We start from the raw sequence: 455155 nt of genomic DNA, 5'->3' as shown, positions 1-455155 counted from the left end.
CCGGCTTCGAGTCGTTGACCGAGATGTAGCCGTCGGTGCCGTGGCGCATCGCGGCGATCGCCTCGAGCGCCTTCTGCTTCGCGTCAGCTTCGGGCAACGCGTTCTGTTGCGACAGCTTGTAGTAGTGGTCGGTCACGCTCGTGGCCTGCGCGACGAGCGACGCCAGCTGGTCGCGGCGGTCCGTGATCATCGACGCGCGCGTCTGCCATGCGCCGACGCCGGCGATCACGAGCAGGCCGAGCCACAGGATGACGATCATCGAGGCGAGTTTCTGGTTCAGGGAAAGGGTGCGCATGAGTAGTGAGGTCGGTCGGTCGAACAAGCGCGCCGGAACGGCGTGACGGGATAAGTCTTTGACGGCACGCCACGCGCATGACCGTAGGCGGGAAATCCCTTAGAAACGGCAGCCGCTCGATACCAGCGAGCGCGGTGCGGTCATCTATGCATATACATATTTTCCGTCGCTATACTGTCGGGCGATGACGGTTGCGTGTCATGCCCGGATAGTCGGGCGGGGCGGCGGCGTCGAACGAACCTGAAAGGAGGCAACGATGCGAATTCTGGTGGTGGGGGCCGGCGCGGTCGGCGGATACTTCGGCGGCCGGCTCGCGGCGGCGGGGCGCGACGTGACGTTCCTGGTGCGCGACGGCCGCGCGGCCGCGCTCGCGCGCGACGGGCTCCTGATCCGCAGCCCGCGCGGCGACCTGACGCTCGCGAACGTGCAGACGGTGCGCGCGGGCGATGCGGCCGCGCCGTTCGACCTGGTGCTGCTGAGCTGCAAGGCCTACAGCCTCGACGATGCGATCGCGTCGTTCGCGCCGTTCGTCGGGCCGTCGACGCTGATCCTGCCGATGCTCAACGGGATGCGCCATCTCGACGTGCTGCGCGACCGGTTCGGCGCCGCGCAGGTGCTGGGCGGCCTGTGCGTGATCGCGGCGACGCTCGATCGCGAGCAGCGGATCGTGCATCTGAACGATACGCACGGGCTGTCGTTCGGCGAACTCGCCGGCGGCGAATCGGCGCGTGTGCGCGCGGTGGCCGACGTGCTCGGCGGCGCGGGCTTCGATGCGACGCTCAGCGACGACATCGCCGCACGGATGTGGGACAAGTGGGTGTTCCTCGCGACGCTCGCGGCGAGCACGTCGCTGTTTCGCGGCTCGGTCGGCGACATTCTCGCCGCGCCGGACGGCCGCCGTCTGCTCGAGACGATGCTCGACGAATGCAGCGCGATCGCCGCGCACAACGGTTACCGGCCCGATCCGGCCGCGATCGAGCGGATGCAGCGGATGGTGCTCACGCCATCGCCGCTGACCGCGTCGATGCTGCGCGATGTCGAGAACCACGCGCGGGTCGAAGCCGATCACGTGATCGGCGACCTGCTCGCGCGCCGCGACCCGCAGGTGGCGGATGCGTTGTCGCTGCTGCGCATCGCCTACAACCACCTGAAGACCTACGAGGTGCGCGTCGCACGGGAAAGCGCGGCTGCGTCGTCGCGGTAGCCGTCAGCGTCGAGCCGCGTTGCCGGATACGCACGGCGGCCGTTCGTTGCCGCCGCCGGCCGGCGCGCATTCCGCGCTGCACAATTTTGCTATCCGGCGTCGTTTCCACCCGCAAACCGCAAAAAAGTATCGAAAATCAGGCGTAAAGTTGGTGGAGCCGCGCGCGCGATCGACCTACATTGCTTTCCATGCGACCGGTCGCCACGCAGAACGGCCCGGCCAGCGACACATGGGAATGGAGACGCCAGGATGATGCACCCCGATCTGGAAGTGGTCGAAGTGCGACGCGACGAGTCGTTCAAGGTCTGGTCGCACGGCTATCCGTATCGCACGATCCGCTGGCATTTTCATCCCGAATTCGAACTGCACCTGATCGTCGCGACGCGCGGCAAGTATTTCGTCGGCGACCATATCGGCTCGTTCGGCCCGGGCCATCTCGTGCTGCTCGGCCCGAACCTGCCGCACAACTGGGTCAGCGACATGGCGGAAGGCGAAACCGTCGAGCGCCGCAACCTGGTGATCCAGTTCGATCCGTCGTTCGTGCGCCGCTGCATGGACGCGTTTCCCGAATGCCGCGAGGCGCAGGCGCTGCTCGACGACGCGCGGCGCGGCGTCGGCTTCGATGACGACACGAGCGCGGCGATCGCGCCGCTGTTCGACGAGCTGCTGGGTGCGCGCGGCATGCGCCGCATCGCGCTGTTCATGACGATCCTCGAGCGGCTGTGCGGCGCGGCGGAACGCACGCTGCTCGCGAGCCCCGCCTACGACCAGGCGCACGTGACGCCCACGCGGCTCAGCCATGCGCTGTCGTACATCGGCAAGAACCTCGCGTCGGAGCTGCGCGAATCGGAGCTCGCGCAGCTGACCGGGCAGAGCGTCAGCGCGTTCTCGCGCGCGTTCCACCGTCATACGGGTTTGCCGTTCGTCCAGTACGTGAACCGCCTGCGCATCGAATCCGCATGCCAGATGCTGCTCGCCGACGACGCGAACATCACCGACATCTGCTTCCAGGCCGGCTTCAACAACGTGTCCAACTTCAACCGCCAGTTCCGCGCGGTGAAGGGGATGGCGCCGTCCGAGTTTCGCGCACTCCAGCGCCTGAACGCGCGCAGCCGGGAACTCGCGCTGCACGCGGCGCCCACCGGCAACCCGATGCCGCCGCGCGTGGTCACGCCCGGCGCGCCCGGGCTCGTACCGCAGCCCGGATGATCGCAGGGCGCTCGCCCGACCTTTCCTTGCCGTTTTACCCAGCCGATCGCGCCGTTCGCGTCGCGAGGGGCTCGCTTACCCACGAAAAAGCCGCACACACAACCGGAGACACCGTCATGACGCACGCATCGCCCATCGCATCGCCCGCTTCCTCCCCGCGCCGCGGCGCCCGCCTCGCGGCCGTTGCCACGCTTGCCGTCGCGGCCATGCTGCCGGCCGTCGCGCACGCCGCGCCGCTGCGCATCGGCATGACGTTCCAGGAGCTGAACAACCCGTATTTCGTGACGATGCAGAAGGCGCTGAACGATGCGGCCGCGTCGATCGGCGCGCAGGTCGTCGTCACCGACGCGCATCACGACGTCAGCAAGCAGGTCAGCGACGTCGAGGACATGCTGCAGAAGAAGATCGACATCCTGCTCGTGAACCCGACCGACTCGACCGGCATCCAGTCCGCGATCACGCAGGCGAAGAAGGCCGGCGCGGTGGTCGTGGCCGTCGATGCGAACGCGAACGGCCCGGTCGATTCGTTCGTCGGCTCGAAGAACTACGACGCCGGCGTGATGTCGTGCGAATACCTCGCGAAGGCGATCGGCGGCAGCGGCGAGGTGGCGATCCTCGACGGCATTCCGGTCGTGCCGATTCTCGAACGCGTGCGCGGCTGCAAGGCCGGGCTCGCCAAATTCCCGAACGTGAAGCTGGTCGACACGCAGAACGGCAAGCAGGAGCGGGCGACCGCGCTGTCGGTGACCGAAAACATGATCTCCGCGCATCCGAACCTGAAGGGCATCTTCAGCGTGAACGACGGCGGCTCGATGGGCGCGCTGGCCGCGATCGAGGGTTCCGGCAAGGACATCAAGCTGACGAGCGTCGACGGCGCGCCCGAGGCGATCGCGGCGATCCAGAAGCCGAACTCGAAGTTCATCGAGACGACCGCGCAGTTTCCGGCCGACCAGGTGCGCATCGCGCTCGGCATCGCGATCGCGCGCAAGTGGGGCGCGACGGTGCCGAAGGCGATTCCGGTCGACGTGAAGGTCGTCGATCGCGGCAACGCGAAGGGGTTCAGCTGGTGAGCGACGTGCGACGTGACGCGAAGGGTGGCGGCGCGGCCGGCGCCTTTCGTACGGAGAAGCCGATGGACACGATACTGAAGCTTGGCCACATCACGAAAAGCTTTCCGGGCGTGAAGGCGCTGTCGGATATTCACCTCGAGATCGCGCGCGGCGAGATTCACGCGCTGCTCGGCGAGAACGGCGCCGGCAAGTCGACGCTGATGAAGATCCTCTGCGGGATCCATCAACCGGACGCGGGCACGATCGAGATCGACGGCACCGCGCGGCATTTCGCGAATTATCACGACGCGGTCGCGGCCGGTGTCGGCATCGTGTTCCAGGAATTCAGCCTGATTCCGCACCTCGATGCCGTCGACAACCTGTTCCTCGGCCGTGAGCTGCGCACTCGCTGGGGCGTGCGCGACCGCGCGCGGATGCGCCGCGCGGCGGCCGGCATCTTCGCGCGGCTCGGCGTGTCGATCGATCTCGATGCACCGCTGCGCACGCTGTCGGTCGCGCAGCAGCAATTCGTCGAGATCGGCAAGGCGCTGTCGCTCGATGCGCGCATCCTGATCCTCGACGAGCCGACCGCCACGCTCACGCCGGCCGAGGCCGAACACCTGTTCGCGATCATGCGCGAGCTGAAGCGGCAGGGTGTCGCGATGATCTTCATCTCGCATCATCTCGACGAAATCTTCGCCGTGTGCGATCGCATCACGGTGTTGCGCGATGGCCAGTATGTCGCGACGACCGACGTCGCGCGCACGGACGTCGAGCAGTTGGTGCGGATGATGGTCGGGCGGCGCATCGAGAGCAGCTTTCCGCCGAAGCCGATGCGGCCTGCCGATGCGCCGGCCGTGCTCGAAGTCGACGCGCTGCAGATCGAACGCGACGGCCCGGTGAACCGCTTCGCGCTGCATGCGGGCGAGATCCTCGGTTTCGCCGGCCTCGTCGGCTCGGGCCGCACCGAGACCGCGCTCGCGGTGATCGGTGCGACGCGCGCGCATCGCAAGACGGTGCGCGTGCGCGGCACGCCGGCGAAGCTTGCCGATCCGGCCGACGCGCTGCGTGCGGGCATCGGCCTCCTGCCGGAAAGCCGCAAGACGGAAGGGCTCGTCACGTCGTTTTCGATCCGCGACAACATCTCGTTGAACAACCTCGGCAAGTACCGGTCGATGCGCTGGCTGATCGACCGCCGCGGCGAGGCCCGCACGACGCGCGACGTGATGCGGCGCGTCGGCGTGAAGGCGCCGTCGATCCATACCGAGGTGGCCACGCTGTCCGGCGGCAACCAGCAGAAGGTCGTGATCGCGCGCTGGCTGAACCATCACGCGAGCGTGCTGATCTTCGACGAGCCGACGCGCGGCATCGACGTCGGCGCCAAAGCGGAAATCTACGGGCTGATGCGCGAACTCACCGCGCGCGGCTACGCCATCATCATGATCTCGTCCGAACTGCCGGAGATCGTCGGCATGTGCGATCGCGTCGCCGTGTTCCGGCAGGGCCGCATCGAGGCGACGCTCGCAGGCGACGAGATCGATCCCGACACGGTCATGACCCATGCCACGGCCGGCACGCGAGGAGCGACCCATGAACCTGCCTGAATCTTCTTCCACGCCTTCCACGACGCTTGCGGCGGCTGCCGGAAACGGCGAGGCGCCGCCGCCGCGCGCGATGTGGACGCAGTTGCGGCGCTCGACGCTGTTTTATCCGCTCGTCGGCCTCGTCGTCGTGTGCATCGCGATGATGATCGCGAGCCCGAGCTTCCTGTCCGCCGCGAACCTCGAGAACGTGCTGCGCCAGGTCTCGATCAACGCGATCATCGCGGTCGGCATGACCTGCGTGATCCTCACCGGCGGGATCGACCTGTCGGTCGGCTCGGTGATGGCGTTGTCCGGGACGCTCGCGGCCGGGCTGATGGTGGCGGGCATGAATGCGGTCGCCGCGCTCGCGATCGGTATCGCGGTGGGCTTCGGGTTCGGCTTCCTGAACGGCGTGTTCGTCGCGTTCGCGGGGATGCCGCCGATCATCGTCACGCTCGCGACGATGGGCATCGCGCGCGGCCTCGCGCTCATCTATACGGGCGGCTATCCGATCGACGGGCTGCCCGACTGGGTCGCATTCTTCGGCAGCGGCAAGGTGCTCGGTATCCAGGCGCCCGTGCTGATCATGCTGATCGTCTATGCGATCGCGTGGCTGCTGCTCGATCGCATGCCATTCGGCCGCTATGTGTATGCGATCGGCGGCAACGAGCAGGCGACGCGGCTGACCGGCGTGCGCGTCGCGCGCGTAAAGCTGATCGTCTATACGCTGGCCGGGCTCACGTCGGCGCTCGCCGCGATCGTGCTGACCGGACGCCTGATGAGCGGACAGCCGAACGCCGGCGTGGGCTTCGAGCTCGATGCGATCGCGGCCGTCGTGATGGGCGGCACGTCGATCTCCGGCGGGCGCGGCGCGATTCTCGGCACGCTGGTCGGCGCGCTGCTGCTCGGCGTGCTCAACAACGGACTGAACATGATCGGCGTGAACCCGTATGTGCAGAACGTGATCAAGGGCGGAATCATCCTGCTCGCGATCTACATCAGCCGCGAACGATCGCGGTAACCGGCTATTCATCAGAAATCCGAATCATTAACGGAAGAGACAACTCATGACGACACCCGAAGCCCAGCCGCGCATGACCGCGGTGGTTTGCCACGGCCCCGAGGATTACCGCGTCGAACAGGTCGCGAAGCCGCGCGCGGGCACGAACGAACTCGTGATCCGGATCGCCGCGTGCGGGATCTGCGCGAGCGACTGCAAGTGCTATACCGGCGCGAAGATGTTCTGGGGCGGCCCGAATCCGTGGGTGAAGGCGCCCGTGATTCCCGGTCATGAATTCTTCGGCTACGTGGAAGCGCTCGGCGACGGCGCGGCCGCGCATTTCGGCGTCGCGCCGGGCGACCGCGTGATCGCCGAGCAGATCGTGCCGTGCGGCAAGTGCCGCTACTGCAAGTCGGGCCAGTACTGGATGTGCGAGGTGCACAACATCTTCGGTTTCCAGCGCGAAGTTGCCGACGGCGGGATGGCCGAGTACATGCGCATTCCACCGACCGCGATCGTCCACAAGATTCCACTCGGCGTGTCGCTTGAAGATGCCGCGATCATCGAGCCGCTGTCGTGCGCGATCCATACCGTGAACCGCGGCGACCTCCAGCTCGACGATGTCGTCGTGATTGCCGGCGCAGGCCCGCTCGGGCTGATGATGACGCAGGTCGCGCACCTGAAGACGCCGAAGAAGCTCGTCGTAATCGACCTGCTCGACGAGCGGCTCGACCTCGCGCGGCAATACGGCGCCGACGTAACGATCAACCCGACGCGCGACGATGCGCGCGAGATCGTCCGCGCGCTGACCGATGGCTACGGCTGCGACGTGTACATCGAGACGACCGGTGCGCCGGTCGGCGTGAACCAGGGGCTGGAGTTGATCCGCAAGCTCGGCCGCTTCGTCGAATTCAGCGTGTTCGGCGAGGACACGACCGTCGACTGGTCGATCATCGGCGATCGCAAGGAGCTCGACGTGCGCGGCGCACACCTGGGGCCATACTGTTATCCGATCGCGATCGACCTGCTCGCGCGCGGGCTCGTCACGTCGAAGGGCATCGTCACGCACGGCTTCGCGCTGGAGGACTGGGACGACGCGATCCGCGTCGCGAAATCGCCCGACTCGATCAAGGTGCTGCTGAAGCCGGCCCGTTGAAGGCCGGCGCGCGCCTCACCGGAGACATCATGGAATACGTCATAGGCGTCGACATCGGCACGCAAAGCACCAAGGCGCTGCTCGTCGACCGGCACGGCACGATCGTCGCGCGGCGCTCGGCCGGCTACCAGCCCGATACGCCGCGCCCGCTGTGGGCCGAGCAGTGGCCGCAGGTGTGGTTCGACGCAGTGCTCGACTGCATCGCGGGCTGCGTGAGCGACGCGCGTGCGCACGGCGTGCCGGCCGATGCGATCCGCGCGGTGTGCGTGAGCAGCCTGTACGGCGGCTCCGGCATTCCGGTCGACAGCGACATGCGGCCGCTCCATCCGTGCCTGATCTGGATGGACCGGCGCGCGACCGCGGAAGTCGACTGGGTGAACGCCAACGTGAACGTCGAGCGGCTGCGCGTGATCACGGGCAACGGCATCGACAGCTACTACGGGTTCACCAAGATGCTGTGGCTGCGCGAACAGCGCCCGGACGTGTGGGCGAACGTGCGCTACTTCCTGCCGCCGAATGCCTACGTGATCTACCTGCTGACCGGCGAGGTCGCGGTCGATCACAGTTCGGCCGGCAACATCGGCGGCGTGTATGACGTCGCGCGCCGCGAGTGGTCCGACGACGCGCTCGACATGCTCGGCATCCCGGCGACGATGATGCCCGAGCGGCTTGTCCAGTCGACTGATATCGTCGGCGGGCTGCTGTCGCAATGGACGGAGCAGCTCGGCTTGCCGGCCGGCACGCCGGTCGTCGCGGGCGGTGTCGACGCGGCCGTCGCGACCTTCGCGGCCGGCGCGACGCGCGGCGGGCAGCATGTCGCGATGATCGGTACGAGCATGTGCTGGGGCTACGTGAACCAGCACGTCGATGCGCGGCACGGGCTCGTCAGCATGCCGCACGTGTTCAACGGGCAGCGCGACCTCTACGTGTTCGGTGGCGCGATCACGGCCGGCGCGTCGGTCGCGTGGTTTCGCGACCAGTTCTGTCATGCGGAGATCGATGCGGCGAGGTTGCTGCCGCACGGCGATCCGCACGTGCTGCTGGAGGAAGCGGCCGAGCGCGTGCCGCCCGGCGCGGACGGCGTGCTGTTCCTGCCGTACCTGATGGGCGAACGCAGCCCCGTTTGGGATGCGCAGGCGAGCGGCGCGTTCGTCGGGCTGAGTCTCGCGCATACGCGTGCGCACCTGTATCGCGCCGTGCTCGAAGGTGTCGCGTTCGCCCTGCGGCACAACATCGAGGCCGGCCGGCGCGGCACGGTGGCGCTGGACGACCGGTTGATCGTCGTCGGCGGGGCCGCACATTCGGCGCTGTGGATGCAGATCATCGCGGACGTGACGGGTTTTCCGGTATGGACGATCGAGCAGGACGTCGAAGCCGCGATGGGTGCCGCGCTGCTTGCGGCCGTCGGTGCGGGGCTCGTGACGCACGACGACGCGCAGGGCGGCTGGGTCACGCTCGTCGAACGCGCGCGGCCCGATGCCGGGCGCGCGAATGCGTATGCGGCGCGCTTCGCGCTCTATACGGCGCTGTATCCGGCACTCAAACCGATCATGCACGAACTGCGCACGTCATCATGAAGACGCGATTCGATTTCAGCGGTTCAAGGGTGCTCGTCACCGGTGCGTCGAGCGGGATCGGGCGCGCATGCGCGGTTGCGCTGGCGCATGCCGGCGCACGGGTCGTCGCGGCGGGGCGCGATGCGGCCGCGCTCGACGTGCTGGCCGGCGAAATTGCCTGCGATACCTTGCGCGTCGATATCGGCGGCGATGAACAGGTGATCGATGCGGCGCTTGCCGCGCACGACGCGTTCGATGCGCTCGTCAATTGCGCTGGCATTGCGTCGCTCGAGCCGGCGCTCGAGGTCAGCGCCGAGCACTTCGATCGCGTGATGGCCGTCAATGCGCGTGGCGCTGCGCTCGTCGCACGGGCCGTCGCGCGGAAGATGATCGCGCGTGACGGGCGTGGCGCCGTGTGTGCCCGGGGCAGCATCGTCAACGTATCGAGCCAGGCCGCGCTGGTCGGCTTGCCCGCGCATCTGAGCTATTGCGCGTCGAAGGCGGCGCTCGACGCGATCACCCGCGTGCTGTGCATCGAACTTGGCGCGCACGGGATTCGTGTGAACAGCGTGAACCCCACCGTCACGCTCACGCCGATGGCGCAATTCGCATGGAGCGAACCGGAAAAGCGCGCGCCGATGCTCGCGGCGATTCCGCTCGGGCGCTTCGCGGAGCCGGACGAGGTGGTCGAGCCGATCCTGTTCCTGCTGAGCGACGCGGCGTCGATGATCAGCGGGGTCTCACTGGCGATCGATGGTGGGTATACGGCGCGGTAGCAGGCGCTTGGGCGACGATGGGCGACAGAGGGTTGCCGTTCGGCGTCGCGCGTCTTCGCACGTCGTCACGCATGCCGGCGCAGGCCGGATGATGCGACCGGATGCGCTGCTCGGGTCGATGCCGGTTACCGGTTAAACGGGATCCTTGCTTGGCGGCCCGTCGGGCTGCTGCGGGTTGTCGTGCGGATGTCCCGGCGGAGGTGGCGACAGCGGGTCGTCTTCCGGATCGCGGTTCGGATCGGCCGGGGGCTCGGGCATCGGGGTCGTGTGGTCCATGGAGCGCTCGTGCAATGCGTGACGACGGTGGCGCGGCGGGTGCGCCTCGTCTCCGTTATAGGCAATCGGGCGAGCGTTTGCAGCGGGATTCTCGCGACAGCATCTGGATTGCCGGCGATAGTCGAGTGTCTGCAGGTATCGCGCCGGATCTCGCGGCGGCACGCATAATGCGCTGCGCGGCCGGCGCGCGCCGGTCTCAGCGCAGATCCGCCGGCGTATCGACGTCGCGCAGGATGCCGGGATCGTCGACGTCGAGCAGGTTCACCGGCGCGCTGGCGAACAGCGCGCGGGCGCCCGTATCGCCGTCGAGCGCGGCGAGTGCATCGTAATGGTGCGCGGCGAAACCGACCGGATGGCCGCGCACGCCACGATGCACGGGGGCGACGATCGACGCGTCGTCGGCGTCGAGCGCGCGCGTGAGCATTTCGTAGGTGGGCGCCGCGATCCACGGCATATCGCCGAGCGCGACCAGCCAGCCGGTCGCTTCGGGCGTCGTGCGGACACCGACCGCGAGGCTCGCGCCCATGCCGCGCATCGCGTCGGGCGCGTAGACGACCTGGCAGCCGGCTTCGTTCAGCAGAATCGCGAGTTTTTCGGCGCCAGGACGCACGACGGCGATCACGTCGGCCGTGGCTGCGGCGAGACGGCGGGCGGCCGCGACCGCAACCGGCGTGCCATCGGGAAGCAGCGCGAGCAGCTTGCTGTGCAGACCGCTTGGGTCGAAGCGTTGACCGAGACCGCCGGCGAGCAGGACGCCGGTGGCGAGTGACGCATAGGACATCGGCGCGGGGGGGAGGAAGGCAGGTGGGCCGATTGTGCGGGAGTGGGCGGGGATCGGCAAGTGCGGATGTTACCGACGCGTGCGTATTGCCGCCGGAAAGAATGTCAGCACGTGGTTTCGTCGAGCAGGGTTTTCTCGACAGGGCTGGATAGGGCGAGCGATTCGCTTTGTATCACGGACCAATCGCGGTCGCAGGACTGCCAATGCCACCATTCGCACGGGTAATGCGTGGAACCGGTATGGGGCAGCGTGTTGATCGGTCGTTGACGGTTTCGCGCGACCGTCGCGCTCGGTTCGGTCAGACGAATTGCCTGTCGACCGGAGTTCGGCTTCGTCGGTGTCGTGATTTGGCCGACGGGTAGATGACAGTCACCAAAGCGTCTTCACGTGCGGATACGCACGAATCTTTTCGTCACGCGTGACGAGCGACGCGCCGAGCCGCCGCGCGGTGGCGACAATCATGCGATCGGCCGGATCCTTATGGAACGTGCCGGGCAGGGCGGTGGACTTCGCGGCGATGTCGGCGTCGACGGGAACGAAGCGCATGCCGTCGATTTGCGCGACCGTCGCGAGCCACGCATCGACGTCCATCGTCAGCGCGAGGCGTTCGTTGCGCACCAGCATGGCGATTTCCCATGCGGAGATCGCAGAGGCTGCAAGTGTGCCTTCGCCGCGCGCGCGATCGATCGCGCTTCGCGCCTTCTTGCTGAGCGATGGATCGCCCGCCACCCACCACACCAATGCATGCGTATCCAGCACGATCACCGCGACGCCTCCCAATCATCTTCCGCAATCGGATCGAGAGGATTGTCGTAGCGCATGACCGAGCCGCGCAATATGTCCAACGGCTGGGCTTCGCGCGCGTGGTATGGCCGGATTTCGAGCGTCGGCTTGCCGTGGTCGGTGACGATGAGGCTTTCGCCCGACGCCTCGACGAGCCGGAAGTATTCGAGTGCGCGAGCCTTGAATTCGGATTTCGATACGGGAGCGTGCGGCATCATGATATGAGCATGGTCATTTGACGATGGTCATTTTAGATCGGCGTGGCGACCTGATGCAAGCGACGAGCGGGACGGTCTCGGCCGACGTTTTCCGTGGTGGCACGGCTTTGCCGGAGATCGCCGACCGGCGATGCCGCAAGCGGTCGGTCGCACGACCGGCGAGCCGATGCATGATTGTCCAGGTTACATGCGCACGGGCTTTCGGAGGCTCGGGGAGATGCGGCGCGATCGGGACGCGATCGACAGGGCAAGCAGAGCCCCGCCAGAACAAGGCGCTGCCCGACCTGGATACGGTGAGTCATGGCGAACGCAGGAATTCTGATGCCGCTATCGCGGTGCTCATCCGAACCCGACGTGCCATACGGGAAATGGCGTGACTTCGCGCGATTGCGCAGGCAAGTTGGAACGAATTATTGGATGGATCGCATTGGGTGGCGCTCCCTCGCCGCGGTGAAGAACGAGCGCCACGGAATGAACTGTGGTCCGTCAACTAGTTGTGATTGATATATTGCACTGGTAGTAACCGGTCTGTCGGCCTTCGCGCCCAACTATTACGAAGCGAATTCCGCATGTGACTTGTCCCTTGCGGGCTGCGGTAGATTTCCAGTGCCACAGTTTTATATTGTTATTCACGGTTGGCTCACTCGGGTTTCCCGGGTTTGGAGTGAGAGTTGTTCCATTAAACGACTCTAATTGTGGCAGAGTGATTACTTCGTCAGTGCCGACGAAATCATAAATTTCGCATGGGTCGCCAAGCCCAAGCGCAGAGGCCCGCCAATAGACCGGATCGAGCAAATTGAAGGATAGGTTGTTATCCTTGGCACTCTGGCCGCTTCCGGCAATGGAAACATGCGAGGGGTCCACGGTAGAAGGATTGGAAGCGCTATTGTTGAATCCAACCGATTTTGCGATCGACTCCGTGTCGATTGCTACCAAAACGTCGATCACATCCGTATCCATAATTGTCTCCTTAAAAAGGGATGCGCCAAAATCGCCAGGCGGGATTTCGGTATCATGCAATTTCCACGACTGGTGCTAATTCTTAATGTTTAATAGTCATACCATAAGAACATAGCTCAAATTCGGAGTGCATGCTATCTCGATTTTGTAACGCAAGATATGAAATCGATTACGCTGTCAACGCTCGGTCGCTACTCGCGGGCATGTGCATTAATTTCTACCGAAAAGCCACCCTACGCATCCGCCCATTTCCGCAACAGGTTGTGATAAATCCCCGTCAATGAAATGACCATCGGATCCTTCGCACCTTTTTCCGCCGATAGCGCCTGAATCTGCGTATCGAGCTGGAATAGCAGCGTGCGATCGCTGTCGTCGCGCACCATGCTTTGAATCCAGAAGAACGAAGCAACGCGCTCGCCACGGGTAACGGGCGTCACGTGATGCAGGCTCGACGCCGGATACAGCACGAGGTCGCCTGCCGGCAGCTTCGCGCGATGCACACCATACGTATCTTCCACGCACAGCTCGCCGCCGTCGTACGCATCGGGCTCCTCGAGAAACAGCGTCGCCGACAGATCGCTGCGCACACGAAAATCCGTGCCGCGCAGTAGCCGGATCGCGTTGTCCACGTGCGTGCCGAACGTCTCGCCGCCTTCATAGCGATTGAACAGCGGCGGAAACACCTTCAATGGCAGCGCCGCCGAAAAGAACAGCGCATGCCGCGCCAGCGCATCCTGGATCGCATCGCCGACCGCCCGTGCGACCGGCGATCCTTCCGGCAACTGCCGGTTGCGCTTCGCGAGCGCCGACTGCGCGCCGGACGTCGCATTGCCGTCGACCCAGTCGGCAGTGTCGAGCAGGTCGCGGCATTGCGCGACCTGCTCCTTGGTCAGCACGCCGGGGATATGAAGCATCATGATTCGAATTCCATGCCGTGAGACGGCAGCTGCAGCGCCGCCGCGCGCAATGCAGCGAGCGGCGACGACGCAAGATACGCACGCATCTTCGCGACGAACGCCGGCGTAGCGGTGGCCGGCACGCGCGCGAGCCAGGCAAGCGCTTCGTCGATGCGCCCGCGCTCGGCGAGCAGCCGCGCATAGTTGAACTGGCCGCGGAAGTCGCCGGCCTCGGCGGCGCGGCGATAGTGATCGAACGCGGTGTCGACATCGGCAGTCACGACCCAGCCGTCCTCGTAGAAACCGCCGATCAGGTTGATCGACTTCGCATGGCCGAGCGCGGCCGCGCGGCGAAACCAGTCGAGCGCGTCGGCACGGTTCTCGTCGATGCCGTTGCCGAGTGCGAGCGCCGTCGCGTAGTTGTACATGCCCCAGTCGAGCCCTGCCTGCGCGGCGAGCCGGTACCAATACACGGCCACCGGCGCGCACGCGGCCGTGCCCCAGCCGAATTCATAGCAACGCCCGAGCATGTTCATCGCCATCGGGTGGCCGGCCCGCGCCGCATGCCCGAACCAGCCGAACGCGGCGGCCGGATCGCGCGCGACGCCGTGTCCGTCGAGCAGATACTGTCCGTAGACGGCCTGCGCGTCGACGATCCCGTGATCGGCCGCCGCCGCGACCCACGCGGCGGCGCGCTCGGGCGGCCCGGCCAGGATGTCGGCGAACGCGTGCGGCGACACCGACGCGAGCGCCTTCAGCGAGACGGCTTCCATCGATCAGTAGCGCGCATTCAGCGTGATGAACGCCGAGCGGCCCGGCGCGATCGACGCGTAGTGCGCCGGATACGCCTGATCGAAGTACGTGCGGTTGAACAGGTTGTTCACATTCAACTGCAGGTCGAGCTTCTTGTTGATCCGGTACTGCGCCATCGCGTCGAAGCGCCAGTACGACGGCACCGCGCGCAGGTTCGCCGGATCGCCGAACACTTCCGACATGTAGAACGCGCCGCCGCCGACGGTGAACTTCGGCGTCACGTCGTAGTTCGACCACATCGTCAGGCTGTGCTTCGGCGTGTTCGGGAAGCGGTGGCCGTCGTTCGCGGCGTCCTTGCCGTTGTCGCGCAGCTCGCTCTTCATGTACGTGTAGCCGCCGAACACCTGCCATTGCTTCGTGATCTGGCCGGCGACGCCGAGCTCGAGACCCTGCACGCGCTTGTTGCCGACCATCGCGTACTGGTTGTTCGGCAGCGTCACGCGCGCATTCGTCGTATCGATCTGGAACAGCGCGGCGGTGAGCGCGAGCTGGTCGTTCAGCACGTTCCACTTCGTGCCGAGCTCGATGCTGCGGTTCTTTTCCGGCGCCATCTGGTCGGCGTTCGGCCCGACGCCGCCGCGGCCCGGCGTGAGCGACTGCGTTTCGCTGCCTTCGCCGAGCAGCATGCCGGCCGGCGTCGACGACGTCGCATACGACGCGTAGATGCTGCCGTTTTGCGCGGGCTTGAACACGAGGCCGGCCTGCCAGTTGACGAGCGTGTCGTCGCGCGTGGTGGTCTTGCCGCCGTTGGCCTTGGTGTCGGTGAAGCGGGTCGAGTAGTCGTCGACGCGCACGCCGCCGTTCACCTGCCAGCGCGGCGTGATCTCGATCGTGTCGAAGCCGTAGATCGACTTCGTCGTGGTGCGCGCATGCGCGTAATCGTTGTTGCGCGTGACCGAGCCGGCCCACGGATCGTTCGGGTTCGGCGACCAGAGGCTCGTGCAGTTGTAGCCCGATGCGGCGCCGATGCCCTTCTGGCAGATCTTGCCGGTGTCGGTCGCCACCGTGTACGAATCGCGCTTGCCCCATTCGCGCGACAGTTCGATGCCGGTCGTGAAACTGTGCTTGAACGGGCCGGTACGGAATTCGCCGAACAATTCGGTCAGGTTCGCGAGGCTGTTGATCGAGCTGTCGCGGTTGTTGTTGCGGCGCCAGACCTTGCCGTTCACCACGTTGCCCTGGCTGTCGTCGGGCTGTGTCCAGATGTAGTCCTGCGTCGATTCCGTATAGCGCGTGGTGTTGCGCACCGTCAGCCCCGACGTGATGTCGTGCTCGATCCGGATCGTGCTGATGTCGGACGTGGTCTTGCGGAAGTCGCGGTCGATCAGGCCGTAGAAGTTGTGGCGGTCGACGGGCGCCGGATAGATCGTGTCGACGTTCGCGGGCTTGTTCGACGTCGTGTAGAAGTACGGAATGCCACCGTCGGGCATGTCGTCGGTCGACAGGTGGTAGTAGCTCGCGGTCACGCGCGTCGGCGTGCCGAGACCGAATGCGATCGACGGCGCGACGCCCCAGCGCTCGTTGTTGACGACGTCGCGGCCGGCGACGTCGTTGTTGTGGCTCATCAGGTTCAGGCGGAACGCGGCGTGATCGGCGAATTGCCAGTTGCCGTCGGCCGTGAAGCGGCGATAGCGGTCGGTGCCGAGTCCTGCGCTCGCGGCGGCCGTCGTGCCGAGGTGCGGGGCCTTGGTGATCAGGTTGATGCTGCCGCCCGCGCCGCCGCGGCCGCCGTACGCGCCGTCGGAACCCTTGGTGATCTCGATGCGCTCGGTGTTGAAGATTTCGCGGGTGGTCGCGCCCGTGTCGCGCATCCCGTCGACGAACATGCTGCCTTGCGTGTCGTAGCCGCGGATGAACGGACGATCGCCGAGCGGGTTGCCGCCTTCGCCCGCACCGAACGTGATGCCGGGCACCGTGCGCAGCGCTTCGGTCAGCGTCGTCGCACCGCTGTTCTGGATCAGCTCCTGCGGGATGACGGTCACCGACTTCGGCGTGTCGACGAGCGGCGCGGTGAATTTCGCGGATGCGGAAAAGTCGGCCTTGTAGCTGTGCTCGGTCTTGCCCTGGATCTCGATCGGTGCGAGATGGCCTTCGGTGCTGACCGGGGCGGGCGACGGCGTGCCGTCGGCGAACGCGGGGCTCGCGGCGAGCACGCTGCACAGGGTGGTGAATTTGCCGAGCTTCAGCTCGTCAGGACGGGACTTCATGGTGCGCTTCGACCTCGCGGTGTGGCCCGGGAACGGCGCGTTACGCAAACGTGCATGCCGCCCGGAATTATTACGATTTGTTTTCAGCGGGCATTCTATGTAATTTTCTTTTGAATGAGAAGCATTCTTGTTTGCATTTGTGAGAAAACGTTGACGAATGTGACGGAGGCCTTCAGGGCTTGCGGGGCGGGGGAGATGGCCGAATGGCCGAATGTGAAGGGCGTTTCGAACGAGCTACAGTGGTTGCGTTTTCATTCGTCTCCCGTGACAGCAAGGTGATAATATGAATGCATTGAAAGCAATTGTGGCGGGGTGCATCATGCCGGTTATTACCGTTCGAAATTTGCCCGACGAGGTGCATCGCGCGCTTCGCGTCCGTGCGGCGCAACATGGTCGCAGTACCGAAGCGGAGGTGCGCGCCATCCTCGAGGAGGCCGTTCGGCCCGGCGGGCGGGCGAAGCTTGGGACGCTGCTGGCCGAAATCGGGCGCGAGGCGGGTGGTGTCGATTTCGAGATTCCGCGCGAGAGCGCGCCAATCGATCCGATGAGCTTCGAATGATCCTCGTCGATACCAACGTCATTTCCGAGCCGCTGCGGCGCGAGCCGAGTGCGGCCGTGATCGAATGGCTCGATGCGCAGAATGTCGAGACGCTGTTTCTTGCCGCGATCAGCCTCGCGGAAATGCGCTTCGGCGTGGCCGCGTTGCAGGAAGGGCGAAGGCGGGACTGGCTGCACCAAAGCATCGAGCATCGCGTCGTGCCGCTGTTTCGCGGCCGGATCCTGCCGTTCGACGATGCGGCCAGTAAAGCGTATGCGAGCCTTCGCGCGAAGGCTCGTGTTACGGGCAACGCGATGGCGTCTGCCGATGGATTGATCGCTGCAACGGCCGCGGCGAACGGCTTGATCGTGGCGACGCGTGACGTCGTGCCGTTCGAAGCGGCGGGCTTGCGCGTGATCGACCCGTGGGCCCGATAACGCCGTGCCGGCCGCTTGCGCGTCACCCGCGCCGAAAATGAAAACGCGCCGTGCAAGGCGGCGCGTTGTGCGTCATGTCGGCGTGCGCGGCCCCTGAACTGAAGCGATCAGGGGCGGCCGCGCGGCACCGGATGCGGGTCAATCGATCCCGTGAAACACCGCATCCTCCGGCCCGAGGTACGCCGGCGGGCGCCATGTCGCGTCGCGCATCGAGTGCTGGACGAGATTCTCGACGCCGAGCAGCACCGCGAAGATCGCCATCCGCACCGGAATGCCGTTGTCGGTCTGCCGGAAAATCGCGAGACGCGGATCGCGGTTCAGGTCGACCGACAGGTCGTTCGCGCCGGGCCGGCTGTCGCGCGGCAGCGGGTGCATGATCAGCGTGTCGGGTTTGCAGACGGAATCGACGAGTGCCTGGTTGATCTGGAAATCCGGCGTATAGCCTTCGAACGACTCGTCGGTGAAGCGCTCCTTCTGGATCCGCGTCGCATAGACGACATCCGCGCCGCGCAGCCCCGCGGCGAGGTCGTTGGTCTGCTCGATCACGTGGCCGTTCGTCGCGATCTGCTCGATGATGTACGCGGGCATTTCGAGCGTCGGCGGCGATACGAGCGTGAACTTCAGCCCGCGATACAGCGCGAGCAGCTTGACGAGCGAATGCACGGTGCGGCCGTATTTCAGGTCGCCGACGAGCGCGATGTGCGCGCCGTCGACGATCTTGCCGAGTCGCGAGAATTCGCGCTGGATCGTATAGAGGTCGAGCAGCGCCTGGCTCGGGTGTTCGCCCGGGCCGTCGCCGCCGTTGATCACCGGCAGGTTGGTCGCGCGGGCGAATTCGGCAACCGAGCCTTTCTCAGGGTGACGGATCACGAGCGCGTCGACATAGCCGGCCATCACGCGGCTCGTGTCGTAGATCGATTCGCCCTTGGCCATCGACGAGAACGTGAAGCCGGTCGTGTCGCATACCGAGCCGCCGAGCCGGCAGAAGGCCGCGCCGAACGACACGCGGGTGCGCGTGCTGGCTTCGAAGAACAGGTTGCCGAGCACGGCGCCTTCGAGCACGCGCGAAATCTTGTGGCGGCGCGCGATCGGCTGCATCACGTCGGCCACGCGGAACAGTGCTTCGACCGAATCCCGCGAGAACTGGTCCACCGAGATCAGCTGCGGCTTGCCTTCGAACAGGAATTGCTTCGAGAGCCCTTGTTTGTCTACGCTTTGCGTATAGTCGCCGCCGTCCGGGGCCGAGCGTTCGACGATTTCCGACACGAAGCGCTCGACGATCTCGGGCATTCCGCGCGATTCCTGCGAGTCGTCGGGCAATAGCCACGTATCGAGCGCGCGACGACTTACGCCGATGCGGTTCGCGAACGCTTCGCGGGTCATGTTGAGGCGGCGCATCGCGTCGCGCAGGAAGGCTTGCTGGGGAACGGTCATCGGCAGCACCTGATGGAAAATGTACGCGGTGCGTATATTAGTTTGCAAGCCGGCGAAGTCAAGGAAAATCTGCGTGCCACGGCTGTGTGGCCCGCGTGACACCGGCTCGGCCACTACTGGCGTGCGGCGGCCGTCTCCGTATAATCAGGTCAGGCCCCGTGTCCTGCGCGTTGCAGGGCGCCACGCCGCATACGATTCGCCCGGTCGGGCTTGTTGATTCGAAGGAGAATGAGAATGACGCGTACGATTGCTGCAGTGCTGCTGGTGGTGACTGCCGCGCTCGCCGGTTGCAATACCGTTGCGGGCGTGGGGCAGGACATTTCGAAGGGTGGCCAGGCGATCAGCGACTCGGCTGAAAAGGCGAAGTAAGCCGCCGGGTTCCGGAATGCAGAAGGCGCCGGGCCGTCCCGCGATTGCGGGGCGGCCCGGCGCCTTTTTTCATGGTTCGCGATGAAGGCGGAGGCGGCGTCAGGCGCTTTCCACGAATGCGTAACGGCCGTCGACCTTGCGGGGCGTGAACCAGCCGAAGTCGGGGAACATCCGGTTGCGGACGAACCAGACGTAGCCCAGCAGGATGACCGTCACCCCGAGGCTCGGCAGCGCCGACGACGGATCGTGTGCGAGATCGGCGATGGTCTTCGGCAGTTGCAGCAGCGACAGAATGATGAACGCGTGATACGCGCCGACGCGATGGGTCGCGAAGCCCCAGATGAACAGCAGGGACAGCGGCACGGTCAGCACGAGGAACAGCCCCGCAAGGCCTTTGCCGAGCATGCCGGTGCTGCCGGATTCGCTGGCGGCGGCCGCGATGAGATAGCCGAGTGCGAGGCTGATCAGCAACTGCGCGATGCCGAGCCCGATCAGGATCCAGGTGTGCACCTTGTTCTTTCTGCACAGCTCGGGGTCGGGGCGCGACGCGATCAGGCGTGCGAGCACGTGATCCTTGAGGCCCTGTCCGGCCAGCTCGGCCAGCACGTCGGCCTTCCTTGCGCCCGCGGACAGCAGCACCGCGATTCTCGTTCTGGCTTCCTTCTTGTTCATGGCGATGCGAATTATTGTTCGATGGTTGTCAAATGGCCCGGCCCCGCGAATATTGCATCTTGCGCGACGGTGCGCAACGGTTTTGCCGCGCGCGGACACATTCCTACAGTCGCCGCTCGCGCGGATCAATCGCTGGCGGTCGACGTGGATGCCGCCGGCCCTGTCGGCAACCTCGACCGTGCATCCGTTTCGCGTGGCGGCGGTTCACGTCGCCGCGTCGCGCCTACCAGCATCCCCGTGACGACGAGCGCGATGCCAAGCAGCCGCGTGCCGCCGAGCGTCTCGCCGAACAGCGCGACGGCGAACAGCACGGCCGAGACCGGCGCGACCGCCGTGAACAGCGCGGCCTCGGTGCCGCTGGTGCGTGCCGAACCCGCATACCAGCAGAGGTAGCCGAGCACGGTCGGTACCAGCGCGTAGTACGCGATCGCCGATATCGCGCTGATGGTCCAGCCGGTCGCCAGCGCGTGCCATTCGAACGCGGCTGGCGCCAGCGCGAGCATGAAGCCGAGGCCCGACATCGCCGTCGACAGCGCGAGCGGCGGCAACGGTGTCGACAGCCGCCGGTTGAGCAGGATGAACACGGCTTCGCATGCGACGGCGGCCAGCACCAGCGCGTCGCCGGCGAGCGTCCGCAGCGACGGCATGGCCTGGCCGGGCGCGAACGTGACGAACAGCACGCCGGCGGTGGCGAGCGCGGCCGCGCCCCAGTCGCGCGGCGTCTGCCGCTCGCGCAGCACGAGCGCCGCGATCAGCGTCGACATCGCCGGCAACGTGCCGAGCATCACGCCGGCATCGATCGGCGACGACAGCTTCGTGCCGCTGATCAGCAGCACGGTATAGCCCACCCCGCCCGCCGCCGCCTGGACGACCAGCAGTACGGCGTCGCGTGCGGAGATACGTGGCCATCGCATTCGCTGCGCCCGCATCAGCCCGTACAGCAACGGGGTTGCGATCAGGAAGCGCAGCGCGGTGGCCGCGAACGGCGGCAGGCCGTCGGCCGCGAGGCGGCTCGCGATGACGGTGCTGCCGACGCCCGCCATCGCGGCGGCGAGATAGAGATAGCCGATCAGTCGTGTCTTCATGCGCCGCATCGTGCCGTGCGGCGGCGCGGGCGTCTTGAACGAAATTGCAGCGAGGCGGGCGAGCGGGAGGGCGCGGGGTGGGGCGCTGCGTCCACGGTCTCGGGGTGGGCGGTCACGCGGGCATCGAGCGCTGCTGTTGCGGACGGCTGCGGAATGGGAGCGATCCGTGCCGCATCGCGTCGTGCAGTGCCATGCCATGCCGTGCCGTGCCGTGCCGCGTCGCGTCGCGTCGCGTCGCGTCGCGTCGCGTCGTGCCGCGCGGTGCCGCGGCGAGCATCGCCCCTTCACTGTTTCCTCGGGACAACCAAGCCCGTCAGCCGGCCTGCGTGAATCGCCCAGGCGTGATGCCGAACTGGCGCGCGAATGCGCGCGTCAGGTGGCTCTGGTCGGCAAACCCGGCTTCGGCCGCGGCATCCGCGATCGGCCGGCCGCTTGCAAGCAGCGCACGAGCCAGTCGCGTGCGCGATTGCAGCAGATACGCGTGCGGCGTGATGCCGAGCTCGCGCGCGAACCCGCGCAGCAGCTGGAAGCGGCTCACACCGCTCAGGCCGGCCAGTTCGGCAAGCGAAACGGGTGCCGCGGGTGCCGCATCGAGCCGCTCGCGGGCCATGCGGATCGCCGGCGCGACGCCGGCGGCCGGCAGCGCCCGGTTCGAATGCCGCGCGAGCAGCCCGGCGACCAGCATCACGAGGGCCTCGTCGCGGGCGAGCGGCAGTGTTTCCCCTGCGACGATCCGTGCATGCAACCGGCCGAAGGCGGCGGCGAGCCGTGCGTCGCGCACGGCCGGGTGTGTGAGCTCGACGCCCTCGAGGCCTTCTTCCGTCGCGACGCCGGCCACCAGCGCGGGCGCGAGGTACAGCATCCGCCAGCGCCGGCCCGTGCCCGCATCGATCGGCATCCCGTCGTGCATTTCGCCCGGATTGACCATGATCGCGTCGCCGGCCAGCGCGTCGACCTGCCCGCGGCCGCTCCACGACCGATGCGCGCCGCTGACGATCACGCCGACCCCGAATTCGTCATGCGCGTGCCGCGGAAACGCGCGATCGGACTCGAGGCTGATCGCCTCGATTCCTTCGTCGGTCCGTCGGTAATGGGTGATGCGATGCATGTGCGCTCCTTGCGCCGGCAGCGGCGCGGATCACGTGCACTCTAGCGCGTTCCGGCGCCGCGCGCCCTTCATCCTTTTGGCCGATACCGCGCGGCGCGCGCAGCCCGCACCATGTGCACATCAGCAGCGTACATGGCCCGCCGGGCCTGAAGCTGCGCGGGAGACGGCAGGTGGAACGACAGGATCCGGTATTCATTCAGGTTGGCGCGCTCGCGGACGGATTCGCGCCGGACGCGCACATCCTCGCGCCCGTGAACGCACTCGTCGGGCAATCGCTGACCCTCGTCGACGCAGCCGGTGCATGGCGCGTCTATACGTTCGAGGCGGGCGCGTTGCAATGGCGCGACGCGGCGACCGATACGGGCGGCCGCGCACCGTGCCGCGTGACGCGGTTGCGCGACGCGCTGTACTTCGTCGATTACATCGATCCGGCAGCACGCGCGACGTCGGTCAGCCTCGTGATCGACGTCGGCAACGGCGTGTGGACGTCGGTGGTCGGCACGCTGCCGACCGAGGCCGACACGCATATCGATGCGTTCACGCGCGTCGCGCGCGGGCTGCCGCTGACCGGCGTTGACGCGGCGTTCCGGCACGGCACGCTCGGCGGCCACGCGCAGCCGGGCCCGCTGCACGGCCCCACGCGCGAACTGATCGGCAAGCGGACGATGTATCGCTACAGCCCGACCGAATGCTACGAGCACATCTACCTGAACGAGAACTTCTACGCATGGCAATGCCTGCAGGGCGTCGAAGGCGGGCTCGCCGACGTGGACCGCTGCCATTACTTCAGGATCGCCGATGAGCTGTATCTGTTCGTGTGGCGCGAGAAGGTGGTGCCGACGCTAGGCGTCGTGCTGATCGACCTCGCGCAACGCAAGACCGACGGCAAGATCTTCGGCTATCAGGGAGGCGATTTCGGCACGCTGTCGAACTTCCCGGTCGGCGCGCATGCGCAGGTTCTGAACGAAACCGTGCATCCGCTCGGCGACGGGGCGCAGCGATGAACGCCGTGCCGGGCAGCGGCCGCTTGCGCGCTGATTTCAGCGGACGCGTCGTGCTGGTCACGGGTGCCGCGCAGGGGATCGGCGCCGCGATTGCGCGTCGTTTGGCGCAATCCGATGCGTTCGTCGCGCTCGCCGATCTCAACGCCGATGCGGCTGCCGCGCAGGCGGACGCGCTCGTCGGCGCGGGCGGCGCGGCGCGCGCGTATCGCGTCGACGCCGCGAGTCGCGACGAACTCGGCGCGCTCGTCGCGGCGGTCGAACGCGATGGCGGCCGGCTCGACGTCGTCATCCACAACGCCGCGTATTTTCCGCTGACGCCGTTTGCGCAGATCGACGAGCCGACGCTCGCGCGGACGCTGTCGGTCAACCTGTCGGCGCTGTTCTGGCTCGCGCAGGCCGCGCTGCCGGCATTCGAGCGGGCGGGGGCGGGGCGGCTGCTCGTCACGTCGTCGGTGACCGGGCCGCGCGTCGTCTATCCGGGGCTCGCGCACTACGCGGCGTCGAAGGCCGGCGTGAACGGCTTCATCCGCGCGGCGGCGCTTGAACTCGCGCGCCGCAACGTGACGGTCAACGGCGTCGAGCCGGGAATGATCCGCACGCCGGCGGCCGGTAATCTCGGCGATGCGTCGGTCGCCGCGCAGATCGCGCGCGACATTCCGCTTGCGCGGATAGGTGAGCCGGAGGACATCGCGAATGCGATGCTGTTTCTCGCATCGGCCGACGCGGCGTACATCACCGGGCAGACCATCGTCGTCGATGGCGGCGCGACGTTGCCCGAGAGCGGGGCCGTGCTGGGCGACGCGTAACGCGAGCGTCGACGATGGCGCGATTGCGGCCGTCGCGTGTGCCGGCAGGCGCGTCGGCGGCCGGCCCGCGCGTCGTCGCGCGTGCTGCGCCTACAGCCAGCCGTTGTGAATGAACTCGACGATCGAATACCGGCGCGGTTCGAGCGCGTGCTGCCGGACGGCCTCGACGATCCGCGACACGCCGTCCGCGTAAGGCGACGCGCCGTACACACGGGATTCGAACTGCAGGCTGCACGCGTCGTCCTCGATGCGGATCCGGTGGAATGCATGGCGGCCGAGCTGATCGTCGGGAATCTGCAATGCGTCGCGCTGCTCGTTCGGGTCGCGTACGGAGCGGATCTCCTGCGCTGGAATACCGAGCGACTGGCCGATGCCGACCGCGGTGCCGGGCACGGATGTCTTGCTGGCCTGATGCGACTCCGTCACGCTGATGCGGCAGTCGCGAAACAGATGGCCGCTGGTTTCCAGCATGCTCATGAACTTGAGCATCAGGATGTTCGTATTCGGACAGAGCACGATGGGGAAGTCGTGCGATCCGGTTTCGAGGTCGGAGCCGGTGGACAGCTCGACGAGCGGCGAACCGGTTGCCTGGCAGAATGCGATCGCGGCGGGCAGTTCGCGGCCGGACCCGGCGTGCACGACGATCGATCGGGCGTCGCTACGTCGGGCGTCGTCGCTACGTTGCAGCTCGGTGCGTGCATGCTCGGACCAGGCCATCACGTGACAGGTTGACGGGTCGAGCCGGTGCGAGCCGAGCAGTTCGGTTGCCAGCTTGCCGGTGCCAACGACGATTACTTGCATGGGATAGACGGGTTGAGGTTCGGGTTTCGATACGAAAATGGCGCAGGCCGTTCAAGGGCCCGGCGCGATCATGATCCACCGCGCGGCGCACCGTGATCGCGCATTATGCCCGCCCGAGCGCGGCGCACCCATGCAGCACCGGCGTGTCGGCTTGCCGACGTGGCCGGCATCCACGCATGCGTCGTAGTGCCCACGCAAGCGTGAACGGCGCTACGCTGTCGAAACGCCGGCCGGGCGCGTCCGTGTCGCGGCCGGCATTGCCCCCTAACTACGCATCATCAAACACCCCTGGACCCAAGGAGAGCACATCGATGGAACACGACCTGAAAGGCAAGGCAGTCGCGATCACCGGCGGATTCGGTCATCTCGGCGTCGCCACGGCCGCGTGGCTCGGCCAGCGCGGCGCCCGCGTCGCGCTGATCGGCCGCGGCGCGGCGCCGGACGCGCAGGCGTTGCCCGGCGTGCCGGCCGATGCGCTGCGCGTCGGCGGCATCGACCTCGTCGATCCGCAGGCGGCCGCGCGCGCGCTCGACACCGTGAATCGCGAATTCGGCCGGGTCGACGCGCTGCTGAACATCGCGGGCGCGTTCGTATGGCAGACGATCGCCGACGGCGATGCAGCCACGTGGGACCGCATGTACGAACTGAACGTGAAGACGGCACTGAATGCGTCGAAGGCCGCGCTGCCGTATCTGGTGGCGAGTCCGGCCGGCCGTATCGTCAACATCGGGGCAGGCGCGGCGTTCAAGGCCGGCGCGGGAATGGGCGCGTATGCGGCGGCGAAGGCGGGCGTCGCGCGGCTCACCGAGGCGCTGGCGGCGGAGCTGCTCGATCGCGGCGTGACCGTGAACGCGCTGCTGCCGAGCATCATCGACACGCCGCCGAATCGTGCGGACATGCCGGACGCGGACTTCTCACGCTGGGTCCGGCCCGAACAGCTCGCGGCGACGATCGGGTTCCTGCTGTCGACCGATGCGCAGGCGATCACCGGCGCATCGATTCCGGTGAGCGGGCGCGTGGCATAGCGGGTGGCGGGCTATCGCGCTCGGGCACGACGTCAACGCATGCGGAATCGCGCACGCGGAATTTCCGCGATCGCCGCGATTTCAATCAGCAGATCGGGGCGGTAGAGACGTTCGACCTGGACGGTTGTCGTCACGGGATAGGGTTCGGCGAAGAACGTCTCGCGGATGTCGCCGGCCTGCATGAACGCGTCGATGTCGGTCGCGTAGTGAACCAGCGAGATCACATCCTGCATCTGCCCGCCCATCGCGGCGAGCACGTCGCGAATGTTGCCGAGCGTTTGCCGGACCTGCGCGCGCATGTCGGCGGCACCCACGACGCGTCCGTCCCTGTCGAGTGCGACCTGTCCCTTCAGATGAACGATCCGGCCGGCGCCCTGGACCACGGCCATCGAGAACGCGCCGAACGGCGCCCAGAGTTCCGGCGGATTCACTGCTTCGGCCATGACGCGGCTCCTGTTGGTCGGTCGTCGACGCGCGAACGCAGGGTCCCGTGCGGGCGGGGCGCCTGCATGTCGCAGTCCATCACCGTATACTGTTCGTTCAGCATCATGTGACCGAATGAAGACGTGACCAAGCCTGCCTCTGCGGATACGCCGGACGACGATCCGCGTCCCACCCCGCCCGAACAACCTGAACTGGAAGACTGCTGCAACAGCGGCTGCTCGCCGTGCGTTTTCGACCTGTACGACGAAGCGCTGGCGCGCTATCGCGTCGAACTGGCCGAATGGGAAGCGCGCCACGCGCCGCTCAAGCATCACCCGTGAGCCCGATGCCGGCGAGCGGTCGCGCCTGCACCGTTTCCGTGTCGCCGCCGGCAATGTGCCGCGAGCCCGCCACCGTCACACGCCGGCCCGCGCCCGTCGATGCATCGGCCCCAACGCGGCCGACAGCGCGACGCACACGAGCAGCACGACCGTCAGCGCCCACATCGCCGTCCTGAATCCCTGCACGTAGTCGAGCGCCCCCGGCTGCGCGCCGAGCCGCGCGAAGAACAACCCGCCGAGCGTCGCCGCACCGACGGCCGCGCCGATCTGCAGCATCGCGGTGACCATGCCGGAGGCGACCCCGGCGCGCGCCGCGTCGACTTCCGCGAGCACGATCCGCACGACCGATGGCAGCACGAGCCCTTGGCCGACGCCGATCGCCGCGATGCCCGCATAGAAGCCCGCGCCGGGCGCATGGTCGCCGGCCAGCGCGGCGGCGGTCGCGACGCCGGCCGTGAGCATCGCGAAGCCGAGCGTGAGCACGCGATAGCCGCCGAACCGGTCGACGAGGCGCGGCATCAGCAACGGGCTGGCGAGGAAGCCGATGCCGAGCGGCAGGATCGCGAGCCCCGACGCGAGCGGCGACCAGTTCAGGCAGCCCTGCAGATAGATCCCGTAGCTCAGGAAGAATGCGCTCAGCATGTAGAACAGGAATGCGAGCGTGAGCCCGAGCGCGACGACCGGGTTGCGCAGCAGGCGCACGTCGAGCAGCGCGTCGCGGCCGCCGGCGAGCCGGCGCGCTTCGACCGCCAGCAGCGCGCCGAACATCGGCAGCGCGCCGACGATGCACGCGACCATCCACAGCGGCCAGCCCGCCTCGCGCCCGTGCGTGAGCGGATAGACGAGCATCAGCAGGAACAGCGACAGCAGTACCGTGCCGGGCACGTCGATGCGCTGGCCGCGCGGCGGCCGGCTCTCCGGGATGAAGCGCCAGCTGCCGAGCAGCGCGAGGATGCCGATCGGCACATTGACCAGGAAGATCGCGCGCCAGCCGAGCCCGAACGGATGCAGGCTGATCAGCGCACCGCCGCCGAGCTGGCCGATCACGGCCGCGAGGCCGAACACGAAACCGTAGAAGCCCATCACGCGCACCTGCTCCTGCGGGCTGAACACGCTGCGGATCGTCGCGAGCACCTGCGGCGCGAGGATCGCGGCGAACAGGCCCTGCAGCACGCGGCCGCCGACCAGCACGGCGCCGCTGCCGGCGAGCCCGCACAACGCCGATGCGACGACGAAGCCGGCCATCCCGACCATGAACATCCGCTTGCGGCCGTACAGGTCGCCCAGCCGCCCGCCGGTGATCTGCACGACCGCGTTCGCACATGCGTAGGCCGACACGACGAGCTGCAGCTCGGCCGGGCGCGCACCGATGCCGTCGCGGATGGCCGGCAGCGCGAGATTCACGATGAAGTAGTCGAGCGGCGGCAGAATGGCGCCGACCAGCAGGACCACGAGCGCCCAGCCGTGATGGCTGCGCGGCGGTGCCGCGGCGGCTGCGCCGGCCGGTGCGCAAGGGGCGAGGGTGTTGTCGGTCATGAACGCAAGTCCGAGAGAATGAGGGCCGCATGCTGAATCCAGTCGAAACGGGTGTTCAGACGCGCCGGTGAACCGATATTCTGGGGACCGTCGATGATTCGGAAAAGCGGGAATTGGTGGTAGCATCCATCGGGTTATCCGATGGGTGGAGAGGGCGATGCGCGGTTTCGACCTGGATCAGTTACGCACATTCGCGGTGGTGGCGGACGCCGGCAGCCTGACGGCCGCCGCGCCGCTGCTGCACCTGTCGCAGTCGACGGTCAGCGAGCAGGTGCGCAAGCTCGAATCGCGCGCCGGCGTGCCGCTGTTCGTGCGCAGCAAGCGCGGCGTCGAGCCGACGCCGGCCGGCGCGCGCCTGTTGCAGCATGCACGGCGCATCGTCGCGCTGAACGAGGCCGCGTTCGACGAGCTGCGCGGACAGGCGATCAAGGGCGAGTTGCGCGTCGCGATCACCGACTACTACCGCACGCATGAAGTCGCGGGCCTGCTCGCGCGGCTGCGGGAGTGCTACCCGCAACTGAGCCTGCACGTGAGCGCGATGAAGAGCGCGGAGATCGAGGCCGCCCATGCGCGCGGGCAGATCGACCTCGGGGTCGTGATGAACCTGTCGAGCGGTCCGTTCAGGCCCGCGTCGGCCGATACGCGCTGGGTGCTGCGGCGCGAGCCGCTGTCGTGGGTCGCGTCGCCGGCGCTCGCCGAGCAGTTGCCCGAGCCGTTGCCGCTCGTGCTGCTGCCGGACGACTGCATGATGCATCAGATCGCGGTGCGCTCGCTCGACGAGCAGCACGCGCCGTACGTGCTCGTGCACAGCGCGTCGGGCGTCGCGGGGCTGCAGTCGATGCTCGCGGCGGGGCTCGGCGTCGGCTGTTTGTGCGCGTCGGCGATCGGTGAGGGCCTGGTGCGGCTCGGCGCGAAATACCGGCTGCCGGCGCTGCCCGACGCGGTGTTCTCGCTGACGCCGCCGATGCCCGGCGAGCGCGAGACGGTCACGCAGGCGCGCGAGGTGCTGTCGCGGCAGTTGCTGATGTGAAGCATGAAGCGGGCGGGCGCGGCGGGGCTGAACGGCCTAGTCGGCCGTCCCGTCGGCATACGCGCGCAGCCCGTTCGCCAGCGCATCGAACACGGCCCGGCAACGCGGGCTCGTGCGCAGATCCTCGTGCATGACCACCCAGGTTTCCAGTTTCATCGCGGGCCCGTCCGGCAGCACGCGCACGAGTCGCGCATCGCGTTTCGCGAGCCCGTTCTGGCAGAAGCCGATTCCGTAGCCCGCGCGAATCATCGCGAGTTGCGCGAGATTGCTGTCGGTGCGCAGCGCGAACGCATCGCGCTTCCACAACGGCATCCCGCGCCCGGCCGAGCGGATGAAAGGCGTGACCGTATCGAAACCGATCAGCGCGTGATGGGCGAGTTCGCCGGTGGTCGATGGTGTGCCGTTGCGCGCCAGGTAGTCGTCGCGCGCAAACAGCCCGACGTCGATCTCGCCGACGCGCCGCGCGACGAGCGCGTCCTGCGCGGGCGGCGCCATCCGCACCGCGATGTCGGCCTCGCGGTTCAGTACGTCCTGGATGCGGTCGGTCGGCACCAGTTCGATCACGAGCCCCGGATGGTCGCGCCGCAACTGCGCGAGCATCGGCGGCAGCACCTCGACCGCGATCACGTCGCTGGCCGAGATCCGCACGGTGCCGCGCACGCCCGCGCCGTGGCTCGCGGCCGCTCGCTCGAACGCGGCCGCCGCGCTGCGCAGCGCCTCGGCATGGCCGCGCAGCGCGAGGGCCGCCTCGGTCGGCAGCAGCCCCGACGGCGAGCGCGTGAACAGCGTCTGGCCGAATGCGGCCTCGAGCGCCGCGACGTGGCGGCCGGCCGTCGGCTGCGTGATGCCGAGCGCGCGCGCCGCGCCCGACAGCGAGCCTTCAGTCAGCACGGCAAGGAAGGTGCGGTAGCGTTCCCAGTTCAGATCGATGGTCATGCATAAATGTATAGCTGATCCATCAGGTTCGACAATTCCTTATTAGGCGGCCGGGCGCCAGAATGCGTGCTGTCAACGGTTCATACACGGAGAACGGCAATGACGGCGAACGCAGGCGGGACGCAACGACAGGCACTCGTGCTCGGCGCGAGCGGAGGTATCGGCGGCGAGGTCGCGCGTCAGTTGCGCGATGCCGGCTGGCAGGTGCGCGCGCTCAAGCGCGGGCTCGACGCCGGGACGGTGGAGCGCGACGGGATTGCATGGATACGCGGCGACGCGCTCGACCGCGAGACGGTGGTCCGCGCGGCGCGCGGCTGCAGCGTGATCGTGCATGCGGTGAACCCGCCCGGCTACCGGAACTGGAGCGGGCAGGTGCTGCCGATGATCGACAACACGATCGCGGCGGCGACGGTGGCGCAGGCGACTGTCGTGCTGCCGGGGACTATCTACAACTACGGTCCCGACGCGTTTCCGGTATTGCGCGAAGAGGCCCCGCAGCATCCGACGACGCGCAAGGGCGCGATCCGCGTCGAGCTGGAGCAGCGGTTGCAGGCGGCGACCGCGCAGGGCGTCCGCACGATCATCGTGCGGGCCGGCGATTTCTTCGGGGCGCACGCGGGCAACAACTGGTTCGGGCAGGGGCTCGTCAAGGCAGGGCGGCCGGTTGCGGCCATCAGCGTGCCGGGCCGGCCGGGCGTCGGCCATCAATGGGCGTACCTGCCGGACGTCGCGCGCACGATGGTCGAGCTGATCGAGCGGCGCGACACGCTGGAGCCGTTCGCACGCTTTCATCTCGGCGGCCACTGGGACGCGGACGGCACGCAGATGGCGCAGGCCGTGCGCCGCGTCGCGCAGCGGCATGGGATGCGGCCGACGGTGCGGCGTTTCCCGTGGTGGCTCGTGTGGGTCGCCGCGCCGTTCGTCACGACGATGCGCGAGATGATCGAGATGCGTTATCTGTGGCGCGAGCCGCTCCGGATGGACAACGCGCGGGTGACGGCGGTACTCGGCCGCGAGCCGGTGACGCCGCTCGATACGGCGGTGGAGGCGGCGCTGGCGGGGCTCGGGTGCTTGCGATGACGGTGGGCGGCGAAGGCGGGCGGCGGGCCGGCATGCGGTTGATGCCCATCGTTGCCTGCGTACCCGCCACGCTTCGTCACGCCACGACCGGCAATACCTCGATTGCATACCGGTGCCGCAGGCTGCGTCCGAGCACCGGATCGTGCAGTTCCATCTCGAACGCATCACCGTCGCCCATCGCCGCGATCGCGCCGTGCACGGCGACGGTACCGCCGAACATCGCGCAGCGTGCGGGCATCGTGCGCCGGTCGTCGAAGCGCTGCCACAGCACCTCCGGCGCGAGCAGTCCGTTGAGCGCACCGTGCTGATACGCGACGCGTTCGCCGCCGGGCCTGACGAGCCACGAACGCATCTCGATCGCGTCCCAGTGATCGGCGATGTCCGCATGGCGCCAGGCATCGCGGCCGAGCGGTTTCGCGCACACCTGTTTCGACACCGCGACGCCGTAGGCCTCGACTTCCCGATCCGTATGATCGGAACCGACCGTCACCAGCGTGCCGGCCGGGCTGTCGATCAGCACGCACTCGATCTCGCCGCCCGAGCGCGCACCAAGCACGCCGATCGACGGCGCCTGCGTGAGCAGCGCGGACGCTACGCGATAGAAACACGGCGTGGTCGACGGCGGCGCGACGCCGAGCGCCGCGAGTTCGTCGATGTGCGCGCGGATCGCTTCCGGATCGCGGCCTGCCCAGCCGGCGATCACGACGCGTTCGATCTCGACGTCCACCTGTGCCGGTGCGCGTTGCAGGGACATCACGTTGAACGACAGGGCTTGCATGCGGGTATCCGTTTGAAGTGCGAATGAATGAGGTGGGCGAGCGGGACGCTCAGTCCGCGAGCGGACGGTGCGCGGTCTCGCGCGCGGCGAGCAGCGCGATCGAGGTCACGACGAGCGCTGCGGTAACGTACAGCGACACGGCCGTCGTCGTCCCCGTCTGGCGGAACAGCGTTGCGATCACGAGCGGCGCGAAGCCGCCGCCGACGATGCCGGCGAGCGTGTACGCCAGTGACGAGCCCGCATAACGGACGCGTGTCGGGAACTGCTCGGTGACGAACGCGCCTTGCGGGCCGTACATCACCGCATGGATCACGAGGCCGATCGCGACGGCCGCGACGATCGCGCCCGGCCGCGCCGTGTCGAGCATCGTGAAGAACACGAACGCCCACACGATGCCGGCGATCGCGCCGGCGAGGTACACCGGACGGCGCCCGAAGCGGTCCGACAGCGCGCCGAAGAACGGCACCGCGAGCGCGTTGCAGGCCGTGCCGACCATCACCGCCGTCAGCGCGACGGGGCGCGACAGGTGCAGCACGGTCGTCACGTAGGTCAGCGTGAACACGACGATCAGCGCATACAGCACGTCGGAGCCGATGCGCGAGCCGCCGGCGATCAGCAGGCGCCGCCAGTGGCATTTCAGCACTTCGGCGACGGGCACTTCGGCGGTCGCGTGCGACTCGGCGAGCTGCTCGAACTGCGGCGTTTCGTCGACGCCGCGGCGCAGCCAGAAGCCGAACACGACGAGCAGCGCGCTGGCCGCGAACGGCACGCGCCAGCCCCACGACAGGAAGGTGTCGGACGTGGTGGACAGCGTCACCAGCGCGATGCAGCCGGTGCCGAGCAGCGTGCCGAACGACGGGCCCATCTGCGTCCACGACGCGGACAGCCCGCGCCGCTTCTGGTCGCCGTGCTCGACCGACAGCAGCACCGCGCCGGCCCATTCGCCGCCGAGCGCGACGCCCTGCACGAAGCGCAGCGCGACGAGCAGGATCGGGCTCAGGATGCCTGCCTGCGCATAGGTCGGCAGCGCCCCCATCAGCGCGGTCGTGATTCCCATCAGCACGAGCGTGAGCATCAGCACCGCGCGGCGGCCGATGCGGTCGCCGAGGTTGCCGAACACGAAGCCGCCGAGCGGACGCGACACGTAGCCCACCGCATAGGTCGAGAACGCGAGGATCGTGCCGGCCAGCGGGTCGACCGACGGAAAGAACAGATGGTTGAAGACGAGCGCGGCGAGCGTGTTGTAGATCGTGAAGTCGTACCACTCGAGCGACGTGCCGATCATGCTCGCGGACGCGAGTCGGCTGTTGCGGACACGGCGGGGCGCGTGGGCGGCGGGCTGGGCGAGAGTGCTCATGGTGTCGGGCATGTCGTGAAGGATGACGGGGGGACGCGCGGGGCCGATGCGCCGGCCGCGTGCGGATGACGGACGCCGCGGCCGGTGGCGAAGCCGGCGTTCAGGCCGGCAGGGCGGCGGCCGGCTGCGTTTCGGCGCCTGCCACCGGCAGCGGCGCGGCGGCGCGCCACATCAGGTCGAAGGTGCGCACGTCGTCGTGACCGGCGATGGCGGCTGCGACCCGGCGCGTGGCCGCGGCGTCGCTGCCTTCGATCAGGACGAGCGCGTCGGCGGCCGGACGTGCGGCCGCATCGGCGCCGATCGGCGCGGACAGGTCCGGCGCGGTGCGGAACAGGCGTGCCGCATGGATGCCAGGTTCACGCAGCGCCGCGTCGAAGCGCTCGCGCAGGCGCGGCACGTCGATGCGTTCGGGCGGCAGCACGAACAGCGCGAGATGCACGCCTTCGCCATCGCCGGCCTCGATCGTCAGGTCGCCGACCCGCCGCTGCGTGCCCGTCATGCGCTCGAAGTTCGCGAGCGACCATGCGGTCTGCTGCGTGAACGCGCGCCGGTAGGCGTCGCCGCGGAACACGTCGAGCGTGTCCGTCACGTACAGCGCGAGATACTTGCGCGGGCCGCCGTCGGTCGCGCGAAACCGCCGCGCATGCGTGAAACCGGGAATCGCGACACGCTCCTGCATGTGCTCGCGGTCGTACCACGCGTTGAAATCGGCTTCGTGCGCGGCGTCGATATCCGTCCAGACGCAGAGTTGGCCGTGCGGAAGGGAAAGGCGGGTCATTGCGGGTTCCTTGTGACGGGGGTGTCAGGAACCCGCAGTGTCCCGAAGACGGGCCGCGCCCGTCCAACAAGAAAACAAATTCGCGGTGAACAGGTTTTCTTATGAGCGGCGCGGACGGCGTTTCGCCGCAGCGGCGGCGGGCGGCGCGGATTTCGGCGTGCGTTTCGCCGCCGCGGTTCCGGTTTTTGTCGCCGGCCGGGCAGCGGCCTTGCCAACGGAATCGGCCTTGGCCTTTGCCGATGCGGCCGGCTTCGCATGACTCGCGGCGGCCGGCATCGCGCGCGCGACTTCGCTCGCCAGCTCCGCGATGCGCGCGGCGACCGGCAGGCCCTGCGTGCGATACGACGCGACGAGCGGCAGCGCGGGGAATTCGGGTTCCACGTCGAGCAGTTCGAGTGCGCCTTCCTGCAGTTCGCGCCCGATGATCGCGGGCGGCAGCGCGGCCACGCCGAAACCGTCGGCGACGAGCCGGATCATCGCGGCGACCGACGTGATGCAGTTGATGCTGGCCGGCCGCTCGACGGCGGCGAACAGCCGCTCGATCGTCGCGTGCGGCCCCGAATGGCGCGAGAAGCTGATGATCGGGTACGCGGCAAGCCGCGCGACGTCGAGCCGTTCGCCGCCGAGCCCGAGACGCGGGCTCGCCGCCCAGTGCACCGGGAATTCGCACAGCGGCAGGTTCGTGAAGTCGGGGCCGGGCACCGGGTCGGTCTGCAGGATCAGGTCGACGCCGTCGGTGCTGAGCAGGCGGATCAGGTGCAGCGTCGTGTCGCTCGTGATCTCGACGTCGAGGCGCGGATAGCGCTCGCGCAATTGCGCCATCAGCGCCGGAAACCAGCTGTGCACGATCGACTCGATCACGCCGATCCGGATCAGGCCCGCGTCGCTCGCCGCGTCGATGTCGCGCCGCATCTCGCCGTCGAGCCGCACGATCCGCTCCGCGTACGCGAGCATGCGCCGGCCCGCGGGCGTGAGCGTGGCCGAACGCGTGTTGCGGTCGAACAGCCGCACGTCGAACGCCTCTTCAAGTGACGCGATGCGGCTCGACACGGCCGCCTGCGTCGTGTGCAGTTTCTCGGCCGTGAGCCGGAAGTTCTCCAGCTTCGCGAGCCAGACGAAGGTTTCAAGAAACCGGATGTTCATCGAATTCCGAACGGTGAGGCGGTGCCGCACGAAGGCGGCGGGATCGGTCGATGTTAGCGGATTTCGGGGCCGGGAAACGAGCGGGGCGCGTGCAGCGCGTACGCAGGGCCGGGCGCGGCCGACGCAGTGCCGGACGACGTGTGCGGCACGTCGCGCGTTCGCACTCGTGCACGCATCGTGCGGACGCTTTGTTCCCGGCGTCAAAGCTTGTCGAACGCGAGCGTCGGCACATCGACGACCATCGCGCCGCCGTCGGCGACGAGCGTCGCGCCCGTCACGAACGACGCGTCGGGCGATGCGAGGAATGCGCACACGGCCGCGATTTCGTCCGGATCGGCCGCGCGCCGCAGCGGCACGTCGGCGCTCACGCGCGCATACGCGCCGTCGAGCGTGTCGCCATGCGCGGACATCAGCGGCGTCATTTCCGCATCGGCCATCGGCGTGCGAACCCAGCCCGGGCACACCGCATTCGCACGCACGCCGTGCGGCCCGTAGTCGCGTGCGAGCGACCGCGCGAGCCCGAGCAGCGCATGCTTGCCGACCGTATAGCCGCACACGCCCGGCCCGGCCGCGAGCGCGGCGATCGACGCAACCAGCACGATGCTGCCGCGCTGCGCGATCAGGTCCGGCAGGCACGCGCGTGCGCTGACGAACGCGGTGTCGAGATTCGCGTGCATCGCGTGGCGCCATTGCGCGTCGTTGGTTTCGTCCGCGCGGCCGAGGCCGTGGCCGCCCGCGCACGCGACGAGCGCGTCGACGGGGCCGAACCGTTCGGCGATCTCCGGCAGGAAGCGGGCCCACTCGGCCGTGCTCGCGGCGTCGCCGGCGAGTGCGAGGCCGCCCGTCTCGGCGGCGAGCGCGTCGAGCGGCGCCCGGCGTCGCCCGATCAAGACGACGCGCTCGCCGCGGGCGGCGAAGCGGCGCGCGCACGCGGCGCCGATGCCGGTGCCTGCGCCGGTGATCGCGATCGTACGGGGTTGCGGGTGCGTCATGTCATTCTCCGGAAGGGTGTCGTTTCCGGTCACTTTAGGCGGCGTCGACGCACGTCGGTATCCGCCGAAAGGATGAACATGTACCGGCCGGACGGCCGAGGGTTGCGCGCGGCACCGGGCCGGCTGGATCTCGGCTATTTTGCAAAGGCTGACGATCCTCGGCGCCGAATCGCTCTATCCTCCGTATTTTTGCGACAAGCCGCAAAAGCCCGGCAAAATAGCACGGGCGTAGCGCGGGCGAGCCCGCGCACCGGCGCGGCGCGCCGGCCGATTCCGTCGCGCACGCGGAACGGCAGGCGGCGATATCGGCGTGAGCGTGCGCCGGATACGGATCCATCGCGTCCGCCGATCGCGCCTGTCGCGGCGGCGGATCGCCCGGTTGCGCATCGCGCGGCCGGACCATCGACAAGAGCAGGGAGGGGCCGGCAATGAGGCTGGACGACGAAACAGAAAGCGTGAACGTCGAGGATCGACGCGGCGGCGGCGGGTTCGGCGGCGGGCGCGCGACGATCGGCATCGGCACGATCGTGGTGGCGCTGGCCGCATCGTATTTCTTCGGGATCGACCCCCGCGTCGTGCTCGAAGGCGCATCGGCGCTGCAGGGCCGGCAGCAGCAGGCGCAGTCCGCGCCCACGCAGCACCAGGGCGCGCCGGCGAACGATCCCGGCGCGGTGTTCACGCGCAAGGTGCTCGGCAATATCGAGCGCACGTGGACCGGCGTCTTCAACACCCAGTTGCATGCGCAGTACGAGGCACCGAAGCTCGTGATGTTCACGAACTCGACGCCGACCGCGTGCGGCACCGGCCAGACCGCGATGGGGCCGTTCTACTGTCCGGGCGACCACAAGGTGTATATCGATCTCGGTTTCTATGACGAATTGCGCAAGCGGTTCGGCGCGGGCGGCGACTTCGCGCAGGCCTATGTGATCGCGCACGAAGTCGGCCATCACGTGCAGAACCTGCTCGGCATTTCCGACAAGGTCGATGCCGCGCGCCGCCGTTCGAGCCAGGCGCGCTCGAACGCGCTGTCGGTGCGGATGGAATTGCAGGCCGACTGCTTCGCCGGCGTATGGGCGAACAACGCGGAGCGCGCGAACCAGCGGCTGATGGAACCCGGCGATTTCGAGCAGGGGCTGAAGGCGGCGGCCGCGATCGGCGACGATCGGCTGCAGCAGCAAGGCCAGGGCTACGTCGCGCCGGAAAGCTTCACGCACGGCACGAGCGAGCAGCGCGTGTACTGGCTGCGGCGCGGGATGGAAGCGGGTGAAGTGAGCGCCTGCGACACGTTCGCCGCGAACGCGCACTGACGGGGCGGGCGCGCCACCCGCCGCCCGCTGACGAATTGCCGATTTGGGCTCACCGGCCCATTTCGGCGCCGGTAGGCTGGCCCGAACTTCGACGCGTCGGCCGCCGGCCGCTCCCATCATGCCGACCCCATCCGTTCCCGCCGACCACGAAGCCGCCGACTGGCAGCGCGCGCTGCATGCGTGCGTCGCTGCGTTCGATGCATTCGCGAGCCCGTCCGCGATCGTGTTCTACCGGCTCGACCTGAGCGGCGAGCCGGCCGATTTCGAGCTGTTCGGGATGCCGGAGTCGATGCATCGCACTTACCTCGCACGCTACCGGATGCTCGATCCGCTGCATCCGTCGCGCTGCGCGGCGGGCGTTCGCGCGGTCGTGACGCTCGCTTCCCAATTGCCTGACGAAAGACGTGCCGCGTCCGCGTACTGGACCCGTTTCCTGCGGCGGCACGATGTCGCCGACGTCGTCGAGATCTGGCTGCGCGACGACGCTGGTCGCACCGTCGGCGCGTTTTCGCTGCTGCGCTTCGGAAAAGGCGACGCGCACGGCAACAGCACGGCGGGCCGGTTCGCGCCGGGCGAGGTCGACGCGCTGGCGCGGCTGCAGCCGGTCGCCGAAGCGGCGCTGGCCCCGCTGCTGCGTGCGCGGCGCGGGATTCACCGGATCGGCTGCGAGGAGCGGCTGACCTACCGCGAGGAACAGATCGCACGCCTCGTGCGCGACGGCCGCTCGAACAAGGAGATCGCACGCGATCTCGCGCTCGGGCAGCCGACCATCAAGACGCACCTGATGCGCATGTACCGGAAACTCGGCGTGTCGAATCGCACGGAGCTGGTCGGCGCGTTGTTCCTGTAATTTTTCCGCCTCCGCCTCCGCCTCCGCCTCCGCCTCCGCCTCCGCCTCCGCCTCCGCCTTCACGCCGCGCCATTCATCCGACGATAGCGTGGCGTTCGCACGCCGCCCGTCCACGTTCCCGAGTCACCCGCGTGTCGATCCGCCACGCGCTGCCAATTTGCGCTCACCGGGCGCGATCCCCCATCGATACAGTGGTTCGACGCCCGCATGCCCGCACGCACGCGGCCCAGCCACGACAATCATCGAGACGCCCATGAGCACCACGAACTTCGTCGCCGTCAGCGACACCGTGCGCACCTTCGTCGCACGCGACTTCGGCCTTTTCATCGACGGCGCGATGCAGCCCGCGCACTCGGCCGCACGGCTCGACGTGTACGACCCGGCGACGGGCGAGCGGCTCGCGACGGTCGCGGATGCCGACGCGCACGACGTCGATCGCGCGGTCGCGAGCGCGAAACATGCGTTCGACACCCGCGTGTGGAGCGGGCTGCGCCCGGCCGAGCGCGAGCGCATCCTGCTGAAGCTCGCCGAGCTGATCGAAGCCGACGCCGAGACGCTCGCGCAGCTCGAAACGCTGAACCAGGGCAAGTCGATCCACGTGTCGCGCGCGATCGAGGTCGGCGCGAGCGTCGAATACGTGCGCTACATGGCCGGCTGGGCGACCAAGATCACCGGCCAGACGCTCGACGTATCGATCCCGTTCCCGCCCGGCGCGCGCTATACGGCCTATACGCGCAAGGAGCCCGTCGGCGTGGTCGCCGCGATCGTGCCGTGGAATTTCCCGCTGATGATCGCGGTGTGGAAGCTGATTCCGGCGCTCGCGGCCGGCTGCACGATCGTGCTCAAGCCGTCGCCGGAAACGCCGCTCACCGCGCTGCGCCTCGCCGAACTCGCCCGCGAGGCCGGCGTGCCGCCCGGCGCGTTCAACGTCGTCACCGGCGGCCGCACGTGCGGTGCCGCGCTGTCGAGCCACCCGTCGATCGCGAAGATCTCGTTCACCGGCTCGACCGCGACCGGCAAGCTGGTCGGCGCGGCGGCCGTGCAGAACATGACGCGCTTCTCGCTCGAACTCGGCGGCAAGAATCCGATCGTGATGCTCGACGACGTCGACGTCGCGCAGGCGCTCGACGGCGTCGCCGCCGGCGCGTTCTTCAACCAGGGGCAGGTGTGCGCGGCCGCGTCGCGCATCTACGTGCACCGCAGCAAGTTCGCGCAGCTCGCGGACGGCCTCGCGGGCGTCGCGCAGTCGATGAAGCTCGGCGCGGGCCTCGACACGACCGCGCAGATCAACCCGCTGGTTTCCGCGCACCATCGCGACAAGGTCGTCCAGCACATCGAAGGCGCGCGCCGCGCGGGCCTCACGTTCCTCGCGGGCGGCACGCCGGCCGACGATCTGCCCGGCTACTACGTGAAGCCCGCCGTGATCGCCGATCCGCATCCGGACAGCGCGATCGTGCGCGACGAGGTGTTCGGCCCGGTGATCGTCGTCGTGCCGTTCGACGATGCGGCCGACGCGGTGCGGCTCGCGAACGCGTCGCCGTACGGCCTCGCCGCGAGCATCTGGAGCAACGACCTGAAGCGCGTGATGAACCTCGTGCCGCAGATCGAGGCCGGCACCGTGTGGGTGAACTGTCACATTCCGCTCGATCCGTCGATGCCGTTCGGCGGCTACAAGCAGTCGGGCATCGGCCGCGAGTTCGGGCAATACGCGATCGAAGGCTTTACCGAAACCAAATCCGTCTGCATCGCGCACTGACGCGCGGCGCCAACGCCGACCACCTCGAACCCGAGCGATCGAGGTTCAACCGATCCGACAGTGGAGACTGCAATGAGCTACAACGAAGCGAAGTTCTGGCACCCGATGCTGCACCCGAACGAAATGAAACAGCGCAAGCCGATCCGCATCGTGCGCGGCGACGGCTGCTACGTGTTCGACGAAACCGGGCGGCAACTCGTCGACGGCGTCGCGGGCCTGTGGAACGTGAACGTCGGGCACAACCGCCAGGAAGTGAAGGACGCGATCGTGCGTCAGCTCGACGAACTCGAATACTTCCAGCTGTTCGACGGCATCTCGCATCCGCGCGCGGAGGAGCTGTCGAAGAAGCTGATCGACATGCTCGAGCCGGAAGGGATGCGCCGCGTGCTGTACAGCTCGGGCGGCTCCGACTCGATCGAGACCGCGCTGAAGATCGCGCGCCAGTACTGGAAGGTGCGTGGCCAGGCCGACCGCACGAAGTTCATCTCGCTGAAGCAGGGCTATCACGGCACGCACTTCGGCGGCGCGTCGGTGAACGGCAATACGGTGTTCCGCCGCAACTACGAGCCGAACCTGCCCGGCTGCTTCCACGTCGAGACGCCGTGGCTGTACCGCAACCCGTTCACGCAGGATCCGGAGGAACTCGGCCGGATCTGCGCGGAAATGCTGGAGCGCGAGATCCAGTTCCAGAGCCCCGACACGGTTGCCGCCTTTATCGCCGAACCGGTGCAGGGCGCGGGCGGCGTGATCGTGCCGCCGGCCAACTACTGGCCGCTCGTGCGCGAGGTGTGCGACCGCTACGGCGTGCTGCTGATCGCCGACGAAGTCGTGACGGGGTTCGGCCGCAGCGGCAGCATGTTCGGCAGCCGCGGGTGGGGCGTGCGCCCAGACATCATGTGTCTCGCGAAGGGGATCTCGTCCGGTTACGTGCCGCTCGGCGCGACGGCCGTGAACGCGCGGATCGAGGACGCATTCGCCGCGAACGCGGACTTCGGCGGCGCGATCATGCACGGCTACACGTACGCCGGGCACCCGGTTGCGTGCGCGGCCGCGATCGCGAGCCTCGACATCGTCGTGAAGGAAGACCTGCCGGCGAACGCGGCGAAGCAGGGTGCGTATCTGCTCGAAGCGCTGCGGTCGTTTCCGGAACGCTTCGCGGCGGTCGGCGAGGTGCGCGGCAAGGGGCTGATGCTCGCGCTCGATCTCGTCGCGAACAAGCAGACCCGCGAGCCGATCGACCCGCTGTCCGGCTATGCGAACGCGGTCGCGGAAGTGGCGCGCGAGCACGGCGTGCTGGTGCGTCCGGTCGGCACGAAGATCATCCTGTCGCCGCCGCTCGTGATCCAGCGCGAGCCGCTCGACCGGATCGTCGACGCGCTCGCGGCGGGCTTCGAGACCGTGCCGTTCGCGTGAGGGTGTAAGGGCCGTAAGGGCGTGCTGTCGTGACTGCGTGAGCGCGTGACGACGAACCGGCGGTGGAGGGCGGGATAACCCGCTCCCCACCGCCGTTTTGCCGATTTGCGCTATGACCGAATTATTTTGCCTGCGTATTTTTTCGACATCGGATCAAGTTTGATCGACAGGGGCCCGGGGGTCGCAGCGCTGACGCGCCGCCCAGGGCCGACCGCGAAGCACGGAACGGAACGGGCGCCGCAGCGGCGGCGCCGGCCGAAACAGGAAGGAGACGACGATGTCGGGATGGTCTGGAGTGACCGGCGCCGCGGGCGAAACGCCCGCCGGTGCGTCGGCTGAAGCGGGCGGCGGCACGGTGCTGACGGCGGGCGCGGTCGGGTTTCCGACCGCGCTGGCGAGTGCCGTCGGCCTCATCATGGCGAGCCCGGTGATCCTCACCGCGACCTCGGGCTTCGGGATGGGCGGCTGGGCGTTCGCGGTCGCGATGATCATCGCGTTCGTGATGATGCAGGCGCAGGCGACGACGTTCTCCGAAGCCGCCGCGATGCTGCCGACGGCCGGCTCGGTTTACGATTACCTGTCGTGCGGGCTCGGCCGCTTCTGGGCGATCACCGGCACGATTTCCGCGTATTTCCTCGTACACGTGTTCGCCGGCACGGCGGAGACGATCCTGAGCGGCATCATGGCGCTCGTGAACTTCGAGTCGCTGAACGCCGCATTCGAGAAGCACAACAGCTCCTGGCTCGTCGGCGTCGGCCTCGTCGTCACGTTCGCGATCAGCAACATCATCGGCATCAAGGTGTTCAGCAAGCTCGAGATCGTGCTGACGGCCGGCATGTGGCTGTCGCTGATGATCTTCGGGATCCTCGGCCTCGCCGCGGCGCCCGCCGTGCATCTCGATGGCTGGTTCGGTGGCTCGGAAGTCGGCACGTCGGTGCCGGCCGTGCTGTCGCTGGTCGGGATGGCGATGTTCATGTTCGTCGGCTGCGAGTTCGTCACGCCGCTCGCGCCGGAAATGAAGGCGCCGGGCCGCACGATTCCGCGCGCGATGGCGCTCGGCCTCGTCGGCGTCGCGATCTGCATGTTCCTGTACGGCGCGGCGATCCGCCGTCAGGTCGCGAACGTGCCGGTCAGCCCCGACGGTCTGACGCACCTGCTCGACACGCCGGGCGCGATTCCCGCGTTCGCGCTGCAGGTGCTGGGGCCCTTCGGCCGTGTGTGGTTCGGCATCGCGTTCCTGTGCGCGGGCGCCGCGACGATCAACACGCTGATGGCCGGGCTGCCGCGCATCCTGTACGGGATGGCGATCGACGGCGCGCTGCCGCGCTGCTTCGCGTATCTGCATCCACGCTTCAAGACGCCGGTGGTCGGCATCGTCGCGGCGGCGATCGTGCCGATCGCCCACGCATGGCTGATCCACGGCAACCTCGACAGCATCCTGCACCTCGTGCTCGCCGCGACCTGCGCATGGGGCACCGCGTACCTGCTCGTCACCGCGTCGGTCGTGATGCTGCGCATCCGCCGTCCCGACCTGCCGCGCCCGTACCGTTCGCCGCTGTTCCCGCTGCCGCAGATCGTGTCGAGCGTCGGCATCGTGCTCGCGATCTGGTACATCACGCCGCCCGGCATGAACGCGCGCGACATCTACGTGCCGTTCGGCGCGATGCTCGGGCTCACCGCGCTGTATGCGCTGTTCTGGACGGTCGTCGTGCAGCGCCGGCATCCGTTCAAGCCGGTGCCGGTCGAGGAAGTGCTGCGCCGCGAGCACGTCGCGTCGTGAAGCTCGCCTTCACCCGGTGGCGCATGGCGCCCGACACACCGCCGCCCGGCCACCGGCCCGGCGCGATCGCCGCGCGCGTGCTGGCCGACCTCGGTGCGGTGCGCGACGCGAACGGCGCCGCGGCCGACACCATGGCCCGGCTGCCGAACGGTGTGCACGTGCGCGTCGACGAACGCGTCGAGCGTCAGTTCCTGATGCATACGGTCAGCGTGCAGGTGACGGTCACCGCGCACGGTCCCCCCGCACAGGGCCGCGCACGCGTGCTGCAGACCGGCTGGCTGCGGCGCACCGGCGTCGCGGCCGAACCCGAGCCAGGATGCGACCCCGGATTCGCGCGCGCGGCGGCCGCACTCGTCGCGCAGCCGTCGCTCGCCGATGCGTTGCGCCCGCTGCACCTGACCGACTGCACGATCGCCGCGCACGACGGGCGCTGGACGCTTGCCGTCGTGCCGTTCGGCGGCAGCGAGGTGGTGAACCGGATGCCGTCGTTTCGCCGCTATGTCCGCCTGACCGGCGAGCAGGCCGCCGCGCTGTCGGCGGCCTGTCTTGCATTCGAAACCGCACTGCGCGGAATTTTGCGGAGGTAAGCTGTGCCGCTGCGAGCCGTGCGGCCGCAACGTGGATTCAGGGTTTTACCGGAGACGCCGATGCTGTTCCAGTCACGCTCACACGAAGACGTGCATGACCACGGGCTCGCGATCGCCGGTTGGCATCAGGTCTACCGCCAGATGACGCCGGGCCGGTTCAGGGGCACCGTCACGCAGGTGCTGTACGACGACTTCCATTTCTTCCGCGAGACGACCAACCGGCGTGTCGCGCAAACCGGCCTCGCGCCGGCCAGGCGCACGTCGCTCGCGGTGCCGTTGTCGGTGCCGCTCGCCGGCACGTTCCAGGGCCAGCCGATCGACGGCTATGCGCTGCTCGCGCTGCGCGCCGGCGAGGATTTCGAATTCCATACGCCGGAAGGGATGGGGCTGGTCGGGATCAGCGCCGCATCGGACATGGTCGACGAGCTGTGCGAAGCCGAGTTCGGCGCGGCAGGCGCGCGCAAGCTGCGGCACGTCACGCGGCTGTCGGACGAGCAGGGCGTCGCGCTCGGCGCGCGGCTGTCGTCGCTGATCGACGACGCGCAGCGCAATCCCGGCTGCCTCGAATATGCGGCCACCCGCAAGATGTTCCGCGACGCGATGCTCGGCATGTTCCTCGATGCGCTCGACCAGGGCATCGGCGTCGAGCGCCGCGACATCACGCACGCCACCTACAGCGATATCGTCAGCCGTTGCGAGAAGCATCTGCGCGACCGGCCCGAGGAACCCGTTACCGTGCTCGAACTGTGCCGCGCGCTGCGCTGCAGCCGCCGTACGCTGCAGACGAGCTTCCAGCGCGTCGCCGACGTCACGCCCGTCGGCTATCTGCGCACGATCCGGCTGAACGCGGTGCGGCGCCTGCTGCGCACCACTGGCGCGCACCAGCTCGGCGTCGGCGAGGCCGCCGCGAGCTGGGGCTTCACGCATCTGGGCTATTTCGCGCGCGAGTATCGCGACCTGTTCGGCGAGCTGCCGTCGCAGACCTTGCGTCCCGAATGACGTCTTCGCGCCGCGACGCTGACGCCGCGCGCCATCGTGTGTTACCCGATCGCTTCACCATTTGCTGATTTGGGATAGAGGTCCCGAATTTTCGCTGGATAGAGTCCTGTCACCCATATCGACAACTCCATCGATCTGCACTGCGAATCGATGACAACAGAGGGGCGGGACATGAAGATCGGACGACGACTGGCCGCGGCCGCGGCCACGCTGGGTTGCATGCACGCACACGCGCAGACCTCCGGCAGCGTGACGCTGTACGGCACCGTGGACACCGGCATCATCTATTCGACGAACCAGCAGTTCACGCGCGCCGACGGCAGCACGGGCGGCGGCCATGCGTGGCAGATGGGCGGCGGCAACCTCGTGCCGTCCCGCTTCGGCTTCCAGGGCGCCGAACCGCTCGGCGGCGGGCTCGACGCGGTGTTTTCGCTCGAGCAGCAATTCCTGTCCGCGAACGGGCAGGCGCTGCAGGGCGGCACCGCGTTCAGCCGGCAGGCATGGGTCGGGCTGCGCCAGGATGGAATCGGCACGCTCGGCCTCGGCCGGCAATACGACTCGTATACGGACATGCTCGGCGCGTATGTCTCCAGCAACAACTGGGCGACGCCGTACGGCTCGCATCTCGGTGACGTCGACAACCTGAATGCCGCGTTCAACTTCAACAACGCGGTGAAGTTCACCAGCGCGGACTTCCACGGCCTGACGGTCGGCGGCACGTTCAGCTTCGGCGGGCAGGCTGGCGACTTTTCCGCGAAGCGCGGCTACGCGGTCGCGGCGACCTATACCCGCGCGCCGATCGCGTTCTCGGTCGGCTATCTCGACCTGCACCAGCCGCTCGACGCGGCGCTCGGCGGCGCGAGCGGCTATATCGGCGACTTCGCGTGCAGCAACCCGGGCGCGATGTACTGCCTGCTGCAGGACGCCGGCTCGATGCGCGCGTTCGGCGCGGGCGGCTCGGTGACGCTCGGCGCGGCGACGCTCGCGCTGACCTACACGCACACGCGCTTGGGCGACAGCCGCTATTTCTCGACCGACGCGCAGCCGCGCACGCAGGCGTTCACGTTCGACATCGGCGAGCTGAACGTCACGTACATGTTTACGCCGGCGCTGCAGGGCGGCGTCGCGTATATCTTCAACGCCGCGCACACCGACGGGCGCGGCACGACGCGCTTCCACCAGGTGAACGTCGGCACCAACTACAGCCTGTCGAAGCGCACCGCGCTGTACGCGGTCGCGATCGGCCAGATCGCGAGCGGCGCGGGGCTCGGCACCGACGCGAACGGCAACGCGGCGAACTACGCGCAGATCCCGGTGCTCGCGAACAGCAATTCGAGCCGCCAGCTCGCGGTGATGGCCGGGATCCGCGTGAACTTCTGACGGCGCGCGCGCCGGCCCGGGCGGGGGCGGCCGGCGGCGCCGGCGGCCGATCCCGCCGCGTGCCACAAATTCTTAACGATCGACGTGAACAATGGCGTTCGCTTCAGGCCGCCCGAAGCGTCGCCCGCGTTGCACACGTGTGCAACGCGGGGCCGACCCGCCACCACGCCGATCGAGAGAGACCTCATGACCCTGTTGAGCCGCCTGCGCGCGCTGTCCGCCGCCGTTGCGCTGTCCTTTGCCGCCTCGCACGCCTTCGCGGCGGATCTCGTCATCGCGGGCCGCGACGACATCTACGGCAAGGGGCTGGCCGACGCCGTCGCCGGCTTCACCAAACTGCATCCGGGCACCGACATCGAGCTGCTCAAGCTGCCGAACGCGAACCTGTACCAGAAGCTGAAGCTGTCGATGCGCGAAGGCACCGGCACGTACGACCTCGTGATGATGGACGACACGTGGGCCCCGGAATTCATCGGCAACGGCTGGCTGAAGCCGCTGCCGGCGTCGCTCGCCGATGCCGATCTGGTGCCGTCCGCGGTCGCGCTCGGCCGCAACGCGGCGGGCGCGCTGTACGCGCTGCCGATCGTCGGCAACGTCGAGATGTTCGCTTACCGGAAGGATCTGCTCGCGAAGTACAAGCTGCAGCCGCCGCGCAACTGGGACGACGTGCTGAAGATCGCGCAGACCGTCGGCGGTGCGGACAAGAGCGTGTCGGGCGTCGTGTTCCGCGGCACGAAGGGCAACCCGGTCGTGACGGGTTTCCTGCCGATCCTGTGGGCCTACGGCGGCGACGTGTTCGACCGTGCCGGCAACGTGACGATCGATTCGCGCGAGTCGCAGGCCGCGCTGAAGACCTTCCTCGCGCTGAAGGCGTCCGCGCCGAAGGACGTCGACGTGTACGGCGCCGCCGAAGTGCGCGACGCGCTGCAGCGCGGCACCGCCGCGCAGTCGATCGAAGTGTGGCCGGCGTGGATTCCGGCGCTCGACGATCCGAAGCAGTCGCGCGTGGTCGGGCAGATCGCGCTGCAGCCGCCGCCCGGGCAGACGGCGGGCCCCGCACCGATGCTCGGCATCTGGCAGATGGGCATTCCGAAGGATGCGCCGCACGCGAAGCTCGCGCAGGATTTCCTGAGCTACCTGAGCTCGCGCGACACGCAGGCCCGCCTCGCCGGGATCGGCATTCCGCCGACGCGCCGCAGCGTGTTCGCCGATCCTGCGCTGGTGCGCCAGTACCGCTGGTATCCCGATCAGCTGAAAGCGCTCGAGGCCGGCCGGGCGCGGCCGCGCGTGAAGGACTGGCAGCAGGTCGAGAGCATTCTCGGCGACCAGCTGCAGCTCGCGCTGACCGGGCAGGCCGCACCCGACGCCGCGCTGCGTCAGGCGCAGCAGAAGATCGCGCAGGCGATGGCCGCGGCCGGCAAGTGACGGCCCGCCGTCACGCATCGCCCGGAGTCCGCGCATGAAAGCCCTCGGCCGCAGCCTGCCGTTCGTCGCGCTGCTCGGCCCCGCGCTGCTGGTGCTGGCCGCGCTCGCGCTGTACCCGGTCGTGCAGGTGCTGGTCGACTCGTTCTGCCAGGTCGACTATGCGGCCGGCCGGCGCACGTTCGCCGGGCTCGCGAACTATCGCGCGGTGCTCGGCGACGATGCGTTCGCGGCCGGCTTCGGCAACACGCTGCGGTTCACGATCGTGGCCTCGCTCGCCGAAGTCGCGCTCGGCTTCGGTCTCGCGTTGCTGTTCGTGCGCGCGTTTCCGGGGCGGCGCATCGCGCTGCCGCTCGCGATCCTGCCGATGATGCTGTCCACGCTCGTGTGCTCGGCGATCTGGCGCAACTGGCTCAACTTCGACGGCTTCCTGAACGCGCTGCTCGCCGCGTTCGGCGTCGAGGGCGTGCGCTGGCTGTCCGATCCGCATCTTGCGTTGTGGTCGCTCGCGCTCGTCGACGTATGGCAGTGGACGCCGATGGCGTTCCTGATCGTGCTGGCCGGGCTGCAATCGATCCCGCAGGAACTGTACGAAGCCGCGCGCACCGACGGCGCGAGCGAATGGCAGTGCCTGCGGGACATCACGCTGCCGCTTGCAGTGCCGCAGATCGGCCTCGCGCTGCTGCTGCGCTCGATCGACACGTTCAAGCTGTTCGACAAGGTCTATGCGCTGACGGGCGGCGGCCCCGGCAACGCGACGCAGACGCTGTCGACCTACATTTACGACACGGGCTTTCGCTTCTTCAACGTCGGGCCGGCGAGTGCCGCGTCGGTGCTGATGCTCGCGGCGTCCGCGCTGCTGGTTTCGGGGTACGTATGGCAGACGGTTCGCAAGCGGCGCGCATGACGGCGCGCCCCGCAGGCATCGCGCACGCACGAGCGGGCGCCGCATTCGGTCGCGCGGCGCCATGGGGCCTCCGCATCGTCGCGCTCGCGCTGTTGCTGCTGCCGTGCCTGTGGATGGCCGGCGCGGCGTTCATGCCGACGCTCGAACGCCTCGATCATCCGCTGCGGATCTGGCCGGCCGCGCCGACGCTCGAGCATTTCGTGTCGGTGTGGTCGAACGGCATCGGCGCGCCGCTCGCCAATTCGCTGCTGGTCGGGTTCGGCACGACGCTGCTCGCGCTGACGCTCGCGTTTCCGGCCGCGTATGCACTCGTGCGGCTGCGGTTTCCGGCGCGGCTCGACCTGCTGTTCCTGATGCTCGTGCTGGCGCTGAAGCTGATGCCGCCGATCACGATCGCCGTGCCGCTGTTCGCGCTCGCGAAGCGGCTGCATCTGCTCGACTCGACGCCCGGGCTGATGCTCGCTTACCAGATCTACGCGCTGCCGATGGCGATCTGGATGCTGCTCGCGTTCGTGCGCGACGTGCCGGTCGAATACGAGGAAGCCGCATGCATCGACGGCGCGGGGCTCGCGCGGCGGCTCGTGCAGATCGTGCTGCCGCTGTGCGCGCCGGGGCTCATCGCGACCGCGATCTTCGTGTTCATCGCCGCGTGGAACGAGTTCCTGATCGCGCTGCTGTTCGTGTCGACGCCGAGCCGCTTCACGCTGCCGCTCGCGATTGCCGGCTACGTGACGGAGAACGGCATCGACTGGGGCGACCTGATGAGCGCGGGGTTGCTGGCGTCGCTGCCGACGCTCGCCGTGGCCGGCTACGTGCAGCGCTATCTGCTGCGCGGCTTCGCCGGCGGGCTGAAGTGACCCGACGCGTTACGCGCAGCTATGCCGGACCACGTGCGTAACCGGGACGATGCGCGTGCGCGACGCACCGTCGAACGTCTGGATCCGGTCGGCGAGCAGGTCGACGGCCGCGTGCGCGAGGCCTTGCGTATCCTGGCGCAATGTCGTGAGCCGATAGGCGTCGTATGCGGCGGCGGGGATGTCGTCGAAGCCGATCACGCGCAGGTCGTCGGGCACGCGCAGGCCGAATGCGTCCCGTGCGGCGTCGATCACGCCGAGCGCGAGCAGGTCGGACGAGCAGAACACGCCGTCCGGGCGCTCGCTGGATGCGAACAGTTGCCGCGCGGCATCGATGCCGCACGCATGCGTGTCGGAGCGCGTATCGATCACGCGGACGAGCGCCGCATCGAATGCGTCACCGCGTTGCAGCCCCTGCGCGAACGCATCCGCGCGCGAGCGCGCGCTGTAGCTCGCGGTACGCGGGCCGACGAACGCGAGCCGGCGCGCACCGGCCCGCACGAACCGTTGCGCGGCGTGGGCGGCCCCCGCCGCGTTGTCGCTGACGACGACATCCGCGCCCGGCAGGTTCGCTTCGCGATTGATCATCACGACGGGAATCCGGTGGTCGAGATACTGCCGCGCGACCGACAGCGGCGGCGACGCGGACGTCATCACGAGGCCCGCGATCCGGTAGCTGAGCAAACGTTCGAGCGATTGCCGGACCTGATGCGGGTCGTCGGCGTTGGTCACGAGCGGTGTGAACGCGCGCTGGCCGAGCGCGGCCATCAGGTCGGACAGCAGCCGCGCACGGAACGGATTCTCGAACCCGGCCGTCACGACGCCGATCATGCTGCTGCGCTGCGTGATCATGTCGCGCGCGATCAGGTTGACCTGGTAGCCGAGCGCGCGCGCGGCCACCATCACGCGTTCGCGCGTTTCGGGCGCGATGCTTGCCGTCGGCGAGAACGCGCGCGACACCGCGGAGCGCGACACGCCGGCCCGCACGGCGACATCCGACGCCGTCACCCACGTTTTTCTTTCCTTGTCAGTCATCGATTCATGATCCCTTCGCGACTCGAAGCCCCCACGCCGCTGGCCGACTGGATGTCGGCGCTCGACGACGCGCGGCCGCTGCCTACGCTGACCCTACCGGGCAGCCATGACACCTGTGCGTATACGGTCGACGATCCGCTCGTGCGCACCCAGCGCGCGCCGCTCGACGCGCAGCTCGCGCACGGCGTGCGCCTGCTCGACATCCGGTGCCGGCATCGCTGCGATACGTTCGACATTCATCACGGCGGGATCGCGCTCGGCATGTCGTTCGACGACGTGCTCGCGGACTGCACGCGCTTTCTCGATGCGCATCCGCGCGAATGCATCGTGATGTCGGTGAAGGACGAGTGGCCGGCGCACGCATGCACGCGCGGTTTCGACGCGACGTTCGATGCGCATTGCGCGCGGCATCCGCGGCTGCGGTGGCATGCGGGCGGCGCGCTGCCGGCGCTCGGCGACGTGCGCGGCGCGGTGGTGTTGTTGCGGCGGTTTCGCAGCCGCCGACCGACCGGCATCGACCTGACCGCGTGGCCCGACAACGCGACCTTCACGATCGATCATCCCGATTCGGCGTTCGTGATCCAGGATGAATACCGTGTACCCGTCGTCGGGTCGATCCACTACAAGTGGCGCGTGATCGACGCGCTGCTGACCGGCATGCCGTCGCCGGAGAGCGGCCGCTGGGCGATCAATTTCTGCAGCGGTACGGGGATGGGCGCGAATCCTTCGGTGGTCGCGCGCGGCGATGGCAGGGTGCAGGGGATTCAGGCGCGGCTCGCCGAGCGGTTGCGCGAGCTGCGTGGTCCGTGTGGCGCGGTGCTGCTCGATTTCTGCGACGACGATGATTGGGCGTTGGTGCGGGCGCTGGTCGAATGCAACGAGCATGTGCGTGAGTTGCGTCTGCGGCGCGGGCCGATCACGTGTTGACGCAGGTTCGTGTTGAGCGCGAGTGATCGTGCGTCGATCGGGCGTGTGTCGGGTTCGATCGTCACACTTTTTGACGAATCACCGGGCCGCATGTAGACACGCATCGGAGCGATGCACGGTCGTGGTCTCGAGGTTGCCGAGTCGTTTGAACAAGATTCGACCCGGACCGGATGCATTCGGCGGTGCCGCTCGCGCATTGCTTCATTGCTAGAATCTCCGCTCTTTCATGGGGATTCCACATGACGCAGTGCAAGACCTTCTACGGCGCATTCAAGCAAAACATGGATGCCCTCGGTTTGCCGGCGCCAACCAGTCTGTTTGCTGCACAGCAGACAGCAATCGGCACGCTTACGACCATTCTTGGGACGCTCAGGACACTCGGGCCAACTGCCACGATCGGCGAACTGATCGGAGCCACAACCGGGCTGGAACTGCTGGCAGCCGCATCTGCACTCGGGGCGAGCTTTTACGTTGGTGCGGTGATCGGCAGTCTGATTGTTGCTGCAGATGCGTCACTGGTGTGCGATCAGCGCGGCGTGGTTGCCGTGGATGGAATTCGCAGCTGGGCGACCCGTCGCGGCCTTGCGGTTCCGCAAGACGTTTATCGCGTGATCGCGCTGCATCCGGAGGTGTTCCGTCCGACGCCGGGAAGTGCGACGTTTGCCATCCGTGCACGATCAATCGGGAGGGCGATCGCGTGAGCAAAGTTTCAGACAGGATCGGCCTGATCGCCGCGGCAGTGGTGGTCGCCGCCGCCTCGTGGACATTGCTGCACTACTCCGGGAACTGGTTCTTCCCTGTTGCGACGCTGATCGCGCTGGCTGCGCTGCTTGCAGACAATCGGCGGTTGAAGAAACGCCTGCGCGACCTGGGGGAAGACTCACGCTCCCGCAAGTAACCACCTGATGGACCAGCGAGATGGACATTCACCCGATTAGAAGTGAGGCTGATCACGAAGCCGCCCTGAAGGCGGTGTCCGCGCTTGTCGATCTGGACCCTGCACAGGGCACGCCGGAGGGCGACGCGTTGGAATCCATGGCGATCCTGATCGAGTGCCATGAGGTCGAGCATTTCCCGTTGGCTTCGCCGAACCCGATCGACGCGATTGAATGTCGGATGGAGCAAGCCGGCGTGTGACAAACGGCGGCGTCGTAAGCGTCCACGCCCGTGCCGGCTCAACGCGTCGCGATCGCCACCGCCGCACCCGCCATCGCGGTCGCGCTCGTGCGGTTCGCGAACCGCTTCGCGCGTGCCGAAGTGAGAAACGCGCGCGCACGTGAAGCGAGCAGCGACCAGAAGCAGTCGGCGAGGATCAGGATCGCGAGCATCGTGCCGACGAGCTCGGCCCACGCGACGATCCCGACATGCGTCAGGTCGACGATCGTCGGCAGCAGCGCGAGATAGAACAGCATGATCTTCGGGTTGCCGAGCGTGACCAGCGTGCCCGCGACGAACATGCGCCACGGCGACTGGCCGCGCGGCAGGTCGTCGGCGTGCGTGTCGGTCGGCGCGGTCCACATCTTCCACGCGAGGAACAGCAGGTACGCGACGCCGAGCAGCTTCAGCACGAGCAGGCCCGTCGCGAACGTGCGCGCGAACGCGGACAGCCCGGCGACGGCCAGCGTGAGCCACAGCGCCTCGCCGATCCACATCGCGGCAAGGAATGGCAGCACGTCGCGCACGCCGTTCGTCAGCACGCGCGCGACGAGCGCGGCGACGCTCGGGCCGGGCGTGCCGGCGGTGACGAGCAGGGCGATGGCGAACACGGCAAGCGCGGACAGCGTCATGACGAACCTCGTGGGCAGGGCGTTCGAAAGGTATGAAGTTTCGATTATAGTGACGGCCGTTCCCGCCCGCTTATCTCGTCGTAATGACAGTATCGATCCGGATTCGTCCCGCCACGCGGGAAGACGCGGCCGCCATGGCCGCCGTGGAAGTGGTCGCCGCCCAGCGCTTTCGTGCCATCGGCATGGTCGACATCGCCGAAGGCGAACCGACCGAGTCGGCCGACCTGCTCGTGCGCATCGACGACGGTCGCGCGTATGTCGCGACGGACGATGAGGGGACGTGCGTGGGCTTCGCGTTCTACCGACTGCTCGATGCGCGGCGGCTGTATCTGGAGGAACTGGATGTCGCGCCGTCGCATGCGGGGCAGCGGATCGGCGCGCGCCTGATCGAACGGATCATGACGCGCGCCGCGCAAGACGGCATTGCCGAGGTCGTGCTGTCGACGTTCCGCGATGCACCGTGGAATGCGCCGTACTACGCGCGCCTCGGTTTCCACATCGTCGACGACGCATCGCTCGACCACACACTGCACGCGATCCGCGCGCATCACGTCGCACGCGGCCTCGACGAGACGCAGCGCGTGTTCATGCGCGCTGACGTGCGCGCATGAACGTGTCGCCGGCCGTCAGGCCGCGTCGCTGAGCGCCGGGTAGTCGGTGTAACCCGTTTCGCCTTCGGCGTAGAAGGTCTCCGGCACCGGCTTGTTCAGCGGTGCGCCGATTTCGAGGCGGCGCGGCAGGTCCGGGTTCGCGATGAACAGCTTGCCCCACGCGATCGCATCGGCGTTGCCGCTCGCGAGCGTGTCCTGCGCGGATTCGAGCGTGAACTGCTCGTTCGCGATCAGCGGGCCGCCGAACGCTTCCTTCAGGCGCGGGCTCAGGTGGTCGCCCGAATACGACTCACGCGTGAAGATGAACGCGATCTTGCGGCGGCCGAGTTCGCGCGCGACATAGCCGAACGTCGCGGCCGGATCGGAGTCGCCCATCGTGTGCGCATCGCCGCGCGGTGCGAGGTGCACGCCGACACGGCCCGCGCCCCACACGTCGATCGCCGCATCGACCACTTCGAGCAGCAGGCGCGCGCGGTTCTCGACCGGGCCGCCGTACGCGTCGGTGCGGTGATTGGTGCTGTCCTGCAGGAACTGGTCGAGCAGGTAGCCGTTCGCGCCGTGGATCTCGACGCCGTCGAAACCGGCCTTCTTCGCGTTCTCCGCGCCCTTGCGGTACGCGGCGACGATGCCCGGGATTTCATCGAGTTCGAGCGCGCGCGGCGTCACGTACGGACGCTGCGGGCGCACGAGGCTGACGTGGCCGCCCGCAGCGATCGGGCTCGGCGCGACCGGCAGGTCGCCGTCCAGGAACACCGGATCGGAGATCCGGCCGACGTGCCACAGCTGCAGCACCATGCGGCCGCCGGCCGCGTGCACGGCCTGCGTCACGCGCTTCCAGCCTTCGACCTGCTCGTCGGACCAGATGCCGGGGGTATCCGCATAGCCGACGCCCTGCGGCGTGACCGAGGTCGCTTCGCTGATGATCAGGCCGGCCGATGCGCGCTCGGCGTAGTAACGGGCCATCAGGTCGTTCGGCACGCGCGTCGCGCCCGCGCGGGAGCGGGTGAGCGGTGCCATCACGATGCGGTTCGGCAGGGTCAGGTCGCCGAGGGTAACGGGGTCGAACAGGGTGGGCATGGCAGATAACCTCTTCACGAAAGGCGGGATGGCCGTCGCGTCGTGCGCGGCGGGTGGCCCGCATGGCCTGGGTCAGAGTTCGCGGCGCAGAGCGTCGAGAAATGCGTCGATGACGGCCTCGTTGCGCCGGAAGAACGCCCACTGGCCGATCCGCGTCGACGTCACGAGCCCTGCGCGTTGCAGCGTTGCGAGGTGCGCGGAGACGGTCGACTGCGACAGCCCGCAGCGCGCGTCGATCTGCCCGGCGCAGACGCCATGGTCGTACGGCAGCGTCTGCTCGGGGAAATGTGCGCCCGGCGTTTTCAGCCAGACGAGGATTTCCCGGCGCACGGGGTTCGAAAGCGCTTTCAGGATCGCGTCGATGTCGAGTTCGGTCGGCATGGAAGGGGCGGGGTGTTCCGGCGTTCGGTCGGAACACCGGCGCAAACAGGTATCGTCGATGGGCGAATCATATATCGGAAAAAGACGATATTAACGAAGACACTGACGGGAGTGGGGTTGCTTCATGTGGCCTTGCGACGCACCACGGCGACGCTTTCCGTTGACCTATCGCCCGCCCTGTCACGCCGCTCATCGGTGCACGTTTCTTCATAGAAGCTGTCGACGCGAACATCATGGGGGCGTCGCTGCCGGTGAATTTGCACAATTTACGCGGTCTCTCAAGCACTGCAATCCCACGCCCGCGACCTGGAGATGTTCAGCGAAGCGAATGCCGAGCAAGGGCATTGACGCGCACGTACCCATCGCGTCACTTACTCTTTCAGCAGATCAATCAGCGCCCGGCTAACCGGATTGGGGCTTCGCTCATAGGTTACCAAACGTATTGTCGGCAGCATGGGCCACGCTGCATGGCTTTGCGGCAGGGGAACCAATCCAGCGGCCAATGCGGATTCGCATAGCACTGACACTCCGAGGCCCTCGCTGACACAGGACTGAACGCCGACGATGCTGCTCAACGTTAGCGCTTCACGCCATTGGATTCCGCTCGAATTGAGCGCAGAGATTGCCGCAGTCCGGAACGTGCAGGGCGCGATCAGCAAGCATAGGTTGACGACAGGCGATGGCTCACCAAGGTGTTGGTCAGCGACCCACAGCATCTTTTCCTCGCGAAACAGCCGGGGGAGCCGCGCCCCTCCTGTTCCTTCACTACTACTACATCAAGTTCGCCCGCATCGAACGCCTGGAGCAACGCCTCGCTGAGCGCCACCCGGACACTGAGTTCGACACGCGGCATCAGGCGGCGGATCCGAGCCAGCAACTCCGGTAGGCGGTGAGGAACCAGATACTCGACAATGCCGAGCCGCAATTGACCTTCGAGGCTGCTGCGGCCAAGCATGCCCATGGCCTCATCGTTCAGGCGCAGCAATCCCATGGCGTAGTTGAGGAACTGCTCTCCTGCCGCAGTAAGCGCCACCTGACGGCTGCTGCGCGTGAAAAGCTCGACGCCGAGCAGTTCCTCGAGCCGCTGAACCCGCGTGCTTATCGCAGACTGGGATCTGCAAAGACGTTTTGATGCGCCGGTGAAGCTCCGCATGTCCGATACGGCGACAAAGCAGCGGACAAGGTCAATATCCAGATCTCGCATATCAATCGATTGGTCAGATAACTGCGATCCGTATTATGCGCTTTCCCGATTGACGGGGTGTGCCTAGAATTTCCCCTCGTCACTCAGCAACTTTGGAGGTTAATGATGCAGGCTGTTTGGTATGAGCGGGTCGGGGCCGCACGCGACGTCCTGGTGACCGGGGATCGCCCGACGCCGTCTCCTGGTCCGGGTGAGGTCCTTGTGCAACTGTATGCGTCGGGTGTCAACCCGTCGGACGTCAAGGCAAGAGCAGGGGTTCGTGCCGGGAAGAGCGAGCTTCCTTTCCCCTTCGTGATTCCGCACAGCGATGGTGCCGGGATCGTTGTCGAATCCGGCCCCGGAAGCAACCGGTTCCCCCCGCGAAGCCGTGTTTGGGTGAGCAATGGACAGTGGCGACGCGCGATGGGCACGGCCGCTCAATACATCGCGATCGACGAACAGCTGGTCTTTCCGCTGCCGGAGAACACGTCGTATCTGACTGGAGCAGCGCTCGGCATTCCGGCGCTTACCGCGTGCCACGCTACGCTTGCTTTTGGCGATCTGACCGGGCGTCCTGTCCTGATCAGTGGCGGGGCCGGCACGGTCGGAAGGCTTGCCGTGCAGTTCGCGAAGCAGGCAGGCGCATTTGTTGTCGCGTCCGGACATGGTCCGATCGAGCAGCAACGTATCGAAAGCGCCGGTGCCGACGCATTCATCGATTACACGAGCCCCACCTTCGTCGCAGACGTGCTCGCCGCGACGAACGGACGAAGAATCGATCACGCCGTTGAAGTCGAGTTCGGTGCCAACGCGGAGTATCTGGGCGATCTGCTCTCGGAGCGCGCGACGGTTGTCACTTATGGTTCGGCAAGGGTGATGCGGCCCGCGATGCCCTTTTACAAATTCCTTTTCAAGGGCATCCAGCTTCAATTCGTGCTGGTCTATTTGCTGACGCCCAAGGAGCGGGCCGACGCGGCCGCACACATCAATCGTCTTCTCGAGCAGGGCAAGCTTGATGTGCCGATCCATTCGGCGCTGCCGCTTCGGGAATGCGCACGCGCGCACGAGATCGTCGAAAATGAACAGCGCCTGGGTGCCGTTCTTCTGAGCATGCAGGATCCCGCATGACTCGTTCGGGCTGCCGCATGAAGACCGCACTCATCACCGGCTCGACCAGCGGGATCGGCCTGGCAATCGCCGACGCACTATCAGCAGCTGGGTGGCGGATTGCGCTTCACGGCCTGGGCACGGCCGATGAAATCGCGAAGGCCGTCGACCAGGTTGCCGCAAGCGCGACGCACGCCGGCTTGTGGTCGCAAGTTTCGATCGGCATGATTTTCGACCGGTGATGTAGTTGGCATTGCTTGGCATATGCATGTTTGCGTGCACCGCACGTCGTCGAATGCATGCGTTGTCGCGCAAGCGAAAGTTGCCTTGAAATCGGCTGTTTTTGCCGGGAAAGAGCGGGCTCCGGCGCCCCTTGCAAGGTCGACGAATCCGGTGGCCGTAGCCGGCGGCCTCCATCCGGATTAGCGGTGATCAACGGCGGTTGCTGGAACCGCTCCTCGCACGCGACGCCGATTGCTCGAAATTGCTTCCCGGTGGGCGGAGAAGCTGATCATTAATGCCCTCGGCGTCTATCCAGCTCCGTTTCGGCCCATGTGCCAACGATCCGTGACATCGGGTGGCGACCAAGGAACGGCTGTCCACCGTATTGACCGGCAATTGCGATGCGGCCGCGATTTCAGCCGATCACGCTTTCCCATACTGCGCAAACAGCCAGCGACGCATGGCCTGGAGCGCTTCCGAATGCGCATTGGCCTGCGGGAAGACGACGTAAAACCCGAGCGACATCGGAAACGAAAAATCGAACACGCGGCGCAGCCTGCCTTCCGCGATGTCGCGCTCGACGAGCGGTTCGCTGGTCAGCGCGATGCCTTGACCCGCGACTGCGGCGTCGATCGCGAGCAGCGACTGGCTGAATCTCGGCCCTTTCGTCGGATCGGCCCGACCCTTTCCACCGAGCTTCTCGATGAACTCGGGCCACAGATCGTGCGCGTCGTGCAACAACGCATGCGTCGACAAGTCCGCGGGCGTGCGGATCGGCGGGCCGCCGTCGAGCAGTGTCGGGCTGGCGACGGCGAAGATGTCGAGCGGAGCCAGCAACTCCGCGGTGAGGCCGGCCGGGAATGGCGGCTTGCTCAGTCGAATCGCGATGTCGACGCCGTCAGCCCGAAACGACGCGAGCCTTTCGTCGGCGATGACGCGAACCTCGATGTCGGGGTGCAGCCGACCGAAGTCCGACAGGCGCGGAATCAGCCACTTCGACGCGAACGACGGCGTCGTGCTGACCGCCAGCACCGTGGGGCGCTGGCCGAGGGCGTCCGTGGCGTCGGAGATGATCTGCAGCGCGCGCTGGACCGACGAAAAATACTCGAGCCCTTCACGCGTCAGCGCAAGCCCCCTGGGCAAGCGCCGAAACAGCTGAACCTCCACGACGTCCTCCAGATGCCTGACCTGCTGCGCCACCGCACCCTGGGTCACGCCGAGTTCGTCGGCGGCCAGCCGGAAATTGAGGTGTCGAGCGGCGGCCTCGAACGCGCGAAGCGCATTGAGCGGCGGGAACCGGCGGGTACGCAACAGAGCGGTCATGCAGTAGAAATTCTACAGGGTGGATGGAGAAATCATCGTTCGACAATTCGATTATAGGGTCCTAGAGTGGCGCTTTGGAACGATGATCTCGGCGCTGAGCCGACCTATCCGGGAGAGCGGCATGACTGTAGGGAAAGTGGCTTTGGTGACGGCGGCGGGCAAGGGCATGGGCGCTGCAATCGCACGAGACCTCGCGAACAACGGTTATCGCGTCGCGCTGATGTCGCCGTCCGGCAGCGCAGTCGAGCTGGCCAGGGAACTCGGTGGTTTCGGCATTGCGGGGTCCGTCACCGACGACGCCGACATCGAGCGTTTCGTCAACGAGACGCTCGCGAAGTACGGCCGTATCGACGCGGTCGTCAATAACACCGGACATCCGCCGAAGGGCGACTTGCTCGCCATCGAGGACGACAAGTGGCACGAAGGGCTCGACCTGATCGTGCTCAACGTCGTTCGCGTGCTGCGCCGGGTGACGCCCGTCTTCCTGAAGCAGGGCGGCGGCGCGGTGGTCAATATTTCGAGCTTCGCGGCCGACGCGCCCGAGCAGGCGATGCCGGTGTCGTCCGCGCTGCGCGCGGCGCTGAGCTCGGTCACGCGCCTGTACGCCGATCGGTATGCGAAGGACAACATTCGCATCAATTCGGTGCTGCCGGGTTTCATCGACAGCTGGCCGGAGACGCCCGAGATCGTTGCCCGCATTCCGGTCGGCCGTTTCGGCAAGACGCAGGAAATCGCGCAGACCGTGAGGTTCCTGCTGTCGGACGGCGCCGGCTACATCACCGGGCAGAACATTCGGGTCGACGGCGGCATCGTGCGCGCGCTGTAAGCCGGATCCAGGGCAGGACGATGCGCACGCAGACGGGCGCCAGCGGCCTCAGTTATGCCGCTCGCCGATCCTGTTCTCTTCCGGACTCCAGACGCTGAGCCCTTCCGTCGGGTCCAGCGGCAGATCCCACGGGCGCGCGGCGATCGCCTGCATCGTCGCGTCGAACCCGGCCTGGCGGCGTGCCGCGATGCCGTCCGGCGTGAAATCGATGTCCTTCCACTGATCGTCGCCGTCGAGGCGCGGCGCCGCGAGCTTGATCACGTGCATCGTGGTCTGGCAGCCCCACGCGGCGAGCGCCTGCACGTCGGGCGACTTGCGTTCGGCCTCCGGCAGCCGCATGACCAGTTCCTTGATCACGTGGCGCAGCCCGTGAATCTGCTGTTGCCGCGCGATGTTGCTGTCCGTGCGGCTCGCATACTGGATGTCCTTCTGTCGCTCCGACACCTGCCAGATGCTTTGCGGCTCGGGCCCGACCGGATTCCACATCTGCACCGAGAAGATGATCGAGCTGCGGCGCGGCGCGTCGTCCAGCACGACCTCCACCGGCGTATTCGAATAGATGCCGCCGTCCCAGTAGGGCGCGCCGTCGATCCGCACGGCCGGGAACGCGGGCGGCAGCGCGCCCGAGCTCATCACGTGGTCGAGGTCAAGCGGCCGGTCGCGTGAATCGAAATAGCGCATCGTGCCGGTGCACGCGTTGACCGCGCCGACGGTCAGCCGTGGCCGGCACGCGTTCAGCAGGTCGAGATCGATCAGCGACGCAAGCGTGTCGCGCAGCGGCTCGACCACGTAGTAGGACGCGTGCTCGACGCCGACGCGCGCGAGCGGCCCGAGCCATGCGGCGGGATTCGGCCGGAAGAATCCCGGGATGCCGGCGCCGATGACCGCGAGCTCGGCGCCGATCTTGTCCCAGCTGGTCGGGAAGCCCGGCACATTCAGGGCGGCCCGTTCGGTCACGTGGCGCCAGAATTCGGCCATCCGCTGCGCGCGGTGTCCGGGCGGGTTGCCGGCGATCAGCGCCGCGTTGATCGCGCCGATCGACGTGCCGATGACCCAGTCGGGCTGGATGCCCGCCGCGTCCAGCGCCTCGAATACGCCGAGCTGGTATGCGCCCAGCGCGCCGCCGCCCTGAAGCACGAGCACGACCTGGCCCGGCAGTTTCGGATGTGCGGGTTGACTTGCCGTCATCGCTTTCCTCGCAGTCGGTGACGGCCGGCGGGTTCCGGCCGAATGGAACCAGTGTAGGCGATCGACGCGCACCGTCCGTCATGCCGGATCGTTGCGCGTTTCGCGGGGGGCCGTGTCATTCCACGGTGATGGTCTCCTTCATGTACGGATGAATCCCGCAGAACACCTTGTAGACACCCGGCTTGTCGAAGCGGAACGAGTAGGTCTCGTCCTGGTCGAGTGCTTTCGAACGGAAGATGCCCGCGTCGTTGACGACGGTGTGCGGTTCCGCGTCGAGGTTCTTCCACGTGATCGTCGTGCCGGCCTTGATCGTGGTCGACATCGGCGAAAACATGAAATTGTGGATCGTCACGAGCGGGCCGGCCGGGGTTTGCGCGAACGCGGCGAGCGGCGTGCCGGCGGCGGCCGCGCACAGGATCAGCGCGGCCGGCAGCATCGAGGGCTTGAAGAAGGTCATGTCGGTCTCCTTGCGTATCCGGATCAGGCGAGCGTCGTGTCGCGCAGTGTCGCTGCCGTGGGATGGCCGGTGAAATCGACGGTCGTCACGCCGAGCATCGCGGGCAGCCGGTCGCGCGGCACCGTGAGCGGCACGGGGCCCGGGCCGTTGCCGGCAGTCGGCTGCGGGAACGCGGTGGAGCGCGCGGTATGGAACGTCACGTTGCCCTCGACCTTCGACACGATCTGGTGGATGTGTCCGTTCAGCACGGTGACCGAGCCGAAGCGGCGCAGCAGTGCCATCGTCTGCGGCGCGTCGCCGGTGCCCCAGCCCCAGGGCTCGTAGATCGTCCACATCGGCATGTGCGAGAACACGACGATCGGCGTGCTCGACGACTGCCCCTTCAGGTCCTGCGCGAGCCATGCGAGCTGTTCGTCGCCGAAGCTGCCGAGCCCGTTCGGCTTGAAGTGCATCACGTTGACGAGCGCGACGAAGTGCACGCCGGCGTGATCGAAGCTGTAGTAGCCGCGGTTGTTCGACGCCTTGCCGAACCGGCTGAAGTATTCGGCGCCCGAACCGTCGGTCACGTCGTGTTCGCCGGGCACCGTGTGCAGTTCCGGCACGCGCAGCGCGGACAGCAGCTGCGACGCGTGGTCGAATTCCTCCGGTTTGGACAAGTGCGTGATGTCGCCGGTATGGATCGCGAGCGCGGGCGCGGCGGACATCCCGTTGACCAGGTCGATGGTTTGCCGCAGCGTGGCCGCGACGTCGGGATTCGCGTCCTTGTTGAAGCCGATGTGCGTGTCGCTGATCTGTACGAACAGCGGCCGGCCCGCATTCGCGGGGACGGCGGCGCCGCTTTGCGCGAGCGCGAGATCGAACGGCGTCAGGATGCCGCCCGACAGCGTAAACAGCGTGCCGAGGCCGCCGAACGCCATGCATTGCAGGGCCTTGCGGCGCGACGGGCGGGTAGGGAGCGATGAAGACATGTGAGCCTCGCAATCGTATGACGTAACCGGACGGCCGGATCGTCCTGGAATAGCCGGCGCATTCGCATGCCATACCGGCGTTGCGACGGATTTATTCCCACCTGTTACGAGGTTGGGCACCGCTGCTCGCGGCTTGCGGCGCGATGACGGAGCGCCGGCGCATGACGTGTCAATGTCCTGTAAGTGACACGTCACATTTGCGTCATCCGCGCCCGATAGCCTGCGACACCGAATCACCTTCTCCGGAGCCCCTCATGCCGAATCTCGCGGCAACGGAAACCAGCAGTGCGGCCAGTCAGCGCACGCGCATCATCGGCCTCGCGCCGTTTTTGCTGATTATTGCCTGCGGGGTTGTCTATGTCGGCATTCATCTTGGCGCCGACCTCGGTCCCGTCAAGGAAAGCTCGGCTTTCCCGTTCCCGCTGCTGATCGTCGCGTTGCTGATCGCGCTCGGCTTCGAATTCGTGAACGGCTTTCACGACACCGCGAATGCGGTCGCGACCGTCATATACGCCGGCTGATGCCGCACCCGGCCGCGCGGCACGCGGCCGGTCCCATCGATTTTCAATTCGACCAAGACGCTACCGATGGATATCCGTTTCTTCGACCCGAATCGCACCGCCAACGCATCCGCGTGGCGCGTGCTCCCCAATCGCTGGGACGCGGTCGCATTTCCGTTGATCATCGGCATACTCGCGATGGCGATCGTCGGCTTCCATCAGACGCTGGCGCCGATCGCGACCCTTCAGACCCAGAAGATCTCGCTCGATCCGTCGAACCTGCCCGAATACGCGTTGCGCACGACGCTGCGGATGCTCGCCGCGATGGTCGCGTCACTCGTGTTCACGCTCGTGTACGGCACGCTCGCCGCGAAAAGCCGCCGTGTCGGCATGGTGTTGATCCCGATCCTCGACATCCTGCAGTCGGTGCCGGTGCTCGGCTACATCTCGTTTACGGTCACGTTCTTCCTCGCGCTATTCCCGGGCCGCGTGCTCGGCGCCGAGTTGGCCGCGATCTTCGCGATCTTCACGAGCCAGGCGTGGAACATGACGTTCAGCTTCTACCAGTCGCTGCGCACGGTGCCGCGCGACCTGAGCGAAGTGTCGCGCGGCTTTCACCTGACGCCGTGGCAGCGCTTCTGGAAGCTCGAAGTGCCGTTCTCGATGCCGGGGCTGATCTGGAACATGATGATGTCGATGTCGGGCGGCTGGTTCTTCGTCGTCGCGTCGGAGGCGATCACCGTCGGCAACCAGACGATCACGCTGCCGGGAGTCGGCGGATATCTCGCGCAGGCGATCTCGGACAAGAACCTCGGCGCGGTGGGCTGGGTGATCGTCGCGATGTCGGTCGTGATCCTCGCGTATGACCAGTTCCTGTTCCGTCCGCTCGTTGCGTGGGCCGACAAGTTCCGGATGGAGAACACCGCGTCGGGCGATGCGCCGCAATCCTGGCTGCTCGACATGATGCGTCGTACGCACCTGATCCATCAGTTGTTGGTGCCCGCCGGCTGGCTGCTGTCGCAGGCCGCGCGGATTCCGTTGCGCGCACCGTCGCTCGCGGGCGCTCGCTCGCGCGCTGCGTCGGTGCGCGGTTCGTCGCGCATCGGCGATATCGTGTGGGGCACGTTCGTGATCCTGATCACCGTGTACGTCGCATGGCGCGTCGTCAGCTTCGTCGCGACCGGCGTGACGATGGGCGAAGTCGGCCACGTACTGGTGCTCGGGCTCATCACGCTGCTGCGCGTGCTGGTGCTGATCGCCATCGCATCGGTGGTCTGGGTGCCGCTCGGCGTGCTGATCGGGCTGCGCCCCGCGCTCGCCGAGAAGATCCAGCCGCTCGCGCAGTTCCTCGCCGCGTTCCCGGCCAACCTGCTGTTCCCGGTGTTCGTGATCGTGATCGTCCACTTTCACCTGAACGCGGACATCTGGCTGTCGCCGCTGATCGTGCTCGGCACGCAGTGGTACATCCTGTTCAACGTGATCGCCGGCGCGATGTCCTATCCGAACGACTACAAGGAAGCGACGAAGAATTTCCGCATCCGCGGCTGGCAGTGGTGGCGCCAGGCGATCCTGCCCGGCATCTTCCCGTACTACGTGACCGGCGCGATCACCGCGTCGGGCGGCGCGTGGAACGCGAGCATCGTATCCGAGTTCGTGCAGTGGGGCGACACGAAGGTCGTCGCGCACGGCCTCGGCTCGTACATCGCGCAGACCACCGCCGCTGGCGACTTCCCGAAGATCATCCTGGGCATCGCCGTGATGTCCCTGTTCGTTACCCTGTTCAACCGTCTGCTGTGGCGTCCGATGTACGCCTATGCGGAATCCCGGCTCCGTCTCGATTGAGAGTAAGCGCGATGCAAAATTCGACCGTTATCAACGCCCCCGTCAAGACGTCCCAGCCGCTGCAGCCGCCGCGGCTCGGCGAGGAAATCCTGCGTGTCGATCACGTCTGCCGCGGCTTCAACAAGACGCAGGGCGAATTGCTGGTGCTCGACGATGCGAACCTGTCGCTGCGCGAAGGCGAGATCGTCGGATTGCTCGGCCGTTCCGGGTCGGGCAAGTCGACGCTGCTGCGGATCATCGCCGGGCTGATCGAGCCGACCGGCGGTGAAGTGACCTATCTCGGCAAGCCGCTGCGCGGCCCGGCCGAAGGCGTCGCGATGGTGTTCCAGACCTTCGCGCTGTTCCCGTGGCTGACCGTGCTGCAGAACGTGGAAGCCGGGCTGGAAGCGCTTGGCGTCGGCGCGCGCGAGCGGCGCGAACGCGCGCTCGCCGCGATCGACCTGATCGGTCTCGACGGCTTCGAGAACGCGTATCCGCGCGAGCTGTCGGGCGGCATGCGCCAGCGCGTGGGCTTCGCGCGCGCGCTCGTCGTCGATCCGACGATCCTGCTGATGGACGAGCCGTTTTCCGCGCTCGACGTACTGACGGCCGAAACGCTGCGTACCGATCTGCTGGACCTGTGGACGCAAGGCCGGATGCCGATCAAGTCGGTGTTGATCGTCACGCACAACATCGAGGAAGCGGTGTTCATGTGCGACCGGATCCTCGTGCTGTCGTCGAACCCGGGCCGCGTGATCGCCGAGATCAAGGTGCCGTTCAAGCATCCGCGCAACCGGCTCGACCCGGCCTTCCGCAAGCTGGTCGACGATATCTACGCGAAGATGACCGCGCGCCAGACCGGCGAGGCGACGAAGAAGGGCCTGGAGCTTGGCAGCTGGCTGCCGCAGGTGTCGACCAACCTGATGGCCGGCCTGATCGAGACGCTCGCGATGGCGCCGTACCACGGCCGCGCGGACATGCCGGAAATCGCGCGCACGCTGCATCTGGAAGTGGACGACCTGTTCCCGATCGCCGAAGTGCTGCAGTACCTCGGTTTCGCGGACGTGCGGGAAGGGGACGTGTTCCTGACGCCGCCGGGGCGCGTGTTCGCGGAATTCGGCACGCAGGAGCGCAAGCTGATGTTCGCGGATCACCTGCTCAAGCACGTGCCGCTCGCCGCGCGGATCAAGAAGGTGCTGAACGAGCGCCCGGGCCATCGTGCGCCGCGCGTGCGCTTCGAGCAGGAGCTGGAGGATTTTCTGTCGGACGGCGCGGCCGAGGAAACGCTCGACGCGGTGATCGACTGGGGCCGTTACGGAGAAGTCTTTTCGTATAACGACAAGACGGAGGTGTTCAGTCTTGAGGATGTGGAGTCGTAAAGTCTGAAGGTAGACACGTACGGGTCGACATTTATCTGCCATAGATGTCGCACCTACGTCGGAGCCTGCCGCACTGCCGGCAGCGCTGCCGACGCGTCCGGCCGTCACGGTGCCGGCTAGCCCACTGAAGCGCTATCCGATCAGATCGGCAACGAACCCGCACGTCATCCCGGCATCGGCGCAACACCATGCCATGCTGCTGTCCGAGCGTACTGCCGGTCTAACGGCCCCGGTTAGTCATCTCAAGAACAGCGAAATTGAATCGCCACTATCGCGTGACAATTTTATACATTGTTCGGTTAAGTTATTTCCTGCTCTATTGGATCAATACTGTACGGAAGTGCGTGAGTTTCGATGATGCTTTGTTGAGTGTTTTTCGAGTGCTCACGAACGCTAATTTCCGGGTGTGATTTTCCACGATGGGAAAGGGCACAGGAGCGTGGCTGGCGTGCACCTATGGGGCAAGGGCTTGCGGGCCCGTCACCCCCTCCGGGATTCGGCTTTATCGGAGTCTTGAGAGGAGCGGTGTTGAGGTAGTCCAGGGGAGAAAAATAAAAATAGCTTTAATCAAATTCGCCACCTGTGGAGTCGGGTATATCTTAAAAATAAACGGCTTATCAGGCGTGGGGCTGTGTGTTCATTCTCGTGATCATATGTTTCACTGGCGAGAGCGTAGTGGCACTGCGTCCCCGAATGCATGAATGGACGAACGTGCCGGTATATAACCTCTCGTTCAACAGCAGCCATGCTAACCATTCAGGATGTGCTGAAACACCCCGGTTCGGTCGTTACCCAACCTCTGCATCTGGAGATCGCGACGCTGGATGCACCGATCTCCGTTTTGTCGTTCGTCCTGACCGAGCAAATGAATACGCCGTTCCTCGCGGACATCACAGTGACCTCAGTGGACAAACGGATCGATGGTGCGGCGATTGTCGGTCGGCCGGCGATTTTCACGATCGAGGAACACGCAACCGTGCCGTCGATGGCCGGCATGATCGATCCGGTTCGGCATGCGGCGCGTACCGTGCATGGCGTCGTAACGCAATGGACTCGAGTCAAAACGTCTCGCGACGAAGCGACCTATCGACTACACCTGAAGCCGCGTCTCTCGCTGCTCGACGAGGTGCACGATTCGGCCGTATTTCTGGACAGGTCGCTGCGTGAGCTGCTGACTGACGCGATCGTCGATCGAAACCTGTTCCAGTCCTTCGATGTCGAGTTTGAGCTGGAAGGGCTCGACGGGAAGTTCGAACAAACCGTGATGTACGAAGAAACGGTCGCGAACTTTATCGATCGGCATTGCCGACGCGCGGGCGTCTATTACTACTTCAAGCAGGCCAGGAAAGAGGACGGCCCGCAACGCGACACATTGGTGTTCGGCAACACGCCGCGCGGCTATATGCGAGCGCTCGAGGTGCCATTGCTGCCGCATTCCGGTCTGGTGAACTGGCACGAGGCGATTCTGACGCTGGAAGCCACGCGCGCGCTGGTACCGCAGAAGGTGCGTGAATGGGATCACGACTATCGCGTACCCGACGACCCACTGCAGGTCGAAGCGGTCGTGGCCGACGATGACCGCTCGGTGTATGGGAGCGTGAATCGCAGCATCGAGCATTTTCATTCGGTCGAAGAAGGGCAGGCGCTGGCTGACGCACGGTGCGATGAACTGCTCACACGGCAAATGCGGCTCACGGGTACGAGCAACGTCATTGGCATGACGCCCGGGATGGTGGTACGGATTGTCAATGACGTGGTGCCGGAGGCGCCACACGGGATGGTGATCACGAAGCTCGTCACGACCGGCGACCGCAGCCGGTCAGTCATCAACACCTTCGAAGCGATCCCCGCGCATCAGACTTACCGGCCGGAATATGTTCCTGAAAAGCATTGGCGGTGGGTCGCCGGCATGCTGATCGGTGTGGTCGAGTCAGGCGATGACGAGCCCTACGCGTGGATGGATGAATACGGCCGTTATCGCGTCAGGCTCCTGTTCAGCCGGCACAGCGGCAAGCGCGGAACGAACAGCATGCCGTTGCGCCTGCTGCGTACGTCCGCCTCGTATCAGGGCGGCCTGCACATCCCGCTGCTGCCGCGGTCGGAAGTACGCGTCGTCGCGACGCAAGGAAATTGCGATCGCTTGCTGATCGCGGGGGCGCTGCATGACCATGCGCGTCGGGACCTCGTGCACGGCAAGGAGGGCTGGTATAGCCGCGCCGTGTTCCGCTCTCCGTTGCTCGGCAACAAGCTGCGCTTCGAAGATCTGAAAGACCACGAAGGCATCCGGCTGGCGACGGTCTTCGGGCAGTCGTCGCTCAACATGGGCAATCTGGTCGACCGCGCGAAGAACAAGCGCGGCGAGGGTTTCGAACTGACCACGCAGCACTGGGGTTCGGTACGTGCACCGAAGGGGTTGTTCGTCTCGGCGGATGCAGGTGGCGGGTCCGAGATTCCGCACCTCGATATGCCTGCCGCTGTCGCGCAGCTCAAGGCAGCATTGGAGCGCGTAACGGAACTTGCGGCCACGACATCGCAGATGAAGGCCGCGCCTGCGGATCGCGCGACGCAGGCGGCGCTGCTCGACGGCCTGAATCAGCTTCGCGACGCGGGGTTGCTTGCCAGTGCCCCCGGCGGCATGGCGTTCGTGACACCGAAATCGGCGCAGCACTCGGCTGGCGAGAACGTGATCGTCACCGCGGGCCGGGATATGGACGTGAGCGTCGTCAGGCGCCTGCGCATGGTGGCGGGTGAACTGATCTCGCTGTGCGCGCACAAGCTCGGCATCAAGATTTTCTCGAAAGGGAGAATCGAGTTGCAGGCACAAGGCGCTGCAATGGCTCTCTTTTCCGACGAGCAATTGCACGTGTCGAGCGCCAACGCGAATGTGCTCGTGAATGCCAAGACAAGGGCGATGGTGACCAGCGGCGGCGCGTCAATGACCATCGAGAACGGCAATGTCGTCTTCGACTGTCCGGGTGAATTCCGTATCAGGGCGGCCTCGTTCAAGTTCGAAGGGCCGGGCAATACGTCCATCAGCTTGCCGCAACTGCCGGTGAGCGAATACCAGCCCAGTGCCAAGTACAGCCACACACAGTAACGACCATGATTATCAGCCCCCCGTTTCTGCCCGAAGCCGGTCTCGCAGCCCCGACCGGGACGAACCCCGATCCGATGATGGATGCGGTCGACAGGTTCGAATGTGATCACGGCGTCTATCCGATTGCCTTTGATCGGCGCTGGCATTGCGGTGTGCATCTTCAGCCCGATACGAAGGGCAAGGTGCACGCGATTGCCGACGGCGAGGTCGTTGCCTATCGCGTCTGTCAGCATGGAGTTGACGGCGGCGTGAGCCACACGGGTTTTGTGTTGCTCAAGCATACGACCGAGACCGGAGAAGGCCGCTCGCTGACCTTCTATTCGCTGTACATGCATCTGCTGCCGCTAGCCGAATACCAGCAGCACCGGGCGAATGCCAAGGAAATGCCTGAGTTCCTGCGCCTGCCTACTGGTTCGGTGAACAAGGGGCAGGTGACGCCGGCGGTCTCGGGGGAGGGCAAGAAGGTCCGGCGCAAGGACGTGTTGGGGTGGCGTGGCGAATATGAGGGCATGCCGCATTTGCACTTCGAAATCTTCATGTTGCCGGCGGATTTCGACGCTTATTTCGGGTGTACGCAATTGGATAAGGGCACGCCCACCCCGCCTGCTGGAACGGACTGGTGGGGGCATGCGTATTTCGTCATTCCGGCAGGCAGCACGTTTCGTCGTCTGCCTGAGAAGGCCGATGCCCGCAACAAGTTGCACGGAATCGAATTCAAGCCAGGTCAAGAGGGCTCGAACACGCTGCCGTTGCTCGTTGAGAGCTACTTCAGCGTCGGCTCGAAATACACCAACGTCTGGAGCCTGACGCAAGACGGCACTCGCACGCTGCTCACGCCGCAACCCGTCGAGGAAAAGGACTACGAATACGATCTGTACAAGCGTGCGACGGCGCTTTATTCGTCATGCCCAAGCGACGGCTACGAGCTGCTGCGCTTTGGTCGCATCCTGTCGCCGTCCCAGACGCTGGCGGCCAATGCGCGCGCCACGTGGATGAAGGTCAATTGGGCGGCAGACAAGGTTGGTTACATCGATATCAATGACTCCGGCATCCACAAGTTCTCTGATGCGGACTTCCTGTCTTGTATGGGCTGGCAGAAAGTCAGTGAGGGAAATACGCCGTTCAGCAGCGACGAACTGTGCGATGTTGAGGCGCTGAGGAAAATCCTGAACGATGCTGCTCCGCACGACGTACCAGCGGTGGCAGGGGAGACGGCGGAAGCTCACAAGACGCGAGTACTGTCGGCGTATGTAAAAGGTAATGCCCAGATACGGCGGCAGTTGCGCGGCCTTGTCTGTCACGCGCCGAGTGAGTGGGATAGTACAAACAACGAGGGACGCTATGCGCGACTGCTCGATGAGGGCGGCTTCTACCACGGTAATGAGAAGGGTTATAAGGATTTCCTCAAGTATCTGAAGGAGGTTCAGTTTTGGGACAAAACGGGGCTTCCGGCAGGGGAGAAGCTGTGGTTTTTTCATCCGCTGGAATTTATTCGGCACTTCAGGAAGTGCGGATGGCTAACCAAAGACGAAATAGCTGCTACGTTCCCTCGCTTTCCGTTCTATACGGAACGAGGTAGTCCTCGGAGGGCGATTGAAATCGATAACGATATTTATAGGGTGACGCTGGAAATTGCGCGTCAACGTGTCCAAAGCCATGTGACGGCGCTAAACAATTGCCTTAGGAAGTATATAGGGAGTGACTCGAAGAGGGTTGCCTTGTTTTTGGCGCAAGTGTTGTTGGAGACGGCCCAGTGGCGCGATCTTGGTGGTATAAGGCGCGTTATGCATGAATGGGGCTTTGGCAAATATTCGACGGCAAACCCGGCGACGAAATACTATGGCCCATTTTATGGTCGCGGGATTATGCAACTTACCTGGGCGGGTAACTTTGAGGCGTATGGAAAGTATCGAGTTATCCCTGATAACACTACCAGCTCTTACGTTGAGCGATTGCCTGGCTCGCATCACCGAATCACGGCGACCTCACAGCACTACACGGCGAACCCGAGCGACGGTGGACACTTGATGCTTTGGTCGCCGCGTTACGACCCGGATATCGTAGCGGAGAGTGCTGACCATGCGTGTGACTCCGGCGGCTTCTATTGGGTATCGAAATATTTTCGTCGAGAATTGAATATCAATAGAGTTGTTGATACGGATTTTTCGGCTTCTAGCGTAGATTTTGTGAATCGACTCGTTAACGGTGGTGGGAATGGGTATTACGAAAGGCTGGCTTACTCGGTATTTATAATGCGTGCCGTGGGAGATGGGGGTGAAGTCGATGGAGTGGTGTTGGTTACTCCGCCTCATCCTAAAAAGGCGGTTTTGGCGAATATGCTTCGGCCGGAGTGATCTATGAGGGGTGTCAGAGTGTTGGTGGCGGTGGCCGCGTTCGCTGTATCGTTTATTGCGTGCGCTGCTGATATTTCAAAAACTTTCGGCCCATCTCCAGGGGTTGTGGCTGAAGTGAAGATTCGGGGTTCGGATTTATTTTGGGGGTTATCCGGAGAAAGAGGCGTTAGGGAGGGGAGAGTCAATATTGATACGGGGAAGTCATTGAATATAAAAATTGGTAGTTATGATTTTAGTGGTAGGTTTGGCTTTTCAGTATCTCATGTGGACGATGGGATGGGGGTGTATGAGATTAATAGGGTTTTCACATTTTCTCCATCATCAAATGAATTTGTGGAGAGATTTCCGGCGTGCGGGGATGGATTCGTCAATCTTAAGATTGACGAAAGAGGGCGTTATCTGGTTAGTACTTATTGGGAGCGGAATATTCCTAAGAAATGTGTTACCAGATTGAAAATTGAAAGATGATTGGCTTCATATTTGAGTGCTCGAGTAAATTATATATAAAATTGGGGTGGCAATATTAATCCCAAGGCGTACTTTTTTGGTGGATGGGATTGTTGCATTTCTGATCTTGCAGAGTCTTTTGATATATTTGATTTGTTATTGATTGTGTGAATAATTCACGATGGAAAGTGCGTGCGGAAGCCAAGAAAAATCGCCGCTTGCACTGTGGTTACTATCTTCAACCCCGAAGCCAGATTTCCTTTGTGAGGGTGATAATGAGCATGGTGCCGGAAGCGAAGGTCATGGTATCTTCGTCTGAATGTAATGGGGGAAAGTGGTTTCAATGTCGCCTCCCACGTGTGATGGCCTTGGTTGTTGAGATCTTCTTGTTCGGGATGTGCATTACAGCGGCTGGCGAATCGTTCGCCGGATCGGATAATGATATGGCCTATAACGACTGTAGTGCATTCGTTTTTGATAACGAAGATGATGACGTGTTGTCGTCTTATAATAACTCGTTTAGTAGGTCATCCGAAACACGCTGGAGTAAAGGTAATTGCGTTGCGCTCCTGTCTGCTGGTAATCGAACCCCGTTTTTAGGTGCAACAGACTCATGGGGAAATTGGCTTAACAGCAGGATCGCAATCACAATACGTCGAAACGATGATTTTACTCTTCCAAGTGTCCATTTTTGTAGCGGCAACGCTGAGTATAACGCTTGTATGGAAAAGGCCTTGCTTACCTACTACGGTTTTCGCCTTGACGATCGGAAGCGTTGGCGGCTTCGCCCATATCAGTCGAAAAGCAGCTTCGGATTTAGTCTTGAGCAGTCAATATCGAACACATTGGATGGAGCCATTGAGCGGCCGGATGGCATCACGGTATTCGGTGTGCGGCGGTATCTGGATACCTTTTCTGATGGGCCGAAAAAATGGTGGGTCGCATTATATGTAATCCGTCATACGTCATTTGGCTATGTAATTCTTTCAAGCAATCCAAACGGTGATCCACCACTTTCAATTCCACAGGATTCAACGCCTGAGTCCTACGCGCAGGCGATCCCATTGATCAACAGGCTCGTGCAAATCGTACAAAGTGTGCGTATAAAGTAAACTTGAAAATCAGAGTCAACGGCTAGTAATATGTGTTCTCTATTTGTCTGTAATCTGTAAATCGTTCATCGAAAAGTGTGGGGGCGGAATGCGAATTGGATGAGATGCAGCAAGCCTAAATAATTCATGCTTCCGTTAATAGTCAATATATGAAATCTCCCATCCGCCAAGGCGACAAACTCGAACACGGTGGCGAAGTCACCAGTGGCTCACCATGGACGATATTCATGGGCAGGCTGCTTGCCCGGAAGGGCGACGAGGCGACTTGCAATCTGCATGGCCCGACCGTCATCGACGACGGTGCCAACAAGTTTCCCGATCGCGACAACAAGCCATTCGCGCTGGATGGCCATCGCTGCGCATGTGGCTGTCGGTTGATCTCGTCACTACCGAACGTCCACTTCGAATAATGCCCGTCGACCTCTCTCAAGCGGGATGCCCGAGCGCCTATCCGAGCCGTCCACGCTTCTGGCCGTGGTGGTTCTGCATCTGGCTGGCCTGGGCGGTGTTCGGCGCGGCGATTGTGCTGCTGACGTGGCCGAAGGGTGAGCGGGCCGGCAGCCCATGGTTCTGGTTTTGTGTCGTCGGTATTCCGAACGGGCTTTTCGGCTTTCTCTTCGCAATCGAGCGCGCTCGCTACGAGGCCATGTGGTACCGCGCATACCACCGCAACCTCCATCGCGACCGATGGCTGGCGGAGCGCATCCGTGTGGCACAGCAGCCGCTTCGGATCCTTGGTGTCGGCTATTGCTTGCCCTTGAACGATCAGACGCTTGCACAGACGATTCATGCGGGTGTGCGTTTGCCGCGACAGCAGCAGCCACGTTCTGGCGCGGGTGTCATCGAGCATTGCCGCTTCGATGATCCGTTGGAAGTATCCGACGAAGCCTACGAAGCCGACATGGCCGATCCGACTGAAGAGAGCGGTGCCGTAGCAGAGGCGCCGCCAAAGCGTCCCGTTACCGAGCTCGCACGCAAAATTGCCGAAGCGCTTGAACCGCTCGCCGGGAGCCTGCACGCGCTCACGCACTATGAAGCCGCCCACTGGCCGAAAGTGCGCGTACTGGCGGAGCCCGGCGAAGAAGCCGTGCGCGAGCAAGAGGTGCACGACGCGCTGCAATTGGCTGGTCTGCCGCCCCTTACTGTACTGCCCACACCGGCTTCACACGGACTGCTGGTGGCGGACGCGTGGCTCGATGCCCGCGAGGCATGCCCGCTGCTCATGATCGCAACGGTCTGGCATGAAAAGCAGCCTCCGACCGGCAGCACGGAGGGATGTGTCGCGATGCTGCTCGATGCCGGCTTCTACCGTCTACCGGAAGGTGTGCCAGTAATGGCGAGTCTGCATCGACCCGTCGAAGGCAAGGCCGACGAGATCGAGCACGGTTTCGCGAATGCCGTGATTTGGGGCAGGGCGGATTTCGAAGCGGTGACGCGTGCCTGGGTCACGCGTGCCGTCAGGCGTTGCAATCAGGGGTTGCGCATCGCGAACCTGGAGGCGCTTGCGACCAGCGACGCCCAATGTGATCTCGCCTACATCGTCGGCGATTTCGGCAATGCGAGCGGTTGGCTGTCCGTCGCAGCCGCTGTCGAATGTGGTGCCGGGGACGCGCCGCAATTGATCATCGATGGCGTGCAGTCCGCCGTCATTCACGTGCTTCCCGGTCCACACGGGAAGGAATCTTCGTTGCCTGGACACGCTCAGCATGACCGATCCGAAACTGACCTTGAGACCGCTTGACTCGGCGCCCGCGGTGGAGTCTGCGCCCTCCGGACGCCTCGCGCTCTGGGGCGTGGTGGTGGCGGCGCTGATCGCCGCGGCGTTCGCGATTGGCCTCGTATGGCGCCGCGGCGACCTGTTCGATCTCGCGCCCGGTGTGGCGCGTATGCAAGTCGTGATCGCCATCGTCATCGCCCTGATCGTCTTCGTCGCCATACATCTCTGCTTGTTTTTTATCGGTGCATACGCCATTGCAGGACAGTTGTATCGCAGGGATATCGGTGAAACGATGAACCCGCAGAAGCCGTTGAAACACGACGCCCGGCTGCAGCGCATGGTCGAGGAACTACGTGCGTCGCAGGGTTGGCGCTGGCGATACCGGTCACCGTGGCTGATGGTGTGCGGTGCGGACACGTTGATCGACCAAGTCGCACCGAGCTTGAAGCGTGCGGGTGCGATGTCCGTGGACAACGCGATCCTCGTGCATGCGGCACCTGACGGTATCGACGCGGGCGCGTGGCGCCGACAAATCCGTGAGCTCCGGCACGGGCGGCCGGTCGACAGCGTTGTGCATGTCACGCACGTGGACGAGCACGATACTGAACTGCCCCGCGTACTCGCCGCGATTGCCGCCGACCTCGGCTGGGCCGCGCCGGTCACGCTCCTGCACGCAGTGCCCACACAGAGCGATCGACTCGAAACATTCGAGGCGATCGGCGCATTTCCGGGGCCGGTGTACAAGACCGGGCAGACTGCGCTCGCGTTGGCCGATCAGCTTGCCGCGCTCGAGCGTGATACGGCGGAGGCGGGCGTTCGCCTTTGTACCGAGCCCACGCGCATCACCTATCCGGCCGAAATCTCGCAATACATCGGAAAGCAGTACGAACACATCGTCACCGGGTGGCAAGCGCTTCTTGCTTCGCGCTGGCTGCGCGCACCGCTGGCGGGCGTGATGTTCGCACCCGTATTTGCGACAGCCGTGCCGATACCGACGCCGGCGCCGATCGACGCGGACGGGAGCGCGACTGTTCCGAACGTGCCGATCGAGTTCACGCCGCAACCCGCCGCACTGCTGCCCACATGGCGCGCAATCGCCAGCCGGCAATGCATTGGACGGCGCGTGGGATTTTACTGGCGCAACACGCTGGCGATGTGCTTGATCGTTGCGACGATGGCGTGGTGCGCATGGATGACCGTGTCGTTCATCGGCAACCAGCGACTCATGCGCGCAGCGCAGGTGGCGGCGAGCGCTGCGGTCGACGCGCGGCCGCAGACGGCCGCCGCCTGGCGCGCGCAACTGGCGCTTCAACAGTTGATGGAAAAGCTCGAATACCGGCAGCAGCATGGCGTACCGTGGTACCTGCGGGCCGGCCTGTCGCGCAATGACGATATCCTCGGCGGCCTCTGGCAATCTTACCGAATCGCAGCGACCCGCAACTTGCAGACGCCCGTCGTGCAAACGATCGGCAAGCTGCTGCAGGTCGCGGATCAGGCACGTGCCGACAGCCTTCAATCGCAGGACGCGCGGGGCAGTACCTACAATGCGCTCAAGACCTACCTGATGCTCGGCGATCCGTCGCGCGCCGATCCAGCGTTTCTGAAGCGCTTGCTCGCCGCGCTGTGGTCGCGCCCCGTGGAGATGCCGCTGGGTGAGCGTGACGATACCGGTCGACGGCTCGCAGGGTTTTACGCCGATCACCTGAAAGCACATCCCGAATGGCGAATTGCGACGGACGACCGCGTCGTGACAGCGACTCGCAACATGCTGATCACGCAAATGGGGCTCGCGTCGGCTGACGACACCGTGTATCAACGCATCCTCGACGACGTCAAAAACAAATACGCAGACGCGTCGCTCGAAACGCTCCTGAATGGCGCCGATGCGCGCGGGATGTTCATCGCGTCGCAGACTGTGCCGGGGATTTATACGCGCGCGGCGTGGGACGGCATGATCGCCGCGGCGATCGACAAGGCTTCCGGCGAGCGCCAACTCAGCGGCGATTGGGTGCTGACGGGCACGCAGTCGCAGCAGACAATCGGCAACACGCTCGCGCAGGGCACTATCCAAACGAAGGCGATCGTAGACGAGAAACATGCAGCCGAGGAACTGAAGCAGCGACTGAAGGCACGGTATTTTGACGAGTACGCGGCTGCATGGCAGCGCATGCTCAACAGCATGCAGTGGCAACCGGCGTCCAATCTCAATGGCGCGGTCGAGCAGCTTTCTCGGCTGGCGGATGCACAGACTTCACCGCTGATCGCGCTGATGAAATCGGTGCAATATCAGGCGCAGGCGGGGCGGCCGTCGCAGGCGCTGGCTGACACGCTGGTGAGAACGGCGCAAAACTTGATCGGGACGGACGAGCAGGCGGTGGCGGCCGTTGTCCACCCGCTCGACAAGTCGTTCGGTCCACTGCTGGTGCTGATGGGCGACACAAGCGCTTCACCTGCCGCTGCAAACGGGAAGCACAACACGCCGGCCGACATCGCGCTGAGCGGAGTAAGCCTGTCGCGTTACCTGACGGCGGTCACGATGATGCGGCTGAAGCTGCAACAGATCGCGAGCAGTCGTGACGCGCAGGCAATGGCGCGCTCGCTTGCGCAGGCAGTGTTTCAAGGCAAGCTGTCGGAATTGTCTCAAGCTCGCGATGACGCGGCGCTCACGGCGGCAAGCCTGGTTACGGCGTGGGCGGGGTTCGGCAATGCGGTGTTTGCGCAGCCGCTCGAGGCGGCATGGCAGACGATTCTGCAACCGGTCGCAGCCAGCCTGAATGAGGCATGGCGAGCCAGTGTTGCCGCGCCGTTCAACGCGGCGATGAGCGGCCGCTATCCGTTCTTCGATACGCAGGCCGATGCGTCCTTCGCGGAACTTGGACGCTATGTGCGACCCGATACAGGTTTGATTTCGCGTTTCGTCACGACCCAGCTGGCCGGCGTGATGAAACCCGAGGGCGACCATTGGACGCCAAACGAGCTAGCACCGCAGGCGTTGCAGTTCGACCCGAAATTCCTGAGCGCCATCCGGCAGCTGTCGACGGTTGGCGCGCAGCTCTACGTGCAGGGCGACGCGCGGGAGAAGTTCGAAATGATGGCACTGCCGACGCCGAAAGTGACGCGCTCTGAACTGTCGATCGACGGCACGCAAATCGTCTATTTCAATCAGCAGGAGCGCTGGATGCCCCTGGCGTGGCCCGGCAATGGCCTGAACGGGCACGCGGGGCTGACATGGCAAACGCTCGATGCGGGCCTGCGGCAGGCGTTCGATTCAACTGGAGATTGGGCGTTCCTCCGTCTGCTGAGCAAGGCGGACATCAAGCAACTTGACAGCACGCGCTATCGGCTCACGTGGAATGCCGGGAACGACGAACCGCTGTCGTACGTGTTGCGTGCACAGGTGGGTGCCGGGCCGATCGATCTGTTGAAGCTACGCGGGTTCCGCATGCCTGATCGCATATTCGTCGTCGGCAAGGCGGGCGTCGCGTCGACGATGTCGCTCCTGCCGCCGCTGCCGCCGGATATCCAACCATGAGTGAAGACAAAAACGAACCGACGAGGCCTGAGGGGCTCGGTTTCGGTGCTGAAGACGACCCGTACCTGCGCTACTTCGATGCGGAGATGCGTTACCTGCGCGACGCGGGGAGGGAATTTGCGAAGGCCCAGCCGCAAGGTGCGCGCCGTGTGGGAATGACGTTGCCCGGCGTGCGCCACGACAGTGTCGAGCAGACCTACGAGGGTTTCGCGTTCCTCGCGAGCCGGCTGCGAATGAAGCTCGACGACGCGCTGCCGGAAATCACCGATCCATTGCTCGATCACCTGTGGCCACATGCAGGTCGCACGATTCCGTCGCTGGCAATCCTCGAGTGCGTGCCCCGCACCGGCGAGGCACGGATTCTCGACATCCTGCCGTCCGGGTTGCAGGTCCATTCGACACCGGTGGGACCGGACGGGACGATATGTGTTTATCGGACCACTCAGGCGGTACGTCTGTTGCCGCTCCACGTGCGCGAGGCGGGTGCGTGCATGCGCGAGGACGGTCGTACGGTGATCCGGCTGGCGTTTGACCTGCTGCACCGCGAGCAGCGGTTGCTGGACGACCTGTCGCGTATCCGGCTATACCTGCATGGCGACCGGCCGACTGCATCGGCGCTCTACGCGGTTTTCACGCGCCAGGTCGAGTCGATCGGCGTGCGCATGCCGCGCATACTCGACGGCCAGCTACAACCGCGGCCGGCTATGACTGTCGAGGCGGCAGGCTTTGGCGCGCAGGCGCGACTGTGGCCGATCGATCTCGATGCGCGCGACGCCGGTCTCGAGCGCGAGCAGACGATGCTCGAATATTTCGCGTTTCCTGAGAAGTTCCACTTCGTCGACTTGTGCGGTTTCGACGCGGCAAGTGTGCCACCGGGCGAAACGCGTCTTGAATTCGATATCGTGATCCGAGACCGGATACCCGGTGACGCCACGTTCGGCGCAGACAACATCCGGCTGTTCTGCACGCCGATGATCAATCTGTTCGAACTGGACGCGCAGGCAATCCGACCCAACGTACACGACCGCGACTATCCGGTGCGCGCCCCGGCGTCGGCCGGCGCGCACGTCGAACCCTACGACGTACTGTCGGTCGTGGCGACCGATCCGCGCACCGCCAGGCAATACACCTATCAGTCGATCAAGGAATTCCGGCACCGAGGCGGGATGATCCGACACGAGTCGCCGGATCGGCACTACCACGCATCGATTCGGCAGGGCGTGACGGGCCAGCGCGAGATGATCGTGACGTTAGGCGGGCAGGTGTGGGATGAACCCGGCAGCTTGCCGGACGGGCACGTAACGGTTCGGGTGTTGGCAAACAATGGGCGCTTGCCGCGTATGGCGCTGCGGGAATCGATGATTGCCACGCCTGTTTCGACTTTTAACGGTGTCGAACGCGTGTGCAATCTGACGGCCCCGACGATGCCGCTGTACCCTCCGCGCGGTGGGGACTATGGCTGGCGGGTGATCTCTCACTTCAATGGGGCCGGCACAACGGAACTGAACATGATGGACGCGAATGTGCTGCGCGGCGCACTGTCGTTGTACGACTGGACGCGACAGGACGAAAACCGGCGACGTGTCGAGGCGATTCATTACGTTTGGCTCGACGAGGAAACGGAACTGGGCGGTGCGCGTGTCGACCGCATTGTGAATGTGAACGTGGGTATCGAGCCGGCGGGTTTTGCCGGACCGGGTGACGTCGCCCTGTTCGGCGACGTACTCAGCCGCTTCATAGGCCGCTACGCGTGCTTCCGTTTTGCGGTACGGCTCGTTCTGTATGAAGGCGTGGCCGGTCCGATCCGGCGCTATCCATGCACGATCAAAACGGGAGACTGGTTGTGACACTGCGAATAAATCGGATGATGCGAAGCATTCGATTGGCGAGCGTCGCCGCGCTGACAGCAGCATTGTTGTCTGGCTGTGGCATGTGGCAATCGGTGAAGACGACGACCGCCGACATGACGCGCGCGATTTTCGTCGCGAAGGTCAAGCAGATGAATCTCGTGATCGAAAGCCGTTCCGCACTCAACCCGAACGAGCTAGGGCAATCGTTACCGGTTGTGATGCGCGTCTACCAGTTGAAGGATGCGAAGGTCTTCGAGAAGGCAGCTTACAGCCAACTGCTCGATGATGACAGAGCGTTCCTGAGTGCCGATCTGCTCGGCAGTCTGGAGACCACGCTTGCGCCTGACGCCACGGTGAAACTGTCCGCGCCAATGGCGGACGACGTGCAAGCAGTGGGTGTCGCGGGGTTCTTTCGTGATCAGGGGGGTGCCGAGTGGCAACTGGTGATTCCGAAGTCGCAGTGGAAGAAGACGGATCCCATCAAGCTGGTCGTAACGGGCAACCGAATGGAACTGATGCCATGAACAGGGTACCGCGAGGATGGAATGAGCCGCACATTGAACGTCCGGATTTTGTTTTTCGATTCAAGTCGCAAGCCCGACGACCTCGATAGCTGAAAGCTCATGCCCGAATGACGATCGACCGTCACTCCGGCAAATCCCATTGATTCGCATCCCGCTCGATCCCACCCGTACTCAGCCGCTCGATTTTCTCCATCCGCTGCCGCGCCAGTTCGGGAAGCCGGTTCGTCACGCCGATCACCAGCGCTTCGGCGAGCGCGAGCGCGGGCACGTTCGTCTGCAGCATCGCGAACGGGCGTCCCTGGATCCGCAGCACGATCTCGGCGAACGCACTGATCGGCGAGCGCCATTCGTCGGTAATCAGCAGCACCCGCACGCCGAGCCGGTGCGCAGCCTGCGCGAACCGGATGCTGTCCTTCTGATAGCGGCGAAAATCGAAAATGACCAGCACGTCGGCGGGCCCCATGTCCGTCAGCGTGACCGACGCGAGATTCACGTTCGGCTCGACGTACTGCACATGCGGGCGCGCATACGCGAGCGTGAAGGAAAACAGCGACGCGAGCGGCGCGGTGTAACGCCCGCCGCCGCAGAACACGCGGAGATCCGGATCGGCCAGCAGCGTCACCGCTTCGTCGAACGCCGCTGCGTCGAGTTCCTCGATCGTCGTGGCGAGCGCTTGCGAGAGCCGCTGGAAGATCGCCGAATTACTGTCGCGCATTCCCGATTCCGAGTGGAACGCGTCCATCCGCGCGAGCGGCGAATTCATCGCGGTGTCGATCTCGTCGTGCAACGCCTGCTGGAACGACGAGTAGTTCGGAAAGCCGATCCGCACGACGAAGCGAAACACGGTCGGGTCGCTGACTTCGGCTTGCTTCGCGAAGCTCGCGATCGGCCCGAGACCGAGGCTCGGATAGCGATCCAGCAGCGCATGCGCGACCTTCTGTTCCGACGGCGTGAAGCTATCCATCTGGGATAGCAGCAACGCCCTGATGCTTGTCCCCATCGGGCACTCCGGCTTGCTCGTATCTGAATGACAAACGGCAGACCTGTGTCTGCCGGCGACTCCATGCATGTTAGCCCATCGACGGCCCGCGGGCCGTATGCGACTCCACATTAGAGGGCCGCATCGCCTCCGCTCTGATCATTCACATGTGTAATAAAACAAACATCCGAAGCGACTGCGAACGCGTCAGATATAACGGAATAGTTCAGTGATAACCCTAGTTTTTTGAATAAAAACCCCGGTGATATGATCGCGGCCTCGCCGGAATGTATTGTTCATTACATGCCGGATCAGTAGCGTTGGTCAGCCCTCGCGGCCGGTCGCGCATCCCGGCATGGCCCGGTTATTCGTCTGGAGGATTCCGTCATGAGGCGGCTCGTAGTACTCACCCTGTTGTCGGCCATGAGCGCGTGCGCGCTCGCCGCTTCGGAACCCGCTGTGGAAGCGAAGAACGGCATGGTCGTGTCGTCGCAGCATTTCGCGTCGCAGATCGGCGTCGACATCCTGAAGAAAGGCGGCAACGCGGTGGACGCCGCCGTGGCGGTCGGCTACGCGCAGGCCGTGACCAATCCGTGCTGCGGCAACATCGGCGGCGGCGGCTTCATGACCGTGCACCTGGCCGACGGCCGCGACCGGTTCATCAACTTCCGCGAGACGGCGCCGGCCGCGGCATCGGCGAACATGTATCTCGATGCGCAGGGCAACGTCATTCCGGACGACAGCCTGTACGGCTATCGCGCGGTCGGCGTGCCGGGCACGGTCGCGGGTCTCGACCTCGCGCAGCGCAAGTACGGCAAGCTGACGCGCAAGCAGGTGATGGAGCCGGCGATCCGGCTCGCGCGCGACGGCTTCGTGCTGACGCGCGGCGACACGGACATCCTCGACACGACGATCGAGCGCTTCAAGAAGGATCCGGAAGCCGCGCGCATCTTCCTGCGCCCGGACGGCACGCCGCTGCAGCCGGGCGACCGCCTGGTGCAGAAGGACCTGGCGCGCACGCTCGAGCACATCGCGGAGCAGGGCCCCGAGGCGTTCTATCACGGCGAGATCCCGAAGATCGTCGAAGCGGCCGCGAAGCGCGGCGGCGGCCTCATCACGGCAGCCGATTTCGCGTCGTATCGCGCGCAGGACATCGCGCCGCTGACCTGTACGTATCGCGGCTACGAGTTCGTGTCGGCGCCGCCGCCGAGCTCGGGCGGCGTGACGATGTGCGAGACGCTGAACGTCCTCGAAGGCTATGACCTGCGCAAGATGGGCTACCAGTCGGCTTCGGTGGTCCACTACATGACCGAGGCGATGCGCCATGCATACGAGGATCGCAACACGCTGCTGGGCGACCCGAACTTCATCGACAATCCCGTCGCGAAGCTGACGAGCAAGCAGTATGCGGCCGAGATCCGCAAGCAGATCAGCGGCGAGACGGCGACGGCGTCGGTCGACGTGCAGCCGGGCGTCGGCGTGCACGAGAAGCCGGAGACGACCCACTATTCGATCGTCGACCACGACGGCAACGCGGTGTCGACGACGTACACCGTCAACGGCCGCTTCGGCGCCGTGGTGATCGCACCGGGCACGGGTTTCTTCCTGAACGACGAGATGGACGACTTCACCGTGAAGGTCGGCGCGCAGAACCTGTTCGGCCTCGTGCAGGGCACGCGTAACTCGATCGCACCGGGCAAGCGCCCGCTGTCGTCGATGGCGCCGACGATCGTGAAGAAGGACGGCAAGGTGTTCATGGTGGTCGGTTCGCCGGGCGGCTCGCGCATCATCACGATCACGCTGCAGACCGTACTGAACGTGATCGACTACGGGATGACGCCGCAGGATGCGGTCGGTGCGCCGCGCGTCCATCATCAATGGCTGCCGGACGAGGTCTATTACGAGACCCGCGGCCTGTCGCCCGACACGCTCGCGATCCTGCACAAGATGGGCTACAAGATGGTCGAGCAGACGCCGTGGGGCGCCGCCGAGCTGATCATGGTCGGCCTGCCCGGCACCGAAGCGGCGAGCCGCCAGAGTTCCGGTAACGACTCGTCGGTATCCGGCAATGTACGCGTCGGCTACATCTACGGCGTCAACGATCCGCGCCGCCCGGCCGGATCGGCGATCGGGTACTGATCGGGTACTGACCCGATTCGGTTTGATCGCATCACGCTGAACGGTTGCAACCGGCGTTCGCCATCGCGCGAGCGCCGGGGCAGCGACAGGGCGCATGACCGGCCCGCAACGCACGCCGTGGCACGGCACCGGCGCGGCGTTTTTTTCCTCCATTCCTGCACCGTGCGTCGAGTACCGTTATGAACAAACGAATGTCTGCGGCAGTCTGGATCCTGCTCGCAATGGCGGCCGGCATCTTCATCGGCTACATGATCTACACGCAGTTTCCGGACAAGCAGTCCGCGACGGAAATCGCCGGCTACATCTCGCTCGTGTCCGACGTGTTCCTGCGGCTGATCAAGATGGTGATCGGCCCGCTGGTGTTCTCGACGCTCGTCGTCGGCATCGCGCACATGGGCGACGCATCAGCGGTGGGGCGCGTGTTCGTGAAGGCGTTCGGCTGGTTCGTCACCGCATCGTTGATTTCGCTGCTGCTCGGGCTGCTGATGGCGAACCTGCTGCACCCCGGGGAAAACCTCGGCCTGCCGCTGCCTGACGTCGGCGCATCCGCGCATCTCGCGACGTCCAAGTTCACGCTGAAGGATTTCGTCAGTCACATGGTGCCGAAGTCGATCGCCGAGGCGATGGCGAACAACGAGATCCTGCAGATCGTCGTGTTCTCGATGTTCTTCGGCGTCGCGCTGTCGGCGCTCGGCGAGCGCGGCAAGATCCTCGTCGCCGCGATCGATCAGCTGGCGCACGTGATGCTGAAGATCACCGGCTACGTGATGAAGCTCGCGCCGCTCGCGGTGCTGGCCGCGATGGCGTCGACCGTCGCGATCAACGGGCTGTCGATCCTGCTGAAGTTCGCGGTGTTCATGGGCGACTTCTACGTGAGCCTGTTCCTGCTGTGGAGCACGCTCGTGGTCGCCGGCCTGCTGTTCCTCGGCCGTCGTGTGTTCAAGCTGCTGGCGCTGATCAAGGAAGCGTTCATGCTGTCGTTCGCGACCGCCAGTTCCGAAGCCGCGTACCCGAAGATCCTCGACGCGCTCGACCGGTTCGGCGTGCGGCGCAAGATCTCCAGCTTCGTGATGCCGATGGGCTATTCGTTCAACCTCGACGGCTCGATGATGTACTGCACGTTCGCGTCGCTCTTCATCGCGCAGGCATACAACATTCATCTGTCGCTCGGCACGCAGATCACGATGCTGCTGGTGCTGATGCTGACGTCGAAGGGGATGGCCGGCGTGCCGCGCGCATCGCTCGTCGTGATCGCGGCGACGCTGCACCAGTTCGACATTCCGGAAGCGGGGCTGCTGCTGATTCTCGGCGTCGACACGTTCCTCGACATGGGGCGCTCGGCCACCAATGCGGTGGGCAACTCGATCGCCAGCGCGGTGGTCGCGAAGTGGGAAGGCGAGCTGATGTCGGAGTCCGAAGCGAAGGCGCATGCCGCACATCTCGATGCGGAACTGGAACGGCAGAACGGCGATCCGGCCTATGGCGCCGGTCGGGCGACGTCCGCTTAAGCGGCGCACGCCTCGTCGAGGGACGCCGCCAGCACCATCGCGGCGGCGTTGCCCGGCGTCGAGCCGAGCAGTTGCGGCGCATAGACGCTGTCGCCGGGCGCGATCGGCCGCCCCGACAGCGCGCAGACGCCGCGCTTGCGCGTCGTGAACAGCCGCCACTTCTGGTAACCGTAGTGGCCGGTGCATGCGTCGCGCCACGAAATCATCACGGTGTCGGCGGTGGGTCGCTCGAGCACGCTGATCGTTGGCTGGCTCGTCGCGTCCCACGACGGCAAGCGGTCGCGCGTGACGCTGCGCCGGCGCGGCGCGGCCCATGAGACGGACGGCATGTCGAAGCTGCCGATCGCGGCGACGGTCCTGAGCCAGGCGGCTGCACTGTTGCTCATGTCTGCTTTCCTCGAAACGTTACGCAATGTATCAAGACAGGCGGATGCGCGGCTGCACGCAGCCGTTGATCCGTTCGGCGATCCACAGCAGCGTCGCCTTGGGGAACCCGTGCAGCGCCTGCTGGTGTCGCCGGTACAGCATCAGATGGCTGAACTGGGCGAAACGCCCCTGGATGAAGCCGCCGCGGAAGAACCCGAATTGCCCGAGCGTGCCGAATGCGTCGTAGTCGCTGATCGACACGAGCGCGCCGAAATCGTGGAACGCGAACGGCGGCAACGGCTTGCCGTCGAGCCACGCGGGCAGGTGTTTCGCGAGATGCTCGGCCTGCTGGGTCGCGACCTGCGCGGTCGGCGGCAGCGGCCGCTCCTGGCCGTCGGGTTGCAGGCTCGCGCAATCGCCGATCGCGAACACGTGTTCGTCGGCCGTGGCCTGCAACGTGGGCCCGACCATGATCTGGTTCGCGCGGTTCGTATCGAGCCCGCCCAGCGCCTGCATGAAATCGGACGCCTTCACGCCGGCCGCCCACACCATCAAATCCGCTTCGGCAAACGAACCGTCGCCATAGTGGAAGCCGTTCGCATCGGCCGACGTGACGCGCGTCGACGTCAGCACGTGAATGCCGATCTGTTCGAGCCGGCGCTGCGCGGACGCGGAAATCCTCGGCGGAAACGCGGCGAGGATGCGCGGGCCGCTTTCGAGCAGCGTCAGCTGCAGCCGCTCGCGCACCGTCGCATCGCCATACGCCTGCGCGACTTCCAGCAGCCGGCTCAGCTCCGCCGCCAGCTCCACGCCCGTCGCGCCCGCACCGACGATCGCGACGCGAAACGGCTCGTCGCGCGCGATGCTGCGGAACACGCGCATCCGCAGCGCTTCGTTGAAGGTTTCGGCCTGCTGCTGGCTGTCGATGAAGTAGCAGTGCTCGCGCACGCCCGGCACGCCGAAATCGTTGGCCTGGCTGCCGAGCGCGAGGATCAGCACGTCGTATTCGAGCTCGCGCGCGTCGAGTAGGAGTTCGCCGTCCGGCGAGCGGATCTCGCCGAGCTGCACGCGGCGGCGCGCGCGATCGAGCCCTTTCAGTTCGCCGGGCTGGTACGTGTAGCCGTGGTCGCGCGCGTGGGCGAGGAAGATCACCTGCTGTTGCTGCACGTCGCGCGTGCCGGCCGCGATCGTGTGCAGCATCGGCTTCCACACGTGGGTCGGGCTGCGGTCGACGACCGTGACCTGCGCGCGGCCGCTACGGCCGAGGCGTTCGCCAAGGCGGGTCGCGAGCTGCAAGCCGGCGATTCCGCCGCCGATGATGACGATGCGGGCAGGGGAAGTAAGGGTTGTCATGGATAAATCATCACGTGATGAATAAGGTATGATCCTAGCGCTTCCCGGCTTCGCGTGTCAACGGAGCGCGGCGGCGGCGGCCCGGCTCCGGCGACGCGAAACCGGGGCACGAACACGGGCATTCGAATCAATCAACAGGAGCAGGAATACGTGGCTGAAGTCACTGAGTGCGCGCCATCGAAGCGGCGTACGCGCGGGCGGCCGCTGGCGGACGCGTCCGTCGGTCCGGACGTGATATTGCGGGCGGCGCGCCGCACGTTCGCGAAGCGCGGCTACGATGCGACGAGCGTGCGCGAAGTCGCGCGCGAGCTGGGCGTCGACGCGGCGCTGATCGCCCATCATTTCGGTACGAAGGAAACGCTGTGGTTGGCGGTCGTCGAGCAGATCGCCGAGCTGGCCGAGCCGATGTTCGATGCGTTGCGCGCGCTGCGCACGTCGTCATTGCCGCATCGCGAGCGCGTGCGGCGCGCGATCGAGCTGTGCGTCGATCACGAATTCGACGAGCCGGACATCGGCATGTTCTTCTCGACCGCGGCGACCGAGGAGGGCGCGCGGCTCGACCGGCTGCGGGAGCGGATCGTGCGGCCGTATCACGACGCGATGTTTCCGCTGCTGGCGGAGGCCGTCGACGCCGGCGCGATCCGCCCGGTCGATCCGGATGTGCTGTTCTTCATGATCGCGAGCGCGGTCGGCACGACGGTGTCGTATAGCCACCTGATTCTCGAGTTCACGTCGTTGCCCACGCGGCAGGATGCGTTCCGGCAGGCCGTGCTCGACGTCGCGCTCAACTTCCTGCTCGACTGAGCGCCGTGCGCGCGACGCGCGCGATCACGTCGCAGCCGCCAGCCCCAGCGTGCCAACCGCGTGCCGCGCGGTGTCGCGCAGCGCGTCGACGAGCGGCGACGGCGTCCGGTACGCGATCGCCAGTTCGTACGCGAGCGGGCTGCCCGCACCCGTCAGTTCGCAGAACGTAATGCCTTGCGGCTGCATTGGCACGAACAGGCGCGGCATCAGCGCGACACCGATGCCGCCCGCGACGAGTCCGGCCGTCGTCTGCATCTGGCGCGGCTGCTGGACCACCCGCGGCGCGAAGCCGGCCTGCGCGCACGCCGTCACGATCCGCGCATGCATGCCGGGCCCGTGATGCGCGGCAAACAGCACCCACGGTTCGTCCGCCAGCTCGGCCAGCGTGATGCGGCGGCGCGCGAGCCGGTGGCCGTCGGGCAGCGCGGCGACCATCCGGTCGCGCAGCAGCGGCTCGACGTGCACGTCGCCGGCATCGGCCACCGGCAGCACGACGAGGCCGACATCCGTACGGTCCTGACGCAGCGCGAGCACCTGCTCGGCGGTCGTGCCTTCTTCCAGCTGGAAATCGACGTCCGGATGCCGTTCCTGGAACGCGCGGAGGATCAGCGGCAGCAGTGCGTTGACCGTGCTGTCGACGAACCGCAGCCGCAGCGTGCCGCCCAGGCCGGCGCCGGCGCGTCGCGCCACGGCCACCGCGCGCTCGGCCTGCTCGAGCGCGCGGCGCGCTTCGAGCAGGAATGCATCGCCGGCCGGCGTGAGCGTCGCGCCGCGGTTGTCGCGTTTGAACAGCGCGACGCCCAGCTCTTCCTCGAGCTTGCGGATGGCCGCGCTGAGCGGCGGCTGCGCCATGTGCAGGCGCTCGGCGGCGCGCCGGAAGCTGAGCGTTTCGGCGACGGCAATGAATTGCCGGAACTGGCGCAAATCGATCATTGCGATACCTTTCGCGTATCGGATGGTCATCGAATTCGTATTTTACCTATCGCCGTGCATTGTCCAGACTGCCAATGTCATCAATCGTCAACACCGAGGCAAGGAGGGCAGGTCATGACAGGCAGCGAACGGCAACGTACGGCAATCGTCACGGGCGGGTCGAGCGGAATCGGCTTCGCGATCGCGCGCCGGCTGGTGGAGGATGGGTATCGCGTCGCGATCGTCGGGCGCGACGCGGGACGGCTGGAGGCAGCCGTCGCCCGGCTCGGCAACGCGGCGATCGGGCAGGCGGCCGACCTGAGCGTGCGGCGCGACGCGGCGTCGGCGGTCGCCGCGATCGTCGCGCGGTGGTCGCGCATCGACGTGCTGGTCAACAACGCGGGGCTGACGGGGCGGGTCGGCGCGGACACCGAAGCGGGCGACGCCGAAACCGTATGGGATGCCGTCCTCGCTGCGAACCTCAAAAGCACGTTCATCACGACGCTGGCCGTGCTGCCGCACCTGGCCGAGCGCGCCGCGCGGATCGTGAACATCGGATCGATCGCGGCGCGCGCCGGCAGCCTCCTGCCGGGCGGCCTCGCATATGCGGCGGCGAAGGCGGGGGTCGAAGGGTTCACCGTCGCGCTGGCGCGCGAGCTCGGGCCGCGCGGCGTCACGGTCAATACGGTCGCGCCCGGCTATATCGCCGAGACGCGCTTGTTCGGCGATGCCGGCGTCGCACCGGCCATCGCGGCGACGATCCGCGAGCAGACGCCCGTGGGACGCGCCGGCCATCCGGACGACATCGCGGACGCGGTCGCATGGCTCGCCGGGCCGCGCGCGGCATTCGTCACCGGCGCGACGATCGCGGTGAACGGCGGCTGGCGGGTCGGGTGACGCGCAAAGGCGGCGCGGCGCCGCGCGTCGCGCCGGCCGCGTGCGTCAGTCGAGATCGGGCGGCGTATCGCCGAGCCAGCGCCGCGCGCCGGGGCCGTTGCGCCCCGCGCGATCCTCGGGATTGGTCAACTTGCAGCGCTTCAGTGACAGGCAGCCGCAGCCGATGCATTCGTCGAGGTTGATGTAGAGCCGCTGCAGCTCCTCGATCCGGTTCGCGACGCGCTGCTTCCAGCCGCGCGACAGCCGCTGCCAGTCCTTGTTGGTCGGCGCGGTGTCTTCCGGCAGGCTCACGAGCTGCTCGGCGATCTCGTCGAGCGAGTAGCCGATCTTCTGCGCGAACACGATGAACGCGATCAGCCGCAGCACCGCGCGCGAATAGTGGCGATGGCTCGAGCCGTTGCGGTGCGACTTGATCAGCCCGCGCATCTCGTAGAAGCGCAGCGTCGACGCCGGCACGCCGCTGCGCGCGGCCACTTCGCGGATCGACATCAGCGGCCATTGCGGGGTTTCGTCCATACCCATGACGCCCTCTGGAAAAGCTTGACTTGAAGTTAACTTCAACTTTTATGCTACGCGGCAGTTTAACCCGTCGCGAGGCATCATGCTCCCCTTATCCCTACGCAGGACGTCGCCTTTGGGCGCGGCCTGCGCACTGCTGCTGGCGTTGTCGGGCTGTCACGACGGCAAAGGCGAATCGTCGGCTCATCCCCTTCCCGAAGTTGGCGTGACGACCGTCGCGCCGCGCACGATCCGCCTCGCGGACGAATTCAACGGACGCGTCGAAGCGGTCGACGCGGTCGAGCTGCGGCCGCGCGTGAGCGGCTATCTGCAACGCGTCGCGTACAAGGAGGGCGACCTCGTCGCGCAGGGCGCCGTGCTGTTCGAGATCGATCCGCGTCCGTACCGGATCGCGCTGGACCGCGCGAATGCGCAGCAGCAGCGGGCGCGCGCGGCCGCGAGCCTCGCGAACGTGCAGCTCAAGCGCGTGCAGACGCTGATCGATGCGCATGCGACTTCCCAGGAGGAGCTCGACAACGCGCGTGCGAGCGCCGAGCAGGCGCGCGCCGATCTGCAGGCGGCCGACGCGGCCGTCGCTGACGCGAAGCTCAATCTCGGCTTCACCGAAGTGCGTGCACCGATCGCGGGCCGCGTCGGCCGCGCGATCGCGACCGCCGGCAACCTCGCGCGCGCGGACGACACGCTGCTGACGACCGTCGTGTCGCAGGATCCCGTCTACGTGTATTTCGACTGCGACGAGCAGAGCTACCTGCGCTACAACGCGCGGCGCGCCGATCCGAAGCATCGTGCGATCGGCGCCGATCCGGTGCGCGTGGGCCTCGCGAACGAGACGGGCTTTCCGCACGCGGGCACCGTCGATTTCCTCGACAACCGGCTCGATCCGCAAACCGGCACGATCCGTGCGCGGGTGCGGCTGTCGAACGCGGACCATACGTTCACGCCGGGCCTCTATGCACGCGTGCAGCTCGTCAGCGGCCGCGCGCAGGATGCGCTGCTCGTCGACGACAAGGCCGTGCTCACCGACCAGGATCGCAAGTACGTCTACGTGATCGGCGCCGGCGACAAGGCGCTGCGTCGCGACGTGACGATCGGCCGCGAGCTGGACGGCGAGCGGATCGTCGAGAAGGGGCTGCAGTCGGGCGATCGCGTGGTCGTCGACGGCGTGCAGCGGATCTACTATCCGGGCGCGCAGGTGAAACCAAAGGGGCTGCCCGCGCGCGCGGATGCGGGCACCGGCACCGGCCCGGACAGCGGCACGCAGGCCGTGGCCGATGCCGGCGCGCCCGCTGCGCGGTAACGGGAGAATTGCGATGGATTTCTCCCGATTCTTCATCGACCGGCCGATCTTCGCGGTCGTGCTGTCGATCGTCATCTTCGCGATCGGCCTGATCTCGATTCCGATGCTGCCGGCCGGCGAATATCCGGAAGTCGTGCCGCCGAGCGTCGTCGTGCGTGCGACGTACCCGGGCGCGAACCCGAAGGAAATCGCCGAATCGGTCGCCGAGCCGCTCGAAGAGGCGATCAACGGCGTCGAAGGCATCATGTACATGAAGTCGGTCGCGGGCTCGGACGGCAGCCTGCAGGTCGTCGTCACGTTCCTGCAGGGCGTCGATCCCGACACGGCCGCCGTGCGCGTGCAGAACCGCGTGAGCCAGGCGCTGTCGCGCCTGCCCGACGAGGTGCGCCAGTATGGCGTGACCACGCAGAAGCAGTCGCCGACGCCGCTGATGTACGTGAGCCTCTATTCACCGGACAACAGCCGCGATTCGCTGTACCTGCGCAACTACCTGACGCTGCACGTGAAGGATGAGCTGTCGCGCCTGACCGGCATCGGCGACGTCGGCGTGTACGGCTCCGGCGACTATGCGATGCGGCTCTGGCTCGACCCGAACCGGCTGGCATCGCGCGGGCTGGCCGCGAGCGACGTGATCGCCGCGGTGCGCGAGCAGAACGTGCAGGTGTCGGCCGGCCAGCTCGGCGCGGAGCCGTCGCCGAACAAGAACGACTTCCTCGTGTCGATCAACGTGCGCGGCCGGCTGCGCACGGTGCAGGAATTCGGCGACATCGTGCTGCGCAACGGCGACGACGGCCAGGTCGTGAAGCTGTCCGACGTCGCGCGCATCGAGCTCGGCGCGGGCGACTACACGCTGCGCTCGTATTTCAACGACAAGCATTCGGCCGTGGTCGGCATCTTCCTGTCGCCGGGCGCGAACGCGCTCGAGGTCGCGAAGGCCGTGTATGCGAAGCTCGACGAACTGTCGAAGCGCTTCCCGCCCGGTATCGCGTATCGACCGGTATGGGATCCGACCGTGTTCGTGCGCGAATCGATCCGCGCGGTGCAGCACACGCTGATCGAGGCCGTCGTGCTGGTCGTGCTCGTCGTGATCCTGTTCCTGCAGACCTGGCGCGCGTCGATCATTCCGCTCGTCGCGGTGCCCGTGTCGGTGGTCGGCACGTTCGCGTGGCTGTACCTGCTCGGCTATTCGATCAACACGCTGACGCTGTTCGGGCTCGTGCTCGCGATCGGGATCGTCGTCGACGATGCGATCGTGGTGGTCGAGAACGTGGAGCGCAACATCGCACGAGGGCTGAGCCCGCGCGATGCCGCGCACCAGGCGATGCGCGAGGTGTCGGGCCCGATCGTCGCGATCGCGCTCGTGCTGTGCGCGGTGTTCGTGCCGATGGCGTTCATGTCGGGCGTCACGGGCCAGTTCTACAAGCAGTTCGCGGTGACGATCGCGATCTCGACGGTGATCTCCGCGATCAACTCGCTGACGCTGTCGCCCGCGCTCGCCGCCAAGCTGCTGCGTCCGCACGGCGCGCCGAAGGATGCGCTCACGCGTGCACTCGATCGCGCATTCGGCTGGCTGTTCCATCCGTTCAACCGCTTCTTCGAGCGCAGCTCCGATCGCTATCACGGGGTCGTCGGGCGCACGCTGAAGCGGCGCGGCATGGTGTTCGCGGTTTATGCGGCTCTGCTCGCGGCGACCGCGCTGCTGTTCAACGCGGTGCCGGGCGGCTTCATCCCCGTGCAGGACAAGCTGTACCTGTTCGCCGGCGCGAAGCTGCCGGAAGGCGCGTCGCTGGCGCGCACCAGCGCGGTGACCGAGCAGATGACGAAGATCGCGCTCGGCACCGACGGCGTCGAGATGGTGCCGGCGTTCGCGGGGCTGAACGCGCTGCAGGGCGTGAACACGCCGAACATCACGAACTCGTACGTGATCCTGAAGCCGTTCGACCAGCGGCACCGCAGCGCCGCGCAGATCAACGCGGACCTGAACGCGCGCTTCGCGGCGATCGGCGGCGGCATCACCTATGCATTGATGCCGCCGCCGATCCAGGGCCTCGGCAACGGTTCGGGCTACTCGCTGTACCTCGAGGATCGCGGCGGGCTCGGCTACGGCGCGTTGCAGAACGCACTGAGCGCGTTCCAGGCGGCGGTCGCGAAGACGCCCGGGATGAGCTATCCCGTCAGCGCGTACCAGGCGAACATCCCGCAGCTCGAGGTGAAGGTCGACCGGCTGAAGGCGAAGGCGCAGGGCGTCGCGCTGACCGACCTCTTCAACACGCTTCAGGTGTATCTCGGCTCGATGTACGTGAACGACTTCAACGCATTCGGCCGCGTGTACCGCGTGATGGCGCAGGCCGACGCTGGGCACCGGCAGACGGCCGCCGACATCGCGAACCTGCGCACGCGCAACGCGAAGGGCGAGATGGTGCCGATCGGCTCGATGGTGACGGTCGCGCCGGCGTACGGGCCGGACCCGGTCGTGCGCTACAACGGCTATCCGGCTGCGGACCTGATCGGCGATGCCGATCCGAAGGTCATGTCGTCGTCGCAGGCGATCGCGAAGCTGCAGCAGATCGCGAAGGACGTGCTGCCGCCGGGCATCACGCTCGAATGGACCGACCTCAGCTACCAGCAGGTCACGCAGAGCAACGCGGCGATCGTCGTGTTCCCGCTCGCGGTGATGCTCGTATTCCTGGTGCTCGCGTCGCTGTACGAGAGCTGGACGCTGCCGCTCGCGGTGATCCTGATCGTGCCGGTCTGCATGTGCGCGGCGCTGTTCGGCGTATGGCTGTCGGGCGGCGACAACAACGTGTTCGTGCAGGTCGGGCTCGTCGTGCTGATGGGGCTCGCGTGCAAGAACGCGATCCTGATCGTCGAATTCGCGCGCGAGCTTGAAATCCAGGGCAAGGGCGTGATCGAAGCGGCGCTCGAAGCATGCAAGCTGCGGCTGCGCCCGATCGTGATGACGTCGGTCGCGTTCATCGCGGGCTCGGTGCCGCTGCTAATCGGCAGCGGCGCGGGCAGCGAGGTGCGCGCGGCCACCGGCGTCACCGTGTTCGCGGGGATGCTCGGCGTCACGTTGTTCGGCCTGTTCCTCACGCCCGTGTTCTATGTGGCGATCCGCAAGCTCGCGGGCGGCACGCCTGCCGTCTGGAGCGAACAGCACGCCACCCTCGAAGGAGAAAACCGATGAGCGCCGCTTTCCGTCTTTCCGCGCTCGCGATGTCGGTGACGCTCGCCGCGTGTGCGGTCGGCCCCGATTTCAAGCGGCCCGACACGGCGAGTGCCGCGCGGTTCGCGCGCGACGCGCGTCCGGCCACGCAGGATGCGGCGGCGCCCGATGCGTCGGTCGATGCCGACGCCGTGTTCTGGCGCGGCTTCGGCGATCCGGCGCTCACGCAACTGATCGATGCGGCGCTCGCGGCGAACCAGGACCTGCAGGTTGCCGTTTCGCGCTACGACGCATCGAACGCGTTGTTGTCGCAAGCGACGTTCGACCGTTACCCGACGCTGACCGCGAGCGGCCAGATCGGCCATCAGCTGATGAGCAAGGATCAGGCGTTCGGCGCGCCGCGCAGCCAGCGCGATACGCCGATTTCCAGCGTCGGGATCAACGCGGCCTGGGAGCTAGACCTGTTCGGCCGCGTGCGCCGCTCGATCGAGTCGCAGCGTGCGGAAACGGCTGCCAGCGCGGCGGACGTACGCGCGGTGCGCGTCGCGATCGCCGGCGAGGTGGCGAGTACGTACGTCGATCTGCGCGGCTCGCAGGAGCGGCTGCGGATCGCCCGCGAGAACGCCGAGAACCAGAAGCAGACGCTCGCGCTGATCAAGGCGCGCGTCGGCGCGGGGCGTGGCTCCGAACTCGACGCGGCGCGTGCGCGCGCGCAGTACGAATCGACGACGTCGCGGATCGCCGTGTACGAAGCCGCGATCGGCGTCGACGAGCATCGGCTCGCGGTGCTGACGGGGCAGACGCCGGACGCGCTGATCGGTCGTTTCGATACGCCGGAGGGCGCGCCGGCGCCGCTGCCGGCGCTTGCCGCGGACATCGATCCGGGCACCCCGGGCGACCTGCTGCTGCGGCGCCCGGACGTCGCCGCCGCGCAAGCGCGGCTGCACGCGGCGACCGCGCGCGTCGGCGTCGCAACGGCCGACCTGTTCCCGCGCTTCACGCTGGCGGGGCTGCTCGGCAGCGCGACCAGCAGCTACGGGTTCTTCCGCGCGGGCAGCGACACGAACCTGATCGCGCTCGGCATCGACTGGTCGTTCCTCGACGTCGGCCGTGTGCGCGCGCGGATCGCAGCGAGCGACGCGGAAGCCGCGGGCCAGCTCGCGCAGTATCGGCAGACCGTGCTCGGCGCGCTGGAGGAAACGGAGAACGCGCTGCTGCGCGTCGCGCGCACGCGCGACGAGACCGCCCATCTGGTGCGTGCCGCGGACGATAGCGCGCGCGCCGCGCAGCTCGCGCAGACGCGTTTCTCGGCCGGTGCGATCGACTACTACGAAGTGCTCGACGCGCAGCGAACGCTGCTGCAGGCGCAGGACGCGGCGGCCGACGGGCAGATGCGCAGCGCGACGTCGACGGTCGCGCTGTACAAGGCGCTGGCGGGTGGCTGGCCGTCGGGACCGGCGCAGGCAGCGTCGGGTCCGCTGGCGGGCCCGGGCCGGTCGTGCGTGCGGCTTCGGGGCGGGCGGGGTATTGCGTCCGCCCCGAAGCCGCGCGGCTGACTCCGCATCGCGGGCTCGGCGCTCACGCACCCCGTTGCCGGCCCCAGGGCGCCGCATGGATTGATTGCAGTCGATGCGGCGCCGATCGCACTGATCGGCACGATCGCGATCGCGTTCATCTTCGTCGGCCGTTTCTGGTTCAACCTCGTCGAAAGCGTCGCGACGTTCTCGACGTTGATCGACACGTTCAGCTGCCCGTGGATGGCGATCATGGTGATCGGCTACGTGACGCGCCGCGGCTTCTATCTCGCGGACGACCTGCAAGTGTTCAACCGCGGGCTGCGCGGCGGCCATTACTGGTTCACGCACGGCGGGAACCTGCGCGCGATGGGTGCGTGGTTGCCGGCGGCGTTCGTCGGGCTGTCGTTCGTGAACCTGCCGGGCCAGTTCGTCGGGCCGCTCGGCAACCTCGCGGGCGGTCTCGATCTCAGCGTGCCGGTGTCGCTGGCGGTCGGCGGGTTGCTCTATTTCGTGTTGCTGATGGTGTATCCGGAAGCGGAGGGCGTGTACGGTCCGCGCGGCCGCTGCTTCGTGCGCGGTGGCAAGCAGGCCACGCGCGGTGTCGGCGCCCCGGTGATCCAGCCGAAGGGGTACTGAGTGCCGCGTCGCGTGTCGGCTGCGGTGCGGATCAGTGGAACGTGCTGCCCGCGAGCATCCCGCCGTCGACGATGAATTCCGAGCCCGTGCAGTACGCGGATTCGTCGGACGCGAGGAACAGCACGAGGCTCGCGACTTCGTCGGGTTTGCCGATCCGTGCGATCGGCAGCCCGCTATAGATCGACGACGGGTCGAAATCCGCGTATTCCGGCGGGCGCGCCATCACGGTATCGATGCCGCCCGGGTGGACCGAATTCACGCGGATTCCGTAGTGACCGAACTCGAGCGCGGCGGCCTTCGTCATCCCGCGCACCGCGAACTTGCTCGACACATACGCGCTGCCGCCGGCCACGCCTTCCATCCCGGCCGTCGACGACACGTTGACGATCGAGCCGCCGCCCGCGTCCTTCAGCGCGGCCAGCGCCGATTTCATCCCGAGCCAGCAGCCGACCTGGTTCACGTCGATCACCTTGCGATAGTCGTCGAGCGAACAGGATTCGATCGGCACGAGCTTCAGGATCGCCGCGTTGTTCACGAGGATGTCCAGCCGCCCGAAATGCGCGAGCGTTGCATGCACGGCGGTGTGCCAGTCGTCTTCGTTCGTCACGTCGAGATGCTGGTAGCGCGCGGCGTCGCCGAGTTCGGCCGCGACGCGGCGGCCCGCGTCGTCCAGCACGTCGGCGATCACCACACGTGCGCCTTCGGCGACGAACCGGCGTGCCTCCGCTTCGCCCTGGCCGCGGGCGCCGCCCGTGATCAATGCCACTTTGCCTTCGAGTCGTTTCATCGTGTTTGCTCCTTTGAGTGAAGGGGGACGCGCTCGGGCCCGCTCATGCGGCGGCCGACGCGTCGATGATGCGGACCGGATCGGCGCCGTCCCATGTGCGCGCTTCGGCGATGCCGTGCGCGATCATGGCGCGCATGCCGGCGCCTTCGATCACTTCGACGCGCACGCCGGGATCGTCGGCGTCGTCGAGATAGGCGACGCGCGTGGCCGGGTTGCGCGCTTCGAATACGACGCGCAGGCCGCGTTCGGTGAGCCGCGTCACGGCGGCATCGAGATCGTCGACCACCCATGCGACGTGATGCAGTCCCGCGAGTGGTTGGCCGTGCGCGTCGCGGTACGGCGACGGCGCGTCGTTCGTCACGTGGATCAGTTCGATCTGCAGATCGCCGCGATACGCGAGCGCGACGTTCATCGTGACCGTCACCGCTTCACCGAGATAGCGGCCGTCGAGGCGGACGTGGCGGAACACGGTCCACGGGCCCACGTCGTGACGGGCCTGCCAGCGCGCGATGCTGCGGTCGAGATCGGCGACCACATAGCCGATCTGGTCGATGGGGCCGAGGACGGGGTCGTTCATGGTGTCTCCGTGGCGGGGCGCGCGAATGCGCGGCGCCGTTCGGTGCGGGATGCGGCGTGCGATGAATGACGGCCATGATGGCAACAAAGCCGGCGCTGCGTGCCACCCAAACGGATTAGCTGCGGGGTCCGGATTGCGCCGGATGTCGTACGGCGCAGCGACGATGCGGGCGCGCGAGGTGATGAAGAAGGGAGGGGCGATCCGCGCGGTATCCCGTGCTCGGCCCCGGCTGTATGCATTTGCCGGGGCGGCATTGGATGATTGGGTTATCCGAACGTTTCGAGGGTGCTGCTCGCGCGCGCGTGGTTGCGAAGGGGGCAACGTATGCGTGGCGATCGCGGCTTGAGGCGCGCGATCCATCGTGATTGGGGCGCGTGCGATCGGCTGCCGTCTGGAGCCGGTTCGGGCGCCGATTAGCCGCCTCGCACGCCGGCGCGCCGGCGCGCCGTCCTGCCGTCGAACGGCGCCGGGTTGTCCGCCGTACGGTGTTGCGCCGACCGAAAGCCGGCGCGGGCGACCGCCTAACGCCAGGTGCCGTCGACGTAGACCCACACCGGCCCTTGGCGCCGCCAGTAGCCGGGCACCCACCGACGCCCCGGGCGCCGCGCGACCCAGCGGCCGGACACCCATATATAGTGGCCGCGCTGCCAGCGCCAGTAGCCGTCGGTCCAGACATAGCCGTGCGGCCGCGGCGGCGGCGGCCGGCGATCGTGCCGCGGTGCCGGCGGCGCGAAGCCCGGGCGATCGGGATAAGGCGGCCTGCCGGGCCCGTGGTTCGGTCCGGGCGGCCGGTATCCCGGCGGTGCGGGCTGAGCCGAGGCGGTACGCAGCCAGCCGCCGGTGGCCGCGACGGCGGCGGTTAGTCCGATGGCGCGCAACAACGAGCGTCGATTCATGGCGGGTCCTCTTATATGTAGTCGGGTCCGCCGTACATTAGCCTCCCGGTCTCGTGGCCGGGTTACGCAGGCCGTTAAGGCTGTTACTGCATGTCACGAGGACCCCAGTGGTCATCCGCTGGGGCCGGGCCAATCTCCGTTGCAGCCGCCGGCGACGGCGCATGGGGCCGGCCACGGCCGCGCGGATGAGTGTTTACCGTTTGATCGCCGGCTTTTAGGCGGTGCGGCCCGGTATTTGAGATTAATTTGGGTAAAAGTTACCGATTTCGGGCGCTTCAGCGATTCCGCTTGTTGTTTCTATGCAACCGTCAAGACGCTGACACGAAGGAATGGTGGGATAGAAGCGTCCAAAAAACAGTCGTCAAGAAGTCAAAAAAAGACGTTAAAACAAATACTTATAACTCGTCCCCACTTTCATTATTTCTAGTTCTGGAAAAGCTTATTTCTTTATTTGCAGATCGCGCCCCTAGGGTACACCCCTAAACTCACGGTTCCCAAACGGGCAACTATCCGGGCGCGGCCAGCAGGACCGATGGCGCTCCCGGACGGTTGCAGACCGTTTATGAACAAGGTCGCGAGACCTGCCTCTTTTTAGAAGGGAGCTCCACGAATGAACAAGACTCTGATCGTTGCAGCAGCTGCAGCATCGTTCGCTACCGTCGCTCACGCGCAAAGCAGCGTCACGCTGTACGGCGTGCTGGACGCAGGCATCACCTACACGAGCAACGTCCAGCCGGCACTCGGCCAAGCTGGCAAGTCGCGTTGGGCGATGGGTTCGGGCATTGACCAGAGCCGTTTCGGCCTGCGTGGCTCGGAAGACCTGGGTGGCGGCCTGAAGGCAATCTTCACGTTGGAAAGCGGCTTCGGCATCGGTAACGGCAAGCTGGGCAACAACGGCGGCATGTTCAACCGTCAAGCATTTGTCGGTCTGTCGAGCCAGTACGGCACGGTCACGCTGGGTAAGCAGTATGACGCAACGCAAGACTACCTGGCGCCGCTGACGGCAACGGGCTCGTGGGGCGGCACGTACTTCGCGCACCCGCTGAACCTCGACCGTCTGAGCACGACCGGCGACGTCGCAGCGAACAACACCATCAAGTTCACGAGCGCGAACTACGCTGGCCTGCAATTCGGCGGCACGTACTCGTTCTCGAACAACACGAACTTCGGTAACAACCGTGCGTACAGCGCAGGCGTTGCATACCAGTTCCAAGGCCTGAAGCTGGCGGGTGCATACTCGCAAGCGAACCTGGGTGACGGTACGAACGCAAACGGCGCGACGTCGTCGGCAATCGGTGGCGTTGCTAGCCAAGGCCGCGTCCGCACGTACGGTGCTGCTGCTGGTTACGCATTCGGCCCGGCACAAGTCGGCGCTGCATGGACGCAAGCACGTCTCGACAACAACGCAGTTGGTCTGGGCACGCTGCGCACCGACAACTACGAAGTCAACGCAAAGTACAACCTGACGCCGGCTCTCGGCCTGGGTGCTGCTTACACGTACACGAACGCGAAGATCAACAACGGCAGCACGCACTGGAACCAGTTCGGCCTGCAAGCTGACTACTCGCTGTCGAAGCGCACGGACGTCTACGCACAAGCTGTGTACCAGCGTGCAGCGAAGAACGGCATTGGCGCATCGATCTACAACGGCGACAGCTTCAACAACAACCTGCCGAGCTCGTCGATCAACCAAACCGCAGCAACGGTTGGTCTGCGTCACCGCTTCTAAGCGTGACAAGCGGGGTAACCCGCTTCGCAGTATCGAAAAAGGCGCCTTCGGGCGCCTTTTTTTCGCCTGTCGGATACGGCGACGACGGTGCGTATCGCCCGGACGCAAAAAAACGAGGCTCAGGGCCTCGCTTTTTGTTTGGTATGGCCGAGGTACGCTGCCGGCCCGCAGCGGCGTCAGCGCGTGTATTCGCCGTTGGCTTCCGGCTGGAACACGATCGCCGCGACCTTCATCAGCTTTTCGACGCCGCTCGGCTGCAGCACCTTCACCAGTTGCCCGCGTTGCGTGCCCAGCAGCGCCATGCCGACCGGCGAGAACACGTTCAGGCGTCCGAGTTCGAGATTGGCGGCGTCCGGATAAACAATCGTCCAGGTGGCCTGTTCCTGGGACGCTTCGTCGAGCAGCGTGATCTGCGAGTTCATCGTGACGACGTTCGCCTTGATGGCGTCGGGCTGGACGATGTCCGCGCGCTCGAGCAGCGTGTCGAGCATCGCCTGGAAGCGCGGGTTGTGTTCAGCGTGCTTCTCGAGGCGAGCGACGTCGACTTCGCTCAGCTGGTAAAGGCGTTGTTTCATGGCAGTTCTCCAAATGATCGGCAGGGGGCAGGCGTGGCGTGCCTATGGGGATCGCCCGGAGCCTGTCTGACCTGGCTCCGGGAGGAGACCGTGCCGTCAGATCAGGCGCCGGGCAGGGGCGAGCGGCGCCTGGGCCGTGCGTCGAACGCAGGGGGGCGCCGGATGACCGGCGCGCATGCACACGCCGGCGGGGCCGGACGGCGAAACCGAAAGAGGCGTGGGCGCGTGCATGGTGGATAGGGTACCGACGGGTGAATAAAGCCTTACGATTCTACAACACAACCTTCCGGATCGGCGATTCGGGCGTCGGCCTTCCGTCAGGCATTGTTGTGGAAATGCTTTAAGTGATGGCGATCCAGTGAGGCGGCGGCGGTGGATATTTTCCAAAAACGCAACGCTGTATGTTCAAACCAAGGGTTTCCCCTTGGTGTCGCGAGCACTACACTTGATTCCATCGCTTCAGACAGTCCTGCCGGGAGCGACGCCAAAACAGAACACATTTCGGAGGTCCATCATGAAGTCGATCATCTACGCAGCGATCGCTGCATCCGTCCTTGCCGCCCCGATCGCATCGTTCGCACAGTCCGAGCAGGGGTTGACCCGTGAACAGGTCCGGGCCGACCTCGTGCAACTCGAACAGCACGGCTACAAGCCGGTCGCGAGCGATTCGCAATATCCGCAGGACATCCAGGCCGCGGAACAACGGATTCAGCCGAACCAGCCGATGCTTGCCCAAGCCGATACGAGCGGCTACGGTGCGGTGGCGACGAGCGCAGGCCAGTCGGGCCGCCGCGTCACGCGTGAAGCCCCGAATCCCGTGAACTCCGTCTACTTCGGCAACTGAACATCCCGGGTCTGCCCGAGCACAGCATGTGACCGACGGGACGCGCGGCGCTAGCGCGCGTCTGCGTCAGCAGAGCAGAACCTCCGTCGCCGCATTCCGGCGGCTTTTCCGCCCAGACGCTCGCGCGTTTGGGCCTTTTTCGCTGGAGTGGATCAGACGGACGTGACCGCCGGGGTGCCGTGGATATAGTGTTCCAACTGGCTGATCGTGAATTGCTGGTCGGCAATCACGCTCTTCACGAGGTCGCCGATCGAGATCAGGCCGATCAGCTTGCCGCCGTCGAGGACGGGCAGGTGGCGCATCCGATGCTCGGTCATCAGCGCCATGCACTCGTCGGTGGATTGCGACGGTTCGACGTAGCGCACCTTGGCCGTCATGATTTCCTCGACGCGGGTGGCTTTCGACGAACGGTCCTGCAGCACGACCTTGCGCGCGTAGTCGCGCTCGGTAACGATGCCGGCGATGTCGTCACCGTCGACGACCAGCAGTGCGCCGATTCCCTTTTCGGCCATCAGCTTGATGGCGTCGTAGACGAAATCGGTTTTCGTGACGGTATAGATCGTGCGGCCGGAATCCGGCTTGGCCTTGAGAATTTGCGCGACAGTCGTGCTCATTTGCTTTCTCCGTGTGCGGGACGATGCAGGGAAGGCAGGGCGTGATGCGCGGCACCCGATGGGCCCAGTATAGCCGGGCCGACTGAGGCAGTCGCGTGACGTTTCCAGATTAGCGGTAAACTCCGGTCACGCACTATCCACACAACTCCTACATTCCTGATCGTTTCGACTCAATTCATGATGTCTTCGCGTCCCCAATCGCCCACGCCGGGCAATGGCCAGGCCGACGAGTGCGTGACGCTCGTCGCCACCGCGTCGCTGCCCACGCGCTACGGTACGTTTACGTCGTACGCTTTCCGCGTATCGGGCAGCGATGCCGAACATCTCGCGCTCGTGATGGGTGACGTCACCGGCGAGCAGTCCGTGCTGGCGCGGCTGCATTCCGAGTGCCTGACCGGCGACGTGTTCGGCTCCTACCGCTGCGATTGCGGCGAGCAGCTCGATCTCGCGCTGCGCTACATCGCGGCGGAAGACCGCGGCGTGCTGCTGTATCTGCGCGGCCACGAAGGGCGGGGCATCGGCCTGAGCAACAAGATCCGCGCCTACGCGCTGCAGGAGCAGGGGCGCGATACCGTCGAAGCCAATCTCGACCTTGGCCTGCCCGACGACGCCCGCGAATACGACTCGGCCGCCGCGATCCTGCGGATCCTCGGCGTGACGTCGGTGCGCCTGATGAGCAACAACCCGAAGAAGTTCGACACGCTCGTGAAGCACGGCATTCCCGTCTGCGAACGCGTGGCGCTCGCGGTGCCCATGCGCGAGGAAAACGAGCGTTATATCCGGACCAAGCAGGTGAAGTTCGGGCATTACTTCGAAGAAAACGAGTAACGAAAACAAGGGGCTCTGCGGAGCCCCTTTCTCCATCTGGCTCTCACGCCTCACAGCCTTTCTGGTAAAGGGTTTGAGCCGAAAGTTGCGTTTGTCAGGTGGCTTGTCTGCACTTGACGAAATAGGCGAAAACTTGGCACTCTGGCGTGACATTTTTCTATGCCAGACCGAAAAGCTACGCTGCGGTCTTGGCCTCCAACAAAAACCTACGCCGACCGCTGATGAGATTCGACGCACGAACCGCGAGCAAGCTGCCTGCGGGCCAGCACATGACCTTTGACGGATTCCCGGGGCTCCGCTTCCAGGCCAGCGAGAGCCGTCGTTCCTGGATCTACCGATACAAATCCCCCATTGACGACCGGATGCGTCAGGTGAAGCTCGGCGAGTGGCCGGCCATGGGGTTTCCCGCGGCGATTTCTGAATGGGAGCAAAAGCGAGCGGAGCGCGATGCCGGGGCCGATCCTGCTGCTGCAAAGCGCGAGAAGCGCGCTGCGGTTGCCAGTTCGCGCGCCGTCGACGCATACACCGTCAAGCAAGTGTGTTTCGACTACATGGGCGGCTATCTGGAGCCGAACCGGAAGGACAAGGGCGTGATCGAGGTTAGGCGGATGTTCAAGGCGATGCTCGGCCCGATTGAGAGCGTTCCGGCTGCGTCGATAACTCGTGCGCAGGCGTTCGAATTCTTGAATTCCTATCGTGCCACGCCGGCGCTCGCTGCGCGCCTCCGCATGGAGCTAGGCGGAGCATGGGACTATGCGATGGACGCTGGGAGGTTGTCCGACGGCACGCCGAACTGGTGGCGAATGATCCTGCGCGGCAAGCTTCGCAGCAAGGGGCGCACGATCGACGGCGTCGCCATGGGCACGAAAAAGCGGGTATTGAGCGAGGATGAGATCGGCACGCTGCTCCGCTGGCTGCCGAATATGAGCCTAACGGTTTCCGACGCGATCACGTTGTATCTGTGGACGGGCGCCCGCGGCGGCGAAATCATTTCGATGGAGTCGCGCGAAATCGCCGACGAGGCGGACGGCCTATGGTGGACCGTGCCGAAGGAAAAAACCAAGAACTCGTGGCGCGCGAAAGCAGGGGATTTGCGGGTGCCGCTCGTTGGTCGAGCCGAGGCCGTTGTCCGTCGACGCAAGGACCAGGCCGTGAATGGCTTTCTGTTCCCGACGTCGACCGGCGAGATGATGAAGCAGACCGTCATTTCGCACGGCATTTACTATCATCAGCCGTACTGTAAGCAGGCGCCGAATCATAATCGGCCGCGGCTACCTGTCACGCACTGGTCGGCTCACGATTTGCGGAGGACCGCCCGAACTATGCTTGCCGCACTTGGGTGCCCGCATGATGTCGCGGAGGCGGTACTTGGTCATATTCAACCCGGTGTCGCCGGCGTGTATAACCGGCACCACTACGATCGGGAGCGCCGAGAGTGGCTCACGCACCTGTCGCAGTTCCTTGAAGAACTGGCGCTCCGGTATCCGACGAAGTAATTGGGTCTAAGGCTCGACTAGACCGAACAGACAGCGTCAGATCGTCGGACTCAGTTCGGCCAATTCCCGTCATATACCTGGTCGCCGCCTTGGACATTCAAACGACGGATTTCCGCCCGTTAGCGCTCCTTCGCCTCGCGGGAGTTCTCGGATTGCCAGCCATGATCGCACTCTCTGCATGCCCGATCAGAACGCAGAGCGGATCGTGCCACCATCGACGCGGATCGTGGCGCCGCTCACGTAGTCGGCATATGGGCTTGCGAGATAAGCAACCGCCGCCGCGATCTCTTCAGGACGGCCAAGGCGGCCGACGTCGTTGGGCACCATGTCGCGAACGCAGCCGCGCTCAATCTCCTCCCACGTCTGACCCCATCCGCGCTGCGGAGCGATGTTCTCGAGCAGTTCCCTGACGGCTGGCACGAGAATCACGCCAGGTGCCACAACATTCGAGGTCACGCCGGAGTCCTTGAGGTCGCGCGCCAGTGAAACAGCTAGGTTGTGCCTAGCGGCAAGCGAGGCGTTGTAGTCAGGCTGCATCGAGACCGGCTGACCGGCAAGTCCGCCGCCGATCTGAATCACGCGGCCCCACCCGCGCTCGCGCATGGCTGGCACCAGCCGCTGGATCATGCGCACGGCGGACAGGACGTTGACCTCATAGGTCTCCATCCACTTGTCGGGTAAGGCAGTGCTCCAGTTCAGATGGTGATAATAGCCAGCGTTATTGACCAGTATGTCGATGGTTCCACCTTCGGTCGCCTTGGCAACCACGGCATTGGCGCCCGCATCGGTTGCCAGATCGCCCAGCGCGACTTCGGCATGGCCGCCTGCCACTGTGATCGCCGCCGCGACCGCCTCTGCACGATCACTGCTGCGGCCATGCACAACCACTGTTGCACCCTCCGCAGCCAGCAACTTGGCAATCGCCTCACCTAGTCCGGCCGTCGATCCCGTCACCAGCACGCGCTTTCCGCTCAGATTCAGATCCATGAGTGTTTCCCTCGATCACATTAAATTTATACAATCGTATACTTCTACACCCAAAAAATCTACAGGTGTTTGATTAATGAAGACGCTCGGCAAAAAAGGCGCGGCTACCCGCGAGGCGATCCTCGCATCCGCGCGACAGGCATTTACGCAATCGGGCTACGATGTCGGCGTACGCGAAATCGCTGAGAACGCGGGAGTCACCGCGATGCTCGTGAATCGTTATTTCGGGTCCAAGGAACAGCTGTTCGAGGAGGTAGTTGACCTGGTTCTTTCGGCTCCGGGCATCCTCACGCGGGAAGTGATGACGAACGCGCCTGACGTATCGACGCTATGCCACGATGTTGCTGCCGCGCTTGTTGCGAAGACTGCACCGGACATCACATCGATGGACGGGTTTCTCATCATGCTGCGATCGACCAACAATGGGCAGGCCACAGCCATTCTGCGCAGGAAGTTTGAAACGCACTTTGCCCGACCGTTATCTGAGCTGCTGCCCGGCGAAGAAACCTCGCAGCGGGCCGCAATGTTTCTAGCCGTCATTGCCGGCTTCCAAGTCATGCGACAGGTCGTCGAGATGGCCGCATTGGCGCAAGCCAAACCGGATCAGTTGGAGCGACAACTAGAGGCGCTCTTCGGGTTGCTAATTATTGGAACTCCGATCAAGCACTTGACTGGCTGAAGTGTTGCGATACATCGAGCGGGCTAACACCAAAGCGGCGGTAGCGTTGGTGGGAAGAGCGGGAAAGGGCAGTGCAAATATTGCCTAATGGCGGATATGGCACATGTTTGAGCCGTCCGCGCATAAAAGCCTGACTGACCGCGAAGGGTCGATGACGGCCGTTGATGAGGTGACGGCGATGTGACCTCAGACGTGATCTGATGCTGACTGAGAGGTCAGGCCTTGGCTTGCGCAAGTGATCTTGCGGCGCCGGTTGCTATGGCCGGTATTGGGGGGAGGCGCGAGATCCGATTCAGGGCACGCCTCTGCCCAGGCTTCAATCTCGCGCGTCAGCCATGCTACCCGGCGGTCGGAAAGCAGGCGCGGCTTCGGAAATTTTCTCTCCCGTACCAGTTTCTGGACGGTCGCTTCCGATAGCGAAAGCGCGATTGCCACTGCAGGCAAGTCGAGGTAGAGCGGCTTTATGGTGGTCGATGCGGGCATGCTACGATCCCTCTGTCTCAAAATGGTGTTGAATCAATGCAGAAGAAATTTGTGATGCGCGGGTACGAGATGAACTGCGAACCGCGCGTGACGGAGGACGGCAAGTACGCCGCCCAGGTCGAGGTAACGAAGTTGGGATTCAGCCGTGAGGCCGCGTTCCGCGCGCTCGGCACGTTCGATACCGAGGCCGAGGCTGTCGCCTACGCGAAGGAGTTTTCGGAAGAGTGGTTGAGCCGGTACGCGTGACGATCGATAGCCCATGCAGTGCCTGCATTGCAATGCATGGTGAATCTGCCGATATTGAGCCGCGACATCTCGAGCTGGTTGGAGTGGTTACGCGGAATGGGAGTCCGTTCGAAGAGCACTATCAGTGCCCGATATGTGGCGCCTCGTCTTCACGTTCCGTAGCGGCAGTGCCGGAGGCGCGCATCTGGTTCTTGGTCGATGGCGCGCGGCATTGATACGTATTAGCTCTGATTTGCCCGGTCTCTCACACCATCATGCCGAGTGCGTGGCCCAGGGCCGGCGTAAGGGTGGTGGGGTAGGGGCGCGCTGTCATGGGGTCATCTGTATAAGCCTGGACTAGACGAGACAGCGTATGTTCGTCTGACTCAGTTCGGCCAGGAGGCGACGCTCGACGTGTGGAACCGAACGTCCGCAGGCTTGTGTGGAAGCGTCGTTCGCAACGCACGAACGCCGACAGGCACCAGAACGAAACGCGGTGCTCGAAACCCGCCCGAGCGCGTGGAAAGGGGTACTATGAGAAAGCCATCGAACGCTAGGCTCATCCGTGCATGAGCGTGTAACGTCTTCCTAGCTAGGGGTCCTGCCATGATCCTGTATCACACCGCCCCCGATTCGTCGGTCATCGAAATATCCGTCGAAGGCAAAATCACCGACAGCGAACTGCGCGAAGCCATCGAGCGCATGCGTGGTGATCTTGAACTGAACGGTAAGACCCGTGTGCTCGAACGCATTGAGCATTTCACCGGCATCGAGCCGAAGGCGCTGTGGACCGACATGACGCTCGGCGTCTCCGTCGCCCGCAAGGTCACGCGCGCCGCGGTGGTGGCCGATGCGCGCTGGATTCACGCCTCGCTGCACTTGGTGCGGTTCTTTATAAAGGCTGATATCAAGGCGTTCCACGTCAACGAGCTGGAACAGGCGCGAGCCTGGATCAATGCCTGAACGTCGTCTCCAGCCGACCGCATCGGGCGGAGGCCCGCCTGCAACGGACGGCCGACTTCACTTCTTGTTCAATCTTTTCAAGAAGCCGAGGTCCGTCGTGGCTCCGGGCTTCTCACCCGGGTTGAAACTGCTGGCACTCCGTTGCGAACCAATCGTCGACCAAGCGCTGCGCCGCCTGTAGATCGTCCGGGTAGTAGGGGTCGTCGTACCATGGTGAGGGGTCGTAGCCCGCTTTCCTCAGTGCCGCAAGCTCGCTTTGGTGTTGCGCCATCGTCGGAGGCGCGTTGTTTCTAAGCGCGGCCAGGTCACGGCACTCCGTTGGGGTCAGATGGGGCCCGTTTTGCGGCACGCCGCCGGCGACACATCCGGTCAGCAGGAGCGCCAAGACAGTAAGCGTCGAGCGGTTTCTCGGGAGGTTTTCCATTAGCATCTCCTCCACGCGTCTGATTGGCGCAACGCAAATGGCGCGATGCCGCCGGTCGCGCGTGACTTCCGCGTTTATTTTGCCTTAGGCCAGTCACCGGCACCGGAAGAGGCACACTGTACAAAAAGAAGAAAATCAGGAGCCAGTGGCACTAATGGCTGTCGCACGTCGACAAGAGAAGGTGCCCCACCGGTTGTCGAGCGCCCCAGAAGGGTCGGCTGTGGCCTTCCCGGGGACGGCAGTAGGCCTGCACCGCCGTTTGCGAGTCCGACGGGCTGCCAGACCACTCAATCCCGCTCCAGGAAGCGTACTGAACTGGTGATACAGGGCCGCACGCCAACGTCTCTTATCGGCGGGACAACGGACTGGCGCCCATGCTGCATGATGGGCTCGAACGGGTCGATCACGGCCCTTGATGAAGTGACGGCCAAGCAATCTCAAACCTGATCTGCCGCTGACTGAGAGGTCAAGTCTTGACTTGCGTAAGTGACCTTGCGGCGCCGGTTGCCGTGGCCAGTGTTGGGAGGAGGTGCGAGGTCCGATTCCGGGCATGCTTCTGCCCAGGCTTCTACCTCGCGCGTCAGCCAGGCAACTCGCCGATCGGAGAGCAGCCGAGGCTTCGGAAATTTGCTCTCTCTTACCAGTTTCTGGACGGTCGCCTCCGACAGCGAAAGAGCGGTCGCCACAGCGGGTAGATCGAGGTAGAGCGGTTTCATTTTGGTCGATGCGGACATGCTACAGATCCCTCTGTCTCAAAATGGTGTTGAATCAATGCAGAAGAAATTTGTGATGCGCGGGTACGAGATGAACTGCGAACCGCACGTGGCGGAGGATGGCAAGTACGCCGCCTAGGTCTAAGTAATGAAGTTGGGATTCAGCCGGGAAGCTGCGTTTCGGAATCTTGGCGGGTTTGGCACTGAAGCCGAGGCTGTTGCCTGCGCGAAGAATTTTTCTGAAGAATGGCCGAGCCGGTACGCGTGACGGAGCAGGAGCAACACCTATCTCTGCTACGACGTCGAGATTGAGGCGACCAAGCGAGATCCGGATACAGCGGTGGCGTCGTAAATTTCGCGTCACGCCTGCCAAAGTGCGCCGTCAACCTCAAACAGTGTGCCGCTTCCCGAAATCTCAGTCGCCGCCGCGTGCTACGATGATCGATCGGCGAGCGGGGGGGAGCAATGGACCTGGACGAATTCAAGCCATATCGTGGCTATTTCTACCGAGTCTCTGCAAATTTCGGCGACGATGGCCAGTGGCGCGGCACGATAGATGTTCTTCGGCGCCATTGGAACGGCACCACCGAAACCGTGATTTCGCAGATGAGCGTGCCTGGCACTTTCATTTCGGAGGGCCTGGCAGTCGACGCCTCCGACGCCTACTGTCACTTGCTCATCGATGAGGGGAGTTTCGGGGAGGAGTAGTTTCAAGACACCTCCGGTCCGGAATTCGAAAACCCACACCCAAGAGTTCGCATCCCAGCCATGCCCGTGCGCAGTGTTCAGACTGTTCTAGAGATCGTGGAATGCGCGAACGCTCGGCGGCCGATAGGCGTCGGCGTAATACCCGCGCACGTGGTGGTCCTCAATCGTCACACCGTCGGCGCGCGCATCTGACCCGCTGATGTCCAGCCGGCGCTCGGCGCGCACCGCGGTGATTTCGAGCGGCAGCGCATCAGCGCGGCTCTTATTGGTGGTCGTGGTCATGGCGCCCATCACGCGTGCGTTGCATATACGGCGTACGGGCCGTCGTCGTTGTCGCCGATCTCGATCAGCCACCAGCCTGGCTCCGGATCGGGATTCCAGAGCGAGACACCTTCGCCGCGTTCCCAATACGCCACGACGGCCGGATGATCTGCCGGCTCGGATTCGAGGTAGTAGATCGACGTCTTGATGCCGGCCTGCGCCTCGAGCGCGACACACTGTTCCTTCGTGCAGTGCTCGGCGCCGTCCATCGTGACCGTCCAGAAGTGGAGCAAATCAGGGTGGATGAAATAGCCGTCTTGGTCACGCACGACGGGGATTTTTTGCAGCATCGGTGTGGTGATCATGTGTGGTCCTCAGGACGTCGGAAGGTTGTATTGCATTCTTGCTAGGCTCGGACTCACATTGCGGAGGTCGTCATGCAGCGAACTATCCAGTACCGCGGCTTTGAAATTGATGTCCAACTGACCTCATCTGCTCCGGACATGTACGACGTCACGTTCCAGATAAAGGGTCACGACAATCTCGGTATCCTTGGTACGCGTGGACATCGGATAAAGCTTAGAAACGGCCCATTTACCCGACGCTGGGCATATCTCGTGGCCGAGATCGCAGGGCAGGCGGCGATTGACGTTTTGCTTGGTCCCGACGAGTGATCTGCGTCCTCGTGCCTCGATTGCTGTTCCGTTTTCTTGCCCGCTCGCGTTCCGCGTGAGCGGGCATTTTTCGTTTTGGGTCGTCATGGTGTGGTCCTCGGTGGTCAGACCGCTGCTTTGATTGCATTGAGCACGTCGCGAGCAACGACAGGCGCTACCGCGTTGCCGAGCATGTGCATGGCGAGCCGGTGCTGCTGCGGCAGAATGTAGTTGCGCGGGAATGACATTGCGTCGCGGGCCTCCTCCTTCGAGAGCATCCGCATGCGATCACCATCAATCACGGCCCAGCGATCGCGGGTCGTGATTGTGCCGAGTGGTCGAGCGAGACTGCGCCCGGTTTCACCGGAGCCGCTTCCATAGTACGGCGCGACGAAACGATCGCCGTGCGCGCGGCGACCATTTGAGACTCGTCGCAAAGTCGCGGGCGAGCGGCCGGGCCTTTCGATCGGCGACCAGTTGCCCGATTCGAAGTCGATGATTTGAGCTGCCGCCACGTGGCCGCGCTTTGGCATTTGCAGCATGAGCGGCCGAGCGCTTCGACTCAGCACGAGGAACAGGCGCTCGCGGTGTTGCGGCACGCCATGGTCTGCCGCGTCGATGACGTGCGGCGCGACCTGATAGCCGAGCGCCTCAACGGCGAGGCGCCATGCCGGGTAGAGCTGCCAGCCTACAAATTCACGCACGTTCTCGACGACGCCGAACTGGGGTCGATGGAATTCGAGAGCCGACACAACTGCCCAGGCCGTCGACCTGCTGGCGTCGTGCTGCGGATTGTTCGCGGCTTTCCCGCGTGCCGGGCTATCCCCTTGACAGCAGTGCGACGCGAGCAGGATGTCGTGGGCTGGCACCTTCGACCAGTCGGCCTGGTGGAGATCTTGGCTGACGTGCATCGTTTCCGGGTGGTTTGCTGCGTGGATCTCGACGGCCGCCGGCCAATGGTTTGCCGCCCACACTACGTCGAGGCCGGCCATCGTGGCGCCGGTTGAAAATCCACCTGCGCCTGCGAACAGGTCGATTACTTTCATCGCATCCTCAAATCAGAAAAGAAGCGGGCGCCACGAAGGACGCCCGCAAAGTGCTACTGCCAAGAAGAGGGAAATCGAAAAGAGCAGGCGCTATACAAGCCGCCCACAAGAAAAAGCCACGCATCCGAGGCACCGGAATTTGCGCGGCTGGGGGAGGGGCTGATCGTGCTACGATTCGCACGAAAAAAGATGTGGGGGTGTGATTGAAAAACTCGAAGGTGGCAGTGGGTCTACTGGCGTGTTTTGTGGCGATATTTCTGGTCTCATACGGTGCGGCAACAATCGGCGGTGATGGAAAATACGATCGGTCGATCATGGCGAGTTGGATGCAAGCGATCGGCTCAGTCGCAGCAATTGCCGGTGCGTTGTGGCTCGGCTTTCGCGGGGATAGGCTGAAGAAGTCGGCGGACCTTGAGGCTGCATGCATTACAGCGATTGGAATGATTCAGCGGCTTCGCGTGAATGAGCGCGAACTTTCGGACATTACGACCAGGCTATGGGAGATATCTCAGGTCGATGGCAATCCGTTCGATCTTTTCGACCTGGCTCCTCAACTCACCGATCTGCGGAAGTGGTCCTACAAGGAAGAGCTTGCGGTGATTCCACTGGGAGACAGGTGCGCCGCCAACCTAGCGATGTCTCGAGATCGTATATATCTCGCCGCTGCGAAGGTTCGGCAGTATGCCGACCGCGGGCAGCATCACACGCCTCAAGGGCGCAAAGATTTCGCGCGAGGTTTGAAGGCTGATCTTGATGACGTTCTTCAGTTGTTGACGAAGGCTGCAAACACCTGCGAGCACGCGGCAAATAGGCTTTGAACGACGCTAGAGCGCAACTCCACAGGTGCCTGCGTCGAGAAGTACTCCGGCGCAGTCAGCAACGCAAAGGAACTAGATGCGACCAATAGCTGCTCACTAAGCATGCTACGATTCGCGCAACAAGCGGGGGCGCGATGAAAAGTTGGCGGTTAGTGGTAAGTGTGCTCTTTGGTCTCGGAGGGGTGATCGTGATCGCCTTGTTTGGTGCAACCACGGCGGGGACTAAGGCATATGATCCGACGCTCATGGCGTCTTGGGTTCAGGCGGTTGGCTCCATTGCGGCCATTGTCGGCGCATACTGGTTCGTGCAAATTTCAGCGAGAGATCAGCGGCAACTGGCTACAAAGGTTCGCGACAGAGAATTGGCTGAGCGGCGTTCGTCTATTCAAGCTGTGCTTGATGAAGTCTACATAAAATTCATGGAGCTTCGCCGATGGTATGAGCTTGAGAACGGCATCTTTCCTCTTGAACTATCATTCCTATCAGTCGATGAACTTGCGAGCGCAGCGAGCATATTGGACGACGTACCTTTATTTGACTTCGATTCTGGCGAGCTGGTGAAAGCGATACTTGAGTTGAGGCGGGCATGTCGAACAACAATTGGAATGTTAGAACGTCAGGCGCGAAACTTTCGCGATCCGGATGAGGATGAAAGATATCCCGGGCACGTATACATCGCAGATCAAGTAAATGACGAGGTCGATTACATCGAGACTGTTTATTTCGCCGCGCTCAAGGTGACCGGGGCAGCAGCCGTCGATCGACCCGCACTGATTCGCGCATTTATGTGGCAGCCTCCCCCAAGCGAAAGCTGATTTCCGTTGGTCCAATGCGCGGTCATGTGCAGTAGCTGCTAGCGCAGTTCGCCGTCTCATCCCATTGCTGAGTGGTGGCAAGAACCAGGACGGCTACGATAAGCACGCCAAGGCTCTTGAGCCACAGGATCAGAAGGGCTTTCACGACCACGCCCCCATCAGTGCTTCGATCGGGGGCGCAACGGCGCCAGCAAGGATGTAGAGCGCACCCAAGACGGCGAGCGGCATCCATTTCGGCGTTGACCAGGTAGCAAGCAATCGCTTGTTACGGTGAAGTACAGGCTGCAGGCTGTTCATTCGTCCCTCGAAATTGTTGTGTTGGTCTCGTCAGTGCGCGCCTCACGCGCAGAGAGCCAGGCGGCTAGGCTGCCTGGCCGCCTGTCCTTTCGACCTGTTAGGCGAGGGCGCTTTCGCTCCACCAGCATTCCATCGCGCGACCATCCGCGGACCGGTAGCGAATGAGGTAGCTGTTTTCGCTGGATGCGTATTCAGCGCGCCCGACGACTTCTCCGTTTTCGCCGCTGGCAGCGATCGTTACGTCACTGCCGATTGCATATTTGAAACTGGCCATGTTTTTCTCCAGGAGGTTGCCTTCAGTTACAGAATGGCGGTCATCGTCGTGCTGCCGTCGCCGTGTTCGGTGCGAAGCATCAACGGCGCTCCACCGAAAAGCTCAGGGCGAAGTTCGCGCAGCGCGTTGCTGAAGTTCTTCGGTGCTTCGAAGCCGTTGCCGAGCAGTGCGGTCGTAACTGCGAGTTCAGGATCGTTGTCGCCGGGTGCGAAGAACGACGCGACGATCGGAATCTTGTGTACCTTGCAGATCGAGATGATTTGCGTCATGAGCAGCGAGATTTGCTCGTCGTAGATCTTTTCCTTGGTGGCGGCGGTCATACTTTTCTCCAATATAATTAGGAATGCGAATACATGACAGCGCTCAACGAACGGCACTGACGTTCAATGTCGTCCGATCAACGCTGTCGAAACTCTCAAGGGCGCGCACTCGGCAGGGTGCTGCTGCGCTGGGTTGGTGGGTGCGGAGGATCCGCGACCGAATGCGCGCTCTTGAGAGAGCAGCTTTCATGGTATGGGGCCAATGCTGGTCTTCGGCTTTGCTTTCCCTTCCGGTCCGTTCCCCGACTATCTCGCGAGCCACCACATGTGTCGCAACCGATTCCGGCGTCCTCTGGCTCCCTCGCCGCGGCCAGACCACGTCCGATTCAGCAGGGCCCCATCTCATGAAAGCTGATTGGTGTCGGGCGCTACCCCGTTTCTCGGCTACACCATCAAGCCGGCCGGTTGCTCCCAGTACTGCGGTCCCGGCGCACTAGCACTCTTAAAGATCGACCGCCTGGAGCGGTGGCGCAGCGTTTGGTGCAGCGTTGAGATGAATATTAGAAAACACTAAACTCACAGTCAAGTAAATTCTTTACTTTCGTTGCGAGCCACATCTCGCGTCATGGCCGACGCATGGTACGCATTAAGTGTTTGCCGAATTTTCAGTTGAAAGGTTTGCGCGAACTTGGCTAAACTACTGTACATACATACAGTAATTTGAGATGGATACGGCGAGGATACGCGTGCGAGACGAGAAAGATAGGACGGGGTTGCGCTGCAAACCGGGCGATCTGGCGATCGTCACGAAATGCAGCGTGAAAGAAAGGATCGGGTTACTCGTTCGAGTGGTCGAGCGACATGGTGGCGCTGGTTTTGACTGGCTGACCGAGTTGCTTGGGCCTGGTGTTGTCGCCCGGGACGTAGGCAGCGGGAGGGTGTGCCGATGCACCTCGGCGCTAATGCATGACTGGAATCTAACGCCTATCAGCGGCTTGGATCTTCCACGTCAAATGTGCCGCCCCGAGGACGTGTCAGCGCACCAAAGACCCTGAGCGTTTCCTTTAACGCATTGAAGGCGTCTGGCGATAACCCAATCTTGTCAGCGGCGGCAATTGCGTCGATGAGGGATCGGGCCTCTGGGCTGACATCGAGCGGGGGCGGTGACGCTGCATTCCGCTCTTCAATCTCGGTGCTCGGTAGATCCAAGTAGCCGTCGCCCATGCCGTACTCGGCCTCGAGGCGTCTAGCAGCTCGTTCGCCAAAGGACGTGCCTCCGAGCAACTGAGAGAAGTAGCTCTTCTCTTTGCTAGGAACACCATGCTGCTCGGTCCAGCGGCGCAAATTTGCCCGGCGAATGTCTTGGATCGTCATGCCCAAAGTTTAGACTCTTCTAAATTAGCATTCACTTGACTGTCGGTTTAGAGGTAACTAAACTGCCGGCCATGAACCTCAAAGAATTCATCTCGACGAGCGAGCGCGGAACAGCTTCGAAGCTGGCTGCGTTCCTTGGTGTTTCCTCATCGTATCTGTCTCAGATGGCGTCCGGACTAAGCGCAATCTCTGAAAAGAGATGCGTTCAGATCGAGAAATTCAGCGGGGGGCGGCTTTCGCGCCGCGACCTTCGTCCTGACGACTGGCATCTGATTTGGCCCGAGCTTGCTCAACAGAAGGAGATCGCATGAGCGCGCCGACTGTCCGTCTGGTCGTTGACGCCTGCGCGCTGAGCAATGCCCTTGATGAACTATCGAAGTTTCCCGAGCGACTTCTTGAGATCCTCGATCTGCTTGTTGAGGGCCCGCTCGGTTTCGCGGAACTGGCTCGCGTCGATACGAATGTCGGATTTGCAGGACGGACAGGTGAGTGTCGGATCGCGCTTCAGCCGTCCGAGTGTCTCCGAGACCTTCTTGTTGCACTTCGGGCATGAAACGTCGACCCGATGAGAATCGAAATTGATGGTCATGCGAACCCCGTTGTGTGGTGGTTGAGGAGGTAAGGAGCTTCGATTTTCGCATAGCGGTGGTTCGCATCCGATTGTGTCAGTGATTGCAGGTTACGCAAGGCCACCTGCAATCGCATTCAAGCAGTTTTGATTTCTATGGAGTTGGTATGAGCACGATTGAATTTGTCCGAAAGCCGAGCATCGAGCGAGCTTTCCGTGAAGCACTGACGGATCCGCGCAGCCGCGGGCCGATCGCCGAAGCGCTCGCCTGGGACGAATCGCAGGTCAGCCGCTTCCTGTCCGGCCAGCTTGGCATTCCCATCGGGAAGATCGACGCGGGGCTGAACGCGCTGGAACTGCGTGTCGTCTCGCGGGAATACCTGGACGGGCTGTCGACGATGAGCAAGGTGGGCGTGAACTGCCACTGCGCGCGGGAAGGGTTCGGGGAGTGTGGCGGTCGGTGGTGATGTAAGCGACGGGCCTAGGCAAAAGCGTTTTCGACGGAGAGTGCTTCTGTCTTGGTTTAGTAATCCTAAAAAATTTGAATTTATGAACACCAATCCGATTTTCCAGCAGGACGAAGTCCGACAGCGGAATCCGGTCCTGTCCGACGAGGTGAAGCGCATCGTGCGCGACACCAATCAACATCCGATGTACCCGCGCAAGTGTCTGTCTTGCGGGGCGTACGAATCTCTCGACGGCTCGCTACCGTCAAGCGGCAGTTGATTGCGGCCGTCGAAGTGGATGCGTTCATTCCCGATATGTGGCGGGCAAACATCCCGCAGATTGACGCTCGATGGGTGGCGCCTGGCGTGTTCCGAACAAGGGCATACGTCCTTGAAAACAGGAAGTCTCGTGTACTCGCCCAGTTCCTTGAGAGCGGTGCGCAGGTAATGGATTTGGGGGATAGGTGATGAGTGCGGCAGCATGCATTTTGTACAGCGACGTTCCCGAACGGCTGTTGACGTCCGCGATCCGTCATCTTGACGGCGTAACCCAAGCGGATCTCATCGCCTTCGACGAATGTCCGTTCAGCGGTGAGATCACCGAGACTGAACATGGCACGCAGATAGCGTTTCCATGGCCCCGCAACCGGACGATGCGCCATGCGATCGGCGATTGGCTCACGCACTACGGCATCAACTTCACGGTCGTCATGTAACGACTAACGACCGGTGTCTCAAGCAAATCGAAAATAGGATGAACATGACGATCGACGAAAGCAACCAGATCGAAGCGCTGTTTGACGAATGGTACGCCTGGCAGGCGGGGTATGTGCCGAGCCTCGGCTATGGCCGTGTCGATCCGTCGTGCCGTGGCTTCTCCGAATCCGAGCGTGCGCTTACGGCCGACGAGCGGGCGGAAGAGGCGGATCGGAAGGCGGCCAAGCGACGCGCCGAGCAAGTTGACCTGTGTATCGACGCATTGTCTTGGCAAGAGCGTGCGGCGATTCAGCGTCATATGAAGGCTAAGACGGTCGCTGCGATGAACCGAGCTTGCGCTGCGTCCGTTTGGCATGATGCGAGGGCGTATGGACAGCCGGACATACATGAGTTGTATCAGCAGGCCAAGCGCTCCATCTGCATGACTCTTCGGCGGCGAGGAATGCTGTCAGGTGCCGAGAAAAGCGAAAGATATCGTGTCGAGGAGCATGGTAAGCAGATTTAGCGTTCGTGGTAAACAACGAAAATCCATGATCTAGGGCGCCTTTCCTCAGAATCCAGCCGAGCCGACTCCGTCGTCCGAAGTGGCTAGAAGGAAAGATGCTCTGCGACTTTGCGATCGACCGCGTGCCGCAGCCGCGGTGGCCAAGCGCGGCTGCGTGATACCAGCACAAGCGTCTTGATGCATTCACTGGTAAAACGAGGGTGTTCAGCATTGCCATCGCGGCCCCTTCTTGGTCACGGTAGTCAGGAAGTGGATCCTGAAGACCCGCGCACAACACGTAGAACTTTGTCGTCTTCTTCACCTGTGGACGTCATGCTCATACTGAGGGATTGCTAAGACAACGAAAATTTGGCGAGGCTGTGACAAGTCTTCGAGGGCCCGGCGGACGTCGATATCGTTTATCCCCGAAGCTTTCTAATAGATTACGGACTATACGTAAAACGCGCAACAATTCCTTGTTTCGTATCTAGATAAAGCATCAACCATTGTTAGAAACCGAGTCTCAGAGGCCGTTTCATCCATTTTTGGATAGAATCGCGCGAGCGACTGTTCGTCGCATTGGCTGACCGTCGCCGGCGTTGCGTCTTTGGCGGTCGAACCTGAGAGACAAGGAACAAAAAATGGTTCTTCCACCCGTCGGTCCCGCCGGATCGCAGGCAACCACGCTCTACGAGTCGATACATCGGGGCTTGATGCAGCATGAACGACTGCTCATGTTCCGTTCCCAATTGGGGGCGCAGACCCTCATCCCCGTGCGAGCGAAGGGGTGGTCTAGAGTCGGGCGAGGCTATCGGTGGGTGGTCGACGTCGTATCGCTGCGCGATGATATCGACAATCTGGAGCTCGAGCACCAGCCAGTCACGCTGTTTGTCCAGCAGACCTCAACGCCTTTTGCAGAATCAACTTATCGGCCGATTCATGGCTTCGTACATAAATTCCATACGCTCGGGCAAGACGGAAATCTGACCGTTTACCAAGTTGAATTCGAGTCGGCGCTATTCTTTCTTGGCAAGGCGAGCAAGAACGACCAATGGTTCAACAAAAGCGCGCAGGACATTCTCTATGAATTACTGAGTGCTTACCCGCAACTTGCCGGGCGAGTCCGCTTCGCTCTGGCGGATGAGCCACGCGTGCGGTCGTACACCCGCCAGAGTGAATCGGATCTGAACTTCTTCCATCGGATCCTCGAGGACGAAGGATGGTACTTTTATTTCGAGCATGCGCCCGTCCAATATGAAGAGGATCCGCGCGTGTCGACACTCGTTGTCGTCGACCGGCTTTCCGCCTTACCCGAAGCGAAACCGATCGAATTTTGCAATGCTGCAATCGGCGGAGAGATAGATGGTTTTACGCAATGGGCAGTGACGCAGACGGCCCAAAGCCTCGCGTATGCGACGACGTCCTTCAATTACAAGAATCCTCAACAGAATTACTCTGTGCGCAGCGATCTTGGCGACAGCGCAATCACGTACATGACGGAAGAGCGACGTCAGCAAGTGAAGCGCGAAATCCCGTATGCGCCGATGATCGTACGCGAAGCCCTTTCGTATGGCTATCCGACCTCGAACGAAGGGCAACGACGCGCCTCCAACCGCACTGAGGCTTGGACTTCTGCAGCTCGCCGATATATCGGCCTCGGGGGTGTGCGGTGGCTGGATGCTGGTTCCCGCTTCACCCTCGAACATCATACGCGGCACATGACGGTCGATCCGAACCTTCGAGAGTTCATGGTCGTCGAGGTTGAGTGGTTCATTGAAAACAATGTGCCGCTATCCAATCACGCCGCGACGTATCCACTGAGTTTACAGAGCACTTTGTCGGACTTGCGCCGGGAGCACGGTAGTCAGTTCGGCTCACGGGCCAATCCTGTCGACGGCCAGGCCGGTGTCTACCTAGTGAAAGTGGAATCGCAGCGCACCAACGTAGAGTATCGTAGTCCGTTCGAGCACAAGAAGCCGCTGATGCATGCCGAGCACGCACTCGTGACGGGTCCCGATAACGAAGAAGCATGGGCAGACGAGCGCAATCGCATCTTCGTGGTTTATCCGTGGGACCAGCGTAGCGGAACGGACGTTACGCAAACATCGCCTCCGCTGCTGGTGATGCAAGCCGATACTGGATACGGATACGGTGGCGTACATGTGCCACGCAAGAATGAGTGGGTCCTAGTCGACTATTTTCAAGGTGATTGCGATCGGCCATATGTACTGGGTCGTCTGCCGTCCCAGACAACGCCGCCCCAGTGGCATAGCAACGTCCTGCTGTCGGGTCTCATGTCGAGTGGCTTCGGCAGGAGCGGCGCATACAATGCTTTCGTGCACGACGATTCCACGAATCAGGGTGCTACGCGACTCACCACCTACACGGGTAAGGTTGGAAACAGCTACAGCCTGTATCATCAAGGAATCCTGATCGACCACGCAGGCAATAACAATGCGCGGGGCCGATACCTCGGTAAAGGAGCATTGCTGCATACCGATGATTATCTCGGTGTGCGGGCTAATCGCGGTGTATATATCGGAACGCATCCGAAGGCGCACAACGATGATCAGCTCGACGTCAATGAAGCACAGCGCCAATTGATCGGCGCCGAGAGCATTGTTGAGACCCTGTCGAACGTTGGCGTCCAGCACCACGCAGACAGCCTCAAGGACAGCCACGATTCGCTCAAACTGTTCACTGATGCCACCCAGCAGTCTGAGGCGCCGGAAGCCGGGGGCGGGCGCACGGCTGGTGGCGGGACAGGCAGCGCGAATGCGTTCAAGAAGGCGATTTTGCTGCTCGCCAGTCCGTTCGGCGTCGGCACGTCTACGCAAGACTCGCTGCACATGACAGCCGATCGCCATATCAATTTGGTCAGCGGCCTGAACACGCACATCGGATCTGCTGGAGCATTCATCGTAAATGCCGCCAAGGCAATCGGGATGTTCTCGCAGACGGCGATTAGGTTATTTACCAAGGGGCCCGTGCAGATCCAGTCCCATGACGCGAATGTCGAGGTGATTGCCAAAGAAGTTCTCAAACTATTGGCGCAAGGCGATGTCGAGATCGCCGCGGGCGGGAAGCTGGTGCTCACGGCAGGTGGTGCTTCGATCACGCTTGAAGGTGGCAATATCCGCGGGCACGCTCCGGGGACCGTCGAGTTCAAGGGCGCGCAACATTCGTTCAGTGGGCCGGCCAGCATGCGCTATTCCATGCCGCCGCTTCCGGTGAGTACTTTGCCGCAGAACCTTACCCACGAATATACGCAGAGTTTCGACATATCATCGGTTGTCGCAAATCTCGGTGTCGGGGAAGCACTACACGCGCAGACTTATCGCATTTATCTACCTGACGGAACGCTTCAACAGCAGGGCGGGCTACTCGACGGTGAAACAGCGATCGTCCGCACGCCGACGTCAACAAAGGTGAAGTGCGAGATCGGTGGCGGCGACTGGCACGCGATTGAAGATGCTTACGATCATGATGAACTGGACGACGACGAGATAGAAGACTCGGACGGCGGGCAACAGGAATCTTAACTGATTCAACATTCGACCTTAGTGAAATCGATAAGGAGAAGTAGTGTCGAACGCAAAACCAGCAGATGCGCCTGCTCCGAAGGCCAAGCCTGAACCGGCGGCCTCCGTCAAAGTGACCGTGCTTTTCCGCGACGTGCTGCAAAAGCCCATCGAAGGTCTTTTCGTGCAGTTGAAAGCCGCCAAGAACACACCGCCGGCGCCTCCATGGCAAACCGGCGTCGACTCTGCGACGGTTCACGATGCAGCTCCCGCGACGAACGACGCGGCGGGAGCGGCACCCGCGCAAACACCATCGGATGGCAAAGCCGAACCGACATCTACACCGTCACCGCCAATTACCGACAACAAGACGGAAGCGACCACCGACAAGGATGGGTTCGCAGTGACGATCACAAATGCGGCTCGCAACCAGCCGATCGATGTTTTTGTGAAAAACCGTCGAGGGGAATATGCATGGAAAGCTCAGATTGTACCCAAGAAAGATATTAGTGCTTTTACCATTGTCAGTCCCGAATATCATCTCGATGCCACCACTAAACTGACGCCGAAAGACGAATTTGAACAGAATCTCGATCTTCCTGTTGTTAAAGAAGGGGAGGTCATGACGATCGAGCGATTGATTAAGGAATTCGGTCAGTACATCGCATGGACGCAAAAGGTCACCGAGCAAGGCAAGGTGAGCAAGGACTTTCCTAAGAAAAATAAAGAAGTCACTATTGATCCAAAGTCTCACAAGAAAAAGACTAAGATTACGATTGAGCATCACTATAAAGTGGTGGATACCGGCAAGCCGCGTACCGTAGCATTCAGTGTTTTTGGTTCGAGGTTGAGTTACCCCAAACCAGAGTTCTTTTCTGATTCCCAGTATCAGCGTATGGCAAGCGAGCTTAATGTAGAAGTCGCCGCCATTAAAGCGTTGGTTCAACAAGAATCTCAAGGACATCCATTTTTGGAAAATGGACTCCCGCCTATACTTTATGAGCGAAGACACTTCTTCGACCTCTCCGTAAAGAAGCGCGACAAGGAGGCGGAGGAAAAAGAACGGGAGGCGGAAAAGAAGGCGGCGGACTCGAAGGGCGAGAAGGCAAACGGTGCGCCAAAAAAGAAGACGCATCCGCCCAAGAAAAAGGGGCCTCCCGAGAACCCCTATCCAAAATTTCCTGACCTTTGCTTCCCGCACGGAGATCAATACGGCGGAGGCAACCTTAACCAATATGAGAAGCTGGTTCGCGCAGCAGCTCTAGATTTTGATGTCGCCATACAATCGTGCTCTTGGGGTGGATTTCAGATTCTTGGTGAGTATTATTCATCCTGTGGATGTGCAACGCCAGCCGAGTTCGCCGATAAATTTATGTCTGGAACGGACGGGCAAATGGAGATATTTATAGCGTTCATGAAGAAAGAGAAGGGCGCTGGTGTTGAAGGATTGAAGAATCACGATTGGGAGCAGGTGGCAACGTCATATAATGGCGGAGGCTGGCGCACGAAGAACCCTGATTATGCTAACAATCTCAAAAAATTCTATGAACAATTCAAGTAAATCAATTGCGCTATTATTTGTCGCATCGTTGTCGGCGCCATTGTGTTTTGCTGGCGAGGCCATAATATTTGATCAACCTGGTCTGATCGGATTTCGTGATGGTAGCTCAATCTCCGGCCTCTATGATTCAAGGAATGCGAAGTTTTCTTGTAGCTTCTTGTTCGCGGAAGATCGGGGTAAATTGGATGCCAAAAACGTCGACGACTATATCGCTACGCCATTGCTGACTTTTGTCTTGGGTGAAAAATCACCGAATTTTGCGAACCGAAACAAAGCGTTCGACATCAAAGCGAACTTATATCGGCGCGACGATGAATGGGTGATACAAACTGAAGCCGGTCAAGCTGGGTGCGAAAATGCGACGGGAACTTTCACCTTTGGCCCTAAAGACTATCGGTCAGTCAGCTATCGAGTAACACAACAAGTGCCGGCGATCGGGATTCGGATTGCGAAGGGAAAAACGATTTTTTATGATAATCGTGATGGAAAATTTATTGCGAGAAAGTCTTATCTTGTCTATGGAGATGGGGTGGTTGCACTAAAGACGCAAGGTGATTTTTCATACATTCGGTATGTTGGTGCCGGGCCGAGGAGTGAGGGGCGCATTACGTTTGGATGGGTACGGACGGCCGATTTGGTTGATCCGTTTCCTAAAGGCGCCGAATGAAAGCGAAGCTGGCGACGGCTACTCGGACGTCTCACTGGTTGCGGGGAGAGCCAAGCGGATTATCTTATGGCCTCCGCGATTCCCGGTGCGATTCACAGAGTTCATGAGCGCGACAAGGAAGAATGCAAAAGATGAAGGCTGTTCAAAGCAGAGAGCATCGACGGGCATATTCAGGTATTTGTAATGCCGATCACACTCTCTGAAACTAAGTGGTGGTTGTGTGCAGTGGCACTTTCGATTGCCGCAAGCGCGTTCGCAGAGACCGCAGCACCTAATTCGATCCGGCTATCGAATGGCCATGAGATGCAACAAGACGGTAAGCACTTGGTCGAAGTCGATGTTGGACACCATCGCTCGGCAACGGTGCAATTGCCGCCGGCACTTCGTCGGGCCGTAGCTTCCGCATCGAGTATCGGGTTCCCATCGGCGAGCTCGAAAGTCGTCGACGGGAAGGAATTCGTATTAGTTGTTGTGAACCAGTCGTCCAGCAACAATCCGATGGGCTTCTGCGGCTCGGGAGAGGAGGGTACCCTCTACGTCCTGCAAATGAAGGGAAATGTCGCCGCCTCGAAGTATGCGATGCCCGTGCAAAGCTGTTTGAATAGCGTGTCGCTCGACACCGACGTGAACAATCGCTCCCCGTACCTCGCGATCGAATGGCTAGACGGCTCCCCCGGGTTCAAGATTGCATGGACCAATATCGATGATGCTGGACCCGCCACCCGTGAGTATCGCTACAACGGCAGTACATTCGTCGAAAGCAAGAAGTAGTTTTTGTCTAGACCGGCTTGCAAAACGTCTGCGACTCGTCGGCAGTGAGTCGAGTAGCTCGGTCTGGTCGACGAGCTCACTTGCGGTCAGGTGCCGCACCTCTGAAAGTTGCGCGGCTTCCTGCGGGTAACCGAGGTTTCCATTGGAACCCGCACTTGCAGGATATCGATGTGCTCCTTCGCATAAATCAAAACGTCTATCATATGCACAACACAACAATTGGAGGAATGCATGGCGACCTACAAAGAACTGAAAGCCCAAGCGGAGGCATTGGCCGAGAAAGCAGAGGCTGCGCGCCGGGCCGAGATGCAATCCACTATCGATGACATTCGTGCTAAGGTCGCGGAGTACGGCATCACCGAGAAGGACATTTTCGGTGCGCGTCGTGGCAAGTTAGCAAAGCAAAAGACGGTGCCTGTGGAGGCGAAGTACCGTGATCCGAAGACTGGCGTGACTTGGTCAGGCCGCGGCCGCGCGCCGGCTTGGATCAAGGATGCCAAGAACCGGAACCGATTCCTGATCGAGGGGTAAATCTTTTTAGTAGTTGGGGGTTGTAAACCCGCCCTCGTTTCGCTATATTGACGACGTCGGGCGCGAGGTGCGCCCAAATGAAGCCCGCCCGGTTCGCCGCGCGGGCTTTGTTCGTTTACGCGCAAAAAATTGCCACAAGGTACGTCTATGCCGACACGCCCGATGAAACCCTGTAAGCACCGGGGATGCGGTGCGCTCGTCGCAGACGGCAAGACGCACTGCGACATGGCGACGAATTTCCCGCGCGTAGAGCAGGGGCTCAAGTTCGCGCGAGAAGTCGTTCGCGGCAAGCGCGTCGCTTGCCGGTATGTGCAACTTGCTTGCAAGCGCCACCTTGACGACCTTGCGGCGAGCCGAAAGAAGGATTTCCGCTGGAAGTTCGATCCGGAAGCCGCGGAGCGAAAGCTCAAGCTCATTGAACTGCTGCCGCACACGAAAGGCGAGTGGGCGTTCAAGGGGCAACTGGTAACGCTCGAGCCTTGGCAGAAGTTCGGCCTGATGGCGACCTTCGGATGGGCCAACAAGCGCACCGGCAAGCGCCGGTTTCGCGAGAGCTACTGGGAGGTGCCGAGAAAGAACGGCAAATCCGTGATCGCGGCTGGCGTCGGTATCGGGATGTTCGTGCTTGATGATGAGTTTGGCGCGGAGGTCTATTCCGGCGCGACGTCTGAAAAGCAGGCGTGGGAAGTTTTTCGGCCGGCGCAGTTGATGGTCAAGCGCTCGCCGATGCTCATCGAATCGGCTGGAATCGAGGTTAATGCCTCGAACATGAATAAGCCGGCCGACGGAAGTCGATTCGAACCAATCATCGGCAACCCCGGCGATGGTGCATCGCCTTCGTGCGCGATCGTGGACGAGTACCACGAGCATGACAGCGCCGCACTGTACGAAACGATGCTGACTGGCATGGGCGCCCGTCGACAGCCGCTGATGTTCATCATCACGACGGCCGGCGCGAACATCGAAGGCCCGTGCTACGACAAGCGTCGGCAGGTGATCGAAATGCTCGAGGGGACGGTTCCCGACGACGAGCTTTTCGGGTGGATCTGGACGATTGACGAAGGTGACGATTGGACCGATCCGCGTGTGCTGGAGAAAGCCAATCCGAATATCGGAATTTCGATCTATCAGGAGTATCTGGAAAGCCAGCAGCAGCGCGCGATCAAATCAGCGCGCTTCACGAACACGTTCAAGACGAAGCATCTGAATGTCTGGACGTCGGCCAAGGCCGGTTTCTTCAATCTCGAAGACTGGAAAGCTTGCGAAGACCGCGCGCTGACTCTCGAACAGTTCGAGGGGCAAGACAGCGTGCTGGCGCTCGACATGGCGCGCAAGCTCGACTTGAACAGCATGGCCCGGCTTTTCTGGCGCGACATCGACGGGAGGCGGCACTACTTCTGCGTTGCACCGAGATTTTGGGTGCCCGAGGACACGGTGCGCAATACCGAGAACCGTCGTATGGCGGAGAGGTATCAGGCGTGGGTCAATCAAGGCTTTCTGCTCGAAACGGACGGCGCGGAGATCGACTACCGTGACATTCTCGAAGAGGCAAAGGACGCGAACCGGATATGCCCGGTGCAATGCACGCCGCTGGACCCGCACGGCGCGACGAACCTCTCGCATCAACTCGAAGACGAAGGGCTGACGCCGGTCACGATCGTGCAGAACTACACGAACATGTCGGACCCGATGAAGGAGCTGGAGGCGGCGATTACGTCCGGCCGGTTCCATCACGACGGTAACCCGATCATGACCTGGTGCGTCAGCAACGTTATCGGCAAGAACCTGCCGGGAAATGACGATGTGGTGCGCCCAATCAAGCAGGGCAACGACAACAAAATCGACGGCGCGGTTGCGCTAATCATGGCGATAGGTCGAGCCATGCTGGCCGATCGAGTCAATTCTGAGTCGATCTACGATCAAGGAGTGGGTGTTTGAATTCAATTGGTATTGCGGCCTGGGTGGCCGGCCTGCTCGGGTTCGCGCTGCTAGTGACGGGCGTGGTGCTGATCAGCCTACCCATCGGGCTCATCGTTGCGGGCGTCTTGCTGCTGTTGTGGGCGTTCCTTGCGGATCTTGCGGCGGCTCGTGCTGCGCGCGTTGTTCTGTCGGGGGAGTAGCGCTATGTTCTTCAGTAGGCAATTGCTGTCCAACCTCGGTCAGACGCAGGTGGGTTCCGGAGGGTGGGTGTCGGCGCTACTTGGTAGCTCTCGCTCGGATGCAGGACAGGTTGTGACTCCGGCAAGTGCGCTGTCGCTTACGGTCCTGCAAAACTGCGTCACGCTGCTTTCGGAGAGCATCGCGCAGTTGCCGATCGAGCTGTATGAGCGCTCGGGGGACGACAGGAAGCCGGCGATCGATCACCCCCTGTATTCGATCCTGAAATACGCGCCGAACCCGTGGCAGACGCCGTTTGAGTATCAGGAGCAATCGCAGGTCGCAGTAGGTTTGCGCGGCAACAGCTACAGCTTCATCGACCGCGATCAGGACGGCGTCATTCAGGGGTTGTATCCGCTCGACAACGAGTCCGTGACGGTTATGAAGGGCTCGGACCTGATGCCCGTCTATCGAGTCCACGGCTCCGATCCGATGCCGCGGCGGCTGGTGCATCACGTGCGTTGGATGTCGATCAACGGCTACACCGGACTGTCGCCGGTTCTGCTTCACGCAAACGCAATCGGGCATGCGCAGGCAATTCAACAGTACGCCGGCAAGTCGTTCATGAACGGCACCACGCTATCGGGTGTGATCGAGAGGCCGAAGGAAAGTCCGGCGCTGAAGGATCAGGCCAGTGTGGATCGAATCACGGACGGCTGGAATGCGAAGTTCGGCGGATCCGGGAACGCGAAGAAAGTCGCACTTCTGCAGGAGGGGATGACGTTCAGGCCGCTGTCGATGACGAACGTCGACGCAGCGCTGATCGACGCGCTGCGACTGTCGGCGCTCGACATCGCGCGGATATACAAGATTCCGGCGCATATGGTGAATGAGCTGGAGCGAGCGACGTTCAGCAACATCGAGCATCAGGAAATCCAGTTCGTCATTTACACGCTGTTGCCGTGGGTCAAACGACATGAGCAGGCGAAGACTCGCGATCTGCTGCTGCCGTCGGAGCGTAAGCAGTACTTCATCGAATACAACCTCGCGGGGCTGCTGCGTGGCGATCAATCGTCGCGGTACGCCGCGTATGCAGTCGGGCGCCAGTGGGGCTGGCTGTCGATTAACGACATTCGGCGGCTTGAGAACATGCCGCCGGTCAAGGGCGGCGACATCTACCTGAGTCCGATGAACATGGTCGATGCGTCGAAGCCGCAGCAATTCCCCGCCGGGAAGACCGAGCCGACGAAAGCGCAGATCGACGAAATTGGGAGGATCCTATCTTGAAACCGCACCTCAGGCTCGCAAGTCTGATTTTCAATCAGCCGCAGCTCGTCACGGACCCGATGATGTCTCTCGCGGTGCAGTGGGCGAACCAGGCACTCAACCTGAACATCGTCAACCTGACCGTGAACGGCGTGCAGCCGAAGATCATGGAGGATGACGAGTTCGACAGTGGGGCGCAGATGGCTGCGGCGTCGGAGCGTCGCCGTGCTTTGGTGGCCGATACCGGGATGGACATCATTCCGGTATCGGGAATTCTGGTATCGCGCTCGGCGCATATGAATCCATGCGAGCCGATGACCAGCTACGAGGGTTTGCGTACTGCCGTGAATCAGGCAGTTGCGGATCCGGCCGTCAAACATATCGTTCTCGATATCGACAGCAACGGTGGCAGCGCGACTGGTGCGTTCGAGCTGGCTGACGACATTCGAGCTGCATCGCTGGTCAAGCCGATCACGGCCATCGTCAACTTCTCGGCCTTCTCAGGTGGTTATCTCATCGCTGCCGCGGCTTCGAAGGTGATCGTCAGCCGCACGTCGGGCGTTGGGTCCATTGGCGTGATCGCCAACCATCTCGATGTCTCGAAGCGTGACGAACAGCAGGTGTTCATTCGCCAGGCGCTCATCGGCGCGGGCTGGATCACGAACGCGATGATCGGCAGCTACATCCAGTCCGACAACTACATCGCAGGTCGGCAGGGTTGGCGGCTCGATAAGAGCGGCTGGTTCGAGATCAACGCATCTGACGGGAGCGGGAATCGGCTGGTGATGGACGGTAGCAGCGTCCGTGTTTATGACGGTAACGGCGTGTTGCGTGTGCGCATGGGGATGTGGTGATGACGGCCGGACTTCAGATTTTTGACGGCGCCGGCCGTCTGGTTCTCGACGCGAAGTCGCGTGCAGGGCGAGTGATCGGCGTCGTGCATACGGGAGGAGATGACGGCGGTGTGGGGGCGGATATGTCCGGTGGGGAACCGTTTTGGGCTTTTATGCCCGATCAGATTTTTTATCGTGTGTCCGGTGCGGAGCCGTCGCCCGTTGTTTCGATCGATAGGTTCGGCGTCAGTTGGCGTTACAGCGCGAACGCTAGCGGTTCGAACGCATATGTGAAGGTTCCGGGCTGGATCGTTTTCGGGGTGTATTGATGAGTGCAGGTTTTCAAGCGTTCACCGATACGGGTGTGTATCAGATAGACGGCTCGACCCCGAACTATCAAATGGTACAGGCGATGTCGGCAAACTCGGCGGATGGGGTGCTTCAGTTGGCGCTCAATGATGCCGGAAAGGCGTTCTACACGACGTTGCCGAATGTTTCATTCACCTTCAATTCAACGGCAGGACCAATGTACGGCGTGTATGCGTCTGACGGGGTTGGGGTCACGGTATGGCGCACAGCGCGAAGCGGTAGCACGTACACGCTGACGTTTATCACTGAGCGTGCCTGCACGGTCTCCTTCTTCCTGTTTGATCGTGTGCCGCCGGTGGCCGGAAAGTTCGGGCTGCAGGTTTTCAACGAGCGCGGGGAGTTGATAGCCGATTCCTCGAAGCCGTTTCTGCGCGTGCTTGATGTGATCTACAACGAGTATCTGCCGGGAACGGGATGGGCGACGCTGGGCGCACCTGGTGCTACGTGGGAATCGCGGACTTACGGTGTCCCGGTCATCGTGTCGGGGATTTACCCGGTCCGTCAGGCGTGGAGCTACGACCCGGCAGGGGGCGAACTGAGCTCGATTCGCGTGAGCGGAAATACGGTTTCGTGGGGCACAACAATGTACGGAGGCGGGAGAAAGCCGAACTGGTCGGGATTTAGAGAGCAATGGCATTCGCGCTTCATGGTGCTGGATGCGACGGGGATTGTGTGATGGGCCGCCAAATTGGCGGCCTTTCTTTTTACGGGGCAGGAAACGGGGAGCGGTAATGCAAGAGCACGAAAAGACGATCTTGGAGTTGATTCTCATGGGTGGACTGATTGGCATTGCGAAGGTTTTGGTGGGTAGCGAGCATTTGACGTTCCGGCTTGTAGCGGGGCGCGCAGTGCTTGGTTCGGCAACCTCGATGGTTGCGGGTTTGGCTTTGCTGCAGATCCCGGATCTGCCACCGATCGCGCTGCTCGGTCTCGGCAGTGCGCTCGGCATCATCGGGTCGCAGTACCTCGAGGTACTGCTGCGTCGGAACGCGAAGCGACTGTTCGGGGAGAAGTGACGATGGCGCGTATCACTGTTACCGGTGCCGGCGGTCGGAATCGCGTCGCCTTTCTCGACATGATTGCCGTGAGCGAGATCGGCTCCGATCTACTGGCGAAGTCGGACGATGGCTACGACGTGCTCGTCGGCTCGACGCCGTCGCGCCCGCTGCTGTTTTCCGGCTATGCGACGCATCCGAACGTGCTCAATCGGCAGATCCCGGTACCGTCGACGGCCGCCGGCCGCTATCAGATCCTCGCGCGCTGGTGGCGGATCTATCAGGCGCAGATGAAGCTTCCCGACTTCGGGCCGGTCTCGCAGGACCGGTACGCGCTGCAGCAGATGCGCGAGCACGGCGCATTGCCCTTGATCGACGCCGGCCGGTTCCGCGAGGCGGTGGCGAAGATCTCGAATGTATGGGCCAGTCTGCCGGGGGCTGGGTACGGCCAGCACGAAAACAAGATCGAACATTTGCTGGCCGCGTACCGCGCGGCCGGCGGGGAGGCGGTCGTATGACATGGATCGATCCGCGTATCTGGCTGCTCGTCGTCGCCGGCGTCATCACCGGTTCGGCGGGCGGGTACTTCAAGGGGCACCGGGATGCGGACCAGTCCGCCAAGGTCGCCGATCAGGCGAAGCAGATCGATGATCTGCGGGCCGAACGTGACGAATTTGGCCGCCGGCTGGCGGCTCAACAGGAGATCGCAACCAATGCTGCGAAAGAACGTGATCAGGCACGCGCCGACGCTGCTATTGCCGATGGTGCTGCTGACGGCCTGCGTAAGCAGATCGCCGCACTCGTTGGCAACGCGCGACTTGCCGGTGCTGCGGCCGGAAGCTCGGCAACCGGCGACGCCCTCGATTTGCTTGCCAACCTGTTCGGCCGGGTTGACGAGCGCGCGGGAGAGCTGGCGAAGATCGCTGACGAGCGAGGCATCGCCGGCCAGCAGTGCGAGCAAAGCTACGATGCGTTGACCGTCGTTGTGCACCCCGATGCATCGCGATAGGAGCGCTATCGTGATTCGGAGGCGACCTTGACGCTAACGTTTAGGAGTTTCCGAAGTGTGATCGCCTCCAGCACAATCCGGCGTCCATCTGGCGCGGTGAGCTCGGGCAGGTGACGGGCTCCGCCGTCACGCGCTCGCGGACAAAAGTGCACTGCCTTGGTCCTGTAGCTATGCTTCGCGAGGGGCTCTATTTTAACTTGTCGTAAATGTAATTTGCGACTATTGCAAGTGCTACGGTTACTATCGCGGAACCGAGTGTCAAGAGCAGATTGCGATTCAGCTTTTTTTCCACATCGGACTTGTTCTTCTCGCTCGCTCGGGATAGGAGAATGAATGATGGTGTTGGTGCGGCAAGAGTTGATCCGATTATTACTACAAATGTGCCAACGCCGATTGAAGCAATAAGGGGTGGGATGAATCCGAATCGTTGGTTGTCAATTTGGAATTTTGCAAAAGAAAGTAGTGCATCAAGTTTTTTGTTTAAAATATCTGGACTTGATTGAGAAATCTTTGACAAATTGTCAATTTGATCGGCAATGTTGGTGTTCGTTTTTGAGCGAAATGTGCTGATCGCCATGCCGACAAGAATGAATATTGGAAACAGGGCGCCGGTGATTGGGACGTAAATTTTTCTCAGGAATTTCTTTATTTTATTTTCGTGGGTTTGAACTAGTTCAAATTCCTTTGAGATGAGGTTTAGCATATCATCCGCCCAGGTGCGCTCCGTGTGGCGAATTTCGAGATTCATTTGACCGGTTATTATGTTTTTAGAGAAAAGATTATCGATTATTGATTTCTCTCTCTCATTTGTTTTGAGGGTTACTGTGATTTGTTGCTTTTCTGCATGATTTTTCCCGGGGAATTGAACCAGGAGCGATATATCGAGTTTTACGCCAACGCATACGACGTTCTGCGTTTCGGAAAAGTGCTCAAAGGCGGGGAATGTCGAAACCTTTCGCGTGAGCCCCCCACGGTAGTCTATCGTGGCTTCGAACGTAAGTGGCTCCGCCAAGTTTTGTTGTGCGACGCGCTGCGTGATGAGGGAAACTATGTGAATCAGCCAGGCGTGATCGACGGTGAATGCAACTTCATCCGTTTTTACTAATGTCTGAGGTTGGCCCAGTAGGCCGGAAATGAAATCTCCAAGCGTCTTTTTTGTAACGGGTAGGTTGACATCTTGATTTTCGACGGTGATTTTTAGGATTTCGGTCATGTCAATTATTTGTCTGTTTTTGATATTGAGCGGTCTTTGAGATTTTTTGGTCGCTACGCGAATTTAAATCGCGTTCGATGGCGGGCCAGATACGTACGGTTTCCAGTGGTAATTTTTCTTAGGGATGTGTACCTATCGAGTGCGAACAACTCTTGATCATGAGAAGATAGGGTCGGCCCAATTAAGAGGAGCCCTTCGTGATCAAAGGAGATCAGCCCTTTGTCGAAGAGTCGATCAATGTGCGGGGCGAGCAGTAGCCCGTTATCAGGGTCGATCCGCTCGTTGTTTGTGCTCAAGCTCCAAGCGTGAATGTGCGATGCGACGAGCAGGTCAGTGTTTGACAGACCCGTAAGTGAACATTGATTGTTCCATCTCTTGAGCAAATCTGCTCGAAATTTTCCCTGGCCAATGCGGGCTTTCACGATTGCATCGCGAGTCGTCTTTGACATCTTCTGCCCGTTTCCGCTGTTCGATAATAGGGCGTCTTCGAAACGATCTATCATCCCGGATGCTTCGAGCAAGTAGGTGCCGGCGTCTTGCGGCAAATGTGCCATGTATATTTGCTTGAGAGTACCCATACTCGTGAACAGAGAGGGTGAAGTGCGCTCGTCAAACCGTAACATGTACTCGCCGGAGACCTCGTCGCGAAGCAGCGGGGTCTTTAGTTCTAACAATTCGACGTCCACTCGATGCCCGTCTGGATTCCATTCGGCGAAGGAGCGACTCGGAGGCTTCGGAGCCGAATACGAGGGCGCAACGGCCTTCGCAATGTGAGAGATGCGTTGGCTATGGCAGCAGAAGATCAAGTCACCGGTCCTCACTGCCGCAACATTGTCCCAGTGCTCCAAGTGATGCACCTTTCCGGATTGCGTGACGGTATGGTCTGGCGCCCAGAGGAAGTTGCCGCTGAGAACCTCATTGATCGTCTGTCCGACGTTTACCCAGTAGAACTCCATTGCCCCGTAGCCCGCCGAGATTGTTGTGTTCGTGAGACGTTACCTCGCTTTCCTCATGGGTGGAAGGGGCAGATCACGCCGAGCAGGTGCGAATGGAGGCGTATGCACCAAGATTGGTTCGGGTCGGAGTCGCAATTGTCGGAAGGTTCGTCGAGGTGACAACTGTGTTTTTATACAGTACCATCGAATTGAAGCAATGATGCTACGTGTCGCTGTCACGACTAATGTGGTCTCGATGAGCTACAATCCGCCGCGGGAATACTCAGAGCAACGGACGCTCAACGAGCGCACGGCTAGGCCTCCGATGCGCCCGAAAAATAAAGACCACGACCGGGGTGATAGTTCTGTGATACCAGAATTCAACGCGTCTATGGTATTGCCACCGTTTGTAGGTGACACACCGACAAAGCGCGCCGCATGTTCTCCATATGTTGCTACGTTTTCGGAATATGTTCTGCGTTTCGGTCACTCAGACGAACGCCGCGAGATACTCCGTGGTCTGAGAACATATCGAGCTGAGCTTCGTGCGAACGGATTCGTTGCTGGCTACCAATGGCTCAATGGCAGCTTTTCCGAGAACGTCGAGGCGACGCGTGGGCGTCCCCCGGGCGACATCGATGTGGTCACATATGCGTACCGTCCGACGCACTTGCTTGACGCCCAACTGTTCGGCCAATGGTGCACGCAAAATCGAGGACTATTCGATACACGGGCCCTGAAGCAGAGGCTGCACTGCGAAGCCTTTTTCATCGATCTTCACAAGCCGCCACATCTGTTGGTGGACGATGTGCGATATTGGAGCGGGCTGTTTTCTCACCAGCGAGAGACCTTTCTCTGGAAGGGAATGGTCAACGTGCCACTCGACTCTGACGACAACGATGCCGTTGTCGCCGGGGTATTGGGGTAGGAGGGAGAGGGCATGCTTAAGAAGCTGAAACGTGATGCGTTAGTCGCCGATCTGACGTCGGTGCAGGGACTGCTCGGAGCCCGCTCAATGGATGAGGATCCGACGGGATTCTTGCAGTACGAGTCACGGCGCCAAGACATTGAGGAAGAACTCGCCCGCCTAGCAGATGTACCCGATACGCAAGCGTCGCTTGCGGTGTTTTTTGGCGGAGGTCCGGTACATGGTTCGTATGGTATCGATGCTGATTTCGCCGGAGGCGCCCTTGAAGATGTTCAAGAGTTGATCAAGAAGTGTCTTGCTACCCGTGAACTTGGCCAGCTGCCGGATCGCGGTCGAATTCCACTGCGCGGAAACGCGCAAATGCTGGTTACTGATGTAGCGCGCGGTTCATTCGGCTTTGTTCTCGAAGAAGCGGGCGGCGAAACTGCACTTATCGACACGGTACTCAAGGACGTAGTGGATGAGGTGGCGGAACTGCTGGGGCAAATTGGGTCGGTCGACGAGCGTGATTTTGAGACGGCAAGCGAATCGTTGGACAGTCGAATTCTTGTTTCGCTTCGGAAGTTTTTCCGTCGATTAGATGACGGGGAGGCGACCGTTCGTATCGTCGAATCTGAACGTGATTTTCTGCTGGATCGTGCGTCGATTAGTCGTGCGCGCTCGCGTACCGACGCGATGGAAATCGAGGAGTCCGGGCAACAATTCGAGGGGGACTTGTTCCTACTGCCGGACTCCAGACGGTTTGATATGCACACGTCGATTGACGGGCTTGCTGCTGTAGTTAGCGGCCCGGTATCTAGAGATGTTATGCGCCAACTGGAAGGGCAGCCGGAACTGGGCATGTCGCCGATCGATCCTCGCGAGATCCCGCGTCAGCCGTGGCGAGTGCTTCTTAAAGTGCGGACGATTCGCGAGCGTGGCCGCGCGCCGAGAACTGCATATTCGCTAGCTCGGTTGGTCCAGGCGATAGAACCAAAGCCAGGTGGCGACCAATCGCCTTAGAGGTCGGCGTAACGTTTGGCGTAGGTATGATATTTTGCCCCCGACTGATAAGCCACGAACATTACTTCGAAGAGAACGAGTAAGCGCGTTCGACGCGCGGGCGCCCGAACGGGCGCCGCGCGCGCATTCGGCGAACGCCGGGCGGGGCGATGCGTCCCGCTGCATTCATTTCTCGTCGTCGGTGCTTGTGACCGTCGACGTTCCTTGCCGGTGCGGGCGTCGATCGCGATTGCCTCACTCCTTCGCTTTGCATTCGGGCTCGTTACTGCGCTATCGAAATCGCGTGCGTGCGGTCTGACGCCTCCCGTGCTCCCTGTACATCCCGATCACCGTTGACCGCGCCATTGAAGATCGAAACCGAACGCTTGACGTTGCGTCGCCGGCGCCCGGCGCGCTGGTGGCGATGCGTTCAGATCCCGACGTGACCGCATGGCTCGCGCGCGGCCCGATGTCGGTTGCCGATGCACGGGCAACTATCGCACGCTTCGAAGTACATTCCGACGCACGCGATCTCGGTGATCATCCCGCGTTGCAGCAAGGGCATGTGTTGCGACGGCATATGCTGTTTGTCGCGCACGTGCTGACTGTTCGCCCCGCCGCCGATCTCAGCGCGTAACGATTCGGGCATGCCTGCCCGTCAACGCCATTCCGCGTTCTGCAGGACGATCCGGTAGCCGTCGGTGTCCTCGAACGTCTGTCCGGATGCATCCCAATACGGATTGAACGACGCCACGCGCATGAAGCCGTGCGCGGCTGCGCGTGCGCATGCGGCTTCCCAGGCACCGTGGTCGGGCAGATAGGAGGCGATCAGGTCTTCAGGCGTGGGCGATGGTGCGACCGGATGCGCCAGGCAGTGTGTGAATTCGAAGTGGTAGCCGAGCCCTTCGCGTCCGAGCATGATGCCGGAGAAGCCGTCGTGATCGTCGAAGCGCGCGAGTACCGACAATTCGAACGCGTCGCGGTACATACGCTCTGTGCGGGCGAGGTCGGCGACGGGGCGGGCAATGCGCAGGTGAGTGTGCATGACGACGTCGGCTGTGCGTGACGGTTCGCCGATGATAAGCCGCTGGGGCGCGGTGAATGTGCCGGATGGCAGGGGGTTTTGATATGTCCCCGATAAATCACGCAGGCAAGAAAAAGCCCGCTACTGGAGCGGGCTGAATCCATGTTTGGAGACATGGAGGAGACAGATGCAACTTTAAGGGAAAACCCGAGGAATGGCAAGCCCTAGTTGTAATTGTGCAACGCAGCGCTGACGGCCTTTCCTGGCAAGGGCAGGGCACCGCGTGTCGCGGCCCTTCCCGAGATCCGACATGTCCTGTCACGGAGCAATGGTTCTTCGATCCACCGGCCGCCGCGTATCCGCGCGGCCGCCGTCACTCTCACATGCTCACTTGCCGCCTGCCCGCGCGTGCGCGGCGAATGCGCCGAACCGCTCCTGCGCAACCGGCACCGCGTACTTGTCGCGCATTTCCATCTCGATCCACGCGCAGGCCTCGCGCGCGCAGTCGGTCAGCGCATGCCGCGTCGCGTGTCCGTCGATGTCGTAGAGGAAGCGCACGCCCACGCCGTCGTCGGCGACCTGTCGCTGCAGCTGGTTGAGCTGCAGTTGCGGCCCGTGCTGCTGCGACAGCGCGCGCAGCTCGTCGAAGTGATATTCGAGCCAGTCGGCGAAGAACAGCGCATCGCTGTGGCTGCGCAGACGGAATGCCGCGCTGCGCGACGGACGCTGGGTGGTGTCGCCGACGGCCTGCGGCTCGCCGTTCGGTGCGATGGCCGCGTCGACGGGCGCGAGCGGCTGCCGGATCTGCCGGTACGGTTCGCGCTCGCGTAGCGCGTGCCACAGCAGTTCGTCGCCGGCGGCACCGGACGGCTGCATCGTGAGGTCGTGCCGGCCATCGTCGGCAGCGGCGATGTCGCGGATCACGAGGCGCAGCGAGCAGAGCGGCTCGTCGGCGACCAGCAGCGTCGCCGCGCGCGGCAGCCCGCAAACGAGCGGCGCTGCGCCGGCCGCCCGGAACACGAGGCCGCGGCGATCGAGCCGCACGAGCGGCAGCGGCCGCGGAAACGACGGGTAGGCGACTGCGATGCGGGCGCCGCCGGCACCCGTCAAGCCGGGCATCATCGCGCGAAAGACCTGAGACTGGTCCAAGGTGGTTCTCCTTCGTTACGATGCCGCGGCCGGACTACGCGCGTTCCGGCTCAGGCGGCGATGGCTTGCCGGGCGGCCCGTCCCGGCTCGATTCCAAGTGCAGCAAACGTTTGCGGATCGATGTCGATCCAGCACGCGACAACCAGACGACCGTCCACCTGCTTCGGCGGGCCTGCCCGGTGCGCGTGCACGCCGATCCGGCGGAACAGCCGCTCCATGCTCGCGAACGTCACGCCGATCAGCTGCCGCGCGCCCAACTGCGCCGCGCATTCGACGACCGCGGCGAGCATCGGGCGGACGGCCCACTCGGCATTGCCCGGACCGCCTTCGTCGCCGGTTGCCGCGAACCGCGACAGCTCCCAGACGGCAGCCGATTGCGGCAGCGCGACGTCTTCGGCGATCAGGTCGGCGAACAGCGACTTCAATAGATACGGGCGGGTGGTCGGCAACAGGCGCGCACATCCGCACACGTCGCCCACGGCGTTTCTCGCGAACACGTAGACGGTATCGTCGCGATCGAACTGATCGCGCTCGAAACTCTCGTTCGCCGACGGAAGCGCCCAACCGAGCTGTTCGACGAATACGCGGCGCCGATAGCGCCCGAGATCCGCTGCTAGTTCGTGTGGCAACCGCCCTTCCTCGTGAACGAAGGTTCGCATGGTGTCCTCGGATTGGTCTTTGGTATGCACGCATTACAGCGCGCGTCCCGAGGAGGCGGTAACTGGTAACTCTTACAGGTAGACGCGCGCCGACGCGATTTGACCGGTGGTAACGGTTTCTTGATCGGCGGGATTGAAATACGGGCGGCTTTTGCTTATAAAGAGCGCCAGTCTTGCGGAAATGTCAGAGGAAAGCGTGGCCGATTGTCACTGGAGCGTGGGGCCGGCATGATAGGTGTCGTTGCGACCGAGCAGCGCCGATGCGACGGCGGCCGGCCAGTCGATGCCTGCCAGCCGCGCGGCGAGCGCGGCGGCGGTGCGGAACATGCCGAGGTCGGCGCCGTTGGTGTCCACAGCCATGATGTTGCTGCGGACGTCGCCGCCCGCGATCACGAACGTGCCCGTTGCACGGTCGAGATACCAGTCCCAGCCGACCGTCAGATATGCGACGCCGGCACTGGCCGGGCGGTGCCATTCGGTGTAGCCGGCCAGGCGTGCGTCGATGGCGCTGTCGCGCAGTTCCGCGAGCAGCGATGCGTCGAGGTCGCTGGCGACATGGTCGAGCGCGAGCGCGGCCAGTGCGTTTTCGGACAGCCGTACGTAGCCGTCCGGAGACGGGCCGCGGACCGGGTGCAACAAAGGTGAAGTCATGCGCGGAATGTATCAGCCCCGAACCGGCGCTGGCACCTGACAGGTATGACAGCGTGACGTTGTCGGAGAAATAATGGAATTACGCTGGCAGGATGCCTACCAACAATTCAGTGCCGCGGAAGACGAGCAGCAGCTCTTCCAGCGGATCGCTGCCTATTCTAAACGCCTCGGCTTCGAATATTGCTGTTATGGCATTCGCGTGCCGCTGCCCGTATCGAAGCCGGCCGTCGCGATCTTCAATACCTATCCGGACGGCTGGATGGCGCGCTACCAGGCGCAGAACTACATCGAGATCGATTCGACGGTTCGCGACGGCGCGCTGAGCACCAACATGATCGTGTGGCCGGACGTCGACCGGATCGATCCGTGCCCGTTGTGGCAGGACGCGCGCGACTACGGGCTGTCGGTGGGCGTTGCGCAGTCGAGCTGGGCGGCGCGCGGCGCGTTCGGACTGTTGAGCATCGCACGCCATGCGGACCGGCTCACGCCGGCCGAGATCAACATGCTGACGCTGCAGACGAACTGGCTCGCGAACCTGTCGCATTCGCTGATGAGCCGCTTCATGGTGCCGAAGCTGTCGCCCGAGTCGAGCGTCACGCTGACCGCGCGGGAGCGCGAGGTGCTGTGCTGGACGGCCGAAGGCAAGACCGCGTGCGAGATCGGCCAGATCCTCAGCATCTCGGAGCGCACGGTCAACTTCCACGTGAACAACATCCTCGAGAAGCTCGGCGCGACGAACAAGGTCCAGGCGGTCGTCAAGGCGATCGCGGCCGGACTCATCGACACGCCCTGACGCGGCACCGGCGGCGGGGCGATCCTGCCGCAGGATCGCACGAGCGGCCGCTGCCGCTCACTCCATCAGCGGCTCCGCTTCCTTCGCGGTCCAGCTCACGCTGGAAATGCTCTTCTCCATGCTCATCCGGCTCGCGATCTGCTCGAGCTTCTGCTGATCCTTCGGATGCAGCTTCAGCGTCGCGGTCACCTTCAGCCGGTCCGGCTGCTCGGGCACGTCCTCGCTGGTCAGGCTCTGGAACGACAGCGGTTTCGCATACATCGAATTCGACAGCAGCGTGCGGATGTGCACTTCGTCCGAGGTGAGGCAGATCACGGTGATCTGGTATTCGCGCACGAGATCGGCATTCGACACGGGGGTCGCGTTGATCGCCTGGCTGACGCCGCGCAGTACCGTGTTGGTGAGCAGCACGACGCCCGTGCCGGCCAGCGCCGGCACGTAGTGGCCGGAGCCGGCCAGCACGCCGACGGCGGCCGAGCACCACAGCGTCGCGGCCGTGTTGATGCCCTGGATCGACCCCTTGTCGCGCATGATCACGCCGCCGCCGAGAAAGCCGACGCCCGACACGACGTAGGCGGCGATCTGCGTGACGCCGGCCACGCCGTTGCCGGTCAGCACGCCGAGCGTGACGAACAGGCATGCGCCGCTCGCGACGAGCGTGATCGTGCGCAGGCCCGCCGTGCGTTGGCGCATCTGGCGTTCGAGGCCGATCGCGACGCCGCAGGCGAACGCGGTGAAAAGACGGAGTGCGAAATCGAGAGTCATGAGTGTCCTGCCGTGCAATGAGCGCATGCCGGCCCGCGTCGCGTCGGCGCGATGCCGAACGCGGCACCATGGCCGTCATCGCGCGGCAATGTACCGCGCGAATGCGTCATTCAGTGTGAAACGGGAGGCGTGCGGGCTCGCGGAACGCGAGCCGCGGCAGGAGAACTGCGTCGGACAGGCGTTCAGGCGGCAAGCGGCGCACGCAACGGAGTGCTGCAACTGTCCACGATGGTTCCTGAAGGAAGAATGGGCGGCATTCTAGTAGGCCGCCCGCGCACACGTCAACCGGTTTGGCGGCCGGCCGCGCACGGCCGGCGCCTCACTGCGACGGTTACTGCGACGACCCGATCGTCCCCGTCGCGAGCGCGAGCGCGGCGGCGGCCGACAGCGCGCCGGCGTAGCTGTCGACTTCCGCGTTGCGGGCCGCGAGCAGCTGGCTTTGCGCGATCGTCGCATCGGTGACCGAGCCCACGCCGTTCCGGTACGCGGTCAGCGCCGCGTCGTAGCTCGTCTGCGCGGCGTCGACGAGCGCCTTTGCCGCGTCGTGCGATGCGAGGCTCGTCTGCACCGCATTCTGCGCGGCGACGACCTGGCGGACGGCTTCCTCCTTGGTCCGCGTGAGGCGCGCGGACGCGCTCTGCGCATCGTTGCGTGCCTGCATCAGCACCGCCGAGCGCAGGCCGCCATCGTATAGCGGGATCGTCACGCCGAGGAACACGCCGCCGCCGTAGCGGCTGCCGTTCAGGTTGACGGTCGGCGCCTGGTCGCCGATCGCGGGCAGCGCGGAGATCGCCGTGCCGCCGCTGGCATAGGACGTCGACGCGGACAGGAAGATCTTCGGCATGAACGCGGCTTCCGCGGCCTTGATCTTCGCGCGGTTGGCCTGCTCGAGCGCATACGCGCCCTGCAGGTCGGGACGGCGTGCGATCGCATCCGACACGATCGCGTCGACCGACGAAGCGAGCGCGGGCGGCAGCGGCCGCTTCGGCAGCGCGGCGATCGACGGCTTCGACAGCGGCGAGATGCCGAGCGCGGAAACCAGTGCGAGGTAGCTGTCGGTTTGCGCGCCGTTTGCCTGCACCAGCGCGAGATTCGCCTGCGCGCGGTTCTGCGTCGCCTGGGCGAGTTCGACGACGGTGCCGACGCCTTGCTTCATCCGTGCGCGGGACGCCGCGAGGATCGCGTCGGCGTTCGCCAGGCCCTGCTGCGCGCTGGCCGCGCGCGAGCGGGCGGCTTCGTAGCGGTAGTACGCGACCGTCACGTCGTGGATCACCTGCTGATGCACGGCCGTGAACGCGACGTTCGACGCGACCGACGCCTGTTCGGCCGCCTCGACGCGCGCCGCGCGGCCGCCGAAATCGAACAGCAGCCATTGCAGCGACAGCGCCGAAATCGTGCCGTGCACGGTCGTGTTGCTCGACGCGTCGCCGAGGATCGTGGATGTCGAGCCGTGGCTCGTCTGGTACGCGCCCATCGCGGTCGCGGACAGGTTCGGCAGGTACGCGGCCTTCGCGATGCCGACCGCGAGCGCCGCGTTGCGCGCGTCGTTCCACGCGATGCGGGTCAGCGGGTTCGTCGATTCGGCGAGGTCGATCAGCTCGGGCAGCGTGTAGGGATGCGCGGCATCGAGCGCGGCGGGCGGCGACACCGATGCGAGCGCGGGCGAGGCCGGCAGCGTGTAGTCGTGCGGTGCGCGTTGCGCGGACGCGAGCGGCGGGGCCGGCACGATGTCGCCCGCGGCCGACGTTTGCGGCTGCCACGGGCGATCGGGTGCGTCCGGCGCCAGATCGATCGACGACGTTGCGCAACCGGCCAGCGCGACGGCAGTCGCGAGCGCGGCGGCGGCGATCGACGCGGCCGGCGGTTCAGGGACGCGCATGAGGGGCAGGCTCCTTCGGGGTGGCTTGACGCGCGGCGTCGGCGATGTGCGCGAGCCGCGTGTCGATCAGGTTCAGCAGCGCGTCGCGTGCAGGGTCGGTGGGCTCGGTGGCCGGCGGCGGGGCCGGCATGGTTGCCGCGCTTGCTGTCGACGGCGGCGCCGGCGCAGCGGTGTCGGCAGCCGGGTCGCCGTCACGCAGCGCGACCACGCGCGCGAGCCGCGCGCCGATCGCCGCGTCGCCCGGCGCGCGCTCGGCGAGCAGGAACAGCGGGCCTTCGAGCGCACCGAGTTCCGCGAGTGCGCGGCGCCGGGTGGCGAGCCACGTGGCGGCGGGGCGTACCCACGACGGTTCGTAGTGGACGAGGCCGAGCTCCTGCGCGATCGCGCCGTGGCGCGCGAAGGCTTCGGCGGCGAGCGTGCGGCGTTCGGCCGGCTGCGCGACCTGCACGACGCGGCGCCACTGCTCGAGCAGCGCGGCGAGCGCGACGTCGATCTGCTTGCCGATGCTGACGGGCCAGATGCGCGTGAATACGAGATACACGACGACGTTGCCGAGCAGGATGCCGATCGTGCGATCGCGCGCGATCGTCAGGTCGAAGCCGGGGCCGGCGCCCTGGATCACGCACAGGAAAAACGCGAACGCGATCTGGAAGCCCGCGTACCCGATGCGCGGCGAGCCGAACGCGACCCACGCGGACAGCCACGCGCCGGCGAACACCAGCGCCATCAGCTGACCGATCGACGAGAGCGCAGGCACGACGAACACGAGCGCCGCGGTGCCGAGCAGCGCACCGACGATGCAGCCGACGATCCGCAGCGTGAGCTTCTCGACCGTCTCGGCGGTCGAGCCGAGCGACACGATGTAGCAGGTGACGACGCACGTATGGATGCCCGACCAGTCGAGCTGCGAATACAGCAGATAGCAGAAGACGGCCGCGGCGGTCGTCTTCAGCGCATAGCGGATGTGATCGGGATTGCTGCGCGCATCCGGCAGGAAGAAGCCGCCGCGCGGCGCCGGCGCCGGCGAGGCGACGGGCTCGGGGCGGGCGGCAGCGGACGCGCTGACGGGGGCGGCTGGCACGGGTGCAGTCGTATCGGCCGCCGCGCCTGGTTCCGCGAAGCGCGTGATCGCCGCATGGAGATCGGTCGCGGCGACGCGCGCGAGCGGCAGCAGTGCATCGAGCGGCGGCAGCGCGAGCGTCACGTCGACCGGATAGCCGCCGCGCTCGAGAATGGCCGCCATCTCGTCGAGCGTGGCCGCGATCGGTGCGGCGAACGCGGCGGGCAGCCGCGCGTCGGGTTCGCGATCGGTCAGCGCGACGCCGACCATCAGCGCCGTGCTCGACGCAATCGCCTGTCGCAGTGCAGCAACGTCGGCGGCGCTCGACGAGCCTTCGAGTTTCGACAGCTTGAGCCACGTCAGCAACTGCTTGTCGCCTTCGCGCAGGCTGGCGTCGAACGCCGCGCACGCGTCGTCGTCGCCGCGCAGCCGCCGCGCGGCGAGCCGCAGTCGCTTCGCGATCTGCGCGAGCGCGAGCCGGCGCGGCGACGGCGCGATCAGCAGGTTGACGACGATCGCAACGCCGACCGGAATCGCGATCGTCAGCCAGATATAGAGCAGCGCGCGGGTCGCGGCTTCGCCAAACGGCGCGAGGCCGAGCTGGTCGAGCCCGAAGCCGACGATCATCGCGAGGATCGCGCCCACGGGGCGCAGCTTGCTGGCCGACGTCAGGTACAGCAGCCCGACCGACAGCACGGCCATGCACGCGACCCGCAGGATCGAATAGTCGATGCTGAAGATCGCGACGCCGAGCACGAGCCCGATCACGATCGTGACGATCAGCAGCAGCGCCGCCGCGAGCACGATACTCGTCACGCGGTCGGCGCGGATCATGAAGAACACGACGTAGGCGGACAGCGCGGCTTCGGGCGTACCGTACGCGCTCGTCACGAGCACGGTCAGCGCGCAGATCAGTGCGACCCGCACGGCGATCGACGTGCGCCCCGGAAACGGCGCGAGCAATCGCAGGACTTCGCGCGGGCCCGGCGCGCGGACGTCAGCGGCAGGCTGAGCCATGCCGGACCTCGACGATCGCGCTCGCGCCGACACGCACGAGCTTGCCGTCGGGTTCGTCGAGCTTCACGCGCACGGGGAAGCGCTGCGCGACATGCACCCAGTTTACCGAACGCTGCACGATCGGCAGCGCGCGCGGCAGGTTGATGCGATCGCTGTCCGCGATGCCCGCGCCGATGCCGACCACCTTGCCCGTCAGCGCACGGCTGCGGTCGATCATCGAATAGACGGTCGCGCAATCGCCGACCGCGATGCGATTCAGCGACGTCTCGCGGAAATTGCCGACCGCGAACCATTCGCTTGCGTCGATCAGCGTGAAGATCGACTGGTTCGGCGCGAGGGTTTCGCCGGCAAGCACGGTCAGGCCTGTCACGAGCCCGTCGTGCGGTGCGCGCACGACCGTATCGTCGAGCGCGTGCTGCGCGCGGGCGAGTGCGGCTTCGCGCGCATGGAGCGTCGCGATCGCGTCGGCATCGTCGCCGATCGTCTGCGCGGACGATCGCCGCTGTTCCTGCGCCTGCGCGAGCGACACGGCCGCGTCGCGCTGCCGGACCTTCGCCTGGTCGAACTGCTGCGCGCTGACGTAGCCCTGCGCGGCGAGCGGCGCGAGCCGGTTCACGTCGCGCGTCGCGAGATCGTAATTCTGCGTCGCGCGCTTGACCTGCTCGGCGGCGACCGCCGCGTTCGAATGCTCGCCGATCAGCGACCGGCGGCGCGTGTCGAGCGATGCGCGCGCGAGCTCGACATCGGCCTGCGCCTGCGCGACCGTCAGCCGGTACGGCACCGGATCGATTTCATACAGCAGGTCGCCTTTCGCGACGCGCTGGTTCTCGTGCACGGCGAGCCGCACGATGCGGCCGCCGACGGGCGACGCGACGTGGACGAGGTCCGCGTCGATCGACGCGTCGTCGGTGGACGGGTAGGCCGACGTGCGGTGGTACGCGTACGCGAGCGCGGCGATGCCGAGCGCGACGATCGCCAGCGCGATCACGCGGCCTTTCGTGGAGGGGCGGGCGATTCCGGCGGCCTTCATGCAAACGGCCCCGTGCCGGTGAGCCATACGATCACGGCGACCACGAGCCCGATCGCGGTGCAGACGGCGAGCTGGTAGGGCACCGTGGCGGCCCAGCCGGTCGCGACGAACACGCGGTGCGCGACGATCGCGCCGACGATGCCGACGATCGCGCTGACGAGCCAGAGCGGGAAATACGCGCCGAACAGGACGTACGACGGTGCACCGCGCGACGTGCAGCCCGCGAGCGGCAGGGCTGGCACCAGGACGGCGGCGGCGCGCAGGGGTACGCGCGGCGTTGTTTTTCTCATGGTGTGACGAGCTCGACGTTGGGGGGGATGCCGGGCGCGGCGCAATGCGGTTCGTTGCCGCGACGACGATTCCGCGATACGGAGCCGATAATAAAGCAGCGGGATGCGGACCGCCAGCGATGCGGCGCGCGCCGGGGCGCCCGGCGGGCGTTCGGGTACGGTCGTGGCGCGGTCCGCGATTCTGCCAGCGGATGCGCTCGCAGGGTGGCCGACGGACTGTAAAGGATCGTCAGACGAAACCGCGCCGGCGACGTTTGTTCGCCAATGAGCGGGAATCGCGGCGGCGCTTGCCGGATTGCTGCGCGAGCGGTTGCGAATCCGCGTCCGGTCGAGCCGGCCGGTATCTGTGTACCATCGTGCGAAGGACGCGGCGCGTCGCGCGGGGCATGACGAGACTTGACGTCACGATCCCGGCCGACGCGCCGCGCGACGGTGGTATCGCAACGAGGATGAGTGTTCCATGCGAAGTTTCTTTGTCCGGTTCATCGCAATCGGCGTGCTGTTCCATTTGTATGTCGGGCTGCGGATCATTCCCGGCGCATTCGCGTCGCCGCTCGCGCGCACGATCGCGGCGCTGGTACTGGCGAGCTTCGTCGTGCTGATCCCGGTCGGCATGTTCTCGCGCCGCTTCGACGAAGGCTGGGCCGCGACGCTTGTCGGCTGGGCCGGCTCGCTCGCGATGGGCTTCTTCTCGTCGCTGCTGGTGCTGACGTTCCTGCGCGAGCTGGTGCTGCTCGGCGTCGTCGTGTGGCGGAATCTCGGGCATGACGGTGCATGGAGCGGCGTGACCTCCGACACGGCGCTCGGCGTGCTGGTGGCCGCGGTGCTGGTCACTGCGATCGGATTCGTCGGCGCGCGCCGCACGGCGGCGGTCAAGCGCGTGTCGATTCCGGTCGACGGGCTGCCGGCCGCGCTCGACGGGCTGACGATCGTGCAACTGTCGGACATTCACGTCGGGCCGACGATCAAGCGGCCTTATATCGAGCGGATCGTGCGGGCGGTCAATGCGCTCGAGGCGGATCTCGTCGTCGTGACGGGCGACGTGGTCGACGGCTCGGTCAAGCGGCTACGCGAACACACGGCGCCGCTCGGCCGCATGCAGTCGCGGCACGGCAGCTTCCTCGTGACGGGCAACCACGAGTACTACGCCGGCGCGCACGCGTGGATCGACGAATTCCGGCGAATCGGGTTGACGGTGCTGCTCAACGAGCACGTGCTGATCGAGCACGACGGTGCGCGCGCGGTGCTCGCGGGCGTCACCGACTTCACGGCGGGCGGGTTCGATCCCGCGCACCGCAGCGACCCCGAGCAGGCGCTGGCGGGCGCGCCGCGCGACGTCGCGACGAAGATCCTGCTCGCGCACCAGCCGCGCAGCGCGGAAGCGGCGAGCCGCGCCGGCTTCACCGTGCAGCTGTCCGGCCATACGCACGGCGGCCAGTTCCTGCCGTGGCCGCCGTTCGTGCGTCTGCAGCAGCCGGTGATCGGCGGGCTGAACCGCTTCGGCGCGATGTGGCTCTATACGAGCCGCGGCACCGGCTACTGGGGGCCGCCGAACCGCTTCGGCGTGCCGTCCGAAATCACGCTGATCCGGTTGACGCGCGCGACAGGTTGACGGGCGCGCGATAGCGTCGAAATCGACGCGCGCCGCGATGATGGCGTGACATGCCGCAAATGCATCGGCTTCGCGGTTCGCCGTTCGCGCGGGCGGCCGCGTCACGCGCCGGAATGACAGCGCATGGCGGCGTGTGTTGCCGTTGTCTACCATGCAGACATCGTCCGTCTGTACCGTTCATTTTCTGCCTGATCCCGACATGTCGACGCCCGATCTTTTCGCCGATGCGCCCGCGCCCGACGTGGACTGGTACCCGGACTGGCTCGCACCGTCCGACGCCGATCGCGTGCTGGCCGCGCTGATCGATGAAGTCGCATGGCGGCAGGATACGATCCGCACGCCGCGCGGCCGCATTCCGCTGCCGCGGCTCACCGCGTGGCAGGGCGAGCCGGATGCCGTCTACGTGTATTCGGGGATCCGCAACGTGCCCGCGCCGTGGACGGCGGCCGTGCTCGACCTGAAGCGTGCGGTCGAGGCCACGTGCGGCGCGCATTTCAACAGCGTGCTGCTCAATCGTTACCGCAATGGACAGGACAGCCTCGGCTGGCATGCGGACAACGAGCCGGAGCTCGGCGACGCACCGGTGATCGCGTCGGTGAGCCTCGGCGCGATGCGCGTGTTCGACCTGCGTCACCGTGCGACCGGCGTCGTGCATGCGTACCGGCTGACGCACGGCAGCCTGCTCGTGATGCGCGGCCGCACGCAGGCCGAATGGCAGCACCGCGTGCCGAAGGCGCCGGCCGTGCAGGGCGAGCGCATCAATCTGACGTTCCGGCGGGTGGTGGCGGCGGCGGGGCGTTAGTCGCTGGCCATGCCGCCCGGGCGGGGCGCTCGCGTTCGATCGTGACCCGTTTTCCGACCGATACGATCCGTCGGTCGTCCATGCGGCACGTTGCCGCACGAGTGCCGTATCGGGCGGCGAAAATATGCCCGCGAGGCCCGTGCCGCAAGGGTTTCAGGCGGATTCGATCGACCACCTGGTTCCGATAGGCAGGTGTAAGCCCTGATGGTGCGTCGCAACATTCCTTGACTAGACTGTCGAATAGCTGAAACGCGCCGCGAACCGGCGCATTTTTTCGACATGCCCGAGGTGTCGCCAATAGGACACGCAGGGCAGGAGCATAACCCGTGACCGTACTGGACTCATCCCTCGAATCCTCGCTGCACGTCTTCGAACAAGACGGCGGTTGGCAATGGGCGCTGACAGTAAAGCGGGCGTCCGGCGTCGGTGTGAAAGTCGTCGCATTCAGCACGGACGGCTTTCGCGGCGAAGCCGACGCCTATGCCGCTGGTCAGCTCGCGCGCGCCGAGTATGACGACACCGTGACGGCCTGACGCCGTCGCGCCGACCCCAATCCCGATCCTGGATCGGCGCGGTCGTTCATTGCCCTCGTTTTTCCTCTTTCGTTTTCCTCTTCGTTTCCCTTTTCCCCCGTTTCGCTGTCGCTCGTCACGCATCGCGTGACACACCGGCGTGCCCGCGCGCGTCACGTCGACTTCGCCAAATGGTCCGTACCTTTCGACACGCACCTGCCATACGCGCGACTTAACGTGCATGCGCGGCGTCCGCCGTGCCGGCGATGCGCGATGTGTCGCGCGCTCGGCGCGGGATGCCCGGCGACGACTCATCGACAAGAACGCAGGTCATGTGCGACGACAGAACCTACACCTACCGCGCTGCACGGGCGCGGCTACGGGGCTTCACGCTGATCGAGGTGCTGATCGCGCTGGCGATCGTCGCGGTGGCGCTCGGCGCCGTGATGCGCGCGATCGGCGCGCTCGCGTCGGACACCGACACGGCGCGCATGCGACTGCTCGCGCTGTGGAGCGCCGACAACGCGCTCGGCGAGATCCGCATCGCGTCGACCTGGCCGCCGGTCGGCACGCAGACGTTCACTTGCCCGCAGGGCCGTTACCGGTTCGTGTGCCGGCAGTCCGTGGCCGCGTTGCCGAGCCCGCTCGTGCGGCGCGTGACGGTCAGCGTATTTTCGTCGGCGTCGAGCCGCAACGTGCTCGCCGAAGTCGTGACGGTCGTCCAGGATGAAGCGCGCCACTGAACCGCGCGCGGCGGCGCGCGCGCGGGGCTTCACGCTGATCGAGATGCTGGTCGCGATCGCGCTGCTCGCCGTGATCGCGCTGCTGTCGTGGCGCGGCCTCGACGCGACGATCCGGGGCCGCGACGATATCGCGTCGAATCTGGCGCAAACGCGTCTGCTCGGCCGCTATTTCTCCCAGTTGCAGTTCGACCTGATGAACCTCGTGACGGCCGACGAGGTGTTCGGGCCGCCGTTGCGGATCCGGCCGAACGACCTCGTGATGGTGCGTCACCTCGGCGTCGGCGGCGGGCCGGCGCACGTCCAGGTCGTGCGCTACCGGCTGAACGGGCGCGAGCTCGTGCGCAGTGCGTCGCAGCCGCTCGCGTCGCTGGCCGAGGTCGAGACGGCGCTCCAGCACATGGACGATTTCACGCGCGTGGTCGTCAGCAGCGATGCGCGGTCGATGCAGCTGGCGGTGTGGATTCCGCCCGGCGGCTGGACGACCAGCCAGACCGCGATCGAGCAGACCTACGCGCAGTTTCTCGCGCAGCACGGCGTCAGCAGCGTCACGTCGCTCGGGATGCCGTTGCCGCGCGGCGTGCGCTTCTCGGTCACGATCGGGGCGCCCGCGGTCGAATACGTGCGCACGATTCCGATCGGCCAATAGGCGTAGTGCCGCCCCCGCGCCGGCGATCCCGTCCCCCGACAAAAAGGTCCGTAACTTTCGTCATACGTCTGTTATTGGGTGTCCGTTAGTCTCGTCCCGAGCATGACCCCGCGACCGGCCGCCTCGGCCCGTTCAGCGGCGGCATCGGCAAACGGGAAGGGGGCGAACGTGACGGTCGAGCACCGGCATGATGCACATGCGGGCGCGTCGGGGAACGACGCATCCGGACCACGGCAATCCGCGGCGCTCCTGAGCCGCGCACAAAACTGGCACAGCGCCGGGCGGTTCGACGACGCGGCGCGCGAATATCTCGCCGTGCTCGCGAAGGAGCCGGACAATCCTCAGGCGCTGCACTTGTACGGCGTGCTGCAGTTCCAGCGCGGCGCGGCCGACGACGCCGAAGCGCTGCTGCGCCAGTCGATCGCGATCGCGCCCGGCACGCGCGCGCTGTCGGATCTCGGCGCGATCTCCGGCGAGCGCGGCCGCATCGACGAGGCGCTCGAGCATTTCGCGGCCGCACTGCGCACGGCGCCCGACGACGTGCAGACGCTCGTGCGTCGCGGCAATACGCTGATCGGGCTGCGCCGCTACGACGACGCGCTGGCGTCGTTCGACCGTGCGCTCGCCGTGTCGCCGCTCGTGCTCGACGCGCTCTGCAATCGCGGCAGCGCGCTGCGTGCGCTCGGCCGTTTCGACGAAGCACTGGATACCTACGATCGCGCGCTGATGGTCGACCCGCGCTCGTTCGAATCGTGGTTCAACCGCGGTCTCGTGCTGCGCGAACTGCAGCGGCCGGCCGATGCGCTGCAGTGCTTCGACCGCGCGAGCGCGATCCGGCCCGACGTGGCCGCGATCATGGCCGAGCGCGGCCGCACGCTGATCGACCTCGACCGGCCGAGCGAGGCGCTTGCTGCGTTCAACGAAGCGATCGCGGCCGATCCCGCGCGGATCGACGCGCTCTACAACAGCGCGGTCGCGCTCGAGCGGCTCGGCCGCGCCGACGAGGCGCTCGAGCGCTGCGAGCGCGTGCTGGCGCTCGATCCGGCGCACGTGCGCGCGCATGCGAGCCGCGGCAACGCGTTGCTGCAGCTCAAGCGCTACGACGACGCGCTCGCCGGCTATGCGCGCGCGCTTGCGATCGATCCGCATTCGGCGGAAACGCTGTGCAATCGCGGCACCGCGCTGCGTTACCTGAAGCGTTACGACGAAGCGCTGGCGAGCTACGACGCCGCGCTGGCGCGCGACGCGCGGTTCGCCGAAGCGTGGACCAACCGCGGCAGCGTGTTGCAGGATCTGCACCGCTACGACGAAGCGATGGCGTCGCTCGACCGCGCAGTCGCGCTGCGTCCGGAACACGCGACGAACTGGCTCAACCGCGGCAACCTGCATTTCGAAACGGCTCGCACGGATGATGCGCTCGCCGCGTACGACCGCGCGATCGCGCTGCATCCCGACTACGCCGAAGCGCATTTCGCGCGCGCGTCGCTGTACCTGATCGAAGGCGATTTCGCGCGCGGCTGGCCCGAGTACGAATGGCGGTTGCGCGACGCGCAGCTGGCGCGGCACGACCGGCCGTTCACGCAACCTGCGTGGCGCGGCGACACGCCGCTCGACGGCAGGACCGTGCTGATCCATGCGGAGCAAGGTTTCGGCGACACGTTGCAATTCTGCCGCTACGTGCCGCTCATGGCCGAGCGTGGTGCGCGCGTGGTGTTCGAGGTGCAGCCGCCGCTGCGTGCGCTGATGGCGTCGCTGCATGGTGCGACCCACGTGATCGCACGCGGTGAGCCGTTGCCGGCGTTCGACTGCCAGGCGCCGCTGCTGAGCCTGCCGCACGCGTTTCGCACCGACGAGGCCACCATTCCGCGCGGCGGCGCCTATCTCCATGCGGACTCGCAGCGCACGCGCGAGTGGGACGCATTGCTCGGCGAGCGGCGCCGGCCGCGCATCGGCCTCGCGTGGGCCGGCAATCCGGAACACCGCAACGATCACAACCGCTCGATCGATTTCGCGCGCTTCGAGCCGCTGTTCGATCTCGACGTCGACTGGATCAGCCTGCAAAAGCCCGTGCGCGAATCGGACCGTGCGTTGCTCGCGAATGCACCGGTGCGCCGTGTCGACGACGAACTCGGCGATTTCGCCGATACGGCCGCGCTGATCGGCGCGCTCGATCTCGTGATCGCGGTCGATTCCGCGGTCGCGCATCTCGCCGGTGCGCTCGGCGCGCCGGTCTGGGTGTTGCTGCCCGATCCGGCGGAATGGCGCTGGATGCGGGAGCGCGGCGACAGTCCGTGGTATCCGTCCGCGCGGCTGTTCCGCCAGCCGGCGCCGGGCAACTGGGCCGACGTGATCGACGCGGTGCGTGTCGCGATCGGCGGCATCGATGCAAGCGTGCGATAGCGACACCGAACCAGAACAGAACGATCAGCCAGGGGCCACACGATGACATCGAACGGGGAAGGGACGACACTCGCGAGCGCGCCGGCCGCGCCACGATCGCCGGATCGCCGTCCGCCCGACGCCGCGCAGCTCGAACGGCTGCTCGCGCGTGCACGCAACGCGCATCGCGACGGCGCACTGGAGCATGCGGAGCGTGCGTATGGGGAACTGCTCGCGCTCGAACCCGACCATCCGGAGGCGCTGCACCTGCTCGGCGCGGTGCGCTTCCAGCAGGGACGCCTCGACGACGCCGAGCCGCTGATGCGGCGTTCGGTCGAGCGTCAGCCGGTGCCGCTCGCGCTCGCGAACTATTCGGCGGTGCTGGCGGGGCTCGGGCGCGAGCACGATGCGCTCGCGCGCCTCGACGAAGCGCTTGCGATCAATCCCGCGCATCAGCGCGCGCTGTTTCAGCGGGCGGGCTTGCTCGCGCAGCTCGCGCGATGCGACGAAGCGCGCGCGGCCTATGACCGGCTGCTCGAACTCGCGCCCGGTTTCGCCGACGGCTACGTGAAGCGCAGCGACATGCTGCGCGCGCTCGGCCGCCACGACGATGCGCTGGCCGATTGCGACCGCGCGATCGCCATCGCCGGGCGCACGTTCGACGCGATGCGCGGGCGCGGTCTCGCGCTGCGCGAACTCGGCCGTTTCCGCGATGCGGTCGACAGCTATGGCCATGCGCTCGCGCAGACGCCCGGCAGCGCCGAAGTGCTGTTCCTGCGCGGTGTCGCGTATCTGGATCTGCACGATCCGGAACGCGCGCTCGCGGATTTCAATGCGGCGATCGCGGCGAGCCCCACCTTCGTCGATGCGGTCTTCAACAGCTCGGTCGCGCTCGAACAACTCGGGCGGCACGATGAGGCGCTGGTGCGCTGCGACCGCGTGCTCGCAATCGATCCGCGCCATGCGCGGGCGCTCGCGAACCGCGGCAACGCGGCCAGCCACCTGGAGCGCTATCGCGACGCGGTCGACAGCTATGCGTGCGCGCTCGACGCGGAACCGGGCAGTGCCGGCGTGCTGTGCAACTACGCGAGCGCGCTGATGCGCATCGAACGTCACGACGAAGCGCGCGACATGTGCGACCGCGCGCTCGCGCTCGATGCGGGCTATGCGCCCGCGTGGTTCACGCGCGGCCGCGTGCAGCTCGAAACGCATCGCTACGACGCCGCGCTCGACGATTTCGCGCGCGTGATCGCCGCGACGCCGCGCGACAAGCTCGCGCACTTCCACAGGGGCAATGCGCTGCGTGCGCTGCGGCGTCACGACGACGCGCGGCAGGCGTATGCGGACGCGATCGACATCGATCCCGACTACGTGCTCGCGCACTGCATGCGGGCGTTTCTGTGTCTGTCGATCGGCGATTTCGAAGCGGGCTGGGCCGAATACGAATGGCGCTGGCGCGATACGCAGCTCGACGCGAGCCGGCGCACGTTCGCGCAGCCGCGCTGGACCCACGGGATGCCGCTCGACGGCAAGACGATCCTGCTGTACCCGGAACAGGGGCTCGGCGACACGCTGCAGTTCTGCCGCTACGTGCCGCTCGTGAAAGCGCTCGGCGCGCGCGTCGTGCTTGAAGCGCCGGTCGAGTTGAAGACGCTGTTCGCGACGCTCGACGGCGTCGACACGCTCGTCGCGCGCGGCGAGCCGCTGCCACCGTTCGATCTTCATTGCCCGCTGCTGAGCCTGCCGCTCGAATTTCGCACCGATCTGACGTCGATTCCGGCGAGCGTGCCGTATCTTGCCGCCGATCCCGCCCGCGTCGCGGGCTGGCACGACCGGCTCGGCGCATCGCCGCGGCCGCGCATCGGCCTCGTGTGGTCCGGCAACCCGCTGCACCTGAACGACCGCAATCGCTCGATGACGCTCGCGGATCTGCTGCCGCTGTTCGACGACCGCTACGAGTGGATCAGCCTGCAGAAGGTGGTCCGCGACGAGGACCGGCCGTTGCTCGACGCGAGCGCCGTGCGGTTCGTCGGCGACGAGCTGGCGGACTTCGCGGACACGGCGGCGCTCACTGCGCTGATGGACGGCGTCGTCAGCGTCGATACGTCCGTCGCGCACCTCGCCGGCGCGCTCGGCCGGCCGCTCGCGCTGATGATTCCGCATACGCCCGATTTCCGCTGGCTGCTCGAACGGGACGACAGCCCGTGGTATCCGTCCGCGCGATTGTTCCGCCAGCCCGACGGCGGGCAGTGGGCGCCCGTCGTCGAGCGGATCGCGGCCGAATTGCCGGCGCTCGTCGGCGAAGGCGCGCGATGAATGCGCGCCGCGAGCCTGCGCCGATGGCGGGCGCCGTTCTCGGCGCCGCCGCCGTGCCGCTGCGCGTCGTGCTCGACGATGCGCTGCGCAATGCGCGCGTGCGGCTCGAGCAGCGCGACTTCGCGGGCGCCGGGCGGCTCTACGAAGGCGTGCTGACGATGGCGCCCGACCACGTCGAGGCGCTGCATCTGCTCGGCGTCGTGTATCTGAAACTCGGCGACCCGGCGCGCGCGGAGCCGCTGCTCGCGCGATCGATGACGTTCGGGCTGAACCAGCCGTGGAATCTTGCGAACCATGCGGCGGCGCTGACCGGCATCGGCCGCCATCGCGACGCGATCGCCGTCGCCGAACGCGCGCTCGCGGCCGATCCGGAACATGCGCCGTCGCATGCGGCGCGCGGCGACGCGTTGCTCGCGCTCGGCCAATACGACGCGGCGCTCGCGGCGTACGATCGCGCGCTCGTGCGCGAACCGGCCCACGCGGCGGCGTGGTGCCGGCGTGGCGAGACACTGCGATGGCTCGGGCGGCCGGCCGATGCGCTGATCAGCATCGAGCGCGCGCTGCGGATCGACGCGAACGATCCGGCCGCGCATACCGAGCGTGGCCATGCGCTGCGTGCGCTCGGCCATCGCGAGCAGGCGCTTCACAGTTATCAGCTCGCGATGGTCGTGCGCGGCAAGACGCCCGAGCTCGTCTACGCGTGCGGCGTCGTGATGACCGAACTCGGCCGGCCCGCCGACGCGCTCGCGTGTCTCGACGAAGGGCTCGCGCGGATGCCGGACGACGAGCAACTGCTTTACGCGAGCTGCGTCGCGCTCGATCTGCTGCATGCCCGCGACGAATTGCTGAAACGCTGCGACCGGCTGCTCGCGCTGAATCGCGGCAACGTCGCCGCGTGGGTCGGACGCGGCAATGCGCTGCTCGGTCTCGAACGTCACGAGCAGGCCGCGCACGCGTACCGGGAAGCTTTGGCGCGCAAGCCCGACGACATCGACGCGCGGAGAAACAGCGCGGCCGCGTTGCGCGCGCTCGGCCGCTACGACGAAGCGCTCGCGGATTACGACGCGGCGCTCGCGCTGACGGGACCGCATGCGGAGCTGCATTACAACCGGGCGCTGGCACTGCAGCAACTCGGTCGCTACGACGAAGCGCTCGCGAGTCACGCAGCGGCGGCCGCCGCGCCCGCGAACGTCGCGCAGGCGCTCTTCACGCGGGCGGTCGCGCGCCAGCATCTCGGCGACTACGACGCGGCGCTGGCGGACTACGCCGATGCTTGCGGACGCGATCCGCACCACGGCGCCGCGCGCCGTTCGGAGGCGTTCTGCCGGCTGCTGATGGGCGATTTCGACGCGGGGTGGCGGCAGCACGAGGCGCGCTGGGACGCGGCCGACGTGATGCTGCACCGGCGTCATGCGGACCGGCCGCTGTGGACCGGCGACGAGCCGCTCGCGGGCCGCACGCTGTTGCTGCATGCGGAACAGGGCTACGGCGACACGCTGCAGTTCTGCCGCTACGCGGGCCTCGCGCACGACCGGGGCGCGACCGTGATCGTCGAGGCGCCGGCCGCGCTCGGTGAACTGCTCGGCACGCTGCGCGGGGTGAGCCGGATCGTCACCGAGGGCCAGCCGGCGCCGGCGTTCGACCTGCAATGTCCGCTGATGAGCCTGCCGTATGCGTTCCGCACGACGCTCGATACGGTGCCAGCCGACGTGCCGTATCTGCGCGCCGATGCGCGGCGGCGCGCAGCGTGGGTGCAGCGCCTCGACGCGATCTCGCCGCGCGGCCGGCTGCGGGTCGGGCTCGCATGGTCCGGCAATCCGCGTCACGCGAACGACGAGAACCGCTCGATGCCGTTCGCCGCGCTGGCGCCGCTCGTCGGGTTCGGGGCGCTCGATGCGACGTTCGTGAGCCTGCAGCCGCAGGTGCGTGCGCGCGACGCGGATGAATTCGCCGCGAGCGGCGTGCCGTCGTTCGCCGATGCGTTGACGGATTTCGCCGAAACGGCCGCGCTGGTCGACGCGCTGGATCTCGTGATCAGCGTCGACACGTCGGTCGCGCACCTGGCCGGTGCGCTCGCGCGACCTCTGTGGGTGCTGCTGCCGCGCGTGCCGGACTGGCGCTGGCTGCTCGAACGCGACGACTGCCCGTGGTATCCGTCCGCGACGCTGTTCCGGCAGACGCGACCCGGCGATTGGCCCGCGGTGGTCGCGCGGCTGGCCGACGCGCTCGCTGCGCTGCCGCGCGCGCATTCCGTACGGGCGTGAGCGGTGCTCCATGACAAAAGCTACGGACCATTTCACGGCGGCCGGAATGGTCCGTAACAGTCGCCATGTCGCTGCCATGCGCGCTTCGTATGGTCTTCGGATTCCAGCGGCCTGCTTCAGGCGCAACGACACGCGTGGTGCCCGACCGGCGCCGCGCGCAATTTCCTAGCATCGGGGTGGCAAGAATGGCAGCACGCGCACGTACGGATCGGCAACTTCACGCAGCGGCCTCGCGGTCGGTCCTGAAATCGGAGCTGAAGCCGCTCTACCGGGCGGTCGTGCTGATGCTCGCGGCGGGTGTGTCCGCGCATGCGCACGGGGCGGGCATCATGAACCTCGGTCACGTGGCCGCGAGCCCGTCGGGCGGTGGCGCGGGCGGCGCCGGCGGCGTGCCGGGCATACCGAATCTGGGCGTGTCGCCGCAGCAGGCGCTGCAGGCGAGCCAGCCGTCGATCCGCAACCTCGGTTATGCGGCGCATGCGATCGCCGCGCAGATTGCGGCGCAGCAGAATGCGGCCGCCGCGGCGGCGAAGCTGCCGTCGACCGTGGCGAACGGGCTGGCGCCGGGCGGGCTGCAGGTGGCGGCGGGCGCAACGGGCGATACGAACAATCCGGTGCTGTGGTTCAACGCGAACGCGCCTACGCAAAATACCGACACGAACGGGCACGTGAACGTCGACGTCAAGCAGACCGGGCAGAACGCGGTGCTGACGTGGGAGACCATGAACGTCGGGCGGCAAACGACGCTCAATTTCGACCAGTCGGGCGGCACGCAGACGAACGGCGCGAACAACTGGGCGGTGTTGAACCGGGTCAATGATCCGAGTGGCAGGCCGAGTCAGATTCTGGGGAACATCACCGCGCAAGGCGCGGTGTACGTGATCAACCGGAATGGGGTGTTGTTCGGGGCGGGGTCGCAGGTGAACGTGCATTCGCTCGTGGCGTCGTCGCTGAATCTGCTGGACATGAAGAACCAGATCGTACCGACGCCCGACGGCATCGTTGCGAGCAACCAGCAGTTCCTCAGCTTGCCTGCCGGCACGACCGGCGGACTCGCGTATCCGGAGTCCGGGAGTTCCACCGGTGTGGTCGGATCGTCGAATCGCCCGAACGAGATACTCGGGCTCGGCAACGTCGCGAAAACGAACGGGACTTATCAGGCGCCGGGCGACATCACGATCGAACAGGGCGCGTCGATTGCGACGCATACGAACGGCACGGTCAGCGACGGCGGGTTCGTGCTCGTCGCGGCGCCGAACGTGAAGAATGGCGGCAGCATCACCGCGACCGACGGCCAGGTCGTGCTGGCCGCGGGTGTCGGCGTGAGCCTGCGGCCGAACGGTAGCCCGAAAAACAATCCGCAACTGCTGTTGCCCGAGCTGAGCGGCCAGATCGTCACGACGCAGAATGGTACGACGGTCGACCTCACGCCGGTGGGCACGCTGACGAACACGGGCATCGTGCAAGCGTCGCGTGGCAGCGTGAACCTGCTCGGCGGCCGCGTCGCGCAGGATGGTGTGGTAGGCGTGACGACGAGCGTCAATACGCCGGGCCGGATCACGATTTCGACGGTCGACGAATACATGTCGAACGATCCACTCGGCAACGCGTATCCGGGGACGACGCTTGCAACGGGCGGACCGAGCGGAGGCGATGCCGACACCGCCAAACGGTCGGGCCTGCTCACGTTCGGTCCGGGCTCGGTGACGACCGTGCTGCCGGACAACAGCGGGCAGACGGCGACGTCGACGCCTGGCACGACGTTCACGCCCGGCGGCATCGCGATGACGGCCGGTGCGGTGTGGTTCCAGGGTGGTTCGTTGATCGAGGCGCCGGGTTCGAACGTGTCGGTGACGGCGATTTCGCCGTCGGTGACGGCCTATACGCCCGACGTCAAGCAGAGCGCGGCGCCGGGTCGAATTTATCAGGATGCCGGATCGACGATCGATGTGTCCGGGCTGGCGAACGTCGACATCCCGATCGCGCAGACGCTCGTGACGGTCGATCGAATCGGCCAGAACGAACTGGCCGATTCCCCGCTGCTGCGTGACAGCTTCCTCGCGGGGCTGAAGAACGTGGTCGTGGACAGCACGCTGACCGGTACGCGCAGCGATGGCGTGTCATGGGTCGGCAGCCCGATCCTGAATCTGTCGGGCTATGTGAACCTGATTCCCCGCACGGTCGATCAGTTGTTGACCAACGGTGGAACGATCACGCTGTCGGGCAACGAGGTGATGACCGCACGTGGTTCGTCACTGAACCTGAACGGCGGGTACGTGCATGTCGACGGCGGGATCGTCAATACGACGCGGCTCGTGGATGCGAATGGCGCGATCGTGCCGATCGGGCAGGCGAGCCCGTACCAGACCTACGTCGGAATTGCCGGCCAGTTCATCGAAAGCCATCCGCGCTGGGGCGTGACGAAGACGTGGTACAACCCGCTTCTGATGGGCGGCACGTATCAGGGCGACTATATCGTTGGTGGCAACGCAGGCACGCTCGACCTGTTCGCGACCTCGGCGCTCGTGCTCGATGGCGATATCAGCGCGCAATCGTTCGGCGGCGCGAAGCAGATGCAGGGCAACAGCCTGCCTTCGGGCGGGACGTTCAATCTTGGTGCGGATGCGAAGCGCACCAGCGGCACGCTCGCCGATCTGACGTGGAACAGTTCGATTGAGGCGCCGACCGGCGTCACGGGATTGACGATTCTGCAGGGCCAGGCGCCGCAGCTCGACGATCTCGCGCCAGGCTTCTCGAGCAATACGCCGATCGACAAGACGTCGCTGCAGAATGTCGCCGCTACTGATCCGCGCAACGTGCTGACCACGATGGTGGTGCCGGTCGACGCATTGAACGCCGGCGGCTTCTCGAACGTGAACGTGACGCAGGATACGCACGGCGGGAAGGGGATCGTCGTCGCCCAGGACACGCATCTTGGCGTGCGGCCGGGGGGATCCATTGCGCTCAACAGTGCGGCTAGCGGTTCGGACGTCAACGTGGCCGGCAGTTTGACTGCGCCGGGCGGCTCGATTTCCATCGCGAGCGGCGGCAATATCGTCGTCGGTCCGCAAGCCGTGCTCAGCGCGGCGGGCCAATGGGTCAACAATGACGCTCAGGCGGCACCGGGGACGACCCTGGGCAATACCCAGTTCATCGACGGCGGCAACATTTCGCTGGCGACCACTGAGCAATCCGTCGGACACGTGAGCGACGTCTTCGCGGACGCCACGGGATCGATTCTGCTGCGTCCCGGTAGCGTGCTGGACGTATCGAGTGGCGGCGAACTGCAGTCGAATGGACAACTGTTCATGCAGAACGGCACGCCAGTGGGGCGCGGCGGCAACGTGTCGTTGAAGACTTATGTCGCGCTTGAAACCAAGCAGTTCGGTCACATAGGCGATTCCGGCCCCAACTTGCCGAGCACGCAACCCGCAAACGGTACGATCGCGCTCGGCGGCACGATCCTCAGTGAGGGTCTTTCAGGAGGCGGCACGCTGACGTTGCAGGCGCTCGGATTCCAGATTGGCGGAGATCCGCAGACCGCCGCGCCGTGGGATGTCTATCTGCCGGAGCGCTTCTTCGCGCAGCAAGGCTTCGGCAAGGTTGTGCTGAATGCGTACTACGACGCGACCGTGGCGCCTGGCGCGACGGTTGCGCTTACGCAGCGCAATCTGATTCCGGACGTACTGGCGCTACAACAGGCGCCCACGGGCGCCAATCTGTCGACTTCGGGCCTGACGACATCGGGTCGTCTCGACGACTATCACCGGCAGCCGACCAGCCTCGTGTTGACGGGCGGCAACTATGTGTCATGGTTGGCAGCGGGGAGTATGGCGCCGTCGTATCCGGGCGTGACAGGGGCGGTCACGCTGTCGTCCGGCGCGTCGATTCATACCGATGCCGGTGCGAGCGTCGGCTTTGGTTCGCCGACGCAGGTGACGGTGCTCGGCTCGATCGTCGCGCCTGGCGGATCGATCACGCTCAGTGCGGATTCGGGCGGTACGTTCGGGCAGACGGGCCAGTACGGCATATTCACGCCGAGCGACAGCCGATCGGTGTGGCTCGGCGCGGGCGCGACGCTCGATGTGTCGGGCACCGCGCTTGCCAATCCGCTCGCCACGCCGGTCAAGATTGGGGCGACGACTGTCGTGCCGAACACCGGCAAGGTCCTGCCGGGCGGTTCGGTCACGCTCTCGAGCGATGCCGGTTATGTGGTTGCACAGCCGGGCTCGCGGATCGATGTGTCCGGTGCGTCGGCGAACTTCGATCAGTTGCAGGCGAACGGCACGTACGCGTCGCAGCCCGTCTGGAGCGATGCCGGCTCGATCACGCTGTCCGCCGCGTACGGACTCTTTGCCGATGCGACGCTCGCTGCGCACGCGGGCGCTCCGCAGGGGCGCGGCGGCACGCTGACGATCCTGCCGCATCAGAACAATGGCGCAGCCGGCGCGACCGCGCTGGTCGTCCGGCAAAGTGGGGAACTGACGCCGGCGGGTCTCGAGTCCGGTCAAAGTTTCGCAACCGCCATCGACACGACGACTGGCTTGCCGATCGGCCGGCCGACCGGTGTGATTCAGTTCTCGGCCGATCGCCTTGACGGATCGGGCGTCGCGAATCTCGTGCTCGGCGATGCCACGCCGCCGACGGCAGCCATGGAAGTGCCGCCGATTGCGTTCGCAGGCGACGTCAAACTGGCGCTGCCCGAATCGGTTACGTTGAATACCGGGCGCGTCGCGGCGCTGGGCATGGATCAATTCGTGACTTTGCTGTCGACGCCTGCAACGCAATCGAACGGCAGCACGAATCCGGCCTCGGTTCTCCAGACCTTGCTAACCCAGCCGCCGCAGCGGCCGTCCGGCACCACGATCGAGATCGATGCGCCATACGTCGCACTGGTCGGGCCGACGCTGACGGCGCAGTCGCTGGCATTTGCGCCGGTCGCGACCCGGTCCGACGCGACGCTGAACGTGAACGCGTCGTTCATCGATCTGCGCAATCAGTTTCAACTGAACAACATCGGACAGGCCAACTTCGTCAGTTCAGGCGACATTCGCATGAGTTCGACCAATGCGAATTCGACGGGAACGGCTCAGGCTCCCGGCATTCTCCATACACCCGGAAACGTGTCGTTCAAGGCTGCGGACCTGTATCCGGCCACCGGCAGCACGTTCATTGTCGATGCCGTCGGACCGATCGATCCGGCGACAGGCAAGCCGGCGCCGACGACTGTCGCATTCGCGTCGAACGGAGCATCGGGCACGCCGCTATCGGCGGGCGGCGCACTGCTCGTCGATGCCACCGACATCGTGCAGGCTGGCACGGTGCGCGCGCCGTCCGGCACGATCCTGTTCGGCGTCGGCGATCCGTCGAACGCTTCGACCCAGGCGCAGTTCGCCAGTCTGCCGCTGGTCGCGACCGATTCGGTTACGTTCGCGAACGGCAGTACGACTTCGGTATCGAACGGCGGCCTCGTGATCCCGTATGGCACGACGGTCGATGGCGTCGAGTGGCAGTTCAAGCCGAGCACGGTCTCGACGGTGCCGGATGTGACCGCTCCGCCGGCGAAGTACATCGGCGTCAACGGCAACCGCGTCGCGCTGGCCCCGGGCGCAAAGATCGATCTGTCCGGCGGCGGCGACCTGCAGGCGGTCGAATGGGTACCGGGAACGGGCGGCACGCGCGACGTGCTGTCGCAATACAACATCAGCTATGCGAACAATCCCGCCGGGGCGACGGTGCCGGTGAATCCGGGGGCGGCGAACGTTTATGCGATCGTGCCGGGGGCACAGTCGCCGGTGGCGGCCTACGATCCGGTGTTCGCGCAGTCCGTGCAGCCGTCGGTCGACGGTACGACGGTCGGCACGACGATGACGTTCGGTGTCGGTCAAGCAGGCCTGAAGGACACGGTCGGCAAGGCCGTCTACCTTTCCGGGGTGCCGGGGCTGGCGGCTGGCTATTACACGCTGCTTCCAGGCAAGTACGCGACGCTGCCAGGCGCGTATCGCGTGACGCTCGCGAGCGCGGCGGGTGGCGTCGTGCCCGGGGCGAGCCAGGTGTTGCCGGATGGCACCGTGATGACGGCAGGGTATTTCGCCGATGCACTGACCGGTGGTCGCAGCGCGACGCCGACGCTGTTCAGCGTGCAGTCGGCTCCGGTGTGGCGGCAATACTCGCAGTACACGGTGACGGGAGCGAACGCGTTCTTTGCCGCGCAGGCCGCGAAGAAAGGCAACGTAACGCCGCCGTTGCCGGTGGACGGCGGTCAGCTCGTGCTGGCTGCGAACAAGGCATTGACGCTCGGTGCAACGCTGAATACGGCCGCTGGCACGGGGGGCGCTCCCGCCGAAGTCGACATTGCGTCCCAGGACATCCAGATCACCGGCAACGGCGGTGCCGCGCTGCCGGGCTATCTGCAGATCGGCAGTGATGCGCTCGATTCGCTGAATGCGGGCAGCCTGCTGATCGGCGGCACGCGCGCGGCAACGACGAAGGGTGTGACGATCACGCCGATCGCGAACAGCGTGATCGTATCGAACGATGGCAACACGGCGCTCAAAGGCCCGGAGATCCTGCTCGTCACGAAGACCGACACGAGCGGCACGGATCCGAATGCCGCGAACGGTCTGCGCATTGACGCAGGGGCGTCGATCGCGGCAGCCGGCGACTACCCGGCGGCGAAGGATCAACCGATTGCAATCGCTGGCGATGGCGCGCTCCTGCGCGTGTCGAACGGCACGATGGCACCGCTCACGCGCACGGGCTCGACCGGCAGCGGTCTGCTGACCGTCGGCGCAGGCGCGACGCTTGCGGGCGGGCAGGCGCTCACGCTGGATTCGTCCGGAAACCTGAAGGTCGATCCCAGTGCCGTGCTGTCGGCGACGGCGATCACGGCGGACGGATCGGCGATTACGTTTACCGGTACGAACGGTGCGGCCGCCGCGGCACTGCCCGGCTTCGTGATCGATCCGGCCGGGCTCGCGCAATTCGGCAACGCGCAACAGGTGACGCTGCGCAGTTATGGTGCGATCGGCTTCGTCGGCGACGTGAACGCGACGTTCGGCAACAGCGTGGACCTGAGCGCCGGGACGTTCAAGAGCGACGGCGGTCATGTGACGCTGAATGCGCAGCAGATTGCGTTCACGAACGAAACTGGCGCGCCGAACGGGACGGTTGCGCCGGGCAGCGGCACGCTGACGGTCAATGCCAAGGAGATCGATTTCGGCTCGGGCACGAAGCTGGCGAGCGGTTTCGGCTCCGCGAGCATGACCGCGACGGGCGGTATTGTCGGGCAGGGAACCGGCACGTTCGACTTCGGCGCACTGCCGGTTACGCTGAATGCGCCCGTCTATCTCGCCGATACGAGTTCGGCATCGACCGTGAAGACGACCGGGGCACTGACGTTGAACGGCGCGTCGGGCACCGCGTTGGCGAGGACACCGGTAGGCGGCGCATGGCATTTCGTTGGCGGGACGATCGCCGACAACGGCGCGACGATCGCCGCCCCCGCGGGCAACGTGAGTCTCGAGGCGACGAGCGGCAATCTGACGCTTGGCAGCGGGTCGACGGTGAGCGCGGCCGGCGTGTCGAAGCAGTTCTTCGACATCGTGCGGTACGCGCCGGCCGGCGCGATCACGTTGACGGCCGACGCCGGGACGGTCGACGTGCAGGCCGGCTCGACGCTCGATTTCTCGGGTGCGAATGGCGGGGGCGCGGCGGGCAGCCTGACGCTGTCGGCGCCAGAGCAGGTCGTGACCCTGAACGGTACGATCAAGGGCGGCGCGGCAAGTGGTTATGCGGGTGGTTCGTTGTCGCTCGATACGGGCGGCGCTGCCGATCTCGACGCGCTCGCGACAACGCTCGCATCGAGCGGCGTGAACCAGGCCATCGCGATCCATACCCGGTCGGGCAATCTCACGCTGTCGGCAGGTAACACGCTCACCGCACACGCGGTGTCGCTGACGGCGGACGGCGGTGCGGGCAACGCATCGGACCCGGCGAACGGCAATGTCAATGTGTCGGGCACGATCGACGCGTCGGGCAAGGCGGGCGGCGCGATCGCGCTGTACGGGCACAGCGGTGTCGATGTCGAGGGCTCGCTGCTGGCACGCGGCTCGGCTTCGAACCAGCGCGGCGGCAGGGTCGATATCGGGACGCGTGGCGTGTTCGATCCGGGCGTGGCCGATCCGTACAATGCAACGTATGGCTACGAGAACATCGATCCGTCGCGCGCCGGGCTGATCCGGGTCGGCGCGAACGCATTGATCGACGTTTCGGGCGGAACGGCTGGCGGACTGTCGGGCGGTACGGTGAATTTCCGCGCGCCGCTGTTGTCGGACGGTACCGTGAACGTGTCGTTACCGTCGTCGGGATTCGCGGCGGGCAAGGGCATCGCGGGTTCGCGCGCGACGACGCTCGAGGCCTATGCGACGTGGAGCACCACGGATGCGACCACGGGCGCGAAGCATTTCGACGGCATCGTCGACCCGGCCGGCTGGTACGACGCCCGCGGTCACTTGCTGGCTGGCACCTTTACCGCGCAGAGCATGTCCAGTACGCCGACGACCTTTACGTTCACGCCGGATGGAACCGGCGGTGGCACCGTAACGAACAATGGGACAGGCGCAACGGCGGCGGTGACGCAGGCGCAATTGCAGAGTGGCAACGGCGCGATCGGCTTCGGCGGGCTGCAGAGCATGTTCTTTGCGCCGGTGTCGGGGGGTTCGAACACGGATCACCAGACGTTCTACGGGTATCAGGACGGCAACGCGACGACGGCTGCGCCCGGCACGCTGATGGGTTTCGTGCAGCACGGGCTGGACGTATTGAAGAATCCGTTCGATGGCACGGGAATCGCGAATGCGCGCATCGTGCCGGGTATCGAGCTGGACAATCCGAGCCCGGCGATCAACGGCGGCAACATCGAGGTGCTGACGAACTGGAACCTCGGAGCGGGGACGTCGGCAACGAATCAGGCGTTCCGGTTCAATGGGCAGGCGCCGATCGTGACGCTGCGGGCGGAGAATGACGTTGATGTCAGGGCAAGTTTGTCGGATGGATTTTTCCAGATCGACAACCCGATCGGGAGCAGTATTGTTGCACCGAAGCCGACGCCGTCGACGTACAGTGCAGCAAACTACACATGGTCGACGATGCCGTTTGGACCGTTTGGCTACATTCTGTCGAACTATAGCTATCTGGGGCTGATCGGTCCGTACAACTGGACGGGCGGGAATGCCGACGAGGTCGCGCAGTATTACGGCATGTACAAGGAATATGCGCAGTACCTGACATCACAACTGTCAAACGGTGCGTGGGGGTTCTACTTCGCAGACCCGACGCATCAGAACGCACCGATTGCCACAGGGCAGCCGGTCGTGGCGCTTCAGGCGCCGACGGCGGCTCAGGAACTGGCTGACCCGACCTGGTATCCGCGCTATCTTGCGCAATACCAGTCGTACGTCAAGGACTTGATCACGTGGCAAGCTGCCAACCCGGGTGTCACGCCGCATATCGACCAGGTGAAGGCGCCTCCGTCCGTGCTGGTGCCGGTCATTGCCGGAGACATCACGATACAGCCGCCCCAGACGGACAATACGCCGGCACCGGTCGCGGTGGTGGCAAACGCGTTGCCGCTGCTTTCCGCCAGTCTGAATCAAGGGAGCAGCTCGTCATACCGGCTTGTCGCCGGCGCCGATCTATCGAGTACCAATCCGCTCGCATTGAGGCCCGCCGACGGATTCTCGTCGGGCGCGATCGGTAACGTGATCCTTGACGGGCATTTCGAATACAACAACGCGACCAACCCGAACATTGCCAATCCGAACAACCGCGTTGTGGTGGCGCCGACGATGGTTCGAACCGGTACGGGCTCGATCGATGTCGCTGCAGCGAACGATGTTTCGCTGTTCGACCCGATTGTTGCTCGACAGCCTGACGCAACGGTCATTCCCGGCGTGATCTATACGGCTGGCGCACCGTCGCCCCGGGCGCCCGATGCGCCTGCAGGCTCGACTACGGTTGTGCAAGGCGCCGGGACGCCAGCGAGCAATATTCTCGTCACGTCCGCGGTGAATCCCGAAGCAGCCGGCGACATATCGATTCACGCGCAAGGAAATATCGCAGGCATCGAGAATGTCATTGATACGGCGGGCACGATCTCCGGGCAAGCCGGCGCGCCGATTGCGCAATTTTGGTGGCAATGGATGCAGGTAACGGGGAAGCCGACGATTGTCTCCGGCAGTAGCAGCTACGGGCGGCTCGATCGCACTTCAATCGACTTCGGTGCATTCAATCAAGGCGTTATGAGCGTAGGCGGCAACGTCGCGATCAGTGCAGGGGGCAATATTGTCGATCTCGGCGTGTCGTTGCCGACAACCTGGTACAACGACGCCACAGGAAAACCGGTTACGGTTGGTGGCGGCGATCTGACGGTGCGTGCGGGGGGCGACATCCTGAGCGGCGACTATTTCGTTGCGAAGGGAACGGGGGCGCTTACGGCTGGAGGGCGCATCGGCTCAGACGTTGTCGTGCAGCCCTGGTTGGCCGCGGGGCAAGTCCCGGTGTCAGTATCGACCTTGCTGGCCACTCAGGACGGCATCATCGACGTCGTTGCGCGCCAAGGCGCGGAGATCGGGGGCGTATTCAATCCTTCCTATCTTCAGATCGGCAGCAGTATTCTTCAAACTCAGTACGCGCGGTATGCCGACGCACAAGCTTATTCACCCGATTCGGCCGTCAATGTCCTGACCACAACGGGCGATGTGGTGCTGAACTCGTTGGCGTCGAAACAAGTGCTCAGGGGGAATTTTCTAGGCGACGGGGTGATCGATCCATCGTCCGTATTACCCGCGACCGTGAATGCGACGGCCTTTTCCGGAGGCATCGACGTCGCATCAGGCGGGGCGCTTTTCCCGTCGACGTCAGGCAATCTGAGTCTCATTGCCGATCGCTCCATCAATCTTGCGAATGTGGCCGGGGCCGGGGCGACGGGCTCGGTATTCGGTATGTCGGATAGCGATCCATCGTCGATGCCGTCCGCCACGAATCCGTTTGCAACGATAGCCGTGCTCACCGATCCGACGACGGCGGCCCACGCCGCCAATGCGTTGCATGCGGACGATCCGGTACCGGCACGCATCTACAGCCTGAACGGCGATATCGTCAACGGTGCACTACAGTCGACTGGAGGAGGCGCAGGATTCTACGACAAGCTCATGCAGGTCGTGATCGACAAGCCGGCGATGATCCAGGCCGGGCAGGACATCGTGAACTTGTCGTTCCAGGGGCAGAATCTGCGCAAATCGGATGTCACCCGCATCGTGGCAGGACGCGACATTCACGATACGCCGTTGGTTCGCAATGCAGCCGTAGTGCCTGCGCTGACGCTGGGCGGACCGGGGTACTTCGATATCGAGGCCGGCCGAAATATCGGTCCGCTGACGAGCCAGTCCGAGGCCTACGCCGCGTTGAGCAGCGCGTATCCCAAGACCGGGTTGTTGACGGGCATTAACGCGACCGGAAATGCATCGAACCCGAACCTGCCACACGACAGCGCGAACGTAAACATCCTGTTCGGCGTCAGTCCGGGAATTGATACCGGCACGTTTATCTCGAAGTACATTGATCCGGCCGGGTCGATCGCGGGCGTGCCGAGCACGGCGTCCGATCTTATTGCCTTCGTACAACAGTACGAAGCAGGCAACGTGGTAGATACGGGGCTAGTCAAGGACCAACGTGCGAGCGAACCGCTGGATGCGATGCAGGCGTGGTCCAAATTCAAGGACCTGCCTTCGTACGTTCAGCAGATCTTCGCGGAACAGGTGTTGTTCAACGTGCTGACTCGGGTCGGTGAAGATTACAACAATGCCGCGAGTCCCTATTTCCAGAAGTACGCACGCGGCTACGACGCGATCAATACATTGTTCCCTGCGTCGTTCGGCTATACGGCGAACAATCTCGGGGGCGGTGGCAACGGTACGAACAAGTCGATCGATACCGGTGATCTCGATATCCGGAACACGACGATCCAGACGCAACAGGGCGGCAATATCTCGATCCTGGGCCCGGGCGGACAGGCTCTGGTCGGCAGTGCCTCGGCGCCGCCGCAGATTACGGACAGCAGCGGCAATGTGGTCGTCGGCCCGGGGGCAATGGGCATCCTGACGCTCGAGAAGGGCAACGTGAATATTTTCACGGACCGCAGCGTGTTGCTCGCACAAAGCCGGATATTCACCGAGCAGGGTGGCGACATGACGATCTGGAGCTCGAACGGCGACATCAACGCCGGCAAGGGCGCGAAATCGTCGGCCGATACGCCGGCACCGCAATATGTGTGTGACCCGAATCACTACTGCACGGTAGATGCACGCGGGCAGGTGACCGGTGCAGGGATTGCCACGCTGCAGAGCGTGCCCGGTATCCCGTTGGGCACGATCAACCTGATCGCGCCTCGCGGCACCGTTGATGCCGGCGATGCCGGTATCCGTGCGGGTAACCTCAACGTCGCTGCGCTGCACGTGGTGAACGCGGACAACATACAGGTGACGGGCAATGCGACAGGCATTCCGTTGGTGCAGGCGGTGAACACCGGGGCATTGACCGCTGCGAGCGCGGCTGCATCCGCTGCGACTCAGGTCGCGCAGGATATCGCGAAGAACAATGCATCCGGCGGGACGGTACGACGCTGGACGATCTCGGTGCAGGTCGAGGGGTTCGGTGATGCAGGTGGTGACGGATCCAAGAAACACCGGCAACAGGTCGGCTATGACCCGTCGAACTCTGTGTCGATTATCGGCTTTGGAAAAGCCGGGGCTGCACAACGTGCGGCATTGACGGAGGGGGAGCGTACGAAGCTTGGCAAGATCTGATTCACGTGAGTCGCTGCGTGAGGCAGGGCGGCAGTGTTCCAGACGGTGTTTCTTGTGCAGGCTTGCCGTGAATCGTGCGCTGAAGACGGGATCGCGAATGGTAGCGATGGCGTAACGAACATGCCGGAGTAACGGCTCACGATAACTGTGCCCCTGGCAACCCAGGGGCACAGTCGCTTGAATTTCGAAAATCAGTTTGCAGCGGCTCGAATATTTCCAGGCGACGCGAATCGTGCGACCCGTATGCGTAAATAAAAACTGCGCCCTTGGACTCCCAAGGGCGCAGTCGCTTGAACGGTCAGTCGAGCAGTGTGCCGACCGCTTAGCGGCCGACCACCGTACCCGTGCAGACGCTCGCGTTGCCGATATCGAGGTTCCACGTGCTCGCGTTGCTCAGGAAGTCGTTCGAGATGGCCGTCTGGTACGACGACGGAACCGTGTCGAAGCCGTTGCCATGAACGACCGACGCGTAGCTGGCGTTCGTGAAGTGGTTGTTCAGGAAGTCGTGAACGTTCGTCTTGACGGCCGAGTTCGCGTAGCACTGGCTCAGGATGATCTGGCTCGTGCCCGAAACCGGATAGCCGGCCGCCGGGTTGCCTGCGTTCGGCACCCAGTTGGCCGGGTTCGACGCGGCGACCTTGGTCGCCGGCGGAGCAACCGTGCCGAGGGCCGTCGAAGCATTTGCGTACGTCGGTGCGTAGTACTTGCTGTCGACCTTGTTCACGAGGCTCGCGATCGGCAGCTGGAATGCGCCGGCCGACGTCACGACCGTGCTTTGCGGAGCCAGGAACGTGTTCGTGTAATCCGGGCTCAGGTAGGCGACAGCGGCCGTACCGGCCGACTGGTAGCTCACCAGTTGCGTACGCACGCCACCGCTACCCGAGGCCGCCGTGAAGTTCGCCGGCACGCCGCTCGGGAACGAAGCCGTGAACGTCAGCGAGTCGACGAACGTCACGCCCGCAGCCGTATTTCCGGTCGAGCAGACAGCGGCCAGGTGGCGGGTCAGCAGTTCGGTCGTGCCGCTGCCGTCCGAGCGATAGACGACCTTGATCGGCGCATTCAGCGCGTAGGCCGAACCCGTTTCCGGATTCGTGACCTGGTTCCAGTTCGTCAGCTTGCCCGAGAACACGCCGCACAGATCGTCGTCGTTCAACGCGATGCTATGCGCTTGACCCGGCGTCGTTTGCGGGGTCGTCGTGCTCGTCACGGCCGGGCCATTGACGACCGGCACGGTGATCGGCGTGACGATGTACGGGATCTGGATCAGCGGGCCGTTGGTCGTGCCGAGGCCGGCCTTGTACGACGTGAGCTGGGTGGCCGACAGTGCCGCGTCGCTGTTCGCGAAGTGGACCGTGCCCGTGACACCCGCGCCGAAGAACGTCGGCTGGTTGTTCAGGAACGCGTTCTGGCCGGCGCCCGAGCCGACCGAGTAGTACGTGAACGTGGCGTTGGCGGTGCCGTACAGGCCGATTTCGCCGGAAGCCGGCGAATTGGCGCCGATGGTCGGGGCGACGAGCGACGAGCCGCCACCTTGAATCACGGGACCTGCGGCCATCGCGAGCGATGCGCCCATGCCCGAAACGACGAGAGCGAGGACTTGACAGATCTTGCGCTTGCTGGATTTCATGAGAAATTTCCTTGAACGAAGATAAACGGGAACCCCTGCTACTGCGGTTGGAATGCTTATGGACCGCCGGGTAAATGTAGGGGGAAATCCGAATGACGCGTGTGAATTTTTCATAACGAATGGTGCGTAACATTTTCGTTGAATAAATCATTGCGTTATTCGGGTTGATAAAGTGGCGATTCAACCGTTATTCGGCGCGGGCTGGGCATCCAGATATCGGGTTCAGCCGGCAGACCGAGCGGCGCTATCGTGGTTTCAAGGCGGTTTTGTGGCGGATGTTACGGAACATTCAGGGTGTCGATGAATATCCGCTCATTCGATGTATTTCCTCAATCTATCCGAAAATGACGTAAATGAATGAGCGAAGCGTGCTTCATGTCATTAATGCGGATTGAGCCATCATCTCGACAAGGATGAAATCGTTCTTAAGATATAAAGAAGACGCCGCCCAGTAATAAACCCCGCCAAAAAGGTGGCCCAACATCCGTCACAAATTTGCGCCGGTTCGCTCCGTAGTCTTCCCCGGCGACTCTGTCCGGCATGCTGCGCGACGTCATGGAAAGCAGTCGCACCCGTGACAGGAGAACTCCGGCATGTCGGCATTCCGCTACGAAGCGATCGATCCCACCGGCCGCACGCTGAAGGGCGTGCTCGAAGCCGACAGCGCGCGCTCCGGTCGCAGCCAGTTACGTACGCAGGGCCTCACGCCGCTCGTCGTCGAGCTGGCCGCGCAACGCCTGCACGGCGAGCGCCACCAGCGGCTGTCGCTCGGCCGCAAGCTGTCGCAGCGCGAGCAGGCGATCATCACGCGCCAGCTCGCGAGCCTGCTGGTCGCCGGGCTGCCGCTCGACGAATCGCTGTCGGTGCTGAGCGAGCAGGCCGAGCGCGAATACGTGCGCGAACTGATGGCGTCGATCCGCGCGGAAATCGTCGGCGGCCATTCGTTCGCGAATGCGCTGGCAGCGCATCCGCGCGATTTTCCGGAGATCTATCGCGCGCTCGTCGCGGCGGGCGAGCACACGGGCAAGCTCGGCGTCGTGCTGTCGCGTCTTGCGGATTACATCGAACAGAGCAACGCGCTGAAGCAGAAGATCCTGCTCGCGTTCACGTACCCGGGCATCGTCACGCTGATCGCGTTCGGCATCGTCACGTTCCTGCTGAGCTACGTGGTGCCGCAGGTCGCGAACGTGTTCACCAGCACGAAGCAGCAATTGCCGACGCTCACGGTCGTGATGATGGCGCTGTCCGATTTCGTCCGTCACTGGTGGTGGGCGTCGCTGCTGGCGACGGTCGCGATCGTCTTCGCGATCCGCAAGGTGCTGTCGCAGGACGGGCCGCGGCTCAGGTTCGATCACTGGCTGCTGACCGCGCCGCTCGCGGGCAAGCTCGTGCGCGGCTACAACACGGTGCGGTTCGCAAGCACGCTCGGCATTCTCACGGCGGCCGGCGTGCCGATCCTGCGCGCATTGCAGGCGGCCGGCGAGACGCTGTCGAACCGTGCGATGCGCGCGAACGTCGACGATGCGATCGTCCGCGTGCGCGAAGGCTCCGCGCTGTCGCGCGCGCTGGCGCATACGAAGACGTTCCCGCCGGTGCTCGTGCACCTGATCCGCTCGGGCGAGGCGACCGGCGACGTGACGACGATGCTCGATCGCGCATCCGAAGGCGAGTCGCGCGAGCTGGAGCGCCGCACGATGTTTCTGACGAGCCTGCTGGAACCGCTGCTGATCCTCGCGATGGGCGGCGTGGTGCTCGTGATCGTGCTGGCCGTGATGATGCCGATCATCGAGCTGAACAACATGGTGCAGTGACGCGCGGCTCAGCGCACGAACGCGTTGGCTTTCTCGGTGGCGGGCAGCGCGATCTCGCGCTGCAGCCCGTTGCGGTCGACGACGACCGAGCGCGCGCGTACCTCGGCGAGTTTCGCGGCTTCGCCGATCGCGGCGCCGAGCGACACGACGCGCGATGCATCGCCACCGACGCTGACGATCGCGGCGGCACGGCGCGCGTCGAATGCGAGCACGCCGAGCAGCTGGATCGCGTCGCGCTCGTCGTCGGGTTTCGCGCCGAAGAGTCGTGCACCGGCCGTGACGTCGATCGGCGCGGGCGGCGCGGGCGCCGTCACCGGCGCATCGGCCGCGCTCAGCACGTGCACGGCCCAGAGCGACACGGCGACGAGCGCGGCCGCGGCGGCGAGCGTCGCGGCCAGCGGCGCGAGATCGAGGCGGGACGGAACGATGCGGAGCGGGGCGAGTGGTTTCATGACGATCGGTTCGAATAACGGATGATGGAAAACAGAACGGAAGACGCGTTCCATTCTTTGACGCAAGGGTGAATGCATGATGACGAGGCGCGACGAAGCGCACACCTCGCACGCGGGCCGACCGCACGCAAGCACGCATCGCCGCCTGCAGCGCGGCTTCACGCTGCTCGAGATGCTGGTCGTGCTCGTGATCGTCGGACTGCTGGTCGCGGTCGTCACGCTCGCGCCGTCGCGCAATCGCCGCACTGATCTCGCGGAGGAAGCGCAGCGGCTCGCGAACCTGCTCGAATCGGCCGGGGACGAGGCGCAGGTGCGCTCGATGCCGATCGCATGGCAGCCGGTCGGCGGCGGCTACCGGTTCGTGCAGCGCACCGAAAACGGCGCGTGGGCGCCGATGAACGACGACCTCTATCGCGCGCGCCGCTGGGGCACCGAGGTGACGGCCGTGTCGGTGCGCTACACCGGCGGCGGCGACGCACCGTCGCGCGTCGTGCTCGGCAGCGAAGGCATCGACGTGCCGGTGACGATCACGCTGTGGTCGGGCGACGTGCGGATGGCGGTTGTCGGTACGGGCATCGGCAACTTCGTCGTGCGTCGGCCGTGAGCGCGCGGCGCGCGAACGTGGCACGCCGCATTGATTCGATCCGCGGCACGCTTCACCTGACTGTCACAGTGCCCGCTCACAATCTGACGTTCGCTTGCGACGGAACCGCCCGCGGGGGGGCGCATTCCGGCCCGCGGCGTGCAACTCCACTTCCGACCAGGGATTCATGACTCGTTCACGGGCGCCGACCGGTGTCCTGGCGCTCGTCGCGTGGCTCGCGTTCGTCGTGCTGTGCATGCGCGGCGCGCACGCGCAGGAGACCGGTTCCACGGGCCGCCCGCCGGGCAGCGTCGCGCATTTCGAGCTGCCCGCGCAGCCGCTCGCGAAGGCCTTGCAGGACTTCGCGCGGCTCACCGAGCTGATCGTGCTGGCACCCGCGCCGTTGCTCGACGGGCGCACGAGCGCACCGGTGCAGGGCGACTACGTGCCGCGCGACGCGCTCGAGCGGTTGCTGGCCGGAACGGGGTTGCGTGCGGAATTCTCGCGTCCGGACGAAGCGATCATCGTCGCGCGGCCGGCCGCCGAGGCGGTGCCCGCCACGGTCGACGCGCCGGCGGACGCCGCGCTGCCGATCGACGGGATCGGTGATTCCAGCGAGCGGCGCGCGTTCGCGGGCACGCTGCAGTCGCATCTGATCGATGCGCTGTGCGCGCAGCCGGCGGCGGTGCCGGGCAGCTATCGACTCGTCGCGCAGGTGCGCATCGACAACAGGGGGGCGGTGGTGGCGGTCAACATGGTGGCATCGAGCGGTTCGGCCGCCCGCGACGCGGCGGTGATGCGCGCGCTGCGCGCGCTGAAGCTGGACGATGCGCCGCCGGCGGACCTGCCGCAGCCGGTCACGATCCTGTTGCGGCCGGCCGGCAACGGCGTGCACTTCCGCTGTCCGACGACAGCCGTCCGGAACTAGCACGCCATGTCCGATACCACTCGCACCGGGCTCAGGAAGCTGCTGGCGACGCGCTACGCGTACCTGGTCAGGCGTCTCGAACGCGTGACGGGCTCGAAGGACGGCGCGGCCGACGCGCTGCACGAGACCTGGCTGCGCCTCGAAAATGCGAACGTGTCCTCGCAGGTGACGAACGCGGACGCCTATATACTCGGGATGGCGAACAATGTCGCGATCGACCAGCATCGCCGCGAGCGCCGCCATCTGCACGACGACGATGTCGAGACGCTGCTCGAGACACCCGACGAACTGGCCGATCCCGAGCGTATCGTCGCGGCGCGCCGCAAGGTCGATACGCTGAAGGACGTGCTGCGCGGCCTGCCGCCGCGGCGCCGCGCGATCCTGCTGGCCGCTCGTGTCGACGGCCTGCTGAACCGCGAGATCGCCGAGCAGTTCGGCATTTCGCTGCGGCTCGTCGAAAGCGAGCTGAGCGCGGCGATGAAGTACTGCCTGCAGCGCATGCAGGAAGACGGCGATTCGTACACGGGCTCGCGAGGCGGGCCGCGTAAATTTTGAGTACCCGGACGATGACGAAAGCCCAGGCCGAACCCGCCCACGACGCACTCGACGAAGCGAGCGCGTGGCTGCTGCGTCTGCGCTCGGGCGACGCGAGCCAGGCCGAGGCCGACGCGTTCGAGCGCTGGTGCGCCGATCGTCCGCAGGCGGCCGCGCTGCTGCGCGACACCTGGGGCTCGCTGCGCACCGCGGCGGCCGAGCTCGCGGGTGAAGAGCGCACGGCCGCGGCCTGGGCAAACGTTGCCAAGCGCGAGCGCACGATGCGCACGGGCCGCCGCGCGTTCATCGGCTTCGCAGTGGCGGCCGGCGCGTCGTGGCTCGCGGTGCGGCCGCCGCTGCAGTTGTGGCCGTCGCTCGGCGACCTGGCCGCCGATTACCACACCGGCACCGGCGAGCAGCGCAGCGTCGCGCTGTCGTCGCGCGTGACGGTGGCGATGAACACGCAGACACGCGTCGACGTGCTGCCCGCGAGCGATGCCGCGCACGGTGTCGAAGTCGTCGCCGGCGAGGCGGAGATCGACGCGGCCACGCCGCCGGCCGGCCGCGCGACGCCGATCCAGCCCGTTACCGTGGTGGCGGGCGACGGCCGAATGCAGGCGACGGTCGCGCGCTTCAACGTGCGGCGTACGGGGTCGCAGGTGTGCGTGACCTGCCTGTCGGGCACGGTCGCGCTCGCGCATCCGCGCGGCGCCCGCACGCTGAAGGCCGACGATCAGGTCGTCTACGACGATCGCGACGTGCAGCCCGTGTCGCGGGCCGATCCGGGCGCGGTCAGCGCATGGCGGCGCGGGATGCTGGTGTTCAACGGCGTGACGCTGTCCGACGTCATCGACGAAATCAACCGCTATCGTCCGGGCTGGGTCGTCCTGCGGCGTGCCGCGCTCGGCGCGAACCGGATGCAGGCGCAGTTTCCGATCACGCGGCTCGACGACGTGATCGACATGGTCGGGCGCCTGTACGGCGCGCACATCACGCGCCTGCCCGGCAATATCGTGCTGCTGAGCTGACCGGCTCCCGCGAGCTTCCCCACCTTTCTTCCTCCCCCTGCAAGCGGCCCGTTCGTGCGGCCGCGGGCTGCCTGCGCGCTGCGGGTTACGGTCCGCCGATACGACCTGATCAATGAGGGCCGGCAAACGCCGGGCTGCCGTCCGCGGCGGCCCGGTGGAGCGTCGTCGGACCCGAGGCGTGGGTGGCAAGCGCCCCGGCCGCGCAGCGATGCGCGGTGCGGGGGATGGGTGTCGAGGGAGCTTCGGGCGGTGGCGTGATCATGAACGAATCGCAACGGGATGCGGATTCCGGCGACGCGAACACGCGCGCCGATGCGATCCGCGAAGGCGCGGTGCGCTGGCTGCTGTGGCTGCGCACCGGCGATACGACGGAATGCGAACTCGACGCGTTCCGGCGCTGGCGTGCGCAGAGCGACGAGCATGCGCGCACCGTGCGCGAACTGATCTGGATGTGGGCCGTGCTGGAGGCGGTCGGTCGCCAGGAGCCGGGCGGGCCGCCGCGCATGCATTGAGCGCGCCGAAGGCGTGGTCGTTCCGGTGTGCGGCGGAATCGTTTTCATCGGCACGCGTGCGGGTATCGCAAGAAATTCTGCGGGTTACGCGCACTTGCTTCGACCTTGTATACGAGAGAGCGAGGGGACCGTGTAGCGGAACCGGGGGCCGAAGCCGGCCTCCGGATTGCCGCCCGTGTGGGGCGGGGCGCGGTGTGCGGCGAGGGCCGGCGATCAGGACGTCGCGCCGCCGTCGATGCCGGCGCGCGCGCCGCGCCACGCGGCGTCGAGCGGGTCGTCGGCGTCGCGCAGCGGTTCACGCAGAAACGGAAAGCGTTCGAAGAACGGGGCGGATTCTTGCAGGGCCACGATATGGTCGACCATCCATTGCAGCAGTTCGCCGCCGTGCCGGACCTGATCCGGGCGCCAGTCCGGCATCGTCGCGAAGAGGGCCGAGAAGCCGCTCCAGCGCGACGGGCGATCGTTGTCGCCGGGCCGGAAATAGGTGTTCATCGCGACGTCGTTCGCGTCGGTGAGCGTGCCGACGAACAGCCCGTACGGCGTCGGCACGCCGACCTGCCGCCAGTGTTCCGCGATCGCGAGCGAGCGCATCACGCGTGCCGCGACGAACGCGATATTCGTCTCGTGCTCGATATCCGCGAGCGTCATCACGCCGTTGCGCTGCATGCAGCGCGCGACCGCGTGCGGCCGGATCGCATTCGACGCGAAGCTGCGCAGCACGAGGTCGGGCACCGTCAATTGCAGCTGGAATTCGCGCAGCCCGTGCTCGGCGCTCATCGTCGAGAAGTTGACGAACAGGCCTTCGATCCTGCCGAGCACGCCGACATACGGATCGAGGCCGAGGCGCGCGAGCTTCGGCGCGATCTGGCGGCCGAGCAGCCGCATCAGGTTGCGGCGGTTGCGCACGCCGCGGAAATCGTCGAGGCCGCGCGTGACGAGGTCGCTGATCTCCCAGCGGCGCTCGTCGGCGAGCAGGCGCGGGGAACGGCTCAGGTCGAACCGGGCGCGGCCGTGCGCCACGCGGGGATCTACGTACATGCCGGTGCCTCGTGCGTCGATGGCGGAGGGAGCATCGCGACGGCGTGCGGTCGTGCGCTTGCGGTTGTCCACGATGCTGCGGCGTCGACTGCGGCCCGTCAAGTGCGATCGTGCGGTGGCGACCGGTTGCATGTGCGGCATTGCGAACGGTACGGAGTGTCCCGATGATGCGCGCGGTGGTGGAACGTTTCGTCGAACAGAGTCCGATGGCGATCATGACGCGGCTCGTGCTGCAATGCGCGCTGCACGACGACTGGCTCGACGCGACCGCCGACACCGATGGCGAACCCGACGACGAGCCGATTCGCGAGGCGCTGTTCGCGCTCGCGGTCGATGCGATCGCGGCGATCGCCGCGCACATGCGCATGCCGTCGGATGCGGCCGGTGTCGCGCCGATCGGTGGCGGGGCCGCCGTCGCCGAGCTGCACGACGGGATGAGCCGCTTGCGCGCCGGTTGGGGGCGCGCGCTCGTGAAGGACAGCGCGGAACTGCTGCTGCCGATCGCGGCGGCGCGTGTGGACGAGAGCGGGCTCGGCGGGATGCGGCTGCGCGTGCTCGACGGGGCGGCCGACGCGTGTGCGCCCGGGCAGGCTGCCTGCGATTGCGGGCGGGCCTGCGACGATCCCGCGTACGACGCTGCCTTCGGTGCCGGCACACGCGTGCTGCCGGTCTACGATCCCGATCTCGGGTTGATCGTCGACCTGCTGCCGGTCGAGCGCGGCCGGCAGCCCGCACGCGCCTTCGTCGCCGCGCTGCTCGAAACGGTGCGGCCCGGCGAGCTGTGGATCGTCGACGGGCGCTTCGATACAGATGCGATTCTGTCGGGATGGCCGCGCCGCGGCGGTGCGTTGATCCTGCGCGAGTACGGTCCCGCGAGCACGGTCCGGCCGCTCGATGAATGGCATGACGCGGGGGTGTGCGACGACGGCATCGTGCGCGAACAGCCGGTAGGAATGACCGGCGACGGCGGCGCAACCGATACGTTGCGGCGGATCGAATGGCGCCGCGCGGCGGCGGGCGGCGAACCCGGAGAAGCGGTGGTGCTGCTGACGGATTTGCCGGCCGAGCGGTTCGACGCGGCACGGATCGTGCAGCTATCGCGCCGACGCTGGCGCGACGTGTTGCCGTTGCCGCTCGAACCGGTGCTGGCAGGCGCGCCGTTCGGCGACACGCCGGCGCGTGCGTCGCTGCTCGCCTGCGGGATCGCGGCGCTCGCGTATAACGCGTTCAGCGTGATGACGCAGGTGGTCGGTGCGGCGCTCGATCTCGACGCGCGCGACGCCGAGCGTCTTCCGTCGCATATCGCCGATGGCGTCGCGGCGATCTACGCCGGAATGATGATCGCGCTGCCGCCCGACTGGTGGCGCCGCTACGACCAGTTGCCCGCAACCACCCTCGGCCAGATCGTGCGGGTGCTGGCCGTGCACGTCGACCCGCGCAGCGCGCGTCGCAAGCGCCGCGACAACCGGCTGTCGGCGAAATCGCAGGCGCTGCTGCGTGCGGCGACGCTCGAGCGGCTGCTGCACGACGACGGCGACGATGCCGTCACGAACGTGTTCAGCCTGCGCACGATCGCGATGGCGACGCGCGACTTCAGCAGCAATCCGTCGAAGGCGCTGCGGCATGCGGGCGAGGCGTTGGTGATGGTCACGAAATACAACCGGCCGATCGCGCTGCTCGTGTCGATCGACGACTGGAACCGCCTGCTCGGCGAAGTCCGCGAGACGAGCCTCACGCGGCTGACGTTCGATTGCGCGGTGAAGCCGCAGGGCGCGCGTGGGCTCGGTTTGAGCGAGTCGTCGTTGATCTAGATCGGCGCTGCGGCTCACGCGCGATTCGATGGATCGCGCGTCGTCGATCCGCAAGCACGTGCGCAAATCGTGCGGTCGGCATTCAACTCGTGAGCCGCCGCACCCAGATCACCGACGTCCACGTGAAATTGCCGCTGCCGTAACGCGCGATCAGCGTTTCGATGCGGGCGTTGATCCGCGTCGAATGGACGCGGCAGTGCACGATGAAATAGCCGCTGCTGACGCCCACGGCCGAGCCGTCCGGCAGCGTCGGGCTGCCGCCCTGCGCGGGCAGCAGATACTCGGCGATATCGCCGGTGCTGACGAAATACGCGGTGCCGCGCCGCTCGACGAGCCGTTTCGCCTGGCTTTTTGACAGCGTCGGAATCGCGGCGACGAGCACGGGCTCGGCCGCCGTGTTCGCGTTCACGACGGTGAGGTCGGGCAGCACCGTCACGAACGGCGCGAGCGCGTCGATCACATGCGCGTCGTAGCCGGGAATTCGTGCGAGATCGTCGACCGACACGAGCTGCAGCGGCCAGCCGCCGGGGCCGTTCGTGTCGCGCAGCGAGCGCAGCATGTAGTCGGCCGTCGGTTGCGCGAGCGCGGGATCGAGCGCGAGTTCGCCGAGCAGCCGCCGATACGCGAGCACGCCTGCGGCATTCGCCTGCCACGGTTTGCCCGGCGCGATGCGCGACACGAGGTTCATCAGGTTGAAGCGGGCCTGCGCATCCTCGACGTTTCCGGAGATCGATGCGCGCGCAAGTTCCGCGTTGACCGAGACCGCATCCGGCGGCAGCAGGTCGGACAGCGGCACGTCGGAGAATGGGGCCGACCACGGCTGGCCGGCGAAGGTCACGTTCGACGTCGCGTTCTGCGCGCGCAGCGTCGCCCGCGCCCATTCGACCGCGGCGCGCTCGACCCACATCGTCTGCGTCGCGAGCCGCTGGTTCTCGACGTCGCGCGTCGCGACCTGCTGACGCCACAGCACGCTGGCCGCGAGCGTGGCCGCCAGCGCGACGACGAGCAGCACCGTCACGATCGCGATGCCGCGTGTGCGCGGCGCGCATGTCGCGCCGGATCTCCCGTATCGATGCATTCGCATGCCCCCGTTGGATGGGCGCAGCCGCATTCACGCCTCGAACGCGAGCCACGCATGCGCGATGCTCGCATGCGCGGATGACGTGACACCGAACATCGCGGCGAGCCCCGCGACCCAGAACGCGAGCATCGCGGGATGCGTGCCGTCGCCGTCGAGCGCGAGCGGGCCGACCAGCGCGGCGATCGAATGCGAGCGCCACAGCAGCAGCACGAACAGCGTGCAGCCGATGGCCATCGCAACGAAGAACGTGAACAGCGCGACCGTCGAGCGCCGCGTGAACGGCACGCGGTGATGGCGCTGGTTGGTCGCGACGATCGCGACGCCGTTCGCGACGGGCACGATCGCCATCGCGAGCGTCCAGAACAGCGGCTGGTCGCTCGACGCATTGATCAGCAGCAGCGTGCCTATCGTCCAGACCGGCGGAGCCAGCAGCGTCAGCACGCACCATGACAGCGACTGCCACGCGAGCCACGGCGTGCGCCAGCGTAACGGGCGGCGCAGCGCGGCACGACCGGCGGCGGCCGCGCGCAGCGGGTCAGGCGGCGCGGCCGCGCCGGACAGCCTCCCAGCGAGCCAGCGGACGAGCATCGTGGCGAATGACATGGATCGGACCCCGTCGTCGATGTGTTTTTCTCATTAGTTAGGACGGATCGGGCAGCGCGAAACCGCAGTTTTTTTCGTGACGTTCGGGCGTTTGCCGCGCTGCGATAGCGCCGGCCGGTCGCGCGTAAACGATATCGGGCGCCCCGTCGCACACGGTCTCGTGAATATCTTCAGCGCAATGTCACAAAAACTTCCCGATAGCACCCGACGATTGTCGGGCCGCACGCGGGTGCGACGCGTTTTCGCGATTTTCCCGTGTAGCGGCAACACGTTTGCCGGCGACTCGCGCACGCGCGACGCCGAAGATCCGACACGGGCCAGGCAGGCGACATGCACACCAAACGGGGGCCACGCATATTCCTGCACGGCGTTCCGCGCGTTTTCGCGCGCGGGTTGCGCCGTGCGCGCATTGCAGGCCGCACGCGGTCGGCGACGCCGTTGGATCGGCGCCGCCGACAGCGCGTACACGCGCACTCGGCGGCGCAGCGGCCGGTCCACGCAAAAAAGTTTGCGGCAATGCGCATTTCGTTCCGTCTAGGTAGGTGAGTGTCGCGACCCGGCACGCGCGATCCGGCTCGTGGCCGGCGCGCGCATGCCGTGCGTGCGGACGGGCGAGTGCGGACTTCACCTTTATTCATCACGCGGCGCGAAGCCGACAGGTGCATCACAGTGGAACAGTTCGAGGAAGGCCGGCAGGGCGGCGACCCGCTCGCCGCAGCGGAACGGGCAGCGGAAGCGATGTCGCCGGTGATCAACCTGCGCGACACGGGGCGCTTTCTGCAGGTGCTCGAGGCGCTCGGCTGTTCGCTGGCCGTCAGCCGCCGCCCGTCGGGCGTCGCGGTGATCGGCGTCGACGCGGGCGTGCCGACGCTGTCCGCGTGCCTGCTGCCGCGCTCGATGGGGATGGCCGTATCCGGCAACCGGCTCGCGGTCGCGACGATGCACGAACTGATGGTGTTCGCGAACGTGTCGACGCTCGCGCCGCTCTATCCCGGCCGCCCCGATCACTACGACGCGATGTTCGTGCCGCGCATGGCGTACTACACCGGAGACCTGGATCTGCACGACATGGCGTTCGACAAGCACGTCGTGCTCGCGGTCAACACGCGCTATTCGTGCATCAGCGTGATCGACGGCTACTTCAACTTCACGTCGATCTGGCAGCCGCCGTTCGTGACCGCGATGAAGCCCGACGACCGCTGCCACCTGAACGGGATGGCGTTCAGCGATGGCAAGGTGCGTTTCGCGACGGCGCTCGGGGTGACCGACGAGCCGTTCGGCTGGCGGCGCGGGATGGCCGACGGCGGCGTCGTGATGGAGGTGCCGTCGGGTCGCATCGTCGCGTCGGGCCTGTCGATGCCGCATTCGCCGCGCGTGATCGGCGGACGCCTGCACGTGCTCGAAGGCGGTCGCGGCCAGGTGCTGCAGATCGATCCGCAGTCGGGCGCGCGACGCGTGCTCGCGACACTGCCGGGTTTCACGCACGGTCTCGCGGAATACGGCGGCGTGCTGTTCGTCGGACTGTCGAAGCTGCGCGACAAGCGCGGGCCGCAGGGGCTGCCGATCGAAAGCGAGGCCGATGCGATCGTCGCGGGCGTCGCCGCGCTCGACGCGAACAGCGGCGCGGTGCTCGGCATCCTGCAGTTCTTCAACGGTGTCGACGAGATCTTCGACGTGCAGGTGCTGCCGAACGTGCGGCGCGCCGAGATCCTGAGCGCGCCTCAATGGGCGGAGACACCGTCGATCGTCACGATGCAGGGCGGATTCTGGGAAACGCGACCGCGCGAGGACGACGAGCCCGCGAACGTCGGCGGGCAAGCGCGATGAACATCGATCGTTGCGGGTTTTCCGCGGTCGTTTCGTCCTTATCGGTAGACGCGGCCAACGCGTCGCGCGGCGCGGCGCCGCAACTTGCGGGCGGCGTGCTGTGGCTGACGGGGCTGTCGGGCGCGGGCAAGACGACGCTGGCCGATGCGCTGGCGCAGCGCCTGCGCGAGCGGCGGACGCATGCGATGGTGCTCGACGGCGACCGGATGCGGGCCGGACTGAATCGGGACCTCGGCTTTACCGAGCAGGACCGTTTCGAGAACGTGAGGCGCATCGCCGAGGTTGCGGCGGTGGCGAGCGGATCTGGCGCTGTCGCGATCGTCGCGGTGATCTCGCCGCTCGCGGCGATGCGCGATGCGGCGAGGTCGATCGTCGGCGCGGCGTTTCGCGAGGTGTACGTGAGCACGTCGCTCGCCCGCTGCGAAGCGCGCGACCCGAAAGGGCTGTACGCGAAGGCGCGGCGTGGCCTGCTGCCGGGATTCACGGGCGTGTCGTCGCCGTACGAGCCGCCGGTCGATGCGGATCTCGTGCTCGACACCGACCGGGAATCGCTCGCGGTGTGCGTCGATACGCTGATGCGGTATGCGTGCGTGCAGTTCGGTTGTCCGGCTGGTGGAATGCCGGAGCAGGCGCGCCGCGACTGAAGCAGAAGCGGCAAGCAGCAGGAAGCATCGAGTACATCGTGATAAGGATGACGAACAAATCGTCATCGAAGTGAAACACGTATTTGATAGCGGTGCGGGCGGCTAGTGCAGCGAGCGCTCCGCGATCCGGAACAACAAAGGGGAAGGGCGCATGCCGCCGAGAGTAGACCGCAAGTCACGCGAACGATGGCGGCTGAAATGCCGATGCCTGGCCGGCGCCGTGCTGGCCGGAGGGCTGTGCGTCGCCTCGGGCGTGCGTGCGCAGGAAGCCGCCGCGGTACCGGCCGCGAACGCGGCAGCGTCGGGATCGCCGGCGCCGCAGACGTTCGACGTGAACGCGTTCGTCGTGCGCGGCAACACGACGCTGCCGACGCTCGAGATCGAGAGGGCCGTCTATCCGTTCGAAGGGCCGGGCCGCACGCTCGGCGACGTGAACGCGGCGCGCGATGCGCTGCAGAAGGTCTATCAGGAGCGTGGCTACCAGTCGGTGGTTGTCGAGCTGCCGCAGCAGCAGGTGAAGAACGGCGTGATCCTGCTGCAGGTGGTCGAGGCGAAGGTGGGCCGGCTGCGCGTCGACGGCGCGCAGTACAACTCGCCGCGCAACATCCGCGACGCGGTGCCCGCGCTCGCCGAAGGCAAGGTGCCCGACTTCAACCAGGCGCAGCAGCAGCTCACCGACCTGAACCGCTCGGCGGACCGGCAGGTGATTCCGGTGCTCAAGCCCGGCGCGATGCCGCAGACGGTCGACGTCGATCTCAAGGTGGACGATCACAGCCCGCTGCACGGCACACTGGAGCTGAACAACGACAACAGCCCCGGCACGTCGACGCTGCGCACCAGCGCGAGCCTCAGCTATTCGAACCTGTGGCAGCTCGGCCACGTGATTTCCGGCACCTACGTGATCGCGCCGCAGCATCCGAACGATGCGCGCGTCTATGCGTTCTCGTATCTCGCGCCGATCAAGGATACGCGCTGGAGCTTCCTCGCCACCGTCGTGCACTCGGACAGCAACGTCGCGTCGGTCGGCGGCACCAACGTGCTCGGCAAGGGCACGACCTACGGCTTCACCGCGATCTACGCGCTGCCCGCGTCGGAAACCTACGCGCACTCGGTCAGCATCGAGATCGACCGCAAGCATTACGACGAGAACGTGAGCCTGGTGGGCCAGACATCCACCGCGCCGCTGACCTACGTGCCGGTGACGTTCTCGTACAACGGCCAGCTGAGCCTGAAGAACTCGCAGACGTCGTTCTCCGCGTCGCTCACCACCAACATCCGAGGCCTCGGCAGCGACTGGGGCGCGTGGGACAACAAGCGCTACAAGGCAACGCCCGACTTCGTGTACGGCAAGTTCGACGTCAATCACACACAGCGCTTCGCCAACGACATACAGGCCAACGGCCACGTGAGCGCGCAGATCTCGAACTCGCCGCTCGTATCGAGCGAGCAGTTCGCCGCCGGCGGGATGAACAGCGTGCGCGGCTACATGCAGGCGGAAGACACGGCCGACAGCGGCGTGATCGCGTCGCTCGAACTGCGCAGCCCGTCGCTGTCGAAGTGGCTCGGTGGCGCGGTCGGCAGCCGCGTGAACGAGTGGCGCTTCCATGCGTTCTTCGATGCGGCGCACCTGTGGCTGCTGAGCCCGCTGCCGGAGCAGACGTCGCGCTTCAACCTGATGAGCGTCGGCGTCGGCACGCGATTGCAGATCATGAAGTACGCCAGCGCGGATTTCGAGGCCGGCTGGCCGCTGAAGGCGGGCGTCTATACGCGGCAGTACAGCCCGCGTTTCGATTTCTACGTGCGGCTGGGGTTCTGACGGATTTTTTTTGACCGTGCCGGGGCGACGCGACGAGCGAAGCGCCCGCACATTCGGGGAGTGGATCGTGAAGCGAGTCTTGTTTTTCCTGTTGGCGGTGATGCTCGGCGTGCTGCCCGGCATCGCGAACGCATGGTGGCAGAACGACTGGTCGTACCGGAAGGCGATCACGATCGACGCGAGCCCGAAGGGCGCGAACCTCGCGGATTCGGCGGGCCGCGTGCCGCTGCTGATGCGCCTGCATTCGGGCAACTTCCAGTTCGACGGGCTGGCCGACAACGGCGCGGATATCCGCTTCGTCGCGTCCGACGACAAGACGCCGCTGAACTACCACGTCGAACAATACGACCCGGTGCTCGGCGTCGCGCTGATCTGGGTCGACGTGCCGAAGATGCCGGCGGGCGCCGCGGAATCGATCTGGATGTACTACGGCAACAAGAAGGCGCCGGACGGCGGCAAGCCGGCCGAGACGTTCGATCCCGACTACACGCTCGTGTACCACTTCAACGGCGCGTCGGGCACGCCGCCGAAGGACGCGACGGCGTATGCGAGCAACGCGCAGAACGCGACGTTCCGCGCGGTTGAAGACGGCATCGTCGGCAAGGGCGCGCGCTTCGACGGCAATGCGTCGCTGACGCTGCCCGCGAGCCCGGCGCTGAACGTGCCGGCCGGCGGCAGCTTCACGTTCAGCGCGTGGGTCAAGCCCGCGGCGCTCGCGCCGAACACGCTCGTCTACAGCCGCCGCGACGGCGCGAACGCGCTGCTGATCGGCCTCGACAACGGCGTGCCGTTCGCGGAAGTCGACGGCGCGGCCGGCAGCGCGGCCCCGGTGCGCACGCCGGCCGCGGCGCCGGTGGCCGCGAACCAGTGGACCTATCTCGCGGTGACGGCAGACGGCAAGAACCTGACCGTCTACGTCAACGGCAAGCAGGCCGCGCAGGTCGCGGCGGCGTTGCCCGCGCTGAACGGCGTCGCGACGGTCGGCGCGGATGCGGCCGGCGCACCGGCGGGCTTCGCCGCCTACACGGGCGCGCTCGACGAACTGCGGCTGTCGAAGATCGCGCGTTCGCCGGCGGCGATCGCGGTCGACGCGCTGGCCCAGGGCTCGGAATCGAAGCTGGTCGCGTACGGCGCGGACGAGAAGCAGTCGGGCTTCGGCTTCGGCTACTTCGGCGTGATCGTGCAGTCGGTGACCGTCGACGCGTGGGTCGTGATCACGATCCTGCTGGGCATGGCGTTCGTGTCGTGGATCGTGATGTGGACCAAGGCGCGCTACGTCGGCACCGTCGACAAGGCGAACCAGTACTTCGTGCAGCGCTTTCGCGAAGTGGCCGGACGTCACCTGGTGGGCCTCGCGCACGTCGACGAAGGCAGCGCGGAAGGGCGACGCCTCTACCAGTCGTCGCTGTACCGGCTCTACAAGTCCGGCGTGCATGAAATCCACAGCCGGATGGACGACAACGGCCGCACGGTGATCACGAGCGAGTCGATCGAGGCGATTCGCGCATCGATGGACGCGACGCTCGTGCGGGAAAACCAGCGGCTGTCGAAATCGATGGTGCTGCTGACGATCGCGATCTCGGGCGGCCCGTTCCTCGGCCTGCTCGGCACGGTGGTCGGCGTGATGATCACGTTCGCGGCGATCGCCGCGGCCGGCGACGTGAACGTGAACGCGATCGCGCCGGGTATCGCGGCCGCGCTGCTCGCGACCGTCACGGGCCTGTTCGTCGCGATCCCGGCGCTGTTCGGCTACAACTATCTGCTGATCCGCAACAAGAACGTGACCGCGAACATGCAGGTGTTCGTCGACGAATTCGTCACGCGCCTCGCCGAAGCGCACCGCACGCCGGATCACGCGGTGCTGGCCGACTGAACGCACGCAGGAGACCACCATGCAGGTTCAGGACGACGACAAGCCGTACGACGACATCAACATCACGCCGATGCTCGACCTCGCGTACGTGCTGCTGATCATCTTCATCATCATGACGACAGCGTCGGTGCAGGGCATCAAGGTCGATCTGCCGAAGGCGAGCTCGTCCGCGAGCCTCGCGAAGCCGAAGACGAAGGCGATCACGGTGGCCGATTCGGGGCAGGTGTTCCTCGATGCGTACCCGGTGACGATGGACGAGCTCGAAAGCCGGCTGCGCACCGAGAAGGCGACCAATCCGGAATTCCCGATCGTGTTGAAGGGCGACGCGGGCGTGCAGTACCAGAAGGTGATGGACGTGCTCGACCTGCTGCGCCGCCTCGACCTGTCGCAGGTCGGCCTGGTGACCGGCAAGGCGAAGCAGGGCGGCTGACGCGATGGAAATGACCTACAACGGCGGCCCGCCGGACAAGGGCCCTGGCCGCTACGTGAAGCCGGTCGCGATCGCGCTGGTGCTCGCGGCGTTCGCCGCGCTGATCTGGCATTTCGCGGGCGACACGGCCGGCGTGAAGCGCGCCAGCGCGCCGCAGGTGACGACGGTGATTCCGCTGCCGCCGCCCCCACCGCCGCCGAAGCAGAAACCGCCGCCCGAGAAGGTGAAGGAAGAGGTGAAGACGCCGGTCGAGCGGCCGACGATCGCGCCGAAGCCGTCCGAGGCGCCGAAGCCGTCGGACAACCAGCCGAAGCAGATGACGATGAACGCGCCTGCGCAGGCCGGCACCGACAGCTTCAACATCGGCGCGGGCGACGGCTCGGGCATGGTCGGCAGCGGCGGGGGCGGCAAGTTCGGCAACGCGAGCTACGCGCAATACATGGTGTACGTGCTGCAGCGCGCGATCGAGCAGGACAAGGGCGTGCAGGAGGCCGGCGGCGCGCGCTTCACGGGCAGCCTGAACCTGTGGATGGACGCGTCCGGGCACATCACGAAGGTGACGGTCGCACAGTCGACCGGCGACACGAAGCTCGACGCGGCGGTCGTCACGGCGGTGGAATCGCTCGGCCGGGTCGACGAGGCGCCGCCGCCCGCGACCGCGTATCCGGTGCTCGTCAGGTTGCAGGGGCGCAAGCCGGCATGACGGGCGGGCGTGCAGGGCGAATCAATCATGGGGCGGCATCCGTTGCACGGATGTTGCCGGAAAAGAAACGGAAATTGTTCGGAGTGCCTAGATGATTCACAAGATGAACGAATTGGGTGCGGCGCCCCGCGGCGGCGCGCTGCCCGCGCGCCGGTCGCGCGTCGGCGCGGCGGTGCTGACGCTGGGGCTGACGTGCGCGTCGGCTGCTCACGGGCAATCGCTCGAGGCGCAGGCAGCGACGGGCAAGGCCGCGCCGACGGAAAGCGTGGTGATCAACTTGATCAACCTGCTGGTGAAGCGCGGCGTGCTCACGCAGCAGAACGCGAACGAACTGATCAGCGAGGCGCGCACCGAGGCCACGCAGGCCCGCACTGCACGCGCATCGGGCGCACCGGTCGTGGCGGGCGGCATGGTCAATCCGCCGACGCAGCCGGGCGACGTCGCGGTGCCGTACGTGCCGCAACTGGTGCGCGACCAGATCCGCGACCAGGTCAAGCAGGAGGTGATCGCGCAGGCGAAGGCGGAGAACTGGGCGCAGCCGAACACGTTCCCCGATTGGGTGTCGCGCATCAAGATCGACGGCGACATGCGCGTGCGTGACGAATATCACTTCTACGGCAGCGGCAACACCAACGGCGTGACGAACTTCGCGGCGATCAACCAGGGCGGCGGGTTCGACGTCAACCCGAACACCAACAACACGCAGATCCCCACGCAGAACACCACGCAGAACCGCAACAACCTGCTGCGCTATCGCGCGCGGCTCGGCGTGACGGCGACGCTGTCCGACGAGATGATCGCCGGCCTCCAGCTCGCGAGCGGCAACGACAACGGCCCGGTTTCCACCACGGGGACGGCCGGCGGCGGCTGGGGCAAGAAGAACATCTGGCTGAACAAGGCGTTCTTCGCCTACCGGCCGACGTCGTGGCTGAACCTGACGGCCGGCCGCTTCGACAACCCGTTCTTCAAGTCGGACCTGGTGTTCGCCGACGACCTGATGATGGACGGCCTCGCGGCGAACCTGCGCCATGCGCTGCCGTGGAATCCGGACGTCACGCTGTTCGGTACGCTCGGCGTGTTCCCGATCCAGTACACGAGCGAGAACTTCCCGTCCAACAGCACCGACAAGGCCGGCAGCGACACGAAGTGGATGTTCGGCGCGCAGTTCGGCGCGGACTGGAAGATCGACGCGAAGAACCGGCTGCGCGGCGCGGTTGCGTACTACGACTTCCAGAACATGCGCGGCTCGCTGTCGTCGCCGTGCGCGCTGTATGCCGGCGCGACGAGCTGCAACACCGACAACGAGGCGCCGGCGTTCATGCAGGGCGGCAACTCGCTGATCGCGCTGCGCAACATCGTGCAGAACCCGAACCTCGCGCCGGGCATGACGCCGCAGCCGCAGCTGTTCGGGCTCGCCTACAACTACCGGCTGCTCGACCTGAAGGCGCAGTGGGACACGGTCGTCGCCGACCGCTTCAAGGTGCGCCTGGACGGCGAATTCGTGCGCAACCTCGCGTACAACGACAACAAGGCGTTCGCTGCGGCATCGCTGCCGGTCAACAACTACGAATCGACGTCGGTGAACGCGACGCGCGCCGACTACCGCAGCGGCCCGAACGGCTTCCTCGCGAAGGCGACGATCGGCGAGCCGGAGCCGCGCGAGAAGGGGCAGTGGAACTTCTCGGTCGCGTACAAGTACCTGCAGCCGGACGCCGTGCTCGACGCGTTCAACGACCCGGACTTCCATGTCGGCGGCACCAACGCACGCGGCTACGTGATCGGCGCCGCGTATGCGGTCGCGCGCGACACGTGGGTGTCGGCCCGCTACCTGAGCTCGAAGGAAGTGTACGGGCCGCCGGTATCGATCGACGTGCTGCAGCTCGAGCTCAATGCTCGCTTCTGACCGGAGCCGCGGATGAACACGACCTATCGCACGATGCTCGCGGGCGTGCTGCTGCTGGCGGCCGGCGGCGCGCACGCGCAGAGCATCGAGGACAAGCTGCGCACCCAGTTGCGCTCGACCGTGCAGGAGCTGGGTCAGCTGCAGGACAACCAGGCGCAGTTGCAGGCCGACAAGGCCGCTGCGGAGAAGCAGCGCGATGACGCTCTGGCGCAACTGAAGACGGCGCAAGCGCAACTCGCGTCGGCGCGCGGCGACTCGGGTGCCGAAGCGGCCGCGAAGCGCGCGCTCGCGGCGGAGCGGGCGGGGCGCGAGCAGGATGCGCGGTCGCTCGCGAAGTACAAGGCGTCCTACGAGGATCTGCTCGCGGTGTCGCGCGCCCGCGATGCGCAACATGCGCAGGCGCAGAAGGACGTCGCTGCGCGTGACACGCAACTGAAAACCTGCCAGGCACACAATGCGGAGCTGTATCGCGTGGGCCACGAGATCCTCGACGCGTACGAGCATGTCGGGATCGGCACGTTTTTCGCGTCACGGCAGCCGTTCGCGCAGTCGGCGCGCGTGCAGTACGACGATCTCGCGCAACGCTACGGCGATGCGCTGTATGCGGGCAAGTACGACCCGGCCGCACGCGTGCCGGCCGCGACGCCGGCATCCGCGTCCGCTGCATCGGCCGCATCCGCGGGCGCGCAATGACCTGGGGCCGCAGCCGGCCTTGAACCGATCGATTCATTGAACACCGGGAATACCGACATGCAAGACAAGCAACCGAACAGCGCCGACGAACGCGCGGCGCACGACGCACCGATCGAAGCCATCAGCGCGGAACGCCTCGCCGACATCCTGCGCCGCGCGGGCTACCGCGTGACGATCGCCGAACAGAACGGCGTGATGCAACTGATGAGCGCGAGCCAGGGCGTCGGCTTCGCGGTGCGCTTCGGCAATCCGGCCGCCGGGCTCGTGCCGCAAGGCGTGGATGCCGCGGCGATCCCGTACATCGACTACACGCTGTCGTGCGTGCTGCAGGTGCAGGGCGACCTGCCGGCCGAGCTCGTCGCGAACTGGAACCGCACCAAGCGCTTCGCGCGTCTCGCGAGCCACGGCGCGTTTCTCGCGCTGGAGATGGACGTGGTGGTCGCGGGCGGCGTGTCGGAGCGCCACCTGCGCTCGACGGTCGAGCTGTGGGATCGGCTGATCCAGGAATTCCTGCTGCATCTGCGCAACCGTCCGGCGATGGCCGAGCAGGAAGCGGCGGCCGGCGGCGACACGGGCGCACCGGCTGCCGTCGTGGCTTCGTCCGAGGCCGCGGCCCAGTCATGATCGCCGCGAGCCGGCGTGCCGGCCGCCGGATCGGCGCCGCGCTGCGCGCGCTGCTGCCGTCGCGAGCGCGGCCCGCCGCACGCGCGCTGGCCGCCGACGAGGCGCCCGCCGCCTGGCTCGCGTATGCGGACGGCGTCGCGCGGCGGCTGCAGGCGGCGATCGACGGCGACGACGCGGCCGCGTGCCGGCTGCGCGCGGACGTCGGGCGCTGGGCCGACCGGCTGGCGGACACCGGCGACGATCGGCTGATGCTGCCGGTGCGCGCATGGCTCGACCGGCGTGGGCACGTGACGCGCGTGGACAGCGCGCCGGCCAGCGATCCGGCGGTCGATGCCGCGCTGCGCGATGCGCTAGTCGGTCGCGCGGTCGGCGCCGCACCGCCACACGGGATGACCCAGCCGATCGTGCTGCGCATGACGCTGTCGGGCCTGCGCTAAGCGCGATGCGGCGACGAACGTGACGACGCACAGGCCGCGCGAGCGGCGGCGTGCGCGATTCAACAGCAATCGAGAGGGCAGTCGAACCATGATGAGAAAGATGAAGACCCTGGCCATGATGGCCACCGGCCTGATGCTGGCCGCGCCGCTCGTCGCGCACGCGCAGGACGACGTGATCGCGAACGCCGCGCAGGCGTCGGTCACGCAGGCCGATATCGCGAGCCTGCTGAAGGCGGTGAGCCCCGAAGGGCGCGAGCGGCTCGCGGCCGATCCGGCGGTGCTGGACCAGGTCGTGCGCTCGACGCTCGCGCAGAAGGCGGTGCTCGCCGAGGCGAAATCGAAGGGCTGGGACCAGGAGCCGCAGGTGCAGACGGCGATCGAGCAGGCGCGGCGCGAGATCGTCGTGCGCAGCTATCTCGCGTCGGTGAGTGCGCCGCCGGCCGACTATCCGTCGGACGCCGAGATCCAGTCTGCCTACGAGCGCAATCGTGCGGCATTCACCGTGCCGCGCGCGCTGCACGTCGCGCAGATCTACATCGCGGTACCGCCGAATGCGGACACGGCGACGCTCGACGCCGCGCGCAAGCAGGCGGCCGATCTTGCGAACCGCGCGCGCAGCGGCGATTTCGCGGCGCTCGCGAAGGCGAATTCGCAGGACAAGGCGAGCGCGGCAAACGGCGGCGATCTCGGCTTCGTGCCGGATTCGTTGATGCTGCCGGCCGTGCGGCAGGCCGCCGATGCGCTGAAGCCGGGCCAGGTGTCCGGGCCGGTCCGCACGCCGTCGGGTTTCCATGTCGTGAAGCTGCTCGAGGTGCGCGCGGCCGCACCGCGCCCGCTTGCCGACGTGAAGGAGCAGGTGCGCACGATGCTGCGCACGCAGCGTACGCAGCAGAACGCGCAAGCGTATCTCGCGAAGCTGGCCGCGAACGCGCCGATCAACGAAGACGCGCTGAAGAAAGCGCTCGCGGCTGCGCGGTAGGCGCTCATGGCACCTGTCCGTTCGACGCCGCGTGTCGTGGCACCCGATGCGCGCCTGCCGGGGCGGCGGCGCGCGGCCGCCGCGCCCGATCGTCCGCGCCTGCCGAAGGCGAATCCGTGGCCGGGGCCGCCCGGCGCATGGCCGTCCCATTGCCCGCTCTGTTTCGGCGCGCTCGAGCCGCTGCCCGGCGCGGGCGGCCATGCGCGACACCGCAGCGCGCGCTGCTCCGCGCAGTGCGTGCTGACGACGCGGCAGTACCAGCCGGACGAGCTCACGATCCGCGGCTCGCACGACGTGCAGGTCGCGGCGCGCCATCGCGAGCGGTTCGTGGCGCACTGGGCGCGTCACTACGCGTCGATGCGGCGCGCGTGGCCCGCGCTGACGATCGAGCGCTTCATCGCGGTGATCGCATGCCTGGACGTCGCGGATCTCTGGTCGTACCGGACGCTGCGCGACGACGATCTGGCGGCCGTCCTGCTCGTGCTGGCCGGTTTCCTGCGCGTGCCGGATGCACCGGCCGCCGATGGGCCGGTCGCCACGTTCACCGGGGTTGCCGCGCTCGCGCCGACGGTGCGCTGGGTGCGGTTCTGGTTCGATGCGAGCGTGCGCGACGTCGGCGACCTGTGGACGGCCGGCAGCGTCGCGCCGCGGCTCTTTCGCGTCGACTATCGGGAGCCGGTCGTCACGCCGTATCCGACCGGCGCGCACGTGCATGCGTGGCAGCCGGTCGAAGGGATGCGCGATGCATGGGCGCAGGGCGCCGACACGCGCGACCCCGCCGTCGAAGCGGCCGAACGCACCGCGTTCGAGCGTTTTCTGGCGCGGCCGCGGGCGCACGGCGCGGGTGCATGAGCGAACGCGTGCACGAAGGACAGTTGGCCATGATCGAACGGAGGCCGGATGAAGAGGCGACTTGAGGTTGCGGTGACGATCGCCTGCGTGCTGCAGGTGGCCGGCGCGCATGCACAGGGCGGTCGCGCGGCCACGGCCGAGCCCGGTTCGGCCGCGAAGCCGGTATGCGTCGACGCGGAAGTCGACGGCAAGCGCGCGCTGTCGTATGACTGCTTGAGCCAGCAACTGAAGCCGACGGCCGAAGCGCAACCCGGCGGCGCATCGCAGACGGATTCGGAGCGGCTGTCGAAGCAGCCGTCGAACCGCCTCGGCACGTTCAACCTGTCGACCGAGCAGAACCGTTTCGGCGCGAACTGGGGCCGCTCGGTGACGCCGCAGCGGCCGAATGCGCCGGTCGCGGTGCCGCCGAAGCCATGATGGCGCGCGGCATCGGAACCCGACGGGGAGCGGCGACATGAGCGCGCGCATCAACATGGGCCTGGCAGGGTTGCGGCGAATCATGTTCGGCAGGCTCGCCTTCGCATGCATCTGCATGGCGATGACGGCGACGGCGGCAACGGCGACAGCGGTCGCCGAGCGCGCCGCACCGGCCGCGGACCGTCCCGCCTCCGCCACCGTCGCACTACCGAATTTCGCGGCGCTCGTGCGGCGCGTGGGCCCGGCCGTCGTCAACATCAGCGTCACGCGCGAAGTCACGCAAATGGGCATCCAGCTGCCGCCCGGCATTGCGCCCGATCATCCGCTCGCGCCGTTTCTCGCGCGGCGCGTGATCGGCAACCGCGAGGAGGTGAGCCTCGGCTCGGGCTTCATCGTCAGCGCGGACGGCGTGATCCTGACGAACCGGCACGTGGTCGGCGACGCGGCCGCCGTCGACGTGAAGCTGACCGACAAGCGCCAGTTCAAGGGCCGCGTGATCGGCAGCGATCCGGTGTCCGACGTCGCGGTGATCCGCATCGAGGCGCGCAACCTGCCGGTCGTCGCGACAGGCGACCCCGCACGCGCCGAGGTTGGCGACTGGGTGATGGCGATCGGTTCGCCGTACGGGTTCGCGAACACGGTCACGCAAGGCATCGTCAGCGCGAAGTCGCGCTCGTTGCCCGGCGAGCGCGCGATCCCGTTCATCCAGACCGACGTGCCGATCAATCCCGGTAATTCGGGTGGCCCGCTGTTCGATCTCGACGGCCGCGTGATCGCCATCAACTCGATGATCTTCTCGAAGACGGGCGGTTATCAGGGGCTCGCGTTCGCGATTCCGATCGACATCGCGCTCGACGTGAAGGACCAGTTGCTGCGCACCGGCAAGGTCACGCGCGGCCGGCTCGGCGTGGCCGTGCAGGAGGTGAGCCAGGCGCTCGCGCGCTCGTTCGGCCTCGCGAATCCCGACGGCGCGCTGATCACGATGGTCGAGCCCGATGGTCCGGCCGCGCACGCGGGGCTGCAGGCGGGCGACGTCGTGCTCGCGGTAGACGGCAAGCCGGTCGCTGAATCGGTGGACCTGCTCGGCACGATCGCGGGCATGCGCGCGGGGCGGCAGGTTGACCTGCTGGTGTGGCGCGCGGGGCGGGCGATGCATGTCGGCGCGACGGTCGGCGCATTCGACAGCGGTTCGGCCGCGACCGGCGGCGTGGCGGGGCCTGCGCGGTTCGGGCTCGCGCTGCGCGCGGCGAACGAGCAGGAACGGCAGCGGCTGGGCGTGAACCAGGCGCTCGTCGTCGAACAGGCGAGCGGCCAGGCGGCGCGCGCGGGACTGCAGCCCGGCGACATCGTGCTGTCGGTCAACGGCACGCCGGTCGCGAACCTCGGCGCGCTGATGGCCGAGATCGACGCCGCGCACGGCAACGTCGCGCTGCTCGTGCAACGCGGCGGCACGCGGCTGTATGTGCCGATCGAGATCGGATGAGCGGGCCGGGGCGAAGCAAAGCGATACGGCAGGAGCGTGCCGTTCTGGCACGCGAGCAAAACACGGGAAACGGGAGGCGCGATGACGCGAAGGTGGGAAGGGACGATATCCGGATGGCTGCGCGCATGTCTTTACGCATGCGTGCTGGCCGCGTGCGTGCCGGTCGCCGCACAGACGACCGACGTGCCGCAGCCGTGGATCAGCTACGCCCAGCTCGTCGGTCGTCAGTTCCAGGCGTGGCTCGAAGCGGACGGCGACGCGGCCGACCGGCTGCATCGGTATCTGGAAGCGCGCGTGCTGAACGCGAGCGCCGATGCGCCGCCGCCGGCGATCGTCGTGCGCGCGTGGATCGGGGCGAACGGCGCGGTGACGCGGATCGAGTTCGCGTCGCTCGGCTCGGCCGACGCGGATGCGACGCTGCGGCAGTTGCTGACCGCGAGTCCGCTCGCCGAAGCGCCGCCGCCGGACATGCTGCAGCCGCTGCGGGTGCGCTTGCGGCTGACGCCGAATCCGGAAGCGGCGGCCGGTGCGCCGGCGCCGGCGTCGGTGACGCACGCGCCGTGACGGTGCGGAGGCGGCGGTTCAACGTGTCGACGAATGGCGATAGTGCGGCAGGTGTCGCGCGGACGTAACGTGACATGGGCGGGCGTCGCCGTTTGGGCGCGGCAGGTCGGCATGCCGGGCGTCGTGCGCATGGCGGTAGCGCTCGCGTTGGCTGCCGGATCGCCGTTGCCGCCGGCCGCCGGGGCTGAACCGGCCGCGCTGCTCGCGGCATCCACACCCACGTCCTTATCCGCACCGGCACCGGCATTACCGCCCGCGCCCGTGCCGATACCGGCACCGATACCGGCACCGATACCAGCACCGATACCAGCACCAGCACCTGCACCAGCACCAGCACCAGCACCAGCACCAGCACCAGCACCAGCACCAGCACCAGCACCAGCACCAGCACCAGCACCAGCACCAGCACCAGCACCAGCACCAGCACCAGCACCAGCACCAGCACCAGCACCAGCACCAGCACCAGCACCAGCACCAGCACCAGCACCCGTGCCAGCACCCGTGCCAGTGCCGACAACGGCGCCCACACACCTCGACGCCACCACCCTCGACGTGAACGCTACCGGCATCTTCATCAACGACGCCGGCGATGTACTGACCGCAAGGCACGTCGTCGCCGAATGTCGGAGCCTGTTCGTGATCAAGGACGCGCGCGTCGCACGAGCGCGGATCAAGGTGCTCGGCACCGACCACGATCTCGCGGTCGTCGGCAGCGCGCTGCGGCCGTTGCTTGCCGCCGCGTTCGCGCATACGCCGCCGGGCGGCGGCGCGCAACTCGTCTTCGCGGCCGGCTATGACGCGCTGCGCCGGATGCCCGACCGCGCGACGGCGGTTTTCAACGGAATGACGCGGCCCGGTGCGGCGCGCGCCGACGATCTCACGCTGCTGTTGCCGGCGACGCACGGCGCAAGCGGCGCGGCCGTGCTCGATCAAGCGGGCCGCGTGATCGGCATCGTTACGGACCGCGCCGACGTATCGGCCGGCGACCCGCGCGCGATCGCGACGCGCGCCGATGCCGCGCGTTACGTGATCGCGGTGCCGGTCGACGCCGTCAAGACCTTCCTGCACGCAAACGGCATTCCGTATGAAGAAACCGACGCGCCGCAACTCGAACCGCTGCAGCCGCATGCGACACGCGCCGCGACGCTGCAGGTCGGGATCCTGTGCGGCGGGTGACGAGCGCCTGCCCATCCCGCGCGTCATCGAGCTGATCGCCTGTCGCCGCCGCACCCGACGACGTTCCGGTGGGCAGTCCTGTCTATCACTGTTATTCTTTCGATCGCATCAGGCTATATGACAGTCCGGCTGTCCGGTCGGGCGCACCGAGCCGTCGGCCGCCTGCGCCGGATCGTGTTGATCCGGTCCGGTCGAAAATCCATAATCAAGCATTGCGGGTCTTTCGTGAACGCTTCCATTCCGTCCATGTGCACAGGGTCAATCCAACGATGAGCGGTGCACCGAAATCGCCGGCGAAGCCGGCAAGCGCGCCGCGCGCGACAGCCAGCGACGACGTCGACCACGACGCGTCGAAGCCGGGCGCGGGCGACGACGAAGCGTCCGGCGGCGCGTCGTCGTATCTGGTTCCAGGCCTCGAACGCGGGCTGCGGATCCTCGCCGAATTCTCCGCGCGCGAGCCGGTGCTTGGCGCGCCCGAGCTGTCCAAGCGCATCGGCATCCCGCGCACGACCACCTTCCGTCTGCTGCAGACGCTCGAAGCGCTCGGCTTTCTCGAGCGCGTGAACGGCGACCGCTATTTCCGGCTCGGTGTCGGCGTGATGCGGCTCGGCTTCGAATACCTGAATTCGCTGGAACTGACCGACCTCGGCGCGCCCGTGCTCGAACGGCTGCGCGACGCGACGGGCCTGTCGACGCACCTGCTGATCCGCGACCAGCGGGATGTCGTGTTCGTCGCGAAGGCCCAGAGCAACACGTCGATGTTCGGTTCGGTGAAGGTGCACGTCGGCACGCGGCTGCCCGCGCATGCGACCGTGCACGGCCACGTGCTGATGGGCGACCTCACGCGCGACGCGTTGCGTCAGCTGTATCCGGAAAAGCGGCTCGAGCAGTTCACCGAGCGCACGCCGGGCTCCGTCGACGAATTGTATGAGCGCGTGCGTCATTACGCGCGGCTCGGTTACGCGGTCAGCGAGGCCGCGTTCGAGAGCGGCATCTCGGCGGTGACCGCGCCCGTGCGCGACCATTCGGGCGCGATCGTCTCGGCCATCACGGCGACGGTGCCGCGCTCGGAAATCGGCGAGGCCGGCGAGAAGGAGCGGCTCGTCGAAGCGGTATGCGGCGCGGCGGTCGACCTGTCGCAGCGCCTGAACTACCGGCCGCTCGAAAGCGACCCGACGTTCGCGCACGCGCGCCACCGGGTCGCGATGTTCTGACCCGTCGAGCAGGCCGCGTCACGCGGCTTTGCCAGCAAAAAAAGAGCAGCCCAAGGGCTGCTCTTTTCGTTTTCGTCATCGGGCGCGTGCGCCCGTCGCCGCTCAGAACGAGTGATGAATGCCGGTCAGCACGACCACCTGGTTCGCGGTGCTCGACGTGCCGGCCGTGAAGAACGCGGCCTTCGCACCGCCCGAGCCGTGCTCGAACAGCACGTTTGCATAGAGCTGCGTGCGCTTGGACAGCGAATAGATATCGCCGAGCTCGACCTGCGTCCAGCGGCGGCCGGCCAGCGTCGTCGTCGCCGCACCGCCGGCAATCGTGTTGAACGCGCTGCTGCGATAGTTCACGCCCGCGTCGTAGCTCTGGAACGTGTCGGAAAACCCGTTCGACTGCATCTTCACGCGCGTGTAGAGGCCGTGCACGAGGAAGTCGCCGATCTGGTACGACGCGCCCGCGCCGATGTTCTCGACCTTGTTCGCCAGGTAGCCGTTCGCGGTGTTTTGTCCCTGGAACGACGTGATCCCCGTCTGGCTGATCAGGATCGAGCGGTCGTGCTCGTTCGAGTACACGGCTGACGCCTTGAACGGCCCGTTCGCATAGTTCAGCGCGACGCCGACCGACTTGCCGGTCGAGAAGTTCGTCGTGTTGCCGAGCGCCATCGTCGCTGCGGCCGAGAAGCCGCCGAAGCTCGGCGAACGGTACTTGACCGCGTTGTTGTACGGCACGTTGCCGGTCGCGGCGAGCCCGTCGATGTTGCCGGGATGGAACGCATACCAGCTCATCGCGAGGTACGCGGTGCTGAGCGGATCGAGATAGTCGAACGTCAGCGGCGTCTGGCGGCCGAGCGTCAGCGTGCCGAAGCGCTCCGAGCTGAGCCCGACGAACGCCGCGCGGTTCCAGATCGTGTTCGCGGTCGCGAACTGACCGTTGTTCGTATAGAAGCCGTTTTCCAGCTGGAAGATCGCCGACAGGCCGCCGCCGAGGTCTTCCTTGCCTTTCAGGCCCCACCGGTCGGGCTGCGTGTTGCCCTGGATCATTGCCCACTTCGCATGGCCGCCGACGTTGTTCACGTACGCGACGCCGGCATCCATGCTGCCGTACAGCACCACGCTGCTCTGCGCCCACGCGCCGGACACGGCGCTCATTCCGATGACTGCTGCTGCTACCGCTTGCTTGACCATTTGATCTCCTGACTCTCCAAACCTGACGGAAAACATGCCGTGGCGGCGGGCGCGGGGACGGCCGGCCGTCGCGCGTTTCTGCCACCGGGGCGGGCATTCTTTATGTTCCATATAAGGAACAACGTGCCTCTGATGGAATGGAGTATAGAGGTGTCGTGCGCCATATCAAAAATAAATTTATCGGGCCGGATGGAGATGAGGGTGATCCGCAACACGGGTTCGAGAATCCAGAAAAACGGACTTAAATACCCGCCAACAAACACAAAATTACATTTGACGCACGTTGCGGCGGAGATCGCCGACTCAACGGTCAGTGTTTTCCCTAGGACATGCAGCTTTTTGTTTTGCTCGCGGAAAGTCGCTCCTATAATCACCATCCATAAACTGCTGTTCCGGATATGGAACAATTCCGGAGCGAACCGAGAGTCGATCAGAAGGAAGGTTTGAGATGTCTGAACAATGGATTTGCGCCGGGCACGCCGGCGCGCTGTCGGAAGACGCGCCGATCGAGTTCAAGCGGACCGACGGCGTCGAAATCGGGATCTACCGCGTCGGTGACGAGGTGTATGCGCTCGAGAACGTGTGCCCGCATGCCTATGCGTTGCTGACGCAGGGCTTCGTCGACGAGGGCACGGTCGAATGCCCGCTGCACGAGGCCGTGTTCGACATCAAGACGGGCGAATGCCTGAAGGGCCCGGGCGGGCGCGCGCTGAAGCAGTACGCGGTGCGCCTGGCCGGCGAGGAAATCCAGATCAAGGTGGAATGACATGAAAGAAGCGACCGTCAACTTCAATCCCTTCCTGAAGCCGTGGGTGGCGCCGCAGCCGAACAACGTCGCCGGCAAGGGGCAGATCGAGATCCCCGGCCAGGTCGAGAACCAGGTCTGGCAGAACCGCAAGGCCGCGCCGACCCAGTACGAGAACGATCTCGGCGATGCGCTCGAACGCGTGTTCGAGAGCGGCGCGACCGAGCTGGACGATGTCGTCGCGGGCCTGAACCGCATCGGCTTCCGTGCGCCGGACGGCACGGCATGGACACCTGAGCGCTTCCGCGCCGAAATGGCCTCGCTGGCGGAATGAGCGCGCGAGCCGCGTGACCGCCGACCCGACGACAACCGCATCCGGAGCACACTGATGACGTCCCCCGCACAACACGAAGTCCAACACGACCCGGTCCGCGCCTACCTCGACCGCGGCATCAAGAACTACTGGTATCCCGTCGCCCCGAGCTGGCAGGTGTCGAACGCGCCCGTCGGCCTCACGCGCCTGTCCGAGCAGATCGTGCTGTGGCGTGATCACGAGGGCAAGGTCCACGCGCTGGAGGATCGCTGCCCGCACCGCGGCGCGCGCCTGTCGCTCGGCTGGAACCTCGGCGGCAACATTGCCTGCTGGTATCACGGCGTCGAAATCGACGGCGGCGGCACGGTCAACCGCGTGCCGGCCGTGTCGAACTGTCCGCTCGAAGGGATGAAGTGCGTGAAGTCGTATCCGGTCGAGGAGAAGGCCGGCGCGATCTTCCTGTGGTTCGGCGACGAAGCGCACGGCGAGCCGGCGCCGCTGAATCTGCCGGAAGAACTGGTCGACGCCGAGTACGGCCACTTCCTGTGCGTGTCGAACTGGAAGTGCAATTACCAGTACGCGATCGACAACGTGATGGACCCGATGCACGGCGCGTACCTGCACGCGACGTCGCACTCGATGGCTGAAGGCGACAAGCAGGCCGACATGCGCGTGCGCAAGACGGAAACGGGCCTGATGTTCGAGAAGGTCGGCCAGCGCGACGTGAACTTCGACTGGGTCGAGCTCGGCGAAACCGGCTGCCTGTGGATGCGCCTCGCGATTCCGTACAAGCAGAAGTTCGGCCCGGGCGGCAACTTCGGGATCATCGGCTTCGCGACGCCGGTCGACGGCGACAACTGCCAGGTCTACTTCTGGCGCACCCGCAAGGTCAGCGGCTGGCAGCGCGACGTGTGGCGCTTCATGTACCGCAACCGCCTCGAGGGCCTGCACTGGGACGTGCTCGAGCAGGACCGCTACGTCCTCGAAAGCCTCGCGCCGCATGCACGCGATCACGAATACCTGTACCAGCACGACGTCGGCATCACGCGCGTGCGCCGGATGCTGCGCCAGCGCGCGCAGGAACACCTGTCCGCGCTCGACGCGCACCGTGCGGCACACGCCGCGGCGGAGCCCGCGAATGGCTGAGTTCGCTCCGGTCGTGTCGCTGCCGGGGCGCCGCGTGCTCGTCACCGGCGGCGCCCGCGGTCTCGGCGCGGCGTTCGTGAAGGCGCTGGTCGCAGCGGGCGCGCAGGTCGCGTTCGGCGACGTGCTCGCCGAAGAGGGCCGCGCGCTGGCCGCGCAGCTCACACAAGCCGGCCACACCGCGCATTTCTTCGCGCTCGACCTGGCCGATCCGGCGAGCGTCGACGCATTCGTCGCGCAGGGCGCGGCGGCGCTCGGCGGCATCGACGCGCTGATCAACAACGCGGCGATCACGAACTCGGGCGGCAGGCTGTCGACGGAACTCGACGTGCCGACCTGGGATGCCGTGATGAACGTGAACGTGCGCGGCGTGTGGCTCGTCAGCAATGCGGCGCTGCCGCACCTCGCGCGCTCGGGCCGCGGCGCGATCGTGAACCTCGCGTCGGACACCGCGCTGTGGGGCGCGCCGAAGCTGCTCGCGTACGTCGCCAGCAAGGGCGCCGTGATCGCGATGACGCATGCGCAGGCACGCGAGTTCGGCGCGCACGGCGTGACGGTCAACGCGATCGCGCCGGGGCTCACCGAAGTCGAGGCGACGGCCTACGTGCCGGCCGAACGGCATGCGTTCTACATGCAGGGCCGCGCGCTGACGCGCGCGCAGATGCCCGACGACGTGACGGGCCCCGTGCTGTTCCTGCTGTCGGACGGCGCGCGCTTCGTGACGGGTCAGCTGCTGCCGGTGAACGGCGGCTTCGTAATGAATTGATTTGAATTGAATTGAAGTTTTCACTCTGAATGAAGGAGAGGACGATGGCGGATGCAGATCTCGAACGCAAGTCGTGGGACCAGCCGGATGACGCAAGCTTCGGCGACTGGATGGAAGGGCGCGTCGCGCGCTACGCGACGCGGCGCTACGACTGGGACGCGCTGAAGTTCCAGGCCGACTACGACCCGAAGTACCGCCGTGCGCAGATGCGCTACGTCGGCACGGGCGGCACGGGCGTCGCGAAGGACGTCAACACGGTGCCGGCCGGCAACTTCACGTTTTCGACGATGGTCATCCCGGCCGGCAACATCGGCCCGAGCCACATCCACACCGACGTCGAGGAAATCTTCTTCGTGCTGCGCGGCAAGATGAAGGTGATCTGCGAGCGCGACGGCGAGACCTGGGAAGCGATCCTCGGCGAGCGCGACCTGATCTCGGTGCCGCCGGGCGTGTACCGCACGGAAATCAACATCGGCGAGGAAGACGCGCTGATGTGCGTGATGCTCGGTTCGGCGAAGCCCATCACGCCGACCTATCCGCCGGATTCGCCGCTCGCGAAGATCAAGCGCTGAGACGGGGCGGAGCCAAGCAATGAGTGTCATCGACAAACGTGAACGCGACCGCACCGCGGCGTTCGCCGCGCTGCTCGGGCAATTTCCCGAACAGCGCTGCGCGGCCGGCGCGGCGGGCACGATCGGTTATCGCGAGGCCGGCGCGCAGCATGCGGGCCACGCGCTGCCCGTCGTGCTGCTGCACGGGATCGGCTCGGGCGCCGCATCGTGGGTGTGCCAGCTCGACACGCTCGGCGCGTCGCGACGCGTGCTTGCGTGGGATGCGCCCGGCTACGGCGTGTCGACCCCGGTGCACGGCGCGTCGCCGACCGCCGCCGATTACGCGGCGTCGCTGAACGCGTGGCTCGAGGCACTCGGCATCGAACGCTGCGTGCTGGTCGGGCATTCGCTCGGCGCGATCATCGCGGGCGGCTTGTCCCGCCTGATGCCCGCGCGGATCGCTGGCCTGCTGCTGATCTCGCCCGCGGGCGGCTACGGCCGCGCGCCCGCCGAAACGCGCGACACGCGCCGCGACGCGCGCCTCGCGATGCTCGAGGCACTCGGTCCGGCCGGGCTCGCCGAGCAGCGCAGCGGCAACATGCTGTCGGGTTTTGCGAGCGAGGATGCGCGTGCGTGGGTGCGCTGGAACATGGCGCGCATCGTGCCGGCCGGCTATGCACAGGCCACGCATCTGCTCGCGAACGCCGATCTCGCGACCGATCTCGCCGGCTTTCGCGGCCGCACGGCCGTGGCCGTCGGCGCGAACGACGCGATCACGCCGCCCGCCGCGTGCGAGCGGATCGCCGCGGCCGCGCAGGTCGAGCTGCAGGTGATTCCGCAGGCCGGCCATGCCGGCTACGTGGAAGCGCCGGCCGTCTATTCGTCGCTCATCGACGCGTTCTGCCGTCAGTGCGACACGCAGCGAGGTATGGCATGAGCGAACCGCTGCAACAACCAGAATCCGAGAGCACCAAGGCCGACGCCGGCTACGTGGTGCCGGGCCTCGAACGCGGCCTGCGGATCCTCGCCGAATTCTCGCCGCGCGAGCCGGTGCTCGGCGCGCCGGAGCTGTCCAAGCGCCTCGGCATTCCGCGCACGACGGTGTTCCGTCTGCTGCAGACGCTCGAATCGCTCGGCTTTCTCGAGCGGGCGGACAAGGACCGCAACTACAAGCTCGGCATCGCCGTGCTGCGGCTCGGCTTCGAATACCTGAGCTCGCTGGAGTTGACCGATCTCGGTCTGCCGGTGATCGAGAGCCTGCGCGACGCGACCGGCTTCACGACGCACATCGTGATCCGCGACGGCCGCGACGTGGTGTTCGTCGCGAAGGCGCAGTGCCAGTCGCCGGGGTTCAGCGCGATTCGCGTGAACGTCGGCACGCGGCTGCCCGCGCATGCGACGACCCACGGCCACGTGCTGATGGGCGACCTGTCGCTGAAGGAGCTGCGGGCGCTGTATCCGGAAGGCACGCTGAGCCGGATGACGAGCGCGACGCCGGAAACGGTCGACGCGCTGTACGAAGTGATCCGCGAGGATGCGCTGCGCGGCTACGGCATCAGCAATTCGTCGTTCGAGCGCGGTATCTCGGTGGTCACGGCGCCGGTGCGCAACGACACGCAGAAGATCGTCGCGTGCATCACGGTGACGGTGCCGCGGCCGGAAATCGACGCGGCGCTGATCGCCGACGGCCTGTTCGACAAGGTGCAGCGCGCGGCGGCGGAACTGTCGCGGCGGCTCAATTACCGCTCGGATGACGAGCACACGTTTCTGAAGGCTTTAGGACTCCGATGATTGCGATCGATCTGACCGGGCAGGTGGCGGTGGTGACGGGCGGTTCGTCCGGCATCGGCCTCGCGACTGCCGAACGGTTCCTGCAGGCCGGCGCGTCGGTCGCGATTTGCGGCCGCGACGGCGAACGCCTCGCGCGCGCCGAAGCGGCGCTCGGCGAGAAATACCCGGGCGCGCAACTGCTCGCCGTGCGTTGCAACGTGCTCGACGAAGCCGACGTGGCCGCGTTCGCGCAGGCCGTGTCCGACCGCTTCGGCCGCGCCGACATGCTGGTCAACAACGCGGGCCAGGGCCGCGTGTCGACCTTCGCCGACACGACCGACGACGCATGGCGCGAAGAGCTCGAACTGAAGTACTTCAGCATCATCCGCCCGACGCGCGCGTTCCTGCCGCTGCTGCGCGACGCGCAGGCACCGACGATCACCTGCGTGAACTCGCTGCTCGCGCTGCAGCCGGAGCCGCACATGGTCGCGACGTCGTCGGCGCGTGCGGGCGTGCTGAGCCTCGTGAAGTCGCTCGCGACCGAACTGGCGCCGCAGCGCATCCGCGTGAACTCGATCCTGATCGGCATCGTCGAGTCGGGTCAGTGGCGCCGCCGCTACGACACGCAGGCGCAGGCCGGCGAAAGCTGGGAAGACTGGACGGGCGCGCTCGCCCGTAAGAAGAACATTCCGCTGAACCGCTTCGGCAAGCCCGACGAGGCAGCCTGGGCACTTTTTTATCTCGCAACGCATCTGTCGTCCTACACGACGGGCAGCCATATCGACGTTTCTGGAGGCTTTGCACGCCATGTCTAAAAAAACCACGGTTGGCGAGCTGATTGCCGCCTTTCTCGAGCAGTGCGACGTCAAAACCGCATTCGGTGTCATCTCGATCCACAACATGCCGATCCTCGACGCGATCAACTCGCGCGGCAACATCCGGTATGTCGGCGCGCGCGGTGAAGCGGGCGCGGTGAACATGGCCGACGGCCTGGCCCGCGTGTCGGGCGGCCTCGGCGTCGCGTTCACGAGCACCGGCACGGCGGCGGGCAACGCGGCCGGCGCGATGGTCGAGGCGCTGACGGCAGGCACCGCGCTGCTGCACATCACGGGGCAGATCGAGACGCCGTACCTCGACCAGGATCTGGCCTACATCCACGAAGCGCCGGACCAGCTCACGATGCTCGACGCGATCTCGAAGGCCGCGTTCCGCGTGCGCACCGTCGAAACCGTGCTGCCGACGATCCGCGAAGCGGTGCGTATCGCGCAGACCGCGCCGACCGGCCCCGTGTCGGTCGAGATTCCGATCGACATCCAGGCCGCCGAAATCGAATGGCCGGAAGACCTCGCGCCGGCGCACGTCGCGGTGCGCGAGCACGACGACGCACGCGTCGCGAAGCTCGCCGACGCGTTGGCGGCCAAGCGCCGTCCGCTGCTGTGGCTCGGCGGCGGTGCGCGCCATGCGCGGGCGGAAGTCGAACGCCTGGTGAAGCTCGGCTTTGGCGTCGTGACGAGCGTGCAGGGCCGCGGCGTGCTGCCGGAAGATCACCCGGCGACGCTCGGTGCGTTCAACGTGCATGCGTCCGTCGAGGCGTTCTACAAGACCTGCGACGCGCTCGTCGTGGTCGGCTCGCGCCTGCGCGGCAACGAGACGCTGAAGTACAAGCTCGCGCTGCCGCAGCCGCTGTTCCGCGTCGACGCCGATGCGCTCGCCGACAACCGCGGCTATCGCAACGAGCTGTTCGTGCATGGCGACTCGAAGCGCGTGCTGGCCGAGTTGGCCGATCGCCTCGAAGGCCGCCTGTCTGTCGATCCGCAATTCGCGCTTGATCTCGCGGCGGCGCGCGAGCAGGCCGTCGCCAGCGTGGCGGAAGGCCTTGGGCCCTACAAGAAGCTCGTCGACACGCTGCAAGGGGCGGTCGGCCGCGACTACAACTGGGTGCGCGACGTGACGATCTCGAACAGCACGTGGGGCAACCGCCTGCTGAAGATCTTCGAACCGCGCGCGGGCGTGCATGCGCTCGGCGGCGGCATCGGCCAGGGCATCCAGATGGGCATCGGCGCGGCGCTGGCCGGCTCGGCCGCGAAGACGGTCTGCCTGGTCGGCGACGGCGGCCTGATGGTCAACGTCGGCGAGCTCGTGACGGCCGTGCAGGAAAACGCGAACGTGATGATCGTGCTGATGAACGACCAGTGCTACGGCGTGATCCGCAACATCCAGGACGCGCAGTACGGCGGCCGCCGCTGCTTCGTGCAGCTGCACCAACCCGATTTCGCGCAGTTCTGCGCGAGCTTCGGCCTCACGCACTACCGGATCACGTCGCTCGACCAGGCCGAAGCGATCGTGCGCGAAGGGATCGCGAAGGAAGGCCCGGTGATGGTCGAGGTCGACATGCTGTCGGTCGGCGCGTTCGCATCGAACTTCGCGGGCCCGCCGGTGAAGAAGGAAGAGCCGTCGGAGCGGCAATATGCGTAACGGACACGCACACGGGCATGCGCCCGTCGACGTCGCGATGATCGGCTTCGGCGCGATCGGTGCGGCCGTGTATCACGCGGTCGAGCACGATGCATCGTTGCGCGTCGCGCACGTGATCGTGCCGGAGCACCAGCGCGACGCGGTGCAGCGTGAGCTCGGCGGTGCGGTTGAGGTCGTGTCGTCGGTCCACGCGCTGGCCCGCCGTCCCGAGTTCGCGCTCGAATGCGCGGGTCACAGCGCGCTCGTCGATCACGTCGTGCCGCTGCTGAAGGCCGGCACCGACTGCGCGGTCGCGTCGATCGGCGCGTTGTCCGATCTCGCGCTGCTCGACGTGCTGTCGCAGGCCGCCGACGAAGGCGACGCGACGCTGACGCTGTTGTCCGGCGCGATCGGCGGGATCGACGCGCTGGCGTCGGCGAAGCAGGGCGGCCTCGACGAGGTGCTGTACGTCGGCCGCAAGCCGCCGCTCGGCTGGCTCGGCACACCCGCCGAGGAATTGTGCGACCTGCGTGCGATGACCGAGGAGAAGGTGATCTTCGAAGGCACCGCACGCGACGCCGCGCGGCTGTATCCGAAGAACGCGAACGTCGCGGCAACCGTCGCGCTCGCGGGCCTCGGCCTCGACGCGACGCGCGTGCGCCTGATCGCCGATCCGGCCGTCACGCGCAACGTGCACCGCATCACCGCACGCGGCGCATTCGGCGAGATGTCGCTCGAAATGAGCGGCAAGCCGTTACCCGACAACCCGAAGACGTCCGCGTTGACCGCGTACTGCGCGATCCGCGCGCTGCGCAACCGCGCGGCCCGCTGCGTGATCTGAGCGGACGACGCGGCCATTCCGGTCATTCGGGCCATTCGGGCCATAGAACGGCCGCCTGCGCCACGGCGCGGGCGGCTGGCAGAGACAGATTTGTGGGACTTGTGACATGACTCCATTCGATACGAGCCTCGTACCCAACGGCGACATCCTGATCGGCGGCGAGTGGCGGCGCGGCCGCGGCACGCCTTACACGAGCATCTATCCGGCCGACCAGTCGCTGAACCTGGAAGTATCGACGGCGAACGCGCAAGACGCTGCCGACGCCGTCGTGGCCGCGGACGCCGCATGGCGTCGCGCCGACTGGGCCGGACTCAAGCCGCACCAGCGCGCGCTGGTGCTGTACCGGATCGCCGACCTGATCATGCAGCGTCACGAGGCACTCGCGAACCTGCAGCGCCGCGACAACGGCAAGCCGATCGGCGAGACGCGCGTGCTGGTCGCGAGCGCGGCCAACACGTTCCGCTATTTCGCGGCATGCCTCGAGACGCTCGACGAGGAACTGACGCCGTCACGCGGCGACTACCTGACGATGAGCGTGCACGAGCCGATCGGCGTGATCGCGGCGATCACGCCGTGGAACTCGCCGATCGCGTCCGACGCGCAGAAGCTGGCCCCGGCGCTCGCCGGCGGCAACGCGGTGGTGCTCAAGCCGGCCGAAGTCACGCCGCTCGTGTCGCTCGCGCTGGCTCGCATCTGCGAGGAGGCCGGCGTGCCGAAGGGCGTGCTGAGCGTGCTGCCGGGCAAGGGCTCGGTGATCGGCGACGTGCTGGTCCGTCATCCGCTCGTGAAGAAGGTGTCGTTTACCGGCGGCACCGAAGTGGGCCGCGGCATCGCGCGCATCGCGGCGGAAAAGCTGATGCCCGTGTCGCTGGAACTCGGCGGCAAGTCGCCGACGATCGTGTGCGACGACGCGGATCTCGATCACGCGGTGAACGGCGTGCTGTACGGCATCTTCAGCTCGTCGGGCGAGGCCTGCATCGCGGGTTCGCGGCTGTTCGTGCAGCGCGCGGTGTACGACGAATTCATGCAGCGGCTGGTCGCCGGCGCACGCAAGCTGCGCGTGGGCGACCCGACGCGGCCCGACACGCAGATGGGCCCGCTGATCAGCGCGAAGCATCGCGAATCGGTGGAGCGCTACGTCGCGCTCGGGCTGGAAGAAGGCGGGCGCCTGCTGTGCGGCGGCGAGCGGCCGTCCGGCGACGGGCGGGAGGACGGCTTCTTCTACCAGCCGACGATTCTCGAAGGCTTGCCGAACGGCGCCCGCATCTGCCAGGAAGAAATCTTCGGGCCGGTGCTCGTCGCGATGCCGTTCGACGACGAAGCGTCGCTGATCGCGCAGGCGAACGACAGCGTGTTCGGCCTCGCCGCCGGCATCTGGACGCGCGACTACAAGCGCGCCTGGCGCATCGCGCGCGCGCTCGAGACGGGCACCGTGTGGATCAACACATACAAGCTGTTCTCGATCTCCACGCCGTTCTCGGGCTGGAAGGAGAGCGGGATGGGCCGCGAGAAGGGACGTCTCGGGATCCGCGAGTACATGCAGCAGAAGAGCCTCTACTGGGGCTTGAACGACGCGCCGCTGCCGTGGGCGAACTGAGCGAAGGGGAATGACGCAATGAGCATCTTGGGTATCGAGCAGATCACGTACGGTGTCGACGACCTCGCGACGTGCCGGCGCTTTTTCGCCGACTGGGGGCTGAAGGAAGTCGCGCACGACGACACGCGCGCACGTTTCGAGACGATGAACGGCTGCACCGTGCTGGTCGTGAAGGCCGACGATCCGTCGCTGCCGCCCGCGTTCGAAGTGGGGCCGACGCTGCGTGAAGTCACGTGGGGCGTCGCGACGCGGCAGGAACTCGACGCGCTGCGCACGAAGCTGGCCGGCCAGCCCGGCTATTACGCACAGGACGATGCGGTGGGCTGCATCGATCCGAACGGGATGGCGATCCGCATCGAGGTGACGCGCAAGCGCGCGCTCGACATCACCGGCTCGCCGTCGAACGTGTGGGGCCAGACGGCGCGCGTCGACCAGCCGAGCCCGATCTATGCGCGCGCCGAGCCGGTCGAGGTCGGGCACGTCGTGTTCTTCACGAACTGCCTCGACGCGCAGGAAAAGTTCTATCACGAGCTGCTCGGCTTCGAGACGTCGGACCGCTATCCGGGCCGCGGCGCGTTCATGCGCTGCGCGCCGCACGGCGGTCACCACGACCTGTTCCTGCTCGCGCTGCCGAATGGCAAGCGCGGCCTGAACCACGTCGCGTTCACCGTGCGCGACATCCATGAAGTGTTCGGCGGCGGCATGCACATCGATCGCTGCGGCTGGGAAACGCAGCTCGGCCCGGGGCGTCACCCGGTGTCGTCCGCGTACTTCTGGTACTTCCAGAATCCGGCCGGCGCGCTGATCGAGTATTACGCGGATGAAGACGTGCTGACACCGGAATGGCAGCCGCGCGAATTCGAACCGGGCCCGACCGTGTTCGCCGAATGGGCCGTTGACGGCGGCCTCGACGGCAACACGCGCCGGCAGAAGAACGCGAAGGCGCCGGAAGGCAAGTTCATGACGGAGCGCAAATCATGACCGAAGCGAACACACAGGAGCAGCCCGCGCCCGGTACGGTCGTCGTGATCGGCGGCGGCCAGGCCGCCGGCTGGGTGCTGAAGACGCTGCGCGCGGAAGGGTTCGCGGGCCGCCTCGTGATGATCGCCGACGAGCCGCACCTGCCGTACGAGCGTCCGCCGCTGTCGAAGGCCGTGCTGGCCGGCGAAGCCGATATCGAGACCGTGCGCGTCGTGCGCCCGGACGAATTCGACACGCTGAACGTCGAGGCATGGCAGCCGGAACGCGCGGCGTCGATCGACCGTGCGCGCCGCGTGGTGAAAACCGAAAGCGGTCGCGAGATCGAGTACGACCGCCTCGTGATCGCGACCGGCGGCACGTCGCGCCGCTTGCCCGATGCGATCGTCAAGACGTCGAACCTGCACTACCTGCGCACGCTTGACGAAGCGGCCGCGCTCGGCGAGAAGCTGCGTGCGAGCCGGCGCGTGCTCGTGATCGGCGGCGGCTGGATCGGCCTCGAGGTCGCGGCGACCGCGCGCAAGCTCGGTGTCGAGGCCGTCGTCGTCGAAGGCGCGCCGCGTCTGTGCGGGCGCTCGGTGCCGCAGATCGTGTCGGACTTCCTGCTCGACCTGCATCGCGCGAACGGTGTCGACGTGCGTCTCGGCGCGGCGCTCGCATCGCTCGACGCGCAGCCGGACGACGCATCGAAGGTGCGCGCGACGCTGGCCGACGGCACGACGATCGACGCCGATTTCGCGGTGGCCGGCATCGGCCTCGCGCTGAACGCGTCGCTCGCGAGCGACGCGGGGCTGGCGCTCGACGACGGCATCGTCGTCGACGAATTCGGCGCGACCAGCGACCCGGCGATCTTCGCGTGCGGCGACGTCGCGAACCATCACAACGGCTGGCTGAAGCGGCGCGTGCGGCTCGAATCGTGGGCGAACGCGCAGAACCAGGCGATCGCGGCCGCGAAGGCCGTGCTCGGCGTGCGTGCGCCGTATGCGGAAATTCCGTGGTTCTGGTCCGATCAGTACGACGTGAACCTGCAGATCCTCGGCGATCTGCCGGCCGATGCGCAGCTCGTCGTGCGCGGCGATCTCGCCGCGCGCCGCGCGACGCTGTTTTTCTTGGGCGATGGACATGTGAGAGGTGTCATCGCCATCAACAACGCACGCGAGCTGAAGCTCGCACGCAAGTGGATGAACCAGGGCCGGGCAGTGGATACGGAAGCCCTGGCGGACACGACCAAAGCGCTTGCCTGACCGGCGAAACGATCCAGGAGACTCCCCGCATGAGCACTTTCGACAACGTCGTGGCCGGCAGGGCCACGATGGAAGCTGCCGCCTCCACGCCCGGCGCGATCATCGCGCGGCTCGAGCGGCTTCCGGCCAACGCGATGCAGATTCGCGCGCGCGTGCTGATCGGCACCGCGACGTTCTTCGACGGCTTCGACGTGATCACGATCGCGGCGACGCTGCCTTTGCTGATTCACAAGTGGGGGCTGTCGCCGACGCAGATCGGCATGCTGATCGCGTCCGGCGCGATCGGCCAGCTGATCGGCGCGTTCCTGTTTCCCGCGCTCGCGGAGAAGCATGGCCGCGTGAAGGCGATCGCGTGGAGTTCCGCCGTGATCGGCGTCACCAGCATCGCGTGCGGCTTCGCGCCGACGTTCGAGATCTTCGTGCTGCTGCGGATCCTGCAGGGGCTCGGGCTGGGCGGCGAGCTGCCGGTCGCCGCGACCTACATCAACGAGATCACGCGTGCGCACGGCCGCGGCCGTTTCGTGCTGCTGTACGAGATCGTGTTCCCGATCGGCCTGCTGGTGTCGATGGCGCTCGGCGCGTGGCTCGTGCCGCGGTTCGGCTGGGAAATCATGTACTTCGTCGGCGGGCTGCCGCTGATCCTCGCGCTGGTGCTCACGCGCCTCGTGCCGGAATCGCCGCGCTGGCTCGCGTCGCGCGGGCGGCTCGCGGAAGCGGGGCGTGCGGTCGGCGTGTTCGAAGCGTCGGTGCGCGGCGAGCTGCCGCCGGCCACCCAGGCGGCCGCGTTCGACGAGATGGTGCGCCAGCATCCGAAGCGCCGGATGAGCGACCTGTTCAGCGCCGCGTATCGCAAGCGCACGCTCGCGGTGGCGACGCTGTGGGCGACCTGCGGGTTCATCCAGTATGGTCTGTCCACGTGGCTGCCGACGATCTACAAGAACTTCTATCATGCGCCGCTGCAGCTCGCGCTGAATCTCGCGGTGATCGGCTCGGTGATGGGCGTGCTCGGTTCGCTCGCGTCGGCGCTGCTCGTCGACAAGCTCGGCCGCAAGCCGGTGATCGTCTGGTCGTTCGTGCTGTGCGCGCTGTCGCTGGCGCTTGCGGGCGTCTATCACGCATCGTCGGTGTATGTCGTCGCGATCTTCTGCTCGCTGTCGCTGGGGCTGATGGCATCGGGCTTCATCACGGCGTACGTCTATACGCCGGAGCAGTATCCGACGAGCATCCGCGCGTCCGGCTGCGGGCTCGGCAGCGCATGGCTGAAGATCGCATCGTTCGCCGCGCCGATGATCGTGCCGCACGCGATCATCGGCGGCAACCTCGCGCCGGCGTTCTACCTGATCGGCATTGTGCCGCTGATCGCGGCGCTGACCGTCCACTTCGTCGGGATCGAGACGAAGGGCAAGGTGCTGGAGGCGCTGGAAGCATAAGCGCGGCCGGCTGCAACGGCTGCCACGGCTGATACCGAAGGCCCGGACGATGTCCGGGCCTTGTTCGTTTTCGCGCGAGGCGGCTTGCCGGATTGCCTGGTCGAACGTACGCTTTGTCGAAACCCACGCCTCCACCAGCAGGTGATCGACCATGCAAGCCCATCCTCTGCGTCTTTCCCCCGGCGACGATCTGCGCGCCGCCATCGAGCACGCGTTGCGCGGGCTGGGCGCACACGCCGCATTCGTGATCCAGGGCATCGGCAGCCTGAACGTCGCGCAGTTGCGCTTTGCCGGCGTCGACTCGCCGACCGAACTGCGCGGCGACCTCGAAATCCTGACGCTGGCCGGTTCGGTCTCGCCGGACGGGGCGCACCTGCACATGTCGGTTTCCGACGCGCAAGGCCGCGTATCGGGCGGGCACGTCGCGAGCGGCTGCGTGGTGCGTACGACCGCCGAGATACTGCTCGTGCTGTTGCCCGCGTATCGTTTCTCGCGTGAACCCGATGCGGGCACCGGATTCAACGAGCTGGTGATTCGCCCGCAGAGCGGCTGATCGCGCGGATCGTTCGCGGCGCACGACCGGTGCGTCGATTCAGCGGACGGCCTTGCCGAGCACATGGCGCCGGCAATGCTCGAGATACGCTTGTTCATGCGCGGCCATCAGTTCGATGATGCTTTGCCACAGCCATGAAGGCGCGTCGAGGGTCTTCGGACGCTGGCGACGCAACTCGGCGCGCCACGCGCGTTGCGTCGTGTTGTCCATCTGTGCGGCATGCGCGCGGCCGACCACCAGCGCAAGGTATCGTGCGACTTTCACCGCGTCAGCCTCCGACAGCCGTTCCGCGTCCAGTTTCAGATCCTGCGGCATCAATTCGCGCATGACGACGGAGCGCCCGTCGAGGCGCGCCGCGCACATCCGGCTTCCCAGCATCGGCGACACGTGCCGCGCGCCTTCGAGCACCCGTTGTGCGGCATCGCGCGGCATGCGCACCCCCGGTTGTTTCGGCGCCTTGGCGGCCGTGGCTTCCTTGATGTCGATCAGGTAGGGCGGATGGCCATCGGAACACGCATCGTCGATATCGAGCATCACCGCGAAGCGGCGCCGGCCCAGCGAGCTGCAGCCCTTCACCCAAAAGGCGGCGTCGAGCACCTTCATGCTGGCGTCGCTGCGTGCCGCGCGGCTGAGCGCGGCGCTGATCGTCGAAACCGGTGCGGATTCGAACAGGGTGTGGATGGCGCGCCGCTCCCGTTCCGACAGCGGCCAGAAGCGTTTGCCCAACGGGATGTGCGGCGTGGTGTTCCTGATCGTCTGCCGGTCGAGTTTCCGCCACGAGCGATGCAGCGCCGCCTTCATCGCGATCTTCACCTCGGTCGGGCGTTGCATGTGGCTGAGTTCGTCGCGGCGCCGGCTGTCGAACGCCTGCTCGTATCCGTCGATGAGCGCCTCGATCATCCGCCACGTGATGATGCCGGGCAGATCGGAGCTGCGTGCCGCGGTGGCGAGCGAGAACCCCAGGCGCAGCACATCGTGGACCGGATTGCCGATCACGCTCTGGTCGAGATCGCGAATCTGCACGGCGACTTCACCCGTCTTCGACGCGACGGGCCCCAGATTGCCGAGATGGCAATCGCCGCCGATCCATATCGCGGGACCGTCGGGCAAGGTGCCGGATCGATGGTCCGCCAGCCATGCGTAGAAGCGCTCGGCGCTGCCGCGCGTATAGGTGTGTATCGAGCGCGCCATCTTGCGGCTGCGCAGGTTGGCGAGAATGTGCGCGCGCTGGTCGCAGGTCGGCAGCCGTGCCGATCCGGCGGTTTTCTTCGTCACGATGCGTCCTCCTTCCATCCGGCGGCATGCGTTTGCGGTGCACATGCACCGCGCGATGCCGGTTGATCCGGCGATGCGAAGCGCCGGCAGGGCGGTGCGGCGGTGTGATTCAGCCCGGCACGAACACGCCCATCGCCGCGATCACCATCGCGAGCGTCGCGAGCCAGCCGCCCCATGCCAGCACGCCCCTGACGGCGAATTCGCCCATGATGCGCCTGCTGCCGGCCATCAGCATCATCACGAACATGATCGGCACGGCCGTCACGCCGTTGATGACCGCACTCCAGTAGAGCGCCCGGATCGGGTCGAAATGCATGAACGTGATCGCGACGCCGCCGATGATCGCCAATGCGATCACGGCGTAGAACTCGGGCGCGACACCCAGCCGCAACGCGAGACTGTTGCGCCAGCGAAAGGTGCCCGCGGCCGCATAGGCGGCGGATCCCGCGAGAACCGGCAGCGCCAGCAGGCCGGTGCCGATGATCCCGAGCGCGAACAACACGTACGCGAAGTGCCCGGCGACGGGCTCGAGTGCCCGTGCGGCATCCGCCGACGTCTTCACGTCGATGTGATGCATGTGCAGCGTCGCCGCCGCCGTCAGCGTGATGAAGAACGCGATGATGTTCGACACGCCCATGCCGACCCAGGTATCGACGCTGATCCGCCGCAACTGCGCGGGCGCCTGGTGCGGCATGCTTCGCAGCGGTTGCTGGTTCGGCGCCGCGCGCAATTCCTCGACTTCCTGCGAGGCCTGCCAGAAAAACAGATAAGGGCTGATCGTGGTGCCGAGCACGGCGATGATCGTCGTCAGGTAGGCGGCGTTCAACTGGATATGCGGCAGCACGATCGCACGGCCGACCTCGCGCCACGGGACGGGCACGATCAGCGCGACGGCGACATAGGCGAGCAGGGTCAGCGCGGTCCATTTGAGGAGGCGGGCATAGCGGTCGTATGGCACGAAAATCTGCAGCACGACCGACACGCCGCCCAGGCAGACGACATAAAGCTCTTGCGGGCCGTGCAGCAGCAACTTGACCGCCGCGCCCATCGCCGACAGGTCGGCCGCGATGTTGATCACGTTCGCAATGGTCAGCAGCGCGACGGTGCCATAGAGCAGCCACGGCGGATAGTGCGTGCGCATGTTCGACGCAAGGCCCTTGCCCGTCACGCGGCCGATGCGCGCGCTGACCAGCTGGATGGCCGTCATCAGCGGATAGGTCAGCAGCAGCGACCAGAGCAGTTCGAAGCCGAACTGTGCGCCCGCCTGCGAATAGGTACCGATGCCGGAAGGATCGTCGTCGGCGGCGCCGGTGACGAGGCCCGGTCCGAGGCGCCGGAGCCACGTCGTCGCGGACGGACGAGGTTGTGCGGAATCGATGGACTCTTGGTCGTTCATGTTGGCGGCGGCCCCGTGAGGAAGGACAGGGAAGCCGCAATCGGCGTGCCCGGGCGGAATGGGTTTCGGTCGCGCAGCCCAGCGCAGCGGAAAGCCGCTACCGGCGGCGCGCGGGCAGCGAGGATAGGGGAAGTTGGGTGGACGGCGCGTGCGTGAACGGGCGCATCCGAATTGGGATATCGATGGGCGTTGGCAGTCGATTTTGCCCCGGCCGCTAAGGGATGGACTTGCTTGAAGTGTCGCGCGGGCCGCTCATCGATTCGTCGAGCGCGGCATTGACGGCGTATTGCCGGCTACCGGCAGGTCAGGGCCGGTCGCGCGGAGCACCAAGGACGGAAAGCGCCGGTCGCGACCGCTCCCGGCCACGCGGCGCGACACGGGCGCAGCCGACACGGCGGCGCCTGTTCGATCTCAACGCGCCGCGATCGCGGCATCCTGATTGCCGCGCCCGCTCACGAGGCAGCCGGACATGAATGCCTCGCTCTGGCTGCTGGCTGCCGCGTTGCCGAAGCCGCGGCTGAGCGCGTCGTATTTCACCTGCTCGGCGCCTTGCGAGCACGCCATCGGACTGGCGTCGCGGCCTTGCGCATGCAGCAGCGCCCGATCGCCGATCAGGTAGGCCAGCAGCGCGAAAAAAGCGATATGTACCACTCGTCTCATGATTCGTCTCCTCGTCGCTCAAGCGTAACGCGGACACGATGTGCGAAGCATTGGGGCTTCCCCGGGTAATCGTCTGCTGAAATGTCCGCTGGCCGACGTGATCGCGTCCTGTCTTTGCCCATCGCGGCGGGGAAAGGGGCGGTGTTTGGCCGGACCGGCGCGCAATCGATGCGAGTTTGACGAATGTCAGGGTGCGGGCAGGGCGAGACGGTCGCGCTACGGGGCGAAGCGATAGCATGAATGCATGTTCTGGCGGAACGCGATGCGCGGCAAGCGATGGGCGCAGCGGTTCCGAACGCAGCGGTACATGTTGAACATCGCTATCGAAATAGTGAGGAATCCCAATGCTTAACGTCTCTTCGGTCCTGATCAGCATGGCGCCGTTGTGGGTCATCCTGCTGGGCGCGTCTTCAGTGGCGGCCTATCTCGTGTTCTGGCGCAAGGCCATCCAGTAAGCAGGTCGGTGCTATGCGACGGCGCACGTGTGCGCGTCGCAGTATCGGTACACGGCACACGACGGCTTTGCACCGTGCTGGACGCATCGTCGCGTCGACTCCAATGAAACGACCCGCCTGAGCGGGTCCATGACGACCACGTCGCGCCGGTGCGCATCGAGGTCGACGGCACGGTGCCGCACAACACGACGGCGACGCGGCCGCGATCAGCCGCTTATCGCACCGCCGTCACCGGCACATTCGAAATCCGCACGAGCCGGCTCATCACGCTGCGGCGGAACATCGACAGCATCGTATGAACCGGATCGTGCCGCGGCGCGACGACGACGATTTCGTCGCAGCCCGTCTCGGCCGCGACGGCCGCGATCGTGTCGGCCACCGGCCCGACCTTCTTCACGACGCTGTACCGGACTCCGGCTTCCCGCAGCACCCGCTCGGCCATCGCCAGATCGTCGCACGCGAACTTGTCCTCGATCGAGCGCAGCCGCGACAGCGGGTGAAACGCCTCGAGCCGCGTCGCTTCGAGCGGCGGCTGTACGTTGATCAGCACGATCTCCGACGCGCAGCGTTCGCGATACAGGAAGGTCGCGTGACGGACCGCCTGCAGCGAGCGGGGCGAATGACCGACAGGAACCAGCAGCTTGAGCATGGACGATGCTCCGGAATCGAGATGTTTCCAGCGTAGCGCGCCGCCGGATCGCTCGATCTAAAGAGATCGGGCGGCCGCGTAAAAATGCCGTCAACGCCGGCCGTCGCGTTGTGTCGCGCCTATTAGAAATATAAGAAATTTAAGTTTATGCGCATAAACGTTTTCATCAGCCGGTCGGCCACTCCGGTCCTCCCGGGCGGCGCGCCGATTTAGTCGGATCTTCAATGAATCGCGGCGGAAAATATCGAAGGTCGGCCATCGGGCGTCGCGTAGAGTAGAGCATCGGTCGCGGCGCGGCCCCTCCCGCCCATTCCAGGCCCATTGCCGGCCGCTCGGGACGGAGTGCGGCCACCCGCGGCCCGCCATTCTGTTCCGATTCCAGGAGACCTCGCATGCCGCACGGCACCCCGCAGCTTCTCGCCCCCGCTTCCATCACCGTCGACCCGATCGTGCGCCTGTCGGCCGGCGAGCTCGCATCGGCGATCCGCAGCAAGGCGGTCTCCTGCGTCGAGACGATGCGTGCGTATCTCGATCACATCGAGCGCGTGAACGGTGCGGTGAACGCGCTGGTCTCGCTGCGCGATCGCGCCACGCTGCTCGCCGAAGCCGCGGAAAAGGACGCGGCGCTCGCCCGCGGCGAATATCACGGCTGGCTGCACGGGATGCCGCAGGCGCCGAAGGATCTCGCGATGACGAAAGGGTTGCGGACGACCTACGGCTCGCCGATCTTCCGCGATCACGTGCCGCAGGCCGACTCGGTCGGTGTCGGGCGGATGCGCGCGGCGGGTGCGATCTTCATCGGCAAGACCAACACGCCGGAGTTCGGTCTCGGCTCGCACACGTTCAACGAGGTCCACGGCGCGACGCGCAATCCGTACGACCTGACGAAGAGCGCGGGCGGCAGCAGCGGCGGCACCGCGGCGGCGCTCGCCGCGCGCATGCTGCCGATCGCGGACGGCAGCGACTTCGGCGGCTCGCTGCGCAATCCGGCCGCGTTCTGCAACATCTACGGCTTGCGTCCGTCGCAGGGCCGCGTGCCGCGCTGGCCGGCCGTCGACGTGTTCATGCAGCAGCTCGGCATCGAAGGGCCGATGGGCCGCACGGTCGGCGACGTCGCGCACCTGCTGTCGATCCAGGCCGGCTACGACCCGAACGATCCGCTGTCGCTCGCGGAAGACCCCGTCGTGTTCACGAAGTCGCTCGACAAGGACCTGCGCGGTGAGCGCATCGCGTGGGTCGGCGACTGGAACGGTTATCTCGCGACCGAGCCGGGCGTGCTCGCGCAGTGCGAAAAGGGGCTCGCGACGCTGCGCGAGATCGGCTGCGACGTCGATGCGGCGCTGCCGGCGTTCGCGCCCGACCGGATCTGGCGTCTGTGGCTCGCGCATCGGCATCTGCCGTCCGGCGGCGGGCTGCTCGCGCACTATCGCGACCCGGCACGCCGTGCGCTGCTCAAGCCCGAGGCAATCTACGAGGTCGAAGGGCTGCTCGCGATGCAGGCTGCCGAGGTGTTCGACGCGAGCATCGAGCGCACCGCGTGGCATCAGGCCGTGCTGAGTTTCTTCGATCGCTACGACTTCATCGCGGCGCCGACCGCGCAGGTGTTCCCGTTCGACGTCGAGCAGCGCTGGCCGAAGGAAATCGCGGGCCGCGCGATGGATACCTACCACCGCTGGATGGAAACGGTCGTGCCGTGGACGCTGGCCGGCTGCCCGGTGATCAGCGTGCCGGTCGGCTTCAACGACGCGGGGCTGCCGATGGGGATGCAGCTGATCGGCCGGCCGCGCGCGGATCTCGCGGTGCTGCAGCTCGCGCGCGGCTACGAGCAGGCGGCCGACTGGGTCGGCCGACGGCTGCCGGCCTGGATGGCTGCCTGACGCACGCGGCGGCCGCGATCCCGGGCGGCCCGCAACCAGCGATATTGATGCGGGCAAGGAACGAATCCTGATGCGCGCTCGAGATCGCGCGGCAAATGCGGACGAATGCGCGCGGCGAGCCCGGACGGCGGCGGAATTGCAAGCGGCCGCGGTGCGCGATTTCGTTTCGATGTGTTTCAGTCGTTGCGGCGGCGCGCGACGCGCTTCGACAATATCTGCCTCAATAATTCGGGCACGAGGGAAACAGATGAAGCACATTCGCGCGACGGGCAAGCACCTGGCATCGGCAGGCATCGCATTCGGCATCCTGCTGGGCCTCAACGGCAGCGCGCATGCGCAACTCGACCTGCAATCGATCGGATCGTCGCTGCTCGGCGGCGGGCAGCAGCAGGCCGCACCGTCGCAGGGCGGCGTCGCGCAGTTGCTGCAGGCGTACGTCGGCGCGAACCAGCAGGTGCTGGCCGGCCAGTCGTCGCTCGCGTCGGCGATGGGGCTCACCGGCGCGGCCGGGCAGGCGCAGCAGGCCGCCGGCCTGCTCGGCGGCGGCAACGCATTGACGCCGGCCGCGCTGTCGCAGATGGGCGGCGCGCAGCAGTCGGTGTCGCAGGCGCTCGGCCAGGCGTTCGCGAGCGGCGGTGCGACGCATGGCCAGGTCGACAAGCAGGCGTTCAGCAACGGCCTTGCATCGCTCGGCCAGGGCCTCACGCAGTACTCGCAGCTGCAGTCGGGGCTCGGCAGTCTCGGTTCGACCAGCGCCGCATCGCTGCTGCAGGCGGGCCTGAATCCGCAGAACATGCAGGCAGCGTCGTATATCGCGCAAAGCGCGCCGGGCCAGTTGCAGTCGCTCACGTCGACGCTCAGCCAGGCCGTGCAGTTCGCGACGAGCCAGGGCATCTCGGTGCCGGCGGTTGCGTCGTCCGCGCTGAAGCTGCTGCCGTAACGTTATCGGCGCCGCGCGCTGCGGTGCAGGCAGCCGCGCGCGGCGCGCCGGGAAGGCCCCGCGCAACATGGGGATTACGCTCGATGCTATCGTGGCGTGTTCCCCGTTCCCGGTGCCGGTTCATGACTGACTCGTTCGACCTCCCGCGCTATTTCGCCCGCATCGGCTACGACGGCCCGGCCGAGCCGACGCTTGACGTGCTGCGCCGGCTGCATCTGCTGCACCCGCAGGCGATCCCCTTCGAAAACCTCAATCCGCTGACCGGCGCGCGTGTCGCGCTCGACCTGCCGGCGATCGTCGACAAGGTGATCGGGCACCGCCGCGGCGGCTACTGCTTCGAACTCAACAAGTTGTTCTACACCGCGCTCACGCACATCGGTTTCCGCGTGACGCCGTTGATCGCGCGCGTGCGCTGGATGCGGCCGCCCGAGGTCGTCACCGCGCAGACGCACATGCTGCTGCGCATCGATCTCGACGGCGCGACGTGGCTCGCGGACATCGGCTTCGGCAGCGCGACGCTGACTGCGCCGCTGCGCTTCGTGCCGGACGCGCGGCAACTGACGCCGCACGGCGCGTTTCGCGTGGTCGGCGCGCCGGTCGACGGCGAATTCGACATGCAGTTCGAGATTCCCGACGGCTGGCAGACGACCTATCGCTTCTCGCTGAAGCGGGCCGAGTGGATCGATTACGACGCCGCGAACTGGTTCACGTCGACGTATCCCGAATCGATCTTCGTGAACGACCTGATCGCGTGCCGCGTACTGCCTGACGGCCGCGCGGCGCTGTTCAACACCGTGTTGACGCTGCGCGACGCGGCGGGCGCGGGGCGCACCGTCACGTTCGACGACGCGGCGGCGTGGGGCGCGTGCCTGCGCGACACGATCGGCATCGACACGACCGGCTTCGATCTCGACGCGATGTTCGCGCGGGTGGCGGCGCGGGCCAACATGATGTGAGCGCGTGGCGAGCGGCGGCATGGCCGGCGTCGGCGTCCGCCGCACGCCACGCCGCCGATTCCATTCCGTGTTTGACTTTTGCTATTTTGCTAGCATACTAGTAATCATGAGCGACGAAGAAGTGAAGCAGTTCAACGTGTACCTGCCGCTGAGCCTGATCCGGCAGGTCAAGCATCGCGCCATCGAAACGGAGCAGTCGCTGTCCGCGCTGGTGGCCGACGCATTGCGCGCGTATCTGGCCGCTCCGCCACCGGGAGCCGGGCCGTCCACCAAGGAGGAGTGACATGTCATCCGGGCGAATCGAAGCCGTGTACCTGACGACGCACAACTGGGGCAAGTCGGCGAAGTTCTTCCAGGCGCTGGGCTTCACGCTGGAATTCGAAACCGATCATGCGTCGGGCCAGCTGAGGCGCGGCGACGGCCCGTATCTGTTCATCGCCGAAGTGCCGACGAGCGAGACGCCGGACATGCAGGTCGTGCTGACGGTGCCCGACGAACAGTCGGTCCGGCCGCAGCCGATCGTCGACGTGGTCACGCCGTTCGAGGATACGCACTGGGGCACGCGGGACATGACCGTGCGAGACCCCGACGGCCGCGTGTGGCGCCTGCAGGCGCCGGGCACGCCGGGCGGGTCGGGTGAGTGAGGCCGCGGCGATGAGCGACCTCCATCAGGACCATCAGAACCATCAGGACGCCCCCGACAGCACCGCCGCCCGCGTCGCGCTGTGGCGCGCGCTGCACGTCGAACTCGATGCGCCGCCGCACGTGCTCGCCGATGAAGTCGGCCTGCGCCTGCTTGCACCGGCGCCCGGCTGGCAGCAGCGCGGCGACATGGATCCGCAGTTCACGCGGCCGTTTCGCGCATCGATCGTCGCGCGCGCGCGCTTCATCGAGGATCTCGTCGTCGCGCAGGCCGCGCTGGGTGTGAGCCAGTACGTGATCCTCGGCGCGGGACTCGACAGCTTCGTGCAGCGCCGGCCCGAGATGGCGTCGCGCTTGACCGTCTTCGAAGTCGATCCGCCCGCGCCGCAGGCGTGGAAGCGCCGCCGCCTGGCCGAGCTCGGCTTCGGCGTGCCGGACTGGCTGCGGTTCGTGCCGGTCGATTTCGAGGCGAAGCAGTCGTGGCGCGACGCGCTCGTTGGCGCGGGCTTCGATGCGGGCAAACCGGCGGTGGTGGTATCCACCGGCGTCAGCATGTACCTGACGCGCGACGCGAACGCGGCGGCGCTACGCGAAGTCGCGTCGCTCGCGCCGGGTTCGACGTTCGCGATGACTTTCCTCTTGCCGCTCGAGCATGCGGATCCGGACGTGCGCCCCGGGCTCGAAATGGCCGCGAAGGGCGCGCGCGAGAGCGGCACGCCGTTCATCAGCTTCTTCATGCCGGCGGAAATCCGCGCGCTCGCGACGCAGGCCGGCTTTGCGCGGGCCGAGCATGTGTCGGCCGCGGCGCTCACGCGCCGCTACTTCGCCGATCGTACCGACGGCCTGCGTCCGCCGAACAACGCGGAAGAGTTGCTGGTCGCGACGGTGTAACGCCGCGGTCAGCCGTCACGCGCGTTCCAGCACGGCCATCTCGCGCACGATCACGAGCAGCACCGCGAGGCTCGCGCCACCCGACGCGCGCAGGTCGGCGAGCAGATGTTCGTAGCGCTCCAGCGCGGCTTCGCGGCGTTCGCGCCACGCGTGGACGATCGTCTCCGGCGCCGTCGAGTCGGCCGATTCCGCCAGCGCGCTGGTGGCAAGCGTGCGCTTGAGCCGCGCGATTTCCGCGAGCGCGGCCGCGCGCGCCAGCATGTCCCAGTGCGTCGGAGCCGGCAGCGTGGCCGCGCGTTCGCCGATCCACCGGTAGTTCAGCAGCGTGCCGAGCGAGAAGTACACGCCCGCGACCAGCTCGAGGCTGCGATCGCAGGTCGCGGCCACTTCGGCGATGTCGAGCAGCGCGGCCGAGATGTCGCCGTTCGCGACGCGGCCGGCGAGTGCGCTGTCGACGCCGGCGTCCACCAGTACGCGCTGCCGCTCCGACAATGCTTCGAGATCGCTCGTCGGCAGCAGCGCCGGCAATTGCGGCGCGAGGCGCTGCACCGCGTCGCGGCAGCGCGCGATCAAGCTGGCGACGCCGCCGTCGGCGACCGCGCCCGACTGCAGGTGTCGCAGGAACCACAGCGCCGCGCGCTCCAGCAGCCGGGCGACGTCGACGAACATGCGCGCCTGCACGTCGTCGGCGACGCGGTTGTCGAGCGCGTCGATATCGCGCCACACCGCATCGAGATCGAACACGTCGCGCGCCATGATGCAGGCGCGCACGATGTCGCCCGGCTTCGCGTCGGTTTCCTCCATCAGCCGGTGCACGAACGCGCAACCGACGCGGTTGACGAGCGCGTTGGTCAGGTGCGTCGCGAGAATCTCTCGCCGCAGCGGGTGGCGCTGCATCGGTTCGCTGAAGCGCTGTTGCAGCGGCGTCGGGAAATAGTCGACGAGCATCGCGGCGACGAGCGGATCCTCCGGTACGTCGGATTCGAGCAGCGCGTCGTACAACCACATCTTGCTGTAGGCGAGCAGCACCGCGCGCTCCGGCGACGTCAGCCCCTGTTTCGCGGTTTGCCGTTCGGCGATCTCGTCGTCGGTCGGCAGGAACTCGATCACGCGGTTCAGGCGGCCCGCGCGTTCGAGCCAGCGCATCAGGCGCGCCTCGGCGTCGAGCAGCTCGACGCTGTAGCGGCCCGCGATCGACAGCGCCTGGGTCTGGTAGTAGTTGTCGCGCAGCACCAGCAGCCCGACTTCGTCGGTCATTTCCGCGAGCAGCGTGTTGCGCTGCTTCTCGGTCATCTCGCCGTCGGTGACGACGAGGCCGAGCAGGATCTTGATGTTGACTTCGTGATCCGAACAATCGACGCCCGCCGAGTTGTCGATCGCGTCGGTGTTGATGCGCCCGCCGCGCTGCGCGAACTCGATGCGGCCGAACTGCGTGCAGCCGAGGTTGCCGCCTTCGCCGACGACCTTGCAGCGCAGGTCCGCGCCGTTCACGCGCACCGCGTCGTTCGCACGATCGCCGACCTGCTGGTGGGTTTCGTGCGCGGCCTTCACGTAGGTGCCGATGCCGCCGTTGTACAGCAGGTCGACCGGCGCCTGCAGGATCGCGCGGATCAGCTCGGTCGGCGGCAGCGCCTGCGCGTCGATGCCGAGCGCGGCCTGCACGGCCGGCGACAGCGGGATCGTCTTCGCGGTGCGCGCGTACACGCCGCCGCCCTGCGAGATCACGGAGGTGTCGTAGTCGGCCCAGCTCGAGCGTTCGAGCGCGAACATCCGCTCGCGCTCCGCGAAGCTCGTCGCCGGGTCGGGGTTCGGATCGAGGAACACGTGCCGGTGATCGAAGGCCGCGACGAGCCGGATATGCGGCGACAGCAGCATCCCGTTGCCGAACACGTCGCCCGACATGTCGCCGACGCCGACCACGGTGAAGTCGGTCGTCTGCGTATCGACGCCCATCTCGCGGAAATGCCGCTTCACCGATTCCCACGCGCCGCGCGCGGTGATCGCCATCTTCTTGTGGTCGTAGCCGACCGAGCCGCCGGACGCGAACGCATCGTCGAGCCAGAAGCCGTATTCGTGCGAGATCGCGTTCGCGTAGTCGGAGAAGGTGGCCGTGCCCTTGTCGGCGGCGACGACGAGATACGGATCGTCGGGATCGTGCCGCACCACGTCGGGCGGCGGCACGATCGTGTTGCCGGCGAGATTGTCGGTCAGGTCGAGCAGGCCGCGCAGGAACGTCTGATAGCACGCGATGCCTTCGCGCATCCACGCTTCGCGATCGCTCGGCGGCGGCGGGTTCTTCACGACGAAGCCGCCTTTCGAGCCGACCGGCACGATCACGACGTTCTTCACCATCTGCGCCTTCATCAGCCCGAGCACCTCGGTGCGGAAATCCTCGCGGCGGTCGGACCAGCGCAGCCCGCCGCGCGCGACGCGCCCGCCGCGCAGGTGCACGCCCTCGACGCGCGGCGAATACACCCAGATCTCGAACATCGGCTTCGGCTCGGGCAGGCCGGGCACCTTCGCCGGATTGAACTTGAACGACAGGTACGGCTTCGATTCGCCGCTCGTGTCGAGCAGGAAATAGTTGGTGCGCTCGGTCGCGTTGATCACGCCGAGGAACTGGCGCAGGATCCGGTCCTCGTCGAGGTTCGGCACCTGGTCGAGCGCCGTCTCGATGGCCTTCAGCAGGTGTTCGGCCTGCACGTCGCGCGTGCCGCCGGTGGCCGGGTCGAAGCGCAGCACGAACAGCTCGACGAGCTGCCGTGCGATCGCCGGGTTGCCGGTCAGCGCGCGCTCGATGTACGCGTCGCTGAACGTCGAGCCGACCTGCCGCAGGTATTTCGCATACGCACGCAGGATCGTGACCTCGCGGGCGCTCAGGTGGGCGCGCAACACCAGGCGATTGAAGTCGTCGTTCTCGATCCGGCCGCTCCAGATCCGGTCGAACGCATCTTCGAACAGGCCCTTCACGCGCTCGATGTCGAACTCGGTGTCATCGACGAGTTCAAGGCCGAAATCGTGCACCCACGCAGGTGCGGCATCCTGCGTCTGGATCCGGTACGGCCGCTCCTCGTCGACGCGCACGCCCAGATGTTCCAGCATCGGCAGGCTGCGCGACAGCGCGATCGGGTCGCCCGCGCGATACACCTTGAAGCGGAACGCGCGCGGGCCGGCCTCGATCGGGCGGTACAGGTTCATCGCGAGCTGGCCCGACTCCTTCACGCGCTCGATCAGCTCGATGTCGCGCACGGCCGTGCGCGCCGGGTAGTCGTCGCGATAGCCGGCCGGGAACGATTCCGCATAGTGCTGCAGCAGCCGGTTGCCTTGCTCTTCGCCGAACGCGTCGAGCAGCGCGTCCGCGAGATCGTCCTGCCAGCGGCGCGCGACCTGCACGAGCCGCGCTTCGAGCTCGCGCGTGTCGACGTCGGGCATCGTGCCCGGTTCGGCATGGACGACGAAATGAATCCGCGCGATCGCCGATTCCGACAGCAGCGGCGTGAATTCGACGTTCACGCCGTTGTATGCGTCGACGAGCAGCTTCGCGATGCGGCGGCGCAGGTCGGTGTTGTACTTGTCGCGCGGCACGAACGCGAGGCACGACACGAAGCGGTCGAAGCGGTCGCGCCGCACGAACAGGCGCGTGCGCTGGTGTTCCTGCAGCCGCAGGATGCCGAGCGCGATGTCGTAGAGCTGGTCTTCGTCGGCCTGGAATAGTTCGTCGCGCGGATAGGTTTCGAGCACCGTCACCAGCGACTTGCCGAGATGCCCTTTCGGCAGGAAGCCCGCGCGCCGCACGATGTTCGCGCACTTGCGGCGCACGATCGGGATCTCGGCGCTCGACACCATGTACGCGGTCGACGTGTAGAGCCCGATGAAGCGGCGCTCGCCGATCACCTTGCCGTCGGCGCCGACCAGTTTCACGCCGACGTAGTCGAGGTAGCCGGGCCGGTGCACGGTCGCGCGCGAGTTCGCCTTGGTCAGGAAGATCGGCCAGGGGCCGGTGATGATCTCGGCGGCGGCCGGCGGCAGCGGCGTCACGTCCGGCGCGCCGGACGGCCGCAGCGATTCGCGCAGCAGGCCGAAGCCGGAGCCCTCGACGCCGCGCAGCCCGAAGCCCGACGCGTCCGATACCAGCGAGTAGTCGCGCTGGCCGAGGAACGTGAAGTGGTCGGCGGCCATCCATTCGAGGAAGGCGCGCGCCTCGATGTCTTCCGCGGTGGATTCGCGGGCTTTCATGTCCTTGATCGTCGCGCGCGCGATGTCGACGATCTTCGGCCAGTCCTCGACCGAGGCGCGCACGTCGCCGAGCACGCGCGCGATGTCGTCGCGCAGCGTGTCGAGCAACGCGGCGTCGCCGCAGCGGTCGATTTCGAAATGGATGAACGAGGCGAGCTGCGACTGGCCGTCGGCGGCCGTCGCGCCGCCGGCGTCGACACGCTCGATCCCGCCGTTGCTGCCGCGCCAGATGCGGAACACCGGGTGCAGCGCGGAGTGCAGCGCGAGCCCGAGGCGGTTCACCGCCATCGTCACCGAGTCGACGAGGAACGGCATGTCGTCATTGACGATCTCGATCACCGTGTGGTCCGAGTGCCAGCCGTGCTGCTCGAGGATCGGGTTGTACACGCGCAGCCGCTCGCTGCCGGGCACGAATTTCTGGGCGGTCTGCCAGTGCGCCATCGCGGCGCCGTACAGGTCGGCGATGCTGCGATCCTGCAGATCGTCGGCGTCGACGAAGTCGTAGTAATGACGCAGGAACGGTTCGACGATCCGGAACGTGGCTTCGGGCAGGCGCCCGCGCGCGAATTCGACGACATCCGAGAGCAGGTGTGCGACGACTTCTTCGTTCTTCGCTTCCATGGCGGTCTCCTGATGGGCTGGCCATTGGCTGCTGCGTGTGTGTTCGGCATTATGCGCCGATTGCGTGACGGGGCGATGTGCGGGCGCACAACGAGGAGCAGGGAAGGAAGGGCCGCACGCAGCGCGCGTGTGCGGCGCTGCGCGGGAGGGTCACGCGAGGTCGGGCGGCTTCAGCTCGGGGTGCCGCGCGTAGAGCGGGTTCATGAAGTCGAGCAGCATCGTGGTCAGTACTTGCGACACGAATTCGCGATAGGCGACGAATTCATGGGGCGGACAGGTCTCGTTGACCTGCCGCAGCGATTGATCCAGTTGCGCGCCCATCGACAGGATCATGTCGTTCAGTGCGGTGGCGATACGTTTGTCGTCGATCATGCGGTCTCCTTCTCGCGCCGTGGCGTGTGGCGCGTTCGTGCGGGTGTCACCCGCGGTTCGAGCGCGTATCGCCCGGGAGGTTCCGGCGACGCTGAACGGGCCGGTATCAGAGCTCGTCGCTCCACAGCTTCCCGGCCGTCGCCCAGTTCTCCTTCTTCACGTCGGCGAGGATGATGTCGACCGAGCCCGGGTCGCAGCCGAGCGTCTCGCACGTGGCGCGCGTGATCGCTTCGACGAATGCGCGTTTCTGCTCGACCGTGCGGCCTTCGAACAACTGGATATTGAAAGTCGGCATGATTGAATGCTCCGATGGGTTGGGGGGAATCGGTTCGTGTTCGTCGGGACGCCGGCGGCGTCAGTCGCGATATGACGGATCGATCCGGTCGAGGCGGCGCAGCAGCGCCGGCCATTCCAGTTTGCCCTCGATCGCGCCGCCGTCGCGCAGTTGCTCGGCGGTGCGGGCGGCGACGGCCGGCTCGGGCAGCACGAGCGGCCCGCCGCCTGCCTGCGCGCGCACCTGGATGTCGCACGCCTTGATCAGCGTATCCATCAGCACATACGCTTCGGCGACGGTCCGGCCGACCGTCAGCGTGCCGTGGTTGCGCAGCAGCATCGCGGATTTCGCGCCGAGACTGGCGGTCAGCCGCGCGCCTTCGGCCGGCGAGAAGGCGAGCGCCTCGTAGTCGTGATACGCGAGGTCGCCGTGAAACCGCAGCGCGTGCTGCGATGCCGGCAGCAGCCCGTCGCGCTGGATCGACACGGCGATGCCGGCCGTATTGTGCAGATGCATCACGCACACGGCGTCCGGCCGCGCGGCATGGACGGCCGCATGAAGTGCGAAGCCCGTCACGTTGACCGCGTGCTCGCTGTCGCCGATCCGATTGCCGGCCAGGTCGATCTTCACAAGATTCGATGCACGGACTTCGTCGAACGTGAGGCCGAACGGATTGATCAGGAAATGGCCGGGCTCGCCCGGCACCGTCGCGGACAGATGCGTATAGATCAGGTCGTCCCAGCCGTTCAGCGCGACGAGGCGATACGCGGCGGCGAGATCGACGCGCAGCCGGCGCTCGGCGTCCGAGATCGGGCCGCCGGGCTTCACGGCGTCAGGACGGTGTGCGAATGACGACATCGGGTTCTCCGAGGGTAAAGCGGCGCGCGACGGCCACCGTGAGCCACGACGCGAGCGCGAACGGAGCCGTGAGCGCCGGGACGCCCGCGTGCATCGCGAGCCACTGGATCAGCGCGGCCAGTGCGGCCGCCGCGAGCGCCGCGCGCGTGCCGCGCGACATCAGCGCAAGCGCGGCGAGCGCGCCGTTGAAGCCGAGCAGGCCGTCGGTGAATCCGGTATCGCCTGCGCCGAGTGCGACCAGCAGCACGGTCGACACGATCGCGCCGCCGAGTGCGAACGCGGCCGCGCGGCGGGATGCGACCGCGATGCCTGCAACGATCAGCATACCGGCCCACGCGCCTTGTGCGAAGGCGGTTTGCGCGACGCCTGACAGCAGCGCGGCGGCGACCGAGGAAAGCGTCGGCGCCGCATCCGTCGCGCCACCGCTCGCATGCTGCACCGCGACAAACGGCAGCCACAGCGCGGTGGCCGCCAGGCACGGACTCGAATACGAGCATTGGCGCCATTTCGCGAGCGGGGTGCGCATTGCGCGCTGCACGAGCGCGGCGCCGATCGCGGCGAGCGGTGTGAGCACGAGCGCCAGCGGGGCGGGCGCAAAGAGGACTGCCACCAGCGCGGCGAGCGCGCCGTTGAAGCCGTGCAGACCCTGTTCGACGGCGCGGCGTTCCGCGCCGGTCAGCACCGCGGTCACGTTCGCGGCGGCCGCGCCGACCAGCGCCGCGCACGCGAGCCGCAGGTCGGTCAGCGCGAGTGCGGCGACCAGCATCGCGCCGGTGAATGCATTCGCCTGCAGCACGATCTGTCCGATGCTGCGCAGCAGAATGCGCAGGTCGATCGACGGCGAGGCAGGGCGGGCGGTAGGCATGGCGGCGGTGGAGCAGGACGAGCCGCGAGCATAGGACACTATCGCGTGCACCGGAATAGGGAATTCTGGATACTCGGGATTTGAGGCGGGTGCCCCGAATTGGGGCGGAGAGCGTACGGATTCGGAACGCCTGTTAGCGTTTTCGCGAGATTTGTTCGCTCTGGTAGTAAATTTGGATCCTCGTTACCGTTTTCGGAGGAACGATGCGAGAAGTGCGCTGGGCGTCGCTCGAGGGCGACGGCATCGAACACCTGACGTTCGACCGTGTTGAAACCGGCATCGTCGTCGAAAGCGCCGTGGTCGGCCAGCGGTACGGCCGCGCGTACGGGCTTGCGTACCGGGTCGAGTGCGATCCGCGGTGGCGGGTCAGGTATGCGGTGCTGCGGGTGATGGGCGGCGGCACGCTCGAATTGCATGGCGACGGCGCCGGGCATTGGCGCGACGGTTCGGGCCGCGCGCTGCCGGAACTGGATGGCTGCGTCGACATCGACATCGCGGCGACGCCGTTCACGAATTCGCTGCCGATCGGCCGCCTCCGTCTCGCGCGCGGCGAGCGGCGGCCGATCGACGTCGCGTACATCTCGACGCCGGATCTGACCGTCGCGCCGGTCAAGCAGGCCTACGCCTGCATCGAGCCCGGCCGGCGCTACCGCTACGAAGGGATCTTCCGGAATTTCACGGCGGAGATGGACATCGATGCCGACGGGCTCGTGATCGACTACGAAACGCTGTTCAAGCGCCTGCCGGCGTTGCGCTGAAGCGCTGCGCTCGCCGTCGCGGGTGCCGCCGCTGGCGCCCGTCTTTCATGTGCCGCGGCAAACCGGTCGATCCGCACCGCGATCAGCTCCGGGTCGCGCACCACGATCCAGTGCGCGCCGTCGATTTCCTCGCGCACATGCTCGCCGAGCCAGCGCTCGAGATCGACCGACATCTCGGGCGTCACGTAGCGGTCGCGCACCGGCACGAGAATCTGGACCGGCGCCTGCGCATACCGCTCGCGCGGCCGTCTCGCCCGTGCGAGAAAATTCGCGCGGTAAAGCTGCAATCCGTTCAGCGCGTTCTTCAACTGCGCGGGATCGCGCTCGGGCCGCACACGCTCGGTCAACTGCAACCAGCGCGGCCACAGTGCGGCGCCGCCGAGCCGCCACACCAGCGACGGTACGACCGGCAGGTGGAAGAACGCGATGTACCACGACTTCAGGCTCTGCTTGAGCCGCAACTTCGCGCGGAACACGTGGTCGAGGCACGGCCCGGAGATCGACGTGTACGACGCGATCCGGCCGCGGAACGCGGGATCGGTCACGGCCTCCCAGCACTGGATCGACCCCCAGTCGTGACCGACGAGATGAAACGGCCGGTTGCCGCAGGTCGCGTCGGCGACGGCCTTCAGGTCCTCCGCGAGCCGCGCGAGCGCGTAATCGGTGCGGCGGCGCGGCGCATCGGACGCACCGGCGCCGCGCACGTCGTAGGCGATCACGCGGTAGCGCTTCGCGAGCCGCGCGCGCACCGGTGCCCACACGGCCGCCGAATCGGGATAGCCGTGCACGAGGATCAGCGGCGGCGCGCGCCGCGGGCCGCTGACATACACGGCGAGTTTCACGTCGCCGGAGTGGACGGTCAGCATCTCGTGCGCGCGCGCCATGACGTCATGCCTGCGCAACCGGGTGCAGCGGCACGCGGCGCGGGGCGGCCTGCGCCGCGTAGCGCGCGTTGGTCGCGTCGATGTTCGCGAGCAGCGTGTCGAGGCCCTGCAGGTACTGATGGTTGTCGTGGTCCCACGGATGGAAGCCCGGGCGGAAATAGTCGAGCCATTCGCCGGCGATGCTCGGGAACACGCCGTGCTTCGGGCTGTACAGGTACTTCACGAGGCGCCACATGCCGCCGAACTTGCCGTGTTCGCGACGATGCGCGCGCATCAGGCGCACGTGGAAATCGAACACGATCGTCCAGAAGAACACGGTCGTCGTCAGCATCGTGCCCGTGCGCAGCAGGTAGCTGCCGAGGCCCGGCTTCATCACGGTGGTCCATACGTCGTACGACACGGCCTTGTGCTCGGTTTCCTCCATCGCGTGCCACATCCACATCTGCTGGTAGCCTTCGACCGAGCCGTCGATGCGGTGCTCGTGGCCCGACAGCAGCTGGTTCGCGAGGATCGCCGTGTAGTGCTCGAGCGCGATCGTGATCGCGAGCTGCATCGAATGCGGCAGCACCTTCTTGAACCAGCCGAGGATCGTCCACAGGCGCTTGTCGAGCTTGTGCGCGGGCAGGCCCGACGCTTGCAGCAGGTCGTTGTATTCGATGTGCTCGCGCGTGTGCATCGCTTCCTGGCCGATGAAGCCGAGCACCTGCTTCTTCAGCTCGGGATCCTCGATCCGGTCGCGGTAGTTGCGCACCGAATCCATGAAGAAGCGTTCGCCGGCCGGGAACAGCAGCGACAGCGCGTTCATGAAGTGCGTGACCGGCACGCCCTGCACGTGCCAGTCCTTCGCGCGTTCGGGCGGCAAAGCGAAACGGATGTCGCGCCGCACCGGCATCATGTTCGGGGTCGTCATGATTGTTCACCTCCCTGATTGCCTGCGTTGTTGTAGGTGGCGTGCAGCGGTGCGGGCGCGGGCGTGCCGCGTGCCGCATGGCGGCGGGCCTTCGCGGCCTCGCGGCGCGTCGCGAGCACGACGAGCGCCTGGTAGGCGGCCGGCAGGATGCGCGCCATCCAGTCGGCGCCCTTCGCATCGCGGCCGATCAGCACGCGGCGCTTGTTCTTGCGCACGCCGGCGAGGATCGTGCGCGCGGCGTCGTCGGCGCTCGTGATGAAGAACTTCTCGAAGCTGTCCTTGCCTTGCTGCTCGCTCTCGACGATGAAGCCGACCATGTTTTTCGCGACGCGGCTCGACTGCGCGATGTTCGTGCGGATGCCACCCGGATGCACGCAGGTGGCCGACACGCCGCACTTCATCATGTCGAGTTCCTGGCGCAGCGATTCGGTGAAGCCGCGCACCGCGAACTTGGTCGCGTTGTAGCCGCTCATGCCCGGCTGCGCGAAGATCCCGAAGATGCTCGACGTGTTGATCACGTGGCCGTCGCCCGATGCCTTCAGGTGCGGCAGGAACGCCTTCGTGCCGTGCACGACGCCCCAGAAGTTGATGTTCACGATCCACTCGAGATCGCTGTATTCCATCCCTTCGATCGTGCTCGACAGCGCGACGCCCGCATTGTTGAAGATCAGGTTGACCTTGCCGTGCTCCTTCGCGGTGTCGTCGGCCCACGCGAACATCGCGTCGCGATCGCTGACGTCCAGCATGCGCGTCGACACGCGCACGTTCGGTGCGATCGCGCGGACGATCCGTTCGGTTTCGGCGAGGCCGACGCCGTTCTTGTCGGCGAGCGACACGTGGCAGCCGGCCCGCGCGAGCTGGACCGCGAGCGCGCGGCCCATGCCCGAGCCGGCACCCGTGATCGCGGCGACCTTGTTGGCGAAATCTCTCATGTCGGTGGTTCCTTGTCTGGCTCAGGCCGCTTCGGCGGAAGTTGAAGTGGAAGCGGCGGGCGCGGCGACGGGCCGCGCGGTCGTGTCGTGCCGCGGCGCGCCATACGCGTGGTAATCGGCGATCGAGAAGCGCGCGGTCGCCTGGCGGAAGCGCCACGTGAAGCCGGGCCACAGCGTCGTGTTCTTGCCGGTGCGCGGATCGAGGTACCAGCTCTTGCAGCCGCCCGTCGACCAGATCGCCTTCTTGAGCTTGCCCTGCAGGTCGTTGTTGAACTGCGCCTCGACGAGCGGGCGCACCTCGACCGCATCCGCGCGCTCGCGCTGCATCGCCTGCAGCGCGCCGAGGATGTATTCGATCTGCGACTCGATCATGAACACCATCGAGTTGTGGCCGAGGCCCGTGTTCGGGCCGACGATCATGAAGAAGTTCGGGTAGCCGGGCAGCGCCGTGCCGAGGTAGGCGTGCGCGCCGTCGCGCCACGCGTCGACGATGTCGAGGCCGCCGCGGCCGACGATCGCCCCGCGCGGATACGGATCGGCGACCTGGAAGCCGGTGCCGTAGATCAGGCAGTCGACTTCATGACGCTTGCCGTCGGTCGTCACGACCGCGTCGGCTTCGATGTGGTCGATGCCGGTCGTGATCACGTCGACGTTCTTGCGCGACAGCGCCGGGTAGTAGTCGTTCGAGATCAGCACGCGCTTGCAGCCGAGCGTGTAGTTCGGCGTGACGGCCTTGCGCAGCGCCGGATCGGGGATCTGCTTGCGGATGTGACGCAGCGCGAGCTTCTGCACGTTCTTCATCAGCGACGGATGGATCGCAAAGCCGAGCACGCGCGATTCGAGCATCCAGTAGATGCCGCTGCGCACGGCCTTCTGCGTGAACGGCAGCGTGCGGAACAGCCATTTCTCGAAGCCGGTCAGGTTGCGGTCGGGCTTCGGCATGATCCATGGCGGCGTGCGCTGGAACAGCGCGAGTGCCTTCACGCGCGGCGCGATCTGCGGCACGAACTGGATCGCGCTCGCGCCGGTGCCGATCACCGCGACGCGCTTGCCTTCGAGCGGGTAGTCGTGATCCCACTGCTGCGAATGGAAGGCGCGGCCCTGGAAGTTTTCGACGCCGGGGATCGCCGGCAGCGCGGCGCGCGACAGCCCGCCCATGCCCGACACCAGCACGCGCGCCGACAGCCGCTTGCCGTTCGCGAACGTGAGGCGCCAGCGCTGCGCGGTTTCGTCGTACTCGGCGCGCTGCAGTTCGTGGTTCAGGCGCAGGTGCGGGCCGACGCCGAAGCGCTGCACGCAGTCCTCCAGATACGCGCGGATCTCCGGCTGCGGCGCGAACATGCGCGTCCAGCGCGGGTTCGGCGCGAACGAGAACGAATAGACGTGCGATTGCACGTCGCATGCACACCCGGGGTAATGATTGTCGCGCCACGTGCCGCCGACCGATGCGGCCTTCTCGAGGACGACGAAGTCGGTCACCCCTGTTTGCCGCAGGCGGATCGCCATCCCCAGCCCGGCAAAGCCGGTGCCGATGATGGCAATGTCGATGGTTTCGTCCGGGCCATCGTGGCCGGGCGGGCCGAAAGGCAAGGTGCGAGCATTCATCCGGGTGTCTCCGATTTGGCTCATTTTTTAATGTTACATTGGTTGATGTAACGATAGTGGGTGAGCCCGGAAACCGCAAGCGGCTAGAAGCGACGCTCTAACGGCAGGAAGCCTGACGGGAAAAGGCTGAGCGGGGTTTGGAACGGGCTGCTTTCCGCATTGCGGGAGGCGCGGAAAGGGCCGTCGGCAGGGCGGGACCGGCGATGAACGACACTGCCGGTACGCCGCGGTCTGTTTGAAACAGTATCAGGGACGGATCGAGCGGGCGGCCGTCTCATGGAAAACCCCGGCCACGATCAGGACCTGCGCGAGCGCGTAGAGGCCCCAGATCAGGTAGTCGATGGCGGGAAAGCCACCGAGGAACCGGCCGACGCCGATCAGCGTATCGGAGCCGACGAAGATCAGGCTGCCGATGGCGACCAGCGCGCTGCGCGTGCGGGCGGCGAGCGCGTAGCTCGCCATTACGCACAGCACGAGCATGTAGACGGCGACCGGCGCCAGCAACTCGCCGAGGTGCGGGAAGAACGCGACGTAGAACGCCGGCGCGGCGATCCACAGCGCGACGAGCGCGACGATGCGCCAGCCGTGCGGCCGCGCGCGCCACCGGAAGAAGATCGCGCAATAGCACATGTGCGTGAGCAGGAACGCGCCGAGGCCGAACACGAACGACAGCGGCCAGTCGGGCCGTGCAAGCAGCACGTCGCCGAGCACGGCAGTCGCGAGCGCCGCGCACAGCCACGCGCGTTCGCGCGGCGCGCCGCAGGTGCTGCCGGCCGCGAGCAGCAGGATGCCCATCGCGGCTTTTGCGGCGGCCTGCCCCGGATAGGGCGCGGCGGCGAGCGACAGCCCGTACAGCAGCGCGGCGGCGATGGCGAGCGGCCAGAGCCGGCGATAGGCGGCGGGAAGCGTGGCGATCAAGGCGAGGGTCTCCGGTTTGTGGTTGTTTGTGGGCGGACGGCGCGCCGTCGCGGGCGCGGCTGCCGGCCATTATCCGGAAGAACGGGTGCGCAAGAACCGGCGAATCCTTCTAGGAAACGTAGGCGATGGATGGCGACGGGCGGCGAGGCCGCCGCTGGATTTTTCCGCGCGTTGCCCCGGCTGAACCGGGGCAACGCCTTCAATTCGGCTTGCTATGATCGCCGCGGTATTGCCGTTGTCGATGTCGTTGTCCCGTCCGGCCGCGCGACAGGATGCACAGCCGTTGCGTGCCCGATGAATCCATGCCGTGTCCGGCCCGCGCGCCAATACCAGGCGATACGGGCGGCCCGGCCGCCACGACTACAGGTCCGACCATGACCGAACTTCTCCACGGCGACGGTGCGATCCGTCGCACGACGCCGTACGGCTCCTCGATCGAAAATACTTATGCGGGCGTGCTGTCGTTCATGCGCCGCAACTATTCGCGTGCGCTCGACGGTGTCGACGTCGCGATTTCCGGCGTGCCGCTCGATCTCGCGACGACCTATCGTGCCGGCGCAAGGCTCGGGCCGGCCGCGATCCGCGCGGCGAGCGTGCAACTCGCGGAGCTCAATCCGTATCCGTGGGGCTTCGATCCATTCGACGATCTCGCGGCCGTCGACTATGGCGACTGCTGGTTCGACGCGCACAATCCGCTGTCGATCAAGCCGTCGATCGTCGAGCATGCGCGCACGGTCCTGCGCTCGGGCGCGAAGATGCTGACGCTCGGCGGCGACCACTACATCACGTATCCGTTGCTGGTCGCGCACGCGGAGCGCTACGGCAAGCCGCTGTCGCTGATTCATTTCGACGCGCACTGCGATACGTGGGCCGACGACGAACCGGACAGCCTCAATCACGGCACGATGTTCTACAAGGCCGTGAAGGAAGGGCTGATCGATCCCGCGACGTCCGTGCAGGTCGGTATCCGTACGTGGAACGACGACTTTCTCGGGATCGAGCGGCTCGATGCCGCGTGGGTGCACGACCACGGCGCGCGCGCGGCGGTCGAGCGGATCGTCGATATCGTCGGCGCGCGGCCCGCATACCTGACGTTCGACATCGATTGCCTCGATCCGGCGTTCGCGCCCGGTACGGGCACGCCGGTCGCGGGCGGGTTGTCGTCAGCGCAGGCGCTCGCGATCGTGCGCGGGCTCGGTGCGGTGAACCTGATCGGGGCGGATGTCGTCGAGGTGGCGCCCGCCTACGATCACGCGGACATCACCGCGATCGCGGCCGCGCATATCGCGTGCGATCTGCTGTGTCTGTGGCGACAGAAGAAGGTGGCGGGTGCGTTGAAGTAAAGCGGGCCGGCGCAGGCCGCCGGCGCGTCGCTGGAACGATGGCCGGGCGTTGGCTTTAGCCGCGCGTGTCGATCCAGTTGCGTGCCCAGCGGCTCGAATGCTGCAGCGCTTGCTCTTCGCTCACGAAGTAATCGAGCGAATAGAACTGGTAGCGGCCTTCGGCGCGTTCGAGCAGCAGGTTGGATGAAAAACTACCGTCGGGCAAACGATGTGCCGAGGGTTGAACGGCATAGCCGTTGTACTGTTGAATTCGTTGGTTTTGCATTTGCGTTTTAATTTTAATAATGTTCGAGTGCGCGCGTGCCGTGCGAAATGTGCACGGATGCGCCGATTCAAAGCCATTGCGAGCTGAATCTGAAGCAGTCGAAAAGCGGAAAAGGGGCCTTGCAGCCAGAGGGGAGAATGAAGTGCAACGAGGCGTGTGGCGCTCGGCAAGCTGCTGATCAATCAGATGCAGCTAAGAGCAATCGCGCCAACTTTGGGAGTCGAAGCTCCGCGAGGATGTCGCTGCAACCCGGCGTCCGTTACGGGAGGCCGGGTCCTTCAAACCTTACAGCGGCTTGATGTTGGCCGCTTGCAGACCCTTCGGGCCTTGCTTCGTTTCGAAGCTCACCTTCTGGTTTTCAGCCAGCGTCTTGAAGCCGTCGGCGCGAATTTCCGAGAAATGCGCGAACAGGTCGTCGCCGCCGTTGTCCGGGGTGATGAAGCCAAAGCCTTTGCTGTCGTTGAACCACTTGACGATACCGGTATCCATGAAGAATCCTTGATGAAAAAAATAGAAAGATTTTGCTCTATGAGAGAGCGTTTGAAGCGTCAAGGAGGGAGAGGACCACGAATATCGCTGGGTAGCGACAATTGATGAACAGCAATCGAACTTCTTGAACTTCTGGCGACACACTACGCGCCGCCAGTGCGGCCGTCAATCGTTATGTTGTAACTGTTTCATTGGACGGTCCGGTTGGCGGACGAAACGATGCGGCCCCGAATGGCTGCGCGCCCGATCCCGCGTGGCGCGCAGGTACCGTCATCATACCGCGGCACAGCTCGAAGGCATGCAGGCCGGCTTGCCCCGCACCCCCGGATTTCAGCCGATTCGAGCGCGTCCTGCCCGAAACTGTCCGGCGATCGTTGCGACGCGTGCGCCATACCGGCGTGCCGTCTCGAGATCCCCGGGCGACATCTCGTCGGGCGACGCGTCGGCCGGCGTCTGCGCCATCGGCGCGATATAGGAGCCCATGCGATTCAGGTCGTCACGCATCGAGGCTTTCACGTTTGCCGGCTTGATGTCCATGCTCGCCCAGATCCCGCCGTGCTGGCCGGCGAGCAGGACGAAGTATTCGAGCGTATTGAGCTTGTCGCCGTTGATGCTTGCGCTGTTGGTAAAGCCGCCAAAGATCTTGTCGCGCCATCCGGCGTCGAACCAGACCTTCGACGATGCATCGGCGAACTTCTTGAACTGCCAACTCGGGCCGCCCATGTAGGTCGGCGAGCCGAACAGGATCGCATCGGCGCTGGCGAGCATGTCCCACGCGTGCGCTGCAATATTTCCGTCCGCGTCGATTGCGACGAGTTCGGCGCCGGCACCCTCGGCGACCGCCGTTGCCATACGTTCGGTATGCCCGTAGCCGGAGTGGTAGACGACGACCGCTTTAACCGAAGAAGTGTGTTGCGTCATGGTTGTTCCCTTTCGTTCAGGTTGTCGTCGGGCGACGACATGGGAAAGCACTCTACTGAGTCGCAACCGGGTTATAAATGATGACCGATTGAACGTGCTGTTACTTCCAGGGTGAACAATGCAAAACCTCGACGCGCTGTTGATCTTTGCCCGTGTCGCCGAAATGACGAGCTTCACGCGGGCGGCCGAAAGCCTCGGCATCCAGAAAGGACGTGTGTCGATGGTGATCCGCAAGCTCGAGCGCGACGTGGGGGTGGCGCTCCTGCATCGGACCACGAGGAGCGTGCAACTCACCGAAGACGGCCGCGCCTTCTATTCCCGCGCACGGGACCTGCTGGCCGAAGTACAGGAATTGCAATCGATGTTCTCGGGTAACGGCACACGCCTGCGCGGAAGGTTGCGCGTCGACATGCCGACCGAACTGGCACGCAGCGTCGTGGTTCCCGCGTTACCGCAACTGATGGCCGCGCATCCCGAGCTCGAACTGGAACTGTCGAGCACCGATCGGCGCGTCGATCTCGTCCAGGAAGGGTTCGATTGCGTGATCCGGCTGGGTCCGATCGCCGACGACACGCTGATTGCCCGACCGCTGGGCAAGCTGCGCATGACGAATGCGGCGAGCCCGGGCTATCTGGCACGGTACGGCATCCCGCACACGCTCGACGATCTGCGCAGCCAGGGGCACCGGATGGTCCATTACACGCTGACGCTCGGCGCCCGGCATCCCGGATGGGAATATCCGCATGGCGACGGCTATGCGTCGCTGCCGTTGCCCAGCGCGATGCAGGTCAACAGTGTGCAGACCTATCACGCAGCCGGGCTTGCCGGCATCGGGTTGATCCAGGCGGGATATTCGGCGCTCGCGCATCACATTGAAAGCGGCGCGCTGGTCGAGGTTCTGCCCGACCTGCGTCCCGAGCCGCTCGCGGCGTCGCTCGTGGTGGCCCATCGGCGCAATCTGTCGCCGCGCGTGCGGGCCTTCATGGACTGGATCGAGGGCGTGTTGGCGCCCTATCTGGATTAGCCGCGAGGGTAGCGGCGGCAGCGGTCGGGGCAGGGAACCCGTTGGCAGGTCGTCCCGCGTTTCCCGCAAATTCGAGAAGAAAAAAAAGCCGACGGGCAGGGTGTCCGTCGGCCTCGTTCGAGTGCGTTGGCGTTACTTCGCGGCGAGCGCACTCGCCACGTTCGTGTCGATCCACGCATTCTCCGCGACGCTCAGCTTTTGCGGAATCAACTTTGCCGTATGGAACGCATCGGCAACCCGCTGCTGCGCCGCGACGATCCGGTCGTCGAGCGGCACCGCGCCGAATGGTACGCGCTTGATCCACGTCTCGACGAGCGGTTGCGGCAGGCCGACCTTCGGCGCGAGCAGTGCGGCCGTGTCGGCCGGATGCCCGTTGACCCACTGGCCCGTTTCGCGCGCCTGTTTCAGGATCGCGCCGACCACGTCCGGATGCTGTTGCGCGAAGTCGCGCGTCGCTTCATAGAAGTTGTTGGTCGCCGCGAGCCCCGTATAGTCGGACAGCGTGCGCACCTTCAGCGCATTCTGCGCGGCCGCATAGTACGGGTCCCATACGACCCACGCGTCGACGTTGCCGCTCTCGAACGCTGCGCGCGCGTCGGCCGGCGCGAGATACACGGGGTGAATTTCGTCGTAGCGCACGCCAGCCTTCTTCAGCGCTTCGAGCAGCAGGTAGTTCGCGCTCGAGCCTTTCTGCAGCGCGACCTTCTTGCCGCGCAGCTCGGCGACCGAACGGATCGGCGAATCGGCCTTCACGAACACGGCTTCGTTGTGCGGGGCCGGCGGCTCCGCGCCGACATAGACGAACCGCACGCCGGCCGCCTGCGCGAACACCGGCGGCGGCGCGCCCGTATAGCCGAAGTCGATGCTGTTCGCGTTCAACGCTTCGAGCAGTTGCGGGCCGGCGGGGAATTCGAACCACTGCACGCCATAGCCGAGCGGCTTGAGCCGTGCTTCGAGCGAGCCTTGTGCCTTGATGATCGATAGCAGGCCGGCCTTCTGGTAGCCGATGCGCACGACCTTGTCGGCGCCGCCCTGCGCAAAGGTCGACGTGGCGGAGAGCGCCACGAGCGCGACGGCGGCAGTGCGGGTGATCCAGCGGGTGAAACGAATCATCGAACGAGCTCCATGCGAAACGTCTTCTGGCGAGCGGCCGGTGCCGCCCGGTTGGAAGAATCGTCGCATGGGCGATCGCGCCCGCAAACGAAGCATTGCCGATATGAATATGACGGCGACGGCCCTATGCTTTGTCGCCGTCGCCTTGCGGATCGGACGTATCGGTCGTGCCGGATTGCCGCGCCGCCTCGTCGCTGAGCTTCTTGTCGAGGATCGTCGCGACGCGCCCGCCGAGATAGGCGCTTGCCGCGTTCTCGAGCGCACGGTTCGTCTCGCCTTCGACGAACACGGCCGCGAGCGGGCGCAGGCGCCAGATTGCATCGACGAGCGCGGGCACGTCGGTCACCGGCGGCAGCGTGCCTTCGTCGTAGCGGTCGAGCCGCTTCACGACGAGATCGACGAGTAGCCGCGCGATCGCGTCGAAGTGCGGCCGCGCGAGGCTGATCACGTCGAGCAGTTCGCGCGGCGGGATGCCTTCCTTCGTCATCGCGGCCGCTGCCTCGAGCAGCGCGGGGCTTTTCGCGACGAACGACAGGCCGTGCCGTTCGAGCAGCCCGAGTTCGGTCACGCGCGACAGTTGCGACGCCGTCTGCGGGCCGAACATCTGCGCGAGGGCGGCGAGCGAATAGGTTTTCGGCAGTTCGTGCGACCAGCGACCGCCGATCGCGTTTTCCAGGCCGAGGATCGAGCGCAGGTCGTGACCTTCGTCGATCGCCTTGATCAGGTCCTGGATGTTCGACAGCGTGTAGCCGCGTGCGAGCAAGTGGTTGATCAGCTTCAGGCGGGCGACGTGCGTGTCGTCGTAGATGCCGACGCGCCCGCGCTTCTCGGGCGGCGCGAGCAGCCCGCGATCCTGGTACGCACGAACGTTGCGCACGGTCGTGTCGGACACGCGCGCGAGTTCGTCGACCGTGTACTCGTTGCGGGAATTCGCGGCGGCCTCGTCCGGCATGGTGGGAGTCTGTTTTGACATGCGGCCATTCTAGCGCGACGCGACAGGCTCGGGCGAGGCGGGGAGCGTGCGTGCGCCGTCGCCGAGCGCGCGCTGCATCAGCGCGGTATCGATCCAGCGGCCGTGCTTGAAACCGACCGCCTTCAGCATGCCCGCCGGCTCGAAACCGAATGCGCGGTGCAGCGACGTGGAGCCGCCGGTGCCCCCGTCGGCGATCACCGCGATCATCTGTCGCCACGGGCCGGTCTCGCACCGCGCGATCAGCGCCGCGAGCAGCGCGCGGCCGATGCCGCGGCCGCGCTGTGCGTCGTCGATGTAGATCGAGTCCTCGATCGTGTGGCGGTATGCGCTGCGCGTGCGATACGGCGTCGCATACGCGTAGCCGGCGATGCAGCCGTCGCATTCCGCGACGAGATAGGGCAGCCCGTGACGCAGCACCGCGTCGCGGCGCGCGCGCAGTTCGTCGACGTCGGGCGACGTCTCCTCGAACGACGCGACGCTGTGGTGCACGTGGTGCGCATAGATCGCGTGAATGGCGGCGAGATCGGACTCGGTCGCGTCGCGGACGACGCAGGCGGTAGCAGCGGGCATGGTGGCGGAGCGGGCGGACGAAACCGCTACTATGCCGGCCGCCGGGCGGTGCGGTAAAGGCATCGGCAGCGTCGTGCACCTGGCATGCCGGGCGTACCGGTCTACAGGTGGCCGTCCGCGGCGCGCACCGCGTCGGCGATCGCGTCCGCGACGCGCTGCACGCGCGGCGAGCGTCGCACGTCCGGGTGGACGACGAGCCAGATCTCGCGCTCGACATCGCAACGAGGCGCCGACGTCAGTTCGACGAGCGCCGCGGTGGCCGGCAGCGACGGATCGGCCGAGGCCGGCGTGCCCGCGCCCGCGTCCATCACCGGTGCATCGACCAGAAAGCGCGGCAGCAACGCGATCCCCGCGCCGGCCACGCACGCACGATGCAGCGCGGCCAGATCGTTGGCGACGAACGCGAAGCGGCGGCCGGCCGCGAAGCGTTCGAGCCACTGCTGTTGCGGCACCTGCGCGAGTGCGTCGTCGTAGCCGAGGAATGCCCAGGTGTCGGACGGCTCGGCGGCCCGCTCGGGCGACGCGCACAGCGCGAAGCGCATCGTGCCGAGCCGGCGCGCGGCCAGCCCCGGCTCGCTCGGTCGCGACAGGCGCACCGCGAGGTCGGCTTCGCGTGCGTACAGGTTGGCCGCGTGCATTTCGCCCATCAGGTCGATCCGCAGCGCGGGCCATGCGCGTTGCGCGCGGGCGAGCCGCGGCGCGAGGAAGTGGCTCGCAAATACCGGCGACGCCGACACGCGCACGACGCCGTCGAGCGCCGCCGCCCCCTGCGCGGCGCGCGCGAACGCATGCACGTCGGCTTCGACGCGGGCCGCGTGCTCGGCGAGATGCAGCCCTTCGTCGGTCGGCGGCCAGCCGCGCGGCAGCCGGTCGAACAGCCGGATGCCGAGCGCGGATTCCAGCGCGTCGATGCGCCGAGCGACCGTCGAATGCTGGACCTGCAGGACCCGCGCGGCGGCCGACAGGCTGCCGCCGCGCATCACCGCGAGGAAATAGCGGAGGTCGTCCCAGCTCATCGGCAGCGGAGATACCGGCGTCAGATCGGTCGAATTTTGCACGGTAGATGGGCGCGTAACGGGAATTCCGATCGATTATGCACGGTGGGATGATCGTGTCACTTCATTCGATTGCGAGGAACGTCATGACCCAGGTTGTCACCGCCACCCGGATCGGGATCGACCGCTACGGCGACGCCGGCGTGCTGCGCCGCGTCGATGCGCCCGTCGGGCCGCCCGGCGCCGGCGAGGTGCGGATTCGCCAGACCGCCGTCGGCGTGAATTTCGTCGACATCTATTTCAGGACCGGCGCGCATCCGTTGCCGGCGCTGCCGGACGCGCTCGGCGTCGAGGCGGCCGGCGTGATCGACGCGGTCGGCCCCGGCGTGACGGCGCTCGTCCCGGGCCAGCGCGTCGCGTATGCGGGGATGCCGACCGGCAGCTACGCGAGCCTGCGCACGCTGCCCGCCGAGCGCGTGGTGCCCGTGCCCGACGGCGTGAGCGACGACGCGGCGGGGGCCGGGCTGCTGAAAGGGATCACCGTCTACATGCTGCTGCACCGCGTCCGACAGGTCGGCGCGGGCGACACCGTGCTCGTGCATGCGGCGGCCGGCGGCGTCGGGCTGCTGGCGACGCAGTGGGCGCGCGCGCTCGGCGCGCGGGTGATCGGTACGGTCGGCTCGGCCGCGAAGGCCGCATTGGTGCGCGCGCATGGGGCGGAAGCGGTGGTCGACTATCGCGAGGAGGACTTTGTCGCGGCGGCCCGCGCGTTCGGCGGCGGCGCGGGCGTCGACTATGCGATCGACGGGATCGGCGGCGACGTGCTGACGCGTACGCTCGGCGCGGTCCGGCCGTTCGGGATGGTCGCGAGCATCGGACAGGTTGCCGCGATCGGCGCGCGGCAGACGATCGATCTCGACGAACTGGGCCCGGCCCGCTCGATCGCGCTGGCGCGGCCGAGCGTGCTCGGCTTCATTGCGCGAGACGTCGCGGGGTATCGGGAAGCGGCGCGCGCGACGCTCGAGCGGCTCGCGGACGGGATGCACGTGGAGATCGGCGCGCGGCTGCCGCTCGAACGGGCGGCCGACGCGCATCGTTTGCTGGAGTCGCGTCAGACGACGGGCGGGGTGGTGCTGGTGCCGTGACGGCCGAGCGCGCGGCGACCGAAGGGCGTGACGAGGATCACCTCGTGGTGTTGATCGGCGGCCAGGCGGCGGCGCCATGCCGCCGCTGCTTGCCGATCAGTGATGCGTGCGCAACGGCGCACCCTCGACGAACCACGCGAGCACGAAGGCGATCGCGATCACGCCCGCCGCCGACAGATACACCACATGCAGCGACCCGGCGAACGCGTGCAGATACGCATCGCGCACCGCCTCCGGCAACTGGTGCACGGCCGCCGGGCCGAGCGCGGTCGGCAGCTCCGTGCCGGCCGGCAGCGCCTGCGTGATGCGCGACTGCAGCCCGTGCGAGAACAGCGCGCCGAACGCGGCGACGCCGAGCGAGCCGCCGATCGAGCGGAACAGCGTCGCGCCCGACGTCGCGACACCCATGTGCCGGAATTCGACCGTGTTCTGCACGGCGAGCGTCAGCACCGGCATCACCATGCCGAGCCCGATCCCGAGCAGCGCCATATACGCGTACATGGTGTGCAGCGGCGTGTCGAGCGACAGCGTCGACAGCAGCGCCATCGCGATGCCGCCGATCAGCGTCCCCGCGATTGGAAACGGGCGATACGTGCCGAACCGCGAGATCAGCCGGCCGCTCGCGACCGACATCGCGAGCATCCCGCCCATCATCGGCAGCAGCTGCATCCCGGCCTGCGACGGCGTCGATCCCTTCACGACCTGCAGATAGAGCGGAATGAACGTGACCGAGCCGAACAGCGCGATGCCGACGACGAAGCCGATCAGGCTCATCAGCACGAAGGTGCGCTGGCGGAACAGTTCGAGCGGCATGATCGGCTCGGCCGCGAGCCGCTCCTCGTAGACGAAGCCGCCAAGCGCGACCAGCCCGAGCACGAGCGTCATCCACAGCTGCGGCGACGACCACGGCAGCAGCGAACCGCCTTCACTGGTGAACAGGATCACGCAGGTGAGGGCCGTCGCGAGGAACGCGGCGCCCATGTAGTCGATCCGGTGCTTCACGTGCGCGGTGTGCGGCCGGAACACGATGCCGATCACCGCGAGCGCGAGCGCGCCGAGCGGCAGGTTGATCGTGAAGATCCAGCGCCACGACAGGTGTTCGACCAGGAAGCCGCCGAGCAGCGGCCCGACGATCGTCGCGAGGCCATACACGCCGCCGAACATCCCCTGGTAGCGCGCACGGCGGTCGGGCGGCACCAGGTCGCCGATCGCGGCCATCGTCACGACCATCAGCCCGCCGCCGCCGAACCCTTGCAGCGCACGCAGCACGATCAGCTGCGTCATGTCCTGTGCGATGCCGCACAGCGCGGAGCCGGCGAGAAACAGCACGATCGCGGCCTGCAGCACGATCTTGCGGCCGTACAGGTCGCCGAGCTTGCCGTACAGCGGCAGCACGACCGTCGACGACAGCAGGTACGCGGTGACGACCCACGACAGCTGGTCGAGGCCGCCGAGCTCGCCGACGATCGTCGGCAGCGCGGTCGACACGATCGTCTGGTCGAGCGCGGACAGCAGCATGACGAGCAGCAGCGCGCCGATGACCAGCCCGGTCGGCGTGTCGCGGCGGGCCGCTTCGGCGGCCGGCGGAGCAAGGAGGGTATCGGTTCTCATCGAGATATCTGCCATGGCAGGGAATTGACCGAAATATAGAGTCAATTAATTGACCAGTCAATTTCTGCCGAGCCTCGATTTGTTGCACCGGTAACAGAAGATTGCCGGCCGGAAATTTGACCGCGATCAGCCCGAAAGAGGGCCGGACTCAAGTTTTTTGCAGGCAAACCGTAATCCAGAGTGCCGCGCGCCGAATGCCGCGGCACCTTTCATCGCTCACGTGCCGTCATGAACCTGAACGCCCTGTTTTCCCGTTTCTCGATCCGTACGCGGATTTTTTCCACGCTCGGTCTCGTCGCCGTGCTGCTCGTCGTGTCGGGCCTGATCGGCCTCATCGGCATGCAGAGCTCGAACCGTGCGCTCGACGAGGCCTATACGCGCCAACTGGCCGCGAAGACCGCGCTGTCCGCCGCGAGCCTGAACCTGACGATCGTGCGTACCACGCTCGACCGCGCGCTGCTGCATCCGGAGGCGCCGGACGTGCCGGATCTCCTCAAGAAGGCCGACAACTATCTCGCGAAGGCCGACGCCGCGTGGCGCACCTACGCGGGCATGCCGCACGACGGCGACGAAGGTCCGCTCGCGACCCGGCTCGACGCCGCGCGCCAGGCGCTGATCGGACAGGCGTTGAAGCCGCTGAGCGACGCGATCCGCGCGGGACGTCGCGACGACGCCGACCGGCTGCTGATGACGGTCGCGCCGCCGCTGTCGGTCGCGCTCACGCAGGCGACCGATGCGCTCGATGCGTACCAGGTCGCACGCGGCAAGGATGTCTACGACACCGCCCAGACCTATTACGGCTGGATGCGCGCGGGCGCGATCGCCGGCATCGCGTTCGGGCTCGCCGCGTGTTTCGGCTGCGCGGTCGGCCTGCATTTCGCGATCACGCAACCGGTGAACCGGCTGCTGTCGCATTTCCGCCGCCTGTCGGAAGGCGACCTGACGTCGGAAGTGCGCTGGTCGTCGCGCGACGAGATGGCCGAACTGGTCAAGGGCGTGACGGGCATGCAGCGCAGCCTCGCCGATACGGTGCGCCAGGTCAGCCAGGGCTCCGAAGCGATCTCGAGCGCGACGCACCAGATCGCGGCCGGCAACACCGACCTGTCGCAGCGCACCGAGGAGCAGGCATCCGCGCTGCAGCAGACGGCCGCGAGCATGGAACAGCTGACGGCGACCGTGAAGCAGAACGCCGATCACGCGGTCGAGGCGCAGGCCTGCGCGGACACCGCGAGCGAGATCGCGACGCGCGGCGCGACGGTCGTCGGCGAAGTGATCGGCACGATGAACGAGATCGACCAGAGCTCACAGAAGGTGGCCGACATCATCGGCACGATCGAGGGCATCGCGTTCCAGACCAACATCCTCGCGCTGAATGCGGCGGTCGAAGCCGCGCGCGCGGGCGAGCAGGGCCGTGGCTTCGCGGTGGTCGCGGGCGAAGTGCGCACGCTCGCGCAGCGCTCGGCCTCCGCCGCGAAGGAAATCCGCACGCTGATCGGCGAGTCGGTCGAGCGTGTCGCGACGGGGTCGCGGCTGGTCGGCGTGGCTGGCGCGACGATGCAGGACATTCAGCAGGCGATCGGCCGCGTGACGGGCATCATGACCGAGATCGCGGCCGCGTCGAACGAGCAGCGTGACGGGATCGAGCAGGTGAACCTCGCGGTGTCGCAGATGGACCAGGTGTCGCAGCAGAACGCGGCGCTGGTCGAGCAGGCGGCGGCCGCGGCTGCGTCGCTCGAGGAGCAGGCCGACGGGTTGCGGCGGGCGGTGGGGGCGTTTCGGGTGGCTTGAGTGATCGTGGGGTGGGCGGCGCAAGGGGCAGCAACGCGGCTGCGCCGTGCGCCGCCAACGACATACTTCACAGGCTCGGTCCATGGCGTGTATTGAGAATGTAGCCATGATCGAGAGGTTTTATTTCGTGGGGCTCAAAACAGCGGCAACCTGGCACGAAGCCAGTCCCACTTGGTTGGCGGAATCTTCAGGTATTTTTCAGGGCTGGACTCATCGGTCAAGTCGATATAACGCACCAGATTGCCCTTGTAATTCAACGGTCGATGAAAAAGTGCGCCGTGATACCAATTGACCGAGAAATATCGTCTTGCAAGAAGTTCTCCTTTATCGCTGAAAACTTCCAACACTATTTCGTCATTCGTCGCGTCTTGATCGTTCCCGCCGGTACCGCACATTTTGAATCGATATTGAACGCCATTCATATTTTTCGTGCCGCCATCCAATGTGTCTGGCCTGTCATAGAAATCGCATCGGCCATAGATGGGGCGACTGAGATGGGTGATAAAACCTGTGGCAATGAAAATAATAATGGCTAAGCCAATGTATTTGATGGCTCTAGTCTGCATATCTCGCCAAGCTCAAAGTTAATGGGTTTATTTAACTTCAAATAGATTGGTTTGGAATATATCATGAAGTCCATGCCGTGGCGGTGTCTTTCTCTCCAACGATTGTAGTCTGCATTGTAGATCGGAAAGTAGACATCCGATTCTTTGAATTTGCCAAACAGACTTCTACGCGTATCTACTGGCTTGTTGAGGCTCTTTGCCAAAATGTCGATGTCGGAATCGCGCTTTGGTGAACTTGATTCCGTGAGTAACGCTCCGGAGCAATAATGACCCCGCGTTTATTACAGTGTCCTAAATATTGTTTTCCGTTGAATGAGTAACTATCTTTCACGTAAAGGTAAATGTGCGTGATTTTTCCTGTGACGTTGAGACAGTACAAATTTCCAGATTTTTCATATTTGAAATATTTCTCTCTTGAGGAAATTTCTACGTTTCCTATGGCGACGTAGATGTTGAAGTTGGCCAATGCCCCCGTGAGGTCCGTTGGGGTAAGATTATTGAGGGTATCCCAATTTCTTATTGGTAATAGCTGAAATTGCCAATCGTTGTGAAGTTTTCGCAAATCGCCGGTAAGTCTCGACGTATTGATGTTGAGCGTTGAATGTCGTTCGAGAAAAAGCTTTTTGACGAAGGGCTTGATGATATTTGTGGCTGCGCGGATGGATCGCTCGCTATAAATATCTCCATCGATAAGTTTTTTATATTTTTTCTTGACGCTTCCGAATTTCAGTACCCAGTCAAGGGTGACGTCAACTTCGTTCGATGGTTGGGTTGAGGTCGGGGCGTCATTGTACGTATGCGCAGGCCCCGCAAACCATATCCGAGCAAGCCTGGCTGAAACCTTCCAACCCAAATTGTCCATCGCAATTGGCACGTCCTGAAGATCGAAAGGCGGTGGATTTTCGCAAACTTCCGATTCCGCTTGTTTCGGCGGCGTTTTAGGCGTTGCCTGATCAGCCTTCGGCTGTAATTGAGGCGCAGCCGGCTGCTTCGGCGTCTGCGGGGCTTGAGTGATCGCATCGAGATGAGCGGGGGGTGGCGGCTTTTCCCCCGGGGCATGTCTGTCGATCGACACGCTCTTTTGAGTCTCAAGAGGAACGCATCCCTGGCGCCCCTTGTACTCCTTCAGTTCTGGTCCCCACCATCCCTTTTGCGGCTTGTAGTACGGCGCTTTTTTTACGTCGGCCATCGAATATTCCGCTTGCAACGAATGACCTGACATCGTAGTGACAGGCCGCAAGCGGATAAATCATCGGGTATGGCCGGAACAGGACGAAACGCGAGCGCACAAGGGGGGCGGGCAGAACGAAATGTTCCCAACTGTTGCAACAGGCATCGCGACCGAGATCGCCGTCATGCCGGACGCCCCGTGCCGTCGCGTCAATCGCCCGTGAGCTGCGCGGCCGAGCGCGCCGACGCGACGAGCAGCAGCTTCATCGTCGCACGCGTCGCGCCGACGAACAGCTTGCGGGCTGCACGCGCATCGAGCGTGTCGAAGTCGATTTCGGTGAGGATCACGCACGGTGCGGATTGCCCCTTGAAGCGGTAGATCGAATCGAGCAGCACGTCGCCTTCGCGATATTCAGGGTTGCCGAACAGATCGTACTTGCCGGTGAAGCGCTTGACGCGGTGCGGGCCGAGCTGGTCGAGCGGCGCGAGCACCGAGCTTTCGCGGCCGCGATACGACAACACCGCGATGTCCTGCTTGCGAAAGCCGAGCGACAGCGCGTGCGTGATCGCGCGCTTGGTCGCGTCGATGCAGGCTTCGACGAGCGCGTCGCCCGATGCGCCGTCTTCACCGTATGACGACACCGACGGATCGGAACCGTCGAAGGGGCTGCCCGAGCGTAGTTCCACCGCGAGCGGCTCGACGCGGCCGACGATGTCGCGCACGAATTCGAGCAGGTCGCGCGGACTGCGGTAGTTCGTCAGCGCCTTCAGCGTGACCCAGCCGGGCAGCGCGACGGGCTCGCGCAGATAGAGGTTCTGCAGCGGGTCTTCCAGCCACCACCAGGCCCCGTCCGGCGAGAGCAGGCGCTCGAGCGCCGTCGCCCACGGCGCATGGAAATCCTGGCCTTCGTCGACGATCAGCACGTCGAAGCGCCAGCGTTCCGGAATCGGCGCTTCCGCAAAGCGCGCCTCGAGCCGTTCGAACGCACCCGGCACGTCGAAGTCGGGCGTATAGCCGCCGTCGCGGGCCACCCAGTCGCACAGCTGATGGTAGTTCGCGATTTTCGCGCCGGGCGGCGCGATGCGTGCGATGTAGTCGGCGAGCGGCCGGTTGAAACAGACGTAGAGCACGCGCTTGCCGGCCGCGACCGCGTCGCGCATCGCCTGCACCGCGAGCTGCGTCTTGCCCGAACCCGCGGTGCCCGTCACGCGCAAGCGGAACGGCGTGAACTCGAGCTGCCGCGCCCATGCGGCGAGCCCGCCCGACAGCCGCGTGACGAGCGTGCCGGCCTGCCCGACGAGCGCACTCGTGTCAGGCGTGAGCGCCAGCTCGTCCGCGAGGAAATGATGCAGCTTCGCCGCGTTCGGCAACGTTTCGTCGTGCTCGGGCAGGATCTGCAGGATCACCTGCGCGAGCTGCGTCTTGCGCGACGCGTCGACGATGCGATCGGCCGCGACGCCGGCAATCGCCGTTTCCCGGATCGAGTAGTCGGGGCAGTACAGCAGCGCCTCGACGCCGTAGACGCCCGCGCCGAGCGCGGCGGTCAGCCGCCGGTGCAGCGTCTCCTGCGTGCGCGCGAGCTGGATCGGGACGTTGCGCTCCTTCTGCAGGTAGACCTTCACGAGCCCCTTCGGCGTTTCGCGCAGGAAGCCGGCCTTCTGCTCGATCAGCAGTACGCGGCCGGCCGGGCTCACGACGACGAACGCCGCTTCGCCGAACACCGAGAAGCCTTGTTCGGCGCGCGTCCAGTGCACGCCGTGATAGACGGTGTAGGTGTCAGGCAGCGCGTGTTCGAGGGCGGCAAGCGTCTCGCGCTCGCGTTCGGCCGCGCCGGTGGCGGCGAGGCTTTTCCAGTCGTCGGGAATGAGGCGGGCCATGAAGGGGCGGCGGATGCCGGTCGTGAACAGGGTCCGGCTATTGTACTGAGGAACCTGTTCGCGACCGCTGCGCCGCGCGGGCGCCGGCCATGCGAAGGCGGGCGGCGCGGTGGGCGGGCGTTACCCGCGTGCGAGCCGTTTTGCGAGATCGGCGCTGAGGATCGCCATGCGCGCGGGTTTTTCGTAGCAGACGACGTCGAACGTGCGGATCACTTCGCTGATGTCCGCCTCGCTCGCGCGGCCGGTGAGCAGGTCGCCCGTCAGTACGAAGATCGGCGCGCCCGGATTGTCGGACGTGCGCACCGCCTTGATCGCGGTGGCGGCCGTGCTGCCGTCGAACAGCCATTCGGTGACGACCGCGTCGAACGCCTGGCCCTGCAGCGCATCGACGAACGGCGCGAGGCCGTCGAACGCGGCCGTCGCGAAACCCTGCCGTTCGAGATAGCGGCACAGCTCGGTCGCGCTGACGCGATCGGGATCGATCACCGCGACGACGAGCTTGTCGCTCTCCGCGCGGCGCGGATAGATCTCGATCTTGTGCACGTCGTATGCGTTCTGGTACAGCACGCCCGTGTGGCGCAGCACGCGCCAGCGGCCGTTCTGTTCATAGGCGACGAACTCGGGGCGCGCGCCGGCTTCGAGCGGCGCACCGATCCATGCGGTGCACGGAATTTCGGCGACGCCGGCGTACAGTACGGCCTCCTGCGAATAGGCGCCGACCATGCCGGGGTCGAGCGTTTGCGCGCCGAACAGTTGTGCGGCGGGCTCGCCGTAGGCTTCGGCGACTTTCTTGATTTGCGCGAGCGTCCAGGGGCTGCTGCCGCGCAATTTGCGGTGACCCTGCGAAAAGCTCAGGTCGAGGATGCGGCACAGCTCGGTGGTCTGCTGGCGCTTGCCGATGCCGTTGCGGGTCATCAGTTCGCGCACGCGCTCGGCAACCGCGAGGGAATCCGTGGTGATTGCTTCAGTGGTCATGCTACGGGAACGGATCTTGACGTTCAGAACGACGCCTTGCGGCAGTCTCGGCGGACAGTCTTGACGACGTCCAGTGGCGAGCCGACCGGCCACGCGCGGAAAAGATAACTTTACCGCAAAACGCCGGCCATTCCATGTCGCGAAAGGTGCGTTTCTGTGAAAGGTGTGTCACGACGTTACGGCGGCCCGGCGGCGTGCATCGCGCGCCACTGGCCCGTTCGCAACCCTCGGGCGCGGATCGCGCGGTGGCGGGACACGATTCCTCGCAAGGCGGCACCTAATTGCACCGCTTGGCCGACGGGATGCACCAGGGCAGGGCGCATTCGCGGTCCGGAGCGCGGCATCGTGCCGTTTTCCGGCGACAAATATTTACATCACTTCGTGCGTCCCGGTCGGGCGGAACCGCATCTTATACGCGGATCGTTTGATGGTTTAGTCTAATGAACCCACTGCGGCTACCTTCGCGAGCGGGCATGAACGCGGCGGGGCGCCATGCTACGATTCCGCCGTCTCAAAAAAGCGTTGATGCGATGCAGAAGAAATTTGTGATGCGCGGGTACGAGATGAACTGCGAACCGCGCGTGACGGAGGACGGCAAGTACGCCGCCCAGGTCGAGGTCACGAAGCTGGGTTTCAGCCGCGAGGCGGCATTCCGCAAGCTGGGTGAATTCGATACCGAAGCCGAAGCCGTCGCCTATGCGAAAAAGTTCTCCGAAGAGTGGCTGACCCGCTACGCGTAGCGCGACGTTCGCTCGTGCAAGACGGGCGCCGGCCTGAGCGGCGCGTGCCCGCACCTCGAGTCCAAGGGCTCCGAGACGGGCGGCCCCATCCACAGCGAAAACACGACGGACGCCCCCGAATGCGCGGCGTGGATGGCGCGCGCCATTCGCGGATGGCGGCGCGTGACCGGCTTTAATTCATCTCTGATGGTTGTCAATATTCGGGGAAGTTTGGAGATTCATTCCCCACACTGTGAGGTATCGTTTGACGATCGATTGACGGCAACGCAATGGGAGACTGCGAATGAGCACCTTGTGCATGCAGACCGTCGTTCACGGTAAAACTGTGCGGGTCATGTTGTCGCTGGAGCGTCGTACCGCCAGGATCGACATCGTCGACGGCGAAGCGGGCAGCCATCCGCCTCGCACGATGAGCATCGAACAGTACGTCAAAGCCGGTATGGCGGACGACGAAATCGCCCGGCATGTGCTGGAAGTCGTGGCGATGTCGCTCGAGCAGCTTGCTCGGCTGCAGCCGTTCGACCGCGCGACACGCGCACGAATGCGCTATTCACACTGATCACACCGATGCCGCTGGTGCCGGGGCCACCCCGACGCGAGCCGCGCATTCCGACCTTTCGTATCGATCTCGGGTTGCGATTCGCAACGGGCTGCGCGCGAGCGCGATCGTGCCGACCTGGCCTCGCGCTTAGCGCGCCTTCGGCATTTCGTCCGCGAGCCGATAGGTGGTGACCGCACGCCTGGATTCGTAGTCGGCGATCGTCGACACGCTGCGGCCGGCGTCTCGTGACAGCAATGACGTAAGGTCCTCGATCACATGGCGAGCAGGAGATCTTTTATGTTGTGAAGTACTAATGAGATGCGCGTTGCGCTCCATCGTGACCATCGATCCATTGCGGCCGAATGCGATCGACTCATGCCGGCATATACATGAACGGCTCGCCGTCCTCCCGCTCCACGGAAAGCAGCCGCTGGAGTTGATCGAGCGCGAACAACTGCTTTCCTTCCCCCGCCGCTTCGGCTATCGCGGCATCGACCAGTTTCCTCGCCCGCGCGAGAATCACGGATCGCTGACGTGCGATCTCGAGCACCATGCGTTGCTCGATGTTCTGACGGCTCGATTGCTTGTCGCTCAGGTGACGCCAGCGATCGCGAAGCTCGGCCCAGGTAATGCGCTGAAATTCCGGAATCGTGCGCGGGAGCGTGCCCGCTTCCGCGGGCTCGGGCTGGGCGCGCAATGCACAGCGCAGTGCTTCGCGGGCGCGCCACTCGTCTGAAAACGGCGCATACATGTCACGCGAGCGACCGATCGGATTCGCGCGCGCGATTTCCTTTTCGAGCAGGTAAGTCAGTCGCCGCAGCGCGGAGCCATGCGCGAGCATGCCCGGATCGAGCACGCGGATCCGGCGCGATGCGTCCGCGACGTGAGCCTTCAATTCCCACAGCGTCAGGCGGAGGTGCTGCACTTCGAGTATCAGGCGCTGTACGTCTGCATAGGTGCACTTCGTCCACCATCCGGTGAGATCGTTCAGCTTCGGGGGATCGAATGGGGGGAGGATCATTGCTGCTGCAGCGACACTGTATGGATATACAGTTTATCGCGCGGTAACATAGCGCCGTCAAGGCGAAAAAATGGGGACGGCCGATCGGCGACCATGACCGGCGGCCGGGCCGCGGCCGGCGGCCCGAACCGCTCATCGGCCTTCCCGCGCATTCGCCGGCCATATCCGGAACCCGACAGCCTGATCCGGTGCCCGCCATCGCGAACGTCGATGGATGCGCCGGATGGATCGACGCCAACAGAGAACAATGACGACAACTTATCCGCTGCACGATGCATTGACGCACGCCGACACGGCGTTTCCGGCCGAAGCCGACATCGTGATCGCCGGCGCCGGCATCATGGGCTGCGCGGCCGCGTACTACCTCGGCCTGCGCGGCCTGAAGGCCGTGGTGCTCGACAAGTCGCGCATCGCCGGCCAGCAATCGACTCGCGCGTGGGGCTTCGTGCGGCAGCAGGGCCGCGAGTCGGCCGAAGTGCCGCTGATGATGGCCGGCATGCGGATCTGGGAAGGGCTCGAGCAGGCGCTCGGCTTCGACCTCGAGTGGCGGCAGGGCGGTTGCCTCTATATGGCGGACAACGACGACGACTGGGCGTCGTTCCAGGCATGGCTCGCCGTCGCGCGCGAACACGGGCTCGACACGCGCACGCTCACGCGCGCGGAAATCGACGAGCGCGTGCGCGGCCTGTCGACGCAAGCGCGCACGCTCGGCGGGCTGTATACCGCGACCGACGGGCAGGCCGAGCCGCGCCGCGTGGCCGCCGCGTTCGCGGCGCGCGCAACCGAAGCCGGCGCGCGCTTCTTCGAAGGCTGCGGCGTGACGGCGATCGAGACGGCCGGCGGCGCGGTCGTCGGCGTCGTGACCGAGCGCGGCACGATCCGCACCCGGCGCGTGATCTGCGCGGCCGGTGCGACCAGCTTCCGGCTGCTCGACGGCGTCGGCATCCGGCTGCCGCAGCAGGCCGTGCGCGGCACCTGCATGCGTACCAACGTGTTGCCCGACGTGTCCGCGTCGACGATCTGGGGGCACGGCCTCGGCATTCGGCAACGCAGGAACGGCACGATCAATCTCGCCGACGACATGCAGGTCGACGTCGACCTGACGCTCGGCCATCTGCGCGGCTTGAGTCTGTTCTGGCCGCAGTTCTGGTCGCAGCGCGAGAAATTCCGGCTGCGTCTGAATGCGGCGGCGTTGCGCGATGTCTGCGCGCGCATCGGCGGCGCGGCCGGGCCGATCGAGCCGCGCGATCCGCAGCCGCAGCCGAATCGCGCGCATGCGCCGCGCGCGCTCGCGAAGCTCAAGGCGATCTTTCCCGCGCTGAAGGACGCGCAGATCGTCGAGGCATGGGGCGGCCTGATCGACGTGCTGCCCGACGGGATTCCGGTGATCGACGCGCCCGGCACGCCGTCCGGGCTCGCGATCGCCACCGGGTTCTGCGGGCACGGCTTCGCGATGGGGCCGATCGTCGGGCGGCTGCTGGCCGAATGGGTCGATACGGGCGAGCCGTCGCTCGATCTGTCGGCGTTCCGTGCCCGGCGTTTCGTCGACGGAACGATGGTCCGGCCGCGCAGCATGCTGTAGCGGCCGGCCGGGAGCGGAGGGCCGGTTGCGGAGGGCCGGTTGCGGACGCGCCCGCGCGTTCCCGTCGTAGAATCGAGCCCGCATCCTTCAGGAGAATCCCCCGTTGGCAACGCCTTCCGCCAAACGTCGCTCGTTGCGCTCACGCCTGCGTCGTACCCGTGATCCGTGGCGGGCGCCGCGTGCACGCACGCTGTTCACGCGCCCCGCGACGTCACCGCACCACACGCTGCTGTTCCGTCTCGGCGCGGTCGTGGCGCTGTGCATGCTCGCGTTTCTCGTGCTGTATCTCGATCGCGACGGCCTGCGCGATTCGACCAAGAGCACGCCGATGAACGTCGCCGATCTCGTGTACTTCACGATGGTCACGGTCGCGACGGTCGGCTATGGCGACATCGTGCCGGTCACGGCGCGCGCGCGTCTGATCGATGCGTTCTTCATCGTGCCGATCCGCATCGGCATCTGGTTCATCTTCCTGGGCACGGCGTATCAGTTCGTGATCCAGCGCGTCATCGAGGAATTCCGCATGAAACGCCTGCAGAAGCAGCTGTCCGATCACATCGTCGTGTGCGGCTACGGCCTGTCGGGGTCGATCGCCGTGCGCGAGCTGCTCGAAAGCGGCGTCGACCCGTCGACGATCATCGTGATCGATGCCCAGCAGCAGGCGCTCGAGGCCGCGACGGCACTCGGCGTGACGGGGCTGCTCGGCGATCCCGCGCATGAAGACCTGCTCCAGCAGGCGCAGGTGCGGGCGGCGAAGGCCGTGATCATCTCGGTGACCGACGATCCGACCGCGATCCTGCTGACGCTGTCGGTGCGCAGCATCGCGCCCGAGACGAAGATCGTCGTGCGGATCCAGGAGAACCTGTATCAGCGGCAGTTGCGCCAGGCGGGCGCGGACGTGATCGTGTCGTCGACGAAGATCGGCGCGCTGCTGCTCGCGGATGCGGTGCATAGCCGTTACATCGTGCCGTTCGTGAACGACATGCTGTCGACGCGCGGGCGGGCGACGCTGGTGGAGCGCGAGGCGTTGCCGCACGAGATCGGCTGCATGACGAACGTCGTGCCGGGCGCGATCGTCGTCGGGCTCGATCGCTGCGGGAAGATTCAGTCGTTCTACGAGGATCCGCCGTGCCGGATCGAGACGGGCGATACGCTGGTCGTGATTCAGTCGGCCCGGATTCCGGATCCGGATGCGTGAGGGTCGGGTTCCCCCGCTTGCCATGCCGCTGCGCCTTTTTTAGTATGAAGTAATCATGTGGTGCGCCCCGCGCACACGCTTGATCATCGAGGAGACACATGCAATCCAGGTCGGCGGCTCCCTATACCATCGTCGTGGTCGGTATCGTGATCGCCTGCGCGCTAATGGGTCTGTGCGTGCTGCAGCTGTTCCAGAGCCGCAACGACGCGCGCGAGCGGGCGAGCGAAACTTCCCGCAATCTCGGCCTCATCGCCGAGCGCGACATCGAACGCAACTTCGAACTCTACGACCTTTCGCTGCAGGCGGTCATCGAAGGCCTCAAACGTCCCGACGTGATGAACGCGCCCGCGAGCCTGCGGCGCGCCGTGCTGTTCGACAATGCGATGACGGCGGAATTTCTCGGCTCGATGCTGATACTTGATGCCGCCGGCAACATCGTCCTGGATTCGGCCAACGACGTGCCGCGCCGCGGCAATTTCGCCGACCGCAAATACTTCACCGTCCATCGTGACAATCCGGATGCCGGACTCTTTGTCAGCGACCCGTTCACGTCGCGCCTGCGTGGCGGGTCGCCCAGCATCGGGCTCACGCGGCGACTCTCGAACCCGGACGGCTCGTTTGCCGGCGTCGTGCTCATTGCGGTCAACCTCGAGTATTTCCACAATCTGTTTGCCGGCCTGTCACTGGGGCAGCACGGTTCGATCTCGCTGATCGGCAGCGACGGCGTCATGGTGATGCGTCAGCCGTACGACGCCCACACGATCGGCCGCGACATCAGCCAGGCCGCGACCTTCAAGCAGTTTCAGACCGCGCCGGAAGGCGTGTTCTCGGAAACCTCGTCGCTCGATGGGGTGCGCCGTCTCTACTACTTCAGGCACTTGCCGAAGCTGCCGCTGGTCATCATGGTCGCCGAAGCGGAACAGGATATTTATGCGGCGTGGCGGCACCGGGCCGCGACGATCGGTGGGTTGGTGGGGGCGTTCGGCGCCGCCTTCATCGCGGTGTCCATCATGCTCGGCACGCAACTCCGGCGGCGGATGCGCGCCGAGTCGGAACTCGTGTTGCTCGCCCGCACCGACGGTCTCACCGGGCTGAACAACCGCCGCAGCTTCGGGGAAGTGCTGGATCGCGAATGGCGTCGCGCACGGCGGGCGCGATCGGTTTTCTCGTTGTTGTTCGTCGATGTCGACCGCTTCAAGGCCTATAACGACACCTACGGCCACCAGGCGGGAGACGACGCACTGGCCGCGGTTGCGCGCTGCATCGGCGAGAACATCCGCCGGCCCGCCGATACCGCGGCCCGCTACGGCGGGGAGGAATTCGTCGTGCTGCTCCCCGATACGCCCGAGACGGGCGCCGCCCAGATCGCCGAGCGAATTCGCGCGGCGATCGACGAACTGGCGCTCGAGCACGCCGGCAGCGAACATGGGCACGTCACCGCCAGTATCGGCCTCGCGAGCTGGACGCCCGAGGAGGACGAGGAGGCCGGCAGCGTGATCAAGGCTGCCGACGAAGCGCTGTACTACGCGAAGGCGACGGGCCGCAACAAGGTCGCCGCGTTTCAGCCGCCGGCGTGACGCGTCGCAGCATTGCAGCGTTGCTGCAGCTGGCGCGCACCCATCATCCGATGGTGCGTGATGAACCGGCGGCGCGCGATATCGATGACGAGGCGGCCGCCCGAGTGTCGGTCTTGCCGCGGCCCGCAAACGAGTTCGCCGCAACGACGGCCGCCGCGCTACAGTGGACGTCAACCGCCGTCGAACGACGCGCGACGCGAGGGTCCAACCATGCAACTTCAAACCGGCAACTTGTTCAGCACCGAAGCGGCGCGCGGCGACGACGAACGAATCGACATACTCGTCGCGGGGCCGCGCCTGAACGTCGAGCGCATCGTGTCGATGGGGCACGCGAGTCCCGACGGGTTCTGGTATGACGATCCGCGTGCCGAATGGGTCGTGCTGCTGTCAGGCGCGGCCGTGCTCGAATTCGAAGCGGACGCGACGCTGCACGACATGCGCCCCGGCGACCACGTGCTGATCGAACCGCATTGCCGGCATCGCGTCGCGTGGACGCATCCGGAAGAACCGTCGGTGTGGCTCGCGATCTATCACGATCGATGAATCGTGCGGCGACTTATCGACTTATCGACTTAGCGACTTGGCCGGCACCGGCTGAAGCGCTGCTCGATGACGTGGGTTCCCCATTGCGCACCCTCCGATTCGCTGGTCAGCGTAAAGCCGAACGATTCGTATAAGTGACGTGCCGAATCCAGGCCCTTGAACGTCCACAGATAGGTCTCGTCGAACTGCTGCTCGTCGACGAAATGCATGGCGCGCGTCATCAGTTGCCGCCCGATACCGGCGCCGCGCAAGGCGTCGTCGACGATGAACCAGCGCAAGTGTGCGATTCCCGTGGCCTTGTTCCCGTCGATTGCGACAGAGGCGAGCGCGCGGCCGTTTTCGGCATGGAGCCACAGAGCCTTGCCTTCTGCTGGCAGCGTGCCGGCAAATTCCGCGAGTTCGGTTGCCACTTTTTTCTCGAAGAAAGCGCCAAATCCCCAGTGTTCCGAATAGAACCGCGCGTGAAGGCTTGCTATGTCGCCGATACAGCCGGGTTGGTAGCCGTCGACAATTTGCCCGGCGTCCGGATTCGGTGCGGGTGGTGCCTCGGCGCTGTTGTCTTGCGCGAGCGCATCGCTATACAGCGCGAGGGCGCGGACGAGGGTTTGCTGGTCGGCCGGTACCATCCGGCGTAACGCATTCGACACCTGACGAGTCGCAAACTGGTCGATCTTCTTGCGCAGTTTTTGCCCGTCGGCAGTCAGGTACAACTCGGTCGCACGCGCATCGTCGGGTGAGATGCGGCGCGTCACGAAGCCGGCCGTTTCGAGCCGCGAGAGCTGCCTGCTCGTATTCGATTTGTCCAGACGCAGAATGCTGCCCAGATCTTTCGCGCTGATACCGGGCGCCATTCCTATTTCGAGAACGGCGTGAACCGCGGATGGCGCCAGATCGCTATCGGCCAATGTCGCGCGCATGAAACCCAGTTCGCGAACCAGCTTGCGGGAAAAATCACGCAGCTCGAGGATCGTCGCGTCGCGAGGCTTTGCTGGAATATCGATGAGGTCCATGATCAGTCCGCAAAAAGTTGCGAGTCGCAAGCAATATTAGTTGCGCCTCGCAACTTGTCAAGGACGATTTCGCCGGCGCGCCGGTCAGCGTGACCGGCAGCGCGGGCCGGCGTGCCGCAACAGGCGCGGCGACCCGCCTTATCCGCGCCCCACGAACGGCATCGTGGTCGCCATGATCGTCATGTTCAGGATGTTCGTATCCAGCGGAAGGCTTGCCATCTGAACGACCGCGTTCGCGACATGCGTGACGTCCATGCGCGCCTCGGACGCCATGCGTCCGTCGGCCTGCAGCACGCCGTCCGTCATCCGGTCGGTGAGCGACGTCGCCGCGTTGCCGATGTCGATCTGACTGCACGCGATGTTGTACGCACGGCCGTCGAGCGCGAGTGACTTGGTGATGCCCGCCACCGCATGTTTGGTGGCCGTGTACGCAATCGTGTTCGGGCGCGGCGTATAGGCGGAGATCGAGCCGTTGTTGATGATCCGGCCACCCTGCGGCGTTTGCGCCTTCATCAGGCGCCACGCTGCCCGTGCGCACAGGAAGACGCCCGTCAGGTTCGTCGCGACGACGTCGTTCCACACGCCGAATTCGTACTCGTCGAGCGGAACGGCCGGCGCGTTGCGGCCGGCGTTGTTGAAGAGGACATCCAGCCGGCCGAACTCGCGCGCGATCCGCGAGAACGCATGTTCGACCGACGCTTCGTCGGTGACGTCGGCCGCAAACGCATGTGCGTCGCCATGGCCGGCGGCGATCGCCTCTTTCGTTTCGCGCAACGAGGCTTCCTTGCGTCCGATCAGCGCGACGGTAAATCCGGCGTTCGCGAGTGCGATGGCCGCGGCACGACCGATGCCGGATCCCGCGCCCGTGACGGCGGCGAACTTCTTCGAGGCAGACATGGCTTGATTCCCTGCGGGTTGGGGTGAGGAAAAGAGGCGACATCGTGCGCCGGGTGAAGCGCCATCGTACCGCGCACCGCGGGTTGCGCCGCTCGCGCCGCTATTTTCTGCGGGCCGGCGCGGCCTTTCGCGCGCGTGTCCCGGTTTCGGCGAACAGGCTGACCACGACCTCCCGTAGCCACCGGTTGCCTTCGTCCTGATTCACGCGCGCATGCCACAGCATGTGAATCGGCGCGCCCGGCAACGTGACCGGCAACGCCCGCCAGCCGAGCGAAAACGGTGCGGCCAACTGCAGCGCAAGATGTTCCGGCACGGTCGCGATCAGGTCGGTGCGCTGCAGGATATAGCCGACGCTCATGAAATGCGGCACCGTCAGCCGCACGCGGCGCTTCACGCGGCGCCGCTTCAGCCAGTCGTCCACCTGGCCGTGACCGGTGCCGGCCGACACCACGACCAGATGCTCGGCATCCCGCCACGCGTCGACCGTCAGCGGCGCGTCTTCGAGCGGATGCCCGCGCCGGAACAGGCACACGTACCGCTGATCGAACAGCCGGCGCTGATAGAACCCGCCCTGCAGTTGCGGCAGCAGCCCGATCGCGAGGTCGACGCGGCCGTCGGCCATCTCGTCGCTGAGGTTGACGCTCGTGTTGCGCACCGTGTTGAGCGCGATGCCCGGCGCCGCGCGCGCCAGATGTTCGAGCAGCGCGGGCAGGAACACGACTTCGCCGATATCGGTCATGCCGATCGTCATCGTGCGCGACGCGCGCAGCGGATCGAAACCGGTCTCCGGATTGAGCGCGGCATGCAGCGTCGACAGCGCCTGCGCAACCGGTTCGGCCAGGCGCAACGCGAAGGGTGTCGGGACCACGCCGCCCGGTCCGCGCACGAACAGCGGATCGCCGAGCCGGCGGCGCAGCTTCGCGAGCGCGTTGCTGACGCCCGGCTGGCTCATGTTCATCTGCTCGGCGACGGTCGACACGCGCCGCTCCTGCATCAACCGCTGAAACAGCAACAGCAGGTTGAGGTCGATCTCGCTCAGTTCCATGGTTCGGCGTTGGCTCCCATCATTGCGTTCAGTGATGAAGCAGATTCGCGGCATTTTATTGTGGGATAAGGGTGCGCTGCTGACAATACCGATACGGCGCCTGCATTCGACCGGCGCGCCCGGGCAGGTCGCGCGCGCCGCGGCCTCGACCACTCATCATCTGAATATCGGAGACACGTTCATCATGCAGACGAATCTGAGGATCGCGATCGTCGGTGCCGGCATCGGCGGCCTGACACTGGCGCTCGCGTTGCGCGAGCAGGGCATCGACGCGCAGCTGTACGAGCAGACCGACGTGCTGCGCGAGGTGGGGGCGGCCGTCGCGCTGTCGGCCAATGCGACGCGCTTCTACGAACGCATGGGATTGCGTCCGGCTTTCGATGCGGTGTGCGCGGAGATTCCGGGTCTCGTTTATCGCGACGGGCGCAGCGGCGCGGTGATCGGCCATCATCGCGGCGAGCCCGACTATCGCCGGCAGTTCGGCGGCTCGTACTGGGGCGTGCACCGCGCGGACCTGCAGGCGATCCTGTCGAAGGCGGTCGGGGTCGAGCAGATTCATCTCGGCCATCGGTTGGTCGAACTCGCGCAGCATCCGGATCGCGTTACGCTGACCTTCGAGAACGGCGAGCGCGTCGACGCCGATCTCGTGATCGGCGCGGACGGCGCGCGTTCGCTCACGCGGCGCTGGATGCTCGGCTATGACGACGTGCTGTATTCGGGTTGCTCGGGTTTTCGCGGCGTGGTGCCGGCCGAGCGGATGGACCTGCTGCCCGATCCCGAGACCATTCAGTTCTGGGTCGGGCCGCACGGGCATCTGCTGCACTATCCGATCGGCGACAACGGCGACCAGAACTTCCTGCTGGTCGAGCGGCATCCGTCGCCGTGGCCGTCACGCGACTGGGTCATGCCGGCGCAAGAGGGCGAGCAACTGCGCCTGTTCAGGGAGTGGCATCCGGCGGTGGTGCAGATGATCACGGCGGTGCCGATCAGCCAGCGCTGGGGGCTGTTCCACCGGCCGCCGCTCGGCCGCTGGAGCCGCGGACGCGTGACGCTGATCGGTGATGCCGCGCATGCGCTGGTGCCGCATCACGGGCAGGGTGCGAATCAGTCGATCGAGGATGCGGTGGTGCTGGCCGCGCAACTGGCGAAGGCCGGGCCCGGCAACTGGCGCGAGGCGCAGGAAGCGTACGAGCGGCTGCGGCGCGGCCGCACGCGCAAGGTGCAATACGCGTCGATCTCCGCGGCCGACGTGCTGCATCTGCCCGACGGGCCGGCCGCGCAGGCGCGCAATACGCGTCTCGGCGAGCGCGACAGCGTGCTGCATCACCTGGACTGGATTCACGATTTCGACGCGCTCGCCGATGAACCGAACGAGCGGCAGGGCGGTACGTGGCTTTGAGCTGAAAGACGCCGTGCGATCAGCGCTCGTGTCGGGGGACCGACCGGTGCGGCAGTCGCGCGGTCATTCGTCGGGAATGCCGGCCTCCCGTGCGGGCCGGCCAGCCCGTATCGCGCTCGCGCGTGGTCGGCCATTCGTTCGGCATCGCGCTTGACCTGTTCGATGTCGCGACACCGCGTGGCTGGATGCGTGCACGCATACGCTGCACGATCCGGTGCGGTGGAAGCATCCGGCTCCGTTACTTCACGCACTCCAGCGCATACTTCAACCCCTGCCCGAGCAGCCCGCGCCACACTTCCCACGTATGCCCGCCGTCGACGATGCGCAGCTCGGCCGGGTTCTGCGCGCGGCGCAGGTGCGTGTACAGCACGCTCGACTCGGCCTGGATCGTCAGGTCGTCGTCGCCGACCGCGATGAACATCGGCACGCGCCAGTTGCGCGCGAAATAGCCGCGCATCAGCGCCGGGTAGTTGAGCTCGTGCCACACGCGCGGATCGAACTGCCGGTCGCCGAACACACCGACATAGCGCGCGGCGGAATTGAGCGGCGGCTCGTTCGCGTAGATCGCGGGGCTCAGCAGCATCGCGCCGCAGAACAGGCCGGGTTCGAGCAGCGAGAAACGCAGCGCGCCGAAACCGCCCATCGATACGCCGCCGATCGCGCGGCCCGCGCGCTGGTTCGACACCGCGAAGTGCGCTTCGACTTCCGGCAACAGGTCGTTCAGGAACGCGCTCTGCATCTTCTCCTTGCGGTCGACGTACCAGTCGGTGCCGCCTTGCGGCATCACGATCACGACGGGCGGGATCTCGTGACGCTCGATCAGCGTGTCGGCCGTGGCCTGCAGCCGGCCCTGCGTGATCCAGTCGTTCGCGTTGCCGGCATTGCCGTGCAGCAGGTACAGCACCGGATAGCGCGCACCTTCCGGGTTGTAGCCGGGCGGCAGGTAGACCGTGTACGACCAGTCCCGCTTGAGCGACGCCGAGCGGAACGCGCGCAGCACGACGCTGCTGCCGGGGTTGACCGGCGGCTCCTGGGCGGCCGGCGCGATGGTTGCGGGCGAGACGATCGCGGCCGCGGGCGCGGACGACGCCGGCGAAACCGCGGGCCCGCCCGGCGTGGCGTGGGCGGTGGCGAGGAAGCCGGCGAGCAGGGCGACGGCGAACGGAAGGGCGAGTCGGCGCATGGCGAAACGTTTCAGGAAAGGCGCCCGCTATCGTAGCAGCGGCGCATGACGGCCGGGCGCGTCATTGCCGCGAACGGAACGGGGACGGCAGCCGCGACACCAGCGGCCCGTAGAGTTTTGCGACGAGATACAGCAGCCCCGTCGCGACGACGTCGGCGGCCAGGCCGAGCGGCACGTTCAGATAGCCTTCGGTCGCCTGGTAAAGCAGCGAGTCGACCGCGAGCGAGATGCAGGTGCCGGCGACGAAGCACAGCAGCCCCTGGCGGCCGATCGTGCCGATCCACGGCATCGCATGCGCGACCTTCTTCATCCACCCGAGGTGCACGAGCTTGGCCGCGAGCCACGCGATCGCGAGGAAATTCACGAGCCGCAGCGCGCCGAGGTTCTGCTTGATCGACGGATCGGTCGGGAACGGTTCGATGCGCAGCCGGTAGTACGCGCCGGCCGCGACGATCGCGAGCGACGCGGCCGTCAGCAGCCAGCCCTGCGGCTTCGGCGCGAGCGTCTGGTAGACGGGCTGGCAGCGCGCGATCACGCCGAGCACGAACAGGAACTGCCAGGCGAACGGATTGAAGTCCCACGGTGCACCTTCGACGGTCGGCAGGAAACGCGCGACGTGCGGCGCCGCGTACCAGAGCGAGCCGCTGAACGCGAGCATCAGCCACGGCTGCGTGCGCGCGAGCGGCAGTGCGAGCGGGACGAGCAGCGCGAAGAACGCATACATCGGCAGCACCGACGCGAGATACGGCTGGCGGCGGAACAGCAGGATGTCGCGCAGCGCGGCGAGCGGCTTGTGGAGCAGACCGTCGAGATCGTTGGTCGGCATGTTCGGACCGTCGATCGAGAACGCGTTGAGCACGGCGGTGATCAGCAGCATCAGGCCGGCCGTCACGAGGAAGGCACGGTAGATCTCGAAGGCACGGCGGATGAAACGCTGGCGCGCGGCGGCCTCGTCGTGCCGCTCGGCGAGCGAGTTGTACGCGATGGCAGTCGCGAAGCCGCCGAGGAACACGAACACCTCGGCTGCATCGCACAGCGCGTACGCATGCAGCGTCACGCGCGACAGGATGCTGCCGCCGATGTGGTCGACGACGATCACGAGCAGCACGAGGCCGCGGAAGAAATCGAGCTCGGCGTAGCGGCCGGCCCGGGCGGCGGCGGTCATCGGGCCGCCTGCCGGCGCGCGCCGCGCGCGCGCCCGGCACCCGCTGCGCATGAATCGGGGTGAAGCATGACTTCGTGAAGAAATGACGAATGGATGCGCATTGTGCCACCGATGCGACGCCGTCCGGGTTTACGCGGATGGCGGGCCGATCTGCCGTTGCCGACAAGCCTGATCAGGGAGTCCGCGGAACGGGGCAGTTGGACGAGCGCAACGCTTTGTGCGCCGCGCCCACGCCCCGATGGACGGGTGGTTTGCGACGTGACACCATTTTGTCCTCGCGGCCGCACACCGCGTAGTCCGCCCTGCGGGCCACCTATATAAAACAGACGAAACTAGCGCCGGGCGCAAGGCCTGCCCGGCAACGGCTCCGGAGAATCCGTCATGAAGAACCACGTCATTTTTGCCGCCGCGCTGGCAGCGTTCGCCGCGCCGGCCTTCGCGCAGGACAGCGTGACGCTGTACGGCCTGATCGACGAAGGCTTCAACTACACGAACAACGTGAACGTGAATGGGGTCGGAAAAGCGGATTACCAGCTCGCGAGCGGCTATGCGCAGGGCAGCCGCTGGGGCCTGAAGGGCAGCGAGGAACTGGGCGGCGGGCTGAAGGCGATCTTCACGCTGGAAAACGGCTTCGACGTGAACAACGGCCGGCTCAACCAGGGCGGCCGGATGTTTGGCCGCCAGGCGTTCGTCGGGCTGAGCGCGTCGCGTTTCGGCACGCTGACCTTCGGCCGCCAGTACGATTCCGTCGTCGACTATCTCGCACCGCTGACCGCGAACGGCAACTGGGGCGGCACGCTGTTCTCGCACCCGTTCGACAACGACAACACGGACAACTCGTTCCGTGTCAACAACACGGTCAAGTACGCGAGCCCCGACTGGAACGGGCTGTCGTTCGGCGGCACCTACAGCTTCAGCAACAGCACGGGCTTCTCGACCAACCGCCAGTACAGCATCGGGGCGCAGTATTCGCTCGCCGGATTGCAGGTCGCGGCCGCGTACCTGCAGGCGAACAGCCCGGGCGTCGGCAACGCGGGCGCGATCGCGGCCGACGACGCGAATTTCGTCGCCGACCGCCTGCGTATCTTCGGCGGCGGCATCAACTATACGTTCGGCTCGGCGACGGTCGGCTTCGTCTATACGAAGACCGACGTGAAGAACCCGGTGTCGACCGTCTACCTGCCGGCGTCGACGTTCTCGGGCCTCGGGCTGACCGCGACCAAGTTCCAGAACTTCGAGATCAACGGCAAGTACCAGCTCACGTCCGATTTCTATCTCGGCGCGCAGTACGTGTACACGGACGGCAAGTTCGACGCCTCGGCCGGTTCGTTCAAGCCGAAATACCACACCGTCGGGCTGATGGCCGACTACAGCCTGTCCAAGCGCACCGACGTCTATCTGCAGGGCGCGTGGCAGAAAGTCGCCGGCGACAAGACGGGCACCGCGGCCGACGGCGGCTATGTGGTCGGGACGGACGGCCCGTCGTCGTCGTCGAACCAGTTCGCGGTGCGCGCCGCGATTCGCCACAAGTTCTGAGTGCGCGACACCGGGCCGGCGGCTGATCGCCCCGGCGCCGGCTGCCGTCATTGCGCCCGGTCCATGTCGCCGAGCGTCTCCGCAAGCCAGTCGACGAAGATCCGCACCCGCGGCGCCAGATGCCGGCCGTTCGGGAACACGACCGATACCGGCAGCGGCTCGGCATGCCATTCCGGCAGCACCTCGACCAGCGAGCCGTCCTCGAGCAGCGGTGCGAGCCCCTCGCGCGGCGCCTGGATCATCCCGAGGCCCGCGAGACAGCACGCGAGATACGCCTGCGAGCTGTTCACCGCGACGACGCTGCGCATCTTCACGGTCTGCAGCGCACCCGAATCCATGTCCGCATATTCCCAGTCCAGCTCGCGGCCCGTGCGGCTCGAGAAATAGCCGACCGCGACGTGGTCGGGCAGATCGTCCGGCGAGCGCGGCGTGCCGTGCCGCGCGAGATACGCGGGCGACGCGCAGTTGATCTGCGCCAGCTCGCCGATGCGCCGTGCGACCAGCGACGTGTCGGACAGCACGCCGACCCGCACCGCGCAGTCGATGCCGTCGGCGACGAGGTCGACGAAGCGGTCGGTCGTGCTGAGCAGCACGCGCAGGTCGGGATAGCGTGCGTGGAAATCCTGCAGCGCCGGAATCACCTTGTTCAGTGCGAAGCGCTCGGGCAGGTCGACGCGGATCACGCCGCGCGGCGCCGCACCGGCGTCGTCGAAAAGCGTCTCGGCATCGTCGAGATCGGCCAGCAGCCGCGTACAGCGCTCGTAGTACGTGGTGCCCTCGGCGGTCAGCGCGACGCGCCGGGTGGTCCGTTGCAGCAGCCGCACGCCCAGGTGTTTCTCCAGATACTGGACGGCATTGCTGACCGTCGGGCGCGGCAATTGCAGCTGCTCGGCCGCTTTCGTGAAGCTGCCGAGGTGGGCGACGCGCGCAAAGATGCGCATTGCATGCAGATGGTCCATGCGGGGTGGGTACGGAGGGGGACAGCCTCCATTGTTAATCAGCGTCGAATGATTTGGTTGGGCGTTTCGCGTTTATCGCGCGCCGCAATGCGCCGAGAATCCGGTTCATTCACTCACCACCGCAAGGAAACGGACATGGACAAGCGTCAACTGGGCCGCACGGGCCCGCGGGTTTCGGCGATCGCACTCGGCTGCATGGGGATGTCGGATTTCTACGGGCCGGCCGATCGCGACGAAAGCATCGCGACGCTGCACGCGGCGCTCGACCACGGCATCACGTTGCTCGATACCGGCGACTTCTACGGGATGGGTGACAACGAGATGCTGATCCGCGACGCGCTGCGCGGCCGGACGCGCGACCAGGTGCTGATCAGCGTGAAGTTCGGCGCGCTGCGCGATCCGGCCGGCGGGTTCGCCGGCTACGACGCGCGGCCGGAAGCGATCCGGAACTTCGTCGCGTATTCGCTGAAGCGGCTCGGCACCGACCATATCGACATCTACCGGCCGGCGCGCGTCGATCCGGCGGTGCCGATCGAGGAGACGGTCGGCGCGATCGCCGATCTCGTGAAGGCCGGCTATGTGCGCCATATCGGCCTGTCGGAGCTCGGCGCCGACACGATCCGCCGCGCGGCGGCCGTCGCGCCGATCGCCGACCTGCAGATCGAGTACTCGCTGCTGTCGCGCGGAATCGAGGCGGACATCCTGCCCGTGTGCCGCGAACTCGGGATCGGCGTGACGGCGTACGGCGTGCTGTCGCGCGGGCTGCTCGGCGGCGGCTGGAGCGCGGCACGGCAGGGCGAGCGCGATTTCCGCGCGGCCAGCCCGCGTTTCCAGGGCGAGAACCTCACGCACAATCTCGCGCTGGTCGACGCACTGCGCGCGATCGCGAACGAGAAGGGCAGCAATCCGGCGCAGGTCGCCATCGCATGGGTTTTGTCGCGCGGCGACGACATCGTGCCGCTGGTCGGCGCACGCAAGCGCACCCAGCTTCAGGATGCCGCGCGCGCCTCCGAACTGCAACTAACGGTCGATGATCTCGCCCGCATCGAAGCGGCGGTTCCCGCCGGGGCGGCTGCCGGCGAGCGTTATTCGGCCTCCCAGATGGCGCACCTCGACAGCGAGCAGGGACGGGGGCCGGCACACGGCGCGTGAGCGCCCGGGCGGCGCGCATGGCGGGGTCCCGGCCGGACGGGCCCGAGCCAGCCTCAGGCAAAACCAGATGGCGGGCGGCGGGACGGTGGTTCACCATCGGCGCCGTATTCGACCCGACGGAACGCCTTCCATGCAAATTCATACGCTGACGATCATCGTGCTGGTCTTTCTGCTGGCCGGCGCGGTCAAGGGCATGATCGGCCTCGGGCTGCCGACGATCGCGATGGGGCTGCTGACGCTCGCGATGCCGCCATCGGCCGCCGCGAGCCTGCTGCTCGTGCCGTCGTTCATCACCAATGTGTGGCAGTTGTGGCTCGGCCCGTCGTTCGGGCCGTTGCTGCGACGTCTGTGGCCGCTGCTCGCCGGCCTGACGATCGGCACGCTGACAGGCGGGCTGCCCGCGCTCGCGGCCGGCAGCACGTGGACGCACGCGGCGCTCGGCATCGTGCTGGTCGCATACGGCTGCTGGGGGCTTGCCGCCGCGCGGCTGCCCGCGCCGGGGCGTCACGAGAAGTGGCTGTCGGCCGTGATCGGCTACCTGACGGGCGTCGTGACGGCCGCCACCGGCGTGTTCGTCGTGCCGGCCGTGCCGTACCTGCAGGCGCTGCGCCTGTCGAAGGACGACCTGATCCAGGCGCTCGGGCTGTCGTTTACCGCGTCGACGATCGCGCTCGGCCTGCAGTTGCGCGTGACGGGCGCGCTGCAGACCGTCGATCTCGGCGTATCGGCGCTGGCGCTCGTGCCGGCGCTCGCGGGGATGGTCGGCGGGCAATACGCGCGGCGCGTGATGAGCGAGCAGGCGTTCAAGCGCTGCTTCTTCGTCGGGATGATCGCGCTCGGTGCTTACATGGCCGTGACCGGATTGCGGTAAAGATCGAGACGGCCCGCATCGTCACAGCTGCGCTTCGATCGCGGCCTTGTCGATCACGGACCAGACCTGGCGGATCCTGCCGTCGTGAAATTCGTAGAACACGTTCTCGGCGAACGTGACGCGCGTGCCGTCCACGGCGAGCCCCATGAACGTCCCTTTCGGCGCACAGGCGAAGCGAAGCCGGCAGGCGACGCGCGGCGGTTCGCACACGAGTAGCCGGATTTCGAAATGGAGATCCGGAATGTCGTGGAAATCCTGCTCCAGCATCGCACGGTAGCCGGTCAGGCCGAGCGGCCGGTCGTTGTGGATCACGTTGTCGGCGACGTACTGGCCGAGTGCCGGCCAGTCCTGCCGGTTCAGGCAGTCGATGTATGCGCGGTAGCGCATGGCGAGGTCAGTTGCGGTCATGGCTGCGGTGCCTCCTCGTGTATCGCGCGGTTGGTCCGGATGACGCGCGTCGTTCAGCGCGGCGGGGTCTCGCCCGACAGATACGACACGAACGCCTGCGTGTATTTCGGCAGCGCATCGAACGATCGCGCGCAGAGCGTCAGCTTGCGGTGGCTCCACGCGTCGGACAGCTCGACGAGCCGCACGTCCATCGTCTGCATCGCGCGCTCGGCCGCATGGCGCGACACGATGCCGATTCCCACGCCGCTTTCGATCACGCGGCAGATCGCATCGAAACTCTTCAACTGCACACGGTAGCGAATCCGCTTGCCGAGCGCACGCGCCTGGTCCGCGAGATGGACCTGCAGCGCGCTGCCGTCGGTCAGTCCGATGAAATCCGCGTCGGCGATCTCGTCGAACGCGACCTTGTCGCGCGCGGCGAGCGGATGCCCGGCCGGCACGACCGCGATCAGCCAGTCCTCGCGGAACGGCTTCTGCTCGAGCCCGCCGAGCCCGACCGAATCCGCGACGATGCCGACCTCGGCCGTCTTGTTGCGGATCGCATGGACGATCTCCTGGCTCGAGCGCTCCTCGACGCTGATCGACAGTTTCGGATGATGCGGCAGATACGCGGCGAGCGCGTCGGGCAGGTATTCGCTCAGCGACGCCGTGTTGCACAGCAGCCGGATATGCCCGCGCAGCCCCTGGCCGTATTGCTGCAGTTCGCCGCGCATGTGGTCGATCTGCTGCAGCACCGTGCGCGCGTGGTGCTCGAGCGCGCGGCCGGCGTCGGTCACCTGGGTGCCCGACTTGGCCCGGTGCAGCAGCGGCACGCCGAGCTCGTCCTCCATCCCGCGGATGCGCTCGCTCGCGGCCTGCAGCGTGATGTGGGTGCGCTCGGCGCCGCCCGTGATCGTGCCGGCCTCGCAGATGTTCAGGAAGAGCCGCAGGTCGGTCAGGTCGAAGCGCATGGTGGGAGCAGGGGGCGCATAACGATTGGAATGGCCGATACGTTAGCAGGAACCGCCGCGCTGGTCTCAGGCTGGGCTTGAGGCCCTGTTCGCCGGTTCCGCATTTTCGGGGCGGGATCGATGCCGGATCATGGCCGCATATCACCGGGGGAGACTGTCATGCGGATCGATTCGTCGTGGGGCGTGTCGTTCAAGATCGCGTTGCACGTGCTGTTCCTGTGCATCGGTGTCGCGTGGGCGTGCGCGGAGCTGGTCGACTGGCTGCGCTGAGCGGCCGGCCGGCGCAGGCCGGCTCGCCTGTCCGCCGCAGCCATGCGCGAATTGAAAGCTGTTCGAAATAATGGCCCGACGCGAAATTTTTGCCGCATCGTGCGCCTAAAACTGTCAAGTTTTTCCGAATTCGACCGTATTACCGGTAACAAGCGTCTGCCGACGCCCGGCTCGTGATCGTTTGTCATCATTGTTTGCATCCGGTTACACGTCGGCCGTTCCGTTTTTGAGATGCTTGAAAGATTGTCAAACCGGAGTCGATCGTCCATGAAACTGCACGAGATTTGCCGCAAGTCGGCGTGGCTGTCTGGCCTGGCCGCCGTGCTCGTCATGGCCGGTTGTGCCAGTTCGCCGTCCGTCCCACCGAGCGACACGCTGGCGGGCGCGCCGTCGGGCCAGCGTGCCGCCGCGGGTGCGGCCACGCCCGCGACGCCGCCGCCTGCGCCGATTCTCGTCGCACAGAAGTACGTGGTGAAACGTGGCGACTCGCTGACGGGCATCGCGTCCGCGAACGACTGCAGCGTCGCCGACCTGCGCACCTGGAACAAGCTCGATGGGCGCGGCAAGCTGCGCATGGGGCAGGTGTTGCGCATCGTCCGGCCGCAGCCGTTGCCGGCGCCGGCGGCGAACGTCGGCACGCAGGTCGCCGCGAACAGTTCGACGGGCGCGGGCCAGGCGAGCGCGTCGACGGCGAGCGACCGGCAGGTCGTGAAGGAAACCAAGCGGCATGCGGGCGGGGTGGCGCTCAGATGGCCCGCGCAGGGCAAGATCGTCGACGCGTTCCGGCCAGGGCAGAACCGCGGCATCCAGATCGCCGGCCGCCCGGGCGACCCGGTCCGCGCGGCGGCCGACGGCCGCGTGATGTATGCGGGCACCGGCCTGAACGATTACGGCAGCCTGATCATCGTCCAGCACAACGCGGATTTCCTGACCGCCTATGCGCACAACCGCAAGCTGCTCGTGAAGACCGGCGACATCGTGCGCCAGGGCGACGCGATTGCCGAGATGGGCGACCTCGACAACTCGCGTGTCGCGCTGCTGTTCGAGGTGCGGCGCGACGGCAAGCCCGTCAATCCGATGCCGTACCTGCCGTCGTCGCAAGGCTGAAGCGGCCGCGCCGCTGGAACGTGGCCGCGCTCGCTGTTACGCTAGGGCCTCATGCGAGTCCCGCGTCCGCGGGGCCGACGGGCGTCTTTGGGGATGCGCGGCAGATGCCGTCGCGAGCCGGCCGTCGGCGTGAACGCGTGCGTATCGACGATGCGTGCGTTGCTCCGTGCCACCGTTTCCGACAGAACACCACTCATCCATGGAATATTCTCCGACACGCCGCTCGCTGTTGCTCGCCGCCGTCGCCGCGCCCTTCGTCGCCGCGTGCTCGTCGGCGCCCGTCGCCGACCAGGCGCGCGCCCACGCCGCCCAGGCTGAACTCGCCGCGCTTGAAAAGGCATCGAACGGCCGGCTTGGTATCGCAGTACTCGATACGTCGAACGGCACGCGCATCGCGCATCACGCGCGCGAGCGCTTCCCGGTGTGCGGCACCTATGCGGTCGTTGCCGCCGCCGCGATCCTCGCGCGCGGTTCGCTCGACGCATCGTTGCTGCCGCGCCGCATCCTGTATCGCCGCTATGAAGTCGTGGCCGGCTCGCCGGTGACGGAAAGTCATGTCGACACGGGGATGACGATCGCGCAGCTGTGCGCGGCGATGCTGCAGTCGGGCGACAAGGGCGCCGGGAATCTGCTGATGGGCGTGCTCGGCGGCCCGCAGGCCGTCACGTCGTTCGCGCATGAAAGCGGCGACACCGTGTTCCGGCTCGACCGCTGGGAACCCGAACTGAACCAGGCCGCGCCCGGCGACGAGCGCGATACGTCGACACCGGTCGCGATGGTCGACCTGCTGCAGTTGCTGCTGCTCGGCGATACGCTGCGCGAGCCGCAGCGGGCGCAGCTCACCGAATGGATGACCGGCGGCACGCGCGGCGCGACCGGGATCGCGGCCGGCGTGCCGCCCGGCTGGCGTATCGCGGACAAGGCCGGCACCGGCGGCTACGGCACGACGACCGACATCGCGGTGCTGTGGCCGCCGTCGCGCGCGCCGATCGTGCTGGCCGTGTCGTTCACGCAGCCGAGTGCCGACGTGGCGGCCCGCGCGGATGTCGTCGCGTCGGCGGCGCGCATCGCGACGGGCGCGCTCACCGCAACGGCCTGAGCGTCCGACGCACCTCGCGTAAAGCCGGCGTTTGGCTTATCGTGTCGATCAGCGCGCGCCGGTGCCGGCGCGCGGCCTTGCCGCGCCGTGCTTCGGCGCGGATGTTTCGTCTACCTGCCTCGTCATGCGCCGACTTCCGCCCCTGCACGCGCTGCAGATCTTCTCGACCGTGGCCCGCCACCGCAGCTTCACGCGTGCGGCCGAGCAGCTGTGCCTCACGCAAGGCGCGGTCAGCCGTCAGATCCAGACGCTCGAGGCGCATTACGGTTTCCCGTTGTTCAAGCGGCACGCGAAGGGCCTCACGCTGACGGCGGAGGGCGAGCAATTGCTGCCGGTGGTCGACGAGAGCTTCGCGCGGATCGAGGACATCTCGATGAAGCTCACGCGGCAACGCACCGATCTCGCGCTGAAGGTGCCGACCTGCGTGATGCGCTGGATGTTGCCGCGCATCATGCGCTTCCAGGGCGAGCATCCCGATCTCCATGTGCAGATCACGACCGCGTGGCAGCACGTCGTCGATTTCTCGACCGAGCCGTTCGATGCGGCGGTCGTCTATGGCACGTCGCCGGGCACCGGCGTGTGCGCGCTGCCGCTGTTCGACGAGCGGTTGACGCCGGTGTGCGCACCCGAGTTGCGGCAGACCGCACCGCTCGATGCGGTCGGCGATCTCGCGCGCCATACGCTGCTGCATCCGACGCGCGACCATCGCGACTGGCGCGCGTGGCTCGATCACGCGGGCGAGCGCGCCGTCGACGCGGAGCGCGGGCCGACCTTCGATACGCTCGACCTCGCGACCAACGCGGCGATGCAGGGCTTCGGCGTCGCGATCGGCGACGTGACGCTCGTCGACGACGACGTCAGTGCGCGCCGGCTCGAACGGCCATTCGACATCGTGCTCGAGACCGGCGCCCGCTACTTTTTCGTCTATCCGGAGAACATCGGCAGCCAGCAGAAGATCCGCGCGTTCAGCGACTGGATCGCCCGCCATCGCGACTGACACGACCGCTCCGGCAGCACGCGTTACTGGTAGGTGACGACCGCGATCATCGGCGCATGCGCGTTGCCCGGACGGTCAGGTAAAACGATTGCGCGCGAGGCCTGCGTAAAGTTCGTGGTCTTGATCGTGCGCAGGCTGGCCGCGTCGACGAATGCGACCTGGCCCGTGGCCGGGCGCGGGCAGTTGGGGCGCACGTGCGCACGCGCGGCGTCGGCCGTGTCGAGTGCGAACGAGCACGGCGGTTCGACGATCATGCCGGTGAAGTGGATGATGCCGCCCGTGCCGGCGGCAAATGATGAGGACGACGCCAGAAGCGAGACAGCCAGGGCAACCGAGGCGGCAAACGGGCAATGCTTCATGACAGGCTCCAGAGGGCAAGCGCGTCGCAGCCGGGCCGCTCGAATGGCAGTCCGTCAACGCTGCGATGCTGTATGCGTAAACGGCAAATCCATCGGACCTCTTGAATGAAAAATCGGAAATAACGGACATAGGCAAACGACGCCGTATTCCTCCAATCAATTTATCTCAAATTTGTGGGGGCGCAAGGCAGGGTATTGCCGGGGGCGTAGGCTGGCGGGAAGAGCGGAGATGGTTGCGGAGGCTGCTCGATCGTTGAGGACTCAACGAGCCGCCGATCCGGTGATTCGCGATGCCAAAAGAAAACGGCCGCTCATGACGAGCGGCCGTATCGCATCGCAGCGAGATGTGGCGATCAGCCGGCGCGCTTGCGCACCGCGCCGACGACCACCAGCAGCACGATCGCGCCGATGATCGACGCGATCCAGCCTGCGCCCTGGCCCGGCGCATACCAGCCGGCGGCGCGGCCGACGTAGCCTGCGACGAGCGAGCCGACGACGCCGAGCACGACGGTCATCAGGATGCCCATCTTGTCGTCGCCGGGCTTGAGCGCGCGGGCGAGGAGGCCGACGATGAGCCCGACTACCAGGGTTTCGATGAATTGCAGCATGAACGCCTCCCTAATGCTGTTGAGTTGTTGACGAAAGGAGATGGACTCGCCTGGCGCACCGGGGTTCCCCGTGGAGTCGAACCGGTGCGGGCGTGCCGAGTATCGCATGCCGCCCGCGTCGCGCGGATGTCAGGGCCGCCGCCGCGGCGCGTCGTTCATTGGTAGTCGAGCAGAACCTGCGCCGCCGCATGAACCGAACCGCCGCCGACCTTCGCGTCGGTCTGCAGGTAGGACGCACGCAGCCGAATCGTCGGCGATCCGCCCGTGGCCGGGTTGTAGTTCGTCACCGTGTGCGACTTCCCCAGCGTCAGCGGCTGGCCGGTCGTGGCGTCGGCGACCTGGATGCCGATGCCGCTGGTCGTGGCATCCGGGCGCAACTGCATCCCGCCCGGCGTGCCGGCGACCACGTCGTCCAGCGGAGCGATTTGATAGCCGATCCGGTTGTAACCGGCCGGGCAGTTGTTCAACTGCACCTGAAAATCCGTCGCGCCGGCGGTCGAGCCGATGCCGTTGAACACGTTGTGCTGCACGGACGGCAGCGTCACGGTCTGGTCGGGAATCGAGCACGTGCCGTTGATGAAGCTGACCTTCGCGGCGAGAAAGACCGGGGACGAGGCGCCGAAGATGCCGGACTTGTAATTGATCGTGTAATAGGCGCCGAGCAGGCCGGAATTGAGCGACCCGTCCTGCGGTAGCCGGCTGTCGCGAAACAGCATGATTTCGAGCGTGTTGCGCAGTGTCGTCTTCGTCGACGAGACGGCGACGTTACCGTCGACGATCATGCGCGTCGACAGGCCGGACACGTTGGTTTCCAGATCGGGGCCGTCGGACACCCACACGCCGCCTTTGGCGTACATCGAGATGCTCGTGATCTGGCAGGTGCTCGCGCCGCACACGTCCTGCGGCGTGAAGTAATGACGCGCGACGACCGTGCCCGGCGTGGCGTTGCCGGGGCTGGAAACGCTCGCCTGCCCGAACGCATAGAGGGAGGCGGCGCTTGCGTCGGCCGCGAATGCGACGCATGCGAGCAGAACCGTCGCGGCAACCGCACTCATGCGGGCGCAGCGTCGGGCCATGCCGCTGCATGCGTCGCGCGTGTACGCGATGCGTGCCGGGCTCGTCACTCGGGTCGATACGAACGATGGACGGACATTGAACATGGGGATTCCTTATTGAATGCCGGCGGCCGTGGCGTCGGGCTGGCAGATGCTCTTGACGGTCTGAATGCCCGACGATGGCCGGCGATGTTCCGCGACGGGCAGCTCGTATGCGATCCGACAGATCGAGTGGCGGTCGGCGCCCCATTGGACCGTCAGAGAACCGCTGTCGGCGAGCCCGCGCGCGAAGATCCTGCTCGCCTGGCCGACGAGGCCGACTTCCTTCCCGGCCTCGTCGTGCACCGCGGCGCCGAACGGCAACGGCGCGCCGTCGGCCTGGCGCGCCTGAACGAGCGCCGCGCGGCCGGTGTCGGTCGCAAACCGGATGAGCGGCACCGCGCCGGCGCGCGGCGCGATCTGCCGGCTGGTTTCCTTCAACTCGACATCCATCGGGATGCCCTTCGGATCGAGTGCGACCGTATTGAGGCTGTATGGCGTCAGGTACGGCACGACGGCGTAGCCGTTGCCGTCGACCTTGACGCCCGCCGCGTTCGTGACGCGCGCGCCGGCCGCGCCGGGCGCCTCGACGATCGCGAACGTCTCGGATACCGGCTGCGAGAACGTGATGCCGCCGCGGTGTGCGACCAGCGCGCCGCGCACGGCGAGCGAGCCCTGCTGGAAGTCCGTGCTCGCGCCGGCGCTGGCGTTGATTTCGGCGACGCGCGTGCGGTACGTGACGTTGGCGCTGCCGTCCGTGCCCGAGTTCGGGCCGGACGCGTGGTTCGCGCTGACGCTGTACGACAGCGCGTGGTCCTCGCCGAGCGATCCGGACAGCGTCGATTGCAACCGGGTGCGGCCGAGCGTGTCGCGCGACACGTTGCCCGACACGGTCATCGGGCGCTCCCGGCCGAACGGGATCGTGACGCTGGCGTAATAGAGCGTGCCCATGTCGCCGCCGGCATTGCGCTGCCGCGTGGCCGTCAGGCTGTAGGAAATGTTGCGGAACCGGTTCGTGTAACCCACCGAGTAATTGACGTCCGAGCCGGGGCGGTTCCAGTAGTTGACGGCCGATGCCGTCGCATTGATGCGGCCGCCGGTCGTGCCCAGGCGCTGCGTGAGCGCCAGCGACGCGCGATTGCGCTGGCGCCAGACCGACTGCGCCGAGCGGCCGTCGCGCGCGGCATCGCGTGCCTGCATCGCATCGTTGAGGCCGAAATAGCCGTCCGTCGAATAGCGATACGCGGCGAGTGCGATATCGGTGCCGGTCGCATCGACCGACTTCGCATAGCTGACGCGCACGCTCGAACCGCTGTAGCGCTTCGCGCCGGGGATCGAGGTCAGCGCATGCGTGACGTCCGCGCCGAACGCGCCGAACGACGTGTTGAACGCGCCGCCCAGCATCGCCGACGCGTAACCGCCCGCGAGCGTGACGCCGCCGTAGGCCGTCAGCAGGTTGGTCAGGCCGCGCTGGTACGTGGCCTGCGTGAACAGCGGCTGGCTCGATCCGTGGGGATTGCGCAGCGTGCCCGCGACGAAGCTGTAGCGGCCGATGCCCGGCCGCAGCGACATCGGCACGGCGGCGTAGGGTACCGAGAACGAGTGCACGGAGCCGTCGGCTTCGGCAATCGATACCTGCAGGTCGCCGCCGTACCCGGTCGGATAGAGGTCGTCGATTTCGAAATTGCCGGGTGCGACCGTCGTCTCGTAGATCGTCACGTCGTTCTGGCGGATCGTCACCTTCGCGTTGCTGTTCGCGATGCCGCGCACCACGGGCGCATAGCCGCGCAGCGAGTCGGGCAGCATCCGATCATCGGTCGACAGGCGCACGCCGCGGAACTGCGTCGAGTCGAACAGTTCGCCCGACGTGTAGCTTTCGCCGACGACGAGCTGCGACGACAGCGACGGCAAGTCGCGCTGGAGATAGGTCGCGATGTCCTGATACCGGCTCTCGCCGCGCGACGACCATGAATAGGAGCCTTCGTGGCGCAAGCGCCAGTTGCCGAGGTTCACGCCGCCGTTCAGGCCGAGATAGCCTTGCGTCTGCGTGGTGTGGCCGCTGGCCTTCGACGTGTAAAGATTGAAGTTGTAGCCGAGCAGGCCGACGGTTTCGCCGGAGGTCCATTGATCGGGGCTCACGTAGCCGCGCGCCTTGCGCACGAGCGACGCCTGCGGGATCGACAGCCGCAGGGTCTGTCGCGGGAAGTCGAATGCCGCGCTGGCGCCCGGCACGACTTGGTCGAGTTGCAGGCAGGCGCCGTCGCCGTCCAGTCGCGCGACGATCTCCGGCGCGAGCTTGCCGAAATCGACGCCAACGCGCTCGAGCTGCGTGCGGTCGAAGCACGGCCGCGCGTCGCCCGAGTCGGGCGCGGCCACGAAGCGCACGTCGTAACGGCCGATCCAGTCGGGACCGACATGGATGTCGGTGGTGTACACGCCGGGGGCCGTCACGTTGCGCTGGGCGAAGCGCGACACGTCGACACGCTTGCCCAGGCGACTCTGCAGGAACGCGCCGTCGAACTCGACTTGAGCAAGCGTGCTTTCGGCGGTGGCCTGCGTCGTCGCGCGGCCATGGGCGGACCACGCGGCGACGCAGGCCGCCACCAGCAGATGGATCGGCTTGACGTGCGGCATGTCGGCCGCGCCGCGGCGAGGCAGTCGGGTCGGGGTCATGCGCAATACTCCACAAAGGTTCGGGGCGAGCGGGTGCGTTTCGCCGGCGCAGGCGCGACGGCGCCGCACCGCGCGGCGGCGAATGGCAAATCAGGGGATTTCGTGGCGGTCGGTCGGAACGGTCGAAGCGACGGCGGACGAAAGGCGGGAGAGCGCTCGGCGCGCGCCGTTGCCAAGCGCTGCCGGCCTCGGTCGCGTTACGGTTCGACGCTGACCGGACGCTCGATGTCGGTTGCCCGGCCCCAGTCGTTGATGCTGCCGAACTCGACGGTTGATCCTGCGGCGGGTGCGCCGGCGAGATCCTTGATCGGGAACCGCTGCGTGCTTCGGGGCAGCACGTAGCCCATGCCGGCGTCGTGCTTGCGGCCGCCGGACTTCAACTGCACGTTGCCGAAATTGACGACGTACGGTGTCGGATTGCTCGCCTCGAGTGCATAGCCGCCGTCGCCGCGAACCACGCGCCAGTCGACTTGCATGGGGGCATCGTCCGCGCTGCCGGCCAACTCGGCGGGGCGATACATGAGCTTGATGCGTGAGCGGAACGCCAGCTGGATGCGGTTGTGGTTCTCGGTCGCGGCGGCCTTCGGCGGCACTTCGAGCACGTTCAGCCAGAACAGCGACTCCCGATCGGCAGGCAGCGGTTCGCCGGTATGCACGAGGCGCAGCGTCTGCCCATTGCCGGCTTCCATCCGGAACATCGACGGCGTGAGCGTGAACGGCACGTCGATGTTCTCCGGCAACGCGCGGCTGTCGCCTTCGTCGAGCCATGCCTGCACCAGTGCCGGACGCTTGCTGTCGTTCGTGAGCTGGATCGTGACTTCGCGCTCCGTGGACGGGAAGATCACGCGTGTGCCGGCGATCACGACGCTCGCGTCGGCCTGCGACGCGAACGCTGTGACCGCGAGGGTCAACGTACGGAAGAGCTTCAACAGTTTCATGGGCGTGAGAATCGGATCGTTGGGGGCAGGGAGCGGGCGGAAACGGCGGTTTCCGCGTCGCGCGGCGTGACGGGCGGAGATCGCCGGAGCGGCGATCTCCACGCGCGGGCCCTTACTGATAGATGAGCGAGTACTCGACACGCGACGTGACGTCGCCGGCCTTCACGGCGCCTGCGGCGTAGTACTCGGCGAAGTAATTCACCTTCGCCTTGCCGTCGGCATCGATCGCGACCATCTCGGTGTTCGCGCCGGTTTGCGCGCCAACCGGGATGTGGTTCTGCTGCGAATCCAGCACGTTGATCTGGACGCCTTCGGCGGCCTTGGCCCCCGAGTCGATCGTCAGTCGACCGGTCGACTGATCGACGTTCGTGCCGTTCTCGAACACGACGCCGACCTTCACCGGGTTGTCGTCACCGACCGTGCAGCCCGTCAGCGCCAGCGAGAACGCGCTGCGACCGGCGACGGAGCCGACATCGGCGAGCGCGGTAGTGCTGACCGGCGGCAGCGGGACGGTGAGATCCGATCCGCCATCGACGCTGCACGTCGACGCGATGATGTTGCCGCGGAAGGTGACGGTGCCGTCCGCCGCGTGGGCGGCCGACGAAAAGGCCGCGCCGGCGGCGACGAGCAGGAACGGGATTGCGCTGCGCTTGATGATTCGCATAGTTAAATCTCCAAATAAACTTCGGTTTTTGAAGGCGCCGATTGAATTTAAATCTATGTATGGCGCATTTCGGATCAAATTATGCGATTGATGTAAGGCGTTTGTAATTTGACTGGTACGAATAGATATCGATTTTTTCTAGTACTCGTACTAATTTATTTTGTGCCGGAGTCGGCAGGCGGAGCGGGCCGGCTGGAAGCGCTCGCGTGGGCGGGCATGCGATGCCGGAAACCGGTCGCGGGGCCGATTTCGGCGGGGCGCTATTCGAAGCGAAGCGGGATTGGAATAACCGGCCGACGGCGCATGACGGTGGCCGGCATGGCGCGTCGCGCCCGGGTCATGCGATGCGCCGCGCGCGGCGGTGCCCGCCGCGTCGCACTATCGTCGAGCAGTCGAGCAGTCGAGCAGTCGAGCGCCGCTCGTCAGGCCGCCGGTGCGTCGATCGCCGGATCCAGGCGGCGATAGCCTTCGGTCGCGCGCAGCAGCGTGCGCGTGTAGTCGCGTGCGACCTGGCCGGCGCGCACGTCCTCGATCCGTAGCTGTTCGACGATCTCGCCGTGCTGCATCACCGCGACGCGTTGGCACAGGAAGCCGATCACAGCGAGGTTGTGGCTCACGAGGATCATCGTCAGGTTGCGTTCGCGATGCAGGCGGCGCAGCAGGTTCAAAATTTCGGCCTGCACCGACACGTCGAGCGCGGAGGTCGGCTCGTCGAGCAGCAGCACGCGCGGCTCGACGATCAGGGCGCGCGCGATCGCGACACGTTGGCGCTGGCCGCCCGACAACTGATGCGGATAGCGGAAGCGGAATGCCGGGCCGAGCCCGACCTCCGACAGCGCGCGAGCGATGCGCGCGTCGGCGTCGTCGATCCGGGGGCGGCCCATGCCGTGGATCGACAGCGGCTCGCGCAGCGTCTGGTCGACCGTGAAGCGCGGATGCAGCGACGCGTACGGATCCTGGAACACCATCTGCACCTGGCGGCGGAATGCGCGCTCGGGCGTGCCGCCAACCGGCCGGCCGTCGATCGACAGGCTGCCGCCCGCGAGCGGCACGAGGCCGGTCAGCGCGCGCAGCAGCGTCGACTTGCCGGAGCCCGATTCGCCGACGAGCCCGAACACCTCGCCGTCGCGTACCGCGAAGCTCGCGTCGCGCACGGCGTCGACATGACCCGTGCGGGTCGGAAAACGGATCGAGGCGTGGTCGACGTCGATCATCGTGCGGCCTCCCGGGATTCATTCGAAGATGGCGTGGACGAAGCCGCGTTCAGCCACGCCGGATCGCGACGCAGCACCGGCAGTTCGTCGGGCGGGTTCGCGAGCGGCGGATTCGCCGCGAGCAGCCCGCGCGTGTACGGATGCGTCGCATCGCGCAGGTCGCGCGCGGCGCAGGTTTCGACGACGCGGCCCGCATACATCACCGCGACGCGATCGCAGAACGACATCACGAGCGGCAGGTCGTGGCTGATGAACATCAGGCCCGTGCCGTGCCGCGCGATCATCGCGTCGAGCACCGCGAGCACCTGCATCGACACCGCGACGTCGAGCGCGGAGGTCGGTTCGTCGGCGATCAGCAGGCGCGGGCCGGTCGACACCATCATCGCGATCATCACGCGCTGGCCCATGCCGCCCGACAGCTCGTGCGGATACGCATCGGCCACGCGCGCCGGATCGCGAATCTGCACGGCCGCGAGCGCATCGACGATCCGCTCGCGCAGCGCGCGGCCGCGCAACTTCGGCTCGTGCCGCCGGAACGCCTCGCCCATCTGCTGCGCGACGGTCATCACCGGGTTCAGCGAATACTTCGGATCCTGCAGGATCATCCCCATCTGGCTGCCGCACAGGCGCCGCCGCTGGCTGGCCGACATCGCGAGCAGGTCGTGGCCCGCGAAGCGCATCGTGCGGGCCGACCAGCGTGCGGCGTCGGGCAGCAGGCCGAGCAGCGCGCGGCCCGTCAGCGATTTGCCGGAGCCCGACTCGCCGACGATGCCGAGCCGTTCGCCCGGCGCGAGCGTCAGCGACAGGTCGCGTACCGCGTCGGACACGACGCCGTCGTGCCCGCGAAACCCGATCTTCAGGCCGTCGATCTCGCAGAGTGGCGCGGCGGCGTCAGTGGAATTCAGTGGCATGTCACGCTCCATGACGCGGATCGAAGACGTCGCGCAGCCCGTCGCCGAGCAGGTTGAACGCGAGGCTGACGAGCAGGATCGCCGCGCCGGGCAGCGTCGCGACCCACCACGCGTCGAGCAGCACGTTGCGGCCCGACGCGACCATGAAACCCCATTCGGGGCTCGGCGGCTGCGCGCCGAGGCCGAGGAAGCCGAGGCCGGCGACGGTCAGGATGATGCCGGCCATGTCGAGCGTCGCGCGCACGATCACCGACGACATGCACAGCGGCACGATGTAGCGCAGCAGGATCCGCGGGCCCGATGCGCCTTGCAGCCGCGCCGCGTGGATATAGTCGGCCTGCGCGATGCGGATCGTTTCCGCGCGCGCGAGCCGCGCATACGCGGGCCACGCGGTGATCGAGATCGCGACGACCGCGTTGATCACGCCCGGCCCGAGCGCGGCCGCGAACGCGAGCGCGAGCACGATCTTCGGGAAGGCGAGCGCGATGTCGGTGATGCGCATCAGCACGCTGTCGGTGAAGCCGCCGCAATAGCCGGCCGTCGTGCCGATCATCAGGCCGATCGGCACGACGATCACGACGACGAGCAGCGCGATGCCGAGCGTGAGGCGCGAGCCGCCGATCAGCCGCGAGAGTATGTCGCGGCCGAGCTGGTCGGTGCCGAGCCAGTGCGATGCCGAGCCGGGCGGCAGCAGGCGGTCGGACAGCACCTGGCGCAGCGGATCGTGCGGCATGATCAGCGGGCCGACGATCGCGACGACAATCAGCGCGACGAGGATCGCGAGTCCGAACAGGTTGAGCGGATTGACCGCGAAGCGGCGCCAGCGGCGGTACGCGAGGCCAAACGCGGCCTGCGAGCGCGACGCGGGCGCATCGGAGAGAAGCCACGCGCGCAGCGTGAGACGCTCGGCATTCATGATCGGACGACCTTCGGCATGGACGGGGAAAGAAGCAGGGTGGAAGCGGTCATGTCGAAGCAGCCCTCAGCGCGCACGCGGATCGAACACGCGATACAGCGCGTCGGTCAGCAGGTTGACGGTGATGAACATCACGCCGATCACGAGCGTCGCGCCGAGCACCGCGTTCATGTCGGCGTTCAGCAGCGCGCCCGTCAGGTACGAGCCGAGCCCCGGCCACGCGAACACGATCTCGGTCAGCACCGAGCCTTCGAGCAGGTTGCTGTACGTGAGCGCGATCACGGTGAGCAGCGGCACCGCGATGTTGCCGAACGCATGCCGCCAGATCACGCGGCGCTCGGACAGGCCCTTCGCGCGCGCGGTGACGATGTATTCCTGGCTCAGCTGGTCGAGCATGAACGAGCGCGTCATCCGGCTCAGGTACGCGACCGAGTAGTAGCCGAGGATCGTGGCCGGCAGCGCGATATGCGACACCGCGTTGCGGAACACGTCCCACTCGCCCGCGAGCGCCGAGTCGATCAGCAGGCTGCCGGTGCGCGGGTCGACCATGCCGTCGTACACGGGATCGAGCCGGCCGGGGCCGCCGACCCAGTGCAGCCGCGCATAGAACAGAAGCAGCCCCATCAGCCCGAGCCAGAACACCGGCACCGAATTGCCGATCAGGCCGACGAAGCGCGCGATATGATCGATCGGCCGGTTGTGCCTCACCGCGGCCACGACGCCGAGCGGCACGCCGAGCGCGATGCCGATCGAGGTGGCGATCGTCGCGAGCTCGAGCGTGGCGGGGAAGACGCGCTTGATGTCGTCGAGCACCGGGTTCGACGTCAGCAGCGACATGCCGAGATTGCCGTGCAGCACGTCGCGCGCGTAGATCAGGAATTGCGTGACGAGCGGCTTGTCGAGACCGAGCGCGATGCGCTCGGCCGCGTACGCCTCGGCCGACGCGCGATCGCCGAGGATCGCGAGCACGGGATCGATCGGCACCTTGCGGCCGATCACGAACGTCAGCGCGAGCAGGCCCGCGAACGTGACGGCGAGCGTGAGCGCCCAGCGCAGCACGCGCAGTGCCCAGCGCACGGCCGGGCGCCGCGCGGGCAGCGTGCGCAGTGCTTCGAGGGAGGAGGCGGGAGTCGACATGCGGCGAATCTTAAGGCTTCTTCAGGTTACGGTACGACACGAGATCGTTGATCGGTCCGACTTCGAGCCCGCTCACGCCGGGCCGCGTCGCGACCTGCGCGACTTTCTCGAACATGATCACGAACGGCGAGCGCGCGAGCATCTCCTTCTGCATCGCCTGATACCGTTGCGCGCGTTGTGCGGCGGTCGGCTCGGCGAGGGCGGCGTCGGTCTCCTTCGTGAATTGCGGAATGTCCCAGCTGTTGCGCCAGGCGAGCATTTTATAGCTCGACTTGTCGGAGTTGTCGGGGTTCCATGCAAAACCCTGCGCGTTGCTGTGCGGGTCGATGTAGTCGGCCGACCATTCGCCGATGTAGATGTCGTGCTGCCGCGCGCGGTATTTCGCGAGCGTCTGCTTGTTGTCGCCGGGGATCAGCTGCACCTTGACGCCCGCCTCCGCGAAGTTCGCCTGCACGGCCTGCGCGATCTCCGTGTACGGATAGTCGTTGCGCACGTCCATCGTCACCGAGAAGCCGTTCGGCACGCCGGCCTTCGCGAGCAGGGCCTTCGCCTTCGCGACGTCGAGCTTGTACGGGTTCGCCTTCAGCGTGCCGAGGAAGCCTTCGGGCAGGAAGGTCTGGTGCACCTTGTAGGTCGTCTTCACGACGTTGGCCTGGATACCGGAATAGTCGACCAGCCACTTCAGCGCTTCCTGCACGTCGGGCTTCGCGAGCGTCGGGTTCTTCGTGTTCAGGCCGAGATACAGCAGCGTCGCCTGCGGCGATGCCGCGACCTTCGCCTTGCCGGATTTCACGACCGCCGCGAGATCGTCGGGGCTCAAGTCGCGTGCCGCGTCGACGTCGCCGTTTTCCAACAGCAGGCGCTGGCTCGCCGCTTCAGGCACATGGCGCAGCACGATGCGCTTCATCGCGAGCGGCAGCCGGTAGCCGTCGAAGCGCTGCAGCACGATGCTGTCGCCGGCGCTCCACTTGACCAGCTTGTAGGCGCCGGAGCCGGCCTCGTTGGTCTTCAGCCATGCGTTGCCGAAGTCGTTGCCCTGCTGGTGCGACAGCAGCAGCTTCCTGTCGACCACCGACGCGGGCCACGAGCCGAGCACGTTCAGCACGAAGGTCGGCGCGTATTTGTGGTCGGTCGTGATCGATACCGTCTGGTCGTCGAGCTTCTTCACGTTTGCCGTGACGTTCGCCTTCGTGAGGCCGATGCCCGTCAGCACGGCGGCCGGGCCCTTGTCGAGCAGCACCGCGCGCTGGATCGACCACGCGACGTCGTCGGCCGTCAGCGGGTTGCCCGAATGGAACTTGAGCCCCGAGCGCAGCTTGAACGTATAGGTCAGCCCGTCGGGGCTCACCGTCCACGACTGCGCGACATCGCCGTTGAATTTCGACGGATCGCGCAGGTCGACGCGCACGAGCCGGTCGTAGGTGTTCGCGACGTATTCCTCCGGCACCAGCTCGTAGATCTCGCCGGGATCGAGCGTCGTGAATTCGTCGAGCAGCGTGGCCATCACAAACATGTCCTTCGGCGTTTCCGCGTGCGCGGCGCGAAGCGGAACGGTGGCGAGAACGGACGCGGCGGCCAGCGCCGCGACGAGCCGGGAGGTCGGGAGTTTCATGTGCGCTTCTCCGTCTGTCGTTGAAATCGTTGAGGTTGTTGAGGTTGTTGAGGTTGTTGAGGTTGTTGAAGTTGTTGAACTTGTTGAACTTGTCGAGCGTGAATGGTGAGGGGAACGTGCATCGTCGTCACATCAGCCGCCACGGGCCGCTCGCCGCGTTGTCGATCGGCGGTAGCGCGCGAGAGCCGGGCAGTTCGTAGTGCCACCACTCACTATCGATATGCGCGAAGCCGGCCGCATGCATCACGCCGAGCAACAGCAGCCGGTTGCGCTGCACTTGCTCGGGCAACCCTGCGTGGAAATGACCCGATGCGGTCACCATCTCGTCGAAGCCGGTGCCCATGTCGAGCGGCTCGCCGTGCACGCCGACGAGCGTCAGGTCGAGCGCGGTGCCGCGGCTGTGATTCGAGCCGCGGCCGAGATCGGCGACGAAGTTCGGGTCGGGCAGGAAATCCCACAGCACCTGCTGCGCCTGCGGCGGCCGGTACGCGTCGTAGATGCGCAGCGTGAAGCCGGCCTGCGCGGCGACGTCGACCGCGCGGCGCAGCGCGGCCTCGGCCGGTTCGAGCAGCAGGCAGTGCGCGCGGCGATAGATTGGCTTGCCGGTCAGGTTGCGCTCGGTCGCGTAGACGAGATCGATCTCGACGCGATGCGTGGCGGGCGTGATTTCGACGAGGCGGGGCGGGTTCATCGGCAGTCGGGTGCGCTCAGGATTCGAATTGGTCGAACGTGTGCTGCAGTTCGCGGTTGCGCGCGACGCGCCGGTCTATCGCGGGACCGAGGCGGTCGACCACGGCGGTAATCAGCAGGTTGAACAGGCAGGTGAGTGGCGCGAGCGAATCCCAGAACTGGCCGACGTCGGTCTTTACCTGCAGCAGATCGGCCGGCCATTCGCGCGCCCACGGGCAATAGAGATCGGTGACCAGCGCGAACGGCTGGCCGCGTTCGGCGGCCGCCTGGCAATAGCGACGCGCGCTGCGCGAATAGGCGCGCATGTCGGTGACGATGCAATACGGCCGCTCGAACTCGGAATTCAGCGAGTCGACGTACGAGCCCGATTGGCCGTCCGAATAGAACACGCGCGGGCGCAGGTATTCGAGATAGCTGCTGAACGCATTGCTGATGCCGCGAGTCGACTGGATGCCGAGGATGAACACGGCGTCGGCATGCGCGATCCGGTCCGCGACCTGCGCGAACACCGGTTCCTCGGCGAGCCGGTACACGTGGCGGATCGCGTCGAGTTCGCGATCGAGCGACGCAGCAAGCGCGGCGTCGCCGCCGTTGCTGCCGGCTGCCTGGGTGCCGTTGGCGCGGCGGTATTCGTCGAGGCGGTCGGTGATCATCCACGGCCGGTCGCTGCCGCCGCGCAGCTCGCGTTTCAGGTCGTCGAGGTTGCGGTAGCCGACGCTGCGCAGGAAGCGCCCGACCGAGATGCCGCTGGTGCCGGCCTGCTGCGCGATCTGGTCGGCGGTCTCGAGCCCCAGCCGGTCGAGGTTCGCGAGCATGTAGCTCGCGATGCGCTTGGCCGTCGGTGTCAGCTCGGCAAAGCGGGATTCGACGGTACGGGCGAAGGCGCAGGTCATCGGCTGTTAGATCTTTGTCGTCTGCTGAATGAATGTCATCTATCTGACAGAGCCAAAAAAAGCGGCGCCAGATAAAAAAAGCTATTCGATCGCGGCTGCGCATAGCCTGTCCACGGCCGTGCACCGTGTGCCGCCGTAGCCATTTCCCGGTTGGTGCGGCGCTCCCAGGTGTGGGTGCGGGGGCATTCCGGACGTTCGATGAGGCCGAATATTTGAAATGACGAGCCGTTTTGTTGATTTATTTGGCGAGATTATTTTGCTTGTCTTCGGGAAAACGGCGCTTAGCTTACGGATCTGAATGCGTTGGACAGTTACCGCGATTTTATCGCGCCGCAGTATTGCGACCGGGGCGGCGGCGACGGCATGTGGGTCGAAGGAATCCGCTATCTCACTCAGAACGACGGCGCGAGGAAAGACGAATTTCTCTACCTGACCGAACGCATCGTGTCAGACACGTTGCGCGCGCAACTTCCCGAGCGGATTGAGGAACGCATCCGGGGCGGCGGCCCGACATTCGCCGTACGGCGGCTCCACGACATGCCACGCAGGTGAACAGCAAGCCGGCGCCTGCCGAGGCGATTGAAATGCTTGCGCATCGGTTTGCGTATATCCCGTCTCGCTTGATTGATCAGTGATGCGAACAGATAGCAGTGCTATCGAAGGCGCTATCGCCGCGAGTCGCGATCGGACCGCGCCGCGTCCGGGCAGTCGTGTGCGCATCGAGCAGGATGGCTCATCGGCACCGGCATCGCAGCGCGGATCGTTGCATCGCAACAATTACAAAACGCCGACTCGATCAGCTTAACTCATTAATTCAGGTTAATAATTCATTTAATTTTTAAGTCGACTTGTATTTAACTTGCGTCACGGCATGCCGATTTTCGAAAAACGAAAAAGCGGCGAGCGTCCGTAGTGAATATTCGATTAATTGAAATGATGAAGAGGGAAACATGACGAATCTTTCTCGACGCAGGATGTTGACGAGTACGGCCGGCGCCATTGCTGCCGCGGGCATTGCGGTAACGGCCAAGGCGGCTTCGTTCGGCAATCCGGACAGCCCGCCGGAAGGGGCGATAAACGCGCGCAACAAGCAGGGATTGACCGACCCGGGGCCGAAGAATCCCGCATTGGCGAATCAATTTCCGTCTTTCGAGGATCCGCCGGCCACCGATATCAACGGCATGCCGTTATTCTGGGCGTCATTCAATAATGCGCATAAACGCATTCAAAACGGCGGATGGGCACGCGAAGTCACGCAGGACGATTTCGCGATTTCGGAAACCATTTCCGGCGTGAACATGCGGTTGACGCGCGGCGGTATTCGCGAGATGCACTGGCACCAGCAGGCCGAATGGGCAATCATGCTCGACGGCCGCTGCCGGATCACCGTGCTCGACGAACTGGGACGCCCGTCGGTGCAGGACGTGAAAACCGGCGACCTCTGGTATTTCCCGCCCGGTCTGCCGCATTCACTGCAGGGAATCGGCACCGACGGCGCCGAATTCATGCTCGCATTCGACAACGGCCGCGCGTCCGAATTCAACACGCTGCTGCTGACCGACTGGGTCGCGCATACGCCGCCGGACGTGCTGGCGCTCAACTTCGGCGTGCCGGCCGACGCGTTCAAGAACATTCCGCTCGACAACCTGTGGATCTTTCAAGGCGACGAGCCGGGGCCGCTCGCGGACGCCCAGCGTGCGTCCGCGTCTTCGGCCGGTGCGCCGCCGCACCCGTTCATCTTCTCGCTCGGCGCGATGAAGCCGTTCAAGAAGACGCGCGGCGGCGAGGTGCGGATCGCCGACAGCACGAACTTCAACGTATCGCAAACGATTGCGGCGGCGCTCGTCACCGTGCATCCGGGCGGCATGCGCGAGCTGCACTGGCATCCGAATGCCGACGAATGGCAGTACTACCTGCAGGGCGAAGCGCGGATGACCGTGTTCGACACCGGGCCGAAGGCGCAGACGGCAGACTTCCGCGCGGGTGACGTCGGTTACGTGAAAAAGAGCCTCGGACACTACGTGCAGAACACCGGCAACACCGATCTCGTGTTCCTCGAAATCTTCAAGACCGACCGCTATGCGGAGGTGTCGCTGTCCGACTGGCTCGCGCACACGCCGCCGAAGCTCGTCGAGGCACACCTGAATATCGCGCCTGACGTGCTCGCGCGGTTTCCGCGCAATCGTCCGGACGTCGTGCCGCTGTAACGCCGTAGCGGCCGGCAAGCGGCAGGCCGGCCGCCGGGCCCGCTCCAGGGCCAGCCTTCCTCATTCGAACGGAACCCGACCATGATTCCCGTCACGAGCAAATCCAGCAGCGGCTTCGCGCTGCCCGATCTGTCCACCGATCGCGCCGAGCCCGCCGAGGGCGCAGCACGCGCCGCGCTGGAAGGGCGTCGCACCGGCATCGCCGCGCTGTTGCCGTTCGTCGGCCCGGCCGTGATCGCATCGATCGGCTATATGGACCCCGGCAACTTCGCGACCAACATCCAGGCCGGCGCCGCCTACGGCTACCGGCTGCTGTGGGTCGTGCTCGCCGCGAACGCGATCGCGATGCTGTTCCAGGCGATGTCGGCGAAGCTCGGCATCGTGACCGGTCGCAACCTCGCGGAGCTGTGCCGCGACCATTTCCCCGCGCCGATCGTGTGGGGCATGTGGATCGCGTCGGAGATCGCCGCGATGGCGACCGATCTGGCCGAATTCCTCGGCGGCGCGCTCGCGTTCGCGCTGCTGTGCCACCTGCCGCTGTTCGCGGGGATGATCGCGACGGCGCTCGCGACTTGCGCGATCCTCGCGCTCGAGAAGCGCGGCTTCCGGCCGCTGGAAGCCGCGATTGCGGCGCTGGTCGGCGTGATCGGCGCATGCTATCTCGGCGAGCTGATGATCGCGCCGCAGGACTGGCAGGCGGCCGCGTTTCATCTGGTCGTCCCGCAGATTCCCGATCGTGCGGCGCTGACGATCGCGGTCGGGATCATCGGCGCGACGATCATGCCGCATACGCTGTATCTGCATTCGGGCCTCACGCAGGATCGCGTCGCGCCGCGCGACGACACGGAGCGGCGCCGGCTCATGCGGTTCTCGAACCGCGAGGTCGTCGTCGCGCTCGGCCTCGCCGGGTTCGTGAATCTCGCGATGGTGATGATGGCGTCGTCGGCGTTCCACGCCAGCGCGCCGGGGATGGCCGATATCGGCGACGCTTATCACACGCTGATCCCCGTGCTCGGGCCGGCGGCCGGCATGCTGTTTCTCGTCGCGCTGCTGACGTCGGGGGTGTCGAGCTCGGTGGTCGGCACGATGGCCGGGCAGGTCGTGATGCAGGGCTTCATGCGGCGCCGCCTGTCGGTCTGGACGCGGCGCGCGGTGACGATCGCGCCCGCGTTCGCTGTGGTCGCATTCGGCTGCGACGTCACGCGCGCGATGGTCGCGAGTCAGGTGGTGCTGAGCTTCGTGCTGCCGATGCCGATGATCGCGCTGCTGATTCTGTCGGCGCGCAACGACGTGATGGGGCGCTACGCGATGCGGATGCCGTTGCGGATCGTCGCGGGCACGGCCACGGTCGTGATCGTCGGGCTGAACGCGTATCTGGTGTGGGCGGCGTTCAACTGAACGCCGCGCGCGGGGCAGGCGGGGCGACGGCGCCCGCGCGGCGGCCCCGAGCGGCCGCGCGGGCAGCGCCGTGAAGCTATTTTTTCAACGTCCGGTAGGAAACCAGATCGTTGATCGGCCCGATCTCCGGCCCGGTCGTGCCGGGGCGCGTGGCGACCTGCACGACCTTCTCGAACATGATGATGAACGGCGAGTTCGCGAGCACGGACTTCTGCAGTGCCTCGTAGCGCTGCGCGCGCTTCGCGGGCGACGGCTCGACGAGCGCGGCCTCGGTATCCTTCGTCAGCTGCGGGATGTCCCAACTGTTGCGCCACGCGAGCATCTTCGTCTTCGACTGGTCGGAATTGTCAGGATTCCATGCGAACCCGCGCGCGTTGCTGTTCGGGTCCATGTAGTCGGGCGACCATTCGCCGATGAAGATGTCGTGCTGGCGCGCGCGGTACTTGCCGATTGCCTGCTTCGCATCGCCCGGGATCAGCTTCACGCGGATGCCGGCCTGCGCGAAGTTCGCCTGCAGCGCTTGCGCGATTTCGATGTACGGGTAATCGTTCGGCATGTCCATCGTCACGTCGAAGCCGTTCGCCAAGCCGGCCTTCGCGAGCAGCGCCTTCGCCTTCGCGACGTTGAGCGTGTACGGGTTCGCATTCAGCGTGCCGAGGAAGCCTTCGGGCAGGAAGGTCTCGTGCACCTTGTAGGTTGTGCTGACGATGTTGCGCTGGATGCCGTCGTAGTCGACGAGCCACTTCATCGCCTGCTGCACGTCCGGTTTCGCGAGATTCGGGTTCTTCGTGTTCAGGCTCAGGTACAGCAGTGCGGACACGGGCCACGACGCGACCTTGATCTTGCCGGCCTTGGTCAGCGCGGCGAGGCTGTCGGGGCTCAGGTTGCGCGCGGCGTCGACGTCGCCGTTTTCGAGCAGCAGCCGCTGCGCGGACGCCTCGGGCACGTGGCGCAGCACGATGCGTTTCATCGGGTACGGCGCGCGGTACTTGTCGAAACGCTGCAGCACGATGCTCTCGTTCGGCGACCACTTGACGAGTTGGTACGGGCCCGAGCCCGCGTCGTTGGTCTTCAGCCAGCCGCTGCCGAAATCGTTGCCCTGCTGGTGCGACATCAGCAGCTTCTTGTCGAGCACCGACGCCGGGCACGCGCTCAGCACGTTGAGCACGAAGCTCGGCGCGTACTTGCGGTCGGTTTCGAGCACGAAGGTCTGCGGATCGACCGCGCGCACCTTCTGCATCACGTTCGCCTTCGTGAGACCGAGATCGGCGAGCACGCCGGCCGGGCCCTTGTCGAGCTGGATGGTACGCTGCAGCGACCACGCGACGTCGTCGGCGGTGACCGGGTTGCCGGAATGGAACGCGAGGCCGGGGCGCAGCTTGAACGTGTAGGTGACGCCGTCGGCGCCGACCGTCCACGATTGTGCGATCTGCCCGTCGAAGCGCGTCGGGTCCTTCAGGTCGACCCGCACGAGCCGTTCGTAGGTGTTCGCGACGTACTCGGACGGCACGAGCTCGTAGATTTCGCTCGGGTCGAGGGTCGTGAATTCGCCGAGCTGGGTGGCGACGACGAAGATGCCGGGCGGCGTCGCGGCCTGCGCCGGCAGCGCCGGAACAAGCGCGACGAGCGCGGTGCTGACGAACAGCCGGGACAGCAGATGCTTCATGCGGGCTCCGTGGAAAGGGAATCGTGGTGCGATTCTCTCATCGACGGCGGCCCGGATGAAAATATTCGACGGGCGCGCATGACGGCGCCCGCGGTACGGCTTGCGGGCCGGGCGGGGCGCCCGGCGCCGGCGGCGCTCAGATCACGCAGCGCGCGATCGCGAAGCGCATCGCTTCCTCGGCCGGCTCGCTGCCCGAGCCGCGCACGACCTTGACGACCGAGCCGTTGCCCGACGGCGTGAGCGTGACGAAGTACGAGCGCGAGCCGACGGTGATGTCGGTCACGCCGTTGTGCTGCGACTGCTCGGTGCCGGACAGGCGGCTGTCGAGGCAGTTGGCGATCGCGTGTGCGGGGCGCGCCGACGATACGTAGATCATCGGCGCCGAGCCGGACGCGGCCGAGTCGGACGAGGGCGCGGAACCGCAGGCGGCGAGCAGGGCGGCGGGAAGGAGCAGCAGGAATCGTTTCATGGTCGGAATCGTCGTGGGTCTCGTGTCGAGGCTGGGGCGCGGGGTACGCGAAACGCGGAGCTTCGCGACGAAACCGCCGGAATCGTGCCGTTTTTGACGGTCGATACGGGCGGCGGCTGACGTCGGAGTATACCCGCGGCACTTGACGCATACGGCCTGCTGAAACGATTCGATACATAAGCGCCCGCTGTCGCGCGGCGGCAGCGGGCGTTTCAAAGGATGGCGAATCGACGTTGGCCGGCGTTACGGGCCGATCTTGTGGCTGACCGCGTTTTCCTCCCGGTTCAGCACGTGCTTTTCGCTCTGCGTAATGTGGCCGCGATCCTGCGCGGCCATGTCCCGCTCTTCCTGGCGGATCCTGCGGTCGTCACGGTGCAGGCGCGCGGCCCGGGCGTGCGACATCTCGCCTTCCTTCACTTCGTGGCGGATCCGGCGATTCTGGTTGGCGAGGCGCTGGTTGACCTCTTCGCGGCGCGGATGCGCTTGCTGCCACGGCGTTTCGGCGAACGCGGTGCCGGTCAGCACCGACATCAGGGTGGCGGCGATCGCGAGGTGGCGGGTGAGGGCTCGCATGACGTTTTTCTCCTGTCGTTGCGCACGAATCGTCGGCGCTTGTCGAAACAACGCTGTGCGGGCCCCGGCTGTTGACGTTTCCGCCTGTATCGATTGCAAGTCTTTATTACGTCCTCGAACAGCGATCAAGCCAACGATAACGGCGCGCGATCAATGCGCGCCCGCCGCCGCCGCGTCCGCATCGCCGCCGCCCGAGCGCGACGGCCTGGTGATCCAGATCAGCGGAATGATCGCGATGAAGATGATCGCCGACACGTAGAAGATGTCGTTCAGCCCCATCACGGCCGCCTGCGAATCGACCGAGGTGTTGAAGAACGCGAGCGCCGAATCGGGGCTCAGGTGCAGCAGCGAACGCGCGGCGTCGAGCTGCTGCGCGAAGATCGGGTTGCCGACGCTCGCCTGTTCGGTGAGCCGGACGTGATGCAGGATCGTCCGATCGTTCCACGCATTGCTGATCAGCGACGTGCCGACCGCGCCGCAGAACGTGCGGCCGAAATTCGACAGGCCGGCGGCCGCGGGAATCTTCTCCGGCGGCAGCCCCGACAGGATGATCGCCGTGAGCGGCACGAAGAACATCGCCATCGGAATGCCCTGCAGCAGCGTCGGCAGCACGAGATCCCAGTGCGACACGTCGGAATAGAACGTCGTGCGCATCATGAACACGACCGCGAAGCCGACGAATGCGAGCGTCGCGAGATAGCGCGGATCGGTGCGCGGCAGGATGCGTCCCATCACCGGCGTCAGCAGGATCGCGAAGATCCCGAGCGGTGCGGTGGCGAGCCCGGAGTCGATCGCGCGATAGCCGAGATAGCCCTGCATCCACTGCGGCAGCAGCACCAGCGTGCCGAAAAACATCCCGTACGCGACCGAGATCGCGATCGTGCCACCCGCGAAATTGCGCTGCGTGAAGAGCCGCAGGTCGACGATCGGATTGGCCGCGGTCAGCTCCCACACGAGAAAGAACGCGAAGCCGACCAGCGCGACGATGCCGAGCGCGACGACGACGGGCGAATTGAACCAGTCGAGATCCTTGCCCTTGTCGAGCATGATCTGCAGCGACGCGACCCACAGCACGAGCAGCAGGAGGCCGACCATGTCGATCGGCAGGCGGCGCACGGGCGATTCGCGATCCCGGAACACGATCCACGTGACCGCCGCCGCGAAGAAACCGACCGGAATGTTGATGTAGAAGATCCACGACCAGTTGTAGTCGTAGGTGATCCAGCCGCCGAGCGACGGCCCCACGATCGGGCCGACGAGCGCGGTCATCGACCACAGCGCGAGCGCCGTCGCCGATTTCTGCCGCGGCCATGCGCCGAGCAGCAGCGCCTGCGACAGCGGCGCGAGCGGCCCGGCGACCGCACCCTGCAGGATTCGTGCGGCGAGCAGCGTCGGCAGGTTCGGCGCGATCCCGCACAGCCACGATGCGAACACGAACAGCAGGATCGACGTGACGAACAGGCGCACCTGGCCGAAGCGCTGCGTGAGCCAGCCCGTCAATGGAATCGACACGGCGTTCGCGGCCGCGAAGATCGTGATCACCCACGTGCCTTCGTCGACCGACACGCCGAGGTCGCCCGAGATCGTCGGGATCGCGACGTTCGCGATCGACGAGTCGAGCACGTTCATGAACATCGCGAGCGATACCGCGATCGTGCCGATCGCGAGCTGGCCGCCCGTCAGCGGGCCTGGAGTGGACGAAGAGGACATGGCGTTCCTGCGTGAGGGAGGGTGGTCCGCGCGGCGCGCGCTGCGCGTCGCACACGCGTACGCGCGCGACGCCTGCGCGGGAGAACCACGAAGCGGACGGACACACGCTGCCCGCGCGCGGCCGGCCAAGCGGCGGCGCGTTGCAGCGTGCGGTTCAGGCGTTGAATCGGAGGCGCGAAGCCGTGACGGGCTCCGGCAGGCGGGCGAGTACCGGTCAGGAAGGCGCGACGCGCGTGACGCGTCGGCGCGCAGCCGGCCCATGGCTGCCATAGCGTGTGGTGTCGTTTCGCATCGCAACAGGCTAACGATGCGACGAGCGGCGATCAACGCTCGCCCGCTCATTAATTCCTTTCGTGTGCCGCAATAATCCGGACGGTACGCGCCGATTGCCGGTCGTGCGATGCCGGTTACGACGCGTTCCGCCAACCGGTGAAGACTTCCGTCAGGAACTCGACGAAGATGCGCACCTTGCTGTCGAGCGTCGCGCGGCGCGGATAGAGCGCGTGCAGTTCGACGTCGTCGGTGCGGTGCCAGTCGGGCAGGACGATCTCGAGTTCGTTCTTCTCGAGCCGCCGCGCGATGTAATGCGTGGAGATCAGCGCGATGCCGCCGCCGCTCGCGGCCTGGCGCAGCACGGTGATCGATTCGTTCGAGATCAGCACGGGGCGGATCGGCACATCGGCCACGTCGCCGGCCGCGTTGGTGAGCCGCAGCGTCAGGCCGGGCGCGTCGCGCCCCACGTACAGGAAGTCGTGCTGCGCGAGCTCGTGCGGTGTCTGCGGGCGCCCGGCGCGCTCGAGGTAGGCGGGGCTGGCGGCGAGCTTCGCGTGCGACCAGCCGAGCGAGCGCGCGACGTAGCCGGAATCGGTCAGCATGCCCGCGCGCAGCGCGACGTCGAAGCCGTGCTCGACGAGGTCGAGCGGGCTGTTGTCGTAGATCAGCACGAGCTGCACCCGCGGGTAGCGCCGGTGAAACTCCGCGAGTGCCGGCTCCAGCTCGAACAGTCCGATCGAGTAGGGCACCAGCACGCGCAGCGTGCCTTCGGGATCGGTGCGCAGCGCGCGGGCCTGGCGGTCCGCGTCGAGCAGGATTTCCTCCGCGCGCAGGCAGCGCTCGTAATAGTCGCGCCCGCCTTCGGTGACGGACACGCGGCGCGTGGTCCGGTACAGCAGTTGCACGCCGAGATCGTCCTCGAGCTGCTTGACCTTGCGGCTCACGCGGCTGAGCGGCATGTCGAGTTGCACAGACGCGGCGGTGAAGCTGCCGCGTTCCACCACGCGCAAGAATATCCGGATGCTATCGAAGTCCATACAGGTTGTTTTCAGTGCTTGGCCTGCGCGCATCTTACCGTCGCCAGCGGAATGGCTGCGTGTCGGTCAGGCCGATTATCCCGCCCGCTGCAATAACGCATCCCGTGGGGCCGGTAGTGGCGGCCGTGGCGCGATCGTATGCTCGCCGCATGAAATTCGCTTTCCCCAGCCTGCCGCCGTTCGCGGTCGTGCGCACCGCGCTGCGCGACGCATGGCCCACCTTGCCGCCCGGCGCGCTCGGGTTCGCGTTGCGCAACACGGCCGCCTCGCTGCTTGCGCTTTACATCGCATTCCGGATGAATCTCGACGACCCGAAATGGGCCGCGTCGACCGTGTGGATCGTCGCGCAGGGCACGCGCGGAATGGGGCTGTCGAAGAGCCAGTACCGGATCCTCGGCACCGCGATCGGCGCGGCCGTCGCGCTCGCGCTGACCGGCGCATTCGCGCAGACGCCGGAGCTGTTCCTGACCGCGCTCGCCGCCTGGATCGGCCTGTGCGCGGGCGTCGCGACGTTCCTGCGGAATTTTCGGGCGTACGCGGCGGTGCTCGCGGGCTATACGGCCGCGATCGTCTCGATGGATGCGGCGTCCGCGCCGCTGCACGCGTTCGATATCGCGACCGCGCGGTTCCTGTATGTGATGTTGGGCATCATGTGCGGCGCGGCGTTCGAAACGGTGTTCGCGCCGGGCTCGCCGCTGCGCGACGTCCGCACGCGCCTCGCGCGCTATCTCGGACGCGCGGTGGCCGTCGGCGCGGCCGCGCTGCGTCGCGAGCCGAACGGCGCGGCGGTACACCGGCTGTTCGCGGAGGCGCTCGATCTCGATACCGCGGCCGAGTATGCGGCCGCCGGCGCGCCGCCGGTGCGCAACGCGATCGGCCATCTGCGCGCGGCGGCGCTGGGCGTGCTGTCCGCGCATGCGGCCGCGCAGGCGATCGAAGCGCATGCGGCGCGCAGCGGCGACGCGCCCGATCCGCTGGTCGCCGATGCCGCGCGGGTGCTCGACGGCGTCACTGTATCAGGCGAGGCGGGACCCGAGATGGCGGCGCTGCGTGCACGGGTGGACCAGGCGTTGCACGTCGAGGCCACCGAGCCGACGGGCTCGGATGACTCACGCCTGCTCACGCTCGACCGGCTGAGCACACTGCTCGCCGGATTCGACGACGCGTTTGCAAGCAAGGCGCGGGTCGACCTGCCGGTTCCGCCGCCGTCGCGGGTCCGCTATGCATTTCATCGCGACGTGGTGCTCGCGTGTCACAACGGCATTCGCGCGTTCATCGCGGTGCTGGTCGCGTCGGCGATCTGGATCGTCACCGCATGGCCGTCGGGCGCCGGTTTTGTCGCGATCACGGCCGTGGTCGGCGCGCTGTTCTCCACCCGGCCGAATTCGGCCCGGGCCGCGATTGGGTTCCTCAAGGGCACGGCCTGCGCGGCGGTGGCGGGGATCGTCTGCAACTTCATCCTGCTGCCGGCGGTGTCGGGCTTCGAGATGCTCGCGTACATCATCGGCGTGTTCATGATTGGCACCGGCCTCGCGATGCGCCATCCGCGCACCGCCGCGCTCGGCAGCGCATTCTCGATCTTCTTCTGGAATTTCACGTCGCCGGACAACACCGCCCGCATCGGCGATGCGGCGTTCCTGAACAGCGCACTGTCGACGCTGCTCGGCATCGCGTTCGGCGTGCTGGTGTTCGCGCTCGTGTTTCCGGGCGATCCGGGCACGAGCCGGCGGCGGCTGCATCGCGCGGTGCGCCGCGACCTCGCGGATATCGCCCGCCACCCGCGCGGCTGGTCGGCAAGCGCGTGGCTCAGTCGCACGGCCGACCGGCTCGGGCGCGAGCTCGGGTTCGCGGGCACGCTGCCGCAAACGCTGATCGAGCGCGACATGCGCGACCTGCTGGCGATCTGGGGTATCGGCGACAGCCTGCTGTCGCTTGCGGAACTGGCGGCCCGGGAGCCGGCCGCGCGTCGCGCGGTGGCCGTGGTGCGCGGCCGCGCCGCGCTCGCGGATTTCGCCCGGATCGAGCGCAGTTGCGATATGGCTGCGCGGTTGCTGCGGCGGCGCGTGGCCGATATCGACAGCGACGCGGCACGCGCGCTGCTGCGCGGCATCGTGTTGCTGAGGCGGATCGCGGACGCGGTGGCCGGGCACGACCACTTCCTGCGCGGCCGCCGCGACTGAACGAGCAGCGGCCGACGGGGCGTCGAAGGCGCCCGGCCCGTCAGGTGAGCCGATACGCCGGACCGGGCGTCACTTCCGCCGGCAGCGGCTCGTGGTTCAGTTCGAGCAGCGTGCGCTCGATCATCCGCGTCATCGCATCGAGCGCGAGGTGGTTTGGCCCGTCGCCGAACGGCTCGGCGATCGCATGGGCGATCGCGTCGAGCGCGATCAGCGTATACGCGACGAACACTGTGACGAACGGCGTCGCCGCGCCGATCGAGTCGACCAGGCCGAACGGCAGCAGCACGCAGTATGCGTAGATGGTCCGGTGCAGCAGCACGTCGTACGAGAACGGGATCGGCGTCGATGCGATGCGCTCGCAGCCGCTCACCATCGACACGAGATCGTCGAGGCGCGCGTCGAGCATCCAGAGCCGCGTATCGGCGAGATGCCCGGCGTCGGCGCGCGCGGCGAATGCTTCGCGCAGTTCATGAACGATCGCGATTGGCGCATACCGGGCGGCGACGATGCGCGCATGGGTCCCGTCGTCGAGCAGCGTGCGCAGGTCCGCCGCCGGATCGGTGCCGCGCAGCTGATGCTTCAGCGCATGGACGAACGCGATGACCTTGCGCACGAACGCCTGCCGCGCGGCGTCATCGTCGTCGATCGCGCCGTAGCAGAGTGCTTGCGACACCAGCGTGCGCGTGGCGGTCAGCACGCCGCCCCACAGCTGCCGGCCCTCGCGGTAGCGCTCGTAGCTCGCGTTGTTGCGAAACCCCGCGAAGATCGCGAGCGTGAGGCCGATCAGCGTGAACGGCGTCGGGTTCAGCGGCACCTTCTCGCCGAACACGCGGCCGCCGCCCCACACCGCGACGAGGCTGATCGCGAGCGTCAGCACGAGCTGCGGCAGGATGGTCGGCAGCACCGATCCGTTCCAGACGAGCAGCATCCGCAGCCAGTGCTCGCGCGGCCGAACGATCATCGCGGCGTTCCGTCAGGCGGCAGCCGACGCCGGCGCGGCCGCGCGATGCAGCAGGACCGGCACCGACTTCGACGTCGGCGTGTTGCACACGTCGCCCACGCTGTCGAGCGGCACCAGCGGGTTTGTTTCCGGGTAGTACGCGCCGATGCAGCCGCGCGGGATGTCGTATTCGACGAGCAGGAAGCCGTTGGCGCGCCGCTCGATGCCGTCGTGCCACACGGTTTCCATGTCGACCCATTCGCCGGCCTTCAGGCCGAGCATCGCGAGGTCGTCGTGGTTGACGAACACCACGCGGCGCTGGCCGAACACGCCGCGATACCGGTCGTCGAGCCCGTAGACGGTCGTGTTGTACTGGTCGTGCGAGCGTGTCGTCATCAGCGTCATCAGGCGCTCGCCGTGCAGCGCGCGGGCGCGCTGGATCGGCGTGTCGGTCGGCAGCGCGTGCGCGATGAAGTTCGCCTTGCCCGTCGGCGTCAGCCATTCGCGATCGCGCGACGCGACGCGCAGGTGGAAGCCGCCGGGCCGCGCGATGCGCGCGTTGTAGTCGTAGAAGCCGTCGAGGGTCGCTTCGATCGCGTCGCGGATCTTCGCGTAGTCGTCCTTGTATGCGAGCCAGTCGATCGTGCCGCTGCCGAACAGCGCGTGACCCATGTGCGCGACGATCGCCGGCTCCGACATCAGGTTCGCGGAAGCCGGCTTGTTCATCCCGTACGACACGTGGACCATGCTCATCGAGTCCTCGACCGTCACGCCTTGCGGCACGTTGTCCTGCAGGTCGATCTCGGTGCGGCCGAGCGTCGGCAGGATCAGCGCGTCGCGGCCGTGGATCAGGTGGCTGCGGTTCAGCTTGGTCGTGATGTGGACGGAGAGCGCGCAGCGGCGCAGGCCTTCCCACGTGCGCGGCGTGTCGGGCGTCGCCATCGCGAAGTTGCCGCCGAGGCCGATCAGCACCTTCACGCGGCCTTCGAGCATGCCTTCGATCGTCTCGACGACGTCGTAACCGTGATGGCGCGGCGGCTCGAAGTCGAACACGTGGCCGAGCCGGTCGAGGAACGCCTGCGACGGCTTTTCCTCGATGCCGACCGTGCGGTTGCCCTGCACGTTCGAGTGGCCGCGGACCGGACACAGGCCGGCGCCGGGGCGGCCGATGTTGCCGCGCATCAGCATCAGGTTCGTCAGCATGTGCACGGTCGCGACCGAATGCTTGTGCTGCGTGATGCCCATCCCCCACGTCGCGATCACGCGCTCGCTGCGTGCATAGCGCTGCGCGAGGGCGTCGATCTTGTCGTACGACACACCGCTTTCGGCCGTCAGCGCCGGCCAGCTTTCGCGGCGCAGATCGTCGGCGAACGCGTCGAAGCCGGCCGTGTGTTCGTCGATGAACGCGGTGTCGAGCACGCGCGGCGCGCCGGCGGCGCGCGCGGCGTCGTCGAGTTCGAGCACGCGCTTGGCCATCCCCTTGATCAGCGCGAAATCGCCGCCGATCGTCGGCTGGATGAACGTCGACGCGATCGCGGTGCCGGACATCGTCAGCATCTCGAGCGGGCTCTGCGGATCGGCGAAGCGCTCGAGCCCGCGTTCCTTCAGCGGGTTGATCGACACGATCGTCGCGCCGCGCTTCGCGCATTCGCGCAGCTCGCCCATCATCCGCGGATGGTTGGTCGCCGGGTTCTGGCCGAAGATCAGCAGCATGTCTGCGTGCTCGAAATCGTCGAGCGTGACGGTACCCTTGCCGACGCCGACCGAAGCCGGCAGCCCGCGGCTCGTCGCCTCGTGGCACATGTTCGAGCAGTCGGGGAAGTTGTTCGTGCCGTACCGCCGCACCAGCAGTTGATACAGGAACGCCGCCTCGTTGCTCGCGCGGCCCGACGTGTAGAACGCGGCCTGGTTCGGGTCCGGCAGCGCACGCAGGTGGCGCGCGATCAGCTCGAACGCGTCGTCCCACGCGATCGGCACGTAGCGATCGGTGCGGGCGTCGTACACCATCGGGTCGGTCAGGCGGCCGTGCTGTTCGAGCTCGAAATCCGTCTGTTCCAGCAGCTCGGTGACCGTGTGCGCGGCGAAGAATTCGGGCGTCACGCGCTTGCTCGTCGCTTCGGCGGCAACGGCCTTCACGCCGTTTTCGCAGAATTCGAACGTCGACGCATGCTGGCGGTCGGGCCACGCGCAGCCCGGGCAGTCGAAGCCGTCCGGCTGGTTCTGGCGCAGCAGCGTGCGGTAGTTGCCGCCGGTGACCTTTTCCTTGATCAGGTTGATCGCGACGGCTTTCAGCGCGCCCCAGCCGGCGGCCGGGTGGTGATACGGTTCGATGCGCGGAGCGGCGGATTTTTTTTTCATGATGCGGGTGTTCAGGGTCGATGCAGTGAGAGTACGCGCGGCGCCCGGGTTGCTGTGTGTACACCTTTCGACTTCAAAAAAGAGTACAGTTTCGGCCATTCAGGCAGTGCGGGCCGCAACTGTGTTTTTGAAGGGAAGTTGAAAGGGAGGCGCGTGAAGCGTTACGAACAACTGGCCGACGATCTGCAGGCGCAGATCGAGCGCGGCGTCTACCGGTCGGGCGAGCGGATTCCGTCGGTGCGGCAGGCGAGCCGGCAGCAGCAGCTCAGCGTGACGACCGTGCTGCGCGCGTATCTCGTGCTGGAGAGCCGCGGCCTGATCGAGAGCCGGCCGCAGTCGGGTTATTTCGTGCGGGCGCGGGTCACGGAGCCGGCCGAGGCCGAGCTGCACACGTCGGCGCCGGCGGCCGAGCCGTCGGCGGTGGACGTGAGCCGGCTCGTGCTGTCGACGCTGCGCTCGATCGCGCGTGACGACGCGGTGCCGCTCGGTTCGCCGTATCCCGACGCGTCGCAGTTCCCGGTGCAGCGTCTTGCGCGCTACGCGCAGGCGATCGGACGGCGCCGCACGCGCTGGGGCGTGATCGACGACCTGCCGCCCGGCAATCAGGAACTGATCCGCCAGATCGCGCGGCGCTACGCGGAGCGCGGGATCGCGGTCGAGCCCGGCGAGATCGTGATGACGATCGGCGCGACCGAGGCGATCAACCTGTGCCTGCAGGCTGTCGCGCGGCCGGGTGACACGATCGCCGTCGAGTCGCCGACGTTCTACGCGATGCTGCACGCGATCGAGCGGATGGGCATGCGCGCGCTGGAGGTGGCGACGCATCCGGGCGACGGCATCGATCTCGACGCGCTCGAACGGATCCTCGAGCGCGAGCGCATCGCCGCGTGCATGGTGATGCCGAATTTCCAGAATCCGCTCGGCTTTCAGATGCCCGATGCGCGCAAGCGCGCGCTCGTCGAGCTGCTCGCGAAGCACGGCGTGCCCGCGATCGAGAGCGACGTCTACCACGAGCTGCATTTCGGCGATACGACACCGAGCGCGCTGAAGTCGTACGACCGCGACGGGCTCGTGCTGCACTGTGCGTCGTTCACGAAGAGCCTGTCGCCGCGCTACCGGATCGGCTGGGCGATGCCGGGCCGCTACCGCGACCAGGTCGAGAAGCTGAAATTCCTGAACACGCTTGCCACGCCCGCGATCGAGCAGCTCGCGATCGCCGAATACCTGAAGCACGACGGCTACGATTTCCACCTGCGGCGGATGCGCAAGCAGTATGCGCAGCAGGCGAGCCTGATGAGCGCGATGGTGCGGCGTTTCTTCCCGGCGGGCACGCGGCTGTCGCAGCCGCAGGGTGGGTACGTGCTGTGGGTCGAGTTGCCGCCGCAGGTCGACGCGATGAAGCTGTATGCGCTCGCGCTCGCGCAGGGCATCACGGTCGGGCCCGGCCATATGTTCTCGGCGAGCGCCGATTACCGGAATTTCATCCGGCTCAACTACAGCTATCCGTGGTCGCGGCAGATCGAGGACGCGCTGAAAGTGCTGGGGCGGCTCGCGTCGGAGTGCGCGGGGCTGTGAGCGGCGCGCGGTGAGGCGCGCTGCGGGATCGCGAGCGGCGGCCCGTTGCGGGCCGCCGCGGCAAGCGTTACCGCGCGTGCGGCGCCTGCAGTTCGCCTTGCGCCGCGCCGGCCATCCGGCGCATGTCGAAGCCCGACGGGTGCTGGTACACGCGCAGCCCGAATTCCGGCAGCACCGCGATCAGGTGATCGAACAGGTCGGCCTGGATCGTCTCGTAGTCGACCCAGCTCGTCGTGTCGGTGAAGCAGTACAGTTCGAGCGGAATGCCTTCGGCGGTCAGCGGCAGCTGGCGCGCCATGCACGTCATGTCGCGGCGGATTCGCGGATGGCCCTTCAGGTAGTTCGCGACGTACGCGCGGAACGTGCCGAGATTCGTCAGCTGGCGGCGGTTCGCCGGGCATTCGCCTGCCGTGCCGAGCGTGCCGTTCCATTGCGCGATCGCGTCGACCTTGTCTTCCAGGTAGTCCTTCAGCAGCGTCAGGCGTTCGAGCCGCTCGATCTCGTCGTTATCGAGAAAGCGTACGCTCGTTGCGTCGATGAACAGCGCACGCTTGATGCGGCGTCCGCCGGCTTCGGTCATCCCGCGCCAGTTCTGGTAGCTCTCGGTGATCAGCTTCCACGTCGGCACCGTGATGATCGTGTGATCGAAGTTCGCGACTTTCACCGTGTTCAGCGTGATGTCGATGACGGTGCCGTCCGCACCGGCCGACGGCATCGTGATCCAGTCGCCGATCCGCAGCATGTCGTTCGACGACAGCTGCACGCCGGCGACGAGGCCGAGCAGCGTGTCCTTGAAGATCAGCATCAGCACCGCCGACATCGCGCCGATGCCCGACAGCAGCAGGCCGATCTGCTTGCCGGTCGCGTCGCCGATCACGACGAGCGCGGCCGTGATGAACATCACGAGCTTGACGAGCTGCATCGCGCCTTTCAGCGACAGGCGCGGCTGGTCGCGATGGCTCGTGCGGTGCGTGTGTTCGAGCGCGGACAGTGTCGCGCTGATCGTCATCGACACCAGCAACACGATCAGCGCGAATAGCACCTTGTCGGCGGCCTGCGCGGCCACGGCCGGAATCCCGGGCACTGCCACGAGCCCCAGCTTGATCACGACGAACGGCACGATGCGGTTCAGCCACTTGAATGCGCCGAACTCGAACAGCGCGTCGTCGATGCGCGTGGCCGACAGCCGCGCGATGCGCGCAACCACGCGGAACAGCAGGAAATGGACGGCGGCCGTGATCGCGCCGGCGGCGGCGAGCAGGATGAGGAGGCCGACGAGCGGCGCAAACCAGGATTCGTTCAGGGTCATAAGGGCAGGCAGGGTCCTTCTCGTGCGTTGAATCTGCGCCGCCATGCGGCGCGCGCCCGATGAAGGGCACATGAAAGGGACCGTGATTGTGCCATCGGGTTCCGGCCGGATGGCGCGAATGCATGCTGTGGGGCGCCCGGACATCCTCACCGTTGTGTGGTTTTCGCAGGGGTTCACGCCGCGCAACACACTGTGCACTTGCCACGCGATGCCCGCGCGGGGCACGATGCGCGAACGACTTCGCGCCTCCCGTTTCCACGTCGATCAGGTCATCCACGCATTTCACGCATGCAAGATTCCAACGAAAGCCAGCCGTCACGCGCGCGGCTGCCGAAGGTCATTCTGCCGATTCGCCGCGCGTCGGCCATCCGCGACGTGTTCGCGGGCATCTCGCAGGCCAAGCAATGAGAGCAATCATTGCCATCCTCAAAGTGACTTTGGCCGTGGTTGCCGTATGCCTGGTTGTCGCAATCGCCTCGATGTTCTTGCCGGCCAACGTGAGGAGCGAGATCACGCTTTTCTCATTCAAGAATGCGAAGCCCACGATCTTCGCGATCACGTCGATCGCCTTGGTCCTCCCCATCTACCGGCTTGCTAGAAATTCGGGCCATTTGAGTCGGGCGAAGCGCATAGGCCTGGCGATCGTCATGCTCGGATTTTTGGGATTCTTCTACCTCGTCAGCGTTCGCGGGATCACGACTGACGACACCGATTGTCAGCGCTACGACTACAACACCAAACTGAATGGCGGTATTAAACAGGTCGGCGGCACAACCTACATCGTGAGCATCTGCGGAAGCGGCGGCCACGGCAACGGCCTTTTCGCCGATCAAAATGAGCAAGTCAAAATCGTCGTGGCCGATGCACACGGATCGACGCTGGCAACCCGGCTGTTTTTCGTGTTCTGGGGCGGGCGACCGGGCTACGAGCCTATCGAGATTCACAATGGAAAATTGTTCTACTTCGATGCGTCGGATCAGTACGACGGCATGCGATCGATTTCGATGCCACCCACTACGGTCGACTGGATAGCAGCGAGAATTCCAATTTGGCTTCGCTGAGCTCGTCAACGCGCTGCACGCGCGCCGGATCGGCGTGCTGTTCGGGCGCGTGAACCGTTACCTGCATGCGGACACGGAGCGCCACCGGATCACGGAGATCGTCGGCGCGTCGTGCATCTTCCCGACGCTGCATCAGGCGCTGGCAGCAGCGGGCATGACGCCGGCGCAGCAGGAACCGGCTGTCGTGTAGCAGGAGACCCCGTCATTCAGCGCGAACCGGCTCGCGCGCCCCCGTCGGCCGTGCGCCCGCGCCGCTCGACCATCGCGGCAGCCGCAGCGTCGTCACGAAGCTCGCCGCGTGCAGCGCGCAAAGCAGGCCGAACGCCCACGCGTAGGCGACCCCATGCGCGCCGCCCGTCGACACGGATTCGGCCTGCAGTCGCCACGCGAGAAACAGCGTGCAGATCGTCGTGAACGTCGGGCCGCCCAGGCGCTGGACGATATTGAGCGACGTCGTCGCCATCGGCAGGTTGCGCCGTTCGACCGACGCATACGCGGCAGACATCGACGGGATGCCGATCGCGCTCTGGCCCATCCCGCGCAGGAACAGCGCGGGCACCAGCACGTAGGGATCGTAGCCGGCCAGCGCGAGATACACGATCGGCAGCGTCGCGACGAGTGCGAGCATCGCGCCGGCGGCGGCCAGCCGGCGCACGCCGAACCGGGTCGTCAGCGCGCCCATCAACGGATATGTGACGAGCATGCCGAGCCCGAGCGGGGCCAGCAGCCAGCCCATCTCGCCGGGCGAGCGGCCGCACGCCTGGATCAGGAACACCGGAATCAGCATCTGGCCCGCGTAGATCGCGCCGTTCGACAGGAACTGCGTGGCGGCGGCCGCGCCGAACACGCGCGCGCGAAACAGCGCGACATCGATCAGCGCACGCTCGCCTTTGCGTCGCTCGACGCGCAGGAATGCCGCGAGCAGCAGCACCGAACCCGCGATTGCGGCGATACCCGGCACGGCGTCGATCCGCTCCGCGCCATACAGGAACAGCACGAGCGCTGGCGACAGCAGCGCGAGACCGACCCAGTCGAGCTCGCGCCGCTGCGTTTCGTCGCTGTCGCCGGGCAGGAACCACACGGCCAGCGCAAGCGCGAGCGCGCCGACCGGCAGGTTCACGAGAAAGAGCCAGCGCCACGACGCGTGCTGCAGGATCGCACCGGCGACGACCGGGCCGAGGATCGGTGCGATCAGCACGGGCACCGCCGCATAACCGATCACGCGTGCCATCTGCTGGCCGGCCACGCGCGCGATCATCATCTGCGCCATCGGCGCGAGCAGCCCGCCGCTGACGCCTTGCAGCACGCGGAACGCGATCAGCGACGGCGCGGACCACGCGAGCCCGCACAGCGCCGACGTCAGCGTGAACGCGGAGAAACACCACAGGTACAGCGCTTTCGCACCGATGCGGTCGACCAGCCAGCCGTTCAGCGGCAACACCAGCGTGAGCGCGAGCAGGTAGCCGCTCGTCACCCACTGGATCGTCGACAGGCTCGCGTGCAGGTCGGTCGCGAGGCTCGACAGCGATACGTTGACGATCGTCGCGTCGAGCTGCGACAGCAGCCCGCCGAGCGTCGCGACCGCGCTGACTTTCCAGATCGACGGATCGAGCCGGGCGGTCGCATGACCCGGCGCCGGCCGAGCGCGCGTGTCGTTCATGCGCCGCGCCGGTCGAGCAGCGCGAGGATCTCTTGCGTCGAACCGGTCTCGCCGAGACGCGGGAACACCCGTTCGACGCTGTTCGTGTGCGCGTCCGCGTTGAGGTCTGTCATCGCGTCGATCGCCAGCGTCACGTTGTAGCCGAGTTCGTGCGCCTGGCGTGCCGTCGATTCGACGCCGATGCTGGTCGCGACGCCGGTCAGCACGATCTGCGTGACGCCGGCTGCTTTCAGGTACGCGTCGAGATCGGTGGCGGTGAACGCGCCCCAGGTCTTCTTCGTCACGACGTGGTCGGCCGGCTGGCGGTTCAGTTCGGGTACGAGGTCGGCCCAGTCGGCAGGAACGGCATCCAGACGCGCCTGCTGCTGCGTGCGGCCCGGCGCGCCGCCGGCGACGTTGACGAGTACCACCGGCAGCCCGCGCTCGCGGAATGCGTCGAGCAGTTCGCGCGTGCGCTCGATCACCGGGGCGACCGGGTGGGACGTGGGCAGCGCGACGATGCCTTTTTGCAGGTCGATGACGACGAGCGCCGTGTTCGTGTCGAGACGGGTTGTGCTCATGGTGCTGATGCTCCGTGAATTGGGCAAAGGGAAGCGTGCGCGCGGATGCCGCGCCGCACGCAGGCGGCGGTCATTGCTCGCCGATGCGCCGGATCAGCGGAATCGCGGCGGCGAGCGTGCGGATCTCTTCAGGGTCGAGCTTCTCGATCGCGGCGCCGAGCCACTTGTGCTTCGCGGTGTCGCGCTTGCGCCGTGCTTCGCGGCCGGCCGCGGTCAGCAGGAACAGGATCTGGCGGCCGTCGGTCGGGTGCGGCTCGCGTTCGACGAGCCCGTCTTCCTCGAGGCTCGCGAGAATCGCCTTCATCGACTGCGGCTTCATCGCCTCCGCGCGGGCGAGGTCGGCGGTCGTCATCGGGCCCTGTCGTTCGAGCCGCGCGAGCGCGCTCGTCTGCGACATGCCGAGCCCTTCGGAGTCGATCTCCGAGCGCAGCCGGCGGATCAACTGGCCGACCGCGAGGGTCAGGTCGGTGGCGACGGTGTCGGCGGAAACGCCGGGTGTACGTGGTGGTGTCATGCGATGGAGCATAGAACACGACAGTTAAACTTGCAAGTTTGGCTGTCGAATTGAGTGGGGGTTCGGAATGCGCGGTGCGTGGGCGCGATCGGGCGGGGGGACGGCGGGCGCTGGCGCGGCAGCGGCCGGTTGGTGGAATGAGCAGGTGAGCGGGTGAGCGGCGCGGCCTGGTACTACGCGCGGCGCGGCGATGGAACCGGAACTGGCACGACGTCGTGGTACTTCGGCGACGCATTCTCGTGCAGCAGATCGCCGAGATATTGCGCGAGTTCGTCCGCGGCGAGCGCGGACGGAATCTGCAGATTGGCCGGCCGCCGCTTGCCTTCGGCGCCGAGATCGAACACGGTCCAGCGGCCATTCGAGCGCACGACGGCGAGCAGGCGCCCGAATGCATTGAAACGGTATTCGTCCTGCATGGCACCGCTCCTTCGTGAGGGGACGCGCCGGCCGCGCGCGTCGTGCTTACTGGATCGAGCAGCTCAGCCAGCGATGGATCTTCAGCGCATCGCTCGACACGCCGGCGCGCGTCGGTGCGCCGAGCAGCACGATCGTTTCGCGGCGGCCCTTCACACGCATGCGCATCACGACGCCGTGCCCCGATTCGTTGATGAAGCCGGTTTTCTGCAGCCGGATCGGCAGGCTGCCGTTGCGGACGAGCGGATCGGAGTTCACGTACAGCAGTTCGCCGTCGCCGGCCTGCACGGTGGTCGACGTGTCCGTCGAGAAGTAGCGTATCAGCGGATCCTGCGCGGCCGCGCCGACGAGCCGCGCGAGATCCTCGGCGGTGGACACGTTGTGCGGAGACAACCCGGTCGGTTCGCGGAAATGCGTATGGCGCATCCCGAGCCGGCGCGCCTCGTGGTTCATCGCCTTCACGAACGCGGCACGGCCGCCCGGATAGTCGCGGCTCAGCGCGGCAGCCGCACGATTTTCCGACGACATCAGCGCGATATGGAACATCTGGCGGCGCGACAGTTCGGCGCCGATCGGCAGCCGCGAACCGGTGAACTTGATCGTGTCGCGGTCGCGTGAGGTGACGCGCAGCACGCCGTTCAGCGGCCGGTCCACGTCGCGCGCGACCACGGCGGTCATCAGCTTCGAGATCGACGCGATCGGCCGCACGGTGCCTGCGTTGCGGGCCAGCAGCGGCGTGCCGGAATCGACGTCGAGCACGTAGGCCGCGCGTGAGTGCAGCGAGCGCACCGCGCGCGGGCTGTAGCCGCAGCTCGCGAGCAGACGCGGCTTCGCGGCGGGACGCGGGCGAACCGCATTCGTGCGTTTCGCGCGCCGGTGCTGCGGCGCGGGTGCGGCGTGACGCTTGACCGAGTGATGCTTGACGCGCGGGCGGCGGTGCTTGACGGCCTTGTTCTTGCGGTGGGCGGGGGTCTTCTTGACGACTTTCGCCTGCGCATGCGCCGCCGCGGTGCGATGCGGCTGCGCGCGCTGCGCGGACGCGTTCGTTGCGAACGCGAGTGTCAGGAACGAGAGGGCGAGGATCAGGGTGGTCCGGGCGCGAGGCAGGCGCGCGATGAGGCCGGTCAAGCGAAAGTCTCCTTTTCACGCGCGTTGCGGCGGCGCGAAATGCATGGGCGGTGAGCGGGTGCGGGAAATTATAAGGTCGATCGCGTGGCGATGACGATCGATGTGTACGCAATGGTGCGTGATGCGGGCGGATTCCTGCTGTTTTTTTGCGGAGGATCGAAGGTGCGCGTCCGGCGGAATGCGCGCGAGGAGCCGGTTCAGCGCGGCCAGTTCCGCCGCGACACGACCGCGAAGCTGATCGCGATCGAACCCGCGACGGCGCGCGGAGGCGCGTCGTCCAGCGCATCGCCGAAGCGAAAGCGGCGGCTGCGTCCGTCGACACGTGCGGCACGACGCTCGGGCGCCGGCGCATCGGGCTCGACACGGCTTTCGTCGGCGACCACCGTGTCGCACGAGATATCGGTCAGGCACTCGGCCGCATGATCAACGGACATGACAGTGAATTCCAGGAGGGGCATGCCCGTATTGAACGTCACCCCGTTCGATCAGTAAAATGAATGCTTCGATCGATACGATTCCTTTAAAGAATGGAATTGAAACTGCTGCGCACCTTCCTGACGGTCACCGAACTCAGCCATTTCAGCCGCGCGGCCGACGCGCTGCACATGAGCCAGCCGGCGTTGAGCAAGCAGATCGGCGCGCTCGAGGCGAGCCTCGGCGGCAAGCTGTTCGAGCGCGGACGGCACGGTGCGGAACTGACGCCGTTCGGCGAACGCTTCCTGCCCGATGCGCAGGCGCTCGTGCGCGATGCCGACGAGATCCTCGCGCGTGCGCGGGAGGCGACCAGCGGACAGCGCGGGCATCTGCGGCTCGGCATCTGCCTGTCCGTGCTGACGCTCGTGCCGAAACTCGTCGCGGAATTCCGTCGCCGCAATCCGGGTATCGCGGTCACGCTGAGCGATCTGTCGTCGTCCGAGCAAACACGCCGGCTGCGCGCCGGCAAGCTCGACGCCGGCTTCCTGCGTCTGCCGTCCGATGAAGGGCTGTCGTCGTTCAAGGTGATCGACGAGGCGCTCGCGCTCGCGGTGCCGCCGCATCTCGGTTTCAAGCGCGTGCCGGCCGATCTCGACGTGCTGAACGAGATCGGTTTCATCGCGCTGCAGCGCGCGCGCGGCCCGGGGCTCGCCGCGCAGATCGACCGATGGTGCGTCGAGCGGCGCTTCGTGCCGCAGGTCACGCAGCAGGCGGAGGACGTGCAATCGGTGCTCACGTCGGTTGCGGCCGGGGTGGGCGTCGCATTCATTCCGTCGGGCGCGCAGTACCTGCTGCGCGACGCGACCGTCCTGCCGCTCGACGGCCGGGACGCGAAATGGCGCGTCGGGCTCGCATGGCTGTCCGACCGCGACGATCCAGTGACCACGCGTTTCGTGTCGTTCATGCGCGCGGCGATCAAGAGCGCGTAACGGCGGCGTATAGTGTTCGCGATGGCATCCTTCCTGAATGCCGGCCCGGCGCCGGCTCACGAATCCGACTCGATGACTTCAGAATCCGACGACGCTCCACTCGATCCCGCACTCGTCGCGACGCTCGCGACGCTGCACGAAGCCGCGACCGATCCGTCCGGCAAGACCTGGTCGCTGCCGAAGATCGCGAAGCGCACGCAATTGCCGATGAGCACGCTGCGTCGCGTGCTGACGCAACTCGACGCCGCCGGCCTGAGCGCGACGACGCTGAGCGACGACGGCACCGGCAGTGCCGCATTGACCGAAGAGGGGCGCGCCGTGTGCGCGCAACTGTTCGGCGCGAACGACGCCGGATGAAAAAACGGACCGCCCAAAGGCGGTCCGTCGCACGAAGGTTCGACATGCGGCATCGGCCGCATCACCGCGGCATCACCACCGCACCGTCAATCCGCCCATCACGGAGTGACGGTAGGTCTGGTCGTTCAGTCCGTGTCGGTAGCCGACGTCGAGATCGAGCCAGGGCTTGGGCGAATAGATCGCACCCGCGATCACGAACGCAGGATTCGCGCCGGCGCCGCTTTCCGCGTTGCGCGACGTGCCGACGTCCGCCACGATCTGCAGCGTGTCGGTCGCCTTGTAGATCGCCGCGCCCGAGACGGCCCAGATCGCCGTCAGGTCGCCCTGACGATTCGGCTGGTACGTCATTCCCGCATTCGCGAGAAACGAGAACTGCGAAACGTCGATTTGCGCGAGCAGCGTCGCGCCGGTTCCCACGCGGCCGGTGCCGAGCCCGCGCCGGTCGTTGCCTGTGGGCATCGTCGCCATCGGCTTCAGCGCGAGCGACAGCGGCCCGCGTTCGACAAACCGCCACTTCATGCCGATCTCGACATCGCCGAACCCGGCGCCATTCTCGTCGGTACGCGTTTGCAGATGCGTGTAGGGCGCGTTGACGTAGAGGTCGACGCGTTCGCCGAAGCCGCGCGTGAGCGTCGCATTCCACATCTGGTGGCGGCCGTTTTCGTCCTGTTTCGAGGTTTCCTCGGCATTGAGCTCGAACTGCCAGTTCGCGTTGCCCTGGGTGCCCGGGTCGTCGCTGACGAGCGGGTGGGCGGCAAAGGCGTCGAGTGGCGCGAGCAGGGCGCTCGCGGCCGCGAGCGGAAGCATTCTTTTCATCACGTTACCCTTGGTGCGTCGGCGGCGGCCGGCCCCGAGCGGGCCGGCACGCCGTCGTCCGGAGGAAATCAGAACCACTGCTTGTAGCGACGCACATAGATCGTCTTGACGATCTGCGCGAGCAGGATGTAGCCGACCATCGTCGCCGCGAGCCACAGCCAGTAGCTACCCGGCAGGTGCATGAAGCCGAGCGAATCTGCGAAGGGCGAGAACGGCAGCCAGCAGCCGATGGCGATCGCGGTGAACGTCGACAGCAGCACCGGCAGTGCGGCCGTGCTCTGCAGGAACGGGATCTTCTGCGTGCGCAGCAGATGCACGACGAGCGTCTGCGACACGAGGCTCTCGATGAACCAGCCCGAGTTCATCACGACCTGGCCGCCCGTGCCGCCGTGCAGGTGATACATCGCGCCCGCGCCGAACACGGTCCACATCAGGATGTACGTCGTGATGTCGAACACCGACGACGTCGGGCCGACCCACAGCATGAAACGGCTGATGTTGCCGGCTTCCCACTTGCGCGGCTTCTTCAGGAACTCCGGATCCATCCGGTCCCACGGCAGCAGCATCTGCGACGTGTCGTAGATCAGGTTCAGCACCAGCAGCTGGGTCGCGAGCATCGGCTCCCACGGCAGGAACGCGCTGGCGACGAGCACCGAGAACACGTTGCCGAAGTTCGAGCTGGCGGTCATGTTCAGGTACTTCAGGATGTTGCCGAACGTCTCGCGACCCTTGATCACGCCTTCCTCGAGCACCATCAGGCTCTTTTCGAGCAGGATGATGTCGGCGGTTTCCTTCGCGATGTCGGCGCCGCTGTCGACCGAAATGCCGACGTCGGCGTCGCGCAGCGCGGGCGCGTCGTTGATGCCGTCGCCGAGGAAGCCGACCGTGTGGCCGTTCGCCTGCAGTGCCTTCACGATGCGCGCCTTCTGCAGCGGCGTGAGCTTCGCGAACACCGTCGTGCGTTCGACGACCTGCGCGAGCGTCGCGTCGTCGAGCGCCTCGATTTCGGCGCCGAGCACCGGTTTGCCCGGCTGGAGGCCGACCTGGCGGCAGACCTTCATCGTGACGGTCGGGTTGTCGCCCGTCAGCACCTTCACCGACACACCGTTCTCGCGCAGCGCGGCGAGCGCCGGCGCGGCCGATTCCTTCGGCGGATCGAGGAAGGTCAGGAAGCCGCGCACGACGAGGTCGCGCTCGTCGGCGGTGCGGTACTGCTCGCGTTCGTCGCCGCGCGGGATCGTGCGCGTCGCGAGCACCAGCACGCGGAAGCCGTCCTCGTTGTACGCGTTCGCCTGTTCGAGCAGCCGCTTGCGCGCGACGAAGTCGAGCGGGCGCACGCCGTCCTCGTCCTGCACATGGGTCGACACCGAGAGCATTTCCTCGACCGCGCCCTTGCAGATCAGCAGGTGCGTGCCGTGCGTGTCCTCGACGACGACCGACAGGCGGCGGCGCACGAAATCGAACGGCAGCTCGTCGATCTTCTTGTAGCCTTGCGGCTTCACGCGCTCGCCGATCTCGTCGGCGCGCGCGACCACGGCGATGTCGATCAGGTTCTTCTGGCCGCTCTGATGGAAGCTGTTCAGCCAGCCGAGCCGCAGGATGTCCTCGTTCTTGTGGCCGGACAGGTCGAGATGGTGTTCGAGGATGATCTTGTCCTGCGTGAGCGTGCCGGTCTTGTCGGTGCACAGCACGTCCATCGCGCCGAAGTTCTGCACGGAGTTCAGCCGCTTCACGACGACCTTGCGGCGCGCCATCGCGATCGCGCCGCGCGCGAGGTTCGCGCTGACGATCATCGGCAGCATCTCGGGCGTGAGGCCGACGGCCACCGCAAGCGCGAACGTGAGCGCGCTCAGCCAGTCGCCCTTGGTCAGGCCGTTGATCATGAACACGATCGGCACCATCACGAACATGAACTTGATCAGCAGCCAGCTCACGCTCGCGACGCCGCGATCGAAGCTCGTCTCGATGCGCTTGTGGCTCACGACGTTGCGCGCGAGCGAACCGAAGTAGGTGTCCTCGCCGGTCGCGACGACGACGGCCGTCGCGGTGCCGCTTACCACGTTGGTGCCCATGAAGCACACATTTTCGAGATCGAGCAGCGACGTCGACGCGTCGTTCGCCGTGCCCGGCGTGCCGGCCATGCCCGTGTTCGCCGACTTGCTGGCGACCGCGCCGAGCGTGTCGTACTTCTCGACCGGCAGCGCTTCGCCGGTCAGCACGGCCTGGCTGATGAACAGGTCGCGCGACGCGAGCAGGCGCACGTCGGCGGGAATCATGTCGCCGGCCGACAGATGCACGATGTCGCCGACCACCACTTCGCGCATCGGCACCTCGCGGCGCGCCGGCTCGGACGTGTCGGTCACCGAGCGCTGCACGGTCGCCGTCGTGCGGACCATCGCCTTGAGCTTTTCGGCCGCCCGCAGCGAACGGAATTCCTGCACGAAGCGCAGCAGCGCGCTGATCGTGACCATCGTCAGCAGGATCGTCATGCCGACGTACTCTCGCTCGCCGGGCGCCGCGAAGTAGACGTCGGTGCAGAAGCTGATCGCGGCCAGCACCAGCAGCACATAGACGAACGGATTGTGGAACGCGTGCAGCAGCTGGCGGGTCCAGTGCGGCGGCTTGTCGTGCGCGATTTCGTTCGGACCGTGGTGCTGAAGACGATCGGCGGCCTGGTCGTAGGTCAGGCCGCGCGTGCTGGTGCGCAGCGACTTGAAGGTTTCTTCGAGCGGGCGGGCCGCTTCCTGCGCGGCGCGCATGATGCGCGGTTCGTTCTGCTGACCGGTGCCGGCGTTGATGAAGCCGCGCTGTTTCTTTTGCGTGGGTTTGCGTTGTGTCATGAGTCGCTCCTTGCGCACGAGGCGGCGGGCGGGGAGCGACCGTGACGTTATCGACGCACGAGCGCTCCCCGCCGCGTCGCGTCAGGCGCGATCGGGTGTGGATCGGTAAAGGGGGGAACGCTCGCCGGCGCGCGGAGTGTTGCGGTCGGCGGATCGATGCGCAGCGGCGCACCGGCGAGCGATAATCGACTACTGTCGTCCGAGTTCATCTGCACTCCTGTCGGTTGCGGGTAGCGGGCACGGGCGATCGGCAGCCGCGCACGCACGAAGGCGCGCGGCGCAATGGCACGCGAACGGAACATGCGCGCAGCTCGCGCGGCGCGCAGCACGAATACACGCGCGGCAGCGTACGGTTACGCGGCGCGGGCATTCGGCGATATCGAAAAAATTTGGCGGGGGATTCTGGCCGGTAATCAGGCCGGAAGGGCGCCGCATCCTGCTTCCCGGGATGCGGCAGAAGACGAGGCTCTGCGCGGTTTCCTCAGGCAGCAGTCAAGTTGGTCGAGGACCAACTACAACTCGCATCGGTGTTCACAGAACACTCCATGTAATCAGACGGGGCGATGGTAATGGGTCGTCGTGCGAAGCGTCAACCTTTTTTCCGCCCTTTATTTTCAGGCAATTCTTGCAGAACGTTAGCGCGGCGACGTCGGCTCCGCACATGAAAAAAACCGCGCGCATGGCAACGCATGCGCGCGGTTGCGTTGACGCAGCGTGCGGCTTACTGCATGGCCGCCGTGACGGCGGCGCCTGCATCGGCGATGCCGGCGCCGGCCGGCAGCGCGGTGCACGACGTGCTGGCCGGCAGCATCGCCGCACGCGCGCCGCCTTGCAGCTTCTGCTGGATCTGCGCGGGTGTGAGGTTGCCGTTCACCGACAACATCAGCCCGACGATGCCCGATACCTGCGGCGTCGCGAGACTCGTGCCGCTCGCGGAGCCGTACGTGTCGGCGCCCGGCGTCGTGGTGCCGCTGTTGGCGGTCGACAGGATGCTGACGCCCGGTGCGCTCAGCGCGACGTCGGAACCGAAGTTGCTGAACGATGCGCGGCGGCCGGTCGCGTCCGTCGCGCCGACGCTGATCACGCCGCGGCAGTTCGCGGGCTGGTCGAACGCGGTCGACAGGCCGTCGTTGCCGGCGGCGACGACGACGGTCACGCCCTTCGCGTTCACGTCGTCGATTGCCTGCTGGAACGTCGCGCTGCACGCGCCGACCCCGCCCAGGCTCAGGTTGATGATCTTCGCGGGATTCGGGTTGGTTGCCACGCCGGCGACCGGAATGCCGGCCGCCCAGCGCATCGCGTCGGCGATGTCGCTGGTCTTGCCGCCGCACTTGCCGAGCACGCGCACCGGCAGGATCCGGCCGAGCCACGACACGCCGGCGACGCCGATACCGTTGTTGGCGTTCGCGCCGATCACGCCCATCACGCGTGTACCGTGCCAGCTGCTGGTGCTCGGTTCGCTTGCGCAGTGATAGTACGGGCCGCTGGCATCGTCGAGTTCCTGCTGCGTGACCCAGTCGCCCGGATCGGTCGCATCGGTGCCGCGCGTCTGGCCGTTGTTGCTCGTGTTGACGTTCGAGATGAAGTTGTAGCCGGGCAGCAGGTTGCCGACGAGGTCGGGGTGCGGCCGGTAGCCGGTGTCGAGCACGGCCGTGACGACCGTCGGCGTACCCTTGGTCCGCGTCCAGGCGGGCGGCGTGTTGATGCCGACGCTCGCATCGGACAGATACCACTGCTGGCTGTATGCGGGGTCGCTCGGCGTGTCGCGGATCCGCATCGGGTGATCCGGTTCCGCGTAGTCGACGTCGCCGTCGGCCGCGAAGGCCTGCGCGAGCGCCGCCGCGTCGCCGGACGCGATACGCTGGCCGATCGACAGCACGGCCGCGCCATCCGACAGCGTCCGCTCGACCTGCACGTTCAGCGATGCCTGCGACGCCGTCGCGGCGGCATACGCACGTGCGGCGCTGGTCGCAGTCGGTGCCGACCAGCGCGTGATCGAGCGCTGGATCACCGCGTCGAGCCGCGTGCCGGTGTCGAGCGCCGCCATCGCGCGCGTGGCCGTCAGCGTCTTCAGCTTGACGATCAGGTGATCGACCGGCGGCTCGGCCGGCGCGGTGGTCTGGGCGGCCATCTGCGCGGCGGCCTGCTGCGTCGTGCACGCGTTGTTGCCGCTGGTCGCGGGCGGGGTCGTCGGGGCCGGGGTCGGGGCGGGCGACGGCGCGGGGGCAGGAGCCGCGTTGGAGGAAGACGGGTTGCTGCCGTCGCCGCCACCGCCGCCGCAGCCGGCGAGCGGAAGCAGGGCGGCGGCGGACAGCATGCCGGCGAGCATGCGCGCATGAGCGGAGCGGGCCAGCGCGAAATTGAAACGTGTGGCTCTCATGGTGAAGCGATCCTCGTAGATAACCGTCGTGCTGGCGGTCGTGCCGGGTCCGGAGGAACACCGGACCTTGTCGTTTTTGTCTGACGTATGCCGCGAGGTTGCTGCGACGCGCCATGCACTGGGTAACGGCTGCCGCGCGCGCTTCTTGAGTCGTTTTAGGAGAAAAAATCCGATTACCGCAAACGATTGCGTTGCTGCGTCGCAGCATGATTGCGGGTCGGATGCCCACGACACGGCAGGCAGGACGCGACCGAATGCGTCCGGTCGGGCGCGACGTGGGATCCACGCGCGTTTGCGCGCCACGGCAAATTCGGCGCCCGCGCGCGGCCGCGCCGGCAGGCTCCTTACGCTTTCCCTGATGCGACGCGAATTTTGTCGGGCGTACGATCGCGATTCGATCAACGTTTCGTCAGGAGAAAAGCATGGATCGCCGCTTCCGTTGGCTGGCCGTCGCGCTGACCTGTGCACTGGCAGGCACTGCGCACGCGCAGGCGCTCACCGGCACGCTGAAGAAGATCAAGGACACGGGCATCGTGTCGCTCGGTATCCGTGAATCGTCGGTGCCGTTCTCGTATTCGGACAACCAGCAGAAGAACATCGGCTACTCGCGCGACATCGCGGCGCGCATCATCGACGCGCTCAAGGCGGAGCTGAAGGCGCCGAACCTGACGGTGAAGGAAATCCCGATCACGTCGCAGAACCGGATTCCGCTGCTGCAGAACGGCACGATCGACTTCGAGTGCGGGTCGACGACCAACACGCTGGAGCGGCAGAAGCAGGCCGCGTTCTCGAACAGCATCTTCTTGTACGGGATCCGTTTCAGCACGCGCAAGGATTCGGGCGTGAAGGACTTCACGGACCTGGCCGGCAAGACGGTCGCGACGACGGCCGGCACGTCGGACGAGCGGCTGCTGCGCAAGCTCAACGAGGAGAAGGGGATGAACATGACGATCATCAGCGCGAAGGACCACGCCGAAGCGTTCATGAACGTCACGACGGGGCGCGCGGTGGCGTTCGTGATGGACGAGCCGCTGCTGTACGGCGAGATCGCGAAGGACCGCAACCCGGGCGCGTACACGGTGGCCGGCACGCCGCTCGTCCATGAAAACTACGCCTGTATGATGCGCAAGGACGATCCTGCGTTCAAGCACGTGGTCGACGGCGTGATCGCGAAGCTGCAGACTTCCGGCGCGGCCGAGAAGCTCTACGACCAGTGGTTCATGCAGCCGATTCCGCCGAAGGGCGTGAGCCTCAACTATCCACTGTCGCCGGAGATGAAGCAGCTGTTCAGGAATCCGACGGATCAGGCACAGTACTGAGCGGCGCGTCGTGGTGGAATTGCATCGCAAATGAAAAACCGCCGGCCTATGCCGGCGGTTTCGGTTTCCGGCCCGGTCGCTTGCGCGACGGAACCGGGCGTTAGGCCTTGATTTCCGGCCCGCGCGCGGCCGGCCTGGCCGGTGCCGACGGGGCCGGCGCCAGCGCACGCGTGGACGGTTGCGCCGGCACGATCACGACGACCGGTTCCGGCATTGCCCACGGCGGCATCGCGAACCCGACCGGCTGCGGCATCGGCATCGCGAACGCGTTGGCGAGCGCGACGTGCTGCAGCGCCATCATCTGCTGCATGGCAACCATCTGCGCCTGGGCCGCCTGCATCTGATACTGCGCGACCTGCATCTGCCGCAACGCGGCCGCGGGCGGCATGCTGCCCGCCGACGACGTCTGCATCTCGAAGCTCGCGCCGCCATGCGGGCTGTGCCAGCTCCACGTGCGGACCTGCATCGGGCCGACGGCGGTCTGAACGACGCGCGTATCGGCTTTCACGGGCACGGCCTGCCCATTCACATTGACGAACATCGGTTGTGCGGCCGGAGCGGCGTCGGCTTGCCCGGCCATGGCGAGCACGGGCATCAGCGCCAGCGTGCCCGCCGCCCAATACGAACGGAATCGCATGTTCGGATCTCCATCAAACGAGACTGATCGAATCAACAATGAACGAATCGTGCGGCTCACGGACGGAGCCACGAGCGACTATGCGAGCGCCGGCTTAAATCTGGCTTAAAACCGGGGCGGGACCGCGGGACGAGGCTGGGTGGGGTGCCCGGGGCGACTCGCCAACGCCCATGAACGGCCCGTTTTACGCGTGTCGGAATATGCCGCAATCGGCATTTCAACCTCGCCCGCGCCAATGGTATTCCCGTCGCGTCGCGTAACAACAGGCACAATGTGCGCTTCGCTTCGCCGCGCACCGTTGTTCGACATTCGAACACGCGGGCGCGTGTCGCCGCCGTCCGAATCCTTCCCGGTTGTCATGAACGCCTCGCTCAATCCCGCGCGCGAATCAAACTCGCCGCGCTTCCTGTTGTTCCTGATTTGCCTGTTCGCCTCCGCGGGCCAGCTCGCGATCGACATCTACGTGCCCGCGCTACCCGACATGGCGCGTTCGTTCGCGACCACGCCGCAGGCGATCCAGTCGAGCGTGTCCGGCTACATGGCCGCCTATGCGCTCGGCCAGCTGATCTTCGGCCCGGTGGCCGATGCGTACGGACGCAAGCGCGTGCTCGCGTTCGGGCTCGTCATCTATACGATCGGCTGCCTGCTGTCGCTCGGCGCGCCGAACCTGGAGACGTTCGTGCTGGCGCGCTGCCTGCAGGGCTTCGGGATCGCGACCACGAACCTGCTCGCGAAGGCGATCATTACCGATTCGTTCTCGGGTCAGGCGTTGATGCATGCGTTCACCTACATGTCGATCGCGTGGGGGCTCGCCCCGATCATCGCGCCGGTGATCGGCGCGCATCTGCAGGAATGGTTCGGCTGGCGCGCGTGCCTCGTGTTCCTGCTGGTGTATTCGCTGGTGATGTGGGCGCTGTGGTGGCACTACCGGGAAACCTTGCCGAAACCGGTCCATCTCGAGCCGCGCACGCTGATCGCGAACGCGGGCAAGGTGCTCGCGAGCCCGGTGTTCCAGAGCTGCTTCCTCGCACAGGGGCTGTGCTACAGCATCCTGCTGGTGTTCAACATCGTCGGGCCGTTCATGGTGCAGACCACGCTGCACAAGCCGCCGACCTTCTTCGGCTATCTCGCGCTCGGAATCGGGCTGATGTATTTCCTCGGCGGGCTGTCGAACCGGATTCACGGGCGTGGGCTGCCGAGCGCCGAGCGGCGGTTGCGCATCGGTGCGCGCGTGATGGCGGTCGCGGCGGTCGTGATGCTCGTGCTGGCGCTGACCGTCGGCCTGCGCGTGTGGACGCTCGCGACGCCGGTGCTCGTGATGGGCCTCTGCGCGGGTGCGATGTATCCGACGCTGATGGCCAAGGGCAATTCGCTGTTTCCGCATATCGCGGGGCTGACGAGCGCGATCCTCGGGTGCGCGCTGCTGCTCGTGTCGTCCGCGATGATGGGGCTGGCCGGCTTCGTGTCGGTGCAGGTGCTGACGCCGCTCGCGGTGTTCTTCGTCGCGCTGTCGTTCATCGTCGTATGGATGGTGACGAAGCTGCTGCGCTACCTGACGCAGCAGCAGGCCGCGAGCGTCGCTTGCGGGAGCGGGGAGGCGGCGTAAGCCGCATCAACCGTTACCGCGCGGGAGCTTTGCGTTTATAGCGGATGCGCGGCGCCGGCCTGCGTCAACAGCGAAACGGCAACCGGATCCGGCATCCCGTTCGAATCGATCGCGCCGGCCTTGGCCAGCATCCCAAGATCGGCGTCTACGCCCGGTTGCCCGACCACGAACTGCGTGGTCAGAAACGCCGGCGTCGCGAGCGTGACCGAGTAGCGCTGCTGGAGATTCGTCACGACGGCCGACTGCGCGGCCTGCACGGTGCCCGGATCGCCCATCACCTGCTGGAAGTGCCGATTCCCCTGGAAATTGCCGATCAGTCCGGCCGTGTTCGTGCCGAGCTGCGCGGCGAAATAGACGAGCATCAGCTCGGTTTCGGGCGTCGTGTTGAAGGTGCCGCCCGCGTAGGCGAGCGAATGCAGGCTCGTGCCGCCCGACGCGACGCTGATCACGCACGGCAGCACGGCGTTGACGGTCACGCGGTAGTTGCCGCCGCCATCGGTCAGCGTCGTCGCCGAGCCCTGCGCGCAACTCACCGTCACCGATGCGCTCGCGAGCGCGGTGCCCGTGGCGGCCGTGCCGGACAGCGCGACGGTCTGCGTGTTGTTGTCGTTGAAGCAGGCATCGACGCCGAAGCAGGCCTCACCGTTGCAGCCCGCCAGTGTCGCGAGCGCGGCGACGCAAAGTGCGCCCAGCGCGGGGCGGGTGAAGTGGGGCGGGCGAATGTTCATGGTCGCGGGCGATCGGGGGAAGAAGACAACCGGTGAGCACAGGGCAGACGGCCCTGCTCACATTCTAGGTGCCGAATCGGGGTGTTGCTTGCCCGTTTGAAGCAGGGGAGCGAATTTTCCGAGCGCACCGGCAATCGATTTCCCGCCCAGCCGCCGAAGGCGAACGCGGCCGGCTCACCCGCTCAGGGCTTGCGCGCGGCCGGCTTCGCGAACGCGCCGCGCACCTCGAAGCCGATCGCATCCGCGACGTTGCCGCGCGCGTCGACGAGTTCCAGCCGGTGCCGGCCCGGCCACGGCATCCACGCGATGCGGTCGGCGTGCCCGATCACCTTGTCGTCGAGCCGCCATGCGAAGCGCGCGGCATGCCCGGACGACCGCTCGAACCAGATCCGCTGGTTCTTCGGTGGAATGTCCGGATCGATCGCGAAGATCGTGCCATCGGTCGGTGCGCCGATCGCCAGCGGTGCGCGCGCGCCGTCCTTGCCCGGCGTGACGGGCGCCGCGAGCCGGATCGTGTCGAGCGCCGTGCCCGCGATGAACCACTCGTTGCGCGACGGCTCGACGTCGCGCTCGAACGCGATGCGGCGCGTTTCGACGCCGGCCGGCGCTTTCGGTGCACGGCTCGGCAGGTCGCGATGCAGGTAGCCGACGACGGCCGACCACACCGGCGACGCGCCCGTCACCCCCGATACGTCCCACATCGGTGAACCGTCCGCATTGCCGACCCACACGCCGACCGTATAGCGCGACGTGAAGCCGACGGTCCAGTTGTCGCGCATGTCCTTGCTCGTGCCGGTCTTGACCGCCGAAAAGAAGCGCGTCGCGAGCGGGTTGTCGAAGCCGAACGTGCGCACCCGCGCGTTGTTGTCGGAGAGGATGTCGGTGACGACGAAGCTGGCCGCTTCGCTGAATACGCGCGTGCCGTTGTCTGCATGGCCCGGTGTCGATGCGCCGGAAGCGGCCGACGGCGCCGGCAGGTCGACGACCTTGCGCACGACGCCGCCGTTCGCGAGCGCGCGATACGCATTGGTCAGCGACAGCAGCGTGACGTCCGCGCTGCCGAGCGCGAGGCTGAAGCCGTAGTAATCGCCTTCCTGCGCGAGGGGCAGGCCGAGCGCGGTCAGCGTGCGCGCGAAGCGGTGCGGTGTGACGAGCACGAGCGTGCGCACGGCCGGCACGTTCAGCGAGCCGCCGAGCGCGGTGCGCACGCTCACCCAGCCCTTGAAATCCTTGTCGTAGTTCTGCGGAATGTAGAGGCCGCCGCCGGCCGCGAGGTTGATCGGCGCGTCGTCGAGCAGCGACGCGGCCGTCAGCCGCTTCTCGTCGATCGCCTGCGCGTAGAGGAACGGTTTGAGCGTCGAGCCGGCCTGACGCGGCGCGAGCACGGCGTCGACGTCGCGTGCGCTCGACAACGCCCCTGACGAACCGACCCACGCGCGAATCTCGCCGGTCGCGTTGTCGATCACGACGACCGCGCCGTCCTGCACGTTGCGCCGGTGCGCGGGCGCGTTGAGCTCGGTCAGTGCGCGCGTCAGCGTGTCGCGCGCGAAGCGCTGCAACGGCGCGTCGAGCGTCGTGCGCACCTGCGCGCCGGCCGCGGGTCGGACCTCGGCCGCGATGCGGCGCGCGAAGTGCGGGGCGAGGGCGGCGCCGTCGTCGCGCACGGCGTTGGCCGGGCGTGCGATCACGAGCTGCACGTAGCCGTCGAGCGACGCGCAGGCCTGTTCCGCATGCATGTCGCGCAGGATCCGGCAGGCCCGCTCGGCGACCTTCGCGGGTGCCGCGTTCGGCGCGCGCACCAGCGCCGCGGCGATCGCGGCTTCGCGTGCGTCGAGGCCGGACGGCGCCTTGCCGAACAGCACCTGCGACAGCGCGGCGAGCCCGACCGTCTCGCCGCGAAACGGCACGAGATTCAGGTAGGCCTCGAGGATCTGGTCCTTGCGCCAGCCGCGTTCGAGCAGCAGCGCGTTCATCGCCTGGGTGGCCTTCTGCGGCAGCGAGCGCTGACCCGAGCGGCGCGGCGAATCGCTGAGCAGCCCGGCGAGCTGCATCGTCACGGTCGACGCGCCGCGCGTGCGCTCGTTCCACAGGTTGCCCCACGCCGCGCCGGCGATGCCGCGCCAGTCGACGCCGCTGTGGTCGTAGAAGCGCTTGTCCTCGGACACGACGATCGCCTCGCGGAACGCGGGCGACACGTCGGCGAGCGACACCCAGTCGCCGCGCCGTTCGGTGAGATCGACGCGCGTGCGCTGCAGCGGCGTGCCGTCGCGCGCGAGCAGCACCCAGTCGGAACTGCGCCAGCCGCGCCGCACGTCGTCGTAGCCGGGCAGCGCGTGCGCGACGAGCGGCGCGGCCAGCACGACGGCGACGAATACGCGGCCGGCGAAGCGCGCCGGCCGCGGCAAAACCAGATCGATCATCGCGTACTCACGACTTGCCCGCGTCGGCCGGCTTCACGGTCATCGGCGGGTTCGGCCACAGGCCGTACACGGACGGCGCGTACAGCGCCTCGACGCGCGTCGGCGGCAGCCCGAAGGTGCCGACGTTGTTCAGCCGCACCGTGTATTCGACCGAGAGTTTGCCCTTCGGCAGATAGTCGTAATACGCGCGGTAGCCGTCGAAGTCGCGTTCGATGAACGCCGGCCATGCGCCGTCCGGGGATTTCTCGCCCTGCGTCGCGGCTTCGGAGTCGCGGCCGAGGCCCGAGCCGAGAATCGTCGCGCCGGACGGGATCGGATCGTTGACGACGACCCACGTCATGTCGCTCTGCGCATCGATGTCGAGATGCACGCGCACGACATCGCCGCGCGTCAGCACGCCCTTGACGGCGGGCGACACGGGCGTGATGGTCTTCGTGATCCGGTAGCCGGCCGCGAACGGCGAGCGCAGCGGCACGGCCGCGAGACTCTCGACGGTCGCCCACGGGCGGCCCGTGCCGTCCTGCGTGACGGACAGCGTGGCCGGCGCCTGCGACGCACGCGGCCACGGCATCAGCACGCTGCGTGCGGCGGCGGCGCGCGTCGCGGCGGTGGCCGATGCAGGCGCGTCGGCGGGTGCCGGTGCCTGCGACCACGGGATCGCACGCTCGTTGCCGCCGAGCGCGACCTTCGTCGTGCCGGCGACCGGCACGCTCTCGTAGGTGCGCGAGAAGCGTTCGACCGCGAGCTGGCCGAGTGCGTTCGACGTCGTCGTCTGCCATGCGCCCTGGCGTTGCAGCGCGAGCAGGCCGGCCGTCACGCGCGGCATCTCGTCCTTCCACGCCGGGTCGCCCGCGAATTCCAGCGCGAGGCGCGCGGCGTTGGTCTCGTTGCTCGTCATCAGCCACCACAGGTCGTCGTCGCGCGCGGTCGAGAACACGAGCTGCGTGCCCTGGTACGTGAGGCGCGCGCGCAGGATCTGCTCGACCTGCGCGCGTTTCTCGTCGCGCTGCGGGATGTCCTTCACGCGTGTGAGGATCGCGTGATAGTCGATCACCGCCGACGTCGGCCACTGGTTCGGCGCGATTTCGATCGAGCCGAGCATGCGGCCTTGCGCGGCACCGTAACGCGACAGCGCCTCGATCGCGGCCAGCTTGCGCAGGTCGCGATCCTGGCGCGGCGCCCACGCGTTGCGCTCGATGCGGCCGTCGATGAAGCGCGCGAGCCCGGCTTCGAGCTGCGTGCGCAGGTCTTCTGGCAGCGCGAAGCGCGGGTCGAGGCGACCGGCTTCGTCGGCGACCACGAGCAGATACGACGACAGCGTCGGGCTGCCGTAGTGCGCATCGTCGGACGACGGCGGGAAATAGCTCGCGAGCCCGTCGCTGTCGAGGTAGACGGGCATCCGCGCAACCAGCGCCTGCCATTGCGCGGCGTCGTGCAGGCCGATCGCACGCGACGTCTGCTGTTCGAGGCAGCGGTACGGATAGCGCTCGAACCAGCGCCGCACGCCGGGCAGGCCGTCCGCGAGCTTCGACTGCAGCGACACGGCGATGCCGCCGCGCGGCGCGCCCTGCGCGTTGTTGACGGCGCCGGCCGGGGCCGACACGGGCACCGTGAGGGTGCCATCGACCTGCGTGAGCGTGGCCTGCTGCACGGTCACCGGCAGTGCGGGCACGACCTTCTGCGCGACGGCCAGCGCATCGGCCGCGCGCTTGCCGCCTTGCTCGGCCGCCTCGATGCGCCAGTTCAGCGCGCCGGCCGCGTCCAGCGCCTGCTCGGGCACCGTGATTGTCCACGCGACCTCGGTCGCCGCGTTGGCCGCGAGCGACACGGTTTGCGGCGCGACATCGAGCCCCGTCACGCGCGGCGTCACGATCACCTGCATCGCGCGGTCGGTCGTGTTGCGCAGCGTGACCTGCGCGCGGAACGCGTCGCCTTCGCGCACGAGCGGCGGCAGGCCGGAGATCAGTTGCAGGTCCTGCGTGCTGCGGATCGACGTGCTGCCGGTGCCGAAGCGGTCCGGGCCGACCGCCGCGACGGCGACGATCCGGAAGCGCGTGAGCGCGTCGTTCAGCGGCACCTCGACGTTTGCGCTGCCGTTGGCGTCGAGCGTCACGCGCGGATTCCACAGCAGCAGCGTGTCGAACAGCTCGCGCGTCGGCGCGCTGCCGCCGCCGCCGCCGGCCGGCACGGCCTTGCGGCCGAAGTGGCGGCGGCCGACGATTTCCATCTGCGCGGTGGCCGTCTCGACGCCGTACGCGCGTCGCTGCAGCATCGCGTCGAGCAGATCCCAGCTGTTGTTCGGCATCAGTTCGAGCAGCGCCTCGTCGACGGCCGCGACCGCGATCTGCGTGCCGGCAGGCGCGGGCTGGCCGTTCGGCAGCGTGACCTTCACGTGCGCCTGCGCCTTGCCGCGCACGGTGTAGCGCGTCGCGTCGGTCGTCACGGTCACGCCGAGACGATGCACGCCGGTGCCGACCTTGATCTCGCCGAGGCCGTAGCGGAACGCGGGCTTCGACAGGTCGACGAACGCGGTCGGCGCTTCATGGTGACGGCCTTCGCGCCAGAACGCGCGCGCCCATTCGACCGGTGCCTTCCAGCCCCACGTGAAGAACGAGTACCACGGCACCTCGCGAATCCGGCCGCGCAATGCAAGCACCGACACGTAGACGTTCGGCCCCCACGATTCGCCGACTTTCAGGTCGACGGTCGGATTCTTGCCGGTCAGTTCGACGATGTGCGTTTCCATCACGCCGCCGCGTTCGACCGCGACCAGCGCCGTGGCATAGCGGAACGGCATGCGCACCTGGAAGCGGGCCGTTTCGCCCGGTTCGTAGGACGTCTTCTCCGGAATCACGTCGATCCGGTCGGTGTTGTCGCCGCCGAACCACAGTTCGTCCTCGCGCGTGACCCAGACGGACGTCGACGCGTTCGACGTGCGGCCGTCGCCGTCCTTCGCGACCGCGATCAGCTGGACGTTGCCGGCCTGTTCGAGCGTCGCGTCGCAGGCCATGCGGCCCTTGTCGTCGGTCTTGCCCGAGCACAGCACGCCGAGGTCGCGCGTGTCGCTCTTGTTGTCGTACGCGTAGAAGCCGCCGACCATCCGCTTGCGCGACGACGTCGTGACGTGCGCGACGCCCTTGATCTCGATCGACACCGACGCACGCGGCTTGCCCTGCAGGTCGACCGCGAGCGCCTGCACCGGCACGCGCTGGCCGACCGATACCCAGCGACCGGCCTTGATGCCGGCCACCACCGCGGCCGGCCACAGGATCGTGTCGCCGCGGATCGTCTGCACTTCGCCGTTCGGGTCCGCGAACGTCGCCTCGAGCGCGATGCGCTTCGGCGCGTCGACGTCGGGCAGGCCCTTGAGCGTGACCGCGCCCGCGCCGTTGCGGTCGAGCGTCAGCGGCAGCTTGTCCGCGATCAGCCTGGTCGCGTCGGGGTCGTTGTTCGCGGCCGACGCGTTGTCGCCGTCCTGCGAATCGTCGTCGGCGTTGCCGTCGCTGCGCTCCGGACGATAGGGCGTGAAGCTGAAGTCCTCGAAGCGATCCGCGAACGGCGGCGACGCCCACTTCATCAGCGCCGACACCTGCACGGGCAGGTTCGATGCGCCGCCGCCCGACACGTAGTCGATCTGCACCGCGAGCGGCGCCTCCTTGACCGCGACGAGCGGGCTCTTCTGCGCGTCGCGCGCGCCGATCGACCCTTTGAGCACCGGCAGGCGGAACGCCTCGACGCGGAAGCTGCCGCTGTAGTAGCTGGTGGTCGGCGCATCGTCCGGGCCGCCTTCGAGCGTGACGCTGTATTCGCCGAGCTTGGCCGCGGGCGGCAGCGGGAACTGCGTGTCCGCGCTGTGGTCGGCCGACCACGTGAGCGGCAGCTTGTAGGTCTGGTCGGAGCCGAGATGGCGGATCTTCACGCGCGTCGGGTATTGCGCCGGGAACGCGAGGGTCTGCAGCGTCTCGGTGCGCAGGAAGTGCTTCATCGACACGGTTTCGCCGGCCCGCAGGAGCGTGCGGTCGAACACGGTATGCGCACGCACGGTCGGTTCGCTGCCGGTATCGGTCGGCACGTTGAAGCGCCACGATTCGATCCCGCGGTTCCAGTTCGAGCTGACGAACGCCATGTCGGGGCCCGTCTTCGGATCGTCGACGCGCGCCGACACGAAGTAGTCGTCGAAGCGTTCCGACTGGCTGCATTCGTGCTTCGGCTCGAATTGACCATCGATTTTCAGCAGGCCTTGCGCATCGGTCTTGCCGGTCGCGATCTCGTCGCCGTTGCAATCCGACACGCGGATCCGCGCGTTCGGCACGGGCTTGCCCTTGTCGAGCGTCGTGACCCACACGAGGTTGTTTTCGCGGCCCTGTTTCAGATGCACGCCGAGGTTCGTGACGAGCACGGTGGTGCGCACGTACATGCTCGACGGCTTCGCGAGCAGCGAGCGGCCGAGCGCCGGCGACGCGAGTTCGAGCACGTAGAAACCGGGCTTGTCGATCGGCACGCCGACGACCTCGAACGGACGCAGCGCCTTCGGATCGGCCTTCGGCAGCGTCATCGCCTGGGCCCCCGGCTCGCCGGTGAGCAGCGACAGCGAGCGCACGTCGATGCGGCGATTCTGCGGCGCGGGCATCTTTTCACCGGCCTCGAGCGGCACGTAGACGGGGTGCTGGCCCGTGCGCCGGAGCAGGCCCGGCACGCGCTCGTCGATCGTGCCGGCCGTCATCGCCCAGTTGTCGAAGCGCTCGACGGTGCGCATCCATTGGCGGATCGTGGTGTCGTCGTCCACCTTCAGGTTCGAGAATTGTGCGCCGCGCGTGTTGAGGCCCGCGATATGCAGGTCGGCCTCCACGTTGCGCAGCGTGACCGGCACGAGCGCCGGCGTATCGGGTTCGGCGAAACGCTCGACGATCCCGAAGGTGCCCGACGAGAATTTCGCGAGCGGCGGCATCGGCGCGGTGCGCGTCGCGAGCGGGAACAGGTCGGCGTTCGCGAGCGCGCGATCGGTCACGTCGCGCAGGCCGGACGGCAGCTCGATCGTCAGGTTCGCCTGCGCGGGCAGCGGCGGGTTGAACGTGACGGTCGTCACTTCGTCGCTGTGGTCGTCGGCCCCGAAGGTCGGCGAAAGCGAACCGTCAGGACCGCGCAGCTTGATCGCCTCGGCGTTCTTGCGCGAGATCGGTGCGTTGAACGACAGCGTCAGCGGGCGCAGCGGCGTGCAGGGCGCCTTCGCGTTCTCGCGTTCGCACGAGAAACTCGCGGCGAACGGGGCGCGCACCGTGAAGTCGAAGCGGCGCTCGGTGTCGTTCGCGATGCCGCTCGGGCTCGCGACGCCCTTGCCGTAGACGAGCTGCATCTTCGCGCTTGCGGGCAGCGCCTGCGCGCACGACAGCGTCAGCACGCGCGCCGCGTCCTTCTTCAGCCCGAAGTGGTCGAGCAGCGCGTTGCGGGTCTCGTCGTCGGCGGCCGTGACGGGGATGCGGTTGCCGATGCCGGCCGCTTCGCACCAGATGTTCGCGAGCGCGGAACGCGGCTCGGCCGGGCCGTTCAGCTTCAGCACGAAGACCTGGCGCTCCTCGATCTCGCGCGAGCCGGGGCGCACTGTCACCGGGAACGGGCCGCCGGTTTGAAACGTGAAGCGGCGCGGGCCGCTCACCGCATTGCCGGCGACCGAGCGCAGCGTGTCGTTGAGCGCGACCGAGCAGCGCACGCCCGGCGGCAGGTCGTTCTCGAAATCGTAGACCCAGGTCTTGTCGTCGAGCCAGTGGCCCTGGCCGCGTGCGGCGGTGGAATCGTTGCAGGTCATGCGCGCGGGGTTCGGCGCGGACGCCGAACCGAACGCGACCATCGGTTCGTCGAACTTGACGACGCTTTGCCGGACTTCGGTGACCGTGCCTTGCGGCGACACGCTCACGGTGCGCGCCGCGAGCGCGTGCAGCGACAGTGCCGCGGCGGCGCCGAGCGCCGCGACCGCGCCGATGCGCCAGAGTAGCCGTGTGGTGTGATTGGATTGATGCGTGTTGTTGTGTTTATTGTGCTGCTTCATCGCTCGATGCCCTCGGAGGGAAGCTTTCTGTTTGATTGCACGGGATTCTAACCGACGCGCATGTGAGCGGATGACGGGATGGGACGGCGCGTGTCGTCGGCTTGCGACACACTGCGTCCCGATGCAGAATTGTCGCGTCGACGACACAAAAATGCAGCGAAATGTCGATTGTCTCGGATTGCGGAACATTTAATGGACTATAAAAGCATTGTCCGATTCGAATTGTGCGCGTACATTTCAGGGCCGCGCGAAAGTTTGAGAAATATCAAGCGTGGTTTTCCCGAATCCGGTGTTCGAGAGAAGGAAACATGCACAACGACAACACCCCCCACTCGCGTCGCGCCAGCGACGCAACCGTATCCGGCATCACGCGGCGTCAATGGCTGCAGGGCGCACTGGCGCTGACGGCGGCGGGCCTCACCGGCTCGCTGGCGTTGCGGGCCCTGGCCGATAATCCCGGCACCGCGCCGCTCGATACGTTCATGACGCTCTCCGAAGCACTGACAGGCAAGAAAGGGCTGAGCCGCGTGCTCGGCGAACGCTTCCTGCACGCGCTGCAGAAGGGTTCGTTCAAGACGGCCGACGGTCTGTCGCAACTCGCCGGCGCGCTCGCGTCCGGTTCATTGGATTCCGATCAGCAGGCCGCCGCGCTGTCGATTCTCGAGGCGTGGTATCTCGGCATTGTCGACAACGTCGTGATTACTTACGAAGAAGCATTAATGTTCAGCGTCGTGTCCGATACGCTCGTGATTCCTTCGTATTGCCCCAACAAACCCGGCTTCTGGGCCGAAAAACCGATCGAGAGGCAAGCCTGATGGCGGATACCGATACGCAAAAGGCCGACGTCGTGGTCGTCGGGTCCGGTGTCGCAGGCGCGATCGTCGCGCACCAGCTCGCGATGGCGGGCAAGTCGGTGATCCTGCTCGAAGCAGGCCCGCGCATGCCGCGCGGCGAGATCGTCGAGCGCTTCCGCAACCAGCCCGACAAGACGGACTTCATGGCGCCGTACCCGTCGAGCCCGTGGGCGCCGCATCCGGAATACGGCCCGCCGAACGACTACCTGGTCCTGAAGGGCGAGCACAAGTTCAACTCGCAGTACATCCGTGCGGTGGGCGGCACGACGTGGCACTGGGCCGCGTCGGCGTGGCGCTTCATCCCGAACGACTTCAAGATGAAGACGGTGTACGGCGTCGGCCGCGACTGGCCGATCCAGTACGACGACCTCGAGCATTACTACCAGCGCGCCGAGGAAGAGCTCGGCGTGTGGGGCCCCGGCCCCGAGGAAGACCTGTACTCGCCGCGCAAGCAGCCGTACCCGATGCCGCCGCTGCCGTTGTCGTTCAACGAGCAGACGATCAAGAGCGCGCTCAACGGCTATGACCCGAAGTTCCACGTGGTGACCGAGCCGGTCGCGCGCAACAGCCGCCCGTACGACGGCCGGCCGACTTGTTGCGGGAACAACAACTGCATGCCGATCTGCCCGATCGGCGCGATGTACAACGGCATCGTGCACGTCGAGAAGGCCGAGCAGGCCGGCGCGAAGCTGATCGACAGCGCGGTCGTCTACAAGCTCGAGACTGGTCCGGACAAGCGCATCGTCGCCGCGATCTACAAGGACAAGACGGGCGCCGACCATCGTGTCGAAGGCAAGTACTTCGTGGTGGCCGCGAACGGTATCGAGACGCCGAAGATCCTGCTGATGTCGGCGAACCGCGATTTCCCGAACGGCGTCGCGAACAGCTCCGACATGGTCGGGCGCAACCTGATGGACCACCCGGGCACGGGCGTGTCGTTCTACGCGAGCGACAAGCTGTGGCCGGGCCGCGGCCCGCAGGAGATGACGTCGCTGATCGGTTTCCGCGACGGCCCGTTCCGCGCGACCGAAGCCGCGAAGAAGATCCACCTGTCGAACATGTCGCGCATCAACCAGGAGACGCAGAAGATCTTCAAGGCCGGCAAGCTGATGAAGGCCGACGAGCTCGACGCGCAGATCCGCGATCGTTCCGCGCGCTACGTGCAGTTCGACTGCTTCCACGAAATCCTGCCGCAGCCCGAGAACCGCATCGTGCCGAGCAAGACGGCCACCGATGCGGTCGGCATTCCGCGCCCGGAAATCACGTATGCGATCGACGATTACGTGAAGCGCGGCGCCGTGCATACGCGCGAGGTCTACGCGACGGCCGCGAAGGTGCTGGGCGGCACGGAGGTCGTGTTCAACGACGAATTCGCGCCGAACAACCACATCACGGGTGCGACGATCATGGGCGCGGATGCACGCGACTCGGTCGTCGACAAGGACTGCCGCACGTTCGACCATCCGAACCTGTTCATCTCGAGCAGCTCGACGATGCCGACCGTCGGTACGGTGAACGTGACGCTGACGATCGCGGCGCTGGCGCTGCGGATGTCGGACACGCTGAAGAAGGAAGTCTGACCGTGCGGAAATCTACTCTCACCTTCCTCCTCGCCGGCAGCCTCGCGCTGCCGGGGCTCGTGCGCGCGGCCGATTCGGCCGATCCCGCGCAGATCAAGCGCGGCGAATATCTCGCAGTCGCGGGCGACTGCATGGCCTGTCACACCGCGAAGGGCGGCAAGCCGTTCGCCGGCGGCCTCGGGATGCCGGTGCCGATGCTCGGCAAGATCTATACGAGCAACATCACGCCGGACCCCGACACTGGCATCGGCAACTGGACGTTCGACGAATTCGAGCGCGCGGTGCGTCATGGCGTGTCGAAGAACGGCACCAACCTGTACCCGGCGATGCCGTACGTGTCGTACGCGAAGATCAACGACGACGACGTGCAGGCGTTGTACGCGTACTTCATGCATGGCGTCGAGCCGGTCAAGCAGGCGCCGCCGAAGAACGAGATTCCGCCGCTGCTGAGCATGCGCTGGCCGCTGAAGATCTGGAACTGGCTGTTCCTGAAGGACGGTGCGTACCAGCCGAAGCCGTCGCAGAGTGCCGAGTGGAACCGCGGTGCGTACCTGGTGCAGGGCCTCGCGCACTGCAGCACGTGCCACACGCCGCGCGGCATCGCGATGCAGGAGAAGTCGCTCGACGAGACGGGCGGCAGCTTCCTGTCGGGCTCGGTGCTGGCGGGCTGGGACGGCTACAACATCACGTCGGACCCGAACGCGGGGATCGGCGGCTGGACGCAGCAGCAGCTCGTCCAGTACCTGCGTACAGGCAGCGTGCCGGGCGTCGCGCAGGCGGCCGGTCCGATGGCCGAGGCGGTCGAGCACAGCTTCTCGAAGATGACCGACGCCGACATCGGTGCGATCGCAACCTACGTCCGCACGGTGCCGGCGGTGGCCAGCGGCGACGCGAAGCAGTCGCGTTCGTCGTGGGGCAAGCCGGCGGAAGACGGCCTGAAGCTGCGTGGCGTGCCGCTCGCATCGTCGGGCATCGATCCGGCGCGGCTGTATCTCGGCAACTGCGCGAGCTGTCACCAGATGCAGGGCAAGGGCACGCCGGACGGCTATTACCCGTCGCTGTTCCACAACTCGACGGTGGGTGCGTCGAATCCGACGAACCTCGTGCAGGTGATCCTGAACGGCGTGCAGCGTAAGGCCGGCAGCGAGGACGTCGGGATGCCCGCGTTCCGCAATGAGCTGTCGGACGCGCAGATCGCCGCGCTGGCGAACTACCTGACGGGTCAGTTCGGCAATCCGGCCGCGAAGGTGACCGAGCAGGACGTCGCGAAGGCACGTTGAGGCCGGGCACGAAGCGGTAGGAAGTGGTACCAGGCAGCGCAACACGGAAAGAGGAGGAGCACAGCACATCGGGCGGGCCCCGATGCCGGTTGTTGCAGAGCGGGGCGGGCGGCACTGGCGGCCGCCTGTCCTGGTTCGTTGGCAATCCGGTGCGCGCGGTTCGCGCATCGCTTTCGTTGATCACACCATGACACCGAATCAACCGTTTCTCGCGTCCCAGCGCGATGTGCTGCTGCTGCTGTCCCGAATCCTGCTCGTGATTCTGTTCGTGATGTTCGGCTGGAAGAAGATCGCCGACTTCTCGGGCACGATCGCGTTCATGGGAAGCGAGGGCGCGCCCGCGCCGATCATCTCGGCGGCGATCGCCGTCGTGATGGAGTTGTTCGTCGGGATCGCGCTCCTCGTCGGCTTCCAGACGCGGCCGCTTGCGCTGCTGCTTGCGCTGTATACGATCGGCACCGCGCTCATCGGCCATCACTACTGGACGATGACGGGCGGCGAGCAGATGAACAACATGATTCATTTCTACAAGAACATCGCGATCTCGGGCGGCCTGCTCGCGCTGTGCGCGGCGGGCCCCGGACGTTTTTCGATCGATCGCGGGTGAGCGGATCGCCGGCGCGCGCATGGGGCGCGTGTCGGACGGTCCAGACTGCGAGGGGGCATGACTTTGCGACTCAAACATCTAGCATGGCTGATCGCGGCCGCCGCACCGGCGGCCGCGTCCGCACAAACAAGTGTGACGCTGTACGGCCGTATCGACGGCGGCGTCGAATACCTGAACCACATCGCGACACCGAACGGCAGCTCGACGCGCTGGAGCGCGGAAGGCGGCGACTGGGGTACCAGCATGTTCGGCCTGAAGGGTTTCGAGGATCTCGGCGGCGGGATGTCGACGGTCTTCAACCTGGAAACCGCGTTCCAGGTGATGAACGGCACGACGGGCGGCGGACGCATGTGGTCGCGCCGCGCGTATGTCGGGCTGAAGAGCGACACGTGGGGCCAGCTGCAGGCCGGCCGCAACCTGTTCATCGACAGCGATGGCGTGTGGGAATTCGATCCGTTCGTGCAACAGGCGTTTTCGTCGGCATCGCTCGTGCGCGGGCGCAACTGGCAGCAGAGCAGCAACAACATCGAGTATCACAGCCCGGTGATCGGCGGCTTTGACGTGCAGGCGCAGTATGCGTTCGGCAACCAGTCGCGCGGCTTCAACTACGGCGCGGCCGATGACTTCGGCCGCTCGGACGGGATCATGATCTCGTACCACTCGCCGGTGCTCGACGTGCGCGGCATCTACGACGAGCTGCGCGACAACAACGGCAAGTTCAGCAACATCTTCACCGCGTCGCGCGAGTATTTTGTCGGCGCGAACGTGAAGGTGTCGAAGTTCAAGATCCAGGGCGCGTATACGCATTACCAGGCGCCGGACAGCCCGGCTGGCGTTGCTGATCGCGCCGATCATTACTGGCTCGGTGCGACCTACACGGCCAATCCGCAGTGGGCCGTGACGGGCGGCGGGTATTACGTAAAGGTGGGCGATGGCGGCGGCGATGCGTCGCACGATCCGTCGGGCCACGCGATCATGTACGTGCTCGGCACCACGTACAACCTGTCGAAGCGGACGTTCCTGTATGGGACGGTTGCTTATGTGCGGAATGGCGGGAATTCGAACTTCTCGCTGCTGGCGTCGCCGCGCGACGCGACGTCGGGGACGAGCCCGATGACCGGTGAGTCGCAGACGGGGGCGTATGTGGGGATGATGCATACGTTTTGAGCGGGAAGGGTTGCGTAGGGGAAAGGCACGGGCGGTGAAAGGCTCGTGCCTTTTTGCGTTTACGGGCTTGCTGGGGCGTTGAGGTGCGTGTGCAGTGGTGTCGATGCATGATTACTGGGAGCGGGTGGACTTGGGGAATTGATACTGTATGGAAGCGGCAGGTTGCTCGTCCGCCGTTTTGTAGTCGGTCTGGTGGCCGGATGACCGGCTGTGGGGTATCGCACCACTACCGATATACCGATAAAGCGCGCTTGGTAGATTCACATTCGTTGACGTTTTCACCGGCTGGAAATTCAGGTGTCTGCACTCCGCGGTTGATTTAGCAGTGTGCGATGCTGAGAAGGTGCTGTGGTGCACACGGCTACTGGGGTGTCTTAGAACGGCCAGGAAGCGCCGTTCATTAGCGCCGCATGGTGGAGCGCACAGGCGTCCGACTCTATTCGGAAACCCCGCCACTCGAATCATAGATCGAGAAGTGCTAGTTAAAGTACGATGTCCGCGTTCTAAATCTTGAGAATCTCTTTTCGAAGCAAACCTATGAGCACATCAGAAAATGACATCCCAGTCGTCGCGGAACCGCCCCGTGGCGATCAACAAGGCTACGCCGTCGAAATCCCGACCATGAAGTCGCTTTTTATCGAAATGTGTTTTGGACAAACCGTCCTTGCCAAAGGTACAGCGTTCCTTGTGGCAAATAATCGCGAATCGCATTGTGCGCTAGTGACGAATCGCCATAACGTGACCGGCAGACATCAAATAACTGGCGAATGCTTGAGTAAGACGGGTGGTGTGCCGGACAACATTGTCATTTACTTCCATAAGAATGTTGACCATAACGGCGAATGGCTACCCATTCGCCTTCCGCTCTACCGTGACGACGGATCTCCATACTGGTTCGAACATAGCCTCTTGGGCAAGGAAGCCGACGTCGTCGCACTTAACTTGCGATGGGGAAGTGATGTCTGCAAGATGCCGTACTATCTCGAAACGACGCTTGATCGTTGTGATATGGTTGTCGGTCCTGCAGAGCCTGTTAGCGTAATCGGTTTTCCGTTTGGTCAGACATCCGTAGAAAAATTCCCTGTTTGGGCGACCGGATTTTTGGCACAGGAATTGTCGTTGGTTACGCCAGCCCATCCAACTTTCATGATTGACTGTCGAACGCGACAAGGTCAATCAGGGTCGCCTGTAATCGCCTACCGGGTTGGAAACCATCGAGTACGTCAAGGGGAAAAATGGGCTTCCGTGGTCTCACCTCATCCGATTTGGGAATTTCTTGGGATTTACGCGGGACGAGTTAATCCGGAGTCCGACTTGGGGCGTGTTTGGCACATTAGCGCAATTGCCGATGTCTTGGGAGTTGCTACAGCTGACGCTGCGCGGCGAAATGCCAATAGAGACGGAGAATGAGGTCGCAGCGGCTCGCATCACCGTAGTGGGTCCGGAAGCAGACAAAGAAAGAACCCATTGCGATCCGAACGGCCGCTCCGGGTCGAAACGCGTCCGTCGCGCTACCAGCGTGTCTTTTTTTTGCAATACTGTTGCGAAAACTGGCATCAATCAAAAATTTCGGATGTAAGAATAATATAGGGTTAAACATCTGTTCCATTATGGGTGGATCTGATCGAAAGAATTATCTTGAAAACCAAGAACAAGGTACTCGTCTATCTTACGTGGCGAGATGGATTGCTGACCTTCACACAGCCTAGGTTTCCGGAAGCCGGTAGGCAGGTGGTTGCCGGCACGATGGAGCCGGGAGAAATGCCGGTAGCCGCCGCGCTACGTGAGTTACGCGAGGAAAGTGGCATCGACAATGCCGAAGTTGTGCGTGTTCTCGGCAACTACTTCTACTCGATGACGAAATTCGGAAGAAGCGAGATCCAGAACCGGCATGTCGTGCATGTCAGGGTGAGAGACGCTATTGTAATGAAGGCGAGTTGGACGCATTTCGAGGACACTCCAAGTACCGGCGGTGAACCCATCGAATTCAACTTTGAGTGGTATCCCTTTTTTGAAGCAGAATGCGCGCTGATCGGTGGGCATGATTTCTTCGTACCCATGCTGAAACACTTCCTGCGTGAGCATGCAGATGCGTGATTGAGCCGAGACAGAAACATGAAGGTGTGTATCGTAGGCCCGTCGGGTGCGGGGAAGTCGACGATCGCCATGCAATTGGCACGCAAGTTCAATGTCGCCACGCACGAATTCGACCACGTCTATTGGGACATGACTGCGGCCGAGTTTGTGAAGAACTCGGACGAATCAATGGCGCAGGCGATCGGAAACATCCTCGAGCAGGACCGCTGGTTTGTCGAAGGCGCATACGACAAGCGGATGTATCCGCTGCTCGTCGAGTGTTCGTTGATCTTGCGGGTCGAGGTTTCGTTTCGCGTGAGAGCGATACGTCTGATCAAGCGCTTCATTCATTCGACGATGACGCGCAAGCTGCCCAAGGAAACCTTCCGGAACACCATCGACCTGATCAAGTTTTCATATCACTTCGACCACCGACTCAGCATATTTCTGTCCGGCGACGTGACGCTCTCGCGGAAAGTTGTTTCAGTTCGCGACGTATCGTCGTGTATTGAGGCGATGCGCGCGACGGGGCTTTGCTGAGGCCAGTGTTGAAACCTCACGCTTTACGGTCCGTCTCGCGCCTTGCCTCAGAACACGCACGCCTCAGTCGTCGTCAGCACCGCGAACGGCCCGCCAAGCGTCGCATTGTGATGCGCGATGATCCGCTCGGCCGGCAGCGCGGGCGTGTCCATGCAGGTGTGCGCATCGGCGACGAGCACCGCCCGAAACCCGAGATCGGCGGCTGCGCGGCACGCGGTATCGACGCAGTACTGCGTCTTCATCCCGGTAATCACGATTTCCCCGATACCAGCCGCGTGCAGCCACTCGGCGAGCCGCGTACCTGCGAAGCAACTCGGCCGGGTCTTGTCGAACACGATGTCGCGTGCGGTATCGATCGCGAGTTCCGGCAGCAGCGCGGCCAGCGGCGCATCGGGCGCAATCGGCGAGTCGGCCGGGCCGGTGTGGCGCACGGCGAACACGGGCGCACCGGCTTCGTGCGCGCGACGAATCAGCCGGTTGATGTTGGTCAGCACGCGTTCGCCGTTATGCGGACGATCGGGGCCATGGAACAGCCCGACCTGCATATCGATGACGAGCAGCGCACGTTTGGGGGAAGGGACTTCGGACATCGCGTTCTCCTGAATGGCCGATGCAGACGGAGAAACGACAAGACCCCGTCCGGAACCGGCGGGGCCTGTGGGAATCGGTGACGCTACGATCTTGCGCGCACTCGCCGCACGGACCCGCCGAAGGCGGTCGTGCGCGTGGTCGTCGAAAGGGTGATCGTAGCGTTATGCATTGAACGATCATGCCCGATGCGAGGGCGCGACGTCAATGACGCGCCACCCACCGCCCACCGTTCAATCAAGCGCCTTCCCCGCCTTCTCATCCATGCACCGAATCGCGAGCAGCGTAAACGCGCCACACCCGATCGCATACCACGCAGGCGCATTCGGATTCCCGGTCGCCGCGATCAGCCACGTGACGAAAAACTGCGCGAAGCCGCCGAAGATCGCGACGCCCACGCTATACACCAGCGCACCGCCGGTGGCACGCACCGCACGCGGGAACAACTCGCCGAGCATCGCACCCGTCGCGCCGATGTTGATCGCGTGCACGATCGACAGCGCCGCGATGATCGACAGCAGCGACGCGGCGCCCGGCCAACGGTTCAGAGCGATGAACGCCGGATAGATCGCGGCCATCAGCGCGATGCGCGTCCACCAGACGATCCGGTTGCGTCCGTAGACATCGGAGAGGTGGCCGCCGATCGGCGTCACGAGCATCAGGATCGCGCCGGCGACGCAGCCGGCCGTCATCGACAGCCAGGTCGGCAGGTGCAGCACCTGCACGCCGTAGATCGCCATGTAGAACACGATGATGTAGTGGATCGACGTGCCGCCGATCGTCACGCCGAGGCCCGCGAACACGGCCCTGCCGTGATGGCGCAGCACGGCGGCGAGCGGCAGCGACGCGACCGGCTCGTCGTGCGTGGCGGCGGCTGCGGGCGCGGCAGGCGGTACTTCCTCGACGGTGCGGCGCAGCCAGTAACCGATCGGCACGAACAGCGTGCCGATGATGAACGGCACGCGCCAGCCCCAGCTTTCGAGCTGCGCGGCAGTGAGCGTTGACGTCAGCGCGACACCGGTCAGCGCCCCCGCGAGCGCGGCGAGCCCCTGGCTCGAGAACTGGAACGACGCATAGAAGCCGCGGCGGTGCTGCGGCGCCTGTTCGAGCAGCAGCGTCGTCGAAGCGCCGACTTCGCCGCCCGACGCGAACCCTTGCAGCAGCCGCGCGAGCACGAGCAGCAGCGGCGCGGCGAGGCCGATCTGCGCGAAGGTCGGCGCGACCGCGATCGTCGCGGTGCCGAGCGCCATCAGCAGCAGCGTCAGGATCATCGCCTTCTTGCGGCCGGCGCGGTCGGCGTACATGCCGATCACGAGCCCGCCAAGCGGACGCGTGACGAAGCCGACGCCGAAGCTCGCGACCGCGAGCATCAACTGCCCGAACGACGAGTGCACGGGAAAGAACAGCTTGCCGATCAGGATCGCGAAGAAGCTGTAGACCGTGAAGTCGTAGAACTCGAGCGCGTTGCCGACCGCGGCGGCCGCGATCAGGCGGCGTTTCTTCGCGGCGGCGCGGGCATCGGCCGGCGAGCCGGCGAACGAAAGGGCGGACGTTTCCATGAGGTTCCCCTGCTAAGGCGCGGAACTGCGTGATGAAGGGCCGTCAGGCCGCGAGCCAGGCTTCGGCGACGCGAACCCAGTAACTCGCGCCAATCGCGAGGATGTCGTCGTTGAAGTCGTAGCCCGGGTTGTGCACCATGCAGCCACCCTTGCTACCGATCCCGTTGCCGATGAATGCATAGCAGCCGGGGCGCGCCTCGAGCATGAACGCGAAGTCCTCGCTGCCCATCAGCGGCGCGGCGTCGGTTTCCACGCGTTCGGCGCCGAGCATCTGGCGCGCGATGTCGGCGGCGAACGCGGTCGGTTCCGGATGGTTGACGAGCACCGGATAGCCGTAGTCGTAATCCACTTCCGCCGCGACGCCGAAGCTTTCCGCCTGGCCCTTCACGAGCGCTTCGATGCGGCGCGCAAGCAGCGCGCGCACGTCGGCGTTCAGCGCGCGCACCGACAGCTTCATCACGACGGTTTCGGGAATGATGTTGAAGGTCTCGCCGGCCTGCACGCTGCCGACCGTGATCACGGCCGCATGCTGCGCATCGACCTCGCGCGCGACGATCGTCTGCAGCGCGACCATGATGCTGCCCGCGGCCGACATCGGGTCGCGCGCGAAATGCGGCATCGCGCCGTGACCGCCGACGCCGCGCAGCGTGATCGTCACGCGGTCGGCCGACGCCATCGCGGCGCCGGTGCGGAACGCCATGTCGCCGGCGGCGCGGCCCGGCATGTTGTGGATCGCGAAGATCGCGTCGCACGGGAAGCGGTCGAACAGGCCGTCGTCCATCATCGATTTCGCGCCGCCGAAATTTTCCTCGGCCGGCTGGAAGATCAGGTTCAGCGTGCCGGAGAACTGGCGCGTGGCAGCCAGGTGACGCGCCGCGCACAGCAGCATCGCGGTGTGGCCGTCGTGGCCGCACGCATGCATCTTGTTCGCATGGCGGCTCGCGTAAGGCAGGCCGGTGGTTTCGGCGAGCGGCAGCGCATCCATGTCGGCGCGCAGCCCGACGGTGCGCGTGCCTTGTCCTTCGCGCAGCACGCCAACGACGCCGGTCTTGCCGATGCCGCGGTGCACTTCGTAGCCCCAGCCCGTGAGCAGCTCGGCGACGAGATCGCTCGTCAGCGTTTCCTCGAACGCGAGTTCCGGGTGTGCGTGGATGCGGCGGCGCACTTCGATCAGGTCGGGCGCGATCGCGGCGATGCCGGGGATGACGGGGTTCACGGCTTGCAGCATGGAGTCTCCTGTGGGGCGGGGAGGGGCGTTTGACGCGCCTATGACGAGCAAGCATATAAATTTCTTTTGCGCACCAGAAGCTGCTAAATTGCTTTGGTGCACACCACTGGTTGCCGCTCGGGAATACCCTCAGCCGGCAAGCGTCGAGGCGCACAGGGTTTCCACGGATCACGCATTGCCCCATGAAATACCATCAGCTGAAAGCGTTCGTCACCGTTGCGGAAGAAGGGAGCATTCGCGCGGCCGCGCGGCGTCTGAACGTGTCGCCGGCGGCGCTGACGAAGGCGGTCAAGGAGCTGGAGATCGCGCTCGGCGTATCGCTCGTGGTGCGCACCGCGCGGGGCGTGCAGCTCACCGCGTTCGGCCAGCAATTGCAGGTGCGCGCGCGGTTGATCGTCGCCGAAATGCAGCGTGCCCGCGACGACATCGAGCAGGCGCAGGGCGCGATGACGGGCTCCGTCGCGGCGGCGATCACGCCGGCGGCGGCGGTAACGATCCTGCCCGATGCGTTTCGCGCGTTCCGGCGGCGCTTTCCGGTCGCGCGCGTCAACCTGATCGAAGGGTTTCCGGGCATCGCGCTGCCGCGGCTGCACGACGGTTCGCTCGATTTCGCGGTCGCCGTCGTCGTGCCCGAACTGCTGGCGGCCGAGTTCGATCACGCGGAACTCTATGCGAGCCGATCGCTGATCGTCGCGCGCAAGGGGCATCCGCTTGCGTCGGCCACGTCGCTCGCCGATCTCGTCGACGCCGACTGGCTGATGAATCCGTCGCCCGAAAGCTCGACCCAGGTGCTGTTCAATTCGTTCGTTGCATATGGGTTGCCGGTGCCGCAGCGGGTCGTCGAATGCCCGAGCTTTGGGCTCGCGCACAGCCTGATGACGGGCTGCGACCTGATCGCGTCGATGCCCGAGCAACTGCTGCAGGGCGAGTGGGCGCGCGACCAGCTCGCGGTGCTGCCGATCCGCGAGCGGCTGCCGGGTGTATCCGTGCAGGTCGTCACGCGCCGCGACAGCCCGCTCACGCCGGCCGCGGCGATGCTGCTCGACTGCCTGCGCGATTCCGCGCGACGCAAAGGGCTCGGATGAGCGGTGCATGCGAGGGCATGCGTCGCATCAAGTAGTGATCCTGACTATCTACCGGGCATCCCCGGCAAGTCCCGCTTGCGGCTCGCTTGCCGCGAGCCGGTATCATAGCGGCCGGCCTGCCGCCCCGGCCGGCTTCCGACAACACGCCATCCGGCATCCAGCAATCAGAGGCATCACATGACCAGTGCAACCCAATTCGACAACGTATCGGTCGTCAAGCGCGCGAACGTCTACTTCGACGGCAAGTGCGTGTCGCATACCGTGCTCTTCCCGGACGGCACGCGCAAGACGCTCGGCGTGATCCTGCCGTGCGCGCTCAACTTCGGCACGGACGCGGCCGAATTGATGGAAGTGCAGGCCGGCAAGTGCCGCGTGAAGCTCGACGGCAGCAACGAGTGGCAAACCTATGGCGCCGGCGAATCGTTCTCGGTGCCGGGCAAGAGCCGCTTCGACATCGAAGTGCTCGAGACGCTCGACTACGTCTGCAGCTACCTGTAAGCGTGCAGGCATCGGCCGCGGCGCATGCGCGCGGCCGACGCGCACAAACGAAAAGCCCCGCCGAAGCGGGGCTCGTCGCAGGCGGACGGCGCAATGCCGTCCGGTGCGGGGCTTACAGGCAGGCGGTGATGTCGCCGGCGGAAGCGGCGTCGCCCCGCACGCCGACCCACGTCTTGGCATCCGCCTTCGACGACGGGCGAACCATCGCGGCCGCGCCGTTCGGCGGTTGCTGGCCCGGTACGTAGACATCGGTCGCCAGGCCGTTGGCGAGCACGTTCTGCGAGACGACCTGTTGTTGCGACTTGTCGGCCCAGGTCTTGGCGATGCATGCCGAGACGTCCTGAGCGGATTTCTGACTTTGTCCCACATTCTGCATGGCCGGATCGGCTGCATGCGCAGAAATTGCCACGGTCAATGCGATGAGCGGTAAGTATTTCATGTTCACGTTTTATCTCCCTCGAGTCGTGATTGATTGAGTGGGATTGCGCAGCAGAACTGCGTTTCTGTGAGATTGCATCGGACCCATGCGGTTCCGGCGATTCCGCAACAAGTTGTTAACGCGCTTGCCAAACGGCGATCCGGATGCTGTGTGTTCTGCGGCGCTGCGGCATACGTCGCGTGCGGCCCGCATGGAGGCGGGGACGCGGCAACGACGTCATGCTTCGTGAGGTCGGCTCGCTGCCCTGTGGTGTGGCGGATTGACGGCCGCGGCGTGCTGCATGTGTCTGCATGTCGCGCCGCGACGCTTCTTTATTGGATGACGAATTGGAATGGCTGAATGGTGGCCCCGTCGCATGAGCACCATGATGACAAACTTCCGTTCGATGAACTGTCAACGAAGTTTAAACGCCAAACGCGCCGTTTCTGACCGCGGGAGACGACGAAGAGAGCGGTGCGCGGCCGGCGCGCCGCGCACCGCTGCAAAGATCAGCCGACCTTGCGGGCGCCGATATCGCGCAGGTTGACCGGCACGACCGGACGGAAGCGCTCGCGCTTCTGTTCGTCGTCGAAGTGCTGGAGCGCGGGCTTGATCAGGTCGCTGCGCGACACGATGCCGGTGAGGCGCAGCGATTGCGGATCGTCGACGACCGGCAGGCGTTCGAGGCTGAGCATCGCGAGTCGCGATGCGACCACGCGGCAGGTCTCGTGTGCCTGCGCGACGGCCGGTGCGCGATCGGCGAACGCGCTTGCGAGCGGTGCGTCTGGCCCGGCTTGCGCGCGGTGCGCGTCGAGCGTCGCGCGATCGACGAGGCCGAGCAGGCGGCCGTTCTGCACGACCGGGTAGGCACGGTGCGTCTGCTTCGCGCCGAAGTATTGCGACGCGACGGCGTCGAGCGGCATGGCGCCGTCGATCGCGACGAGCGCATCGGCGGACGTCATCACTTCCGCCACGTCATGACGTTCGAGCGGATCGACGCCGTATTCGCGGTAGATGTGATAACCGCGGCGCGCGATCTTTTCCGTCATGATCGAGCGCTTCATCGCGATGGTCGCGAAGCCGTGCGCGACGAGCGTCGCCGCGAGCAGCGGCAGCAACGCGTTTGCGTCGTGCGTGAGGCCGAACGCGAACACGATCGCGGTGAGCGGTGCGCCAAGCGTGGCGCCGAGCGTGGCGGCCATGCAGACGAGCGGCCACAGCGCCGGATCGCCGCCGGGCAGCACCGGCGACAGCACGGTGCCGAGGCCCGCGCCGAGCATCAACAGCGGGGCGAGCACACCGCCGGACGTGCCGGAGCCGAGCGCGATCACCCACATCACGGCTTTCACGATCAACAGCGCCAGCGCGATCTTCAGCGCGATGTGCTGATGCAGCAGGTCGCCGATCACGTCATAGCCAACACCCAGCGCGCGCGGCTCGAGCCAGCCGCCGATGCCGATCACGACCGCGCCGAGCGCCGGCCACCACATCCAGTGCACCGGCAGCTTCGCGAAGGCGTCTTCGACGCGGTACAGCGCAGCCGACAGGCCGCACGCGAGCATGCCCGACAGCAGGCCCGCGACGATGCACGACAGCAGCGCGACGGGCGTCGGCGACGCGGTGGTCAGCGGAAACAGCGGCTCGACGCCGAAGAACACCGCGCGCGCGAAACCGGCGACCGCACAGGCGAGCGCGACCGGCAGGAAACTGCGCGGACGCCATTCGAACAGCAGCAGTTCGACCGCGAGCAGCACGGCGGCGACCGGCGTGCCGAACACGGCGGTCATGCCGGCGGCCGCGCCCGCGACGAGCAGCGTCTTGCGCTCGGCGGCGGTCACGTGCACGCATTGCGCGATCAGCGAGCCGAGCGCGCCGCCCGTCATGATGATCGGGCCTTCGGCACCGAACGGGCCGCCGCTGCCGATCACGACGCCCGACGACAGCGGCTTGAGGATCGCGACCTTCGGCGACATGCGGCTCTTGCCGAACAGGATCGCCTCGATCGCCTCGGGAATGCCGTGGCCGCGGATCTTCTCCGAACCGAAGCGCGCCATCAGCCCGACGATCAGCCCGCCGACCACCGGCACGACGATCACCCATGCACCGAGCGTATGGTTCGCGGGCGAACGATCGGCGAACGAAAACTGCTGGAAGAAGAACAGGTTCGTGAACAGGTGAATCAGGCTCAACAGCACGAACGCCGCCAGCGTGCTGAGCAAGCCGATCCCGGCGGCGAGCAACGCGATCCTGGGCAGGCGTTCGTTGGTCGAGAAATCGCGTTTGTGTGGTGCGTTCATCGGAGTGAGGAAAGGTCGGTAAAGCTAGGGTCAGTAATCGATCTGCGGAACCTGGAACGCGCCCTTGAGCGATTTCAGCTCGGCGCGATGCATGGCCGCGAGGCGGGCGAGCAGTGTTTCGCCGGCCTCTTCGAGGTGCACCTCGACCTGCCGGCGGTCCGCTTCGCTCGTCTTGCGCTTCACGAGCCCGAGCGCCTCGCAGCGCGTCACCAGCGCGACGACCCCGTGATGCTGCGCCTGCAGGCGTTCGGCGATTTCCCCGATGGTTGCCCATTCACGGTGCGGGTAGCCTTTGATGTGCAGCAGCAGCAGGTATTGCAGCGGCGTCACGCCTTCGCTTTGCGCGGCGCGTTCGGAGAAGCGCTCGAAGCAGCGCATCTGGTAGCGGAACTCGGACAGTTGCTGGAAATCGCTTTTGGTCAGCGAGCGGCGGTTATCGGTCATTGCAGTCGGTCGGACAGGCGGTTTCGGTAGCGGCGAATATATCACAACGTGATATAAATGGCTGATTTTCGGCGAAATGACCCGCATTGCGTCGTGCGTCGGTGCCGTTCGTTCCGGTTACGCGGCTTCCAGCATCTGCGTTTGCCGGTACAGGCCCGTGACGAGATCGGTCTGCGTAATGATCCCGACAAGTCGGCGCGATGCGTCGACAACCGGGATGTGGTGGTGGCCCGAGTGCGTAAACAGCGGCACCAGCGCGGTGATCGGCATGGTCTGCGGCACGGCCGCGACGTCGCGGGTCATCACGGTGGCGACGCTCGGCGGCTGGCCGCCGAACGACTGCGGCAGCCGCGCGGACAGCCGTTGCCACAGCGGGATCGGGCGGCGCACCTGGCGCGTGAGGTCGGCGCGCGTGACGATGCCGATCAGGCGATCGTCGCCGTCGACGACGGGCAGCGCCTTCACGCGATGGCGCTCGAGCAGCGTCAGCGCGGCCGCCACCGACGTGGATGGCGCGACTTCGATCGCGTTCTTCGTCATCAGCTCGGCGCACGTGAGCTGGCCGAACGTGCGCGTATACGCCTGCATCTCGGTTTCGCGCAGCAGCATTTCGAGGTCGTCCGGATCGACGTCGAGCCATTCGCTACGGCGCTTGAGCACTGTGTCGAGATCGGCGCGCGTGAAGCCGCCGCGTGCGGGCGCGGTGCTGCCGGCGTGCGGTTTCGCGTCGGGACGCACGCCGCCGTGCGGATAGCGGTGGCCCGTCAGCGCGTGATATATGAGCGCGGCCGACAGCAGGATGCCCGATTGCAACGCGATCGGCTCGACCACGAAGCCGAAGCCGAGCGCATGGATCGCCGGGCCGCCGAGCACGGCCGTCAGCGCGACCGCGCCCGACGGCGGGTGCACGCAGCGCAGCGCGAACATGCCGCCGATCGCGAGGGCGACCGCGACCGCAGCGGCCGTGATCGGATCGGCGATCCATTGCGCGCACGCAACGCCGACGCTCGCCGCCACCAGATTGCCGCCGATGATCGACCACGGCTGCGCGAGCGGGCTCGCGGGCACCGCGAACAGCAGCACGGCCGACGCGCCCATCGGCGCGACGAGCAGCGGCATGAGGCCCGGCACGCCGGGCAGCAGCCGCATCGTGACGCCGACCGTCGCGATGCCGACGAGCGCGCCCATGCACGAGCGCATGCGTTCGCGCCAGCCGAGCGTCATCGGATGGGGCATGAAGCTGTGCAGCCATTGGCGGAACGTGCGGCGCGACGGGGAGGAGCCTGACGACATGGACGGTAAGCGGTAAAAATGACGGCGCGGATGATCCGGCGCAAGAGAACCGGAATTATATCGCGTTGTGATACAAATTGCCGCTCGCGCATTAATGCGGTCCATGCGCGTGATGCATGATGCTTGCAAAAGCCTTTCATAGGGCGAAAAGCGTGGGTGCCGCGCGATCGCGCAATTTTGTCTGCGGCGGCGTACAATTCCGGCCACCGAATTCCCCGATATGCCACAGCCACGCACGCGATGCCCGCTCTCCCGCCCGTTCCCCGGCATGGCGATCGCTTGCGCGAGGTTGGCGCGCCCGCCTCGATTCCCGTCTGACGCGAGCGCCGCCGACGTTTCCCCACCGACACTCCCCAAGCCAATTCAATGGACATGCTCGAAAACATGCGCCTGTTCGTGCGCGTTGTCGAAGCCGGCAGTTTCACCGCGGTCGCAAAAGAAATCGACGCGACCACCGCGCAGGTGTCGCGCGCGGTTTCGAATCTCGAAGCCCACGTACAGACGCGCCTGCTGCATCGCACGACGCGCCATCTCGGCCTCACCGAAAGCGGCGAGCGCTACTTCGAGCGGGCGAAATCGATCCTCGCCGAAATCGACTACGCGAACGCCGAAGCGCGCAACGCGCTGCTGCGGCCGAGCGGCAAGATGCGCATCCATGCGATGACGGGGCTCGGGCAGAGTCATGTCGTGTCGTCGATCGTGCGCTACCAGGAAGACAACCCGGACGTGTCGGTCGAGCTGACGCTCGCGCAGCGGATGCCGAACCTCGTCGAGGAGGGCTACGACGTGTCGATCGTGACCGCGTCGCAGTTGCCCGATTCCGGCTACGTCGCGCAGACCTGCGGCACGAGCTGCAGCGTACTGGTCGCGTCGCGCGACTACCTGGCGCGGCACGGCACGCCGACGACGCCGGACGACCTGCCGAACCACGTGTGCCTGCGCCTCGATACGCCCGCGTCGCCGGCCAGCGAGTGGCGGCTCGAGCGCGGCGACGACGAGGAGACCGTCTACGAACTGCAGCCGGCACCGTTCCAGGTCAACGTGCCGGATGCGCTGTGCGTCGCGGTGCGGGCGGGGCGCGGCATCGCGTGTGTCGCGCTGTACACGGTGCTCGACGACCTTCGCGAAGGGCGGCTGATCCGCGTGCTGCCGGAGTACCGGCTGCAGACGGTCAGCGTGTACGCCGTCTATGCGACGCGCCGCTATCTCGACGCGAAGATCCGCACCTTCCTCGACCATCTGCGCACGACGCTCACGCCCGCGCTGGAAAACGACCTGCGCGAACTCGACCGGCTCACGGTCGAGCACACGCCGGGCAGCCGCCAGCGCGCGTGACGCCGCCGACGGTGGTTCGTTCGCCGCGCGTCATGCGGCCGGCGTGATGCGAATCCGCTCGAAGCGGCCCGCGAGCCACGCATAGGCGGCGATGCCGATCAGCCCGTGCGCGGCGACGAACCACAGCGCACCCGCGAATGAACCCGTGTGCGCGACGAAGTAGCCGATCACGAGCGGCGTGACGATCCCCGCGATGTTGCCGAGGCCGTTGAACACGCCGCCGCTCAGGCCGACCATGCCTTCCGGCGCGGTGTCGGCGAGCACGGCCCAGCCGACCGCCGCGAGCCCCTTGCCGAAGAACGCGATCGTCATCAGCGCGATCACGACGGCGTTCGACGACGCGCCGTTCGCGAGCACGAGCAGCGTCGCCATTGCCATCCCCACCACGAACGGCGTCTTGCGTGCGCGCGACGGATGTACGCCGCGCCGGATCAGCCAGTCCGACAGCACGCCGCCGAGCACGCCGCCCGTGAAGCCGCACAGCGCCGGTAGCGCGGCGACCCAGCCGGCCTCCATGATCGTCATCCCGCGCCCCTTGATCAGGTAGATCGGGAACCACGTGATGAAGAAATAGGTGAGCGCCGTGATGCAGTACTGGCCGACATAGATCGCCCACAGGTTCCGATGGCGGAACAGCTGCGACGCGTCGTGCCACGATACGCGCGGCCGGTGCCGGACGCGGTTCGCCTCGAGATCGACGAGCGCGCCGTGTGCGCGCAGGTAGTCGCGCTCGGCGTCGCTCACGCGCGGATGGCCGTGCGGCTCGCGATACCACGCGAACCAGAGCGCCGACAGCGCGACGCCGAGCATCCCCATCCACAGGAACACGTGTTCCCAGCCGAGCGCATGCGTGAGCCACGCCATCGCGGGCGTGAACAGCACGACGGCCATGTACTGCGCGGAGTTGAACAGTGCCGACGCGGTGCCGCGCTCGGCGGTCGGGAACCAGCACGCGACGATCCGCGAATTGGCCGGGAACGCCGGTGATTCGACGAGCCCGAGCATGAAGCGCATCGCGAACAGCGCGAGCGTCGCGGCCGCACCCTCGACGGCGAACCAGCCGACCGTGCCTTGCAGCATCGTGAACACCGACCACAGCAGCAGGCTCAGGCCGTACACGCGGCGCGCGCCGAAGCGGTCGAGCAGCCAGCCGCCCGGGATCTGGCCGATCGCATAGGCCCATGCGAACGCGGAGAAGACGATGCCGAGCTGCACGGGTGACAGCCCGAGGTCGTGCGCGACGCCGGTGCCGGCGATCGACATCGTCGCGCGGTCCGCGTAGTTGACGACGGTGACCGCGAAGATCAGCGCGAGGATCGTGTAGCGGACGCGGCCGATCGTGCGCGATGGGGCGGAAGAAGCGGACGAGGCGGCGACGGCCGCGCCGCCGCTGGATCGATTGGGCATGCGAGTCTCCTGGCCTCCGTCGTGCGGAGGCGTTTCGTTTGGTGTGGTAGACGGGGGAACGTGCGTCGCTCAGCGCGTGACGCTGGTCGGCGGCCGCTGGCCCGCGAAGCACGCGGCGAGGTTGGCGAGCACGATCCGGCCCATGGCTTCGCGCGTCTCGTGCGTCGCGCTCGCACGGTGCGGCTGCACGACGACACGCTCGAGTTCGAGCAGCGCGGCCGGCACGTGCGGTTCGTCGACGAACACGTCGAGGCCGGCGCCGGCGATCGTGCCGTCCGCGAGCGCGCGCACCAGCGCGGCCTCGTCGACGAGCTTGCCGCGCGCGACGTTGATCAGGAATCCTTGGTTGCCGAGCGCGGCGAGCACGTCGGCCGTGACGAGCACGTTGCCATGATCGGCCGATGCCGCGAGCATGAGCACGTCGCTGTCGCGCGCGAGCGCGATCAGGTCGGGCACATAGCGGTAGCCGCTGTCGCGGTGTTCGCGCGGGCCGAAATAGCTGACCGGCATCCGGAACGCCTGCGCGCGCTGCGCGATCGCGCGGCCGACGCGGCCGAGACCGACGATGCCGAGCCGCTTGCCCGTCACCTGGGTCGCCAGCGGCTGCGCGACCTTGCCCCAGCGGCCGGCGCGCACGATGCGCTCGCCGGCGCCGAGATCGCGCAGCGTCATCAGGATCAGCCCCATCGCCATGTCGGCGACGTCGTCGGTCAGCACGTCGGGCGTCGTCGTCACGTGAATGCCGCGAGCGCGGGCGCGGTCGAGATCGACCGCGTCGGTGCCGATGCCGCTGATCGCGATGATCTCGAGCGCGCTCAGACGGTCCGTCAATGCGGCCGACAACCCGTTCGCGCCGCCCGTGACGACGCCGCGGATGCGCGACGCGACGCGATCGAGCAGCGCGTCGGGCTGGTCGGCCGCATAGAGCCGATGCACCGCATAGCGGGCGGACAGTTCGGCGTCGATGGCGTCGGGAAGCGGCTGGGTGAGCAGGATGTCGATGGTCATGAAGGTCTCGGTCGTCGTGCGCGGCGCGGGCCGTGCATCAGGTGCAACCGAGTATAGGAATCGGATCGATGTTGGTCTAACATCAAAAGACTATCGATTGATTCAAGATTTGAATGATTGAACTGAACCAGCTTCGCTGCTTCGTCGCCGTCGCCGAGGAACTGCATTTCGGGCGCGCGGCCAAGCGGCTCTTCATGACGCAGCCGCCGCTCAGCCGGCAGATCCAGTTGCTCGAGCACGCGCTCGGCATCGCGCTGCTGGAGCGCAGCAGCCGGCAGGTCAGGCTGACCGCGGCCGGCGAGCGCTTTCTGCGCGATGCGCGACACATCCTCGAGTTTTCCGCGCGGGCCGAGCAGGCCGCGCAGCGCGTCGCGCACGGCGGGGCCGGCCGCATCACGCTCGGTTTCACGGCGGTCAGCGCGTACCGGATGATTCCGGTGCTGCTCGCGCATGCGGCGCACGCGCTGCCGGACGTCGATGTCGAACTGCGCGAAATGGTGTCGACCGTGCAGATCGACGCGCTTGCGTCGCGCATGCTCGATGCGGGCTTCGTGCGCCAGCGCGCCGCGCGCCATCCGCTCGAATACCGGCTCGTGCAGCGCGAGCCGATGCTCGTCGCGGTCGCGCAGGGCGCGCCGCTCGCCGCGTACGAGCGGATCGGCCCGGACGAGCTCGACCGGCAGCCGTTCATCGCGTATTCGCCGAACGAGGGGAAGTACTTCCACGACATGATCTCGGGGATGTTCGCCGGCGCCGGCCGCTTGCCGAACTACCTGCATTACGTCGGGCAGACGCATACGATCCTCGGCCTGGTGCGCGCGGGGCTGGGCGCCGCGCTGGTGCCGGCGTCGGCGCGCGAGCTGCATGTCGACGGCGTGGTGTTCCGGCCGCTCGCGGGCGTCGACGTGGCGGCCGAGCTGTATCTCGCCTGGCGCGCGGACAACGACAATCCGGCGCTGCCGGTGTTCAACGCGATGGTCGAGCGGTTTCTCGCGCAGGAGCAGGGCGGCGCGGCAGCAACGTAAGACGCTCGCGCCATGTAACAAGCTTTCAATCCGGAAGCTTGCCGCAGGCGATGACAAGCAATCCTGAGCGAGCGTGACAGGTTGCTGTCCTGCGAATCCTTACCGTGCCGAAAGCTGCTTCGATACCTGCGTTCCAACGGCGCAACGCAGCGGTTCGCTGCACTGCGACAACCGCTTGACGCTGCATGCCGGTCGGCGCAGGATACGTCCGTGCCTTTGGAGCGGAACGCGCCGGCCGCGCGGTTCCTGCACCCGCGATACGCAAAAGAACAACGATGAGCCTTTACGCACTCGTACCGGAACACCGGGCCCGCGTCTGTCGGCCCGCCGGAGCACCGCTTCTCCCGACGCCCGTCGCGTCACGTATCCGTCATCCCGTTTCGTACCGTGCATCGGTACACTTTCCCGTCCGCGCAATGGCCGCGACGACGAACGGCGCCGCTCCGGCCCGCCGCATCGCGCCGCCGCCTGCCGCCCCCGATCACCGCATCCTGAACGGCGCCTACACAGGCGTCTCGTGACGCCCGTCGCGCCCATCCTTGTATTGCGCCGCCGGCATTCCTGACTGCCCGGCGGCACCGAAGTCCGAAGCATTTCGATTGAGCTTGAAAAAGGCAAACGCAAGCAGTTCGGTTCGAGGTTCAAGGAGAAAAACTCATGTCGCAGCTTTCGAATGAAGCAAACGGCAGTTCGGGGAGTGGCAAGGCCAAGCTGATCAAGTGGGCGATCATCATCGCTGGCGTCGCGATCGCGGCACCGGCCGCGCTGTTCATCCTGAAGGGGATGATCGCGCTGATCACGGCGGCCGTGATCGGCCTCGGCGCGATCTATTTCGCGCCGGTCGTCGCGATGAAGTTCGCGAACCAGAAGGTGAAAATGATCGTCGAGGAGGCGCAGTCGAATCCGATCGAGACACTGATCAACCAGCTCGCGGAAAAGCGCCAGGCGGCACAGAAATTCGCGGACAGCATCACCGCGTTCCGCACCGAGGTGAAGAACTTCGAGAACAAGACGGAACTGTTCGAGAAGCAATATCCGGATGACGCGCCGCGCTTCCGGTCGCAGCTCGACACGATGAAGCAACTGCTCGCGTTTCGCGAAGGCCGCTACAAGCAGGTACAGGCCGAGCTGAAGAATTTCGCATCGGCGATCGATCGCGCGAAGGCGATGTGGGACATGTCGCAGGCGGCGCAGCAAATGAACAAGCTCGCGGGCCGGCAGGCATCCGACACGTTCGAGCAGATCAAGACCGACGTGGCCGTCGATTCGGTGATGCGCTCGGTCAACAAGGCGTTCTCCGAAATGGAGACGTCGCTGATGGATAACCCAGAGGTCAAGCAGGCGCAGCAGCAGGCGGTGATGAACGGCGCCCCCGCGGCCGTGCCCGGCCCCGACGCGGCACACGCCGCCGCTTTGCCGTCGAAACAACAATAATTTCCCGCAGGCACGCAACCATGAAAAAACTTTTCGGCGCAATCGCGTTTCTGGTGGTGCTCGTCGGCGTCTGGATCGTCCATCAGGGCGGCCTGTCGACACTGATTCCCGCGCACGATGCGGCTCCGGGCGCGACGTCCGCGCAGTCGGCCGACGCAGGCCAGCCCGCGCAGCCGTCGGCATCGGGCAACGTGGTGCCGGCCGGCTTCACGCCGCAGGCCAGCACGCTGAAATCGATCGCCGAAAACGGCATCGTGCGGATCTCGGTGCAGAACCCGAGCGAGCCGTTCTTCGGCGAGGACAAGGGCGCGCCGCACGGCTTCAACGTCGAGTTCGCGCGGCTGCTGTTCGCGGATCCGTCGTTCTCGCACGGCGGCAAGCCGGTCGTCGTCGATACGCGTCACGAAGTCGACACGTACCCGGGCGTGCCGAAGCAATTGCTCGACACCGACGCGAAGGGCAACCACGTCGTCGACGTCGCGATGGACGGGCTGACGTTCGCGGACAACACGCCGGCGGGCGTCGTCTACTCGGTGCCGTATGTCGACGATTTCGGTTATTCGCTGATCGTGCGGCAGGGCTCCGCGATCCGCTCGGCCGACGATCTGGCCGGCAAGACGGTCGGCATTCTGAAAGGCGACCCGGACGTGCGTGCGTTCGTCACGCGCCAGTATCCGAACGTGCGGTTCGTCGAGGTCGACGATTCCGATCCGGCGTTCCTCGCGAAGAGCCTCGACGGCCGTGCGGTCGACGCGTTCATCTACGACTATCCGTTCGCGGTCAGCTCGATCAAGGGCACCGACCTGAAGTTCGCGGTGACCAAGCTCGACGGCTCGAACATCGCGTACAAGATCGGCGTGCGCGCCGACGACCAGGACCTGCTGATCTACCTGAACGCCGCGATCGCGAAGCTCAAGCAATCGCCGCAGTATCTCGACCTGCTGCGCAAGTACTTCGTCAGCGACCAGACGGTGACGACCGCGGCCGCGTCCGGTGAACACACATACGTGGTGAAGGCGGGCGACACGCTGAACCTGATCGCGGCAAGCAAGCTCGGCAGCGGCCAGCGTTTTCGCGAGATCCAGCGCCGCAACAACCTCGCCAACCCGAACCTGATCCTGGCAGGCCAGCATCTCGTGATTCCGGTCCGGTAGCGGCGGCGTGGCGTGAACGGAGGTGAAGGGACGTGAGGAAGTGCGCGCGGCCCGGCGGAGGTGATCCGCCGGGCCGCGCGCATTGATGGGTCAGTGAGTGATCGACAGGAACAGGTAGGCCGCGAACAGCGACAGGTGCACGACGCCGTGCAGCACCGTCGTGCGCCCCTGGCTGAGCGTCAGCGTGCTGACGAGCAGCGTGAGCGCCAGCAGCACGGTTTCCATCGCGCCGATGCCGAGCGTGAGCGGCTGGCCGACCCAGATGAACACGGCCGCGACGGTCGGGATCGTGAGCCCGATGCTCGCGAGCGCCGAACCGAGCGCGAGGTTCATGCTGGTCTGCAGGCGGTTCGCGCGTGCGGCGGTGACGGCCGCGAGCCCTTCGGGCAGCAGCACGAGCGCGGCGATCACGATGCCGACCGCCGCTTCGGGCGCGCCGAGCTTCATCACCGCATGCTCGACGGCCGGCGACAACAGCTTCGCGAGCAGCACGACCGCGACGAGGCTCGCGAACAGCAGCACGAGGCTGATCACCGCGGTGCGCCCGCTCGGCGGCGCCGCATGCACCGATTCGTTCGCACTGTCGTGCGCGGTGAGGAAGTAGTCGCGGTGACGCACGGTCTGCACGAAGACGAATGCGCCGTACAGCACGAGCGACGACACGCCGGCGAACGCAAGCTGCGATTTCGAAAAGAACGGACCCGGCGCGGCGCTCAGGTAGTTCGGCATCACGAGCGAGAGCACGGACAGCGACGCGAGCACCGCAAGCGCCTTGCTCGCCCCGCGCCCCTGGAAGTCCTGCTCGCCGTGCTTCCACGCACCGACCAGCAGGCAAAGGCCGACGATACCGTTGCAGATGATCATCACGGCAGCGAACACGGTGTCACGCGCGAGGCCCGATTTCTCGGGACCGGCGCCGAGCATGACCGACACGATCAGCGCGACTTCGATGACGGTCACGGCGACCGCGAGCACGAGCGTGCCGAACGGCTCGCCGACGCGGTGCGCGACGACTTCGGCATGGTGGACGGCGGCGAACACGGCGCCGGCGAGCGCGGCGGCCAACACTGCGATGACGAGGCCTTCGGCCGGCACGACGCGCGACAGCGCGAGTACCAGCCACGCGGCAAGCGGGGCCCAGAGGGTCCAGCGCGGGAGCTGGTTGGACGAGATCGGCATGGACGGTTTTCCTATGCGAGTGGCGGCGCGCGACGCGCCGTCACGGATTGACGAAGCCCGGCCGGAAAATCCGCCGAACGAGGACGATGATGCTGATGGGCGGCAGCGCGGAACGGTGCTGCCTCCGGTTCGCCGCCATGAGGCGGCGAGGGGCGCGGGCGGGCCGAAGCCCGTCGCTGGATGAAACGGTTCGATGCGACCGGGTGCCGATGGCGGGGCGCGTGGACGTGCCGGCAGGCGGCCCTGCAGTTCGGAACCGGCCCCGAAAGGGCGGCGGGCGATGGGCGGCGGTGTGACACGCGGTTTCCCCTGGAATCCGGCGATTTGTCGAATTTTATCAGGCGTTCGGGGGTCGCTATCTCATATTCGAATACTTTCATTGACCTTTCGGTTTACAAAAAGTGCCCCGATCGTTCGATTTTTTTGTTTTTGCAGTTTCCGTAACGCTCTCTTGCATGACAAATTCGGGCTCGTCCTGACATAAATTTACCGACCGGTCGGTTTATAATCGCTCGCACTTCCACTTCATTGACGGATCGCAAGCGATGGCTGGTTCTTCTGCACATTCGGTGAATTCGGGCGCGCTGGCGCCGTCGGCGGTCGTCGGCGTGATCGGTGCGGGCGCGATGGGCGCGGGCATCGCGCAGGTCGCGGCGGCCGCCGGTCATACCGTGCTGCTGTACGACCTGAACGAGGCGGCGTGCGACAAGGCGCTCGCCGGCATCCGCGCGCAGTTCGCGCGACTCGCGGAGAAGGGGCGCATGGAGCCGGCGCAGGCCGACGCGGCCGGCAACCGGATTCGCGCGGTGCGCGCGCTGGCCGAGTTCGCTGGCGCCGCGCTGATCGTCGAGGCGGCGGCCGAGCGTCTCGACGTGAAGCGCGAGATCTTCGCGACGCTCGAACGCCATGTCGACGATACCTGCGTGCTGGCGACCAACACGTCGTCGATCTCGATCACGTCGATCGCGGCCGGGCTGCGCGCGCCGCAGCGCGTGGCCGGCCTGCATTTCTTCAATCCGGCGCCGCTGATGGCGCTCGTCGAGGTGGTCAGCGGGCTCGCGACCGCGCCGGAAGTCGCGCAGGCGCTGTATGCGACCGCCGCCGCGTGGGGCAAGCAGCCCGTGATGGCGAAATCGACACCGGGCTTCATCGTGAACCGCGTCGCGCGGCCGTATTACGCGGAGGCGCTGCGCGTGCTGAACGAGCAGGGCGGCACGCCGGCCTCGATCGACGCGGTGATGCGCGAAGCGGGCGGCTTCCGCATGGGGCCGTTCGAGCTGATGGACCTGATCGGCCACGACGTGAACTTCGCGGTGACCGAGTCGGTGTTCCGCGCGTACTTCAACGATCCGCGCTACACGCCGTCGCTGATCCAGCAGGAACTCGTGAACGCGGGCTTCCTCGGGCGCAAGTCGGGGCGCGGCTTCTATTCGTATGCGGACGGTGCGACGCCGCCCGCGCCGGAACTCGAAGCGCCGCGCGACGCGCCAGCCGACGTCGCGCTGTTCGCGCAGGACGGCCCGGCCGCCGCGCTGCATGCACGCTTCGCCGAACGCATCGCGGGTGCGCGGCGCAACGGCCCGGATGCCGACGAACTGCTCGCCGTGGCCGGCCGCGCGTCGATCGCGCTGACCGACGGCCGCACCGCGACGGCGCGCGCCGCGCAAACCGGCGTGGCCGATCTCGTGCTCGTCGATCTGGCGCGCGACTACGCGCAGGCCGGGCTGGTCGCGCTGACGCGCGCGCTCCAGTGCGGCGACGCCGCCTACGCCGATGCGGTCGGCCTGTTCCAGCAAGCCGGTTTCCGCGTCGTAGGCGTTGCCGACGTGCCGGGCATGGTTGCGATGCGCACCGTCGCGATGCTCGCGAACGAGGCGGCCGACACGGTCAACCAGGGCGTGTGCTCGCCCGCCGATCTCGATCTCGCGATGGAGAAGGGCGTGAACTACCCGTGCGGCCCGCTCGCGTGGGCCGATGCGATCGGCATCGGCCGCGTGCATCGCGTGCTGTCGAACCTCGCGGCGAGCTACGGCGAGGACCGCTATCGCGTGTCGCCGCGCCTCGCCGCCTTGCACGCGGCCGGCCGCACGTTCCGCTAGCCGGCGGCCCCATCACCCCGATCACGATAACGACATCACTCCACTGGAGGAGCACCCCGATGACTCACCCGACGCATCCCGCCGCCGCCCTCGATCCGATCGAGACCGCCAGCCGCGACGAACTGCAGGCGCTGCAGCTCGAGCGCCTCAAGTGGTCGCTGCGCCACGCGTACGACAACGTCCCGCACTATCGTCGGACGTTCGACACGGCGGGCGTGCACCCCGATGACCTGAAGACGCTCGCCGATCTCGCGAAATTCCCGTTCTCGACCAAGAACGACCTGCGCGACAACTATCCGTTCGGGCTGTTCGCGGTGCCGCGCGAGCAGGTCGTGCGCGTGCATGCGTCGAGCGGCACGACCGGCAAGCCGACGGTGGTCGGGTACACGGCGCGCGACATCGACACCTGGGCGAACGTGACCGCGCGCTCGATCCGCGCGGCCGGCGGCCGCCCGGGCGACACGCTGCACAACGCGTTCGGCTACGGGCTCTTCACGGGCGGCCTGGGGATTCACTACGGCGCGGAGCGGCTCGGCTGCATGGTCGTGCCGATGTCGGGCGGGCAGACCGAGAAGCAGGTGCAGCTGATCCGCGATTTCGAGCCGAAGATCATCCTCGTCACGCCGTCGTACATGCTGAACCTGATCGACGAGATGGTGCGGCAGGGGATGGACCCGGCCGCGTCGTCGCTGAAGATCGGCATCTTCGGCGCAGAGCCGTGGACGCAGGCGCTGCGCGAGGAAGTGGAGACGCGCGTGGGCATCGACGCGCTCGACATCTATGGGCTGTCGGAAGTGATGGGCCCCGGCGTCGCGTGCGAATGCGTCGAGACGAAGGACGGCCCGGTGATCTGGGAAGACCACTTCTATCCGGAGATCATCGATCCCGTGACCGGTGAAGTGCTGCCGGACGGCAGCGAGGGCGAGCTCGTGTTCACGTCGCTGACGAAGGAGGCGATGCCGGTGATCCGCTACCGCACGCGCGACCTTACCGCACTGCTGCCGCCGACTGCGCGCGCGATGCGCCGGCTCGCGAAGATCACGGGCCGCTCCGACGACATGCTGATTGTGCGCGGCGTGAACGTGTTCCCGAGCCAGATCGAGGAAATCGTGGTCGCGCAGCCGAAGCTGTCGGGCCAGTTCCAGGTCACGATCTCGCGCGACGGCCACATGGACCGGCTCGACCTCGCGGTCGAGCTGCGCTCCGAGGCCGTCGCATGCGTGACCGACGGCGAGCGCGCGGCGATCGCGCGCGAGCTGCAGCACCGGATCAAGACGATGATCGGCGTGTCGGCCGGCGTGACGGTGCTCGCCGCCGGCGGCATTCCCGCGACCGCGACCGGCAAGGCCCGACGCGTGATCGACCGCCGGCAGGCCGCCTGAGTTTGGCCGTTCCCTGTTCTACCCCGAGGAAACCTGTTCGATGGATGGATTGAAGACCCTGGCCGTTGCCGTCGATGCGCGCGGCATTGCGACCGTCGCGCTGCAGCGCGGCGACGTGCTCAACGCGTTCGACGAGACGATGATCGCCGAGCTGACCGACGCGTTCACGACGCTCGGCCGGCGCGACGACGTGCGCGCGATCATGTTGCGTTCGGACGGCCGCGCGTTCTGCGCGGGCGCCGACCTGCAGTGGATGCAGCGCGCGAGCGCGAACGACGCCGCCGCGAACCTGCGCGACGCCGAGCGGTTCGCCGCGATGATGCGCGCGATCCGGCAGTGCCCGAAGCCGACGGTCGCCCGCGTGCAGGGCCACGCGTTCGGCGGCGGTGTCGGCCTGTGCGCGGCCTGCGACATCGTGATCGCGAGCGATCACGCGCGCTTTTCGGTCAGCGAGGCACGGTTCGGGATCCTGCCGTCGGTGATCGGCCCGTATCTGGTCGAAGCGGTTGGCCAGCGCCAGGCGCGCCGGCTCGCGCTGACCGCGACGCAGCTCGCGGCCGGCGAAGCCGTCGCGATCGGGCTGATCCACCAGGCCGTGCCGCTCGACGCGCTCGACGCAGCACTCGACAAGACGCTCGCGGAACTGAGCCGCAACGGCCCGAACGCGCTGATGGAGATCAAGCGCTTTTTCGACGAGATCGGCGAGTACCCGCCGTCGGACGAACGTGCGGCGTTCACCGCGCAGACGATCTCGCGCGTGCGGGCCACGCCGGAAGCGAAGGAGGGCTTCGCCGCGTTCTTCGCGAAGCGGCCGCCGGCGTGGGAGCCGGGCACCGATTGAGGCTGTGGCGCGGGCCCGCCGGGCCCGGGTCGCGATTTGCGTCTCGGGCGCGGGCGCTTGCTCTACAATGCGTGACCTCCGGCGCGCCGCCGGCCCCAGCCCTGATCGTTTCCTCGCCCCGATGATCGTCGACCGCCTTATCTCCGAGATCCTGTTCGGCTTCACCGGCCTGATCGGCATCATCAATCCGATCGGCATTGCGTTCCTGTTTCTCGAACGCACCGAGGCGCTGACCGAGCATGAACGGAACCTGCTCGCGAAGAAGGTCGCGTTCAACGCCTTCATCGTGTTGCTGGTCGCGTTCTTCGCCGGCACGCCGGTGCTGCATTTCTTCGGGATCTCGATGGAAGCGCTGCGGATCGGCGGCGGCTTCGCGGTCGCCGTCGCGGGCTGGCAGATGCTCAACGAGCCGGACGGCCCGGGCGGCGGCGACACGCCGGTCAAACCGATCGACGCGAACGCGATCATGACCCGCGCATTCTTCCCGCTGACCGTGCCGCTGACGGTCGGCCCCGGTTCGATCGCCACCGCGATCGCGCTGAACGCGAACCGCACGCACAAGCTGTCGGAATTCATGCTGTCGAGCATCGTGTCGATCTCGGTCTCCGCGCTCGTCGCGGTCGTGATCTGGCTGACCTACAGCCGCGCCGCGCTGCTGTCGCGCTATCTCGGCATCGAAGGCACCAAGGTCGCGAAGCGCGTGTCCGCGTTCCTGCTGCTGTGCATCGGCGTGCAGATCATGCTGACCGGGTTCTCCGAGTTCCTGCGGCCGCTCGCCGACCAGATCAAGTAATTCGTTCCTCCGTGTGATCCGGCCCGGCCCCGCGCGATGCGTGCGGGCCGCGGGTCGCGTTCGTCTGTTCGACCCGACGCGACCTTGCCCGGCGGCGCGCGAGCGCGGCGCGACGCGTTTGCGCGCCGCGGGATACCATGCGACGTCCGGCGGATGCACGCCCCGGCGTCCGTGCCCGGTGCACCGAAGCGTGGCGCGCATCCGGCCGCAACTCCACTTCAATGACGAGGCGAGCGATGGAATACGTGAAATTCGGGTCGACCGGGATGGACGTGTCGAAGCTGGTGCTGGGCTGCATGACGTTCGGCGAGCCGTCGCGCGGCACGCATCCGTGGACACTGCCGGAAGCGGAAAGCCGCCCGATCCTCCAGCGCGCGATCGAGGCCGGCATCAATTTCTTCGATACCGCGAACATGTATTCGGACGGCACGTCGGAAGAGATCGTCGGCCGCGCGCTGCGCGACTTTGCGAAGCGCGACGACGTCGTGATCGCGACCAAGGTGTTCTACCGGATGCGGCCGGGGCCGAACGGCGCGGGGCTGTCGCGCAAGGCGATCATGACCGACATCGACCAGAGCCTGAAGCGGCTCGGCACCGACTACGTCGACCTGTACCAGATCCATCGCTGGGATTACGGCACGCCGATCGAGGAGACGCTCGAGGCGCTGCACGACGTCGTGAAGGCCGGCAAGGCGCGCTACATCGGCGCGTCGTCGATGTTCGCGTGGCAGTTCGCGAAGGCGCTGCATACGTCGACGCAGAACGGCTGGACCCGCTTCGTCAGCATGCAGAACCACGTGAACCTGCTGTATCGCGAGGAGGAGCGGGAGATGCTGCCGCTGTGCGAGGCCGAGGGCATCGCGGTGATTCCGTGGAGCCCGCTCGCGCGCGGCCGGCTGACGCGCAACTGGGACGAGTCGTCCGGCCGGCAGCAGAGCGACGACGTCGGCCAGCGGCTCTATGACGCGACGGCCGATGCCGACCGCGCGATCGTCGAGGCCGTCGCGGCGATTGCCGCCGCGCGCAACGTGCCGCGTGCGCAGGTCGCGCTCGCGTGGGTCGCGCACAAGCGCGGCATCACCGCGCCGATCGTCGGCATCTCGAAGCCGCATCATCTGGACGATGCGCTCGGCGCATTGGAACTGAAGCTGACGGACGACGAAATCGCGGCGCTCGAAGGCCCGTACGTGCCGCACGCGGTGGCCGGTTTCAACTGAGTTCAACCGAGCGAAACCGGCGGGCGCCGCCGCCGTCCACGGCGCTTAGCGCGCGGCGGCGAGCATCGGGTACGTGAACAGCCCGAAGTGGATCACGTTCAGCCCCGCGTGCGCGAGCGCGGATGCGAACAGCCCGCCGCGCCGCCATGCCAGGCCGTAGCCGATGCCGGCCACTGTGCCGAGCACGATCCAGTGCCAGCCGCCGGCCGCGTGCGCGGCGCCGAACAGCAGCGCGCCGATCGCGAGCGCGACCCACGGCCCCCAGCCGAAGCGGCCGAGCACGCGCGTGAGCCCGCCTTGCACGTAGCCGCGGAACAGCGCTTCCTCGGCAAGCGTGACGAGCAGCACGTTGTTGGCGAGCCACATCCAGCCCGACGCCGGCCATTTCGGCGCCCAGCCGACCATCCCGAACGCGAGCGCGCCGGCCAGGCAGACCGCGGCCGTTGCGACGCCCGCCACGGCACCGGTGCGCAGCGCGCGCGCCGGCGCGACGTCGGGCATGACCCACGGCAGCACCCACAGCAGCCACAGGCCGACCAGCGGCTTGTCGAAATTCAGGTACATCGTGAACGGCACGGCGTCCGGCGTGAAGCGCGTCGGCTCGATCACGCGTGGATTATGGAAGCCGGGAATCAGGTGCAGGCTCAGCGCGATCGCGAGCGCGGCAAACACGACGTGCGCGGCGATCCGCACCGCGAGCGGGCGGCCCGGCGCGACGCCCCAGGCGGCGGCCACGAGCAGCGCGAGCGGCGCGAGCACGATCGGAGAGAGTTTGCCGAACGCCAGCGCGCCGGCATAGCCGAGCGCCGCGACAGCGATGCTCGGGCCGTGCAGCGGGCGCTGCCACGCGAACGCGGCGGCAGCGAACAGCGCGAGGCAGATCGTGGCACACGGGAGAAGCCAAAGGGACATGGGGCGATGCATGGGTCGAACGAGACGCCGCGCATCATACCCCAACGACCGTGACGTGCCGCCGGGCGGGCGGGGCGGGCGCTCAGCGGCCGGCGATCTCGGTGACGCCGTCGCGGGTCGGGATGTCGACGCTGTTGCGCTCGCGCATCCGCCGCCGGTACCAGAAGGTCCACAGCAGCAGCGTGCCGAACACCGTGTAACCCATGATCGGCGACACGACGAGCACGCGCTCGACGGGCCAGGTGACGACCATCCACAGCCGCAGCAGCATCTCGAGCGTCATGCATGCGCCCCACACGAAGGTCATCAGCCGGAGCATCTGGCGTAGCCCCGGCTGCTCGGCCCACACCGTCTCGAAACGCGCGGCGCCACCGGCCATCTCGCGGGCGACCGTCGCGCGGGCGAGGTAGAAGATCAGCGGGCGATCGCGGAACAGCGACAGCAGGAACACGACGCCGATCGTGCCGGACGCGAGCGATTCGCGCATCAGCAGCGTGCGCGCGCTGCCGCCGAGCGCCATGCCGGCGATCGACAGCGCGATGCCGAGCAGCACGACGGCGGCCACCGCATCGACGCGGCGCGAGCGGATGAATTCGACGATGGACCAGACGATGGGCGGAATCGCGGACGCGTACAGCGCGCCGGTTTCGCCGAAATACGGATGCGCGACCCGGTAGGCGACCCAGGGCAGCACCAGGTTGACGAAGAGTTCGAGGATCAGGCCGGCTCGTGGTTTCACGGAAGCGGGCGCGCGGGTGGCGCGCGGGGCGGTGATGTCGCTTCGAGTATATCGAAGTCCGACCCCGCGCGCCGCACCCGACGCCGTTGTGCACGCACCGAATCCGGGCGGGCGCGCGGGCCGGGCGGACGGCGAGTCGCGCCAAGGCTAGCGGGGGCCGCCCGGCGCCGCGTCCGGCCGTCACGCGGCGATCATCGCCCGGTTGCCCGGTCGCGGGTTCGTCAGGCCGTCGCGGGCTGGACGATGATCTTCACGTTCCGGTCCTTGTGGTTGACCAGCTCCTCGAAGCCGTGCGTGACGATGTCGCCGAGCGTGATCCGCCCGGTGATCAGCGGCTGCACGTCGATGCGGCCGTCCGCGATGAAGCGGATCACGTCCGCGAATTCGCCGTTGTACGCGAGCGAGCCGATCACTTCCTTCTCGGTCGACACGATGTCGAAGAAGTTGAACGACGTCGGCTCCTCGAAGATGCCGACCATCACAGACTTGCCGGCCTTGCGGATCACGTCGATCGCGAGCTGCGCGGTGGCCGTGTGCCCGATGCACTCGAACGATACGTCGGCGCCGTAGCCGCCCGTCAGCGCCTTGATTTCCGCGATCGCGTCCGACGCCTTCGGGTCGATCACGACCGTTGCGCCGACCTCCAGCGCCTTCTGTTTGCGCGCGGCCGACATTTCCAGCGCGATCACGCGCCCGGCGCCCGCGGCCTTCGCGCACATGATCGTGCACAGGCCGATCGTGCCGGCGCCGACCACGACGACGGTCTGGCCGACGATGTTGCCGGCCTTCTTCACCGCATGCAGCCCGACCGCGAGCGGTTCGATCAGCGCGCCGGCCTCGGTCGGGAAGTGGTCGGGCAGCTTGTACAGCAGCTCGGCCGGCACGTTCACGTATTCGGCGAACGCGCCGTTGTTCATCAGCCCGGTGAACGCGAGGTTCTCGCAGATGTTGTACAGCCCGTGCTTGCAATACCAGCAGGTGCCGCAATGCTGGCACGCGTCGGCTGTCACGCGGTCGCCGAGGGCGAAACCCGACACGCCCGCGCCGAGCGCCGCGATTTCGCCGCTGAACTCGTGGCCGAGGATGCACTGGCCCTTCAGGCCCGTCAGCGGGTGCGGCGCGTCGACCGGGATGAACACGGGCCCGGCGACGTATTCGTGCAGGTCGGAGCCGCAGATGCCGCACCAGTGCACGCGGATCTGGACCCAGCCGGCCGGCGGGTGCGCCGGAACGGGAACCTCTTCGACGCGGATGTCGTTGCGGCCGTGCCAGACGGCGGCCTTCATGCTGGGTGCGGTGTTCGATGCCGGTGTGCTCACGTTGCTGTCTCCGTCAGGTTGTCGTCGGACGCGCGGCAAGCGGCCGGTACGTCCGTCGCGCGATTGCGCGAGCGATCGATATGCAGGAACGGGGCCAGCTTGAATCGGTGCTCCGGTGGCGAGCGAGGCGGGGCGGTGGTGTGCGGTGCAGCAGGGCGTCTTGCGTTGACATCTGGCGATGCCGCGTGAATCGCGCGCGGAATTTGCTGCGATTGCGATGGCGTGGTTCGCGTGAGACGCCGGGACATTCGTCTCAGCCGTTTGAGACGAAATGCGAGACGCATGGCTCGGCCGGGGTCGCCGTCGCACGCCGTGGTGCGAGCCCATTGTGCCGATCAGCGAAACGCATCGTTGCGCACGTTTCCCTTTACTTGAAGTTAACTTCAATTTGTATCATCTGCGGCAGCCCGATCGCGCGGAGCGCGGCCCGTTTCAATCTTCCCGGAATGTCGTCAAGCATGCCGAACTTCATCGAAAGCCTGATCTGCGAATACGTGTCGTATCACATGCTGCTAGCCGACGAGCGGGACGTCATGCCGTCGGCGAACGACGATCGCGCATCGGTTCCGGAGCCTGTCGCGCCTGGCGTTTCACCGTTGCGGCCGCAACTGTTCGTCACGGTCCTGGAGGCCGGCGACAACGGCTTGCTGGTGCGCTGGAGCGAAAGCGGGCGCTGCCATTACGGCGAGCAACGCTGGCGCTTGCGCGTCGCATCGCAGGCGGGCCGCTGCGCGATCTCGGGGCAGCCGATCGAGCCGGGCGAGCCGGTGTACCGGCCGGTGCGGCGGCCGGTACCCGTCAACGGCGACGAGATGATCCGCCCCGCGTCGGTGCCGGGCGCGGCCGGCGGCGAGTGTCACGTTGCGCCGGCCTGCGGCGAGGCGGCGGATCCGGTCGACGTCCTCGGCTGAACGCGGCCGGATGCGCCTGCGCGTTACTTGAGATCCTTCCGGTACTGGATGAACCCCGCGTTGTTCGCGAGCTTGTCGTACAGCGCCCGGGCGGCCGTATTGGTTTCGTGCGTGAGCCAGTACACGCGGCTCGCACCGGCTTCGCGGGCCCGCTCGTACACGGCCTCGATCAGCGCGCCGCCGGCGCCTTGCCCGCGCGCGTCGGCCGCCGTGAACAGGTCCTGCAGGTAGCAGTACGGCCCTTCGGTCCAGCACGAGCGGTGGTAGATCGCGTGCACGATGCCGACCAGCGCACCCGACGCGTCGAATGCGCCGAGCACGAACATCGGTTCGGCGGGATCCATCAGGCGTGCCCACGTCGTCGCGAACACGGCGTCGCTCAGCGCGGTCTCGTAGAACTTCTGATAACCCTGCCACAGCGGGCGCCACGCGGCTTCGTCGGCGGCGACGAGCGGCCGGACCGTGACGCGCGTCGCGTCGTTCGCACGGCCGGCCGCGTCGCGGGCACGCGCCTGCGCGTGGCGGATCGCGACGAGCGACTCGCGCTGCGCGCCCTCGGCGTCGAAGTTCTCCGGCGCGAGCCAGGCTTCGAACGCGGCGCGCACGGCCGGCCATTCGCCGTCGACGATCGAGAACCAGGCGGTGTCGCGATTGCGTCCCTTGTAGATGATCGCCTGCCGGAACGTGCCTTCGTAACGGAAGCCGAGCCGGGCGGCGGCCTTGCGCGACGGCTCGTTCAGGTCGTCGCACTTCCATTCGTAGCGCCGGTAGCCGAGCGTGTCGAACGCGTACTGCATCAGCAGGTACTGCGCTTCGGTCGAAATCGGCGTGCGTTTGAGCAGCGGCGAGAACGTGACGGAGCCGACCTCGATCACGCCGTTGGCCGGATCGATGCGCATCAGCGCGAGCGTACCGACCGCGCGGTTCGTCGCGCGGTCGATCACCGTGTAGTGCAGCGGATCGGCGCTCGCCGCCGCGCCGCGCGCGTAGTCGCGGTAGCTCGACTCGTCGGCGTACGGACCGTGCGCGAGATAGGTCCAGTCGGCGCCGTCCGGCGCCTGCGCGTACGCGGCGTACAGGTCGGCGGCATGGCGGTCGACGTCGAGCGGTTCGAGGCGGCAGTAGCGGCCCTCGAGCACGATGCGCTCCGGGCGCGAGCGCGCGGACCAGTCGGGAACGGGGCGGCCGATCGGCTGCTGGAAGTCGTTGGTGAGCGTGGACAAGGTCGATCTCGCTTCGGTTGGCGGCCGGCGACATGCCGGCATGCAGACGATCGTAGTCCCGGCGAGGTACCATGAGAAGCGCCAGACAATGACAAATTTATGGTGCCACGGGGGGCAACGACGGTGCCGTGATTGCGCCATCGATTGCCGCGCCATGCACCGAGACCTCCACGCCGCCATTCCCTGATGACGACCGACCTTCCTTCCAGCACCGCGCCGCTATTGCCGCTCGACGCGCCGCTCGCGCGCACGGCCGGTGCGCCTTCCTTGCAGCGGCAATTGCTGCGCCGCGTGCGCGACGCGATTCTCGGTGGCGCGATGCCGGCCGGCACGCGGCTGCCCGGCACGCGCGCGCTGGCCGAGACGCTCGGCGTGTCGCGCAACACGACGGCGGCCGTCTACGAGCAGCTCGTTGCCGAAGGCTTCCTGCAATCCGATCGTCGCGGCACGCGCGTGGTGGGCCTGTCGCGGCCGGCGGCGCCGCGTCGGCGGGCCGCGCCGCCGGTCGTCGCGCAACGGCTCGGCCGGATGCGTCCGAGCCTGATCGGCACCGGCGAGTCGGACGCCTTTCGGCCGGGCGTGCCCGCGCTGTCGCATTTCCCGATCGATGCGTGGCGGCACGCGATCGACCGCGCGCTGCGCCGCGCCGGCCGCGACCTGCTCGCGTACGGCGACCCGCTCGGCGAGCGCGCACTGCGCGAGTCGATCGCGCGCCACCTGGCCGTGACGCGGGGCGTGCGCTGCGATCCCGAGCAGATCGTGATCACCGAAGGCGCACAGGGCGCGATCGCGCTGTGCGCGCAGCTGCTGACGAATCCCGGCGATACGGTCTGGGTCGAGGAGCCCGGTTATCGCGGCGCGCGCACCGCCATGCAGGCGGCCGATCTCGACGTCGTGCCGATGCCGGTCGACGCGGAGGGGCTGCGCGCGGAAGACGCGGACTGGCGCGAACGGACGCCGCGGCTCGTCTATACGACGCCGTCGAACCAGTTTCCGACCGGCGCGGTGTTGTCGATCTCGCGCCGGCTCGCGCTGATCGACGCCGCGCGCCGGCATCGCGCGTGGATCATCGAGGACGACTACGACAGCGAGTTTCGTCACACCGGCGAGCCGATCGGCGCGTTGCAGGGGCTCGCGGCCGATTCGCCGGTCGTCTATCTCGGCTCGTTCAGCAAGACGATGTTTCCGGCGCTGCGGATCGGCTTTCTGGTGCTGCCCGACGCGCTGCTGGCCGCGGTGCGGCCGGCGCTGCCGGAGATGCTGCGCGGCGGGACGCGCCACGTGCAGCTCGCGCTCGCCGATTTCATCGAGTCGGGGGAGTACGGGCGGCATCTCGGGCGGATGCGCCGGCTGTATCGCGACCGGCGACGCGCGCTGCTCGCCGCGCTGGACGATGCATTCACCGCGCCGCATCAGGTCGAAGGCGGGCCGTGCGGGCTGCATCTGGCGCTGCGGCTGCCGGCGCGCTATCGCGACCGTGCGATCGTCGAAGCGGCGCGCGAGCATGGCATCGGGCCGTTTCCACTGTCGGGGTTTTCGCTCCACGCGACGTCGGCGGCCAACGGGCTCGTGCTCGGCTTCGGCAATACGTCGGCCGATGCGTTCGCGCCGATGCTGCGGACCTTGTCGGCGATCGCGCATCGGGTCGCGGGGGATTGAACGACTGCGGCGCGAGCAGCGGGTGGTCGGTCGGCACAACGGCCGCGTGATGCCACTGGAAGCAGGGTAGCGACGCGAGTTCCTGGTAGTCGGCGATCGCCTCGGTCGCGATCGCGAGAGGGTGGGGATCTCCGAACAGCAGATCGCGGCGTCGAGCAGCAAGTGGCCTGCGGGCGGTGTGCCGGCCTGTGCGTGACGTGCCGCCGCTTACCGCACGCGTTCCGCGCGAATGATCCGGCGCGCGGCCACCAGGCTCAATGCGAGCAATACCGCGACATACGCGACCACCGCACCCCACGCGCCGTGCTGCCAGAACGTGCCGCCGGCCGAGCCCAGCACGCTCGACCCGAGGTAATAGGCCAGCAGATACAGCGACGCGGCGTGCCCCTTCGCCGATCCGGCAAGGTGCCCGACCCAGCCGCTCGCGACCGCATGGGCGACGAAGAAGCCGATCGTGATCAGCACGATCCCGACGATGATCGCGACGAGCGAATGCGACAGCGTCAGCGCGAGGCCGGCCGCGAACACGAGAATGCCGCTGACGAGGACGGGCGCGCGCCCGAGACGATCGGCGAGGGCGCCCGCGCTCGACGAGGACACCATCCCGAACAGGTAGGCGCCGAAGATCAGCCCGCAGGCGGTCGCGCTCAGGTTGAACGGCGCGGCCGTCAGCCGGAACCCGGCGTAGTTGTACACCGTCACGAACGAGCCCATCACGAGAAAGCCGATCGCGAACACGAACGGCAGCCGCGCGTGATGCAGTTGCGCGTTCCATAGCCGCAGGTGATGGCGCAGCGTCAGGTCGGTTCGCTTCATGAAGCGCCGCGATTGCGGCAGCAGCATCACGAACGCGATCGCCGCGACGAGGTCGACGACGCCGATCGTCAGCATCGCGGTGCGCCACGAGAAGTACTCTTCGAGCGCGCTCATCCCGATCCGTCCGACCATGCCGCCGAACGCGGTGCCGCCGACATAGAGCCCCATCGACAGCCCGAGCCCGTCGGGCGCGATTTCCTCGGCGAGATAGGCCATCGCCACCGCCGGGACGCCGCCGAGCGCGAAACCCTCGAGCGCGCGCCAGATCAGCAGCAGGTTCCAGTTCGGCGAAATCGCCGCCAGCACGTTGAACAGCGCGGCCAGCGTCATCGACGCGAACATCAGCCCGCGCCGCCCGACGCGTTCGGACAGCGCGCCGGCGCACAGGATGGAGACCGCCAGCATCCCGGTCGACAGCGACAGGGACAGCGAGCTCGACGCCGCGCCGAGATGGAATTCGCGCGCGAACGCGGGCAGCAACGGCTGGACGCAGTACAGCAGCGAGAAGGTGGAAAAGCCGGCCAGGAAGAGCGCCAGCGCGATGCGCTTGTAGGCCGCCGAGCGCGGCGACACGCCCGCGGGCAGCGCATCCGGCGTGGCGTTCGGGATGCGGGTCGCGGCGGGCGGAATCGCAGGAGAAGACATGGTTTGCACCCGATTGGCTAGGGAATACCCCGAATTCTTGCGCACGCTCACACATATGTCCAATATATGAAAGAAACCGTAGCGATACGTTTTACGACTGACCTGGAGGCGTCGTCGCGCTTCCATCCACCCCGGGATCACATCGCGCATGGAACTTCGGCATCTCCGATATTTTCTGGCCGTGGCTGCCACGTCGAACTTCACGAAGGCCGCGGAAACGCTCGGCATGGGGCAGCCGCCGCTGAGCCAGCAGATCAAGGCGCTCGAGAGCGAACTCGGCGTGGAACTGTTCAAGCGGACCGCACGCGGCGCTGAACTGACCGTTGCCGGCGAGGTGTTCGCGGAAGAGGCGCGGCGCGTGCTCGACGACGCCGAGCGCGCGGCACGGGCGGCAAAGCGGGCCGCGCGCGGGGAAATCGGGCAGCTTCGCGTCGGTTTTACCGGGACGGCGGCGTTCAATTCGAAAGTGGCCGACCTGCTTCGCCGCTTTCGCGAAGCGTTTCCGGACACGGAGCTGACGTTGCAGGAGGCGACCTCCGGCGTGCTGCTCGAGGCGCTGGAGGCCGGGCGGCTCGATGTCGCGATCGTGCGTCCCGAGCGGCGTATCGCCGATACGTTGCTGGCAGCGGACTGGGACGAGGAGCCGATGTTCGTCGCGTTGCCGGTCGGGCATCGGCTCGCGCAGCGGCGTCGGATCGATCTGGCGGAGCTGGCCGACGAGGCGTTCGTGCAAGTGCCGCGCGAAGCCGGCAGCGCGCTGTTCGACGACATCGTCGCCGCGTGCAATGCCGCCGGGTTTCAACCGCGCATGGCGCAGCCCGCGCCGCAGATCACGTCGGCGGTGACGCTCGTCGCGGCCGGGCTAGGCGTGTCGATCGTGCCGAAGGCGATTACGCAGGTGCAGGTCGCGGGCGTCGTGTATCGGCTCGTCGCGGGCAATGGGTTGCGCGCGAGGCTGGCGATCGCGTCGCGACGCGACGATCCGTCGGCGGTGGTGCGCAATTTTCTGGCGCTTGCCTGGTAGCGCGGGACGGTGGTGCGCGACGGCGGTGCGCGACCTATCGCGGCCACGCGCATCGCATGCAATTTGCGGTGAATATTCTGATTGACGAACCGCGAAACTTGCCCGGAACGAACGCTGTCGCGGTTTTGCCGCCATTCGACCGCTCGGCATTCGGGTTTCGAATCGTGTATCGCCGAGGCGGCGTGGACTATAAATGGATGCGTGTACCGGCGCCTGCCGGGCGTCCGCGTGTCTCGCGCGGGACGTCGCCGCGACTGCCGGGGGAGGTGCACCGTGGTTCGCCAGACGCTTGCTCGCGCCGTGCTTCGCACCGCGTTGATCGGGGGCGTATTCGCCGGCATTTTGTCGTCGTCGCCGCCAACCCGTGCCGGGACCGTCGCGACGCCCGCCACACCGCCTGTCATGAAAAGCAGGCCCGCCACACGGGCTTACTCGACGCCGGTCGACTTCCCGGCGATCGTCGATCGCTACGGCCCGGCGGTAGTGACCATCATGACCACCGGCCCCGACCAGCAGCCCGGCGGGCCGTCCTTCGCGATTCTCGAACCCGACGATCCGCTCGCCGGGTTCTTCCGCCGCGGCGCGCCGCCGCCGCCGCCGCCACCACCCATGTCCGGGCAAGGCCCGCAGGCGCCATTGCCCGATACGTCGCCGCGCGCGATCGCGGGCAGCGGCTCGGGCTTCATCGTCAGTGCCGACGGGCTGATCCTGACGTCCGCGCATGTCGTCGCCGACGCGACCGACGTCACGGTGCGACTGGCCGATCGTCGTGACCTGAAGGCGACGGTGCTGGCCGTCGATCCGCAGAGCGACGTCGCGGTGCTGCGCGTCGACGCGACGAAGCTGCCGGTCGTGCGCATCGGCGATTCGGCTCGGGTGCGCGCAGGCGAACCGGTGATGACGATCGACGCGCCGGACGGCTCGGGCAATACGGTCACGGCCGGCATCGTCAGCGCGACGTCGCATCCGCTGCCGGACGGCACCGCGTTTCCGTTCTTCCAGACCGACATCGCGGTGAATCCCGACAACTCGGGCGGCCCCGTGTTCAACCGCGCGGGCGAGGTGATCGGCATCGCGGTGCAGGTGTATACCGGCGCCGACCGCTACGCGAGCACGACGTTCGCGATTCCGATCGCGTTCGCCATGAAGGTGCGTGCGCAAGCACAGGCGCAGATGCGGACCAACGCGCAGGCGCAGCGCGCGTCGTCGGGCAACGCGCTGGGCGTCGACGTTCAGGATGTGGGCGCCGGGTTGGCCGCCGCGTTCGGGCTGCCGCGTCCGGTCGGCGCGCTCGTCAACGGCGTCGATCCCGGCTCGCCGGCCGCCGCGGCCGGCGTGAAGCCCGGCGACGTGATCGTGCAGTTCGGCGACAAGCCGATCGGCCAGTCTGCCGAGCTGAACGACCTGGCCGCCGCGTTGCCGCCTGGCGGGAAGGCACCGCTGCGGCTGATCCGCAACCGCACGTCGATGCGGCTGACGGTCACGGGAGCGGCGGCCGGTGACGCGATCGACAACGCGGCTTACAACGCGACCTATAACGCGACCTATAACGCGCCCGCGACGGGCAGCGCAGGCACGGTAGGTGCTGCCGGCGCCGCCGGCGTGGCGATGGCCGCCGCACGGCCGGCTGATGGTGGCGATCGGCTCGGGCTGACGATGCATCCGCTGAGCGATGCCGAACGGCGTTCGACCGGGCTCGCGGTCGGGATGATGGTGGATGCGGTGCACGGGCCGGCCGCGCGCGCGGGCATCCGGCCGGGCGACGTCGTGCTGGAACTCAACGACACGCTGCTCGAAACGCCGGAAGACGTGCCGGCGCTCGAAGCGAGCGGCGGCGTGATCGCCGTGCTGATCCAGCGCGAGAACGCGCGCAAGTTCGTGTCCGTGCGGGCGCGGTAGGGCGTTGACGGGAGCGGCGGCGTGCGCCTACCATCGTCCGACATCGCTGCCCATGATTCGGGCATTCAGGAGCCATCCGGCATGAAAGCGGCAAACTTCATCAGAATTTGCTCCGAGAAACCCCGCCATTTCCCCCAAGGGGACTTCCTTCGGGGCGGATGGCGGGAAGGAAAGGAGTGCTGTTGACAGGCAGCTTCTTGCACGGGTTAGGATCACCTGCATGATTCTTGTCTACCGCTACCGCGTGAAGTCGCTCAACGGACTGCTCAACAAGCAGAGCCGTGCGGTGAACTACGTCTGGAACTTCTGCAATGACACGCAGAAGCACACGCTCAAGTGGAGCAAGAAGTGGCCGACGGGATTCGATCTGAACGTGCTGACGACGGGGAGCAGCAAGGCGCTCGGCATCCACTCCGGCACGATCAACGCGACGTGCGAGCAATACGCGAAGTCGCGCAGTCAGCACCGTCGGCCCTACCTGCGCTATCGCGGCAGGAAGTCGCTTGGCTGGGTGCCGCTGAAGGGGCGTGACCTGAAGCGCGAAGGTGATGCGTTTCGCTTCGCCGGCAACACGTTTCGCGTGTTCAACAGCCGCCCGCTTCCCGAAGGCAAGATCAAGGACGGGACCAACTTTGCGCAGGATGCGCGTGGCAACTGGTTTCTCAACATTGTGATCGAGATGCCCGATGTTCAGGCCCGCCCGGTCCGTTCCGGTGTTGGCATCGATCTCGGCCTGAAAGACTTCGCCACACTTTCGACGGGCGAGAAGCTGCCCAATGACCGATTCGGCCGACGCGCGGCGGAGAAACTGGCGAAGGCTCAACGGGCGCGAAAGCACAAGCGGCATATCGCGAAGTTGCACGCCAAGGTCGCGAATGCCCGTGCCGATTTCCAGCATAAGCTCGCGCTCGATCTGGTGCGGCGTTTCGATTACCTCGCGGTCGGCAATGTGTCTGCCGTCAAACTTGCCAGAACCAGGATGGCGAAGAGCGTCTACGACGCGTCCTGGTCGTCCTTCCGAAACAAGCTCCGTTACAAAGCGATCGCGCACGGGGCCACGTTCGAGGAAGTGGACGAAAGCGGTTCTACCCAGTCCTGTTCGTCGTGCGGATCGAAAGACAGCACGACGCGGCCGAAAGGTATCGCGGGACTGAGAATGAGAGAGTGGGCCTGCAGTGACTGTGGTGTCGTGCATGATCGAGATACCAACGCTGCGATGAACATTCTCCGATGCGGACGTGCATCGCCAGGTGTGGGAATCACCTGCCTTTAGGCGGGTGAGGACGTCAACGTGGTAGTACGCAGGCGCAGGGTCCGGTAGCGGCACCGCGCCGGCACCCATGCGCCCCCGACTTGCTCGGGGGTTTTTTTTGCATCGCGCACGGCCACGCGGCGCGTGCGAGGAGGGCATCCGCTTGCAACCGAACCTGCCGATCGCTTCCGAACCGGCTTCGCCCCGACACGCGACGCTGATCCTGTTGTGCGCGTTCTCCGTGCTGCCGTTGAGCATGTTGCTGCCGTCGCTGCCTGCGATCGCGCGCGACCTGCGCGCCGACTACGGGCTCGTCGCGCTCGCGCTCGGCGGATACGCGGCGGTTGCCGCATCGCTCGAGTTCGTGATGGGGCCGTTGTCGGACCGGTTCGGGCGACGGCCGATCATGCTGGCGAGCCTCGGTGTCTTCACGCTCGGGTCGCTGGGCTGCGCGATGGCGACCGATATCCGCATGTTCCTCGCGTGCCGGCTGATGCAGGCGGCGATCACGTCGGTCTATCCGGTGTCGATGGCGACACTGCGTGACACCACCGGCGGCGAACGCGCGGCGAGCCGCATCGGCTACGCGGCGATGGCGGCCGCGTTCGCACCGATGATCGGCCCGACGCTCGGCGGCGCGCTCGATCAGACGGTCGGCTGGCGGTCGAGCTTCTGGCTGCTCGGCGCAGCGGGTATCGCGCTGCTCGGCTGGTGCGGGTTCGATCTCGCGGAGACCCATACGAAGCGCGCCACGACTCTTGCCCATCAGCTTCGCGCGTATCCGGCGCTGCTGCGTGCGCGCCGCTTCTGGGCGTATGCGCTTTGCATGGCATTTTCAACCGGCGCGTTCTACGCGTTCCTGGCCGGCGCGCCGCTCGCCGCGCAAGCGAAGTTCGGCATCCCGCCGGCGGAAGTTGGCTTGTACATGGGGACGATCACGGTCGGCTTCGTGTGCGGCAGCTTTCTGGCCGCGCGTCACGCGCATCGCTATCCGCTCGCCGCGACGATCCTGTGCGCACGCGTGGTCGCCTGCATGGGACCGGTGATCGGGCTCGCGCTGTTTTTTGGCGGTGCGACGCATGCGATCGCATGGTTCGGGCCGTGCGTGCTGATCGGCGTCGGCAACGGGCTGTCAAATCCCGGTGCGCATGCCGGCGCGATGTCGGTGCGGCCGGATCTGGCCGGTAGCGCATCGGGGCTGGTCGGGGCGATGACGATCGCGGGCGGAGCCGCGCTGTCGTCGCTGACGGGCGCGGTCCTGACCGTCGGCAACGCGGGTTATGCGCCTTTGGTCGTGATGCTGCTGGCCGCGGCAATCGCGTTGGCGGCCGCGGGGTGCATCCGAATCCTCGACGCACGCGAACAGGATGCGTGATCGACGGCAGGCATGAACGGCAGGCCGATCCGGCGCGATGGCTTCGCCGCCCGGATCGGCAGGGATCGACGCAACGGCCGTCGGATGGACGTCGCGTCGCGTGGGCCTGGATATCCCGTTACGGCTTCGCCCCCATCACGAACTCGAACGTCGCTACCCCATCGACGCCGCCCGTCACGCGATCGCCCGGCTGCAGCGCGCCGACGCCCGCCGGCGTGCCGGTGAAGATCAGGTCGCCGGCCTTCAGCTCGACCGAGCGCGACACGTACGCGATCACGTCCGGTACGGCCCAGATCATGTCGGCGAGATCGCCTTGCTGGCGCGTTTCGCCGTTCACCGCGAGCCAGATCCGCCCGCTTGCCGGATGGCCGGTGACGCTCGCCGAGCGCAGCGCGGTCACGGGGCCCGACGCGTCGAAGCCCTTCGCCCAGTCCCACGGCCGGCTCAGTTTCTTTGCCTCGGCCTGCAGGTCGCGGCGCGTGAGGTCGACGCCGACGCCATAGCCCCACACATGCGACAGCGCATCGGCCGGGTCGATCGACCGGCCGTCCTTGCCGATCGCGACGACCAGCTCGATTTCGTGATGCAGGTCGCTGGTCAGCGGCGGATACGGGACGGTGCCGCCGGCCGGGACGATCGCGTCGGCCGGCTTCGTGAAGAAGAACGGCGGTTCGCGGTCGGGATCGGCGCCCATTTCGCGCGCGTGATCGGCGTAGTTGCGGCCGACGCAGAACACGCGGCGCACCGGAAAGCGCGCGGACGACTGATCGACTTCGACGGAAGGACGCTCGGAAGCGTCGATGACGTATGCGGACATCGGATGGCCTCGTTCGATGGAAAGACGGATGCCGCCGCCCGCGCAGTGCGCCGCGGGCCGGCATGCATGGAACGATACCCGACGCGTGCGCGCCCGGATGCGACGCAACTGCGTTTTAACCGGACAAATCTACGCGTCGCCGGCCGCCGGCGCCGCGTCGGCGTCCGGCAACGCGGCGTTGGCGTCCCGGTACGCCTTCGGCGACACGCCGACCCGCGCGCGGAAGCGCCGCGCGAAATACCCTTCGTCGCGGAAGCCGACCGAGCGCGCGATGTCCGCGATGCGGCGGCTCGTATGCGCGAGCAGCGATTGTGCGAGCGCGATCCGGCGCTCGGTCACGAGATCGGTGAAGGTGCTGCCGGTTTCCTTGCGCACCAGATGCGCGAGGTAGTTCGGCGACAGGAACGCGGCCTCGGCGGTGGCCGCGAGCGTCAGGTCCTCGCGGGTCAGGTTCGCGCGCACGTGGCGCAGCACGCGCGCGAGTGCGTCGCGCCGGCCCGCGCGCTGGGCGCCGCGCTGCGCGAGCTTGTCGAGCGCGCCCGCATACTGCGTGCAGACGAGCCCGATCAACTGCAGCAGGTAGCCGCGCAGCAGCGTGGTCGAGCCGAACGTGCGCGCGCGGTCGGCGTCGAGCATGCACAGCGCTAGGCGGCGCGCCTCGTCGAACGCGTCGCCGGTCAGGATGAAGTCGAGATGTTCCTGGAAGCGGAATGGCGTCAGCTCGGGAAAGCGGTGCGCGGGAACGTCCTCGAGATCGAGCGGATCGACGTCGAGATCGGCGCGCAGGAACGCCTGGCTGAAGTTGATCACGATGAAGTGCGCGCCGTCCGGATGCGGAATCAGGTGCTCGCGGTGCGGCAGCACGAACGCGAGCGCGCCGCGCGGAAACGGCCGCGTGACGCCGCCGATCCGCTGCTCGGTGTCGCCGCCGAGGTTGAACTGGATCTGGAAATAGGCGTGACGGTGCGGCTCGGTGATCGCCTGGCGCGACGCCTGGTCGCGGATGTAGAAATCGAGCCGGTCGCTGCGTTCGGGCATCCCGTACAGGCGCGGCGGGGCGGTGGAGGGCATGAAGGATTCTGCTGTTCGTGACGCGGTTGAGCCGCGATGGTACAGCGAACCGCGCGCGGCCGGAATCCGCCGGTCGATTCACGCGCTCGGCTCGGCGACGGCGAATTACGTCGCCGGATGAAAGCCGAGGTAGCGGCAGCGGGTGCCGGCCTCGTCGTTTGCGAGCCGGCTGGATGCGCCGACCGAGCGGAGCGTGTCGGCAGTCGCGGCGCGATTCGTCAGCAGCGTCCACGCCGGAGTCGCGCGATCGTCGGCCATCGCCGCCGCCGTGTACGGATCGGCAAGCGCGTTCAGTTCGGACAGCAGCCTGTCGGCGGGCGGCGCATGAATCGCGAAGCCTTCGTTCGCGACGGCCGCGGCGTCGATGCCGAGCGCCGCGCACAGTCGCGCGCGCAGCGGCGCCTCCGCCGCGCTTGCTTCCCGCGAGCGCGCGATGTTCTCGCGCGTTTGCACATCGATGATCGTGCCGTGACGGGCGAGCGGCGCGTGCTGCCAGGCGTCGGGCGGGCACTGCTTGCCGTCCGGCATCAGCGGCACGAACGGATTGACCTCGGCCGGGTAGATCCGGCACACCAGCGGTCGTTCGTCGTAGATGCCGCAGCGCAGGTCGTCGCGCAGGTTCGGGCACGGCCCCGCATGCGACGCGGTGAGCATGGCGGTGACACGTATCGGCAGCGTGCCGCTGAGCGCGGGCGACGAACGTGCCCGCTTGTACGCGGCGAACGCGTCGTCGGCGGCCGGTTCGACGGGCCATGGCATGGCGTCGCACAGCAGCTCCACGTGGCCGCCGCGCCGCAGCCACGCAACGGCCTCGGCGATGGTCAGCGGGATGCGCAGGTCGTGGCAGCAGCGGCCGCAGCCGGTGCATGAAAAGTCGATGTCGTTCTGATTCATATCGATGGGAAGCGCGGTGCGAGCGGCTGCCGTCAGCCTGCCACCAGCGGCGCGACGCGCCGGCGCAACTCGGGCACGACCTCGGCGTCGAACCACGGATGATGTTTGAACCACGCCTGGTTGCGCGGCGACGGATGCGGCAGCGGCAGCACGTCGGGGCCGTAGTCGCGCCACGCCTGCACGGTGTCGGTCAGCGTCGCCTTGCGCGTGTCGCGCAGGAAATGCCGTTGCGCGTACTGGCCGATCAGCAGCGTCAGCCGGATCGACGGCAGTTCGGCGATCAGCCGGTCGATCCACAGTTGCGCGCATTCGGGGCGCGGCGGGTTGTCTCCGCTCGCGCCGCGGCCCGGGTAGCAGAAGCCCATCGGCACGATCGCGAAGCGCGTCTCGTCGTAGAAGGTGTCGGCGTCGACGCCCAGCCAGTCGCGCAGCCGCTTGCCGCTCGCATCGTCCCACGGGATCCCGCTCGCATGGACGCGGGCGCCGGGCGCCTGCCCGACGATCAGGATGCGCGCGTCGCGATGGGCGCGCACGACGGGACGCGGGCCGAGCGGCAGGTCGGCTTCGCAGGCGCGGCACGCGCGGATTTCAGTGAGCAGCACGTGGAGCGGCGTGCGCGTTCGTTTCGGCATCGATTCTGAACGGGGACGGAAGGGGCGGCGCGGATACCTGGGCGTCCGGGCGGCGCTGGGGCCTGGGCCGCCCGGCGCATCGCGTCAGGCGTTCCGCAGGGCGCCGGCATTGCCCGGTGCGTCGGTTCTGCGGCCCTGTGATGCCGGCATCCCGCGTATCGGGATCACGCGTCCGCTGAACCGCCTTCGGCGACCGCAGCATCATACAACGCCGTCTGCGCGATCGCCGCGGCGATCCCTGCGTCGTCGTGCGTGCCGTCGAGCATGCCCCAGCGCCGGTATTGCGACAGGAACCACTGGCCGTCGCGCGGATCCGGCCGGTTCACGGCGCCGCCGTCGTGGAAGCGGATCGGCAGCGGCGGCTGCGCGAACGGCCCCGCGCCGTAGTCGCCGAGCAGACGCGGCGCGATCAGCCGGGCCGGCACGCCGAGCGCGTCGGGCGACGCCAGCCAGCCGGCCGCCTCGCGGCGGTGCGCAGGATCGTCCAGCCACGCGCACGCATCGACGAGCGTGCGGATCAGCGCGCGCGCCGTGGCCGGATACAGCGCGACGAATTCGCGCCGGGCTGCGAGCACCTTCTCCGGATGATCGGGCCAGATCTCGCTCGTGACGGCGACGGTCCGGCCCGCGCCGCAGGCCTCGGCCACCGCGTGCCACGGCTCGCCCGCGCAGAAGCCGTCGAGCTCGCCGCTCGCGAGCGCCGCGACCATCTCGGGCGGCGGAATCACGACGCTGCGCACGTCGCGCAGCGGATCGACGCCGTGCGACGCGAGCCAATGATTCAGCCACATCGCATGCGTGCCGGTCGGGAAGGTCTGCGCGAGCAGCGGCTTGCGGCCGAGCGTCGCGAGCGCTGCGCGCACGTCGCCGCTTTCGCGATACGCGTCGGCGAGGCCGCGCGCGAACGTGATCGCCTGGCCGTTGCGGTTCAGCACCATCAGCGCGGCCATGTCGGTCTGCGGGCCGCCGATGCCGAGTTGCAGCCCGCATACGAGGCCGTACAGCGCGTGCGCGGCGTCGAGCTCGCCGGTCAGCAGCTTGTCGCGCACGGCGGCCCACGACGGCTGGCGGCTCAGTTCCAGCGTCAGGCCATGGCGTGCGCCGAGATTCAGCTGCTGCGCGACGATCAGCGGGGCCGCGTCGCTCAGCGCGACGAACCCGAGACGAAGATGCGCGCGTTCCGGCGCGGCGGGAGGCGAAGGTGTCATGGCATTCATGATTGGGATGACGCGTCGTGCAGTTGCCGCGCGACGTCGACGATGCGCAGCCCCTGATCCATCGCGCGTTTGCGCAGGAACGCATATGCATCGTGTTCGGACAGCTTGTGCTGGTCCATCAGCAGGCGCTTCGCGCGGTCGATCAGCTTGCGCTCGTCGAGTTCGCGCTCGACGTCGGCGAGCCGGCGGCGCAGCGCATCGTCGTGCGAGAAGCGCGCGAGCGCGACTTCGAGGATCGGCGCGAGACGCTCGGCCGACAGCCCTTCGACGAGATACGCGCTGACCCCCGCGCCGACCGCCGCGTGAATCAGCGCCTGATTGGCGTCGTGGCTGAACATCAGCACCGGGCGGGGCGCCGTTGCGTGCATCACGGCGAGTTGCTCGAGCGTGTCGCGCGACGGCGAATCGGTATCGATGATCACGACGTCGGGGTGCTGCTCCTCGACGGCGGCGGGCAGCCGCGCGGGCGTGGCGACGTCGTTGAGCATTTCGTAGCCGAGGCGCGCGAGCGCGTCACCGAGTTCGCCGATCGGCTTGTCGGTGTCGGTGACGAGCAGCACGCGCAGGCGGAGGGGAGGAACAGGCGTACTCATGAGGCGAACGGCGGCGGCGAAATCGTGGTGCGATGCGTGGATCGGGGGCGGCGGCCTCGTGCGGAAATCGGGCCGCCACAGCACCTGGCGGTCCGGCGGCCGGCGCAATCGGCACTGCTGTTTTCATGATAGGTGGGCGGTCGGTGCCGCGTGGCGTCGAACATGCTACGCGGCACGGGACAACGCCGTTTCGATCGCGGTGCCCGCATCCGGCACGCACTGCACGGCGGCTTCGCCGATCGCGCCGCCGATGAGCATCACGGCCGGGCTGCCGAGCCCCGCTGCCGCGACGCCGCGTGCGAGGCCGCCGAGCGTGCCGGTCCAGCGGCGCTCGTGCGGCGTGCCGGCCCATTGCACGGCGGCGGCCGGCGTCGACGCAGGCAAGGCGGCGAGCAGGCCGGCCGCGATGCTGTCGACGCGGCTCATCCCCATGTAGATCGCGAGCGTGGTGCCGGTGGCCGCGAGCGCGGCCCAATCGGGCTCGCCGTGGTCCTGGCGGTGCGCGGTGACGAACGTGACGCCCTGGCAGTGCTCGCGGTGCGTGAGCGAGATGCCGAGGCTCGCGGCGGCCGCGAATCCCGATGAGATGCCGTTGATGATGTCCACCGGAATCGCGGCGGCGCGCAGCGTCGCGAGTTCTTCGCCGGCGCGGCCGAACAGCAGCGCGTCGCCGCCCTTGACGCGCACGACGTGCGCGCCGCGCAGCGCGTAGCGGCGCATCAGCCGCTCGATGAACGCCTGCGGCGTGGAGCGGCAGCCGCCGCGCTTGCCGACGCGGATCACGCGCGCATGCGGCGCGAGTTCGACGATGCCGGGCGCGACGAGATCGTCGAGCAGCAGCACGTCGGCGGCTGCCAGCGCCTTCACGGCCTTCAGCGTGAGGAGATCGGGATCGCCGGGGCCGGCGCCCAGCAGCGTGACTTTGCCAGTCGTCATGTCGTGTTCCTGTACCGCGTGCGTGCGGCGGTCGAGAGCGTATCGGTGCGCGCGGTGGCGGCGGGCGGTCGAAGCGACCACGGCATCCGGCCGTGCCGCGCACGGGAGGGACGTCGTTGTCCGGGTCTGCTGTACCTGCCTGCGACGGCGCGCCCGCATTGCGGGGGGCCGCCCACCGGCTCCGTTGCCGGTGTGTGCCATGAATTCAGCAATATCCGGGCCAGCCTGCGCGAACGGTGCGGCGCGCACGTGCCGGCATGCGCCGCCCGATGGCTGCGTCGGTGCCGCACACGCATGCGGCCGAAGGGTCAGGGTGCACGCGATGACGCATCGGCGTGCATCACGCCCCGTCCGCGCGCACCGCGATGTCGCACGGCGACAGTGCTGCAGCGCACCACATCTGTGCCTCGATGCATTCCAACGAATCGCGCACGGCGCGCCGCAAAGAGGCGAGCGGCGGGCGGCGAGCGTTGTGCGGCGGGGCTCTCGGCGCGATTCGGGCCGACATGGCACGGCGCTTGCGTTAGCTGGTCCGGGCGAATCAACGGCGATTCGTCCGCAGTACCGATTACTGAACGCGCCCGGCAACGGGCTTCTTCATGGGCAACGGCGTCCTACGCATCGGATCTCTCGACGAGACCGGGTGCGCAGGACGCCGTTTTTCGTTTGGCGGATGACATGACCGACAAAGCTACCCGTATCGATCTCTTCTCGTTCCGCACCGCGCCGATGCGCGCCTTCCACATGACGTGGATGGCGTTCTTCGTGTGCTTCTTCGCATGGTTCGCGTGCGCGCCGCTGATGCCGCTGATCGCGCGTGAATTCCACCTCACCGCGGCGCAGGTCGCGAACATCAACATCGCCGCGGTGGCCGCGACGATCGCCGTGCGGCTGCTGGTCGGCCCGCTGTGCGACCGCTTCGGCCCGCGCCGCGTGTATGCCGGGCTGCTCGTGCTCGGCGCGATTCCCGTGTTCGCGGTGTCGTTCACGCACGATTACCTGTGGTTCCTGATCTGCCGCCTGGGCATCGGCGCGATCGGCGCGGGCTTCGTGATCACGCAGTACCACACGTCGGTGATGTTCGCGCCGAACGTGGTCGGCACCGCGAACGCGACGACGGCCGGCTGGGGCAACGCCGGTGCGGGCGCGACGCAGGCGATGATGCCGCTGCTCGTCGCGGCCGGCCTGATCCTCGGCTTCGGTGACAGCGCGTCGTGGCGCATCGCGCTGGTCGTGCCGGGCATCGCGATGCTCGTGATGGCATGGGCGTACTGGCGCTTCACGCAGGACTGCCCGCAAGGCGACTTCGTCGCGCTGCGCAAGCAGGGCGTGACGATCGACAGCGGCAAGAAGGGCGGCTGGGCGAGCTTCTTCACGGCGTGCGGCAACTATCGCGTGTGGATGCTGTTCGTCACCTACGGCGCGTGCTTCGGCGTGGAGGTGTTCATCCACAACATCGCCGCGCTGTACTACGTCGACCACTTCCACCTGTCGCTGAAGGATGCAGGCTTCGCGGTTGGCCTGTTCGGGATGCTCGCGCTGTTCGCCCGCGCGCTCGGCGGCTGGCTGTCGGACAAGATCGCCGCGCGCCGCAGCCTCGACGTGCGCGCGGCGCTGCTGTGCGCGCTGATCATCGGCGAAGGGCTCGGGCTGATCTGGTTCTCGCATGCGCAAGGCATCGGCATGGCGCTCGTCGCGATGCTGACCTTCGGCCTCTTCACGCACATGGCCTGCGGCGCGACCTATGCGCTCGTGCCGTTCATCGACCGCAAGGCGCTCGGCGGCGTCGCGGGGATCATCGGCGCGGGCGGCAACGTCGGCGCGGTGGCCGCGTCGTTCCTGCTGAAGGGCGTCGGCGACGTGCAGCACACGCTGAGCCTGCTCGGGCTCGCCGTCACCGCGACCGCATTGTGCGCGATGGCCGTGCGCTTCAGCGAAGAACACAAGGCGCGCGAGGCCGAGCTGCGCGATCGCGCGCTGGCCACCGCCCAAGCCGCGAACTGATCGACCGAGGGAAACGCCATCATGAAACTCATCGTCATCGGCCACGGGATGGTCGGCCACAAGCTCCTCGAATGCGTCGCGGCGCAAGCCGGCGCGGCGGATGCGCTGCAGGTCACGGTGCTCGGCGAGGAGCCGCGCCCGGCGTACGACCGCGTGCACCTGTCGGAATTCTTCGCGGGCAAGTCGGCGGACGACCTGTCGCTCGTCGAGCCCGGCTTCTTCGAACGGCATCCGCAGTTCGACCTGCGCTTGAACGCGTGCGTCGCGTCGATCGACCGCGCCGCGCACACGGTCACGCTCGCGTCGGGCGAGACGCTCGCGTACGACAAGCTGGTGCTCGCGACGGGCTCGCGTCCGTTCGTGCCGCCGATGCCGGGCCACGACCGCGCGGGCTGCTTCGTGTACCGGACGATCGAGGATCTCGAGGCGATGCAGGCGTGCGGCGCGCACGCGAAGCGTGGCGTGGTGGTCGGCGGCGGGCTGCTCGGCCTCGAATGCGCGAAGGCGCTGCGCGACATGGGGCTCGAGACGCACGTCGTCGAATTCGCGCCGCGGCTGATGGCCGTGCAGGTCGACGATGGCGGCGGCCGGATGCTGCGCGCGAAGATCGAGGCGCTCGGTGTGACCGTGCATACGGGCAAGAACACGCTCGAGATCGTCGACGGTGAAGCCGGTACGCACCGGATGGCGTTCGCCGACGGCTCGCATCTCGACGCCGACATGATCGTGTTCTCGGCCGGCATCCGCGCGCGCGACGAACTGGCACGCGCGTGCGGTCTGGAGATCGGCCCGCGCGGCGGCGTCGCGATCGACGACGCGTGCCGCACGAGCGACGCCGACATCTACGCGATCGGCGAATGCGCGGCCTGGAACGGGATGGTGTACGGCCTCGTCGCGCCGGGCTACGACATGGCGCGCGTGGTCGCGAAGCAGCTCGGCGGCGACGCCGACGAAGCGGCCTCGTTCGCCGGCGCCGACATGAGCACGAAGCTCAAGCTGATGGGCGTCGACGTCGCGAGCATCGGCGACGCGCACGGCACGACGGCCGGCAGCCGCACCTACCAGTACGCGGACGAGCGTCGCCAGGTCTACAAGAAGCTGGTGGTGTCGGATTGCGGCAAGTTCCTGCACGGCGCGGTGATGGTCGGCGACGCGGCGGAATACGGCACGCTGCTGCAGATGATGCTGAACCGCATCGAGCTGCCCGAGTCGCCGGAATTCCTGATCCTGCCGTCGTCGGACGGCGCGGCCAAGCCCGCGATCGGCGTGGATGCGCTGCCGGAAGGCGCGCAGATCTGCTCGTGCAACAACGTGTCGAAGTCGCAGATCTGCGCGGCGGTGGCCGACGGCGCGACGAGCCTCGGCGCACTGAAATCGTGCACGGGCGCGGGCACGTCGTGCGGCGGCTGCGTGCCGCTCGTCACGCAGATCATGAAGGCCGAGATGAAGAAGCAGGGCCTCGCGGTCAACAACCATCTGTGCGAGCACTTCGCGCATTCGCGCCAGGAGCTGTTCCACCTGATCCGCGTCGAGCGCATCACGACCTTCGGCGAACTGCTCGCGAAGCACGGTCGCGGGCTCGGCTGCGACGTGTGCAAGCCGGCCGTCGCGGGCATCCTCGCGTCGTGCTTCAACGAGTTCGTGCTGAAGAAGGAGCATGCGGGGCTGCAGGACTCGAACGACTACTACCTCGCGAACATCCAGCGCGACGGCACGTACTCGGTCGTGCCGCGCATGCCGGGCGGCGAGGTGACGCCGGAAGGGCTGATCGCGGTCGGCCAGGTCGCGCGCAAGTACGGCCTCTACACGAAGATCACGGGCGGCCAGCGCGTCGACCTGTTCGGCGCGCGCGTCGAGCAGTTGCCGTCGATCTGGGAAGAACTGATCGCCGCCGGCTTCGAATCGGGCCATGCGTACGGCAAGTCGGTGCGCACCGTGAAGTCGTGCGTCGGCTCGACGTGGTGCCGCTACGGCGTCGACGATTCGGTCGGCCTCGCGATCGACATCGAGAACCGCTACAAGGGCTTGCGCGCGCCGCACAAGATCAAGTTCGGCGTGTCGGGCTGCACGCGCGAGTGCGCGGAAGCGCAGGGCAAGGACATCGGGATCATCGCGACCGAGAAGGGCTGGAACCTGTACGTGTGCGGCAACGGCGGGATGAAGCCGCGCCACGCGGAACTGATCGCGTCCGACCTCGACCGTGCCACGCTGATCCGCTACATCGACCGCTTCCTGATGTTCTACGTGCGCACCGCCGACCGGCTGCAGCGCACCAGCGTGTGGCGCGACAACCTCGAAGGCGGGCTCGACTACCTGACCGACGTCGTCGTGCACGACAAGCTCGGCATCGCGGCCGAACTCGAGGCCGACATGCAGCACGTGGTCGACACCTACGAATGCGAATGGAAGAAGGCCGTCACCGATCCGGAAACGCGCAAGCGCTTCCGCCACTTCGTGAACAGCGACGCGCCCGACGCGACCATCGCATTCGTCGAGACGCGCGGCCAGATTCGTCCCGCGACGCCCGACGAGCGCGTCGGCGGCAGGCCCGTCCGGATTCCCGTCGTCGCCGAAGCGGCCACCGAATCCGCAACCGAATCGGCAACTGTTTGACCCTGACCGACACCCGCGTCTTTTCCAAGGAGCCCATCATGAACGATCGTCTTCCCCTGTCCTGGACCCGTGTGTGCCCGCTCGACGACATCGTGCCGAACACCGGCGTGTGCGCGCTCGTCAACGGCGAGCAGGTCGCGGTGTTTCACGTCGCGCACGCTGAAGCCGGCGGCGTGTTCGCGATCGACAACGTCGACCCGGTGTCGCAGGCGGCCGTGATGTCGCGCGGGCTGATCGGCAGCCTCGGCGAGCGCGTCGTGGTCGCGTCGCCGCTGTACAAGCAGCATTTCGACCTGCGTACCGGCGAATGCCTCGAATCGCCGGAGAAGTCGGTGAGCGCGTATCCGTCGCGGATCGAGGACGGTTTCGTGTGGATTGCCGCCTGAACGCGCCGGAGTACGCATGAGCGCCACCCCCGTCAAGAGCGTGTGCCCGTACTGCGGCGTCGGCTGCGGAATGGTGCTGCACGTCGAGGATGGCGAGGTCGTCAAGGTGTCCGGCGACGCCGACCATCCGACCAACTTCGGGCGGCTGTGCACGAAGGGCTCGTCCGCGCACGTCGCGTTGCGCCGCTCCGGGCGACTCGATCGCGCGTTCGTGCGGCGCGCGAGGGAAGACGATCTCGTGCCGCTGCCGGCCCGCGACGCGATCGCCGAGACCGCGCGGCGGCTGCGCGCGGTGCTCGACGCGCACGGGCCCGATGCGCTGTCGTTCTATGTGTCGGGGCAGATGTCGATCGAGGCGCAATACCTCGTGAACAAGCTCGCGAAGGGCTTCGTCGGCACCAATAACATCGAGTCGAACTCGCGCCTCTGCATGGCGAGCGCGAGCACCGGCTACAAGCAGTCGCTCGGCGCGGACGGCCCGCCCGGGTCGTACCAGGACTTCGATCGCGCGAACCTGTTCTTCGTGATCGGCGCGAACATGGCCGACTGCCACCCGATCCTGTTCCTGCGGATGATGGATCGCGTGAAGGCCGGCGCGAAGCTGATCGTCGTCGATCCGCGCCGCACCGGCACCGCCGACAAGGCCGACCTGTTCCTGCAGATCCGGCCGGGCACCGATCTCGCGCTGACCAACGGGCTGCTGCACCTGCTGCACGCGAACGGCCGCACCGATGCCGCGTTCATCGACGCATACACCGAAGGCTGGGACGCGATGCCCGCGTTCCTCGCCGACTACACGCCGGCGCGCGTCGCGGAAATCACGGGGCTCGCCGAAGCCGACATCCACACGGCCGCGCAATGGATCGGCGACGCCCAGGCGTGGATGAGCTGCTGGACCATGGGGCTCAACCAGAGCACGCACGGCGTGTGGAACACCAACGCGATCTGCAACCTGCATCTCGCGACGGGCACGATCTGCCGCCCGGGCAGCGGGCCGTTCTCGCTGACCGGCCAGCCGAACGCGATGGGCGGGCGCGAGATGGGCTACATGGGCGCAGGCCTGCCGGGCCAGCGCTCGGTGCTGTCCGACGACGACCGGCGCTTCGTCGAGAACCTGTGGCGCGTGCCGGCCGGCACGCTGCGCAACGAAACCGGCAAGGGCACGGTCGACCTGTTCGAGCGGATGGCGGCCGGCGACATCAAGGCGTGCTGGATCGTCTGCACGAATCCGGTCGCGACCGTGCCGAACCGGCAGAACGTGATCGCGGGGCTGCAGGCCGCGGAGCTGGTGATCGCGCAGGACGCGTTCCTCGACACCGAGACCAACCGATATGCGGACATCCTGCTGCCCGGCGCGCTGTGGGCCGAGGGCGACGGCGTGATGGTCAACTCCGAGCGCAACATGACGCTGATGCGCGCCGCGATCGCGCCCCCCGGCGACGCGCTGCCCGACTGGCGCATCGTCGCGGAGGTCGCGCGCGCGATGGGCTTCGGCGATGCATTCGACTATGCGTCGGCGGCCGACGTGTTCGACGAGATCGTGCGCTTTTCGAATCCGGCGACCGGCTACGACCTGCGCGGCGCGAGCCATGCGGCGCTGCGCGAGGGCCCGGTGCAATGGCCGGTCGCGCCGGGCACCGCGCGCGAGCGGCACCCGATCCGCTACCTGAACGATGGCGTGAGCCAGACGCCGCGCGCGGCCGAGGGCGGGCACGATGCGCCGCGCATCGCGTTCCCGACGCCGTCGGGCAAGGCGCGCTTCTTCGCGCGGCCGCACGTCGCGCCGGCCGAACTGCCGGACGACACGTTCCCGATCGTGCTGAACACCGGGCGGCTGCAGCATCAATGGCACACGATGACGAAGACGGGCAAGGTCCCGATGCTGAACAAGCTCAATCCGCGCCCGTTCGTCGAACTGCATCCGGACGACGCGGGCGCGCTCGGCATCGCGACGAAGGACAGCGTCGAGATCCGTTCGGCGCGCGGCCGCGCGGTGCTGCCGGCCGTCGTGACCGAGCGCGTGCAGCGCGGCAGCTGCTTCGCGCCGATGCACTGGAACGACGTGTACGGCGACGACCTGTGCATCAACGCGGTGACGAACGACGCGATCGATCCGGAATCGCAGCAACCCGAACTGAAATATTGCGCGGTCGCGCTGACGCGCGTCGACACGGACGCGTTCGCGTCCGCCGACGACGACACGGCGCGGCCCGATGCCACCGCGGCCGATGCCGATGCGCGGCCCGCGCCGGCGACGGTGCAGAACACGGCTTCACAGGAATCCGACATGGCAGACCTCGACACTTTCGCGGCGGCGCTCGGCGTGGCCGATCTCGCGCCGCCGCCGCTCACCGAGGCGGAGCGCCTGTACGTGGCCGGCCTCGTCAGCGGGCTGAAGGCGAGCGCCGGCCGGCGCGAAGGCGGCGTGCCGGTGCTGCCGGCCGGCGCGCCGCTCGCGCCGCCGGTGCGGTTCTGGCTCGACGGGATGCTCGCGGGGCTGTTCAGCCGCGCGCTGCCCGCCCACCCGGCGGAGGGCGCTGCGCCCGCGCTGCCGGCCGAGGCCGCCGCGCCCGGCGGCGTGCGGATCGTGCGCACGCGTCCTAAGGTCGTGCTGCTGTGGGCGTCGCAGACGGGCAACATCGAATCGCTGACCGAGGATTACGCGACGCAGCTGATGAACGCGGGCTTCGAGATCCGCACCGCATGCATGTCCGACTATCCGGTCGCGTCACTGGCCGGCGCGCAATACGTGCTGCTGATGACGAGCACGTTCGGCGACGGCGATGCGCCCGACAACGGCAGCGAGTTCTGGGATGCGCTGCAGGCTAGCGGCGCCGCGCGCCTCGACGGCGTGCACTTCGCGGTGCTCGCGTTCGGCGATCGCAACTACGACCAGTTCTGTGGCCACGGCCGCCGGCTCGATGCACGGCTCGCGGAGCTGGGTGCTGCGCGCTTGTGCACACGCGTCGATTGCGACGTCGAGTTCCAGCGCGAGGCGGACCAGTGGCTCGAACGCGTGGTCGCCCACATCAAGGACGCGGATGCGGCGCTGCACGCGGTGCCGTCCGCCGGATTGAGCGCGTCGGGGCTGCTGCCGACCAAGGCGCGTCCGGCGCCGTCGAAGCTCGTCGCGAACCTGCGGCTCAACCGGCCGGGCGCCGCGAAGGACACGCGCTACGTGTCGCTGTCGACCGAAGGCGCGAACCTCGAATACGAAGCCGGCGACGCGCTCGGCGTGTGGCCGACCAACTGCCCGGAGCTGGTCGACGAGTTGCTGTCGGTCACCGCGCTGAAGTCCGACGCGCCGGTGTCGATCGAAGGCGTCGGCGACATGCGCCTGGGCGAGGCGCTGGCGCGCCACGTCGACATCACGCGCCCGCACCCCGACACGCTCGCGTTCATCGCGTCGCGCAGCGCGAACGGCGCGCTGAAGGCGCTGCTCGGCGACGATCGCAAGGCCGACCTGAAGCAATGGTTGTGGGGGCAACAGCTTGCGGACGTGCTGCACGAGTTTCCGGTCGAGCTGTCGGGCGCGGAGCTGGTCGCGATGCTGAAGCGGCTGCAGCCGCGCCTGTATTCGATCGCGTCGAGCCCGAGCGCGCACCCGGGCGAGATCCACCTGACGGTGTCGGCCGTGCGCTATCACAACGGCCGGCGCGCGCGCAAAGGCGTCGCGTCGACGTTCCTCGCCGATCGCGCGGACGACGGGCGCGTGCCGGTGTTCGTGCAGAAGTCCGCGCATTTCCGGCCGCCGGTGAACGGCGACGTGCCGGTCGTGATGGTCGGCCCCGGCACGGGCGTCGCGCCGTTCCGCTGCTTCCTGCACGAGCGGCAGGCGCGCGGCGCGCGCGGACGCAACTGGCTCTTCTTCGGCGAGCAGCATGCGCAGACCGACTTCTACTACGGCGACGAGCTGGGCGCGATGCGCGACAGCGGCTTCCTGACGCGGCTCGATCTCGCGTTCTCGCGCGACCAGGCCGACAAGATCTACGTGCAGGACCGGATGCGCGAGCAGGGCGCCGAACTGTACAAGTGGCTGGAGGAGGGCGCGCACTTCTACGTGTGCGGCGACGCGGCGCGGATGGCCAAGGACGTCGATACCGCGCTGAAGGCGGTCGTCGCCGAGCACGGCGGGATGTCGGACGAAGCCGCGAACGATTACGTCGCGCGGCTCGCGAAGGCGCGCCGCTACATGCGGGACGTGTACTGACCGTATCGGCGGCGGGCTGCCGTAGGGTGCCCGCCGTTGTCTAGCCGTATGAGCGGCGGGCTGCCGTCCGGCGCCTGCCGTTGTGCCGGCCGTTATTGCTGCCGGTCCCATGCGTGCGCCTGCTCGGCGCGCACGAACGCTTCCGACGACTTCGGCAGCAGGTTGCGGAACGCGCCGCCGTCGCGTTCGATCACGTCGACCATCCGCGCGATCATTTCCTCCGGATCGTGCTGCTCGAGCGGGAAGGTGAGCCGCTCGGGCGTCACGGTGTGGACGGCCGGATCGTGCCAGCGCCGCGGCGTTTCCATCATCCGGTCGTTGAAGCCCGTGCTGTACGGGCCCGGGTTCACGACCGCGACGCGGATGCCGTGCGGGGCCAGCTCCGCGTGCATCGCCTCGGCGACCGATTCGACCGCGTGCTTCGACGCGCAATAGGCGCCCGTGAACGGCCCGGTGATCAGCCCTGCGATCGACGACACGAACACGATCTTGCCGTGCCCGCGCGCGACCATCCCGCGAGCGATCCGCTGCGTGAGTTCGAGCGGCCCGAACACATTGACGTCGAACAGCTCGCGCACGATCTCGAGCGGCAGGTCGACCAGCGCGCCGGCTTCGCCGACGCCCGCGTTGTTCACGAGCACGTCGAAGTCGAGATCGGCAGCGTGGGCGCGATCGTAGGCCGACGTGACGTCGAGCTTGACCGCGTGCAACGCGGTGCCGCGCTGCGCGGCGACGTCCGTCAGCGCGTCGATCTCGGCGGTCGTGCGGACACCGGCCGTGACCGCGTGACCGTGTTGCGCGAGCCGCAGCGCGACTTCGCGGCCGAAGCCGGTGCCCGCGCCGGTGATGAGGATGCGTTTCTGTGCCATGTGCTTACCTCGAGGTGGGAAAGGTTGCTTGAAAGTGATCGCGGCAGTGCCGGGCGATCGCGTCGTCCTGCTCGACGCTGCCGCCCGATATGCCGATCGCGCCGACGCAGTGCCCGTTGCCGTCGACGAGCGGTTCACCGCCGCCGAACGTGACGAGCCCGCCGTGGCTGTGCTCGATCCCGCGCAGCGGGCCGTCGCCGGACATTTCACCGAGCGCGCCGGTCGACGCGCGAAAGCGGATCGCCGTCAGCGCCTTGCGTTGCGCCAGGTCGATCGCGCCGAGAAAGCAGTCGTCGGTGCGGATGAACGCGAGCAGGTTCGCGCCGGCGTCGACGATCGCGATGGAGACGCCGGCGACCTGCAGCGACGCGGCCTGCGCGAGCGCGGCTTCGAGCGTGAGCCGGACGGCTGCCAGCGGCAGTGCGGGGCGGTGCGGATTCATTCGATGCTCCGTTGGGGGAACGACAGGGGCAGTGTAGGCAGTTCCGGTATATGGGAGAATCGGCATTCCGCTCGAAGGAGTTTCAAGTTTTTTTAATGATGAGCAGACGCGATCCGATGGCCGGGCTGCACGTGTTCATGAGCGTCGCGACGGCCGGCAACTTCACGCGCGCGGCCGCCGTGCTGGGGCTGACGCCGGCCGCCGTCAGCCTCGCGATCGGGCAGCTCGAGGGCGAGCTGAACGTGAAGCTGTTCAACCGCAGCACGCGCGGCGTGAGCCTGACGGAAGCCGGTCAGCATTACCTGCAGCAGACGGAGCCCGCTTACCGGCAGGTCATGGAGGCGCGCGACGCGCTGAAGGAGGTGCGCAGCGAGCCGGGCGGGCTGTTGCGCGTCACGGCGCTGCCGCTGGCACGCTCGCTCGTGATCACACCGATTCTTGCGGCGTTCCGCGCGCGCTACCCGAAGGTCCGGCTCGAGATCCGCTACGAGAACGAGCTGGTCGATATCGCGAAGGACGGCTTCGACGCGGGGATTCGTCTTGCCGACCGGCTGCAGCCGGGCATGATCGGCGTGCGGATCGCGCCCGCGCTGACGTGCGCGCTGGTCGCATCGCCCGGTTATCTGGCGCGGCACGGCATGCCCGCGTCGATCGCGGAGCTGGAGCGGCATGCGTGCATCCGGTTCCGCTTCTCGGCGAGCGGGCGCCTGCACAAGTGGCTGCTGCATGACGGGCGCCGCGACGTCGATCTCGATCCCGAAGGCGTGTACGTGACGAACGATGCGGATGCGGTGATCGATGCCGCGCGGGAAGGCGTCGGCATCGCGTTCGCGTTCATGCGCGAGCGCGTCGAGGCGGACCTGCGCGACGGCACGCTCGTCGAGGTGCTGCCGGGCGCGTGCCGGACGCTGCCGCCGATGTGGCTCTATTACGTGAATCGCAAGCACGTGCCGGCGAAGCTGCGTGCGTTCATCGACGTGCTGCGCGAGCGGGCCGGAATCGGTCAGGGCCTGCCCGGCAACGATGCGCCGGACGGCGCATGATGGCGGCTTCACTCACGCAGCCCTGGAGTCGCGTCATGACGGCACGCCGGAATTTCCCGCTTCGAACCCTCGTGATTACCGCATCGCTGGTCGCTGCCGCACTCGGCTGCGCGCCGGCTGTCGGCCAGACATCGACGTCGACCGTGCCGACGAGCACGGCTGCCGCGACGCCCGACAATGCGGTGCTGCTGACGGTCTTTCTCAAGCACGACCAGTCGCGCCCGCTCGCCGAGCTGAACGCGCAACTCGCGAAGCAGGGGTTCTACAAGGCGTTTCCGCCGCCGGGTGTCGAGGTGGTGAGCTGGACCGTGACGATGGGAATCGGGCAGATCGTCGTGCTGTGGTTGCCGGCGTCGCGCGTGCGGGAGGTCAATCGCGTGCTCGAGGACACGGCGTGGGGCGCATACCGGACGGAGTTCTATCCGACCTACGACTACAAGGCGATCGGGCTGGCGGAGCACGAGCGGGCGAAGTGACGGCGCGCGACCATCCGTCCCCATTCCCGTAAACCCGCGTGGGCTCTCGGTTTTTGCTCGTTCGTGCGGGGCGGCCGGGAGAATTCTTCCGGAATGCGTGATTCGACCTTCATCCGATGAAAAATCCCCGGCGGTTCCCGGTATGATGCGCACCTTGCGCATGAATTTGATGCGCCATTGATGCGCCCGCCGCGTCCAAACCGCCCGGTGCGACAACGAAAGATTCTGTAATATAAATTCCGTATACTTGTAATTTCTGATCCAGGCGCCCCTGCCTCCGACCTAGGCCGGCCGCCCACGCAGAACAACCAGATTTGTCGCCGCCCGGCCGTCCCGCGCCGCGACAAGCTATGCACCGCCACTGAACAATCTATGTCTTCCCGCCACCCTGGTCCGCCCGGCCGCGCCGCGGCGGCGATCGCCCGTGTGTCGACGCTGATCCGCAACGAGCGCGTGCTGTCGCCGCTGCTCGCGCTCGGCATCGGCCTGCTGCTGATCGTGGTTTTCCAGCACCTGTCCGAATCCGTCGACTACCGGTCGGTGATCCGCCAGCTGCGCCACATGTCCGTCGGCGAATGGGGCGCGTCGCTCGCCGCGACGGCGCTCAGCTATCTCGCGCTCGTCGCCCGCGATGCGGTCGGCCTGCGCTACGTCGCCGCGAAGGTGCCGCGCGCCGCGCTGTGGATCGGCGCGATCGCCGGCTCCGCGCTCGGCAACGCGACCGGCTTCGGCGCGCTCACGGGCGGCGCGGTGCGCGCGCGCGTGTACGGCGTGTCGGGCGTCACGCCCGCGCAGATCGGCCGGATGACGGTATTCACCAGCGGCACGCTCGCGCTCGCGCTGGTGCTGATGACGGCGGTCGGCATGGTCTGCGTGCCGCAGACGCTCGCCGCGATGCTGCATGTCGCGCCGGGCGTGCTCACGTGGAGCGGCGCCGCGCTGCTCGTGGTGCTGGCCGTCGTGGTCGCGCTGTGCGGCAACACCGCGCGTCCGGTCGTCACGCGCTTCAGATGGCTCGCGTTCGACGTGCCGGCACGGCGCGACCTCGTCGCGCAGGTCGTCTACGCGGTGCTCGACGTCGTGGCCGCCGGCCTGACGCTGTGGGTGTTGCTGCCGGTCGCGCCGGTCGGCTTCCCGACCTTCATCACCGTGTACGCGGCCGCGCTGCTGCTCGGGATGATCGGTCATACGCCGGGCGGGATCGGCGTGTTCGAAGCCGCGATGGTGTTCACGCTGGGCCGCGAAGTGCCCGCGCACGCGATGGTCGCCGCGCTGATCGCCTATCGCGCGATCTACTTCGGCGTGCCGCTCGTGCTGTCGGCCGGCCTGCTGGCCGGCTTCGAGGGCCGCGCGCTGCGGCGCCGGCTCGTGTCGCGGCAGGCCGCGCGCGTGTCGCAACTGGCGCCGCTGTTCCTGAGCCTCGTGACTTTCGCGGTCGGCGGGATGCTGGTGATCTCGAGCGCGACGCCCGCGTTCTGGCACCGGATCGCGATCCTGCGCAACATCGTGCCGCTGTGGGTGCTCGAAGGCTCGCAGGTGATCTGCAGCGTGCTGGGCGTCGCGCTGCTGTTCGTCGCGCGCGGGCTGCTGCGCCGGCTGGACGGCGCGTGGTGGATGACCTTCGCGTTGACGCTCGCGAGCCTCGCGCTGTCGCTGGCGAAGGGCCTCGCATTCGTCGAGGCAGGCGTGCTCGGCACGCTGCTGGTGCTGCTGCTCGTCAGCCGCCGCCGCTTCAGCCGGCATTCGTCGCTGCTCGCCGAGCGCTTCACGGTGAGCTGGTTCGTGTCGGTGACGATGGTGCTGATCCTCGCGGTGTGGGTGCTGTGCTTCGCGTTCCGCGATGTGCCGTACACCCGCGATCTGTGGTCGCATTTCTCGTTCGACGCACGCGCGCCGCGCGCGCTGCGCGCCACGCTCGCGTCCGGCGTGTTCGTCGCGCTGTTCGCGCTGTGGCAGCTGCTGCGCCCCGCGCCGGGCCGTTTCGTGAAGCCGGTCGAGCAGGACCTGCTCGACGCCGAGCAGATCATCCGCGCGCAGGAATGCAGCGATGCGGGCCTCGCGCTGATGGGCGACAAGTCGTTCCTGTTCTCCGAATCGCGCCGCGCGTTCCTGATGTACGCGAAAAACGGCCGTACGTGGGCCGCGCTGCACGATCCGGTCGGCCCGCGCGAGGAATGGCCGGCGCTGATCAGCAAGTTCATTGCGCTGGCGCACGCGCACAGCGGTCGCGCGGCGTTCTACCAGGTGCGCGCGAACGCGCTGCCGCTGTACCTCGACGCGGGGCTCACGCTGATGAAGCTCGGCGAGGAAGCGCACATTGCACTCGACCGGTTCGACCTGAAGGGCTCGAACCGTTCGCACTTGCGCTACGCGCTGCGCCGCGGCGACAAGGACGCGCTGACGGTCGAGGTGATCGCGCCGTGCGACGTGCCGGCCGCGCTGCCGTCGCTGCGCGACATCTCGGACGGCTGGCTCGACAGCCGCGATGCGCGCGAAAAGAGCTTCTCGGTGGCCGCGTTCCACGACGGCTATCTCGCGACGCAGTCCGTGATGCTGGTGCGCCAGGCCGACAAGCCGATCGCGTTCGTCACGTTCATGACGACCGACCTCAACACCGAGGCGACGGTCGGCGTGATGCGTCATTTGCCGGAAGCGTCGCCGTATGCGATGGAGTATCTGTTTACGCAGCTCGCGCTGCATCTGAAGGAAGCGGGGTTCCGCAAGCTGAGCCTGGGTATCGCGCCGTTCTCGGGGATGGGGGCGGCGAAGATGCCGTCGCCGTGGCACCGGTTCGGGCTGATGGTCTGGCGCTTCGGCGGCCGCTTCTACAACTTCCGTGGCCTGCGTGCATTCAAGAGCAAGTTCGAGCCGCACTGGGAGCCGCGCTATCTCGCGGCCTCGGGCTCGGTCGGCGTGTTCGTCACGCTCGCGGATCTGTCCCTGCTGGCTGGAGGTCGGCGCTCATGACGTTGAAGAAGGGTATCGCGCAGGCGGCAGTCGCCTGCGCGGGAATGATGCTGGCCGGCGCCGCGCTCGCGGCGCAGCCGGCCGCGGCGAAACCGGAGACCGTGTCGGGCGGCCGCTACGGCCCCGTGACCGTGACGAAGCCGAGCGGTCCGCTGCGCGGCTTCGTCGTGCTGTTCTCGCGTGAGCGCGGCTGGGGCGCCGCCGACCAGCAGGCGGCCGACGCGCTCGCGAAAGCGGGCGCGATGACGGTCGGCGTGGATTCGGCGCGCTATGCGGCGAACCTTGCCGCGAAGCAGGAAACCTGTCACCACCTCGACGGCGACGCGGAGGCGGTCAGCCACCAGCTCGAACGCCTCGCGCAATCGGCGCGTTACTACACGCCGATCGTCGCGGGCGTGGGCCAGGGCGGCGCGATCGCGAAGCAGATCCTGGCGATGGCGCCGGAGAACACGATCGCCGGCGTCGTGTCGGTCGAGCCGGCGGCGAAGCTCGATGCGCGCTTCAAGCCGTGCCCGCCCGATCCGACGATCGTGCGGCGCGCGATGCCGGGCTTCGTCGAAACGGCCGCGGCCGGCGACACCGCGAAGCTCGTGTCGCTCGTCACGTCGCACCTGCACGACACCAGCAGCAACGACGAGCTCGACGTGTCGGACCTGCCGCTCGTCGAGCTGCCCGCCAAGGGCGGCAGCGACCGCCTCGCGATCGTGATCTCGGGCGACGGCGGCTGGCGCGATCTCGACAAGACGATCGCCGAGGCGCTGCAGCGTGACGGCGTGTCGGTGGTCGGCATCGACAGCCTGCGCTACTTCTGGAGCGAGAAGCCGCCCGCACAGGTGAGCCGCGACCTGGCGCGCGTGATGCGCACGTACATGGCGCGCTGGCATGCGAACCGCGTGGCGCTGGTCGGCTACTCGTTCGGCGCGGACGTGATGCCGTTCGCGTACAACCGGCTGCCGGCCGACCTGCGCGACAAGGTCGCGGTGATGTCGCTGCTCGGTTTCGCGCCGTCGGCGGATTTCCAGATCCGCGTGACGGGCTGGCTCGGGATGCCGGCGAGCGACAAGGCGATGAAGGTCGCGCCGGAAATCGCGAAGGTGCCGCCGTCGCTCGTGCAGTGTTTCTACGGCGCGGAAGAGCAGGACACGATGTGCCCGGCGCTCGCGAATACCGGCGCCGACGTGATCAAGACGGGGGGCGACCACCACTTCGGCCACGACTACATCGCGCTCGAGAAGAAGATCCTCGGCGCGTTCGGCAAGCCGGTGGCGGCGCGCTGAACGCCGGCGCCCGCTTCGCGGCGGGCGCGGCACTTGCGGTTCATCGGACGGGCGGCCTGCGGGCCGCCCGTTTTTACTTTTCGGCGTGCGTCGCGGCGTCCTGCCGCGGTGTCGCCGTTCTAGCGTCGCGCTGATAGAAGCCGGGGAACCGGTCGAGCTGCCGCTGCGCGGCCGCGAGATCGGCATCGGCACCCAGCACCGCGCTCGAAAACCCGGTGCGCTCCATCAGCAGCAGCTGGTCGATCAGCACGTCGCCCGTCGCGCGCAGGTCGCCGGTAAAACCGAAGCGCTTGCGCAGCAGGTACGCCTGGCTGTACGCACGGCCGTCGGTGAAGGACGGGAAATGCAGGTCGATGCGCGTGGCCTGCGCGATCCGTGCGGCGAGCGGCGGCAGTTCCTCGTCGTTGCCGATCGTCAGGGCAGCAGTGTCGGACGCGTTTGCGTCGTCGGCGTGTTCGGCCGGCGTCAGCAGCCGGATGCGCGGGTTCGTGCTGGCGGGTTCGTCGGTCGGTTTCATGCGTGCTCCGCGTGGTGACGTGCGTCGTTCGCCGCGGCCTTGAAGGGCTCGGCGCCGATGCGGCGCACCGTGTCGATGAATCGCTCGCAGTGCCCGTCGGCGTCGAGCCGCGCGTCGAGATACACGTTGACGAGCGCATCCACGACATCGACGATCTCGTCCGCCGAGAACGACGGTCCGATCACCTTGCCCGGCCGGGAGGCGCCGCTCGCGCTCGAGCCGTCCGAGCCGCCGAGCGTCACCTGGTACCACTCCGCGCCGTCCTTGTCGACGCCGAGGATGCCGATGTGTCCGCTGTGATGGTGGCCGCACGAATTGATGCAGCCGCTGATGTGCAGGTCGATGTCGCCGACGTCGTGCAGCATGTCGAGATCCTGGAACCGTTCGGCGATCGCGTCGGCGATCGGGATCGAGCGCGCGTTCGCGAGCGCGCAGAAGTCGCCGCCCGGACACGCGATCATGTCGGTCAGGAGTCCGACGTTCGCACTGGCCACGCCGATCGCGCGCGCGTGTTCCCACAGCAGGAACAGGTCGTCGACGTGCACCCACGGCAGCACCACGTTCTGCGCATGCGTGACGCGCGCCTCGCCGGCCGAGAAGCGGTCAGCAAGCTCGGCGAGCGCGTCGAGCTGCTCGGGCGACGCGTCGCCGGGCGCCTGCAGGCGGCGCTTGAACGACAGCGTGACGATGCGCAGCGCGGGGTCGCGGTGCGCGGCGACATTGCGCGCGAGCCAGCGCGCGAAGGCCGGATGGCGATTGGCGTGCGCGGTCATGCGTGCTTCGGCGGCGCCGAGGTCGAGCGTGCGCGACTTCAGCCGCGGCGGGACGAACGATGCCGCGATGCGGTCGAACTCGGCCTGCGGGATCGTGTGCGGGCCGCCGTCGTGCTCGACGATCTGGCGGAACTCTTCCTCGACGTCGTCGATATAGCGCTGCCCCTCGCTTTTCACGAGGATCTTGATGCGCGCCTTGTACTTGTTGTCGCGCCGCCCGTAGCGGTTGTACACGCGGACGATCGCCTCGATGTAGTTCATCACGTGCTGCCACGGCAGGAACGCGCGCAGCAGCGTCGCGATCAGCGGCGTGCGGCCCATGCCGCCGCCGACGCTCACGCGAAAGCCGAGTTCGCCGGCGTCGTTGCGCACGAGCTTCAGCCCGACGTCGTGCCAGTCAGTCGCCGCACGGTCCTCGGCCGCGCCGGTGATCGCGATCTTGAACTTGCGCGGCAGGAACGCGAATTCCGGATGCAGCGTCGTCCACTGGCGCATCGCCTCGGCGAACGGACGCGGATCGGCGATCTCGTCCGGCGCGACGCCCGCGCGTTCGTCGCACGAAATGTTGCGGATGCAATTGCCGCTCGTCTGGATCCCGTGCATGTCGACGGTCGCGAGCAGGTCCATCACGTCGGCCGCCTTCGCGAGCGGAATCCAGTTGAACTGCACGTTGGTGCGGGTCGTGAAGTGCGCGTTGCCGGTCGGCAGGCGCAGCGTGCCGAGCAACGCCTGCGCGTCGCAGGCGGCGCGATAGGTGGCGTCGTCGGGCACGTCGTAGTCGCGTGCGATCCGCGCGAGCACGCGAAGCTGCGCGCTCGACAGTTCGCCGTACGGCACGGCGACGCGCAGCATCGGCGCATGGCGCTGCACGTACCAGCCGTTCTGCAGGCGCAACGGCCGGAACGCGTCCTCGCTCAGCGTGCCGTGCTGCCAGCGCTCGAGCTGATCGCGGAACTGGGCGGCGCGGCTGTGCACGAGCGCCCGGTCGAAATCGGTATATCGGTACATGACGTGATACGCGAGATGAGCGGCGACGCAGGGCGCCGCTCGGGAGGGGACGTTGCGACGGATGTCGGGCAACCGGAGACAGCGTAGGGAACGCGGGGCGGCGGGACAAGCAGCAGATCGGGACGAAAACGGCGCAGCAGATCGATGGCGCGCCGGCGAACGCCGGGCCTGCGTGGCGCTCGCCCGGGTGAGATTCAGGCTTGCACGGGTGCGTCGACGATCAACGCCGGATCGAGTGCGCGGATGCGCTGGTCGATGAAGTAGCCGCCGCCTTCCTGGTAGCGCAGATACAGCCGGCCGCACGTCACGCAGCGGCTGACGTTGCAGCGGTTGTACGGGAAGTGGCGCGGTGCGATCGGCGCGTCGTCGGACCAGTAGCGCGTGCCGGCCGGATGGTATTCGTCGTAGGTCGGCTCGGGGTCGTCGGGCGGCGCGAGCGTCGCCACTTCGGCGAGCTGGGTGTCCTGCAGCGACAGCGGCAGGCTCGTCCAGCCGGCCAGCGACGTCTTCGTGCAGGTGCACGGCAGCGTGACGCCTGCGGCTTCGGCCGCGAGCTTCAGCAGCGCGGCGTGATCGAGGTAGGGCAATGCGCTCATCGGATGGGGCTCGTGAGAAGGAGCGAAGAGGCTCGCAATGTAACCCGTCTGCGCGCCGGCTGCACGGCGGCGGCTTGCGCGGGCTTACCCGGCCTTGCGTACCGCCGGTTCGGCGACCAGCTCGCCGAGCACGCGGATCGCGCGTTCGATCTCGCGGTTGCACGGATGGCCGAAGTTCACGCGCACGCAGCGCTCGAAGCCGTGCGCGGCCGAGAACAGCGGTCCCGGCGCGAAGCTGATGCCGCGCGCGATCGCCTGGCGATGCAATTCCATCGCGTCGATCGCGTCGGGAAACGACAGCCACAGGAAATATCCGCCGTCCGGCCGCACCCATTCCACGCCGGGCGGCAGCCAGCGCCGCAGCGCGTCGTCCATGCGGGCGAGCTGCGTCTGCAGCGTACTGCGCAGCTTGCGCAGGTGACGATCGTAGCCGCCATGCTCCAGATAGTTCGCGATGCCGACCTGCGCGGGAATGCTCGCCGACAGCGTGGTCATCAGCTTGAGTCGCTGCACCTTTTCCGCGAAACGGCCGGCGGCGGCCCAGCCGATCCGGTAGCCGGGCGCGAGCGTCTTCGAGAACGAACTGCAATGCATCACGAGGCCGTGCCGGTCGTAGGCGCGCGCGGGCAGCGGGTAGTCGGCACCGAAATGCAGCTCGCCGTACACGTCGTCCTCGATCAGCGGCACCTCGCGCGCGGCAAGCATCTCCACGAGCGCGCGCTTCTTGTCGGCCGACAGCGTGACGCCGGTCGGATTCTGGAAATTGGTCATGAACCAGCACGCGCGGATGTCGTGTCGCTCGAGCGCGTTCGCGAGCGCCTCGAGATCGAGGCCCGTGTGCGGATCGACGGGAATCTCGACCGCACGCAGGTCGAGCCGCTCGATCGCCTGCAGCGCCGCATAGAAGCCGGGTGACTCGACCGCGACGACATCGCCGGGCCGCGTGACGGCCATCAGGCACAGGTTCAGCGCTTCCAGCGCGCCGTTCGTGACGACGATCTCGTCGACGGGCTGCGCGATGCCGGTCGCCAGATAGCGTCGCGCGATCTGCTGGCGCAGCGCCTCGTTGCCGGGCGGCAGGTCGACGACCGTGCTCCACGGGCTGACGAGCCGCGTCGCCTGCGCGAGCGACTTCGCGAGGCGCTGCAGCGGAAACAGTTGCGGCGCCGGAAATGCGGAGCCGAGCGGCACGATGCCGGGTTGCGTCGCGGCGTCGAGCACGGAGAACACGAGATCGCTGATGTCGACCTTGCGGGTCGCGCCGGCGCGGCTCGCGCGGCGTTTCGCGGGCGCGTTCGCCGCGGGGCTCGCGCCCGGCGCGACGTAATAACCGGAGCGTTCGCGTGCGCGGATCAACCCCCACTGTTCGAGCAGGTAGTACGCGCGAAACACCGTCGACTGGCTCACGCCATGTTGCGCGATGATCTGCCGCAGCGACGGCAGGCGCGTGCCGACCGCGAGGTTGCCGTTGCGGATTTCGTCGGCGATCGTGTGAGCGAGGGTTTCGTAGCGTTTCATCGGTGCGGACGGGAGCACGTGGCCGTCGCGCGCGGGGCCGGTGCGGCGCCGCGCCGGCGGGCGCGCTCATTGTCCGACGGGCGGCCCGAAAAGAAAAGCGCGACGGCGGCTGGCGGTCGCGCTTTAGTGGCGCTTCTTGTGCTTGCGTAAGTCAGGCCGCGTTCGGTTGTGTCGGCTGCGGGTGTGAGGACCCATGCCGATGTGGTCGGTGCGATCAACATACTCGCGCGCGGACACCGCATTGCATCCTGTGGAGAGCCGGTGCAGTCGAGCCGTTCGGTGAATCAGGAACGCGCCGAGGCGATCCGAGACCGACTTCATCGTTTCAGATGCGGTAGGAATTGCCAGCCTTTTCGCAACCACAATCGGCCGACATAGCGTAACGACTTTCTCCTGATCATTCTTTATTTGCTGATATGCGATCGTTTGCCCGCGACCACACGCGATCGAACGCACGCACGCATCTCGCTCGGCATGGGCGGACACGGTGCGCGTGCGGCTTGTTCCAATTGCGCGGCTATATTTTTTATGGTCTTGTTGCACGATCGCGCATCGACTCGAAAAAAGGAAAGTCGAATGCATACGGGGAATTCGGACGGGGACCGATTGATCAGTCGAATCGGCGCGCGCCGGCGTGCACGCCGTGCCGTATGTCGGTTGCTGGTCGTCCTGACGCTCGGCCTGCCGGGCCTGCCAGTGTGTGCCGCTTCTCCCGAGACCGTCGGCGACAACGTACTGCGTGTACTCGCGTGGCCCGGTTATGCGGACAGCGATGTCGTCAATGCATTTGAGACGCAGTTTCATGTACGCGTCGAAGTGACGTTCGTCGATTCCGACGAAGCGTTGTGGACGCGGATGCACAGTGCATCGCCGCCGCCGTACGACGTGCTCGCGGCCAACACGGCCGAGATCCAGCGCTACGCGCGCGACGACCTGCTCACGCCGATCGACCTGTCGCAGATCCCGAACCGCCGGCGGCAGCTGCCGAATTTCCAGCAACTCGCGACGATCGGCGGGCTCGTGCGCAACGGCTCGACCTACGCGATTCCGTTCACGTATTCGTCGATGGGGCTGATCTACGATCGCAAGCAGGTGCCGGCCCCGCCGCGCTCGATGCTCGAGCTCTGGAACCCGCGCTACCGCGGCAAGGTGCTCGACTTCAACAGCGCGCAGCATAATTTTTCGTTCGCCGCGCTCGCGCTCGGCTATGCCGATCCGTTTCACCTGTCGCCCGCGCAGACGCTTGCCGTCGCGCACAAGCTGATCGACCTGCGACGCAATCTGCTCACGTATTACACGCTTCCCGAAGAAGCGACCGCGCTGTTCATCCGGCATCGCGCGGCGCTGATGTTCGGCAACTACGGCACGCAGCAGGTCGAGCAACTGCGTCGCGCCGGTGCGGATGTGGGCTACGTGATTCCGGACGAAGGCGCGCTCGCGTGGCTCGACTGCTGGGGCGTCACGCGTGGCGCGGAGCATCGCGAGCTCGCGTTCGCCTGGATCAATTACATGCTCGAACCGGTGATCGGCGCGCTGCTGACCGAGCGCCAGGGGCTCGCGAATACGCTCGCGCCGCCATCCGGTCTCCAGACCGGCCACCAGCACCTCGTGTGGATCCAGCCCGTCGAGGACATCGCGCGGCGCGAGTCGCTGTGGAGCCGCATCGTGTCGGGCGACCGGCCGGAGTGGTTCGAAAAATGATCATGCTCGGGCTCACGTCGAAGCTGTCGGTGCTGTTCGCGTGCATCGGCGTGATCGCGTCCGGCACGACCGGCTACTACACCTACCGCGCGAACCGGACGATGCTCGTGCAGGAAGCGCAGCACAGCCTGCTGATGTCGACGCACTTGCTCGGACAGCGCTTCACGACCGCACTGTCCGACGTGGCCGACGATGCCCTCGTGCTCGCGCAATTGCCGTCGTCGGCGCTCGTCGCCGGCGGCGACACCGCCGATCGCGCGCCGCGCACGCGGCTCGAGCACGTGTATCGCAGCTTCATGCGGAATCACCCCGAGTATCTGCAGATCCGGTTGATCGCGCGCGGCAATTACGGGCTCGAACGGATCCGCGTCGATCGCGACGCGCGCGGCATCGTCGTGCTGCCGGAGAGTGCATTCCAGGAGAAAGGGCAGTTTTCCTACGTCATCGATACGCTCGCGACGGCGCCCGGTCATATCTACCTGTCGCCGATCGTGATCAATCACGAGACCGGTTCGCATGCGGCCGAAGGGCTGCCGATCCTGCGCGTGGGCACGCCGGTCGTCGACACGGTCGGCCAGGTGGTCGGCGCGCTGGTCGTCGACATCGAACTGTCGCGCGTGTTCGATCGGCTCGAGCGCGATTTGCCGCAAGACTACGCGGTATATCTCGCGAACGAGTGGGGCGATTTCATCGTGCATCCCGATCCGTCGCAGACGTTCGGCTTCGATCGCGGGCGGCGCGTGCTGATGCAGGACAGCTTTCCCGCCACGCGGCTGCTGTTCGTCGGCATGCGCACGAACGTGACGCTCGACGGTCTCACGCAGCCCGACGATGCGCCGGGACAGATGTTCGCGTTCGTGCGCACGCCGTTCGGCAATAGCGAGGGCAACCGCTTCGTCGTGCTCGGCATGGCGCGTCCGCTCACGGACGTGCTGGCCCCGGCCGGGATTCTCGGCGAACGGATCATCCGGATGGTGCTCTTGCTGAGTGTGGCGGCGGTGATTCTCGCGATCCTGTTCGCACGTGCGATCACGCGGCCGTTGCAGATGCTCGCGCGCGCGGCCACCCACGTGTTCGACGATCCGGCCGCCGAACGGCTGCCCGTTGCACGGGCCGACGAGATCGGCGTGCTGGCGCGTTGTTTCGACAGCATGCGTGTCGAGATCCGCACGCAGGTCGCGATGCTGCGCGCGAAGCAGCTGGAGCTCACGCACCTCGCTGGTCACGATCCGTTGACCGGTCTGCCGAACCGCCTGTTGTTCATGGAGCATCTCGATGCCGCGATCAGGCATGCGGCCGCCGCGAGCGAGGGGCTGGCGGTGATGTTCGTCGATCTCGATCGTTTCAAGCAGATCAACGACCAGCACGGACATGCGGCCGGCGATCGCACGCTCGTCGCGGTCGCGAAACGGCTGAGCCAGGTGCTGCGCAGCGGCGATATGGCCGCGCGGCTCGGCGGCGACGAATTCATCGTGCTGCTGTCGGACGTGCGATCGCCGGTGGTGATCGGCGATATCGCGTCGCGTATCCAGATCGTGATGGCCGAGGAACTGGAGTTCGGCGACCGGCACCTGGCCGTGGGTGCGAGCATCGGCGTCAGCGAATATCCGGCCGACGGCGCGTCGGCCGAGGAACTGCTGGTGAAGGCCGACGCGGCGATGTATGCGGCGAAGGCGTCCGCGCAGTGCGCGTGCGTGCGTTATCAGGAACTGCTGGGCAGCGGCGGCCCAGATACCGCCGGCCGCATGGCGGCGGGTGGCAGCCGATGACGGGACGCCGGCCGCGCGGGTGGCACAAACGCGACGAGCCCGTCGCGGGACGGGCTCGTCGTAGCTTGCGGCGGACTGCGCGCGATGCGCGCGGCGGCGGGCTTAGTGGCCGAAGTAGACCGAGTCGCGCGCGTTCTGCGGCTTGACTACCGGTGCGCCGCCCTGGACGACCGGGGCTGCTTGCGCGCCGTAGCCGCTGGCGTCGGCGGCACGAACACGTGCTTCGGCTGCCAGGAGGTCGTTCGGGTAGTGCGGGCTCGACTGGCTCGGCTTGTAGCCGGCGTTTTCGAGTTGGACGAGTTCGTTGCGCACTTGTGCGCGGGTCACGGTGCTTTGAGCGAATGCGCCGAACGAAGCGGACAGGGCGACAGCGGCAACGACTGCGGAAACGAGCGATTTCATGATGACCTCCGATGTTTTAGTGACTTCGCTGTCGACACAATGTCGTAAGCGATTGATTACATCGTAGGCTTCGGATGATTCAGGGTAAACGTGGGTTATAGCGAAAGATCCTTGCGAGCGCGGCAATAATAGCGAGGGAAATTCGTTCCGTCCCCATTGTGTATTGCGGGAATTGCAAACGGGCCGGCGCAGGGGATGGAGAAGCGTATGCCGCGCAGGCGCGAGCGGCCGGCGGCGTGGCGCCAGAAGAAGGGCGGGACGGAGGCGTTGCCGGATCAGACGCCGTCGGCGTCGTCGATTTCCTTGCGCTCGCGGCGTTCCTCGTTGCCGCGGCGCGCGCGCAGGCGCTGGCGCGACAGGACGGCGATCACCTGCTGGGTCGGTGCGCCGGACGGCAGCTCGTTGCGGATGCGATCGGGCACCATCGGCAGGCCCGCGCGCTGCCGGCGCAGTGCCTTCGCGATTGCCCGGCGGCATTCGTCCCCGTGGCAATCCCATTCATCGCGGATTCTCTGGCAATAACGGCATTGTTCCATCGGGACAGTCTAACGCGTCTTACGGATCGCGGCTGAGCGCGGTAGCGGGCGGGGACTGCACTCGCGGGTGCGATGCGGCCGAGTGCGCCGGATCGGGTGCCGAGGGGCACGTTTTGCCGCGCTGGCACGAGCCAATGCGACCGCGTTCGACACGGTCCAAGGCTGAATCTTGCCCGAGCGCGGCGCATCGGTCGTGATCGCGGGACCGCGCGCCGTCGAGGCTCGTTGGCCTGCTTCGAACCCATTCATGACGCGTCACCCTATCATGTGAAAAATACATGACCCGAAACAAGGAGGCGAGATGACGCTCGCGCAATTGCAGGCCCTGGCGGCCGTCGTCGAACTCGGCTCGCTCACGGCCGCGGCCGACCGGCTCAGCCGCAGCCAGTCCGCGATCAGCCACGCGTTGACCGAGCTGGAGGACATCACCGAAGTCAAGCTGCTGTTGCGCGACCGCCAGCCGGTCGTCCTGACCGCTGCCGGCGAACGTCTGTGGCCGTACGTGCAGAACGTCGTTCGGGAAGCGCAGACATTGCGCCAGCAGTTCGGCCTCGCGCGCGGCAAGCTCGAAGGGCGGCTGGTCGTCGCGTCGCTGCCGAGCGTATCGCTTGCCTTCGTCGTCCCCGCGCTCGAGGCGTTGAAAGCGGCGCACGAGGGCGTGACGGCCGTGCTGCTCGAAGGCACGGACGCGGAAGTCGAAGGGTGGCTCGAGGACGGCACCGCCGATATCGGCGTGGTCGCCGGCACGAAGACCTTCGCGCACAATCTGCCGCTGCTCGACGAGGATTTCGTCGCGGTGGCGGCGGACGGCATGTTCGACGGCCGCAAGCGCGTGTCGGCGAAACTGTTGTCCGCGATGCCGTTCATTTTCTCGAAGGCGGGGTGCGGGCCGGTCATCGCCGATTACTTCGCGCGCAACGGGGCGTCGCTTCGCGCGGCGTTCAACGTGGTCGAGATGCGGACCATCCTGTCGATGGCCGAGGCGGGAATGGGGGTGTCGATCGTTCCGAGCATCACGCTCACCTATACACGGTTCGGCGGCCGGGTGCTGGAGCTGTCGCCCAGGCTGCATCGTTCCGTTCGGCTGTCGTGGAACGCGACCGGCGATGCGGTCGCCGACGCATTCGTGAAGCTGGTCGACGCGCAACGCGCGAAGGCAGGAAAGGCGATTCAGGCCCGGACGAAAAAGGGCAGCTAGCGCATCGGCAGGCAATGACGCGATGAAGCGCGCTCATGGGTGGCTTGCAGTTTATTCATGCCGATCGCTATCGACATGCAATACATTGCTGGACACCCGCCCTGACTTCATTGCGTCGTAGGAGACCACCGTGCCGGCCTTGCCAACCCTGATTGCTTTCGGACTCGTGTCGCTCGGCATGGTCCTGACGCCCGGCCCGAACATGATCTACCTGATTTCCCGCTCGATCTGCCAGGGGCGCCGCGCGGGGCTGGTGTCGCTCGGCGGCGTGGCGCTGGGGTTCGTGTTCTACATGTTCTGCGCGGCATTCGGCATCACCGCGCTGGTGCTGACCGTGCCGTACGCGTATGACGCGCTGCGTTTCGCAGGCGCGCTGTACCTGGCGTATCTTGCGTGGCAGGCGCTCAAGCCGGGCGGCCGCTCGGCGTTTCAGGTCCGGCAATTGCCGCACGACAGCGACGCGAGGCTCTTCACGATGGGCTTCGTCACCAACCTCGCGAACCCGAAGATCGCGGTGATGTATCTGTCGCTGCTGCCGCAGTTCATTTCGCCGGGGCACGGCAGCGTGCTCGTGCAATCGCTGGCACTGGGCTGCGTGCAGATCGCGGTCAGCGTCTGCGTCAACGCGCTGATCGCGAGCATGGCCGGCTCGATCGCGGGGTTTCTTGCCGATCGGCCGGTCTGGGCACGGGGGCAGCGCTGGTTGATGGGGACCGTGCTGGCGGGACTGGCCGTGCGCATCGCGCTCGAGTCGCGAAGCTAGAGGGCGGGGCGGCTTGCGGTGGATGGCGACCGGGCAAGCGGATAGCGCGCGGTGCACGCGATGCCCGCATGATCGAACGTTCCGCCGGCCGCCGCGCCATGACGCGCGGCGGCCGGCAGCCGCATCAGCGCTCGCCGCGCTTCTTGCTCAGCTCGATCGTCTCGAACAACTCGTACTGCGCGCTCGGGTGCTGATCCGCGCCCGGCGCGTGGTAGTAGCGCATCGTGATCGTCGTGTGGCCGCCCGGCTTGCCCGGATCGTGATCGAACACCGCGATCCCGTAGCCCGTGCCCGTATCGCGGCGCGCGGACCAGATCGCATCCTCCAGCGCATCGGCCGGCTTGCGCACGAACGTGTTCGCCGCCGTGCCCGGCACCGGCCGGTTCGGCTTCGTGAAAACCTTGGCCTGCGCATAGCCGGTCGCCGGGTTCTCGCCGTAAACGTCGAGCGGCGCACTGGTGCCGCCGCCGCCGAGGATCAGGTGGATCGTGCCGTGGCTCGTGTCGAACGTCGTGCGGTCGGGATCCGTCGACCCGACCGGACGCGGCTGCAGCGTCTCGACGACTTCGCCGGTCGAGGCATCGACGCCCGCGCGGTGATTGCAGCCGCGCACCGGGTAGCTGCGCTCGTAGTCGTGATCGTGACCGCACAGCACGAGGTCGACGCCGTAGCGGTCGAACAGCGGCAGCCACGCCTCGCGGATGCCCTTGTCCGAGCCGTTGCCCGTTTTCGACGAACTCAGCGCGTCCTGGTGCATCTGCACGACGATCCAGTCGATGTCGTCGTCGTGCGACGCGTGCCGCAGCGTATGTTCGAGCCAGCGCGTCTGCTCGCCGTTGCTGTAGCCGCGCACGTAGAACGACGTGCCCGGTTCGATCGGCGCGTGGCCGGTGCTCGCGGCCGGCACCAGCGGGGCGGGGCCGCCAACGAAGGCGGCCGCATCCTGGTACACGACATCGTCGGCGTCGAGCGAGATGAACAGCACCGAGCTCACGCGGAAGCTGTACCAGCGGCCCGGAAAGCGCGTGCCGTTCTCGGGCAGCGTATAGCGCGCGAGATACGAGTCGAGCCCCTGCGGGCCGTTGTGGAATTCGATCTCGTGATTGCCGGGGCACGGCATCCACGGGCGATTCGCGGCCGACGTCTGGTTGTTGTTGCCGAAGTCGCGCCACACTTCCGGCTGGTGCGCGGGGTTCAGGTTCGCGTAGCAGAGGTCGCCGTTCAGCAGGTGGAACAGCGGCTGGAACTGCTCGACCGCCTGCACCGCGAAGCGGCTTTGCGGCGACGACAGCACCCACGCGCCGTTCGGCGTCGCGAGGTCGCCGTAGCTCGTGAAGCGAAACGGTGCGCGCCCGCGCGGCGCGGTCGTGAAGGTGGCGGCAAACGGCTGCGCGGCGTTGCTGTCGTTGTCGGCCGTGAGTTCGTAGCGGTAGCGCGTGTTCGGCTTCAGGCCGTGCACGCGGGCGTGGTACGTGAACACGGTTTCGCCGTTCAGGCCGTCGGTGTAGAGGCGCTGAACACCATGCACGGTGCGTGCCGGCTCGCCGTCGGCGACGATGCGCGCGCGCGGATTGACGGCCGGCGCGAGCGACGCCCACGTGATCACGACTTCGGACGCCGGGTCGCTGCCCCACGTCAGGTGCACCTGCTCGGGTGTGCCGTCCGGGTTCGACGCGGCGGCCCGGGCGGCCGCGAGCCCGCCCGCGGCGGTGGCGAGGCCGGAGACGCCGGCCAGTTTCAGGAAGCCGCGACGCGATACGGAAGCGGCCGGCTCGTTCGACTCGTTCGACTCGGCGGGGAAGTTGTCCTGGTTCGACATGATCGTATTTTCGTTGAATGACACGCGAAATGCGGAACCGCCCGGTCGTGCGCGAGCGCGTCGGGGGCGTGGGCCGGAAACGAGCGGGATCCCGGTGACACGCATTGTCGAAGCGCAGTTTTGCCGGGTTGTGACAGGCGGTCATCACCGCCCGGACCCGATGCGTCGACGGGCGCGCGGCGTTCGTTGCCGACGCGGCGGAAATTTATTTGCCGGTGTCGCGACGGATTTTTGCCGGATGCGTCGTTTAACGCATGAACGGCCGCTTCCGGGCATGAACGGTCGATACACGACGCTTCGGAGTCTTGCATGAAACTTTCCATTTCATTACGGTTTGCCGCGGCATGTGCAGCCGCGCTGGCCACGTCCGCCGTATTCGCCCAGGCCGTCATCGTCGCGCCGGTCGCACCGCCGCCGCCGCGCGTCGAAGTGATGCCGGCGCCGCGCGCGGGCTACGTGTGGGATCAGGGCCACTGGCACTGGCGGCATGGCCGCTACGTGTGGATTCCCGGGCACTGGCAAGGGGTGCGCGCCGGTTATCACTGGGTGCCCGGGCATTGGGTCGCGCGTGGCCCGAACTGGCGCTGGGTGCCCGGTCACTGGGCGTGATGCGCAGCGTGCCGCGCGGCGCGCAGCGCCCGTGTGGCGGGACTTCCACGTAACCTCATCAGGCGAGCCATGCCTTTTCGAACTCTCGTGATCCTGGCAGCCGCGGCCGTCGTGCTGGCCGGCTGTGTCGTGGTGCCGGCGCGTCCGGTGTATTACCGGCCCGCGCCGGTCGTCGTATATTGATCGCGCCGGCCGGCGGGCGATCGACAGGATCGATATGCCGTTCGAACCGGATGTCGACGAAACCGGCCGGATCAATCTCGGGCGCGCTGCCGAAGCGTCGGCATGGCGCCGTCCGGTGCCGGCACGACGCATGCAAGGAGAGCACGACGATGAGCTTCAGCCGGACGGCGGGCCTGCCCGCCTGCAGCATGCGGCGTTCGCACGGCACGTTGCGGAGCAGCCTGCGTTGAGCGACGCCGATCCGGACGCGGAACTCGTCGCGCGGGTCGGCGCGCGCGACGCGTCGGCCGTGCGCGTGCTCGTCGCACGCAAGCTGCCGCGATTGCTCGCGCTCGCGACGCGCATGCTCGGCGACCGGACCGAAGCCGAAGACGTTGCGCAGGAAACCTTCCTGCGGATCTGGAATCAAGCGCCGCGCTGGCGGGACGGCGAAGCGCGCTTCGACACGTGGCTGCATCGCGTCGTGCTGAACCTGTGTTACGACCGCTTGCGTGGGCGGCGCGAGGAGCCGGTCGACACGCTGCCCGACGTGCCCGACACGCAACCCGAGCCGGCCGCGCAAGCAGAGTTGCGCTCGCGCGACGCGCGCGTGCGCCAGGCGCTCGCCGCGTTGCCGCCCCGGCAGCGGGAAGCGCTCGTGCTCCAGTACTATCAGGACATGTCGAATGTTGAAGCGGCCAACCTGATGGGCATCACCGTCGATGCGCTGGAAAGCCTGCTCGCGCGCGCGAGGCGCAACCTGCGCGCGCAACTGGCCGGCGACCCACCTAGCGAGGACAAGCGATGACACCCGAACGATTCCGTACCATCGTCGCCGCGTACGGCTCGGATGCGCGGCGCTGGCCGCAAGACGAACGCGCGGCGGCCGAAGCGTGGGCGCAAGCGCATCCGAGCGACGCGCTGGCGGCGCTCGACGATGCCGCCGAGCTCGATGCGTGGCTCATGCAGGATACGGTCGCGCCGCCCGCGCCGGCGCTCGTCGAACGCATCGTCGCGTCGGCGCCCGCGCCGCAACGTGCGCGGCGGCGAGGAAAAGTGTGGTGGTCGGGCGCGGCGTTCGCGGGCGTCGGGCTGGCCGGCGCGCTGGCGGGTGCGGTGGCCGTGTCGATGCTGATGCTCGGTAGCGCGCCGATCGCGCAACACGAACCGGGCTACCTGACGACGACCTTCGGCGGCCCGAGCATCGACGGAGGCGACGAATGAGCGAACGCGGCTGGAAATTCATTCTCGTCGGGTCCGTCGTGCTGAACGTGTTCATGCTCGGCGCGATTGGCGGCGGCGTGTATCAGTGGTTCTCGACGCATCGCGAGTTGCATGCGGGCGGGATGCCCGGACAACGGACGGCGTTGCGGTTCGCCGCGGACGAATTGTCCGATGCGCGTCGGCAGGAATTCGCCGCGGCGCTGAAGGCGGCGCGCAAGGACGGTCGAGATTTCGCGCGGGAAGGGCGCGATGGGCGGATCACGGTGCTGGATTTGCTGGCCGCGCCGCAACTCGATCGTCCGGCGATCGATGCGGCGCTCGATCGTACTCGAGCGGCGGACAGTGCGTTGCGCGGGCAGGTCGAGCGGAGCGTGGTCGATTTCGCGGCGACGTTGACGCCGGATGAGCGTGCGAAGTTCGTCGACGGATTGCGGCGTAGCGGGAACTGGCGGTTGCCGGCGAGGTTGCAGAAGAAGCAGGGGGCGGCGGAGGGGCGGTAAGCGAGCATCGCGTTGTGTCGATCAATTCCCCTGTGCTGGGGGCGGTGATTCGGAGTTTCGCTGGTTGGTCAATGGGGGGTGTCGCGGGTGTTTGCTTCTCGACACATTGCGGCCGGTCGGCTCCGTCAAAATCAGCGGCCGCTTCGGAGGGCATAACCGCCGTTCGCGATTCAATTGATGTTTGCTGCGCGGCCTCAGAGTGGCGACGGTTGCCGGTTCATACATACCCCGTCACTGGAGAGGCATCATAGCGACAAGACAATGGTAATTGCTAGATTGAACATCGCGAGCTCACGAAGATTCGATGCCATCTGAAGTCGCGATCCGGATCGACCAGAGTTCTCGGAGCTTTTGCGGCGGCTTCTGTCCGGCGAACTTGCCCTTGTTCCATGGCACATCGGGGGCAACGACGACATTCTTGGATTCCATGACAATCTCCCGTCAAGCGACGGGAGATTGAGTGTGTGCCTTTTCCAGCGGGCTATATCCGACCCTCAGGCGCCCCTCACGCACGCGTTGCGGCGGACACAAAGAGGTCGTAGCGAAATCGAATTCGGTTTCAGATGCGCAGCGGCAACTACAGATCGAGCACCAACTCGCTCGACATCGCCCGAGACACACAAATCATCAGCGATCGATTCGCCTCTCGTTCGTCGTCGCCAAGCACGTAATCGCGATGGTCCGCCTCGCCCGACAGCAGCCCAACTTCGCAACTCCGACACAGGCCCTCCCTGCAGGCGTGGGCAGCACGAACGCCGTGGCGTTCGAGGCATTCAAGAATCGTCTCGTCGGGTTCGACGACGCATCGTAATCCCTGTCGGGCAAGTACGACGGAGAACGATCCGTTGTCTGTTGCTTCGTCATCCTCGACAGGCGCGGTAAATCGCTCGAAGTGAAGTCGCTCCGGGGAAAGCGCTGCTCGCGCGCCGTGTGCCGCGACCGCGTCCATCAGCCCCGCAGGTCCGCAAGAATAAACGTGCTCATCGGGGCGTAAATCACGCATCATCACGCTCACGTCGTGCGGAAGTCTCCCGGCATTTTCGTCGTCGGCATACAAATGGACCGTTCCACCGAACGAGTGCAGTTCTTCAATCCATCCGGCATTTGCGCGCGACCGCACACAATAGTGGAGTTCCCACGCCAGGTCGTGACGCACGCACCAGCGGATCATGGCGAGTATTGGCGTAATGCCGATGCCGCCTGCAATGAAACGATGCCGCTTCGCGACCGGTGACAACCCGAACAGCTTTCGCGGCTCGCCGATCACCAGCGTGTCGCCGAGTCGCAGCTGCTCATGAATGTAGGCCGAACCGCCCCGTGAGGTCGCGGACCGCCCGACCCCGAGGCAATAGCGCGACCGGTCCCAAGCCTCGTTGCACAACGAGTATTGACGCGTCATGCCGCCAGGCAGATGGACATCGACATGCGCGCCCGGTTCGAACGGCGGAAGCGGCGAGCCGTCAGCGGAACGCAAATCGATGCCGATTATTCCTTCCGCCTCGATTCGCAGAGCCGTCACCTTCATTTCAATCATGTCAGTGCTCCGCTCCGGCTTGTGCCCGCGCCTCGCGTTCGTCTTCAAGCCGGGCTTTCACGGCCGAGCGAAACTGCGAAAGTGCCGAGTCGATACCGAAGGGCGTCATTTCAAAGGCGGGATCGAGTTGCAAATTTCTCTGCTGCGCCGTGATGATGTCCCGGTCTTCATCAAACGCATCGACGACGGACTGGTGAATCGAGCGTGTTACCTCAGGGTTGTCGATCGCGAAATTGTGGGGATGGGCGAAAAAGTAGTGCGTCGAATTTTCAGTTTCGGGCGTCAGCGCCTGACATCCGCGAAATTCGGCCGCATCGACGCGTATCCCGTCCCGCGCACCGGTGCCGACGGGCGCCATGCCGGAGTCCATGCGCAGAATGGCGGGCAGCGTGAAGTCGTAAATATTCCATCGATCCACTTTGCCGGGCCAGCCCTTCACAGCCGCCGCGAACGGCGGCGCATCGGTGTTCATCACCCAGCGCGTCACGCGCACGCCGTTTTCGATACGCTCGACTTCAGGCTGCACTTTCGCGTAGTCCTCGGGGCCACCAAGCGTGGTCGGATGAACGAACGGCAGATGCGAGAAGTCGAGCAGGTTGTCGCAGATGAGCAGGTAGTTGACGTGATAGTGAATATATCCGGGCAGGCTACGCCATGCCGGATCATCGACCCAATGGGTATCGGGAATGGCGTTCGGATCGGCAAGCGCGGGATCGCCCATCCAGATCCAGATCCAGCGATGCCGCTCGACGACGGGGTAGCTCCTGACTTTCGCGCGTGGGGGGATGCGCTGTTGAGCGGGCGCTTCGACGCACGCACCGGCGCTGTCGAACTTCAGCCCGTGATACATGCAGCGCACGCAATCGCCCTCGCGGCGCCCCACGGAAAGCGGTGCACCGCGATGGCAGCACCGGTCTTCAAGCGCGGCGATGCTTCCATCATCCTTGCGATACATCACGACGGGTTTTCCGATTACCACGCGCGAGAAGAGCGCATCGGCCGCGACTTCGTGGGCCCAGGCAGCCACATACCATGTGTTCTCGATGAACATGTTCGTCTCCTTGAATCTTGTGTCTGCGCCCGTCCGGCGGGCGCTTGACTTCAAGATAGGGTTGCCTCGATGATGCGTCAAGCTAATGACATTAATAGAGGCAATGCACGCCATGCATATCAGAGATCTCGACCTGAACTTGTTGGTGGTGTTCGACGCGTTGCTTCGCGAACGCAGTGTCACGCGGGCTGCGCAGGATATCGGGCTGACGCAGGGCGCGATGAGTCATGCGCTCAATCGCCTTCGGACGTTTTTCGAAGACCCGTTGTTCGTGAAGACAGCGGAAGGCATGACGCCCACGGCGAAGGGCGATCAATTGGGCGCGACGATTTCGGAAATCGTCGCGGCGATTCGGAAGAACGTCGTGGCAGAAGCACGTTTCGATCCGCTGACCGCTCAGCGTACTTTCGTGCTCTGCATGACCGACATGGCGGAACTCGTCTTTCTGCCGCCCCTGATTCGCCGCTTTCGCAAGGTCGCGCCGCGTTGCACGTTGCGTTCGGTACAGGTGCCTCTGGAACAGATTGAAGGCATGCTGTCCTCCGCCGAAGCGGATCTGGCGCTCGGCTCGATTCACGCCGCGCCGGAGGGGCTGTATCAGCAACAACTGTTCATGCATTCATTCGTGACGGTGGTGAGCGTTCGAAACCGGACGGTCGGCAAGACACTGACGCGCTCGCAGTTCGAGTCGATGCCGCAGATCGTTGTCTCTCTGACCGGCCGCGCCAGCGCAGCGTACGACAGCGCTTTCGACGCCTATGGCATCAAGCGGAACGTCTTTCTGACCACGCCGCACTTTTTGACCGTGCCGCATCTGATCGATGCACAACCTGATCTGATCGCGACCGTTCCTCTGGAACTGGGAAAAGTCTTCTCGAAACTCGGAACTGTCAGGATGGTGCCGCCGCCCGTCGAATTGCCGCCGTTCGCCCTTCGTCAACATTGGCATTCCCGCTTGAATGCGGATCCAGCCAACGTCTGGCTACGGCATCTCATCAAGGAAACGTTCGAGGACTATCCGAACGTAGAGGGCCGGGATTAAGGTCGAGGAGCGCTCTTGCGGAGCTATCGGACGTGCGTGGAGCCGGCACGGGCGACGCGTCATGGTAGCGCGCCCTGACGCCGGGGCATGTAACGGTCGCGCGTTCCCGTTGTCCAGGCGCAGCTTCCCTATCATGAAGCGTCACCACACCGGGGAGCCTCTTTCCGTTTGGCCCGGTAGGTTCAGAAGGTCGGCGGATACGCTATCCGAAAACCCGAGCCCATACCGCCCGAAGGCGTCGCGCGCGGTCTTCGAAGAGATATGAGGCCGCCAGCGTCAAGAGACCTGAAATTGCACCCGTCACGATGTGCTCGACATAGGGGATACGGTAGTGACTCGTGTGCGAGTAGGCGTCGCCCAACGTTGTCAGGACGCCAACGATCAGCGCATTGCCGAATCGATGCGTGAAGAGTTTCGCCGCAGGCGTGAAAGTCAAAAGTACAGCCAGGAGTCCAGTAAGCAGACCTGTATGAAATGCAATGGTCCAGTGGGCAAGGCTCATGATATTGCCCCAGCTCCCGGGCATGCAGGTCATGCACGCACTGGTCGGCTGCCAGAAACGCTGGATAAACAGTCTGACGCGGTGTTTCCACTCGATTGACATGATGCATTCCCATCAATGCCGTCGTCACGGCCGACGCCGCCACACGTCTCGTTGAAGCAGTTGCCAAACCCCTTTAACGAGCTTGCCGCCCTCGTCACGGATGGGTTGACTGTGCGCCGTAGAGGCCGAGCAATAACCTGGACATGGGGGAATACTACTCCACGATTAGGCGGCCGCTGTTTCGACCGAGACCGGAAGTCAACGCTTGCGTCTATCGATGCAGCCCCGTCCATGACGGGCATCGAACGATGCGCTTCCGCGCGAAGTCGACGTCCGGCATCGAGCCGGAGCGGTCGCTCGGCATGAGATCCGGTCAAGGACCCTTCGCAAGACGCGCTGGTATCCCCGACGACTGCTTTCCGGCACATTGGTGAACGCGTACTGCTGGCACTAGCCCCCGTTAGCCTGCTCGATTACGTTGTCAATCGAGCGGCCGGTTCGCATAGAGCACTAATACTGACGCTTCTTGAACCAAGCATCGGCGGAGGGCCGAAAGAGCAGAACAGTCGCCACCACATCAGAGAAATACACGATGCCAGGCTTAAAGTCGTTTGTGAACGTAACGCTCCAGGCAATAAGGAGTAGTCCGACCAACGACGATAGAAATTGTGTAATCCTGGCCCAATTTTTTTGATAGACCATTGCAATTATCAACATGGCATTAATGGCAAGCCAGAAGGCCAAGGTTGCAATGGCCTGCTGCGCTCCCCGAGACGCATGGAGGCCTTGGCGAAAGTCGTTTAGAAGAAGGGGGGTGAAAAAAAGCATCTGCCTGAGCCAAACAAGTGCAAACAGCACGACCGCTATCTTGACTAGTCGTGGTGCTTCCGGCTGTAGAAGCGGGATAGAGCGTTTTTCTTTCGCTGTCATTTTAGTCAGACTCCATCGTTCGGATACCGTAAAGCAGAGGCTGAAAATGAAGGGGGATTAAGTGTGCGCTACGTCGGGCGGTCGCTACTCGACCATGACCAGACTGACGCGCAAGTTCGGAAATGACGGCCCGTTCCAAAGTACAACCGCCACTCGCGGACTGATTCACTCGCAATAGATGCGCCGAAACGCGTCCGCACAGCGGATTCGTGCTCTCACCGCGTTTCACGGATATTCGCGACGGCGCGAATCCGTCTTTCAACGCGCCCCACCATCTGAGATGGTGACGAACTCCAGCGAGTTTCCCGTTGTTGGTCGAAAGCGCGAAGCGGCTTAAGTGCCGGGCGAGAGATTCTTCAAATGCCCGGCACGTTCGGCGCTCAGTTGCCTTGCGGGCGGATTACCCGAGTGGCGCGCCAGCGGAACGGCGTTCCTGGTTTTCGGCTATAGCCAGGGGGCTTCGCGACGTTTGGCGACTGGGTGGACCATATTGACGCATCTGGCGCGAACGAGGCCGTGCCTCGCCGACGACGTCATGCAATGCGTAACAGGATCAGTGATGCGAGACAGCAGCCGCATGAAGGCCGATACGTATTTGGACATGATTTCCCCGACACCTCTGGATGATTGTTTGTCGCCCGCGTCGAGCCGTCTGGCCGTGCGGATTCTGGTGTGCACGAGAAAGGACGCAAGTTGCGGACCAGTTCGGGAGAGGCCAATGGATTTGGGGCTGCACGGTCACCAGCGATAGGGCGGCGAAACATTGGGAAGCGGCTTTGTTTCAATCGCGTAACGTCGGCTCGCCGGATCGGGAGGCGGAATGCCAGGCCAGATAAGGATTGGCCGGAAAAAGTGGACCAGCGCATCGGCGTCACAAATTCGATCCAACGATATGAATTGCCGCCGAACCTGCATGAATGTTTCAACTTCGCAACGTGCACGGAGGCGTGCTTCGAAATGAGTCCATCGGTTTGGTGTCGGACCGGAGTGCGAGCGTCCGCTGTTGCTATGGCAGGCGTGTGACTCTTCCTGGCTGAATCCGGACCCCAGCCCCCTCGTTCGACACCACCCCAAAAAATATCCGCCATCCCGCGACGGATTTTCCGCCGGCGTCCGTTAAACACGAGTACGCATCGCGAGAACCCCCGTCATGGACCATCCGAACGACATCTCACCGGCTGCCATCGCGCTGAACCGCTTCGGTCTCGGCGCGCGGGCCGACGAAGCGCCACCTGCGGATCCGAAGGCGGCGCTCATCGCTCAATTCGACCATTACGACGCGCGGCCGGCCGCATGGGCCGCTGAACCGGACGCGGTCACGCTCGCGACGCGCTTCGCGAACAGCCGCAACGCGATGACGAGCGACGACGCGGCGGCCAAGCGCGCGACCGCGCAGTCGATCCGTCGCGACGGCTACGACGCGTATCGCAGTGCGGTCGCCGCGCGGCTGAACAGCGCACTCACCACACCCGCGCCGTTCGTCGAGCGACTCGTGCATTTCTGGGCGAACCATTTCGCGGTGTCGGTCGACAAGGGGCAGGTCGCCGCGTACGCGGGCGCATTCGAGCGCGACGCGATCCGCCCGCACGTGCTCGGCCGCTTCGAGGACATGCTCGTCGCCGTCGAGCAGCATCCCGCGATGCAGCTGTTCCTCGACCAGGCACGCTCGGTCGGCCCCGACAGTCCGGCCGCGCTGCGCGCCGAAGCCCGCAATCCAGCGGCGCGGCGCGGTCTCAACGAGAACCTCGCGCGCGAGATCATGGAGCTGCATACGCTCGGCGTCCGGACCGGCTATACGCAAGCGGACGTGACGGAATTCGCGCGTGCGCTGACCGGCTGGAGCATCGCCGGCGGACGCGGGCCGCAGCCCGGCGACGCGGCGCCCGGCGCGTTCGTGTTTCGCCCGAAGCTGCACGAACCGGGCGCGCGCACGGTAATGGGCCGCACCTACGACCAGCCGGGCGAAGCACAGGCGCGCGCGATCCTGGGCGACCTCGCACGTTCGCCGGCAACGGGTCGGCATATCGCGTTCCAGCTCGCGCGCCATTTCGTCGCCGACAACCCGCCGCCCGCGCTCACCGACCGGCTCGCCCGCGCATTCGAGACGAGCGGTGGCGATTTGCCGACCGTCTATCGCGCGCTCGTCGATGCGCCGGACGCATGGTCGCCAGTCAATCGCAAGTTCAAGACGCCGTGGGAGTGGGCCGTGTCGTCGCTGCGCGGGCTCGGCTGGCGCGACGCCGGCGACCTGAAGGCCGCGCCGCTGCTCGCGCAACTCGGCCAGCCGGTGTGGCGGCCCGGGTCGCCGGCCGGCTACGACGATCTGGCCGCGAGCTGGGCCGCGCCCGACGCGCTGGTGCGACGCGTCGAGATCGCGCAGCGGCTCGCCGCACGCACGGGCGACCGGCTCGATCCACGCACGCTCGGCAACACGCTGCTGGCGGGCTCGCTGAGCGAGCCGACGGCGACTGCGCTGTCACGTGCCGAAAGCGCGACCACGTCGCTCGCGCTGTTGCTCGTGTCACCCGATTTCCAACGGAGATGAACATGGCTCGATCCATTACCCGTCGGCATTTCCTGAGCATTGCCGCGGCCGGCGCGGGGGCGATGCTCGTCGCGCCGCGCATCGTGTTCGCGAACGTCGAAACCGACCGGCGCTTCGTGTTCGTGATCCAGCGCGGCGCGGCCGACGGGCTGAACATCGTCGTCCCGTATGCGGAACCCGCGTATGCGTCGCTGCGCGGCCCGCTGGCGATCGACCCATCGACGGCGACACGCGTCGACGGCACGTTCGCGCTGCATCCGTCGCTCGTGCAGACCGCACAGATGGTTCGCGACAAACAGGCGCTGTTCGTCCACGCGATCGCATCGCCGTATCGCGACCGCTCGCATTTCGACGGCCAGAACGTGCTCGAGACGGGCGGCCGCGCGCCGTACCAGGTGAAGGACGGCTGGCTGAACCGCCTCGCCGCGATGTTGCCGGCGACGCGCGAGCGCGCGATCGCATTCGCGCCGACGGTGCCGCTCGCATTGCGCGGCGGCGTGCAGGCCGCGTCGTATGCGGCGTCCGGTTTGCCGGCCGCGCCGGACGACCTGCTCGCGCGCGTGTCGGCGCTTTACGAGGCCGACGCGCAGCTCGGGCCGCTGTGGCAGTCGGCGATGGCCGCGCGCGGCCTCGCCGGCGATGCGCATGCGCGGCAGGATCCGGCAGGCGTCGGCAAGCTCGCGGCGACGTTTCTTGCGCGCGACGATGGCCCGCGGATCGCGATGATCGAGACGGGCGGCTGGGACACGCACAGCGCGCAGAACGCGCGGCTCGCGAACCAGTTGAAGGCGCTCGACACGATGCTCGCTGCGTTGCGCGACGGACTCGGGCCCGCGTGGCAGCAGACCACGGTGCTGGTTGCGACCGAGTTCGGGCGCACGGCCGCCGCGAACGGCACGGGCGGCACCGATCACGGGCAGGCGTCGGTCGCGATGCTGGCGGGCGGGGCGGTCGCGGGCGGCCGCGTGATCGCCGACTGGCCCGGCTTGCGGCCGGGCGACCTGTACGAAGGGCGCGACCTGAAACCGACTGCGTCGCTCGACGCGCTGATCGCGGGCGCGGCCGCCGAAAGCCTGCGGCTCGATCCCGGCCGTACGGCGTCCACGCTGTTCGCGGAAAGCGGCACGACGCGGCCGATGACGGGCCTCATTCGTACAACCGCATGACGCGCGGCATGCGCGCGTTCGCATCCGCCAACCGATTACACGACAGGGAGAATCGACGATGAAGATCCGATCCGTATCGCTTGCCGTACTGGTGAGCGCGAGCGCCGTGCTGATGTCCGCGTGCGTGGTCGAACCGGTGCGGCCGCCGCCGCCCGCGCCGGTCGTAGAGGCGCCGCCGCCGCCGCCCGCACCCGGCTATCGCTGGGCGAAGGGCCATTACCGCTGGGCCGGCAATCACTGGGCGTGGGTGCCGGGCCACTGGGTGGCCGTGTATTGAACCGGGCGAACGGCGGGTCGTTCACCATCCGATCCGGTGCTTTTCCTCGGTTTCGCTGTGCCGCCAGTCGTCGTCCGCGTGCAGATACTGGCTCGCCGTCGTCAGCGACACGTGCTCGAGGTTGTCGCGCACGAGCCGCAGGTCGACACGGCCGTCGGCCATGTAGGAGCCGGCGCTGAAGGCCTGGCGCGGACGATCCACATCAAAGGATGCGCGCGCATCGTCGCGCGGCACCGCGGCGATCGCATCCTTGACCGCCAGCCACGGCGGCGGCCCGAGATGGCGCGGGAGCACCCACGCGCAGGCCGTCGCATTCGGCGAAGATATCCTCCGAGAGGAAATGGGTGTTCGTGATCGTGGCGCGCTCTCGTCGAGCATCGCGGTCGCGACGAGCATGCAGACGTGAGGGAGCGGCACGCCGGCTGTAAGCCATTTGTGAACTTTCCCGGCGCGGCGCTCGTCTAATCGGCCCGCCAACGCTTCCTGAGGACCTTCAGATGATTCGCAAGACCAGAACGCTGCTCGGCGCGGCCGTGATTGCCGGCAGCACGATGCTGGCCGGATGCCAGACCGACGCGGCCGCGACGGACCCGCGCGCGGCACGCCCGGCGGACGGCCGGCCCGTGACCCGGACCGTTTATGTCGCGCCGCAGGCGGCGCGCTGCACGGGCGTCGCACCGATGGACTGCCTGCAGGTGCGCAGCAGCCCGGCCGAGCCGTGGAGCCTCTGGTACGCGGGTATCGAAGGCTTCGCGTACCAGCCCGGCTATCAATACGTTCTGGAAGTCGACGAGTACCGCGTCGCGCAGCCGCCGGCCGACGCTTCGTCGATCCGCTGGGTGCTCAAGCGTGTCGTCGAGCGCCGTCAGGTGAACTGACGGCCGCGCCCGCCCGCGGCGCCGCTTACGCAGACGGCCGCGGCGCGACCGGCCTCGGCGGCGCGGCGGTATCGATCCGCCGGAACACGACCGACGACAGCAGCGTGACCGAGCCCATGCAGACGAACGACAGCATGAAGCCGTTCGCCATCGAGCCCCAACGCGCGGCGAACAGGTTCACGAGCCCGCCGCCGATCGACACGCCGAGCCCCATCGCCAGCATCTGCATCATCGTGAACAGGCTGTTGCCGCTGCCGGCGTCGGCGTGCGACAGCCCCTTGAGCGTCACGGCGTTCATCGCGGCGAACTGCATCGAGTTCGCGGCGCCGAACACGATCAGCAACGCCATCTCCAGCGCCGGCGCGGGCCGCGCCGACACCAGCGCGAATCCCGCGATCGCGCAGCCGACGATCCCCGTGTTCACGACCAGAAACGTCGCATAGCCGAAGCGTTTCGCGAGCGGCGCGATCCAGCGCTTCGCGATCACGCCGGCGATCGCGGCCGGCAGCATCATCATCCCCGACTGCAGCGGCGTATAGCCGAGTTGCACCTGCATCAGCAGCGGCAGCATGAACGGCACCGCGCTCGTGCCGATCCGGCACAGCAGGTTGCCGAGCAGTCCCGAGCCGAAGTTCGGCTCGCGGAACAACCCGAGCCGGAACAGCGGCTGCGCGCGGCGCCGCGCGTGGGGCAGGTACGCGAGCGCACTCGCCACGCCGAGCACGGCGAGCCCGATCGCCCAGCCGGTGCGGTGCGCGGGCATCGGTGGATCGATCGCGAGCGACAGCGCGAGCATCGCGACCGACAGCAATGCACAGCCGACGAAGTCGAACGGTGGCGGCTGCGTCGCCTGGTCGTGCGGCAGAAAGCGCTGCACCGCGAGGAAGCCGACCACGCCGACCGGCACGTTGACGATGAACACCCAGTGCCAGGAAATCGCCTGCGTGAGCCAGCCGCCGAGCGTCGGCCCGACGATCGGGCCGAGCTGCGCGGCGATCGACACGAACGCGATCGCCGCGACGTACTGTTCGCCCGGCACGCGGCGCAACACCGCAAGCCGCCCGATCGGCAGCAGCATCGAGCCGCCGATGCCCTGCACGGCACGCGCGACGACGAGCTGGCCGAGCGTGTGCGATGCGGCACAGCCGATCGATGCGAGCGAGAACACCAGGATGGCGAGCGAGAACACGCGGCGCGTGCCGAACCGGTCGGCGAGCCAGCCGGACGCCGGCGTGAGCATCGCCATCGTCAGCGTGTAGACGACCACGACCGGCTGCATCGCGAGCGGCGACGCATGCAGGCTTTGCGCGATCGACGGCAGCGCGGTGTTGACGATCGTCGTGTCGAGGGACTGCATGAAGAACGCGGCGGCGACGATCCACAGCAGCGCGGAATGTGAGGGTTCGCGGGACATGACGAAGTGAGAGGTGCGGCGACCGGTATGGCGATATGGCACGGCCGGTCTACAAGCATGGGATGGTATCGATTCCGGTGGTCATCGGGAAGCTGCCTGATGGCATTGACTGTCATCGTAATCGGCGATGACAATGCGGAATGCTCAATCCCGTCTGGCTCAAGACGTTCGCGACCGTCACGAACTGCCGCAGCTTCACCGAAGCGGGCCGGCAGCTCGGGCTCAACCAGTCGAGCGTCAGCGAACACATCCGTCGTCTCGAAGAGAGCGTCGGCCGGCGGCTGTTCGTGCGCGACACCCATTCGATCGCGATGACGGCCGATGGCGAGGCGCTGCTCGTGCATGCGAACGTGATCCTGCAGGCGCTGAACCGCGCGGAATCGCAGTTTCGCAAGCCGCGGCTGCAGGGTCGCGTGCGGCTCGGCGCGTCGGACGATCTCGCGCTGGTCGCGCTGCCGGACGTGCTCGCGGCGTTTCGCACCGCGCACCCCGACGTCGCGCTGGAAATCACGACCGGCATGACGAGCCAGCTCTACGAACTGATGGATGCGGGCGCGCTCGACCTGATGATCGGCAAGCGGCGGCTCGGTGAGCGGCGCGGCACGCCACTGTTGCGCGCGCGGCTCGAGTGGGTCGCGCGGCCGGGCACCGTGGTCGACCTGGAGCGGCCGCTGCCGCTCGTGCTGGTGGCCGAGCCGAGCGTCACGCGCGCGGTCGTGCTGAACGCGCTCGCGGAAAAGGGGATCGGCTGGGAAGTCGTGTGTTCGAGCAGCAGCCAGCCGGGCTGCATCGCGGCCGCGCGGGCCGGGCTCGGGCTCACCGCGACGTCGCAGTATCTGTCGGCGCGCGGCCTGGCGCCGCCGGTAAACGGCGACGGGCTGCCCGCGCTGCCCGACGTCGAATTCATCGCGCTCGCCGCGAAGCGGCTCAGCCAGCCGGCCGGCACGCTGCTCGAGCTGCTGGAAACCAGCGACCTGCGCGCACCCGGCGCGGCCGATCAAGGCGTGTAGCGCACTTCGTTACCTGATAGCTGCCGATAGCCGTCGACAGCTGCCGTTCGCGCCGCATCCGGCCGGGCGCATGCCGGCCGGGCCACACGCCACGCATCGCCGCGTCATGCCGCGCGTTTCTGCGAAATCACCAGCAGCGCGCCGTTCTTGTCCTCCAGCACCGCGCGGAATTCGTGCGGCCCGGCCTGCACCGGCACGCGCACCGACGCGCCGGCCTTCACGACCCGCGCCATCGCCGCGTACAGGTCGTCGTCCTCATCCACGCGCAGCGTGAGCGCCGCGCGCTCGACGATCTGCTCGTCGCCGGCCACCAGCGCGATCGTCAGCGGGCCGCCGTCGAGCGCGCAGTAGCGGTCGCCATCGCGGAATTTCACGTTCAGGCCCAGTCCATCGACGAACAACGGCAAGGCCGTGTCGATGTCGTCGACCGGGTACAGCAGCATCGATACCTTCATTCCCTCTCTCCCTTGTCGTGATGTGGGCGGCGCGCACCGCACCGTCGTTCGATGCTAGCGCGCGGTGTCGGCCGCGACGCAGTCCGATCGGATGACGGTGAAACCCCTCTGTCCCCGCGGGCGGGCCGTTACTCCAAACAGACGATGCCCGGGCGGGCCCGCGCGCCGACACTCCCATCCGTGGACCGTCGCTATTCGTCCGTACCGTGCGGGCGGCTGCACGACCCCGACTCGTCCAACATACATGGAGACGCACGCAATGAAGTTTTCCCTTATCTACGAAGCCCAGACCACCGACGCATCGCGCGAGGGCGACCACCGGGTGTTCAAGGAGACGGTCGAACAGGCGCTGCTGGCCGAGCAGGTCGGCTTCGACACGATCTGGTGCGTGGAGCACACGTCGCTGACCAACTATGCGCACATGAGCGCGCCGGAAACCTTCCTTGCGTACCTGGCCGGGCGCACGACGCGCATCGGGCTCGGTCATGGCGTCGTGTGCCTGCCGCCGGCGATGAACCATCCGATCAAGGTCGCCGAGCGCGTCGCGCTGCTCGACATCCTGTCGGGCGGCCGCGTGCATTTCGGCGTCGGCAAGGGCGGCAGCCAGCAGGAAGCGGGCGCGTTCGGCTACGACCTCAATGAACTGCAGCCGATGATCGACGAGTCGATGTACCTGGTGCCGAAGATGTTCGTGCAGGACGAGATCGAGCATGACGGCCAGTACATCAAGATTCCGAAGCGTCCGATCCACCCGAAGCCGTTCCAGGATCCGCATCCGCCGATGTACCTCGCGTGCACGAACACCGACGCGCTGCTGCGCGCCGGCCAGCGCGGCATGGGCGCGCTGGTGCTCGGTTTCGGCGGCCCCGATGAAGTCGCGAAGAAGAACGCGATCTATCGCGAAGCGTGGGCGAACCGCAAGCCGGAAGATCAGGTCGGCTTCCGTCCGACCCAGCATCTCGCGGCGCTGTGCCCGACGGTCGTGATGGCCGACGGCCAGAAGGCCCGCAAGATCGGCATCCGCGGCCAGCGCTACTTCATGGAGTCGCTCGCGTACTGGTACACGGGCGGCGAGCGTCCGGACCCGGCGAAGTGGGGCGACGACCTCGTGCAGGCCGATACCGGCGAGATGGTGATCCGTTCGCGCTTCGCGTCGGAGGAAGTCGTCGTGAACTTCGCCGATCCGGCGCTCGCGATGATGAACCCGAACCATGCGTACGGCACCGTGGACGACTGCATCGGCTACGTGGGCCGCCTGCAGGAAGCGGGCGTCGACGAAGTGCTGTTCCTGTGCCAGATGGGCACCGTGCCGCACGACGCGCAGATGGAGACGATCCGCAACATCGGCGAGCACGTGATCCCGTTCTTCAACAACGAGAAGGCGCGCGCCTGCGCGTAAGGCCGGCAGGGCCGCGCCGCGCCCGTCGTCCCTTCGGACGATGCGGCGCGGCCGCGCGAGACCGACCATCGGCAGCAGGAACCCTCGCTCGCGGCGCCGCCCGCGACGAACCACTGACAGAGAGACCGGGGTGGGCGCCGCCGCGCGCGCTCCGCATCAAGGAGACATTCGTGCATCGCGACAACGATTCGAACGCACTGGCCGCCACGCTGATCGCACGGGCCGAGGCGCTTGCGCCGACGCTCGCCGGCCGCGCCGAGCAGGCGCAAGCGCAGGGCCGCATTCCGGCCGAGACGATCGCCGACATGCAGGCCGCCGGCTTCTTCAAGGTGCTGCAGCCGAAGCGCTACGGCGGCTACGAGCTCGATCCGCAGGCCTTCTTCGATATCCAGATGGCGCTCGCGCGCGGCTGCATGTCGACCGCGTGGGTGTACGGCGTCGTCGGCGTGCACAACTGGCAGCTCGCGCTGTTCGACGAACGCGCGCAGCAGGACGTGTGGGGCAAGGATCCGGCGACGCTGATCGCGTCGACCTACATGCCGGTCGGCCGCGTGAGCCCGGTCGACGGCGGCTTTCGCCTGTCCGGCCACTGGAAGTTCTCGAGCGGCAGCGAGCTGTGCGAATGGGTGTTCCTCGGCGCACTGGTGCCGCCGGCCGTTGCCGGCGAGCCGCCGGAATACCGCACGTTCCTGCTGCCGAAATCCGACTACCGGATCCAGCAGGACTGGGACGTGCTCGGCCTGCGCGCGACCGGCAGCCACGACATCGTCGTCGACGACGTGTTCGTGCCCGCGTACCGCACGCACAAGGCGATCGACGGGATGATGGGCACGAGCCCGGGCCTAGCCGTCAACGACGCGCCGCTGTTCAGGCTGCCGTTCGCGCAGATCTTCGTGCGCGCGGTGTGCACGTCGTGCATCGGCGCGCTGCAGGGCGCGCTCGACGACTTCACCGGCTATGCGGCCACGCGCGTGTCGGCCAACAGCGGCGCGAAGACGACCGACGATCCGGGCGCGCAGAACGCGTGCGCGAACGCGGCCGTCGCGATCGACGAGATGACGGTGCTGCTCAAGCGCAATTTCGCGGAACTGATGGCGTCGGTGACGGGCGGCCCCGCCGTGTCGATCGAACGCCGCGTGCATTTCCGCTACCAGTCCGCCCAGGTGGCCGAGCGCTGCGCGCAGGCCGCGAACGCGCTGCTGCGCTATGCGGGCGGCAACGGCATCTATCACCGCAATCCGCTGGTGCGCCGCTTCCTCGACCTGCACGCGGCCCGCGCGCACTACGCGAACAACGTGGACCGCTTCGGCCAGAACCTCGGCGCGGTGATGCTCGGCCGCGAGAACACCGATTACTTCATCTGACGAGACCGCGATGAACGACAAGCAAGCGCAGCAATACGTGTTCGACGTCGTGGTCGTCGGCTCGGGCGCGGGCGCGCTGCTCGCGGCGTGCCGCGCGGCCGACCGCGGGCTGTCCGTCGTCGTGATCGAGAAGACGGCGCTGTACGGCGGCACGTCGGCGATCTCGGGCGGCGGCATCTGGGTACCGTGCAACCACCACATCGCCGCACTCGGCGCGACCGATACGCGCGAGGCCGCGCGCCGCTATCTCGACGCGTGCACGGCCGGCGCTTCGTCGCGCGAGCGGCTCGACGCGTATCTCGACCAGGCGCCCGCGATGCTGCGCTACCTCGAAGCGAAGACGCCGGTGCGCTACCAGGCGCTGCCGAAGTACGCGGACTATTTCCAGAAGCTGCCGGGCGCGATGCCGGGCTATCGCGCGCTCGATCCGCTGCCGTTCGACGGCGCGCGGCTCGGCGACGAGCTCGACCGGCTGCGGCCCGCGTCGCCCGGCACGCTGATCGGCGGCCGCGTGGCCGTGACGTCGAAGGAGGCGCACACGCTGTTCTCGCGCGGGCCGGGCTTCATGAAGCTCGCGATCGCGCAGTTCGGCCGCTACTGGCTCGATATCGGCGTGCGCCGCCGCACGCGGCGCGACCGGCGCCTGACGCTCGGCAATGCGCTGATCGGCGGGCTGCGCCGCGCGCTGCTCGATCGCAACGTGCCGGTCTGGCTCGACACGCCGATGCGCGACCTGCTCGACGTCGACGGTCGCGTGACGGGCGTGCGGGCGCAGCGCTTCGGACAGCCGCTGACGATCGTCGCGCGATGCGGCGTGATCCTCGGCGCGGGCGGCTTCGAGCGCAACCAGCCGATGCGCGAGCGCTACCTGCCGCAGCCGACGCAGATGCAATGGAGCGCGACGCCGCCGGCCAACACCGGCGACGCGATCGCCGAGGGCCACCGGCTCGGCGGCGCGCTCGCGCTGATGGAACACGTCTGGGGCGCGCCGACGGTCGGCGTCGCGGGCGAGGAGAAGCAGCGCGCGCTGTTCGTCGAACGCAACCTGCCGGGCTGCGTGATCGTGAACGGTCTCGGCAAGCGCTTCGTCAACGAAGCCGCGCCGTATTCGGAATTCGTGCCGGCGATGTATCGCGACCATGCGCGCACCGGCGCGTGCGTGCCGGCGTGGATGGTGTTCGACGCGCGCTTTCGCCGCAAGTATCCGTGCGGGCCGATCATGCCGGCGTCGATGATGCCCGATGCGCGGATTCCGGACGCGTTTCGCGACGTGCTCGTGAAGGCCGACACGATCGATGCGCTCGCCGCGCGGATCGGCGTCGATGCGGTGGGGCTGCACGACACGCTGCGCGACATGGCGCGTTATGCGGCGACCGGCATCGACGAAGCGTTCGGCAAGGGCGACAACCTGTTCGACACGTATTACGGCGATCCGCGCAACGCGCCGAATCCGTGCCTCGGGCCGGTCGACGAGGCGCCGTTCTACGCGGTGCGGATCGACGCGGGCGACATCGGCACGAAAGGCGGGCTCGTCACCGACGCGCATGCGCGCGTGCTGCGCGCCGACGGCGCGCCGGTCGACGGCCTCTACGCGATCGGCAACACCAGTGCATCGGTGATGGGCACGAGCTATCCCGGCGCAGGCTCGACGCTCGGTCCGGCGATGACCTTCGGCTTCATCGCCGCCGACCACCTGGCCGCACAAGCGGCCGACGCCGGCGGCGGGGCACCCCGGCCGTCCACGACAGAACTTGACGGAGTCCGATGATGAGCGAAATCACTACCCATCCGCTGCGCACCGACATGCTGCTCGCGATGCGCCGCCTCGCGCGCTCCGTCACGGTCATCAGCAGCGCGCACGACGGCCGGCGCTACTCGATGTCCGCGACGGCGGTCGATTCGCTGTCGACCGATCCGCCGTCGCTGCTGATCTGCATCAACCGCAACGCGTCGCTGTATCCGCCGCTCGACGCGGGTGCGCCGTTCTGCGTGAACGTGCTGTCGGCCCGCCATGAAGGCATCGCGATCGATTGCAGCGGCCGCCTGAAGGGCGAGGCGCGCTTCACGACCGGCGACTGGCATACGTCGCCGCTCGGCGTCCCGTACCTGCACGATTCGCAGGCGAGCCTCGTGTGCGAGCAGGACGGCCGCTTCGAATACGGCACGCATACGGTGTTCATCGGGCGCATTCGCGAAGTGCTGATGAGCGGCGACGTCGATCCGCTCGTCTATCTCGACGGCGCGTATACGACGCCTGGCGCGCCGGCGGCTCGCGTGGCGGCATGACGTGAGGAATCTGCGATGAGCGATTCGCGCTTCCACCGGCTGACCGTGGCCGACGTCATCACCGAAAGCGACGACGCGTGCTCGTTCGTGTTCGACGTACCTGCCGCGTTGCGCGATGCGTTCGCGTACCGGCCCGGCCAGTTCCTGACGCTGAACGTGCCGTGCGCGGACGCGACCGTCGCGCGCTGCTACTCGCTGTCGAGCGCGCCGGGCATCGACGCGGCGCCGAAGATCACCGTCAAGCGCGTGCGCGACGGCCGCGCGTCGAACTGGCTGTGCGAGCGCATCCGCGCGGGCGACGCGCTCGACGTGCTGCCGCCGGCCGGCGTCTTCACGCCGCGCACGCTCGACGGCGACCTGCTGCTGTTCGCGGGCGGCAGCGGCATCACGCCGGTGCTGTCGATCCTCAAATCGGCGCTCGTGCACGGACGCGGGATGCTGACGCTGATCTATGCGAACCGCGACGAGCGTTCGGTGATTTTCCGCGACGAACTGCAGCAGCTCGCGCACCGCCATCCGGGCCGCCTGCGCGCGATCCACTGGCTCGACAGCGTGCAGGGCGTGCCGCAGCAGCGGCATCTCGAAGAGCTCGCGCGACCGTTCAGCCAGCAGGAGACGTTCATCTGCGGGCCCGCGCTGTTCATGGAGAACGCGCTCGCCGCGATGCTCGGCCTCGGGCTGCCGCGTGCGCGCGTGCACGTCGAGCGCTTCGCGTCGCTGCCCGATGCGCCGGCGCAGGCCGAGCCGGCGGCCGCGGCCGCGCCGGCCGGCACGATCGCCGCGTGCGGCGACGGCGCGGCGATCGAGACGGTGCTGGATGGCGAGGCGTTCGCGTTCGACAGCGCGCCCGGCGAAACGCTGCTCGACGCGATGCTGCGCGCCGGCCTGCCCGCGCCGAATTCCTGCCGGATGGGGCAGTGCGGCGCGTGCATGTGCCGCGTCGAACGCGGCGAAGTGGCGCTCGCCAGCAACCACGTGCTCGACGACGACGAGATCGCGGCCGGCTGGACGCTCGCATGCTGTGCGCGGCCCGCGAGCGACGCGCTGCGCGTGGTGTTCCCCGATTGAGCTGCGGCGCGCCGGCGGCGCGTGCGGCACCCCCTGTTGCGACGCATATGACGATGGACAACGAAATCCTCACCACGCCCGCGCTGACCGCGCGGGCTGCCGCGCGCCACGGCGCGCATCCGGCGATCGAGTCGGAGCATGGCCGGCTGACCTACGCGGAACTCGACGCGGCCCGTTGCGAAGCGGCGCGCGCGCTGCTCGCGAGCGGCATCGACGCCGGCGACCGGATCGCCGTATGGGCGCCGAACCTGCCGCAATGGATCGTCGCGGCGCTGGCGATCCACACCGTCGGCGCGATCCTCGTGCCGGTCAACACACGGATGAAGGGGATGGAGGTGGGCGGCATCCTGCACGACGGCGGCGCGCGGCTGCTGTTCTGCTGCGGCACCTTCCTCGGCGAATCCTATCCGGCGATGCTCGCGCCGCACCGGCCCGCGACGCTCGAACGCGTCGTCGTGTTCGACGGCGAGCCGCCGTCCGGCGCGCGCGACGAGACCTGGAACGCGTTCCTCGCGCGCGGCGCGGCCGTGCCGCTCGACGCCGTGCGCGAGCGGGAAGCGCAGGTGACGCCCGACACCGTGATGGACCTGATGTTCACGTCCGGGACGACGGGCCGCCCGAAAGGCGTGATGACCGCGCACGGGCAGAACCTGCGCGCCGCGCAGGCATGGGCGACGATCGCCGGGGTGCGCCAGGACGACCGCTACCTGATCGTCAATCCGTTTTTCCATACGTTCGGCTACAAGGCCGGCTGGCTCGCCGCGCTGTCGAGCGGCGCGACCGTGCTGCCGCATCTCGTGTTCCAGCCGGACGACGTGTTGCGGCGCGTCGCCGACGAGCGCGTGTCGGTGCTGCCCGGCCCGCCGACGCTGTACTACGCGCTGCTCGATGCACCCGAGCGCGCGGCGCGCGACCTGTCGTCGCTGCGGATCGCGGTGACCGGCGCGGCCGCGATCGCGCCGAGCCTGATCGAGCGGATGCGCGCGGAGCTTGGCTTCGAGACCGTGCTGACCGGCTACGGGCTCACGGAATCGTGCGGCTTCGCAACGCTGTGCCGGCGCGGCGACGACGCCGAGACGGTCGCCTATACGTCGGGCCGGCCGATGCCGGACGTCGAACTGCGGATTGCGGGGCCGGACGGCGCGGCGCTCGGGCCGGACGAGACCGGCGAGATCTGGGTGCGCGGCTACAACGTGATGCGCGGCTACTTCAACCAGCCGGACGCGACGCGCGAAACCGTCGATGCGGCCGGGTGGTTGCACACGGGCGACCTCGGCTGCGTGGACGCGAACGGCAACCTGAAGATCACCGACCGGATCAAGGACATGTTCATCGTCGGCGGCTTCAACTGCTATCCGGCCGAGATCGAGCGGCTGCTGGCCGCGCATCCGGCGATCGCGCAGGTCGCGCTGGTCGGCGTGCCCGATACGCGGCTCGGCGAGGTCGGACATGCGTACGTCGTGTTGCGTCCCGGCGCGCATACCGACGCCGATGCACTGAACGACTGGGCGCGCAGCAACATGGCGAACTACAAGGTGCCGCGGCATTTCACGTTCGTCGAGCAATTGCCGACGAGCGCGGCCGGCAAGGTGCTGAAGTACCGGCTGCGCGCGGGCACCGAAGCGGCGGCCTGAACGCTGTCGCGCGTCGCCCGATCAATGGGAGGAATGCATGAACGACAACGGATTTCCGCCGGGCGCGGTGCTCGTGTTCGGCGGCAGCGGCGGGATCGGGCAGGGCGTCGCGCTCGAGTTCGCGCGCGCCGGCGTGCCGGTCGCGGTGGGTTATCGCAGCAAGGCCGACGTGGCCGAGCGCGTCGCGCGCGACCTGCGCGATGTGGGCGTCGCGGCCACCACGCATCGCGTGGACGTGACCGATCCCGCGCAGATCGATGCGGCGCTCGCGGCCGCGATCGACGCGCACGGCCGCGTGCACACCATCGTGTGGGCGGCCGGCCCGTTCGTGAACCAGCGCCATATCGGCGACATGACGCACGACGACTGGCGTCGCGCGATCGAGGTCGAGACGGTCGGCTTCTTCAATGCGGCGAAGGCTGCGTTGCCGCATTTCCGCGCGTCGGGCGGCGGGTCGTTCGTGACGCTCGGGTCTGCCGGGCATTTGCGCTGGCCCGATCGGGACGGCCTGTCGGTCGCGCCGAAGGCGGCGAACGAGGCGCTGGTGAAGGGCCTCGCGCGCGAGGAGGGGCGATACGAAATCCGCGCGAATTCGATCCTGGTCGGCGTGATCGAGGCCGGGATGTTTCCGGTGCTGCTCGAACAGGGACAGTTCGACCCGGCATGGATCGACGACACGCGGAAGATGCTCGCGCTCAAGCGTTGGGGGAAGGCGCACGACATCGGGCGCGCGGCGGTGTTTCTCGCGTCGGACCGTGCGAATTACATCACCGGGCAGCAGTTGAACGTGTCGGGTGGATATGGACTGTAGGCGCCTGAGCCTTATCCAGCAATGGTAGTTCAGAATTTGTTCAAAATTCGTTCAGAACTAAGCGGCTGTGATCTTGACCTTGACTGGCTCAAGCCCTCGAGAATCGCCATAAAGCGCAGCGGTCTTGTCATCCTTGTGACCGAGCAAAGCCTTCGTGTCGACTCCTCCCTGCTCGACGTACAGACGCTTCGAGAGGCTTCGAATTTCATGGAAGGTGGGGGCGTCGTCACCGACTATCCCGGCGAGTTTACGAGCCTCGGCAAAATAGTTCGATATCCCAGCAATGCTGACCGGATCCCCTATCCGGGTTCTAGCCTGAGCGCGCACATGATGTATCAAATACTTGCTGACCACATGAGTTCCCTTGCACCTCGCAATTACCTCGCCAAGAGATAATCCTATGGCGTTCATGCGAAGCTCGAGCGGGATCGCAATCTTCGTCTCGGTCTTGCTCCGCTGAACAATCGCATATCCGTTGTGGACGCTGTTGCGCGGCCATCTGCCAACGGTAGAGCGATCCTGCCCGGAAACCAGAGCCAGGAGCATTGCATTGGGGAGCCATGCTGCCGCCTTATCAGCGACCCTTAAGATTGCATTGAATTCGTCCAGCGTGAGGCGTCGGCGCTTCACCTTGAACTTCGGCTTCTCAGTGACCTCTACTGGGTTCTTCTCCATCCATCCAAGCGCTATACCTTTCCGGCATACGGTTGAAAGTCTGCTGCGGATCATGAGCGCCCACTTATTTGCGCCTCGGCTCTCGATCTTTTCCAAGAACGCGGCAACGTCCTTCGTTGTGAGCTTCGCGCACTCGATATCTCCAAGCCCCTCTCTAATCGCCTTGTCTCGGTATCGCCGGGAATGCTCAGTGCTTGCCTTGACCCCATCCGTTGGCATTTTCAGGAGAAGATCGGCTATCGTCTCATGTGCGTTGTCAATGCGGTCCGCAAGCTTCCCCGAAGCGATACCTGCCGCGATCTTAGCGTTAGCCTCCTGCACCTCGTAGATGGCTTGAGCGAGCGGCATGCGACCGAGGACGATAGTCTTGCCGTTGCGCGGATCGCGCCACGTGTAATAGCCCTGACGCGGCTCGTGCAGCCCAGAAGGCCAGTTGGCTCGCCTGCGGATTCTAGGACGTGCAGCCATCATGCAATCCTGTGGACAAGGCGAGGCTTCTGCGTGCCATCGTTGAAAATGGCATCCTGGTCAACGTAGTACGCCTTCCCGACCTTGACGGGGGTAGGGTAGATCTTGCCCTGCTTGATCCATCGCAGCGCAGTGCACATCTTGGGCGCCGGTTCGAACTGGCGTTCCAGCCAAAGATTGAGTCTGATCTTCATATCCCCATTCCTTGCGTGTGATCTCTAAGATTCGTTGGAGCGTGGTGTGCATCATGCCCCTGGCTCGGGACGGGCGTCACGCCACAATTCATAACCACCACGTTTCCCGTTGAAGCGGCCTTTGCTTGCCCACGTCTTGCGACCGAGTTGATTCGTCATGACGTCAATGTTGCAAATCAGTACCGATTTGATTTCGCCAGACCGGATTGCGATGACCCGTACATGGCGATTGAAACGCGGGTCGACCTCGCGCCAGATTTGTCCAACTTTCAGTTCATTCATTTCTGTTCTCCCTCACTAGCAGGGGGGCGGCCAGCCAAAGCGTCACGAACGCGCTTGATTGTCGTTAGGCATATTTCATCGAACCCGTATCCTTGCTTCGTATCGATAACCACCCCCTCAAGTTCCAGCCAAAGCCGCCGCCGATCCGCTTCTCGGGATTCGAGTTCTGCGCGTAGGCGAGACACTTCTTTCTCATGCGTGTCCAGAAGAATCGTCCCGTGTTGGCTCGGCTGGTTCTCGGGATCAAGAACGGACTGCCGGAAATCGGCATGAGCTTTGAGTTCTATGCGCAGTTGATCCGCCAAAGTCGCCTCAGCCGAAGCCGCTTTGACAAGCTGGCCGTTGTCATGGATCAGGGCTTCGAGTTCGGATAGGAGGGTGTCGATGGCGTTGGCGGCTTGCAGGCGCGTTTGGGCCGGAATGAAGCGCAATGCTTCTGCCAGCGCTTTCATCTTCGAGATGTCGATCACTTCTTCTCTCCATTGGGGGCGGTCGGCAGGGGCATCCAGTGGGTGTACTCGGGGAACGCCGGAGACACATATTCCGGATGAATTACGGCACACCAACCTTCACTGTTCCACGCCAGCACATCGCATGCGCCCGGTTCTGGAAACCGCTCATCAACGCTGATCCACGCCTCCCTGTCGGGAGTGGTGCGGCGCCCGGCTTGGAAGGCAGCAAACGCGAAGCGAGGCCAGTCTTTCTCGACCAGTTCTGCTCCATCATCGGGGCGCCATTCGGTTGCAACCCAATTCACAAACTCTTCTCTCTCAGTCACGTTGTGGCTCCTTGTTGAGGCGCGCGTCGTCATACGGCTTTCGTAATTTCATGTGCGCACACCGGACACTTGATGCGCAAGTAATCACCGTCGCGCCAGTCGTTGATGTGCTCGGCTTCTCGTTGCTCAAATTCGATCGTCGAGCGGCAGTGGTAGCAGATCGCCTGATGAACGCGATTTTCAGGAACGCTTCCGCAATGGATGATCTTCATGGCTTGCTTTGGGTGAGGGCGAAAAGCGGCGTGCCTTCGGGCACGTGGTCAGCGGGAAACACGCCAGTCGTCCATGCGACGGCGCCCGGCATGGCCCCGGCGATTCCTACCGGCTCGTCGAGTAGCGCTTCTTGGAACGCCAAGTACAGCTTGATGAACGACTCTGACGACAGCTTGTCCCGGTCGTTGTTCTCCTTCAGCGTCTTGCGGACGATCTTGAGGATCTGGTCGCGCGTCAGAATCGGTTCAGTCATTGGCCTTCTCCTGCGCGCAATTATCGTGGTTTGCAAACTCACCATGAAGCATATCTGCCGCTAGGCAATAGACCTCGTGGGCTTCTTCGGCTGTCGCGAAACAGCCCAAATGATGCTTTTCCCCGCAGAAGGTTATTTGGGCCGCGAACCTTCCGTTGGGCATTCTGTTGGCGCCTTTATACCCAGTCGTATTCCTCTTTCTCTTGCCCATGTTCCAACCGTTTTGCGCATGCGTGCATAGGCGGAGATTTTCTTTACGGTTGTCGATCTTGATCCTATTTTTGTGATCGACCATCTGCGCATTACCTTTTTCGATATTTAAGACGGAGCGGTGCATTTTTATTTCCACCTTTCTGCCATTCTCGATGGCATATCGGACAGCGTAACCCCTTGGGTTGACACGCCAACTGAAGGCTGACAGGCGCTCAAAATCATCATCATCGACGATGATCTCGTGTCCATTACTTGCAATAATTGTCGCCATATCAATCCTCGCTATGACGACTATCCGGCGCTGCCGCTGCATCTGCGGAGGGAGGCTGCGGGGCGATGAGCTGGGACGAAAGAAGCGTGCGTGCAGCTTCTACCAGCACGTCAACAGCGTCGTGCTGCGTTTCGGTGAATTCGTAAGACCCGAAATACTTGTACTCGGTGGCCTTGATGGCTGCCTCGATCTTCGAGCGCTGTTCATCTGCGACTTGTACGGCCTTCGGATCGCCGTAGATAAGCGGAATCCATCCTTCCTCGATCGCCTCTGCGGCAGTCGAGTGGCAATGCTCTTGATAGATCGTGTCACCCCAGACCCACGCGACGGCCTCGGTTCCTTCCGCTCCCGCCACCTCAGTGCGAGGGGCGGTATAGACGATGCGGCGGACGTATTGCTCTTCGTCCGCATACATGCCAAAACTGATCGGTTCCAAGTCTTGCCATTTCAAGCTGCCCTTCGTGCGCACTTGGTAGATCGCCATCGCTTTTTGTTCTGCTGCTGGCTGCGACGGTGCAGCATGGACGCGACGCTTCCATGCATCGCGGATAGCCATCCCGATGTCGACGTTATGTCCGGCAAACACGCTTCCATCCCACTGCGCGGCGACCTTTTCTATGATGGCGTCTGCCCGCTCATCCGCCCCATTGCCCGTGCCTTCGAGCGGGGCGGATACTTCGGGTTGCGCGTCCCATGCCGCACGGGAGCGGGCAAGCGCAACGAAGTCAGAGTAACGAACAAAATCTCCGTCTTCGTCCGGGTAGACACCGCCGCCTTCTCCCGAACTTTCGGCAAAGCGTTCAACGTAGGGTATTTCCGCCCGCTCGTCCGCCAGCGCGGCTTGCTCGGCCTTGCAATCACAAGGTTCGAGATTCGGATGATGCCCGTCAGCTTCGGTCGTCGGGCCCTCGACCACGTAGTAGCCCGAGTCGCCGCAGAGCGAGCATGTCGGTTTGGCCGGCGCTGCTTCGTGCTGCTCGACAGCAATCAATGCCTCAATTTCACGCGCCCATACCTTGTGGATATGCGCGCCCTTGTATTCGTCGGCGGCCGGATTGTAAGTGCGCAACTCATGCACAATGCGGCGTAACTCGGTCAGCGCATCAGCCACGTCATCCAGCGTCATGCCGAGTGCCTCACGCCGGCTCTTGAGCAGTTCTCCGAGTTTCATATCAGTCGGCCCTCCAGCACGAACCATCCGTCTTCATCTTGCATGCTTCGTTCGTGGCGCATCCGCAATCCGACGCTTCGTCGGCCACTGATGACGATTCTGGCTGCACTGCCAAATATCTACGCTCACTACCAACTGCGCCGCAAATTTCGCATTGGTCCTGATCGGACCCGATCGATTTCCAACTTGGGTGCTGGCACCTGGAAGGACATTGCTCGTTAATCCGCCCTTCGTCATCCATACGCATCGCATCGCTTATCGCCATAGCATCATCACTCGGCGCTGCTTCGTGCTGCTCGACAGGGGATGCGCCTGCCGGTGGCGGCGGCAGCGTCAGGACCGTGCCGACCGGGAAATACTCGTGCGGCAGCATGTCCGCGAATTCTGGATTGCACGCCAGGATGTGCCGCCACTCCATTTCGTTGCCGCACTGGCGCAGGGCGATGCCCATGACGGATTCGCCCGGCTGCGTGGTGTGCGTGCGCGGCTGCTCGACAGGGCGCGCGGCATCCTTGGCGAAACCGCAGAACTTGCAAACGGTTTCTCCATTCATTCCGTACGGTCCATAGAGGCAGTCCGCATCTACCAGAAGCGGGCATCGGGTCAGCGCATCAGCGCGGCTATTGTCGGTGGTGGTCATGGTGGTCCTCAGGTCGTCAGGCGTTCTGAAAGGTCAGCACAACGCAGCCAAATGGCGGACTGCTATTGAACTTGCCATCTTCATTTCCAGGCACGCCGAAGTTGAATCGGCGACGCAGGAATTCGGCCTTTATGGGTGATCCCGGCTTGTCCCTGAATGGCTCTACATGGTCTTGCCACCATGCCTGCTCGGTCCGGTTAGCCGGTAAAAGCATGACGATCACGGGGCAGCCTGCGGCGAATTCTCCGTGTGCTTTTGCGACCCATGAACCGAGATTGCTGTAAGGCGGATTGCACCAGACTCGGTGGGGCGCCCAAGGCTGCTTCAACCCGTCGCTCTCCAGATCGAAGAACGCCGGCTTCTTCGCGTTGCTGGCATTTGCCGCAGCGTCCAATGTGAACCCGTGCAAGGCGTCGTATCGTTCGAACAGCCAGTCAGGCGTGATGCGCTCGTCAACGGTGTCGCGCGCTCCACGCTTCGCGACCTGTTGCGGGTGGTTCGTGATCTTGAAACCTACAAGGCTCATCGTCATCCTCAATCAGTAGTACAGCCTCAAAAAGTCGGGCCCGGTACTGCGGCCCTTCCAAGGGGGGCTGTCATGAAGTCAAATCGTCTTCGCCTCGATGCGCCTGGTGGACTCCAAGGTGCGCCAGACTTCAATCTTTGCCTGCGCGGCGACCATTAGCCAGCGCAGCTTTTCCTCTGATTCGACGGCGGCTTGCAGGGATTTCAGATGATCCTGATAACCCTCGTCTGCATATGCCTCACGCTCCTGAGCGCTGACCGCGTTGTGACCAGAACGCTCGGCATCTTTCATCAGGAGCGCCTTCTTGCTCTTGCGGAACTCTTCGAGATAAACGCGCGTCGCCTTTGCCTTGGCATATTCTGGTGCGTTGTCCCGAATAAAATCGAGCGCCTTGAAGATGTTAATTTCTGCTTCGTCGCTCACTTAACCTCCAGCCGCTGACCACGCTCCAAGTGCGCTCCAGGCACTTCGCAGCCGTCCTTGATGGCCTGCGCAATCAGCTTCTTGTCAGGGGCCGGTGGCGGCGGAAGCGGATCGGTCAGATAGGATTGCGGAATTTGCTTCTCGTCATCGATCACGACTGACGGCGGATTGTCGCGTATCGCGATCTTGAACAGCGGGCATTCGATCTTGGTAATGCCGGCGAAGATCATGCTGTCCATGACGTACTGCTTGATTCGGGTGGCTCGCGCCTCGTATGCCTTGCGGCGTTCGGCCATGGCTTTCTCGGCCGCTTTGATCTGATCGGCAGTCGCTTCGAGGTTGCGAACCAGCATGATCGTGTTCGTTGCTTTGGCTTCGAGATCGCCGGAAAGCGATTCCAACGTATCGGAAATTGTCTGATCGTCCAACTCCATTTCTGCCAGCTTGTCGGCGGCGTCCTTATATTCGCCTGCCAGCGCGTAGAGGGTGATAGCGGTCATGCCGGAACTCCTTCCAGTTCGATCTTGCGGTTGTCCTTAGCCTCGGCGAGTACTTCCTCTGCAACGGTGTCCTTGACGGCGTGGGCGGCCTTGTATGCCGCCGTGTAGGCGGACTTCAGCTCATCCATGTTCATCGCTGCTGCGATGGCGTCGATGCGTCGCTTCAGGACCGCGGCTGGCAACCCCTTTGCCATGACTTCGTGCGTCGTCGCATCAGCATCGTTATCGCCTTCGGTCGGGATGCAGAACGTCAGCATGGCGCAGTACTTGTACGCAGCCGACATTGCCTTGTTGGTAGCCTTGTCCCCGCTGTCCATGGCTTCACCGAACGTCTTGACGGTGTGCTTGCTGCCGTCCTCGGCCGACACGAAATCGAACTCGGCTTCGACCGTGACGTAGAACAGGGCACCACCGGTCTTCGTCTGGCGCTCGACTACCTCGCGAGAAAGCATCCGCGGCAGGATCACCAAATCGTTCTCAGCCAGAACGGTGGAGAGGGCGTTGTACACGTCGTCAATCCCACGGAACTGGTAGCCCTGCTGCTGATTCTTCCGGCCCTTGCTGATCCCTTCCTTGGCAAGCGCGGCCGCTACGTTTGCTATTGCTTTGTAGACTTTCATATTTCCCCCAGTTCTCGTACCAATCCAACCATTCCTCGATTTCCTGCTGCTGCCGCCAATCTGCACCGTGTGTCATGTCGAACTCCGATGCACCGCCTGGTCTACATACGCCGGGTCAGCGGGCAGAACCAGCCAGAACACGAACAGCACAATCCAGCCGGCGAAGACCTTGGTGAGGTCGTGGGTGAGGATGCGTTTCATTCGTCGTCTCCGGGTCGATCTGGACCTTCGCCGAACTCGACGGCGCAAGTACTAGCGCCGATCTGACAGGAATGCTTATCGCCTTGGATGCCACGCCATTGCTTACATTGAACAAATCCGGGGGATACCTGTGTGGCTGCATGCCCAAACTCATACTCACCGACGCACCAGTGATTACCAGTCCAGCGGCACCAAAACTCGGTACGCGTCTGGTCTCCGTCATATCGGATTCGGTAGACGCCCGCGCGAACTGGTTTAATGCTCGATTCAAACCACGGAGTCTTTTTCATACCGACCTCGCAATAACGTCGCCAAACTGAACCGTGAGAGACGCCACGATCAACACGCAGCAGATCGCGGCAAGACCTGCGTAAGCGCGACCGCAGGCGCGAAGTAATTCGTTGTCGTCTACCTTGCGGATGCTTTGAAGTGGGGCGCGCATCATGCCTCCATCAATTCAACGCCAGCAGCAAGAGCTTGCTGGATCATGTTTGCGGTACCGCGCCCACCTGGGAATGCAATCACCAGATCAGGCTTGTATTCGAGCATCTTGGCGTTTCGAATCGGTCCGGCCGCTCGGCCATGAAGGCTCCAGTCAGCTTCTACCGTCAGGTAATCCACCTTGCGCCACTTCGCCCACATCTTGCCCAATGCGTCCGCGCCTTTGGCGCCACCCTGAATCAGAAGCGTGATAGGCTGTTTTTCGTGTTGCTCATCGAGAACCGAAAAGCATCGGTCTGTATTGGTGTAATCGCGGCCTCCGCACACAAGAACCTTCATCTCACTCTCCCGTCCTACCTTCGTGAATCCGCTTAGCCCATCTGCACGCGCCTTCGAAAGTCGCGAACCCTAGCGTTACGGCAGGGCAGCTAGCACGTACCTTCCAGTGGCCGTGCTGCTTGAAGAGATGCGGTCTCATTGGATGCAGACCTGCGAGTAATCCACCGTCCGACGAATGAGCCAGTGACGGCAAAGCTCGGGAAGTTCCATGTCCGGGCAAGCAATCTCAATGTAAGCATTGCTAAGCAGCACGATCACGGTATGCAAACGGTGGAAGTTCATGATCTATCTCTCGTCAAAATTGATGGCTTCGGCAAGCTCGAGATCGGACTCCGTACAGCAATGCGTCTCACGCGCGCTGTACACCGCCCGTTGCTCGCGGCGGATGCTCGTGATCTCCAGAGCTGCCTCGTAGCTGCTGAATTCGCCAAGCCAGCGGTCACCATTAGCGCCTGCGTAAAGCGTTCCGCCATTCACGACTAGGGGTTGGGTCCAGTCCATTTCACACCTCTTCTTGGAACATGCCGACCGCCTGAGCAAGCGCTTTCGACAGCTCGTCATAGCAGCAGTCGCAGCTACCGATGAACTCGGCCATGAAGCGGCGGCAGCGCGCTTCCATCGTTTCATTCGGGTCAGCAATGAACCGTTTCGCGAAACCGGCAATCTCGTGCTCGGCCTCGGCCATGCCCGTCTCGTAGCCCGCATCGAAGTTCAATTCGTCGCGAGCTGCCTGAGCCTGCAAGCGCGCGTCCCGATACTCGACGCCGCTCATCGTGTTCGAAAGCGTGGACATGTCACACCCGACCCATGCCACCCGAAGCTGCGCCACGACCACCGCGGGCGCCGGCCGTTCCAGCATTCCCACCATGACCACCCACAGCTTGGTGATCCTGCGTATTCCAGACTCCACCCACGCCGATCGTCGTGACCGGTTGGGTGGTACACGCCACAAGGGCGATCAGAAGTAGTGCGGCGGCGTATTTCATGGTCTTTCTCCTGTAGCGGGAGCGGTTTAGTAGCCGAGCCAGTCGCGCGCGGCCTTCAGCGTCGCCGGAATGGTTTCGTACTCAGTGAACACGCCACCCCTAGCGTCGACTGCGACGCACGACACGTTCAACGTGCCATCGCCGTTGTCGATCGTCGGCTCTGCGGTGCCGTGGCTGTCGATCCAGGCGGCTAAGGTTTGCTCTTTCATGGCTGGCTCCTCGGTTGTTCGTCTGTCGTGACGTTGAGTTCATTAAACATCACGCGGAATCGAATGTCAAGCACGCTATACACGACGGACGAAAAAAAGACCGCTCAAGGCGGTCTTATTGCGGTGCGCAAAATACCTATTTAACTTTGCAGGCAACCATCATCGATCGTTCAGATGTCATGCCGCCGGCGAAAACATTCGATCCGCCCCCGACCGTAGCCATAGGCTCGCCATTGCGATCGAACATGTCGTAGCCAGCCGCTCCGCATTTCTCCCCGGCTGCCGCAAGACATTTGTCCCATCCTCGAGCCATCCCACTACAGTTCAATGCGTAAGCCTTGCGCCCATCGGGGGCATAAGTCTCATGGACGGTTGCACAAGCGGATAGGGCTACGCATATAGCGAAAAGAGAAATGCGGCGCATGGGCTCCTCTCATTGTCGATGGAAAATGGCGCAGCTCGGGTCCGAGCCTGCCGTATACGAACTGCAGTACGGCAATCGGTCTGTTACGGCGTCTACGGCTGCATCATGCGACACCATTTTTATATATTCGAGCTGAGTGAGGCAGTCGTCATGAGAATTCTTGTAGCGGCATGTGAGGCGATCAGCCATATCATCGATCGTCGGCCCAATGAATCGCCATCCAGCGATTGCAATCGCAATCCAGAAGATGCCAACTAGCAGGCCCTTCATATGCGCTCGCTCTGTTTGTGGACTATTCGTCCGATTATTGACGTTTCCCCATTGAGTGGCCGGTCGCGGTAGATACGTTTGTCTTGATTGTCAGACGCCGCAACCCAATGGCCTTCGCTGCGGAACATGCGCTTGATGACCACCTCTCCGTCATAGTTCAGCGCGAACACAATCCCATCTCGCGGGGTAACGTCAGAAGTATTAACAACGACCCAATCGCCGTCAAATAGGCCCGGCTCCATGCTGGCGCCACATACTTTTATAGCGACCAGCTTGTCTGGGTCGTATCCATTCCCGTCGTACCAGCTGCGGTGGAACACAATGGGGGCGTGATCGTCCTCGAGAGGCTCGATTCCGTAGCCGGTGATTCCTGCCGAAATTTTAATGTTCACTCTTCGGATCGCCGGATAGTCTGGGTTCCCATCTAGCGGTATCTCCACCGCCTGGGATGGGATCATCCTGCCACGCCCCGTAGCTAACCAATTCGGAGAAACGCCCAGATATTGGGCAGCTTTTACGAGGTTCTCTCCCTCTAGACTTGTGGTAGAGCCCTTGAACCAAAGCGAGACCGCGCCGCGCGTAACCCCTACGCGGCGTGCAAGTTCGCTCTGGTTGATGCTCTCGTTAGGTCTGGCTTCTTTTGCATGTTCCAGCGCGATTTTTAGACGTTCTGCCAGTGTTTTCATGTTCAGCAGATTAAACGCTTGAACGGTTAGGTTGCTTGACATACAATGTGTCTAGTACGCTCAACACTGGATTTCGGGCCATGACACTCACGAAGCAGCAAGCAATCGAGATCTTCGGCAGTAGCGGCGCCGAACTCGGGCGCGCCCTTGGGCTGAGCCGAGGGCGCATTTCTCAATGGCCGGAACAGCTCGACCAAGATCAAACCGATCGTGTCATTGGAGCTGCCTTGCGGCTCGGCAAGGCGATCCCGGAAGGGTTCAGCGCACCCGCTGAAGCTGCATAACCGTTTCATCTTTTCGTAAGGCGTCGTTAGGACGCCTGACTTAGGCGTCGATGACGTCATTTTTATTCGGGTCGATTGATAACTGGCGCTAACGAGCGATAGAACATGAAATCAAGCGTTATCAACAAGAACGAAAACCAGCTTGTCTTGGACTTCGAGCCGGGTCTGACCGATCGCTTCGGGAGTGCTCGCGAGTGTATGGCGCAGGGCGTCTATCAGCGCGGCCTCAAGCGCGTTGCCGGCGATCTCGATCAGGCTCCCGGCAATCTAAGCGTCCAGCTTTCGGATGACCCGGCGCGGCACCTCTCGCTCGATACGTTCGAGGCGTACCTCGACAAGACGGGCGACCTGACGCCGCTGTACTACCTGATCGAGAAGTTCCTCGGAGATAAGCGGGACAACAAGCAGGCGGCCGTGGCTCAGCTTCAGGCGATTGGCCCTCATCTTGTTGCACTGCTGAAGCAGGTTGGAGCAGACGTATGAGCATCGAAACACTGATCTTCGATCTGGACATGGCGAATCGGCGCCTGCCAGCCGAGCCGACGGACGATTCGTATGATGGCGATGCGATGGGTGAGAGTGAGCGAGACGAGTGGAAGGCCATTCGCGGCCACCTCCCCGAAATCCTCACGATCCTTCAAGGAGTCAGAGATGAGCGGTCCGCAAAAAAAGCAGGCTAAGACGCCTGAACAGATTGCCGCGGAGAAGGCGGAAGCCGAGCGAATCCGCGCAGAAATCACACAGCGCATCAACACGGTTCCGGCATCCGTCCTTGAGGGCTCCGTTCAGCGGGCTCGAGACTGGAAGGAAAAGGCATTCAAGGCCATGAAGCTCTGCGAGCGCGATCGAGTCAGGATCGATGACCTCCGAAACGCTGTCGCGCTGCTGCGCGCATTCGGGTGACGCCATGACACCCCTTCTCGGAGCATGTATCGCATGGGGCGCCTTGTTTATCGGGCTGCTCGGGTTGCTTGGTTGGCTGACGCGGGGGAAATCATGAACGACGAATGCCGCTGTCGAGCCTGCATCCGCGAGCGAGGCGACACCATCCATGGTCTTCCTCGCGAAATGTGCGAAATGATCTGTTGTGCATCGTGCGGCAACAAGCGCTGTCCGCATGCGACAGATCATCGGCATGAATGCACGGGCAGCAACGAGCCCGGCCAGAAGGGAAGCGTCTACGGAGATCCAGCATGAACTGGCTCACTGACGGCTTCCTCTGCGGCTTCTTCGGCATGCTGTTTGTTGGCCTGCCGTATCTGATTGGATCGGGCGAACTCTAAATGGCCGGTGACTGGATCAAGTTCAGGTCGTGTCTGCTTAGGCATCCGAAAGTTGTCCGCATCGCGTCCGCATTGAAAGCGGACAAGTTCAGGACGCTTGGTGGATTGATGTCCGTTTGGTGTCTGTTCGATGAGCAAACCGAAGACGGATTCCTCGATAGCTACACGCTGGATGTTTTGGATGCTGAGGTCGGATTTCCCGGAATTTCGCGCGCCATGCAGTCGGTTGGCTGGCTCGAAGAAACGCCGGACGGCCTTGTCCTGCCTGAGTTTGAGACGCATAACGGGGCATCCGCAAAGCGTCGTGCTCAGGATGCAGATAGGAAGAGGGAAGTCCGAAAAATGTCCGCACCGGAAGCGGACGAAAAGCGGACTAGAGAAGAGAAGAGAAGAGAAGATAAAACCATTGCCGAAAATCGCTTCGCTGAGTTCTGGGCGATGTACCCGAGGAAGGATGCGAAGGCTTCTGCGTTGAAAGCGTTTTTGAAAATTGCACCGGACGAGCAACTATTCGCCGCGATCCTTGCGGGCGTCAAGCGGGCCGAGACTTCGGAGCAATGGCGCAGGGATAAGGGGAAGTACATCCCCTATGCGGCTACGTGGTTGAACCAAGAGCGGTGGACGGATTCCGGAACCTCGCCTGATGGCGGAGTGGATTCTGAATACGAAGACATGATGCGGGGGGCGCTTTGAAGCCGATTGCACGAAACGCGGAAGGGCTCATCGAGCTTCGTCAGCGGGGCTTGCAGCCCGAATTGACGGTGCTGATCTCGCTGGTTGGCCCGCTTCGATACGAGAACGTCACGCTGCTGGCCGACCCGTCGAAGTCCTACGACTGGCGAGCGATTGGTGGCTTGGACCTGGAGGTCATTACGTCAACTAAGGTGCCGTTTGCGCGGATGGTCCGGACGCTTGTTGACGTTGCTGCTGGCGTACCGCGGCGGATGGTCCTGACTTTCGGAGAAGGGCCGCGCGTCGAGTGCGGGGAATGGCGACAGGTGACGGACTTCAAGGTTTTCGACTGGTGCCCGATGGCTATTGGGGGGCCGTCGTGGGATTCGTCGGTGACTCTGGCTAAGACGCTTTTCGGCCAGCTCGGGAAGTCGATTCCTGAGCCCTACGAGGAAGCAATGGCGCTCGTCATCAAGGCGGCTGGAGAGCAGCGATGCGCGTGATTCCAGATGACATCGACTTCACGGCGTACCTGAAGGACGACGACGACGGGCGCGCGTATGTGCGTCCTGCGTCGGAGTGGGCTGA

The 455155-nt window shown here is 66.2% G+C and carries 428 protein-coding genes and 10 pseudogenes (2 of these 438 running past the window's edge); 235 read left to right on the top strand and 203 right to left on the bottom strand.

Going from position 1 to position 455155, the window contains the following annotated elements; all coding sequences use genetic code 11:
* Positions 1–295: the 5' end (the start) of a methyl-accepting chemotaxis protein gene (locus LMA02_RS26280; protein WP_228908130.1), read on the bottom strand. The gene continues 1259 nt to the left of window position 1, outside the view; 295 of the gene's 1554 nt are visible here — the first part of the coding sequence; its start codon is at positions 293–295; its stop codon lies off the left edge, out of view.
* Between the two features lie 256 nt (positions 296–551).
* Between LMA02_RS26280 and panE the strand changes: the two genes are divergently transcribed.
* From panE to LMA02_RS26240, 8 genes are all read left to right on the top strand, one after another.
* Entirely contained in the window at positions 552–1499 is a 948-nt protein-coding gene (panE, locus tag LMA02_RS26275) for a 2-dehydropantoate 2-reductase (RefSeq protein ID WP_228908129.1), read from the top strand.
* Positions 1500–1748: 249 nt separating this feature from the next.
* On the top strand, positions 1749–2708 hold the full coding sequence (locus LMA02_RS26270; protein WP_166724787.1) for an AraC family transcriptional regulator: 960 nt from the start codon (positions 1749–1751) through the stop codon (positions 2706–2708).
* A gap of 116 nt (positions 2709–2824) precedes the next feature.
* Entirely contained in the window at positions 2825–3778 is a 954-nt protein-coding gene (locus LMA02_RS26265) for a substrate-binding domain-containing protein (protein WP_228908128.1), read from the top strand.
* Between the two features lie 62 nt (positions 3779–3840).
* Entirely contained in the window at positions 3841–5361 is a 1521-nt protein-coding gene (locus LMA02_RS26260) for a sugar ABC transporter ATP-binding protein (RefSeq protein ID WP_228908127.1), read from the top strand.
* Entirely contained in the window at positions 5348–6361 is a 1014-nt protein-coding gene (locus LMA02_RS26255) for an ABC transporter permease (protein ID WP_228908126.1), read from the top strand. Before LMA02_RS26260 ends, LMA02_RS26255 begins: the two co-directional genes overlap by 14 nt.
* Positions 6362–6407: 46 nt before the next feature.
* Positions 6408–7496 (top strand): alcohol dehydrogenase catalytic domain-containing protein, encoded by a 1089-nt coding sequence (locus LMA02_RS26250; protein WP_228908125.1) that lies wholly within the window; start codon positions 6408–6410, stop codon positions 7494–7496.
* Positions 7497–7525: 29 nt separating this feature from the next.
* A complete protein-coding gene (locus LMA02_RS26245) occupies positions 7526–9073 on the top strand; it encodes an FGGY-family carbohydrate kinase (protein WP_228908124.1) in 1548 nt (515 codons plus the stop codon).
* On the top strand, positions 9070–9828 hold the full coding sequence (locus LMA02_RS26240) for an SDR family oxidoreductase (protein ID WP_228908123.1): 759 nt from the start codon (positions 9070–9072) through the stop codon (positions 9826–9828). Before LMA02_RS26245 ends, LMA02_RS26240 begins: the two co-directional genes overlap by 4 nt.
* A 132-nt stretch (positions 9829–9960) precedes the next feature.
* Here LMA02_RS26240 and LMA02_RS26235 read toward each other — a convergent pair whose 3' ends face one another.
* The 8 genes from LMA02_RS26235 to LMA02_RS26200 form a co-directional block, all read right to left on the bottom strand.
* Positions 9961–10104: a hypothetical protein gene (locus LMA02_RS26235; protein WP_006752960.1), complete on the bottom strand. Its 144-nt coding sequence runs from the start codon at positions 10102–10104 to the stop codon at positions 9961–9963.
* 196 nt (positions 10105–10300) lie between these two features.
* A complete protein-coding gene (locus LMA02_RS26230; RefSeq protein ID WP_228908122.1) occupies positions 10301–10885 on the bottom strand; it encodes a nucleotidyltransferase family protein in 585 nt (194 codons plus the stop codon).
* A gap of 369 nt (positions 10886–11254) precedes the next feature.
* Complete coding sequence (locus LMA02_RS26225; protein WP_228910014.1) at positions 11255–11650, bottom strand: type II toxin-antitoxin system VapC family toxin; 396 nt, start codon at positions 11648–11650, stop codon at positions 11255–11257.
* Positions 11647–11886, bottom strand: a complete 240-nt coding sequence (locus tag LMA02_RS26220; protein WP_011659184.1) for a type II toxin-antitoxin system Phd/YefM family antitoxin — start codon at positions 11884–11886, stop codon at positions 11647–11649. Before LMA02_RS26220 ends, LMA02_RS26225 begins: the two co-directional genes overlap by 4 nt.
* Before the next feature lie 486 nt (positions 11887–12372).
* The gene (locus tag LMA02_RS26215; protein WP_228908121.1) at positions 12373–12846 is read right to left on the bottom strand and encodes an AidA/PixA family protein; all 474 of its coding nucleotides are present in this window, start codon (positions 12844–12846) and stop codon (positions 12373–12375) included.
* A gap of 233 nt (positions 12847–13079) precedes the next feature.
* Complete coding sequence (locus LMA02_RS26210; protein WP_228908120.1) at positions 13080–13763, bottom strand: Fe2+-dependent dioxygenase; 684 nt, start codon at positions 13761–13763, stop codon at positions 13080–13082.
* On the bottom strand, positions 13760–14515 hold the full coding sequence (locus tag LMA02_RS26205; RefSeq protein WP_228908119.1) for a tetratricopeptide repeat protein: 756 nt from the start codon (positions 14513–14515) through the stop codon (positions 13760–13762). Before LMA02_RS26205 ends, LMA02_RS26210 begins: the two co-directional genes overlap by 4 nt.
* 3 nt (positions 14516–14518) lie before the next feature.
* Positions 14519–16762, bottom strand: coding sequence for a TonB-dependent receptor (locus LMA02_RS26200; protein WP_228908118.1), 2244 nt, complete (start codon positions 16760–16762; stop codon positions 14519–14521).
* 319 nt (positions 16763–17081) lie between these two features.
* Here LMA02_RS26200 and LMA02_RS26195 point away from each other — a divergent pair, with 319 nt between their 5' ends.
* A complete protein-coding gene (locus LMA02_RS26195) occupies positions 17082–17321 on the top strand; it encodes a FitA-like ribbon-helix-helix domain-containing protein (RefSeq protein ID WP_228910013.1) in 240 nt (79 codons plus the stop codon).
* Positions 17318–17737 (top strand): type II toxin-antitoxin system VapC family toxin, encoded by a 420-nt coding sequence (locus LMA02_RS26190; RefSeq protein ID WP_228908117.1) that lies wholly within the window; start codon positions 17318–17320, stop codon positions 17735–17737. Before LMA02_RS26195 ends, LMA02_RS26190 begins: the two co-directional genes overlap by 4 nt.
* A 138-nt stretch (positions 17738–17875) precedes the next feature.
* Here LMA02_RS26190 and LMA02_RS26185 read toward each other — a convergent pair whose 3' ends face one another.
* Complete coding sequence (locus LMA02_RS26185) at positions 17876–19171, bottom strand: aspartate carbamoyltransferase (RefSeq protein ID WP_006758102.1); 1296 nt, start codon at positions 19169–19171, stop codon at positions 17876–17878.
* A gap of 234 nt (positions 19172–19405) precedes the next feature.
* Here LMA02_RS26185 and LMA02_RS26180 point away from each other — a divergent pair, with 234 nt between their 5' ends.
* Complete coding sequence (locus LMA02_RS26180; RefSeq protein ID WP_011659177.1) at positions 19406–19540, top strand: entericidin A/B family lipoprotein; 135 nt, start codon at positions 19406–19408, stop codon at positions 19538–19540.
* Between the two features lie 99 nt (positions 19541–19639).
* On the opposite strand, the gene LMA02_RS26175 is transcribed toward LMA02_RS26180, so the two are convergent.
* The 3 genes from LMA02_RS26175 to LMA02_RS26165 all read right to left on the bottom strand — a co-directional run bounded on the left by LMA02_RS26175 (position 19640) and on the right by LMA02_RS26165 (position 22405).
* Entirely contained in the window at positions 19640–20212 is a 573-nt protein-coding gene (locus LMA02_RS26175; protein WP_228908116.1) for a permease, read from the bottom strand.
* Between the two features lie 125 nt (positions 20213–20337).
* On the bottom strand, positions 20338–21297 hold the full coding sequence (locus LMA02_RS26170) for a DMT family transporter (protein ID WP_228908115.1): 960 nt from the start codon (positions 21295–21297) through the stop codon (positions 20338–20340).
* Between the two features lie 313 nt (positions 21298–21610).
* On the bottom strand, positions 21611–22405 hold the full coding sequence (locus tag LMA02_RS26165) for an AraC family transcriptional regulator (protein ID WP_228908114.1): 795 nt from the start codon (positions 22403–22405) through the stop codon (positions 21611–21613).
* A 170-nt stretch (positions 22406–22575) separates the two neighbouring features.
* Here LMA02_RS26165 and LMA02_RS26160 point away from each other — a divergent pair, with 170 nt between their 5' ends.
* Positions 22576–23409 (top strand): molybdenum cofactor biosynthesis F family protein, encoded by an 834-nt coding sequence (locus LMA02_RS26160; protein WP_228908113.1) that lies wholly within the window; start codon positions 22576–22578, stop codon positions 23407–23409.
* Positions 23406–24215 carry an SDR family oxidoreductase gene (locus LMA02_RS26155; RefSeq protein ID WP_228908112.1) on the top strand — a complete coding sequence of 270 codons (810 nt, stop codon included), beginning with the start codon at positions 23406–23408 and terminating at the stop codon, positions 24213–24215. The genes LMA02_RS26160 and LMA02_RS26155 overlap by 4 nt, the downstream gene beginning before the upstream one ends.
* 90 nt (positions 24216–24305) lie before the next feature.
* Here the strand turns inward: LMA02_RS26155 and LMA02_RS26150 are convergent, their stop codons facing one another.
* Complete coding sequence (locus tag LMA02_RS26150; RefSeq protein WP_228908111.1) at positions 24306–25016, bottom strand: dihydrodipicolinate reductase C-terminal domain-containing protein; 711 nt, start codon at positions 25014–25016, stop codon at positions 24306–24308.
* A 311-nt stretch (positions 25017–25327) separates the two neighbouring features.
* Here LMA02_RS26150 and LMA02_RS26145 point away from each other — a divergent pair, with 311 nt between their 5' ends.
* A complete protein-coding gene (locus LMA02_RS26145; protein WP_228908110.1) occupies positions 25328–26041 on the top strand; it encodes an SDR family NAD(P)-dependent oxidoreductase in 714 nt (237 codons plus the stop codon).
* A gap of 32 nt (positions 26042–26073) precedes the next feature.
* On the opposite strand, the gene LMA02_RS26140 is transcribed toward LMA02_RS26145, so the two are convergent.
* Entirely contained in the window at positions 26074–26484 is a 411-nt protein-coding gene (locus tag LMA02_RS26140; RefSeq protein WP_228908109.1) for a RidA family protein, read from the bottom strand.
* A gap of 123 nt (positions 26485–26607) precedes the next feature.
* On the opposite strand from LMA02_RS26140, the gene LMA02_RS26135 reads away from it, so the two are divergent.
* The gene (locus LMA02_RS26135) at positions 26608–26805 is read left to right on the top strand and encodes an oxidoreductase-like domain-containing protein (protein ID WP_043175699.1); all 198 of its coding nucleotides are present in this window, start codon (positions 26608–26610) and stop codon (positions 26803–26805) included.
* Positions 26806–26880: 75 nt separating this feature from the next.
* Here LMA02_RS26135 and LMA02_RS26130 read toward each other — a convergent pair whose 3' ends face one another.
* Positions 26881–28341: an MFS transporter gene (locus LMA02_RS26130; RefSeq protein WP_228908108.1), complete on the bottom strand. Its 1461-nt coding sequence runs from the start codon at positions 28339–28341 to the stop codon at positions 26881–26883.
* Between the two features lie 157 nt (positions 28342–28498).
* On the opposite strand from LMA02_RS26130, the gene LMA02_RS26125 reads away from it, so the two are divergent.
* Positions 28499–29371: a LysR family transcriptional regulator gene (locus LMA02_RS26125; protein ID WP_228908107.1), complete on the top strand. Its 873-nt coding sequence runs from the start codon at positions 28499–28501 to the stop codon at positions 29369–29371.
* Between the two features lie 36 nt (positions 29372–29407).
* On the opposite strand, the gene LMA02_RS26120 is transcribed toward LMA02_RS26125, so the two are convergent.
* Positions 29408–30307: a LysR family transcriptional regulator gene (locus LMA02_RS26120; RefSeq protein ID WP_228908106.1), complete on the bottom strand. Its 900-nt coding sequence runs from the start codon at positions 30305–30307 to the stop codon at positions 29408–29410.
* 99 nt (positions 30308–30406) lie between these two features.
* Here LMA02_RS26120 and LMA02_RS26115 point away from each other — a divergent pair, with 99 nt between their 5' ends.
* Positions 30407–31387 (top strand): NAD-dependent epimerase/dehydratase family protein, encoded by a 981-nt coding sequence (locus LMA02_RS26115; protein WP_228908105.1) that lies wholly within the window; start codon positions 30407–30409, stop codon positions 31385–31387.
* Between the two features lie 76 nt (positions 31388–31463).
* Here LMA02_RS26115 and LMA02_RS26110 read toward each other — a convergent pair whose 3' ends face one another.
* The 5 genes from LMA02_RS26110 to LMA02_RS26090 form a co-directional block, all read right to left on the bottom strand.
* Positions 31464–32165 carry a DUF2848 domain-containing protein gene (locus LMA02_RS26110; protein WP_228908104.1) on the bottom strand — a complete coding sequence of 234 codons (702 nt, stop codon included), beginning with the start codon at positions 32163–32165 and terminating at the stop codon, positions 31464–31466.
* Positions 32166–32214: 49 nt separating this feature from the next.
* Positions 32215–33534: an MFS transporter gene (locus LMA02_RS26105; protein ID WP_175667413.1), complete on the bottom strand. Its 1320-nt coding sequence runs from the start codon at positions 33532–33534 to the stop codon at positions 32215–32217.
* A gap of 88 nt (positions 33535–33622) precedes the next feature.
* Complete coding sequence (locus tag LMA02_RS26100; RefSeq protein WP_228908103.1) at positions 33623–34300, bottom strand: DUF4286 family protein; 678 nt, start codon at positions 34298–34300, stop codon at positions 33623–33625.
* A 99-nt stretch (positions 34301–34399) separates the two neighbouring features.
* Positions 34400–35443 (bottom strand): LysR family transcriptional regulator, encoded by a 1044-nt coding sequence (locus tag LMA02_RS26095; protein WP_228908102.1) that lies wholly within the window; start codon positions 35441–35443, stop codon positions 34400–34402.
* A gap of 200 nt (positions 35444–35643) precedes the next feature.
* A complete protein-coding gene (locus LMA02_RS26090; protein WP_228908101.1) occupies positions 35644–36435 on the bottom strand; it encodes an SDR family NAD(P)-dependent oxidoreductase in 792 nt (263 codons plus the stop codon).
* A gap of 428 nt (positions 36436–36863) precedes the next feature.
* Here LMA02_RS26090 and LMA02_RS26085 point away from each other — a divergent pair, with 428 nt between their 5' ends.
* The 11 genes from LMA02_RS26085 to LMA02_RS26035 all read left to right on the top strand — a co-directional run bounded on the left by LMA02_RS26085 (position 36864) and on the right by LMA02_RS26035 (position 49693).
* Positions 36864–37742 carry a neutral zinc metallopeptidase gene (locus tag LMA02_RS26085; protein ID WP_228908100.1) on the top strand — a complete coding sequence of 293 codons (879 nt, stop codon included), beginning with the start codon at positions 36864–36866 and terminating at the stop codon, positions 37740–37742.
* Between the two features lie 118 nt (positions 37743–37860).
* A complete protein-coding gene (locus LMA02_RS26080; protein ID WP_228908099.1) occupies positions 37861–38592 on the top strand; it encodes a helix-turn-helix transcriptional regulator in 732 nt (243 codons plus the stop codon).
* Between the two features lie 253 nt (positions 38593–38845).
* Complete coding sequence (locus tag LMA02_RS26075; RefSeq protein WP_228908098.1) at positions 38846–40348, top strand: aldehyde dehydrogenase family protein; 1503 nt, start codon at positions 38846–38848, stop codon at positions 40346–40348.
* 72 nt (positions 40349–40420) lie between these two features.
* Positions 40421–41761 (top strand): aspartate aminotransferase family protein, encoded by a 1341-nt coding sequence (locus LMA02_RS26070; protein ID WP_228908097.1) that lies wholly within the window; start codon positions 40421–40423, stop codon positions 41759–41761.
* 277 nt (positions 41762–42038) lie between these two features.
* Positions 42039–43541: an APC family permease gene (locus tag LMA02_RS26065; RefSeq protein ID WP_228908096.1), complete on the top strand. Its 1503-nt coding sequence runs from the start codon at positions 42039–42041 to the stop codon at positions 43539–43541.
* Positions 43538–44128 carry a DUF3156 family protein gene (locus tag LMA02_RS26060; RefSeq protein ID WP_228908095.1) on the top strand — a complete coding sequence of 197 codons (591 nt, stop codon included), beginning with the start codon at positions 43538–43540 and terminating at the stop codon, positions 44126–44128. The genes LMA02_RS26065 and LMA02_RS26060 overlap by 4 nt, the downstream gene beginning before the upstream one ends.
* 60 nt (positions 44129–44188) lie before the next feature.
* On the top strand, positions 44189–45127 hold the full coding sequence (locus LMA02_RS26055; protein ID WP_166725453.1) for a helix-turn-helix domain-containing protein: 939 nt from the start codon (positions 44189–44191) through the stop codon (positions 45125–45127).
* 171 nt (positions 45128–45298) lie between these two features.
* Positions 45299–46507: a porin gene (locus LMA02_RS26050; protein WP_105786732.1), complete on the top strand. Its 1209-nt coding sequence runs from the start codon at positions 45299–45301 to the stop codon at positions 46505–46507.
* Between the two features lie 186 nt (positions 46508–46693).
* Positions 46694–47932, top strand: coding sequence for an ABC transporter substrate-binding protein (locus LMA02_RS26045; protein WP_228908094.1), 1239 nt, complete (start codon positions 46694–46696; stop codon positions 47930–47932).
* A gap of 34 nt (positions 47933–47966) precedes the next feature.
* Entirely contained in the window at positions 47967–48836 is an 870-nt protein-coding gene (locus LMA02_RS26040; protein ID WP_228908093.1) for a carbohydrate ABC transporter permease, read from the top strand.
* Positions 48833–49693, top strand: coding sequence for a carbohydrate ABC transporter permease (locus tag LMA02_RS26035; RefSeq protein ID WP_228908092.1), 861 nt, complete (start codon positions 48833–48835; stop codon positions 49691–49693). Before LMA02_RS26040 ends, LMA02_RS26035 begins: the two co-directional genes overlap by 4 nt.
* Before the next feature lie 9 nt (positions 49694–49702).
* On the opposite strand, the gene LMA02_RS26030 is transcribed toward LMA02_RS26035, so the two are convergent.
* On the bottom strand, positions 49703–50725 hold the full coding sequence (locus tag LMA02_RS26030) for a LacI family DNA-binding transcriptional regulator (RefSeq protein WP_228908091.1): 1023 nt from the start codon (positions 50723–50725) through the stop codon (positions 49703–49705).
* Positions 50726–50731: 6 nt separating this feature from the next.
* Between LMA02_RS26030 and LMA02_RS26025 the strand changes: the two genes are divergently transcribed.
* The 4 genes from LMA02_RS26025 (at position 50732) to LMA02_RS26010 (ending at position 52789) form a co-directional block, all read left to right on the top strand.
* Positions 50732–51652 carry a phosphatidylinositol-specific phospholipase C gene (locus LMA02_RS26025; protein ID WP_228908090.1) on the top strand — a complete coding sequence of 307 codons (921 nt, stop codon included), beginning with the start codon at positions 50732–50734 and terminating at the stop codon, positions 51650–51652.
* 239 nt (positions 51653–51891) lie between these two features.
* Entirely contained in the window at positions 51892–52353 is a 462-nt protein-coding gene (locus LMA02_RS26020; protein WP_228908089.1) for a hypothetical protein, read from the top strand.
* Complete coding sequence (locus LMA02_RS26015) at positions 52350–52550, top strand: hypothetical protein (RefSeq protein WP_228908088.1); 201 nt, start codon at positions 52350–52352, stop codon at positions 52548–52550. The genes LMA02_RS26020 and LMA02_RS26015 overlap by 4 nt, the downstream gene beginning before the upstream one ends.
* A 20-nt stretch (positions 52551–52570) precedes the next feature.
* A complete protein-coding gene (locus LMA02_RS26010) occupies positions 52571–52789 on the top strand; it encodes a helix-turn-helix domain-containing protein (RefSeq protein WP_228908087.1) in 219 nt (72 codons plus the stop codon).
* A 38-nt stretch (positions 52790–52827) separates the two neighbouring features.
* On the opposite strand, the gene LMA02_RS26005 is transcribed toward LMA02_RS26010, so the two are convergent.
* Complete coding sequence (locus tag LMA02_RS26005) at positions 52828–53439, bottom strand: LysE family translocator (protein ID WP_228908086.1); 612 nt, start codon at positions 53437–53439, stop codon at positions 52828–52830.
* Positions 53440–53522: 83 nt separating this feature from the next.
* Here LMA02_RS26005 and LMA02_RS26000 point away from each other — a divergent pair, with 83 nt between their 5' ends.
* Positions 53523–54050: a GNAT family N-acetyltransferase gene (locus tag LMA02_RS26000; RefSeq protein ID WP_228908085.1), complete on the top strand. Its 528-nt coding sequence runs from the start codon at positions 53523–53525 to the stop codon at positions 54048–54050.
* A gap of 15 nt (positions 54051–54065) precedes the next feature.
* On the opposite strand, the gene LMA02_RS25995 is transcribed toward LMA02_RS26000, so the two are convergent.
* The 4 genes from LMA02_RS25995 to LMA02_RS25985 form a co-directional block, all read right to left on the bottom strand.
* Positions 54066–55127 (bottom strand): alkene reductase, encoded by a 1062-nt coding sequence (locus LMA02_RS25995; protein WP_228908084.1) that lies wholly within the window; start codon positions 55125–55127, stop codon positions 54066–54068.
* Positions 55128–55199: 72 nt separating this feature from the next.
* Positions 55200–55508: an ArsR/SmtB family transcription factor gene (locus LMA02_RS25990; protein WP_059449595.1), complete on the bottom strand. Its 309-nt coding sequence runs from the start codon at positions 55506–55508 to the stop codon at positions 55200–55202.
* A 371-nt stretch (positions 55509–55879) separates the two neighbouring features.
* Complete coding sequence (locus tag LMA02_RS35620) at positions 55880–56224, bottom strand: LysR substrate-binding domain-containing protein (RefSeq protein ID WP_416378711.1); 345 nt, start codon at positions 56222–56224, stop codon at positions 55880–55882.
* Positions 56161–56712: a LysR family transcriptional regulator gene (locus tag LMA02_RS25985; protein ID WP_228908083.1), complete on the bottom strand. Its 552-nt coding sequence runs from the start codon at positions 56710–56712 to the stop codon at positions 56161–56163. Before LMA02_RS25985 ends, LMA02_RS35620 begins: the two co-directional genes overlap by 64 nt.
* A 102-nt stretch (positions 56713–56814) precedes the next feature.
* On the opposite strand from LMA02_RS25985, the gene LMA02_RS25980 reads away from it, so the two are divergent.
* The gene (locus LMA02_RS25980; protein ID WP_228908082.1) at positions 56815–57819 is read left to right on the top strand and encodes an NADPH:quinone reductase; all 1005 of its coding nucleotides are present in this window, start codon (positions 56815–56817) and stop codon (positions 57817–57819) included.
* A gap of 17 nt (positions 57820–57836) precedes the next feature.
* Positions 57837–58040: an SDR family NAD(P)-dependent oxidoreductase gene (locus LMA02_RS35335; RefSeq protein WP_324251303.1), complete on the top strand. Its 204-nt coding sequence runs from the start codon at positions 57837–57839 to the stop codon at positions 58038–58040.
* A 403-nt stretch (positions 58041–58443) separates the two neighbouring features.
* Here the strand turns inward: LMA02_RS35335 and gcvA are convergent, their stop codons facing one another.
* Complete coding sequence (gene gcvA / locus LMA02_RS25970; protein ID WP_228908081.1) at positions 58444–59343, bottom strand: transcriptional regulator GcvA; 900 nt, start codon at positions 59341–59343, stop codon at positions 58444–58446.
* A gap of 121 nt (positions 59344–59464) precedes the next feature.
* Between gcvA and LMA02_RS25965 the strand changes: the two genes are divergently transcribed.
* Positions 59465–60169 carry an SDR family oxidoreductase gene (locus LMA02_RS25965; RefSeq protein ID WP_228908080.1) on the top strand — a complete coding sequence of 235 codons (705 nt, stop codon included), beginning with the start codon at positions 59465–59467 and terminating at the stop codon, positions 60167–60169.
* Between the two features lie 48 nt (positions 60170–60217).
* On the opposite strand, the gene LMA02_RS25960 is transcribed toward LMA02_RS25965, so the two are convergent.
* The 3 genes from LMA02_RS25960 to LMA02_RS25950 all read right to left on the bottom strand — a co-directional run bounded on the left by LMA02_RS25960 (position 60218) and on the right by LMA02_RS25950 (position 62782).
* Positions 60218–61357 (bottom strand): patatin-like phospholipase family protein, encoded by a 1140-nt coding sequence (locus LMA02_RS25960; protein ID WP_228908079.1) that lies wholly within the window; start codon positions 61355–61357, stop codon positions 60218–60220.
* Positions 61358–61472: 115 nt separating this feature from the next.
* Positions 61473–61814: a cupredoxin domain-containing protein gene (locus LMA02_RS25955; RefSeq protein WP_166725466.1), complete on the bottom strand. Its 342-nt coding sequence runs from the start codon at positions 61812–61814 to the stop codon at positions 61473–61475.
* Between the two features lie 23 nt (positions 61815–61837).
* Positions 61838–62782, bottom strand: coding sequence for a metallophosphoesterase family protein (locus LMA02_RS25950; protein ID WP_228908078.1), 945 nt, complete (start codon positions 62780–62782; stop codon positions 61838–61840).
* Positions 62783–63036: 254 nt separating this feature from the next.
* Between LMA02_RS25950 and LMA02_RS25945 the strand changes: the two are divergent.
* The 12 genes and pseudogenes from LMA02_RS25945 to tssJ form a co-directional block, all read left to right on the top strand.
* A pseudogene (locus LMA02_RS25945) lies at positions 63037–63294 on the top strand (inorganic phosphate transporter); the annotation flags it as partial.
* 75 nt (positions 63295–63369) lie between these two features.
* Positions 63370–65124, top strand: a complete 1755-nt coding sequence (locus tag LMA02_RS25940; protein ID WP_228908077.1) for an ABC transporter permease — start codon at positions 63370–63372, stop codon at positions 65122–65124.
* Between the two features lie 11 nt (positions 65125–65135).
* Complete coding sequence (locus LMA02_RS25935; RefSeq protein ID WP_012366354.1) at positions 65136–66482, top strand: AAA-associated domain-containing protein; 1347 nt, start codon at positions 65136–65138, stop codon at positions 66480–66482.
* Between the two features lie 745 nt (positions 66483–67227).
* Complete coding sequence (locus LMA02_RS25930) at positions 67228–69579, top strand: type VI secretion system Vgr family protein (protein WP_228908076.1); 2352 nt, start codon at positions 67228–67230, stop codon at positions 69577–69579.
* Between the two features lie 5 nt (positions 69580–69584).
* Positions 69585–71933 carry a M23 family metallopeptidase gene (locus LMA02_RS25925; RefSeq protein ID WP_228908075.1) on the top strand — a complete coding sequence of 783 codons (2349 nt, stop codon included), beginning with the start codon at positions 69585–69587 and terminating at the stop codon, positions 71931–71933.
* 3 nt (positions 71934–71936) lie between these two features.
* Positions 71937–72401, top strand: a complete 465-nt coding sequence (locus tag LMA02_RS25920; RefSeq protein WP_228908074.1) for a hypothetical protein — start codon at positions 71937–71939, stop codon at positions 72399–72401.
* Positions 72402–72823: 422 nt separating this feature from the next.
* A complete protein-coding gene (locus LMA02_RS25915) occupies positions 72824–73492 on the top strand; it encodes a hypothetical protein (RefSeq protein ID WP_228908073.1) in 669 nt (222 codons plus the stop codon).
* Between the two features lie 149 nt (positions 73493–73641).
* Positions 73642–73902, top strand: a complete 261-nt coding sequence (locus tag LMA02_RS25910; protein WP_228908072.1) for a PAAR domain-containing protein — start codon at positions 73642–73644, stop codon at positions 73900–73902.
* Entirely contained in the window at positions 73902–75233 is a 1332-nt protein-coding gene (locus tag LMA02_RS25905; RefSeq protein ID WP_228908071.1) for a hypothetical protein, read from the top strand. Before LMA02_RS25910 ends, LMA02_RS25905 begins: the two co-directional genes overlap by 1 nt.
* Positions 75199–78741 carry an ImcF-related family protein gene (locus tag LMA02_RS25900; RefSeq protein WP_228908070.1) on the top strand — a complete coding sequence of 1181 codons (3543 nt, stop codon included), beginning with the start codon at positions 75199–75201 and terminating at the stop codon, positions 78739–78741. The genes LMA02_RS25905 and LMA02_RS25900 overlap by 35 nt, the downstream gene beginning before the upstream one ends.
* Positions 78738–80588: a type VI secretion system baseplate subunit TssF gene (tssF, locus tag LMA02_RS25895; RefSeq protein ID WP_228908069.1), complete on the top strand. Its 1851-nt coding sequence runs from the start codon at positions 78738–78740 to the stop codon at positions 80586–80588. Before LMA02_RS25900 ends, tssF begins: the two co-directional genes overlap by 4 nt.
* Positions 80589–80605: 17 nt before the next feature.
* Positions 80606–81115: a type VI secretion system lipoprotein TssJ gene (gene tssJ / locus LMA02_RS25890; RefSeq protein ID WP_228908068.1), complete on the top strand. Its 510-nt coding sequence runs from the start codon at positions 80606–80608 to the stop codon at positions 81113–81115.
* A gap of 121 nt (positions 81116–81236) precedes the next feature.
* Here tssJ and LMA02_RS25885 read toward each other — a convergent pair whose 3' ends face one another.
* Positions 81237–82115: a MurR/RpiR family transcriptional regulator gene (locus tag LMA02_RS25885; protein ID WP_228908067.1), complete on the bottom strand. Its 879-nt coding sequence runs from the start codon at positions 82113–82115 to the stop codon at positions 81237–81239.
* Positions 82116–82481: 366 nt separating this feature from the next.
* On the opposite strand from LMA02_RS25885, the gene ggt reads away from it, so the two are divergent.
* Both ggt and LMA02_RS25875 read left to right on the top strand, forming a co-directional pair.
* A complete protein-coding gene (ggt, locus tag LMA02_RS25880; RefSeq protein ID WP_228908066.1) occupies positions 82482–84233 on the top strand; it encodes a gamma-glutamyltransferase in 1752 nt (583 codons plus the stop codon).
* A 179-nt stretch (positions 84234–84412) separates the two neighbouring features.
* Positions 84413–85741: a dicarboxylate/amino acid:cation symporter gene (locus LMA02_RS25875; protein WP_228908065.1), complete on the top strand. Its 1329-nt coding sequence runs from the start codon at positions 84413–84415 to the stop codon at positions 85739–85741.
* Here LMA02_RS25875 and LMA02_RS25870 read toward each other — a convergent pair.
* Together LMA02_RS25870 and LMA02_RS25865 are read right to left on the bottom strand one after the other, a co-directional pair.
* The gene (locus LMA02_RS25870; RefSeq protein WP_228908064.1) at positions 85738–86127 is read right to left on the bottom strand and encodes a DUF3331 domain-containing protein; all 390 of its coding nucleotides are present in this window, start codon (positions 86125–86127) and stop codon (positions 85738–85740) included. The genes LMA02_RS25875 and LMA02_RS25870 overlap by 4 nt on opposite strands.
* Positions 86128–86158: 31 nt before the next feature.
* On the bottom strand, positions 86159–87460 hold the full coding sequence (locus LMA02_RS25865) for an NAD(P)/FAD-dependent oxidoreductase (RefSeq protein ID WP_228908063.1): 1302 nt from the start codon (positions 87458–87460) through the stop codon (positions 86159–86161).
* 150 nt (positions 87461–87610) lie between these two features.
* Here LMA02_RS25865 and LMA02_RS25860 point away from each other — a divergent pair, with 150 nt between their 5' ends.
* Positions 87611–88264 carry a TetR/AcrR family transcriptional regulator gene (locus tag LMA02_RS25860; protein ID WP_228908062.1) on the top strand — a complete coding sequence of 218 codons (654 nt, stop codon included), beginning with the start codon at positions 87611–87613 and terminating at the stop codon, positions 88262–88264.
* A gap of 24 nt (positions 88265–88288) precedes the next feature.
* Here LMA02_RS25860 and LMA02_RS25855 read toward each other — a convergent pair whose 3' ends face one another.
* Positions 88289–89197, bottom strand: a complete 909-nt coding sequence (locus LMA02_RS25855; RefSeq protein WP_228910012.1) for a LysR family transcriptional regulator — start codon at positions 89195–89197, stop codon at positions 88289–88291.
* 114 nt (positions 89198–89311) lie between these two features.
* Here LMA02_RS25855 and LMA02_RS25850 point away from each other — a divergent pair, with 114 nt between their 5' ends.
* Positions 89312–90073: an SDR family NAD(P)-dependent oxidoreductase gene (locus LMA02_RS25850; protein WP_228908061.1), complete on the top strand. Its 762-nt coding sequence runs from the start codon at positions 89312–89314 to the stop codon at positions 90071–90073.
* Positions 90074–90118: 45 nt separating this feature from the next.
* Here the strand turns inward: LMA02_RS25850 and soxR are convergent, their stop codons facing one another.
* A complete protein-coding gene (gene soxR / locus LMA02_RS25845; protein ID WP_175699326.1) occupies positions 90119–90595 on the bottom strand; it encodes a redox-sensitive transcriptional activator SoxR in 477 nt (158 codons plus the stop codon).
* Positions 90596–90674: 79 nt separating this feature from the next.
* On the opposite strand from soxR, the gene LMA02_RS25840 reads away from it, so the two are divergent.
* The 4 genes and pseudogenes from LMA02_RS25840 to LMA02_RS25825 all read left to right on the top strand — a co-directional run.
* A complete protein-coding gene (locus tag LMA02_RS25840) occupies positions 90675–91889 on the top strand; it encodes an efflux RND transporter periplasmic adaptor subunit (RefSeq protein ID WP_228908060.1) in 1215 nt (404 codons plus the stop codon).
* A 13-nt stretch (positions 91890–91902) separates the two neighbouring features.
* On the top strand, positions 91903–95076 hold the full coding sequence (locus LMA02_RS25835; protein WP_228908059.1) for an efflux RND transporter permease subunit: 3174 nt from the start codon (positions 91903–91905) through the stop codon (positions 95074–95076).
* Positions 95073–96545 (top strand): annotated as a pseudogene (locus LMA02_RS25830) (efflux transporter outer membrane subunit); the annotation flags it as partial. The gene LMA02_RS25835 and the pseudogene LMA02_RS25830, both read left to right, overlap by 4 nt.
* Before the next feature lie 156 nt (positions 96546–96701).
* Positions 96702–97208: pseudogene (locus tag LMA02_RS25825) on the top strand (cytosine permease); the annotation flags it as partial.
* 31 nt (positions 97209–97239) lie between these two features.
* On the opposite strand, the gene LMA02_RS25820 reads toward LMA02_RS25825, so the two are convergent.
* The 3 genes from LMA02_RS25820 to LMA02_RS25810 form a co-directional block, all read right to left on the bottom strand.
* Positions 97240–97995, bottom strand: a complete 756-nt coding sequence (locus LMA02_RS25820) for a glucose 1-dehydrogenase (RefSeq protein ID WP_228908057.1) — start codon at positions 97993–97995, stop codon at positions 97240–97242.
* Between the two features lie 43 nt (positions 97996–98038).
* On the bottom strand, positions 98039–98572 hold the full coding sequence (locus LMA02_RS25815) for a VOC family protein (RefSeq protein ID WP_228908056.1): 534 nt from the start codon (positions 98570–98572) through the stop codon (positions 98039–98041).
* A 521-nt stretch (positions 98573–99093) separates the two neighbouring features.
* Positions 99094–99468: a YXWGXW repeat-containing protein gene (locus LMA02_RS25810; protein WP_124604462.1), complete on the bottom strand. Its 375-nt coding sequence runs from the start codon at positions 99466–99468 to the stop codon at positions 99094–99096.
* Between the two features lie 610 nt (positions 99469–100078).
* Here LMA02_RS25810 and LMA02_RS25805 point away from each other — a divergent pair.
* Positions 100079–101197: a porin gene (locus LMA02_RS25805; RefSeq protein WP_124604464.1), complete on the top strand. Its 1119-nt coding sequence runs from the start codon at positions 100079–100081 to the stop codon at positions 101195–101197.
* A gap of 176 nt (positions 101198–101373) precedes the next feature.
* Here the strand turns inward: LMA02_RS25805 and LMA02_RS25800 are convergent, their stop codons facing one another.
* Positions 101374–101772, bottom strand: coding sequence for a GreA/GreB family elongation factor (locus LMA02_RS25800; protein ID WP_166724745.1), 399 nt, complete (start codon positions 101770–101772; stop codon positions 101374–101376).
* Positions 101773–102286: 514 nt separating this feature from the next.
* Here LMA02_RS25800 and LMA02_RS25795 point away from each other — a divergent pair.
* Positions 102287–102616, top strand: a complete 330-nt coding sequence (locus tag LMA02_RS25795) for a DUF4148 domain-containing protein (RefSeq protein ID WP_228908055.1) — start codon at positions 102287–102289, stop codon at positions 102614–102616.
* 152 nt (positions 102617–102768) lie between these two features.
* Here LMA02_RS25795 and LMA02_RS25790 read toward each other — a convergent pair whose 3' ends face one another.
* Entirely contained in the window at positions 102769–103230 is a 462-nt protein-coding gene (locus LMA02_RS25790; protein WP_006761840.1) for a CBS domain-containing protein, read from the bottom strand.
* Between the two features lie 177 nt (positions 103231–103407).
* Between LMA02_RS25790 and ribA the strand changes: the two genes are divergently transcribed.
* The gene (gene ribA, locus LMA02_RS25785) at positions 103408–104058 is read left to right on the top strand and encodes a GTP cyclohydrolase II (RefSeq protein ID WP_006752576.1); all 651 of its coding nucleotides are present in this window, start codon (positions 103408–103410) and stop codon (positions 104056–104058) included.
* 221 nt (positions 104059–104279) lie between these two features.
* The gene (locus LMA02_RS25780; protein ID WP_228908054.1) at positions 104280–105554 is read left to right on the top strand and encodes a tyrosine-type recombinase/integrase; all 1275 of its coding nucleotides are present in this window, start codon (positions 104280–104282) and stop codon (positions 105552–105554) included.
* Between the two features lie 186 nt (positions 105555–105740).
* Here the strand turns inward: LMA02_RS25780 and LMA02_RS25775 are convergent, their stop codons facing one another.
* Entirely contained in the window at positions 105741–106541 is an 801-nt protein-coding gene (locus LMA02_RS25775) for an SDR family NAD(P)-dependent oxidoreductase (protein WP_228908053.1), read from the bottom strand.
* 76 nt (positions 106542–106617) lie between these two features.
* On the opposite strand from LMA02_RS25775, the gene LMA02_RS25770 reads away from it, so the two are divergent.
* Positions 106618–107220, top strand: coding sequence for a TetR/AcrR family transcriptional regulator (locus LMA02_RS25770; protein WP_228908052.1), 603 nt, complete (start codon positions 106618–106620; stop codon positions 107218–107220).
* Between the two features lie 186 nt (positions 107221–107406).
* Here the strand turns inward: LMA02_RS25770 and LMA02_RS25765 are convergent, their stop codons facing one another.
* Entirely contained in the window at positions 107407–107703 is a 297-nt protein-coding gene (locus LMA02_RS25765) for a helix-turn-helix transcriptional regulator (protein WP_228908051.1), read from the bottom strand.
* Positions 107704–107739: 36 nt separating this feature from the next.
* On the opposite strand from LMA02_RS25765, the gene LMA02_RS25760 reads away from it, so the two are divergent.
* On the top strand, positions 107740–107949 hold the full coding sequence (locus tag LMA02_RS25760; protein ID WP_228908050.1) for a hypothetical protein: 210 nt from the start codon (positions 107740–107742) through the stop codon (positions 107947–107949).
* 585 nt (positions 107950–108534) lie between these two features.
* Positions 108535–108891, top strand: a complete 357-nt coding sequence (locus tag LMA02_RS25755; protein ID WP_228908049.1) for an STAS/SEC14 domain-containing protein — start codon at positions 108535–108537, stop codon at positions 108889–108891.
* A gap of 112 nt (positions 108892–109003) precedes the next feature.
* Here LMA02_RS25755 and LMA02_RS25750 read toward each other — a convergent pair whose 3' ends face one another.
* Together LMA02_RS25750 and LMA02_RS25745 are read right to left on the bottom strand one after the other, a co-directional pair.
* Complete coding sequence (locus tag LMA02_RS25750; RefSeq protein ID WP_228908048.1) at positions 109004–109315, bottom strand: DUF4148 domain-containing protein; 312 nt, start codon at positions 109313–109315, stop codon at positions 109004–109006.
* A 437-nt stretch (positions 109316–109752) separates the two neighbouring features.
* Positions 109753–110049, bottom strand: a complete 297-nt coding sequence (locus tag LMA02_RS25745; protein ID WP_228908047.1) for a helix-turn-helix transcriptional regulator — start codon at positions 110047–110049, stop codon at positions 109753–109755.
* Positions 110050–110086: 37 nt separating this feature from the next.
* Here LMA02_RS25745 and LMA02_RS25740 point away from each other — a divergent pair.
* Together LMA02_RS25740 and LMA02_RS25735 are read left to right on the top strand one after the other, a co-directional pair.
* A pseudogene (locus LMA02_RS25740) lies at positions 110087–110296 on the top strand (hypothetical protein).
* A gap of 197 nt (positions 110297–110493) precedes the next feature.
* On the top strand, positions 110494–110736 hold the full coding sequence (locus tag LMA02_RS25735; protein ID WP_228908046.1) for a hypothetical protein: 243 nt from the start codon (positions 110494–110496) through the stop codon (positions 110734–110736).
* 87 nt (positions 110737–110823) lie between these two features.
* Here LMA02_RS25735 and LMA02_RS25730 read toward each other — a convergent pair whose 3' ends face one another.
* Positions 110824–111018, bottom strand: a complete 195-nt coding sequence (locus LMA02_RS25730) for a hypothetical protein (RefSeq protein WP_228908045.1) — start codon at positions 111016–111018, stop codon at positions 110824–110826.
* A gap of 8 nt (positions 111019–111026) precedes the next feature.
* A complete protein-coding gene (locus tag LMA02_RS25725) occupies positions 111027–111362 on the bottom strand; it encodes a hypothetical protein (protein WP_228908044.1) in 336 nt (111 codons plus the stop codon).
* Positions 111363–111434: 72 nt separating this feature from the next.
* On the opposite strand from LMA02_RS25725, the gene LMA02_RS25720 reads away from it, so the two are divergent.
* The gene (locus LMA02_RS25720; protein ID WP_228908043.1) at positions 111435–111671 is read left to right on the top strand and encodes a hypothetical protein; all 237 of its coding nucleotides are present in this window, start codon (positions 111435–111437) and stop codon (positions 111669–111671) included.
* A gap of 104 nt (positions 111672–111775) precedes the next feature.
* Here the strand turns inward: LMA02_RS25720 and LMA02_RS25715 are convergent, their stop codons facing one another.
* Positions 111776–112696 carry a DNA cytosine methyltransferase gene (locus LMA02_RS25715; RefSeq protein ID WP_228908042.1) on the bottom strand — a complete coding sequence of 307 codons (921 nt, stop codon included), beginning with the start codon at positions 112694–112696 and terminating at the stop codon, positions 111776–111778.
* Positions 112697–112899: 203 nt separating this feature from the next.
* On the opposite strand from LMA02_RS25715, the gene LMA02_RS25710 reads away from it, so the two are divergent.
* Together LMA02_RS25710 and LMA02_RS25705 are read left to right on the top strand one after the other, a co-directional pair.
* Positions 112900–113514: a hypothetical protein gene (locus LMA02_RS25710; RefSeq protein WP_228908041.1), complete on the top strand. Its 615-nt coding sequence runs from the start codon at positions 112900–112902 to the stop codon at positions 113512–113514.
* 188 nt (positions 113515–113702) lie between these two features.
* A complete protein-coding gene (locus LMA02_RS25705; RefSeq protein WP_228908040.1) occupies positions 113703–114329 on the top strand; it encodes a hypothetical protein in 627 nt (208 codons plus the stop codon).
* A gap of 141 nt (positions 114330–114470) precedes the next feature.
* Here the strand turns inward: LMA02_RS25705 and LMA02_RS25700 are convergent, their stop codons facing one another.
* The 4 genes from LMA02_RS25700 to LMA02_RS25685 form a co-directional block, all read right to left on the bottom strand.
* On the bottom strand, positions 114471–114626 hold the full coding sequence (locus tag LMA02_RS25700; RefSeq protein WP_228908039.1) for a hypothetical protein: 156 nt from the start codon (positions 114624–114626) through the stop codon (positions 114471–114473).
* Positions 114627–114723: 97 nt separating this feature from the next.
* Positions 114724–114900, bottom strand: a complete 177-nt coding sequence (locus tag LMA02_RS25695; RefSeq protein ID WP_228908038.1) for a hypothetical protein — start codon at positions 114898–114900, stop codon at positions 114724–114726.
* Positions 114901–114926: 26 nt separating this feature from the next.
* Positions 114927–115220: a hypothetical protein gene (locus LMA02_RS25690; RefSeq protein WP_228908037.1), complete on the bottom strand. Its 294-nt coding sequence runs from the start codon at positions 115218–115220 to the stop codon at positions 114927–114929.
* A 927-nt stretch (positions 115221–116147) separates the two neighbouring features.
* Entirely contained in the window at positions 116148–116534 is a 387-nt protein-coding gene (locus LMA02_RS25685) for a hypothetical protein (protein ID WP_228908036.1), read from the bottom strand.
* 71 nt (positions 116535–116605) lie between these two features.
* Here LMA02_RS25685 and LMA02_RS25680 point away from each other — a divergent pair, with 71 nt between their 5' ends.
* Complete coding sequence (locus LMA02_RS25680; RefSeq protein WP_228908035.1) at positions 116606–116845, top strand: transcriptional regulator; 240 nt, start codon at positions 116606–116608, stop codon at positions 116843–116845.
* A gap of 59 nt (positions 116846–116904) precedes the next feature.
* Here the strand turns inward: LMA02_RS25680 and LMA02_RS25675 are convergent, their stop codons facing one another.
* Positions 116905–117123 carry a hypothetical protein gene (locus LMA02_RS25675; protein WP_228908034.1) on the bottom strand — a complete coding sequence of 73 codons (219 nt, stop codon included), beginning with the start codon at positions 117121–117123 and terminating at the stop codon, positions 116905–116907.
* A gap of 146 nt (positions 117124–117269) precedes the next feature.
* Between LMA02_RS25675 and LMA02_RS25670 the strand changes: the two genes are divergently transcribed.
* The 18 genes and pseudogenes from LMA02_RS25670 (at position 117270) to LMA02_RS25585 (ending at position 132369) form a co-directional block, all read left to right on the top strand.
* A complete protein-coding gene (locus tag LMA02_RS25670; protein ID WP_175663081.1) occupies positions 117270–117569 on the top strand; it encodes a DNA-binding protein in 300 nt (99 codons plus the stop codon).
* A gap of 446 nt (positions 117570–118015) precedes the next feature.
* Complete coding sequence (locus LMA02_RS25665) at positions 118016–118264, top strand: phage portal protein (protein WP_228908033.1); 249 nt, start codon at positions 118016–118018, stop codon at positions 118262–118264.
* A 38-nt stretch (positions 118265–118302) separates the two neighbouring features.
* The gene (locus LMA02_RS25660) at positions 118303–118770 is read left to right on the top strand and encodes a hypothetical protein (protein ID WP_228908032.1); all 468 of its coding nucleotides are present in this window, start codon (positions 118303–118305) and stop codon (positions 118768–118770) included.
* Between the two features lie 620 nt (positions 118771–119390).
* Positions 119391–122291, top strand: a complete 2901-nt coding sequence (locus LMA02_RS25655; protein WP_324251302.1) for a type VI secretion system Vgr family protein — start codon at positions 119391–119393, stop codon at positions 122289–122291.
* Between the two features lie 43 nt (positions 122292–122334).
* Positions 122335–123831, top strand: a complete 1497-nt coding sequence (locus tag LMA02_RS25650) for an N-acetylmuramidase family protein (RefSeq protein ID WP_228908031.1) — start codon at positions 122335–122337, stop codon at positions 123829–123831.
* Positions 123815–124498, top strand: coding sequence for a hypothetical protein (locus LMA02_RS25645; protein WP_175783904.1), 684 nt, complete (start codon positions 123815–123817; stop codon positions 124496–124498). Before LMA02_RS25650 ends, LMA02_RS25645 begins: the two co-directional genes overlap by 17 nt.
* A gap of 183 nt (positions 124499–124681) precedes the next feature.
* Positions 124682–125269 carry a hypothetical protein gene (locus LMA02_RS25640; RefSeq protein WP_228908030.1) on the top strand — a complete coding sequence of 196 codons (588 nt, stop codon included), beginning with the start codon at positions 124682–124684 and terminating at the stop codon, positions 125267–125269.
* A gap of 231 nt (positions 125270–125500) precedes the next feature.
* Positions 125501–125800, top strand: a complete 300-nt coding sequence (locus LMA02_RS25635; RefSeq protein ID WP_175701168.1) for an H-NS family nucleoid-associated regulatory protein — start codon at positions 125501–125503, stop codon at positions 125798–125800.
* Positions 125801–126025: 225 nt separating this feature from the next.
* Positions 126026–127738, top strand: a complete 1713-nt coding sequence (locus LMA02_RS25630; protein ID WP_228910010.1) for a terminase large subunit — start codon at positions 126026–126028, stop codon at positions 127736–127738.
* Complete coding sequence (locus tag LMA02_RS25625) at positions 127735–127920, top strand: hypothetical protein (protein ID WP_228908029.1); 186 nt, start codon at positions 127735–127737, stop codon at positions 127918–127920. Before LMA02_RS25630 ends, LMA02_RS25625 begins: the two co-directional genes overlap by 4 nt.
* Before the next feature lie 4 nt (positions 127921–127924).
* Positions 127925–129184 (top strand): phage portal protein, encoded by a 1260-nt coding sequence (locus LMA02_RS25620; RefSeq protein WP_228908028.1) that lies wholly within the window; start codon positions 127925–127927, stop codon positions 129182–129184.
* A 59-nt stretch (positions 129185–129243) separates the two neighbouring features.
* Positions 129244–129759, top strand: a pseudogene (locus tag LMA02_RS35450) (S49 family peptidase); the annotation flags it as partial.
* Between the two features lie 21 nt (positions 129760–129780).
* Positions 129781–130017, top strand: a pseudogene (locus tag LMA02_RS25610) (hypothetical protein); the annotation flags it as partial.
* Positions 130017–130325 (top strand): hypothetical protein, encoded by a 309-nt coding sequence (locus tag LMA02_RS25605; protein WP_228908027.1) that lies wholly within the window; start codon positions 130017–130019, stop codon positions 130323–130325. The pseudogene LMA02_RS25610 and the gene LMA02_RS25605, both read left to right, overlap by 1 nt.
* Entirely contained in the window at positions 130325–131041 is a 717-nt protein-coding gene (locus tag LMA02_RS25600; protein WP_228908026.1) for a hypothetical protein, read from the top strand. Before LMA02_RS25605 ends, LMA02_RS25600 begins: the two co-directional genes overlap by 1 nt.
* Positions 131042–131096: 55 nt before the next feature.
* Positions 131097–131381 carry a phage holin family protein gene (locus LMA02_RS25595; RefSeq protein WP_228908025.1) on the top strand — a complete coding sequence of 95 codons (285 nt, stop codon included), beginning with the start codon at positions 131097–131099 and terminating at the stop codon, positions 131379–131381.
* Positions 131382–131383: 2 nt separating this feature from the next.
* Entirely contained in the window at positions 131384–131878 is a 495-nt protein-coding gene (locus LMA02_RS25590) for a glycoside hydrolase family protein (protein WP_228908024.1), read from the top strand.
* Positions 131875–132369 carry a DUF2514 family protein gene (locus tag LMA02_RS25585; RefSeq protein ID WP_228908023.1) on the top strand — a complete coding sequence of 165 codons (495 nt, stop codon included), beginning with the start codon at positions 131875–131877 and terminating at the stop codon, positions 132367–132369. The genes LMA02_RS25590 and LMA02_RS25585 overlap by 4 nt, the downstream gene beginning before the upstream one ends.
* A 187-nt stretch (positions 132370–132556) precedes the next feature.
* Here the strand turns inward: LMA02_RS25585 and LMA02_RS25580 are convergent, their stop codons facing one another.
* Positions 132557–133582 (bottom strand): hypothetical protein, encoded by a 1026-nt coding sequence (locus LMA02_RS25580; protein ID WP_228908022.1) that lies wholly within the window; start codon positions 133580–133582, stop codon positions 132557–132559.
* A 53-nt stretch (positions 133583–133635) separates the two neighbouring features.
* Positions 133636–134538, bottom strand: coding sequence for an HNH endonuclease (locus LMA02_RS25575; protein WP_228908021.1), 903 nt, complete (start codon positions 134536–134538; stop codon positions 133636–133638).
* 235 nt (positions 134539–134773) lie between these two features.
* Between LMA02_RS25575 and LMA02_RS25570 the strand changes: the two genes are divergently transcribed.
* The 3 genes from LMA02_RS25570 (at position 134774) to LMA02_RS25560 (ending at position 137063) form a co-directional block, all read left to right on the top strand.
* Complete coding sequence (locus tag LMA02_RS25570; RefSeq protein ID WP_228908020.1) at positions 134774–135445, top strand: DUF6932 family protein; 672 nt, start codon at positions 134774–134776, stop codon at positions 135443–135445.
* A 12-nt stretch (positions 135446–135457) separates the two neighbouring features.
* A complete protein-coding gene (locus LMA02_RS25565) occupies positions 135458–136447 on the top strand; it encodes a hypothetical protein (protein ID WP_228908019.1) in 990 nt (329 codons plus the stop codon).
* A gap of 421 nt (positions 136448–136868) precedes the next feature.
* Complete coding sequence (locus LMA02_RS25560; protein WP_228908018.1) at positions 136869–137063, top strand: hypothetical protein; 195 nt, start codon at positions 136869–136871, stop codon at positions 137061–137063.
* A gap of 21 nt (positions 137064–137084) precedes the next feature.
* Here LMA02_RS25560 and LMA02_RS25555 read toward each other — a convergent pair whose 3' ends face one another.
* The 4 genes from LMA02_RS25555 to LMA02_RS25540 form a co-directional block, all read right to left on the bottom strand.
* Positions 137085–137471, bottom strand: a complete 387-nt coding sequence (locus LMA02_RS25555; RefSeq protein WP_228908017.1) for a VOC family protein — start codon at positions 137469–137471, stop codon at positions 137085–137087.
* A 366-nt stretch (positions 137472–137837) separates the two neighbouring features.
* Positions 137838–138599: a hypothetical protein gene (locus LMA02_RS25550; RefSeq protein WP_228908016.1), complete on the bottom strand. Its 762-nt coding sequence runs from the start codon at positions 138597–138599 to the stop codon at positions 137838–137840.
* A 50-nt stretch (positions 138600–138649) separates the two neighbouring features.
* Positions 138650–139258 (bottom strand): acyl-homoserine-lactone synthase, encoded by a 609-nt coding sequence (locus LMA02_RS25545; protein ID WP_166724737.1) that lies wholly within the window; start codon positions 139256–139258, stop codon positions 138650–138652.
* Positions 139259–139465: 207 nt separating this feature from the next.
* Positions 139466–139909: a DUF4902 domain-containing protein gene (locus LMA02_RS25540; RefSeq protein ID WP_228908015.1), complete on the bottom strand. Its 444-nt coding sequence runs from the start codon at positions 139907–139909 to the stop codon at positions 139466–139468.
* Between the two features lie 73 nt (positions 139910–139982).
* On the opposite strand from LMA02_RS25540, the gene LMA02_RS25535 reads away from it, so the two are divergent.
* Entirely contained in the window at positions 139983–140702 is a 720-nt protein-coding gene (locus LMA02_RS25535; protein ID WP_228908014.1) for an autoinducer binding domain-containing protein, read from the top strand.
* Positions 140703–140759: 57 nt separating this feature from the next.
* Here the strand turns inward: LMA02_RS25535 and LMA02_RS25530 are convergent, their stop codons facing one another.
* The 5 genes from LMA02_RS25530 to LMA02_RS25510 all read right to left on the bottom strand — a co-directional run bounded on the left by LMA02_RS25530 (position 140760) and on the right by LMA02_RS25510 (position 146743).
* A complete protein-coding gene (locus tag LMA02_RS25530) occupies positions 140760–141467 on the bottom strand; it encodes an MgtC/SapB family protein (RefSeq protein ID WP_228908013.1) in 708 nt (235 codons plus the stop codon).
* A 331-nt stretch (positions 141468–141798) separates the two neighbouring features.
* Positions 141799–143346, bottom strand: coding sequence for a TolC family protein (locus LMA02_RS25525; RefSeq protein ID WP_228908012.1), 1548 nt, complete (start codon positions 143344–143346; stop codon positions 141799–141801).
* A complete protein-coding gene (locus LMA02_RS25520; RefSeq protein WP_228908011.1) occupies positions 143333–145423 on the bottom strand; it encodes an FUSC family protein in 2091 nt (696 codons plus the stop codon). Before LMA02_RS25520 ends, LMA02_RS25525 begins: the two co-directional genes overlap by 14 nt.
* On the bottom strand, positions 145404–146453 hold the full coding sequence (mdtN, locus tag LMA02_RS25515; RefSeq protein ID WP_228908010.1) for a multidrug transporter subunit MdtN: 1050 nt from the start codon (positions 146451–146453) through the stop codon (positions 145404–145406). The genes LMA02_RS25520 and mdtN overlap by 20 nt, the downstream gene beginning before the upstream one ends.
* Entirely contained in the window at positions 146450–146743 is a 294-nt protein-coding gene (locus tag LMA02_RS25510; protein WP_041491666.1) for a hypothetical protein, read from the bottom strand. Before LMA02_RS25510 ends, mdtN begins: the two co-directional genes overlap by 4 nt.
* A gap of 460 nt (positions 146744–147203) precedes the next feature.
* On the opposite strand from LMA02_RS25510, the gene LMA02_RS25505 reads away from it, so the two are divergent.
* From LMA02_RS25505 to LMA02_RS25465, 9 genes are all read left to right on the top strand, one after another.
* A complete protein-coding gene (locus LMA02_RS25505) occupies positions 147204–148355 on the top strand; it encodes a metallophosphoesterase (RefSeq protein WP_228908009.1) in 1152 nt (383 codons plus the stop codon).
* A gap of 199 nt (positions 148356–148554) precedes the next feature.
* Positions 148555–149157, top strand: a complete 603-nt coding sequence (locus tag LMA02_RS25500) for an alpha-ketoglutarate-dependent dioxygenase AlkB family protein (protein WP_228908008.1) — start codon at positions 148555–148557, stop codon at positions 149155–149157.
* Positions 149158–149483: 326 nt separating this feature from the next.
* Positions 149484–149690, top strand: coding sequence for a hypothetical protein (locus LMA02_RS25495; protein ID WP_166723273.1), 207 nt, complete (start codon positions 149484–149486; stop codon positions 149688–149690).
* Between the two features lie 311 nt (positions 149691–150001).
* Positions 150002–150412, top strand: coding sequence for a type II secretion system minor pseudopilin GspI (gspI, locus tag LMA02_RS25490; protein ID WP_228908007.1), 411 nt, complete (start codon positions 150002–150004; stop codon positions 150410–150412).
* Positions 150396–151058 (top strand): PulJ/GspJ family protein, encoded by a 663-nt coding sequence (locus LMA02_RS25485; protein WP_228908006.1) that lies wholly within the window; start codon positions 150396–150398, stop codon positions 151056–151058. The genes gspI and LMA02_RS25485 overlap by 17 nt, the downstream gene beginning before the upstream one ends.
* Before the next feature lie 168 nt (positions 151059–151226).
* Positions 151227–153458, top strand: coding sequence for a tetratricopeptide repeat protein (locus tag LMA02_RS25480; protein ID WP_228908005.1), 2232 nt, complete (start codon positions 151227–151229; stop codon positions 153456–153458).
* Positions 153459–153500: 42 nt separating this feature from the next.
* Positions 153501–155753: a tetratricopeptide repeat protein gene (locus tag LMA02_RS25475; RefSeq protein ID WP_228908004.1), complete on the top strand. Its 2253-nt coding sequence runs from the start codon at positions 153501–153503 to the stop codon at positions 155751–155753.
* A 23-nt stretch (positions 155754–155776) separates the two neighbouring features.
* Entirely contained in the window at positions 155777–158017 is a 2241-nt protein-coding gene (locus tag LMA02_RS25470) for a tetratricopeptide repeat protein (RefSeq protein WP_228908003.1), read from the top strand.
* A gap of 284 nt (positions 158018–158301) precedes the next feature.
* Entirely contained in the window at positions 158302–170883 is a 12582-nt protein-coding gene (locus LMA02_RS25465) for a filamentous haemagglutinin family protein (RefSeq protein ID WP_228910009.1), read from the top strand.
* Between the two features lie 322 nt (positions 170884–171205).
* Here LMA02_RS25465 and LMA02_RS25460 read toward each other — a convergent pair whose 3' ends face one another.
* On the bottom strand, positions 171206–172510 hold the full coding sequence (locus tag LMA02_RS25460) for a substrate-binding domain-containing protein (RefSeq protein WP_228908002.1): 1305 nt from the start codon (positions 172508–172510) through the stop codon (positions 171206–171208).
* A gap of 593 nt (positions 172511–173103) precedes the next feature.
* Between LMA02_RS25460 and gspF the strand changes: the two genes are divergently transcribed.
* The gene (gene gspF / locus LMA02_RS25455; protein WP_228908001.1) at positions 173104–174321 is read left to right on the top strand and encodes a type II secretion system inner membrane protein GspF; all 1218 of its coding nucleotides are present in this window, start codon (positions 173104–173106) and stop codon (positions 174319–174321) included.
* An 8-nt stretch (positions 174322–174329) separates the two neighbouring features.
* Here gspF and LMA02_RS25450 read toward each other — a convergent pair whose 3' ends face one another.
* On the bottom strand, positions 174330–174773 hold the full coding sequence (locus LMA02_RS25450; protein WP_228908000.1) for a general secretion pathway protein GspC: 444 nt from the start codon (positions 174771–174773) through the stop codon (positions 174330–174332).
* 76 nt (positions 174774–174849) lie between these two features.
* Here LMA02_RS25450 and gspH point away from each other — a divergent pair, with 76 nt between their 5' ends.
* The 5 genes from gspH to LMA02_RS25425 all read left to right on the top strand — a co-directional run bounded on the left by gspH (position 174850) and on the right by LMA02_RS25425 (position 178358).
* Positions 174850–175377, top strand: a complete 528-nt coding sequence (gene gspH / locus LMA02_RS25445; protein WP_416378679.1) for a type II secretion system minor pseudopilin GspH — start codon at positions 174850–174852, stop codon at positions 175375–175377.
* A 166-nt stretch (positions 175378–175543) separates the two neighbouring features.
* Positions 175544–176284 (top strand): secretin and TonB N-terminal domain-containing protein, encoded by a 741-nt coding sequence (locus LMA02_RS25440; RefSeq protein WP_228907999.1) that lies wholly within the window; start codon positions 175544–175546, stop codon positions 176282–176284.
* Positions 176285–176290: 6 nt separating this feature from the next.
* Positions 176291–176839, top strand: a complete 549-nt coding sequence (locus LMA02_RS25435) for an RNA polymerase sigma factor (RefSeq protein WP_228907998.1) — start codon at positions 176291–176293, stop codon at positions 176837–176839.
* A gap of 11 nt (positions 176840–176850) precedes the next feature.
* On the top strand, positions 176851–177846 hold the full coding sequence (locus LMA02_RS25430) for a FecR family protein (protein WP_228907997.1): 996 nt from the start codon (positions 176851–176853) through the stop codon (positions 177844–177846).
* Between the two features lie 260 nt (positions 177847–178106).
* Positions 178107–178358: a FecR/PupR family sigma factor regulator gene (locus tag LMA02_RS25425; RefSeq protein ID WP_228907996.1), complete on the top strand. Its 252-nt coding sequence runs from the start codon at positions 178107–178109 to the stop codon at positions 178356–178358.
* A 213-nt stretch (positions 178359–178571) separates the two neighbouring features.
* Here LMA02_RS25425 and LMA02_RS25420 read toward each other — a convergent pair whose 3' ends face one another.
* Positions 178572–179396, bottom strand: coding sequence for a hypothetical protein (locus LMA02_RS25420; RefSeq protein ID WP_228907995.1), 825 nt, complete (start codon positions 179394–179396; stop codon positions 178572–178574).
* 164 nt (positions 179397–179560) lie between these two features.
* Here LMA02_RS25420 and LMA02_RS25415 point away from each other — a divergent pair, with 164 nt between their 5' ends.
* Complete coding sequence (locus LMA02_RS25415; RefSeq protein WP_228907994.1) at positions 179561–181207, top strand: type II toxin-antitoxin system Phd/YefM family antitoxin; 1647 nt, start codon at positions 179561–179563, stop codon at positions 181205–181207.
* Positions 181208–181289: 82 nt separating this feature from the next.
* On the opposite strand, the gene gspK is transcribed toward LMA02_RS25415, so the two are convergent.
* Positions 181290–182285, bottom strand: a complete 996-nt coding sequence (gene gspK / locus LMA02_RS25410; RefSeq protein ID WP_228910007.1) for a type II secretion system minor pseudopilin GspK — start codon at positions 182283–182285, stop codon at positions 181290–181292.
* A gap of 33 nt (positions 182286–182318) precedes the next feature.
* Positions 182319–182891, bottom strand: coding sequence for a hypothetical protein (locus LMA02_RS25405; protein ID WP_228907993.1), 573 nt, complete (start codon positions 182889–182891; stop codon positions 182319–182321).
* A gap of 669 nt (positions 182892–183560) precedes the next feature.
* Between LMA02_RS25405 and LMA02_RS25400 the strand changes: the two genes are divergently transcribed.
* The 17 genes from LMA02_RS25400 to LMA02_RS25320 all read left to right on the top strand — a co-directional run bounded on the left by LMA02_RS25400 (position 183561) and on the right by LMA02_RS25320 (position 200526).
* Complete coding sequence (locus LMA02_RS25400) at positions 183561–184718, top strand: TIGR03032 family protein (protein ID WP_228907992.1); 1158 nt, start codon at positions 183561–183563, stop codon at positions 184716–184718.
* Positions 184715–185362, top strand: coding sequence for an adenylyl-sulfate kinase (cysC, locus tag LMA02_RS25395; RefSeq protein ID WP_228907991.1), 648 nt, complete (start codon positions 184715–184717; stop codon positions 185360–185362). The genes LMA02_RS25400 and cysC overlap by 4 nt, the downstream gene beginning before the upstream one ends.
* Positions 185363–185513: 151 nt before the next feature.
* Entirely contained in the window at positions 185514–187178 is a 1665-nt protein-coding gene (locus tag LMA02_RS25390) for a ShlB/FhaC/HecB family hemolysin secretion/activation protein (RefSeq protein ID WP_228907990.1), read from the top strand.
* Between the two features lie 67 nt (positions 187179–187245).
* The gene (locus tag LMA02_RS25385; protein ID WP_228907989.1) at positions 187246–189051 is read left to right on the top strand and encodes a DUF2341 domain-containing protein; all 1806 of its coding nucleotides are present in this window, start codon (positions 187246–187248) and stop codon (positions 189049–189051) included.
* Positions 189052–189070: 19 nt separating this feature from the next.
* Positions 189071–189481, top strand: coding sequence for an ExbD/TolR family protein (locus tag LMA02_RS25380; RefSeq protein WP_043177386.1), 411 nt, complete (start codon positions 189071–189073; stop codon positions 189479–189481).
* A 4-nt stretch (positions 189482–189485) separates the two neighbouring features.
* Positions 189486–190184: an energy transducer TonB gene (locus tag LMA02_RS25375; RefSeq protein WP_324251301.1), complete on the top strand. Its 699-nt coding sequence runs from the start codon at positions 189486–189488 to the stop codon at positions 190182–190184.
* A 91-nt stretch (positions 190185–190275) separates the two neighbouring features.
* Entirely contained in the window at positions 190276–192087 is a 1812-nt protein-coding gene (locus LMA02_RS25370; RefSeq protein ID WP_228907987.1) for a putative porin, read from the top strand.
* Positions 192088–192099: 12 nt separating this feature from the next.
* Positions 192100–192780 (top strand): hypothetical protein, encoded by a 681-nt coding sequence (locus tag LMA02_RS25365; protein WP_228907986.1) that lies wholly within the window; start codon positions 192100–192102, stop codon positions 192778–192780.
* 57 nt (positions 192781–192837) lie between these two features.
* A complete protein-coding gene (locus LMA02_RS25360) occupies positions 192838–193404 on the top strand; it encodes a YbjN domain-containing protein (RefSeq protein ID WP_228907985.1) in 567 nt (188 codons plus the stop codon).
* A complete protein-coding gene (locus LMA02_RS25355; protein ID WP_228907984.1) occupies positions 193401–193841 on the top strand; it encodes a hypothetical protein in 441 nt (146 codons plus the stop codon). The genes LMA02_RS25360 and LMA02_RS25355 overlap by 4 nt, the downstream gene beginning before the upstream one ends.
* Before the next feature lie 88 nt (positions 193842–193929).
* Positions 193930–194820, top strand: a complete 891-nt coding sequence (locus LMA02_RS25350; protein WP_228907983.1) for a peptidylprolyl isomerase — start codon at positions 193930–193932, stop codon at positions 194818–194820.
* 6 nt (positions 194821–194826) lie between these two features.
* The gene (locus LMA02_RS25345; RefSeq protein ID WP_228907982.1) at positions 194827–195672 is read left to right on the top strand and encodes a hypothetical protein; all 846 of its coding nucleotides are present in this window, start codon (positions 194827–194829) and stop codon (positions 195670–195672) included.
* Between the two features lie 48 nt (positions 195673–195720).
* Complete coding sequence (locus tag LMA02_RS25340; RefSeq protein ID WP_228907981.1) at positions 195721–196089, top strand: hypothetical protein; 369 nt, start codon at positions 195721–195723, stop codon at positions 196087–196089.
* Between the two features lie 37 nt (positions 196090–196126).
* Positions 196127–197572: a Do family serine endopeptidase gene (locus LMA02_RS25335; protein WP_416378680.1), complete on the top strand. Its 1446-nt coding sequence runs from the start codon at positions 196127–196129 to the stop codon at positions 197570–197572.
* A gap of 81 nt (positions 197573–197653) precedes the next feature.
* On the top strand, positions 197654–198136 hold the full coding sequence (locus tag LMA02_RS25330) for a YbaB/EbfC family DNA-binding protein (RefSeq protein WP_228907980.1): 483 nt from the start codon (positions 197654–197656) through the stop codon (positions 198134–198136).
* Between the two features lie 501 nt (positions 198137–198637).
* Positions 198638–199312: a S1 family peptidase gene (locus LMA02_RS25325; RefSeq protein WP_228907979.1), complete on the top strand. Its 675-nt coding sequence runs from the start codon at positions 198638–198640 to the stop codon at positions 199310–199312.
* 269 nt (positions 199313–199581) lie between these two features.
* Positions 199582–200526 (top strand): IclR family transcriptional regulator, encoded by a 945-nt coding sequence (locus LMA02_RS25320; RefSeq protein ID WP_228907978.1) that lies wholly within the window; start codon positions 199582–199584, stop codon positions 200524–200526.
* A gap of 102 nt (positions 200527–200628) precedes the next feature.
* On the opposite strand, the gene LMA02_RS25315 is transcribed toward LMA02_RS25320, so the two are convergent.
* A complete protein-coding gene (locus LMA02_RS25315; protein WP_228907977.1) occupies positions 200629–201708 on the bottom strand; it encodes a porin in 1080 nt (359 codons plus the stop codon).
* Positions 201709–202156: 448 nt separating this feature from the next.
* Here LMA02_RS25315 and LMA02_RS25310 point away from each other — a divergent pair, with 448 nt between their 5' ends.
* The 15 genes from LMA02_RS25310 (at position 202157) to LMA02_RS25240 (ending at position 216093) form a co-directional block, all read left to right on the top strand.
* On the top strand, positions 202157–202474 hold the full coding sequence (locus LMA02_RS25310; protein WP_006751284.1) for a non-heme iron oxygenase ferredoxin subunit: 318 nt from the start codon (positions 202157–202159) through the stop codon (positions 202472–202474).
* Position 202475: 1 nt separating this feature from the next.
* Entirely contained in the window at positions 202476–202787 is a 312-nt protein-coding gene (locus LMA02_RS25305; RefSeq protein WP_006758061.1) for a recombinase-like helix-turn-helix domain-containing protein, read from the top strand.
* Positions 202788–202841: 54 nt separating this feature from the next.
* Positions 202842–203912 (top strand): aromatic ring-hydroxylating oxygenase subunit alpha, encoded by a 1071-nt coding sequence (locus LMA02_RS25300; RefSeq protein ID WP_011659097.1) that lies wholly within the window; start codon positions 202842–202844, stop codon positions 203910–203912.
* A complete protein-coding gene (locus LMA02_RS25295; RefSeq protein WP_228907976.1) occupies positions 203905–204675 on the top strand; it encodes an SDR family oxidoreductase in 771 nt (256 codons plus the stop codon). The genes LMA02_RS25300 and LMA02_RS25295 overlap by 8 nt, the downstream gene beginning before the upstream one ends.
* 44 nt (positions 204676–204719) lie before the next feature.
* Positions 204720–205247, top strand: a complete 528-nt coding sequence (locus LMA02_RS25290; RefSeq protein WP_006751280.1) for a cupin domain-containing protein — start codon at positions 204720–204722, stop codon at positions 205245–205247.
* Positions 205248–205266: 19 nt separating this feature from the next.
* Positions 205267–206163, top strand: coding sequence for an alpha/beta fold hydrolase (locus LMA02_RS25285; protein ID WP_228907975.1), 897 nt, complete (start codon positions 205267–205269; stop codon positions 206161–206163).
* Positions 206160–207017 carry an IclR family transcriptional regulator gene (locus LMA02_RS25280; protein WP_228907974.1) on the top strand — a complete coding sequence of 286 codons (858 nt, stop codon included), beginning with the start codon at positions 206160–206162 and terminating at the stop codon, positions 207015–207017. Before LMA02_RS25285 ends, LMA02_RS25280 begins: the two co-directional genes overlap by 4 nt.
* On the top strand, positions 207014–207811 hold the full coding sequence (locus LMA02_RS25275; RefSeq protein WP_228907973.1) for an SDR family oxidoreductase: 798 nt from the start codon (positions 207014–207016) through the stop codon (positions 207809–207811). The genes LMA02_RS25280 and LMA02_RS25275 overlap by 4 nt, the downstream gene beginning before the upstream one ends.
* Positions 207804–209471, top strand: coding sequence for a thiamine pyrophosphate-binding protein (locus tag LMA02_RS25270; RefSeq protein ID WP_166723280.1), 1668 nt, complete (start codon positions 207804–207806; stop codon positions 209469–209471). Before LMA02_RS25275 ends, LMA02_RS25270 begins: the two co-directional genes overlap by 8 nt.
* The gene (locus LMA02_RS25265) at positions 209464–210291 is read left to right on the top strand and encodes an aspartate dehydrogenase (RefSeq protein ID WP_006758069.1); all 828 of its coding nucleotides are present in this window, start codon (positions 209464–209466) and stop codon (positions 210289–210291) included. Before LMA02_RS25270 ends, LMA02_RS25265 begins: the two co-directional genes overlap by 8 nt.
* Before the next feature lie 106 nt (positions 210292–210397).
* Positions 210398–211888, top strand: coding sequence for an aldehyde dehydrogenase (locus tag LMA02_RS25260; RefSeq protein ID WP_228907972.1), 1491 nt, complete (start codon positions 210398–210400; stop codon positions 211886–211888).
* 18 nt (positions 211889–211906) lie between these two features.
* Positions 211907–212869, top strand: coding sequence for a VOC family protein (locus tag LMA02_RS25255; RefSeq protein WP_228907971.1), 963 nt, complete (start codon positions 211907–211909; stop codon positions 212867–212869).
* A complete protein-coding gene (locus LMA02_RS25250; protein WP_228907970.1) occupies positions 212866–214110 on the top strand; it encodes an NAD(P)/FAD-dependent oxidoreductase in 1245 nt (414 codons plus the stop codon). The genes LMA02_RS25255 and LMA02_RS25250 overlap by 4 nt, the downstream gene beginning before the upstream one ends.
* 29 nt (positions 214111–214139) lie before the next feature.
* Positions 214140–215540 (top strand): MFS transporter, encoded by a 1401-nt coding sequence (locus LMA02_RS25245; protein ID WP_166723284.1) that lies wholly within the window; start codon positions 214140–214142, stop codon positions 215538–215540.
* Between the two features lie 151 nt (positions 215541–215691).
* On the top strand, positions 215692–216093 hold the full coding sequence (locus LMA02_RS25240; protein WP_228907969.1) for a PPC domain-containing DNA-binding protein: 402 nt from the start codon (positions 215692–215694) through the stop codon (positions 216091–216093).
* A 39-nt stretch (positions 216094–216132) separates the two neighbouring features.
* Here LMA02_RS25240 and LMA02_RS25235 read toward each other — a convergent pair whose 3' ends face one another.
* From LMA02_RS25235 to LMA02_RS25220, 4 genes are all read right to left on the bottom strand, one after another.
* Complete coding sequence (locus tag LMA02_RS25235; protein ID WP_416378681.1) at positions 216133–217386, bottom strand: DUF2252 family protein; 1254 nt, start codon at positions 217384–217386, stop codon at positions 216133–216135.
* Positions 217387–217477: 91 nt separating this feature from the next.
* On the bottom strand, positions 217478–218764 hold the full coding sequence (locus LMA02_RS25230) for an NRAMP family divalent metal transporter (RefSeq protein ID WP_228907967.1): 1287 nt from the start codon (positions 218762–218764) through the stop codon (positions 217478–217480).
* A 411-nt stretch (positions 218765–219175) separates the two neighbouring features.
* Positions 219176–219424 carry an adhesin gene (locus tag LMA02_RS25225; RefSeq protein ID WP_228907966.1) on the bottom strand — a complete coding sequence of 83 codons (249 nt, stop codon included), beginning with the start codon at positions 219422–219424 and terminating at the stop codon, positions 219176–219178.
* 669 nt (positions 219425–220093) lie between these two features.
* A complete protein-coding gene (locus LMA02_RS25220; protein WP_228907965.1) occupies positions 220094–220528 on the bottom strand; it encodes a universal stress protein in 435 nt (144 codons plus the stop codon).
* A 392-nt stretch (positions 220529–220920) separates the two neighbouring features.
* Here LMA02_RS25220 and LMA02_RS25215 point away from each other — a divergent pair, with 392 nt between their 5' ends.
* The 6 genes from LMA02_RS25215 to LMA02_RS25190 all read left to right on the top strand — a co-directional run bounded on the left by LMA02_RS25215 (position 220921) and on the right by LMA02_RS25190 (position 225834).
* A complete protein-coding gene (locus tag LMA02_RS25215; RefSeq protein WP_228907964.1) occupies positions 220921–222405 on the top strand; it encodes an amidase in 1485 nt (494 codons plus the stop codon).
* Between the two features lie 247 nt (positions 222406–222652).
* Positions 222653–223345 carry a hypothetical protein gene (locus LMA02_RS25210; protein ID WP_228907963.1) on the top strand — a complete coding sequence of 231 codons (693 nt, stop codon included), beginning with the start codon at positions 222653–222655 and terminating at the stop codon, positions 223343–223345.
* A gap of 122 nt (positions 223346–223467) precedes the next feature.
* Positions 223468–224301: an arylamine N-acetyltransferase family protein gene (locus LMA02_RS25205; protein WP_228907962.1), complete on the top strand. Its 834-nt coding sequence runs from the start codon at positions 223468–223470 to the stop codon at positions 224299–224301.
* A 106-nt stretch (positions 224302–224407) separates the two neighbouring features.
* Entirely contained in the window at positions 224408–224584 is a 177-nt protein-coding gene (locus LMA02_RS25200; RefSeq protein ID WP_105831255.1) for a ribbon-helix-helix domain-containing protein, read from the top strand.
* Position 224585: 1 nt separating this feature from the next.
* A complete protein-coding gene (locus LMA02_RS25195; protein WP_228907961.1) occupies positions 224586–224945 on the top strand; it encodes a VOC family protein in 360 nt (119 codons plus the stop codon).
* 10 nt (positions 224946–224955) lie between these two features.
* A complete protein-coding gene (locus tag LMA02_RS25190) occupies positions 224956–225834 on the top strand; it encodes a class I SAM-dependent methyltransferase (protein ID WP_228907960.1) in 879 nt (292 codons plus the stop codon).
* 15 nt (positions 225835–225849) lie between these two features.
* Here the strand turns inward: LMA02_RS25190 and LMA02_RS25185 are convergent, their stop codons facing one another.
* From LMA02_RS25185 to LMA02_RS25165, 5 genes are all read right to left on the bottom strand, one after another.
* A complete protein-coding gene (locus tag LMA02_RS25185; protein ID WP_228907959.1) occupies positions 225850–230691 on the bottom strand; it encodes an NAD-glutamate dehydrogenase in 4842 nt (1613 codons plus the stop codon).
* Positions 230692–230841: 150 nt separating this feature from the next.
* A complete protein-coding gene (locus LMA02_RS25180; protein WP_006751258.1) occupies positions 230842–231063 on the bottom strand; it encodes a hypothetical protein in 222 nt (73 codons plus the stop codon).
* 106 nt (positions 231064–231169) lie between these two features.
* Positions 231170–231358, bottom strand: a complete 189-nt coding sequence (locus LMA02_RS25175; RefSeq protein ID WP_011659070.1) for a 4-oxalocrotonate tautomerase — start codon at positions 231356–231358, stop codon at positions 231170–231172.
* Positions 231359–231418: 60 nt separating this feature from the next.
* The gene (locus LMA02_RS25170; RefSeq protein ID WP_228907958.1) at positions 231419–232195 is read right to left on the bottom strand and encodes a class II aldolase/adducin family protein; all 777 of its coding nucleotides are present in this window, start codon (positions 232193–232195) and stop codon (positions 231419–231421) included.
* On the bottom strand, positions 232170–233060 hold the full coding sequence (locus LMA02_RS25165; protein WP_228907957.1) for an urea transporter: 891 nt from the start codon (positions 233058–233060) through the stop codon (positions 232170–232172). Before LMA02_RS25165 ends, LMA02_RS25170 begins: the two co-directional genes overlap by 26 nt.
* Before the next feature lie 203 nt (positions 233061–233263).
* On the opposite strand from LMA02_RS25165, the gene LMA02_RS25160 reads away from it, so the two are divergent.
* Positions 233264–233818: a putative glycolipid-binding domain-containing protein gene (locus LMA02_RS25160; protein WP_228907956.1), complete on the top strand. Its 555-nt coding sequence runs from the start codon at positions 233264–233266 to the stop codon at positions 233816–233818.
* Here the strand turns inward: LMA02_RS25160 and LMA02_RS25155 are convergent.
* The 5 genes from LMA02_RS25155 to LMA02_RS25135 all read right to left on the bottom strand — a co-directional run bounded on the left by LMA02_RS25155 (position 233779) and on the right by LMA02_RS25135 (position 239067).
* On the bottom strand, positions 233779–234702 hold the full coding sequence (locus LMA02_RS25155; RefSeq protein ID WP_228907955.1) for an alpha/beta fold hydrolase: 924 nt from the start codon (positions 234700–234702) through the stop codon (positions 233779–233781). The two genes, LMA02_RS25160 and LMA02_RS25155, sit on opposite strands and share 40 nt — an antisense overlap.
* Positions 234703–234706: 4 nt before the next feature.
* Positions 234707–235612, bottom strand: coding sequence for a metal-dependent hydrolase (locus LMA02_RS25150; RefSeq protein ID WP_228907954.1), 906 nt, complete (start codon positions 235610–235612; stop codon positions 234707–234709).
* Entirely contained in the window at positions 235609–236544 is a 936-nt protein-coding gene (locus LMA02_RS25145) for an SDR family NAD(P)-dependent oxidoreductase (protein WP_228907953.1), read from the bottom strand. Before LMA02_RS25145 ends, LMA02_RS25150 begins: the two co-directional genes overlap by 4 nt.
* A 21-nt stretch (positions 236545–236565) precedes the next feature.
* Positions 236566–238149, bottom strand: a complete 1584-nt coding sequence (locus LMA02_RS25140; protein ID WP_228907952.1) for a flavin-containing monooxygenase — start codon at positions 238147–238149, stop codon at positions 236566–236568.
* 246 nt (positions 238150–238395) lie between these two features.
* Positions 238396–239067: a lysoplasmalogenase gene (locus tag LMA02_RS25135; protein WP_228907951.1), complete on the bottom strand. Its 672-nt coding sequence runs from the start codon at positions 239065–239067 to the stop codon at positions 238396–238398.
* A 374-nt stretch (positions 239068–239441) separates the two neighbouring features.
* On the opposite strand from LMA02_RS25135, the gene speB reads away from it, so the two are divergent.
* Positions 239442–240410, top strand: coding sequence for an agmatinase (speB, locus tag LMA02_RS25130; protein ID WP_228907950.1), 969 nt, complete (start codon positions 239442–239444; stop codon positions 240408–240410).
* Between the two features lie 55 nt (positions 240411–240465).
* Here speB and LMA02_RS25125 read toward each other — a convergent pair whose 3' ends face one another.
* The 3 genes from LMA02_RS25125 to LMA02_RS25115 form a co-directional block, all read right to left on the bottom strand.
* A complete protein-coding gene (locus LMA02_RS25125) occupies positions 240466–240675 on the bottom strand; it encodes a hypothetical protein (RefSeq protein ID WP_006753082.1) in 210 nt (69 codons plus the stop codon).
* A 285-nt stretch (positions 240676–240960) separates the two neighbouring features.
* Complete coding sequence (locus LMA02_RS25120) at positions 240961–241164, bottom strand: cold-shock protein (protein ID WP_006485974.1); 204 nt, start codon at positions 241162–241164, stop codon at positions 240961–240963.
* A gap of 330 nt (positions 241165–241494) precedes the next feature.
* Entirely contained in the window at positions 241495–242085 is a 591-nt protein-coding gene (locus LMA02_RS25115) for a flavodoxin family protein (RefSeq protein ID WP_228910005.1), read from the bottom strand.
* 118 nt (positions 242086–242203) lie between these two features.
* Here LMA02_RS25115 and LMA02_RS25110 point away from each other — a divergent pair, with 118 nt between their 5' ends.
* On the top strand, positions 242204–243109 hold the full coding sequence (locus tag LMA02_RS25110; RefSeq protein WP_228907949.1) for a LysR family transcriptional regulator: 906 nt from the start codon (positions 242204–242206) through the stop codon (positions 243107–243109).
* Positions 243110–243241: 132 nt separating this feature from the next.
* Here LMA02_RS25110 and LMA02_RS25105 read toward each other — a convergent pair whose 3' ends face one another.
* The 4 genes from LMA02_RS25105 to LMA02_RS25090 all read right to left on the bottom strand — a co-directional run bounded on the left by LMA02_RS25105 (position 243242) and on the right by LMA02_RS25090 (position 246781).
* A complete protein-coding gene (locus tag LMA02_RS25105; RefSeq protein ID WP_228907948.1) occupies positions 243242–244222 on the bottom strand; it encodes a sulfonate ABC transporter substrate-binding protein in 981 nt (326 codons plus the stop codon).
* Between the two features lie 124 nt (positions 244223–244346).
* Positions 244347–245195 (bottom strand): MerR family transcriptional regulator, encoded by an 849-nt coding sequence (locus LMA02_RS25100; protein ID WP_228907947.1) that lies wholly within the window; start codon positions 245193–245195, stop codon positions 244347–244349.
* A 9-nt stretch (positions 245196–245204) separates the two neighbouring features.
* A complete protein-coding gene (locus LMA02_RS25095; protein ID WP_228907946.1) occupies positions 245205–245765 on the bottom strand; it encodes a GNAT family N-acetyltransferase in 561 nt (186 codons plus the stop codon).
* 101 nt (positions 245766–245866) lie between these two features.
* Positions 245867–246781 carry a LysR family transcriptional regulator gene (locus LMA02_RS25090; protein ID WP_228910004.1) on the bottom strand — a complete coding sequence of 305 codons (915 nt, stop codon included), beginning with the start codon at positions 246779–246781 and terminating at the stop codon, positions 245867–245869.
* A gap of 125 nt (positions 246782–246906) precedes the next feature.
* On the opposite strand from LMA02_RS25090, the gene LMA02_RS25085 reads away from it, so the two are divergent.
* A complete protein-coding gene (locus LMA02_RS25085; RefSeq protein WP_228907945.1) occupies positions 246907–247905 on the top strand; it encodes a quinone oxidoreductase family protein in 999 nt (332 codons plus the stop codon).
* 96 nt (positions 247906–248001) lie between these two features.
* On the opposite strand, the gene LMA02_RS25080 is transcribed toward LMA02_RS25085, so the two are convergent.
* The gene (locus tag LMA02_RS25080; protein WP_228907944.1) at positions 248002–249516 is read right to left on the bottom strand and encodes an MDR family MFS transporter; all 1515 of its coding nucleotides are present in this window, start codon (positions 249514–249516) and stop codon (positions 248002–248004) included.
* A 228-nt stretch (positions 249517–249744) separates the two neighbouring features.
* On the opposite strand from LMA02_RS25080, the gene LMA02_RS25075 reads away from it, so the two are divergent.
* On the top strand, positions 249745–251304 hold the full coding sequence (locus tag LMA02_RS25075) for a methyl-accepting chemotaxis protein (RefSeq protein WP_228907943.1): 1560 nt from the start codon (positions 249745–249747) through the stop codon (positions 251302–251304).
* Between the two features lie 134 nt (positions 251305–251438).
* On the opposite strand, the gene LMA02_RS25070 is transcribed toward LMA02_RS25075, so the two are convergent.
* From LMA02_RS25070 to LMA02_RS25055, 5 genes are all read right to left on the bottom strand, one after another.
* Entirely contained in the window at positions 251439–251870 is a 432-nt protein-coding gene (locus LMA02_RS25070) for a hypothetical protein (RefSeq protein WP_228907942.1), read from the bottom strand.
* Positions 251837–252073 carry a DUF6402 family protein gene (locus tag LMA02_RS35330; protein ID WP_267478981.1) on the bottom strand — a complete coding sequence of 79 codons (237 nt, stop codon included), beginning with the start codon at positions 252071–252073 and terminating at the stop codon, positions 251837–251839. The genes LMA02_RS25070 and LMA02_RS35330 overlap by 34 nt, the downstream gene beginning before the upstream one ends.
* Complete coding sequence (locus LMA02_RS25065) at positions 252046–253059, bottom strand: DUF6402 family protein (protein ID WP_228907941.1); 1014 nt, start codon at positions 253057–253059, stop codon at positions 252046–252048. Before LMA02_RS25065 ends, LMA02_RS35330 begins: the two co-directional genes overlap by 28 nt.
* Before the next feature lie 191 nt (positions 253060–253250).
* Complete coding sequence (locus tag LMA02_RS25060; protein ID WP_228907940.1) at positions 253251–254918, bottom strand: ATP-dependent helicase; 1668 nt, start codon at positions 254916–254918, stop codon at positions 253251–253253.
* A gap of 120 nt (positions 254919–255038) precedes the next feature.
* Positions 255039–255893: a helix-turn-helix domain-containing protein gene (locus LMA02_RS25055; protein WP_006753096.1), complete on the bottom strand. Its 855-nt coding sequence runs from the start codon at positions 255891–255893 to the stop codon at positions 255039–255041.
* Between the two features lie 530 nt (positions 255894–256423).
* On the opposite strand from LMA02_RS25055, the gene LMA02_RS25050 reads away from it, so the two are divergent.
* Together LMA02_RS25050 and LMA02_RS25045 are read left to right on the top strand one after the other, a co-directional pair.
* A complete protein-coding gene (locus LMA02_RS25050) occupies positions 256424–256633 on the top strand; it encodes a hypothetical protein (RefSeq protein ID WP_166726218.1) in 210 nt (69 codons plus the stop codon).
* Between the two features lie 283 nt (positions 256634–256916).
* Positions 256917–257192 (top strand): hypothetical protein, encoded by a 276-nt coding sequence (locus LMA02_RS25045; protein ID WP_228907939.1) that lies wholly within the window; start codon positions 256917–256919, stop codon positions 257190–257192.
* A 355-nt stretch (positions 257193–257547) separates the two neighbouring features.
* Here the strand turns inward: LMA02_RS25045 and LMA02_RS25040 are convergent, their stop codons facing one another.
* Positions 257548–258195 (bottom strand): hypothetical protein, encoded by a 648-nt coding sequence (locus LMA02_RS25040; protein WP_324251300.1) that lies wholly within the window; start codon positions 258193–258195, stop codon positions 257548–257550.
* 247 nt (positions 258196–258442) lie between these two features.
* On the opposite strand from LMA02_RS25040, the gene LMA02_RS25035 reads away from it, so the two are divergent.
* From LMA02_RS25035 to LMA02_RS25020, 4 genes are all read left to right on the top strand, one after another.
* Positions 258443–259777 carry an NAD(P)/FAD-dependent oxidoreductase gene (locus LMA02_RS25035; RefSeq protein ID WP_228907937.1) on the top strand — a complete coding sequence of 445 codons (1335 nt, stop codon included), beginning with the start codon at positions 258443–258445 and terminating at the stop codon, positions 259775–259777.
* A 103-nt stretch (positions 259778–259880) separates the two neighbouring features.
* On the top strand, positions 259881–260975 hold the full coding sequence (locus LMA02_RS25030; protein WP_166724219.1) for a potassium channel family protein: 1095 nt from the start codon (positions 259881–259883) through the stop codon (positions 260973–260975).
* A 98-nt stretch (positions 260976–261073) separates the two neighbouring features.
* Positions 261074–262552, top strand: coding sequence for a sensor domain-containing diguanylate cyclase (locus tag LMA02_RS25025; RefSeq protein ID WP_228907936.1), 1479 nt, complete (start codon positions 261074–261076; stop codon positions 262550–262552).
* Positions 262553–262762: 210 nt separating this feature from the next.
* Positions 262763–263095: a cupin domain-containing protein gene (locus LMA02_RS25020; RefSeq protein ID WP_006753233.1), complete on the top strand. Its 333-nt coding sequence runs from the start codon at positions 262763–262765 to the stop codon at positions 263093–263095.
* Positions 263096–263124: 29 nt separating this feature from the next.
* Here the strand turns inward: LMA02_RS25020 and LMA02_RS25015 are convergent, their stop codons facing one another.
* The 3 genes from LMA02_RS25015 to LMA02_RS25005 all read right to left on the bottom strand — a co-directional run bounded on the left by LMA02_RS25015 (position 263125) and on the right by LMA02_RS25005 (position 266047).
* Positions 263125–264105 carry a bifunctional helix-turn-helix transcriptional regulator/GNAT family N-acetyltransferase gene (locus LMA02_RS25015; RefSeq protein ID WP_228907935.1) on the bottom strand — a complete coding sequence of 327 codons (981 nt, stop codon included), beginning with the start codon at positions 264103–264105 and terminating at the stop codon, positions 263125–263127.
* Between the two features lie 138 nt (positions 264106–264243).
* Positions 264244–265002 (bottom strand): SDR family oxidoreductase, encoded by a 759-nt coding sequence (locus tag LMA02_RS25010; protein ID WP_228907934.1) that lies wholly within the window; start codon positions 265000–265002, stop codon positions 264244–264246.
* 100 nt (positions 265003–265102) lie between these two features.
* Positions 265103–266047 carry a LysR family transcriptional regulator gene (locus LMA02_RS25005; protein ID WP_228907933.1) on the bottom strand — a complete coding sequence of 315 codons (945 nt, stop codon included), beginning with the start codon at positions 266045–266047 and terminating at the stop codon, positions 265103–265105.
* Positions 266048–266231: 184 nt separating this feature from the next.
* Between LMA02_RS25005 and LMA02_RS25000 the strand changes: the two genes are divergently transcribed.
* On the top strand, positions 266232–267446 hold the full coding sequence (locus tag LMA02_RS25000; RefSeq protein ID WP_228907932.1) for an FAD-dependent monooxygenase: 1215 nt from the start codon (positions 266232–266234) through the stop codon (positions 267444–267446).
* A gap of 238 nt (positions 267447–267684) precedes the next feature.
* Here LMA02_RS25000 and LMA02_RS24995 read toward each other — a convergent pair whose 3' ends face one another.
* Together LMA02_RS24995 and LMA02_RS24990 are read right to left on the bottom strand one after the other, a co-directional pair.
* Positions 267685–268629: an alpha/beta hydrolase gene (locus LMA02_RS24995; protein WP_228907931.1), complete on the bottom strand. Its 945-nt coding sequence runs from the start codon at positions 268627–268629 to the stop codon at positions 267685–267687.
* 61 nt (positions 268630–268690) lie between these two features.
* A complete protein-coding gene (locus LMA02_RS24990; RefSeq protein ID WP_228907930.1) occupies positions 268691–269794 on the bottom strand; it encodes an OpgC domain-containing protein in 1104 nt (367 codons plus the stop codon).
* A gap of 381 nt (positions 269795–270175) precedes the next feature.
* Between LMA02_RS24990 and LMA02_RS24985 the strand changes: the two genes are divergently transcribed.
* A complete protein-coding gene (locus LMA02_RS24985; protein ID WP_228907929.1) occupies positions 270176–271330 on the top strand; it encodes a porin in 1155 nt (384 codons plus the stop codon).
* A gap of 47 nt (positions 271331–271377) precedes the next feature.
* On the opposite strand, the gene LMA02_RS24980 is transcribed toward LMA02_RS24985, so the two are convergent.
* A complete protein-coding gene (locus tag LMA02_RS24980; protein WP_228907928.1) occupies positions 271378–272289 on the bottom strand; it encodes a LysR family transcriptional regulator in 912 nt (303 codons plus the stop codon).
* Positions 272290–272424: 135 nt separating this feature from the next.
* Here LMA02_RS24980 and LMA02_RS24975 point away from each other — a divergent pair, with 135 nt between their 5' ends.
* Together LMA02_RS24975 and LMA02_RS24970 are read left to right on the top strand one after the other, a co-directional pair.
* A complete protein-coding gene (locus LMA02_RS24975; protein ID WP_228907927.1) occupies positions 272425–273441 on the top strand; it encodes an aldo/keto reductase in 1017 nt (338 codons plus the stop codon).
* A gap of 130 nt (positions 273442–273571) precedes the next feature.
* On the top strand, positions 273572–274312 hold the full coding sequence (locus LMA02_RS24970) for a sulfite exporter TauE/SafE family protein (protein WP_165753346.1): 741 nt from the start codon (positions 273572–273574) through the stop codon (positions 274310–274312).
* Positions 274313–274333: 21 nt separating this feature from the next.
* Here the strand turns inward: LMA02_RS24970 and LMA02_RS24965 are convergent, their stop codons facing one another.
* Complete coding sequence (locus LMA02_RS24965) at positions 274334–274720, bottom strand: ester cyclase (RefSeq protein ID WP_228907926.1); 387 nt, start codon at positions 274718–274720, stop codon at positions 274334–274336.
* Between the two features lie 53 nt (positions 274721–274773).
* Positions 274774–275670: a LysR substrate-binding domain-containing protein gene (locus tag LMA02_RS24960; RefSeq protein WP_126225571.1), complete on the bottom strand. Its 897-nt coding sequence runs from the start codon at positions 275668–275670 to the stop codon at positions 274774–274776.
* Between the two features lie 537 nt (positions 275671–276207).
* Here LMA02_RS24960 and LMA02_RS24955 point away from each other — a divergent pair.
* The 3 genes from LMA02_RS24955 (at position 276208) to LMA02_RS24945 (ending at position 279143) form a co-directional block, all read left to right on the top strand.
* Positions 276208–277047, top strand: coding sequence for a peptidoglycan DD-metalloendopeptidase family protein (locus tag LMA02_RS24955; protein WP_228907925.1), 840 nt, complete (start codon positions 276208–276210; stop codon positions 277045–277047).
* Positions 277048–277246: 199 nt separating this feature from the next.
* Complete coding sequence (bla, locus tag LMA02_RS24950; RefSeq protein ID WP_228907924.1) at positions 277247–278146, top strand: class A beta-lactamase; 900 nt, start codon at positions 277247–277249, stop codon at positions 278144–278146.
* Positions 278147–278270: 124 nt separating this feature from the next.
* A complete protein-coding gene (locus LMA02_RS24945; RefSeq protein WP_228907923.1) occupies positions 278271–279143 on the top strand; it encodes a LysR substrate-binding domain-containing protein in 873 nt (290 codons plus the stop codon).
* Between the two features lie 23 nt (positions 279144–279166).
* Here the strand turns inward: LMA02_RS24945 and LMA02_RS24940 are convergent, their stop codons facing one another.
* The 13 genes from LMA02_RS24940 to sapR all read right to left on the bottom strand — a co-directional run bounded on the left by LMA02_RS24940 (position 279167) and on the right by sapR (position 292852).
* The gene (locus LMA02_RS24940; protein ID WP_228907922.1) at positions 279167–279502 is read right to left on the bottom strand and encodes a type 1 fimbrial protein; all 336 of its coding nucleotides are present in this window, start codon (positions 279500–279502) and stop codon (positions 279167–279169) included.
* Positions 279503–279855: 353 nt separating this feature from the next.
* Positions 279856–280110 carry a GlsB/YeaQ/YmgE family stress response membrane protein gene (locus LMA02_RS24935; protein ID WP_059691315.1) on the bottom strand — a complete coding sequence of 85 codons (255 nt, stop codon included), beginning with the start codon at positions 280108–280110 and terminating at the stop codon, positions 279856–279858.
* Between the two features lie 155 nt (positions 280111–280265).
* A complete protein-coding gene (locus tag LMA02_RS24930; RefSeq protein ID WP_228907921.1) occupies positions 280266–281270 on the bottom strand; it encodes a fimbrial protein in 1005 nt (334 codons plus the stop codon).
* 9 nt (positions 281271–281279) lie between these two features.
* Positions 281280–283877, bottom strand: coding sequence for a fimbria/pilus outer membrane usher protein (locus tag LMA02_RS24925; RefSeq protein WP_228907920.1), 2598 nt, complete (start codon positions 283875–283877; stop codon positions 281280–281282).
* A gap of 197 nt (positions 283878–284074) precedes the next feature.
* Positions 284075–284815 carry a molecular chaperone gene (locus tag LMA02_RS24920; protein WP_228907919.1) on the bottom strand — a complete coding sequence of 247 codons (741 nt, stop codon included), beginning with the start codon at positions 284813–284815 and terminating at the stop codon, positions 284075–284077.
* Positions 284816–284927: 112 nt separating this feature from the next.
* Entirely contained in the window at positions 284928–285479 is a 552-nt protein-coding gene (locus LMA02_RS24915) for a fimbrial protein (RefSeq protein WP_228907918.1), read from the bottom strand.
* 422 nt (positions 285480–285901) lie between these two features.
* Entirely contained in the window at positions 285902–286693 is a 792-nt protein-coding gene (locus LMA02_RS24910; protein WP_228907917.1) for an ABC transporter ATP-binding protein, read from the bottom strand.
* The gene (locus LMA02_RS24905; RefSeq protein WP_228907916.1) at positions 286690–287604 is read right to left on the bottom strand and encodes an ABC transporter ATP-binding protein; all 915 of its coding nucleotides are present in this window, start codon (positions 287602–287604) and stop codon (positions 286690–286692) included. Before LMA02_RS24905 ends, LMA02_RS24910 begins: the two co-directional genes overlap by 4 nt.
* A 1-nt stretch (position 287605) precedes the next feature.
* Complete coding sequence (gene nikC / locus LMA02_RS24900; protein ID WP_006753506.1) at positions 287606–288520, bottom strand: nickel transporter permease; 915 nt, start codon at positions 288518–288520, stop codon at positions 287606–287608.
* A gap of 66 nt (positions 288521–288586) precedes the next feature.
* Positions 288587–289657: an ABC transporter permease gene (locus tag LMA02_RS24895; RefSeq protein ID WP_228907915.1), complete on the bottom strand. Its 1071-nt coding sequence runs from the start codon at positions 289655–289657 to the stop codon at positions 288587–288589.
* Positions 289658–289667: 10 nt separating this feature from the next.
* A complete protein-coding gene (locus tag LMA02_RS24890) occupies positions 289668–291269 on the bottom strand; it encodes an ABC transporter substrate-binding protein (protein WP_228907914.1) in 1602 nt (533 codons plus the stop codon).
* Positions 291270–291396: 127 nt separating this feature from the next.
* A complete protein-coding gene (gene ddpX / locus LMA02_RS24885; RefSeq protein WP_228907913.1) occupies positions 291397–291960 on the bottom strand; it encodes a D-alanyl-D-alanine dipeptidase in 564 nt (187 codons plus the stop codon).
* A 16-nt stretch (positions 291961–291976) separates the two neighbouring features.
* Entirely contained in the window at positions 291977–292852 is an 876-nt protein-coding gene (sapR, locus tag LMA02_RS24880; protein ID WP_228907912.1) for a sap1 transcriptional regulator SapR, read from the bottom strand.
* A gap of 303 nt (positions 292853–293155) precedes the next feature.
* Between sapR and LMA02_RS24875 the strand changes: the two genes are divergently transcribed.
* From LMA02_RS24875 to LMA02_RS24865, 3 genes are all read left to right on the top strand, one after another.
* Positions 293156–293404 carry a hypothetical protein gene (locus tag LMA02_RS24875; RefSeq protein WP_228907911.1) on the top strand — a complete coding sequence of 83 codons (249 nt, stop codon included), beginning with the start codon at positions 293156–293158 and terminating at the stop codon, positions 293402–293404.
* A 398-nt stretch (positions 293405–293802) separates the two neighbouring features.
* Positions 293803–295059, top strand: a complete 1257-nt coding sequence (locus tag LMA02_RS24870) for an oxalate decarboxylase family bicupin (protein ID WP_228907910.1) — start codon at positions 293803–293805, stop codon at positions 295057–295059.
* 81 nt (positions 295060–295140) lie between these two features.
* Positions 295141–296457: an Nramp family divalent metal transporter gene (locus LMA02_RS24865; RefSeq protein WP_228907909.1), complete on the top strand. Its 1317-nt coding sequence runs from the start codon at positions 295141–295143 to the stop codon at positions 296455–296457.
* 76 nt (positions 296458–296533) lie between these two features.
* Here the strand turns inward: LMA02_RS24865 and LMA02_RS24860 are convergent, their stop codons facing one another.
* From LMA02_RS24860 to LMA02_RS24840, 5 genes are all read right to left on the bottom strand, one after another.
* A complete protein-coding gene (locus LMA02_RS24860; protein ID WP_228907908.1) occupies positions 296534–298123 on the bottom strand; it encodes an ABC transporter substrate-binding protein in 1590 nt (529 codons plus the stop codon).
* Positions 298124–298259: 136 nt separating this feature from the next.
* On the bottom strand, positions 298260–298592 hold the full coding sequence (locus LMA02_RS24855; RefSeq protein WP_121857258.1) for a sugar ABC transporter ATPase: 333 nt from the start codon (positions 298590–298592) through the stop codon (positions 298260–298262).
* Between the two features lie 243 nt (positions 298593–298835).
* Entirely contained in the window at positions 298836–299165 is a 330-nt protein-coding gene (locus LMA02_RS24850; protein ID WP_228907907.1) for a hypothetical protein, read from the bottom strand.
* A gap of 150 nt (positions 299166–299315) precedes the next feature.
* A complete protein-coding gene (locus LMA02_RS24845; RefSeq protein ID WP_228907906.1) occupies positions 299316–300875 on the bottom strand; it encodes a DHA2 family efflux MFS transporter permease subunit in 1560 nt (519 codons plus the stop codon).
* A 407-nt stretch (positions 300876–301282) separates the two neighbouring features.
* Positions 301283–302185, bottom strand: coding sequence for a LysR family transcriptional regulator (locus tag LMA02_RS24840; protein ID WP_228907905.1), 903 nt, complete (start codon positions 302183–302185; stop codon positions 301283–301285).
* Positions 302186–302334: 149 nt separating this feature from the next.
* Between LMA02_RS24840 and LMA02_RS24835 the strand changes: the two genes are divergently transcribed.
* Positions 302335–304365 (top strand): FUSC family protein, encoded by a 2031-nt coding sequence (locus LMA02_RS24835; RefSeq protein ID WP_228907904.1) that lies wholly within the window; start codon positions 302335–302337, stop codon positions 304363–304365.
* 40 nt (positions 304366–304405) lie between these two features.
* Here the strand turns inward: LMA02_RS24835 and LMA02_RS24830 are convergent, their stop codons facing one another.
* Positions 304406–305326, bottom strand: a complete 921-nt coding sequence (locus LMA02_RS24830) for a bestrophin family protein (protein WP_228907903.1) — start codon at positions 305324–305326, stop codon at positions 304406–304408.
* 12 nt (positions 305327–305338) lie between these two features.
* The gene (locus LMA02_RS24825; RefSeq protein WP_228907902.1) at positions 305339–307663 is read right to left on the bottom strand and encodes an FdhF/YdeP family oxidoreductase; all 2325 of its coding nucleotides are present in this window, start codon (positions 307661–307663) and stop codon (positions 305339–305341) included.
* A gap of 153 nt (positions 307664–307816) precedes the next feature.
* Here LMA02_RS24825 and LMA02_RS24820 point away from each other — a divergent pair, with 153 nt between their 5' ends.
* Positions 307817–309238: a PLP-dependent aminotransferase family protein gene (locus LMA02_RS24820; protein ID WP_228907901.1), complete on the top strand. Its 1422-nt coding sequence runs from the start codon at positions 307817–307819 to the stop codon at positions 309236–309238.
* A gap of 67 nt (positions 309239–309305) precedes the next feature.
* Here the strand turns inward: LMA02_RS24820 and LMA02_RS24815 are convergent, their stop codons facing one another.
* Positions 309306–310547 (bottom strand): mechanosensitive ion channel family protein, encoded by a 1242-nt coding sequence (locus tag LMA02_RS24815; protein ID WP_228907900.1) that lies wholly within the window; start codon positions 310545–310547, stop codon positions 309306–309308.
* A 404-nt stretch (positions 310548–310951) separates the two neighbouring features.
* Between LMA02_RS24815 and LMA02_RS24810 the strand changes: the two genes are divergently transcribed.
* Positions 310952–311608 (top strand): hypothetical protein, encoded by a 657-nt coding sequence (locus LMA02_RS24810; RefSeq protein ID WP_228907899.1) that lies wholly within the window; start codon positions 310952–310954, stop codon positions 311606–311608.
* Positions 311604–311798 (top strand): annotated as a pseudogene (locus LMA02_RS24805) (sodium-independent anion transporter); the annotation flags it as partial. The gene LMA02_RS24810 and the pseudogene LMA02_RS24805, both read left to right, overlap by 5 nt.
* 12 nt (positions 311799–311810) lie before the next feature.
* On the opposite strand, the gene LMA02_RS24800 reads toward LMA02_RS24805, so the two are convergent.
* The 6 genes from LMA02_RS24800 to LMA02_RS24775 form a co-directional block, all read right to left on the bottom strand.
* Positions 311811–313268, bottom strand: coding sequence for a DHA2 family efflux MFS transporter permease subunit (locus LMA02_RS24800; protein ID WP_228907898.1), 1458 nt, complete (start codon positions 313266–313268; stop codon positions 311811–311813).
* Entirely contained in the window at positions 313265–313828 is a 564-nt protein-coding gene (locus LMA02_RS24795; protein ID WP_228907897.1) for an isochorismatase family protein, read from the bottom strand. Before LMA02_RS24795 ends, LMA02_RS24800 begins: the two co-directional genes overlap by 4 nt.
* Positions 313829–313898: 70 nt before the next feature.
* On the bottom strand, positions 313899–314354 hold the full coding sequence (locus tag LMA02_RS24790) for a MarR family winged helix-turn-helix transcriptional regulator (RefSeq protein ID WP_228907896.1): 456 nt from the start codon (positions 314352–314354) through the stop codon (positions 313899–313901).
* Between the two features lie 161 nt (positions 314355–314515).
* Positions 314516–314758 carry a DUF7661 family protein gene (locus LMA02_RS24785; protein WP_228907895.1) on the bottom strand — a complete coding sequence of 81 codons (243 nt, stop codon included), beginning with the start codon at positions 314756–314758 and terminating at the stop codon, positions 314516–314518.
* A gap of 46 nt (positions 314759–314804) precedes the next feature.
* Positions 314805–315884: a serine hydrolase gene (locus tag LMA02_RS24780; protein WP_228907894.1), complete on the bottom strand. Its 1080-nt coding sequence runs from the start codon at positions 315882–315884 to the stop codon at positions 314805–314807.
* A gap of 197 nt (positions 315885–316081) precedes the next feature.
* A complete protein-coding gene (locus LMA02_RS24775; RefSeq protein ID WP_228907893.1) occupies positions 316082–316318 on the bottom strand; it encodes a hypothetical protein in 237 nt (78 codons plus the stop codon).
* A 93-nt stretch (positions 316319–316411) separates the two neighbouring features.
* On the opposite strand from LMA02_RS24775, the gene LMA02_RS24770 reads away from it, so the two are divergent.
* Complete coding sequence (locus LMA02_RS24770; protein WP_228907892.1) at positions 316412–317287, top strand: LysR family transcriptional regulator; 876 nt, start codon at positions 316412–316414, stop codon at positions 317285–317287.
* 72 nt (positions 317288–317359) lie between these two features.
* Entirely contained in the window at positions 317360–317644 is a 285-nt protein-coding gene (locus LMA02_RS24765; protein ID WP_166724982.1) for a transcriptional regulator, read from the top strand.
* 72 nt (positions 317645–317716) lie between these two features.
* On the opposite strand, the gene LMA02_RS24760 is transcribed toward LMA02_RS24765, so the two are convergent.
* The 4 genes from LMA02_RS24760 to LMA02_RS24745 all read right to left on the bottom strand — a co-directional run bounded on the left by LMA02_RS24760 (position 317717) and on the right by LMA02_RS24745 (position 323680).
* Complete coding sequence (locus LMA02_RS24760; protein WP_228907891.1) at positions 317717–318460, bottom strand: transporter; 744 nt, start codon at positions 318458–318460, stop codon at positions 317717–317719.
* A gap of 68 nt (positions 318461–318528) precedes the next feature.
* Positions 318529–321300, bottom strand: a complete 2772-nt coding sequence (mgtA, locus tag LMA02_RS24755) for a magnesium-translocating P-type ATPase (protein ID WP_228907890.1) — start codon at positions 321298–321300, stop codon at positions 318529–318531.
* A gap of 47 nt (positions 321301–321347) precedes the next feature.
* Positions 321348–321602: a hypothetical protein gene (locus tag LMA02_RS24750; RefSeq protein ID WP_228907889.1), complete on the bottom strand. Its 255-nt coding sequence runs from the start codon at positions 321600–321602 to the stop codon at positions 321348–321350.
* A gap of 419 nt (positions 321603–322021) precedes the next feature.
* Entirely contained in the window at positions 322022–323680 is a 1659-nt protein-coding gene (locus LMA02_RS24745) for a S8 family peptidase (protein ID WP_228907888.1), read from the bottom strand.
* 422 nt (positions 323681–324102) lie between these two features.
* Between LMA02_RS24745 and LMA02_RS24740 the strand changes: the two genes are divergently transcribed.
* The gene (locus tag LMA02_RS24740; RefSeq protein ID WP_006752358.1) at positions 324103–324999 is read left to right on the top strand and encodes a glutamate/aspartate ABC transporter substrate-binding protein; all 897 of its coding nucleotides are present in this window, start codon (positions 324103–324105) and stop codon (positions 324997–324999) included.
* Positions 325000–325099: 100 nt separating this feature from the next.
* Here the strand turns inward: LMA02_RS24740 and LMA02_RS24735 are convergent, their stop codons facing one another.
* Positions 325100–325636 (bottom strand): hypothetical protein, encoded by a 537-nt coding sequence (locus LMA02_RS24735; protein WP_228907887.1) that lies wholly within the window; start codon positions 325634–325636, stop codon positions 325100–325102.
* A gap of 358 nt (positions 325637–325994) precedes the next feature.
* Here LMA02_RS24735 and LMA02_RS24730 point away from each other — a divergent pair, with 358 nt between their 5' ends.
* The gene (locus tag LMA02_RS24730) at positions 325995–327242 is read left to right on the top strand and encodes a multidrug effflux MFS transporter (protein WP_228907886.1); all 1248 of its coding nucleotides are present in this window, start codon (positions 325995–325997) and stop codon (positions 327240–327242) included.
* A gap of 35 nt (positions 327243–327277) precedes the next feature.
* Here LMA02_RS24730 and LMA02_RS24725 read toward each other — a convergent pair whose 3' ends face one another.
* From LMA02_RS24725 to LMA02_RS24715, 3 genes are all read right to left on the bottom strand, one after another.
* Complete coding sequence (locus tag LMA02_RS24725) at positions 327278–327970, bottom strand: hypothetical protein (protein WP_228907885.1); 693 nt, start codon at positions 327968–327970, stop codon at positions 327278–327280.
* Between the two features lie 182 nt (positions 327971–328152).
* Complete coding sequence (gene pbpC, locus LMA02_RS24720) at positions 328153–330390, bottom strand: penicillin-binding protein 1C (protein WP_228907884.1); 2238 nt, start codon at positions 330388–330390, stop codon at positions 328153–328155.
* Between the two features lie 7 nt (positions 330391–330397).
* Positions 330398–336433 carry an alpha-2-macroglobulin family protein gene (locus tag LMA02_RS24715; RefSeq protein ID WP_228907883.1) on the bottom strand — a complete coding sequence of 2012 codons (6036 nt, stop codon included), beginning with the start codon at positions 336431–336433 and terminating at the stop codon, positions 330398–330400.
* Positions 336434–336741: 308 nt separating this feature from the next.
* Here LMA02_RS24715 and LMA02_RS24710 point away from each other — a divergent pair, with 308 nt between their 5' ends.
* The 8 genes from LMA02_RS24710 (at position 336742) to LMA02_RS24675 (ending at position 344537) form a co-directional block, all read left to right on the top strand.
* Entirely contained in the window at positions 336742–337248 is a 507-nt protein-coding gene (locus tag LMA02_RS24710) for a sorbitol dehydrogenase family protein (RefSeq protein WP_228910003.1), read from the top strand.
* Entirely contained in the window at positions 337248–338867 is a 1620-nt protein-coding gene (locus LMA02_RS24705; RefSeq protein ID WP_228907882.1) for a GMC family oxidoreductase, read from the top strand. Before LMA02_RS24710 ends, LMA02_RS24705 begins: the two co-directional genes overlap by 1 nt.
* A gap of 2 nt (positions 338868–338869) precedes the next feature.
* Complete coding sequence (locus LMA02_RS24700; protein ID WP_228907881.1) at positions 338870–340147, top strand: cytochrome c; 1278 nt, start codon at positions 338870–338872, stop codon at positions 340145–340147.
* Positions 340148–340334: 187 nt separating this feature from the next.
* The gene (locus tag LMA02_RS24695; RefSeq protein WP_166724353.1) at positions 340335–340754 is read left to right on the top strand and encodes a DoxX family protein; all 420 of its coding nucleotides are present in this window, start codon (positions 340335–340337) and stop codon (positions 340752–340754) included.
* 57 nt (positions 340755–340811) lie between these two features.
* Positions 340812–341921 (top strand): porin, encoded by a 1110-nt coding sequence (locus LMA02_RS24690; RefSeq protein WP_228907880.1) that lies wholly within the window; start codon positions 340812–340814, stop codon positions 341919–341921.
* A 537-nt stretch (positions 341922–342458) separates the two neighbouring features.
* The gene (locus tag LMA02_RS24685) at positions 342459–343331 is read left to right on the top strand and encodes a trypsin-like serine peptidase (protein WP_228907879.1); all 873 of its coding nucleotides are present in this window, start codon (positions 342459–342461) and stop codon (positions 343329–343331) included.
* A 228-nt stretch (positions 343332–343559) separates the two neighbouring features.
* Positions 343560–344018, top strand: coding sequence for an NUDIX hydrolase (locus LMA02_RS24680; protein ID WP_228907878.1), 459 nt, complete (start codon positions 343560–343562; stop codon positions 344016–344018).
* 18 nt (positions 344019–344036) lie between these two features.
* Positions 344037–344537 (top strand): (d)CMP kinase, encoded by a 501-nt coding sequence (locus LMA02_RS24675; RefSeq protein ID WP_228907877.1) that lies wholly within the window; start codon positions 344037–344039, stop codon positions 344535–344537.
* 47 nt (positions 344538–344584) lie between these two features.
* Here LMA02_RS24675 and LMA02_RS24670 read toward each other — a convergent pair whose 3' ends face one another.
* The 3 genes from LMA02_RS24670 to LMA02_RS24660 all read right to left on the bottom strand — a co-directional run bounded on the left by LMA02_RS24670 (position 344585) and on the right by LMA02_RS24660 (position 347912).
* Positions 344585–345127, bottom strand: coding sequence for a cysteine hydrolase family protein (locus tag LMA02_RS24670; RefSeq protein WP_228907876.1), 543 nt, complete (start codon positions 345125–345127; stop codon positions 344585–344587).
* A 231-nt stretch (positions 345128–345358) separates the two neighbouring features.
* The gene (locus LMA02_RS24665; protein ID WP_228907875.1) at positions 345359–346684 is read right to left on the bottom strand and encodes an MFS transporter; all 1326 of its coding nucleotides are present in this window, start codon (positions 346682–346684) and stop codon (positions 345359–345361) included.
* A gap of 43 nt (positions 346685–346727) precedes the next feature.
* Positions 346728–347912, bottom strand: coding sequence for a M20 aminoacylase family protein (locus LMA02_RS24660; protein WP_228907874.1), 1185 nt, complete (start codon positions 347910–347912; stop codon positions 346728–346730).
* 182 nt (positions 347913–348094) lie between these two features.
* Between LMA02_RS24660 and LMA02_RS24655 the strand changes: the two genes are divergently transcribed.
* Complete coding sequence (locus tag LMA02_RS24655; RefSeq protein WP_228907873.1) at positions 348095–348997, top strand: LysR substrate-binding domain-containing protein; 903 nt, start codon at positions 348095–348097, stop codon at positions 348995–348997.
* 177 nt (positions 348998–349174) lie between these two features.
* Complete coding sequence (locus tag LMA02_RS24650) at positions 349175–349495, top strand: pyrimidine/purine nucleoside phosphorylase (RefSeq protein WP_006751994.1); 321 nt, start codon at positions 349175–349177, stop codon at positions 349493–349495.
* Positions 349496–349607: 112 nt separating this feature from the next.
* Here the strand turns inward: LMA02_RS24650 and LMA02_RS24645 are convergent, their stop codons facing one another.
* From LMA02_RS24645 to LMA02_RS24630, 4 genes are all read right to left on the bottom strand, one after another.
* Positions 349608–349934: a hypothetical protein gene (locus LMA02_RS24645; RefSeq protein ID WP_175751834.1), complete on the bottom strand. Its 327-nt coding sequence runs from the start codon at positions 349932–349934 to the stop codon at positions 349608–349610.
* A 488-nt stretch (positions 349935–350422) separates the two neighbouring features.
* Positions 350423–352210 (bottom strand): chloride channel protein, encoded by a 1788-nt coding sequence (locus LMA02_RS24640; RefSeq protein ID WP_228907872.1) that lies wholly within the window; start codon positions 352208–352210, stop codon positions 350423–350425.
* Between the two features lie 30 nt (positions 352211–352240).
* Positions 352241–352654: a MarR family winged helix-turn-helix transcriptional regulator gene (locus tag LMA02_RS24635; RefSeq protein WP_006761649.1), complete on the bottom strand. Its 414-nt coding sequence runs from the start codon at positions 352652–352654 to the stop codon at positions 352241–352243.
* A gap of 117 nt (positions 352655–352771) precedes the next feature.
* On the bottom strand, positions 352772–353947 hold the full coding sequence (locus LMA02_RS24630; protein WP_228907871.1) for an HPP family protein: 1176 nt from the start codon (positions 353945–353947) through the stop codon (positions 352772–352774).
* A gap of 366 nt (positions 353948–354313) precedes the next feature.
* Between LMA02_RS24630 and LMA02_RS24625 the strand changes: the two genes are divergently transcribed.
* On the top strand, positions 354314–355282 hold the full coding sequence (locus LMA02_RS24625) for a LysR family transcriptional regulator (RefSeq protein WP_228907870.1): 969 nt from the start codon (positions 354314–354316) through the stop codon (positions 355280–355282).
* 30 nt (positions 355283–355312) lie between these two features.
* Here the strand turns inward: LMA02_RS24625 and LMA02_RS24620 are convergent, their stop codons facing one another.
* Together LMA02_RS24620 and LMA02_RS24615 are read right to left on the bottom strand one after the other, a co-directional pair.
* Complete coding sequence (locus tag LMA02_RS24620; RefSeq protein ID WP_228907869.1) at positions 355313–356689, bottom strand: MFS transporter; 1377 nt, start codon at positions 356687–356689, stop codon at positions 355313–355315.
* Positions 356690–356758: 69 nt separating this feature from the next.
* Complete coding sequence (locus LMA02_RS24615) at positions 356759–357697, bottom strand: 2-hydroxyacid dehydrogenase (protein WP_228907868.1); 939 nt, start codon at positions 357695–357697, stop codon at positions 356759–356761.
* Between the two features lie 113 nt (positions 357698–357810).
* Between LMA02_RS24615 and LMA02_RS24610 the strand changes: the two genes are divergently transcribed.
* The 3 genes from LMA02_RS24610 (at position 357811) to LMA02_RS24600 (ending at position 361310) form a co-directional block, all read left to right on the top strand.
* A complete protein-coding gene (locus LMA02_RS24610; RefSeq protein ID WP_166724359.1) occupies positions 357811–358722 on the top strand; it encodes a LysR substrate-binding domain-containing protein in 912 nt (303 codons plus the stop codon).
* Between the two features lie 657 nt (positions 358723–359379).
* Positions 359380–360156: a hypothetical protein gene (locus LMA02_RS24605; protein WP_228907867.1), complete on the top strand. Its 777-nt coding sequence runs from the start codon at positions 359380–359382 to the stop codon at positions 360154–360156.
* A 20-nt stretch (positions 360157–360176) separates the two neighbouring features.
* Positions 360177–361310: a transporter substrate-binding domain-containing protein gene (locus LMA02_RS24600; RefSeq protein ID WP_228907866.1), complete on the top strand. Its 1134-nt coding sequence runs from the start codon at positions 360177–360179 to the stop codon at positions 361308–361310.
* Between the two features lie 90 nt (positions 361311–361400).
* On the opposite strand, the gene LMA02_RS24595 is transcribed toward LMA02_RS24600, so the two are convergent.
* Positions 361401–362489: a calcium:proton antiporter gene (locus LMA02_RS24595; protein ID WP_228907865.1), complete on the bottom strand. Its 1089-nt coding sequence runs from the start codon at positions 362487–362489 to the stop codon at positions 361401–361403.
* Positions 362490–363034: 545 nt separating this feature from the next.
* On the opposite strand from LMA02_RS24595, the gene LMA02_RS24590 reads away from it, so the two are divergent.
* The 5 genes from LMA02_RS24590 to LMA02_RS24570 all read left to right on the top strand — a co-directional run bounded on the left by LMA02_RS24590 (position 363035) and on the right by LMA02_RS24570 (position 368821).
* Positions 363035–364588, top strand: a complete 1554-nt coding sequence (locus tag LMA02_RS24590) for a 3-hydroxyacyl-CoA dehydrogenase (RefSeq protein WP_228907864.1) — start codon at positions 363035–363037, stop codon at positions 364586–364588.
* 59 nt (positions 364589–364647) lie between these two features.
* Positions 364648–365970: a phenylacetate--CoA ligase PaaK gene (paaK, locus tag LMA02_RS24585; protein WP_175702548.1), complete on the top strand. Its 1323-nt coding sequence runs from the start codon at positions 364648–364650 to the stop codon at positions 365968–365970.
* 40 nt (positions 365971–366010) lie between these two features.
* Positions 366011–366811 carry an enoyl-CoA hydratase-related protein gene (locus tag LMA02_RS24580; RefSeq protein ID WP_228907863.1) on the top strand — a complete coding sequence of 267 codons (801 nt, stop codon included), beginning with the start codon at positions 366011–366013 and terminating at the stop codon, positions 366809–366811.
* 121 nt (positions 366812–366932) lie between these two features.
* A complete protein-coding gene (locus LMA02_RS24575; RefSeq protein WP_166724366.1) occupies positions 366933–367604 on the top strand; it encodes a MarC family protein in 672 nt (223 codons plus the stop codon).
* Between the two features lie 236 nt (positions 367605–367840).
* Complete coding sequence (locus LMA02_RS24570) at positions 367841–368821, top strand: aldo/keto reductase (protein ID WP_126225509.1); 981 nt, start codon at positions 367841–367843, stop codon at positions 368819–368821.
* 45 nt (positions 368822–368866) lie between these two features.
* Here the strand turns inward: LMA02_RS24570 and LMA02_RS24565 are convergent, their stop codons facing one another.
* The 3 genes from LMA02_RS24565 to LMA02_RS24555 all read right to left on the bottom strand — a co-directional run bounded on the left by LMA02_RS24565 (position 368867) and on the right by LMA02_RS24555 (position 371758).
* A complete protein-coding gene (locus tag LMA02_RS24565) occupies positions 368867–369733 on the bottom strand; it encodes a CPBP family intramembrane glutamic endopeptidase (protein ID WP_228907862.1) in 867 nt (288 codons plus the stop codon).
* An 82-nt stretch (positions 369734–369815) separates the two neighbouring features.
* A complete protein-coding gene (locus tag LMA02_RS24560) occupies positions 369816–370472 on the bottom strand; it encodes a VC0807 family protein (RefSeq protein ID WP_228907861.1) in 657 nt (218 codons plus the stop codon).
* Positions 370473–370693: 221 nt separating this feature from the next.
* Positions 370694–371758 (bottom strand): 2,3-butanediol dehydrogenase, encoded by a 1065-nt coding sequence (locus LMA02_RS24555; RefSeq protein ID WP_228910002.1) that lies wholly within the window; start codon positions 371756–371758, stop codon positions 370694–370696.
* A gap of 491 nt (positions 371759–372249) precedes the next feature.
* Here LMA02_RS24555 and LMA02_RS24550 point away from each other — a divergent pair, with 491 nt between their 5' ends.
* Complete coding sequence (locus tag LMA02_RS24550; RefSeq protein ID WP_228907860.1) at positions 372250–372702, top strand: DUF3331 domain-containing protein; 453 nt, start codon at positions 372250–372252, stop codon at positions 372700–372702.
* 23 nt (positions 372703–372725) lie between these two features.
* Here the strand turns inward: LMA02_RS24550 and LMA02_RS24545 are convergent, their stop codons facing one another.
* A complete protein-coding gene (locus LMA02_RS24545; protein ID WP_228907859.1) occupies positions 372726–373925 on the bottom strand; it encodes a GNAT family N-acetyltransferase in 1200 nt (399 codons plus the stop codon).
* Positions 373926–374111: 186 nt separating this feature from the next.
* On the opposite strand from LMA02_RS24545, the gene LMA02_RS24540 reads away from it, so the two are divergent.
* On the top strand, positions 374112–375584 hold the full coding sequence (locus LMA02_RS24540; protein ID WP_228907858.1) for a PLP-dependent aminotransferase family protein: 1473 nt from the start codon (positions 374112–374114) through the stop codon (positions 375582–375584).
* 13 nt (positions 375585–375597) lie between these two features.
* Here LMA02_RS24540 and LMA02_RS24535 read toward each other — a convergent pair.
* Together LMA02_RS24535 and LMA02_RS24530 are read right to left on the bottom strand one after the other, a co-directional pair.
* Positions 375598–375708: pseudogene (locus LMA02_RS24535) on the bottom strand (transcriptional regulator); the annotation flags it as partial.
* A gap of 83 nt (positions 375709–375791) precedes the next feature.
* Positions 375792–377045 carry an MFS transporter gene (locus LMA02_RS24530; protein WP_228907857.1) on the bottom strand — a complete coding sequence of 418 codons (1254 nt, stop codon included), beginning with the start codon at positions 377043–377045 and terminating at the stop codon, positions 375792–375794.
* 148 nt (positions 377046–377193) lie between these two features.
* Between LMA02_RS24530 and LMA02_RS24525 the strand changes: the two genes are divergently transcribed.
* From LMA02_RS24525 to LMA02_RS24510, 4 genes are all read left to right on the top strand, one after another.
* A complete protein-coding gene (locus tag LMA02_RS24525) occupies positions 377194–378069 on the top strand; it encodes a LysR family transcriptional regulator (RefSeq protein ID WP_228907856.1) in 876 nt (291 codons plus the stop codon).
* Between the two features lie 273 nt (positions 378070–378342).
* Positions 378343–379968, top strand: coding sequence for a trypsin-like peptidase domain-containing protein (locus LMA02_RS24520; RefSeq protein ID WP_228910001.1), 1626 nt, complete (start codon positions 378343–378345; stop codon positions 379966–379968).
* Between the two features lie 220 nt (positions 379969–380188).
* Positions 380189–381241 (top strand): RNA-guided endonuclease InsQ/TnpB family protein, encoded by a 1053-nt coding sequence (locus LMA02_RS24515; RefSeq protein WP_228907855.1) that lies wholly within the window; start codon positions 380189–380191, stop codon positions 381239–381241.
* 142 nt (positions 381242–381383) lie between these two features.
* Positions 381384–382595 carry an MFS transporter gene (locus LMA02_RS24510; RefSeq protein WP_228907854.1) on the top strand — a complete coding sequence of 404 codons (1212 nt, stop codon included), beginning with the start codon at positions 381384–381386 and terminating at the stop codon, positions 382593–382595.
* A gap of 118 nt (positions 382596–382713) precedes the next feature.
* Here LMA02_RS24510 and LMA02_RS24505 read toward each other — a convergent pair whose 3' ends face one another.
* The 7 genes from LMA02_RS24505 to cobA all read right to left on the bottom strand — a co-directional run bounded on the left by LMA02_RS24505 (position 382714) and on the right by cobA (position 388755).
* Positions 382714–383412, bottom strand: a complete 699-nt coding sequence (locus tag LMA02_RS24505) for a fumarylacetoacetate hydrolase family protein (RefSeq protein WP_228907853.1) — start codon at positions 383410–383412, stop codon at positions 382714–382716.
* A 129-nt stretch (positions 383413–383541) separates the two neighbouring features.
* On the bottom strand, positions 383542–384483 hold the full coding sequence (locus tag LMA02_RS24500) for a helix-turn-helix transcriptional regulator (protein ID WP_228907852.1): 942 nt from the start codon (positions 384481–384483) through the stop codon (positions 383542–383544).
* A gap of 105 nt (positions 384484–384588) precedes the next feature.
* A complete protein-coding gene (locus LMA02_RS24495) occupies positions 384589–385377 on the bottom strand; it encodes a YkgJ family cysteine cluster protein (RefSeq protein ID WP_228907851.1) in 789 nt (262 codons plus the stop codon).
* 32 nt (positions 385378–385409) lie between these two features.
* On the bottom strand, positions 385410–386009 hold the full coding sequence (locus LMA02_RS24490; protein WP_228907850.1) for a uracil-DNA glycosylase family protein: 600 nt from the start codon (positions 386007–386009) through the stop codon (positions 385410–385412).
* Positions 386010–386173: 164 nt separating this feature from the next.
* Positions 386174–387217: a CmpA/NrtA family ABC transporter substrate-binding protein gene (locus LMA02_RS24485; protein ID WP_228907849.1), complete on the bottom strand. Its 1044-nt coding sequence runs from the start codon at positions 387215–387217 to the stop codon at positions 386174–386176.
* A gap of 5 nt (positions 387218–387222) precedes the next feature.
* Positions 387223–387819, bottom strand: coding sequence for an ANTAR domain-containing response regulator (locus LMA02_RS24480; RefSeq protein ID WP_228907848.1), 597 nt, complete (start codon positions 387817–387819; stop codon positions 387223–387225).
* Between the two features lie 165 nt (positions 387820–387984).
* The gene (gene cobA / locus LMA02_RS24475; protein WP_228907847.1) at positions 387985–388755 is read right to left on the bottom strand and encodes a uroporphyrinogen-III C-methyltransferase; all 771 of its coding nucleotides are present in this window, start codon (positions 388753–388755) and stop codon (positions 387985–387987) included.
* Positions 388756–389433: 678 nt separating this feature from the next.
* On the opposite strand from cobA, the gene LMA02_RS24470 reads away from it, so the two are divergent.
* Genes LMA02_RS24470 through LMA02_RS24455 form a run of 4 tightly spaced genes read left to right on the top strand, consistent with a single transcriptional unit; the run spans position 389434 to position 397968 of the window.
* Positions 389434–390759: an MFS transporter gene (locus tag LMA02_RS24470; RefSeq protein WP_228907846.1), complete on the top strand. Its 1326-nt coding sequence runs from the start codon at positions 389434–389436 to the stop codon at positions 390757–390759.
* A 21-nt stretch (positions 390760–390780) separates the two neighbouring features.
* On the top strand, positions 390781–393372 hold the full coding sequence (gene nirB / locus LMA02_RS24465) for a nitrite reductase large subunit NirB (RefSeq protein WP_228907845.1): 2592 nt from the start codon (positions 390781–390783) through the stop codon (positions 393370–393372).
* Positions 393373–393410: 38 nt separating this feature from the next.
* Positions 393411–393758 carry a nitrite reductase small subunit NirD gene (gene nirD, locus LMA02_RS24460; protein WP_228907844.1) on the top strand — a complete coding sequence of 116 codons (348 nt, stop codon included), beginning with the start codon at positions 393411–393413 and terminating at the stop codon, positions 393756–393758.
* A gap of 16 nt (positions 393759–393774) precedes the next feature.
* Entirely contained in the window at positions 393775–397968 is a 4194-nt protein-coding gene (locus LMA02_RS24455; RefSeq protein ID WP_228907843.1) for a bifunctional nitrate reductase/sulfite reductase flavoprotein subunit alpha, read from the top strand.
* Positions 397969–398060: 92 nt separating this feature from the next.
* Here LMA02_RS24455 and LMA02_RS24450 read toward each other — a convergent pair whose 3' ends face one another.
* On the bottom strand, positions 398061–398837 hold the full coding sequence (locus tag LMA02_RS24450) for an SDR family oxidoreductase (protein ID WP_228907842.1): 777 nt from the start codon (positions 398835–398837) through the stop codon (positions 398061–398063).
* A gap of 4 nt (positions 398838–398841) precedes the next feature.
* Positions 398842–399279 carry a GlcG/HbpS family heme-binding protein gene (locus tag LMA02_RS24445; protein WP_228907841.1) on the bottom strand — a complete coding sequence of 146 codons (438 nt, stop codon included), beginning with the start codon at positions 399277–399279 and terminating at the stop codon, positions 398842–398844.
* A 98-nt stretch (positions 399280–399377) separates the two neighbouring features.
* On the opposite strand from LMA02_RS24445, the gene LMA02_RS24440 reads away from it, so the two are divergent.
* The 4 genes from LMA02_RS24440 to LMA02_RS24425 all read left to right on the top strand — a co-directional run bounded on the left by LMA02_RS24440 (position 399378) and on the right by LMA02_RS24425 (position 405042).
* On the top strand, positions 399378–400322 hold the full coding sequence (locus tag LMA02_RS24440; RefSeq protein ID WP_228910000.1) for a LysR family transcriptional regulator: 945 nt from the start codon (positions 399378–399380) through the stop codon (positions 400320–400322).
* Positions 400323–400357: 35 nt separating this feature from the next.
* On the top strand, positions 400358–400798 hold the full coding sequence (locus LMA02_RS24435) for a hypothetical protein (RefSeq protein WP_228907840.1): 441 nt from the start codon (positions 400358–400360) through the stop codon (positions 400796–400798).
* A 372-nt stretch (positions 400799–401170) separates the two neighbouring features.
* Positions 401171–403765 (top strand): bifunctional lysylphosphatidylglycerol flippase/synthetase MprF, encoded by a 2595-nt coding sequence (gene mprF / locus LMA02_RS24430; protein ID WP_228907839.1) that lies wholly within the window; start codon positions 401171–401173, stop codon positions 403763–403765.
* Positions 403762–405042: a virulence factor family protein gene (locus LMA02_RS24425; RefSeq protein ID WP_228907838.1), complete on the top strand. Its 1281-nt coding sequence runs from the start codon at positions 403762–403764 to the stop codon at positions 405040–405042. The genes mprF and LMA02_RS24425 overlap by 4 nt, the downstream gene beginning before the upstream one ends.
* A gap of 73 nt (positions 405043–405115) precedes the next feature.
* On the opposite strand, the gene LMA02_RS24420 is transcribed toward LMA02_RS24425, so the two are convergent.
* The 4 genes from LMA02_RS24420 to LMA02_RS24405 form a co-directional block, all read right to left on the bottom strand.
* Positions 405116–405559, bottom strand: coding sequence for a DUF934 domain-containing protein (locus LMA02_RS24420; protein ID WP_228907837.1), 444 nt, complete (start codon positions 405557–405559; stop codon positions 405116–405118).
* Positions 405556–407340, bottom strand: coding sequence for a nitrite/sulfite reductase (locus LMA02_RS24415; RefSeq protein ID WP_228907836.1), 1785 nt, complete (start codon positions 407338–407340; stop codon positions 405556–405558). The genes LMA02_RS24420 and LMA02_RS24415 overlap by 4 nt, the downstream gene beginning before the upstream one ends.
* Positions 407341–407534: 194 nt before the next feature.
* The gene (locus tag LMA02_RS24410) at positions 407535–407936 is read right to left on the bottom strand and encodes a hypothetical protein (protein ID WP_228907835.1); all 402 of its coding nucleotides are present in this window, start codon (positions 407934–407936) and stop codon (positions 407535–407537) included.
* A gap of 84 nt (positions 407937–408020) precedes the next feature.
* Positions 408021–409454, bottom strand: coding sequence for a PLP-dependent aminotransferase family protein (locus tag LMA02_RS24405; RefSeq protein WP_228907834.1), 1434 nt, complete (start codon positions 409452–409454; stop codon positions 408021–408023).
* Positions 409455–410030: 576 nt separating this feature from the next.
* On the opposite strand from LMA02_RS24405, the gene LMA02_RS24395 reads away from it, so the two are divergent.
* Complete coding sequence (locus tag LMA02_RS24395) at positions 410031–411155, top strand: extracellular solute-binding protein (RefSeq protein WP_228907833.1); 1125 nt, start codon at positions 410031–410033, stop codon at positions 411153–411155.
* A complete protein-coding gene (locus LMA02_RS24390; protein WP_228907832.1) occupies positions 411152–412924 on the top strand; it encodes a sensor domain-containing diguanylate cyclase in 1773 nt (590 codons plus the stop codon). The genes LMA02_RS24395 and LMA02_RS24390 overlap by 4 nt, the downstream gene beginning before the upstream one ends.
* A gap of 102 nt (positions 412925–413026) precedes the next feature.
* Here the strand turns inward: LMA02_RS24390 and LMA02_RS24385 are convergent, their stop codons facing one another.
* Together LMA02_RS24385 and LMA02_RS24380 are read right to left on the bottom strand one after the other, a co-directional pair.
* Positions 413027–413326, bottom strand: a complete 300-nt coding sequence (locus LMA02_RS24385; protein ID WP_166721340.1) for a DUF4148 domain-containing protein — start codon at positions 413324–413326, stop codon at positions 413027–413029.
* A 275-nt stretch (positions 413327–413601) separates the two neighbouring features.
* Positions 413602–413862, bottom strand: coding sequence for a hypothetical protein (locus tag LMA02_RS24380; protein WP_006760082.1), 261 nt, complete (start codon positions 413860–413862; stop codon positions 413602–413604).
* Positions 413863–414163: 301 nt separating this feature from the next.
* Between LMA02_RS24380 and LMA02_RS24375 the strand changes: the two genes are divergently transcribed.
* A complete protein-coding gene (locus LMA02_RS24375; protein WP_228907831.1) occupies positions 414164–415060 on the top strand; it encodes a LysR family transcriptional regulator in 897 nt (298 codons plus the stop codon).
* Positions 415061–415190: 130 nt separating this feature from the next.
* A complete protein-coding gene (locus LMA02_RS24370; RefSeq protein ID WP_228907830.1) occupies positions 415191–415823 on the top strand; it encodes a LysE family translocator in 633 nt (210 codons plus the stop codon).
* Positions 415824–415947: 124 nt separating this feature from the next.
* Here LMA02_RS24370 and LMA02_RS24365 read toward each other — a convergent pair whose 3' ends face one another.
* Positions 415948–417642: a purple acid phosphatase family protein gene (locus LMA02_RS24365; RefSeq protein ID WP_228907829.1), complete on the bottom strand. Its 1695-nt coding sequence runs from the start codon at positions 417640–417642 to the stop codon at positions 415948–415950.
* Between the two features lie 309 nt (positions 417643–417951).
* On the opposite strand from LMA02_RS24365, the gene LMA02_RS35615 reads away from it, so the two are divergent.
* The 4 genes from LMA02_RS35615 (at position 417952) to LMA02_RS24340 (ending at position 420137) form a co-directional block, all read left to right on the top strand.
* A complete protein-coding gene (locus LMA02_RS35615; RefSeq protein ID WP_105831124.1) occupies positions 417952–418251 on the top strand; it encodes a YXWGXW repeat-containing protein in 300 nt (99 codons plus the stop codon).
* Between the two features lie 217 nt (positions 418252–418468).
* Positions 418469–419221, top strand: coding sequence for an RNA polymerase sigma factor (locus LMA02_RS24350; protein ID WP_228907828.1), 753 nt, complete (start codon positions 418469–418471; stop codon positions 419219–419221).
* Entirely contained in the window at positions 419218–419637 is a 420-nt protein-coding gene (locus tag LMA02_RS24345) for a hypothetical protein (RefSeq protein WP_228907827.1), read from the top strand. Before LMA02_RS24350 ends, LMA02_RS24345 begins: the two co-directional genes overlap by 4 nt.
* Positions 419634–420137 (top strand): periplasmic heavy metal sensor, encoded by a 504-nt coding sequence (locus LMA02_RS24340; RefSeq protein WP_228907826.1) that lies wholly within the window; start codon positions 419634–419636, stop codon positions 420135–420137. Before LMA02_RS24345 ends, LMA02_RS24340 begins: the two co-directional genes overlap by 4 nt.
* 266 nt (positions 420138–420403) lie before the next feature.
* Here the strand turns inward: LMA02_RS24340 and LMA02_RS24335 are convergent.
* The 3 genes and pseudogenes from LMA02_RS24335 to LMA02_RS24325 form a co-directional block, all read right to left on the bottom strand.
* Positions 420404–420566, bottom strand: a pseudogene (locus LMA02_RS24335) (integrase); the annotation flags it as partial.
* A gap of 148 nt (positions 420567–420714) precedes the next feature.
* The gene (locus tag LMA02_RS24330) at positions 420715–421671 is read right to left on the bottom strand and encodes a PDR/VanB family oxidoreductase (protein ID WP_228907825.1); all 957 of its coding nucleotides are present in this window, start codon (positions 421669–421671) and stop codon (positions 420715–420717) included.
* A 1-nt stretch (position 421672) separates the two neighbouring features.
* A complete protein-coding gene (locus LMA02_RS24325) occupies positions 421673–422722 on the bottom strand; it encodes an aromatic ring-hydroxylating dioxygenase subunit alpha (RefSeq protein ID WP_228907824.1) in 1050 nt (349 codons plus the stop codon).
* Positions 422723–422834: 112 nt separating this feature from the next.
* On the opposite strand from LMA02_RS24325, the gene LMA02_RS24320 reads away from it, so the two are divergent.
* The gene (locus tag LMA02_RS24320; protein ID WP_228907823.1) at positions 422835–423764 is read left to right on the top strand and encodes a LysR family transcriptional regulator; all 930 of its coding nucleotides are present in this window, start codon (positions 422835–422837) and stop codon (positions 423762–423764) included.
* Between the two features lie 202 nt (positions 423765–423966).
* Here the strand turns inward: LMA02_RS24320 and LMA02_RS24315 are convergent, their stop codons facing one another.
* Both LMA02_RS24315 and LMA02_RS24310 read right to left on the bottom strand, forming a co-directional pair.
* A complete protein-coding gene (locus tag LMA02_RS24315; protein ID WP_228907822.1) occupies positions 423967–424368 on the bottom strand; it encodes a hypothetical protein in 402 nt (133 codons plus the stop codon).
* Positions 424369–424818: 450 nt separating this feature from the next.
* Positions 424819–425238 (bottom strand): hypothetical protein, encoded by a 420-nt coding sequence (locus tag LMA02_RS24310; protein ID WP_228907821.1) that lies wholly within the window; start codon positions 425236–425238, stop codon positions 424819–424821.
* A 1150-nt stretch (positions 425239–426388) separates the two neighbouring features.
* On the opposite strand from LMA02_RS24310, the gene LMA02_RS24305 reads away from it, so the two are divergent.
* Genes LMA02_RS24305 through LMA02_RS24295 form a run of 3 tightly spaced genes read left to right on the top strand, consistent with a single transcriptional unit; the run spans position 426389 to position 429226 of the window.
* Complete coding sequence (locus tag LMA02_RS24305) at positions 426389–427783, top strand: DUF1800 domain-containing protein (RefSeq protein WP_228907820.1); 1395 nt, start codon at positions 426389–426391, stop codon at positions 427781–427783.
* A gap of 2 nt (positions 427784–427785) precedes the next feature.
* Positions 427786–428949: a DUF1501 domain-containing protein gene (locus tag LMA02_RS24300; protein ID WP_228907819.1), complete on the top strand. Its 1164-nt coding sequence runs from the start codon at positions 427786–427788 to the stop codon at positions 428947–428949.
* A 58-nt stretch (positions 428950–429007) separates the two neighbouring features.
* Positions 429008–429226: a YXWGXW repeat-containing protein gene (locus tag LMA02_RS24295; RefSeq protein WP_228907818.1), complete on the top strand. Its 219-nt coding sequence runs from the start codon at positions 429008–429010 to the stop codon at positions 429224–429226.
* Positions 429227–429247: 21 nt separating this feature from the next.
* Here LMA02_RS24295 and LMA02_RS35610 read toward each other — a convergent pair.
* Positions 429248–429403, bottom strand: a pseudogene (locus LMA02_RS35610) (integrase); the annotation flags it as partial.
* A 320-nt stretch (positions 429404–429723) separates the two neighbouring features.
* On the opposite strand from LMA02_RS35610, the gene LMA02_RS24285 reads away from it, so the two are divergent.
* Positions 429724–430104 (top strand): DUF4377 domain-containing protein, encoded by a 381-nt coding sequence (locus LMA02_RS24285; protein WP_228907817.1) that lies wholly within the window; start codon positions 429724–429726, stop codon positions 430102–430104.
* Positions 430105–430129: 25 nt separating this feature from the next.
* On the opposite strand, the gene LMA02_RS24280 is transcribed toward LMA02_RS24285, so the two are convergent.
* Positions 430130–431518: a DHA2 family efflux MFS transporter permease subunit gene (locus LMA02_RS24280; protein ID WP_228907816.1), complete on the bottom strand. Its 1389-nt coding sequence runs from the start codon at positions 431516–431518 to the stop codon at positions 430130–430132.
* A gap of 140 nt (positions 431519–431658) precedes the next feature.
* On the opposite strand from LMA02_RS24280, the gene LMA02_RS24275 reads away from it, so the two are divergent.
* The gene (locus LMA02_RS24275; protein ID WP_228907815.1) at positions 431659–432528 is read left to right on the top strand and encodes a LysR family transcriptional regulator; all 870 of its coding nucleotides are present in this window, start codon (positions 431659–431661) and stop codon (positions 432526–432528) included.
* 104 nt (positions 432529–432632) lie between these two features.
* On the opposite strand, the gene LMA02_RS24270 is transcribed toward LMA02_RS24275, so the two are convergent.
* Positions 432633–432983 (bottom strand): VOC family protein, encoded by a 351-nt coding sequence (locus tag LMA02_RS24270; RefSeq protein WP_166952130.1) that lies wholly within the window; start codon positions 432981–432983, stop codon positions 432633–432635.
* A 259-nt stretch (positions 432984–433242) separates the two neighbouring features.
* On the opposite strand from LMA02_RS24270, the gene LMA02_RS24265 reads away from it, so the two are divergent.
* The 7 genes from LMA02_RS24265 to LMA02_RS24235 all read left to right on the top strand — a co-directional run bounded on the left by LMA02_RS24265 (position 433243) and on the right by LMA02_RS24235 (position 441545).
* On the top strand, positions 433243–434382 hold the full coding sequence (locus tag LMA02_RS24265) for an LLM class flavin-dependent oxidoreductase (RefSeq protein ID WP_175726011.1): 1140 nt from the start codon (positions 433243–433245) through the stop codon (positions 434380–434382).
* A gap of 170 nt (positions 434383–434552) precedes the next feature.
* Positions 434553–435746, top strand: coding sequence for an acyl-CoA dehydrogenase family protein (locus LMA02_RS24260; RefSeq protein ID WP_228907814.1), 1194 nt, complete (start codon positions 434553–434555; stop codon positions 435744–435746).
* 10 nt (positions 435747–435756) lie between these two features.
* Positions 435757–437514 carry an FAD-dependent oxidoreductase gene (locus tag LMA02_RS24255; RefSeq protein WP_228907813.1) on the top strand — a complete coding sequence of 586 codons (1758 nt, stop codon included), beginning with the start codon at positions 435757–435759 and terminating at the stop codon, positions 437512–437514.
* Complete coding sequence (locus LMA02_RS24250; protein WP_228907812.1) at positions 437514–438032, top strand: flavin reductase family protein; 519 nt, start codon at positions 437514–437516, stop codon at positions 438030–438032. The genes LMA02_RS24255 and LMA02_RS24250 overlap by 1 nt, the downstream gene beginning before the upstream one ends.
* A gap of 15 nt (positions 438033–438047) precedes the next feature.
* Positions 438048–439100 (top strand): ferredoxin--NADP reductase, encoded by a 1053-nt coding sequence (locus LMA02_RS24245; protein ID WP_228907811.1) that lies wholly within the window; start codon positions 438048–438050, stop codon positions 439098–439100.
* A gap of 47 nt (positions 439101–439147) precedes the next feature.
* Positions 439148–440734, top strand: a complete 1587-nt coding sequence (locus tag LMA02_RS24240) for a FadD3 family acyl-CoA ligase (RefSeq protein WP_228907810.1) — start codon at positions 439148–439150, stop codon at positions 440732–440734.
* Positions 440735–440771: 37 nt separating this feature from the next.
* Complete coding sequence (locus tag LMA02_RS24235; RefSeq protein ID WP_228907809.1) at positions 440772–441545, top strand: SDR family NAD(P)-dependent oxidoreductase; 774 nt, start codon at positions 440772–440774, stop codon at positions 441543–441545.
* A gap of 57 nt (positions 441546–441602) precedes the next feature.
* Here LMA02_RS24235 and LMA02_RS24230 read toward each other — a convergent pair whose 3' ends face one another.
* From LMA02_RS24230 to LMA02_RS24135, 21 genes are all read right to left on the bottom strand, one after another.
* On the bottom strand, positions 441603–442688 hold the full coding sequence (locus LMA02_RS24230) for a tyrosine-type recombinase/integrase (protein WP_228907808.1): 1086 nt from the start codon (positions 442686–442688) through the stop codon (positions 441603–441605).
* On the bottom strand, positions 442688–442882 hold the full coding sequence (locus tag LMA02_RS24225; protein ID WP_228907807.1) for an excisionase: 195 nt from the start codon (positions 442880–442882) through the stop codon (positions 442688–442690). The genes LMA02_RS24230 and LMA02_RS24225 overlap by 1 nt, the downstream gene beginning before the upstream one ends.
* A 51-nt stretch (positions 442883–442933) precedes the next feature.
* A complete protein-coding gene (locus LMA02_RS24220) occupies positions 442934–443164 on the bottom strand; it encodes a hypothetical protein (protein WP_228907806.1) in 231 nt (76 codons plus the stop codon).
* Entirely contained in the window at positions 443161–443634 is a 474-nt protein-coding gene (locus LMA02_RS24215) for a hypothetical protein (protein WP_228907805.1), read from the bottom strand. Before LMA02_RS24215 ends, LMA02_RS24220 begins: the two co-directional genes overlap by 4 nt.
* Positions 443631–443942 carry a DUF551 domain-containing protein gene (locus tag LMA02_RS24210; protein ID WP_228907804.1) on the bottom strand — a complete coding sequence of 104 codons (312 nt, stop codon included), beginning with the start codon at positions 443940–443942 and terminating at the stop codon, positions 443631–443633. Before LMA02_RS24210 ends, LMA02_RS24215 begins: the two co-directional genes overlap by 4 nt.
* A gap of 29 nt (positions 443943–443971) precedes the next feature.
* A complete protein-coding gene (locus LMA02_RS24205) occupies positions 443972–444154 on the bottom strand; it encodes a hypothetical protein (protein WP_228907803.1) in 183 nt (60 codons plus the stop codon).
* Positions 444151–444408, bottom strand: a complete 258-nt coding sequence (locus tag LMA02_RS24200) for a hypothetical protein (protein WP_228907802.1) — start codon at positions 444406–444408, stop codon at positions 444151–444153. Before LMA02_RS24200 ends, LMA02_RS24205 begins: the two co-directional genes overlap by 4 nt.
* Positions 444401–444892 (bottom strand): HNH endonuclease, encoded by a 492-nt coding sequence (locus LMA02_RS24195; RefSeq protein WP_228907801.1) that lies wholly within the window; start codon positions 444890–444892, stop codon positions 444401–444403. The genes LMA02_RS24200 and LMA02_RS24195 overlap by 8 nt, the downstream gene beginning before the upstream one ends.
* 1 nt (position 444893) lies before the next feature.
* Positions 444894–446063: a helix-turn-helix domain-containing protein gene (locus tag LMA02_RS24190; RefSeq protein ID WP_228907800.1), complete on the bottom strand. Its 1170-nt coding sequence runs from the start codon at positions 446061–446063 to the stop codon at positions 444894–444896.
* A 1-nt stretch (position 446064) separates the two neighbouring features.
* Complete coding sequence (locus LMA02_RS24185) at positions 446065–446703, bottom strand: LysM peptidoglycan-binding domain-containing protein (protein WP_228907431.1); 639 nt, start codon at positions 446701–446703, stop codon at positions 446065–446067.
* A 16-nt stretch (positions 446704–446719) separates the two neighbouring features.
* Complete coding sequence (locus LMA02_RS24180) at positions 446720–447235, bottom strand: phage N-6-adenine-methyltransferase (RefSeq protein ID WP_228907432.1); 516 nt, start codon at positions 447233–447235, stop codon at positions 446720–446722.
* 72 nt (positions 447236–447307) lie between these two features.
* Positions 447308–447652: a hypothetical protein gene (locus LMA02_RS24175; RefSeq protein WP_228907799.1), complete on the bottom strand. Its 345-nt coding sequence runs from the start codon at positions 447650–447652 to the stop codon at positions 447308–447310.
* Positions 447649–448152, bottom strand: a complete 504-nt coding sequence (locus tag LMA02_RS24170) for a siphovirus Gp157 family protein (protein ID WP_228907798.1) — start codon at positions 448150–448152, stop codon at positions 447649–447651. The genes LMA02_RS24175 and LMA02_RS24170 overlap by 4 nt, the downstream gene beginning before the upstream one ends.
* Complete coding sequence (locus LMA02_RS24165; RefSeq protein WP_228907797.1) at positions 448149–448772, bottom strand: ERF family protein; 624 nt, start codon at positions 448770–448772, stop codon at positions 448149–448151. Before LMA02_RS24165 ends, LMA02_RS24170 begins: the two co-directional genes overlap by 4 nt.
* Before the next feature lie 72 nt (positions 448773–448844).
* The gene (locus LMA02_RS35325; RefSeq protein WP_267478980.1) at positions 448845–448973 is read right to left on the bottom strand and encodes a hypothetical protein; all 129 of its coding nucleotides are present in this window, start codon (positions 448971–448973) and stop codon (positions 448845–448847) included.
* Between the two features lie 441 nt (positions 448974–449414).
* Positions 449415–449753: a DUF2493 domain-containing protein gene (locus LMA02_RS24160; RefSeq protein ID WP_228907796.1), complete on the bottom strand. Its 339-nt coding sequence runs from the start codon at positions 449751–449753 to the stop codon at positions 449415–449417.
* Between the two features lie 135 nt (positions 449754–449888).
* A complete protein-coding gene (locus LMA02_RS24155) occupies positions 449889–450035 on the bottom strand; it encodes a hypothetical protein (RefSeq protein ID WP_228907795.1) in 147 nt (48 codons plus the stop codon).
* A 3-nt stretch (positions 450036–450038) separates the two neighbouring features.
* The gene (locus LMA02_RS24150) at positions 450039–450254 is read right to left on the bottom strand and encodes a hypothetical protein (RefSeq protein WP_228907794.1); all 216 of its coding nucleotides are present in this window, start codon (positions 450252–450254) and stop codon (positions 450039–450041) included.
* Position 450255: 1 nt separating this feature from the next.
* Entirely contained in the window at positions 450256–450621 is a 366-nt protein-coding gene (locus tag LMA02_RS24145) for a hypothetical protein (RefSeq protein WP_228907793.1), read from the bottom strand.
* 144 nt (positions 450622–450765) lie between these two features.
* Complete coding sequence (locus LMA02_RS24140; protein ID WP_228907792.1) at positions 450766–450948, bottom strand: hypothetical protein; 183 nt, start codon at positions 450946–450948, stop codon at positions 450766–450768.
* A 690-nt stretch (positions 450949–451638) separates the two neighbouring features.
* Positions 451639–452370 carry a LexA family transcriptional regulator gene (locus LMA02_RS24135; RefSeq protein WP_175739994.1) on the bottom strand — a complete coding sequence of 244 codons (732 nt, stop codon included), beginning with the start codon at positions 452368–452370 and terminating at the stop codon, positions 451639–451641.
* Between the two features lie 38 nt (positions 452371–452408).
* Between LMA02_RS24135 and LMA02_RS24130 the strand changes: the two genes are divergently transcribed.
* From LMA02_RS24130 to LMA02_RS24100, 7 genes are all read left to right on the top strand, one after another.
* Positions 452409–452612, top strand: coding sequence for a hypothetical protein (locus tag LMA02_RS24130; RefSeq protein WP_175739996.1), 204 nt, complete (start codon positions 452409–452411; stop codon positions 452610–452612).
* Between the two features lie 105 nt (positions 452613–452717).
* A complete protein-coding gene (locus LMA02_RS24125) occupies positions 452718–453095 on the top strand; it encodes a hypothetical protein (protein ID WP_228907791.1) in 378 nt (125 codons plus the stop codon).
* Entirely contained in the window at positions 453092–453292 is a 201-nt protein-coding gene (locus LMA02_RS24120) for a hypothetical protein (protein WP_228907790.1), read from the top strand. Before LMA02_RS24125 ends, LMA02_RS24120 begins: the two co-directional genes overlap by 4 nt.
* Complete coding sequence (locus tag LMA02_RS24115; RefSeq protein WP_228907789.1) at positions 453264–453515, top strand: hypothetical protein; 252 nt, start codon at positions 453264–453266, stop codon at positions 453513–453515. The genes LMA02_RS24120 and LMA02_RS24115 overlap by 29 nt, the downstream gene beginning before the upstream one ends.
* Positions 453516–453895: 380 nt before the next feature.
* Positions 453896–454588, top strand: a complete 693-nt coding sequence (locus LMA02_RS24110) for a hypothetical protein (RefSeq protein WP_228907788.1) — start codon at positions 453896–453898, stop codon at positions 454586–454588.
* Positions 454585–455070 carry a histidine ammonia-lyase gene (locus LMA02_RS24105; RefSeq protein WP_228907787.1) on the top strand — a complete coding sequence of 162 codons (486 nt, stop codon included), beginning with the start codon at positions 454585–454587 and terminating at the stop codon, positions 455068–455070. Before LMA02_RS24110 ends, LMA02_RS24105 begins: the two co-directional genes overlap by 4 nt.
* Positions 455061–455155, top strand: partial view of an AAA family ATPase gene (locus LMA02_RS24100; protein ID WP_228907786.1) — the start only. 862 nt of this gene lie beyond the right edge of the window; only the first 95 of its 957 coding nucleotides appear in the window; its start codon is at positions 455061–455063; its stop codon lies off the right edge, out of view. The genes LMA02_RS24105 and LMA02_RS24100 overlap by 10 nt, the downstream gene beginning before the upstream one ends.

Origin of the sequence: Burkholderia sp. B21-005 (assembly GCF_020843965.1) — a bacterium.
GTDB lineage: Bacteria > Pseudomonadota > Gammaproteobacteria > Burkholderiales > Burkholderiaceae > Burkholderia > Burkholderia ambifaria.
The sequence above is the reverse complement of the archived record's forward strand: the minus strand, read 5'-3'. Positions and strand labels throughout refer to the sequence as shown.

Bases quoted from the DNA above. Each gene is read 5' to 3' on its own strand.
- panE (WP_228908129.1), top strand. From the start codon at position 552: ATGCGAATTCTGGTGGTGGGGGCCGGCGCGGTCGGCGGATACTTCGGC.
- LMA02_RS26270 (WP_166724787.1), top strand. From the start codon at position 1,749: ATGATGCACCCCGATCTGGAAGTGGTCGAAGTGCGACGCGACGAGTCG.
- LMA02_RS26265 (WP_228908128.1), top strand. From the start codon at position 2,825: ATGACGCACGCATCGCCCATCGCATCGCCCGCTTCCTCCCCGCGCCGC.
- LMA02_RS26260 (WP_228908127.1), top strand. From the start codon at position 3,841: ATGGACACGATACTGAAGCTTGGCCACATCACGAAAAGCTTTCCGGGC.
- LMA02_RS26255 (WP_228908126.1), top strand. From the start codon at position 5,348: ATGAACCTGCCTGAATCTTCTTCCACGCCTTCCACGACGCTTGCGGCG.
- LMA02_RS26250 (WP_228908125.1), top strand. From the start codon at position 6,408: ATGACGACACCCGAAGCCCAGCCGCGCATGACCGCGGTGGTTTGCCAC.
- LMA02_RS26245 (WP_228908124.1), top strand. From the start codon at position 7,526: ATGGAATACGTCATAGGCGTCGACATCGGCACGCAAAGCACCAAGGCG.
- LMA02_RS26240 (WP_228908123.1), top strand. From the start codon at position 9,070: ATGAAGACGCGATTCGATTTCAGCGGTTCAAGGGTGCTCGTCACCGGT.
- LMA02_RS26235 (WP_006752960.1), bottom strand. From the start codon at position 10,104: ATGGACCACACGACCCCGATGCCCGAGCCCCCGGCCGATCCGAACCGC.
- LMA02_RS26230 (WP_228908122.1), bottom strand. From the start codon at position 10,885: ATGTCCTATGCGTCACTCGCCACCGGCGTCCTGCTCGCCGGCGGTCTC.
- LMA02_RS26220 (WP_011659184.1), bottom strand. From the start codon at position 11,886: ATGATGCCGCACGCTCCCGTATCGAAATCCGAATTCAAGGCTCGCGCA.
- LMA02_RS26215 (WP_228908121.1), bottom strand. From the start codon at position 12,846: ATGGATACGGATGTGATCGACGTTTTGGTAGCAATCGACACGGAGTCG.
- LMA02_RS26210 (WP_228908120.1), bottom strand. From the start codon at position 13,763: ATGATGCTTCATATCCCCGGCGTGCTGACCAAGGAGCAGGTCGCGCAA.
- LMA02_RS26205 (WP_228908119.1), bottom strand. From the start codon at position 14,515: ATGGAAGCCGTCTCGCTGAAGGCGCTCGCGTCGGTGTCGCCGCACGCG.
- LMA02_RS26200 (WP_228908118.1), bottom strand. From the start codon at position 16,762: ATGAAGTCCCGTCCTGACGAGCTGAAGCTCGGCAAATTCACCACCCTG.
- LMA02_RS26195 (WP_228910013.1), top strand. From the start codon at position 17,082: ATGCCGGTTATTACCGTTCGAAATTTGCCCGACGAGGTGCATCGCGCG.
- LMA02_RS26190 (WP_228908117.1), top strand. From the start codon at position 17,318: ATGATCCTCGTCGATACCAACGTCATTTCCGAGCCGCTGCGGCGCGAG.
- LMA02_RS26185 (WP_006758102.1), bottom strand. From the start codon at position 19,171: ATGACCGTTCCCCAGCAAGCCTTCCTGCGCGACGCGATGCGCCGCCTC.
- LMA02_RS26180 (WP_011659177.1), top strand. From the start codon at position 19,406: ATGACGCGTACGATTGCTGCAGTGCTGCTGGTGGTGACTGCCGCGCTC.
- LMA02_RS26175 (WP_228908116.1), bottom strand. From the start codon at position 20,212: ATGAACAAGAAGGAAGCCAGAACGAGAATCGCGGTGCTGCTGTCCGCG.
- LMA02_RS26170 (WP_228908115.1), bottom strand. From the start codon at position 21,297: ATGAAGACACGACTGATCGGCTATCTCTATCTCGCCGCCGCGATGGCG.
- LMA02_RS26165 (WP_228908114.1), bottom strand. From the start codon at position 22,405: ATGCATCGCATCACCCATTACCGACGGACCGACGAAGGAATCGAGGCG.
- LMA02_RS26155 (WP_228908112.1), top strand. From the start codon at position 23,406: ATGAACGCCGTGCCGGGCAGCGGCCGCTTGCGCGCTGATTTCAGCGGA.
- LMA02_RS26150 (WP_228908111.1), bottom strand. From the start codon at position 25,016: ATGCAAGTAATCGTCGTTGGCACCGGCAAGCTGGCAACCGAACTGCTC.
- LMA02_RS26145 (WP_228908110.1), top strand. From the start codon at position 25,328: ATGGAACACGACCTGAAAGGCAAGGCAGTCGCGATCACCGGCGGATTC.
- LMA02_RS26140 (WP_228908109.1), bottom strand. From the start codon at position 26,484: ATGGCCGAAGCAGTGAATCCGCCGGAACTCTGGGCGCCGTTCGGCGCG.
- LMA02_RS26130 (WP_228908108.1), bottom strand. From the start codon at position 28,341: ATGACCGACAACACCCTCGCCCCTTGCGCACCGGCCGGCGCAGCCGCC.
- LMA02_RS26125 (WP_228908107.1), top strand. From the start codon at position 28,499: ATGCGCGGTTTCGACCTGGATCAGTTACGCACATTCGCGGTGGTGGCG.
- LMA02_RS26120 (WP_228908106.1), bottom strand. From the start codon at position 30,307: ATGACCATCGATCTGAACTGGGAACGCTACCGCACCTTCCTTGCCGTG.
- LMA02_RS26115 (WP_228908105.1), top strand. From the start codon at position 30,407: ATGACGGCGAACGCAGGCGGGACGCAACGACAGGCACTCGTGCTCGGC.
- LMA02_RS26110 (WP_228908104.1), bottom strand. From the start codon at position 32,165: ATGCAAGCCCTGTCGTTCAACGTGATGTCCCTGCAACGCGCACCGGCA.
- LMA02_RS26105 (WP_175667413.1), bottom strand. From the start codon at position 33,534: ATGCCCGACACCATGAGCACTCTCGCCCAGCCCGCCGCCCACGCGCCC.
- LMA02_RS26100 (WP_228908103.1), bottom strand. From the start codon at position 34,300: ATGACCCGCCTTTCCCTTCCGCACGGCCAACTCTGCGTCTGGACGGAT.
- LMA02_RS26095 (WP_228908102.1), bottom strand. From the start codon at position 35,443: ATGAACATCCGGTTTCTTGAAACCTTCGTCTGGCTCGCGAAGCTGGAG.
- LMA02_RS26090 (WP_228908101.1), bottom strand. From the start codon at position 36,435: ATGACGCACCCGCAACCCCGTACGATCGCGATCACCGGCGCAGGCACC.
- LMA02_RS26085 (WP_228908100.1), top strand. From the start codon at position 36,864: ATGAGGCTGGACGACGAAACAGAAAGCGTGAACGTCGAGGATCGACGC.
- LMA02_RS26080 (WP_228908099.1), top strand. From the start codon at position 37,861: ATGCCGACCCCATCCGTTCCCGCCGACCACGAAGCCGCCGACTGGCAG.
- LMA02_RS26075 (WP_228908098.1), top strand. From the start codon at position 38,846: ATGAGCACCACGAACTTCGTCGCCGTCAGCGACACCGTGCGCACCTTC.
- LMA02_RS26070 (WP_228908097.1), top strand. From the start codon at position 40,421: ATGAGCTACAACGAAGCGAAGTTCTGGCACCCGATGCTGCACCCGAAC.
- LMA02_RS26065 (WP_228908096.1), top strand. From the start codon at position 42,039: ATGTCGGGATGGTCTGGAGTGACCGGCGCCGCGGGCGAAACGCCCGCC.
- LMA02_RS26055 (WP_166725453.1), top strand. From the start codon at position 44,189: ATGCTGTTCCAGTCACGCTCACACGAAGACGTGCATGACCACGGGCTC.
- LMA02_RS26050 (WP_105786732.1), top strand. From the start codon at position 45,299: ATGAAGATCGGACGACGACTGGCCGCGGCCGCGGCCACGCTGGGTTGC.
- LMA02_RS26045 (WP_228908094.1), top strand. From the start codon at position 46,694: ATGACCCTGTTGAGCCGCCTGCGCGCGCTGTCCGCCGCCGTTGCGCTG.
- LMA02_RS26040 (WP_228908093.1), top strand. From the start codon at position 47,967: ATGAAAGCCCTCGGCCGCAGCCTGCCGTTCGTCGCGCTGCTCGGCCCC.
- LMA02_RS26035 (WP_228908092.1), top strand. From the start codon at position 48,833: ATGACGGCGCGCCCCGCAGGCATCGCGCACGCACGAGCGGGCGCCGCA.
- LMA02_RS26030 (WP_228908091.1), bottom strand. From the start codon at position 50,725: ATGACTGACAAGGAAAGAAAAACGTGGGTGACGGCGTCGGATGTCGCC.
- LMA02_RS26025 (WP_228908090.1), top strand. From the start codon at position 50,732: ATGATCCCTTCGCGACTCGAAGCCCCCACGCCGCTGGCCGACTGGATG.
- LMA02_RS26020 (WP_228908089.1), top strand. From the start codon at position 51,892: ATGACGCAGTGCAAGACCTTCTACGGCGCATTCAAGCAAAACATGGAT.
- LMA02_RS26010 (WP_228908087.1), top strand. From the start codon at position 52,571: ATGGACATTCACCCGATTAGAAGTGAGGCTGATCACGAAGCCGCCCTG.
- LMA02_RS26005 (WP_228908086.1), bottom strand. From the start codon at position 53,439: ATGACGCTGTCCGCGCTTGCCGTGTTCGCCATCGCCCTGCTCGTCACC.
- LMA02_RS26000 (WP_228908085.1), top strand. From the start codon at position 53,523: ATGACAGTATCGATCCGGATTCGTCCCGCCACGCGGGAAGACGCGGCC.
- LMA02_RS25995 (WP_228908084.1), bottom strand. From the start codon at position 55,127: ATGCCCACCCTGTTCGACCCCGTTACCCTCGGCGACCTGACCCTGCCG.
- LMA02_RS25990 (WP_059449595.1), bottom strand. From the start codon at position 55,508: ATGCCGACCGAACTCGACATCGACGCGATCCTGAAAGCGCTTTCGAAC.
- LMA02_RS35620 (WP_416378711.1), bottom strand. From the start codon at position 56,224: ATGCTGTGGGTCGCTGACCAACACCTTGGTGAGCCATCGCCTGTCGTC.
- LMA02_RS25985 (WP_228908083.1), bottom strand. From the start codon at position 56,712: ATGCGAGATCTGGATATTGACCTTGTCCGCTGCTTTGTCGCCGTATCG.
- LMA02_RS25980 (WP_228908082.1), top strand. From the start codon at position 56,815: ATGATGCAGGCTGTTTGGTATGAGCGGGTCGGGGCCGCACGCGACGTC.
- LMA02_RS35335 (WP_324251303.1), top strand. From the start codon at position 57,837: ATGAAGACCGCACTCATCACCGGCTCGACCAGCGGGATCGGCCTGGCA.
- gcvA (WP_228908081.1), bottom strand. From the start codon at position 59,343: ATGACCGCTCTGTTGCGTACCCGCCGGTTCCCGCCGCTCAATGCGCTT.
- LMA02_RS25965 (WP_228908080.1), top strand. From the start codon at position 59,465: ATGACTGTAGGGAAAGTGGCTTTGGTGACGGCGGCGGGCAAGGGCATG.
- LMA02_RS25960 (WP_228908079.1), bottom strand. From the start codon at position 61,357: ATGACGGCAAGTCAACCCGCACATCCGAAACTGCCGGGCCAGGTCGTG.
- LMA02_RS25955 (WP_166725466.1), bottom strand. From the start codon at position 61,814: ATGACCTTCTTCAAGCCCTCGATGCTGCCGGCCGCGCTGATCCTGTGC.
- LMA02_RS25950 (WP_228908078.1), bottom strand. From the start codon at position 62,782: ATGTCTTCATCGCTCCCTACCCGCCCGTCGCGCCGCAAGGCCCTGCAA.
- LMA02_RS25940 (WP_228908077.1), top strand. From the start codon at position 63,370: ATGGATATCCGTTTCTTCGACCCGAATCGCACCGCCAACGCATCCGCG.
- LMA02_RS25935 (WP_012366354.1), top strand. From the start codon at position 65,136: ATGCAAAATTCGACCGTTATCAACGCCCCCGTCAAGACGTCCCAGCCG.
- LMA02_RS25930 (WP_228908076.1), top strand. From the start codon at position 67,228: ATGCTAACCATTCAGGATGTGCTGAAACACCCCGGTTCGGTCGTTACC.
- LMA02_RS25925 (WP_228908075.1), top strand. From the start codon at position 69,585: ATGATTATCAGCCCCCCGTTTCTGCCCGAAGCCGGTCTCGCAGCCCCG.
- LMA02_RS25920 (WP_228908074.1), top strand. From the start codon at position 71,937: ATGAGGGGTGTCAGAGTGTTGGTGGCGGTGGCCGCGTTCGCTGTATCG.
- LMA02_RS25915 (WP_228908073.1), top strand. From the start codon at position 72,824: ATGGCCTATAACGACTGTAGTGCATTCGTTTTTGATAACGAAGATGAT.
- LMA02_RS25910 (WP_228908072.1), top strand. From the start codon at position 73,642: ATGAAATCTCCCATCCGCCAAGGCGACAAACTCGAACACGGTGGCGAA.
- LMA02_RS25905 (WP_228908071.1), top strand. From the start codon at position 73,902: ATGCCCGTCGACCTCTCTCAAGCGGGATGCCCGAGCGCCTATCCGAGC.
- LMA02_RS25900 (WP_228908070.1), top strand. From the start codon at position 75,199: ATGACCGATCCGAAACTGACCTTGAGACCGCTTGACTCGGCGCCCGCG.
- tssF (WP_228908069.1), top strand. From the start codon at position 78,738: ATGAGTGAAGACAAAAACGAACCGACGAGGCCTGAGGGGCTCGGTTTC.
- tssJ (WP_228908068.1), top strand. From the start codon at position 80,606: ATGATGCGAAGCATTCGATTGGCGAGCGTCGCCGCGCTGACAGCAGCA.
- LMA02_RS25885 (WP_228908067.1), bottom strand. From the start codon at position 82,115: ATGGGGACAAGCATCAGGGCGTTGCTGCTATCCCAGATGGATAGCTTC.
- ggt (WP_228908066.1), top strand. From the start codon at position 82,482: ATGAGGCGGCTCGTAGTACTCACCCTGTTGTCGGCCATGAGCGCGTGC.
- LMA02_RS25875 (WP_228908065.1), top strand. From the start codon at position 84,413: ATGAACAAACGAATGTCTGCGGCAGTCTGGATCCTGCTCGCAATGGCG.
- LMA02_RS25870 (WP_228908064.1), bottom strand. From the start codon at position 86,127: ATGAGCAACAGTGCAGCCGCCTGGCTCAGGACCGTCGCCGCGATCGGC.
- LMA02_RS25865 (WP_228908063.1), bottom strand. From the start codon at position 87,460: ATGACAACCCTTACTTCCCCTGCCCGCATCGTCATCATCGGCGGCGGA.
- LMA02_RS25855 (WP_228910012.1), bottom strand. From the start codon at position 89,197: ATGATCGATTTGCGCCAGTTCCGGCAATTCATTGCCGTCGCCGAAACG.
- LMA02_RS25850 (WP_228908061.1), top strand. From the start codon at position 89,312: ATGACAGGCAGCGAACGGCAACGTACGGCAATCGTCACGGGCGGGTCG.
- soxR (WP_175699326.1), bottom strand. From the start codon at position 90,595: ATGGGTATGGACGAAACCCCGCAATGGCCGCTGATGTCGATCCGCGAA.
- LMA02_RS25840 (WP_228908060.1), top strand. From the start codon at position 90,675: ATGCTCCCCTTATCCCTACGCAGGACGTCGCCTTTGGGCGCGGCCTGC.
- LMA02_RS25835 (WP_228908059.1), top strand. From the start codon at position 91,903: ATGGATTTCTCCCGATTCTTCATCGACCGGCCGATCTTCGCGGTCGTG.
- LMA02_RS25820 (WP_228908057.1), bottom strand. From the start codon at position 97,995: ATGAAACGACTCGAAGGCAAAGTGGCATTGATCACGGGCGGCGCCCGC.
- LMA02_RS25815 (WP_228908056.1), bottom strand. From the start codon at position 98,572: ATGAACGACCCCGTCCTCGGCCCCATCGACCAGATCGGCTATGTGGTC.
- LMA02_RS25810 (WP_124604462.1), bottom strand. From the start codon at position 99,468: ATGAATCGACGCTCGTTGTTGCGCGCCATCGGACTAACCGCCGCCGTC.
- LMA02_RS25805 (WP_124604464.1), top strand. From the start codon at position 100,079: ATGAACAAGACTCTGATCGTTGCAGCAGCTGCAGCATCGTTCGCTACC.
- LMA02_RS25800 (WP_166724745.1), bottom strand. From the start codon at position 101,772: ATGAAACAACGCCTTTACCAGCTGAGCGAAGTCGACGTCGCTCGCCTC.
- LMA02_RS25795 (WP_228908055.1), top strand. From the start codon at position 102,287: ATGAAGTCGATCATCTACGCAGCGATCGCTGCATCCGTCCTTGCCGCC.
- LMA02_RS25790 (WP_006761840.1), bottom strand. From the start codon at position 103,230: ATGAGCACGACTGTCGCGCAAATTCTCAAGGCCAAGCCGGATTCCGGC.
- ribA (WP_006752576.1), top strand. From the start codon at position 103,408: ATGATGTCTTCGCGTCCCCAATCGCCCACGCCGGGCAATGGCCAGGCC.
- LMA02_RS25780 (WP_228908054.1), top strand. From the start codon at position 104,280: ATGAGATTCGACGCACGAACCGCGAGCAAGCTGCCTGCGGGCCAGCAC.
- LMA02_RS25775 (WP_228908053.1), bottom strand. From the start codon at position 106,541: ATGGATCTGAATCTGAGCGGAAAGCGCGTGCTGGTGACGGGATCGACG.
- LMA02_RS25770 (WP_228908052.1), top strand. From the start codon at position 106,618: ATGAAGACGCTCGGCAAAAAAGGCGCGGCTACCCGCGAGGCGATCCTC.
- LMA02_RS25765 (WP_228908051.1), bottom strand. From the start codon at position 107,703: ATGCCCGCATCGACCACCATAAAGCCGCTCTACCTCGACTTGCCTGCA.
- LMA02_RS25760 (WP_228908050.1), top strand. From the start codon at position 107,740: ATGCAGAAGAAATTTGTGATGCGCGGGTACGAGATGAACTGCGAACCG.
- LMA02_RS25755 (WP_228908049.1), top strand. From the start codon at position 108,535: ATGATCCTGTATCACACCGCCCCCGATTCGTCGGTCATCGAAATATCC.
- LMA02_RS25750 (WP_228908048.1), bottom strand. From the start codon at position 109,315: ATGGAAAACCTCCCGAGAAACCGCTCGACGCTTACTGTCTTGGCGCTC.
- LMA02_RS25745 (WP_228908047.1), bottom strand. From the start codon at position 110,049: ATGTCCGCATCGACCAAAATGAAACCGCTCTACCTCGATCTACCCGCT.
- LMA02_RS25735 (WP_228908046.1), top strand. From the start codon at position 110,494: ATGGACCTGGACGAATTCAAGCCATATCGTGGCTATTTCTACCGAGTC.
- LMA02_RS25730 (WP_228908045.1), bottom strand. From the start codon at position 111,018: ATGACCACGACCACCAATAAGAGCCGCGCTGATGCGCTGCCGCTCGAA.
- LMA02_RS25725 (WP_228908044.1), bottom strand. From the start codon at position 111,362: ATGATCACCACACCGATGCTGCAAAAAATCCCCGTCGTGCGTGACCAA.
- LMA02_RS25720 (WP_228908043.1), top strand. From the start codon at position 111,435: ATGCAGCGAACTATCCAGTACCGCGGCTTTGAAATTGATGTCCAACTG.
- LMA02_RS25715 (WP_228908042.1), bottom strand. From the start codon at position 112,696: ATGAAAGTAATCGACCTGTTCGCAGGCGCAGGTGGATTTTCAACCGGC.
- LMA02_RS25700 (WP_228908039.1), bottom strand. From the start codon at position 114,626: ATGAACAGCCTGCAGCCTGTACTTCACCGTAACAAGCGATTGCTTGCT.
- LMA02_RS25695 (WP_228908038.1), bottom strand. From the start codon at position 114,900: ATGGCCAGTTTCAAATATGCAATCGGCAGTGACGTAACGATCGCTGCC.
- LMA02_RS25690 (WP_228908037.1), bottom strand. From the start codon at position 115,220: ATGACCGCCGCCACCAAGGAAAAGATCTACGACGAGCAAATCTCGCTG.
- LMA02_RS25685 (WP_228908036.1), bottom strand. From the start codon at position 116,534: ATGACGATCCAAGACATTCGCCGGGCAAATTTGCGCCGCTGGACCGAG.
- LMA02_RS25680 (WP_228908035.1), top strand. From the start codon at position 116,606: ATGAACCTCAAAGAATTCATCTCGACGAGCGAGCGCGGAACAGCTTCG.
- LMA02_RS25675 (WP_228908034.1), bottom strand. From the start codon at position 117,123: ATGACCATCAATTTCGATTCTCATCGGGTCGACGTTTCATGCCCGAAG.
- LMA02_RS25670 (WP_175663081.1), top strand. From the start codon at position 117,270: ATGAGCACGATTGAATTTGTCCGAAAGCCGAGCATCGAGCGAGCTTTC.
- LMA02_RS25665 (WP_228908033.1), top strand. From the start codon at position 118,016: ATGAGTGCGGCAGCATGCATTTTGTACAGCGACGTTCCCGAACGGCTG.
- LMA02_RS25660 (WP_228908032.1), top strand. From the start codon at position 118,303: ATGAACATGACGATCGACGAAAGCAACCAGATCGAAGCGCTGTTTGAC.
- LMA02_RS25655 (WP_324251302.1), top strand. From the start codon at position 119,391: ATGGTTCTTCCACCCGTCGGTCCCGCCGGATCGCAGGCAACCACGCTC.
- LMA02_RS25645 (WP_175783904.1), top strand. From the start codon at position 123,815: ATGAACAATTCAAGTAAATCAATTGCGCTATTATTTGTCGCATCGTTG.
- LMA02_RS25640 (WP_228908030.1), top strand. From the start codon at position 124,682: ATGCCGATCACACTCTCTGAAACTAAGTGGTGGTTGTGTGCAGTGGCA.
- LMA02_RS25635 (WP_175701168.1), top strand. From the start codon at position 125,501: ATGGCGACCTACAAAGAACTGAAAGCCCAAGCGGAGGCATTGGCCGAG.
- LMA02_RS25630 (WP_228910010.1), top strand. From the start codon at position 126,026: ATGGCGACGAATTTCCCGCGCGTAGAGCAGGGGCTCAAGTTCGCGCGA.
- LMA02_RS25620 (WP_228908028.1), top strand. From the start codon at position 127,925: ATGTTCTTCAGTAGGCAATTGCTGTCCAACCTCGGTCAGACGCAGGTG.
- LMA02_RS25605 (WP_228908027.1), top strand. From the start codon at position 130,017: ATGACGGCCGGACTTCAGATTTTTGACGGCGCCGGCCGTCTGGTTCTC.
- LMA02_RS25600 (WP_228908026.1), top strand. From the start codon at position 130,325: ATGAGTGCAGGTTTTCAAGCGTTCACCGATACGGGTGTGTATCAGATA.
- LMA02_RS25595 (WP_228908025.1), top strand. From the start codon at position 131,097: ATGCAAGAGCACGAAAAGACGATCTTGGAGTTGATTCTCATGGGTGGA.
- LMA02_RS25590 (WP_228908024.1), top strand. From the start codon at position 131,384: ATGGCGCGTATCACTGTTACCGGTGCCGGCGGTCGGAATCGCGTCGCC.
- LMA02_RS25585 (WP_228908023.1), top strand. From the start codon at position 131,875: ATGACATGGATCGATCCGCGTATCTGGCTGCTCGTCGTCGCCGGCGTC.
- LMA02_RS25580 (WP_228908022.1), bottom strand. From the start codon at position 133,582: ATGACCGAAATCCTAAAAATCACCGTCGAAAATCAAGATGTCAACCTA.
- LMA02_RS25575 (WP_228908021.1), bottom strand. From the start codon at position 134,538: ATGGAGTTCTACTGGGTAAACGTCGGACAGACGATCAATGAGGTTCTC.
- LMA02_RS25570 (WP_228908020.1), top strand. From the start codon at position 134,774: ATGAGCTACAATCCGCCGCGGGAATACTCAGAGCAACGGACGCTCAAC.
- LMA02_RS25565 (WP_228908019.1), top strand. From the start codon at position 135,458: ATGCTTAAGAAGCTGAAACGTGATGCGTTAGTCGCCGATCTGACGTCG.
- LMA02_RS25555 (WP_228908017.1), bottom strand. From the start codon at position 137,471: ATGCACACTCACCTGCGCATTGCCCGCCCCGTCGCCGACCTCGCCCGC.
- LMA02_RS25545 (WP_166724737.1), bottom strand. From the start codon at position 139,258: ATGCGAACCTTCGTTCACGAGGAAGGGCGGTTGCCACACGAACTAGCA.
- LMA02_RS25540 (WP_228908015.1), bottom strand. From the start codon at position 139,909: ATGACTTCACCTTTGTTGCACCCGGTCCGCGGCCCGTCTCCGGACGGC.
- LMA02_RS25535 (WP_228908014.1), top strand. From the start codon at position 139,983: ATGGAATTACGCTGGCAGGATGCCTACCAACAATTCAGTGCCGCGGAA.
- LMA02_RS25530 (WP_228908013.1), bottom strand. From the start codon at position 141,467: ATGACTCTCGATTTCGCACTCCGTCTTTTCACCGCGTTCGCCTGCGGC.
- LMA02_RS25525 (WP_228908012.1), bottom strand. From the start codon at position 143,346: ATGCGCGTCCCTGAACCGCCGGCCGCGTCGATCGCCGCCGCCGCGCTC.
- LMA02_RS25520 (WP_228908011.1), bottom strand. From the start codon at position 145,423: ATGGCTCAGCCTGCCGCTGACGTCCGCGCGCCGGGCCCGCGCGAAGTC.
- mdtN (WP_228908010.1), bottom strand. From the start codon at position 146,453: ATGAAGGCCGCCGGAATCGCCCGCCCCTCCACGAAAGGCCGCGTGATC.
- LMA02_RS25510 (WP_041491666.1), bottom strand. From the start codon at position 146,743: ATGAGAAAAACAACGCCGCGCGTACCCCTGCGCGCCGCCGCCGTCCTG.
- LMA02_RS25505 (WP_228908009.1), top strand. From the start codon at position 147,204: ATGCGAAGTTTCTTTGTCCGGTTCATCGCAATCGGCGTGCTGTTCCAT.
- LMA02_RS25500 (WP_228908008.1), top strand. From the start codon at position 148,555: ATGTCGACGCCCGATCTTTTCGCCGATGCGCCCGCGCCCGACGTGGAC.
- gspI (WP_228908007.1), top strand. From the start codon at position 150,002: ATGTGCGACGACAGAACCTACACCTACCGCGCTGCACGGGCGCGGCTA.
- LMA02_RS25485 (WP_228908006.1), top strand. From the start codon at position 150,396: ATGAAGCGCGCCACTGAACCGCGCGCGGCGGCGCGCGCGCGGGGCTTC.
- LMA02_RS25475 (WP_228908004.1), top strand. From the start codon at position 153,501: ATGACATCGAACGGGGAAGGGACGACACTCGCGAGCGCGCCGGCCGCG.
- LMA02_RS25470 (WP_228908003.1), top strand. From the start codon at position 155,777: ATGGCGGGCGCCGTTCTCGGCGCCGCCGCCGTGCCGCTGCGCGTCGTG.
- LMA02_RS25465 (WP_228910009.1), top strand. From the start codon at position 158,302: ATGCTCGCGGCGGGTGTGTCCGCGCATGCGCACGGGGCGGGCATCATG.
- LMA02_RS25460 (WP_228908002.1), bottom strand. From the start codon at position 172,510: ATGAAATCCAGCAAGCGCAAGATCTGTCAAGTCCTCGCTCTCGTCGTT.
- gspF (WP_228908001.1), top strand. From the start codon at position 173,104: ATGTCGGCATTCCGCTACGAAGCGATCGATCCCACCGGCCGCACGCTG.
- LMA02_RS25450 (WP_228908000.1), bottom strand. From the start codon at position 174,773: ATGAAACCACTCGCCCCGCTCCGCATCGTTCCGTCCCGCCTCGATCTC.
- gspH (WP_416378679.1), top strand. From the start codon at position 174,850: ATGATGACGAGGCGCGACGAAGCGCACACCTCGCACGCGGGCCGACCG.
- LMA02_RS25440 (WP_228907999.1), top strand. From the start codon at position 175,544: ATGACTCGTTCACGGGCGCCGACCGGTGTCCTGGCGCTCGTCGCGTGG.
- LMA02_RS25435 (WP_228907998.1), top strand. From the start codon at position 176,291: ATGTCCGATACCACTCGCACCGGGCTCAGGAAGCTGCTGGCGACGCGC.
- LMA02_RS25430 (WP_228907997.1), top strand. From the start codon at position 176,851: ATGACGAAAGCCCAGGCCGAACCCGCCCACGACGCACTCGACGAAGCG.
- LMA02_RS25425 (WP_228907996.1), top strand. From the start codon at position 178,107: ATGAACGAATCGCAACGGGATGCGGATTCCGGCGACGCGAACACGCGC.
- LMA02_RS25420 (WP_228907995.1), bottom strand. From the start codon at position 179,396: ATGTACGTAGATCCCCGCGTGGCGCACGGCCGCGCCCGGTTCGACCTG.
- LMA02_RS25415 (WP_228907994.1), top strand. From the start codon at position 179,561: ATGATGCGCGCGGTGGTGGAACGTTTCGTCGAACAGAGTCCGATGGCG.
- gspK (WP_228910007.1), bottom strand. From the start codon at position 182,285: ATGCATCGATACGGGAGATCCGGCGCGACATGCGCGCCGCGCACACGC.
- LMA02_RS25405 (WP_228907993.1), bottom strand. From the start codon at position 182,891: ATGTCATTCGCCACGATGCTCGTCCGCTGGCTCGCTGGGAGGCTGTCC.
- cysC (WP_228907991.1), top strand. From the start codon at position 184,715: ATGAACATCGATCGTTGCGGGTTTTCCGCGGTCGTTTCGTCCTTATCG.
- LMA02_RS25390 (WP_228907990.1), top strand. From the start codon at position 185,514: ATGCCGCCGAGAGTAGACCGCAAGTCACGCGAACGATGGCGGCTGAAA.
- LMA02_RS25380 (WP_043177386.1), top strand. From the start codon at position 189,071: ATGCAGGTTCAGGACGACGACAAGCCGTACGACGACATCAACATCACG.
- LMA02_RS25375 (WP_324251301.1), top strand. From the start codon at position 189,486: ATGGAAATGACCTACAACGGCGGCCCGCCGGACAAGGGCCCTGGCCGC.
- LMA02_RS25370 (WP_228907987.1), top strand. From the start codon at position 190,276: ATGATTCACAAGATGAACGAATTGGGTGCGGCGCCCCGCGGCGGCGCG.
- LMA02_RS25365 (WP_228907986.1), top strand. From the start codon at position 192,100: ATGAACACGACCTATCGCACGATGCTCGCGGGCGTGCTGCTGCTGGCG.
- LMA02_RS25360 (WP_228907985.1), top strand. From the start codon at position 192,838: ATGCAAGACAAGCAACCGAACAGCGCCGACGAACGCGCGGCGCACGAC.
- LMA02_RS25355 (WP_228907984.1), top strand. From the start codon at position 193,401: ATGATCGCCGCGAGCCGGCGTGCCGGCCGCCGGATCGGCGCCGCGCTG.
- LMA02_RS25350 (WP_228907983.1), top strand. From the start codon at position 193,930: ATGATGAGAAAGATGAAGACCCTGGCCATGATGGCCACCGGCCTGATG.
- LMA02_RS25345 (WP_228907982.1), top strand. From the start codon at position 194,827: ATGGCACCTGTCCGTTCGACGCCGCGTGTCGTGGCACCCGATGCGCGC.
- LMA02_RS25340 (WP_228907981.1), top strand. From the start codon at position 195,721: ATGAAGAGGCGACTTGAGGTTGCGGTGACGATCGCCTGCGTGCTGCAG.
- LMA02_RS25335 (WP_416378680.1), top strand. From the start codon at position 196,127: ATGAGCGCGCGCATCAACATGGGCCTGGCAGGGTTGCGGCGAATCATG.
- LMA02_RS25330 (WP_228907980.1), top strand. From the start codon at position 197,654: ATGACGCGAAGGTGGGAAGGGACGATATCCGGATGGCTGCGCGCATGT.
- LMA02_RS25320 (WP_228907978.1), top strand. From the start codon at position 199,582: ATGAGCGGTGCACCGAAATCGCCGGCGAAGCCGGCAAGCGCGCCGCGC.
- LMA02_RS25315 (WP_228907977.1), bottom strand. From the start codon at position 201,708: ATGGTCAAGCAAGCGGTAGCAGCAGCAGTCATCGGAATGAGCGCCGTG.
- LMA02_RS25310 (WP_006751284.1), top strand. From the start codon at position 202,157: ATGTCTGAACAATGGATTTGCGCCGGGCACGCCGGCGCGCTGTCGGAA.
- LMA02_RS25305 (WP_006758061.1), top strand. From the start codon at position 202,476: ATGAAAGAAGCGACCGTCAACTTCAATCCCTTCCTGAAGCCGTGGGTG.
- LMA02_RS25300 (WP_011659097.1), top strand. From the start codon at position 202,842: ATGACGTCCCCCGCACAACACGAAGTCCAACACGACCCGGTCCGCGCC.
- LMA02_RS25295 (WP_228907976.1), top strand. From the start codon at position 203,905: ATGGCTGAGTTCGCTCCGGTCGTGTCGCTGCCGGGGCGCCGCGTGCTC.
- LMA02_RS25290 (WP_006751280.1), top strand. From the start codon at position 204,720: ATGGCGGATGCAGATCTCGAACGCAAGTCGTGGGACCAGCCGGATGAC.
- LMA02_RS25285 (WP_228907975.1), top strand. From the start codon at position 205,267: ATGAGTGTCATCGACAAACGTGAACGCGACCGCACCGCGGCGTTCGCC.
- LMA02_RS25280 (WP_228907974.1), top strand. From the start codon at position 206,160: ATGAGCGAACCGCTGCAACAACCAGAATCCGAGAGCACCAAGGCCGAC.
- LMA02_RS25275 (WP_228907973.1), top strand. From the start codon at position 207,014: ATGATTGCGATCGATCTGACCGGGCAGGTGGCGGTGGTGACGGGCGGT.
- LMA02_RS25270 (WP_166723280.1), top strand. From the start codon at position 207,804: ATGTCTAAAAAAACCACGGTTGGCGAGCTGATTGCCGCCTTTCTCGAG.
- LMA02_RS25265 (WP_006758069.1), top strand. From the start codon at position 209,464: ATGCGTAACGGACACGCACACGGGCATGCGCCCGTCGACGTCGCGATG.
- LMA02_RS25260 (WP_228907972.1), top strand. From the start codon at position 210,398: ATGACTCCATTCGATACGAGCCTCGTACCCAACGGCGACATCCTGATC.
- LMA02_RS25255 (WP_228907971.1), top strand. From the start codon at position 211,907: ATGAGCATCTTGGGTATCGAGCAGATCACGTACGGTGTCGACGACCTC.
- LMA02_RS25250 (WP_228907970.1), top strand. From the start codon at position 212,866: ATGACCGAAGCGAACACACAGGAGCAGCCCGCGCCCGGTACGGTCGTC.
- LMA02_RS25245 (WP_166723284.1), top strand. From the start codon at position 214,140: ATGAGCACTTTCGACAACGTCGTGGCCGGCAGGGCCACGATGGAAGCT.
- LMA02_RS25240 (WP_228907969.1), top strand. From the start codon at position 215,692: ATGCAAGCCCATCCTCTGCGTCTTTCCCCCGGCGACGATCTGCGCGCC.
- LMA02_RS25235 (WP_416378681.1), bottom strand. From the start codon at position 217,386: ATGGAAGGAGGACGCATCGTGACGAAGAAAACCGCCGGATCGGCACGG.
- LMA02_RS25230 (WP_228907967.1), bottom strand. From the start codon at position 218,764: ATGAACGACCAAGAGTCCATCGATTCCGCACAACCTCGTCCGTCCGCG.
- LMA02_RS25225 (WP_228907966.1), bottom strand. From the start codon at position 219,424: ATGAGACGAGTGGTACATATCGCTTTTTTCGCGCTGCTGGCCTACCTG.
- LMA02_RS25220 (WP_228907965.1), bottom strand. From the start codon at position 220,528: ATGCTCAAGCTGCTGGTTCCTGTCGGTCATTCGCCCCGCTCGCTGCAG.
- LMA02_RS25215 (WP_228907964.1), top strand. From the start codon at position 220,921: ATGCCGCACGGCACCCCGCAGCTTCTCGCCCCCGCTTCCATCACCGTC.
- LMA02_RS25210 (WP_228907963.1), top strand. From the start codon at position 222,653: ATGAAGCACATTCGCGCGACGGGCAAGCACCTGGCATCGGCAGGCATC.
- LMA02_RS25205 (WP_228907962.1), top strand. From the start codon at position 223,468: ATGACTGACTCGTTCGACCTCCCGCGCTATTTCGCCCGCATCGGCTAC.
- LMA02_RS25200 (WP_105831255.1), top strand. From the start codon at position 224,408: ATGAGCGACGAAGAAGTGAAGCAGTTCAACGTGTACCTGCCGCTGAGC.
- LMA02_RS25195 (WP_228907961.1), top strand. From the start codon at position 224,586: ATGTCATCCGGGCGAATCGAAGCCGTGTACCTGACGACGCACAACTGG.
- LMA02_RS25190 (WP_228907960.1), top strand. From the start codon at position 224,956: ATGAGCGACCTCCATCAGGACCATCAGAACCATCAGGACGCCCCCGAC.
- LMA02_RS25185 (WP_228907959.1), bottom strand. From the start codon at position 230,691: ATGGAAGCGAAGAACGAAGAAGTCGTCGCACACCTGCTCTCGGATGTC.
- LMA02_RS25180 (WP_006751258.1), bottom strand. From the start codon at position 231,063: ATGATCGACGACAAACGTATCGCCACCGCACTGAACGACATGATCCTG.
- LMA02_RS25175 (WP_011659070.1), bottom strand. From the start codon at position 231,358: ATGCCGACTTTCAATATCCAGTTGTTCGAAGGCCGCACGGTCGAGCAG.
- LMA02_RS25170 (WP_228907958.1), bottom strand. From the start codon at position 232,195: ATGTCGTCATTCGCACACCGTCCTGACGCCGTGAAGCCCGGCGGCCCG.
- LMA02_RS25165 (WP_228907957.1), bottom strand. From the start codon at position 233,060: ATGCCTACCGCCCGCCCTGCCTCGCCGTCGATCGACCTGCGCATTCTG.
- LMA02_RS25160 (WP_228907956.1), top strand. From the start codon at position 233,264: ATGCGAGAAGTGCGCTGGGCGTCGCTCGAGGGCGACGGCATCGAACAC.
- LMA02_RS25155 (WP_228907955.1), bottom strand. From the start codon at position 234,702: ATGGCGCGCGCGCACGAGATGCTGACCGTCCACTCCGGCGACGTGAAA.
- LMA02_RS25150 (WP_228907954.1), bottom strand. From the start codon at position 235,612: ATGACGACCCCGAACATGATGCCGGTGCGGCGCGACATCCGTTTCGCT.
- LMA02_RS25145 (WP_228907953.1), bottom strand. From the start codon at position 236,544: ATGAGAGATTTCGCCAACAAGGTCGCCGCGATCACGGGTGCCGGCTCG.
- LMA02_RS25140 (WP_228907952.1), bottom strand. From the start codon at position 238,149: ATGAATGCTCGCACCTTGCCTTTCGGCCCGCCCGGCCACGATGGCCCG.
- speB (WP_228907950.1), top strand. From the start codon at position 239,442: ATGACCGAACTTCTCCACGGCGACGGTGCGATCCGTCGCACGACGCCG.
- LMA02_RS25125 (WP_006753082.1), bottom strand. From the start codon at position 240,675: ATGCAAAACCAACGAATTCAACAGTACAACGGCTATGCCGTTCAACCC.
- LMA02_RS25120 (WP_006485974.1), bottom strand. From the start codon at position 241,164: ATGGATACCGGTATCGTCAAGTGGTTCAACGACAGCAAAGGCTTTGGC.
- LMA02_RS25115 (WP_228910005.1), bottom strand. From the start codon at position 242,085: ATGACGCAACACACTTCTTCGGTTAAAGCGGTCGTCGTCTACCACTCC.
- LMA02_RS25110 (WP_228907949.1), top strand. From the start codon at position 242,204: ATGCAAAACCTCGACGCGCTGTTGATCTTTGCCCGTGTCGCCGAAATG.
- LMA02_RS25105 (WP_228907948.1), bottom strand. From the start codon at position 244,222: ATGATTCGTTTCACCCGCTGGATCACCCGCACTGCCGCCGTCGCGCTC.
- LMA02_RS25100 (WP_228907947.1), bottom strand. From the start codon at position 245,195: ATGTCAAAACAGACTCCCACCATGCCGGACGAGGCCGCCGCGAATTCC.
- LMA02_RS25095 (WP_228907946.1), bottom strand. From the start codon at position 245,765: ATGCCCGCTGCTACCGCCTGCGTCGTCCGCGACGCGACCGAGTCCGAT.
- LMA02_RS25090 (WP_228910004.1), bottom strand. From the start codon at position 246,781: ATGAGCTGGGACGACCTCCGCTATTTCCTCGCGGTGATGCGCGGCGGC.
- LMA02_RS25085 (WP_228907945.1), top strand. From the start codon at position 246,907: ATGACCCAGGTTGTCACCGCCACCCGGATCGGGATCGACCGCTACGGC.
- LMA02_RS25080 (WP_228907944.1), bottom strand. From the start codon at position 249,516: ATGAGAACCGATACCCTCCTTGCTCCGCCGGCCGCCGAAGCGGCCCGC.
- LMA02_RS25075 (WP_228907943.1), top strand. From the start codon at position 249,745: ATGAACCTGAACGCCCTGTTTTCCCGTTTCTCGATCCGTACGCGGATT.
- LMA02_RS25070 (WP_228907942.1), bottom strand. From the start codon at position 251,870: ATGCAGACTAGAGCCATCAAATACATTGGCTTAGCCATTATTATTTTC.
- LMA02_RS25065 (WP_228907941.1), bottom strand. From the start codon at position 253,059: ATGGCCGACGTAAAAAAAGCGCCGTACTACAAGCCGCAAAAGGGATGG.
- LMA02_RS25060 (WP_228907940.1), bottom strand. From the start codon at position 254,918: ATGGCCCGCCTCATTCCCGACGACTGGAAAAGCCTCGCCGCCACCGGC.
- LMA02_RS25055 (WP_006753096.1), bottom strand. From the start codon at position 255,893: ATGACCACTGAAGCAATCACCACGGATTCCCTCGCGGTTGCCGAGCGC.
- LMA02_RS25050 (WP_166726218.1), top strand. From the start codon at position 256,424: ATGCAGAAGAAATTTGTGATGCGCGGGTACGAGATGAACTGCGAACCG.
- LMA02_RS25045 (WP_228907939.1), top strand. From the start codon at position 256,917: ATGAGCACCTTGTGCATGCAGACCGTCGTTCACGGTAAAACTGTGCGG.
- LMA02_RS25040 (WP_324251300.1), bottom strand. From the start codon at position 258,195: ATGATCCTCCCCCCATTCGATCCCCCGAAGCTGAACGATCTCACCGGA.
- LMA02_RS25035 (WP_228907937.1), top strand. From the start codon at position 258,443: ATGACGACAACTTATCCGCTGCACGATGCATTGACGCACGCCGACACG.
- LMA02_RS25025 (WP_228907936.1), top strand. From the start codon at position 261,074: ATGCAATCCAGGTCGGCGGCTCCCTATACCATCGTCGTGGTCGGTATC.
- LMA02_RS25020 (WP_006753233.1), top strand. From the start codon at position 262,763: ATGCAACTTCAAACCGGCAACTTGTTCAGCACCGAAGCGGCGCGCGGC.
- LMA02_RS25015 (WP_228907935.1), bottom strand. From the start codon at position 264,105: ATGGACCTCATCGATATTCCAGCAAAGCCTCGCGACGCGACGATCCTC.
- LMA02_RS25010 (WP_228907934.1), bottom strand. From the start codon at position 265,002: ATGTCTGCCTCGAAGAAGTTCGCCGCCGTCACGGGCGCGGGATCCGGC.
- LMA02_RS25005 (WP_228907933.1), bottom strand. From the start codon at position 266,047: ATGGAACTGAGCGAGATCGACCTCAACCTGCTGTTGCTGTTTCAGCGG.
- LMA02_RS25000 (WP_228907932.1), top strand. From the start codon at position 266,232: ATGCAGACGAATCTGAGGATCGCGATCGTCGGTGCCGGCATCGGCGGC.
- LMA02_RS24995 (WP_228907931.1), bottom strand. From the start codon at position 268,629: ATGCGCCGACTCGCCCTTCCGTTCGCCGTCGCCCTGCTCGCCGGCTTC.
- LMA02_RS24990 (WP_228907930.1), bottom strand. From the start codon at position 269,794: ATGACCGCCGCCGCCCGGGCCGGCCGCTACGCCGAGCTCGATTTCTTC.
- LMA02_RS24985 (WP_228907929.1), top strand. From the start codon at position 270,176: ATGAAGAACCACGTCATTTTTGCCGCCGCGCTGGCAGCGTTCGCCGCG.
- LMA02_RS24980 (WP_228907928.1), bottom strand. From the start codon at position 272,289: ATGGACCATCTGCATGCAATGCGCATCTTTGCGCGCGTCGCCCACCTC.
- LMA02_RS24975 (WP_228907927.1), top strand. From the start codon at position 272,425: ATGGACAAGCGTCAACTGGGCCGCACGGGCCCGCGGGTTTCGGCGATC.
- LMA02_RS24970 (WP_165753346.1), top strand. From the start codon at position 273,572: ATGCAAATTCATACGCTGACGATCATCGTGCTGGTCTTTCTGCTGGCC.
- LMA02_RS24965 (WP_228907926.1), bottom strand. From the start codon at position 274,720: ATGACCGCAACTGACCTCGCCATGCGCTACCGCGCATACATCGACTGC.
- LMA02_RS24960 (WP_126225571.1), bottom strand. From the start codon at position 275,670: ATGCGCTTCGACCTGACCGACCTGCGGCTCTTCCTGAACATCTGCGAG.
- LMA02_RS24955 (WP_228907925.1), top strand. From the start codon at position 276,208: ATGAAACTGCACGAGATTTGCCGCAAGTCGGCGTGGCTGTCTGGCCTG.
- bla (WP_228907924.1), top strand. From the start codon at position 277,247: ATGGAATATTCTCCGACACGCCGCTCGCTGTTGCTCGCCGCCGTCGCC.
- LMA02_RS24945 (WP_228907923.1), top strand. From the start codon at position 278,271: ATGCGCCGACTTCCGCCCCTGCACGCGCTGCAGATCTTCTCGACCGTG.
- LMA02_RS24940 (WP_228907922.1), bottom strand. From the start codon at position 279,502: ATGAAGCATTGCCCGTTTGCCGCCTCGGTTGCCCTGGCTGTCTCGCTT.
- LMA02_RS24935 (WP_059691315.1), bottom strand. From the start codon at position 280,110: ATGCTGCAATTCATCGAAACCCTGGTAGTCGGGCTCATCGTCGGCCTC.
- LMA02_RS24930 (WP_228907921.1), bottom strand. From the start codon at position 281,270: ATGTTCAATGTCCGTCCATCGTTCGTATCGACCCGAGTGACGAGCCCG.
- LMA02_RS24925 (WP_228907920.1), bottom strand. From the start codon at position 283,877: ATGACCCCGACCCGACTGCCTCGCCGCGGCGCGGCCGACATGCCGCAC.
- LMA02_RS24920 (WP_228907919.1), bottom strand. From the start codon at position 284,815: ATGAAACTGTTGAAGCTCTTCCGTACGTTGACCCTCGCGGTCACAGCG.
- LMA02_RS24915 (WP_228907918.1), bottom strand. From the start codon at position 285,479: ATGCGAATCATCAAGCGCAGCGCAATCCCGTTCCTGCTCGTCGCCGCC.
- LMA02_RS24910 (WP_228907917.1), bottom strand. From the start codon at position 286,693: ATGATCGACGTCGACCACGCCTCGATCCGTTTTCCGACCCGCACGGGT.
- LMA02_RS24905 (WP_228907916.1), bottom strand. From the start codon at position 287,604: ATGCCACTGAATTCCACTGACGCCGCCGCGCCACTCTGCGAGATCGAC.
- nikC (WP_006753506.1), bottom strand. From the start codon at position 288,520: ATGAATGCCGAGCGTCTCACGCTGCGCGCGTGGCTTCTCTCCGATGCG.
- LMA02_RS24895 (WP_228907915.1), bottom strand. From the start codon at position 289,657: ATGTCGACTCCCGCCTCCTCCCTCGAAGCACTGCGCACGCTGCCCGCG.
- LMA02_RS24890 (WP_228907914.1), bottom strand. From the start codon at position 291,269: ATGAAACTCCCGACCTCCCGGCTCGTCGCGGCGCTGGCCGCCGCGTCC.
- ddpX (WP_228907913.1), bottom strand. From the start codon at position 291,960: ATGAACCCGCCCCGCCTCGTCGAAATCACGCCCGCCACGCATCGCGTC.
- sapR (WP_228907912.1), bottom strand. From the start codon at position 292,852: ATGACCTGCGCCTTCGCCCGTACCGTCGAATCCCGCTTTGCCGAGCTG.
- LMA02_RS24870 (WP_228907910.1), top strand. From the start codon at position 293,803: ATGACGAATCTTTCTCGACGCAGGATGTTGACGAGTACGGCCGGCGCC.
- LMA02_RS24865 (WP_228907909.1), top strand. From the start codon at position 295,141: ATGATTCCCGTCACGAGCAAATCCAGCAGCGGCTTCGCGCTGCCCGAT.
- LMA02_RS24860 (WP_228907908.1), bottom strand. From the start codon at position 298,123: ATGAAGCATCTGCTGTCCCGGCTGTTCGTCAGCACCGCGCTCGTCGCG.
- LMA02_RS24855 (WP_121857258.1), bottom strand. From the start codon at position 298,592: ATGAAACGATTCCTGCTGCTCCTTCCCGCCGCCCTGCTCGCCGCCTGC.
- LMA02_RS24850 (WP_228907907.1), bottom strand. From the start codon at position 299,165: ATGCGAGCCCTCACCCGCCACCTCGCGATCGCCGCCACCCTGATGTCG.
- LMA02_RS24845 (WP_228907906.1), bottom strand. From the start codon at position 300,875: ATGTCCTCTTCGTCCACTCCAGGCCCGCTGACGGGCGGCCAGCTCGCG.
- LMA02_RS24840 (WP_228907905.1), bottom strand. From the start codon at position 302,185: ATGGACTTCGATAGCATCCGGATATTCTTGCGCGTGGTGGAACGCGGC.
- LMA02_RS24835 (WP_228907904.1), top strand. From the start codon at position 302,335: ATGAAATTCGCTTTCCCCAGCCTGCCGCCGTTCGCGGTCGTGCGCACC.
- LMA02_RS24830 (WP_228907903.1), bottom strand. From the start codon at position 305,326: ATGATCGTTCGGCCGCGCGAGCACTGGCTGCGGATGCTGCTCGTCTGG.
- LMA02_RS24825 (WP_228907902.1), bottom strand. From the start codon at position 307,663: ATGAAAAAAAAATCCGCCGCTCCGCGCATCGAACCGTATCACCACCCG.
- LMA02_RS24815 (WP_228907900.1), bottom strand. From the start codon at position 310,547: ATGACCCTGAACGAATCCTGGTTTGCGCCGCTCGTCGGCCTCCTCATC.
- LMA02_RS24810 (WP_228907899.1), top strand. From the start codon at position 310,952: ATGAGAGCAATCATTGCCATCCTCAAAGTGACTTTGGCCGTGGTTGCC.
- LMA02_RS24800 (WP_228907898.1), bottom strand. From the start codon at position 313,268: ATGAACGACACGCGCGCTCGGCCGGCGCCGGGTCATGCGACCGCCCGG.
- LMA02_RS24795 (WP_228907897.1), bottom strand. From the start codon at position 313,828: ATGAGCACAACCCGTCTCGACACGAACACGGCGCTCGTCGTCATCGAC.
- LMA02_RS24790 (WP_228907896.1), bottom strand. From the start codon at position 314,354: ATGCTCCATCGCATGACACCACCACGTACACCCGGCGTTTCCGCCGAC.
- LMA02_RS24785 (WP_228907895.1), bottom strand. From the start codon at position 314,758: ATGCAGGACGAATACCGTTTCAATGCATTCGGGCGCCTGCTCGCCGTC.
- LMA02_RS24775 (WP_228907893.1), bottom strand. From the start codon at position 316,318: ATGTCCGTTGATCATGCGGCCGAGTGCCTGACCGATATCTCGTGCGAC.
- LMA02_RS24770 (WP_228907892.1), top strand. From the start codon at position 316,412: ATGGAATTGAAACTGCTGCGCACCTTCCTGACGGTCACCGAACTCAGC.
- LMA02_RS24765 (WP_166724982.1), top strand. From the start codon at position 317,360: ATGACTTCAGAATCCGACGACGCTCCACTCGATCCCGCACTCGTCGCG.
- LMA02_RS24760 (WP_228907891.1), bottom strand. From the start codon at position 318,460: ATGAAAAGAATGCTTCCGCTCGCGGCCGCGAGCGCCCTGCTCGCGCCA.
- mgtA (WP_228907890.1), bottom strand. From the start codon at position 321,300: ATGACACAACGCAAACCCACGCAAAAGAAACAGCGCGGCTTCATCAAC.
- LMA02_RS24750 (WP_228907889.1), bottom strand. From the start codon at position 321,602: ATGTTCCGTTCGCGTGCCATTGCGCCGCGCGCCTTCGTGCGTGCGCGG.
- LMA02_RS24745 (WP_228907888.1), bottom strand. From the start codon at position 323,680: ATGAGAGCCACACGTTTCAATTTCGCGCTGGCCCGCTCCGCTCATGCG.
- LMA02_RS24740 (WP_006752358.1), top strand. From the start codon at position 324,103: ATGGATCGCCGCTTCCGTTGGCTGGCCGTCGCGCTGACCTGTGCACTG.
- LMA02_RS24735 (WP_228907887.1), bottom strand. From the start codon at position 325,636: ATGCGATTCCGTTCGTATTGGGCGGCGGGCACGCTGGCGCTGATGCCC.
- LMA02_RS24730 (WP_228907886.1), top strand. From the start codon at position 325,995: ATGAACGCCTCGCTCAATCCCGCGCGCGAATCAAACTCGCCGCGCTTC.
- LMA02_RS24725 (WP_228907885.1), bottom strand. From the start codon at position 327,970: ATGAACATTCGCCCGCCCCACTTCACCCGCCCCGCGCTGGGCGCACTT.
- pbpC (WP_228907884.1), bottom strand. From the start codon at position 330,390: ATGATCGATCTGGTTTTGCCGCGGCCGGCGCGCTTCGCCGGCCGCGTA.
- LMA02_RS24715 (WP_228907883.1), bottom strand. From the start codon at position 336,433: ATGAAGCAGCACAATAAACACAACAACACGCATCAATCCAATCACACC.
- LMA02_RS24710 (WP_228910003.1), top strand. From the start codon at position 336,742: ATGCACAACGACAACACCCCCCACTCGCGTCGCGCCAGCGACGCAACC.
- LMA02_RS24705 (WP_228907882.1), top strand. From the start codon at position 337,248: ATGGCGGATACCGATACGCAAAAGGCCGACGTCGTGGTCGTCGGGTCC.
- LMA02_RS24695 (WP_166724353.1), top strand. From the start codon at position 340,335: ATGACACCGAATCAACCGTTTCTCGCGTCCCAGCGCGATGTGCTGCTG.
- LMA02_RS24690 (WP_228907880.1), top strand. From the start codon at position 340,812: ATGACTTTGCGACTCAAACATCTAGCATGGCTGATCGCGGCCGCCGCA.
- LMA02_RS24685 (WP_228907879.1), top strand. From the start codon at position 342,459: ATGAGCACATCAGAAAATGACATCCCAGTCGTCGCGGAACCGCCCCGT.
- LMA02_RS24675 (WP_228907877.1), top strand. From the start codon at position 344,037: ATGAAGGTGTGTATCGTAGGCCCGTCGGGTGCGGGGAAGTCGACGATC.
- LMA02_RS24670 (WP_228907876.1), bottom strand. From the start codon at position 345,127: ATGTCCGAAGTCCCTTCCCCCAAACGTGCGCTGCTCGTCATCGATATG.
- LMA02_RS24665 (WP_228907875.1), bottom strand. From the start codon at position 346,684: ATGGAAACGTCCGCCCTTTCGTTCGCCGGCTCGCCGGCCGATGCCCGC.
- LMA02_RS24660 (WP_228907874.1), bottom strand. From the start codon at position 347,912: ATGCTGCAAGCCGTGAACCCCGTCATCCCCGGCATCGCCGCGATCGCG.
- LMA02_RS24655 (WP_228907873.1), top strand. From the start codon at position 348,095: ATGAAATACCATCAGCTGAAAGCGTTCGTCACCGTTGCGGAAGAAGGG.
- LMA02_RS24650 (WP_006751994.1), top strand. From the start codon at position 349,175: ATGACCAGTGCAACCCAATTCGACAACGTATCGGTCGTCAAGCGCGCG.
- LMA02_RS24645 (WP_175751834.1), bottom strand. From the start codon at position 349,934: ATGAAATACTTACCGCTCATCGCATTGACCGTGGCAATTTCTGCGCAT.
- LMA02_RS24640 (WP_228907872.1), bottom strand. From the start codon at position 352,210: ATGAACGCACCACACAAACGCGATTTCTCGACCAACGAACGCCTGCCC.
- LMA02_RS24635 (WP_006761649.1), bottom strand. From the start codon at position 352,654: ATGACCGATAACCGCCGCTCGCTGACCAAAAGCGATTTCCAGCAACTG.
- LMA02_RS24630 (WP_228907871.1), bottom strand. From the start codon at position 353,947: ATGTCGTCAGGCTCCTCCCCGTCGCGCCGCACGTTCCGCCAATGGCTG.
- LMA02_RS24625 (WP_228907870.1), top strand. From the start codon at position 354,314: ATGGACATGCTCGAAAACATGCGCCTGTTCGTGCGCGTTGTCGAAGCC.
- LMA02_RS24620 (WP_228907869.1), bottom strand. From the start codon at position 356,689: ATGCCCAATCGATCCAGCGGCGGCGCGGCCGTCGCCGCCTCGTCCGCT.
- LMA02_RS24615 (WP_228907868.1), bottom strand. From the start codon at position 357,697: ATGACCATCGACATCCTGCTCACCCAGCCGCTTCCCGACGCCATCGAC.
- LMA02_RS24610 (WP_166724359.1), top strand. From the start codon at position 357,811: ATGATTGAACTGAACCAGCTTCGCTGCTTCGTCGCCGTCGCCGAGGAA.
- LMA02_RS24605 (WP_228907867.1), top strand. From the start codon at position 359,380: ATGTCGCAGCTTTCGAATGAAGCAAACGGCAGTTCGGGGAGTGGCAAG.
- LMA02_RS24600 (WP_228907866.1), top strand. From the start codon at position 360,177: ATGAAAAAACTTTTCGGCGCAATCGCGTTTCTGGTGGTGCTCGTCGGC.
- LMA02_RS24595 (WP_228907865.1), bottom strand. From the start codon at position 362,489: ATGCCGATCTCGTCCAACCAGCTCCCGCGCTGGACCCTCTGGGCCCCG.
- LMA02_RS24590 (WP_228907864.1), top strand. From the start codon at position 363,035: ATGGCTGGTTCTTCTGCACATTCGGTGAATTCGGGCGCGCTGGCGCCG.
- paaK (WP_175702548.1), top strand. From the start codon at position 364,648: ATGACTCACCCGACGCATCCCGCCGCCGCCCTCGATCCGATCGAGACC.
- LMA02_RS24580 (WP_228907863.1), top strand. From the start codon at position 366,011: ATGGATGGATTGAAGACCCTGGCCGTTGCCGTCGATGCGCGCGGCATT.
- LMA02_RS24575 (WP_166724366.1), top strand. From the start codon at position 366,933: ATGATCGTCGACCGCCTTATCTCCGAGATCCTGTTCGGCTTCACCGGC.
- LMA02_RS24570 (WP_126225509.1), top strand. From the start codon at position 367,841: ATGGAATACGTGAAATTCGGGTCGACCGGGATGGACGTGTCGAAGCTG.
- LMA02_RS24565 (WP_228907862.1), bottom strand. From the start codon at position 369,733: ATGTCCCTTTGGCTTCTCCCGTGTGCCACGATCTGCCTCGCGCTGTTC.
- LMA02_RS24555 (WP_228910002.1), bottom strand. From the start codon at position 371,758: ATGAAGGCCGCCGTCTGGCACGGCCGCAACGACATCCGCGTCGAAGAG.
- LMA02_RS24550 (WP_228907860.1), top strand. From the start codon at position 372,250: ATGCCGAACTTCATCGAAAGCCTGATCTGCGAATACGTGTCGTATCAC.
- LMA02_RS24540 (WP_228907858.1), top strand. From the start codon at position 374,112: ATGACGACCGACCTTCCTTCCAGCACCGCGCCGCTATTGCCGCTCGAC.
- LMA02_RS24530 (WP_228907857.1), bottom strand. From the start codon at position 377,045: ATGTCTTCTCCTGCGATTCCGCCCGCCGCGACCCGCATCCCGAACGCC.
- LMA02_RS24525 (WP_228907856.1), top strand. From the start codon at position 377,194: ATGGAACTTCGGCATCTCCGATATTTTCTGGCCGTGGCTGCCACGTCG.
- LMA02_RS24515 (WP_228907855.1), top strand. From the start codon at position 380,189: ATGATTCTTGTCTACCGCTACCGCGTGAAGTCGCTCAACGGACTGCTC.
- LMA02_RS24505 (WP_228907853.1), bottom strand. From the start codon at position 383,412: ATGTCCGCATACGTCATCGACGCTTCCGAGCGTCCTTCCGTCGAAGTC.
- LMA02_RS24500 (WP_228907852.1), bottom strand. From the start codon at position 384,483: ATGCCCTCCACCGCCCCGCCGCGCCTGTACGGGATGCCCGAACGCAGC.
- LMA02_RS24495 (WP_228907851.1), bottom strand. From the start codon at position 385,377: ATGAATCAGAACGACATCGACTTTTCATGCACCGGCTGCGGCCGCTGC.
- LMA02_RS24490 (WP_228907850.1), bottom strand. From the start codon at position 386,009: ATGCCGAAACGAACGCGCACGCCGCTCCACGTGCTGCTCACTGAAATC.
- LMA02_RS24485 (WP_228907849.1), bottom strand. From the start codon at position 387,217: ATGACACCTTCGCCTCCCGCCGCGCCGGAACGCGCGCATCTTCGTCTC.
- LMA02_RS24480 (WP_228907848.1), bottom strand. From the start codon at position 387,819: ATGAGTACGCCTGTTCCTCCCCTCCGCCTGCGCGTGCTGCTCGTCACC.
- cobA (WP_228907847.1), bottom strand. From the start codon at position 388,755: ATGACGACTGGCAAAGTCACGCTGCTGGGCGCCGGCCCCGGCGATCCC.
- LMA02_RS24470 (WP_228907846.1), top strand. From the start codon at position 389,434: ATGACCGACAAAGCTACCCGTATCGATCTCTTCTCGTTCCGCACCGCG.
- nirB (WP_228907845.1), top strand. From the start codon at position 390,781: ATGAAACTCATCGTCATCGGCCACGGGATGGTCGGCCACAAGCTCCTC.
- nirD (WP_228907844.1), top strand. From the start codon at position 393,411: ATGAACGATCGTCTTCCCCTGTCCTGGACCCGTGTGTGCCCGCTCGAC.
- LMA02_RS24455 (WP_228907843.1), top strand. From the start codon at position 393,775: ATGAGCGCCACCCCCGTCAAGAGCGTGTGCCCGTACTGCGGCGTCGGC.
- LMA02_RS24450 (WP_228907842.1), bottom strand. From the start codon at position 398,837: ATGGCACAGAAACGCATCCTCATCACCGGCGCGGGCACCGGCTTCGGC.
- LMA02_RS24445 (WP_228907841.1), bottom strand. From the start codon at position 399,279: ATGAATCCGCACCGCCCCGCACTGCCGCTGGCAGCCGTCCGGCTCACG.
- LMA02_RS24440 (WP_228910000.1), top strand. From the start codon at position 399,378: ATGAGCAGACGCGATCCGATGGCCGGGCTGCACGTGTTCATGAGCGTC.
- LMA02_RS24435 (WP_228907840.1), top strand. From the start codon at position 400,358: ATGACGGCACGCCGGAATTTCCCGCTTCGAACCCTCGTGATTACCGCA.
- mprF (WP_228907839.1), top strand. From the start codon at position 401,171: ATGTCTTCCCGCCACCCTGGTCCGCCCGGCCGCGCCGCGGCGGCGATC.
- LMA02_RS24425 (WP_228907838.1), top strand. From the start codon at position 403,762: ATGACGTTGAAGAAGGGTATCGCGCAGGCGGCAGTCGCCTGCGCGGGA.
- LMA02_RS24420 (WP_228907837.1), bottom strand. From the start codon at position 405,559: ATGAAACCGACCGACGAACCCGCCAGCACGAACCCGCGCATCCGGCTG.
- LMA02_RS24415 (WP_228907836.1), bottom strand. From the start codon at position 407,340: ATGTACCGATATACCGATTTCGACCGGGCGCTCGTGCACAGCCGCGCC.
- LMA02_RS24410 (WP_228907835.1), bottom strand. From the start codon at position 407,936: ATGAGCGCATTGCCCTACCTCGATCACGCCGCGCTGCTGAAGCTCGCG.
- LMA02_RS24405 (WP_228907834.1), bottom strand. From the start codon at position 409,454: ATGAAACGCTACGAAACCCTCGCTCACACGATCGCCGACGAAATCCGC.
- LMA02_RS24395 (WP_228907833.1), top strand. From the start codon at position 410,031: ATGCATACGGGGAATTCGGACGGGGACCGATTGATCAGTCGAATCGGC.
- LMA02_RS24390 (WP_228907832.1), top strand. From the start codon at position 411,152: ATGATCATGCTCGGGCTCACGTCGAAGCTGTCGGTGCTGTTCGCGTGC.
- LMA02_RS24385 (WP_166721340.1), bottom strand. From the start codon at position 413,326: ATGAAATCGCTCGTTTCCGCAGTCGTTGCCGCTGTCGCCCTGTCCGCT.
- LMA02_RS24380 (WP_006760082.1), bottom strand. From the start codon at position 413,862: ATGGAACAATGCCGTTATTGCCAGAGAATCCGCGATGAATGGGATTGC.
- LMA02_RS24375 (WP_228907831.1), top strand. From the start codon at position 414,164: ATGACGCTCGCGCAATTGCAGGCCCTGGCGGCCGTCGTCGAACTCGGC.
- LMA02_RS24365 (WP_228907829.1), bottom strand. From the start codon at position 417,642: ATGTCGAACCAGGACAACTTCCCCGCCGAGTCGAACGAGTCGAACGAG.
- LMA02_RS35615 (WP_105831124.1), top strand. From the start codon at position 417,952: ATGAAACTTTCCATTTCATTACGGTTTGCCGCGGCATGTGCAGCCGCG.
- LMA02_RS24350 (WP_228907828.1), top strand. From the start codon at position 418,469: ATGCCGTTCGAACCGGATGTCGACGAAACCGGCCGGATCAATCTCGGG.
- LMA02_RS24345 (WP_228907827.1), top strand. From the start codon at position 419,218: ATGACACCCGAACGATTCCGTACCATCGTCGCCGCGTACGGCTCGGAT.
- LMA02_RS24340 (WP_228907826.1), top strand. From the start codon at position 419,634: ATGAGCGAACGCGGCTGGAAATTCATTCTCGTCGGGTCCGTCGTGCTG.
- LMA02_RS24330 (WP_228907825.1), bottom strand. From the start codon at position 421,671: ATGATTGAAATGAAGGTGACGGCTCTGCGAATCGAGGCGGAAGGAATA.
- LMA02_RS24325 (WP_228907824.1), bottom strand. From the start codon at position 422,722: ATGTTCATCGAGAACACATGGTATGTGGCTGCCTGGGCCCACGAAGTC.
- LMA02_RS24320 (WP_228907823.1), top strand. From the start codon at position 422,835: ATGCATATCAGAGATCTCGACCTGAACTTGTTGGTGGTGTTCGACGCG.
- LMA02_RS24315 (WP_228907822.1), bottom strand. From the start codon at position 424,368: ATGTCAATCGAGTGGAAACACCGCGTCAGACTGTTTATCCAGCGTTTC.
- LMA02_RS24310 (WP_228907821.1), bottom strand. From the start codon at position 425,238: ATGACAGCGAAAGAAAAACGCTCTATCCCGCTTCTACAGCCGGAAGCA.
- LMA02_RS24305 (WP_228907820.1), top strand. From the start codon at position 426,389: ATGGACCATCCGAACGACATCTCACCGGCTGCCATCGCGCTGAACCGC.
- LMA02_RS24300 (WP_228907819.1), top strand. From the start codon at position 427,786: ATGGCTCGATCCATTACCCGTCGGCATTTCCTGAGCATTGCCGCGGCC.
- LMA02_RS24295 (WP_228907818.1), top strand. From the start codon at position 429,008: ATGAAGATCCGATCCGTATCGCTTGCCGTACTGGTGAGCGCGAGCGCC.
- LMA02_RS24285 (WP_228907817.1), top strand. From the start codon at position 429,724: ATGATTCGCAAGACCAGAACGCTGCTCGGCGCGGCCGTGATTGCCGGC.
- LMA02_RS24280 (WP_228907816.1), bottom strand. From the start codon at position 431,518: ATGTCCCGCGAACCCTCACATTCCGCGCTGCTGTGGATCGTCGCCGCC.
- LMA02_RS24275 (WP_228907815.1), top strand. From the start codon at position 431,659: ATGCTCAATCCCGTCTGGCTCAAGACGTTCGCGACCGTCACGAACTGC.
- LMA02_RS24270 (WP_166952130.1), bottom strand. From the start codon at position 432,983: ATGAAGGTATCGATGCTGCTGTACCCGGTCGACGACATCGACACGGCC.
- LMA02_RS24265 (WP_175726011.1), top strand. From the start codon at position 433,243: ATGAAGTTTTCCCTTATCTACGAAGCCCAGACCACCGACGCATCGCGC.
- LMA02_RS24255 (WP_228907813.1), top strand. From the start codon at position 435,757: ATGAACGACAAGCAAGCGCAGCAATACGTGTTCGACGTCGTGGTCGTC.
- LMA02_RS24250 (WP_228907812.1), top strand. From the start codon at position 437,514: ATGAGCGAAATCACTACCCATCCGCTGCGCACCGACATGCTGCTCGCG.
- LMA02_RS24245 (WP_228907811.1), top strand. From the start codon at position 438,048: ATGAGCGATTCGCGCTTCCACCGGCTGACCGTGGCCGACGTCATCACC.
- LMA02_RS24240 (WP_228907810.1), top strand. From the start codon at position 439,148: ATGACGATGGACAACGAAATCCTCACCACGCCCGCGCTGACCGCGCGG.
- LMA02_RS24235 (WP_228907809.1), top strand. From the start codon at position 440,772: ATGAACGACAACGGATTTCCGCCGGGCGCGGTGCTCGTGTTCGGCGGC.
- LMA02_RS24230 (WP_228907808.1), bottom strand. From the start codon at position 442,688: ATGGCTGCACGTCCTAGAATCCGCAGGCGAGCCAACTGGCCTTCTGGG.
- LMA02_RS24225 (WP_228907807.1), bottom strand. From the start codon at position 442,882: ATGAAGATCAGACTCAATCTTTGGCTGGAACGCCAGTTCGAACCGGCG.
- LMA02_RS24220 (WP_228907806.1), bottom strand. From the start codon at position 443,164: ATGAATGAACTGAAAGTTGGACAAATCTGGCGCGAGGTCGACCCGCGT.
- LMA02_RS24205 (WP_228907803.1), bottom strand. From the start codon at position 444,154: ATGAAGATCATCCATTGCGGAAGCGTTCCTGAAAATCGCGTTCATCAG.
- LMA02_RS24200 (WP_228907802.1), bottom strand. From the start codon at position 444,408: ATGACTGAACCGATTCTGACGCGCGACCAGATCCTCAAGATCGTCCGC.
- LMA02_RS24195 (WP_228907801.1), bottom strand. From the start codon at position 444,892: ATGGCGACAATTATTGCAAGTAATGGACACGAGATCATCGTCGATGAT.
- LMA02_RS24190 (WP_228907800.1), bottom strand. From the start codon at position 446,063: ATGAAACTCGGAGAACTGCTCAAGAGCCGGCGTGAGGCACTCGGCATG.
- LMA02_RS24185 (WP_228907431.1), bottom strand. From the start codon at position 446,703: ATGACCACCACCGACAATAGCCGCGCTGATGCGCTGACCCGATGCCCG.
- LMA02_RS24180 (WP_228907432.1), bottom strand. From the start codon at position 447,235: ATGACGATGAGCCTTGTAGGTTTCAAGATCACGAACCACCCGCAACAG.
- LMA02_RS24170 (WP_228907798.1), bottom strand. From the start codon at position 448,152: ATGACCGCTATCACCCTCTACGCGCTGGCAGGCGAATATAAGGACGCC.
- LMA02_RS24165 (WP_228907797.1), bottom strand. From the start codon at position 448,772: ATGAAAGTCTACAAAGCAATAGCAAACGTAGCGGCCGCGCTTGCCAAG.
- LMA02_RS35325 (WP_267478980.1), bottom strand. From the start codon at position 448,973: ATGAAACGCATCCTCACCCACGACCTCACCAAGGTCTTCGCCGGCTGG.
- LMA02_RS24160 (WP_228907796.1), bottom strand. From the start codon at position 449,753: ATGAAGGTTCTTGTGTGCGGAGGCCGCGATTACACCAATACAGACCGA.
- LMA02_RS24155 (WP_228907795.1), bottom strand. From the start codon at position 450,035: ATGAACTTCCACCGTTTGCATACCGTGATCGTGCTGCTTAGCAATGCT.
- LMA02_RS24150 (WP_228907794.1), bottom strand. From the start codon at position 450,254: ATGGACTGGACCCAACCCCTAGTCGTGAATGGCGGAACGCTTTACGCA.
- LMA02_RS24145 (WP_228907793.1), bottom strand. From the start codon at position 450,621: ATGGTGGGAATGCTGGAACGGCCGGCGCCCGCGGTGGTCGTGGCGCAG.
- LMA02_RS24140 (WP_228907792.1), bottom strand. From the start codon at position 450,948: ATGAAAGAGCAAACCTTAGCCGCCTGGATCGACAGCCACGGCACCGCA.
- LMA02_RS24135 (WP_175739994.1), bottom strand. From the start codon at position 452,370: ATGTCAAGCAACCTAACCGTTCAAGCGTTTAATCTGCTGAACATGAAA.
- LMA02_RS24130 (WP_175739996.1), top strand. From the start codon at position 452,409: ATGACACTCACGAAGCAGCAAGCAATCGAGATCTTCGGCAGTAGCGGC.
- LMA02_RS24125 (WP_228907791.1), top strand. From the start codon at position 452,718: ATGAAATCAAGCGTTATCAACAAGAACGAAAACCAGCTTGTCTTGGAC.
- LMA02_RS24120 (WP_228907790.1), top strand. From the start codon at position 453,092: ATGAGCATCGAAACACTGATCTTCGATCTGGACATGGCGAATCGGCGC.
- LMA02_RS24115 (WP_228907789.1), top strand. From the start codon at position 453,264: ATGAGCGGTCCGCAAAAAAAGCAGGCTAAGACGCCTGAACAGATTGCC.
- LMA02_RS24110 (WP_228907788.1), top strand. From the start codon at position 453,896: ATGGCCGGTGACTGGATCAAGTTCAGGTCGTGTCTGCTTAGGCATCCG.